Annotated in this window: 399 protein-coding genes, 7 pseudogenes and 2 riboswitches (1 of these 408 only partly in view); of the genes and pseudogenes, 190 read left to right on the top strand and 216 right to left on the bottom strand. The window is 62.9% G+C overall.

Going from position 1 to position 461373, the window contains the following annotated elements; translation table 11 throughout:
* From ligD to AACH87_RS02015, 4 genes are all read left to right on the top strand, one after another.
* Nucleotides 1-517, top strand: partial view of a DNA ligase D gene (gene ligD, locus AACH87_RS02030; protein ID WP_338797062.1) — the final stretch only. Its footprint begins 2030 nt before the window's first position; only the last 517 of its 2547 coding nucleotides appear in the window; its start codon lies off the left edge, out of view; its stop codon occupies nucleotides 515-517.
* Nucleotides 518-688: 171 nt separating this feature from the next.
* Nucleotides 689-1498 (top strand): hypothetical protein, encoded by an 810-nt coding sequence (locus AACH87_RS02025; RefSeq protein ID WP_338797061.1) that lies wholly within the window; start codon nucleotides 689-691, stop codon nucleotides 1496-1498.
* 256 nt (nucleotides 1499-1754) lie between these two features.
* Nucleotides 1755-2117, top strand: a complete 363-nt coding sequence (locus AACH87_RS02020) for a KGG domain-containing protein (RefSeq protein WP_338797060.1) — start codon at nucleotides 1755-1757, stop codon at nucleotides 2115-2117.
* Nucleotides 2118-2240: 123 nt separating this feature from the next.
* Nucleotides 2241-2828 (top strand): hypothetical protein, encoded by a 588-nt coding sequence (locus tag AACH87_RS02015; RefSeq protein ID WP_338797059.1) that lies wholly within the window; start codon nucleotides 2241-2243, stop codon nucleotides 2826-2828.
* A 287-nt stretch (nucleotides 2829-3115) separates the two neighbouring features.
* Here the strand turns inward: AACH87_RS02015 and AACH87_RS02010 are convergent, their stop codons facing one another.
* Nucleotides 3116-3607 (bottom strand): hypothetical protein, encoded by a 492-nt coding sequence (locus AACH87_RS02010; protein ID WP_338797058.1) that lies wholly within the window; start codon nucleotides 3605-3607, stop codon nucleotides 3116-3118.
* A 269-nt stretch (nucleotides 3608-3876) separates the two neighbouring features.
* Here AACH87_RS02010 and AACH87_RS02005 point away from each other — a divergent pair, with 269 nt between their 5' ends.
* Both AACH87_RS02005 and AACH87_RS02000 read left to right on the top strand, forming a co-directional pair.
* Nucleotides 3877-4365 (top strand): hemerythrin domain-containing protein, encoded by a 489-nt coding sequence (locus AACH87_RS02005; protein ID WP_338797057.1) that lies wholly within the window; start codon nucleotides 3877-3879, stop codon nucleotides 4363-4365.
* A gap of 68 nt (nucleotides 4366-4433) precedes the next feature.
* The gene (locus AACH87_RS02000; protein ID WP_338797056.1) at nucleotides 4434-4898 is read left to right on the top strand and encodes a YetF domain-containing protein; all 465 of its coding nucleotides are present in this window, start codon (nucleotides 4434-4436) and stop codon (nucleotides 4896-4898) included.
* Between the two features lie 1116 nt (nucleotides 4899-6014).
* Here the strand turns inward: AACH87_RS02000 and AACH87_RS01995 are convergent.
* Nucleotides 6015-6842 carry a hypothetical protein gene (locus tag AACH87_RS01995; RefSeq protein ID WP_338797055.1) on the bottom strand — a complete coding sequence of 276 codons (828 nt, stop codon included), beginning with the start codon at nucleotides 6840-6842 and terminating at the stop codon, nucleotides 6015-6017.
* Between the two features lie 301 nt (nucleotides 6843-7143).
* Between AACH87_RS01995 and AACH87_RS01990 the strand changes: the two genes are divergently transcribed.
* The 4 genes from AACH87_RS01990 to AACH87_RS01975 all read left to right on the top strand — a co-directional run bounded on the left by AACH87_RS01990 (nucleotide 7144) and on the right by AACH87_RS01975 (nucleotide 12593).
* Nucleotides 7144-7602, top strand: a complete 459-nt coding sequence (locus tag AACH87_RS01990; RefSeq protein WP_338797054.1) for a hypothetical protein — start codon at nucleotides 7144-7146, stop codon at nucleotides 7600-7602.
* Nucleotides 7603-7863: 261 nt separating this feature from the next.
* Nucleotides 7864-8862 carry a hypothetical protein gene (locus AACH87_RS01985; RefSeq protein ID WP_338797053.1) on the top strand — a complete coding sequence of 333 codons (999 nt, stop codon included), beginning with the start codon at nucleotides 7864-7866 and terminating at the stop codon, nucleotides 8860-8862.
* Nucleotides 8855-11131: a hypothetical protein gene (locus tag AACH87_RS01980; RefSeq protein ID WP_338797052.1), complete on the top strand. Its 2277-nt coding sequence runs from the start codon at nucleotides 8855-8857 to the stop codon at nucleotides 11129-11131. Before AACH87_RS01985 ends, AACH87_RS01980 begins: the two co-directional genes overlap by 8 nt.
* A gap of 34 nt (nucleotides 11132-11165) precedes the next feature.
* Entirely contained in the window at nucleotides 11166-12593 is a 1428-nt protein-coding gene (locus AACH87_RS01975; protein ID WP_338797051.1) for a hypothetical protein, read from the top strand.
* Between the two features lie 1696 nt (nucleotides 12594-14289).
* On the opposite strand, the gene AACH87_RS01970 is transcribed toward AACH87_RS01975, so the two are convergent.
* From AACH87_RS01970 to AACH87_RS01955, 4 genes are all read right to left on the bottom strand, one after another.
* Nucleotides 14290-14736: a helix-turn-helix domain-containing protein gene (locus tag AACH87_RS01970; protein WP_338797050.1), complete on the bottom strand. Its 447-nt coding sequence runs from the start codon at nucleotides 14734-14736 to the stop codon at nucleotides 14290-14292.
* Nucleotides 14737-14878: 142 nt separating this feature from the next.
* Nucleotides 14879-15190, bottom strand: a complete 312-nt coding sequence (locus AACH87_RS01965; RefSeq protein ID WP_338797049.1) for an HU family DNA-binding protein — start codon at nucleotides 15188-15190, stop codon at nucleotides 14879-14881.
* Nucleotides 15191-15384: 194 nt separating this feature from the next.
* Nucleotides 15385-15996 (bottom strand): HAD family hydrolase, encoded by a 612-nt coding sequence (locus tag AACH87_RS01960; protein WP_338797048.1) that lies wholly within the window; start codon nucleotides 15994-15996, stop codon nucleotides 15385-15387.
* A gap of 23 nt (nucleotides 15997-16019) precedes the next feature.
* Entirely contained in the window at nucleotides 16020-16580 is a 561-nt protein-coding gene (locus AACH87_RS01955) for an RNA 2'-phosphotransferase (protein WP_338797046.1), read from the bottom strand.
* 130 nt (nucleotides 16581-16710) lie between these two features.
* Here AACH87_RS01955 and AACH87_RS01950 point away from each other — a divergent pair, with 130 nt between their 5' ends.
* Both AACH87_RS01950 and AACH87_RS01945 read left to right on the top strand, forming a co-directional pair.
* The gene (locus tag AACH87_RS01950; RefSeq protein WP_338797045.1) at nucleotides 16711-17403 is read left to right on the top strand and encodes an NUDIX domain-containing protein; all 693 of its coding nucleotides are present in this window, start codon (nucleotides 16711-16713) and stop codon (nucleotides 17401-17403) included.
* Nucleotides 17404-17474: 71 nt separating this feature from the next.
* Complete coding sequence (locus tag AACH87_RS01945; RefSeq protein WP_338797044.1) at nucleotides 17475-18410, top strand: ADP-ribosylglycohydrolase family protein; 936 nt, start codon at nucleotides 17475-17477, stop codon at nucleotides 18408-18410.
* Nucleotides 18411-18428: 18 nt separating this feature from the next.
* Here AACH87_RS01945 and AACH87_RS01940 read toward each other — a convergent pair.
* Both AACH87_RS01940 and AACH87_RS01935 read right to left on the bottom strand, forming a co-directional pair.
* Nucleotides 18429-18590 (bottom strand): annotated as a pseudogene (locus AACH87_RS01940) (energy transducer TonB); the annotation flags it as partial.
* Between the two features lie 332 nt (nucleotides 18591-18922).
* Nucleotides 18923-19537, bottom strand: a pseudogene (locus AACH87_RS01935) (IS5 family transposase); the annotation flags it as partial.
* Nucleotides 19538-19712: 175 nt separating this feature from the next.
* Here AACH87_RS01935 and AACH87_RS01930 point away from each other — a divergent pair.
* The 9 genes from AACH87_RS01930 (at nucleotide 19713) to AACH87_RS01890 (ending at nucleotide 33155) form a co-directional block, all read left to right on the top strand.
* Entirely contained in the window at nucleotides 19713-21269 is a 1557-nt protein-coding gene (locus tag AACH87_RS01930; protein WP_338797043.1) for a methyl-accepting chemotaxis protein, read from the top strand.
* Nucleotides 21270-21666: 397 nt separating this feature from the next.
* A complete protein-coding gene (locus AACH87_RS01925) occupies nucleotides 21667-22578 on the top strand; it encodes a LysR family transcriptional regulator (protein WP_338797042.1) in 912 nt (303 codons plus the stop codon).
* A gap of 405 nt (nucleotides 22579-22983) precedes the next feature.
* Nucleotides 22984-23760 (top strand): putative hydro-lyase, encoded by a 777-nt coding sequence (locus tag AACH87_RS01920; RefSeq protein WP_338798823.1) that lies wholly within the window; start codon nucleotides 22984-22986, stop codon nucleotides 23758-23760.
* Nucleotides 23761-23784: 24 nt separating this feature from the next.
* Entirely contained in the window at nucleotides 23785-24750 is a 966-nt protein-coding gene (locus AACH87_RS01915; protein WP_338797040.1) for a TRAP transporter substrate-binding protein, read from the top strand.
* 105 nt (nucleotides 24751-24855) lie between these two features.
* Nucleotides 24856-25365, top strand: a complete 510-nt coding sequence (locus AACH87_RS01910) for a TRAP transporter small permease (protein WP_338797039.1) — start codon at nucleotides 24856-24858, stop codon at nucleotides 25363-25365.
* A gap of 21 nt (nucleotides 25366-25386) precedes the next feature.
* Nucleotides 25387-26685, top strand: a complete 1299-nt coding sequence (locus tag AACH87_RS01905; RefSeq protein ID WP_338797038.1) for a TRAP transporter large permease subunit — start codon at nucleotides 25387-25389, stop codon at nucleotides 26683-26685.
* A gap of 38 nt (nucleotides 26686-26723) precedes the next feature.
* Nucleotides 26724-27689 carry a TRAP transporter substrate-binding protein gene (locus tag AACH87_RS01900; protein WP_338797037.1) on the top strand — a complete coding sequence of 322 codons (966 nt, stop codon included), beginning with the start codon at nucleotides 26724-26726 and terminating at the stop codon, nucleotides 27687-27689.
* Nucleotides 27690-27753: 64 nt separating this feature from the next.
* On the top strand, nucleotides 27754-31416 hold the full coding sequence (locus AACH87_RS01895; protein ID WP_338797036.1) for a hydantoinase B/oxoprolinase family protein: 3663 nt from the start codon (nucleotides 27754-27756) through the stop codon (nucleotides 31414-31416).
* A 77-nt stretch (nucleotides 31417-31493) separates the two neighbouring features.
* A complete protein-coding gene (locus AACH87_RS01890; RefSeq protein ID WP_338797035.1) occupies nucleotides 31494-33155 on the top strand; it encodes a methyl-accepting chemotaxis protein in 1662 nt (553 codons plus the stop codon).
* A 46-nt stretch (nucleotides 33156-33201) separates the two neighbouring features.
* On the opposite strand, the pseudogene AACH87_RS01885 reads toward AACH87_RS01890, so the two are convergent.
* Both AACH87_RS01885 and AACH87_RS01880 read right to left on the bottom strand, forming a co-directional pair.
* Nucleotides 33202-33567, bottom strand: a pseudogene (locus tag AACH87_RS01885) (4Fe-4S dicluster domain-containing protein); the annotation flags it as partial.
* Nucleotides 33566-34204, bottom strand: a pseudogene (locus tag AACH87_RS01880) (XdhC family protein); the annotation flags it as partial. The pseudogenes AACH87_RS01880 and AACH87_RS01885, both read right to left, overlap by 2 nt.
* 885 nt (nucleotides 34205-35089) lie before the next feature.
* Here AACH87_RS01880 and istA point away from each other — a divergent pair.
* From istA to AACH87_RS01850, 6 genes and pseudogenes are all read left to right on the top strand, one after another.
* Nucleotides 35090-36550, top strand: a pseudogene (gene istA, locus AACH87_RS01875) (IS21 family transposase); the annotation flags it as partial.
* An 18-nt stretch (nucleotides 36551-36568) separates the two neighbouring features.
* Nucleotides 36569-37498 (top strand): AAA family ATPase, encoded by a 930-nt coding sequence (locus AACH87_RS01870; protein ID WP_338798822.1) that lies wholly within the window; start codon nucleotides 36569-36571, stop codon nucleotides 37496-37498.
* Between the two features lie 720 nt (nucleotides 37499-38218).
* Nucleotides 38219-38857: an MBL fold metallo-hydrolase gene (locus tag AACH87_RS01865; RefSeq protein ID WP_338797033.1), complete on the top strand. Its 639-nt coding sequence runs from the start codon at nucleotides 38219-38221 to the stop codon at nucleotides 38855-38857.
* A 349-nt stretch (nucleotides 38858-39206) separates the two neighbouring features.
* On the top strand, nucleotides 39207-40769 hold the full coding sequence (locus tag AACH87_RS01860; RefSeq protein ID WP_338797032.1) for a DASS family sodium-coupled anion symporter: 1563 nt from the start codon (nucleotides 39207-39209) through the stop codon (nucleotides 40767-40769).
* A 1-nt stretch (nucleotide 40770) separates the two neighbouring features.
* Nucleotides 40771-41727, top strand: a complete 957-nt coding sequence (locus AACH87_RS01855) for an L-lactate dehydrogenase (RefSeq protein ID WP_338797031.1) — start codon at nucleotides 40771-40773, stop codon at nucleotides 41725-41727.
* Nucleotides 41728-42061: 334 nt separating this feature from the next.
* Nucleotides 42062-43144 (top strand): GGDEF domain-containing protein, encoded by a 1083-nt coding sequence (locus AACH87_RS01850; protein ID WP_338797030.1) that lies wholly within the window; start codon nucleotides 42062-42064, stop codon nucleotides 43142-43144.
* A 42-nt stretch (nucleotides 43145-43186) separates the two neighbouring features.
* On the opposite strand, the gene AACH87_RS01845 is transcribed toward AACH87_RS01850, so the two are convergent.
* The gene (locus tag AACH87_RS01845) at nucleotides 43187-44020 is read right to left on the bottom strand and encodes a M48 family metallopeptidase (RefSeq protein ID WP_338798821.1); all 834 of its coding nucleotides are present in this window, start codon (nucleotides 44018-44020) and stop codon (nucleotides 43187-43189) included.
* A gap of 84 nt (nucleotides 44021-44104) precedes the next feature.
* On the opposite strand from AACH87_RS01845, the gene AACH87_RS01840 reads away from it, so the two are divergent.
* The 3 genes from AACH87_RS01840 to AACH87_RS01830 all read left to right on the top strand — a co-directional run bounded on the left by AACH87_RS01840 (nucleotide 44105) and on the right by AACH87_RS01830 (nucleotide 47719).
* Nucleotides 44105-45475, top strand: a complete 1371-nt coding sequence (locus AACH87_RS01840; protein ID WP_338797029.1) for an AmpG family muropeptide MFS transporter — start codon at nucleotides 44105-44107, stop codon at nucleotides 45473-45475.
* 195 nt (nucleotides 45476-45670) lie between these two features.
* The gene (locus tag AACH87_RS01835) at nucleotides 45671-46390 is read left to right on the top strand and encodes a response regulator transcription factor (RefSeq protein ID WP_338797028.1); all 720 of its coding nucleotides are present in this window, start codon (nucleotides 45671-45673) and stop codon (nucleotides 46388-46390) included.
* 9 nt (nucleotides 46391-46399) lie between these two features.
* Entirely contained in the window at nucleotides 46400-47719 is a 1320-nt protein-coding gene (locus AACH87_RS01830; RefSeq protein ID WP_338797026.1) for an ATP-binding protein, read from the top strand.
* Nucleotides 47720-47973: 254 nt separating this feature from the next.
* Here the strand turns inward: AACH87_RS01830 and AACH87_RS01825 are convergent, their stop codons facing one another.
* Nucleotides 47974-49263: a YbfB/YjiJ family MFS transporter gene (locus AACH87_RS01825; RefSeq protein WP_338797025.1), complete on the bottom strand. Its 1290-nt coding sequence runs from the start codon at nucleotides 49261-49263 to the stop codon at nucleotides 47974-47976.
* Between the two features lie 84 nt (nucleotides 49264-49347).
* Between AACH87_RS01825 and AACH87_RS01820 the strand changes: the two genes are divergently transcribed.
* Entirely contained in the window at nucleotides 49348-50241 is an 894-nt protein-coding gene (locus AACH87_RS01820; protein ID WP_338797024.1) for a LysR family transcriptional regulator, read from the top strand.
* A 31-nt stretch (nucleotides 50242-50272) separates the two neighbouring features.
* On the top strand, nucleotides 50273-51340 hold the full coding sequence (locus tag AACH87_RS01815; RefSeq protein ID WP_338797023.1) for a nitronate monooxygenase: 1068 nt from the start codon (nucleotides 50273-50275) through the stop codon (nucleotides 51338-51340).
* A gap of 18 nt (nucleotides 51341-51358) precedes the next feature.
* On the opposite strand, the gene AACH87_RS01810 is transcribed toward AACH87_RS01815, so the two are convergent.
* From AACH87_RS01810 to msuE, 3 genes are read right to left on the bottom strand one after another with little or no spacing between them, the layout of a single operon-like run.
* Nucleotides 51359-52384, bottom strand: a complete 1026-nt coding sequence (locus tag AACH87_RS01810; protein ID WP_338797022.1) for a methionine synthase — start codon at nucleotides 52382-52384, stop codon at nucleotides 51359-51361.
* A 33-nt stretch (nucleotides 52385-52417) separates the two neighbouring features.
* On the bottom strand, nucleotides 52418-53401 hold the full coding sequence (locus AACH87_RS01805) for a DUF1852 domain-containing protein (protein ID WP_338797021.1): 984 nt from the start codon (nucleotides 53399-53401) through the stop codon (nucleotides 52418-52420).
* A gap of 42 nt (nucleotides 53402-53443) precedes the next feature.
* A complete protein-coding gene (gene msuE / locus AACH87_RS01800; protein WP_338797020.1) occupies nucleotides 53444-54025 on the bottom strand; it encodes an FMN reductase in 582 nt (193 codons plus the stop codon).
* Nucleotides 54026-54139: 114 nt separating this feature from the next.
* Here msuE and AACH87_RS01795 point away from each other — a divergent pair, with 114 nt between their 5' ends.
* Complete coding sequence (locus AACH87_RS01795) at nucleotides 54140-55027, top strand: LysR family transcriptional regulator (RefSeq protein WP_338797019.1); 888 nt, start codon at nucleotides 54140-54142, stop codon at nucleotides 55025-55027.
* Here AACH87_RS01795 and AACH87_RS01790 read toward each other — a convergent pair.
* From AACH87_RS01790 to AACH87_RS01770, 5 genes are all read right to left on the bottom strand, one after another.
* A complete protein-coding gene (locus AACH87_RS01790) occupies nucleotides 55018-55878 on the bottom strand; it encodes an isocitrate lyase/PEP mutase family protein (RefSeq protein WP_338797018.1) in 861 nt (286 codons plus the stop codon). The genes AACH87_RS01795 and AACH87_RS01790 overlap by 10 nt on opposite strands.
* A 28-nt stretch (nucleotides 55879-55906) precedes the next feature.
* The gene (gene prpF, locus AACH87_RS01785; RefSeq protein WP_338797017.1) at nucleotides 55907-57109 is read right to left on the bottom strand and encodes a 2-methylaconitate cis-trans isomerase PrpF; all 1203 of its coding nucleotides are present in this window, start codon (nucleotides 57107-57109) and stop codon (nucleotides 55907-55909) included.
* A 240-nt stretch (nucleotides 57110-57349) separates the two neighbouring features.
* Nucleotides 57350-59980, bottom strand: coding sequence for a Fe/S-dependent 2-methylisocitrate dehydratase AcnD (gene acnD / locus AACH87_RS01780; RefSeq protein ID WP_338797016.1), 2631 nt, complete (start codon nucleotides 59978-59980; stop codon nucleotides 57350-57352).
* 136 nt (nucleotides 59981-60116) lie between these two features.
* On the bottom strand, nucleotides 60117-61286 hold the full coding sequence (gene prpC, locus AACH87_RS01775; RefSeq protein ID WP_338797015.1) for a 2-methylcitrate synthase: 1170 nt from the start codon (nucleotides 61284-61286) through the stop codon (nucleotides 60117-60119).
* On the bottom strand, nucleotides 61267-61680 hold the full coding sequence (locus tag AACH87_RS01770; RefSeq protein ID WP_338797014.1) for a hotdog domain-containing protein: 414 nt from the start codon (nucleotides 61678-61680) through the stop codon (nucleotides 61267-61269). Before AACH87_RS01770 ends, prpC begins: the two co-directional genes overlap by 20 nt.
* A gap of 125 nt (nucleotides 61681-61805) precedes the next feature.
* Here AACH87_RS01770 and AACH87_RS01765 point away from each other — a divergent pair, with 125 nt between their 5' ends.
* Both AACH87_RS01765 and AACH87_RS01760 read left to right on the top strand, forming a co-directional pair.
* A complete protein-coding gene (locus AACH87_RS01765) occupies nucleotides 61806-63248 on the top strand; it encodes a short-chain fatty acyl-CoA regulator family protein (protein WP_338797013.1) in 1443 nt (480 codons plus the stop codon).
* A gap of 161 nt (nucleotides 63249-63409) precedes the next feature.
* Nucleotides 63410-64378 carry a hypothetical protein gene (locus AACH87_RS01760; RefSeq protein WP_338797012.1) on the top strand — a complete coding sequence of 323 codons (969 nt, stop codon included), beginning with the start codon at nucleotides 63410-63412 and terminating at the stop codon, nucleotides 64376-64378.
* Here AACH87_RS01760 and AACH87_RS01755 read toward each other — a convergent pair whose 3' ends face one another.
* Nucleotides 64379-65614: an O-antigen ligase family protein gene (locus AACH87_RS01755; protein ID WP_338797010.1), complete on the bottom strand. Its 1236-nt coding sequence runs from the start codon at nucleotides 65612-65614 to the stop codon at nucleotides 64379-64381.
* Nucleotides 65615-65770: 156 nt separating this feature from the next.
* Here AACH87_RS01755 and AACH87_RS01750 point away from each other — a divergent pair, with 156 nt between their 5' ends.
* Both AACH87_RS01750 and AACH87_RS01745 read left to right on the top strand, forming a co-directional pair.
* Nucleotides 65771-66463, top strand: a complete 693-nt coding sequence (locus AACH87_RS01750; protein ID WP_338797009.1) for a hypothetical protein — start codon at nucleotides 65771-65773, stop codon at nucleotides 66461-66463.
* 8 nt (nucleotides 66464-66471) lie between these two features.
* A complete protein-coding gene (locus AACH87_RS01745; protein ID WP_338797008.1) occupies nucleotides 66472-67212 on the top strand; it encodes a glycosyltransferase family 25 protein in 741 nt (246 codons plus the stop codon).
* Here AACH87_RS01745 and AACH87_RS01740 read toward each other — a convergent pair whose 3' ends face one another.
* The 4 genes from AACH87_RS01740 to AACH87_RS01725 form a co-directional block, all read right to left on the bottom strand.
* The gene (locus AACH87_RS01740; RefSeq protein WP_338797007.1) at nucleotides 67213-68310 is read right to left on the bottom strand and encodes a glycosyltransferase; all 1098 of its coding nucleotides are present in this window, start codon (nucleotides 68308-68310) and stop codon (nucleotides 67213-67215) included.
* A 34-nt stretch (nucleotides 68311-68344) separates the two neighbouring features.
* Nucleotides 68345-68551: a zinc-finger domain-containing protein gene (locus AACH87_RS01735; protein WP_338797005.1), complete on the bottom strand. Its 207-nt coding sequence runs from the start codon at nucleotides 68549-68551 to the stop codon at nucleotides 68345-68347.
* Nucleotides 68552-68553: 2 nt separating this feature from the next.
* The gene (locus tag AACH87_RS01730) at nucleotides 68554-69504 is read right to left on the bottom strand and encodes a branched-chain amino acid transaminase (RefSeq protein ID WP_338797004.1); all 951 of its coding nucleotides are present in this window, start codon (nucleotides 69502-69504) and stop codon (nucleotides 68554-68556) included.
* A 93-nt stretch (nucleotides 69505-69597) separates the two neighbouring features.
* On the bottom strand, nucleotides 69598-70011 hold the full coding sequence (locus tag AACH87_RS01725) for a glycerate kinase (RefSeq protein WP_338797003.1): 414 nt from the start codon (nucleotides 70009-70011) through the stop codon (nucleotides 69598-69600).
* A gap of 168 nt (nucleotides 70012-70179) precedes the next feature.
* On the opposite strand from AACH87_RS01725, the gene AACH87_RS01720 reads away from it, so the two are divergent.
* Nucleotides 70180-72339 (top strand): HEAT repeat domain-containing protein, encoded by a 2160-nt coding sequence (locus AACH87_RS01720; RefSeq protein ID WP_338797001.1) that lies wholly within the window; start codon nucleotides 70180-70182, stop codon nucleotides 72337-72339.
* A gap of 292 nt (nucleotides 72340-72631) precedes the next feature.
* On the opposite strand, the gene radA is transcribed toward AACH87_RS01720, so the two are convergent.
* Complete coding sequence (gene radA / locus AACH87_RS01715) at nucleotides 72632-74014, bottom strand: DNA repair protein RadA (RefSeq protein WP_338797000.1); 1383 nt, start codon at nucleotides 74012-74014, stop codon at nucleotides 72632-72634.
* A 217-nt stretch (nucleotides 74015-74231) separates the two neighbouring features.
* Here radA and AACH87_RS01710 point away from each other — a divergent pair, with 217 nt between their 5' ends.
* Both AACH87_RS01710 and AACH87_RS01705 read left to right on the top strand, forming a co-directional pair.
* Nucleotides 74232-75221: a 2-dehydropantoate 2-reductase gene (locus AACH87_RS01710; RefSeq protein ID WP_338796999.1), complete on the top strand. Its 990-nt coding sequence runs from the start codon at nucleotides 74232-74234 to the stop codon at nucleotides 75219-75221.
* Between the two features lie 69 nt (nucleotides 75222-75290).
* On the top strand, nucleotides 75291-75905 hold the full coding sequence (locus tag AACH87_RS01705) for a glutathione S-transferase family protein (RefSeq protein ID WP_338796997.1): 615 nt from the start codon (nucleotides 75291-75293) through the stop codon (nucleotides 75903-75905).
* Between the two features lie 140 nt (nucleotides 75906-76045).
* On the opposite strand, the gene AACH87_RS01700 is transcribed toward AACH87_RS01705, so the two are convergent.
* Nucleotides 76046-77638, bottom strand: coding sequence for an ABC transporter substrate-binding protein (locus AACH87_RS01700; protein WP_338796996.1), 1593 nt, complete (start codon nucleotides 77636-77638; stop codon nucleotides 76046-76048).
* Nucleotides 77639-77756: 118 nt separating this feature from the next.
* On the bottom strand, nucleotides 77757-78362 hold the full coding sequence (locus tag AACH87_RS01695; protein ID WP_338796995.1) for a LysE/ArgO family amino acid transporter: 606 nt from the start codon (nucleotides 78360-78362) through the stop codon (nucleotides 77757-77759).
* 78 nt (nucleotides 78363-78440) lie between these two features.
* On the opposite strand from AACH87_RS01695, the gene AACH87_RS01690 reads away from it, so the two are divergent.
* A complete protein-coding gene (locus AACH87_RS01690; RefSeq protein WP_338796994.1) occupies nucleotides 78441-79331 on the top strand; it encodes a LysR family transcriptional regulator ArgP in 891 nt (296 codons plus the stop codon).
* Nucleotides 79332-79511: 180 nt separating this feature from the next.
* On the opposite strand, the gene AACH87_RS01685 is transcribed toward AACH87_RS01690, so the two are convergent.
* Entirely contained in the window at nucleotides 79512-80414 is a 903-nt protein-coding gene (locus AACH87_RS01685) for a LysR substrate-binding domain-containing protein (RefSeq protein WP_338796993.1), read from the bottom strand.
* Between the two features lie 113 nt (nucleotides 80415-80527).
* Between AACH87_RS01685 and AACH87_RS01680 the strand changes: the two genes are divergently transcribed.
* From AACH87_RS01680 to AACH87_RS01670, 3 genes are read left to right on the top strand one after another with little or no spacing between them, the layout of a single operon-like run.
* Nucleotides 80528-81511: a tripartite tricarboxylate transporter substrate-binding protein gene (locus AACH87_RS01680; RefSeq protein ID WP_338796991.1), complete on the top strand. Its 984-nt coding sequence runs from the start codon at nucleotides 80528-80530 to the stop codon at nucleotides 81509-81511.
* A gap of 22 nt (nucleotides 81512-81533) precedes the next feature.
* Nucleotides 81534-82694: a PLP-dependent aspartate aminotransferase family protein gene (locus tag AACH87_RS01675; protein ID WP_338796989.1), complete on the top strand. Its 1161-nt coding sequence runs from the start codon at nucleotides 81534-81536 to the stop codon at nucleotides 82692-82694.
* A gap of 26 nt (nucleotides 82695-82720) precedes the next feature.
* Nucleotides 82721-84034: an aminotransferase class V-fold PLP-dependent enzyme gene (locus AACH87_RS01670; protein WP_338796988.1), complete on the top strand. Its 1314-nt coding sequence runs from the start codon at nucleotides 82721-82723 to the stop codon at nucleotides 84032-84034.
* Between the two features lie 18 nt (nucleotides 84035-84052).
* On the opposite strand, the gene AACH87_RS01665 is transcribed toward AACH87_RS01670, so the two are convergent.
* Nucleotides 84053-84826: a siderophore-interacting protein gene (locus AACH87_RS01665; protein WP_338798820.1), complete on the bottom strand. Its 774-nt coding sequence runs from the start codon at nucleotides 84824-84826 to the stop codon at nucleotides 84053-84055.
* Between the two features lie 120 nt (nucleotides 84827-84946).
* On the opposite strand from AACH87_RS01665, the gene AACH87_RS01660 reads away from it, so the two are divergent.
* On the top strand, nucleotides 84947-85381 hold the full coding sequence (locus AACH87_RS01660; RefSeq protein WP_338796987.1) for a MarR family transcriptional regulator: 435 nt from the start codon (nucleotides 84947-84949) through the stop codon (nucleotides 85379-85381).
* A gap of 6 nt (nucleotides 85382-85387) precedes the next feature.
* Here the strand turns inward: AACH87_RS01660 and AACH87_RS01655 are convergent, their stop codons facing one another.
* Complete coding sequence (locus AACH87_RS01655; RefSeq protein WP_338798819.1) at nucleotides 85388-87232, bottom strand: ABC transporter ATP-binding protein; 1845 nt, start codon at nucleotides 87230-87232, stop codon at nucleotides 85388-85390.
* 285 nt (nucleotides 87233-87517) lie between these two features.
* Between AACH87_RS01655 and AACH87_RS01650 the strand changes: the two genes are divergently transcribed.
* From AACH87_RS01650 to AACH87_RS01640, 3 genes are read left to right on the top strand one after another with little or no spacing between them, the layout of a single operon-like run.
* Nucleotides 87518-87820, top strand: a complete 303-nt coding sequence (locus tag AACH87_RS01650; protein ID WP_338796986.1) for an iron uptake protein — start codon at nucleotides 87518-87520, stop codon at nucleotides 87818-87820.
* A 13-nt stretch (nucleotides 87821-87833) separates the two neighbouring features.
* Entirely contained in the window at nucleotides 87834-89534 is a 1701-nt protein-coding gene (locus AACH87_RS01645) for a PepSY-associated TM helix domain-containing protein (RefSeq protein ID WP_338796984.1), read from the top strand.
* Nucleotides 89527-89841, top strand: coding sequence for a DUF3325 domain-containing protein (locus AACH87_RS01640; RefSeq protein WP_338796983.1), 315 nt, complete (start codon nucleotides 89527-89529; stop codon nucleotides 89839-89841). The genes AACH87_RS01645 and AACH87_RS01640 overlap by 8 nt, the downstream gene beginning before the upstream one ends.
* Before the next feature lie 100 nt (nucleotides 89842-89941).
* Here AACH87_RS01640 and AACH87_RS01635 read toward each other — a convergent pair whose 3' ends face one another.
* The 4 genes from AACH87_RS01635 to alr all read right to left on the bottom strand — a co-directional run bounded on the left by AACH87_RS01635 (nucleotide 89942) and on the right by alr (nucleotide 96369).
* Nucleotides 89942-90805, bottom strand: a complete 864-nt coding sequence (locus AACH87_RS01635; RefSeq protein ID WP_338796981.1) for a hypothetical protein — start codon at nucleotides 90803-90805, stop codon at nucleotides 89942-89944.
* A gap of 129 nt (nucleotides 90806-90934) precedes the next feature.
* Nucleotides 90935-92680: a methyl-accepting chemotaxis protein gene (locus AACH87_RS01630; protein ID WP_338796979.1), complete on the bottom strand. Its 1746-nt coding sequence runs from the start codon at nucleotides 92678-92680 to the stop codon at nucleotides 90935-90937.
* Between the two features lie 603 nt (nucleotides 92681-93283).
* Nucleotides 93284-95041: a methyl-accepting chemotaxis protein gene (locus tag AACH87_RS01625; protein ID WP_338796978.1), complete on the bottom strand. Its 1758-nt coding sequence runs from the start codon at nucleotides 95039-95041 to the stop codon at nucleotides 93284-93286.
* Nucleotides 95042-95253: 212 nt separating this feature from the next.
* Nucleotides 95254-96369, bottom strand: coding sequence for an alanine racemase (gene alr / locus AACH87_RS01620; protein ID WP_338796977.1), 1116 nt, complete (start codon nucleotides 96367-96369; stop codon nucleotides 95254-95256).
* A gap of 137 nt (nucleotides 96370-96506) precedes the next feature.
* On the opposite strand from alr, the gene lplT reads away from it, so the two are divergent.
* The 3 genes from lplT to AACH87_RS01605 all read left to right on the top strand — a co-directional run bounded on the left by lplT (nucleotide 96507) and on the right by AACH87_RS01605 (nucleotide 99444).
* A complete protein-coding gene (gene lplT / locus AACH87_RS01615; protein WP_338796976.1) occupies nucleotides 96507-97811 on the top strand; it encodes a lysophospholipid transporter LplT in 1305 nt (434 codons plus the stop codon).
* Nucleotides 97812-97947: 136 nt separating this feature from the next.
* Nucleotides 97948-98856, top strand: coding sequence for a DMT family transporter (locus tag AACH87_RS01610; protein WP_338796975.1), 909 nt, complete (start codon nucleotides 97948-97950; stop codon nucleotides 98854-98856).
* A gap of 93 nt (nucleotides 98857-98949) precedes the next feature.
* Nucleotides 98950-99444 (top strand): glutathione peroxidase, encoded by a 495-nt coding sequence (locus AACH87_RS01605; protein ID WP_338796973.1) that lies wholly within the window; start codon nucleotides 98950-98952, stop codon nucleotides 99442-99444.
* 123 nt (nucleotides 99445-99567) lie between these two features.
* Here AACH87_RS01605 and AACH87_RS01600 read toward each other — a convergent pair whose 3' ends face one another.
* The 11 genes from AACH87_RS01600 to AACH87_RS01550 form a co-directional block, all read right to left on the bottom strand.
* Nucleotides 99568-100302: a YafY family protein gene (locus tag AACH87_RS01600; protein WP_338796971.1), complete on the bottom strand. Its 735-nt coding sequence runs from the start codon at nucleotides 100300-100302 to the stop codon at nucleotides 99568-99570.
* Nucleotides 100303-100370: 68 nt separating this feature from the next.
* The gene (locus AACH87_RS01595) at nucleotides 100371-100766 is read right to left on the bottom strand and encodes a DUF3592 domain-containing protein (protein WP_338796970.1); all 396 of its coding nucleotides are present in this window, start codon (nucleotides 100764-100766) and stop codon (nucleotides 100371-100373) included.
* 339 nt (nucleotides 100767-101105) lie between these two features.
* Nucleotides 101106-101591 carry a GyrI-like domain-containing protein gene (locus AACH87_RS01590; protein ID WP_338796969.1) on the bottom strand — a complete coding sequence of 162 codons (486 nt, stop codon included), beginning with the start codon at nucleotides 101589-101591 and terminating at the stop codon, nucleotides 101106-101108.
* 131 nt (nucleotides 101592-101722) lie between these two features.
* Complete coding sequence (locus AACH87_RS01585; RefSeq protein WP_338796968.1) at nucleotides 101723-102568, bottom strand: ProQ/FINO family protein; 846 nt, start codon at nucleotides 102566-102568, stop codon at nucleotides 101723-101725.
* Nucleotides 102569-102685: 117 nt separating this feature from the next.
* Nucleotides 102686-104002 (bottom strand): HD domain-containing phosphohydrolase, encoded by a 1317-nt coding sequence (locus AACH87_RS01580; protein WP_338796967.1) that lies wholly within the window; start codon nucleotides 104000-104002, stop codon nucleotides 102686-102688.
* 186 nt (nucleotides 104003-104188) lie between these two features.
* The gene (glcF, locus tag AACH87_RS01575) at nucleotides 104189-105436 is read right to left on the bottom strand and encodes a glycolate oxidase subunit GlcF (RefSeq protein WP_338796966.1); all 1248 of its coding nucleotides are present in this window, start codon (nucleotides 105434-105436) and stop codon (nucleotides 104189-104191) included.
* Between the two features lie 63 nt (nucleotides 105437-105499).
* Nucleotides 105500-106345, bottom strand: coding sequence for a YoaK family protein (locus AACH87_RS01570; RefSeq protein WP_338796964.1), 846 nt, complete (start codon nucleotides 106343-106345; stop codon nucleotides 105500-105502).
* A 28-nt stretch (nucleotides 106346-106373) separates the two neighbouring features.
* Nucleotides 106374-107492 (bottom strand): glycolate oxidase subunit GlcE, encoded by a 1119-nt coding sequence (gene glcE, locus AACH87_RS01565; protein WP_338796962.1) that lies wholly within the window; start codon nucleotides 107490-107492, stop codon nucleotides 106374-106376.
* 233 nt (nucleotides 107493-107725) lie between these two features.
* Nucleotides 107726-109264: an ammonium transporter gene (amt, locus tag AACH87_RS01560; RefSeq protein WP_338796960.1), complete on the bottom strand. Its 1539-nt coding sequence runs from the start codon at nucleotides 109262-109264 to the stop codon at nucleotides 107726-107728.
* Nucleotides 109265-109296: 32 nt separating this feature from the next.
* Complete coding sequence (gene glnK, locus AACH87_RS01555; protein ID WP_005800325.1) at nucleotides 109297-109635, bottom strand: P-II family nitrogen regulator; 339 nt, start codon at nucleotides 109633-109635, stop codon at nucleotides 109297-109299.
* 43 nt (nucleotides 109636-109678) lie between these two features.
* Nucleotides 109679-110410 (bottom strand): TorF family putative porin, encoded by a 732-nt coding sequence (locus AACH87_RS01550; protein ID WP_338796958.1) that lies wholly within the window; start codon nucleotides 110408-110410, stop codon nucleotides 109679-109681.
* Nucleotides 110411-110623: 213 nt separating this feature from the next.
* Here AACH87_RS01550 and AACH87_RS01545 point away from each other — a divergent pair, with 213 nt between their 5' ends.
* On the top strand, nucleotides 110624-112168 hold the full coding sequence (locus tag AACH87_RS01545; RefSeq protein ID WP_338796957.1) for a YifB family Mg chelatase-like AAA ATPase: 1545 nt from the start codon (nucleotides 110624-110626) through the stop codon (nucleotides 112166-112168).
* Nucleotides 112169-112170: 2 nt separating this feature from the next.
* Here the strand turns inward: AACH87_RS01545 and AACH87_RS01540 are convergent, their stop codons facing one another.
* A complete protein-coding gene (locus AACH87_RS01540) occupies nucleotides 112171-112950 on the bottom strand; it encodes an SDR family oxidoreductase (protein ID WP_338796956.1) in 780 nt (259 codons plus the stop codon).
* A gap of 125 nt (nucleotides 112951-113075) precedes the next feature.
* On the opposite strand from AACH87_RS01540, the gene AACH87_RS01535 reads away from it, so the two are divergent.
* Complete coding sequence (locus AACH87_RS01535; protein ID WP_338796955.1) at nucleotides 113076-113978, top strand: LysR family transcriptional regulator; 903 nt, start codon at nucleotides 113076-113078, stop codon at nucleotides 113976-113978.
* Between the two features lie 122 nt (nucleotides 113979-114100).
* Nucleotides 114101-114616 carry a MarR family winged helix-turn-helix transcriptional regulator gene (locus AACH87_RS01530; protein ID WP_338796954.1) on the top strand — a complete coding sequence of 172 codons (516 nt, stop codon included), beginning with the start codon at nucleotides 114101-114103 and terminating at the stop codon, nucleotides 114614-114616.
* 224 nt (nucleotides 114617-114840) lie between these two features.
* Here AACH87_RS01530 and AACH87_RS01525 read toward each other — a convergent pair whose 3' ends face one another.
* The 3 genes from AACH87_RS01525 to AACH87_RS01515 all read right to left on the bottom strand — a co-directional run bounded on the left by AACH87_RS01525 (nucleotide 114841) and on the right by AACH87_RS01515 (nucleotide 118992).
* Nucleotides 114841-116409 carry an acyl CoA:acetate/3-ketoacid CoA transferase gene (locus AACH87_RS01525; RefSeq protein WP_338796953.1) on the bottom strand — a complete coding sequence of 523 codons (1569 nt, stop codon included), beginning with the start codon at nucleotides 116407-116409 and terminating at the stop codon, nucleotides 114841-114843.
* Nucleotides 116410-116491: 82 nt separating this feature from the next.
* Nucleotides 116492-117730 carry a thiolase family protein gene (locus AACH87_RS01520; protein ID WP_338796952.1) on the bottom strand — a complete coding sequence of 413 codons (1239 nt, stop codon included), beginning with the start codon at nucleotides 117728-117730 and terminating at the stop codon, nucleotides 116492-116494.
* Between the two features lie 56 nt (nucleotides 117731-117786).
* Nucleotides 117787-118992 carry a thiolase family protein gene (locus AACH87_RS01515; protein ID WP_338796951.1) on the bottom strand — a complete coding sequence of 402 codons (1206 nt, stop codon included), beginning with the start codon at nucleotides 118990-118992 and terminating at the stop codon, nucleotides 117787-117789.
* A gap of 208 nt (nucleotides 118993-119200) precedes the next feature.
* Here AACH87_RS01515 and AACH87_RS01510 point away from each other — a divergent pair, with 208 nt between their 5' ends.
* The 6 genes from AACH87_RS01510 to AACH87_RS01485 all read left to right on the top strand — a co-directional run bounded on the left by AACH87_RS01510 (nucleotide 119201) and on the right by AACH87_RS01485 (nucleotide 127673).
* Nucleotides 119201-119986 carry a crotonase/enoyl-CoA hydratase family protein gene (locus AACH87_RS01510; protein ID WP_338796950.1) on the top strand — a complete coding sequence of 262 codons (786 nt, stop codon included), beginning with the start codon at nucleotides 119201-119203 and terminating at the stop codon, nucleotides 119984-119986.
* A 70-nt stretch (nucleotides 119987-120056) separates the two neighbouring features.
* Entirely contained in the window at nucleotides 120057-121922 is a 1866-nt protein-coding gene (locus tag AACH87_RS01505) for a feruloyl-CoA synthase (protein WP_338796948.1), read from the top strand.
* Between the two features lie 33 nt (nucleotides 121923-121955).
* Complete coding sequence (locus AACH87_RS01500; protein WP_338796947.1) at nucleotides 121956-122741, top strand: SDR family NAD(P)-dependent oxidoreductase; 786 nt, start codon at nucleotides 121956-121958, stop codon at nucleotides 122739-122741.
* Nucleotides 122742-122824: 83 nt separating this feature from the next.
* Nucleotides 122825-123814: a Bug family tripartite tricarboxylate transporter substrate binding protein gene (locus tag AACH87_RS01495; protein ID WP_338796946.1), complete on the top strand. Its 990-nt coding sequence runs from the start codon at nucleotides 122825-122827 to the stop codon at nucleotides 123812-123814.
* Nucleotides 123815-124124: 310 nt separating this feature from the next.
* A complete protein-coding gene (locus AACH87_RS01490; protein ID WP_338796945.1) occupies nucleotides 124125-125822 on the top strand; it encodes an acyl-CoA dehydrogenase family protein in 1698 nt (565 codons plus the stop codon).
* A 123-nt stretch (nucleotides 125823-125945) separates the two neighbouring features.
* Nucleotides 125946-127673, top strand: coding sequence for a tannase/feruloyl esterase family alpha/beta hydrolase (locus AACH87_RS01485; protein WP_338796944.1), 1728 nt, complete (start codon nucleotides 125946-125948; stop codon nucleotides 127671-127673).
* Nucleotides 127674-127736: 63 nt separating this feature from the next.
* On the opposite strand, the gene AACH87_RS01480 is transcribed toward AACH87_RS01485, so the two are convergent.
* Nucleotides 127737-128186: a carboxymuconolactone decarboxylase family protein gene (locus AACH87_RS01480; RefSeq protein ID WP_110960495.1), complete on the bottom strand. Its 450-nt coding sequence runs from the start codon at nucleotides 128184-128186 to the stop codon at nucleotides 127737-127739.
* 116 nt (nucleotides 128187-128302) lie between these two features.
* Between AACH87_RS01480 and AACH87_RS01475 the strand changes: the two are divergent.
* Together AACH87_RS01475 and AACH87_RS01470 are read left to right on the top strand one after the other, a co-directional pair.
* Nucleotides 128303-128502 (top strand): annotated as a pseudogene (locus AACH87_RS01475) (tannase/feruloyl esterase family alpha/beta hydrolase); the annotation flags it as partial.
* A gap of 200 nt (nucleotides 128503-128702) precedes the next feature.
* Nucleotides 128703-131747: a metallophosphoesterase gene (locus AACH87_RS01470; RefSeq protein WP_338796942.1), complete on the top strand. Its 3045-nt coding sequence runs from the start codon at nucleotides 128703-128705 to the stop codon at nucleotides 131745-131747.
* Nucleotides 131748-132220: 473 nt separating this feature from the next.
* Here AACH87_RS01470 and AACH87_RS01465 read toward each other — a convergent pair whose 3' ends face one another.
* Together AACH87_RS01465 and pobA are read right to left on the bottom strand one after the other, a co-directional pair.
* Entirely contained in the window at nucleotides 132221-132463 is a 243-nt protein-coding gene (locus tag AACH87_RS01465; protein WP_338799067.1) for a hypothetical protein, read from the bottom strand.
* Nucleotides 132464-132794: 331 nt separating this feature from the next.
* Nucleotides 132795-133967, bottom strand: a complete 1173-nt coding sequence (gene pobA, locus AACH87_RS01460; protein WP_338796940.1) for a 4-hydroxybenzoate 3-monooxygenase — start codon at nucleotides 133965-133967, stop codon at nucleotides 132795-132797.
* Between the two features lie 215 nt (nucleotides 133968-134182).
* Between pobA and AACH87_RS01455 the strand changes: the two genes are divergently transcribed.
* Nucleotides 134183-135082: a helix-turn-helix domain-containing protein gene (locus AACH87_RS01455; RefSeq protein ID WP_338796939.1), complete on the top strand. Its 900-nt coding sequence runs from the start codon at nucleotides 134183-134185 to the stop codon at nucleotides 135080-135082.
* A gap of 42 nt (nucleotides 135083-135124) precedes the next feature.
* Here the strand turns inward: AACH87_RS01455 and AACH87_RS01450 are convergent, their stop codons facing one another.
* Nucleotides 135125-136549: a PLP-dependent aminotransferase family protein gene (locus AACH87_RS01450; protein WP_338796937.1), complete on the bottom strand. Its 1425-nt coding sequence runs from the start codon at nucleotides 136547-136549 to the stop codon at nucleotides 135125-135127.
* A gap of 229 nt (nucleotides 136550-136778) precedes the next feature.
* Between AACH87_RS01450 and AACH87_RS01445 the strand changes: the two genes are divergently transcribed.
* Genes AACH87_RS01445 through AACH87_RS01435 form a run of 3 tightly spaced genes read left to right on the top strand, consistent with a single transcriptional unit; the run spans nucleotide 136779 to nucleotide 138150 of the window.
* Nucleotides 136779-137156, top strand: coding sequence for a VOC family protein (locus AACH87_RS01445; RefSeq protein ID WP_338796935.1), 378 nt, complete (start codon nucleotides 136779-136781; stop codon nucleotides 137154-137156).
* A gap of 38 nt (nucleotides 137157-137194) precedes the next feature.
* Nucleotides 137195-137623, top strand: coding sequence for a VOC family protein (locus tag AACH87_RS01440; RefSeq protein ID WP_338796934.1), 429 nt, complete (start codon nucleotides 137195-137197; stop codon nucleotides 137621-137623).
* Nucleotides 137624-137631: 8 nt separating this feature from the next.
* Complete coding sequence (locus AACH87_RS01435) at nucleotides 137632-138150, top strand: EVE domain-containing protein (protein WP_338796933.1); 519 nt, start codon at nucleotides 137632-137634, stop codon at nucleotides 138148-138150.
* Here the strand turns inward: AACH87_RS01435 and AACH87_RS01430 are convergent.
* The 4 genes from AACH87_RS01430 to AACH87_RS01415 all read right to left on the bottom strand — a co-directional run bounded on the left by AACH87_RS01430 (nucleotide 138147) and on the right by AACH87_RS01415 (nucleotide 142843).
* Entirely contained in the window at nucleotides 138147-138884 is a 738-nt protein-coding gene (locus tag AACH87_RS01430; RefSeq protein ID WP_338796932.1) for an ABC transporter ATP-binding protein, read from the bottom strand. The genes AACH87_RS01435 and AACH87_RS01430 overlap by 4 nt on opposite strands.
* Entirely contained in the window at nucleotides 138881-139657 is a 777-nt protein-coding gene (locus AACH87_RS01425; protein WP_338796931.1) for an ABC transporter ATP-binding protein, read from the bottom strand. Before AACH87_RS01425 ends, AACH87_RS01430 begins: the two co-directional genes overlap by 4 nt.
* Nucleotides 139650-141569: an ABC transporter permease gene (locus AACH87_RS01420; RefSeq protein WP_338796930.1), complete on the bottom strand. Its 1920-nt coding sequence runs from the start codon at nucleotides 141567-141569 to the stop codon at nucleotides 139650-139652. The genes AACH87_RS01425 and AACH87_RS01420 overlap by 8 nt, the downstream gene beginning before the upstream one ends.
* Before the next feature lie 65 nt (nucleotides 141570-141634).
* Entirely contained in the window at nucleotides 141635-142843 is a 1209-nt protein-coding gene (locus AACH87_RS01415; protein ID WP_338796929.1) for an ABC transporter substrate-binding protein, read from the bottom strand.
* Between the two features lie 197 nt (nucleotides 142844-143040).
* Here AACH87_RS01415 and AACH87_RS01410 point away from each other — a divergent pair, with 197 nt between their 5' ends.
* On the top strand, nucleotides 143041-143814 hold the full coding sequence (locus AACH87_RS01410; protein ID WP_338796928.1) for a ferredoxin--NADP reductase: 774 nt from the start codon (nucleotides 143041-143043) through the stop codon (nucleotides 143812-143814).
* Between the two features lie 93 nt (nucleotides 143815-143907).
* Here the strand turns inward: AACH87_RS01410 and AACH87_RS01405 are convergent, their stop codons facing one another.
* Together AACH87_RS01405 and AACH87_RS01400 are read right to left on the bottom strand one after the other, a co-directional pair.
* The gene (locus tag AACH87_RS01405) at nucleotides 143908-144786 is read right to left on the bottom strand and encodes a glycine zipper 2TM domain-containing protein (RefSeq protein WP_338796927.1); all 879 of its coding nucleotides are present in this window, start codon (nucleotides 144784-144786) and stop codon (nucleotides 143908-143910) included.
* A 102-nt stretch (nucleotides 144787-144888) separates the two neighbouring features.
* Nucleotides 144889-145818 (bottom strand): YihY/virulence factor BrkB family protein, encoded by a 930-nt coding sequence (locus AACH87_RS01400; protein ID WP_338796926.1) that lies wholly within the window; start codon nucleotides 145816-145818, stop codon nucleotides 144889-144891.
* A 195-nt stretch (nucleotides 145819-146013) separates the two neighbouring features.
* Here AACH87_RS01400 and AACH87_RS01395 point away from each other — a divergent pair, with 195 nt between their 5' ends.
* Together AACH87_RS01395 and AACH87_RS01390 are read left to right on the top strand one after the other, a co-directional pair.
* Nucleotides 146014-146601 carry a shikimate kinase gene (locus tag AACH87_RS01395; RefSeq protein WP_338796925.1) on the top strand — a complete coding sequence of 196 codons (588 nt, stop codon included), beginning with the start codon at nucleotides 146014-146016 and terminating at the stop codon, nucleotides 146599-146601.
* Between the two features lie 62 nt (nucleotides 146602-146663).
* Nucleotides 146664-147842: a serine hydrolase domain-containing protein gene (locus AACH87_RS01390; protein WP_338796924.1), complete on the top strand. Its 1179-nt coding sequence runs from the start codon at nucleotides 146664-146666 to the stop codon at nucleotides 147840-147842.
* A gap of 39 nt (nucleotides 147843-147881) precedes the next feature.
* On the opposite strand, the gene AACH87_RS01385 is transcribed toward AACH87_RS01390, so the two are convergent.
* On the bottom strand, nucleotides 147882-149309 hold the full coding sequence (locus AACH87_RS01385) for a chloride channel protein (protein ID WP_338796923.1): 1428 nt from the start codon (nucleotides 149307-149309) through the stop codon (nucleotides 147882-147884).
* A 145-nt stretch (nucleotides 149310-149454) separates the two neighbouring features.
* A complete protein-coding gene (locus AACH87_RS01380) occupies nucleotides 149455-150381 on the bottom strand; it encodes a LysR family transcriptional regulator (RefSeq protein WP_338796921.1) in 927 nt (308 codons plus the stop codon).
* 143 nt (nucleotides 150382-150524) lie between these two features.
* Here AACH87_RS01380 and AACH87_RS01375 point away from each other — a divergent pair, with 143 nt between their 5' ends.
* A complete protein-coding gene (locus AACH87_RS01375) occupies nucleotides 150525-150920 on the top strand; it encodes a RidA family protein (RefSeq protein ID WP_338796920.1) in 396 nt (131 codons plus the stop codon).
* Between the two features lie 120 nt (nucleotides 150921-151040).
* Here AACH87_RS01375 and AACH87_RS01370 read toward each other — a convergent pair whose 3' ends face one another.
* The 4 genes from AACH87_RS01370 to AACH87_RS01355 all read right to left on the bottom strand — a co-directional run bounded on the left by AACH87_RS01370 (nucleotide 151041) and on the right by AACH87_RS01355 (nucleotide 156224).
* Nucleotides 151041-152387 (bottom strand): type II toxin-antitoxin system HipA family toxin, encoded by a 1347-nt coding sequence (locus AACH87_RS01370; protein WP_338796919.1) that lies wholly within the window; start codon nucleotides 152385-152387, stop codon nucleotides 151041-151043.
* Between the two features lie 5 nt (nucleotides 152388-152392).
* Nucleotides 152393-152671 carry a helix-turn-helix transcriptional regulator gene (locus AACH87_RS01365; RefSeq protein WP_338796918.1) on the bottom strand — a complete coding sequence of 93 codons (279 nt, stop codon included), beginning with the start codon at nucleotides 152669-152671 and terminating at the stop codon, nucleotides 152393-152395.
* A 224-nt stretch (nucleotides 152672-152895) separates the two neighbouring features.
* A complete protein-coding gene (gene metH, locus AACH87_RS01360) occupies nucleotides 152896-155616 on the bottom strand; it encodes a methionine synthase (RefSeq protein WP_338796917.1) in 2721 nt (906 codons plus the stop codon).
* Between the two features lie 29 nt (nucleotides 155617-155645).
* Nucleotides 155646-155747: riboswitch (S-adenosyl-L-homocysteine riboswitch) on the bottom strand.
* A 39-nt stretch (nucleotides 155748-155786) separates the two neighbouring features.
* Nucleotides 155787-156224, bottom strand: a complete 438-nt coding sequence (locus AACH87_RS01355) for a PACE efflux transporter (RefSeq protein WP_338798818.1) — start codon at nucleotides 156222-156224, stop codon at nucleotides 155787-155789.
* Nucleotides 156225-156321: 97 nt separating this feature from the next.
* Between AACH87_RS01355 and AACH87_RS01350 the strand changes: the two genes are divergently transcribed.
* The 3 genes from AACH87_RS01350 (at nucleotide 156322) to AACH87_RS01340 (ending at nucleotide 160718) form a co-directional block, all read left to right on the top strand.
* The gene (locus AACH87_RS01350; protein ID WP_338796915.1) at nucleotides 156322-157251 is read left to right on the top strand and encodes a LysR family transcriptional regulator; all 930 of its coding nucleotides are present in this window, start codon (nucleotides 156322-156324) and stop codon (nucleotides 157249-157251) included.
* Between the two features lie 231 nt (nucleotides 157252-157482).
* Nucleotides 157483-159636: a TonB-dependent siderophore receptor gene (locus tag AACH87_RS01345; RefSeq protein WP_338796914.1), complete on the top strand. Its 2154-nt coding sequence runs from the start codon at nucleotides 157483-157485 to the stop codon at nucleotides 159634-159636.
* 245 nt (nucleotides 159637-159881) lie between these two features.
* A complete protein-coding gene (locus tag AACH87_RS01340) occupies nucleotides 159882-160718 on the top strand; it encodes a PPK2 family polyphosphate kinase (protein ID WP_338798817.1) in 837 nt (278 codons plus the stop codon).
* Nucleotides 160719-160738: 20 nt separating this feature from the next.
* Here AACH87_RS01340 and AACH87_RS01335 read toward each other — a convergent pair whose 3' ends face one another.
* Complete coding sequence (locus AACH87_RS01335; protein ID WP_338796913.1) at nucleotides 160739-162025, bottom strand: zinc ribbon domain-containing protein; 1287 nt, start codon at nucleotides 162023-162025, stop codon at nucleotides 160739-160741.
* Between the two features lie 67 nt (nucleotides 162026-162092).
* Entirely contained in the window at nucleotides 162093-163160 is a 1068-nt protein-coding gene (locus tag AACH87_RS01330) for a zinc ribbon domain-containing protein (RefSeq protein WP_338796912.1), read from the bottom strand.
* 256 nt (nucleotides 163161-163416) lie between these two features.
* On the opposite strand from AACH87_RS01330, the gene AACH87_RS01325 reads away from it, so the two are divergent.
* Entirely contained in the window at nucleotides 163417-164724 is a 1308-nt protein-coding gene (locus AACH87_RS01325) for a Glu/Leu/Phe/Val dehydrogenase (RefSeq protein ID WP_338796911.1), read from the top strand.
* Nucleotides 164725-164832: 108 nt separating this feature from the next.
* On the opposite strand, the gene AACH87_RS01320 is transcribed toward AACH87_RS01325, so the two are convergent.
* On the bottom strand, nucleotides 164833-165957 hold the full coding sequence (locus AACH87_RS01320) for a hypothetical protein (RefSeq protein WP_338796910.1): 1125 nt from the start codon (nucleotides 165955-165957) through the stop codon (nucleotides 164833-164835).
* Nucleotides 165958-166179: 222 nt separating this feature from the next.
* On the opposite strand from AACH87_RS01320, the gene AACH87_RS01315 reads away from it, so the two are divergent.
* From AACH87_RS01315 to AACH87_RS01300, 4 genes are all read left to right on the top strand, one after another.
* Nucleotides 166180-166821 carry a hypothetical protein gene (locus AACH87_RS01315; RefSeq protein WP_338796909.1) on the top strand — a complete coding sequence of 214 codons (642 nt, stop codon included), beginning with the start codon at nucleotides 166180-166182 and terminating at the stop codon, nucleotides 166819-166821.
* Nucleotides 166822-167029: 208 nt separating this feature from the next.
* Nucleotides 167030-167836, top strand: coding sequence for a hypothetical protein (locus AACH87_RS01310; protein WP_338796908.1), 807 nt, complete (start codon nucleotides 167030-167032; stop codon nucleotides 167834-167836).
* Between the two features lie 61 nt (nucleotides 167837-167897).
* A complete protein-coding gene (locus AACH87_RS01305; RefSeq protein ID WP_338796907.1) occupies nucleotides 167898-168548 on the top strand; it encodes a hypothetical protein in 651 nt (216 codons plus the stop codon).
* Between the two features lie 644 nt (nucleotides 168549-169192).
* Nucleotides 169193-169666 carry a hypothetical protein gene (locus AACH87_RS01300; protein WP_338796905.1) on the top strand — a complete coding sequence of 158 codons (474 nt, stop codon included), beginning with the start codon at nucleotides 169193-169195 and terminating at the stop codon, nucleotides 169664-169666.
* Between the two features lie 13 nt (nucleotides 169667-169679).
* Here the strand turns inward: AACH87_RS01300 and AACH87_RS01295 are convergent, their stop codons facing one another.
* The 17 genes from AACH87_RS01295 to AACH87_RS01215 all read right to left on the bottom strand — a co-directional run bounded on the left by AACH87_RS01295 (nucleotide 169680) and on the right by AACH87_RS01215 (nucleotide 187662).
* A complete protein-coding gene (locus AACH87_RS01295) occupies nucleotides 169680-171053 on the bottom strand; it encodes an SH3 domain-containing protein (protein ID WP_338796904.1) in 1374 nt (457 codons plus the stop codon).
* 31 nt (nucleotides 171054-171084) lie between these two features.
* Nucleotides 171085-172524 carry a tRNA 5-hydroxyuridine modification protein YegQ gene (gene yegQ / locus AACH87_RS01290; RefSeq protein ID WP_338796903.1) on the bottom strand — a complete coding sequence of 480 codons (1440 nt, stop codon included), beginning with the start codon at nucleotides 172522-172524 and terminating at the stop codon, nucleotides 171085-171087.
* Nucleotides 172525-172560: 36 nt separating this feature from the next.
* The gene (ttcA, locus tag AACH87_RS01285; RefSeq protein WP_338796902.1) at nucleotides 172561-173514 is read right to left on the bottom strand and encodes a tRNA 2-thiocytidine(32) synthetase TtcA; all 954 of its coding nucleotides are present in this window, start codon (nucleotides 173512-173514) and stop codon (nucleotides 172561-172563) included.
* 229 nt (nucleotides 173515-173743) lie between these two features.
* Nucleotides 173744-174808 (bottom strand): homocysteine S-methyltransferase family protein, encoded by a 1065-nt coding sequence (locus tag AACH87_RS01280; RefSeq protein ID WP_338796901.1) that lies wholly within the window; start codon nucleotides 174806-174808, stop codon nucleotides 173744-173746.
* Between the two features lie 118 nt (nucleotides 174809-174926).
* A complete protein-coding gene (locus tag AACH87_RS01275; protein ID WP_338796900.1) occupies nucleotides 174927-175319 on the bottom strand; it encodes a RidA family protein in 393 nt (130 codons plus the stop codon).
* A 13-nt stretch (nucleotides 175320-175332) separates the two neighbouring features.
* On the bottom strand, nucleotides 175333-175758 hold the full coding sequence (locus AACH87_RS01270; protein ID WP_338796899.1) for a thioesterase family protein: 426 nt from the start codon (nucleotides 175756-175758) through the stop codon (nucleotides 175333-175335).
* Between the two features lies 1 nt (nucleotide 175759).
* Complete coding sequence (locus tag AACH87_RS01265; RefSeq protein ID WP_338796897.1) at nucleotides 175760-176470, bottom strand: ABC transporter ATP-binding protein; 711 nt, start codon at nucleotides 176468-176470, stop codon at nucleotides 175760-175762.
* Nucleotides 176467-177225, bottom strand: coding sequence for an ABC transporter ATP-binding protein (locus AACH87_RS01260; protein ID WP_338796896.1), 759 nt, complete (start codon nucleotides 177223-177225; stop codon nucleotides 176467-176469). The genes AACH87_RS01265 and AACH87_RS01260 overlap by 4 nt, the downstream gene beginning before the upstream one ends.
* The gene (locus AACH87_RS01255) at nucleotides 177222-178199 is read right to left on the bottom strand and encodes a branched-chain amino acid ABC transporter permease (RefSeq protein WP_338798816.1); all 978 of its coding nucleotides are present in this window, start codon (nucleotides 178197-178199) and stop codon (nucleotides 177222-177224) included. The genes AACH87_RS01260 and AACH87_RS01255 overlap by 4 nt, the downstream gene beginning before the upstream one ends.
* Nucleotides 178192-179112, bottom strand: coding sequence for a branched-chain amino acid ABC transporter permease (locus AACH87_RS01250; protein WP_338796895.1), 921 nt, complete (start codon nucleotides 179110-179112; stop codon nucleotides 178192-178194). Before AACH87_RS01250 ends, AACH87_RS01255 begins: the two co-directional genes overlap by 8 nt.
* A gap of 64 nt (nucleotides 179113-179176) precedes the next feature.
* Nucleotides 179177-180349, bottom strand: a complete 1173-nt coding sequence (locus tag AACH87_RS01245) for an ABC transporter substrate-binding protein (protein ID WP_338796894.1) — start codon at nucleotides 180347-180349, stop codon at nucleotides 179177-179179.
* Nucleotides 180350-180398: 49 nt separating this feature from the next.
* Nucleotides 180399-182009 carry a benzoate-CoA ligase family protein gene (locus tag AACH87_RS01240; RefSeq protein WP_338796893.1) on the bottom strand — a complete coding sequence of 537 codons (1611 nt, stop codon included), beginning with the start codon at nucleotides 182007-182009 and terminating at the stop codon, nucleotides 180399-180401.
* Between the two features lie 42 nt (nucleotides 182010-182051).
* On the bottom strand, nucleotides 182052-183197 hold the full coding sequence (locus AACH87_RS01235; protein WP_338796892.1) for an acyl-CoA dehydrogenase family protein: 1146 nt from the start codon (nucleotides 183195-183197) through the stop codon (nucleotides 182052-182054).
* A 1-nt stretch (nucleotide 183198) separates the two neighbouring features.
* Entirely contained in the window at nucleotides 183199-184044 is an 846-nt protein-coding gene (locus AACH87_RS01230; RefSeq protein ID WP_338796891.1) for an enoyl-CoA hydratase family protein, read from the bottom strand.
* Nucleotides 184041-184610, bottom strand: coding sequence for a MarR family transcriptional regulator (locus AACH87_RS01225; protein WP_338796890.1), 570 nt, complete (start codon nucleotides 184608-184610; stop codon nucleotides 184041-184043). Before AACH87_RS01225 ends, AACH87_RS01230 begins: the two co-directional genes overlap by 4 nt.
* Nucleotides 184610-185344 (bottom strand): SDR family NAD(P)-dependent oxidoreductase, encoded by a 735-nt coding sequence (locus AACH87_RS01220; protein ID WP_338796889.1) that lies wholly within the window; start codon nucleotides 185342-185344, stop codon nucleotides 184610-184612. Before AACH87_RS01220 ends, AACH87_RS01225 begins: the two co-directional genes overlap by 1 nt.
* On the bottom strand, nucleotides 185341-187662 hold the full coding sequence (locus AACH87_RS01215) for a bifunctional salicylyl-CoA 5-hydroxylase/oxidoreductase (protein ID WP_338796888.1): 2322 nt from the start codon (nucleotides 187660-187662) through the stop codon (nucleotides 185341-185343). The genes AACH87_RS01220 and AACH87_RS01215 overlap by 4 nt, the downstream gene beginning before the upstream one ends.
* 342 nt (nucleotides 187663-188004) lie before the next feature.
* Here AACH87_RS01215 and recQ point away from each other — a divergent pair, with 342 nt between their 5' ends.
* Together recQ and AACH87_RS01205 are read left to right on the top strand one after the other, a co-directional pair.
* A complete protein-coding gene (recQ, locus tag AACH87_RS01210; protein WP_338796887.1) occupies nucleotides 188005-189891 on the top strand; it encodes a DNA helicase RecQ in 1887 nt (628 codons plus the stop codon).
* 145 nt (nucleotides 189892-190036) lie between these two features.
* Nucleotides 190037-190867 (top strand): hypothetical protein, encoded by an 831-nt coding sequence (locus tag AACH87_RS01205; RefSeq protein ID WP_338796886.1) that lies wholly within the window; start codon nucleotides 190037-190039, stop codon nucleotides 190865-190867.
* 153 nt (nucleotides 190868-191020) lie between these two features.
* Here the strand turns inward: AACH87_RS01205 and AACH87_RS01200 are convergent, their stop codons facing one another.
* From AACH87_RS01200 to AACH87_RS01185, 4 genes are all read right to left on the bottom strand, one after another.
* The gene (locus AACH87_RS01200; RefSeq protein ID WP_338796885.1) at nucleotides 191021-193258 is read right to left on the bottom strand and encodes an NADP-dependent isocitrate dehydrogenase; all 2238 of its coding nucleotides are present in this window, start codon (nucleotides 193256-193258) and stop codon (nucleotides 191021-191023) included.
* Between the two features lie 469 nt (nucleotides 193259-193727).
* Nucleotides 193728-194393 (bottom strand): anaerobic ribonucleoside-triphosphate reductase activating protein, encoded by a 666-nt coding sequence (locus tag AACH87_RS01195; RefSeq protein WP_338798815.1) that lies wholly within the window; start codon nucleotides 194391-194393, stop codon nucleotides 193728-193730.
* A 49-nt stretch (nucleotides 194394-194442) separates the two neighbouring features.
* Entirely contained in the window at nucleotides 194443-194658 is a 216-nt protein-coding gene (nrdD, locus tag AACH87_RS01190) for an anaerobic ribonucleoside-triphosphate reductase (RefSeq protein WP_338796884.1), read from the bottom strand.
* Nucleotides 194659-194857: 199 nt separating this feature from the next.
* Nucleotides 194858-196876, bottom strand: coding sequence for a ribonucleoside triphosphate reductase (locus AACH87_RS01185; protein WP_338796883.1), 2019 nt, complete (start codon nucleotides 196874-196876; stop codon nucleotides 194858-194860).
* 200 nt (nucleotides 196877-197076) lie between these two features.
* Here AACH87_RS01185 and AACH87_RS01180 point away from each other — a divergent pair, with 200 nt between their 5' ends.
* The 6 genes from AACH87_RS01180 (at nucleotide 197077) to AACH87_RS01155 (ending at nucleotide 202771) form a co-directional block, all read left to right on the top strand.
* Nucleotides 197077-197667 carry a TetR/AcrR family transcriptional regulator gene (locus tag AACH87_RS01180; protein ID WP_338796882.1) on the top strand — a complete coding sequence of 197 codons (591 nt, stop codon included), beginning with the start codon at nucleotides 197077-197079 and terminating at the stop codon, nucleotides 197665-197667.
* A 38-nt stretch (nucleotides 197668-197705) separates the two neighbouring features.
* Nucleotides 197706-198299, top strand: a complete 594-nt coding sequence (locus AACH87_RS01175; protein ID WP_338796880.1) for a cytochrome b/b6 domain-containing protein — start codon at nucleotides 197706-197708, stop codon at nucleotides 198297-198299.
* Between the two features lie 32 nt (nucleotides 198300-198331).
* Nucleotides 198332-199531, top strand: a complete 1200-nt coding sequence (locus AACH87_RS01170; protein ID WP_338796879.1) for a threonine ammonia-lyase — start codon at nucleotides 198332-198334, stop codon at nucleotides 199529-199531.
* A gap of 79 nt (nucleotides 199532-199610) precedes the next feature.
* Nucleotides 199611-199757: a hypothetical protein gene (locus AACH87_RS01165; RefSeq protein ID WP_338796878.1), complete on the top strand. Its 147-nt coding sequence runs from the start codon at nucleotides 199611-199613 to the stop codon at nucleotides 199755-199757.
* A 120-nt stretch (nucleotides 199758-199877) separates the two neighbouring features.
* Nucleotides 199878-200588: a 7-cyano-7-deazaguanine synthase QueC gene (queC, locus tag AACH87_RS01160; RefSeq protein WP_338796877.1), complete on the top strand. Its 711-nt coding sequence runs from the start codon at nucleotides 199878-199880 to the stop codon at nucleotides 200586-200588.
* A gap of 314 nt (nucleotides 200589-200902) precedes the next feature.
* On the top strand, nucleotides 200903-202771 hold the full coding sequence (locus tag AACH87_RS01155; protein ID WP_338796876.1) for a phosphoenolpyruvate carboxykinase (GTP): 1869 nt from the start codon (nucleotides 200903-200905) through the stop codon (nucleotides 202769-202771).
* A gap of 222 nt (nucleotides 202772-202993) precedes the next feature.
* Here the strand turns inward: AACH87_RS01155 and AACH87_RS01150 are convergent, their stop codons facing one another.
* Nucleotides 202994-203434, bottom strand: coding sequence for a hypothetical protein (locus AACH87_RS01150; RefSeq protein ID WP_338796875.1), 441 nt, complete (start codon nucleotides 203432-203434; stop codon nucleotides 202994-202996).
* 157 nt (nucleotides 203435-203591) lie between these two features.
* Here AACH87_RS01150 and AACH87_RS01145 point away from each other — a divergent pair, with 157 nt between their 5' ends.
* The 5 genes from AACH87_RS01145 to AACH87_RS01125 all read left to right on the top strand — a co-directional run bounded on the left by AACH87_RS01145 (nucleotide 203592) and on the right by AACH87_RS01125 (nucleotide 207643).
* On the top strand, nucleotides 203592-204551 hold the full coding sequence (locus AACH87_RS01145; protein ID WP_338798814.1) for a LysR family transcriptional regulator: 960 nt from the start codon (nucleotides 203592-203594) through the stop codon (nucleotides 204549-204551).
* Between the two features lie 55 nt (nucleotides 204552-204606).
* On the top strand, nucleotides 204607-205455 hold the full coding sequence (locus AACH87_RS01140; protein WP_338796874.1) for a metallophosphoesterase: 849 nt from the start codon (nucleotides 204607-204609) through the stop codon (nucleotides 205453-205455).
* Nucleotides 205456-205581: 126 nt separating this feature from the next.
* The gene (locus AACH87_RS01135) at nucleotides 205582-206004 is read left to right on the top strand and encodes a universal stress protein (protein ID WP_338796873.1); all 423 of its coding nucleotides are present in this window, start codon (nucleotides 205582-205584) and stop codon (nucleotides 206002-206004) included.
* 195 nt (nucleotides 206005-206199) lie between these two features.
* Nucleotides 206200-206655: a fasciclin domain-containing protein gene (locus AACH87_RS01130; protein ID WP_338796872.1), complete on the top strand. Its 456-nt coding sequence runs from the start codon at nucleotides 206200-206202 to the stop codon at nucleotides 206653-206655.
* 46 nt (nucleotides 206656-206701) lie between these two features.
* Entirely contained in the window at nucleotides 206702-207643 is a 942-nt protein-coding gene (locus AACH87_RS01125) for a fasciclin domain-containing protein (RefSeq protein WP_338796871.1), read from the top strand.
* Nucleotides 207644-207721: 78 nt separating this feature from the next.
* Here AACH87_RS01125 and AACH87_RS01120 read toward each other — a convergent pair whose 3' ends face one another.
* Together AACH87_RS01120 and AACH87_RS01115 are read right to left on the bottom strand one after the other, a co-directional pair.
* Nucleotides 207722-208336, bottom strand: coding sequence for a TetR/AcrR family transcriptional regulator (locus tag AACH87_RS01120; protein WP_338796869.1), 615 nt, complete (start codon nucleotides 208334-208336; stop codon nucleotides 207722-207724).
* 191 nt (nucleotides 208337-208527) lie between these two features.
* Nucleotides 208528-209439 (bottom strand): LysR family transcriptional regulator ArgP, encoded by a 912-nt coding sequence (locus tag AACH87_RS01115; protein ID WP_338796867.1) that lies wholly within the window; start codon nucleotides 209437-209439, stop codon nucleotides 208528-208530.
* Between the two features lie 142 nt (nucleotides 209440-209581).
* On the opposite strand from AACH87_RS01115, the gene AACH87_RS01110 reads away from it, so the two are divergent.
* Nucleotides 209582-210919, top strand: a complete 1338-nt coding sequence (locus AACH87_RS01110; RefSeq protein ID WP_338796865.1) for a D-amino acid dehydrogenase — start codon at nucleotides 209582-209584, stop codon at nucleotides 210917-210919.
* Nucleotides 210920-211013: 94 nt separating this feature from the next.
* A complete protein-coding gene (locus AACH87_RS01105) occupies nucleotides 211014-211574 on the top strand; it encodes an NAD(P)H-dependent oxidoreductase (RefSeq protein WP_338796864.1) in 561 nt (186 codons plus the stop codon).
* 155 nt (nucleotides 211575-211729) lie between these two features.
* Here the strand turns inward: AACH87_RS01105 and AACH87_RS01100 are convergent, their stop codons facing one another.
* Nucleotides 211730-213004, bottom strand: a complete 1275-nt coding sequence (locus AACH87_RS01100) for a M14 family zinc carboxypeptidase (RefSeq protein WP_338796862.1) — start codon at nucleotides 213002-213004, stop codon at nucleotides 211730-211732.
* Nucleotides 213004-213795 carry an alpha/beta hydrolase gene (locus AACH87_RS01095; RefSeq protein ID WP_338796861.1) on the bottom strand — a complete coding sequence of 264 codons (792 nt, stop codon included), beginning with the start codon at nucleotides 213793-213795 and terminating at the stop codon, nucleotides 213004-213006. Before AACH87_RS01095 ends, AACH87_RS01100 begins: the two co-directional genes overlap by 1 nt.
* A 176-nt stretch (nucleotides 213796-213971) precedes the next feature.
* Between AACH87_RS01095 and AACH87_RS01090 the strand changes: the two genes are divergently transcribed.
* Complete coding sequence (locus tag AACH87_RS01090) at nucleotides 213972-214415, top strand: flavin reductase family protein (protein WP_338798812.1); 444 nt, start codon at nucleotides 213972-213974, stop codon at nucleotides 214413-214415.
* A gap of 91 nt (nucleotides 214416-214506) precedes the next feature.
* Here the strand turns inward: AACH87_RS01090 and AACH87_RS01085 are convergent, their stop codons facing one another.
* The 6 genes from AACH87_RS01085 to minC form a co-directional block, all read right to left on the bottom strand.
* Nucleotides 214507-216030 (bottom strand): DUF4832 domain-containing protein, encoded by a 1524-nt coding sequence (locus AACH87_RS01085; RefSeq protein ID WP_338796859.1) that lies wholly within the window; start codon nucleotides 216028-216030, stop codon nucleotides 214507-214509.
* 248 nt (nucleotides 216031-216278) lie between these two features.
* On the bottom strand, nucleotides 216279-216728 hold the full coding sequence (locus tag AACH87_RS01080) for an SRPBCC family protein (RefSeq protein WP_338796858.1): 450 nt from the start codon (nucleotides 216726-216728) through the stop codon (nucleotides 216279-216281).
* Between the two features lie 122 nt (nucleotides 216729-216850).
* Nucleotides 216851-219070, bottom strand: a complete 2220-nt coding sequence (gene yccS / locus AACH87_RS01075) for a YccS family putative transporter (protein WP_338796856.1) — start codon at nucleotides 219068-219070, stop codon at nucleotides 216851-216853.
* Between the two features lie 144 nt (nucleotides 219071-219214).
* Nucleotides 219215-219484: a cell division topological specificity factor MinE gene (gene minE / locus AACH87_RS01070; protein ID WP_338796855.1), complete on the bottom strand. Its 270-nt coding sequence runs from the start codon at nucleotides 219482-219484 to the stop codon at nucleotides 219215-219217.
* Between the two features lie 3 nt (nucleotides 219485-219487).
* A complete protein-coding gene (gene minD, locus AACH87_RS01065; protein WP_338796854.1) occupies nucleotides 219488-220306 on the bottom strand; it encodes a septum site-determining protein MinD in 819 nt (272 codons plus the stop codon).
* Between the two features lie 44 nt (nucleotides 220307-220350).
* Entirely contained in the window at nucleotides 220351-221106 is a 756-nt protein-coding gene (gene minC, locus AACH87_RS01060) for a septum site-determining protein MinC (RefSeq protein ID WP_338796853.1), read from the bottom strand.
* A gap of 239 nt (nucleotides 221107-221345) precedes the next feature.
* Here minC and AACH87_RS01055 point away from each other — a divergent pair, with 239 nt between their 5' ends.
* The gene (locus AACH87_RS01055; RefSeq protein ID WP_338796852.1) at nucleotides 221346-222326 is read left to right on the top strand and encodes a DMT family transporter; all 981 of its coding nucleotides are present in this window, start codon (nucleotides 221346-221348) and stop codon (nucleotides 222324-222326) included.
* A gap of 66 nt (nucleotides 222327-222392) precedes the next feature.
* On the opposite strand, the gene pssA is transcribed toward AACH87_RS01055, so the two are convergent.
* Nucleotides 222393-223019 (bottom strand): CDP-diacylglycerol--serine O-phosphatidyltransferase, encoded by a 627-nt coding sequence (pssA, locus tag AACH87_RS01050; protein ID WP_338796851.1) that lies wholly within the window; start codon nucleotides 223017-223019, stop codon nucleotides 222393-222395.
* 136 nt (nucleotides 223020-223155) lie between these two features.
* Between pssA and AACH87_RS01045 the strand changes: the two genes are divergently transcribed.
* Both AACH87_RS01045 and AACH87_RS01040 read left to right on the top strand, forming a co-directional pair.
* Nucleotides 223156-225168, top strand: coding sequence for an acyl-CoA synthetase (locus AACH87_RS01045; protein ID WP_338796850.1), 2013 nt, complete (start codon nucleotides 223156-223158; stop codon nucleotides 225166-225168).
* 168 nt (nucleotides 225169-225336) lie between these two features.
* The gene (locus AACH87_RS01040) at nucleotides 225337-226278 is read left to right on the top strand and encodes a tripartite tricarboxylate transporter substrate binding protein (RefSeq protein ID WP_338798811.1); all 942 of its coding nucleotides are present in this window, start codon (nucleotides 225337-225339) and stop codon (nucleotides 226276-226278) included.
* A gap of 199 nt (nucleotides 226279-226477) precedes the next feature.
* On the opposite strand, the gene AACH87_RS01035 is transcribed toward AACH87_RS01040, so the two are convergent.
* The 7 genes from AACH87_RS01035 to AACH87_RS01005 all read right to left on the bottom strand — a co-directional run bounded on the left by AACH87_RS01035 (nucleotide 226478) and on the right by AACH87_RS01005 (nucleotide 237636).
* Complete coding sequence (locus AACH87_RS01035) at nucleotides 226478-227365, bottom strand: 4'-phosphopantetheinyl transferase superfamily protein (RefSeq protein ID WP_338796848.1); 888 nt, start codon at nucleotides 227363-227365, stop codon at nucleotides 226478-226480.
* Nucleotides 227337-227540 carry an MbtH family protein gene (locus AACH87_RS01030; RefSeq protein ID WP_338796847.1) on the bottom strand — a complete coding sequence of 68 codons (204 nt, stop codon included), beginning with the start codon at nucleotides 227538-227540 and terminating at the stop codon, nucleotides 227337-227339. The genes AACH87_RS01035 and AACH87_RS01030 overlap by 29 nt, the downstream gene beginning before the upstream one ends.
* A 46-nt stretch (nucleotides 227541-227586) precedes the next feature.
* Nucleotides 227587-228906, bottom strand: a complete 1320-nt coding sequence (locus AACH87_RS01025; protein ID WP_338796846.1) for a glycosyltransferase — start codon at nucleotides 228904-228906, stop codon at nucleotides 227587-227589.
* Nucleotides 228907-228921: 15 nt separating this feature from the next.
* Nucleotides 228922-233235, bottom strand: coding sequence for an amino acid adenylation domain-containing protein (locus AACH87_RS01020; protein ID WP_338796845.1), 4314 nt, complete (start codon nucleotides 233233-233235; stop codon nucleotides 228922-228924).
* 446 nt (nucleotides 233236-233681) lie between these two features.
* Nucleotides 233682-234323 carry an acyl-homoserine-lactone synthase gene (locus AACH87_RS01015; RefSeq protein ID WP_338796844.1) on the bottom strand — a complete coding sequence of 214 codons (642 nt, stop codon included), beginning with the start codon at nucleotides 234321-234323 and terminating at the stop codon, nucleotides 233682-233684.
* A gap of 142 nt (nucleotides 234324-234465) precedes the next feature.
* The gene (locus tag AACH87_RS01010) at nucleotides 234466-235182 is read right to left on the bottom strand and encodes an autoinducer binding domain-containing protein (RefSeq protein ID WP_338796843.1); all 717 of its coding nucleotides are present in this window, start codon (nucleotides 235180-235182) and stop codon (nucleotides 234466-234468) included.
* 369 nt (nucleotides 235183-235551) lie between these two features.
* Nucleotides 235552-237636: an acetoacetate--CoA ligase gene (locus AACH87_RS01005; protein ID WP_338796842.1), complete on the bottom strand. Its 2085-nt coding sequence runs from the start codon at nucleotides 237634-237636 to the stop codon at nucleotides 235552-235554.
* Nucleotides 237637-238074: 438 nt separating this feature from the next.
* On the opposite strand from AACH87_RS01005, the gene AACH87_RS01000 reads away from it, so the two are divergent.
* Nucleotides 238075-239601 carry a BCCT family transporter gene (locus AACH87_RS01000; RefSeq protein ID WP_338796841.1) on the top strand — a complete coding sequence of 509 codons (1527 nt, stop codon included), beginning with the start codon at nucleotides 238075-238077 and terminating at the stop codon, nucleotides 239599-239601.
* Between the two features lie 70 nt (nucleotides 239602-239671).
* Here AACH87_RS01000 and AACH87_RS00995 read toward each other — a convergent pair whose 3' ends face one another.
* A complete protein-coding gene (locus AACH87_RS00995; protein WP_338796840.1) occupies nucleotides 239672-239908 on the bottom strand; it encodes a DUF6139 family protein in 237 nt (78 codons plus the stop codon).
* 256 nt (nucleotides 239909-240164) lie between these two features.
* Here AACH87_RS00995 and glgB point away from each other — a divergent pair, with 256 nt between their 5' ends.
* The 4 genes from glgB (at nucleotide 240165) to AACH87_RS00975 (ending at nucleotide 248617) form a co-directional block, all read left to right on the top strand.
* Nucleotides 240165-242162, top strand: coding sequence for a 1,4-alpha-glucan branching protein GlgB (gene glgB, locus AACH87_RS00990; RefSeq protein ID WP_338796839.1), 1998 nt, complete (start codon nucleotides 240165-240167; stop codon nucleotides 242160-242162).
* Complete coding sequence (locus AACH87_RS00985) at nucleotides 242149-244254, top strand: alpha-1,4-glucan--maltose-1-phosphate maltosyltransferase (RefSeq protein WP_338796838.1); 2106 nt, start codon at nucleotides 242149-242151, stop codon at nucleotides 244252-244254. Before glgB ends, AACH87_RS00985 begins: the two co-directional genes overlap by 14 nt.
* A 134-nt stretch (nucleotides 244255-244388) precedes the next feature.
* Nucleotides 244389-247832 carry a maltose alpha-D-glucosyltransferase gene (gene treS / locus AACH87_RS00980; protein ID WP_338796837.1) on the top strand — a complete coding sequence of 1148 codons (3444 nt, stop codon included), beginning with the start codon at nucleotides 244389-244391 and terminating at the stop codon, nucleotides 247830-247832.
* A 41-nt stretch (nucleotides 247833-247873) separates the two neighbouring features.
* Nucleotides 247874-248617, top strand: coding sequence for a hypothetical protein (locus AACH87_RS00975; RefSeq protein WP_338796835.1), 744 nt, complete (start codon nucleotides 247874-247876; stop codon nucleotides 248615-248617).
* Nucleotides 248618-248724: 107 nt separating this feature from the next.
* Here AACH87_RS00975 and AACH87_RS00970 read toward each other — a convergent pair whose 3' ends face one another.
* Nucleotides 248725-249564, bottom strand: coding sequence for a M48 family metallopeptidase (locus tag AACH87_RS00970; RefSeq protein WP_338796834.1), 840 nt, complete (start codon nucleotides 249562-249564; stop codon nucleotides 248725-248727).
* 390 nt (nucleotides 249565-249954) lie between these two features.
* Between AACH87_RS00970 and ubiM the strand changes: the two genes are divergently transcribed.
* The 4 genes from ubiM to AACH87_RS00950 all read left to right on the top strand — a co-directional run bounded on the left by ubiM (nucleotide 249955) and on the right by AACH87_RS00950 (nucleotide 254444).
* Nucleotides 249955-251271, top strand: coding sequence for a 5-demethoxyubiquinol-8 5-hydroxylase UbiM (gene ubiM, locus AACH87_RS00965; RefSeq protein ID WP_338796833.1), 1317 nt, complete (start codon nucleotides 249955-249957; stop codon nucleotides 251269-251271).
* A gap of 131 nt (nucleotides 251272-251402) precedes the next feature.
* The gene (locus AACH87_RS00960; protein ID WP_338796832.1) at nucleotides 251403-251852 is read left to right on the top strand and encodes a hypothetical protein; all 450 of its coding nucleotides are present in this window, start codon (nucleotides 251403-251405) and stop codon (nucleotides 251850-251852) included.
* 219 nt (nucleotides 251853-252071) lie between these two features.
* On the top strand, nucleotides 252072-253013 hold the full coding sequence (locus AACH87_RS00955; RefSeq protein WP_338796831.1) for an intradiol ring-cleavage dioxygenase: 942 nt from the start codon (nucleotides 252072-252074) through the stop codon (nucleotides 253011-253013).
* 141 nt (nucleotides 253014-253154) lie between these two features.
* On the top strand, nucleotides 253155-254444 hold the full coding sequence (locus tag AACH87_RS00950) for a solute carrier family 23 protein (RefSeq protein ID WP_338796830.1): 1290 nt from the start codon (nucleotides 253155-253157) through the stop codon (nucleotides 254442-254444).
* A 35-nt stretch (nucleotides 254445-254479) separates the two neighbouring features.
* Here AACH87_RS00950 and AACH87_RS00945 read toward each other — a convergent pair whose 3' ends face one another.
* The 17 genes from AACH87_RS00945 to AACH87_RS00865 form a co-directional block, all read right to left on the bottom strand.
* A complete protein-coding gene (locus tag AACH87_RS00945; RefSeq protein WP_338796829.1) occupies nucleotides 254480-255181 on the bottom strand; it encodes a prepilin-type N-terminal cleavage/methylation domain-containing protein in 702 nt (233 codons plus the stop codon).
* Between the two features lie 95 nt (nucleotides 255182-255276).
* Nucleotides 255277-256497, bottom strand: a complete 1221-nt coding sequence (locus tag AACH87_RS00940) for a type II secretion system protein (RefSeq protein WP_338796828.1) — start codon at nucleotides 256495-256497, stop codon at nucleotides 255277-255279.
* Nucleotides 256494-257603, bottom strand: coding sequence for a prepilin-type N-terminal cleavage/methylation domain-containing protein (locus AACH87_RS00935; protein WP_338796827.1), 1110 nt, complete (start codon nucleotides 257601-257603; stop codon nucleotides 256494-256496). The genes AACH87_RS00940 and AACH87_RS00935 overlap by 4 nt, the downstream gene beginning before the upstream one ends.
* Entirely contained in the window at nucleotides 257600-259912 is a 2313-nt protein-coding gene (locus AACH87_RS00930) for a hypothetical protein (protein WP_338796826.1), read from the bottom strand. The genes AACH87_RS00935 and AACH87_RS00930 overlap by 4 nt, the downstream gene beginning before the upstream one ends.
* 1 nt (nucleotide 259913) lies before the next feature.
* The gene (locus tag AACH87_RS00925; RefSeq protein WP_338796825.1) at nucleotides 259914-261182 is read right to left on the bottom strand and encodes a type II secretion system F family protein; all 1269 of its coding nucleotides are present in this window, start codon (nucleotides 261180-261182) and stop codon (nucleotides 259914-259916) included.
* 9 nt (nucleotides 261183-261191) lie between these two features.
* A complete protein-coding gene (locus AACH87_RS00920; RefSeq protein WP_338796824.1) occupies nucleotides 261192-262868 on the bottom strand; it encodes a GspE/PulE family protein in 1677 nt (558 codons plus the stop codon).
* Nucleotides 262858-264294 (bottom strand): AAA family ATPase, encoded by a 1437-nt coding sequence (locus AACH87_RS00915; RefSeq protein WP_338796822.1) that lies wholly within the window; start codon nucleotides 264292-264294, stop codon nucleotides 262858-262860. Before AACH87_RS00915 ends, AACH87_RS00920 begins: the two co-directional genes overlap by 11 nt.
* Nucleotide 264295: 1 nt before the next feature.
* Entirely contained in the window at nucleotides 264296-265222 is a 927-nt protein-coding gene (locus AACH87_RS00910; protein ID WP_338796821.1) for a tetratricopeptide repeat protein, read from the bottom strand.
* On the bottom strand, nucleotides 265219-267006 hold the full coding sequence (gene mshL, locus AACH87_RS00905) for a pilus (MSHA type) biogenesis protein MshL (RefSeq protein WP_338796820.1): 1788 nt from the start codon (nucleotides 267004-267006) through the stop codon (nucleotides 265219-265221). The genes AACH87_RS00910 and mshL overlap by 4 nt, the downstream gene beginning before the upstream one ends.
* Nucleotides 267007-267040: 34 nt before the next feature.
* Nucleotides 267041-267796 (bottom strand): type II secretion system protein, encoded by a 756-nt coding sequence (locus AACH87_RS00900; RefSeq protein ID WP_338796819.1) that lies wholly within the window; start codon nucleotides 267794-267796, stop codon nucleotides 267041-267043.
* Between the two features lie 16 nt (nucleotides 267797-267812).
* Nucleotides 267813-268445: a hypothetical protein gene (locus AACH87_RS00895; protein WP_338796818.1), complete on the bottom strand. Its 633-nt coding sequence runs from the start codon at nucleotides 268443-268445 to the stop codon at nucleotides 267813-267815.
* Nucleotides 268442-269020 carry a hypothetical protein gene (locus AACH87_RS00890; RefSeq protein ID WP_338796817.1) on the bottom strand — a complete coding sequence of 193 codons (579 nt, stop codon included), beginning with the start codon at nucleotides 269018-269020 and terminating at the stop codon, nucleotides 268442-268444. Before AACH87_RS00890 ends, AACH87_RS00895 begins: the two co-directional genes overlap by 4 nt.
* 13 nt (nucleotides 269021-269033) lie before the next feature.
* Nucleotides 269034-270320, bottom strand: coding sequence for a hypothetical protein (locus tag AACH87_RS00885; RefSeq protein ID WP_338796816.1), 1287 nt, complete (start codon nucleotides 270318-270320; stop codon nucleotides 269034-269036).
* Nucleotides 270317-270799, bottom strand: a complete 483-nt coding sequence (locus AACH87_RS00880) for a hypothetical protein (protein ID WP_338796815.1) — start codon at nucleotides 270797-270799, stop codon at nucleotides 270317-270319. The genes AACH87_RS00885 and AACH87_RS00880 overlap by 4 nt, the downstream gene beginning before the upstream one ends.
* 2 nt (nucleotides 270800-270801) lie before the next feature.
* The gene (locus tag AACH87_RS00875; RefSeq protein ID WP_338796814.1) at nucleotides 270802-271701 is read right to left on the bottom strand and encodes a prepilin-type N-terminal cleavage/methylation domain-containing protein; all 900 of its coding nucleotides are present in this window, start codon (nucleotides 271699-271701) and stop codon (nucleotides 270802-270804) included.
* 22 nt (nucleotides 271702-271723) lie between these two features.
* Nucleotides 271724-272560, bottom strand: coding sequence for a prepilin-type N-terminal cleavage/methylation domain-containing protein (locus AACH87_RS00870; RefSeq protein WP_338796813.1), 837 nt, complete (start codon nucleotides 272558-272560; stop codon nucleotides 271724-271726).
* A gap of 350 nt (nucleotides 272561-272910) precedes the next feature.
* A complete protein-coding gene (locus AACH87_RS00865; RefSeq protein ID WP_338796812.1) occupies nucleotides 272911-276360 on the bottom strand; it encodes an AAA family ATPase in 3450 nt (1149 codons plus the stop codon).
* Between the two features lie 329 nt (nucleotides 276361-276689).
* Here AACH87_RS00865 and AACH87_RS00860 point away from each other — a divergent pair, with 329 nt between their 5' ends.
* The 3 genes from AACH87_RS00860 (at nucleotide 276690) to AACH87_RS00850 (ending at nucleotide 281388) form a co-directional block, all read left to right on the top strand.
* Nucleotides 276690-278204 (top strand): acetyl-CoA hydrolase/transferase family protein, encoded by a 1515-nt coding sequence (locus AACH87_RS00860; RefSeq protein ID WP_338796811.1) that lies wholly within the window; start codon nucleotides 276690-276692, stop codon nucleotides 278202-278204.
* A 190-nt stretch (nucleotides 278205-278394) separates the two neighbouring features.
* On the top strand, nucleotides 278395-279549 hold the full coding sequence (locus AACH87_RS00855; RefSeq protein WP_338796810.1) for an ABC transporter substrate-binding protein: 1155 nt from the start codon (nucleotides 278395-278397) through the stop codon (nucleotides 279547-279549).
* A 234-nt stretch (nucleotides 279550-279783) separates the two neighbouring features.
* Complete coding sequence (locus AACH87_RS00850) at nucleotides 279784-281388, top strand: methyl-accepting chemotaxis protein (RefSeq protein WP_338796809.1); 1605 nt, start codon at nucleotides 279784-279786, stop codon at nucleotides 281386-281388.
* Nucleotides 281389-281455: 67 nt separating this feature from the next.
* Here the strand turns inward: AACH87_RS00850 and AACH87_RS00845 are convergent, their stop codons facing one another.
* Nucleotides 281456-282610, bottom strand: coding sequence for an ABC transporter substrate-binding protein (locus AACH87_RS00845; protein ID WP_338796808.1), 1155 nt, complete (start codon nucleotides 282608-282610; stop codon nucleotides 281456-281458).
* Between the two features lie 235 nt (nucleotides 282611-282845).
* Between AACH87_RS00845 and AACH87_RS00840 the strand changes: the two genes are divergently transcribed.
* Complete coding sequence (locus tag AACH87_RS00840; protein WP_338796807.1) at nucleotides 282846-283271, top strand: hotdog fold thioesterase; 426 nt, start codon at nucleotides 282846-282848, stop codon at nucleotides 283269-283271.
* A 17-nt stretch (nucleotides 283272-283288) separates the two neighbouring features.
* On the opposite strand, the gene AACH87_RS00835 is transcribed toward AACH87_RS00840, so the two are convergent.
* Nucleotides 283289-284674, bottom strand: a complete 1386-nt coding sequence (locus AACH87_RS00835) for a tetratricopeptide repeat protein (RefSeq protein ID WP_338796806.1) — start codon at nucleotides 284672-284674, stop codon at nucleotides 283289-283291.
* Between the two features lie 152 nt (nucleotides 284675-284826).
* Complete coding sequence (locus AACH87_RS00830; RefSeq protein WP_338796805.1) at nucleotides 284827-285144, bottom strand: DUF4148 domain-containing protein; 318 nt, start codon at nucleotides 285142-285144, stop codon at nucleotides 284827-284829.
* A gap of 367 nt (nucleotides 285145-285511) precedes the next feature.
* Between AACH87_RS00830 and AACH87_RS00825 the strand changes: the two genes are divergently transcribed.
* Entirely contained in the window at nucleotides 285512-285976 is a 465-nt protein-coding gene (locus AACH87_RS00825) for a surface-adhesin E family protein (protein WP_338796804.1), read from the top strand.
* Between the two features lie 54 nt (nucleotides 285977-286030).
* Here AACH87_RS00825 and AACH87_RS00820 read toward each other — a convergent pair whose 3' ends face one another.
* Both AACH87_RS00820 and AACH87_RS00815 read right to left on the bottom strand, forming a co-directional pair.
* Nucleotides 286031-286534, bottom strand: coding sequence for a nuclear transport factor 2 family protein (locus AACH87_RS00820; protein ID WP_338796803.1), 504 nt, complete (start codon nucleotides 286532-286534; stop codon nucleotides 286031-286033).
* 118 nt (nucleotides 286535-286652) lie between these two features.
* Nucleotides 286653-287105, bottom strand: a complete 453-nt coding sequence (locus AACH87_RS00815) for a hypothetical protein (protein ID WP_338796802.1) — start codon at nucleotides 287103-287105, stop codon at nucleotides 286653-286655.
* 259 nt (nucleotides 287106-287364) lie between these two features.
* Between AACH87_RS00815 and AACH87_RS00810 the strand changes: the two genes are divergently transcribed.
* Nucleotides 287365-288144, top strand: a complete 780-nt coding sequence (locus AACH87_RS00810) for a hypothetical protein (RefSeq protein WP_338796800.1) — start codon at nucleotides 287365-287367, stop codon at nucleotides 288142-288144.
* Nucleotides 288145-288269: 125 nt separating this feature from the next.
* On the opposite strand, the gene AACH87_RS00805 is transcribed toward AACH87_RS00810, so the two are convergent.
* Both AACH87_RS00805 and AACH87_RS00800 read right to left on the bottom strand, forming a co-directional pair.
* Nucleotides 288270-288839 carry a cob(I)yrinic acid a,c-diamide adenosyltransferase gene (locus AACH87_RS00805; protein ID WP_338796799.1) on the bottom strand — a complete coding sequence of 190 codons (570 nt, stop codon included), beginning with the start codon at nucleotides 288837-288839 and terminating at the stop codon, nucleotides 288270-288272.
* 135 nt (nucleotides 288840-288974) lie between these two features.
* A complete protein-coding gene (locus AACH87_RS00800; protein ID WP_338796798.1) occupies nucleotides 288975-289268 on the bottom strand; it encodes a hypothetical protein in 294 nt (97 codons plus the stop codon).
* Between the two features lie 338 nt (nucleotides 289269-289606).
* Here AACH87_RS00800 and AACH87_RS00795 point away from each other — a divergent pair, with 338 nt between their 5' ends.
* Nucleotides 289607-290059, top strand: a complete 453-nt coding sequence (locus AACH87_RS00795; protein ID WP_338796797.1) for an EF-hand domain-containing protein — start codon at nucleotides 289607-289609, stop codon at nucleotides 290057-290059.
* A 126-nt stretch (nucleotides 290060-290185) separates the two neighbouring features.
* Here the strand turns inward: AACH87_RS00795 and AACH87_RS00790 are convergent, their stop codons facing one another.
* From AACH87_RS00790 to AACH87_RS00770, 5 genes are all read right to left on the bottom strand, one after another.
* Nucleotides 290186-290998 (bottom strand): amino acid ABC transporter ATP-binding protein, encoded by an 813-nt coding sequence (locus AACH87_RS00790; protein WP_338796796.1) that lies wholly within the window; start codon nucleotides 290996-290998, stop codon nucleotides 290186-290188.
* Nucleotides 290982-291635: an amino acid ABC transporter permease gene (locus AACH87_RS00785; RefSeq protein ID WP_338796795.1), complete on the bottom strand. Its 654-nt coding sequence runs from the start codon at nucleotides 291633-291635 to the stop codon at nucleotides 290982-290984. The genes AACH87_RS00790 and AACH87_RS00785 overlap by 17 nt, the downstream gene beginning before the upstream one ends.
* Before the next feature lie 273 nt (nucleotides 291636-291908).
* Nucleotides 291909-292583, bottom strand: coding sequence for an amino acid ABC transporter permease (locus AACH87_RS00780; protein WP_338796794.1), 675 nt, complete (start codon nucleotides 292581-292583; stop codon nucleotides 291909-291911).
* 68 nt (nucleotides 292584-292651) lie between these two features.
* Nucleotides 292652-293485 (bottom strand): transporter substrate-binding domain-containing protein, encoded by an 834-nt coding sequence (locus tag AACH87_RS00775; RefSeq protein WP_338796793.1) that lies wholly within the window; start codon nucleotides 293483-293485, stop codon nucleotides 292652-292654.
* Nucleotides 293482-294315, bottom strand: coding sequence for a GntR family transcriptional regulator (locus AACH87_RS00770; RefSeq protein WP_338796792.1), 834 nt, complete (start codon nucleotides 294313-294315; stop codon nucleotides 293482-293484). The genes AACH87_RS00775 and AACH87_RS00770 overlap by 4 nt, the downstream gene beginning before the upstream one ends.
* 273 nt (nucleotides 294316-294588) lie before the next feature.
* Between AACH87_RS00770 and AACH87_RS00765 the strand changes: the two genes are divergently transcribed.
* From AACH87_RS00765 to AACH87_RS00660, 22 genes are all read left to right on the top strand, one after another.
* The gene (locus AACH87_RS00765; protein WP_338796791.1) at nucleotides 294589-295365 is read left to right on the top strand and encodes a DUF4397 domain-containing protein; all 777 of its coding nucleotides are present in this window, start codon (nucleotides 294589-294591) and stop codon (nucleotides 295363-295365) included.
* 175 nt (nucleotides 295366-295540) lie between these two features.
* Complete coding sequence (locus AACH87_RS00760) at nucleotides 295541-296965, top strand: FAD-linked oxidase C-terminal domain-containing protein (protein ID WP_338796790.1); 1425 nt, start codon at nucleotides 295541-295543, stop codon at nucleotides 296963-296965.
* 276 nt (nucleotides 296966-297241) lie between these two features.
* The gene (locus tag AACH87_RS00755) at nucleotides 297242-297703 is read left to right on the top strand and encodes a hypothetical protein (RefSeq protein WP_338796789.1); all 462 of its coding nucleotides are present in this window, start codon (nucleotides 297242-297244) and stop codon (nucleotides 297701-297703) included.
* Between the two features lie 175 nt (nucleotides 297704-297878).
* Nucleotides 297879-298073, top strand: coding sequence for a hypothetical protein (locus AACH87_RS00750; protein WP_338796788.1), 195 nt, complete (start codon nucleotides 297879-297881; stop codon nucleotides 298071-298073).
* Nucleotides 298074-298113: 40 nt separating this feature from the next.
* Complete coding sequence (locus tag AACH87_RS00745; RefSeq protein WP_338796787.1) at nucleotides 298114-298509, top strand: hypothetical protein; 396 nt, start codon at nucleotides 298114-298116, stop codon at nucleotides 298507-298509.
* Nucleotides 298510-298672: 163 nt separating this feature from the next.
* A complete protein-coding gene (locus tag AACH87_RS00740) occupies nucleotides 298673-299239 on the top strand; it encodes a GNAT family N-acetyltransferase (RefSeq protein WP_338796786.1) in 567 nt (188 codons plus the stop codon).
* Nucleotides 299240-299360: 121 nt separating this feature from the next.
* Nucleotides 299361-300071: a hypothetical protein gene (locus AACH87_RS00735; protein WP_338796785.1), complete on the top strand. Its 711-nt coding sequence runs from the start codon at nucleotides 299361-299363 to the stop codon at nucleotides 300069-300071.
* A gap of 131 nt (nucleotides 300072-300202) precedes the next feature.
* Entirely contained in the window at nucleotides 300203-300415 is a 213-nt protein-coding gene (locus tag AACH87_RS00730; protein WP_338796784.1) for a DUF4287 domain-containing protein, read from the top strand.
* A gap of 119 nt (nucleotides 300416-300534) precedes the next feature.
* Entirely contained in the window at nucleotides 300535-301050 is a 516-nt protein-coding gene (locus tag AACH87_RS00725; protein WP_338796783.1) for a hypothetical protein, read from the top strand.
* Nucleotides 301051-301121: 71 nt separating this feature from the next.
* Complete coding sequence (locus tag AACH87_RS00720) at nucleotides 301122-301724, top strand: hypothetical protein (RefSeq protein WP_338796782.1); 603 nt, start codon at nucleotides 301122-301124, stop codon at nucleotides 301722-301724.
* Between the two features lie 545 nt (nucleotides 301725-302269).
* A complete protein-coding gene (locus AACH87_RS00715) occupies nucleotides 302270-302836 on the top strand; it encodes a hypothetical protein (RefSeq protein WP_338796781.1) in 567 nt (188 codons plus the stop codon).
* 23 nt (nucleotides 302837-302859) lie between these two features.
* Nucleotides 302860-303330, top strand: coding sequence for a hypothetical protein (locus AACH87_RS00710; RefSeq protein ID WP_338796779.1), 471 nt, complete (start codon nucleotides 302860-302862; stop codon nucleotides 303328-303330).
* A 480-nt stretch (nucleotides 303331-303810) separates the two neighbouring features.
* Entirely contained in the window at nucleotides 303811-304155 is a 345-nt protein-coding gene (locus AACH87_RS00705; protein WP_338796778.1) for a DUF2185 domain-containing protein, read from the top strand.
* 54 nt (nucleotides 304156-304209) lie between these two features.
* The gene (locus AACH87_RS00700; RefSeq protein WP_338796777.1) at nucleotides 304210-304602 is read left to right on the top strand and encodes a hypothetical protein; all 393 of its coding nucleotides are present in this window, start codon (nucleotides 304210-304212) and stop codon (nucleotides 304600-304602) included.
* Between the two features lie 82 nt (nucleotides 304603-304684).
* Nucleotides 304685-305248: a hypothetical protein gene (locus tag AACH87_RS00695; RefSeq protein ID WP_338796776.1), complete on the top strand. Its 564-nt coding sequence runs from the start codon at nucleotides 304685-304687 to the stop codon at nucleotides 305246-305248.
* 46 nt (nucleotides 305249-305294) lie between these two features.
* Complete coding sequence (locus AACH87_RS00690) at nucleotides 305295-305600, top strand: hypothetical protein (RefSeq protein ID WP_338796775.1); 306 nt, start codon at nucleotides 305295-305297, stop codon at nucleotides 305598-305600.
* Nucleotides 305601-305630: 30 nt separating this feature from the next.
* On the top strand, nucleotides 305631-306377 hold the full coding sequence (locus AACH87_RS00685; protein ID WP_338796774.1) for a hypothetical protein: 747 nt from the start codon (nucleotides 305631-305633) through the stop codon (nucleotides 306375-306377).
* Between the two features lie 29 nt (nucleotides 306378-306406).
* The gene (locus AACH87_RS00680; protein WP_338796773.1) at nucleotides 306407-306844 is read left to right on the top strand and encodes a DUF4124 domain-containing protein; all 438 of its coding nucleotides are present in this window, start codon (nucleotides 306407-306409) and stop codon (nucleotides 306842-306844) included.
* Nucleotides 306845-306928: 84 nt separating this feature from the next.
* Nucleotides 306929-307156, top strand: coding sequence for a hypothetical protein (locus AACH87_RS00675; protein ID WP_338796772.1), 228 nt, complete (start codon nucleotides 306929-306931; stop codon nucleotides 307154-307156).
* A 176-nt stretch (nucleotides 307157-307332) separates the two neighbouring features.
* Complete coding sequence (locus AACH87_RS00670; protein WP_338796770.1) at nucleotides 307333-308430, top strand: ligase-associated DNA damage response exonuclease; 1098 nt, start codon at nucleotides 307333-307335, stop codon at nucleotides 308428-308430.
* On the top strand, nucleotides 308427-310127 hold the full coding sequence (locus tag AACH87_RS00665; protein WP_338796769.1) for an ATP-dependent DNA ligase: 1701 nt from the start codon (nucleotides 308427-308429) through the stop codon (nucleotides 310125-310127). The genes AACH87_RS00670 and AACH87_RS00665 overlap by 4 nt, the downstream gene beginning before the upstream one ends.
* A 125-nt stretch (nucleotides 310128-310252) precedes the next feature.
* Nucleotides 310253-312862 (top strand): ligase-associated DNA damage response DEXH box helicase, encoded by a 2610-nt coding sequence (locus AACH87_RS00660; RefSeq protein WP_338798810.1) that lies wholly within the window; start codon nucleotides 310253-310255, stop codon nucleotides 312860-312862.
* Between the two features lie 140 nt (nucleotides 312863-313002).
* On the opposite strand, the gene AACH87_RS00655 is transcribed toward AACH87_RS00660, so the two are convergent.
* Entirely contained in the window at nucleotides 313003-318156 is a 5154-nt protein-coding gene (locus AACH87_RS00655; RefSeq protein ID WP_338796768.1) for an IPTL-CTERM sorting domain-containing protein, read from the bottom strand.
* 432 nt (nucleotides 318157-318588) lie between these two features.
* Here AACH87_RS00655 and AACH87_RS00650 point away from each other — a divergent pair, with 432 nt between their 5' ends.
* Both AACH87_RS00650 and AACH87_RS00645 read left to right on the top strand, forming a co-directional pair.
* Nucleotides 318589-319005 (top strand): hypothetical protein, encoded by a 417-nt coding sequence (locus AACH87_RS00650; RefSeq protein ID WP_338796767.1) that lies wholly within the window; start codon nucleotides 318589-318591, stop codon nucleotides 319003-319005.
* Nucleotides 318962-319276: a hypothetical protein gene (locus AACH87_RS00645; RefSeq protein WP_338796766.1), complete on the top strand. Its 315-nt coding sequence runs from the start codon at nucleotides 318962-318964 to the stop codon at nucleotides 319274-319276. The genes AACH87_RS00650 and AACH87_RS00645 overlap by 44 nt, the downstream gene beginning before the upstream one ends.
* Before the next feature lie 73 nt (nucleotides 319277-319349).
* Here the strand turns inward: AACH87_RS00645 and AACH87_RS00640 are convergent, their stop codons facing one another.
* Nucleotides 319350-320660, bottom strand: coding sequence for a hypothetical protein (locus tag AACH87_RS00640; protein WP_338798809.1), 1311 nt, complete (start codon nucleotides 320658-320660; stop codon nucleotides 319350-319352).
* Nucleotides 320661-320985: 325 nt separating this feature from the next.
* On the opposite strand from AACH87_RS00640, the gene AACH87_RS00635 reads away from it, so the two are divergent.
* Entirely contained in the window at nucleotides 320986-321825 is an 840-nt protein-coding gene (locus AACH87_RS00635) for an SEL1-like repeat protein (RefSeq protein ID WP_338796765.1), read from the top strand.
* Between the two features lie 186 nt (nucleotides 321826-322011).
* Here AACH87_RS00635 and AACH87_RS00630 read toward each other — a convergent pair whose 3' ends face one another.
* Complete coding sequence (locus tag AACH87_RS00630; protein ID WP_338796764.1) at nucleotides 322012-323328, bottom strand: MFS transporter; 1317 nt, start codon at nucleotides 323326-323328, stop codon at nucleotides 322012-322014.
* A gap of 65 nt (nucleotides 323329-323393) precedes the next feature.
* Between AACH87_RS00630 and AACH87_RS00625 the strand changes: the two genes are divergently transcribed.
* A complete protein-coding gene (locus AACH87_RS00625) occupies nucleotides 323394-324293 on the top strand; it encodes a helix-turn-helix transcriptional regulator (RefSeq protein WP_338796763.1) in 900 nt (299 codons plus the stop codon).
* 21 nt (nucleotides 324294-324314) lie between these two features.
* Here AACH87_RS00625 and AACH87_RS00620 read toward each other — a convergent pair whose 3' ends face one another.
* Nucleotides 324315-326888 carry an EAL domain-containing protein gene (locus tag AACH87_RS00620; protein WP_338796762.1) on the bottom strand — a complete coding sequence of 858 codons (2574 nt, stop codon included), beginning with the start codon at nucleotides 326886-326888 and terminating at the stop codon, nucleotides 324315-324317.
* A 474-nt stretch (nucleotides 326889-327362) separates the two neighbouring features.
* Between AACH87_RS00620 and AACH87_RS00615 the strand changes: the two genes are divergently transcribed.
* Nucleotides 327363-327986 carry a flavin reductase family protein gene (locus AACH87_RS00615; protein WP_338796761.1) on the top strand — a complete coding sequence of 208 codons (624 nt, stop codon included), beginning with the start codon at nucleotides 327363-327365 and terminating at the stop codon, nucleotides 327984-327986.
* A 60-nt stretch (nucleotides 327987-328046) separates the two neighbouring features.
* On the opposite strand, the gene AACH87_RS00610 is transcribed toward AACH87_RS00615, so the two are convergent.
* Nucleotides 328047-328538, bottom strand: coding sequence for an Lrp/AsnC family transcriptional regulator (locus tag AACH87_RS00610; RefSeq protein ID WP_338796760.1), 492 nt, complete (start codon nucleotides 328536-328538; stop codon nucleotides 328047-328049).
* Nucleotides 328539-328585: 47 nt separating this feature from the next.
* A complete protein-coding gene (locus AACH87_RS00605; protein WP_338796759.1) occupies nucleotides 328586-328993 on the bottom strand; it encodes a tautomerase family protein in 408 nt (135 codons plus the stop codon).
* Between the two features lie 176 nt (nucleotides 328994-329169).
* On the opposite strand from AACH87_RS00605, the gene AACH87_RS00600 reads away from it, so the two are divergent.
* The 6 genes from AACH87_RS00600 (at nucleotide 329170) to AACH87_RS00575 (ending at nucleotide 334436) form a co-directional block, all read left to right on the top strand.
* Nucleotides 329170-330138 carry a LysR substrate-binding domain-containing protein gene (locus AACH87_RS00600; protein ID WP_338796758.1) on the top strand — a complete coding sequence of 323 codons (969 nt, stop codon included), beginning with the start codon at nucleotides 329170-329172 and terminating at the stop codon, nucleotides 330136-330138.
* A 221-nt stretch (nucleotides 330139-330359) separates the two neighbouring features.
* Nucleotides 330360-331169, top strand: a complete 810-nt coding sequence (locus AACH87_RS00595; protein WP_338796757.1) for a transporter substrate-binding domain-containing protein — start codon at nucleotides 330360-330362, stop codon at nucleotides 331167-331169.
* A gap of 63 nt (nucleotides 331170-331232) precedes the next feature.
* The gene (locus tag AACH87_RS00590) at nucleotides 331233-331937 is read left to right on the top strand and encodes an ABC transporter permease subunit (RefSeq protein ID WP_338796756.1); all 705 of its coding nucleotides are present in this window, start codon (nucleotides 331233-331235) and stop codon (nucleotides 331935-331937) included.
* On the top strand, nucleotides 331934-332677 hold the full coding sequence (locus AACH87_RS00585; RefSeq protein ID WP_338796755.1) for an ABC transporter permease subunit: 744 nt from the start codon (nucleotides 331934-331936) through the stop codon (nucleotides 332675-332677). The genes AACH87_RS00590 and AACH87_RS00585 overlap by 4 nt, the downstream gene beginning before the upstream one ends.
* Before the next feature lie 221 nt (nucleotides 332678-332898).
* Nucleotides 332899-333927: a homocysteine S-methyltransferase gene (gene mmuM, locus AACH87_RS00580; protein ID WP_338796754.1), complete on the top strand. Its 1029-nt coding sequence runs from the start codon at nucleotides 332899-332901 to the stop codon at nucleotides 333925-333927.
* 62 nt (nucleotides 333928-333989) lie between these two features.
* Entirely contained in the window at nucleotides 333990-334436 is a 447-nt protein-coding gene (locus AACH87_RS00575; protein WP_338796753.1) for a DoxX family protein, read from the top strand.
* Between the two features lie 98 nt (nucleotides 334437-334534).
* Here the strand turns inward: AACH87_RS00575 and AACH87_RS00570 are convergent, their stop codons facing one another.
* The 24 genes from AACH87_RS00570 to mnmG all read right to left on the bottom strand — a co-directional run bounded on the left by AACH87_RS00570 (nucleotide 334535) and on the right by mnmG (nucleotide 356235).
* On the bottom strand, nucleotides 334535-334894 hold the full coding sequence (locus AACH87_RS00570) for a ferredoxin (RefSeq protein WP_338798807.1): 360 nt from the start codon (nucleotides 334892-334894) through the stop codon (nucleotides 334535-334537).
* Between the two features lie 38 nt (nucleotides 334895-334932).
* Complete coding sequence (gene cobJ, locus AACH87_RS00565; protein WP_338796752.1) at nucleotides 334933-335940, bottom strand: precorrin-3B C(17)-methyltransferase; 1008 nt, start codon at nucleotides 335938-335940, stop codon at nucleotides 334933-334935.
* Between the two features lie 20 nt (nucleotides 335941-335960).
* Nucleotides 335961-336626 carry an energy-coupling factor ABC transporter permease gene (locus tag AACH87_RS00560; protein ID WP_338796751.1) on the bottom strand — a complete coding sequence of 222 codons (666 nt, stop codon included), beginning with the start codon at nucleotides 336624-336626 and terminating at the stop codon, nucleotides 335961-335963.
* Nucleotides 336627-336656: 30 nt separating this feature from the next.
* Nucleotides 336657-337121 carry a cobalamin biosynthesis protein gene (locus tag AACH87_RS00555; RefSeq protein WP_338796750.1) on the bottom strand — a complete coding sequence of 155 codons (465 nt, stop codon included), beginning with the start codon at nucleotides 337119-337121 and terminating at the stop codon, nucleotides 336657-336659.
* A 3-nt stretch (nucleotides 337122-337124) separates the two neighbouring features.
* Nucleotides 337125-337919: a cobalamin biosynthesis central domain-containing protein gene (locus tag AACH87_RS00550; protein ID WP_338796749.1), complete on the bottom strand. Its 795-nt coding sequence runs from the start codon at nucleotides 337917-337919 to the stop codon at nucleotides 337125-337127.
* A complete protein-coding gene (gene cobI / locus AACH87_RS00545; protein ID WP_338796748.1) occupies nucleotides 337916-338758 on the bottom strand; it encodes a precorrin-2 C(20)-methyltransferase in 843 nt (280 codons plus the stop codon). Before cobI ends, AACH87_RS00550 begins: the two co-directional genes overlap by 4 nt.
* Complete coding sequence (gene cbiE, locus AACH87_RS00540) at nucleotides 338755-340077, bottom strand: precorrin-6y C5,15-methyltransferase (decarboxylating) subunit CbiE (RefSeq protein WP_338796747.1); 1323 nt, start codon at nucleotides 340075-340077, stop codon at nucleotides 338755-338757. Before cbiE ends, cobI begins: the two co-directional genes overlap by 4 nt.
* On the bottom strand, nucleotides 340074-341216 hold the full coding sequence (locus AACH87_RS00535; protein ID WP_338796746.1) for a cobalt-precorrin-5B (C(1))-methyltransferase: 1143 nt from the start codon (nucleotides 341214-341216) through the stop codon (nucleotides 340074-340076). The genes cbiE and AACH87_RS00535 overlap by 4 nt, the downstream gene beginning before the upstream one ends.
* A gap of 13 nt (nucleotides 341217-341229) precedes the next feature.
* Nucleotides 341230-341967: a precorrin-8X methylmutase gene (locus AACH87_RS00530; RefSeq protein ID WP_338796745.1), complete on the bottom strand. Its 738-nt coding sequence runs from the start codon at nucleotides 341965-341967 to the stop codon at nucleotides 341230-341232.
* Nucleotides 341964-343013, bottom strand: coding sequence for a CbiX/SirB N-terminal domain-containing protein (locus tag AACH87_RS00525; protein ID WP_338796744.1), 1050 nt, complete (start codon nucleotides 343011-343013; stop codon nucleotides 341964-341966). The genes AACH87_RS00530 and AACH87_RS00525 overlap by 4 nt, the downstream gene beginning before the upstream one ends.
* The gene (cobM, locus tag AACH87_RS00520) at nucleotides 343013-343819 is read right to left on the bottom strand and encodes a precorrin-4 C(11)-methyltransferase (protein WP_338796743.1); all 807 of its coding nucleotides are present in this window, start codon (nucleotides 343817-343819) and stop codon (nucleotides 343013-343015) included. Before cobM ends, AACH87_RS00525 begins: the two co-directional genes overlap by 1 nt.
* A gap of 155 nt (nucleotides 343820-343974) precedes the next feature.
* A riboswitch (cobalamin riboswitch) is annotated at nucleotides 343975-344212 on the bottom strand.
* Between the two features lie 16 nt (nucleotides 344213-344228).
* A complete protein-coding gene (locus tag AACH87_RS00515; protein WP_338796742.1) occupies nucleotides 344229-345257 on the bottom strand; it encodes an alpha/beta hydrolase in 1029 nt (342 codons plus the stop codon).
* Nucleotides 345258-345270: 13 nt separating this feature from the next.
* Nucleotides 345271-346239 carry a hypothetical protein gene (locus AACH87_RS00510; protein WP_338796741.1) on the bottom strand — a complete coding sequence of 323 codons (969 nt, stop codon included), beginning with the start codon at nucleotides 346237-346239 and terminating at the stop codon, nucleotides 345271-345273.
* Between the two features lie 11 nt (nucleotides 346240-346250).
* Nucleotides 346251-346862 (bottom strand): penicillin-binding protein activator LpoB, encoded by a 612-nt coding sequence (gene lpoB, locus AACH87_RS00505; protein WP_338796740.1) that lies wholly within the window; start codon nucleotides 346860-346862, stop codon nucleotides 346251-346253.
* 41 nt (nucleotides 346863-346903) lie between these two features.
* Nucleotides 346904-347299 (bottom strand): YcfL family protein, encoded by a 396-nt coding sequence (locus tag AACH87_RS00500; protein WP_338796739.1) that lies wholly within the window; start codon nucleotides 347297-347299, stop codon nucleotides 346904-346906.
* A gap of 58 nt (nucleotides 347300-347357) precedes the next feature.
* Entirely contained in the window at nucleotides 347358-348893 is a 1536-nt protein-coding gene (locus AACH87_RS00495; protein WP_338796738.1) for a hypothetical protein, read from the bottom strand.
* Nucleotides 348894-349247: 354 nt separating this feature from the next.
* A complete protein-coding gene (locus tag AACH87_RS00490) occupies nucleotides 349248-349988 on the bottom strand; it encodes a class I SAM-dependent methyltransferase (protein ID WP_338796737.1) in 741 nt (246 codons plus the stop codon).
* 254 nt (nucleotides 349989-350242) lie between these two features.
* Nucleotides 350243-351160, bottom strand: a complete 918-nt coding sequence (locus AACH87_RS00485) for a ParB/RepB/Spo0J family partition protein (protein WP_338796736.1) — start codon at nucleotides 351158-351160, stop codon at nucleotides 350243-350245.
* 24 nt (nucleotides 351161-351184) lie between these two features.
* On the bottom strand, nucleotides 351185-351433 hold the full coding sequence (locus AACH87_RS00480) for a hypothetical protein (RefSeq protein ID WP_338796735.1): 249 nt from the start codon (nucleotides 351431-351433) through the stop codon (nucleotides 351185-351187).
* Complete coding sequence (locus AACH87_RS00475; RefSeq protein ID WP_338799065.1) at nucleotides 351430-351975, bottom strand: alpha/beta fold hydrolase; 546 nt, start codon at nucleotides 351973-351975, stop codon at nucleotides 351430-351432. Before AACH87_RS00475 ends, AACH87_RS00480 begins: the two co-directional genes overlap by 4 nt.
* Before the next feature lie 28 nt (nucleotides 351976-352003).
* Nucleotides 352004-352849, bottom strand: a complete 846-nt coding sequence (locus tag AACH87_RS00470) for an AAA family ATPase (protein WP_338796734.1) — start codon at nucleotides 352847-352849, stop codon at nucleotides 352004-352006.
* A gap of 15 nt (nucleotides 352850-352864) precedes the next feature.
* Nucleotides 352865-353479: a LysE family transporter gene (locus AACH87_RS00465; protein WP_338796733.1), complete on the bottom strand. Its 615-nt coding sequence runs from the start codon at nucleotides 353477-353479 to the stop codon at nucleotides 352865-352867.
* Between the two features lie 102 nt (nucleotides 353480-353581).
* Nucleotides 353582-354262, bottom strand: a complete 681-nt coding sequence (gene rsmG, locus AACH87_RS00460; protein ID WP_338796732.1) for a 16S rRNA (guanine(527)-N(7))-methyltransferase RsmG — start codon at nucleotides 354260-354262, stop codon at nucleotides 353582-353584.
* Nucleotides 354259-356235, bottom strand: a complete 1977-nt coding sequence (mnmG, locus tag AACH87_RS00455) for a tRNA uridine-5-carboxymethylaminomethyl(34) synthesis enzyme MnmG (protein ID WP_338796731.1) — start codon at nucleotides 356233-356235, stop codon at nucleotides 354259-354261. Before mnmG ends, rsmG begins: the two co-directional genes overlap by 4 nt.
* Nucleotides 356236-356519: 284 nt before the next feature.
* On the opposite strand from mnmG, the gene AACH87_RS00450 reads away from it, so the two are divergent.
* The 9 genes from AACH87_RS00450 (at nucleotide 356520) to AACH87_RS00410 (ending at nucleotide 364319) form a co-directional block, all read left to right on the top strand.
* Nucleotides 356520-357116: an NAD(P)H-dependent oxidoreductase gene (locus AACH87_RS00450; RefSeq protein ID WP_338796730.1), complete on the top strand. Its 597-nt coding sequence runs from the start codon at nucleotides 356520-356522 to the stop codon at nucleotides 357114-357116.
* A 199-nt stretch (nucleotides 357117-357315) separates the two neighbouring features.
* Entirely contained in the window at nucleotides 357316-358365 is a 1050-nt protein-coding gene (locus AACH87_RS00445; protein ID WP_338796729.1) for a hypothetical protein, read from the top strand.
* Between the two features lie 97 nt (nucleotides 358366-358462).
* Nucleotides 358463-359227 (top strand): thioredoxin domain-containing protein, encoded by a 765-nt coding sequence (locus tag AACH87_RS00440; protein WP_338796728.1) that lies wholly within the window; start codon nucleotides 358463-358465, stop codon nucleotides 359225-359227.
* On the top strand, nucleotides 359224-359526 hold the full coding sequence (locus AACH87_RS00435; RefSeq protein WP_338799064.1) for a YkgJ family cysteine cluster protein: 303 nt from the start codon (nucleotides 359224-359226) through the stop codon (nucleotides 359524-359526). Before AACH87_RS00440 ends, AACH87_RS00435 begins: the two co-directional genes overlap by 4 nt.
* A gap of 218 nt (nucleotides 359527-359744) precedes the next feature.
* Nucleotides 359745-360659 (top strand): RNA polymerase sigma-70 factor, encoded by a 915-nt coding sequence (locus AACH87_RS00430; protein WP_338796727.1) that lies wholly within the window; start codon nucleotides 359745-359747, stop codon nucleotides 360657-360659.
* A 156-nt stretch (nucleotides 360660-360815) separates the two neighbouring features.
* A complete protein-coding gene (locus AACH87_RS00425) occupies nucleotides 360816-361286 on the top strand; it encodes a carboxymuconolactone decarboxylase family protein (protein ID WP_338796726.1) in 471 nt (156 codons plus the stop codon).
* Nucleotides 361287-361448: 162 nt separating this feature from the next.
* On the top strand, nucleotides 361449-362222 hold the full coding sequence (locus AACH87_RS00420; protein ID WP_338796725.1) for a class II aldolase/adducin family protein: 774 nt from the start codon (nucleotides 361449-361451) through the stop codon (nucleotides 362220-362222).
* Between the two features lie 114 nt (nucleotides 362223-362336).
* A complete protein-coding gene (gene gstA / locus AACH87_RS00415) occupies nucleotides 362337-362942 on the top strand; it encodes a glutathione transferase GstA (protein ID WP_338796724.1) in 606 nt (201 codons plus the stop codon).
* 273 nt (nucleotides 362943-363215) lie between these two features.
* On the top strand, nucleotides 363216-364319 hold the full coding sequence (locus AACH87_RS00410) for an alkene reductase (protein WP_338796723.1): 1104 nt from the start codon (nucleotides 363216-363218) through the stop codon (nucleotides 364317-364319).
* Here AACH87_RS00410 and AACH87_RS00405 read toward each other — a convergent pair.
* From AACH87_RS00405 to AACH87_RS00395, 3 genes are all read right to left on the bottom strand, one after another.
* A complete protein-coding gene (locus AACH87_RS00405) occupies nucleotides 364298-364912 on the bottom strand; it encodes a hemerythrin domain-containing protein (RefSeq protein ID WP_338796722.1) in 615 nt (204 codons plus the stop codon). The genes AACH87_RS00410 and AACH87_RS00405 overlap by 22 nt on opposite strands.
* Nucleotides 364913-365373: 461 nt before the next feature.
* On the bottom strand, nucleotides 365374-367038 hold the full coding sequence (locus tag AACH87_RS00400; protein ID WP_338796721.1) for a methyl-accepting chemotaxis protein: 1665 nt from the start codon (nucleotides 367036-367038) through the stop codon (nucleotides 365374-365376).
* Between the two features lie 126 nt (nucleotides 367039-367164).
* Nucleotides 367165-369492, bottom strand: coding sequence for a heavy metal translocating P-type ATPase (locus tag AACH87_RS00395; RefSeq protein ID WP_338796720.1), 2328 nt, complete (start codon nucleotides 369490-369492; stop codon nucleotides 367165-367167).
* A 185-nt stretch (nucleotides 369493-369677) separates the two neighbouring features.
* Here AACH87_RS00395 and AACH87_RS00390 point away from each other — a divergent pair, with 185 nt between their 5' ends.
* From AACH87_RS00390 to AACH87_RS00380, 3 genes are all read left to right on the top strand, one after another.
* Nucleotides 369678-369890: a cation transporter gene (locus AACH87_RS00390; protein WP_338796719.1), complete on the top strand. Its 213-nt coding sequence runs from the start codon at nucleotides 369678-369680 to the stop codon at nucleotides 369888-369890.
* Complete coding sequence (cueR, locus tag AACH87_RS00385) at nucleotides 369887-370378, top strand: Cu(I)-responsive transcriptional regulator (protein ID WP_338796718.1); 492 nt, start codon at nucleotides 369887-369889, stop codon at nucleotides 370376-370378. The genes AACH87_RS00390 and cueR overlap by 4 nt, the downstream gene beginning before the upstream one ends.
* A 251-nt stretch (nucleotides 370379-370629) precedes the next feature.
* Nucleotides 370630-371736 (top strand): glycerophosphodiester phosphodiesterase, encoded by a 1107-nt coding sequence (locus AACH87_RS00380; RefSeq protein WP_338799063.1) that lies wholly within the window; start codon nucleotides 370630-370632, stop codon nucleotides 371734-371736.
* Nucleotides 371737-371787: 51 nt separating this feature from the next.
* Here the strand turns inward: AACH87_RS00380 and AACH87_RS00375 are convergent, their stop codons facing one another.
* Nucleotides 371788-372864: a recombination-associated protein RdgC gene (locus AACH87_RS00375; RefSeq protein ID WP_338796717.1), complete on the bottom strand. Its 1077-nt coding sequence runs from the start codon at nucleotides 372862-372864 to the stop codon at nucleotides 371788-371790.
* Between the two features lie 397 nt (nucleotides 372865-373261).
* Here AACH87_RS00375 and AACH87_RS00370 point away from each other — a divergent pair, with 397 nt between their 5' ends.
* Both AACH87_RS00370 and AACH87_RS00365 read left to right on the top strand, forming a co-directional pair.
* Nucleotides 373262-373849 (top strand): Spy/CpxP family protein refolding chaperone, encoded by a 588-nt coding sequence (locus AACH87_RS00370; protein WP_338796716.1) that lies wholly within the window; start codon nucleotides 373262-373264, stop codon nucleotides 373847-373849.
* 129 nt (nucleotides 373850-373978) lie between these two features.
* Nucleotides 373979-374482: a hypothetical protein gene (locus AACH87_RS00365; RefSeq protein ID WP_338796715.1), complete on the top strand. Its 504-nt coding sequence runs from the start codon at nucleotides 373979-373981 to the stop codon at nucleotides 374480-374482.
* Nucleotides 374483-375257: 775 nt separating this feature from the next.
* On the opposite strand, the gene AACH87_RS00360 is transcribed toward AACH87_RS00365, so the two are convergent.
* The 4 genes from AACH87_RS00360 to leuA all read right to left on the bottom strand — a co-directional run bounded on the left by AACH87_RS00360 (nucleotide 375258) and on the right by leuA (nucleotide 383638).
* Complete coding sequence (locus AACH87_RS00360; RefSeq protein ID WP_338796714.1) at nucleotides 375258-379826, bottom strand: EAL domain-containing protein; 4569 nt, start codon at nucleotides 379824-379826, stop codon at nucleotides 375258-375260.
* A gap of 194 nt (nucleotides 379827-380020) precedes the next feature.
* Entirely contained in the window at nucleotides 380021-381130 is a 1110-nt protein-coding gene (locus tag AACH87_RS00355; protein WP_338796712.1) for a 3-deoxy-7-phosphoheptulonate synthase, read from the bottom strand.
* A gap of 64 nt (nucleotides 381131-381194) precedes the next feature.
* Nucleotides 381195-381707 (bottom strand): C40 family peptidase, encoded by a 513-nt coding sequence (locus tag AACH87_RS00350; protein ID WP_338796711.1) that lies wholly within the window; start codon nucleotides 381705-381707, stop codon nucleotides 381195-381197.
* Nucleotides 381708-381886: 179 nt separating this feature from the next.
* A complete protein-coding gene (gene leuA / locus AACH87_RS00345; RefSeq protein WP_338796709.1) occupies nucleotides 381887-383638 on the bottom strand; it encodes a 2-isopropylmalate synthase in 1752 nt (583 codons plus the stop codon).
* Nucleotides 383639-383743: 105 nt separating this feature from the next.
* Between leuA and AACH87_RS00340 the strand changes: the two genes are divergently transcribed.
* Complete coding sequence (locus AACH87_RS00340) at nucleotides 383744-383884, top strand: hypothetical protein (protein ID WP_338796708.1); 141 nt, start codon at nucleotides 383744-383746, stop codon at nucleotides 383882-383884.
* Nucleotides 383885-384069: 185 nt separating this feature from the next.
* Here AACH87_RS00340 and AACH87_RS00335 read toward each other — a convergent pair whose 3' ends face one another.
* The 6 genes from AACH87_RS00335 to AACH87_RS00310 all read right to left on the bottom strand — a co-directional run bounded on the left by AACH87_RS00335 (nucleotide 384070) and on the right by AACH87_RS00310 (nucleotide 394083).
* On the bottom strand, nucleotides 384070-388056 hold the full coding sequence (locus AACH87_RS00335) for a WG repeat-containing protein (RefSeq protein WP_338796707.1): 3987 nt from the start codon (nucleotides 388054-388056) through the stop codon (nucleotides 384070-384072).
* A gap of 146 nt (nucleotides 388057-388202) precedes the next feature.
* The gene (locus AACH87_RS00330; RefSeq protein WP_338796706.1) at nucleotides 388203-388886 is read right to left on the bottom strand and encodes a 3'-5' exonuclease; all 684 of its coding nucleotides are present in this window, start codon (nucleotides 388884-388886) and stop codon (nucleotides 388203-388205) included.
* Nucleotides 388887-388970: 84 nt separating this feature from the next.
* The gene (locus AACH87_RS00325; protein ID WP_338796705.1) at nucleotides 388971-389474 is read right to left on the bottom strand and encodes a pyridoxamine 5'-phosphate oxidase family protein; all 504 of its coding nucleotides are present in this window, start codon (nucleotides 389472-389474) and stop codon (nucleotides 388971-388973) included.
* A gap of 199 nt (nucleotides 389475-389673) precedes the next feature.
* The gene (locus tag AACH87_RS00320) at nucleotides 389674-390048 is read right to left on the bottom strand and encodes a zinc ribbon domain-containing protein YjdM (protein WP_338796704.1); all 375 of its coding nucleotides are present in this window, start codon (nucleotides 390046-390048) and stop codon (nucleotides 389674-389676) included.
* A 51-nt stretch (nucleotides 390049-390099) separates the two neighbouring features.
* Complete coding sequence (gene dinG / locus AACH87_RS00315; protein ID WP_338796703.1) at nucleotides 390100-392259, bottom strand: ATP-dependent DNA helicase DinG; 2160 nt, start codon at nucleotides 392257-392259, stop codon at nucleotides 390100-390102.
* A gap of 867 nt (nucleotides 392260-393126) precedes the next feature.
* The gene (locus AACH87_RS00310) at nucleotides 393127-394083 is read right to left on the bottom strand and encodes a LysR family transcriptional regulator (RefSeq protein WP_338796702.1); all 957 of its coding nucleotides are present in this window, start codon (nucleotides 394081-394083) and stop codon (nucleotides 393127-393129) included.
* A gap of 100 nt (nucleotides 394084-394183) precedes the next feature.
* On the opposite strand from AACH87_RS00310, the gene AACH87_RS00305 reads away from it, so the two are divergent.
* Both AACH87_RS00305 and AACH87_RS00300 read left to right on the top strand, forming a co-directional pair.
* Complete coding sequence (locus tag AACH87_RS00305; RefSeq protein WP_338796701.1) at nucleotides 394184-395413, top strand: MFS transporter; 1230 nt, start codon at nucleotides 394184-394186, stop codon at nucleotides 395411-395413.
* Between the two features lie 96 nt (nucleotides 395414-395509).
* Entirely contained in the window at nucleotides 395510-395803 is a 294-nt protein-coding gene (locus AACH87_RS00300) for a hypothetical protein (RefSeq protein WP_338796700.1), read from the top strand.
* Nucleotides 395804-395953: 150 nt separating this feature from the next.
* Here AACH87_RS00300 and AACH87_RS00295 read toward each other — a convergent pair whose 3' ends face one another.
* The 4 genes from AACH87_RS00295 to AACH87_RS00280 all read right to left on the bottom strand — a co-directional run bounded on the left by AACH87_RS00295 (nucleotide 395954) and on the right by AACH87_RS00280 (nucleotide 400400).
* Nucleotides 395954-397819 carry a radical SAM protein gene (locus tag AACH87_RS00295; RefSeq protein WP_338799062.1) on the bottom strand — a complete coding sequence of 622 codons (1866 nt, stop codon included), beginning with the start codon at nucleotides 397817-397819 and terminating at the stop codon, nucleotides 395954-395956.
* Between the two features lie 164 nt (nucleotides 397820-397983).
* Nucleotides 397984-399066 (bottom strand): sensor domain-containing diguanylate cyclase, encoded by a 1083-nt coding sequence (locus AACH87_RS00290; protein WP_338796698.1) that lies wholly within the window; start codon nucleotides 399064-399066, stop codon nucleotides 397984-397986.
* Between the two features lie 64 nt (nucleotides 399067-399130).
* Nucleotides 399131-399682 (bottom strand): gamma carbonic anhydrase family protein, encoded by a 552-nt coding sequence (locus AACH87_RS00285; protein WP_338796696.1) that lies wholly within the window; start codon nucleotides 399680-399682, stop codon nucleotides 399131-399133.
* Nucleotides 399683-399770: 88 nt separating this feature from the next.
* Nucleotides 399771-400400 (bottom strand): TetR/AcrR family transcriptional regulator, encoded by a 630-nt coding sequence (locus AACH87_RS00280; protein WP_338796695.1) that lies wholly within the window; start codon nucleotides 400398-400400, stop codon nucleotides 399771-399773.
* A gap of 200 nt (nucleotides 400401-400600) precedes the next feature.
* On the opposite strand from AACH87_RS00280, the gene AACH87_RS00275 reads away from it, so the two are divergent.
* Nucleotides 400601-401680 (top strand): MBL fold metallo-hydrolase, encoded by a 1080-nt coding sequence (locus tag AACH87_RS00275; RefSeq protein ID WP_338799061.1) that lies wholly within the window; start codon nucleotides 400601-400603, stop codon nucleotides 401678-401680.
* Nucleotides 401681-401862: 182 nt separating this feature from the next.
* Nucleotides 401863-402756, top strand: a complete 894-nt coding sequence (locus AACH87_RS00270; protein WP_338796694.1) for a Sir2 family NAD-dependent protein deacetylase — start codon at nucleotides 401863-401865, stop codon at nucleotides 402754-402756.
* 106 nt (nucleotides 402757-402862) lie between these two features.
* On the opposite strand, the gene AACH87_RS00265 is transcribed toward AACH87_RS00270, so the two are convergent.
* Nucleotides 402863-404362, bottom strand: coding sequence for a PLP-dependent aminotransferase family protein (locus AACH87_RS00265; protein ID WP_338796693.1), 1500 nt, complete (start codon nucleotides 404360-404362; stop codon nucleotides 402863-402865).
* Between the two features lie 75 nt (nucleotides 404363-404437).
* On the opposite strand from AACH87_RS00265, the gene AACH87_RS00260 reads away from it, so the two are divergent.
* Complete coding sequence (locus AACH87_RS00260) at nucleotides 404438-404932, top strand: OsmC family protein (protein ID WP_338796692.1); 495 nt, start codon at nucleotides 404438-404440, stop codon at nucleotides 404930-404932.
* 1 nt (nucleotide 404933) lies between these two features.
* Nucleotides 404934-405569 carry an FMN-binding negative transcriptional regulator gene (locus AACH87_RS00255; protein WP_338796691.1) on the top strand — a complete coding sequence of 212 codons (636 nt, stop codon included), beginning with the start codon at nucleotides 404934-404936 and terminating at the stop codon, nucleotides 405567-405569.
* A gap of 120 nt (nucleotides 405570-405689) precedes the next feature.
* Here AACH87_RS00255 and AACH87_RS00250 read toward each other — a convergent pair whose 3' ends face one another.
* The 6 genes from AACH87_RS00250 to AACH87_RS00225 form a co-directional block, all read right to left on the bottom strand.
* The gene (locus tag AACH87_RS00250; protein WP_338796690.1) at nucleotides 405690-407084 is read right to left on the bottom strand and encodes a homoserine dehydrogenase; all 1395 of its coding nucleotides are present in this window, start codon (nucleotides 407082-407084) and stop codon (nucleotides 405690-405692) included.
* Between the two features lie 213 nt (nucleotides 407085-407297).
* Nucleotides 407298-407426, bottom strand: a complete 129-nt coding sequence (locus AACH87_RS00245) for a hypothetical protein (RefSeq protein WP_338796689.1) — start codon at nucleotides 407424-407426, stop codon at nucleotides 407298-407300.
* Between the two features lie 521 nt (nucleotides 407427-407947).
* A complete protein-coding gene (locus tag AACH87_RS00240; RefSeq protein ID WP_338796688.1) occupies nucleotides 407948-408385 on the bottom strand; it encodes an OsmC family protein in 438 nt (145 codons plus the stop codon).
* A gap of 163 nt (nucleotides 408386-408548) precedes the next feature.
* Complete coding sequence (locus tag AACH87_RS00235; RefSeq protein WP_338796687.1) at nucleotides 408549-408818, bottom strand: 4Fe-4S binding protein; 270 nt, start codon at nucleotides 408816-408818, stop codon at nucleotides 408549-408551.
* A 48-nt stretch (nucleotides 408819-408866) separates the two neighbouring features.
* Nucleotides 408867-409268: a YkgJ family cysteine cluster protein gene (locus AACH87_RS00230; RefSeq protein WP_338796686.1), complete on the bottom strand. Its 402-nt coding sequence runs from the start codon at nucleotides 409266-409268 to the stop codon at nucleotides 408867-408869.
* 35 nt (nucleotides 409269-409303) lie between these two features.
* Nucleotides 409304-410137, bottom strand: coding sequence for a DUF3883 domain-containing protein (locus tag AACH87_RS00225; protein ID WP_338796685.1), 834 nt, complete (start codon nucleotides 410135-410137; stop codon nucleotides 409304-409306).
* A gap of 464 nt (nucleotides 410138-410601) precedes the next feature.
* Here AACH87_RS00225 and AACH87_RS00220 point away from each other — a divergent pair, with 464 nt between their 5' ends.
* Genes AACH87_RS00220 through AACH87_RS00205 form a run of 4 tightly spaced genes read left to right on the top strand, consistent with a single transcriptional unit; the run spans nucleotide 410602 to nucleotide 412876 of the window.
* Nucleotides 410602-410898 (top strand): type II toxin-antitoxin system RelE/ParE family toxin, encoded by a 297-nt coding sequence (locus AACH87_RS00220; RefSeq protein ID WP_338796684.1) that lies wholly within the window; start codon nucleotides 410602-410604, stop codon nucleotides 410896-410898.
* Between the two features lie 16 nt (nucleotides 410899-410914).
* Nucleotides 410915-412033 carry a HigA family addiction module antitoxin gene (locus tag AACH87_RS00215; protein WP_338796683.1) on the top strand — a complete coding sequence of 373 codons (1119 nt, stop codon included), beginning with the start codon at nucleotides 410915-410917 and terminating at the stop codon, nucleotides 412031-412033.
* Between the two features lie 21 nt (nucleotides 412034-412054).
* Complete coding sequence (locus AACH87_RS00210; protein WP_338796682.1) at nucleotides 412055-412540, top strand: hypothetical protein; 486 nt, start codon at nucleotides 412055-412057, stop codon at nucleotides 412538-412540.
* 48 nt (nucleotides 412541-412588) lie between these two features.
* Complete coding sequence (locus AACH87_RS00205; RefSeq protein ID WP_338796681.1) at nucleotides 412589-412876, top strand: hypothetical protein; 288 nt, start codon at nucleotides 412589-412591, stop codon at nucleotides 412874-412876.
* A gap of 55 nt (nucleotides 412877-412931) precedes the next feature.
* Here the strand turns inward: AACH87_RS00205 and AACH87_RS00200 are convergent, their stop codons facing one another.
* The 5 genes from AACH87_RS00200 to AACH87_RS00180 form a co-directional block, all read right to left on the bottom strand.
* On the bottom strand, nucleotides 412932-413813 hold the full coding sequence (locus AACH87_RS00200) for a plasmid partitioning protein RepB C-terminal domain-containing protein (RefSeq protein WP_338796680.1): 882 nt from the start codon (nucleotides 413811-413813) through the stop codon (nucleotides 412932-412934).
* Nucleotides 413810-414712: a ParB/RepB/Spo0J family partition protein gene (locus AACH87_RS00195; protein ID WP_338796679.1), complete on the bottom strand. Its 903-nt coding sequence runs from the start codon at nucleotides 414710-414712 to the stop codon at nucleotides 413810-413812. Before AACH87_RS00195 ends, AACH87_RS00200 begins: the two co-directional genes overlap by 4 nt.
* The gene (locus tag AACH87_RS00190) at nucleotides 414709-416271 is read right to left on the bottom strand and encodes a recombinase family protein (RefSeq protein ID WP_338796678.1); all 1563 of its coding nucleotides are present in this window, start codon (nucleotides 416269-416271) and stop codon (nucleotides 414709-414711) included. Before AACH87_RS00190 ends, AACH87_RS00195 begins: the two co-directional genes overlap by 4 nt.
* Nucleotides 416272-416426: 155 nt before the next feature.
* Entirely contained in the window at nucleotides 416427-416855 is a 429-nt protein-coding gene (locus AACH87_RS00185) for a hypothetical protein (RefSeq protein ID WP_338796677.1), read from the bottom strand.
* A 967-nt stretch (nucleotides 416856-417822) separates the two neighbouring features.
* Entirely contained in the window at nucleotides 417823-418917 is a 1095-nt protein-coding gene (locus AACH87_RS00180; protein ID WP_338796675.1) for a hypothetical protein, read from the bottom strand.
* A gap of 472 nt (nucleotides 418918-419389) precedes the next feature.
* On the opposite strand from AACH87_RS00180, the pseudogene AACH87_RS00175 reads away from it, so the two are divergent.
* Nucleotides 419390-419719: pseudogene (locus AACH87_RS00175) on the top strand (helix-turn-helix domain-containing protein); the annotation flags it as partial.
* 387 nt (nucleotides 419720-420106) lie between these two features.
* Here the strand turns inward: AACH87_RS00175 and AACH87_RS00170 are convergent.
* From AACH87_RS00170 to AACH87_RS00155, 4 genes are all read right to left on the bottom strand, one after another.
* Nucleotides 420107-421477, bottom strand: a complete 1371-nt coding sequence (locus tag AACH87_RS00170; RefSeq protein ID WP_338796674.1) for a hypothetical protein — start codon at nucleotides 421475-421477, stop codon at nucleotides 420107-420109.
* Nucleotides 421478-421500: 23 nt separating this feature from the next.
* Entirely contained in the window at nucleotides 421501-422172 is a 672-nt protein-coding gene (locus AACH87_RS00165; protein WP_338796673.1) for a DUF6445 family protein, read from the bottom strand.
* Nucleotides 422172-422408: a hypothetical protein gene (locus tag AACH87_RS00160; protein ID WP_338796672.1), complete on the bottom strand. Its 237-nt coding sequence runs from the start codon at nucleotides 422406-422408 to the stop codon at nucleotides 422172-422174. Before AACH87_RS00160 ends, AACH87_RS00165 begins: the two co-directional genes overlap by 1 nt.
* Before the next feature lie 1111 nt (nucleotides 422409-423519).
* Entirely contained in the window at nucleotides 423520-424227 is a 708-nt protein-coding gene (locus tag AACH87_RS00155; protein WP_338799059.1) for a DNA/RNA non-specific endonuclease, read from the bottom strand.
* Between the two features lie 121 nt (nucleotides 424228-424348).
* Between AACH87_RS00155 and AACH87_RS00150 the strand changes: the two genes are divergently transcribed.
* Both AACH87_RS00150 and AACH87_RS00145 read left to right on the top strand, forming a co-directional pair.
* Entirely contained in the window at nucleotides 424349-424759 is a 411-nt protein-coding gene (locus AACH87_RS00150) for an XRE family transcriptional regulator (protein ID WP_338799058.1), read from the top strand.
* Between the two features lie 53 nt (nucleotides 424760-424812).
* Nucleotides 424813-425334: an HAD domain-containing protein gene (locus AACH87_RS00145; RefSeq protein WP_338799057.1), complete on the top strand. Its 522-nt coding sequence runs from the start codon at nucleotides 424813-424815 to the stop codon at nucleotides 425332-425334.
* 253 nt (nucleotides 425335-425587) lie between these two features.
* Here AACH87_RS00145 and AACH87_RS00140 read toward each other — a convergent pair whose 3' ends face one another.
* The 3 genes from AACH87_RS00140 to AACH87_RS00130 form a co-directional block, all read right to left on the bottom strand.
* On the bottom strand, nucleotides 425588-426040 hold the full coding sequence (locus AACH87_RS00140; protein ID WP_338796671.1) for an HAD domain-containing protein: 453 nt from the start codon (nucleotides 426038-426040) through the stop codon (nucleotides 425588-425590).
* Nucleotides 426041-426346: 306 nt separating this feature from the next.
* Nucleotides 426347-427708 (bottom strand): hypothetical protein, encoded by a 1362-nt coding sequence (locus AACH87_RS00135; protein WP_338796670.1) that lies wholly within the window; start codon nucleotides 427706-427708, stop codon nucleotides 426347-426349.
* 280 nt (nucleotides 427709-427988) lie between these two features.
* Nucleotides 427989-428471, bottom strand: a complete 483-nt coding sequence (locus AACH87_RS00130) for a GNAT family N-acetyltransferase (RefSeq protein ID WP_338796669.1) — start codon at nucleotides 428469-428471, stop codon at nucleotides 427989-427991.
* A gap of 203 nt (nucleotides 428472-428674) precedes the next feature.
* On the opposite strand from AACH87_RS00130, the gene AACH87_RS00125 reads away from it, so the two are divergent.
* Nucleotides 428675-429130 (top strand): DUF2846 domain-containing protein, encoded by a 456-nt coding sequence (locus AACH87_RS00125; RefSeq protein ID WP_338796668.1) that lies wholly within the window; start codon nucleotides 428675-428677, stop codon nucleotides 429128-429130.
* Nucleotides 429131-429173: 43 nt separating this feature from the next.
* Here AACH87_RS00125 and AACH87_RS00120 read toward each other — a convergent pair whose 3' ends face one another.
* The 5 genes from AACH87_RS00120 to AACH87_RS00100 form a co-directional block, all read right to left on the bottom strand.
* Nucleotides 429174-430511, bottom strand: coding sequence for a hypothetical protein (locus AACH87_RS00120; protein WP_338796667.1), 1338 nt, complete (start codon nucleotides 430509-430511; stop codon nucleotides 429174-429176).
* A gap of 1201 nt (nucleotides 430512-431712) precedes the next feature.
* A complete protein-coding gene (locus AACH87_RS00115; RefSeq protein WP_338796666.1) occupies nucleotides 431713-432753 on the bottom strand; it encodes a TniB family NTP-binding protein in 1041 nt (346 codons plus the stop codon).
* On the bottom strand, nucleotides 432750-434741 hold the full coding sequence (locus AACH87_RS00110; protein ID WP_338796664.1) for a hypothetical protein: 1992 nt from the start codon (nucleotides 434739-434741) through the stop codon (nucleotides 432750-432752). Before AACH87_RS00110 ends, AACH87_RS00115 begins: the two co-directional genes overlap by 4 nt.
* Nucleotides 434722-435390, bottom strand: a complete 669-nt coding sequence (locus AACH87_RS00105; protein ID WP_338796662.1) for a TnsA endonuclease N-terminal domain-containing protein — start codon at nucleotides 435388-435390, stop codon at nucleotides 434722-434724. The genes AACH87_RS00110 and AACH87_RS00105 overlap by 20 nt, the downstream gene beginning before the upstream one ends.
* Nucleotides 435391-435866: 476 nt before the next feature.
* Complete coding sequence (locus AACH87_RS00100; protein WP_338796661.1) at nucleotides 435867-436145, bottom strand: hypothetical protein; 279 nt, start codon at nucleotides 436143-436145, stop codon at nucleotides 435867-435869.
* Between AACH87_RS00100 and AACH87_RS00095 the strand changes: the two genes are divergently transcribed.
* Together AACH87_RS00095 and AACH87_RS00090 are read left to right on the top strand one after the other, a co-directional pair.
* Nucleotides 436144-436647 (top strand): helix-turn-helix transcriptional regulator, encoded by a 504-nt coding sequence (locus AACH87_RS00095; protein ID WP_338796660.1) that lies wholly within the window; start codon nucleotides 436144-436146, stop codon nucleotides 436645-436647. The two genes, AACH87_RS00100 and AACH87_RS00095, sit on opposite strands and share 2 nt — an antisense overlap.
* Before the next feature lie 2 nt (nucleotides 436648-436649).
* Entirely contained in the window at nucleotides 436650-437285 is a 636-nt protein-coding gene (locus tag AACH87_RS00090) for a hypothetical protein (RefSeq protein ID WP_338796659.1), read from the top strand.
* A 130-nt stretch (nucleotides 437286-437415) separates the two neighbouring features.
* On the opposite strand, the gene AACH87_RS00085 is transcribed toward AACH87_RS00090, so the two are convergent.
* Complete coding sequence (locus tag AACH87_RS00085; RefSeq protein WP_338796658.1) at nucleotides 437416-438483, bottom strand: hypothetical protein; 1068 nt, start codon at nucleotides 438481-438483, stop codon at nucleotides 437416-437418.
* An 18-nt stretch (nucleotides 438484-438501) separates the two neighbouring features.
* Between AACH87_RS00085 and AACH87_RS00080 the strand changes: the two genes are divergently transcribed.
* The 13 genes from AACH87_RS00080 to AACH87_RS00020 all read left to right on the top strand — a co-directional run bounded on the left by AACH87_RS00080 (nucleotide 438502) and on the right by AACH87_RS00020 (nucleotide 455632).
* The gene (locus tag AACH87_RS00080; RefSeq protein ID WP_338796657.1) at nucleotides 438502-439374 is read left to right on the top strand and encodes a competence protein CoiA family protein; all 873 of its coding nucleotides are present in this window, start codon (nucleotides 438502-438504) and stop codon (nucleotides 439372-439374) included.
* A 99-nt stretch (nucleotides 439375-439473) separates the two neighbouring features.
* Complete coding sequence (locus tag AACH87_RS00075) at nucleotides 439474-440997, top strand: sigma-54 dependent transcriptional regulator (protein ID WP_338796656.1); 1524 nt, start codon at nucleotides 439474-439476, stop codon at nucleotides 440995-440997.
* Nucleotides 440998-441031: 34 nt separating this feature from the next.
* Complete coding sequence (locus AACH87_RS00070; RefSeq protein WP_338796655.1) at nucleotides 441032-444481, top strand: DEAD/DEAH box helicase family protein; 3450 nt, start codon at nucleotides 441032-441034, stop codon at nucleotides 444479-444481.
* Between the two features lie 27 nt (nucleotides 444482-444508).
* Nucleotides 444509-446056, top strand: coding sequence for a class I SAM-dependent DNA methyltransferase (locus tag AACH87_RS00065; RefSeq protein ID WP_338796654.1), 1548 nt, complete (start codon nucleotides 444509-444511; stop codon nucleotides 446054-446056).
* Nucleotides 446056-447234 (top strand): restriction endonuclease subunit S, encoded by a 1179-nt coding sequence (locus AACH87_RS00060; protein ID WP_338796653.1) that lies wholly within the window; start codon nucleotides 446056-446058, stop codon nucleotides 447232-447234. The genes AACH87_RS00065 and AACH87_RS00060 overlap by 1 nt, the downstream gene beginning before the upstream one ends.
* A 21-nt stretch (nucleotides 447235-447255) precedes the next feature.
* The gene (locus tag AACH87_RS00055; RefSeq protein ID WP_338796652.1) at nucleotides 447256-448968 is read left to right on the top strand and encodes an AAA family ATPase; all 1713 of its coding nucleotides are present in this window, start codon (nucleotides 447256-447258) and stop codon (nucleotides 448966-448968) included.
* The gene (locus AACH87_RS00050; RefSeq protein WP_338796651.1) at nucleotides 448965-449945 is read left to right on the top strand and encodes a hypothetical protein; all 981 of its coding nucleotides are present in this window, start codon (nucleotides 448965-448967) and stop codon (nucleotides 449943-449945) included. The genes AACH87_RS00055 and AACH87_RS00050 overlap by 4 nt, the downstream gene beginning before the upstream one ends.
* 34 nt (nucleotides 449946-449979) lie before the next feature.
* On the top strand, nucleotides 449980-451737 hold the full coding sequence (locus tag AACH87_RS00045) for an ATP-binding protein (RefSeq protein WP_338796650.1): 1758 nt from the start codon (nucleotides 449980-449982) through the stop codon (nucleotides 451735-451737).
* 316 nt (nucleotides 451738-452053) lie between these two features.
* Nucleotides 452054-452551, top strand: coding sequence for a TIR domain-containing protein (locus tag AACH87_RS00040; protein ID WP_338796649.1), 498 nt, complete (start codon nucleotides 452054-452056; stop codon nucleotides 452549-452551).
* Between the two features lie 221 nt (nucleotides 452552-452772).
* Nucleotides 452773-453147, top strand: coding sequence for a TIR domain-containing protein (locus AACH87_RS00035; protein ID WP_338796648.1), 375 nt, complete (start codon nucleotides 452773-452775; stop codon nucleotides 453145-453147).
* 19 nt (nucleotides 453148-453166) lie between these two features.
* Entirely contained in the window at nucleotides 453167-454309 is a 1143-nt protein-coding gene (locus AACH87_RS00030) for a toll/interleukin-1 receptor domain-containing protein (RefSeq protein ID WP_338796647.1), read from the top strand.
* Between the two features lie 2 nt (nucleotides 454310-454311).
* A complete protein-coding gene (locus AACH87_RS00025) occupies nucleotides 454312-454923 on the top strand; it encodes a hypothetical protein (RefSeq protein WP_338796646.1) in 612 nt (203 codons plus the stop codon).
* A gap of 115 nt (nucleotides 454924-455038) precedes the next feature.
* Nucleotides 455039-455632, top strand: a complete 594-nt coding sequence (locus AACH87_RS00020) for a TIR domain-containing protein (RefSeq protein WP_338796645.1) — start codon at nucleotides 455039-455041, stop codon at nucleotides 455630-455632.
* Nucleotides 455633-455819: 187 nt separating this feature from the next.
* On the opposite strand, the gene gyrB is transcribed toward AACH87_RS00020, so the two are convergent.
* The 3 genes from gyrB to dnaA form a co-directional block, all read right to left on the bottom strand.
* On the bottom strand, nucleotides 455820-458462 hold the full coding sequence (gyrB, locus tag AACH87_RS00015) for a DNA topoisomerase (ATP-hydrolyzing) subunit B (protein WP_338796644.1): 2643 nt from the start codon (nucleotides 458460-458462) through the stop codon (nucleotides 455820-455822).
* A gap of 175 nt (nucleotides 458463-458637) precedes the next feature.
* On the bottom strand, nucleotides 458638-459756 hold the full coding sequence (gene dnaN, locus AACH87_RS00010; RefSeq protein ID WP_338796643.1) for a DNA polymerase III subunit beta: 1119 nt from the start codon (nucleotides 459754-459756) through the stop codon (nucleotides 458638-458640).
* Between the two features lie 144 nt (nucleotides 459757-459900).
* Nucleotides 459901-461373 carry a chromosomal replication initiator protein DnaA gene (gene dnaA, locus AACH87_RS00005; RefSeq protein WP_338796642.1) on the bottom strand — a complete coding sequence of 491 codons (1473 nt, stop codon included), beginning with the start codon at nucleotides 461371-461373 and terminating at the stop codon, nucleotides 459901-459903.

Raw genomic sequence — 461373 nt, 5'->3', positions numbered from 1 at the left:
CGACCCCGGTGAAGGAACGCCGTGGGAGCATGTGCAAGAGGCTGCCACTCTGGTGCGCACCCTGCTGGTGGAACTGGGCTTTTCCGCTTACCTCAAGACCAGCGGCGGGAAAGGCCTGCATGTGGTCGTACCCATCAAACGCCTGCATGAATGGGACACCGTAAAGGACTTCAGCCATGCGGTGGTGCTGCATCTGGCTCGCACGTTGCCGCAGCGGCTGGTCGCCAAAAGCGGGCCTCGCAACCGGGTGGGCAAGATTTTTGTGGACTACCTGCGCAATGGTTTGGGGGCTACCACCGCCGCGGCCTGGACAGCGCGTGCGCGCCCAGGCATGGGCATTTCGGTGCCCGTGGCTTGGGAAGAACTGGATACCCTGCGCAGCGGCGCGCATTGGACGCTGCAGTCCATCGAAGACCGCGTGAAAGTCGGCAACACGCCCTGGTCGGGGTATGAGCAGTCGGCCGTATCCATTGCACGTGCCATGAAAACCCTGGCCAACGTGTCCATGGCTTCCTAGCACGCTCCTCCACTCCCCCTTCGCTGCCATCCATGCCATCTACCGGCCTCGTGGTCCTACGCCCATGCAGGGCATGACCTACAGGGCGGTCGCTCCTCACTCTCCACCATGCAAGGTTCGTATGCGGAATAGGTCCCATGCGTGTACTCAACCTCTGGAAGGAGATAAGCAATGGCATATCGTGAAGATGAAGACCGCAACCGAGGCTATGGCCGTCAGCAGGAAAGCTACGGCGGTTCGCAGCATGGTGACGAACGCTACGAGAACAGTCGCCAGGACCGTTCATACGGCGGCATGCACGACAACCGCGGAGGCTATGGCGGCGGCCGGGATAACGAGTGGCGCAGCAGTGGCCGCGGGTATTACGACCCACCCTATCAACCCCAACAAGGGGGTGACTACGAACGCAGCATGCGAGACCGCTGGAGTGGCGGCGGGCAGCAACAAGGATGGATGGGTGGGACATCGTGGGACCAACCCCAGCAGCCCTACGAGTTCGGCGGACACAGCGGCTCGCGTTCTTTTGAGCGCGACTTCGGCCAGCGTCAGTCGGGCAACCAAGGTGGTGGTCAATACGGAGGCCAATACGGTGGCCGCGGCGCAGACAGTTACGGCGCAGGCTTTGACGGTGGTTCCGAGCGCTATGGCTCAGGTCGGTCGCAACAGTCGTCCTCCCAGGGTTATCAGGGCTACCAAGGCTCGCAGGGTTCGCAACGCTCTCAGCAGTCCCATCAGGGCTTTGACCCTGACTACCACCAGTGGCGCGAGGAACAGATCCGCAACCTCGACAACGACTACGAAAGTTTCCGGGGCGAGCGCTACAAGAAGTTCTCCGATGACTTCAACACCTGGCGCAGCAGCCGCACACAAGCCAACCAAGGCAGCCAAGCCAGCGGCCAGGGTGGCCAGAGCGGTCAGACAGAGCAGCAAGGCAGTCAGGGGACGCAAGGCAAGTCCAAGGACCAGCAGCATCCAAAGTAAGCCGCACGTCTAGCTTCTGACCTCTGGCTCCACAAGGCCCCGGCACCGCAAATGCCGGGGCCTTTTTGTTTGTGAATCGATTCAATGCATTCACTGAATCTTCCTCCCAGGGACGTGCGCTCGTGCTGGCAGGGGGCGAAGACGAGTCCTACAGGCATTGCGAAGTTCACCCCACAGGTCACCTCATCCGCGAGGTCGAAACTGAACCTGCGCTTGAACTTCAAGAGCGCTTTTTTCAACTGAACAGGAGAGTCAAATGGCTAATTCCCGAGGCAACGACCAAGACCGTCAAAACAGCGCAAGCAACCAGGTTGGACAGTCCCAGCGCGGCTTTGCAGCGATGGACAGCGATCGACAGCGTGAAATTGCCGCTGAAGGTGGCCGTGCAGCCCACGCCAGCGGCAACGCCCACGAGTTCACATCTGAAGAAGCCCGCAAGGCAGGTGCAAAGAGCCACGGAGGTCAAGGCAGCGATGGCAACCAAGGTAACCAGGGCAATCAAGGTAACCAAGGTGGTGCCAGCAACACCCGCGCTAGCAGCGAAGGCGGCGGTACCCGTGGCGGCTCTTCTCAGCAACATGCTGAGGCAGGCCGCCAAAGCCACAAGAATGACCGCTAACGCGCGTCAGTCCTAGTGGCTGTGTCTAAGGCCCTCGCAACGGAGCCTTAGACATCTTCCATCTCCCGCCCTACCACGACCCAAGGGGCGCTATCGGTGCCCCTTCCCATGAGAAATCGTGCCATGAGCAAGTCCTTATTCGATGAGCTGCACGCAAAGGCCACCAATTGGTACCGCGACTTTGAGCAGCACAAGGAAGAGTGCCGCATCTTTGCCGAGCGCCTGCGCATTGAATACATCGAATACCTCGGCGCGAAATCCACGGACATTGAATTCCACGTCCTGGACGAATCACTGGAACGCCTCAAGAACGAGGGCACTACGCTGTCGCCGCGCATCCAGATGGGGGACGATGGCTACATCTACTTTGGCCTCACGATATTTTTCAAGTTCGACAAGGGTTGCGTGGATGAGCACATCCGTGTCGGTGTGCAACGGACCAAGGGCCAATGGCGGGTGCGCTGGAACACGCTGGAGCTGGCTTTCAACACCAGCATCGCCTCGCACGAGGCCTTCTTCCAGAAAGCCACTGCGAGCATCGCAGAGAAGTTTTCTACCCCCTTCCACAAGCAACGCGCTCCGCTGGGCTTTGTACCCGTCATCAGTAGCAATGACCATCTCACGCTGGTGCCCCCACCGCTGCCCGAAATTCGCATTGCCGCAGAAGCACCCAACGGGAAGAACGAAGAGTCTCAGTACACAGGCTCCTGAGAACCTGTTCAAAATCTTTTTGGGGATCGCATTGGAGTGCAATCGGGATGAGTGGATGCTTCGGATGCGCCGCATGGGCTGGTGCCCATGCAAGCAGCCGGAGTGTTCAATCGCCCGATTTCACTCCAACCCTTCGGGCAAGTGGCTTGCCGGGCGGTCTGCGTTGTTGCACCGCTTGCCAATAGCACGGGCTATTGGCGGCGCGCTGCGCCTAGCAGCCCCTCCCGGCAACACACTTGTGCGACCCCAAAAAGATCTTGAACAGGTTCTGAGAGCGTTCTTGGCGTTCATCGGTCATGGCGCTTTGCGCGTATCAGCAGGCTTCCAATGGCCAGTCCCACCGCAAACAACAGATAAGTGCCGCCCAGGGTCTTGCGGGAGAGGCGATGCTCAAACCCTGGCGTCAACCTCTTGGGGGTCATCTTGAAATCCACAGCGCAGGCCAGCGCACTGGTTACTGCACTGGACACCATGACCTTGCGCAAAGACACCTCCCGGGGTTCTCTCTGCAAGAACGCAGACAGCAACGCAGCCCAGAACACCGAGGCCGCGTGGTGCGTGAGGTAGCCCACCACCGTGTGCTGCACATCGGTTTGCTGCTGCCCCAGTGCCTCGTCACCCCAGTACCAATGGCTTACGGCATTGAGAGGGGCTGCCGCGCTACCCGCTTCACGCCGCCCCGCCAGCAACAGCACTGCGGCTGATAGGACGCTGGCACAAGTGCCTGCTGTGGCGGCCTGCAAAGCAGCAGACCACCGAGAACGGGGGTGACGCGGCATGAGAGTGATGTTGGGCTTCATGCCTCGACTTTGGCAAAGCTTCCGCGCGAAGCTGTAGGAAAACAACCAATGTGCAGCAGTCGAGGTGTGGTCAGGTGTCGCGTGTTCGGTGTGTACGGAAAACGCCCGACCCTCACCCAAGGAAAAGGCCTACACCTTTGACGCCATCGCAATTTGAAGATGGCAACGCTTCTGAGAGCCTGGAGAGTCAAACCATCGACCTCAGCTCAAGGCGCTTACATCCATCCCCTCTTTATCCGGAGTGCCCCATGCCTACCAGCCAACGCCAGAAAGACGTGTGTGACCTGCTCGACGCTGACCACAAGGCCGTCAAGAAGATGTTCAAGGACTTTGATTCGCTGTGCGAATCACGCGCCCGCAATGCAGGCCAGTTGCGCATGGACCTGGCCCGCGAGATCTGCACTGAGTTGACCATCCACGCGCAGCTGGAGGAAGAAATTTTCTACCCCGCCTTGCGCGAGGCCATCAAGGAGACGGACCTGCTGGCCGAAGCCGAGGTGGAACACCAGACCGCCAAAGACCTGATCGCCCAGATCCAGGCCGCCGAGATGGTGGACGAGGCATTTGATGCCAAGGTGAAGGTACTGGGGGAATACATCGATCACCACGTCAAGGAAGAGCGCAATGAAATCTTCCCCAAGGCGCGCAGCGCCAAGAAGCTCGATCTGGTTGCAATGCGTGAAGAAGTGGAAGCGCGCAAGGAAGGGCTGCTGGACGAACATCTGGCAGCAGCCTGAGCAGACGCTACCAGTGCGCACAGTTTGCAGGAAATGAGTTACTGGCGCGAGGTTGAGCTGTGTGGGAGATGACAACCCCCTGGTGGGAAATCGTCTTACGCGCTGCCGGGGTGTACTTGTTTTTGCTCTTCCTGATACGGCTGTCGGGCAGGCGCACCATTGGCCAGTTCACCCCCTTTGACCTGCTGGTAGTGATGCTGCTGAGCGAAGCCGTGTCCAACGCGCTCACAGGCGGCGACCAGTCCGTTACCGCCGGGCTGATCGCGGCCTTCACTTTGATCGCCATAAACGCCATCATTGCCCGCCTGACAGCGCGCTTTACCCGGCTGCAAGTCATGATGGAAGGCGAACCCGTACTGGTGGGCAAGGATGGACGCATCCTGCACAAGGTGCTGCTACAACAGCATGTGCCTCCCGCCGATGTAGAGCAAGCCTTGCGCGAAGCCGACTGCGAGTTGAAGGACATGCGCTGCGCATTTCTGGAGGCGGATGGGAGTATCAGCATCTTGCGCAAAGACCCCGAGGGGCATTGATGTGACGGGATGCGGGCAGGTTGAGGTATGTTCCTGCACTGGTATCTGCTCACTTCATTGGGTAGCGCTGAACAAACTTTTAAAAGTGCTCTCTATGAAAAGAACGCCTTTTAATAGCGCAAGCTACTCACAAAGAATGAAAAATTTCATGGAGTGCGAGTCCTTCGCGCTGTTCAGCAGCAAACATATTTTCAAATCTCGTTACTCTTCAAGTGATTCCATCTTTCCCCAGAGGGGCCACGTTGTACTCCCTCTACGAAGCATCGGTTCGAATGGGAAGATTCGCATCTATGAGTTCTGGATTGAGGGCTGTCATTGGGCTCCCTCCAAGCGCCAATCATCTTTTTCTAGGGTACAGAGCACGCGACTTCTGCAGAATCGTGTTGGATGACGCTATCGACCCAACAACCTTACTTCAAGAGCACACGCTCTTTCCTATATTCACATGCCTATACAGAAGTGATCTTGAAGAAGAGCTCCGTCACAACATGATCTCAGGCAATCGAACGGTGAACCAGACCAGGCTTCGAACGACTGATTACGTAGGGTATGTTTCGGAAAGACCACGGTTCTGCCAACAATGCATCATCGACGACCTGAGAACGCACGGGCATGTTTATCGGCGATTAGCTCACCAACTCGCGAACGAGCGTCATTGTGACAATCACGACTTGGAACTTTGGGAAGGGTGTAGGTGTAAAGCCGAACCCTTCAGATGGGACGGCGCTTTTCCGATCTGTCCTATTTGCCGCACGGCACCTTCTCCGATAAGCAGCACCTCTCACCGTAACAACGAACACGCATTCAAAGTTTTCAATGATATTCTAAAAAGATTACTTAATGATGACGCACTGGAATTTCAGCCTCGGTGCAGGAGAATTGCAATAAGATTGATTGCTAAGGAATTAAAAACAAATCCAAACTCATTGATTCAGAAATTCCTGGACTGGATACAAATCATCAATCCATCAGATCTTTCCGTCATATTTCGCTGTGGCGATCCAATTAACTTTTTGAAGTTTTCCCTCGAGGGCCGCCATTTGATGAACGATAGAATAAATTTGATAGCACATGCTTTCGCGTGGGAGCAACTCCCACCACATATCAAGAATCGACTCACTGCAAATTAGCATCCATTTCAAATACAAGAGAAAATTGATCAATCACCAAATCAACCGATAGCTCCATCACGCGATCTTTATTGGACAGAGCAAATAACGCCCACGAAAAAATTCTCTGCCGTGTCTCACAGGCGTTGATGTTGGCGAAAGATTTGTACTCGTCTACTGGAACTGAAATCGGCCAAGTAATAACAGCAGGCGCATATCCATGCCTTATTGTGCAAGCATCATATAGAAATTCACGCCGACTCCTTCCATACTCCAACTGGTACTCGGCATAAAAGCGATCGAGCAATTCAATACTAAGCAAATAGAGATTTGAAGGGTAATCCAGCCGATTGCCGTCGTGTTTCACCGAGTCCAGCAAATTCTGCTTAAACAGTTCGAGCATGGGCAATGCAATGCCAAGGGACCGAAGATCGGCACCATGGACGAGCATCGCGCCATACAAGCAGCGTACCCAGCCCGCCTGAGCAGAAGTGTCGATGCGCAACTTTGCCTGCCATAGTAGGTAGGCGATCGCGCCCAATGCATCAAGCGGCTCCAAGATAACCAATTTCCTGACATACAGGATTGCAAATTCGGGCGACGACCACTGAGAAGGCGATCTAGCCGCATCAATCTCAAGCTGTACCTGGGGCGCAAAGGAGGTTTTAACTCTCGCGAGTTGCCCCAGCGAAGAATACTGCCGGTCTATCAACAACCACACCGGGTGGTTGATCAATCCTGCTGAGCCTGGAAATTTCTCGTCTGAGCGCGCGACGAGTGCACTTTGAGGTACCGCCGTGCCCCTCGAGTATCGAATCCATTTGTTTGAATGCATGTGAATTCGATTTTTGTCACTTACATCAACTTTGTACGCGCTCGGCTCGGCCAGCTTTCCCAAAGCATAAGCAGAGATCCCTGGCGTTTCAGACGCCAGATACCTATACCAACAAACGGTCCGAAGTGCGTCCGCTGGACCCCGGGATTTCCCTGCTCGGTTGCGCTTCAGAGGGGTCTTAGACAGCGCGCAAAAGTCAATTAATGACAATTCGAACGAATCTTTCATAGGAAGACTAGAGTAGAAATTCGGCAAATCGTACTTGTTGTGACCTCCAATGCAGACCGATAGCATCTGTGTGATGGACTACCGTCCGTCCACAAATGAAATGGAACAAGTAAATCAGCTTCTCCTCTTTCCCGGCCGCTTGTTGAAGGCCCGCGAAAGATGTTCGACCAGCCAAAAGGCGGTAGCGCTGACCGTTGGGATAGACCAAGCTTTTTTCTGTGGTGTGGAGAAGGGGCGTCGCCCTCCGTTCACTGACCGTGTTCTGGGCCAGTTGTCCTCGTTGCTTCAGTTAAATCAAGGAGATGCGGAGGCGCTCGCTTGGGCTGCCAAGCATGATCGGTGCATCCGCTCAGTATGGCAACTGACCGAATCTGAAGAAGAGACACGCCTCGTGTCACAGCTGCTCACCACAGCCTATTGGCTGGACGGGGCTCAGCGAGCTGGATTGCTGGCTTACCTGGAGTCGCTCCAAGAAAGTGCGACCCGTCTATCGAGGCTCACCGATAAGGGAGGCGATATGACGCACAAATAAAAACGGCGAGCGCGAGGGCTCGCCGGGAAAAGTCTTGGCCAAAACCAAAACCTAAGCAACTGAATTCTCAGGCCAGACACATCCCAGAGTCAAGCATCCGCTTTGCACCACAAAAGCAAGCGCGAGCAAGTGGACTCAACAAAGTCTACGGATTTTGCACGTCAAATCCAGTCGACCCCGCCCGCCCTCAGCTCCTACGAAACTTCCGAACGCTTTGTGCGTGAGGCTTTAACTTCATCCTTGAGCAAGGGGGGAGACGGTATGCCGTCTACATCAAGAAATGCCAGTGCGCTCGCGAGGGAGGCAGGGTACAGCGCGCCTTACCTGTATTTGCTGGAAGAGGACACGCAACCGGTCGGGAAGGCATTGTCGCAATACTCACAGCGGCAACTCGTCAGGGTCAGTACTGCGATTCGCGCTGGAGCTGGACAAGGATATGGCGAGCACTACCAGCCGTGGATCCGAATCCGAAGAAACTTCTCGTCGCCCGTCAGCTATCAAATCTTTGACTCAGTCTCCATTCACAAGAGAAATCATCATTTTCTTTCCGCGCTCGAATTTCACACTGCTTTGATTTGTGCGTACTTGGGCGCAAAGGGACTACGTGAGTGCCTGCCCATGTGGCCCTATGAGCATCCACATCCAGCCCAACATCTGGACCAGGGCCAGCGCACTACACGGGGACTGATCGAGATTGCAAAACACCTAGGTATTGATCACGGGTGCTTTGTCGGCACAACCGTCCCCTACGTTGGTTCTATCGATCTGATGCTGAACGGAGCGGTGGGACAGAAGGCCCTCGCTGGTATCAGTTGCAAGCCCAGGGCAATTACCGCAAAGAGTGTCAGAGCCCAGGAGCGAATTGAACTAGATCGAGCTTATTGCCATGCAGTCGGGGCTCATCATCATCATGAAACGGGCGAATCCATTCATCCTAAGTTTGTTGAGAACCTGAGATGGCTACGGCCGCTAGCCAGCGAAGTGCGCCTTTATAAAGAGTCACGGCAACTTGCCGACTATGTCGCTAGCTTCAATAACTATGCACTTGAGCGCCCTATCCGTGATGCTGTCGCAGAGGCTGCCCGAGAAACATCCGTAGTCGATCGCGACCCCTTTCGACTGTGGCGGTTGGGTATATGGCTGGAGTTGATCGATATCGACCTAACGGTACCCGTTGAGACAACGAAGATGATACGACGCGCCAGTCGAGACTATCTTCGAAACCTGCGCGCAACCTTCTTTGGGGCGTCCAATGAGTGAACTCCATCTCGGCTGCGCACTTTTGACACGACTACCGACAAAACAACCGATGTTGTATGCGCGTGTCATACATATGGACCCGCTTGAAGATGTAGTCGCCATCTCATTCTTCCCAGAAAAAAATTCTGCCGGATTTCAAAAGAACTACATCAAAAAGCCAGTCTTTCGCAGACTCTCATCTCTTGAAGCACAGATCGCTGACGGCGAATTCGCCGTAGCGAAATTCGAAACTCCCAGCCACTGGCTCTTATCAAACAAACAACTTCATAGCAATTCGTCTACCGACTTGCTTAGAAAAACTCGCCGGGATCTACGCAAGTGGCTTAAGCATAGAAGAGATGCATATCTGCTCATCAGACCCTTTGTACACCATCGCACAGTAGCTCAGATTATTCTGGACCCGGAGTTCTCAGGATGGCCGACGATGCGTGCCAAAGAGCTTGGGCACAAGAGTTGCGCCAAGGTGCAGAGGGCATTGAATGCATTCATCCTCGGGCTCGGGCTGCGTAACTCGCTGCTTCCGTGGTATCCACATTCTGGTGGCCCTGGAAAAGAAAAGCACAGTAATAAAAAGACCGGCAGACCTCGTGAGTTTGGCGGTGAAGAAGGTCGCCTAGCGGGCGTCAACTGCTCAAAAGAAGTGCGCAAGATTTTTGCTCTGGGCTGGTCCAAATACAAAAAGCCGGGTGTCTCAACTCAGGTGGCCTTTCACAACACACTCAACGATTGGTTCGCAACCTCAATCAAGTGGGAAGGCAACAGTGCAGTAGTTACTATTGCCCCGGAAGCCCAAAACTACAGCCCGGCTCAATTCGAATACTGGGGTACGCACGCCACCAACGCGCTCACCGCAAAACAGATTCATCGGGGCGAGACTCATGTTCGGCAAGAGTACATGCGCCGCTTGGGAAAGATCAAAGATCGGCACAACTCCATTAATGGGACGGCGTACCTAGACAGCACGCCCGCTGATCAAACTTTGGTTTCTTCGGCATCCAGGCTCAAGCCAATCAGTTCTCCGACACGGACGGAAGTCATCGGAGCCGGATTTGGGATCGATTACATCTTCGGGTCGCATGTGGGCTTCGAGCACACAAGCTCGACGACGGCGCTGCTCGCTATTTTGCACGCCGCAGAAGATAAGGTTGCCTACTGCGCGAAAAATGGGATAACCATCGAGCCGCGCGACTGGCTGTCTCTAAGTTTCCGCCAGTACGTAATGGACAACGGCGAAGGCAAGAACCAAGCCGTGATGAAAACGCTCGAAGAAATCGAAGCAGGCGCAAGCTACGGCGCAGCCTATCAGTCAATCAACAAGGCTCCTGTCGAATCGAACTTCAATCGAGCACACAAGGATCTTGATCACCTTATACCCGGCTCAACGATGGGCCGCCGTCCACGTCGCGGTGAGCCGGCGCGTGTGGAACTTGCTCGACTTAACTTCCAAGAGTTTTTACCACTCGAGATAAAGCGCATTCTGCGCCACAACAATGAAGAGGTAATAACGCTACCCCTGGTGGCAATGAGGCGTGACGGTGTCGAGCCGACACGACGAGGCGCTGTTGAGTGGCTGCTTGCGAACGGTTACATAAGTTCAACAGCACAAGACCTCACCGCGCTCAAGGTACGTTGTCTGCCCCGCCTACAGGGATTTCTGGCGGCAGACGGAATACATCTGTATGACCCTTTCTATAAGCCTAAACGTGAAATTACTGAACTTGTTTACACGAGCGAATGGCTTCTGCGTTCCGGTGCGTTGGGAACACTCGGCGGAAGACGGAAGCCCATTGAGGTTCATATCAATCCGTCAGATCTTTCACAGTGCTGGTGCAATCTTGGCGGATCGCTGCAGCTACTTCATCTTAAAAGTGGGGATCCCGATCTGCACCATATGACGTTGCTCGATTGGCTTTCGATCACTCGAGATGATCGTCTGGTATCGTTTCTCAGTAAAGCTGCTGAACAAAACCGTGGGTTGCAACGTGCGGCCGAGATCAAGCAGGCCACGTCAAAAGCGAACTCAGAACGCAAAGCGGAGATCAAGTTAAGTGGATCCAAGCCGACCAAATCGCAGCTCAAGCGTGACATACGGGCGAACACTTCGCTTGAGCGATCTGCACAAAGTGGAGTTCCAAAATTATCAAAGGCAGAAAGGATGAAATTGGTCGAGCATGCTCCCATTGCACCATTTGTTCTGAGCAGCGCGAACACCCAGGCAATCGCATCGTCGGAAGTCGAGGATGTGATGCTCAAGCTACTCGAAGACTAAGCTGGAGTAGAAAATTTCAATAATTTCAAACCCGTTGCTCGCAGTACTGAAAGACGCAGAGAGCAATCCACTGTTAGCACAGATGCCCCCCAAACTTGGCATGCTAGAACTTGCGAGGGCGGTGCGCAATCGCCCTATCACCAAAGAAAACGTTTCTGAGATTCCGCTTTCCCGTCGCGACGAACTTATCGACGTATTCAAGTCTATTGTGGTTCCAACCAGCGCTGGGATTGAGTTTATATCTAGCGTCCAGAATATGCTCTACCAAGGCCTGCTGCAACGTAACCCGCACATAGAAGCCAATCGGCAACGCATAAATGAGACATCCGAGCTAAAAGGTGCGGAGCTGAAGACTGTTCCTTGGTTTCCCACATTTGCGTCGGGAGCGATTCTCGAAGCCATCACCGGAATGGGCAAGTCGCAAATACTTGATCGATATCTATCGCTATTGCCCACGGTGATTGAACATCACGGTTTACCTGAATGCCAATGGGCCAAGCTTAAGCAACTGGTTTACCTAAAGGTCCACATGCCGTCAGACGGTTCGAGGGGCGGCTTTCTTGAATCGGCATTTCTTGCGTTGGATGAATCCCTTGGTTCTAACTACCGCCAGCAATTCAAAAGCTGGACCGTTGAACGCAAGACCGTCATGTTCTTACATCTACTCTCCCTCCATCGATGCGGACTACTTGTAGTTGAAGAAGCACAGGAAAAAAACCTAGCCCATACAGCGTTCGCACGAGAGTTTCAAACCTTCTTTTTGAGGGTCCTCAATTGGGGAATTCCTACGGTCGTGCTCGGCAATCCTCTGGCCTTCACGGAACTGCGGAGCTTCTCGCAAGACGCTGATCGCTTCTCGGAGGGGGGATGGCACACCATGCTTCCCGCCAACGATCCGACAGATGATGAATGGGTCAAACACTGGATGCCGGGATTATGGAAACCTACTCTTCTCGATGAACCGGATGTTCCATATTCGCCACTCCCAAACAGTAATGCAGAGCCCACGTTAGATCACTTTATATGGAACCGAACGGCCGGTGTGCCAAGGTACTTGTGCCGACTTAGGCGCGAAGTTCAAAAACGTGCACTCTTCACGCAAAAACCGATCAATACGGAGATGATCGATCTTGTGTACCGTAGCAGCAAAACGTTTGACAGCATCCGCACTCGCATCGAGGCGATGGTCGCGAAGGACTGGAAGAAATTGCAATCGTTCTCTGACATACCTGCCGATACGTTCAGACAACTGTGGTGCAGAGACGAGAACAACAAGCCAATGCCTCCCGACACCCAGCGTGTAAAGGCACAAAAGCCTGAGCAGTTGGCTGACAAACCTAAGCAAAATACTCGAAGCAAGACGAATGCACTCAAGACCTCATTACCTCCCCCTCTGGATGAGGACTTCCAGAAGTCTCAAATACGCTACCTCACGCTTGCAGCAAAGCAAGTTGATGCCTGAACATGGCAACTGGAATCAACCAGGAGCTCTCATTCATCCCAGCGTGGAGAGGCGATGAGTCTCTGTATTCGTGGGCCAGTTCGTTTCACAAAATTTGTGGCAATGGTTCGCACCGCGATACTGGAACACTGCTTTTCGGCGCTGCACATGCCTGCAAGGAACGCAATGCCCCTACAGGGCTTCATCACTTTGTGCAAGTTACCGGCGGGAGCCTCGGCGAGGTGCTTCAGCTTCTCAGAACTCGATGCTCCATTGGCCTGTTCATACCCTTCCTGACGTCGGCCAGGCGAGCAATTTTTCTAGACCGCACGAATTCAGTAGACGGACCAGGATGGACGACAACGCTTGGCATGTCCGCAAGCGGTCTATCTCCGAACTCACACTTACGGTACTGCGAATCATGTCTGAATGACGACATCGCCAATCAGCTGTTGCCAAAATGGCGATGGCCCCACCAACTGGTTGGATCATGGGTCTGCTCAGACCACTCTCAACCTCTTAAAACGGTGATACACAAATCATTCACCTGGATACTCCCAGACGTATCGATTGGTGAATATCAGCACGCAGAGCCGACACCAACTCAACTCGAAGTTCTTCGAAAAATGTCCTTGCTCGCGCAATTCGCGGCGCATCAAGAGCATCTCGACCTAAACGCATTACGGCAATCAGCATTGAACGAATTGCGGCGACAGGGCATTTCGAGTTGGTCGCACCCATTGAGCAAAGACAGATTGGCTGGGTGGTTTGCAGCCTCGTCGTTGGCTCAGTGGCTGCGAACCGTCCGGTCTCCTGAATCAAGCCTGGCAACAGGTAGTTGGATTCACGACCTATTGAGGGGACGTCGAGGGGACCACCCGTTGAAGTGGTTGCTACTGTGGTCTGTACTGTTTGCACATGATGCTTCAAGCCAACGACGTTTCTCAACCCCCTGGTCTGAGCCTCAATGGGATATTTTTGGTCAGAGCAGTCTTTGGGTAGAAGAATGCATCGGCCTACCGTCCGACATCAACCAAATTATTTTGGACGCAAAGACTTTGGCTGATGCCGCGAAGCAGCTTGGATTAACGACCGGGGCACTTCGCAATCGCCTTATAAAACTTGGAGAGTTCGGTGGCAGCTTTCGCAGAGAGCAAGGCATACCTTTGCGCCGTCAACGTGCAATGAACTCAATACTCAAATACATTGCACATCGACCCGACTGCACACTCGGTGACGTTCATCGAGAATGCAAAGCTGCCGTGTCCTGGCTCAGAGCGAACTGTCCGGAGGACTTCGCGATAGCAACGCAAGAGCTGCGAGTGCAGTCTTCGCGACAAATGCTCCTTCTCTAAGCACACGCTAGGTCGAATGGCTATTACTAGACAAATCGACCGCAGGATTGCTTAACACCCTAGATGCAGAAACCAGATGCACTTGACCACTGAGCCCACGGCACGGTGACCACGCGTTCCACCCACCCTCTACCCGGCCGACCAGACCCGTGTCACTATTGCTGAGAATGGCCGGATGCTGTCGAAGCGACACGAACGCTGGCACAGTTCTACAACGACAGAGCCCGTTGGTCTGAAGTACAGCCCTACATGCAGTGCTTGCTCGAAATGGCCGATGAGCGCCACAACTCCTCACCGGCAGAGCCATTCCGCTGCCGTTGATGCTGACCACGGTCGGTCACACAACTGATGCGGCAGACCGCCTAGTCTTGAATCAGCTGAGCCAGAGCTTTGCGCTTGCTCAACTTAAGAATCTTGGAGATGCGATCCAGCTGTGCTGCACGGGGATGCACCTTACCGGACTCCCACTTGTAGACAGACAACCAGGAAGCCCCCACAAGCTGCGCCATCTGCTTTTGAGTGATGCCCAGTTCGGCGCGCTTATCTGCAAACTCTTGAGCGTTGAAATCGCCGCCAGCAGCTCGCCTGGGAGCATTCGCCGCAGCCTGGGCGTTCGGCGTATTGGGCGCTTTGGTCAAACGCTGTGCGGCTTGCAACTGCGACGCCAATGCTTTGACTTCACGCTTCAAGGCTGCAATCTCAGAACGATGGCTGGTGATGATTTTGCGCATACCCTGGAGCTCAGGCTTGAGTTCCTTGCGGGCCATCCGGATGACTTCAGCACGAAATGCATTGGAGAACGTATTCATGCCTGCGATGTTACGGGATCGGACCATCTCGCGAGCGTGAGTATTTACTGCGTTTCTGCTGGGCGAGCAAAACAAAACCGCCTGAGACCAACGGCCAGAGGCGGTTTTGAATGAGGCCTGTGAACCCACAGCCTGTGGTTTATTACTTGGCTGCTTTGTCTGCCTTGCGCTTGGCAGCCTTTGGGTCCACCACAGCCTTGAATTTGGCACCCGCTACAAACTTGGGTACTGTGGTTGCTGGGATCTTCAGGGCCACCCCCGTGGAGGGGTTCTTGCCCGTTCGAGCAGCGCGCTTGGCGGACTTGAAAGTGCCAAAGCCCACGAGTTGGACAGCGTCGCCCTTCTTGACAGCAGTTTGGACGGCATCAATGAAAGACTCCAGCACTGCTGCAGCAGCAGCTTTGGACAGGTCGTTCTTTGAAGCCAGGATTTCAACGAGTTCTGCGCGGTTCATAGGTGGTCAATGGGTAGAGGTAAAAAGGGCCTGTTTATAACGCCATTGCATGCAAATGTGTGTGTTGAATGACGGGTGCTCGTATCAGAGTGAATTGCAGTAATCAGGAATTAAACCAAGTGCCCTGCCAGAGCCATTGGCCATGGAGAGCATTCAGGCCCAATAGGTAGAACCCCAACGACATGGCTAGATGTTCACCTGAGATTCGGTTGCTTCAGCACCCACTCACTGAACTCCCACAGACTTTCATGCTGGGAGTGCACGGCATCCAGGTCGGGTCCAACATTGGGAGTGCCGTTGCGGCCACGATGAATCAATGCCAAGTGAACATCAGGCCGAATGCCTTTGAAATACGGAAGGTAGTCGTCTACGAAGGCCACAGGTGCTAACTGGTCCACCGCATTCGCCTTAGGACTGCGGCCAGACACATCACCGCCAGTGGCAATCACCGTTTCGATAGGAAACCCCAAATCGCGCAGGTTGCGAAGGCGGGCTTGCTCAAATTGAGGCTGCAGCGCTGTGACGCACACCAGATGAAACCCCGCATCGTGCAATAGATGACAGGCCTCCACTGCTTTGTCCAATGCCGGAATAGTGGACCAGAATGTCTCGTCCATGCAGTCCCTGAACTGTTGACGGCGCTCTCCCGTGAGTTGGTCAACACCCCAGCGCTGCATGGGCCAATATGCCTGCGGATCGATCTCCTGCGGAAGAATCCCAAATGCGCGTTGCCACGCGTGGGCGTAGGCCAGGCTGTAGTCCAGAAGCACGCCATCAGCGTCCAGAGCAATGGTGGGCTTTTTCACGACAAGCGACTCCTGAGATTGGCTTATTTCGTTGAGACGATGGTCAGATAACGCGAAGGCACTTCATCGGTCAACCAAACCTGATTGTCTGCTTGGTAGAAGGAAACTCCATCTTGGGCCATTTGCCGCGCATCGATCGCCAACAGAACGGGAACCCCGTACCTGCGCCCAACCTGAATGGCAGTGTCCTTGTTTTCGCTTAAGTGAACGTGGTGACGTTGACGCTTTTGCAGCCCCGTCGCCAGTATGGAGCTGATAAAACGCTCAGCTGTTCCATGAAACAAGATCGCTGGCGGATCGATGGCTGTAAGCCCCAAGTCCACATCGACAGAGTGACCTTGATTGGCTCGAATCCGGGTGCCGTCATCACTGAATGAAAAGCGCTTCTTGTCGTTGGTTTGAACGACGAATTGAAGCAACTCAAGTGACAGGGTGTGCTTTGCCAGAGACGCTTTGCGCAGCAACTCATCAACGTTTGCCCAGCCGTTGGAGTCCAGGTCCAAGCTAATCACTTGAGGCTTGTGACGCAAAACCAGACTCAGGAATTTGCTGGTTGCCACGACTTGTTTTTCTGAAAATTTCATAGGTTCTCCCTTTTTTGTTTTTATAAATTAAGTTGTACTATACAACTTGTGGGTTGTGCAGTACAACTATTGACCTTGAGAGATCAAATTTGTGAAACCTCAATTGCCATCCTTGGACTTCCCGCGTCCCATGGTCACCGTGGATGTCGTCATCTTTACGGTTCTGAATGACACACTGAAAGTTGTTTTGGTACGCCGACCTTCCGGTGAGGGTGAGCCGTATCCGAGTCGTTGGGCGCTACCAGGGGGATTCATAGACGTTGACCAAGATGCGAACCTGATGGAGTGCGCACTGCGAAAGTTGCGCGAGAAGACGGGGCTGGACGCCTCCTACCTTGAGCAGTTAGGTAGCTGGGGAGGTGTGAGGCGAGACCCTCGTGGCTGGTCCGTAACCAACGTTTTTTTTGCCTTGGTGCCAGCGAGAGATTTGGTGCTGAGAAAGGGCGCGAATGCTGCTGATGTTGACTGGATCGACGTTGAGGTCGCCAGTCGCAAGAGGTTAGCGTTCGATCATGGGGAAATTCTGGGCAGCGCTTTGGCGCGTCTGCGCAGCAAGGTGGAGTACACCTCCTTGCCAGCGTTTCTTCTGGAGGAGCCTTTTACCTTGCCTCAGCTGCAGCATGCTTATGAGATTGTCTTAGGGCGGCCCGTCGACAAAAGCGGTTTCAGAAAGCGCATGTTGGACGCTGAATTCATGGAAGAGGTTGGAATGATCAGCGGCGGCCTTGGTCGTCCTGCCATGGGCTATCGCTTGGTAGATCGCTCGCATGCCACCTTGTTTCCCAGAACCTTCAGTCCGAGGACTGAACTTGCTGACTCATAAGAATTGTCCGCAGTGAAGACCATCTGCTCGGCAGTAGCTCACAGCATCCACTCTGCAAAGGAGGACGCCCGTTGAATGAACAGATCGAACTGACCGCCATAGACAGATACCGTGGGTGTCTCCTGGGCCTCGCTTGTGGAGACGCTGTTGGCACTACTGTGGAATTTATGCCCAGGGGAACGTTTCGGCCACTCGTCGACATGCAGGGCGGCGGCCCCTTTGGATTGAAGCCAGGCGAATGGACCGATGACACATCGATGGCATTGTGTCTGGCCACTAGCTTGGTTCACAAAGGAGGTTTTGATCCTGTTGATCAAATGAATCGCTATTGCAACTGGCGTAGCGTGGGCTATATGAGTAGCAACGGTGAGTGCTTTGATATTGGCATGACCGTGGCTGCAGCGCTGGATCGTTTCATTTGCTCGGGAGACCCGTTTGCGGGAAGCCTTGATTCGCGAAGTGCTGGAAATGGTGCGCTAATGCGCTTGGCCCCCATACCCATGTTTTACAGGAACAGTGTTGCGAAGGTGCTTCAGTTTTCGGCAGAGAGCACTCGAACTACCCATGGGGCACAAGAAGCCATTGAGTGCTCGCGATTGTTTGGGCTATTGCTCAGGGCCGCATTGACGGGGCAGCCCAAGTCCCTGGTTTTGGCAAGTGCCGCTACAGAGGCATTTGGTCCCAGAGTTTCTGAGATCGCAAACGAGCGATACAGGACCAAAGCAGAAAGTGAGATCAGAGGCTCAGGGTACTGTGTGGACTCGCTGGAAGCTGCACTCTGGTGTTTCGCTAGTACGGAGTCATACTCAGAAGCAGTTCTGAGCGCGGCCAATCTTGGTGATGATGCAGATACGACAGCAGCGATCTGCGGACAACTCGCCGGAGCTTTCTATGGAAGTTCTGGAATTCCGAATCAGTGGCTTGATCGGCTAGTGATGCGCGGTGACATCTCAAGTCTCGCAGATGAATTGTTGAGGTGTAGTGCCCAATTTGCGATTCCCCCGTAACGCGTCTCGATACCGCCGCTTGGGCGCGGGTTTGGGTGGGGTTGGCGCTGGAGGCTTGGGCGGCGGCGGCGCAACCTTGGGAGCGGGCGGCGCAATGAATTCGCTGAGAAGCTCTGCCGGCACGATCACCTCGGCGGCCTTGCGCACCAGACCTGACTGCAGTGCCCAGATGGCGGCAATGTGGAAAAGCACGACGCTGCCGACGATGACGGTATTGCGGCTCACACCCCCGGAAGGGGCAAAACGATCTGGCTGCGACATAAAAATGATAGCTGCCAGCGCTTACAGAATAAGCGCTGGTAGCTATTTTTACGGCGATTTCAACAACGAAGTGAAACTACGCACACAGACCTACCTCACTCAGCGGAAGTGATGCGGGCACAAAGCCACACGAGGCTCTCTCACACACTGTCTCAATGCGTGTGACCACCGTGGGCAGCAGGCTGCACACCAGCACCCAGGGCCCGCACAGGTGCCTTTACTTCCACAGACTCACGCTTGCCATCCTTGCCCTCCACAACGTCTGCCACGTTTCCCGAGGTGCCAATGACCGCATGCGCCAGGCCTGAGTCCGCGTCCACCCCAATGTGCGCCTTCATGCCAAAGTGCCACTCATTGCCCTTTTGGCTCGAATGCATCTCTGGGTCGCGCTTTCTGTCCTTGTTCTTGGTGGAGCTGGGCGCTGCAATCCAGGCGGCATCCACCACCGTGCCTGCTTTGAGCTGCAGCTCTTTGGCCTTCAGCAGCGCATTGACCGTGGCCAGGATCTGATCGGCCAGCTTGTGGCGTTCCAGAAGATGCCTAAGCCGCAGGATGCTCGATTCATTGGGAATCTGTTCGTCCCAGTGGGTCAGGCCCGCAAAGTCCCGAAAGGCTGGCACGTCGTGCAGCGCTTCTTCCATGGCGGGATCGCTCAGCTTGAACTATTGCTGCATGAAGTGGATGCGCAGCAGGATTTGCACTGCAAAGGGCTGCTGACCCCGGCGACCACTCTCGGGGGCGTAGGGATCTATCAGCGAGACCAACTCGGCCCAGGGGACCACCAGTTCCATGGCATCCAGGAACTCGCGCTTGCGGCTGCGCTTGACTGTGTTGCCGTTTATCAGGCTGTTCGCAAGGTTTTGCAGGATTTCCTTAGTGAGTCACTTCTGCGTGGAAATCAACACGGTTTTCTTTCCGGATAGTTGTTGCCCGGCCGCTACGTAACAACTGTGCATTTTTGCCAATGAAGAGCAATAAATAGAAACAACATGAATTTCTAAGTACTATGAATTACAAGATCAGCTCAAAAAACCTAGTGCCATGCGATCTCTCTCCCTTCGTCAAAAGTTGCTTGCGCCGATAGCTTTCAGTCTATTAGCACTGCTTTCACTGACCATGATCAACGCCTACGATGCCAGGTCAAACGCATTTGAGGCGAGACGACAGGCGCTCAAAGATATCGTAGACGCTGCAGACAGTTTGATCTCCTCCATTGCGGCAGAAGCCAAAGCAGGAAAGTTGAGTGAGGACGAAGCCAAAGCGACTGCTATTGCCCGGGTTGGTCAGTTGCGTTACGCGAACGGGGCAGGTTACGTCACTAGCATCACTACCGAGTCTGTGGTGCTGAACAACCCAGCCAGCCCTGGAATTAACGGCAAAAACATGAGCGATTTCAAAGATGCCAAGGGTAATCTTTTGTATCGAATGATTGCCTCCACCGCCGCATCCTCACAAGGAAATGGCTATCTGACCTACTGGTGGCCTCGGCCCGGTGAGAAAGAACCCAGTGAGAAGGTTGCATACGCCAAACGTTCGACTGCTTGGAGTTGGGATCTCATCGCGGGCGACTACGTTGACGACATCCAGAAGGCATTCGTCTCAAGCGTCATCAAGTCGGTTGCAGCGCTAGCCGCACTAGGCGCCGTCTTGACGCTGATTGCGTGGACTGCAACACGCAGCGTTCTCAATGCCATCGGTGGAGAGCCCTCCGCCGCATCCGATATCGCCAACCGCATTGCAGCCGGTGATTTGTCGCGGTCCAAAGAAGATGAAGAACGCAGCGCCCCCGAGGGTAGTGTCATTGCCGCAGTAGAGAGAATGCGCGAACAACTGCATGAGTTGGTCACGCGCATTCACGAGACTGCGGGCGTTATCAGCCACTCGGCATCAGAGATCGCAACCGGGAGCCTGGACCTTTCGCAGCGCACGGAAAGCCAAGCTAGTTCTCTGGAAGAAACGGCTGCCTCCATGGAGGAACTGACGGCCACGGTGCGCCAAAACGCTGAAAACGCGCGGCATGCGCGGGAAATCGCCACGGGTGCGTCGGCAGTAGCTGAACAGGGAGGCGCGGTGGTAAATGAAGTAGTACACACTATGAACGGCATAACCGAGGCATCCAAGAAAATCTCCGAGATCATCGGCGTAATCGATGGCATTGCTTTTCAAACTAACATTCTTGCGCTTAACGCTGCGGTAGAAGCAGCCCGTGCTGGTGAGCAAGGCAGAGGGTTTGCTGTGGTAGCCAGTGAAGTGCGCAATTTGGCCCAGCGCAGCGCCGAGGCTGCGAAAGAAATCAAACAACTCATCGGCGCATCGGCTCAGCGCATTGAGACGGGTGCGGCCTTGGTCGACAAGGCAGGGGAGACTATGCGTGAAGTAGTCACGACGGTGCGTAGCATCACGGGGCTCGTCACCGAAATTGCATCTGCAAGCCAAGAACAAAGCTCTGGCATTGAACAGGTAGGGCTCGCCGTAAGCGACATGGACCGGGTGACCCAGCAAAATGCAGCATTGGTTGAGGAATCATCTGCGGCTACCCAAGTGCTTCAAGACGAGTCCCAAAAGCTCGCTCGCCTCATAACATCCTTTCGGCTCTGATCTTCGATCGCCGCAGTCCACCATTGAGTGGCGCGTTCACCATAGCCTGAGGGTCGCCACGGAAGACCTCATGCGTCCCGCACAAGTCACTACCTTTGGGGAAGTAGTAGCGTATTAACCCATTGTAGTTCTCGTTGAGTCCCGTCCCGTCCACAAGGCTTTGGATTTGGTAACGTTCGCTTTGGCTCAGATGGGTGTAGTTCATGGTGCACTTGGGTTGACTGGCAGGTCACACAAGTCATCTTCACTTACTTGTCTAAGCCTACCTTTTGGCAACGTGCACCTCGTTGTTTAAACTGCTGATAAAAATGACCATTTTCGCTTTGCAATCAGGCTCGTTAAGCTATTGAAATAGGAGCATTCGGCGGCTGCTGAAATGTGTCTTGGAGCCTCCTCCATGAACCTGCGATTTGTCGAAGCCTTTTACTGGGTGGCCTCCCTCAAAAGTGTGACGCGTGCGGCCGAAAAGCTGTTCCTCACGCAGTCGGCCATGTCCAGCCGCATCGCCGCGCTGGAAGAGGAACTGGGCGTGCTGCTGCTCGACCGGCGCGACAAGCACTTCAAGCTCACCGTGGCCGGGGCGCGTTTTCTGGTCTACGCCAAGCGCATGTTGGAGCTGCAGCGCCAGCTCAAGTCCGAGATGGGATCGGGTGGCCCGTTGGAGGTGTCGATCCGCCTCGGCGCCATCGAATCGGTGCTGCATTCATGGCTCATCCCGTGGGTGGAGCAGCTGCGCAAGGACAACCCGCTGCTGGAGCTGGAGCTGACGGTGGAGACCACCCCCATGTTGCTCGACCAGATCCGCCGCGGCACCCTGGATGCCGTGTTCGCAGCCCTGCCGGCAGCGGCGGACGGCATCCGCAGCCAGGCGGTGACGCCCATGGAGATGGTGTTTGTGGGCAACAGCAAGACGCACCGCAAGCGCCGCTACGCGCTCGAAGACTTTGCAGGGGCCGACATCCTGACCTTTCAGCGCGGCTCGCAGCCGCACGTGTCGTTGCTCGACACGCTGCGCCAGGCGCAGGTGGAGCCGCGCTGCGTGCACACCATCTCGTCCATCTCGGCCATGGTCCAGCTGGTGCAGGGCGGCTTTGGCGTGGCGACGCTGCCCCGGCTGGCCGTGCAGCGGCTGCTGGCGTTCCCGGACCTGCGTGCGCTGGCCTGCGATACCGCGCTCAAGCCTCTGCCCATCCACGTGAGCTACCGCGAAGACCCCTCGTCTCCGGCCATGGAGGCCGTTGTGCGCTCGGCGCTCAGCTTTATCGACGCGCAACAGCCGCCATCCAAGGTGCGCAAAGCACGCGCCTGAGCGGTCCCGTACGCGCTTCTTTGCGCACTTTTATGCGCTCCATGCACCGGCGCAGTGCATGGAGCGCAGCGGCTGCAATGTTTGTCCGGCGTCGCACGGACGCGGAGCGGGGAAGCAGCACTGCCAGCACACGCACGCGCTACAGCGATGAGAGTGCAATTTTTTGTTCGGGTTAACCCCTAAATTTCAAATAAGGGTTAATCCTAGAGCACCAGTTTGGTTCGCTCTGCCCCAATGAAGTGCATCGAAAAAATCGATGAGCTAAGAGAAAATTTTCGAATTTGCCAGCAGGCAGTGCAGCCCAACACAATCCGCCCAACGTCATGCAATTGACATTTCTCAATGCAAGGAAATACGGTGGATTCAGCTCAAGACAAAGCGCTGGCAGTGTTTGGCGCCGAGGGCATCAACAACCCCGGCCACGTGCGCAGCGTCGTCCGGCAAGGGGCCTGGGCATCGCACACCAGCGGCCTGGCGCATGGCCGGGTGCAGGGCAACCTGGTGATCCTGCCCGAGGTGCAGGCGGGTGATTTTCTGCGCTTTTGCCAGCGCAACCCCAAGCCCTGCCCGGTGCTGGCCGTGAGTGCGCCCGGCCAGGTCACGCTGCCTTCGCTGGGGCAGGGCATCGACATCCGCAGCGACGTGCCCCAATACCGCATCTGGCGCCACGGCGAGCTGGCCCAAGAGGTGACTGACATCACCGACCTCTGGCGCACCGACCTCGTGACCTTTGTGATCGGCTGCTCGTTCTCGTTCGAGTCGGCGTTGCAAGACGCCGGCATCAGCCTGCGCCACATCAACGAGGGCAAGAACGTGGCCATGTACCGTACCAACATCGCTACCGAACCCGCAGGGCCCTTCGGCGGCGCCATGGTGGTGTCCATGCGGCCCATGCCTGCGGCCGATGTGATCCGCGCGGTGCAGGTCACTTCGCGTTTCCCTAACGTGCATGGCGCACCGGTGCACATTGGCGACCCGGCACTCATCGGCATTGCTGACATTGCCAAGCCCGACTACGGCGACGCCGTGGCGCTGTTGCCTGACGAAATCCCTGTGTTCTGGGCCTGTGGCGTCACGCCGCAGTCCGCCATCCTCAACGCCCAACCAGCGTTCTGCATCACCCATGCCCCAGGTTGCATGCTGGTCACCGATCTTCTCAACCACCAACTCGCCAGCTTCTAAGCGGCTTACCCCAGGAGTCTCACCATGAAAAAATTTGCACTGTGTATGACGACCGCCCTCAGCGTGTGCGCGGCCCAGGCCCAGGTCAAGTGGGACCTGCCCACCGGCTACGGTGCCAACAGTTTCCAGACGCAAAATGTGCAGCAGTTCGCCACCGATGTGGACAAGCTAACGGGCGGCAAGCTCAAGATCACCGTGCACCCCGGTGGTTCGCTGTACAAGGCCAACGAGATCAAGCGTGCCGTGCAGACCGGGCAGGTGCCCTCCGCCGAGTTCATCCTCTCGGGCGCATCCAACGAGAACCCGCTCTTCGGCGTGGATTCCATCCCCTTCCTCGCCACGAGCTACGCAGACTCCAAGCGCCTGTACCTGGCTGCCAAGCCTGCGCAAGAGAAGCTGCTGGCATCGCAGGGGGTGAAGGTGCTGTTCACCGTGCCATGGCCCGGCCAGTCGCTGTATTCGCTCAAGCCTGTGAGCACGCCAGCAGACTTCGTAGGCACCAAGATGCGCGCCTACAACCCAGCCACCACCCGCATTGCGCAGCTGCTCAAAGCCCAGCCCGTCACGATCCAGCTGTCCGAACTGGGCCAGGCCTTGGCCACCAACACCGTGCAGAACTTCTTGACGTCGAGCGCCAGCGGTGTGGAGTCCAAGCTGTACGAGCAGGTCAAGTATTTCTACCCCGTCAGCGCCTGGCTGCCGCGCAATGCCACGGTGGTCAACCAGAAAGCCTTTGATGCGCTCGAAAAGCCCTTGCAGGACGCTGTGCTGAAAGCTGCAGCCGATGCAGAAGCGCGCGGCTGGGCCACCAGCGAGCGGGTGGACAAGGAGTTCATCAAGGAGCTGGCCGCCAAGGGCATGACGGTGGCTGAGCCCAGCGACAGCATCAAGAAGGAACTCGCCAGCATTGGCGAGTCGATGACCGCCGACTGGGTGAAGTCGGTCGGTGCCGAGGGCCAGGCCATCATCGACGCCTACCGCAAGAAGTAAGCGCCGCGCTCCAGGCCCCGCCAAGGGGCCGGGCAGCGCCCCCGTGCGTGCTGCCCCGTTTCCAGCCACTCCCTTTTCATTTTTCAAGCGTTACCGGAGTACGCCATGGACAAACTCGTCCGAAATTTCTACCGGCTGCTGATGCTGCTGTCCGGCATCTCCATGCTGGCTGCGTTCGCCGCCGTCACGCTGAGCGTGTTTGCCCGCGAAGTCATCCACCTGAACATCGACGGGCTCGATGCGTACGCAGGCTACGCCATCGCCGCTGCGCTGTTCTTCGCCTTGCCCAGCACGCTGCAAAACGGCGACCACATCCGCGTGACGCTGGTGCTGGACCGCCTACCAGCGCGCCTGCGCTCGGCCTTCGAATGGTTCTGCCTGAGTGCCGCCTTGGTGCTCACGGTCTACATCGCCTGGTATGCCGTGCGCTCGGTCTGGATTTCTTACATCACGCACGACATCTCGCCCGCAGCCGACGCCTCGCCGCTGTGGATCCCGCAGCTCAGCATGGCCATGGGCTGCATCGGCTTTGCGCTGTCGTTTGCCCATGCCCTTGTTCTGCGCTTTCAGGGGGTGGCCTTCATGGCCGTGTCCGAATCAGCGCGTTCCGAGTAACCCGAATCCGGAGACACCATCATGGACGTCCTCATCGCTTTGGGCCTGATCGTTATGCTGTTCGCAGTGCTCGGATCGGGTCTGTGGATCGGCCTGTCACTGCTCGCAGTGGCCCTGTTCGGCATGGAGCTTTTTACCAACCGCCCCGTAGGCGACAGCATGATGCTGACGATCTGGGGGTCCACCTCCAGCTGGACGCTGACGGCTTTGCCCCTGTTTCTGTGGATGGGTGAGATCCTGTTCCGCAGCAAGCTGTCGAGCAGCATGTTCAAGGGCCTGGCCCCGTGGCTGGAGCGCCTGCCCGGCCGCCTGCTGCACGTCAACGTGGTGGGTTGCACCATCTTCGCCGCCATCTCGGGCTCATCGGCCGCCACCTGCGCCACCATCGGCAAGATCACACTGCCTGAACTCAAGCAGCGCGGCTACCCCGAAGACATTTCGGTAGGCACTTTGGCTGGGGCGGGCACGCTGGGCCTGCTCATTCCGCCGTCGATCATCATGATCGTCTATGGCGTGGCGGCCAATGTGTCGATCTCCAAGCTCTTCCTGGCGGGTGTGATTCCAGGCCTGCTGCTGGCGGCATTGTTCATGGGCTACATCGTCGTGTGGGCGCTGTTCAACAAGGACAAGGTGCCTGCGCCCGATGCCCAGCTGAGCTTTGCACAGAAGCTCTATGCCTCGCGCCACCTGATTCCCGTGGTTTCGCTCATCGTGGTGGTGCTGGGTGCCATCTACAGCGGCATCGCCACGGCCACCGAGGCCGCAGCGTTGGGTGTGGCCGGGTCGCTGATCCTGGCCAAGATCGAGGGCTCGCTCAACTGGGCCCGCTTCAAGGAAGGCCTGGTGGCTGCCTGCCGTGTGTACTGCATGATCGGCCTCATTTTGGCGGGCGCAGCCTTCCTCACGCTGGCCATGGGTTTCATCGGCCTGCCTCGTCACCTGGCCGAGTTCATCGGCGCGCTGCACCTCTCGCCGTTTGCGCTGATGCTGCTGCTCATCGTGTTCTTCATCCTGCTGGGCTGCTTCCTGGACGGCATCTCCATGGTGGTGCTGACCATTGCCGTGCTGCTGCCCACCGTGGAGGCTGCGGGCTTTGACCTGGTGTGGTTCGGCATTTTCATCGTGCTGGTGGTCGAGATGGCGCAGATCACGCCGCCCGTGGGCTTCAACCTGTTCGTTCTGCAGGGTATGACGCGCCGTGAAGTCACCTGGATTGCCCGCACCGCGCTGCCGCTGTTCGCCCTGATGATCGTGGCAGTCATCATGACCTACTTCGTGCCTGACGTGGTGCTCTGGCTGCCGCGCCAGATGCAGGGCTGATCCACCGCATTGCTGCCCAGCCTGCACAGGAGTCCCCCATGAAAACCGTTGTGTTGCTGGCCGCGCTTGCCGTGGCCCCGGTGCTGCGCGCCCAGACGCAGTGGAAGCTGGCTACAGGCTACCGCGCAGAGTCCTTCCACACCCGCAATGTGGTGCAATTTGCGCAAGACATGGAGCGCGCCTCGGGCGGGGCGTTGCGCATCGAGGTCCATGCCAACAACACGCTGTTCAAGCTGGGCGAAATCCCCCAGGCCGTGCAGGACGGCAAGGCCCAGGCGGGCGAAACCATCATGACCAGCCTGGTGCAGGGTATGCCCATTGCCGGGGCTGACACCGTGCCATTTCTGGTGCGCAGCTACGCCGATGCGCGCCGCCTGTGGGACCTGCAGCGCCCGCTGATCGACGTGCACTTTGCAGCCAAAGGCCTCAAGGCTTTGTATGCGGTTCCCTGGCCGCCCCAGGGGCTGTTCTCCATCGGGCCGGTGCGCTCGTCGGCCGACTTCAAGGGAACGCGCATGCGCACCTACAACCCGGCCACCGTGCGCATTGCCGAGCTGCTGGGGGCCACCCCGGTGGACGTGCCCATGGTCGAGGTCAACAAGGCGCTGTCGGCGGGCAAGCTCGACTCCATGATCACCTCGGCACTGACCGGGGTGGAGAACCAGGTCTGGGGCCAGATCAAGCAGTACTACGGCATCAATGCCTGGCTACCCAAGAACATCGTGTTTGTAAACCAGCAGGCGTTTGATGCGCTGCCCCCGGCCGCGCGCCAGGCCGTGACTCAGATGGCAGCAGAGGCCGAGACACGTGGCTGGGCCCTGAGCGCCGCCGTGGCCGAGGAGTCGGTAGGCGAGCTGCAGCGCAAGGGCATCAAGGTCGAACGCGCATCCGCCGAGTTGGACACCGAACTCAAGCGCCTGGGCGAACGCTTCTCCCGCGAATGGGTGCAGTCGGTGGGCAACGAAGCCAACAAGATTTTCATTCCCTATTACTTCCAACGCTAGTCCGACTTCCAACGCCGGTCCGTTAGTTCTTCAGTTCATCCGTTAACCAGTGAGTCCAATCACCATGCAAGCACCCTCCACCATGACCACCGCACCGGCCGGCAACCGCTGGCAGTTCTGGATTGACCGGGGCGGCACCTTCACCGACATCGTGGCCAAGCGGCCCGACGGCTCGCTCACCACACACAAGCTGCTGTCTGAAAACCCCGAGCAGTACAAGGATGCCGCGGTGGCGGGAATTCGCCACCTGCTGGGCCTGCAGCCTGGCGAGCCGGTGACCCCGGCGCTGGTGGAGTGCGTGAAGATGGGCACCACGGTGGCCACCAACGCGCTCCTGGAGCGCAAGGGCGAGCCCACACTGCTGGTCACCACCAAAGGCTTCAAGGACGCGCTGCGCATCGCCTACCAGAACCGCCCGCGCCTGTTCGACCGCCACATCCAGCTGCCCGAGCTGCTCTACACCGAGGTCATCGAGGCCCGCGAGCGCATGGGCGCCCATGGCAACCTGCTGCAGAACCTGGACCAAGCCACCCTGCGCGGCGACCTGCTGGCCGCCTACGGGCGTGGCCTGCGCAGCGTGGCCATTGTGTTCATGCATGGCTATCGCTACACCCAGCACGAGCAGGCAGCCAAGCGCATTGCCAAAGAGGTCGGCTTCACGCAGATCAGCACCTCGCACGAAACCAGCCCCATGATGAAGTTCGTGAGCCGGGGCGACACCACGGTGGTCGATGCGTATCTGTCGCCCATCCTGCGCCGCTACGTGGAGCAGGTGGCCGACGAGATGCCGGGCGTCAAGCTGTTCTTCATGCAGTCCTCAGGGGGCCTCACCGATGCGGGCACGTTCCAGGGCAAGGACGCGATCCTGTCCGGCCCTGCAGGCGGCATCGTCGGCATGGCGCGCACAGCGGGCCTGGCCGGGCACGAAAAAGTTATTGGCTTCGACATGGGCGGCACCTCCACCGATGTGAGCCACTACGCCGGGGCCTTCGAGCGCGAGTTCGAGACCCACGTGGCGGGGGTGCGCATGCGCGCTCCCATGATGAGTATCCACACGGTGGCGGCGGGCGGTGGCTCGGTGCTGGCGTATGACGGTGCCCGTTTTCGCGTGGGTCCCGAGAGCGCTGGTGCCAACCCAGGCCCTGTGAGCTACCGCCGGGGCGGCCCGCTGGCCGTGACCGATGCGAACGTGATGGTGGGCAAGGTGCAGCCCCGTTATTTCCCCAGCGTGTTCGGCCCCGCAGCCAACGAAACGCTGGACGCCGACGCGGTGCGCGTCCGCTTTGAAGAGATTGCGACGCAGACCCAGCGCAAGCCCGAAGAAGTGGCCGAAGGCTTCATCCAGATTGCCGTGCAGCAGATGGCCAACGCCATCAAGAAGATCAGCGTGGCGCGCGGCTATGACGTGACGCGCTACACCCTGCAGTGCTTTGGTGGTGCAGGCGGCCAGCATGCTTGCCTGGTGGCCGATGCCCTGGGCATGTCGCGCGTGTTCGTGCACCCGCTGGCAGGTGTGCTCAGCGCCTATGGCATGGGCCTGGCCGACCAGACCGTGATCCGCGAGCAGGCGGTGGAGATGCCGCTGGCGGCTGAATCTCTGCCCTTGATCGCCGAGCGCCTGGATACGCTGGGCGCTGCCGCGCAGGCCGAGCTGGAGCGCCAGCAGGTCAGCACCAACCCCGTGCAGGTGCGCCATAACGTGCATGTGCGCTATGAGGGCACGGATTCGGCCCTGGTCGTGCCGTTTGGCGACATGGCCAGCATCCAGGCAGCCTTTGAGGCCGCCTACCGCCAGCGCTTTGCCTTCCTCATGGCCGGCAAGGGCCTGGTGGTGGAGGCCGTGTCGGTCGAAGCCATGATTGCCGGTGACGCCCCTGCCGAGCCGCGCCTGCCCGTGCACCCGCACCGCAAGCACCCGCAGCGCGAGGTGGTCCAGATGTACTCGGGCGGCGCCTGGCACGACGCGGCCCTGGTGGTGCGCGAGGACCTGCACCCCGGCGACGTGATCCCCGGCCCGGCCATCATTGCCGAGAAGAACACCACCACCGTGGTGGAGCCCGGCTGGTCTGCGCGCCTGACCGACCTGGACCACCTGGTGCTAGACCGCGTGACCGCCCGCAAGGTGCAGTACGCCGCAGGCACCACCGTGGACCCGGTGCTGCTGGAGGTGTTCAACAACCTGTTCATGAACATTGCCGAGCAGATGGGGCTGCAATTGCAGAACACGGCCTACTCGGTGAACATCAAGGAGCGTCTGGACTTCAGCTGCGCGTTATTCGACGCGGCCGGCAACCTGATCGCCAACGCGCCCCACATGCCCGTGCACCTGGGGTCCATGGGCGAGAGCATCAAGACCGTGATCCGCGAGAACGCGGGCAAGATGCACCCGGGCGACGTGTACATGCTCAACGACCCGTACCACGGGGGCACCCACCTGCCGGATGTGACGGTGATCACCCCGGTGTACGTGGCCGAGGGCAACGAGCCCACGTTTTATGTGGGCAGCCGGGGCCACCACGCGGACATTGGCGGCACCACACCGGGCTCCATGCCCCCGTTCTCCACGCGCATCGACGAGGAGGGCGTGCAGATCAACAACGTGAAGCTGGTGGACCGGGGCATCTTTCTGGAAGAGGAAGTGCGCACCCTGCTGGCCACGGGCGGCGGCACCACGCCATACCCCAGCCGCAACCCGCAACAGAACCTGGCCGACCTGCGCGCACAGATCGCGGCGAACGAAAAAGGCGTGCAGGAGCTGTCGAAGATGGTGGACCAGTTTGGCCTGGATGTCGTGCAGGCCTACATGCGCCATGTGCAGGACAACGCCGAAGAGTCGGTGCGCCGTGTGATCACGCAGCTCAAGGACGGCAGCTTCACCCTGCCGCTGGACAACGGCGCGCAGATCAGCGTGTCGGTCAAGGTCAATGTGGCCGAGCGCAGCGCGGTCATCGACTTTGCAGGCACCAGCCCGCAGCAGATGAACAACTTCAACGCCCCGCGTGCCGTGTGCATGGCGGCCGTGCTGTATGTGTTCCGCACGCTGGTGGACGACGACATCCCGCTCAACGCCGGTTGCCTCAAGCCCCTGCAGGTGATCATCCCGCAAGGCTCCATGCTCAACCCCAACCCGCCGGCCTCGGTGGTGGCGGGCAATGTGGAGACCTCCACCTGCATCACCAACGCGCTGTTTGGCGCCCTTGGTGTGATGGCGGGCAGCCAGCCCACCATGAACAACTTCACCTTCGGCAATGCGCAGTACCAGTACTACGAAACCATTGCCGGTGGCAGCGGTGCGGGTGCGGTGCTGGACGCCACAGGCCGGGCGGTGCGCGGTTTTGACGGCACCAGCGTGGTCCAGACCCACATGACCAACTCGCGCCTCACTGACCCCGAGGTGCTGGAGTTCCGCTTCCCGGTGGTGCTCGACAGCTACGAGATTCTGCGCGGCTCGGGCGGTGCAGGCCGCTGGGTTGGTGGGGATGGGGGCGTGCGGCGCGTGCGGTTCCTGGAGGCGATGACGGCCAGCATCCTCTCGAACGGGCGCCTGAACCCTGCCTTTGGCATGGCGGGCGGCCAGCCTGGCAGGCCTGGTGCCAACCGCGTGCTGCGTGCCACCGGCCAAGTTGAGGAGCTGGGCCACATCGGCTCCGCACTGATGGAGCCTGGCGATGTGTTTGAGATATCTACACCCGGCGGTGGCGGGTTTGGAGAGTCTATTTCGCATTGAACACGGGGGGCGAGCGCAGCACTACGCTCGGCCCATCGCTCAGACCTGCCGTGTATGGCTTAACCAAGAGAACGCTCATGGACTATTTACCCACGTCATCTGGTGCAACCTATCGCACCGCATTGTCTGGAATGCCTGTGGATACTCCGATGGCTTTCGAAGCCCGGCGTCCCATGGCGCGTGCGCAGGCTCGGCGCAGCTTTAGCGTCGGCCAGAAGCTCGCGGCCAGCTTTGGGGTCCTGGGCTTGGCTGTGGCGCTGCTGGGGGCGATCACTTGGATGACGGGCGTGGGCACTGGCCGCCAGGCGGCAATCTTAACGGTGGAACAGTTGCCCATCGAGCGCTCGGTGCGTGACTGGAAAACCCAGTCTGTTCATATCGGCCAGATTGCCTTGCGCGCTACGCTCTCGTCCGATGTGTTCCCCCTGGTAGCCGAAATGCGTACCCAGTTGGCGGCTGAGGATGCCCTGCGCCAGCGCATCGAGGCTGCCTTGACCCAAGCTTCGACCGCTGAAAGCACTAAACCCCTGTGGGCCGAGGTCCAGGTGCAACGGCAGCGTTATGCGGTGCTGCGCGATGCATTGGTACAGAATGCCCTCGAGTCCAAGATCATCAGTCAAAAAGAGCTGCAGGAGCATTCGGCTGCCTTGGTCCAGTACCTTAAGGCCATAGACCAGTTGCTGGGCGCTTCGGAGCGGGCATCGTTGAAGGCGAGCGACAGTATGATTGCTGACGCTTGGCGAGCGCAGTGGATCAGCGCAATTGCCGTTGTGGTCGTGGTGGCGCTTTCGGCGCTGTTTGGTTTGCTGCTGCGGCGCTCCATCGTGTTGCCGTTGCGCCAAGCTTCCCAGGCGGCTGCCGTGGTGGCGCAGGGCGACCTCACGGTGCGTATGCAAACCCAGCGCACCGACGAGATCGGCCAGTTACTTACTGCGCTGGACAAGATGGTCGAGTCGCTGCACTACGTGGTGACTGAGGTGCGGGACTCGGGTGAATCCATCCATGTCGCCAGCTCCGAAGTGGCTGCGGGTAACACCGACCTGAGCGTGCGTACCGAACATGCGGCCAGCAACCTGCAGCAAACGGCGGCCAGTATTGCGCAGCTGGCGCAGATGGTCGCAACCAATGCCGACAGTACGCGCCAGGCTAACGCGCTGGCGCTCAACGCCACAGAGGTGGCCGGCAGGGGGGGCGAAGTGGTCAACCAAGTGGTCAAGACCATGGAGGAGATCAATGCCAGTAGCAAGAAAATAGCCGACATTGTGGGCATTATTGACGGCATTGCGTTCCAAACCAATATCCTTGCGCTCAATGCGGCTGTGGAGTCAGCACGTGCTGGTGAGCAGGGGCGCGGCTTTGCGGTGGTGGCCAGCGAGGTGCGCAGCTTGGCCGGGCGCAGCGCCAACGCAGCGCGCGAGATCAAGGCATTGATTTCCGACAGTGTGACCAAGGTGAGCGATGGGGCTAGGTTGGTGGTGACTGCGGGTGCCACAATGGGCGACATCGTGCAGAGTGTGGAGCGCGTGACCATGCTTATGTCCGAGATCAACGCCGCCAGCAGTGAGCAGAGCACGCAGATCGGCCAGGTGAGCCACGCGGTGGACCAGCTGGACCACATGACACAGCAAAACGCAGCGCTAGTGGAAGAGGGAGCTGCAGCGGCCCAGAGCCTCAAGGACCAGGCCAACCGGCTCGCGCACGCGATGGGTAAATTTCAACTTACGCGCACCGCTGCGTGATGGCCTGTGCTACTACAGTCAGTGTGCATGCTATCGATTTCGTAGCTTACATGCCTGCGTAGTTCGGGCCACTTCCCCCTTCGGGCGTCACCCACACGATGTTTTGCGTGGGGTCCTTGATGTCGCAGGTCTTGCAGTGCACGCAGTTTTGCGCGTTGATCTGCAGGCGCTGGGCATTGCCACCCTGAGCGGTGTCGGGCACAAATTCGTACACGCCTGCGGGGCAGTAGCGTGCCTCAGGGCCAGCGTACTTGGCCAGATTGATGTTGACCGGCACGCTCGCGTCTTTCAGCGTCAGGTGCGCGGGCTGGTTCTCTTCGTGGTGGGTGTTGCTGATGAACACGCTGGAGAGGCGGTCAAACGTCAGCTTGCCATCGGGCTTGAGGTAGTCGATGGGCTTGCACTCTGCCGCGGTATTCCTCGCGCGGGTCGCACACAATGATGGCAAAGCCGTTGAAGAGCGCCATGGTGGCCAGGTACTCCGTCAGCTGGCCCGCGCCAATCAGCAGCATGCGGTATTCCGGCCCAAAGGTGTTGGTGAGCTGCACATCGTCCACCACCAGTTCGGCGGGCGCTGCCGCAGCGAGCAGCGTCACGGCGCCGTCGGACAGGCACACCGTGCGCTGCATGAGGCGGCCGGCCTCCAGGGCGCGGATCAGATCCGTCAGCGCGCTAGGGGCGGGGTCGTACTCCAGCAGCAACTCGAGCGTGCCGCCGCAGGGCAGGCCAAAGCGGTGGGCCTCGTCTGCAGTGATGCCGTATTTGACGAAGGTGGGCGGCCCGCTGGGAATGCGCCGGCTCGCGGCATCACGGGCCGACGCACCCGCCACGCGCGCATAGGCGCGAGTGTGCCGGTCAATCAGGTCGTCCTCGATGCAGCCGCCGGACACCGAGCCCACTCCCGCACCGTCCTCGCACAGCGCTATGATGGACCCCACCGGTCGCGGCGAAGAACCCCAAGTGCGCACCACCGTGGCCAGCAGTGCACGGCGACCCGCAGCCCGCCAGACCTGCAGCGTGCGCAACACCATCACATCCAAGTTTTCCACATTCTCTCTTGTTCAAAAGTTCAATTTGCGATTGACGAACAACTGCGCTGAGGATTGCTCACGATCTCGCTGTACAAACGCACACTGCAGTTGGCATTCGACTGCAGCATGCAGGTCAGCAGTAGACGCCGCCTGTTGCAGGCATCGAGCTTTGCCTGAGATCAGCTATCCTTTTGGATTAGCGCTGCCGCGGGCGCCCACATCAGAGGCGGTCACCTAGCAAGAGGGTTTGCACCTTGCGCAATGTCTAGGATTTTCCCGCCCAGAGGAAACGATCACGTACGTCTCTGCATCAAGAGCTCAGCCAATTGGCTATTCCAGAGATAGCGGGAGTCGCGTCACCCGCTTGCCTGTCAGACGAGCAACGGCATTGGCGACGGCAGGGAGTAGCGGAGGCAAGGCTGGCTCACCCACCCCTCCAGGAGGCGCTGAACTCTCCATGATGCGTACGGGAATGTTAGGCATTTCCGACATTCGAAGCACTGGATAGTCGTGAAAATTTGACTGTTGTGGTACGCCTCGATCTATGCGTACCTCTCCATACAACAACGCCGAAAGGCCGTATCCGTCAAGCCACGGGAATGGCTACTGCATGAACGGACGAACTGCCGCTGACGACTCATGTGCGGCGCAAATTGCATACGGAGGTGCAGCTACCATACGTGGGCCCAGCGGGCCGACCGCTCAAGCTGTTCTGTTCAAAGTTCCGGTAGCAATGTCGCCAGCAACGAACCTGTGGTTGAGTTCGGCGTAGGCAAGTCCAAGGAGGGGTAATGCTGTTGATTTCCACGCAGAAGTGACCCACTAGTCCCCAGGATTTCCATCTAAATCTGACCCACGTACTAACCCTAACCTGCTGCTTTGTTGAGCAGCAGGAGACCAGGAGTGATAGACGTGGCAACACTGAGTGTCATCAGGCGCTGGGCCCTGCGAGAGCAGCTGTCCATCAGGGAGATCGCCCGCCGCACGGGCCTCTCGCGCAACACCATTCGCAAGTACCTGCGCGCAGGCGAGGCCGAGCCGCACTATGCCAAGCGGGTCAGCCCTTCCAAGCTCGATCCCTTTGCCTTGAAGCTCTCGGGCTGGCTCAAGACGGAAGCTGGCCGATCCCGCAAGCAGCGGCGTACCGTCAAGCAGATATACGCCGATCTGCAGGCGCTGGGCTATACCGGCTCCTACAAACGGGTCGCGGCCTTTGTCCGCCTCTGGCAAGAACAACGCCTGGTGGCCCAGCCGACCACCGGCTGCGACACCTTTGTGCCTTTGGCCTTCGGCCCCGGCGAGGCGTTCCAATTCGATTGGAGCGAGGACTGGGCTGTTCTCGCCGGAGTGCGCACCAAGCTGCAGGTAGCCCACTTCAAGCTCAGCCACAGCCGAGCGTTCTACCTGCGCGCCTACCCCCTGCAGACGCACGAGATGCTGTTCGATGCCCACAACCATGCATTCGTAGTCCTGGGTGGCGTTCCCCGCCGTGGCATCTACGACAACATGCGCACCGCTGTAGACCGGGTGCGCCGTGGCAAGGAGCGCGACGTCAATGCGCGCTTTGCGGCCATGGTCAGCCACTTCCTGTTCGAGGCCGAGTTCTGCAACCCGGCCTCGGGCTGGGAGAAGGGCCAGGTGGAGAAGAACGTGCGCGATGCCCGCCATCGCCTGTGGCAAGTAGTGCCTCCATTCCCAAGCCTGCCCGATCTCAATGCCTGGCTTGAAGAGCGCTGCGTGGCGCTGTGGCACGAGATCGAGCACGGCAAGCTGCCGGGCACCGTCGCGGATGTCTGGGCTCAAGAGAAGGCAACCTTGATGCCGATGCCCCGGTCCTTCGATGGCTTTGTGGAGCACACCAAGCGCGTCTCACCCACCTGCTTGGTCCACTTCGAGCGCAATCGCTACAGCGTGCCGGCGCCGTATGCCAATCGGCCGGTGAGCCTGCGGGTCTACGCCGATCGCCTGGTGGTCGCCGCCGAAGGCCAGATCGTGTGCGAGCATCAGCGCCTGATCGAGCGTAACCACCATGGTGCGGGACAGACCGTGTACGACTGGCGCCACTACCTAGCAGTGCTGCAGCGCAAGCCCGGGGCCTTGCGCAATGGTGTTCCATTCCTGGAACTGCCAGCAGCCTTCAAGCGCCTGCAGGCCGCCCTCTTGAAGCAGCCAGGCGGCGACCGAGAGATGGTGGAGGTTCTGGCTCTGGTGCTGCACCACGATGAACAAGCTGTGCTCGCTGCAGTGGAGTTGGCACTGGAGTCAGGGGCTGCCAGCAAGACCCACATCCTGAACGTGCTCCACCGCCTGCTGGACGGTAAGCCCGCCCCAGCACCGGTCACCTCGCCCCAGGCCCTCAAGCTGCAGGCGTGCATCAATGCAATGGATACACGCGCGATATCTCGCAAATCCACAGAGCTTTCACGGACGATGGCCAGCCAAGAACTCGCTGATGCGCTCAATGCTGAGCTTCGCTGCCTCAAAGTCCATGAGCTGTATATCGGCATGAAGCCCGAGTCCCCAGGGGGCAAAACTCAATTCAAGCTGACGCTGCAGCTTCCCGGAGGTGGCGCGCCATCCGCAGTCCTAAGCGAAGGTGAACAACGTGCGATCGCCATCGCATCCTTCTTGGCGGAGATCAAACTCGGAAAGGGCAAAGGTGGCATCGTCTTTGACGACCCCGTCTCCTCCCTTGACCATCGACGCCGGTGGGAGGTGGCAGAGCGCCTCGCGCATGAATCAAAAGTCAGGCAGGTGATCATCTTCACCCACGACATCTACTTCCTCGCAATCTTGGAGCAGAAGGCTGAGGCCGTTGGCGCATCGCTGGCCAAGAACTACATCCGAAGGACTGCCAACGGCTTTGGCGTTCACTCCCAAAGTCTCCCGTTCGATGTCGAAGGAACCAAGGCGCGTGTGGGTCAATTACGGCAAATGCAGGTAGATGCCCAGCGAGCCAAGAAAGACGGAGATGATGACCGCCATCGAATGCTAACGACTGCGGCTTACGGGCGACTGCGCCTAGCCTGGGAGCGTTGCGTCGAAGAGGTCTTGTTCAATGGCGTTGTCCAGCGTTTTGGCGAAGGCGTGTCCACACAAAAGCTCAAAGCCGTTGTAGTGACTGACGATGACTACAAGCAGATAGAAGCTGGTATGTCGAAGAGCTCGAAGTTTGAGCACGATGCGGCCAGCCCGGTTGGACGGCTTCCAATTCCGGATCCAGAAGAACTCTTGGCAGACATCGAAAACCTTGAAGCTTTCCGCGTGGCAGTGGACAAACGTAATCGGCAGGGAATACCAGCGCGGGCATAGCCAAGACAAACCGAAGGCGCGATATATCCATGCAGGCCCGCTCCCCGCAACTGGTGCCCATGTATGGCATCGGGTGGATGAATGGTTTCCGGACGTAGGCGCACCAACTCGACAGCACCCGCTGTTGTCATATGCCTCGGCTCCGATCATCTCGGACCGTGGAGCATCCGTAATTCAACCACTACTGAGCCCCTGGTTTCGCTCCCGCCGCCTGGTTGAGGCACTGCGCTAACCAGCCAGATGCCCGGTCGGGGAATGAGCGGTCATTGGCCAGGAATGACTGACGACCCGCTCCCAGCCTGAAGCAGCTATCCAACCACCTTCATGCCTTCGCGTTCTGAAAACAAAAAGCGCCTCAACTGAGGCGCGAGGAAACCATGGCTAAAGGCGCACATCACCATTACAGGTTTTATTTTTAGGTTACAGAGTTTATTTTTACGATCATGTTGGAGTCAGACCTGCGCTCAGCACCACGGTCACGCCTCTCTTAGCGAAATTGCGCATCTTGTCCACTCTTCAGCAGTTTGCAAAGTCGGCGCTGCCCCTTGCTATTCCGTTCCTCGCCTATCAGGTACGCCAGGCCACGCGAACGATTGATAAAGTCCAATCAGTTCAACATATTTTGAGACTTTGTTTTGGGCCGCTAGATCTGCGACGAACCGAGCTTTGAAACTATGTTCAGTTTTTTAAAACTTTGTTCAGCACTCCCTTCATTCTTCCATGCTCCACTACGAAACCATCCCCGTCACCGCTTTCCAGCAGAACGCCTCTCTCCTGTGGTGCGATGTCACCCAGCAAGCCGCTGTAGTGGACCCGGGAGGGGACTTGGACGTGCTGCTGGCTGAAGTGCAGCGCCGGGGGTTGACGCTCACGCAGATCTGGCTGACCCATGCCCATATCGACCACGCGGGCGGGGCGGGGGAGCTGGCGCAGCGCATGCAGTTGCCTATCGTGGGGCCGCATCCGGGGGATCAGTTCTGGATTGATGGGCTGCCCCAGCAAAGCGCGATGTTCGGTTTTCCGCCCGCGCAGCATTTCACGCCCACGCGCTGGCTGCAGGATGGCGACACGGTGCAAGTGGGCCATGAAACGCTGAACGTGCGCCATTGCCCGGGCCACACACCGGGCCATGTGGTGTTTCATGCACCGCAGATTGACCGGGCGTTTGTGGGCGATGTGCTGTTTGCGGGCAGCATTGGCCGCACGGACTTTCCGCAAGGCAATCACCAGCAGCTCATCGACAGCATCACCCAGCGCCTGTGGCCCATGGGGGACCAGACGGTGTTTATCCCGGGCCATGGACCCGAAAGCACCTTCGGGCGCGAGCGCAAGACGAACCCTTATGTGGGCAATACCTGAGGCTTTCTGAACAAGCCCTGCCCACCAGGCAGATCATCCGGGTTGGGCGCAAATTCAGGGGACGGCAACCAGGATCTGAGCAAAAACACCCCATAGCGCTCATAAATAAAGCGCAGGCAGCTATTGATTTGATAGCTGCCTGCGCTTTTTCATTTGCGACGATCGCGTTTGCGAGCAGTGAAGACCATACCGCCGAGGCTTGATCCGCATCAACACTGTCCCCCCGCTGCGGGAGCATGCTGTGGCACAGGGCGGCGCGGAGGTGCCGCCTCTTCCGGTGGCCCGTGTGCCGTGGCGGCGATCCCGCCGCGGACATGAGCCACCGGACACAACAAGAAAGTGTTCTCTCATGTCATCCGTTCCTGCTTCTGTTTCCGCTTCTGCTGCACCCAGCAGCTCCTCGACAACGCCTTCCGCAGCACAGACTGCGCCCCCCATCACCTCGCATCCCGAGCCCAGCTCCAACCGCAAGTTCGGCTTTCTGATCCTGGCCGTGGCGCTGTATGGCCTGGTGCTGATGCTGCCCACACCTGCGGGCCTCACGGCCTCCGGGCAAGTGGCGCTGGCGCTGCTGGCACTGGTCATCACGCTGTGGATCAGCGAATGCGTATCGCCCGCCAACAGCGCCGTCATCCTCACCGGCATGGCGGTGCTGGGGTTGATGGGCAAGTCCCTCACCCCCGGTGCCAAGCCGATGAACTCAGCCGATGCGCTGACCACCATGCTGGGCGGCTTCTCGTCCACCGCCGTGCTGCTGGTGGCCGCCGCGCTGTTCCTGGCCGTGGCACTCAAGCACACGGGGCTGGACAAGCGCGTGGCCCTCATCGTGATGAGCCGGGTGGGCATCTCGCCCGCGCGGCTCACGGTGGGCGCAATGCTGGTGGGTTTTGTGCTGGCGCTGTTCATCCCATCGGCCACAGCGCGCGTGGGCGCAGTGATCCCGATCATGGTGGGCATCACCGCCGCACTGGGCCTGCCCGTGGGCAGCAGCCTGGGCGCGGCGCTGATGATCGTCACCGCGCAGGCCTGCTCCATCTTCAACATGGCCATCAAGACCGGCGCGGCGCAGAACCTGATCAGCCTGAATTTCATGCAGACCACGTTTGGCCACTCCGTGACCTGGAGCCAGTGGTTCCTCACAGCCCTGCCCTTCACCCTGGGCATGAGCGTGGTGCTGTTCTTCGTGTCGCTGTGGATCTTGAAGCCCTCGGTTGAATCCAGCGAAAACGCCACCGAAAAGCTGCGCGAGCAGCTCCAGGCCCTGGGCCCCGTCACCGCCCCTGAAAAGCGCCTGATCGCCGTGGCCCTGCTGCTGCTGGTGATGTGGTCCACCGAAGGCATGCTGCACCCGTTTGACACCACCACCACCACGCAACTGTGCATTGCCCTGCTGCTCATGCCCAAGATCGGCGTGATGCACTGGTCGCAGGCCGAAAAGCTCGTGCCCTGGGGCACGGTGGTGCTGTTTGCCGCGTCCATCTCGCTGGGCAACCTGCTGTCCAAGACCGGCGCAGCCGCCTGGCTGGCGCAGCAGACGCTGGGCCAGATGGGCCTGTCGGCCCTGCCCGTGGTGGCGGTGATTGGTGCGCTCTCTCTGTTCAGCATCGTGCTGCACCTGGGCTTTGCCTCGGCCACGGGGCTGGCCAGCACGCTCATCCCCATCTTCATTGCGTTTGCGCAATCGCTGCCCGTGTCCAAAGAGACGGCTTTTGGCATCGTCATGATCCAGAGCTTTGTCGTCTCGTTCGGCTTCATCCTGCCCACCAACGCACCGCAGAACATGCTGTGCTACGGCACCGGGGCCTTTGGCACCAGCCAGTTTGCCAAGGTGGGCCTGCTGCTCACGCTGGCCGGGCTGGGCCTCATCCTGCTGCTGTCAGCCACGCTGTGGCCCATGATGGGAGTGCTGTGACATGGGCGCACGCATCGGAGTGATCGGCGCGGGCCAAGTCGGCGCCGCCGCCAGCTACCTGCTCTCGTCCACGCCCGGCATCAGCGACATCGTGCTGGTGGACGTGGACCCCGCCCGCGCTGCAGGCGAGGCCGCCGACATTGGCCACGCCGCCGCCTTTGGCACAGCGGCCCGGGTGCAGGAGGGCAGTTATGCCGACCTGGCGGGCGCTGCCGTGGTGGTGATCACCGCAGGCGCGAGCCTCAAGCCCGGACAAACACGGCTGGAGCTGCTGCAGCAAAACCTGCGCATCGTGGACCACATCACCGAGCAGGTGCTGCGCGCCGCACCCGACACCATCTTGCTGTTTGCCACCAACCCGGTGGACGTGATGCCCGCCATTGCCGTGCAGCGCTGGGGCGTGGCCCCGGGCCGCGCCATTGGCACCGGTTGCACGCTGGACTCGATTCGCTTTCGCGACCGGCTCTCGCACCACCTGGAGGTGTCGCCCAGCTCGGTGCACGCCTACGTGCTGGGCGAGCACGGCGACTCGGAAGTGCTGCTGTGGTCGGGCGCCCAGGTGGGCGGCCTGCCGCTCCTGGACTTTGCCCGGCAAAGCGGCCGCCCTATCGACGCTGCCCTGCAGCGCACCATGGCCGAAGACGTGCGCACCGCCGCCTACCGCATCAAGGCGGGCAAGGGCGTCTCCAACTTCGGCATCGGCGGCTGCATCGCCCGCCTGGTGCGGGCCATCGTGGGCGACGAACGCAGCGTGTTCACCGTCTCCACCTACCTGCCCGAGCTGCTGGGCGTGCAACGCACCTGCGTCTCGCTGCCCCATGTGATCGGACGCACGGGGGCTTCCACGCCTTACCTGCCACCGCTGGCAGAAGAAGAAGCCACGGCCCTGCGCACCAGTGCAGAGGTGTTGGCGCAGACGATTGCGGGGGGTCTGGAGGCGCTCAAAAATGCGGTGTGAGCGGCATGGGGGTTCAAAGGCTCCGCAGGAGATCACTACAAACTTCATAGCATCTTGCGCTTATTCCATAATGATTTCCAGCTTTTTGCCTGCGATTACCGGATAGCTAGCGTGCCAGGCACGCTTTCCATCAAAGCACAAGGCGGTCGCATAAGGTCGCAGTGCATGTCAGACAGCAGCATCGACCAGACAGCTGAACAGGCCTGCCAAACCCCGCCTGTTTTCGCGACCTGGGGTGGGCTGACTGGTTACGATGTATCACTTTGTAATCATCGGTAAGCTCCTGAGAAGCCGTTCAAAGGGATGGCTCAGAGCCACCGGCCCGCACTGCGTCATGTCGTTTCCACCCTCCGTGCTGCCGTCACCCTCCACGCCCCCGCGCGGCTCCAGCCTGGCGGGCAAAGCGTACTGGGCCATGGTGCAGCGGGTGGCGCTCACGGCCGCGTGCATTGACCTCGGGTACATCGGTTTGTTTCTGTGGCTGGGGTCCAGGCCGCTGGCGCTGGTCAATCTGGCCAGTATTGCGCTGTACCTGGGGGCCTATGCGCTGATCCAGCGGCGGCGCAATGTGGCGGCGCTGCTGCTGATATGGACAGAAGTCATCAGTCACTCTGCCCTGGGCTCGCTGCTGATTGGGTGGGACAGCGGCTTTCACTACTACCTGCTGCTATTCATCCCCGCCATCGTGATTGCCAATGCCGGGCGGTATGCAGCGCCCATCGTGCTGGCGCTGCTGTCTTACTACATGGGCCTGCGGGTGCTGTGCGACTACACAGGGCCGCTAGACCCCTTGCCGGGCAACGGCATGCAGCTGGTCAACTGGATCCACATCTGCATTGCGTTTGCCCTGTCTGCGGCGTTGGCGGCCTACTACCGCCGCACCATCCTGATCGCAGAAAGGCGCCTGCTGAAACTGGCCACGCTGGATGGGCTCACGGGACTGTTCAACCGCAGTCATTTTCAGGAGCAGGCCAGCGCCACGCTGGAAAAATGCGCTCGGCAAGGCGCGCCGGTCGCCCTGTGGCTCTGCGATGTGGATCACTTCAAGCGAGTCAACGACACCCATGGCCACGCCGTGGGTGACAAGGTACTGCAGGCGGTGGCACGCACCATGGCCGGACATCTGCGCGAAGACGATCTGCTGGCCCGCTGGGGCGGCGAGGAGTTTCTGGCCCTGCTGCCCTACACTGATACCGCCACAGCCAGGCAGGTGGCCGAACGCATACGCCAGGCGGTGCAGGACAGCAGCCTGGACCTGGGGGACCTGAGTGAAGGAGAGCAGCCCCTGCGCGTCACGCTTTCGTTTGGAGTGACGCTGGTGCAGGATGCGCAAGACCTGAAAGCCGCCACCGCCCGTGCAGACCAAGCGCTGTATGCCAGCAAACGCGCCGGGCGCAATTGTGTGAGCGTGGGCTGACAGACCCGGTTCATCAACGCAAAGGGCCGGGTGAGGTTGGCATCAACCGGGTTTGGGTGCTGACTGGTAGAGCCCTTGCACACGGGGCACGTTCTGCTGCAGTTCACGGATGCGGTCTGGCCCCGAAGGGTGGGTGGAGAGAAACGCCAGCCCCGCCTGCTGACTGCCAGACGCCTTGCCCATCTTCTGCCACAGGCTCACGGCTGCGTCAGGCCGGTAACCCGCCCGCGCGGCCAATTCCAGCCCCACCAGGTCGGCATCCGTCTCATCAGTCCGGCTGAATTTGAGCGTGAGCAGCTGCGCCCCCAGCCCCGCAGCGGCATGTCCCAGATCTCCGAGCCCCAGCAACTGCGCCCCCAAGCGCACCCCCAGGTTCGTGGCCTGCGTTTTGGCCAGACGGGCACGGGCGTGCTCGCGCAGGGCGTGAGCCATTTCATGGCCCATGACCATGGCTGCCTCGTCATCGGTCAGCTGCAGCTTGTCGAGGATGCCGGTGTAGAACGCAATCTTGCCGCCAGGCATGCAAAAGGCGTTGATTTGCTGGCTGCCGATGAGGTTGACCTCCCACTGCCACTGCCGTGCGCGGTCATTCCATGGATTGGCAAAAGGAATGATGCGTTGGGCAATCACCCGCAGTCGCTGCAGTTGGGGGTGCTCCTGCGGAGCCAGGGCCCGCTTGGATCGCGCCTGTTCCAGCATCTGGCGGTATTGCTGCGCGGCAGACTGTTCCAGCGTTTCGGCAGGCACCAGCTTGCGCATGGCAGAGGCGTTGCCGACATCGACTTGTGCCAGCGCAGGGGCGGCCACGGCACCGCCAGCCACCAGCAAAAAGGCCCGCCGCGCCTGCCAGGGCGATGATGGGGCGGCACCGCCCATCAAGGCTGGTTCGTTAGCGTGGTCAAACGGTGTGAGGCACAAGAAGCACATACAGGAATAATAGACAAAAACCCCTCTTCCCCCATGTCAGACGCCATCCCTCCCGCCACCGCAGCCACCCCTGCTCCAGCCCCATCCCGCCCCACCTGGCTGCAAACCCTGCGCGTGTATCTGGAACCTACCAGCCTGCGCATGCTGACACTGGGCTTTTCCGCAGGATTGCCGCTGCTGCTGGTGCTGGGCACGCTCAGCTTTCGGCTGCGCGAAGCGGGCATTGACCGCAGCACCATTGGCTACCTGAGCTGGGTGGGCCTGGCCTACGGCTTCAAGTGGGTGTGGGCCCCTCTGGTCGACCGCATGCCGCTGCCGCTGCTGACCCGTGCATTGGGGCGGCGGCGCAGCTGGCTGCTGCTGTCGCAATGCATGGTGGTGGCGGGGCTGATCGGCATGGCGGTGTCTGACCCGCGCATGGCGCTTGGCCCCATCGTGTGGTGCGCACTGGCGGTGGCCTTTGGCTCGGCCACGCAGGACATTGCGCTGGATGCGTACCGCATCGAGTCGGCAGACACCGACCACCAGGCCGCACTGGCCGCCGCCTACCAGACGGGCTACCGGCTGGCCATGATCTGGGCTGGGGCGGGCGTGCTGTGGATTGCCGCCCGTGCGGAGGTTCCCGGTGGCCTGGCGCAGGCTGCGGCTGGCTACCAGAACGCGGCATGGCAGACGGCCTATTTGGTGATGGCGGCATCCATGGCGGTGGGGGTGATCACAGTGCTGTTCTCCCGCGAAGCAGCCCAGGTGGCCTTGCCACCCGCGCGCAGCGCGACAGAGTGGATTCAGGGGGCGCTGATCGAGCCTTTTGCCGACTTCGTGCGCCGCTACCGCTGGCAGGCGGTGCTGATCCTGGCCCTGATTGCGGTCTACCGCATCAGCGATGTGGTCATGGGCATCATGGCCAACCCGTTTTACGTGGACATGGGCTACACCAAGGACGAAGTGGCCGCCGTGACCAAAATCTATGGCGTCATCATGACGCTGGCGGGTGCATTCATTGGCGGGGCGCTGGCCATGCGCCTGGGCGTGATGCGCATCCTGATGCTGGGCGCGGTGCTGAGCGCGGCCAGCAATCTGCTGTTTGCCTGGCTGGCTGGCCACGGCCATGACGTAACGGCGCTGATTGCCGTGGTGTCGGCCGACAACCTGGCCGGAGGCATTGCCTCTGCCGCGTTCATCGCCTACCTGTCGGGGCTGACCAATGTGAACTACTCGGCCACGCAGTACGCACTGTTCAGCTCCATGATGCTGCTACTGCCCAAGTTTGTGGCGGGGTTCTCGGGAGACTACGTGAACGCATTTGGCTATGCGCAGTTCTTCACATCCACTGCCCTGCTGGGCGTGCCGGTACTGGGCCTGGTGTGGTGGGCTTCACGCATCAAAACGCCACCTAGCGCCTGATTCATCAGCGCAGGAAGCTCCTGTTTTCATAGCATTTCTGACATCAACCCCGTGCTTCTGCACACCCGTGTTTACGGTAGCTTTACAAAAGGGACAAGCACAGGGAACGCCCGGCAGGCACCATAGGCACATTGCGCAGGGCCCTTGTTTACCTTTGCCCCCAAGCTGGCCCACGCCCACCTACACACAGAACCCATGAGCTCCCAACTGTTGATGATTGAAGACGACGCCCGCCTCGCAGAGATGGTGGGCGAATACCTGGGCCAGTCGGGCCTGCAGGTCACCCATCGCGCCGATGGCAAGAGCGGTCTCGCACAGTTGCAGGGGCCAGAAGCCGGGGCGTTGCCCGATCTGGTCATTCTGGATTTGATGCTGCCCGACATGGATGGGCTGGAAGTGTGCCGCCGCATCCGTTCGCTGCAAGGTGCGGCTGCGCAGGTGCCCGTGCTGATGCTCACGGCCAAGGGAGACCCGATGGACCGCATCATCGGCCTGGAACTGGGGGCCGATGACTATCTGCCCAAACCTTTCGAGCCCCGCGAGCTGCTGGCCCGCATCCGCGCGATTCTGCGCCGCCGCACCGATACCGGGGTGGCCGCCGCCACGCCCGCACTGCGCTTTGGCTCGCTGGAGATTGACCGCGACTCCCGCACCGTCACCGTGGGTGGGCAACCGGCAGACCTCACCTCGTACCAGTTTGACCTGCTGGTGGCCTTGGCAGAGCGCGCGGGCCGCGTACTGACCCGTGACCAGATCATGGAAGCCGTGCGGGGCCGTGAGCTGGACGCGTTTGACCGTTCCATCGACGTGCACATGGGCCGCATCCGCGCCGCCATTGAACAGGACGCCAAAAACCCCCGACGCATCCTGACCGTGCGTGGCGTGGGCTACGTGTTCGCCAAACAGCAAGACTGACCCACCGCCGTGAAGCTCTCCAACCCTTTTGCCCAGCGCCTGTCACTGCGCATCTGGCTGGCCGTGGTGGTCGGCATGGCGGTGCTGACCCTGGCCGTAGGCTGGGCATGGCGCGTGGCGGTGGAAGAAGGGAGCATGTCCCCCCCCAACCCCCACGGGCGTGAACTGCTGCTGCGCAGCGCCGACGGGCAGACCGTGATGCGCGGCTTTGCGGTGCGCGAGCACGGCCCACCGGGCGAAGGAATCGACTTTCGCATTGAGACCGACAGTGGCGAGAAGTTCGTGCTGGAACTGGGCCCCAAGCCGCATCGTGAGGAACGGCGCGGCGACAAGGGTGGTGAAAAGGGCGGCGAGCGGCGGGCACGCCCCATGCCCCCGCCGGGTGGCCCCGGGGGGCCCCCTGGTGGACCGGACCGCGCCTTCTGGCTGCGCCCGCCCTTTGGCTTTGTGTGGATGCTAGCCATCATGGGGCTGGCGGCTGCGCTGGGCGTATACCCCGTCATCCGCCGCCTGACCTTGCGGCTGGAAGCACTGCAGCGCAGCGTGAAAAAGTTTGGCGAAGGCGACCTGTCGGTGCGCGTACCCGAGACGGGGCAGGACGAGGTGGCTGACCTGGCAAGGCAGTTCAACGCCTCGGCCGAGCGCGTGGAGACTTTGGTGAAGTCCCACAAGTCGTTGCTGGCCAATGCTTCGCACGAGTTGCGGTCTCCTCTCACCCGCATCCGCATGGGGCTGGAGCTGATGGGGGGCGACCAGCCCTCGCCCGCGTTCCGTGCCGAGATCCTGCGCAACATTGCCGAGCTGGACCAGTTGGTGGACGAGATTCTGTTGGCCAGCCGCCTGGACGCGCGCGAGGCCGATGTAGGCACGGTGGAAGATGTGGACCTGATCGGTCTGGCCGCCGAGGAATGCGTGCGCGTAGATGCCGACCTGGATGTGAGTGCAGTGCCTGAAGGGCTGGAGGTGCAGGGCATCTCCAAGCTGCTGCGCCGCGCCATCCGCAACCTGCTGGAAAACGCCCGCCGTTACAGCACGGGCGAGATCACCGTGGTTGTACAACGCACCGGCCATATGGCTGAGGTGCGGGTGTGCGACCGGGGTCCTGGCGTGCCTGCAGCACAGCGCGAGCGCATTTTTGAGCCCTTCTACCGCCTGCCGGGCGCCAGCGAACGTTCGGGCGGCGTGGGTCTTGGTCTGGCGCTGGTGCGCTCCATCGCCGGGCGCCATAACGGCACGGTGCACTGCGAGGACCACGCAGGCGGAGGGGCCTGCTTTGTACTGCGGCTGCCGCTGCCTGGCACCACCGCTGGCATGGGCAAAGGCGCATGAACAATACGCCGCGCCCTACCCTTCGGTCTGATTCAGACCCTGGCTCACGCCCCCATGCACGCAGAAAAGTGCTGGCAGCATCCCAGACGGCCTGCGTGTGCGCAGCCGTGGAGGCAGCCGTTTTCGTACCGCTGGGGGTGTTCACTGATTCGTACCTGGGAGCTGCAGGCGTCTCACTGCTCACCCTGGGCCCCTTGTCGCTGTGGATGGCGCCTCTTTTGTACAGACGCCTCCTGAACAAAGAAGGCTGACCTTCAGAGCGACGGACGGCCCGCTTTCAATGGCCATCGCAAGGCCATGGCGCCATACAGGCAAGCACCCACCACCAAAGCCACGGCGGCTAGGCCCAAGCCTTGAGCAAAACCCTCTGCCTCTGAGCCTGCCCGGTGCAGCAGCCAGGCCACCAGCGGTGGGCCTGCAATCTGGCCCAGACCATAGGCGGCAGTCAGCATGCCGGTAAAACTGTCTCCCGCAGCGGGCCACACCCGGCGTGCCTCCTGCAAGGCATAAAACGTGATGGCGGTGAACGGCAGGCCCAGCAGCCAGCTACCCAGCGCAAAGCCCGCGGCCACAGGCCACACCACACTCAAGGCGATGGCCCCAGCCTGCACGGCATAAGCCGCCAGCAGCAACCAGCGTCGGTCCCAATGGGCGGGGGTGCGGGTGGACAATGCTGCCCCCATGGCCACACCCGTACCGAACAGCGGCCAGAAAAAATCCGGCCATGCAGAGCCTATGGGCAGTGCCGAGCGGGCGATCACCGGCAAGAACGTGGCGGTGACGATGTAGCCAAGCCCAGCCAGACCGTAGGCCAAAGTCAACATGCACCGGGCCCCGAGCCCCGCACCTGCAGGGGCCGGAGAAACAGACCCGGCGGAACTGGGCGCTGACCCACTCGCACCCTGCCCCACCGGTTGCGGTAATCCCTGCACCACCGGCCAAACCAAGCCACACAGAAGCGCGCACAGCACGCCAAACACGGCCCAGCCTGCTGCAGCGGGCCAGTGCCAAGCCACCATCGCACTGGCCGAAAGCCCCGTGAGTACGATACCCACGCCCGGCCCACAAAAGATCAGCCCTCCCAGCGCAGGCTGGCCCAGCGCCACCAGGCGCAACATGCACCAGGCAGAAATGTTGAGAAAGACCACCGCACTGGCCACCCCCGCCGCCAGCCGCAAGGCGGGCCACGCGGCAGGTATCGGCAAAGCCATGCCCAAGGTGAGCACCACCGTGGCCAGCAAGCCAGCCCGCGCCAAGCGCGACGCATGCCAGCGCTGGCGCACCTGAGGCGCAAGCCACGGCAAGGTCATGCAAGCCAGCGCCCCCAGCAGATAGCCAAGGTAATTGGCCGTGGCCAGCCAGCTGCCGCCTGCCAGCGTCACCACGCCATCGTTGAGCATCATGGGCAGCAGAGGCGTGAACGCAAACCGGCCTATGCCCATGGCCCCTGCCAAGGCTGCCATGCCTGCCAATGCCACGATCCACGGGCGGTCTTGCCACGGTGCAGAGATGGAGGCGGTAGAAAGGGAGGGTGAGGAAGACATCAGTATCCGGCGCGTTTTGTGAGATGGTTTAACATCACGTAATGAGATTATTTTTTTATAAATCATCTCACAAAGAGAATTTACATGGATCTCACAGCCCTCGAAATCTTTCGCGCCGTGGCCGCTGACGGCAGCGTGACCCGCGCGGCAGAACGGCTGGGCCGGGTGCAGTCCAACGTCACCACGCGGGTGCAACAGTTGGAGGAGCAACTGGGTACCGCCCTCTTCCAGCGCGAAGGCAAGCGCATGGTGCTCACCCCTGCGGGTGAATCTCTCTGTGGCTATGCGGATCGCCTGCTCGCGCTGGCCGAAGAAGCCCGCCAGGCCATGAACCCGAGCCAGCCCGGTGGCCGCCTGCGCCTGGGTGCCATGGAGAGCACGGCGGCAGCACGCCTGCCCACGCCTCTGGCTCGCATGCATGCACAGTGGCCCGGCGTGGCACTGGAGCTGTCTACCGCGCCATCGCGCCAGTTGGTCGAGCAGGTGCTGGCCCACCAACTGGACGCTGCACTGGTGGCCTGGCCCCCGCCCGGGCTGGAGCCGGAAGCCCCGGTGGAGCGCATGGGCGTGTTTCAGGAGGAGCTGCTGCTGGCACTGCCATCCGCCCATCCGCCCGTCAGCACGCCTGCGGATGTGCAGGTGCATACCCTGGCAGCGTTTTCACCGGGCTGCACTTACAGGCAACTGGGCGAGGCGTGGATGCGGCGTGGTACGCAGCCTTCCCTGCAGGTGCTGGAGCTGGCCTCGTACCACGCCATCGTGGCCTGTGTGGCTGCGGGCCGCTGTGCCGGCGTGGTGCCGCAGGCGGTGTGGGATCTGCTGCGCGCGCCCCCGGCATTGCGGCTGGTTCCCCTGCAGCGCTGTGAGACCGTGCTGGTACGCCGCCGCGGTTACCAATCCCCGGCCCTGGACGCGCTGCTGGCCTTGCTGCTTGAGGACTCGCCGTTGGCTGCGTCGACATGGGTCACAGCCACATAAGAAATTGATCAAAGCACTGGAGCCTTTTTAAATGCCCACACCTCTTGCACGCCGTCTGCAGATCACACTGCCCATCATCCAGGGCCCCATGACGGGCGCAGATTCGCCCGAACTGGCTGCAGCCGTATCTGCAGCCGGAGGCTTGGGCACCCTGGGCTGCGGCATGCGCTCTCCCGCCGCCATGGTCGAAGCGGCGGCTGCCGTGCGGCAACGCACCGGTCGGCCATTTGGCATGAACCTGTTTGTGCAGGCCACGCCGTCGCCCGACCCAGCCACCGTGCAAGCCGCCATGGCCCGCCTGGCACCGCTCTATGCCGAGCTGGGCCTGCAGCCGCAGCAACCTGCGCAGTGGTGCGAGGACTTTGAGGCCCAGTTTGACGCCTTGGTGGCGCTGCGCCCCGCAGTGGCCAGCTTTACCTTTGGCATCCTCACCGCAGAGCAGGTCCACCGTCTGCATGCAGCGGGCAGTCTGGTGATGGGCACAGCCACCACGGTGGCCGAGGCCAAGGCGTGGCAGGCCGTAGGGGCAGATGCCGTCTGCGCCAGCGGTGCCGAATCGGGCGGGCACCGGGGCACGTTTCTGGGTGACTTCCAGTCCAGCCAGGTCAGCACCATGGCCCTGGTGCCGCTGTGCGTGGATGCACTGGACATTCCCGTCGTTGCCGCAGGCGGCATCATGGACGGGCGGGGCGTGGCTGCAGCACAGGCGCTGGGGGCGCAGGCCGTGCAGATGGGCACGGCGTTTCTGGTGTGTCCAGAATCAGCCATCGCCCCGGTCTACCGGCAGGCCCTGGCGCAGGCCCAGGAGACCGACACCCGGCTGACCCGGGTCTTTTCGGGCAGACCTGCCCGCGGCATCGTCAACCCCATGATGGATGCGCTCGCGGCAGATGAGGAGACCGTACCGCACTACCCGGTGCAAAACGCGCTGACAGGGCCACTGCGGCGCGCGGCAGCCACGCAGGGGCGCGCCAGCCACCTCTCGCTGTGGGCTGGCCAGGGTGTACCGGCAGCGCGGGCTCTGCCCGCGGCGGAACTGGTGCGGACACTCGAGAGCGAATGGCACGCCGCACGGCAGAAGCTGGCAGCAGGCTTGTAGCGCCCCGGCGCAACAGGGTCAGGCTGCGGTGAGTCGTTCTTTGGCGAGCTTCGCACCGGCTGCCAGGGCTTCCAATTTACGCCACGCCACATCCCGTGACATCGGGGCCAGGCCGCAGTTGGTACACGGGAACAGCCGCTCCTTGGGAACGAACTCCAGCGCGCGGCCAATCGCATCCGCGACCTCCTCGGGCGTCTCGACAATGTCGCTTGCCACGTCGATCACACCCACCATCACATCTTTGCCGACCAGCAGCTTCATCAGATCGGGCGGCACATGGGAGTGAATACATTCCAGGCTCACCTGGTCGATGCTGCTGCGCGCCAGGGCGGGGAACACAGTCTCGTATTGGCGCCATTCATCGCCCAGGGTGCTCTTCCAGTCGGTATTGGCCTTGATGCCATAGCCGTAGCAGATGTGCACGGCCGTCGTGCACGTCAGCCCCTGCGCCGCGCGCTCAAGCGCCTTCACCCCCCAGTCTGCGGCGTCTTTCATGTAGACATTGAAGGCGGGTTCGTCAAACTGGATGATGTCCACACCGTCCGCTTGAAGTGCCAGCGCCTCCTGATTCAGCAACTCAGCAAACGCGAAGGCCATCTGGACCTTGTCGCCGTAGAAGCGGTCTGCAACGGTGTCGACGATGGTCATCGGGCCGGGTAGCGTGAACTTCAGCTTTTTCTTCGTGTGAGCACGCGCCAGTTGGGCTTCAAAGGCATGCACCCGGCCTTTGAGGCGCAGGTTTGAGACGACCTGCGGCACCATCGCGTCATACCGGTTGTTGCGAATGCCCATCTTCACCTTGTTCTCAAAGTCGATGCCATCGACTTGTTCAAGGAATCCATGCACAAAGTGCTGCCGGGCCTGCTCGCCGTCGCAGATGATGTCGATGCCAGCATCCTCCTGCGCCTTGATCCAGAGCAGCGTTGCGTCTGCCTTGGCCTGACGCAAGGCATCGCCTTCCGCCTTCCACTGAGGCCAGAGCTTGTTGGTTTCGGCCAGCCAGGCGGGTTTGGGCAGGCTGCCGGCAATGGAGGTTTCAAACATGAAAGGCTTCCTTTGAAGAAAAGATGAATCGGGTCACAGCGGGCAATCAGCAGCCCATTGTTCGAGCACGGTCCCGTAGGGTTTGATGAAGTGTTTTTCGGTGTATTTGCCTTGCTGGACAGCCAATTGACTGCGCTCCTCACGGTCGTAGACGATTTGTGTCAACGAATAGTCCTGGTTGCTCAAGCTCGGGCGGTAGAGTTTTCCGGCCGCACAGTTGGCGTTGTAAATCTCGGGCCGGTAAATTTTCTGGAAGGTTTCCATCGTGCTGATGCTGGAGATCAACTCCAGGTTCGTGTAGTCAGCCAACAGGTCACCCTGGAAATAGAAAGCCAGCGGTGCAATGCCATTGGGAGGCATAAAGAAGCGAACCTGCATCCCCATCTTTGCGAAATAGTGGTCTGTGGAAGACAGTTCGCTTTGCTGGTACTCGACACCCAGTACGGGATGCTGGTTGTCGGTTCGCCGGTAGGTCTTGCTGGTGGACACGCTGATGCAGATCACAGGCGGCTTGCCAAAGCGCGCCTTGTAGGTGCTGGAATTGGCAAACTGCTTGAAAAGCTTGCCATGCAGGTCACCAAAATTGGCCGGGAGGCCGAACTCCGGTCGGTCTGCGTTGTAGTCCGGCAGCAGGACACTGAAGTCGTAGTCGCGCACGTAAGAGGAGAAGCTGTTGCCCACGATGCCGTCGATCCGCTGGTTCCTGTGCTTGTCGAAAACGCAGGTTTTGAGCACTTCGATCAAGGGGAAGGCAGCATCGCAGCCTTGCCCATCCAGGAGCATTTCGACGGAAATGATGTCCAGCTCGACGGTGTAGCGGTCTCCTGTGGGGTTGTCCCAATGCGCCAGCGCATTGCATCGGTTGTCAATCATCCTGAGCGCGTTGCGCAGGTTTTGCTGGCGGCTTGCGCCCCGGGCCAGATTGGCAAAGTTCGTGGTCAGGCGCGTGCTGTGCGAGGGTTGGTAGTTTTCATCAAAGCGGGTGCTCTTGATGTGAAAGACAAATGCTTCGTACATGACGGTGTAGCAATCCCAATGTTCAGAGAAGTGGTGCGGGTGTCAGGCCAGGACCCGTTCATCGGCCAGAGCGGGACTGGCGTTCCGCGCCAGGGCCACCAGCGGCAGCGCCCGTTGCACCGCCAACCGGGCGCGCTCAAGCAGCGCCTCATCCCACAAGCCTGGGTCCACAAAATCCTTGTCGGTCGCGTAGACACCCAGCGGCAAAGTACGCGCCTGGAAAAAGCTGAACAAAGGCCTGAGCTGGTGATCGATCACCAAGGCATGTCGCTCGCTGCCGCCCGTAGCAGCCAACAGCACAGGCGTGTCGATCAATGCGTCCTGATGGATGAAGTCGAAGAAGTGCTTGAACATCCCCGTGTAAGCGCCGCGATACACCGGGGACACCACAACGAGCACATCCGCCTGCTCGACCGCAAGCAGTTCCTGCTCCACTGCTGTGGGCAATTCGGACCTGCGGACTGCGCCTGAAAGCTGAGAGGCCAGCGCACCCATTTCGATCAGATGCGGGCGGCACGGGGTCTCAGCCGCTATCAGGTCCAGGAGATGCCGGGCCAGCGATGCCGACTTGGACGGCCGCTGCAACCCGCCAGAGACCGCCACCACGCGCAGTGGGCATGTCATTGCATTTTTCATAGATAACCAAAGAGGCAAGCGAATCTGAAAGCGGATGCTAGGCAAATCAACACATGAAGTAAAATGGTCTTATCTCATTAATCAATGAAATCTGTTCATATAATGCTGGAACGTATCCATCTCCACATCGTTCAGCAGGTGGAGAAACAAGGCTCGCTGACTGCGGCTGCAGGCGTGCTGAACCTGACCCAGTCGGCACTGAGCCACAGCATGAAAAAACTGGAGCAGCAGCTGGGCACCGACGTCTGGTTGCGCGAGGGGCGAAGCCTGCGTCTCACGCAGGCCGGGCAGTACCTGCTGGCGGTTGCCAACCGGGTGCTCCCGCAGTTGGATCAGGCGGAGAGCACGTTGCGGCAGTTCGCCCAGGGTGAACGCGGCACCCTGCGCATCGGCATGGAATGCCACCCCTGCTACCAGTGGCTGCTCAAGATCGTGTCGCCCTACCTGAGCACCTGGCCGGACGTGGATGTGGATGTAAAGCAGAAATTCCAGTTCGGAGGTATCGGAGCGCTTTTCGGCTACGAGATTGACCTGCTGGTGACCCCCGATCCGCTGCACAAGCCTGGTCTGCATTTCGAGCCCGTGTTCGATTACGAGCAGGTGCTGGTGGTCGCTGGCAGCCACCCCTTTGCACAGCAGGCCTATGTGAAGCCTGCACAGCTTGCGAGCGAAACGCTCATTACCTACCCGGTCAGCCCTGAACGGCTGGATGTGTACACACAGTTCCTGGCTCCGGCCGGCATTGCGCCGCGCCGCCACAAGACCATCGAGACCACGGACATCATGCTGCAGATGGTGGCCAGCGGCCGTGGCGTGGCAGCGCTACCGCGCTGGCTGGCACTGGAGTACGCCGAGAAGATGGATGTGGTGCCAGTGCAGTTGGGCCGCCACGGCATTGCCAAGCAGATTCACCTGGGCACGCGTGAGCAGGACAGCAACACGGACTACCTGCAGGCCTTCATCCAGTTTGCGCGCAACGCTCAGGTGTAGCGCTTGTCCAGCGCGTCCCATACGGGCTTGCCCACGAGCCGCTGCCGCTCGGCAAACGGCGTGACCAGGCCACTGCTCTCCTGCACTTCTTTCGTGTCGCGCAGCACGGTCAGGGCCTTCTGCATGCCCATCACTGCGCCTTGCAAAGCGGCGTTGGCATACAGCACGATGCCATAGCCCAGCTGGCCCAGTTCATCGGCGTTGAAGATGGGCGTCTTGCCGCCAATGACCATGTTCATGAGCTGGGGCTTGGCAAGACGCTGTGGCAAGGCGCGAATTTCTTCCGCCTGCGTCACAGCCTCCACAAACAGGATGTCGGCACCCGCTTGTGCAAAGCGCTGCGCACGCTCCACTGCGGCCTCAAAGCCATGGGTGGCCGCCGCATCGGTGCGGGCCATGATCAGCAGGTTGTCATCACGGCGCGCGTCCACCGCGGCCTTGATCTTGCTCACCGCCTCTTCGGTGCTGATGACCTCTTTGCCCGAAAAGTGCCCGCAGCGCTTGGGTGCCACCTGGTCTTCCAGCTGGATGCAATCGGCCCCCGCACGTTCGAGTGTGCGCACCGCGTGGTAAACGTTGAGCGCATTGCCAAAGCCTGTGTCAGCGTCCACGATCAGCGGCACCTCCACAGCGTCGCGGATGCGGGCCGTGTGGTCGGCAATGTCGCTCAGGCCCATGAAGCCTTGGTCCGGCATGCCAAACCACATGTTGGTGACACCGGCACCGGTGACGTAGATCGCTTCAAAGCCCAGGTCTTCAATGACCTTGGCGGACAAGGCGTTGAAAGCGCCGGGGACAAGCACTCCCCGGCGGGCTTCTGCCAGGGCTTTGAGGGTCTTGCGGGTGGACATTCGTTCGTTCTTTCTTTGCAGTTTTGTTCTAAAAATAGTTGCCAGGCACGCGGACCCAGCCTTCCATCAAGATGCGCGCGCTGCGGCTCATCAAGGCCTTGGTGACCCTCCATTTCCCCCCCTGTAGCTCGGCCTGGGCTCCCACGCGCAGCGTGCCGGACGGATGGCCAAAACGCACGGCCTCCCTCGTCCCGCCGCCGGCGGCGAGGTTGACCAGCGTGCCGGGGATGGCGGCAGCGGTGCCAATGGCGACGGCCGCCGTGCCCATCATGGCGTGGTGCAGCTTGCCCATCGAAAGAGCGCGCACCAGCAGGTCCACGTCGCTCGCCTGCACTGCCTTGCCGCTGGATGCGGTGTAGGTCTGGGGCGGTGCGACAAAGGCCACCTTGGGGGTGTGCTGGCGCTGGGCGGCTTCGGCAAGGTCCTGGATGAGCCCCATCTTCACCGCGCCGTGGGCGCGGATGGCTTCAAAACGCGCCAGCGCCTGCGGGTCGCTGTTGATCGCATCCTGCAGCTCGGTGCCGGTGTAGCCGATGTCGGCAGCGTTGACGAAGATGGTCGGGATGCCGGCGTTGATGAGCGTGGCGCGCAGCGTGCCCACACCGGGGACGGGCAGGTCGTCCACCACCTGGCCGGTGGGAAACATCGCGCCGCCGCCGCCGTCGCCATCACCGTCGTCGGCCGGGTCCAGAAATTCAAGGGCCACCTCGGCCGCCGCAAAGGTCACGCCGTCGAGTTCGAAATCGCCCGTCTCCTGCACCTGTCCGTCGGTGATGGGCACATGGGCAACGATGGTCTTGCCGATGTTGGCCTGCCAGATGCGCACGGTACAGACGCCGTTGTCAGGGATGCGGTCGGCAGGCAGCAAGCCGCTTTCGATGGCAAACGGCCCCACGGCCGCCGAGAGATTGCCGCAGTTGCCGGTCCAGTCCACAAAGGCGCTGTCGATGGACACCTGACCAAAGAGGTAGTCCACATCGTGCCCCGGCCGCTGCGAGGCTGAGACGATCACCGCCTTGGAGGTGGAGGAGGTAGCACCGCCCATGCCGTCGATCTGCTTGCCGTAGGGGTCGGGGCTGCCGATGACGCGCAACAGCAGCGCATCGCGCGCAGCGCCGGGCTGCTGGGCGGCCGGCGGCAAATCCTGCAGTCGAAAGAAAACGCCCTTGCTGGTGCCGCCACGCAGATAGGTAGCGGGGATGCGTATCTGCGGTGCTGGGGTTCGGTTCATGTCCGTTGTACTCTGGTTGCTTCTAAATTGATAGCTGCCAGCGCTTTATGGATAAGCGCCAGGGATGCTCTGCGCGAATCGAGCGGTAAGTGTGCGCTGCGGATCGGGATGGGCTGCAAGGCGCAAAGCGCAGCAATAGCCGTAGCTATTGCGAGCATTTGCAACGCCGCAGACCGCCCGAGGCCGCAGATGCACACGGCGCGGTGATTTGTGCAGAGCAGCATCCCTAGATGCCTATTTTTATTGGATGGTGGAGGCCAGAAAGTCCTGGGCAAAACGCTGCAGCACGCCACCGGCTTCGTATACCGATACTTCCTCGGCCGTGTCCAGGCGGCAGGTCATGGGCACCCGGGTGACCTGGCCGCTTTTGCGGCAGATGACGAGCATGAGCCTGGCGCGTGGTGTCAGCGCCCCTTCGACATCGTAGGTCTCCGTGCCGTCCAGCCCCAGCGTGAGGCGGCTGGTGCCCGGCTGAAACTCCAGCGGCAGCACGCCCATGCCAATCAGGTTGGTGCGGTGAATGCGCTCAAAACCTTCGGCCACCACCACTTCCACCCCCGCCAGGCGCACGCCCTTGGCAGCCCAGTCGCGGCTCGACCCCTGGCCATAGTCGGCCCCTGCGATGATGATGAGCGGCTGGCGGCGTTGCAGGTAGGTCTCCATCGCCTCCCACATGCGCACCACGCGGCCTTCGGGTTCGATGCGTGCCAGAGACCCCTTCTGGACCTTGCCACCCACCACCGCCATCTCGTTGACGAGCTGCGGGTTGGCAAAGGTGGCGCGCATCGCCGTGAGGTGGTCGCCACGGTGGGTGGCATAGGAGTTGAAGTCCTCCTCGGGCACCCCCATCCGTGCCAGGTACTCACCGGCCGCGCTGTCCGGCAGGATGGCGTTGGACGGCGAGAGGTGGTCGGTGGTGATGTTGTCGGGCAAGATCGCCAGCGGGCGCATGCCTTTGAGCGTGCGCGGGTTGGCGGCCAGTGCGCCCACGCCTTCCGTGTCCCAGTATGGCGGGCGGCGGATGTAGGTGGACTGCGGACGCCAGTCGTACTGCGGGGCAACCGTCTGGCCACCCTCCACACGGAGGGCGAACATGGGGTCGTACACCGCACGGAACTGCTCGGGTTTGACGGCCCGGGCCACGATGGCGTCGATCTCTGCATCACTGGGCCACAGCTCCCGCAGGCGAATCTCACGCCCCTCCACCACGGCCAGCACATCGTTCTCGATGTCAAAGCGCACCGTGCCTGCCAGTGCGTAAGCCACCACCAGCGGCGGCGAGGCCAGAAACGCCTGCTTGGCATACGGGTGGATGCGACCGTCGAAGTTGCGGTTGCCCGACAGCACGGCAGTGGCGTACAGGTCGCGGTCGATGATCTCCTGCTGGATCTTCGGGTCAAGCGCACCGCTCATGCCGTTGCAGGTGGTGCATGCAAATGCGACGATGCCGAACCCCAGGGCTTCCAGGTCCGCCAGCAACCCGGCTTCTTGCAGGTACAGCGCCACGGCCTTGGAGCCGGGTGCCAGCGAGGTCTTGACCCACGGCTTGCGCGTCAGCCCCAGGCGACGGGCGTTGCGCGCCAACAGCGCGGCGGCGATCACGTTGCGCGGATTGCTGGTGTTGGTGCAACTGGTGATGGCCGCGATGATGACGGCCCCATCGGGCAGCAGGCCCTGCGCCTCCTGCGCGCGGGCTTGGGGCCAATCCACCGCAATGCCGCGCTCTGCCAGCGCCGACGTGGGCAGGCGGCGGTGCGGGTTGGAGGGCCCGGCCATGTTGCGCACCACGGTGGACAGATCAAAGGTCAGCACGCGTTCATACGCTGCGGTCTTGAGCGAGTCAGCCCAAAACCCGGCAGTCTTGGCGTAACGCTCCACCAGCTGGATCTGCGCATCGTCGCGCCCCGTCAGCCGCAGGTAGTCCAGCGTCTGGTCGTCGATGTAGAACAGCGCAGCCGTGGCCCCGTACTCAGGGCACATGTTGGAGATGGTGGCACGGTCGCCAACGCTGAGGCTGCGCGCACCTTCGCCATAGAACTCCAGATACGCCCCCACCACCTTCTGGCTGCGCAGAAATTCCGTCAGGGCCAGAACGATGTCGGTGGCCGTGATGCCGGGCTGGCGGTGCCCCGTCAGCTCCACGCCCACGATGTCGGGCAGGCGCATCCACGAGGCGCGACCCAGCATCACGCTCTCGGCCTCCAGGCCGCCCACGCCAATCGCAATCACGCCCAGCGCATCGACGTGGGGGGTGTGGCTGTCGGTGCCCACACAGGTGTCGGGAAACGCGACCCGGCCGTGAGCGTCGCCCTGCACGTACACCACGGGCGACATCTTCTCCAGGTTGATCTGGTGCATGATCCCGTTCCCCGCCGGGATCACCTCCACGTTGGCGAACGCTTTCTTGGTCCACTCGATGAAGTGAAAGCGGTCCTCGTTGCGGCGGTCTTCAATGGCGCGGTTTTTGGCGAAGGCGTCCGGGTCAAAGCCGCCACACTCCACGGCCAGCGAATGGTCCACGATGAGTTGCACGGGCACCACCGGGTTCACCGCAGCAGGGTCGCCACCCTCTTTCGCGATCGCATCGCGCAGCCCGGCCAGATCCACCAGCGCCGTCTGGCCCAGGATGTCGTGGCACACCACGCGCACAGGAAACCAGGGAAAGTCGATCTCGCGTTTGCGCCCGATCAGCTGCCCCAGGAAGTCGTTGAGCTGCGCCGGGTCAGCGCGGCGCACCAGGTTTTCGGCATGCACGCGGGCGGTGTAGGGCAGCCGGGCCCAGGCACCGGGTTCCATGGCATCGACAGCAGCCTCTGCATCGAAGTAATCCAGTGCCGTGCCGGGCAGCGGCTTGCGGTGGGCGGTGTTCATCATGTCGCGGGATTCACTCTTTTTTTGATAGCTGCTTACGCTTTCTGGATAAGGGTTTGAGACTGAATAAGCATCAAACCGCCTGTATACCAGCGCAGGCTGCTATGGTTTTTAACTGCGGTCTTGACTGCGGACCTTAGCTACGGGCCTCAATGGGCACAAACGTCTGGTCTTCAGGACCGGTGTAGTGGGCGCTGGGGCGAATGATCTTGTTGTCCACGCGCTGCTCCATCACATGCGCGGCCCAGCCGCTGGTGCGCGCAATGACAAACAGCGGGGTGAACATGGCGGTGGGCACCTGCATCATGTGGTAGCTCACGGCGCTGAACCAGTCGAGGTTGGGGAACATCTTCTTGACCTCCCACATCACCGCCTCAAGCCGCTCCGCAATGTCGTACATCTTGGTGGAGCCCGCCGCCTCCGACAATCGCTTGGCCACCCCCTTGATGACCACGTTGCGCGGATCGCTCACGGTATAGACCGGGTGACCAAACCCGATCACCACTTCCTTGGCCTCTACCCGGCGGCGGATGTCGGCCTCTGCCTCGTCCGGGCTGTCGTAGCGTTTCTGGATCTCGAACGCCACCTCATTGGCACCACCGTGCTTGGGGCCACGCAGCGCACCAATGGCCCCCGCGATGCTCGAATACATATCGCTGCCTGTGCCCGCAATCACGCGTGCGGTGAAGGTGCTGGCGTTGAACTCGTGCTCGGCATACAGGTTCAGCGAGGTGTGCATGGCACGCACCCAGTCTGCCGGCGGCTTTTCGCCATGCAGCAGATGCAGGAAGTGGGCCCCGATGGAGTCGTCGTCCGTCTCGACCTCGATACGGCGGCCCGAATTGCTGAAGTGGTACCAGTACAGCAACATGCTGCCCAGGCTGGCCATCAGCCGGTCGGCAAGGTCGCGGCTGCCTGGCAGGTTGTGGTCGTCTTTCTCGGGCAATGCGCAACCCAGGGCCGAGACGCCGGTGCGCATCACATCCATGGGGTGGCTGGCGGCAGGGAGCTGCTCCAGCGCCGCTTTCACGCTGCCGGGCAAGCCGCGCAGGGCTCTGAGCTTGGCCTTGTAGGCCTTGAGCTCGGCACGGGTGGGCAGCTTGCCGTGCACCAGCAGGTGGGCGATTTCCTCGAACTCGCAGACCTCGGCAATGTCCAGGATGTCGTAGCCCCGGTAGTGCAGATCGTTGCCCGTGCGCCCGACGGTACACAGCGCGGTATTGCCCGCCGTGACGCCGGACAGGGCGACCGACTTTTTCGGCTTGAACGGGGTGGCGGCCGTGGGCTCAGTGGTGGGGATGTTCATGCGATGTCTCCGGGTTCAGGTAGGAAGAATCAATGGCAACAGGACGGCCGGCGGAGTCCACCGCGACCATCTCGAACACCCCCGTGAGGACGTGCTCCGCGGGCACATCCGGGCGATCGGCCAGACCGCGCACGCAGACCGTCATCGAACTGCGACCGACCCGGCTGACCCAGCCCTGCAGCGTGAGCTGGTAGCCCACGGGCACGGGGGCAAGGCATTGAACGCCCGTCACGCCAGCCATCACCACCTCGCGATGTGCAAGGCCGCGGGCTGCCAGAAAGGCCGTCTTGGCCATCCACTGCAACCCTTGGCCCGCGAACAGCGTGCCGTGGTGGTTGGCGTGTGCGGGCAGTACCAGCTCACGAATCTCGACAGTTCCTGGGGGTGTTGTCATACTTCGCAATTTACGCAAAACCTGCCCCGTGGGGTAGGACTAAAAAGGCGAAATATTGCGAACAACAGCATCTCTTTTTGCGAAGTTTGCGAATTTCTCAGAACACCGCGCTGGAAAGGCGAGTGATGGCAAAAACGTTTATGGGGGTGAAGTTGCGCAAGCTGCGGTCAGAGCGCGGCATGTCGCAAATTGCACTGGCACACGCGCTGGGCATTTCGCCGAGCTACCTCAACCAGGTAGAGCAGAACCAGCGGCCGCTCACAGTGAGCCTTCTGCTCAAGCTGAACCGCGCACTGGGCGTGGACATCCAGCAGTTTTCAGAGGACGAGGAGGCTCGCCTGATCGCCGCCTTGCGCGAGGCGCTGGCCGATGCCCCTGAGCCCATCAGCCTGCCCGAGCTGCAGGAGGTTGCGACCCAAATGCCAGCCCTGGGACGCGCCATCGTCGCGCTGTACCGCCGCCATCTGGATGCGGCTGCCCAGCTTGAGGCCATGGCACTGCGCCTGGGTGATGACCGCACGGACGCCGCGCCTGTTGCCCAGGCCACGCGCGTCACGGCCTTCGAGGCCGTGCGGGATTTCTTCTTCGCGCACCAGAACCATTTTGACGCGCTGGACCGGGCCGCAGAAGCATTGGCAGAACAGGCAGGGCTTGAAGGCGCAGCGCTGGCCCCTTGGTTAACCGAGCGTTTGCTGGAGCAACACGGCGTGCGTCTTGTGATCGGTGACGGGGTGGGTGGTGCAGAAGAGGGGAAGCGCCAGTACGACCCGCGCAGCCGAACCCTGCGCCTGTCACGCGCACTGGATGTGGGGCAAAAAGCCTTCCAGATGGCGACCCAGCTTGCGCTGCTGGAGGCAGATACGTTGATAGAAGGGCTGACGCAGGCAGCACCTTTTGCAGGGGACATGCCGACAGTGCGCTTGGCCCGCATCGGGTTAGCCAACTACTTCGCTGGCGCGCTGTTACTACCCTATGGACCGTTTTTGCGTGCGGCGCAGGCGCTGCGCTATGACATCGACCTGCTCGGACAACGCTTCTCGGTCGGGTTTGAAACGGTGTGCCATCGGCTGAGCACGCTGCAGCGGCCCGGCGAGCCCGGTGTGCCGTTTTTCTTTGTGCGGGTAGATCGCGCAGGGAACATCTCCAAGCGCCAGTCGGCTACGCATTTCCACTTCAGCCGTGCGGGCGGCACCTGCCCGCTGTGGAATGTCTACGAAGCCTTCGCGCAGCCCGGGCGTGTACTTGCGCAACTGGCACGCATGCCCGATGGCCGTACTTACCTGTGGATCGCACGCACGGTGGCCAGCGGCCCATCGCGCGGCTACGGCTCGCCCGGCAAGATGTTCTCCATCGGCCTGGGTTGTGACGTGCGCCATGCGCCACGGCTTGTGTACGCCAAAGGACTGGACCTGACTTCCCCCGATGCAACGACCCCGATCGGGATGGGCTGCAAGGTGTGCGAGCGCTCAGAGTGCCCGCAGCGTGCGTTTCCGTACGTGGGCAGGAAACTGGACGTGAACGAGAACATCAGTGGCTTCTCGCCGTACGGAGCCAACATGCAGTCGTAGCGCCTGGAGGTTGGTGCCTGCAGCCGCCGAGAAGTGCACAGGAGAAGCGCTCAAAGGGGCCAATCGCGGCACACGGCTGCTGCACGGGGGTGGGCCACAGCCCTGTGTTGCTGCGGGCAGGCCAGGGCGCTCCCTACAATCAGACCGAAAATCGCGCGCCCATGCCCCACATCATTGCCAACCCTTTCACGCTGACGGAGTTTCTGCTCGACAGCCTGCCCCCCGACCAGCGTGCGAAAGTGCTGGTCCACCCCAAGCGCATCAAAGGGGTGGGCTACTCTGTGCTCAAGGCACTGGACGCATGGTGTCCATTTCGCCTGCCAGGCTTTCAACCTTTTCCCGAGCCCTACCTGCGCGAACTGGCCGCGATAGAGCCCCATGCCCCGCTGCTGATCTTCGGCATTGAAAACATCAAGGACCTGCGCATTCTGCGCAAGCACCTGCGCACCCGCCGCATTGCCGTTTTCACCTGGAACCCGGTGATCGACTACCAGCAAAACCACAAGGTGCGGCAACTGCACATTCGTCAGCTCAAGGGGTTGGGCTTTCAGGTTTTCACCTTTGACCCCGGTGACGCGCAACGCTACGGACTGACGCTCACACAGCAGGTGTACCGCTACGTGGAGCCTTTCCGTCAGGAAGTACCGCCTGAGTGGGACATCTACTTTCTGGGTCAGGACAAGCACCGGTTTGACATGCTGCGCATGCTGGGCGAGCAGTGGCAGGCAGCCGGGCTGCGCACGCGCCTGCGCATGGTACCGGAACCCGGCCGCACCTACCCCGCAACCACGGCGGTAGAAATCCTGCCTCAGGGCATTGACTACCCGAGCAACATTGACGCCATCAACCGCGCACGCTGCCTGCTGGAAATTACCCAGGCCAATCAGACGGGGCTGACCGTGCGCTGCCTTGAAGCCCTGTTCTTCCACAAGAAGCTCATTACCAACAACCCGGGGGTGCGTCAGCTTCCTTTCTACAGCGCAGACCGCTTCTTTGTGCTGGATGAAGACGAGGCATCCCGTCTACCGGCATTTCTGCAGACACCTTTGCCGCCCCTGCCCACAGGTGCGCTGGACCCTTACGACTTTGCCCACTGGGTACAGCAGTTTGACTGGCTGCCCCCGGCCTGATCAGCCCTTGGCCAACGGGGAGGCTGCCGCTGTAGCGGGACGCTGCCTTGGCGCAGTAAGCACCAGTACCAAACCAAAACAATAGGCCAGCCCCTCATTGGCCAACCAGATGCCGCTGTGGGTGAGGCTGCCCACAAAGGCCACGCCGATGAATGCGAACGCGGCCGCCCTGTCCAGCCGCTCCATTCCTCTGGCCTGCCAGAGGGCCGCCACGAAGACGGCTGCAAATGCCATGAGGCCCGGCAATCCATGTTCGATCATGAAGAACAGAAACTGGTTGTGTGGGTGGAAAGAGCCTGCGGCACACCACTCTGGCGTAGTGGCAATGCGGCAGAATTCCCCGTGGTATGCCCCCGTACCCCAGCCCAGCAGAGGCTTTTGGAAGAACAGGTCCAGCCCGTAGTGCAGGAAGTACAGGCGAGGCCCGATGGAGGTGGTGGTTTCAGGCACTTCGCCCAGCTCCTTCAGGCCCAGTGCCACGCGGGGAACGATGGTGGGCGACAGCAGCACGGCCAGGCCCAGCAGCACGGCCACCAAACCCAGCGCCATCCACCAGCGGCGCACTGGCACCATGGCCAGCACAAAAGCCAGCACCGCCACCGCAGTTGCCACATAGCCCGTGCGCCCGTACAGCAGCTGTGTGTTGCACACAAAGGCCAGCGCGGCCACAGCCAACCATGCCCAGCGCTTCCAGCTCACCTGGCTGCGCAGCCCCAGGTACAGGCCACGCAGCATCAGCAAGGCCATCAGTACGCTCTGGGTGATGTAGTCCTTGAATACCGAATGGTCTCCGCCCCACCCCAGGGTCTGCCCGCGTGACCAGGGCAGACGCCACCAGATACTGAGATAGCTGCTCGCCAGCGTGAACAGCGCAGCCAGCGTGAAGGCTGTCCAGCATCGCTCACGGGTCTTTTCATCCTGTGCCAGCAGCGTGATCGCAATGACCATGAGCAGCAGCTTGTCGTACTTCAGCCAGTGGTCGAACACCACGCGCCAGGGCGCGGTGGTGTAGATCGCACCCAGCAGGATGAGTGCATACATCGCCAGGAGGGGATAGGTGACAGCGCTGCTTCGCGCAACGTCCCAATGCTGACGCCAGCCGCCGGCCAGCACCCACGCAAGCACCAGGCAAAGCAGTGTGATGTTGGCCCCGGCCAGTGTCCACGGGATCGAGAAATAGGCTGCGATGAGGCTGCAGACAGCCGCTGAGCGCAGAAAAACGTGGGGATACTGCATAGACCCTGTCGCCACACCGGCAACAAACTTTGACTTCAGGCCGACACTTCACTGGTGCCTGGGCCGCGATAATTGAGGCTCCACATTATCTCTTGCGCAGCTGCGGTCCTTCCGCCCATGTGCTTCGCGTCCATGCCCCATCCTATCGTTCACACCATGTACTGGGACAACATTCCCGGTGTCATCCTGCAAAAACAGCGAGAAGTTTTTGCCGCCCTGGATGTGCCGCTGCAGCAGGAATCTGCGCACCGTGTGCCCCATGGCACCTGGATGAACGGGGTGGTGGAGCGCATGGGCTCGGACGATATCGTGATCTTTTGCGACATTGATGCCTTCCCGCTCAAGCGTTCGGCCTACGAAATGGCCGTGGCGCATGCCGAGCGTGGAGCCATCTTCGGGCTGTCGCAATTTTCCAACCACAAGAAGACCACCCACACCTACGCGGGCCCCATGTTCATGGCGTTTCGCAAGCGGGTTTGGGAAGAGCTGGGACGCCCAGACCTGAAGTCCTCCTCAGCCTACGACGCGGCGGAAGGCTTTTCGGTGCTGGCCCGCGAACGGGGGGTGCCTCTTGTGCTGCACAAGCCCACCTCCACGCTGATTTCCAAGTTCGCGCTGGGCAATGAAGGGGTGTTTGGTATCGGCACCTTCTATGGCGACAACGACTTTTTCCACCTGTTTGAGTCACGGGAACCGGCCTACGAGCAACTGCTGGTGGCCGTGGCCGATGACGCCATTGCGCAACGTCCCCTGCAGTTTGCCCAGTATCTGGAAGCAGCCATCGCACTGCAGCAGGGCACGCCACTGGTCAAAAAGAAGCGCCGCTGGTGGCGTCGCCTGCTGGGTTGAGTGCGCCCATGAGCCTGCCCATCGTTTTCATCAACCTGGAGCGTGACGCCGAGCGCCGCACGCGGCTGCTGGCCGAACTGCAGCAGATTGACATGCCCAGCCAGCGCTTTCCTGCCGTATGGTGGGCCGATGTGCCCCCCGAGCAGGCCAGCCGCTGGTACAGCGATGACCTGAATGCGCGCCAGTATTACAAGCCGCTGCGCAACGGCGAAAAGGGCTGCTATGCCAGCCACATCGGCGCATGGCAGCAACTGCTGGCCAGCGATGCTCCGGCGCTGGTGGTGCTGGAGGACGATGTGCGTCTGACGCCGCAGTTTGCCGATGTGGTGAACGCGATTGCCGCCCTGCAAGAGCCGTGGGACATGGTGAAGCTGCTGGGCCGCGACCGGGAAAAGGTGCGGTCTCAACGCCCCCTGGTGCCCGGCACTGCGCTGGTGGACTACAGCCGTGTGCCCAGCATGACGGCGGGTTATGTGGTCAGCCGCGCTGGGGCCGCCAAGCTGCTGGCGCACCGCCAACCCTTTGGTCGGCCGATTGATGTGGATCTGCGCTTCTGGTGGGAATGCGACCAGCTGCGCATTCTGGGCGTATCGCCCTCGGCCATTGCGCTGGACGACACCAGCGAGGTCAGCAGCATCTGGGACACCCGCGACACACTCACCCCCGGCCAGCGCTGGCGCAAGTTCACGATGAAGCTGGCACTGACGCTGGGCAATGCCTGGCACCGCCGACGTTTGCCCAAACTCTGATCAGGGAGAGCCGTGGGTGTGCACACGTTCCAGCAATTGCTGGTAGCGGGTGTGCATCCTGGCCAGGCTGTACTCCTGCACCGCCTGCGCACGCGCCGCCTGGCCCAGGCTTGCGGCACGGGCTGGGTCTGCCAGCAGGCCCGCCAGCGCTTGCGCCAAGGCTGGCGCATCGCCTTCGGGCACCAGCAGTCCCGTCTTTCCGGGGTGCATCACACCGCGCACACCCACTACGTCAGACGCCACGCAGGCGCAGCCTGCGGCCATGCCCTCCACCAGCGCCAGAGGCATGCCCTCGTAGTGGGTGGCAAGTACAAAAATCTGGTGGCTCATCAGGCGCAGGGGCAGGTCGGTCACAGCCCCTAGAAAGTGCACCTGATCGGCTACTCCACGCTGCTCGGCCAGCGCTTGCATGCGCTTTTGAATCCCCGCCTTGCCGCCGCCAGCCAGATACACCGGCGCAGTCACGCCCTGGGCCTTGAGCAAGGCCGCCGCTTCAATCAGGGTGGCATGGTCTTTCTGACGGGCGAAGCGCGCCGCCATCACGATGGCGGGTGTACGTTCGGCAAAAGGTATCAACGCCGTTTCGGGGAAACGTGCCAAGTCGATACCGTTGGGAATCGCCACGCAGCGTGCTGCCGGAAAGCCGCGCGCCACCAGCTGCTCGCGCACACCTTCGGACACGCCCACGGTGGCGGCGGTGCGGTCGGCCAACCACAGGGCCTGCTTCAGGCGCCAGCGGGTGTAGCGCTCGCGGGAGTTGTGCTCCACGTGCACCAGCCGGGGCACTCGGGCCAACAGCCCGGCATAACGGCCCCAGAGGTGTTCGCTGTATCCGTGAGCGACAAGGATGTCAGGCCGCCATTCCAGCGCCAGCGCGCGTAGCGCCCACACCGTGGCGGCATGGGCCCACCCGGGCACCACCCGCACGTCCAGCCCTTGGGCACGCAAGGCTTCCACCTTTTCGGGCAGCGTAGTGCGGCGCTTGCGGCGCAGCACCAGCACCACATCCATATCGGCGTTGCGGGCGGCCAGGGAGAGGTCGATCGCCACCTGGGTGGCACCTGAGAAGCCGCCGGTGACGAAGTGCATCACCCGCATGGCGCCCCCGGCAGCTTGCTGGGCAAGCGCAAGCTCAGTGCCCTGCGCGAACCACTTCGCCCGCCTTCAGGCGGTACACAGTGCCGCAATAGGGGCACTTGGCTTCGCCGGTGTGGGCCACGTCCAGGTACACCTTGGGGTGGCTGTTCCACAGCTTCATGTCGGCCTTGGGATTGGGGCAGAACACGCCCCCTTGGGCGTTCAGGTCCTTGGCCAGAACTTCTACAACTGCTTGGGACATGATCAAACCTTGGTGAGCCAGTGGGCGTATTTGGGATTGCGGCCGTTGACGATGTCAAAGAACGCAGCCTGGATTTTTTCGGTGATGGGGCCACGGCTGCCCACGTAGTCGCCCTTGCCCAGCTCAATGCGATCCAGCTCGCGGATGGGGGTGACTTCAGCAGCGGTGCCGGTAAAGAAGGCTTCGTCGGCGATGTACACCTCGTCGCGCGTGATGCGCTTTTGCACGATCTCCAGGCCCAGGTCCTTGGCGATGTGGAAGATGGTGTTGCGGGTGATGCCGTTCAGGGCACCAGCCGACAGGTCGGGCGTGTAGATCACGCCGTTCTTTACCACGAAGATGTTCTCACCCGCGCCTTCGGACACGAAGCCGGAGCTGTCCAGCAGCAGCGCTTCGTCGTAGCCCTCGTCGGTGGCTTCCATGTTGGCCAGGATGGAGTTGGTGTAGTTGCTCACCGCCTTGGCCTGCGTCATGGTGATGTTGACGTGGTGGCGCGTGTAGCTGCTGGTCTTGACGCGAATGCCGCGCTTCATGCCTTCTTCACCCAGGTACGCACCCCAGGCCCAGGCGGCCACCATCAGGTGGATGGTGTTGCCCTTGGGGCTGACGCCCAGCTTCTTGTCGCCCACCCAGGTCAGGGGGCGGAGATAGCCGGATTCGAGCTTGTTCTCGCGGATCACGGCCTTTTGCGCCTCGTTGACCTCTTCCTGGCTGAACGGAATCTTCATGCGCAGGATCTTGGCGCTGTTGAACAGGCGCTCGGTGTGCTCCTGCAGGCGGAAGATCGCCGGGCCGTTGACAGTGTTGTAGGCACGCACGCCTTCAAAAGCGCCGCAGCCGTAGTGCAGCGTGTGGGTCAGCACATGGATCTTGGCATCACGCCAGTCGACCATCTGGCCGTCCATCCAGATTTTGCCGTCGCGATCGGCCATCGAGGGAACTACGGGGCTCATGGTTGTCCTTTGGGGTTGCTGTGGGTTGGCAAGCCTTCGATTTTACGAGCCCGCCGGGCAAGCGCGGGGCACCGCACCAGATGACAGGGTGCTTTACTGGTCCTCTGCCTCGTCCTCTGCGGCAGGGCGCACCAGCGTCCACTTCTGCAGGCGGCCATTCACAAATTCGCACGTCACATGCGACTGGGTGCCGTCCGTCCAGCGATAGACCTCGGGCTGTGCGTTCTCTGCAGACAGGCGCTCGCCCAGCGCCTGGGTCATGGCCATCACATGCATCAGGTTCACGCCTTCCTTGAGCCGGGCATTGAGCATGACGGCACTGCCTACGTACCCGATCGGCCGCTTGGACGCCTTGCGCAGCACATTCATCAACCGGGTGAAATGCAACAGCGCCCACATGACCAAACCACCCACCACGGCGGCCACCCCTGGCCAGCCAGCCGAGGCGTAGCCCACTAGTACCAGGCCAACCGCCCCCAAAGGAACAAAGATATTGCGCAAATTCATGCCTGCAATTGTCGTATGTCCCGCCCGAGCCCCTGCTGCGGAGAGTGCGTACACCGCAAAGTGGGGCCTCGAATCCGTCTGTAGACTACTTCAGCCTATTCCCTCTGCCAACCTTCATGCCAGAGCACTGATACGGCGGAGACAGCAACCTTTACCCAGGAACGTCCCTTGAAAAACGCACTTGCTGCCGTCTTATGCCTGCTGACTCTGCCTGTGGCCGCGCAGCCCAGCGCGCCTGCGCCTGCGCCGTCAGCACGAGAAGCCCTTCTGGATGAGCGCGGACGCATCAACGTGTGGCTCCTGCGAGACGACGTGAGCAAGGTGGAAGCCGCCCAGGTGCTGGAGGATATCGATCGCTGCTCCCCGGAAGGGGATGGCGACGGCCCCAGCCCCAGCCGCAAGGAACTGGCCCGCATGGAAAGAGCCGAAAAGGCATGCGTCCGGAGGATTCAGCAGGCCACGGAGAAATACCAGGCGCTGCGCGATGCCTTCAATGCCAAATGGCAAAGTGCCTTGCAACAGGCCATCCGCTCCGGGGACGAGGTGGCAGAAGTGATTTGGCGCCAGTGCACCACCACACCCGCCATAGACCGCACAGCCTTGGCATCCACCTGCGACGAAGACCCCAAGCGCCGAAAGGAAGCCGGACAGCGCTTGCGCAAGATCGGGTTTGAGGCCGCCTTGGACGAAGAAGCCGAAGGCACGCGCCCAGCCTGGGAACCCGACCAGAACAAGCGCAGGACCGAAAGCCAGGCGCGCATCCTCCGCCAGATGGAAGCTGGAGTTTTTGGGGGCTGGACCATCGATGCCTACCACGGCGGCAACTCGCCCTACAGCGCGCACGAGCTGTTTGACATCCGCCGGGCAGCCGTCCTGAGCTCAGCCTCCACCATGGTGCGCCGCAGCTTTACCTATGTCCGGCTCCAGGATGGTTCCAGCTACGAATCCCCCAGCCAACTGCGCCTCAACCGCAAACCCACAGGTACGCCGACGCTTGCCTGGAGCGCCAATGTGATGCACAGCGGCAGCCCCTACTCCGGCCCCTACGACCCTGCCTGGGATGGCTTTCAGGTCCATCTGAACTATGACCGCGGGCGCGAAGTGACCGTGGGGGGGCCACGCGATGCCCAGTACCTGCGCATGCTCCACACCACGCTCACACGTTCTGAGCAACGCATTGATGACTGGCTGCGTAAGGACCCGCGATGGTCCGTTTTCCTGCTCCAGCGACAAGGCCACCATGAATGGATTCCCCAGGGAATGATATCCCCCTTTGGCCGCCTCGACCCGTCGTGGGAGGGTGAGTGGACGCTCGAGCGGACGTTTGAAAACTTCCAGCCTGTGGCCAACGCAACGCAGGCGCTGCTACGCATCCGGCTGGCAGGCCAGCAAACCACCGCCCAGTTTGATGAGGCGGGATCGGCAGGCTATGCCTGTGAACTGCGCTACAGCGGCGGCAACAGCTATTACCCCGCGAGCCACAACCACGCTACCACGGCCACCACTTCTGCCATTGGTTACCTGCCCGCGCTGGCCTCTTCCATTGCGCCCGACGCCCCGGGTCCAGTCGCACCGTTTGCGCCCATGGATCCGCGCAAGACCTACCGGCAGGTCCTTGTTCAGTGCCCGCAGGGCGAATGGCCCGACAACCGGAACAAGCGCTTCATGTTTCTGGCAAACGACACGCTCATCGAATTGCGAAAGGCTGCAAACAGCCGTGATCTCGTGATGCTGCACTGGAAGCGCAAGGGCGCGCTGGACCCTAACGCAGTTTTCTCCCCGTTGAGTGCGCCTTTCGACCTCAAGCCGGTACTGGCCCGCCTGGACCAGTCCGCAAAAGCCGCCGAGAAGGCAGACCAGAGCCTGGAACAGCTGCGCGCCAAAGTGGGCTCACTCCCCGCAGATGAACTGATCGCCTCCCTCACGCAGTGGCGGCTGGAGAAGCGGTTTTACTCCTCCCGGGATTTTCCGGACAACCTGGCCCGGTTGATCCAGACCCCCGGCATTGCCACCAAGGCCTGCGCAGCGTACCGATCGCGGCTGGAAGACGCGCTGCAGCGATTCAACCTGATGGTGGTTCTGAACGTCCGCGCGCGAGGCCAGCAACTCAGCCCTGAGGAACTCGCCGTTGTTCCGGATTGCCTGCGGCTAGCCCTCAACGACCAGGACGCCACGGTGCGCCTGGAAGCGGTGGATGCTTTTGCCCGGTTCGCGCAGGAAAAAGACCGTGAAAAACTCACGAAACTGCTGAACGATCCGCACGAAGACGTGCGCAGGTACGCCCAGAATGCACTGAACCGGCTCAAAACCAGCAAAAGTGCCCAATAGCCTCGTCTGTTGGCACAACCTGACAAGGGTCAACCAACACCACTCAGACATGGGAAAACTTACTTTGCGCTTCGACACCCGGATCGGTCTTCAAATTGCCAAAATATCCATCGTGCTGTGCACACTTGGCTGCTTGACTGGATGCGAATCGATCCTTCGCATTCTTCTCAACGATGGCCGCGGGTTGCGCTCGCAGAGCGCTCCACCCACCGAGGCACCCGTTGCCGCACTTCTACCCCAAGGCGAAACGGCGCCTCACACCCAGGCCACCCACTAGCCTGGAGACCTCCCGCTAGCCCATCTCCCGCACCACGTTCATCGCCTCTTCCACACGCTCCACCGCGTGGATGGAGAGGCCTTCAATAGGCCTCTTGGGCGCGTTGGCCTTGGGCACCACGGCCACGCTGAAGCCCAGCTTGGCGGCTTCTTTCAGGCGCTCCTGCCCACGCGGGGCCGGGCGCACTTCCCCCGCCAGGCCCACTTCACCAAAGGCCAGAAAGCCCCGAGGCAAGGCCTTGCCTCGCAGGCTGCTGGTGATGGAGAGCATCACCGCCAGGTCGGCGGCGGGCTCGCTGATGCGCACGCCGCCCACCGCATTCACAAACACGTCCTGGTCCATGCAAGCCACCCCCGCGTGGCGGTGCAGCACGGCCAGTAGCATGGCCAGCCGGTCCTTGTCCAGGCCCACACTCAGGCGGCGCGGGCTGGGGCCACCACTGTCTACCAGCGCCTGAATTTCCACCAGCAGCGGGCGCGTGCCCTCCAGCGTCACCATCACGCAGCTGCCCGGCACGGGCTCGCTGTGCTGGCTCAGGAAGATGGCGCTGGGGTTGCTCACACCTTTGAGGCCTTTTTCCGTCATGGCGAACACGCCAATCTCGTTCACGGCACCAAAGCGGTTCTTGATGGCGCGCACCATGCGGAACTGGCTGTGCGTGTCGCCTTCAAAGTACAGCACCGTGTCCACCATGTGCTCCAGCACACGGGGCCCGGCCAGTGCGCCCTCCTTGGTGACATGGCCCACCAGAATGACGGCAATGCCCGTGCCCTTGGCCATGCGCGTGAGATGCGCTGCGCACTCGCGCACCTGGGCCACCGAGCCCGGCGCGCTGGTGAGCTGGTCGGAATAGGTGGTCTGGATGGAGTCGATGACCACCACCGCAGGCTGCGTGGCGTCTACCGTGGCCAGAATCTTTTCGAGCTGGATTTCGGCCAGCAACTGCACCTGGCTGCCATCAATGCCCAGCCGCCGAGACCGCAGCGCCACCTGGGCACCGCTTTCTTCGCCCGTGACATACAGCGTGGGCAGTCCTGCGCGTTGGAGCGCATCCATGGCTTGCAGCAGCAACGTAGATTTGCCGATGCCCGGGTCGCCGCCAATCAGCACCACGCCCCCTTCCACCACGCCACCACCCAGCACCCGGTCCAGCTCCTCGATGCCGCTGGGGGTTCGCGCCACGTCCTGCGCTTCAATGGCCGCCAGGGGCGTCACGGCCTGGGCGTGGGCCGCACCTGCATAGCCCTGGGGAGTGCTCAGCCGATTCTTGCCCGCGCTCGCTTCGGTCACCGTCTCCACCAGCGTGTTCCAGGCACCGCAGGCGGGGCATTTGCCCAGCCAGCGCGGGCTGGTGCCGCCGCACTCGGTACAGGTAAAGGTGGTCTTGTCTTTGGCCATGGCAGGGGTCCGGTAGCAGGCAAAAATCACGTGGCAACGTGTGGGGCTGCAGACTATAGCGGCTGTGTTGCGGCTGGGCAGGTGCTTTAGGGCGACGGGTGGGCGGCCGGTGCCGCGCACGCTTGGGCCACAACACGTACGATGCGCAATTCAGCCGCATCACATACGCCTGATGCGGCCACAGACCGAACCAGTACCCCAGGAGACTCCACACACCATGAAAGCATGTATTTACGGCGCAGGCGCCATTGGCGGCTGGATGGGAATGGCTTTGGCCCAGGCGGGCTGCCCACTGAGCATGGTGGCACGCGGCGAGACGCTGCGCGCCCTGCAAACCCAGGGCCTGCAGTTGCGCCGCCCGGATGGCAGCGTGGTTCGCGCCACCGTGGGAGCAGAAGCAGACCCCGCAGCACTGGGCGTGCAAGACCTGGTCGTGCTGGCGGTGAAAGCCCCAGGCCTGCCCGATGTGGCACGGGCCATCACCCCCCTGCTGGGGCCCGAAACCATCGTGCTCACCGCTATGAACGGCGTGCCGTGGTGGTTTCTGGACGGGGTGGGTGGCGCAGCCCAAGGGCATGCGCTGCATTCCGTGGATGGGGATGGCAGCATTGCCCGCGCCATTCCGTCTGCGCAGGTGGTGGGCAGCGTGGTGCACACCAGTTGCTCGCTGGAGGCTCCGGGTTTTGTCAAACAGCACTTTGGCAACCGGCTCATTGTGGGTGAGCCCGACGGCAGCCGCAGCGCCCGGCTGCTGGCACTGGCAGACACCCTGCAGCAAGGTGGCATCGACACAGAAGTCTCTGACTGCGTGCAAAGAGACATCTGGTTCAAGCTGTGGGGCAACCTCACGATGAACCCCATCAGCGCCCTCACAGGGGCCACCACCGATCGCATTCTGGACGACGAGCTGGTGCGCGGCTTTGTCAGCGCCGTGATGCTGGAGGCCAAGGCCATTGGCGACAAGTTGGGCCTGCCGATTGACCAGCAGCCCGAGGACCGCCACGCCGTCACCCGCAAGCTGGGCGCGTTCAAGACCTCCATGCTGCAAGACGTGGAGGCGGGCAAGCCCATGGAAGTGGATGCGCTGGTGGGCGCCGTGCGCGAGCTGGGCCTGATCACCGGCACCCCCACCCCGCACACCGATGCCCTTTTGGGATTGACCAGGCTGATGGCGCGCACGCGCAACCTGTATCCGCAGGCCGCTTGAGAATCCAAACAAAATCACCCTCTAGCGCTTATCAATAGAGCGCAATCAGCTATCAATATAGGAGCACTCATGAAACCCATCACCCTCTACTCGGCCAAAGGCACCTGCGCGCTGGCAGTGCAGATTGCCTTGCTGGAAGCGGGCGCACCACACTCTGTGGTGTCGCTGGACTTCGCCAACCAGCAGCAACGCAGCCCCGAATATCTGGCCGTCAACCCCAAGGGCCGCGTACCCGCGTTGGTGACCGAGCATGGCATCCTCACGGAGACACCGGCCCTGCTGCTGTACGTAGCGCAGCGCTTTCCCGAGGCCCGGCTGGCCCCGCTGAACGACCCCTTTGCCCTGGCCCGCATGCAGGAGCTGCACAGCTACCTGGCCTCCACCGTGCATGTATCGCACGCCCACGGGCGGCGCGGAGCGCGCTGGGCAGAGGAGGCCAGCTCGCATGCCGACATGCAGCGCAAGATGCCGCAGAACATGATCGACGGCTTCAACGTGATTGAACAGCACTATCTGCAAGGCCCATGGGTGCTGGGCGAAGCCTATTCCGTGGCCGACGCTTACCTGTTCACCGTGGCAAGCTGGCTGAAAAGCGACGGTGTGGATATTGCGCTGTTCCCCAAGGTGGCGGCACACACGCAGCGCATGCTGCAGCGGCCCGCAGTGCAGAAGGCGCTGGCTTGATGGCGGGAATGGCGGGCGGTTGAACGTACCGTACCAACAAAAACGCCCTGCGGTTTGCGCCGCAGGGCGTTTTGGTTTGGAAGCTCAGCCGACCGACGTGTGGACTGGCCGAGCCAAGCTGGAGAAGCGTCCGTTCGGCTTCAATTCAGTTTCAGATAGCGCCAGTCAATGCGGTTGTCCGCGCGGTGGATGATGTCCACCTTCTTGGTGGCCGCCCACGGAATCACCTGGTTGTACAGCGGGATGTGCGACACCAGCTCATGCTCCTTGATCAGCGCCTGCTCGATCAGGCCGTTGCGCGTGGTGGCGTCGGTTTCCTTCTTCACGCGCTCGATCAGGGCATCCATCTGCGGGTCAGAGAAACGGCCGAGGTTGAAGTTGCCATCACCGCCCGCGCCAGGGGTGCGCACCAGCGACTGCAGGCTGTAGAACGCATCAAACGTGGGCACACCCCAGCCCAGCAGGTAGATACTGGCCTCGTTGCGCTGGATCATCGGGAAGTAGGTGGCAAAAGGCAGCGAGCGCAGCTTGGCTTTCACGCCCACCTTGGCCCATTGCGAGGTAATGGCCTGGCACAGCTGCTCATCGTTGATGTAGCGGCCTGCGCTGCAGGCAAAGTCCACTTCAAACCCGTTGGGGTATCCGGCGTCAGCCAGCAGCTTTTGTGCGGCCTTGGGGTCGAAGGGGTAGCGCACATCGGCCTTCTTGGTCCAGCCGTTGACCTGGTTGGCAATCAGCGCACCGGTAGGCTGGGCTAGGCCGCGCAGCACCACGCGCTGGATGGACTGGATATCGATGGACTGGTACAGCGCCTTGCGCACGCGCAGGTCTTTCAAGGGATTCTTGCCCTTCACATCCGAGCCGGGCAGTTCGTCGCGGAACTGGTCCATCCCGAGGAAGATGGTGCGGTACTCAGGCCCCTCCAGCACCTGCAGGTTGGGCGTCTGCTTGATGCGGCCCAGGTCTTGCAGACTGGGGTCAATCACAAAGTCCAGCTCGCCCGACAGCAGGGCTGCCGTGCGGGTGGCGTCGGCCTTGATGGGCGTGTAGACGACTTCAGTCAGGTTGGCTGGGAACTTGCCCTTCCCCCACCAATGGGGGTTGGGCTCCAGCACCACGCGCTGATCGGGCGTCCACTGCTTGAGCTGGTAGGGGCCGGTGCCCAAGGCATTGCGGTGGGCAAAGGTTTCATCCTTGGTCTTGATGTCCTTGGGTTCCACCGACTTGTTCTTCTCGGCCCAGGCTTTGCTCATGATGCGCAGCTCGGTCAGCTGGTTGACCAGCACGGGGTTGGGCAGCTCGGAGATGATGTCGATGGTGTAGGCGTCCACCTTTTCCACACGGTCAATGCCCTGGGTGTAGGCGCCGTAGTTGGAGTTTTTGGACTTGGCCCGCTCCAGCGAGAACTTGGCATCGTCGGCGGTGAACTCGCTGCCGTCGCTGAACTTCACGCCCTTGCGCAACGTCAGGCGCAGCTGCGTGGGCTTGATGAGCTTCCACTCTGTGGCGAGCGAAGGCTCTGGCTTGAAGGTCTTGCTGTTGTACTCCACCAGCGTGTCATACACCGCGCCGTGCATGGTGTTGTTCACACCCACGTTCTGCGCGTGGATGTCCCACGAAGAAATGTCCACCGAGCGGGACCAGCGGAAGGTTGCAGCCTGTGCCGACAAGGGCAGCGCGGCAGCCACGGCCGCCGCCAGCAGGACGGTCTTGAAACGGATCTTGAAACGCATGAGGAATTCACTCCAAATCTGTCAATACCCGTAACTATGACCGAAGCCGGCGGAGTGCCGAACGAACTATTCGTTCTTAGCTTAGAGCCCGCTCACATCAGCGATGTCCGTTCAACGCTCATATCACCATGCCCACCGCCAAAGCCAGCATGGTCAGGGCAGTCACCCCGTCGAGCACGCGCCACGCCTGAGGCGATGCAAACAGCGGTGCAAGCCAGCGCGCTCCATAGCCCAAGGTGACGAACCACATGGCGCTGGCCAGCGCACCCCCCGTGGCGAAGGCTGCACGGCCCCACGCGGGGTAGGGGCTTGCCATGGTACCCAGCAGCACCACCGTGTCCAGATACACATGCGGATTGAGCCAGGTTAACGCCGCCAGCGTCAGCATGGTGCCGCGCAGGCTGGCGCCGGGACCGCCTGCCGACACCAACAGCTGCCCAGGCGCCAGCGCGCGAGAACCCGCCTGCAAGGCATACACCACCAAAAACGCGGCACCCGCCCAACGCATCCACAACCCCCACTCGGGCCGGGCCAGCAGCAGCCCGCCCATCCCCCATACCCCTGCCTGCAGCAGGATGGCATCAGACAGTGCACACAGTGCCACCACGGGCAGCACATGCTCGCGGCGCAAGCCTTGGCGCAGCACAAAAGCGTTTTGCGCCCCAATGGCCATGATGAGCATGGCGGTGGAGCTGAATCCGTGAACAAAAGCGGTAGTGGTCATAGTGGCGGATTGTGGGCATGCAGCCCGAGTCACGCCAGCTATACTTTTTAACGATCCGTCAATTTGGCTAACCATCGCATGTCGCTCGACTCCGCCCAGCTCAACGCCTTTGCTGCCGTCATTGACGAAGGCAGCTTTGAGCGCGCCGCGGCCGTGCTGCACGTCACACGCTCGGCGGTATCGCAACGCATCAAACTGCTGGAAGAGCGCGTGGGCCAGGTGCTGGTGCGGCGTGCCACGCCTTGCACGCCCACCGAGGCCGGACAGGCCCTGTACCGCCACGCCCGCGAAGTGGCGCTGAGCGAGGCCGACGCACTCGCTGCGATTGGCGGCGGGCACCGCACCACCACACGCCTGGCCATTGGCGTCAACGCGGATTCGCTGGCCACATGGTTTCCCCAGGCCATGGCGCAGGCCGCTGCGGGGCAGGCCATTACTTTTGATATCCATGTGGAGGATCAGGACCATTCGGCCAACCTGCTGCGCGAAGGCCGCGTCATGGCAGCGGTCACCGCCGACCCCCAGCCCGTGCAGGGCTGCAAGGTGCTGCCCTTGGGCACCCTGCGCTACCGCGCGCTGGCCAGCCCCGCTTTCATGCGGCAGTACTTCGCAACAGGCGTGACAGCCACCACACTGGACACGGCTCCCATGCTGGTCTTCAACCGCAAGGATGCCCTGCAGCACCGCTTCGTGCGCCGCATCACCCGGCGCAAGCTTGCGCCGCCCGTGCACTGGCTGCCAGAGGCCCACGCCTTTGCCAGTGCCACCCGCGCAGGCCTGGGCTGGGGCATGATTCCCGACCCCATGGTGCAGGCGGATCTGCAAACGGGCGCGCTGGTGGAGTTGCTCCCAGGCAAGCCGGTGGACGTACCGCTCTATTGGCAGTACTGGCGCCTGAACGTGCAAGCCCTGGCCTACATGACAGCGGCGGTACAAGCCACAGCACACACCACGCTGATGCTTCCCTGAGGTGGAGCATCGCATCTGCCTCCAAGCGCCTTGCTCAGTCGCCGAGACCTTGCACCTCAGCTCAGATGGCGGGACAACTTCTTCTGCCCCTCAGGCAGCACCCAGACCATGTACTCGCCCGGCGCGGGCCGCCCGGCCTTTGTGTCGCTCAAGGTGAAGTGGTGACCGCGTAGCTGCGGACTACTTGCCCAGGCTGTCTGCTCTGGCGTTGCGCGCATTCAGCAAACAGGCCGCCAAGTCACGCACGATGCGGGACTTGGGCAGGTCCGGCCGATAGATCAGCAAGGTCCGAAAGTGCACCGCGGCAGAGAACGGGCGAAACACCACGCCCCGACCCGCATAGCCGTCTGTGGCGTAGGGGTTGACCAGCCCCACGCCCAGCCCCTCCATCGCCAGCGCACACACCGTGGATGAGTTGGGTGTCTCGGCCACCACTTTCGGCCTGACGTTGCTGCCCTCGAGAATCTGCGTCAGCTTTCTGCGCACCGTGTCCTCGGGGGAGAGCGCGATGAAGGCCTCTTCGTGCAGGTCTTCGGGCTTGACCACCTTGCGTGCGCACAGACGGTGTCCTGCGGGCATGGCGCAGACCGCTTTGGGTGTGGCAAACAACTGGTGCTCCAGCCCCGCCACATCGATCTCGTCCGCAGCCAGACCCACATCAAAACGGCTGCTTACCACCAGCTCGCGCACGGTTGCGGAGCTGGCCACCTGCAAGGTGACGGCAATGGATGGGTGCTTTTCGCGGAATAAGCGCAGCGCATGCGGCACCAGCGTCGATCCCATCGCTGCCAGACTGGCAATGCGAATGTCTCCCGTCCCAAAGTCGCGAATGCGCGCAGCGCTGATGCGCAGCCGGTCCAGTCCCTGGAAGGTGGTCTCCACATCCCGAAAGAACAACTGGCCTTCGGCAGTCGGCACCAGCCGCCCGCGGACCCGGTCGAACAGAGCAAAGCCAGTGGTTTTCTCCAGTTCCAGGATGCTGCGGCTGATGGCCGGTTGGCTGATTTGCAGCAGGTCCGCTGCACGGGACGCCGAGCCTGTCACCATCACCGCACGAAAGGCTTCGATCTGACGAAAGTTCATTCACCACCTATCAGCTTTTTGCATAGAACATATCAATCACATCATTGATTGTTATGCACCTGAATTCTAGAGTCCTCTCATTCCAAGCCACAGACATTGAAAGGACCAGAGCCATGGATCGTCGATCGCTATTGCAACAAGGTGGCGCAGCCACCGCAGCGATGTTGTTACCCAGTGCTTCGCTGTGGGCGCAGGCAGCCTACCCCGACAAGCCCATCAAGCTGATCGTGCCTTGGTCTGCGGGCGGCAGCACGGATGTGCTGGCCCGCGCAGTCGGCCAGAACATGGCCGATGGGCTGGGCAAACCCGTGGTGGTTGACAACCGCCCCGGCGCGGCCGGTCGGCTGGGCGTGGATGCGATGGTGAAATCGGCGGCGGACGGATACACCATCGCCATCATCGAACTGGCCCACGCGATTGCGCCGTCGATTTATCAGAAGATGCCCTACGACATCATGAACGACGCGGCGGCGATCTCCACCCTCGGTGTCTCGCCTCTCGTCCTTTTCGTGGATGCGCAGAAATACCAGGCGGGGCAGCACCAGAAGTTTGTGGCCGATGCAAAAAAGGCAGCAGAGCCCTTGAGCATCGCCACCAGCGGCACAGGCAGCATCAGCCACCTGGCGGCGGGCTTGTACACCAAAGAGGCCAAGCTGGAGTTGCAGATGGTTCCGTACAAAGGCTCCGCACCTGCCTTGACCGATGTGGCGGCAGGTGTGCTGAGCGGTCACTTCTGCACCTTGGCCAGCGCCAGCAGCCTGTTCAGCGCCGCAAAGGTCGTGCCCCTGATGGTGACTGGCAACCGGCGGGTGCCGCAGCTGGCGAATGTGCCCTGCGCCAGCGAGTTGGGGCTGAATACCCTGGACTTCGGGCAGTGGTGGGCATTGATGGCTCCGGCCAAGGTGCCCAAGCCCATCATCACCACGCTGCATAAGGCGACCGCCACTGCACTGGCGGACAAGCAGGTGCAGTCCCGCATTTCCAGCCTGGCCATCCAGCTGGGCAGTCGTTCACCCGACGAAACCCAGGCCTTCATCCGTGCCGAGGCCATCAAATGGGCCAAGGTGGTCAACAGCCTGGGCATCAAGCCTGAATGAGCAGCACAGCAAGAGCCTCCGCATGACCACACAACCCAACCCATCTCCCCAAACGCCCAACGATCAGTTTCGCAGCCTGTCGCCCGCCGTGTGGCGAGCCTCGACCGTGCTGTTCAACACCGTTGCAGACTTCACCTCCCGCAAAGACCGCCTGTTTGACGGCTACACCTACGGTGTCACCGGCACACCCACCACACGCGCGCTGGAAGAGCGTGTGGCAGCGCTGGAAGGAGCCCGCCATTGCATCGCCGTGCCTTCCGGACAGGCAGCGCTGTGTTTGATCGCCCTGTCGCTGCTCAAGGCGGGGGACCATGTGCTCATTGCAGACTCCGCCTATGGCCCATTGCGCACCTTTGCCCGCGACTACCTGCAGCGCTTTGGCATAGAGCACGACACCTTTGATCCCTCTGCCGGTGCAGACCTTGCGGCTTTGCTGCGCCCCCAGACCCGGCTGGTGTTTCTCGAATCTCCCGGCTCCATCACGATGGAGATGCAGGACATTCCGGCCATCGTGAAAGTTGCACAGGCTGCGGGCGTGCGCACGGTGCTCGACAACAGCTGGGCCTCACCCCTGGGGTTTCGCGGTGTTCCGGTGGGGGTAGACATCGTGGTGGAAGCCGCGTCCAAGCTTCTGAGCGGCCACTCCGACCTGCTCCTGGGCACCATCGCCACAGACAACCGATCGCTGTACGAAGCGTTCAGGACCACGCAGAGCGTACTGGGGCAAGCTGTGAGTGCCGAAGACTGTTTCCTCGCCCTGCGTGGCATGGACACGCTGGAAGTGCGCTACGCCCACCAGTGCGCCAGTGCGCTGGCCGTGGCCTCAGCGCTCGCCGGCCACGCGGCGGTGGCAGAAGTCCTCTTCCCACCGCGCCCTGGGGACCGCAGCCACTCACGCTGGGCCGCTACGTTCACCGGGGGGGGTTGCGTGCTGTCTGTGGTGCCGCGCTTCCACAGCGATGCAGCCATTCACCAGTTCTTCTCGGCCCTGCGTGTGTTCCAGATCGGGGCCAGCTGGGGTGGGGTTCACAGCCTGGCTGCGTTTTACCCCGCAGCAGAGCAACGCAAGCGCAAACACTGCGCATTCAGCGCGGGCATCGTGCGCCTGTCCATCGGTGTGGAGCCCCCAGCCAGGCTCATCGCCGATCTTGAGCAAGCCCTGCAAGCCGCCGCGGCGCAATGACTTCCACCACACCTGGAGAGCACTCCATGACTGAACGACGCGACTTTTTCCGCTACGCCACTGCCAGCTCGATGGCTGTGGCCATGGGCACAGCATCCGCCGCCACGGCGGCAAAGGCCAGCGCAAGCACGGCCTCGATATCTGCCGCTGCAGGCTCCAGCGCACTGCAAACAGAGCTTGCGGGTCTCTACGACGTAGACCGCACGGTGATCAATCTGGACGCGGCGTACTACGGGGCTATGACCCGCGAAGTCCAGGCGCACTACTTCGAGCGACTGCTGTGGGTGAACCGGTACAACTCCACGTTTTTGCGCAGCGCCGTGCAAGGCATGCCGCGCGACCCTGAGCTCAACAAATCGCGCGCGGCAGTGGCCCACCTGATCGATGCTGCACCCGACGAGGTCACGCTGTGCGGTGGGGGAACGGAGGCGCTGTACTCACTCATCGTCAACTACCGGCCCCTCAAGGCGGGCGATGCCGTGATCTACGCCGACACCGACTACGACGAAATGCAGTACGCCATGGACTACCTGGAGCAAAGCCGGGGGGCAAGGGTGGTGCGTTTCAACCTGCCCGAGCCCCACACCCGCGCCAATGTGCTCGAAGCCTATGACCGCGTTTTGCGCGATACGCCGCGCGCCAAGTTGCTGCTGCTGACGCATGTTTCCAACCGCAATGGCCTCGTGCCGCCAGTGGCAGAGATTGTGGCCATGGCCAAGGCACGGGGGGTCGATGTAATTCTGGACAGTGCCCAAGCCGTTGGCCACATGCCCTTTGACGTGAAAACCTACGGCGCGGATTTCGTGGGCTTCTCCTTGCACAAATGGGTGGCCGCGCCGCTGGGCACGGGTGCCATCTACATCAAGAAGGAAAGGCAGGCAGACATTCAGCAGTGGCTGGGCAACAAGCTTTACAAAGCCGAAGACTTGCGCTCGCGCATTCCCACGGGCACCGTGGATGTGGCCGCCCGGCTTAGCATCCCCCAAGCGCTGGCAGTACAAGAGCGCATTGGCCTGGATCGCAAGTTTGCGCATTTGCGCGCCCTGCGCGATTACTGGGTCGACAGGGTGCGGGATGTGTCGGGTGTCGAACTCATGCTGCCGCAGGAACGCGACAACTACGGCGCGATCAGTGCATTCCGCCTGGCAGGTCTGCGGACCATGGAACAGGCGCGCGAGGCACAGGCGCGCTTTGTGAACAAACATGGCGTGCTGGTGGTTGCCAAGTCGGGGTTGGCCTCTGGCCCAGTGATGCGGGTGACGCCATCGCTGTTCAACACCACCACCGAGCTGGACCGCTTGGTGGCCGCCATTCAGACAGAGCGAAAGCTCTTTAGCTAGGGCCCTGTGTAGGGCACTTCAATCGGCCAGCTCGGCGTGGTGCCCCGCATCGCCACGCCGCCAGTAGGCCGACACCCGCATGCGGCGTGGATCAGCCCCTGGCAGCGCACGCAGCACATCGCGCACCGCCGCCATGTCACTGTGCTCGCCCGCCGCCCAGAGGTAACCCGCACCTTCGGGCAGCACCAGGCTGCGGGCCGCTGCGGGCAGTGAATCCACCCAGGCCACATCCAGCGCTGCGGCAGAGGCCAGCGTGCGCTGGTCTGCAGGACTCTCAACCATGACGCGAACGATGGCACGCGTGCTGGCGGGCAGCTCTGCCAGCCGCCGCACGATGGCGGGCAGGGCCGAGGCATCGCCCATCAGCACATGCCAGGGCAGATCGGGCGGCACCACCATGCTGCCGCGCGGCCCTGCCACACCCACCCAGCTGCCGACAGCGGCCTGGCGCGCCCAGTCAGACGCAGGGCCCGCCTCGTGCAACGCAAACTCCACCTCCAGCGTGCCTGCGGCAGCGTCGTACCGCTGCGGGGTGTAATCACGCATCATGGGCCGGGGACCCTCAAACACGGGGCGTCCATCTTCCAGCCGTGGCAGAACGGGGCGGTCTGCGCCTTGCGCGGGAAGAATCAGCTTGAAGTGGTCATCAAAGCCCAGGCTCACAAAGTCCACCATCTCGGCCCCGCCCAGGGTGAGGCGGACAAAGCCGGGGCTGATTTGATGGCGCGCCAGCACCTGGGCCTGGCGAGCCTCGAGGGGATGACGCACGCGCTGAATGGCCAGCGGGGCCACGGGAGCTTCCTGGTTGGCAGATGTGGCAGCAGAGGGATCAGAATATGAGGTCACGATATAAAATTTGTTGATTAAGTCAACCAAATATCCCGTATTTGGTTGACTTTGTCAACAACAGACATGCCCACGAATCACGCCGCCCCCATCTTTGAAGCCATGCACGACCTGGTGCACACCTACCGCTCCCGCATGATGGACGTGGTGGGTTCCATCCACCCCGAGCTGACGCACAACGAGGTGCGCGCCCTCATGTTCGTGGGCCGCCACCCCGGTGCCACGCAAAAAGAGCTGGTGCAACACAGCGGCGCAGACAAGGCGCAGATCGCCCGCCTGGTGGCTTTGCTGCTGGACAAAGGCTGGCTGCAGTGTGCCCCGCACGAGCACGACAAGCGCAGCCGCTGCCTGCACCTGAGCCCCCAGGGCAAAGCCCTCTTCCAGGCCGTGCACGACGCCCGCGCCACGCTGGCGGCCGAGCTACTCCAGCCCGTGCCGGAGGCCCTTCAGGCGCAACTGCTGGAGATGCTGGAAAAGCTGCGGGGGCAACTACGGGCGTAGCCGCCCTCACTCCTCACCACGCTGGGCCTCGCCCAAGAACCCGCCGCTCTGATGCGCCCACAGGCGGGCATAGATGCCGCCCTGGGCCAGCAGCTGGGCGTGGGTGCCTTCTTCGACGATGTGGCCTGCGTCCATGACGATGAGGCGGTCCATCGCGGCGATGGTGGAGAGGCGGTGGGCGATGGCGATGACGGTTTTGCCCTGCATGAGGCCGTCCAGGCTTTGCTGGATGGCGGCTTCGACCTCGGAGTCGAGGGCGCTGGTGGCTTCGTCCAACAGCAGGATGGGCGCGTCTTTGAGCATGACGCGGGCGATGGCCACGCGCTGGCGCTGGCCGCCCGAGAGTTTGACGCCGCGCTCGCCCACATGCGCTTCGTAACCCTGGCGGCCTTGCGGGTCGGTCAGGGTGTGGATGAAGGCGGCGGCCTCGGCGCGCTCGGCGGCGGCGTGCAGTTCTTCCTCGGTGGCGTCGGGGCGGCCGTACAGGATGTTGTCGCGCATGGAGCGGTGCAGCAGCGAGGTGTCTTGCGTGACCATGCCGATGGCGTGGCGCAGGCTGTCTTGCGTGACGTGGGCGATGTCCTGCCCGTCGATCAGCACGCGCCCGCCTTGCAGGTCATGAAAGCGCAGCAGCAGGTTGACCAGCGTGGACTTGCCCGCGCCCGAGCGACCGATGAGGCCGATGCGCTCGCCGGGGCGGATGGTGAGGTTGAGCCCGTCAATCACCGGGCGCGCCCCGTCCTGGTAGGCAAAGCGCACCTGCTCAAACCGCACTTCGCCCTGCGTCACGCGCAGGGGCTGCGCGGTGGGGGAATCGACCACCTGGCGGGGGCGTGTCAGGGTGTTGATGCCGTCCTGGATGGTGCCCACGCTTTCGAACAGGGTGGTCACTTCCCACATCACCCAGTGGGCATGGCCTGCCACGCGCAGGGCCATGGCGGTGACGGCAGCCACCGCACCGGCGCCCACCTGGCCTTGCGTCCACAGCCACAGCGCGGTGCCACAGGCCCCGAGGATCATGCCCACCACCAGCACCTGGTTGACGATTTCAAACAGACTGACCAGGCGCATCTGCGCATAGCCGGTGAGCTTGAAGGCGTCCATGGCGGCGCGGGCAAACTCAGCCTCGCGGTGAGTGTGCGAGAAAAGTTTGACGGTGGCGATGTTGGTGTAGGCGTCGGTGATGCGGCCCGTCATGAGGGCGCGGGCGTCGGCCTGGTCGCGGCTGACCTTGCCCAGGCGCGGCACAAAGTAGCAGCACACGAGGCCATAGCACACCAGCCATGCGGCAAAGGGCAGCAGCAGGCGTGCGTCAAAACCCCAGGCCAGCAGCAAGATGGTGATGAGGTACACGCCCATGCCCACCACCACGTCGGTGGTGGTGAAGATCATGTCGCGCACGGCCAGGGCGGTCTGCATGATCTTGGTGGTGATGCGGCCCGCAAACTCGTCGGCATAAAAGGCCATGCTCTGGCCGAGCATCAGGCGGTGAAAGTTCCAGCGCAGGCGCAGGGGCAGGTTGATGGCCAGCGCCTGGTGCTTGACGCTGGTCTGCAGCGCCACCAGCGCAATGCTGGCCACCATGGCAGCAGCCACCCAGGTCAGGGTGTTGCCGCGCTGCGCCCACAGGGTAGAGGGCGTGGCAGCTGCAATCCAGTCCACCACGCGGCCCAGCACGGCAAACAGCAGGGCTTCATACACCGCAATCAGCGCGGACAGGCCCGCCATGGCCACGACATAACCATGCACACCGCGCGCACAAGCCCACACAAAAGCCAGAAATCCCTTGGGCGGCAAGGTTGGCTCGGCCGCGGGGTAGCAAGGGACGCGTTTCTCGAAAAATTTGAACAGCACAGGGGGTCTCCAAGGCCTGCCATGGTAGGGGTTTGCAATTGGCATTGCCTTCTTTGCGGCATTGCCCAGTGCATGCTCCAGACGCATATTTGCTATTGATTTTGTAGCTGCATGCGTTTTGTGGAAAAGCGCCGGGCAGCGATTTCTTTATTGATCACGCCGCTGCAGATCCATTGTCCTGGCTGACAGACCTGCTGAACCACACGGGGACTCTGGCGCCGCATTTGGGCAAATCTGCGCTTCGCACAGATAATTGCCAATCATTCTCATTTATTTTTATATATGACCACTGCACCTGTGTCTGTCACCCGATGGCATGTGCTGCTGCGCACCGCCGCCGCAGTGCTGGGGGGTTACGCCTTTTGCTGGGGCTTTGTGGCGCTGGCCATGGCGGGGTTGTTTGCGCTGGGCATGTCGTTTCACGACGCAGAGCATCTGAGCGCCATGCTGGCCTTCTTGTTGTACGTGGCCGTGTTCTGCTGGGCCTTCACGGCGCGCAACCTGGCGCGGGTGTGGGCTGTGCTGGCAGGCGGTGCAGGGGTGATGGCGGGCGCGGCATCGCTGTTGCAGATGGCCCTGGTCTGAACGGAGGTTTGCGATGTTCCAGAACGTTCGCCAGGCGCTGACCTGGCTGCACACCTGGTTTGGCCTGGCCCTGGGCTTTGTGCTGATGGTGGTGTTCTTCTTTGGCGCGCTGTCGGTGTTTGACCGCGAGATTGACCGCTGGGCGATTCCGCAGTCGCGCTTTGCGCCGCAGCCCATGCCCTCGTTTGACAAGGTGCTGCGCCCGGTGTTTGACAGCATGCAGCCCACACCCGAGAGCGTGGAAGCGCTGCGCACCAAGACCGGCCTGCCCATGCCCGAGCGGTTTGAGACCATCCAGCGCATGGGTGCCTACACCACCCACCGCGACCCGGTACTGGGCCTGTTTGCAGGCTACGAGCTGCCGGGCTCCAAAGACCACGACGATGTGGCCTGGGGCCTGCGCACCATTGACCCGCGCACTGGCGCTGCCCTGCCGGACGATCGGCTCAAGGTAGGCAGCCAGTTCTTTTACCCGCTGCACTACAGCCTGAACCTGCAGTGGAAGGACCTGGGCACCTGGATCGTGGGCTTTGCGGCGCTGATGATGCTGGTGGCGCTGGTCAGCGGCGTCGTCATGCACCGCAAGTTCTTTCGCGAGTTCTTCACCTTTCGCCCCACCAAGCGCACGCAGCGCAGCGCGCTGGATCTGCACAACATGACAGGCGTGCTGGCGCTGCCGTTCCACTTCTTCTTTGCCTTCACGGGGCTGGTGATTTTTGCGGGCATCTACTTCCCGGTGGCAGAGACGCAGCTCAAGCCGCTGCACGAGCTGCACGAAAAGCTTGAAGCCGCCGAGACCGGCCTGCCGCACGAACGCGCCGGGGTGCCTGCACCACTGGCTTCGGTCGATGCGATGGTGGCCGAGGCGCAGCGCCGCTGGGCCGCGCAGGGCATGGCGGGCGATGTGGGCTTTTTAGCACTGCAGCATGTGGGCGACGCCAATGGCTACGTGAGCGTGTACCGCGCGGGCACCGACCGCATTGCACTGGTGGGTAACGGCATCCACTTCAAGGCCAGCACCGGCGAGCTGCTGCGTGAAGACCCGCCACACAGCGCCGTCAACAGCGTCAACGAGTTCCTCACCGGGCTGCATCTGCAGCACTTCAGGCACTGGTTGCTGCGCTGGATGTATGTGCTGGGCGGGCTGATGGGCTGCGTGTGCATTGCCACGGGCTTCATCTTCTTTGTAGAAAAGCGCAAGAAGCAGCATGCCAAGCAACACAGCCAGGGCGCGCGTGTGGTGGACGCACTGGCCACCACCACCGTGACGGGCATGGTGCTGGCTGCGCTGGGCATTTTGATTGCCAACCGCCTGCTGCCCGACGCCATCCCTGCGGGCTGGCCCAACCGTGGCAGCCTGGAGCAATATGCCTTCTGGGCCACCTGGGCGCTGGCGCTGGGCCATGCCTTCTGGCGCAGCGCGCCGGTGGCGCAAGGCCGCATGTCGCCCGCATGGCGCGAGCAGTGCTGGGCCATTGCCGCGCTGGCCGTGTGCGCCGTGGTGCTGAACTGGGTGACCACGGGCGACCACCTCATCAAGACACTGGGCGCGGGCTACTGGCCCGTGGCAGGCGTGGACCTGTTCATCTTGACGGGTGCCGCCGTGGCCCTGCTGGCAGCGCGCAAGCTCACCCAGCGTGCGCAAGCAGCCCCCGCAACACCCGCCCGTAGCGCCGCACCCCACACCCCAGCGACGGAGGCCGCTCATGCCTGACGCTGTTTTGCATGCCGCCGCCCTGGCGGCCAGTGTGCTGGGCATGGCCTGGCTGGCCCTGGCCATGGAGGCGCACTGGCAGCAAGTGTGCGGCACCACCGCCCTGCCCGCACGCACCGCGCATGCGCTGCGCTGGCTGGGCGCGACGGGCCTGGCCACCTCGCTGGTGCTGTGTCTGGCGGTAGACCACGCATCCATGGCCGTTCTGGTGTGGGTGATGGGCCTGGCCGCCGCCGCACTGGCGGTAGCCTTCACGCTGACCTGGCGGCCCCGGTGGCTAGTTGTGCTGATGCCTTGGGTGCATTAGCACTGACATATAACCATTTTTGGCTCTAGCGCTTGATAGACAAGCGCAGACAGCTACTAAAACAGTAGCAAATACCTCAGTAGCAAACAGCCATCAAGAATCACTTGGGGTAAGGCGGCAGCCCCTGCAGCACGCGCACCGCTTCGGGCAGCGAATCCACCTGGGGCATGAAGTGGTCGATGGTGGCCCCCAGCAGCACAGCGCACAGCAGCGCGCCCAGCAGCGGCTTCCAGGTCAGGCGCACGGCGGCGCTGATCCAGCCTTCGCGCTCCACCCCGGTGGCCACGCGCACGGCAGCGACAGAAAAGGCAAGCTCCACCGCCACCGCCAGAAGCACATCCCAGCTGAAGAACAGCATGGCCAGCGCGCCCGCCCCGGCCAGCACGGCAGCGCCGATGAGGAAGATGGCCACCACCGGGATGACCACCACCGCGCCTTCGTCGGCACTGCCCAGGCCTTCCAGCGCGTCTCCCGCCAGCTCACCCAGGCCTTTGCCTGCCTCGGCCACATCGGCCACGCCACTGGAGGCATCTGCCAGATCAGACAAGCCCGCCCCATCGCCACGCGGCACCGAGGCCGTGCCGCGAAACCGGGGCAGCGAGCCCACAACGTCTGCCACGTCCAGCGAAGCATCTACCGTATCCACGGCGTTCCATTCTTCAGTGTCTTCGGCTTCGTCGCGCAGCAGGCGGGCGGCCCACCAGCGCAGCACCAGCAGGTAGATGGCATAGCCCACCGTGAGCGTGATGGCATAGCGCACCGACAGCATGTGCACCCCCACCAGCTTTTGCACCCAGGCGGCCAGCAGCATGCCCAGCAGCGTGAGGCTGCCAATACACAGGCCGTGCCAGCGCAGGCTGTGGCGCTGCTGCAGGTCATCGGCCACATCGCGCGCTGTCAGGCGCACCGATGTCCAGCGGCGGCGGCGCGGTTGCTTGGGGGTGGAAGAGGGTTGAGACGCCATAAGAATGCAGGGGGTACCCAAATACAGATGGGCCGCCATATTGCCCGAAGCGCCGATGCAGCACCACAAAAACAAAGGCCCGGCGACATAGCCGGGCCTTGAAGGGGTGACCGTGTGAAGGTCAGAGGATCAGAAGTTCTCCCACTCGCCGTTGTCCGCGCCTGCTCCGGCCAATGCTGGACGCGCGGGGGTCAGCCCCATCTGCGGGCTGCTGGCCTTTGCGGGCAGCTTGCGCTGGGGGGCGGGCTTGGCGGGGGACTTGGTGAAGGCAGGAGCGGCCACTGCTCGCGGCGCAGGTGCTGCGGGTGCCATCTGGTAACTGCTGCCAGCGGCCAGCCTGAACACGGCCACGGCCTGCTGCAGCTGCTGTGCTTGCGTGCTCAGGCTGTTGGCAGCCGCGGCACTTTCTTCCACCAGCGCGGCGTTCTGCTGCGTGACCTGGTCCATTTGCGATACCGCCTCGCCCACCTGGGCCACGCCCTGGCTTTGTTCGTTGCTGGCAGCGCTCACCTCGGCAATCAGGTCCGATACACGCTTGATGGCGCTGACCACTTCGGTCATGGTCGTGCCTGCCTGGTCTACCAGGGTGGTGCCACGCTCCACTTCCGTCACGCTGTTGTCGATCAGGGCCTTGATGTCTTTGGCCGCGGCGGCGCTGCGCTGGGCCAGGTTGCGCACTTCGCTGGCCACCACGGCAAAGCCCCGGCCCTGCTCGCCTGCACGCGCGGCCTCCACGGCGGCGTTCAGCGCCAGGATGTTGGTCTGGAAGGCAATGCCATCGATGACGCTGATGATGTCGGCAATCTTCTTGGAGCTTTCGTTGATGACCTTCATGGTGTTGACCACCTGGCCCACCACATCGCCCCCTTGCACCGCCACGGTGGATGCATTCATGGCTAGTTGATTGGCCTGGCGGGCGCTGTCAGCGTTTTGCTTGACGGTGCTGGCCAGCTCTTCCATGGAGGCCGCTGTTTCTTCGAGCGCACTGGCTTGCTGTTCGGTGCGGCTTGAAAGGTCGCTGTTGCCTTGCGCGATCTCCGAGCTGGCCGTGGCCACGCCATCTGCCCCGCTGCGCACCGTGGCCACCACGGAGGTCAGCGCTGCCTGCATGCGGGCCATGGCGGCCATCACGCTGACCTCATCGCCTTGGCGTACGGTCAATTCCACGCTCAGATCACCAGCAGCCACAGCCTGTGCGGCATCGGCCAGTTCGGCAGGTTCTGCGCCGAGTGCCCGAACCAGATCACGCACGATGAGCCACCCCACCACCAGACTGATCAACAGCATCAAACCACCGAGGGTCGCGAGCAACAGCGTCGAACTTGCTGCGGTTTGTGCCGCTTCGGATGCGAGCTTGTCTGCCAGTTGTTTTTGCATGGCCCGTGATTCGTCCACCGCGTTGAACACCACGTTTTGCAAGGTGAGCACCTCGCCCAGCAACTGGGTAGCGGCAGCGGCCTTGTCGCCCTGCTCTGCGAGTTCTATGGACCGGTCAATGGCCTTGTTGTAGATGCCACGGTTTTGTCGAATGACCTCCATCAGCTCCTTGCCCTTGGGCAGGGTGATGGATGCCTCCAGCTTTTGCAGCAACTCCGTGTTGGCTTTGCGCAGATCAGCAATCTTTTGCTTTTCTTGATTGCGAAACGCTGTGTCTTCCGAAATCAGAATGTTTCTTGCAAAGCGGCCAATCGCATTCAGGTTGTCTTTCACATCGGTGAACTGCGCCACTTTGACCATGCGGCTCTCCGCCACCTCCTGCAGGCCTTGCGCCATCGAACGCATGTTGAGCGCCCCAACGAGCGCAATGGCAATGCCAATCAGCGCCAACAGGCCAAAGCCCAGGATCAGACGGGTGGAAACTTTCAGGTGACTCATGGTTGTCCTCACTTCTTTTGTCAGATAGACCAACCTGCCGGGGTTGCTCCAAACCCAAGCGCGTGTAGCGCCAGCAAGCTGCAAGCATGTGAAACCGATCCCCCACCCATCTGCGCATTGCAAGCCCTTGCCTCCCTGCGCTTGCGCTCATGACCAGATGGATCATTTCCACTGAAGTGAATTATTTGTGAAAAATGATTTCATTTCAATATTTATTTCTTTTTTATCATTTTTATAGCAATTCATCGTGAACCGCTGTGCCTTACGACCACATAGGCCAAGCCTTGCACAGCCATTCACTCTTGTGCGGTGTGGCGTTACGAAGGGCGGTAAGTGAAAACGGAGCAACCCAGCCCCGTGGATGGGCCGGAGAAGACGCTGGACTTAGAACGAAACCACGCAATAGCTGTAGCGACCGAAGTGACCCGCCTTCACTGCAGCACAAGGCACCTCAGATTCAATAAAAAAGGCGCGCCACACAGTACGTGTGGCGCGCCATATCGCTGGAGGCATGACGGGTGTAACCAAGCAGGAAAATCGGCAAAAGCACTCGTCATCAGGGGCACTGAGACGGGTCAGTTTCCTGGGTGGTCGATGCCTGCGTTAGAAACTCTCCCATTCGCCAGCATCTGCAGCAGCTGTGGTAGCCGTGCCTGAAGCTGGCTTTGGAGCGTGCCCGCTTTTCGGCCCGTTGACCTGGGGGGAAAGCTGGCGTGCAGGCGCAGGTGGAGTGGCTTTGACCACGGCGGGAGTGGCCTTGGCCCGCGGGGCTGCAGGCGCAGCCACTGCTGCCACAGGAGCAGGCTGGTAGCGATTGCCCCCGGCCAGCTTGAACACGGCCACGGCCTGCTGCAGTTGCTGCGCCTGGGCACTGAGGCTGTTGGCAGCTGCGGCGCTCTCCTCCACCAGCGCGGCGTTCTGCTGCGTGACCTGATCCATCTGTGCCACGGCCTCGCCCACCTGGGCCACGCCCTGGCTTTGCTCATGGCTGGCGGCGCTCACCTCGGCAATCAGGTCCGACACGCGCTTGATGGCGCTGACCACTTCGGTCATGGTCGTGCCAGCCTTGTCTACCAGCAGGCTGCCTTGCTCTACCTGCTCTACGCTGGCGGTGATGAGGCTCTTGATTTCCTTGGCGGCTTCTGCGCTGCGCTGGGCCAGGCTGCGCACTTCTCCGGCCACCACGGCAAAGCCGCGGCCTTGTTCGCCTGCACGGGCGGCTTCCACAGCGGCGTTCAGGGCCAGGATGTTGGTCTGGAAGGCAATGCCGTCGATGACGCTGATGATGTCGGCAATCTTGTTGCTGCTGGCGTTGATGCCTTTCATGGTGTTCACCACTTCGCCCACCACGGAGCCCCCCTGTTCAGCCACGTGGGAAGCGTTCACGGCCAGCTGATTGGCCTGGCGAGCACTGTCGGCGTTTTGCTTGACGGTGCTGGCCAGCTGTTCCATGGAGGCGGCGGTCTCCTCCAGCGCACTGGCCTGTTCCTCCGTGCGGCTGGACAGGTCGGTATTGCCCTGGGCAATTTCTGAACTGGCGGTAGCCACTCCATCTGCGCCACTGCGCACGGTAGCCACCACGTTGGTCAGGCTGGTCTGCATGGCGGCCAGGGCTTGCAGCAACAGGCCCACTTCATCGCGCCCCTGATCCGGAATGGGGTGTGTCAGGTCACCCTGGGCTACAGCGTTCACAGCGTCTTGCGCCAGTTGCAATGATGTGCGCACGCTGCGGATGATGGCCCAGCCCAAGGCCACGGTCAGCGCGATGGACAGGCCAATGGCAATGGCAAAAACCCACTGGAATGTCTGGTAGCGGGATACCTGGGCCTCATAAACCGACTTGGCCTCGTCTGCCTGCAATTGCAGCAACTGGTCTGCGAATTTCTGCATCTCCATGGCCAGGGGGCTGATTTGCTCCTGGTAGACCTTTTGTGCGGTGTCTGTATCGCCCGCCCGGAGGGCGGTTACCGCTGGCTTGAGCCCTTGCTGCACAAAGGCGTCACGTTTGAGGGCATAGCCATCGGCCAGCCGCTTTTCCTCTGCCGTAAGTTCCGTGGCCATGTAAGCAGCCCAGATGGTCGCCACCTTTTGCATGTTGGACTCCAGCTCGGCCGACCGCCTCTGGATGTTGTCTGGCTGCGGGTGCAGCAGCATGTCCATGACCAATATGCGATTGCGCGGAACCAGATAGCCCAGATCGCTCAGTTGCTTCAGCGGCATCACACGGTCCTCATAAACCGTGTTCATGGACTCGTTCGCCTTTTGCAGCGCCCACCGGCTCAGTCCACCCAGCGCCACCAGCAGGGTTGCCACACATGCCACCAGCACGATCAGCCGTGTGGATATTTTTATATTCCGCATCAAAAATTAATCCCTGTAAATGAAGGGATTAATTTTAAAATGTAACCAAATTGTCACATTTCACAAGAAGCGATGCCCCTCATCGCAGGACAAGAAGACTTCAAAAAGTGCAATGATGGCAACAGATGGTTGATACATATCAGCACAACCATCGATCTGCATGCGTTAAGGATCAACCCAGGGGCCATCCTTACACCCCAGCGTTGCGCCAATCAACGGCTTTCTTCCACCACCACCGGCACGCGCTGAGCCAGCGCACACATCAGCTCATAGCCCACCGTGCCCGCCGCACGGGCCACCTCGTCGATGGAAAGCACGGCCCCGCTGCTGGCGCGGCCCCAGAGGGTGACTTCGCTGCCCACTCCCACCGAAACACCCGCATGCTGCAAAGGGGTCAGGTCCACCGTCACCATGTCCATGCTCACGCGGCCCACCAGGCGGGTGCGTATGCCGTTCACCAGCACCGGGGTACCGGTATCGCAGTGGCGGGGGTAGCCGTCGGCGTAGCCACAGGCGGCCACACCGATGGTGAGAGGGCCATCGGCAGTGAACCTGGAGCCATAGCCCACGGTGTCTCCGGCCTGCAATTGCTGGATGCCGATGAGGCGGCTCGTCAGGCTCATGGTGGGTTGCAGGCTCCAGTGCTCGGCGGTGTGCTCGGGGTAATCGGGCGCGCTGCCGTATACGACGATGCCAGCGCGCACCCAGTCGGCACGCACCCCGGCGTCGCTGGCGTGGCGCAGGGTGGCGGCGCTGTTGCTCAGGCTGCGCTCGCCCGGCAGGTCTTCGGTCGCGGTCTGGAAGGCCGCCATCTGGTGCGCAATGCCGCGGGGGCCGTCGGCATCGCTGAAATGGGTCATGTACGAAATCTCGTCCACCTGGGGCAAGGCATTGAGCCGTGCCCAGGCGGCGCGGTAGCGGGCGGGGGTGAAGCCAAGGCGGTTCATGCCCGAGTTCATCTTGAGGAACACACGGTGCGGCACCTGTGTCTTGTGCGCGGCCAGCCAGTCGATCTGCTCGTCGCAGTGCACGGCGTGCCACAGGCCCAGGCGGGAGCAGATTTCCAGATCGCGTGGCTCAAACACCCCTTCTAGCAGCAGGATGGGCCCGCGCCAGCCCAGCGCCCGCACGCGTTCCGCCTCGGCCAGGTCCAGCAGCGCAAAGCCGTCTGCGCCGCGCAGGCCTTCAAACACCCGCTCGATGCCGTGTCCGTAAGCGTTGGCCTTGACCACGGCCCAGACCTTGGCGTCTGGAACAGCCTGACGCACGCGCTGGAGGTTATGTTGCAGTGCAGCAGTGTGGATATGGGCTTGGATGGGACGTGGCATGGGGGATAAACCGGGTAGAAGGGCTTGAATTCTGGCACCGTCGCCATGGGTCTGCGTGATATAACCGCCGCTCACTTGCCTAGGTTTTCCACTTTTATCAGAGCATCAGCTTTGCTGATGCAGACCCCAGCCATTCGATGAAGCGCGGTTTCTACACCATCATGTCGGCGCAGTTTTTCAGCTCGCTGGCCGACAACGCACTCTTCGTGGCCGCCGTGGAGCTGCTGCGCACCGATGGCGCCCCCGAGTGGCAACGCGCCGCCCTGGTGCCCATGTTTGCCCTTTTCTACGTGGTGCTGGCCCCGTTTGTGGGGGCCTTTGCCGACGCACTGCCCAAGGGCAAGGTCATGTTCATCAGCAACGCCATCAAGGTGGTGGGCTGCCTGATGATGCTGTTCGGCTCGCATCCGCTCATGGCCTACGCCGTGGTAGGGCTGGGCGCGGCAGCCTATTCACCGGCCAAATACGGCATCCTGACGGAGTTGCTGCCCGCGTCCCAACTGGTCAAAGCCAACGGATGGATCGAAGGGCTGACGATTGCCTCCATCATCCTGGGGGTGCTGCTGGGGGGACAACTGGTGGGGCACCATCTGTCGCCCATGCTGCTGGCCATCGATATCCCGTGGGTGGACACCGGCGTGGACACCCCGGCAGAGTCGGCCATTGCAGCATTGATTCTGGTGTATGCGCTGGCAGCCTGGTTCAACACGCGCATTCCGCACACGGGGGTGGAGATGCGCCCCCTGCGCACCGACCCTTCGCGCAACCTGCTGGCCAATACGCTGGCCCTGCTGCCGGACTTCTGGGCCTGCAACAACCGCCTGTGGCGGGACAAGCTGGGGCAAATCTCTCTGGCCACCACCACTCTGTTCTGGGGGGCGGGCGGCAATCTCAAGTTCATCGTGCTGGCCTGGGCGGCCGTGGCGCTGGGGTACGACACGCCCAAGGCGTCGGCACTTACGGGCGTGGTGGCCATTGGTACGGCCGTGGGGGCCGTGGTGGCCTCCATGCGCATGCGGCTGGACGCTGCCACCAAGGTGATCCCGCTGGGCATTGCCATGGGCTTGCTGCTCATCCTGATGGTGTTCATCCGCGACATCTGGATTGCCGTGCCCTTCCTGATTCTGCTGGGTGGACTGGGTGGCTACCTGGTGGTGCCCATGAACGCGCTGCTGCAACACCGCGGGCACAACCTGATGGGCGCGGGCCGCTCGATTGCGGTACAGAACTTCAACGAGCAGGCCTGCATCCTGGGTCTGGGCGCGTTCTACAGCCTCTCGCTCAAGCTCGGCCTGTCGGTGTTCGGAGCCATCACAGCCTTCGGGCTGGTGGTGGCGGGCACGATGTGGCTGATCCGCCGCTGGCACATCAACAACTGCTCCCGCTACTCTGAAGAGGTGGAGCACCTGCTGCACATTGCGCGGCAGGATGCGCACCACTGATCCATCCGCCGACCCATCCGCTGGACTGAGCCAGCGGGGTCGCCGGGCCGTGGGTTGCAGGCAATCCCACGCCGGCAAATCACTCTACTTTTGATAGCGCCTTGCGCTTTATGGACGGGTGCCAGGCCCTGTTTGAATGCATAGTTTTCTTCCCGTTATTGCCCTGGTGTTCAATGCTTTTGTGTGGGGCGTTTCATGGTGGCCCTTCAGGCAGTTGCATGACGCGGGGGTACACCCCCTGTGGGCCACGGCGCTGATGTACGCGCTGGCCGTGGTCAGCCTGCTGGTCACGCGGCCCGGGGTGTGGGGCCGCACGCTGCAACACCCGGCTCTGTGGCTGTTGGCACTTTCATCGGGGCTGACCAATGTGGCCTTCAACTGGGCCGTGACGGTGGGCGACGTGGTGCGCGTGGTGCTGCTGTTCTATTTGATGCCCGCCTGGTCGGTGCTGCTGGCCTGGCGCGTGCTGGGGGAGCGCCCCACCGGCGCTGCGGTGCTGCGGCTGGTGCTGGCTTTTGCCGGGGTGGCACTGGTGCTGGTGCCCGCTGACGCATCGGCCCAGCGGCTGCTGGCGAACCTGTCTGGAGCTGACGCTCTGGCCCTGGCAGGCGGCTTTTGCTTTGCCCTGACCAACGTGACGCTGCGCAGGCTGCACCGGGTGCCAAGCGAGTCGCGCATGCTGGCCATGTTTGGCGGCGGCACCCTGATGGCTCTGGCCAGTGCCTGCGCAGGCATGGCGGCAGGCATCGTGCCATCCCTGCCCGCCCCGGCAACGGGCTGGGTGGTGGTGGCCCTGCTGCTGGCTGGCGCATTCCTGCTGAGTAATTTCGCGCTGCAGTTTGGGGCCAGCCGCCTGGCTGCGGGCACCACAGCGCTGATCATGTTGTCGGAGGTGGTGTTTGCCAGCGTCTCTTCGGTTTTGCTCACAGCCACCGCACTCGCCCCCCGCACCGTGCTGGGGGGCAGCCTGATCGTGGGCGCAGCGCTGCTGGCAACGCTGCCTGCGCGCAAGGCGGGCACGGCGGGTGTGGGCGCGCAGCACTGACCCGCAGAAATAGAAGACCGCAGGCGCGCCCACAGATCTGCGGCTACCATGGCCCGCAGTCCCGTCTCCACCATCCACCCCTGCGGAGCTTTCATGTCCCAAGACATTTACGCGTTTGAAGCCCTGGACATTCAGGGCCACAGCGTGCCTCTGGCCCAGTTCCAGGGCAAGGCGCTGCTCATCGTCAACACGGCCAGTGCCTGCGGTTTCACACCGCAGTTTGCGGGGCTGGAACAGCTGCACAAAACCTATGCAGACCGCGGGCTGGTGGTGCTGGGGTTTCCCTGCAACCAGTTTGGTAGCCAGGACCCCGGCAGTAACGACGAGATTGCCAGCTTCTGCCAGCTCAACTACGGGGTGAGCTTTCCGATGATGGCCAAGGTCAAGGTCAATGGGCCAGAGGCTACGCCGCTGTACCAGTGGCTCACGGCAGAGGCACCGGGCATTCTGGGCAGCAAGGCCATCAAGTGGAATTTCACCAAGTTTCTGGTGGGGCGGGATGGCAAAGTCTTGCGCCGCTACGCCCCGCAAGATGCGCCCGCCAAGCTGGCGGCAGACATTGAAAAAGCGCTTGCCCAGCAGCAGTAAGTCTCACGACGCTGGCTACCGCACGTCCTTGATGGGGCCCGCACCCATCCGCTAAAGGCCACTGGGGTTATGGAAGCGCTTGCAAGGCTTCAACCGACTCAGCCCCCAGCCCGAACAGCCGTGTCACTGGTTCGGCAAACCGGGCCAGTCGCAAGCTGCTTCCGGGCCACGCTGCAGCCGTTCGGCCTCCACCTGCCGGAACATGTCCGCCAGGGTCTTGCCATCTTCATGGCGGAACTGCTCAGGCAGCACTTCCAGGCCCACGATGCGGTCCACGCGAAAGCCCCGAAAGTCCTGCCGCAGCTCGCACCAGGCCGACAGCGTCCACACCTTGCCCCAGTAAAAACAGCCCAGGGGGCGCAAACGGCGGGCGCTGGGGCGGCCCTGTACGTCGGCATAGTCAATGCGCACCACGTGGCGCGTGTTCACTGCCTCACGCAGGGATTGCAGCAGCACCTGTTCCCGCGGGCTCAGGCCCACCGGCGGTGCAAACAGGGCCTGCGACTCTGCGGCAGCACGGGCCGCGGGCGGGAGTACGGACAGGATCTTGCCCAGGGCGTTTTCCACCTCACGCGCCAGCCCGGGGTCCAGCCACGACTGGGCCACCCTTGCAGCGGCCACCACGGCGTTGGCTTCGCCCTGTGTGAGCATGAGCGGAGGCAGGTCAAACCCTGCACCAAGCCGGTAGCCCACACCCGCCTCGCCCTCAATGGGCACGCCCTGGTGCTGCAGGTCGGCCACATCACGGTAGATGGTGCGCTGAGATACCTCCAGCCGCTGTGCAAGAAAGGCAGCGGTAGACAGGCGCCTGCCGCGGATGAGCTGAACGATCTGGAACAAGCGGTCAGCGCGGCGCATGGACACCTCCGGTGGGCTGACCCCGATCCGTGTTCAAGCGCGCCCATTGAGGCGCACGACCGGACGCGTCAGAGAAAAAGCACGCCGCCAATGGCAATGGCCACACCCAGCAACATGGGCCACCAGGACGGATCGTCCTTCTCGAACACAAACTCGTAGGGATTGCGTTCATCGTACAAAACCTTCACGGGCTTGCCCGCCTTGAAGTCGTTCAACGCGGCTTCTGGAAACGAGCTGGACTTGTGGATCTTCTGCCCGGACGAGGTCGTGAAATCGAACTCTGCGGTGTAGGTTTTGGAACCCCGGCGCGAATGCTCTGTGTATTTGGAGATCGGCTCCACCACTGCTGCAGCCCCACGCTTGTGCAGGGACTTGTTGCGGGAGTAATCCTGGTAGCCAAAAATCAGAAAAGCCGCGCCAATCCCTACGCAGGCAATCTTCTTGAAGCCGCTGCTCAGTTCCATGTTTCACCCTCTCTCTGTGCTTTGCATACCGCACCGCATCCCGTCCTGGACGCACGGCGCTGGCAGTAGGCTGGCATTGTCTTACGCTGCTTAGGCGCTTGACGCACGGCCGACCAGCAAGAGAGGCCCGGAATACAACCCGCACCGGCAGGCTTGCGGAGCCGTAACGGATGCGGGGCATGGAGGCAATGCCCTTGGGCGCGGGGGGATTTGCTCCGAATTCCATAGCATGCCACGCACAACCAGCGTGCGCCGACTCCACCATTCGCATTTGTAACAAGTTGCGCAAGTGTCGCGCCGCTGCACCACGCGGTGAACCTTCATGCAGACGCACTGCCATCAGCCCCTCAACACCCCGATATGGATGGCCACGTGGTAAGGGCCCGCATAGGCTTCAAAGTCGGTGCCAAAGCGGCGTTGCACCTCAGGGTGCGCCTCAAAGTAACGCCACACAGCGCCCCAGGCGTCAATGACCAGTTGCGGCATGTGTCCCTCGGCTTCAAACACCAGGTAGTCCCCGGCCTGCACATCCACCACCGTGGCACCCGGCATAGGTTGGTGGTCCGATGGCGCGGCGACACCCGCGGTGACATCAAAAGCCCCGCGGTGGTCTGATTCGTAACGGCTGTACACACCAAACACCCGACCATCGTTGCCGGGCGGCGGGAGCTTGTGCTCCCAGCTTTCGCTGAAGAAGCGGTCCCATAGCGGGCCGATGCGGCCTGTGGCGGGGTCCGCCTCGGCTGCATTGGTCGTGCGGGTGCTGATCCCGGCGACACGAAACGAAGAAACGGAAATCGCCTGGGGCGAAATATGGTTTTGCATCCTGCACTCCCTGTATGTATCTACAGGGTCTGCATGGTGCCTGAGCCTACTGACACCGTTATGTCAGCAGGCTGGCACAGTCCACCGCAAAAAGCCGCAGCACTCCACCAGGCCCCGGCTGGGGCCCACCCTCAAGCCGCGCCAGTACTGGCAGGCTGGGCTGATGCGGCACGGGCCGCCAGTTTGCGCGCGCGCTCCAGCTGCTGGCCGGTGGCACGGGGGTCCATGCCGTACATGTCTGCAAACTGCTCCAGCGTGCTGCCGCTGGCCTCAAAGGCGCGCAGCAGGGCCTCGGCCTTGGCGTTGCGCGCCGACCATTCGGCAAATGCCTCTTCCAGGATGGCGTTGACCGCGTCGTCGCGGCTCATCACCAGCTCGGTGTAGGCCTCGCGCGTAAAGCCAGAAGCCTCGAAGTTCGCCATCATGCGGTTGCGCAGCTTGGGCAGCAGGTCTTCGGTCGCGCGGCCCTTCTGGTTCTTGCGGCGGCGGTACACCTCCAGCAAGGCATGGTGCACATGCTCAGGGGCCATGGCCTCGACGGGCTGGCCTTGCAGGTCATGGCGCTTTTCGCCTGCAGCCACTGCCTGTAGATAACGCGTGCTGCGGGTATGGATACCCAGGGCCACCTTGAGCGCCTCGCGCTCAAACGCATCGGGATGGGCCGCGAGCAGATCCTGAAAAATGCCGCGCTTGAGGGGACGGAATACGGCACCGAACAGGTGGGGGTACAAGGCGGCCAGCTGCTCCAGAACAGGATGCACACGCGGAGCTGCAGGAGCGGACGAAGCAGGAGCCGCTGCTGCAGCGTTTTCTGTATTGCGTGAGGCCCGGTCTTTACCTCCACGGCGGCCACGCTGGCGAGCGGGGCGTTCGGTCACAGGGGTAGTTGCCGCACTTTCACCGGCGGCCGCAACAGGGGCTGGCCCAGCATCCACAGGCTGAGGGGCAGCAACAACTTCAGGCACAGATTCGGTCATGGCGGTCAACGTCTTCGCAAGTTGAGAAACAAGAAACCCTCCATCATGCCACTGAAGGCTTCTCAGCGTGCCAGCGAATCCCTCACTCGGCCGCGCGTTTCGCCACGCAAGCGCCCCTCAACAAAGAGATTCGACGCTGAGCGGAATATGCAGCGACTGCCACAAGGGCGACAAGATTTCCCGCTCCAGGGGGGATATCTGCTCGGCCAGCAAAAGGCATTCACGGTCCAGATCGCGCAGACGCTGCCCCAGTTCACGGTCTGCCATGTGCAACTCCAGACGCTCACGCGAAGTGATCTGGGCATGCTCTGCGCCCCAATAGCCCAAAGAGTTCCAGGCGACCTTCAATCGCTCCAGCCTGACCCGCGCCAGATCAGCAATGTCCAGTGCGGGCCCCGTTCCCCCCAGCGCCCTCAGCTGTTCTCCAAGTTCGAGCGCAAGCGAGGTTCGCTGGCGAATCTCTTCCAGAGGATTGCTGGACAGTGACGCAGGGGCAGGAACATCGGGCGCTACAGGCTCTTTCAGGTGATACGCCATATTGCTGATGAAACCGGCGTACTGCGCATCGAACTCACCGGGCACCACCCGCAGCGCAAAGCTGGCACGAAACAGTGGCTCCCACTGGGCGCGTGCAATGCCCAGAGTGACTTCTGTCACCGCCAGCATGCGCCCCAGCGGTGACAAATCGGGTTGGAGCAATCGGGCGGGGTAGCCCGATCCGTTGAGCCGTTCATGGTGCTCACCTACCGCACGGCCTATGGCCCGCGGGTAATCCGTAGTGCTATCAAGCAGCAACTGGGCTACGCGAGGATGCACCACCAGATGCTTGTGCCCCAGAAGGTCCATGGGCCGCCCCAGGTCCAGATATTCAGGCTGGATGTAGATTTCCCCGATGTCGTGCAGCAGTCCGGCCAGCATGGCCATGCGTACATCCAGCGTCTGCCCGAGGTACTTCATGGCCATGGCCCCCATCAGGGCCATGGCTTGCACGGCGTGGGCCACCATCTCCGGGCGGTTGGCCAGCGCGGTGGTCAGCAGCAACTGGGCCACAGAGTGCAGGGGCAATTGCCGCATGTGCTGCACCAAAGGTGCGGCCCAAGGTCGCAATCCCTCAGAAAGAGCAGTGGACTCTCCCATGAACCGCGCAAAGTCATCCTGCAAGGTGACAAGGGTGACGCCATCTTCTGCAGCCAGACAGGACTCCAGCGGCTTGCTGAGCTTGCGTTCCAGCAAGCGCTGCTGAAGGGCTGCAGACACGGGCTGGCTCTTGGCCCAGAGCTTGACTCCCCGTACATCTACGATGTCTTCGGAAGCCACAATGCTGTAAATCTCTGCGGCCCTGACGATGGCATTCAATGCCACCGGGTTGGCCACACTGCCCGCTTGAGAATCCGCTGCCGCGGTACTGCTCTGCCTGATGTGTGCGTTCTGCATTGCGTTCAGTGACCCCTCTTTGTCACCTGATTGTGTATGGAGAAACTCTTCGCGCTCACGACAAATTGGGGCGGCGTGGGGGGGCTACAACAAGTCTGGACACAAAGGTCTGACTCAGCCGCGATGGCCTTCTGTCTTCAGCCCTCCCAACACCCTGATAGACGAGTACGGTAACCCGTCAAAACACTACATCAGCGCTTCGTCCAGCACCTCCACCCAATGCCGCACTGGCGTGCCCGTGCCGCTTTGCAGGTGGCTGATGCAGCCGATGTTGGCCGACAGGATCACATCGGGAGGTTGTTCGCCAAACGCCTGGGCCAGCACGTCCAGCTTGCGGTCGCGCAGCGGGTAAGACAGCTCGGGGTTCAGCACGGAGTAGGTGCCTGCGGAGCCGCAGCACAGATGGGACTCATTGCGCGCAGCGCGCAGCTTGAAGCCCAACTGGTTCAGGTGCGTCTCCACGCCCCCCCGCAGCTTTTGGCCGTGCTGCAGCGTGCAGGGCGGGTGGTAGGCGTAGAGGGTGTCGGGCTGCTGCACGCGGCCCTGGAGCTTGCGGGCCAGCTCGGGCAGGAGTTCTGGCAGCAGCTCGGAGAGATCGCGGGTGAGGGCGCTCACGCGTTCGGCTTTGGCAGCGTAGGCAGGGTCGTCCTTGAGCAGGTGCCCGTATTCCTTGACGGTGACGCCGCAGCCTGAGGCATTCATCACAATGGCCTCGACGCCGCCGGACTCCACCAGCGGCCACCACGCGTCAATGTTGGCGCGCATCTCGGCCTTGCCGCCTTCCTGGTCGTTGAGGTGGAACTTCACCGCACCGCAGCAGCCAGCCTTGGCCGCCACCACCGTCTGGATGCCTGCGGCGTCTAGCACACGGGCAGTGGCGGTGTTGATGCTGGGCATCATGGCGGGCTGCACGCAGCCCGCCAGCATCAGCACCTTGCGGGCATGCTGGCGTGTGGGCCAGGCCCCGGCGGGCCGGGGCTGGGGCACCTTGGCTTTGAGCGCGGCAGGCAGCAGGCCACGCACCGCCTGCCCGGCTTTCATGGCGGGGGCAAAGAGGGGGGAAGGCAGGCCTTCCTTCAACGCCCAGCGCAGTGCCTTCTCTGCAGCGGGGCGCGGTACTTTTTCATCCACGATCTTGCGGCCGATGTCCACCAGGTGGCCGTACTGAACGCCGCTGGGGCAGGTGCTCTCGCAGTTGCGGCAGGTCAGGCACCGGTCCAGGTGGGTCTGCGTGGCACGTGTGGGCTCAGCACCCTCCAGCACCTGCTTGATGAGGTAGATGCGCCCCCGCGGGCCGTCCAGCTCATCGCCCAGCAACTGGTAGGTGGGGCAGGTGGCCGTGCAGAAGCCGCAGTGCACGCATTTGCGCAGGATGGCTTCGGCTTCCTGCCCATCGGGGCGGGCGGCGTATTCAGGGCTCAGTTGGGTCTGCATGGTGCGTGCCTGGGAGAGGGATCGGAGGGGGCTGGCTCGGTGTGCTGGCTGAGGGTCGCGCGGCTAAGGTTTGTGGCCGCCGCCCGGCGCAGGTGTGGTGTCGCGGTTCTGATCGGCTGCCGGGGCCGCAAGGGCCGCAGGGGCAGCCATAGGGCGCCCCCGCAGCATGAGGCGCAGGCGCACCCGGTCAGCCCACAGTGGGGGCAGCGACAGGGTGAGCAGCACCACCGCCAGCGGCACCACAAACACAAAGCCCACATGCTTGAACCCTGCAGCGCCTACAAGCCCACCGCAGAGGAACATGGTGGCCAGCCCGGCAAAGAGCCACAGCCGTTCGCGGTTGGCGTGCACATGGTGTTCTGGCGTGGTGCCCTGGCGGTTCCAGTAGAGCATCTTGCCCATCTCGATGCCCAGGTCCGTCACCACGCCCGTCATGTGGGTGGTGCGGATCTGGGCGGAAGACATCTTGGTGACCACCGCGTTCTGCAGGCCCATCAGGTAGGCCAGCAGCAGCACTGTGAGCGGAACGGAAAACGGGGTGCGCCAGCCCAGGGTGATGGCGCCCATCAGGCCGAAAAGCAGCAACAGCACAGCCTCCAGCAACAGCGGCAGGGCGTAGGTGCTGCGCAGGCGGTGGTGGCGCGCCCAGTTGACCAGAATGGCCGTGCTGCCCGCGCCAGACATGAAGGCCCACAGAGCCCCTACTGCCCCGAGCACCAGCTTCATGTTGCCCAGCACCAGGTTGTCGGCCAATGACGAGAGGAAGCCCGTCATGTGGGACGTGTACATGTGCACCACCAGAAAGCCCCCCGCATTCACAGCCCCGGCGTTGAATGCCAGCAGCAAGCCCAGCACCCGGTTGCTGGCAACCGTGCGGTGGTGACCCGTGAGATGGCGCAGGCGACGCATGGAAAAGGGAAGCCGGAAACGCGGACGCCTACCAGTGCGCCGACAGGCGACCCGGATTGAAGATGCCCGCGGGATCAAACGCCTGCTTGAGGCGAGCGTGGATATGCGCCAGCGCGGAAGACTGAGGCAAAAATTGGCCGCTACCGCCCGATGGACCAGCGCAAGCAGCTACAAAAACAGTAGCACTCCCACCCACCGCCTGGGCAGCCGCCTGCAGCGCATCGGCCGCATCGGCAGGGGCCTGCACCCAGCGCAGGGCACCATGCCACTCCACCAGCACACGGGTGGCCGCAGGCAGGGTGAGTACGGGTGCGGTGGCGGGCAGGGACAGGCGCCACAGCGCAAGCCCGGGCTGGTGGGCGCGCTCGGCAAACCAGGGCAAGGTCTGGTTGCGGCAGGCCGTCCAGTCCGGGGCGGCCAGTGCGTTGTCGATGCGCGTGCCGCCCATGGTTTTGCAGGCGGCCTCCACCGCAGCAGCGGCCCCGCGCAGGCGCACGTACAGGGTGCCCACAGGTGCCTGGGCTTCTTGCACCCAGCAGCTGGCATTCAGGGGCAGCGGCTGCGCGCCCCAGGTGTGCAGTTTGCGCAAGGCGTCGGCCTGGTTGCATTCAAAACGCAGGGTGGCTTCGGCCGCAGTCACGGGCAGCACTTTGAGGCTCACTTCCGTCAGCAGGCCCAGCGTGCCCCACGACCCGGCCATCAGCCGAGACACGTCGTACCCCGCCACGTTCTTCATGACCTGGCCGCCAAAGGTAAGCCACTCTGCCTTGCCGTTGACGAGCGACACACCCAGCACATAGTCGCGCACCGCGCCCACGCTGGCCCGCGCAGGGCCTGACAGCCCCGCAGCCACCATGCCCCCCACCGTGGCACCGGGGCCGAAGTGGGGTGGCTCAAAGGGCAGGCACTGGCCTTTTTCGGCCAGCACGGCTTCCAACTCTGCCAGAGAGGTGCCGGCCCGTGCGGTCACCACCAGCTCGCTCGGCTCGTAGCTGACGATGCCCGAGAGGCTGCGGGTGTCCAGCACGTCGCCGTTCAACGCCCGTCCATGAAAGTCCTTGGTGCCCCCGCCCCGGATACGCAAGGGGGCATGGTCTGCGGCGGCTGCGCGCACGCGCTCAACAATCTGGGCAAGGGCTTGGTCCATGGGGCAGCATCGTAGCGTCTGCGCCTGCGCTACGCAGCCCCGTGCGGCGTGAATTTTTTGAACAAGGCCTGTGCAGGTTCTTGGAACAAGCCTGCCCCTGCGCCCCTGCAGGGCAAGCAGACATAAAAAAAGGGCCCACCTGCGGGGTGGGCCCAACTCTTGAGGAGACTCTCGCTAAAAAATCATTGGGGCGGTTGCAGCACCACCAGACACTGCAACCGGTGGTCCCCCAATCAACGGTTGTAAGCCGTTTCGCCGTGGGAGGTGATGTCCAGGCCTTCGCGCTCGTCTTCTTCAGACACACGCAGACCCACCACCAGATCCACCACCTTGTAGGCAATGAAGGACACCACGCCAGACCAGACGATGGTCAGCAGCACGGCCTTGGCCTGTGTCCACACCTGTGCGGCGATGGAGTAGTCGGCAGCCGTCACCATGGAAGCTGTCACCCAGTCGGCCACGTAGCCGGGGCCGCCCAGCGAAGGCGAGTTGAACACGCCGGTCAGCAGCGCACCCACGATACCGCCCACACCGTGCACGCCGAACACGTCCAGCGAGTCATCGGCACCCAGCAGCTTCTTGAGGCCATGCACACCCCACAGGCAGGCAAAACCACCCACCAAGCCGATCACCAGCGCACCGCCGATACCGACGTTGCCGGCTGCAGGCGTCACGGCCACGAGACCTGCCACCGCGCCAGACGCGGCACCCAGCATCGAAGCCTTGCCACGCATCAGCGCTTCACCCATGCACCAGGCCAGCACGGCTGCAGCCGTAGCCACCAGCGTGTTGATGAAGGCCAGGGCAGCAAAGCCGTTGGCTTCCAGGGCCGAGCCTGCGTTGAAGCCGAACCAGCCCACCCACAGCAGCGAAGCGCCTACCATGGTCAGTGTCAGGCTGTGAGGAGCCATGGCTTCCTTGCCGTAGCCAATGCGCTTGCCCACCATGAAGGCGCCGACCAGGCCCGCCACAGCGGCGTTGATGTGCACCACGGTGCCGCCAGCAAAGTCCAGCGCGCCCCACTGCCAGATCTGGCCAGCCTTGCCGTTCATGCTGTCCACCACGTCCTTGGCGGTGTAGGCGTCAGGACCCATCCAGAACCACACCATGTGGGCGATGGGCAGGTAGCTGAAGGTGAACCACAGCACCATGAACAGCAGCACGGCAGAGAACTTGATGCGCTCGGCAAAGGCACCCACGATCAGTGCGCAGGTAATGCCGGCGAAAGTGGCCTGGAAGGCTGCGAACGTGACTTCAGGAATCACCACGCCCTTGCTGAAGGTAGCGGCATTGGCAAAGGTGCCAGCCACGTTGTCCCAGATGCCTTTCATGAACAGGCGGTCAAACCCGCCAATGAAGGCACCACCCTCGGTGAACGCCAAGCTGTAGCCATAGATGAACCACAGCACGGTGATCAGCGAGAACGTGACCATCACCTGCATCAGCACAGACAGCATGTTCTTGCTGCGGACCAGGCCGCCGTAGAACAGCGCCAGGCCAGGCAGCACCATCAGGATCACCAGGATGGTGGAGACCATCATCCAGGCTGTATCGCCCTTGTTGGGCACGGGAGCAGCAGGCGCAGCCTCGGCAGCGGCGGACGCTGCAGCCGCAGGGGCAGCAGCGGCTACCGGAGCGGCGGCGGGGGCTGCATCAGCCGCAGCCGATGCGGTGGCGGCCGCTGGCTCGGCAGCAGGCGCCTGGGCCAGAGACAGGGTGCCCGCCGTCAGCAGGCTCAGTCCCAGTACGAAAGAAGCAAGCAGTTTTTTCATGGCGTTTTCTCTCTGTGTGATGCGGCTGGCCCTTACAGGGCTTCCTTGCCGGTTTCGCCAGTGCGGATGCGCACCACCTGTTCCAGGTGGGTCACGAAAATCTTGCCGTCACCGATCTTGCCGGTGCGGGCTGCGCCTTCGATGGCTTCGATCACGCGGTCCACCAGGTCGTCCGCCACAGCGGCTTCAATCTTGACCTTGGGGAGAAAGTCCACGACGTATTCAGCGCCACGGTACAGCTCGGTATGACCCTTCTGGCGTCCGAAGCCTTTGACTTCAGTCACCGTGATGCCTTGCACCCCGATGTCCGACAGGGCTTCACGCACCTCGTCGAGCTTGAAGGGTTTGATGATGGCTGTCACCATTTTCATGTTCATGTCCTCCGATGTAAGCGCCCGTGGCGCTCACAGGTGTTTACAGGGTTTTGGTCAGCGTGACAATCACGCGCGATTTGTTGACGGGGCCAAAGAAGTTCTTCTTGGTGGCGCCCACCACGGCAGCACCCAGCGACAGGCCGCTGCCAAAGTCGTAGGCACCGCCCACGCTGTAGTCCATGAAGTTGGGAGTACCCGTGTCCTTGATGTCGCTGGCAAAGCGGGTGAAGCCCACCGAAGCCTTCGCCGTAACCTTGGGCAGCACTTCCTGAGCGAATGCGATGTTCAGGTAACCCGTGTTGGTGCCCTTGCGGCCTGTGCCCAGCTTGTTGCCGGCAAAGCCGAAGTAGTCCTTGGAGATGGTGTGCGAGTACTTGGCAGTGAAGGGGCCGTAGCTGGCTGCGCCATACAGCTCCGTGGTGTTGCCCAGCGAGTTGCCTGGGTACACATAGGTGAGCGCACCTACGTCCAGATCGACTTCACCCGCCTTGAATTTGTAGCCACCGTAGAAATCCATCTCCAGCGAGTTGCTGGTGAGCCAATCCACGCTGGAATTCCAGTTGCCCAGGTAAAAGCCGGTGTCGCCAAAGGTATAGTCAAAACCACCCTGCAGTGCGGGCTTGACGGCCTTGACCTTGCTGGCGTCCTGATCCTGGCCACGGAACTTGTAGTTTGTGGTCACGCTGACGTTGCCGGTAAGTTGCGCGCTGGCCAACAGGGGCAGCGCAGCAGCGAGGGCAACGCCCAGGGTCTTGATAGAAGTGCGAATCATGTTTCCTCCGGTTGGACAAAGTAGGGACAAGGGCTTTAAGCACAGACCGTGCCACAACCTGTTGCATTTGAAAATTGAATGCCTTGGAACCGGGACTGATCCTTTGCGCAAAGCGGTGCAAGTTCTTTGTGCGCACGCACTTGCGTGGTGCAACTGCGCCCTATCGCCTGCACGGGGCCACTGGAACGCACCCATCTGGGGAGAAAGTTACACATGAGTCTTGCATTGGTGCAAAGCCGCGCCCTTCTGGGGCTTCAGGCACCGCCCGTCACCGTGGAAGTGCATCTGGCCAACGGCCTGCCCAGCTTCACGCTGGTGGGTTTGGCGGACGTGGAAGTGAAGGAAGCGCGCGAGCGGGTACGTTCCGCCCTTCAGAACGCGGGGTTGGAGTTCCCCCACAACAAGCGCATCACCGTCAACCTGGCACCGGCAGACCTTCCCAAGGATTCAGGCCGGTTTGACTTGCCCATCGCCATGGGCATCCTGGCCGCCAGCGGGCAGGTGGACGCGCAGCGGCTGCAGGGGTACGAATTTGCGGGCGAACTGTCCCTGTCGGGCGAATTGCGCCCGGTGCGCGGCGCGCTGGCCACCAGTCTGGCCCTGGCAGCGCAGCAAGTGCGCGTGCAGATGGTGCTGCCGCCCGGCAGCGCCGAGGAAGCAGCGCTGGTGCCCGATGCCCAGGTCGTGCGCGCGCGCCACCTGCTGGACGTGGTGCGGGCTTTTCTGCCACCGGGCAGCACCGCCGGTGGCGATGCTGATGTAGACAACGACGGCTGGTGCCGCCTGCAGCCCACCCCACTCTCTGCAGCCGCCACCGGCCCCGACATGGCCGATGTGAAAGGCCAGGCTGCCGCCAAGCGGGCGCTGGAGATTGCAGCAGCCGGGGGGCATAGCGTGCTGATGCTGGGGCCACCGGGCTCCGGCAAATCCATGCTGGCCCAGCGCTTTGCCGGGCTGCTGCCGCCCATGACCGTGACCGAGGCGCTGGAGAGCGCCGCCGTGGCCAGCCTGGCCGGGCGCTTTGACCCGAGCCGCTGGGGCGTACGGCCCACGGGGCAGCCGCATCACACGGCATCGGCGGTTGCACTGGTCGGAGGCGGCTCACCCCCCAAACCCGGAGAAATCTCCCTGGCCCATCAAGGCGTGTTGTTTTTGGACGAGCTGCCGGAGTTTCCCCGGGCCGCGCTGGAGGCCCTGCGCGAACCGCTGGAGACAGGGCACATCACCATCTCCCGCGCGGCGCAGCGGGCGGATTTTCCGGCACGCTTCCAGCTGGTGGCGGCCATGAACCCCTGCCCTTGCGGCTTCCTCGGGTCCAGCCAGCGGGCCTGCCGCTGCACGCCCGATCAGGTGTCGCGCTACCAGGGCAAGCTCAGCGGCCCGCTGCTGGACCGCATAGACCTGCATGTGGATGTGCCCGCCCTGCCCGCAGAGCAACTGCTCAAGGCACCGCAGGGAGAAGGCACCGAGGCCATTCGCGAGCGGGTGGTGCAGGCCCGGCAACGCGCCATGCAACGCCAGGGCAGCACCAACCAGGCGCTGCAGGGCCAGGCCATTGACGAGCACCTGCACTTGGACGACACCGCCGCCAAATTCCTGAACACCACGGCAGCCCGGCTGGGCTGGTCTGCACGCAGCACCCACCGCGCCCTGAAGGTGGCGCGGACCATTGCCGATCTGGCGGGTGCCGAGCGCACCGAGGTCAGCCATGTGGCGGAAGCGGTGCAATACCGGCGTGGGCTGCACGCGCCCGGTTGAAATTACAGGAACATGCCTCCCGAGGCCTCGATGCGCTGGGCGTTTACCCAGCGGGTGGCGGGTTGCAGCAGTGACGCGACCAGCGGGCCAATATCCTCGGGCAGGCCGACGCGGCCCAGCGCAGTCTGGGATGCGACAAAGGCGTTGAGCTGCGCGTTGTCACGCACGGCTCCGCCGCCAAAGTCCGTCTCGATGGCGCCGGGGGCCACTACATTCACCGCAATGCCGCGGGGGCCCAGCTCCTTGGCCAGATAGCGGCTCAGCACCTCAACACCACCCTTCATGGCCGCATAGGCGGCGTAGCCCGGCAGCGCAAAACGAGCCAGCCCGGATGACAGGTTCAGGATGCGTCCCCCATCGTTCATGAACGGCAACAAGGTCTGCGTCAAAAAGAAAACCCCCTTCAGATGCACATTCACCAGCGCATCAAACTGCGCCTCGGTGGTCTCTGCAAACGGAGCATGCACCCCCATGCCAGCGTTGTTGACCAGAAAGTCGAAGCGTTCGCGCTGCCAATGGGTTCGCAACGCCTGGCCGAGCTGAGCGGCAAACGCGGGAAAGCCCGCAACGTTTCCCACCTCCAGCGGTAGCGCCACCGCGCGGCGACCGAGCGCCTCGATCTCGGCCACCACGGTCTGGGCCTCTGCGGCCTGCTGGCGATAGGTGAGCACAACGTCAATACCGCTGCGCGCGGCGGCCAGAGCCGCACTGCGGCCCAAGCCCCGGCTGGCACCGGTGATGAGAACAATGGGGGTGGAAGCAAGGTCTTGAGGCTGGTTCATGGAAGTGTCCTGCGAAGTGATGGAGTACCCGACACGCCGTGTGACGGGCTGCCATGAACTTTATTGATGGTTAAAAATGCCATAAAGCCTGCAAAATGCGATTCATTGTCCAAATTAAATAAACAATGAACCCACTGGACCGGATGCAGATCTTTGCGCGCGTGGCGCAGTTGAACAGCTTCACGCAGGCTGCCCAGGTACTGGGCATTCCCAAAGCCAGCGCCTCGCTGGCCGTTCAACAGCTGGAGACCCAACTGGGAACACGCCTGTTGCACCGAACCACCCGGCGGGTACAGCTGACGCAGGACGGCCAGGCGTTCTATGAACGCTGCCGGGATGTTCTGGACGATGTGGACGAGCTGCAGGCCATGTTTCACCAGCAGCCGGGGTCCGCCCTGCGCGGCAGGGTACGCATCGACATGTCCACGGGTGTGGCGCGCTACATGGTGCTTCCGCACTTGCCAGCGCTGCTGGAGCAGCACCCCCAGCTCGAAGTGGAAGTCAGCAGCACCGACCGCCGCGTTGATCTGGTACGCGAGGGTTTTGACTGCGTGATCCGCATCGGCGCGGTGGCGGAGGCCGGGCTGGTGGCAAGGCCGCTGGGCATGGTGCGGGTAGCGACGTGCGCCAGCCCTGCCTATCTGGCCCGGCGGGGCACGCCCCAGACATTGGAAGACCTGGCCCACCACGAACTGGTCCACTACGTCAGCACGCTGGGCAGCAGATCGCAGGGGTTTGAGGTGCAGGAGGGCGACGGCGTCAGGTTCATCCCCATGGCCGGGAGGATCACCGTCAACAGTGCGGAAGCCTACCTGGGCGCCTGCCTGGCAGGCCTGGGGCTGATCCAGGTCCCCCTGCTGGGGGCCCAGGAACTGGTGGAGCAAGGGCGGCTCGTGCCAGTGCTGGAGCACCACCCGCCTCCGGCCATGCCGGTCAACTTGTTGTATGCCCACCGCCGCCACCTGCCCCAGCGGGTGCGCGCCGTGATGGACTGGCTGGCCAGCGTGGTGCAGGCCAGGCTGGTCTGACCAGACGCCTTGGCAGCCATGTGTTTGATAGCCGGTAGCGCTGGATCAAAAAGAGCCACAACCCACCTCATTAGAATCGTTTGAAAGCTGCGCACCGGCGCACCGTTGCATCTCACCATTCCATGGCTCGCCGCACCCGACAACTCCCTCCGCCCCCTTCGCCAACCGATGCAGACACCAGCGTGCTGGACGTCGCACCGCCCCCATCTGTCGATGCGGTAGACACCAGCTACCTGCGCACGCTGGTGGGCTATAACGCCCGCCGCGCCTCGCTGGCCATCATTGAGGTGTTCATGGAGCGCATGGCGGTCTATGGGCTCAAGGTGGTGGATTTTTCCGTGCTGTCGCTGGTGGCGCACAACCCTGGCATCACGTCGCGCCAGCTCTGCGCCACGCTCAATGTGCTGCCACCCAACCTGGTGGGCTTGATCGCCTCATTGGAGCGGCGCGGGCTGATTGAACGCCACCCCCACCCCAGTGACGGGCGCGCCATGGGCGTGCACCTCACGCCTGCGGGCGCGGAGCTGACGGCGCAGGCCGAGCACACGGCCGCGCAACTGGAAGTGGACGCCACAGCGCGGCTGACCAGCACCGAGCGCAAGACTCTGATCCGCCTGCTGCAGAAGATTTACGACTAGGAACCTGCTCAACGAGCCGCTCGCACCACGCGGCGAAGGGGCGCGGGCCAGCCGCTCCGCCGCAGGCGGTGCCAAAGAACGCACAAAGCCCTTGCTGGGCTTCTCTCAACGGGAAACCCGGGCAAGGGCAAAACACGAAAAGGTGGTGGCACTGCAGTGCCACGCACAGCCGGGCTGCTCACTATTGTGGCTCCCGGCTTGCAAAGGCCTGATCGCGGCCCCGCTCAAACCTTCTGTCTGCTGGCCATCAACGGAGCCAGCCCACCCCACTGGGCCTGGAACAGCGCCGCATCCATGGTGCGCACATTGCGCATCAGGGGCTTGAAGCCCATGTGGGCAAGCACGTCGCGCTCCAGGTCCACCCCCGGCGCAATCTCGGTCAGCTCCAGCCCTTCGGTGGTGAGCTGGAACACGGCCCGCTCGGTCACAAACAGCACGTCCTGCTGGCGCTGTGCCGCATCAAGCCCGTTGAAGGTGATCTGCTCGACCTTGTCGATGAACTTGCGCGACTTGCCTTCCTTCACGATGGTCAGGCGGCCATCGGCTACCTGCACCTCCAGCCCGCCTGCGGTGAAGGTGCCGCAGAACACCAGCTTCTTGGTGGAGCGGGTGATGTTGATGAACCCGCCGCAACCCACAGGGCGGCCGTTGAACTTGCTCACGTTCACGTTGCCCTGGTTGTCGGCCTGGGCCAGGCCCAGGAAGCTCGCGTCCAGCCCACCGCCGTCGTAGAAGTCGAACTGCAGCGATTGCTCGATGATCGCGTCCGCGTTGTAGGCCACGCCAAAGTCGCCCAGCTGCGCAGGAATGCCGCCGGTGATGCCGCTTTCAATGCTCAGGGTCAGCAGGTCGGCCACGCCCTCTTCTGCCGCCACCGAGGGCACGCCTGCCGGAATGCCAATGCCCAGGTTGGTGATGGCGCCGGGCTGCAGCTCCATGGCGCAGCGGCGGGCGATGACCTTGCGCTCGTCCAGGGGCATGGGCTCCAGCGAGTTCACGGGCACGCGCACGTCGCCACTGAAAGCGGGGTTGAACTGGGTGGCAATGGTCTGCATGTGGTTCTCTGGCTGGCTCACCAGCACGTAGTCCACCGACACGCCGGGCACCTTCACCGCCTTGGGGTGCAGGGTGCCGGCCTTCACGATGCGCTCCACCTGCACGATCACGATGCCGCCGCAGGCCTTGGCCGCGTGGGCAATGTTGATCTGCTCCAGCAGCATGCCTTCCTTGTCGAGCGTGATGTTGCCCTTTTCATCAGCCAGCGTGCCGCGGATGATGGCCACATCGATCTTGGGCGCGGGGTAGTACAGCCACTCTTCGCCGTTGAACTCCACCAGTTTCACCAAGTCTTCGCTGCAGGTGCTGTTGAGCTTGCCGCCTTCGATGCGCGGGTCCACAAACGTGCCCAGCCCCACCTTGGTCAGCAGGCCAGGGCTGCGGCTGGCAATGTGGCGCGTGAGGTGCGAGAGGCTGCCTTGCGGAAAGTTGTACGCCTCCACCTGGCCCTCGTAGACCATCTTCATCATCTCCGCGCCCGTCTGCCCGAAGTGGCCCGCCACGGTGCGGCGGATCATGCCGGGGTGCGCAAAGTGCACCATGCCCGCATCCTTGCTGTTGCCGATGGCACCGCAGGCCCAGGTGGTCAGGTTGCGGGGGTGGCCGGTTTCGAGAAAACTCTTTTCCACGCCCTTGAGGACTTCCTCCGGCAGGCTGGTCACGGCCAAGCCGCCCAGGAAGATGGTGGCGTTGTCAGGAATCAGGGCGCCCACCTGGGCTGCGGTGATGATTTTCATGGTGATCTTCGGTTGAATACTATGAATTTGATAGCTGCTTACGCTTATTCCATATGCGCTGGAAGCCGATTTCTCATAAATTTCAGGCTTCCGGGTTTTCAATCAGCAGCGCAATGCCCTGCCCACCGCCCACACAGGCGCTGGAGATGCCCCAGCGCAGGCCACGGCGGCGCAGCTCGCGTGCCAGCGTCACCGTCAGGCGCACACCGGTGGCGGCCAGCGGGTGGCCCAGGGCAATCGCGCCGCCGTTCACGTTGAGCTTGTCCAGGTCCAGTCCCAACTCGCGGCCCACGGCCAGCGTCTGCGCGCCCTGGGCTTCGTTGATTTCGAACAGGCCAATGTCCTGCAGGGTGAGGCCGGTGGTCTGCAGCAGGGCACGAATGGCCGGGGCCGGGCCAATGCCCATCAGCTCGGGGGGCACGCCCACCGCCGCTGCGCCGCGCAGATGCGCCAGTGGCTTGAGGCCGCGCCGCGCCACATAGCCGTTGCTGGCCACCACGGCACCCACGGCACCATCCACCAGGGCCGAGCTGTTGCCCGCCGTTTGCACGCCACCGGGGTACACGGTGCGCAGCGTGGCCAGCGTCTCTGCCGGTGAGGGGCGGGGGTGGGTGTCTTTGGTCAGGGCCTCCACCTTGCGCGGCAGCGTGATGCCCCGGTGGGCGTAGCCTTCCAGCGCAAACTGCTCGGTTACCACGGGCACGATCTCGCCCTCAAAAAAGCCCTCGGCCTGCGCACGCACCGCGCGCGTAAACGACTGCGATGCAAAGGCATCCACCTCGGCACGGGTGATGCCGTATTTCTTGGCGAGGTTCTCTGCGGTCTCGATCATGGTCACGGGGCCTGCCGTGTCGTTCAAGGCCTCGACCAGAAAGTCCTTGAACTCCACCGGAGCCCCCAGCCGGAAGCCGCTGCGGTGGGTGTAGGCCGCAATCGGGTTGCGCGTCATGGACTCGGTGCCCACCACCAGCGCCACCTCGGCATAGCCCAGCGCAATCTGGTCTGCCGCCTGGCGAAACAGCTCAAAGCCCGTGCCACAGATGCGCTGCACCAGGATGGAAGGCACCGCCTGCGGCACACCGGCATACAGGCCGATGTGGCGGGGCAGCACGTAGGCATCAAAGTCCGCCTGCGCCATGGAGCCGGTGATGACCGAATCCACATCCTGCGCGGGCACGCCCGAGCGCTCCAGCACCGCGCGCGCCACCTTGATGCCCATGTCGGTGGGCGAGACATGGCCCAGCGGGCCGCAGTAGTCCACCAGCGGGGTGCGCACCCCATCGACCAGACAGGCATCCAGGCGAGCAGCAAAAGCTTTCATAAGAGGTTCCGTTCCCAAAGATCGATGCAGTTCATGCGGTGATGCAGCCCGTGCGTTCAGCCCTTGCGGCTGTCCATCACGCGCAGGGCCATGGCAAAGCCGGTGTCGCCCGCAGCGCAGCCAGTGAACAGGCCTACACCGCCCCCGCGCAGCACCAGCTCCTCGATCATTTCGACGATGGCGCGCAAGCCCGTGGGTGCCTGGGGGTGGCCCCAGATGATGGAGCTGCCGTAGTTGTTCATGCGCTCCCAGGCAAAGCCGGTGTCGCGCGCCAGGGCGATGTCGTTCACGGCAAAGGGGTTGTGCGTCTTGATGGCGTGCACATCGCCCACTGCCAGCCCTGCTGCCTTGAGCGCATTGAAGGCCGCGGGCGAGGGCGCCATGGGCATGTAGCCGGGCTCCACCCGGGACATGCCAAAGCCCAGGATTTCCACCTCGATGCCCGGATCGCGCGAGGCCGCGCGGGCCCGCTCGCGGGTGGTCACGATGGCCCCGGCGTTGCCATCGGCCGGGTGGGTCTGCCCGCCAAACGTGACCGTGCCGCCTTCCAGCACGGGCTTGAGCTTGGCCAGCCCCTCGGCGGTGGTGGGAAACACGCCCTCGTCCGCCGCCAGCACGCCCGTCTGCTTGCGGAATTTCGCGTCCGAGATCGGCACATCCACCATGTAGCGCTTCTGGAACGCGCGGTCATCCGCCAGCGCCTGCTGGTATTGCTGGTAGCGGTGCAGCTTGAGGGCGTGCTGCTCCTCGGTGGTGATGCCGTAGCGCTTGGCCACGTTCTCACCGGTCTGGATCATGGGGTTCTTGGCGTAGGGGTCGTGGCCCATGTTGTCGGGCACCCAGTGCTCGGTGATGCCGTAGCCGCCGGTGCCCGTGGGGTCGGGGTAATACACCACCGGGCCGTTGGACTGGCGGTCGCACATCACCAGCAGCGCGCTGGTGGCCGTGCCGCAGGCCACCTCTTGCGCAGCCATCTGCAGCGCCCGCACGCTGGTGGCGCAGGCCTGCTGCACCGTGGGCCCGGCCACCCGGTCAATGCCCATGAGGCCCGTTACCCAGGGCAGGCCGTAGAAGCTGCCTTTTTGCGGGTTGGTCAACCCCAGAATGGCCAGATCCACCTGCGTCAGGTCGTAACCCCGCTCTGCCATGGCCTGCTTGCCCACCTGCGCAGCCAGGGGCAGGGCATTGAGGTGCGCCAGCGAACCCTGCCATTTGGCAAACGGGGTGGACCAATAGATTCCGTAGGGGATGAACGCGTTCATGAAAGCTCTTTCTGCGGCGCGGTGTGGCCGATGATCTGCACGCAGCGCCCCGTGCGGCACAGGCCGCTGCGGATCGCCTATTTAGTTATACATAATAACCATTATGCCGATCTCGGGGGCTAGGGAAAGCACTGATGAACTTGTCCTCAAACTACCTTGTTTTGGTTATTTTTCATAATCATAATTTTTACAACTCAATCGCAACACCATGACCACTAATCCCGATCTCCAGCTGGAACTGCGCGGCCCACAGAACAACATTGCCGTGATCCGGCTGGCCCGTCCCACCAAGCGCAATGCCCTGAACGACGGGCTCATCCTGGCGCTGCGCGACCTGATGGACAACCTGCCCGAAGGCGTGGGTGCCGCCGTGATCCATGGCGAAGGCGACCATTTCTGCGCCGGGCTGGACCTGAGCGAGCTGAAGGAGCGCGACGCGGGCCAGGGCCTGCAGCACTCCCGCATGTGGCACACCGCGCTGGAGCGCGTGCAGTTCGGCCCCGTGCCCGTCATCGCTGCGCTGCACGGTGCCGTGGTGGGTGGCGGGCTGGAACTGGCAAGTAGCTGCCACATCCGCGTGGCCGACGAGACCACGTTCTATGCGCTGCCTGAAGGCTCGCGCGGCATTTTTGTGGGCGGGGGTGGTTCGGTGCGCATTCCGCGCCTGATCGGCACCGCCCGCATGATGGACATGATGATGACGGGCCGCGTCTACAACGCTGTCGATGGCGAAAAGGCAGGCTTTGCCCAGTACCTCGTGCCCACCGGCACCGCGTTTGACAAGGCGCTGGAGCTGGCAGGCCGCATTGCCCAGAACGCACCGCTAACCAACTACGCGCTGATGCACGCCCTGCCCCGCATTGCCGAGCAGCCCAGCGACCAGGGCCTGATGGCCGAAGCCATGATGGCCGCCATTGCCCAGAGCGCCCCCGAAGCCAAGGCACGCGTGCGCGCCTTCCTCGAAGGCAAGGCCGCCAAGGTCAGCAAAGACTGACCCCGCCCTTTCAGCGCCCCTGCCTGCACTGCATTGACCAGCACCTGACCCGCGCCTCCCCCCAAAGCCCATGGCCCACCACCCTGCCCCCCGCTACCGCCCCCTGCGCTTCGGCGTGACCGAAGTGACAACCCGCCCCGGAGCCGATGGCGTGGTCTACGTGCGTGCCACGCAAGACCTGCAGCCCCACCCCGTGCGGCTGACAGACCGCCTGGCGCACTGGGCCGAAACCACGCCCGACCGCACCTGGATGGCGCAGCGCGTGAAGAACGCGGACGGCAGCCTGGGCGACTGGCGTCACATCAGCTACCGCGAGGCCTGGGCATCCGCCCGCCGCATTGCCCAGGCATTGCTGAGCCGCAACCTGAGTGCCGACCGCCCCGTGGTCATGCTCAGCGAAAACGATCTGGAGCACGCCCTGCTGTCGCTGGGCTGCCTGGTGGCGGGCGTGCCGCAGTGCACGGTGTCTGCCGCCTACTCCACCGTGAGCAAGGACTACGACAAGCTGCGCCATGCCGTGAACACCCTCACGCCCGGCTTGGTGTTTGCCAGCTGCGCCGAGCGCTTTGGCCCTGCGATTGAGGCCACCGTGGGTGCCGATGTGGAAGTGGCGCTAATCGAAGGCACGCTGCCCGGCCGCAGCACCACGCCATTCAACGCCCTGTTGGCCACCGAAGCCACGCCCGCCGTGGACGCTGCACACGCTGCCATCACGCGGGACAGCATTGCCAAGTTCATGTTCACCTCGGGCTCCACCAAGGCGCCCAAGGCCGTGATCATCACGCACGGCATGTGGACGGCCAACCTGCAGCAGATGAACCAGTCCATGCCCGTGCTGACGGAAGGAGACTTGGTGCTGGTGGACTGGCTGCCGTGGAACCACACCTTTGGCGGCAACCACAACTTCGGCATCGTCATCTACAACGGTGGCACGCTGTACCTGGACGAAGGCCGGCCCACGCCCGCAGGCATGGCCGAGACCATCCGCAACCTGCGCGAGATCGCGCCCACGGTGTACTTCAACGTGCCCACGGGTTTTGAGGTGATTGCGCACACGATGAAGACCGACGCCCAGCTGCGCAAGAACCTGCTCAGCCGCGTGAAGATGTTCTTCTTTGCCGCCGCCGCGCTGTCGCAGCCCATCTGGGACGCGCTGTTCGAAGTGGCCGAGCAGGAGGTGGGCGAGCGCATCGTGATGAACACCGGCCTGGGCATGACCGAAGGCTGCCCCTTCTGCCTGGCGGTGAACAGCCCCTTTGTGCAAGCGGGCGACATTGGCGTGCCCACACCAGGGCTGGAGCTAAAGCTGGTGCCCATCGACGGCAAGATCGAGGTGCGCTACCGCGGCCCCAACATCACGCAAGGCTACTGGCGCAACGCCGAAGCCACCCGCGAGGCGTTTGACGAGGAAGGCTTCTATTGCTCGGGCGACGCGGTGAAGTGGATCGACGAAGCCGACCTGAACCGGGGCCTGAAGTTCGACGGCCGCATTGCCGAGGACTTCAAGCTCTCTACCGGCACCTTCGTGAGCGTGGGGCCGATGCGCGCCAAGATCATCGCCGCCTGCGCACCCTATGTGCAGGACGCCGTCATCACCGGCATCAACCTCAAGGAAGTGGGCGCGCTGCTGATTCCCACACCGCACGTGCGCACCCTGGCGGGCCTGCCGGGCGATGCCAGCCTGCAGCAGGTGCTGGAGAGCGCCCCTGTGCAGCAATATTTTCAGAACGCGCTGAACCAGCTGGCCGCGCAGGCCACCGGCAGCGCCACCCGCGTGGCCCGCATGCACCTGATGGCAGCGCCCCCGTCGCTGGACAAGGGCGAGATCACCGACAAGGGCTCCATCAACCAGCGTGCCGTGCTCAAACACCGCGCCAACCTGGTGGAAGCCATGCACGAAGGCAAGCTGCCCTTCACCCTCGTGCTCCAGAAATAAACCGCACTGAACGATTACCCAAGGACAAACACCATGCAGATTCAAGGACAAGCCGCCCTCGTCACCGGTGGCGCATCGGGCCTCGGCGAAGCCACGGCCCGCGAACTGGCCCGCCTGGGCGCCAAGGTGGCCGTGCTCGACCGCAATGCCGAGCTGGCAGCCAAAGTGGCTGCCGACATCAACACGACCCACGGCGCGGGCACCGCTCTGGCCTGCCCTTGCGACATTACCGACCCCGCCAGCGTGACCGCCGCCATCGAACAGGCCGCTGCCGCGCACGGCCCGGCCCGCATTTTGATGAACGTGGCAGGCATTGGCACCGCCAAGCGCGTGGTGCAGCGCGACGGCAGCGCCGCACCGCTAGAAGACTTCATCCGCGTGGTCAACATCAACCTGGTGGGCACCTACAACATGAGCCGCCTGTTTGCCGCCGCCTGCGCCAAGATGCCCGCGCTGGACAGTGGCGAGCGCGGCGTGATGATGTTCACCGCATCGGCCGCCGCCTTTGACGGGCAGGTGGGCCAGCAGGCCTACAGCGCATCCAAGGCGGGCCTGGCGGGCATGACGCTGCCCATGGCGCGCGACCTGGCCCAGCACGGCATTCGGGTGTGCACTGTGGCCCCCGGCCTGTTTGCCACGCCCCTGGTCAAAGAGCTGCCCGAAGCCGTGCAGCAGTCGCTGGCCGCCAGCATCCCCTTCCCGCCCCGCCTGGGCAAACCCGAAGAGTTTGCCGAGCTGGCCTGTCATATCGTGACCAACGGCCACCTCAACGGCGAGGTGATCCGGCTGGACGGCGCACTGCGCATGGCCCCGCGCTGAGGGGCACAGGCGCAGTTCCGCGATAGATTTTTTCCGCACGCTTTCCGCACGTCATAGCAACACATACATACCAGGAGACAACCATGACGACACGCCGCCAATTTGTGCAAGCCTTGGGCTCTGCTGCCGCCCTCGGTGGCCTCTACCCGCTTTCTGCCTCTGCCCAGCCTGTGGACCAGGTCAAGGTGCTGTTCGGCTTTCCCGCAGGCAGCTCGGGCGACACCGTGGCCCGCCGCGTGGCCGAGAAATGGGGCGGCACCGCCTACAGCAAGAATGCAGGTGTGGTGGAAAACAAGCCCGGCGCAGGCGGCCGCATTGCGCTGGAGACCTTGAAGGCCGCGCCCGCTGATGGCTCGGTGCTGGCGCTGGCCCAGGTGTCGGCCATTGCCAACTACCCGCACATCTACAGCAAGATGAACTACACCGACAAGGACTTTGCGCCTGTGTCGATTGCCGCCGTCATGCACCACGGCCTGGCCGTGGGCCCCATGGTGCCTGCCAGCGTCAAGACGGTGAAGGACTTCCTGGCCTGGGCCAAGGCCAACCCCAAGGACGCCAGCTACGGCTCGCCCGGTGCAGGCTCCACGCCCCACTTCCTGGGGGCGCTCTTGGGCATCAACAGCGGCGTGGAACTGCGCCATGTGCCCTACCGTGGCTCCATCCCCGGTGTGACCGATGTGGTGGGCGGGCAGATTGCCGCCATGGTCACACCGCATGGCGACTTCATTGCCAACTACAAGGCAGGCAAGCTGCGCATTCTGGCCACGTCCGGCCCCAAGCGCTCGCAGTACGTGCCCGATGTGCCCACCTTTGCCGAGCAGGGCTTCCCTGAGCTGACCACCGAAGAATGGTTTGGCTTCTACGCCCCCGCAGCCACACCCAAGCCCGTGATTGCCGCCGCCAACGCCGCCATCAACGCCGCGCTGAAGGAAAAGTCCGTCATCGACAGCCTGGCCATCGTGGGCCTGATGCCTCTGGGCTCCACCCCCGAAGAGCAGGCCCGCTGGCAAAAGGCCGAGTACGACACCTGGGGTCCGCTGATCAAGAAGATTGGCTTCACCGCAGAGTCTTGACTCCCCCCTGAGGCGCTGGCGCGCCTTCCCCCCTGAGGGGGACGCCACCCGTGGCCTGGCAAAGCCAGCTCCACGGTGGCGCTAGCCTGGGCCGCGCCAATGCTGGAGAGTGGTGGCATGGCGCGCGGCGCAGCCCTCTCAAGGCAGCGCCCCACCCCACCCGTTCGGGCTGAGCCTGTCGAAGCCAGGGCACGCCGCGGTGGAAGTCCTTCGACAGGTTCAGAGTGAACGGCTTCGTTTCATTTCAAGCAAAAACAGCCCCTCACGCTTATCCAACAAGCGCAAGCAGCTATCAAATCAAGAGCAAACCATGCCCGCAAGCCAGACCCTCGCCGACATCCAGTTCCTGCTGACCGAGGTGCTGCAGGCCCCCGCACAGTGGCAGGCTCTGGCACCGTTTGCAGAGGCCGATGCCGAGCTGGCAGGCCAGGTGCTGGAAGAAGCCGCCAAGTTTGTGGACAGCGCCGTGGCCCCGCTGCAGCGCGTGGGCGACGAGGTAGGTTGCCGGTTTGATGCCGGGCAGGTGCGCACCCCGCCCGGCTTCCGTGATGCGTACCAGGCCTTCTGGCAAGGCGGCTGGCCCGCACTGGCCTGCGCCCCTGAAGATGGCGGCCAGGGCCTGCCCGCCGTGCTGGAGTGCGTGCTGTACGAATGGCTGGCCGGTGCCAACCACGGCTGGACCATGGCCCCAGGCCTGCTGCACGGCGCGTACGAATGCCTCAAGCACCACGCCAGCGATGCCTTGAAAGCACAGTACCTGGAGAAAGTCGCCACCGGCGAATGGCTGGCCACCATGTGCCTGACCGAAGCCCACGCGGGCAGCGACCTGGGCCTGGTGCGCACGCGAGGTGTGCCCCAACCCGACGGCAGCGCGCGGGTGAACGGCAGCAAAATTTTCATCTCTGGCGGCGAGCACGACCTGACGGACAACATCGTGCACCTGGTGCTGGCGCGCCTGCCCGATGCGCCTGCGGGGCCCAAGGGCCTGTCGCTGTTCCTGGTGCCCAAGGTTCTTGAGGACGGCACACGCAATGCCGTGGTGTGCGAACGTATCGAAGAGAAGATGGGCCTGCACGGCAGCCCCACCTGCGTGATGCGGTTTGACGACGCCACCGGCTGGCTGGTGGGCGAGCCCAACAAGGGCCTGAATGCCATGTTCGTGATGATGAACGCCGCCCGCCTGCACGTGGGCCTGCAAGGCATTGGCCTGCTGGAGGCCGCGTGGCAAAAGGCCAGCGCCTACGCCGCCGAGCGCCGCCAGATGCGCGCCCCCGGTGCTACGGAGCCCGTCAGCCTCATCCAGGACCACCCCTCCATTCGCCGCACCCTGCACACGCAGCGCGCCTGGATTGATGGCGGGCGTGTGCTGGCCTACCACACGGCGCTGCAGCTCGACATTGCCAAGCACAGCACCGACGCCGCTGAACGCGCCGCCGCGCAGCGCTGGTGCGCGCTGGTCACGCCCGTGCTCAAGGCCGCATTCACCGACCAAGGCTTTCAAGGCGCCAGCGCCTGCCTGCAGGTGTTTGGCGGCCACGGCTATGTGAGCGAGTGGGGCATTGAGCAGATCGTGCGCGACGTGCGCGTGGCCATGATTTACGAGGGCACCAACGAAATCCAGGCCATCGACCTGCTGGTGCGCAAGGTGCTGGCCGATGGCGGTGCGGGCATGCAGGCCCTGCTGGCCACCCTGCCCGCCACCACCCGCTGCAACGCGCTGGCGCAAATCACCAGCGACTTGGCCACCGCTGTAGCACAGCACCCCCAGCAGCCCGACCTGCCCTACTGGGTGGCCGACGAGTACCTGCGCGCCACCGCCCTGGTGCTGCTGGAATGGGCCTGGGGCCGCATCACTGCCGCGCCCGGTGGCAGCGCAGAGCGCTGGCAGGCACCAGCCCACGCACTGCACACCTGGGTGCTGCCCGAGCTGGACATGCGGCTGGCCGTGATGCGCCAGCGCCTGGCCGATGCTGCAGTGCTTCAAGACAAATTGGCCTCTACCGCTTGATGGACAAGCGCAGGCAGCTATTGAATCAATAGCAAAACTACTCCGCCCATTTTCCCCACCCACAGCGTGTTGAGGCCGCGCTGCGGGGCCACTTGCGCCTCAAGCCACCTAGGAGACAACAGCATGACCACAAAAACAAAGCGTGCACTTCCGTTGACCCTGACCCTGCCAGCCCTCGCAGCCGCCATGCTGGCGGGCTGCGGCGGGTCGGACGGCGGGTTGCCCCAGCTCACCGCGGCGCAGCCCGCCACCTTGCAGTCGTGCGCCACGCTGGCCAGCAGCCTGGCACTGCCCGACACGCGCATCACCTCGTCCGAACTGGTGGCCGAAGGCGGCTTGACGGCCGCAGGCGTCACCACGCCCATACCTGCGCACTGCCTGGTCAAAGGCAAGATGAAAGAGCGCACCAGCACTGTGGATGGTGCGGCCTACGCCATCGGCTTTGAGATCCGCATGCCCGTCAACTGGAACGGTCGCTTCCTCTACCAGGCCAACGGCGGGCTTGATGGCTCGGTGGTCACTGCGCTGGGCTCCGTCAGCGGCGGCGCCCCCGTGGCCCCCGCGCTGGTGCAGGGCTTTGCCGTGCTCAGCTCCGACGCAGGCCACCCCGCCCCCACGCCCTTCTTCGGGCTGGACCCACAGGCCCGGCTGGACTACGGCTACCAGGCCGTGGGCACCCTCACGCCCATGGCCAAGAACCTCATCAAGAGCGCCTACGGCAAGGCACCCGACCGCTCGTACCTGGCAGGCTGCTCCAACGGCGGTCGCCACGCCATGGTGGGCGCATCGCGCTATGCAGACCAGTACGACGGCATTCTGGCGGGCAACCCCGGCTTCCACCTGCCCAAGGCCGCCACCACCCAGCTGTGGAAGGCCCAGCAATACACCAAGGTGGCCAGCAAGGACGCCACTGGCCAGCCTGACCTGACCACCGCCGTCACCCCTGCAGAGTTCAAGCTCATCAGCAGCAAGATCGTGGCGAAGTGCGATGCACTCGATGGCGTGGCCGACGGTCAGGTCAACGACGTGGCTGCGTGCCAGACCGCCTTCAACCTGCAGACGGACGTGCCCACCTGCACCGGCTCGCGCGATGGGTCGTGCATCTCTGCCGACCAAAAGAGCGTGCTCGCCAGCATCTTTGCAGGCCCCAAGAACAGCAAGGGCGAAGCGCTGTACACCGGCACCTGGTGGGACCCCGGCATTGCGGGCAGCAACTTTGCGTCGTGGCACTTCGGATCGCCCGCCACGCGCGATGCAGGCGCGGTGGCCTTCATCTTCACCACTCCGCCCAGCACCGTGGCTGCCTTCACCGCCACCACGGGCCTGCAGTACGCACTGAACTTCAGCATGGAGACGGACTATCCCAAGATGTTCGCCACCACACCGCTGTACACCGAGTCGTCATGGTCCTTCATGACGCCGCCCAATGAGGCCGACCTGAGCACCCTGAAGAACCGCGGCGGCAAGATGATCGTCTTCCACGGCGTGGCCGATGGCGTGTTCTCGCCCATGGACACCGCGCAATGGATGGACAAACTGCAGGCCAACCACGGCAACAACGCCGACGCCTTCGCCCGCCTGTTCATGGTGCCCGGCATGAACCACTGCTCCGGCGGCCCCGCCACCGACCAGTTCGACATGCTGGCCCCGCTGGTCGCCTGGGTGGAACAAGGCAAGGCCCCCGACAGCGTGACGGCCAAGGCACGCGGCGCAGGCGCCAACGTGGTCAACACCGAGCTGCCCGCCAGCTGGTCCGCCAACCGTACCCGGCCGCTGTGCGTGTACCCCAAGGTGGCGCGTTACAACGGGACGGGGGATGTGGAGAGTGCGAGCAGTTTCAGCTGCAAGTGATCCATTCTGCGCCTGAATAGCGGGAAGCCCGGCTTGCGCCGGGCTTCCTTTTTTCATTTCCTTTTACGCCTTGGCGCGAGGCTTCATGCGGAAGCTGACGCCCATGCGGTTGATGGCATTCATCGTGGCAATCGTGAGCGTCAGGTCCACCAGGTCCTTCTCGCCAAACACAGCCAGCGCGGCCGCATAGGCTTCATCAGAGGCATGGGTCTCGCTCACGCGGGTCACCTCCTCGGCCCAGGCCAGCGCGGCGCGCTCCTGCTCGGAGAACAGATACGCCGCCTCATGCCACACAGGGACCAGCACCACCTTCTCCACCGACATGCCTTCGGCCAGAAGGTCACGCGTGTGGATGTCGATGCAGTGCGCGCACCCGTTGATCTGCGACACGCGCAGGAAGACCAGGTGCGTCAGCAAGCTGGGCAGGCCTGTGCCTTGGGTGACAAAGTGGTGCAGCGTCCCGATGGCCTTGGCCCCCTCGGGCGATACGTTGAACCAGACAGCGCGATTCATACAGCAGTTCCTTCACATTGAATGTTGGGCGGAGGGCGATATCGGCCTCCTGCTCTCAAGACGTGTGATGTGAGGGTGCTGTGACAGATGGTGGAGAAATGGGTGTGGGCGTCTCCGTGGTCGCCTAGGTGGAACAAGGCAAGGCCCCCGACAGCGTGACCGCCAAGGCACGTGGCGCAGGTGCCAACGTGGTCAACACCGAGCTGCCCGCCAGCTAGTCTGCCAACCGCACCCGGCCGCTGTGTGTATACCCGAAGGTGGCGCGGTACAACGGGACGGGGATGTGGAGAGTGCAGGCAGTTTTAGTTGCAAGTGAGGGGTAGAGTTGAAAGAGGGAAGCCCGGCCTGTGCCGGGCTTTTTTGCGCGAGGACTGGCTTGTAGCCTAGGTTTGATTGCGCGCTGCTCGATACCAAAAAATCCGTACGTCTTAACTCCGCAGAGGGGTATCATTTCTTTTGATGTTTTGCTTCGCTCTTGCGAATGTAATATTTCTCCACTACTTAGCAACCTGACCGATGACTCAAAAACTGATGCTACTGCATCTCAGTGACATTCATATCAAAACACCGTCAGACGCGATTCTAAGCAGAGCGTCTAATATTGCTTCCGCAACATTCTCCCGCCTTCCTGAAGTCCATACCATTGCAATAGTGATATCTGGCGACATTGCATTCAGCGGCACAACCGCTCAGTACGGACTCGCTGTTACATTCATTGAAGAGATTAAGGCTGTAATACGCAAGGAGGCGCCGCGTATCCAAATCGAGGTCTTTGTTTGCCCCGGGAACCACGATTGTGATTTCAGCCTTCACGACGACACTCGCGACGCCGTAATTGCCAAGATTCGAACGCTAGAGGGCACGGATCCGTCTATCTCGCTTATAAAGACCGCGTCCTCTGTCGAGGATGCATTTTTTGCTTTCAGAGCGCAGGTCTCCGACTATAAGTGGAATCATGACGACCGACTCTCTTGGCAGACTTCCATTGCAATCTCGAATCATCGCGTGGGATTCCGTTGTCTGAATGTCGCTTGGATGTCTGAGTTGCGGGAGAAACAAGGAGCACTCGTTTACCCTCCTACAGCCGTTAAACCTTTTGGCTTTGACGAGAAGACGGATCTCGCGGTGACGTTACTGCATCACCCCTTCAATTGGCTTGGGCAGTCAACTTACCGCGCGTTCCAAGCGGCAGTGCGACGCGAAAGCCATCTAATTTTCACAGGACATGAGCATTTTCAAAATGCAGTTGAGACGAATGATTTAAGAAGTTCATCGAGTGTCTCAATTGAAGGTGGTGTTCTATATGAAAAATCGACTCCAGATTTATCCACTTTCAATATTGTTATTGTTGATCTAGCCACAAAACAATACTTGATGGAGTTATTAACCTGGAACGGTTCACACTACCTACCTCAAATCGACGAAGGGGAGTGGGGTTCCCTTAGGAGTCTCCCTACGAAAGGTCGGCCTACTTATGAGTTGCAAGATGAGTTCGCAAAGTCGCTGAATGACCCAGGTGCGAACTTTAGCCACAGCGCAAAGAAGGAACTACTGATCGATGATGTCTTCGTCTGGCCCGAACTAAGGTTACTTGACGACCCCGCACCAATCAAGAAACAGGTGTCGGGTGCGTATCTAGAGGATATCGAGAATCTCAACGGAGGAATTTTTCTACGAGGCGACGAGAAGAGCGGGAAAAGTACGCTACTAAGGCAATATTTTAAGAGTTATTACAACAGAGGATTTTTACCGCTGTACTTCCGTGCTTCATGGTTGACAAAGAGCCACCGTACAGAGTCATTGAAAGCACTGAAGCACGCACTCGACCGCCAGTACCGCAAGGCGGATCGTGATGCTTGGCTGCAGGAATCAAAGGGTCAGCGCGTCCTATTTCTTGATGACATTGATGGATGCTCGCTGTCACCCGAGGCTTTAGGAGAATGCCTGACTGGTCTCTTCGAGTATTTTTCTGGCGTCATCGTTACCGCTCGTGATGGAGCTGCTGCGATGGATGTACTTGCCCTTGAAAGGGTTGAGGCGCTCCACGGCTTCCAGCAGTATGAAATTAGAGAGTTTGGACATAAAAAACGCTTTGAGCTCGTATGCAAGTGGGCCGAGATTGGCGGTGAATCCGAAGACTCTGCTACTTGGTCACAGACTATTGACAAATGGGAGAAAGACCTAACGACTGCTGTAGGTAGGCAGTTCGTGCCAGCCGTGCCAATTTTTTTACTTACCCTTCTCCAAAGTATTGAGTCTGGAAGAACTGCAGATCTTCAGAACAGTGCATTCGGGCATTACTATCAGTTCTTAGTGACATCCTCACTTCAGAACGTCGGCATCGAGAGAGAGCAGTGGAGTGAGGTGATGAACTATTGCGCCAACCTCGCATGGTTCGTTTACTCTTCGGGCCGCCGACAGTTTTCAAAAATAGAGCTTGAAGGCTTCAACTCTGCCTTCAGCAAGGAATTCACGCCAGTCGCATTTGGCCAGCGTGAAAGACATTTATTGCAAGCCAACATTTTGGCACCAGTCGAGGGTCAGCTGGAATTTAAGTACCCCTATCTTTATTACTATTTTTTAGGACAATATCTCGCAGACCGTATACATGAAAAAGAGATTGAGCAGGTCATCATGCAACTTTGTGACGACCTCCATCTGCGGGACAACGCTAACGTGCTGCTCTTCACGAGCCATCACACAAAGAGCCCGGTTATATACGAACGGATCGCAGAAGCCCTAGACAAGTGCTTTTCTGACGAACCTGTTTTCGACTTTGAACGTGATGTCCAGTCGCTCAATAATCTTGTGGACTCTGCGCCCAGCTTGATCTACGAGGAGGACTCGGTACGTCGCTCACGTGCTACTGTTCGTGAGCATCAGGACCGATCCGAAGAGGCTGCAGCGGATAGCACAGACGATATGGCTGAGATTCCATCTGCTATAACAAGACTATTTCGAGGCATGGAAATACTCGGCCAATTTTTGAAAAATCATTACGGAACTACAAAAAATCCCGTCAAGGATGAATTAATAGATAAGTTATTCAAGAGTGCACTTCGCGGTTTACACGGTGCGACTCTCATGATCCGGGAGGATGCGCCAGCTCTAGCCGCGCACATTGAGCGTATTCTTGCCGAGGGGAGACCCGACCTCCCATCGGATACGGTCAAAGCAAATGCAAAACGTATCGTCTTTGACGTTATTGGTATGGTTACCTTTGCATTTGTCCAGAAGGCTGGCTCTACGGTTGGATCAACTTATCTGAAAGACAACCTTGCATCAATCGTTGGGAAAAATGGCTCCCTCGGATACGATCTCATTCAGATGAGTTATCAACTGGACCTGCCAGAGGCTATCCCCTTTGCTAGGCTCAAAGTACTCAACAAGTCTGTAGAAAAAAATGTCTTCTCGCAGGCAATTCTGAGCTCAATGGCACTGAAGCACCTCCACCTGTTCAAAGTCTCCTATAAGGATAAACAGCGCCTATGCGAAGAGCTTGGCATTAAATTGCAACGACAATTGGCCTTAGACTATGATCGACGAACTCGTCGTAACTAGATTACTCTTGGATTAGGTGTCCTCACGCAGTAATAGGGTTCTGTGAACTGCAGGGTATGGTCGCCATAGTGAATGCCTCACGCAAACCTGCTCGTGCACTCTCGTGTCGCGCAGATCGCTCACGAGCTGCAGCACCGAGCTAAGCAACAAAGATGCTTGCACAGGTGAATTCCGAGCAAGTTTTTACTTTTTGCGTACTTCCACTTGGGGCTTAACAGCTCCTTCTCCGACGAAAACAGATACGCCAGGTCCGTGTCCCGCAGCTTCTTGCCGTAGACCAGCGATTCGGGGAAAGTGCACAGCATGGTCGTCATCCACCACGAGAAGCGCTGGGCCTTCTAAAGGCGGGCCAGGACCTAGTCGGAGTATTGATCGATCCCAGTGCTGACGCTGTCGGGGTAGCGAGCCATCACGGCATAGCGCGATCAGGTAGAACTCTGACGCCACGCAGGCCTCTGCGGGTGATCAACCGCCTACTCCGACGCGCCCGGCGTGCGTTCAGCTGGAATGGGCGATCTACTGGCTTCTTCTTTCGCCTTCTTCCCTTGGTCGTGATGCCACTTGATGGCGTAGAACATGCAGGTGCCAAACACGAGCACCTTGAAGGTGATGAAGACTATCGGGACCCAATCCATTGTTGATGGCTTTCCTGGTTGCTGATGGGCACCCACTACCGTCCAGTGCAGTGCCTCAAAACGCCGCGTCTGCAGCTTCATCGTGTTCAAGCCATCGTCGAATTGCACACCGACAGCACGGGGCCAATGATCTGAAAACTTGGGGTAATGCTATCGAGCTTGCTGAGCGGGCGTAAGCATCAGTTCTGCCCAAATTTTGCGTAGCAGATGGAGATCGCTGTGCCGGGAGGCAACATGGAAAGCGGCGTTGTCATGGTGCCCGCAGAGGGCCGCAGCGCGCAGGCCGTCGGGCACGCCGCGTGAGCAGACGGAGCGCCAATTGCACACAACGCCGACCGGGCACACACAAAAGGCCTGCATGAGAGAACCCCATGCAGGCCTTTAATTGGGTGGCAGTGCTACTGCCGGGCGCTCAGAACGGCAAACCCACGTAGTTCTCTGCCAGCGAGCCCAGCGCCTTCTCGGACGAGAACAGGTACGCCAGGTCCGTGTCCTGCAGCTTCTGGTCGTAGGCCAGCGAGTCGGGGAAGGTGTGCAGCATGGTCGTCATCCACCACGAGAAGCGCTGGGCCTTCCACACGCGGGCCAAGGCCTTTTCGGAATATTTGTCGAGGCCGGTGCTGTCGCCATCCTTGTAGTGGGCGACCATGGCGTGGTACAGGTAGTAGATGTCCGAAGCCGCGCTGTTCAGGCCCCGTGCGCCGGTGGGCGGCACGATGTGGGCGGCGTCGCCCGCCAGGAACAGGTTGCCGTAGCGCATGGGCTCGGCCACGAAGGAGCGCAGGGGGGCGATGGATTTTTCGATGGAAGGGCCGGTGATGAGCTGCGCGGCCACTTCGGCAGGCAGGCGGCGTTTCAGCTCGGCCCAGAAGGCTTCGTCGGACCAGTCTTCCACGCTGTCGGTCAGCGGTACCTGGATGTAGTAGCGGCTCAGCACCTGCGAGCGCAGCGAGCACAGCGCAAAGCCGCGTTCGTGTTTGGCGTAGATCAGCTCGGGCGAGACGGGCTTGGTGCGCGAGAGCACGCCCAGCCAGCCGAAGGGATAGACCTTTTCATATTCCTTGAGCACATCGCGCGGGATGGACTTGCGGCTCACGCCGTGGAAGCCGTCGGCGCCGATGACGAAGTCGCAGTCAATGCGGACCACCTCGTCGCCACTGCGGTAGGTCACATACGGGTTGGCACTTTTGAGGTCGTGCGGCTGCACGTCTTCGGCGTTGTGGATGACGATGCCCTTCATGCCGTCGCGCGCTTCGTACAGGTCGCGCGTGAGCTCGGTCTGGCCGTAGACGACCACCGAGCTGCCGCCGCTGTACTTGTGCAAATCGACCCGGTCCATTCTGCCGTCGTGGGCAATGATGAAGCCGTCGTGGATCTCGCCTTCGCGGTCCATGCGCTCGCCGCACTGGGCCTCGCGCATGAGTGCAGCAAAGCCGTGCTCCAGCACGCCAGCGCGAATGCGGCCCAGCACGTATTCGCGGCTTTGGCGCTCCAGCACCACGGTTTCAATGCCTTTGAGGTGCAGCAGTTGCGAGAGCATCAGCCCCGAGGGGCCGCCGCCGATGATGCAGACTTGGGTTTTCATGTTGTCTCCTTTGTTGTGAGCGACTCACAAAACTCCCCTGGCGTTGTTGTCCTGCCTTGCCGTACTTTTTGTACTGTCTGCGGCAGGACGCCTAGCCAGGGCCGCTGCGCTGAGTTTTGTGAGCCGCTCTTGTGGATTTGATGACGTCGGTCAAAACGACCACCCAAAGATACGTGGCACAGTCGCCGCGTTGAATGGACGAATGAATCCAGAACATGCACTTTTCGAACATCGGCATCATCCAGTCGTACAGCCTGTTTGGCGAGTCGCAGCACCTGCCCGATGTGCTGCACTGCGAGACGATTGCCGAGCGGTCGGTGCTGCACGACTGGGAGCTGGCACCGCACCGCCATGCGCGGCTGCACCAGGTGTTGCTGGTGGAATCGGGCGGCGGCACGGCACACCTGGACGATGCGCGCTACCCGCTGCGGCCCGGCACGCTCATCAACGTGCCGCCGGGGCATGTGCATGCCTTCCGGTTTCAGCAGCACACGCAGGGCTGGGTGACCACGCTGGCCGATGAGCTGATGGACGAGATCTTCGTGCGCGTAGGCGATGTACGCCGCGACCTGGCGCAGCCCGCCGTGCTGCCCGCCAATGCCTATGTGAGCCAGACGGTGGCGCAGATTTGGCAAGAGTTCTCAGGCCGCGCCAAGGCCCGCGCGCTGGTGCTGCGGGGCCTGAGCGCCACGCTGCTGGGCTGGGTGGCGCGGGTCATGGAGGAGCACCAGCCCAGCGAGCCCGCCCCTGCGGAATCGAGCCTGGTGCAGCGGCTGGAGGCATTGATTGAGGCACATTTTTTGGAGCACTGGCAGGTGGCCGACTACGCCCGTGCGCTGGCCGTGTCGCCCACCCACCTGAGCCGCGTGGCGCGCGCGGCCACGGGCGTGTCAGCCCAACGGCTGGTGGAGGCGCGGCTGATGCGCGAAGCACGGCGCAACCTGGCCTACACCCACCTGGGCGTGGCCACCATTGCCTACACGCTGGGATATGCCGACCCGGCGTATTTCACACGGGCTTTCACCCGCGATGCGGGGGTGTCGCCGCGCGCATTTCGGGCGCAGGTGTCGGGGCTGGGTTCAAGCGCTGCGCGCACCGTCAGCGGGGCTGAATGAAGCTATGGGTGGGTGTGCGCTGCTGCGGGTCTGCCCGGCGGTTCACCTCTGCACAGCACCCATCTCCCCCGCCAACCGGCCCAGCACTTGCGTGGCCCTCGTGATGTCGTGGGCCGGGGCTGCGGCAAAGTTCAGACGGATGCAGTGCGCAAAGCGCTGGTCGGCAGAGAACAGCTGGCCGGGCATGAGGCTCACGCCCGCTTGCAGCGCCCGGCGCATGAGGGCCAGAGAGTCGATGTGGGGGGCCAGCTCCAGCCACAAAAAGTAGCCGCCCTGCGGGCGCGTAACACGGGTGCCTGCGGGGAAGGATTCAGCAATGGCATCGATCATCACATCGCGCTGCAAAGCCAGCGTTTGGCGCAGGCGGCGCAGGTGCAGGTCGTAGCCGCCCTGGGCCAGGTAATCAGACAGCGCGGCTTGCGGTGGTACGGAGGCCGAGAGGCTGCTCATGACCTTGAGGCGCTCGATGGCGCGCGTCCACCGCCCGGCGGCCACCCAGCCCACGCGGTAGCCGGGGGCCAGGGTTTTGGAAAACGATGCGCAGTGGATGACCCAGCCTTCCGGGTCAAACGCCTTGATGGGGCGCGGCTTGTGCGCGCCTGCATACAGGTCGCCGTACACGTCGTCTTCGATCAGGGGCACCTGGTAGCGCGCCAGCAGGGCGGCCAGCGCTTGTTTGCGGTGCTCGGGCATGAGCGCGCCCAGCGGGTTCTGAAAGTTGGGCATGAACCAGCAGGCCTTGGCCTCACCGCTGGCCAGCGCCGATTCAAGCGTGGCCAGGTCCACCCCTTCGCTGGCACTGGTGGGCAACTGCAGGGCACGCAGCTTCAGGCGTTCAATGGCTTGCAGCGAGGCATAGAAGGTGGGGGCCTCCAGCAGCACGAGGTCGCCCGGAGACGTCACGGTCTGCAGGCTGAGGTTGAGCGCGTCCATGGCACCGTTGGTGACGACGATTTCGTCCACCTCAGCCCTCACCCCATCCACCGCGTAGCGCTGCGCAATTTGCTGGCGCAGGCGCAGGTGGCCGGTGGTGAGGTCTTCGATGAGCTTATGCGGTGGCAGGCGGCGCAGGGCGGTGCCCATACAGCGGGCCAGTCGGTCCAGCGGGAACAGGGCCGGGTCTGGAAATGCCGAGCCCAGGGGCACCACATCTTTGCGGCGTGCAAGGTTCAGTATCTCCACCACCAGGTCGTTGATGGTCACGGTGTGGGAGGTGAGCGATGGGCGCGAGGTGCCTGGGCCCTGCAGTGGCTCTTGCAGGCGCGGCAGCACGTAGTAGCCCGAGCGTGATCGCGCCTGGATCACACCGCGCGATTCGAGCAGGTAGTAGGCCTGGAAGACGGTGGACTGGCTGATCTTGCGCCGCTCACTGCACAGCCGCACCGAGGGCAGCTTGTCGCCCACGCGCAGCGAGCCTGAGCGGATCAGGGCATGGATTTCGTCAGCGAGTTGCTCGTATTGCGTCATGGTGTGGGTGCGCCCGCCCCGCACCCATGGGTTGTGGCGCGGCCTGCTGATGGCATTCTAGGAGCGCGCAATGCGGCAGCCCACGCACGGCGATGAGTAACTGGTACAGCACGTCCAGCGCAGAGGGGTTCAGAGGGATGCACGCTGCTGACATGGCGGTGTCAGCAGGGGGGCAGCACCATGCGGTCTCGTATTTTTCATCACGCGCTTTGACGCAAAGGAGGTCCCCATGAACAACGCCATCACCTGGTTTGAAATTCCCACCCCACAGATCGACCGCGCACAGGCTTTTTACGAAGCCGTGCTGGGCCAGAGCATGCGCCGCGAGGTGATGGGCCCGCAAAGCGAACTGGCGGTGTTTTCCTACAACCAGGGCACAGGCGTGGGTGGTGCACTGATGACGGGCACCGCCGCTGCACAGCCTAGCGGGCAAGGCACGGTGGTGTATCTGGATGCATCGCCCTCGCTGGACGCGGCGCTGGAGCGTGTGGTGGCGCAGGGCGGCAAGATTGCGCTGCCACGCCAGGCTTTGCCACCAGGCATGGGCTTTTTTGCGCACATCCATGACCTGGACGGCAACCGCGTGGGTCTGCACGCCATGAACTGACACACGCTACGAGCGACAACACCGGAAAGGACGACACCATGGAAACCCAGGAACTGCACCGCGGCAGGCTGATTGATCATGTCCAGCTGGTGGTGCGCGATCTCGCCGCCAGCCATGCCTTTTATGCCGCCATCTTCCAGGCTCTGAACGTGCCCATGGGTGGAGCCAACAAGGAGTATTTCTGGGCTGATGAGCTGTTTGTATCCACCGCTGACAGCAGGGCGGCACAGGGTCATCTCACGGGCCGGGTGCATCTGGCGTTTCAGGCACAGAACCGGGACATGGTGCATGCGTTTTACGAGGCGGCCCTGGCCCACGGCGGGCAAGACAACGGCCCTCCGGGCGAGCGCCCCTACCACCCCGGCTACTACGCAGCGTTTGTGTTGGACCCTGACGGCAACAACATTGAGGCCGTGTTCCATGGCGAGGCCCAGCGCAGCGCGCCTTCGGTCAAGGTTACGTTTTGAGGCACCCGATGAGCCAGCAAGCACTGTGGCCCACCCCGCCAGCAGCGGCGCAAGCCCCGTCAACGTCAAGCACACACCGCAACTGGATTGCGGTGGCTTGTGCCACCCATGCCCGCCGGGGCTGCGCACAGCCACAGGCGGGCTTCATGCAGGTGTGCCACGGCAAGGCGGCTCCGCTCAGGCGCGTGCAGGCGGGCGACCGCGTGGCCTACTACGCCCCCACGGTGACCATGGGTGGCAGCGACAGGCTGCAGGCCTTTGTATCGATTGGCGTGGTGCAGCCAGGTGATGCCTACGCGTTCGACATGGGTGGCGGGTTTGTGCCTTTTCGCAAAGACGTGCATTACCTGCCCGCACGCGAAGCACCAATTGCGCCGCTGCTGGACCGCTTTGAGTTTGTGGACGACCGCCAGCGCTGGGGCAGCAAGTTCCGCTTTGGACTGTTTGCCATCAGCGACCACGACATGGGTCTGATTGCCGAGGCCATGGGCGCGTCTCTGTTTGCACTGGGGATAGGCCTGGCTTAGACACCCAGGTAGGTTTTGCGAATCTCGGCGTTGCCCACCAGCTCGGCCATGCGGCCTTGGTGGGCGATTTGGCCTTGCTCAATCAGGTAGGCACGGTCGGCCACCGCCTCGGCAAAAGGCAGGTTCTGCTCGCTGAGCAGCACGCTCACGCCCTGCGCCTTGAGGGCGCGGATGGTGCGGGCCATTTGCTGCACGATGAGGGGGGCCACGCCCTCAGACGGTTCATCAAGCAGCACCAGCAGGGGCTGGCCCATGAGGGTGCGGGCCACGGTAAGCATTTGCTGTTCGCCCCCGCTCATGCGCCCGCCGGGGCGCTGGGGCATTTCACCCAGGTTGGGGAAGAGTGCAAACAGCTTCTCGGGCGTCCACTCGGGGGCGGGGGTGCCGTCGGGCCAGCAGCGGGGGCGCTGGTGGCCCACTTCCAGGTTGTCCATGACAGACAGGTCGGTGAAGATACGGCGCTCTTCCGGCACATAGCCCAGGCCCATGCGGGCGATGTCGTGCGGCTCGCGCCGCGCAATGTCTTGCCCCAAAAATTGCACGCCGCCGCGCCGCGCCACCATGCCCATGATGGCCTTGAGTGTGGTGGACTTGCCCGCGCCGTTGCGGCCCATGAGGGCCACCACCTCACCGCGCCCGATCTGCAGCGACACATCAAACAGGATCTGCGCCGCGCCGTACCAGGCGTTGAGGCCTTGCACCTGCAGCAGTGGCGCCGTTGCGTTTTCTGTCATGCGGCCTCCCCGGCATCAAAGCCTGCGCCCAGGTAGGCGTCCTGCACGCGGGCGTCGGCCTGGATCTGCTCGGGCGTACCCTCGGCCAGCAGGCGGCCGCGCACCAGCACCAGCACGCGGTCGGCCTGGCCAAACACCACGTCCATGCTGTGCTCGGTGAACAGCACGCCCATGCGGCGCTCGCGGGCGATCTGGCGGGTCAGCGCCATCAGAGCGAGGCGCTCGGCCGGGGCCATGCCTGCGGTGGGCTCGTCCATCAGCAGCAGGCGCGGGCCGTGGGCCAGGGCCATGGCCAGCTCCACGCGTTTCACATCGCCATAGGCCAGGGCGCTGCAGGGGCGCTCGGCCTGGGCCTGCATGCCCACCTGCGCCAGCAGGGCCAGGGCATCGTCACGCCGATGCAGGCCTGCCCGGTGCCAGAAGCGGTAGATGCTGCGGTCGGCCGACAGCAGCGCCATCTGCACGTTCTCCAGCACCGTCAGCGATGCAAAGGTCTCGGCAATCTGGAAGGTGCGGCCCACGCCCTTGCGCCAGATGGTGCGCGGCGGCAGGCCGGTGATGTCCACATCGCCCAGCCGCACGCGGCCCGCATCGGGCCGCAACTGGCCGCCCACCATGTTGAAGGTGGTGGACTTGCCTGCACCGTTGGGGCCAATGAGGGCAAGCATTTCGCCTGCGGCCAGATCAAAACTGACCTGATCGACCGCCTGCACGCCACCAAAGGCGCGGCTGAGGCCAGTGACTTGCAGCAGGGGCGGCTCTGGCTTATCCACGCGCCCCCCTTTGGTCTGCAGCACCTGCATTGCGGGCCTGCCAGCGCTGCGCCAGCTGCTGCCCAAACCCTGCAAGCCCCTGTGGGAACAGCAGCACCAGCACCAGCATGGTCGCGCCCAGCACGGCGCGCCAGTAATCGGTGTTGCGGGCCACGGTGTCATGCAGCCAGGTGAACAGTCCCGCCCCCACCCAGGGGCCTGCCAGGGTTTGCACACCACCCAGCAACACCATCACCAGCCCATCGACGGACTTGCCGACCGACAGCGCATCGGGCGAGATACTGCCCTTGGAGAAAACAAACAGTGCGCCCGCCAGTCCCGCCGCCACCCCGGCCACCACAAACGCCACCCACTGCAGGCGGCGCACATCCACGCCCAGCGCCTCGGCCCGCAAGGCTGAATCGCGCGCGGCGCGCAGTGCCAGGCCAAACGGGGCCAGCAGCATGCGGCGCAGCAGCAGTGCAGCAGCCACCACGACCGCCAGGGTCAGGGCGTAGTACGCCAGCGGGTTCGCCAACCATGCAGCAGGCCACACGCCGGTGATGCCGTTGCTGCCGCCAGTCACCGTATCCCACTGGTAGCACAGCGCCCAGGTGATTTGCGCGAAGGCCAGCGTGAGCATGGTGAGGTACACGCCCGACAGACGCACGCACAGCCAGCCATACAAAAGCGCGCCCAAGCCAGCAGCCAGCGGGGCCAGCGCCAGGGCCAGTTCCATGGGCACCCCGGCAGTGCGCACCAACAGCGCCGCCGCATAGGCCCCCAGCCCAAAGTAGGCCGCATGGCCAAACGAGTGCAGCCCGCCGGGCCCCATGATGAAGTGCAGGCTGCTGGCAAACAGGGTCGCCACCAGCACGTCGACCAGCAACACGGGCAGGTAAGGCCACACGCCTGCAGCCAAAGGCACCAGCGCCAGCAGCACCAGCGGGGCCCAGCCCAGGCGGCGCAGACTTGCCGTGGCCGGGCGCAGGAGTGCATCCACATGCGCCAGCGCACGCACCGGGGCCTGCGGGCGGCCCAGCAGCCCCCAGGGCCGCCACACCAGCACCACGGCCATCACCACAAACTCCACCACCAGCGTCATCTTGGATAGTGACAGACTCACGCCCGCCACCTCTACCAGCCCAATCCAGATGCACAGGGCCTTGAGTTCGGCAATGAGCACTGCAGCCACCATCGCCCCGGTGATGGAGCCCATGCCACCCACCACCACCACGACAAACGCCGCGCCAATGGTGAGCAGGTCCATCTCCAGGTGAGCAGGCTCGCGCGGCAGCTGCAGCGCGCCTGCCAGCCCGGCCAGCAAAGCCCCCAGCGCAAACACCGAGGTGAACAGCCACGCCTGGTTGACGCCCAGGGCGCTGACCATCTCGCGGTCTTGCGTGGCGGCGCGCACCAGCGTGCCCCAGCGGGTGCGGTGCAGCAGCAGCCACATCAGGCCCAGCACCACAGGGCCCACAGCCATCAGGAACAGGTCATACACCGGAAACTGGCGACCCAGGATGCTGACGGCCCCCTCCAGCCCCGGCGCACGGGGGCCAAACAGCTCTTCAGGACCCCAGGCCCAGAGTGCGGCATCTTTGATGACCAGCACCAGTGCGAAGGTGGCCAGCAACTGGAACAGCTCAGGCGCGCGGTAAATGCGCCGTAGCAGCGCCACCTCGACCACCGCCCCCAGCAGGCCCGTAGCCACCGGGGCCAGCAACAGTGCAGGCCAGAAGCCCAGCGTGGGGGCCAGCCGCTCGACCAGCGTGTAGGCCAGGTAGATGCCCAGCATGAAGAACGAGCCATGCGCAAAGTTGACGATGCGCATGACGCCAAAAATCAGCGACAGCCCCGCCGCCACCAGAAACAGCGACGAGGCCGAGGCCAGCCCGTTGAGCAGTTGAACGACCAGGCCGGAGAAGCTCACAAAGATGGGGTCCGTTGCAAGGCGGGGCGTTGGAGACTAGGTGCGTCGGGGTGGCTCAGGTCAGCTCAGTCCGCTGGGCGCAGTTTCTTGACCTCATCAGCGCTGGGCTGAAAGCGCGCACCGTCGGCGTAGCGAAAGTCCACCATCACGCCCTTGCCGCCATCGTTGCGGGTTTTGCCCACAAATGCGCCCATGGTGGACTGGTTGTCTTCAGGCCGGTAGCGAATGCGGCCAAAGGGCGAGGTCACCTCCAGCCCCTTGAAGGCGGCGATGAGCTTTTCCGTATCTGCCCCGCCCGCCTTGCGCATGCCTGCAGCCAGCGATTGCACAGCCGTGTAGCCCACCACCGAGCCCAAGCGGGGGTGGTCCTTGAACTTGGCCTGATAGGCCTTCAGGAAGGCCTGGTGTTCAGGGGTGGTGATGCCGTACCAAGGGTAACCGGTCACAGTCCAGCCGTTCGGGGCTTCGTTCTTGAGCGGGTCGAGGTACTCGGGCTCGCCGGTGAGCAGGCTGACCACCTCACGCCCCTGGAACAGGCCGCGCGTGTTGCCTTCGCGCACGAAGCGGGCCAAATCGGCGCCAAACAGCACGTTGAACACGGCATCGGGCTTGGCATCGCCCAGGGCTTGCACCACGCTGCCTGCATCGACCTTGCCCAGCGGCGGGGCCTGTTCGGCGACGAATTCCACGTCGGGCTGGGCCTGCTTGAGCAGCTTTTTGAAGGTGGCGGCGGCCGACTGGCCGTATTCGTAGTTGGGGTAGACGATGGCCCAGCGCTTCTTCTTGAGCGCAGCCGCCTCGGGCACCAGCATGGCCACCTGCATGTAGGTGGAGGCACGCAGGCGGTAGGTGTAGCGGTTGCCGTTTTCCCAGACGATCTTGTCGGTCAGCGGCTCGGCGGCCAGGAAAAACGCCTTTTTCTGGCGCGCAAAGTCCGTCAGCGCCAGACCAATGTGCGACAGGAAGCTGCCCATGAGCACATCGACCTTCTCGCGCGCCAGCAGTTCGTCGGCGGCGCGCACCGCGTCGCCGGGGCTGGCGTTGTCGTCGCGCACCAGCAGTTCCACCTTGCGGCCCTGGATGCCGCCCGCGGCGTTGATCTCTTCTACCGCCAGCTCCATGCCCTTCTTGTAGGGCTCCAGAAACGCGGGCTGGGCCTTGTAGCTGTTGATTTCACCGATCTTGATGGTGCCCTGCGCCAGCGCGGGGCCCGCCAGCAGGCCCAGTCCGATCAGGGGAGCCCAGGTTCGGAGCAAAGCGGTGCATAAGGGCATGACTTTTCTTTCGTTTGAATCAAGAGGTTGAGGGCCGACAATGTACCCTTGCGCCCATTTGCCTGACAATAGATGGGTTTGCCTGCTAGCCAAAGGCGTTGCGGCCCTTGTTGTGTACACGCCAGCCAAGCTTTGTTGACCCGCCAACGCTCGCTGCCTGGCGGCCGCCACCCCGATTCTCATCTTTGCAAGAAACCATGAGTGCCTTTCTCGAAGAACGCGTCCTATCCGTTCACCACTGGACCGATCGCCTTTTCAGCTTCACCACCACCCGCGACCCCGCCCTGCGGTTCTCCAACGGCCATTTCACCATGATCGGCCTGAAGGTGGATGGCAAAAACCTGCTGCGCGCCTATTCCATTGCCAGCCCCAACTACGAGGAACACCTGGAGTTCCTGTCGATCAAGGTGCCCGACGGCCCGCTGACATCGAAGTTGCAGAACATCCAGGTGGGTGACACCATCATCGTGGGCAAAAAGCCCACAGGCACCCTGCTCATCGATTACCTGCTGCCCGGCAAAAATCTGTATCTGATTGGCACCGGCACGGGCCTGGCCCCCTGGCTGGCCGTGGCACGCGACCCCGAAACCTACGAGCGCTTTGACAAAGTGGTGGTGGTGCACGGCGTGCGCGAGGTGAGCGAACTGGCTTACCAGCAGCTGTTTGAAAAAGACCTGCCCGAGCACGAGTTCCTGGGCGAGATCGTCAAGGACAAGCTGGTGTACTACCCCACGGTGACCCGCGAGCCTTTCCGCAACCAGGGCCGCATCACCGACCTGATCGAAAACGGCACCTTCCCCGCCAACATTGGCCTGCCCGCGCTGAACCCCGAAACCGACCGTGTGATGCTGTGCGGCAGCCCCGCCATGCTGAACGACCTGAAGGAAATGCTGGAAAAGCGTGGTTTCAAGGAAGGCAACACCAGCACCCCCGGCGACTTTGTGGTGGAACGCGCCTTCGTCGAGAAGTGAGCTGACGCCCGGGGCGAACGCTTCGCCCCAAAACAAAAAGGGAGCCCAAGGGCTCCCTTTTTTCATGCACCACCCACGCGGGTGATGCCACGCTTACTGCTGCATGGCCACATAGCCGGGTTGCGACACCGTCTGGTATTGCGGCTGGGGCTGCTGTGCTTGTGGCATGGCGCGCTCGTCCGCCACCCGGAAGCCCTTGCCCTGCAGTACCACTGGCGTGCCCACCGCCGGTGGTTGCGAACGGGTGAAGACCCGGCTGGAGCCGTCTTCCATGCGCACGCGCACCTGGTAGGTTGTCTGGGTGCGGGTGCGCTTTTCAATCTGGTGGCCCGCATAGCCACCGCCCACTGCGCCCAGCACGGTGGCGGCGGTGCGCCCGTTGCCCTTGCCGATCTGGTTGCCCACCACCGCTCCCAGCACGCCACCGGCGACTGCACCCACGCCGGTGGGAGGGGCGGCTTGCTCAATGGCCTGGACGGATTCCACCTGGCCGCAGGTCTTGCAGATGGCTGCGCGCTGCGCGACTGGCGTACCGCTTGCGCCGGGTTGGCCGGATGAACCTGAATCGGGCCAGGCACCCGCCGTGGGTGCGCCGCCCTGCTGCGATGCAGGCATGCCCGCCACGGGGCGCTGGGCTGCACCAGGGGCAGAGACAGGGGCTGGGGCAGCAGCGCCCCCTTGAAAGGCCTGTGCGCCTTGCGGCTGCAGCGCGGCCACGGGTGCGCCCAGCGTTCCGGGCGCTGCCGATGTGCCGGGTGGCGAAGCCAACAGCGCAGCAGGGGCAGAAGCCGCCGCCGTGTCGGTGGGGCCGCCTGTGTGCTGCACCACCAGCACCGTTGCCAGCGCCACCACGCACGCGCCCAGCCCGCCAATGGCGGCCCACATCCACTTGAGGTTGCTGGGGGCCTTGGCAAACCCAGACGCAGCCAGCGGGGCGGCGGGTGGTACGGTCAAAGTGTGGGGTGTCTGCATATTTTTCCTCTCGGTTCGTCACGGGTTCCGAAGTTACAACTGCCAGGCTGCAAATGGATGAGGTTCGCTGTAAAGGTTGGTAAGAGGCTGTTTACGGTCTTTTCACGCACCACTCCCTGAACCGCTGTTCCCCTCTTCCCACGCCCGTGCGCAGGCTGCGGCCAGCAGCAGCACGGCGGAAGAGAAATAAATCCACATCAGCACCACCACCAGCGAGCCTGCAGCCCCGTAAGACGACACGACGGCCGCCTGCGACAGATACAGCGCCAGGCCATGCCGCCCCACGGTGAACAGCACGGCACCGCACAGCGCCCCACGCACCAGGTAGCGCAGGCGGGGCTTGGCGCCAGAGCTCATGCGCAGCAGCCCAACAAACAGCGCGGCGCAGATGGCAAACCCGGCCACTTCGTTGAGCACATGCAGCACCGGCACCACCAGGGCCCAGCCCTGCGCCCATGCAGCCAGCACATCCAGCAGCGCAGACACCGCCAGCGACACCAGCAGCAGGAAGCCAAAGACCATCACATACGCCACCCCGCGCAGCCGCAGCGAGACGCCATGCCACCACGAATCTGACGCGCCCGCGTCATCCCGCTCCAGCGCCCACAGGCGGTGCAGCGCCGCCTGCAATTCGCCAAACACGCCCGTGGCACCAAACAGCAGCACACCCAGGGCCAGCAGCGAGGCGAGCATGCCCTGCGCAGGCTCCTTGGCGCTGGCCAGCGCCTGCTGCACCAGCGCGGCCCCCTGCTGGCCCACCACAGCGCCAAACTGCTCGATCAGGCTGCGCTCCAGCTGGTCCCGGTCCAGCCACCAGCCCAGCAGCGCCACCAGAAACACCAGCAGCGGCGCAAGGCTGAGCACGCCATAAAACGACATGGCCGCACTCATGCGGGTGCCATCGGCCTCCACCCACAGCCCAGCCACCCTGCGCAGCCACGGGACAGGCGCAAGGCGGCGGCGAGGAGCAACGCGATCCTTCGAGGTGCCGGGAGCGGAGGACGGGGCAGAAACGGGCAGGCCTGGGTTCATGCAAGCCAGCGTAAGTGCAAGGTGGCAGCGCTGTCTGTCAGCCAAAGCCGAAATGCGCTGACCGCCGAGCGCCGAGCGCCGAGTGATGAAGGCGGGGGACCAGTGCGCCTCAAGGGCATGCCATGGCCCCGTGTCGCCTAAACTCCTGCCCAGCCAATTCACCCCCGTCCCGCAGGGGGAAGACAGGAAAAACATATGCAGATTCGCTGTGCACTGGTCGGCATGCCCGGCTCGGGCAAATCCACGGTGGGCAAGCAGCTGGCCCAGCGACAAGGGGTTCCTTTCATCGACCTGGACCACGAACTGGAAGCCGTGCTGAAAACCAGCATTCGCCATTTTTTTGAAGCCGAGGGCGAAGCGCGCTTTCGTGACATGGAAGCCCAGGTGCTGGCCGATGTGACCGCACGGCCCGGGGGCATGGTGCTGTCCACTGGCGGCGGGGCGGTGCTGCGCCCGGAAAACCGCGAAGTGCTGCGCCGCTTTGGCAATGTGCTGTACCTGCGCGCCGCGCCGGAAGAGATCTTCAAACGCGTCAAGCACGACCGCACCCGACCGCTGCTGCAGGTGGCCAACCCGCTGCAAAAGCTGCGCGAGCTGTACGCCCAGCGCGATGCGCTGTACCGCGAAACAGCCACCTACGTCATTGAAACAGGCCGCCCCACGGTGCAGACGCTGGTCAACATGATCATGATGCAACTGGAGATGGCCCAGAGCGCCCAGGTGCCCGCTGGGCAGGAGTTGCCCGTCTACACGGCGGAAACCCAATCACTATTAAAACAATAGCTGCCTGCGCTTGATTCATAAGCGCTAGGGCCGTTTTTTATTCCAAACCTCTGGAGCCCCCCATGCACGCCCCTGCCCTCGCCCACTTGCGCACCGCCTTTCAAAATCTGGTCGACCAGGGGCTGATACCCGGCGCAGTCGCGCTGGTGCACCACCGGGGGCGCACGGTGCTGCACGAGGCCGTGGGGCTGCAGCGGCCGGGCCACGCCAGCACGGTCGGCGCAACCGGCACGCCAGCCAACGCCGCCGCCCCCATGGCGCGCGACACAGTGTTCCGTATTTATTCCATGACCAAGCCCATCGCCTCGTTGGCTGCCTTGATGCTCATGGAAGAAGGGCGGCTGCTTCTGGCCGAGCCCGTGTCGCGCTATCTGCCTGCCTTTCGGGGGCAGCAGGTGTACCTGCCCGACACCGCAGCCCTGACCCCGGCCTTGCGCGAAGCCACGGTGCACGACCTGCTGCGCCACACCGCAGGCCTGGGTTATGCGTGGGACACCGGCCCCATTGCCGAGCAGTACCGCACCGCCCGGGTAGGGTCACGCAGGCACACCAACCAGGAGCTGGCCACGGCGCTGGGCCCCCTGCCCCTGCTGCACCAGCCCGGCAGCTGCTGGGAATACAGCCGCGCAACCGATGTGCTGGGGGCCGTCATTGAGACGATTGAGAACGCGCCCCTGGGCGAGGTGCTGCAGCGTCGCATTCTGGAGCCGCTGGGCATGCACGACACAGGCTTTCATGTGCCCAGCCATCACCACCACCGCCTGGCAGAGCCTTTTGCGAAAGACCCGCAAACGGGCGCGGGCGTCACGCTCAACGATGTGGGCGCGCCACCCCGCTTTGAATCTGCAGGCGGCGGGCTCGTATCCACCGCAGAAGACTACGCCCGCTTTTTGCAGCTGATGCTGGGGCGCGGCACGGTGCAGACCGCCTCAGGCTCCCTCCGGCTGGTCAGCCGCACCACGGTGGACTTCATGACTGCAGACCACATCGGCCCCCTGCCACGCGCTGGCAACATCCTGCCCGAGGGCTACGGATTTGGGCTGGGCGTGGCTGTGCGCACTGCCACCGGCCACGCCACGCGGCCTGGCAGCGCGGGTCACTACAGCTGGAGCGGCATGGGGGGCACCTTCTTCTTTGTGGACCCGACCGAAGACCTTTTCGCCATCCTGCTCACACAGGCCCCGGGGCAGCTGCAGTACCTGTGCGAGCTGTTCCCTGCGCTGGTGTACGCCGCGCTGTAAACGGCGGCTTCCGCGGAACAAGGCAGCGCGGCCAGCCAACTACCGGGTTGCCGTGGTGCCCGCCGCTGGCTCGGCCCCTGGCGCAGGTGCTGACGCAGACTCCGTCGCAGGTTCTGCACTGGGCGGTGATGGTGGCTCAGGCGGCGACGAGGAAGATGCCTGCAAGTTGCTGAGCATGTACAGCGCCAGGGTTTCGTACAAAGGCCGCGCCAGCATGCGCGACACCAGGCTGGCCAGCATGGCCGCAGCCATCAGGCTCAGCACCATGGCATGGCCGTCCACCATTTCCATCACGATGATGAAAGCCGTGATCGGGGCCTGCGTGACCGCGGCCAAAAAGGCCGCCATGCCCATGGCAATCAGTGCCGGGGCAATGTCATGCCCCATCAACGCCGCCACGTTGTGCCCCACACCGGCACCAATCGAGAGCGACGGCGCAAAAATGCCGCCAGGAATGCCCACCCACGCAGACAGCCAGGTGGCGATGAACTTGAGGGTGACGTAAAAGGCGGGCACGTCCGCCTCGCCCGCCAGCATGTGCTTCACCGCCTCGGAGCCTGCGCCAAAAGTGGCGCCCCCGGTCACCAGCCCGATCACCGCCACCAGCAGCGCCCCCGCTGCGGCAAATCGCACTGGAAAGCGCGCCCGCAGGTGGTTCAACCGTTCTGGCGCTGCCGTGAGCGAGGCCGCCATGAGCTTGGCAAACAAGCCCCCCAATACGCCGCACACCAGCGCGACACACAGGCCCGGCAACAGCGCCTCGGCCCCCAGGCGCGGCACCTGGATGCGGCCAAAGTAGCTCAGATTGCCGAAGACCGACACCCCCATCAGCCCGGCCAGCACAATCGCGGCAATGAGCAGGCCGCTGGAGCGGGACTCCAGCTTGCGCGACAGCTCTTCAAACGCAAAAACCACCCCCGCCAGCGGCGCATTGAATGCCGCCGCAATGCCCGCAGCACCACCCGCCACCAGCAGCCCATGGGCCGTGATGCCTGCCTGCGGCCCCAGCCAGCGCCGCGCGTGGTGCATGACCCCTGCGGCCACCTGCACCGAAGGCCCCTCCCGCCCGATGGACAGGCCCGCCGCAAAGCCCGCACTGGCCAGCACCATCTTGGCCAGCGACAGCCAGCCCGACACAAACCGTGCGCGCTGCGGCCCATCCAGCGTGGGCTCCAGCGCCACCATTACCTGCGGGATGCCTGACCCTGCCGCTCCCGGAGCCCAACGCCGCGTGGCCCACACGGCCGCCGCCGTCACCGCAGGCATCCACACCAGCACGGCCCAGCCGCCCTGCCAGTGGTAGACCTGCTCAAACACCCAGAAAGCCTTTTCGGCCATCAAGGTAAACAGCACCACACACAGACCCGCAGCCACCGCACAGGCCAGCACGATGCTGCGATCCACCCAGCGCCGACCGTTCTTGAACTCCTGGTTCAGGTTGTGGAGGAAATCAGGTTGCTGGTGCATGGGCGGGGCGCGCTTCGTCAAAGCGGTCCATTCTGCATGCACTGTGCCTGGGGTGCGTATCCCGGTACACGAGACTGCGCGCGGGGCTTTCGCCTTTATGATCGGATCTACCCCGAGCGCCCGTTCATCAAGCGCAGGTAGCTATTTATTTGATAGCACACCCCTGCAAGGGAGCGTGCTGCTCCATCAGACCCACCACCCAGTCGATGAACACCCGCAGCTTCGCACTGACGTGGCGGTGCGGTGCGTACGCAATGTGCAGGGGCATGGGCTCCATCTGCCAATCAGCCAGTAGCGGCACCAGGGTGCCTGCGGCCACATGGGGCTGGGCCATGTAGTCGGGCAGCCAGAGCACGCCCAGGCCCGCCAGGCCTGCGGCCAAGTAGGCGTTGCCGTCATCCACCGCGCACACGTAGCGGCCCTGGGCCTGCACCTGTTCATGGCCCCGGCGCATGGCAAAGGGCAAGGGTTTGCCGGTGCGGGCCCACACAAAGCCCACGGTGTGGTGGTGCGGCCCCTGCAGTTCCATGGGGTGTTGCGGTGCCCCGCAGCGTTGCAGGTAGCTGGGTGCAGCGTACACACGCAGCACCAGGTCGCCCACATGGCGCGCGATGAGCGAGGGGTTGGTGATGGTGCCGCCGCGCACCACACAGTCCACCTGGTCGCTCACGATGTCCACCACGCGATCGCTCACCCCCAGGTGCAACTGAATATCGGGGTACTGCGCGTGGAAGGCGGGCAGCGCCGGGATGAGGACGAGGCTGGCCAGCGGGCTGGGCACATCCACCCGCAAGCGCCCACGGGGCGCGGTGACGGCGCTGGAGAGGCTGGCGTCCGCGTCCTCCAGGTCGGCCAGCAGGCGCACCACCCGCGGGTAATAGGCCGCGCCATCGGCGGTGAGCTGCACGCTGCGCGTGGTGCGGTGCAGCAGCTTCACGCGCAGGCGGGCTTCGAGCTGCTGCACCAGTTGCGTGACGGTGGTGCGGCTCATGTGCAGGGTGTGAGCGGCTTTGGTGAAGCTGCCCGATTCCACAACGCGGGCAAAGGCCTGCAGGGCGTCAAAACGGTCCATGGCGGTGAGGCGGGCCACTAGCGCTGCCCTGAGTTGATTGTTTGGGAATAGTGAACAACTGCTGCGCAGATTAGCCTGTTTATGCAAACAGCGCCCGCTTCTACAGTGCCTGCATCTCCCACCGCATGAATGAAAGGATCTGCATGCCTACCCGTGATGTTGTCTTCCCCGCAGGCCGACAGGCGCTGTACGAGCGCAACCGCTATTCACCCGCCGTGCGCGCCAATGGTTTCCTGTTCGTCTCTGGCCAGGTCGGCAGCCGTGAAGACGGCTCGCCCGAGCCCGATCTGGCTACCCAGGTGCGCCGGGCGTTCACCAACCTCAACGCGGTGCTGCAGGCAGCAGGCTGCACGTTTGACGATGTGGTGGACGTGACGATGTTCGTGGTGAACCCCGAAGCGAACTTCGAGACCGTCTGGGGCATCGTGCCCGAGTTCTGGGGCGAGGCGCCCCACCCCACGCTCACCGGCATTGGGGTGACGTGGCTGTATGGGTTTCAGTTTGAGATCAAGGTGATTGCGAAGCTGCCGCAGGGTTGACGTGTGCGCCTGTCGCTGCTCACGCCCTGGGTTGAGAGCAGCCCACAAAACTCAGCGTAGCGGCCTGCCAGGCCTTCCACCTCTCGCAGTACGCAAGGAGGTTTTGGGAGCCGCGCTTCATCACTCATACGCCCGCCCCAAGCGCTCGGCGGCCTGGATGATCCCATCCAATATGGATTGGGCCACCTGCTGCGGAAAGCCGGGAGGCAATTTTTGCTGCACGCTGTCCACTGCGGTCGGGGTGTGCTGAACCACTTTGGCGATCAGGGCATCCACCGTCAGCCCGCTGGGTGACACGATGCCATAGCGCGCTCCGACGTCCTGCCAGTGGCGGCGCAGGATCTTGTTCAGATGCCAGTGCGCATTTTTGCCACGCACCGCCATGGCCAGACGTGCCTTGTGGGGCGACAGCTTGCCGGGCCCTTCGCCCAGCAGCGGGTAAACGGAGAGCACGTCATACAGCGGTGTCATCTCAAAGCTTTCGCCGGGGCGCAGAAAGAGGCTGAAGTTCTTGGCGTGGCCGTCGGTTGCGCCCAGCAGCCAGAACAGCAGCTGCGCCATGAAGAAGTGAAAGCGGTCGCGCTCGCGCTGGGCCGAACCATCCAGTACAGCCATGATGCGGTCTACCCCCGGGCCACCGTCGGCCTCGTACTTCAGCACGGGCGATGTGCCAGTGGCCTGGCACATGTCCTCCTGCGGCAGGCGCAGCAGCGTGTCGTCGTTCCATACGCGCCGGTCAAAGCGCTGCACGCTCAGCACCTTCAGGTCTTCAAAGCGCAATATTTCGCACGGTGCCACTGGCAGGCCATAGGCGGCCAGCAACTGCGCGCACAGCCATTCGTTTTCTACCGAGTGCTGCATGTCCAGCTGCAGGTTGCCGATCAGCCCCAAAGGCAGTTTGAAGATGTGGGTGGTGGGTGTGGCCCCCAAGGGGCGGCACCAGCGCCCCTGCCAGAACAGCAAGGCATCCTTTTCCTGTGCCCCCGCAATCGAGATGCGGAAGTCGTCCGCCATACCCGCATCGCCAAACGCCCCGGGCTGGGCCAGGGTGCGGATGCGCTGGGCCACGGCGTGGTCGCTCATGGGCTCAGCCTGCACGCGCAGGTCGGTGGGTGGCTCATCTCCAGCGGGCAGTATTTGCAACGCCCCAACGCAGTCCCGCCCCACCTCACGCAGCAGGGTGTAGGCGTCTGTGGCGCCCACCTGGTAGCGGCGCGCCACCCGCTCGCGAATGTCCTTGCTGTCGGGCAGCAGGTTCTCAAAGTAAAAACGCACTGCGTCGCCTTTGTGTGGGCGGTTGCCCGGCGTGAAGGGCAAAGACAGTGACAAGGGACGGCGCTGGGGCGATTGCACCCATTGGCTGTCGTACTGCAGCACGTCGCCACCAGCCTCCAGGCTCCAGGTGCCGACAAAGTGGTCGTTCATCCACAGCCCCAGCGCCTTGCGGCTGCGTTGCTGGCTGGCCATGGCGCTTACCAGTGGGCGCCGTCGCCCGGCGCTGGTGGATCACTGGGATCACTTTGGGAGGCACTGCGGGTGCGCAACACCCACTCCACGCCCAGGATGTTCAGCAACCGCATCAGCCGCTCGGCGCTCACGGCCTCGGCATTGCGCTCCAGGGCAGACACCGTCTGCTGCGTCACGCCCAGGCGCAGGGCCACATCCGCCTGGGTCAACCCCGCGTTTTTGCGGAATGCCTTCAGAAGCTGCGGCAGCTGTTCAGTCGTGCGAACGGTGAAGGTGTCATCCATGGGCACAGATGGGCCTCGGCAAAAAACATGCTATGGATTGTATTTTGAAAATACAAAGCATAGTGCGTTTTATAGCATCCAAAAAACAGATCAAAAATTGTTTTTCAGAAATACAAACCAAAAGCTGTGGCTTGGGTTTTATCGACCAGCCCCTGGCAAGAAGCGTCTAAAAAATAGCTGCAGCGCCCATCCCATAAGCGCAAGCAGCTATCCAATTCATAGCATCACAAATTCGGTGCCAGCAACCGCTCCAGCACCTTCTCGTCCATGCCACGGCGTTTTGCCATGTCGTGCAGCTGGTCCTCGCCAATCTTGCCGACGTTGAAGTACACGCTGTCGGGGTGGCCGATGTAGAAGCCGCTGACGCTGGCGGCGGGCATCATGGCCAGGCTTTCGGTGAGCGACATGCCGATGTCTTCGGCGTTGAGCACGCGGAACAGGTCGGTCTTGGCGCTGTGGTCGGGGCAGGCGGGGTAGCCGGGGGCGGGGCGGATGCCCTGGTACTTCTCGGCAATCATGTCCTCGTTGCTGAGTTGCTCACCGGCGGCGTAGCCCCACAGGTCGGTGCGCACGCGCTGGTGCAGGCATTCGGCAAAGGCTTCGGCCAGGCGGTCGGCCAGGGCCTTGAACATGATGGCGGAGTAGTCATCCAGCGCGTCGATGAAGGCTTTTTCCTTCTTCTCCACGCCCAGGCCTGCCGTCACGGCAAACAGGCCTGCGTAGTCGGCAATACCGCTGTCCTTGGGGGCCACAAAGTCGGCCAGGCAGCGGCTGGGGCGCATCACGCCGTCGATCACCTGCTTTTCGGTCTGCTGGCGCATGCCGTACCAGGTCATGGCGACTTCGGTGCGGGACTCGTCGGTATAGAACTCGATGTCGTCGCCTACGCTGTTGGCGGGCAGCAGGGCCATCACGCCGCTCGCGCTGAGCCAGCGGCCTTCGATGATTTTCTTGAGCATGGCCTGGCCGTCGGCCATCACCTTGCGGGCCTGCTCGCCGACGATCTCGTCCTGCAGGATGGCGGGGTACGGCCCGGCCAGGTCCCAGGTCTGGAAGAACGGGCCCCAGTCGATGTACTTGGCCAGCTCGGCCAGGTCAAAGTTCTTGAACACGCGGCGGCCCAGCGCACGGGGCACCGCAGGCTGGTACCCGGCCCAGGCGATGGGCGTGCGGTTGGCGCGGGCTTTTTCCAGCGACCACATGGGGGTCTGCTTTTTGTTGGCGTGCTGGGTGCGGACCTTTTCATAGTCGGCGTTCAGCTCGTTCACGTAGTTGTGCACGCCATCGCCCAGCAGGCTCTGGGCCACGCTCACGCTGCGCGAGGCGTCTGGCACGTAGACCACGGGGCCTTCGTAGTGCGGGGCGATCTTCACCGCCGTGTGCACGCGGCTGGTGGTGGCACCGCCGATGAGCAGCGGGATCTTCTTCATGCGGAAGTAGTCGTCCTTCTGCATCTCGCCCGCCACGTACTGCATCTCTTCCAGGCTGGGGGTGATGAGACCCGAGAGGCCGATGATGTCTGCGCCTTCGACCTTGGCTTTGGCCAGGATCTCGTGGCAGGGCACCATCACGCCCATGTTCACCACCTCGAAGTTGTTGCATTGCAAGACGACGGTGACGATGTTCTTGCCAATGTCGTGCACATCGCCCTTGACGGTGGCAATCACGATCTTGCCCTTGCTGCGCACATCGCGCCCGGCCAGTTCGTCCTGGCGCTTTTCTTCCTCGATGTAGGGGATGAGGTGGGCCACGGCGCTTTTCATCACGCGCGCGCTTTTCACCACCTGGGGCAGGAACATCTTGCCCGCGCCAAACAGGTCGCCCACCACGTTCATGCCGTCCATGAGCGGGCCTTCGATGACGTGCAGCGGGCGGCCGCCCTTGGCCACGATGGCCTGATAGGCCTCTTCAGTGTCTTCGACGATGAACTCGGTGATGCCGTGCACCAGCGCGTGGGTCAGGCGTTCGTTCACGGTGCCGCCGCGCCACTCCAGCTTCTTGCTGTCGTCCTTGGCTGCGCCCTTGGCGCTTTCGGCAATCTCCACCAGGCGCTCACCCGCATCGGGGCGGCGGTTGAGCACCACGTCTTCCACGCGCTCGCGCAACTGGGGTTCCAGCTCGTCGTACACGCCGACCATGCCCGCATTGACGATACCCATATCCATGCCCGCCTGGATGGCGTGGTACAGAAACACGGTGTGGATGGCCTCGCGCACCGGGTCGTTGCCGCGGAAGCTGAAGGACACGTTACTCACGCCGCCCGACACCTTGGCACCGGGCAGGTTCTGCTTGATCCAGCGCGTGGCTTCGATGAAATCGACGGCGTAGTTGTTGTGCTCTTCAATGCCGGTGGCCACGGCAAAGATGTTGGGGTCAAAGATGATGTCTTCGGGTGGAAAGCCCACCTCATCGACCAGGATGCGGTAGGCGCGCTCGCAGATCTCAACCTTGCGGGCGTAGGTGTCGGCCTGGCCCACTTCGTCAAACGCCATCACCACGGCGGCTGCGCCGTAGCGGCGGATCAGCTTGGCCTGGCGTTTGAACTCCTCCACGCCCTCTTTCATGCTGATGGAGTTGACGATGCCCTTGCCCTGGATGCAGCGCAGTCCGGCCTCGATCACCTCCCACTTGGAGGAGTCGATCATGATGGGCACGCGGGCGATGTCGGGCTCGGACGCGATCAGGTTCAGAAAGCGCACCATGGCGGCCTTGCTGTCGAGCATGGCCTCGTCCATGTTGATGTCGATGACCTGCGCGCCGTTTTCCACCTGCTGGCGGGCCACGGCCAGGGCTTCTTCGTACTGGCCGTTCAGGATCATGCGTGCGAACGCCTTGGAGCCGGTGACGTTGGTGCGCTCGCCCACGTTGACGAACAGGGTGCCCTGGCCGATGGAGACGGGCTCCAGGCCAGAGAGTTTCATGGGAGGGACGGAAACAGCAGACATAGGGCTCACCTGTGCAGGAACACGGACAAAACAGGTGAGCGTCGTTATGGGCGGGGCAAGGTGCCCAAGCCTGACGGCAGCCAGCCACCGTGGGGTGGAATCAGGCCGCCGCTGCAACGCTCCTTGGGCGAAGCGCTGATTTTAAGGGGGAGAGCGCAATCAGTGCCGACTCACGCCTGCGCAGGCGTTGCCATGGCCGACGCAGGCAGGCCAAACACCCGGTCAAACACCCAGTTGAAGACAAAGGTGTAGCAAAGGAAGAAGACGATCAGCGCCAGGTCCATCACAAAGGCCTGCCACAGGCTCACGTTGAACCACCAAGCAAACAGTGGCACCAGGGTGAACACGAGCCCCCCTTCAAAACCGATGGCGTGGGCTACCCGGCGGGCCACGCTGCGCCCGCGCACGGCCTGGCGGGATTCCCAGCGCTCAAAGGCCCAGTTGAAGACGATGTTCCAGACCACGGCCACGGCCGAGGCGGCCACCGAGGCCACGCTGGAATGCGATGCGCTCTGCCCCGTGAGGGCCGCCAAGCCGAAGGTGGCAACAATGATGGCGATCAGTTCGTACAGCGTGACGTACACCACGCGGCGTTGAATGCCCTGCAGGCTGAAAGGAGAGTGGGAAGGTGCCATGGACTGCACTTTATGTGTGCCATGCTGATATATAAAGTCAGCTTCTTTCAGTTTTTCTGACAAGTGACCCATGGCATTCACGTCTGACAGCGTGCAGGTGTTCCTCGCAGCGCTGGACCACGGCTCGTTTTCCGCCGCGGCGCGGGCTCTCTCGCGGGTGCCGTCGGCCGTGAGCATGACCATCGCCCACCTGGAGGCCGAGCTGGCCGTGCCCCTGTTTGACCGCAGCGGCCGCGAGCCCCGCCCCACCGCCGCCGCACGCGCGCTGGAGCCACAGGCGCGCCTGCTGGCCGGGCAGCTGCAGCAACTCAACGCCCAGGCGCTAGCGCTGACGCAGGGGCTGGAAGAGCGGCTGACCCTGGCGATTGCCCCAGAGCTGCTGGCATCACGCTGGACGGCCCCCCTGGCCGCGCTGGCGCAGGAGTACCCCCTGCTGCAGGTGGAGGTGCTGACCGCCCCGCAGGTGGATGCGCTGGCGCTGCTGCACAGTGGCCGCGCGCAACTGGCGCTGGTGTTTGAGCGACCCAGCATCGACGGGCGCGAGGGTTTTCAGGAAGTGGGCACCGAGACGCTGGTGGCCGTGATGGCACCGCAGCACCCCGTGCTGGTGGCCGCACGCGATGCCGCACAGGCCCGGGGCGAGCCCGCGCAGCGCGCCATGCTGCGCGAGGAGCACCTGACCACCACGCGCCAGATCGTGGTGGCCAGCCGCGACCTGGCCCAGACCGACCCGCGCTTTGTTTTTGCCCGCCACCACTGGCGCACCGACAACCATCTGGCCGCACTGGGCCTGATCGAAGCGGGCCTGGGCTGGGGCTGGCAGCCGCGTGCGCTGGTACAGCCCCGCATTGCGGCAGGCACGCTGGTGGAGATGCCTTTTGAGAACCTGAGCAACGGCGCTGCCCTGTGGGTGGATGTGGTCTGGTCCAAGGAAAGGCCATTGGGTTTGGGAGCGCGCCGGTTTGTGGCCTTGATGGAGATTGCTGAGGGAAAGCAGTAGGAAAGCGGTAGGGCCTGCACAACAGACCTGCGGCCGGTGTAGCGCGAACGCCATAGCGTCACATATTTATTGAAAGCAAATGCGAATTAGTCGCATTTGTAAAGATAATCACCTCCCTCACGTCACAAGCCCGCTCCGCGCGGTTTACGAACCAAGGGCGGCGCTTGTCACATTCGCTTCACTACCCTCTTTACCTGGGGGTGCGTTGACGGCGCACCCCCCTGTTTTGCGATGCATTTCCAGATTCAACGGTCCCTTCGCCTCTCGGCCATTGCCCACGCAGCGCTGACGCTGTGTGCCTTTACCTCAGCCGCCGCGCTGGCACAGACCAGCGCCCCTTCGCCCGCAGATGCCATCGCCAGCCCCGCCCTCTCGGAAGTGCAGGTGCGCGAAGCACCCGCCAGCCAGGGCTATCAGGGCGCACAGCGCAACACTGCCGCCACCCGCACCGACACGCCCCTCATCGAAACCCCGCAGGCCGTGCGCGTGGTGCCCCAGCAGCTCATGGAAGACCTGGGCGCCCGCCGTCTGGCCGACACGGTGGACTTTGTGAGCGGCATCACCCGCCTCAACGACTTTGGCGGCACCTGGGACAACTACGCCATTCGCGGCTTCAGCAATACCGACGGGGGCCAGTTGCTCAACGGCTTTGCCTCCAACCGGGGCTATGGTCCGCAGCGCGATGTGGCCAGCGTGGAGCGCATTGAATTCCTCAAGGGCCCGGCTGCGGCGCTGTATGGCAGCAGCGAGCCCGGCGGTACGCTCAATGTGGTCACCAAAAAGCCCCAGTTCACCGCCGCCCACAAGGCAGGTGTGCAGGTGGGCACGCTGGGGTACCGGCGCGCCACGCTCGACACCACCGGCCCGCTGGGCACCGATGTGGCCTACCGCTTGAACGTGGCGGCCGAAGACGGTGCCAGCCGCAGCCATCTGGTAGACAACCGCAAGATGGTGGTGGCCCCCGCCGTCACCTGGAACCTGGGCCGCGACACGGTGCTGAACTACGAGGCCGAGTTCATCCGCATCCGCACCCCGCTGGACCGGGGCCTGGTGCAGATCAACGGCAACGTGGGCGCTGTGCCGCGTGACCGCTTCCTGGGCGAGCCGGACCGGGGCAACCTGCACGTCAATGGCGACACCCACCAGCTCACGCTGGACCACGACCTGGGCCAAGGCTGGCGCACGCGCCTGGGCGCTTCGTACCGCGAGACCGATCTGTACGGCAATGCCGTCGATTTCGGCACCGGACAGATCGGCCTGCTGGGCAGTGACGGGCGCACGCTGGCGCGCAGCGACAGCTGGCGCTCTCTGCCTTCACGCGACACATCGGTGCAGGCCGAAGTGGAAGGCAAGATCACCACCGGCACGCTGCGCCACACGGTGCTGGCCGGGGTGGATTCGTGGCATCTGACCTCGGGCCAGGACATCAAGTACTCGCCGCAAAAATACCCCATCGACATCTACAACCCCACCTATGGCACCGTGCCATCGGCCCCGCTGGCACAGGGCTACCTGCTCAATGACCGGCTGCGCGCCACGGGTCTGTTTGTGCAGGACCAGATGGACCTGAGCGCCCAATGGAAGCTGCTGGCCGGGGTGCGCTTTGACCGCTTCCACCAGGACAACGAAGACCTGATGGCGGGCAAGCGCCAGGTGCAGTCGCATTCGGCCACCACGCCGCGCATCGGCGTGACGTACCTGATCGACGCGAACACCTCGGTCTACGCCTCGGCGGGCCGCTCGTTCCGCCCCAATGCGGGCACGGATGAACAGGGCCATGCGTTTGACCCGCAAAAGGGCAAGGCATTTGAAGTGGGGGCCAAGTGGCAGTCGCCCGACCAGCGCCTGAACGCGAGCGTGGCGCTGTTTGACATCCGCAAGTCCAACGTGCTCACGCGCAGCCCCACCAATGCCAACTTCAACATTGCGGCGGGCGAAGTGCGCAGCCGCGGGCTGGAGCTGGACGTGGCCGGGCAGATCGACACCCACTGGCGCATGACGGCCAACCTGGCCTACACCGACACCGAAGTGACCCGCGACAACAACCCCGCCTTGCTCGGCAAGCGCCTGCTGAACGTGCCGCGTGTGAGTGCGGGCCTGTTCGCCATCCGCGAGGACCAGGCCCCCTGGGGTGGCCGCTACGGCCTGGGCGGCGGCCTGGTGCATGTGGGCGAGCGCACAGGCACCGCCACCGACACTTACCGCCTGCCTGCCTACACCACGGCGCGCATCACCGGTTACTGGCAGATCGACAAGCGCACGCGCCTGACGCTGGACGTGCACAACCTGTTCGACAAGACCTACTACACCGCCTCGTGGGGCGCGCTCACCGTCATTCCAGGCATGGGCCGCCAGGTGGTGGCCGGGGTGCAGGTGGCGTTTTGATGCGGTTCTGATGGCGTAACAACCATCTGAGCAAAAATGCCTTCCAGCGCTTATTCAACAAGCGCTGGCAGCTATATTTTTGATAGTACACAGAGGATGGGATCGCGCTGGCCTTGAGGGCGGGCGGCTGGTATCTTCGGCACCAGACGCCCTACCCTGAAAACACCGGAAAACACATGCCCACACCGGCCCCTCTCACCCCTCTGTCCGCCCAGCCATCCCCCTCCTCCACACCCCCCGCCTGGATGCAGGCTGCGCAAAGCGCCTTGCACCCGCGCTGGTCTGCATGGCAACCCCGGGCGGGCCAGGCGGTTTCGCTGAAGGACCTGAACCCCGGTGCCAAACCGTTCTCGCTGGGCAGCAAGGCGGAGGACAAGGCAGCGGTGGAAGCCCTGGCCGTGGAGCTGGACGCACTGCAAAACCTGTTTTACGCCGACCGCCGCTACAAGCTGCTGGTGGTGCTGCAGGGCACCGACACCTCGGGCAAGGACGGCACCATCCGCGGCGTGTTTGGCCGCATGAGTGCGCTGGGCGTGCACACCGTGGGCTGGAAGGCCCCCACCGAGCCCGAGCGTGCGCGGGACTACCTCTGGCGCATCCACCAGCAGGTGCCTGCTGCGGGGGAGATCACCGTCTTCAACCGCAGCCACTACGAAGACGTGCTGGTGCCCCCGGTCAACGGCTGGATCACACCCGAGCAGCACCGCCAGCGGCTGGCCCATATCAACGACTTTGAGCGCATGCTGTGCGAGACCGGCACGGTGGTGCTCAAGTTCATGCTGCACATCAGCAAGGACGAGCAGCGTCAGCGCCTGCAGGAGCGCCTGGACGACCCCTCCAAGCACTGGAAGTTTGATCGCAGCGACCTGACTGCCCGCGCGCAGTGGGACGACTACCAGCGCGCCTACGAGCAACTGCTGGCCGCCACCCACACGCCCTGGGCGCCGTGGACCATCGTGCCCGCAGACTCCAAAACCCACCGCAACCTGATGATTGCCACCGTGCTGCGCGCCGCGCTGCAAGGACTGCAGCTGCGCTACCCGCCCGGCGACCCGGCGCTGGAAAAGATCAAGGTGGAGTAACCCACCGCGCCTCTATCCCTTTATCCGGCCTGAGGCCCTTGCAGACTTTTCCCGCACTGCTGGCAAAAGCGGTCGCTAGGCTGCACGGCGCTGTGGCATTGCGGGCAGGTCGTGGCCTGCGCGGCCGCAGGTTCTGCGGCGGGGGTGGAAGCCGGATCAGACACCGGCTCTGGTGCAGGCAGGGGCAAAGCAGGCGAGAGGGACGCCGGGGCTGCAGCAGCAGATGCAGGCCCTGCCTGAGCGGGTGCGGCCGGTTCGGCAGAGTAGGAGGCGGCTGCCGAAGAACCTGCAGCCTTGTCGCTGGCCCCATAGGCCTGTGCCTTGCCCTTGAGGTCCGCCATTTTGGTGTTCACGTCCTGCAGTTTTTCGTCGGCAGCCTGGCGAATGCTGTCCAGATCCACCAGCGCTGAAAACTCGCACCAGGTCAGCACCCCCACCATGAGCGGCAGCAGGAACACCAGCGCGGAGGCCAGCGCAAACACCAGGCTGAAGCCCACACCCGTGCCCATCATGTGGCCGCTGAAGGCACCGTCCATCATGTACAACGGATGCGCCTGCGTGCCAAAGCCAATCACCGAGGCGGCCAAGCCGCCCACCAGGGCCGATGCCGAGGCCAGCAGGCCAAACAGCACCGACGCGAAGATGGCCGACAGCAACATGCCCCCCACGATCTTGCCGATGGCGGCCAGCGGGTGGTGGCGCGCAATATGCCAGGCGATGGACAGCGCGTGCATCACCCGCTCGCCGTCCCACAGCGCGGGGCCCACAATGGAAGACGCCACGTACAGCGCCATCATCAGCGCAGCCACCAGCAGCACCGCCACCGGCACGGCCACCACCAGCATCAGGGGGCCGAGCAGCGGAATCTTGCACACCGCAAACACCAGTGCGAGCCCCACAAAAAGCAGCACCACGGCCCCCGTCATGAGCAGCACGGCCCCCAGCAGCTTGGGCAGGCACAGCAGCCCGGCCAGAAAGTAGCTGGTCAGGCTGCGGTAGGGCCTGCGGTGGGCCAGGTCAGACAGGCAGGTGCCCGCACCGCTGATACCCGCCAGGCACACCACCACGGCCACCAGCGAGAACAGCAGCATGAAACCCAGCCACAGCCGCCCCATGAGCCCGCCCAAAGCAAACACCAGCGCCGCCACCAGAAAAGACGCTGCCAGCACCGCCAGCGCGGGCCAGCAGGTCAGCGCCTCGGGCAGGCGCAGCAGCGAGTACGGGTGATCGACCCGCGCTTCAATGCGGCTGTCAATGTGCGCATCCAGGCGCGTGTGTGCATGGTGATGGGCGGAGTGCGGGCTCATGGTGGGTTCCCTCTTGGCTTTTGGGTCTTGGCTCTTGGGTGCGGTGTTGACTTGCCAGTAGCAGCTGTCAGTTGCTGGTGTAGGGGTCGTTGTTGCGGTTGCTCATGGGGCATTCAGGTACCTTGCCCCAATGGCTGCCGCAGTGCTGGTGGCGAGCACGCACCACACACACGCCGCGAGTCAGCAGGTTGTCGTCACGGTCGCACTGGCGCAGGGCTGCGCGCAGGGGCCCCAGGCCCTCTGCCACAGGCGTGGGTGGGCTGGCGGGGCGCGACAGCGAAGGCGGCGCAGGCTCACGCGAGCCGCCATGCGGCCAGGGTGGCTCGCTGCCCGCAGCAGGGTTGGCCGCCACCGGGCCATTGCCCGCAGGCCGGGCAGCGGGGGCTGCAGAGCGGGTTGCCGGAGGCACGGCAGAAGCATCCGCAGGGGCCTCTGCTGGGGGGGGAGTCGTCACAGGCACAGCGGGTACGGCAGGTGCAGCAGGTGCAACAACTGCGGGAGCTGTGCCGGGCGAGGCTTGCTCTACGGCAATCACCGGCGCCTTGCCCGCAACGGATGGGGAAGACACAGCGGGTTTGCCACCCCACAACCACCACGCGAGCGCTGCAGTCAGGGCCACCACGGCAAAGCCCAGTGCGGCATAGAGTGCGGCCGTCCAGCCAGAACCGCTCTGCGGGGCCGATGGGGGCGAAGGTGGGAGTTCAGGCGGGGGGAGTTCAGGCGACGCAGAGGGCTTGGTAAAAGGCCCCGCCTCGGTTGCAAGCTGGCCAGCCCCACTTGTGGCCAAGATGGCAGTGGCGACGGCTGAAACGCCCTTGGCATCGGGCGAAGGTGTTGCGGCTGCAGGCTCGGCGGGTGCCAAGGCAGGCGTGGGTGCTGCCACCGGCGCAGGGCCAGGGCCGTCATCCAGCAGCAGGTCGACTTCCTCCGACATGACCGAGGACGAAAACTCCAGCGGCGCAGGCCGGGTGTCCGCTTCTGGGTCGGCGGGGCCGTCCAGCTCGTCATCAGGATCAAAGTCGATATCCAAAGGCGCAGGCGCTGCGCGAGAGACCAGCACCTGCCCGCACTGCCCGCAAAAACGGGCGTTGGGCTGGCAAGGGGCGGCGCAGGCGGGGCAATTGAGGGTGCTCATGGGCCAATCTTAGAACCTGATCCCCAAAGACCGGCAAACGCGCTGCCCGGTGACGCTCGCACGGGCGGTTTCCCCGGCTTCGCAGGGGTATGGAAATTGCAAACCATGGATGTCCAGCGCCCGCCCCGCAGCGGATTCTCATGCATCCGGCACGTTATGCATCTGATGCATAACCCGCATACAGACTGGCCTTGGACACCGTTACACCGCAGGCATAAGCTTCGCGGCCTGGACTGTTCCCACAAGGAAATTCAACATGACAACCCCCTCTGGCACACCCGCCCACACCCACCATCCCCTGCCCTCGTACCTGCAGGCCGACCACCTCGGCCCCTGGGGTATCTATCTGCAGCAGGTGGACCGCGTCACCCCTTACCTGGGCCACTTGGCCCGCTGGGTCGAGACGCTCAAGCGCCCCAAGCGCATGCTGGTGGTGGATGTGCCCATCGAGCTGGACAACGGCACCATCGCCCACTTTGAGGGCTACCGTGTGCAGCACAACCTCAGCCGCGGCCCCGGCAAGGGTGGCGTGCGTTTTCACCAGGACGTGACGCTGTCTGAAGTGATGGCGCTGTCGGCCTGGATGTCGATCAAGAACGCCGCGGTGAACGTGCCCTACGGCGGTGCCAAGGGCGGTATCCGTGTCGATCCCAAGAAGCTCTCGCGCGGTGAGCTGGAGCGCCTGACCCGCCGCTACACCAGCGAGATCGGCCTGCTGATCGGCCCCTCCAAGGACATCCCAGCGCCCGACGTGAACACCAACGGCCAGATCATGTCCTGGATGATGGACACCTACTCCATGAACACCGGTGCCACCGCCACTGGCGTGGTCACCGGCAAGCCAATCGATCTGGGCGGCTCGCTGGGCCGTGTGGAAGCCACAGGCCGCGGCGTGTTCACCGTGGGCGTGGAAGCGGCCAAGCGCACGGGCCTGGCCATTGCCGGTGCCAAGGTGGCCGTACAGGGCTTTGGCAACGTGGGTGGCATTGCAGGCAAGCTGTTTGCCGAGGCGGGTGCCAAGGTAGTGGCTGTGCAAGACCACACCGGCACCATCTTCAAGAGCGATGGCCTGGACGTGCCCGCCCTGCTGGCCCATGTGAAGCAACACGGTGGCGTGGGCGGTTTTGCCGGTGCGGAAACCATGGCCAACGACGAGTTCTGGGGCGTGCAGTGCGACATCCTTATCCCCGCTGCGCTGGAAGGCCAGATCACCAAGGACAACGCCGCCCGCATCACCGCCAAGCTGGTGATTGAAGGCGCCAACGGCCCCACCACCCCCGAGGCCGATGACATCCTGGCCGACAAGGGCGTGCTGGTGCTGCCCGACGTGATTGCCAACGCTGGTGGCGTGACGGTGAGCTACTTCGAGTGGGTGCAGGATTTCTCCAGCTTCTTCTGGAGCGAGGACGAGATCAACGCCCGCCTGGTGCGCATCATGCAAGAGGCCTTTGACGGCGTGTGGCAAGTGGCCCAGCAGCACAAGGTCACGCTGCGCACCGCCACCTTCATCGTGGCCTGCCAGCGCATCCTGCACGCCCGCGAAATGCGCGGTCTGTATCCATGAGCCCCGCCCAGATCTGATTTTTTCGCAGCGCTGGCCCACCGCCAGCGCCCCGAATCCTGGAGCGCCACAAGCGCCCGGCCAAGCCGCCCTCACCACAGGGCGGCTTTTTTATGCCCGCTCGCAGGGCGGCACTGCCTGCACCGGCACCACACGCTGCGCCAAGCAAAACGGCTGCTCACAGGGCGCACGGCCTGCGTAAGGGCAGCCGGGGGCATCGCAATGGCCGCGTGCACGGCGGCGCTGGTCGGCCTCTTCCTCTTCGCGCCCGTAGCCACTGGCCTGCAGCGCCAGCATCTGCAGCCAGGGGTCGTTGCGGGTCTGGAGCTGGTCGCGCCCATACACCAGAGCCCCCGCACCACCCAAAGCCCCCGCCCAGGGCGCCAGCTCCAGCGAGAGCAAGGCGCTGGTGGATGTACCCCCTGCGCCATGCACGCCCCCACCCGGCTGCAGCACCAGGGCAAACACCCCACCCGCCAGCGCCTGGGCTCGCCCGGCAAAAGCCGCCTGCAAAGCGCTGGAGTCTGGGGCTGCAGGCTGCTCTGCCAAAGATGAAGCAGCCTGCGGCAACCCCTGCAGCCAGGCCGCAGGCACGCGCAATGTGGCGGTGAAGCTGCGTGCGCCCTGCTCCGTCAGCACCTGGCCCTGGCCTACCAGCCAGGTCTGCAGCGGCGGCAGATCAGCCTCGGCAGGTAAGCCCGCGTCACCTCCATAGACATGGCCCCAAGGTTGCGCCACCACCACCCGCTGCGGCGCTGCAGGGGTGAGCTGCTGCACCAGCGCATCCAGCAAACCCCGCATGGCGGGAGTCACCCCCGACGCAGGCCAGCCCGCCTGCGTGGCAGCGCCCACGGCGGAAGCCGCAGAAGAAGTGGATGCAGACGCCGAGGCAGTCGGTAAAGAGGTTGCCCCGGCACCCCGCCCGGCGGGCGGGCCGTCTGCTGACCTTGGCACCGGGGCTTGCCCACGTGCCTGCGCCTGCAGCGCTTGGCTGGCCTGGGGCGAGAGGCTGACCCGGGCCGCCTGCGGCGCATCGGCAGCGCCTTCTGGCAACGGGGGCTTGCTCACAGGGCCTGCAGCAGACCCCGGCGTGCCCTGGCCCGGTGCAGCGGGCGGCGCAACCGGCTTGTCTTTGTCCGTGCCCAGCAGCATGTTCTGCCGCTGCAAGGCGGCCTCGGCCAGCACCTGCGCCACGGCGGGCACAGGGCTGCGGGGTGGATCCATCTGGACAGACATGGCCGATCAAAAAAGTAGGGCGGGCGGCAGGCATTCTGCGCTTCATCCCTGGCCCTGGCGAGACGGCACGCATCCGCCAGCGACACGCCCCACAAAAGTACTATCAAAACAATAGCTGCTTGCGCTTATCCAACGGGCGCTAGAGCCATTTTTTTATCAAACACCCGTACATGGGCTGCGCCCCCCCGAAAATCGAATCCTCTTCCACGCCCTGGCTGGCCCATGTCACACACCCTGTTTGCGTCCCTGCCCCACCGCCCCCCCGAACCCCATCGGGGGCTGGCCCCTGCCCTGCTGCTGGGGGTGGCCGCCTATCTGCTGCTCAGTACGTGGATACTGGCCCCGGCGTGGGAACGCGCCTTTCGTTCAGACGCTTCGCCCGTGGCCTGGCTGTCGAGCGCGCTGCTGCTTACCCTCAGCATCACCACCCTGCGGTTGATGGGCGAACGCGCCCTGCCTCCACTGCTGGGTGCCTGGCTCACGCTCGCCTTCGCGGTGCTGGCGCTGGACGAGCAATTCATGCTGCACGAGCTGTGGAAGTTTCGCTGCCACGAATGGACCGCCGCCTGCCAATACAGCACGGTGCGCGAAGCCCCCATGCTGGCCGTGGCGGTGATCGGGCTGCTTACCCTGGCCTGGCTGCACCGCGCCCTGCTGCACCCCGGCACCCGCGCCCTGCTGTGGGCCGGTCTGGCCGTGGGGTGGCTTGCCATTGCGGTAGACCAGTGGCCCGAGGCGCAGTCCCACTGGCCCCACCTGCCCGAGCTGCCGCCCCTGATGGCCACGCTGGAAGAAGGATTTGAAGTGGTGGCCGAGGCACTAGTGCTGGGGGCACTGCTGCGGCAGCCGGGCCAAAGAGGGTGAGTGGATTCGCATGGATGGGTGCTGTGTGATCTGAGAACCTGTTCAAAGCGGCATGGCGATGAAGCGACAGAGATCAACCCCCAGCGCACGCAAAGCTTGCGCAGCCAGCCAAGACATTCGACCATGTGAGGTGCCTTGCCCCAAGGTCCATTCAGCCCCTCTTTGATCCCCTTCGGCCCTCTTCTCGACCCACCAGCACAACAACACCATGCGAACCCGCCACGCAGCCCAAGCCTTTCTGCTCTGCACTACCCTCAGCTGGGGCATGGCCGCCCAGGCACAGACCACACCCCATGACCCAACCGGGCGCTGCAGCCAAGCCATCGTTCAGCAACTGGCACAGCACTTTGGCCTGAAGCACTTTGGCCTGAAGCACTTTGCCTATCCCGCCGATGGCATGTACCCCAGCGCGGAAAACGGTGGGCTCATCGTGGCGGGCGTGTGCAAGGCATGGCCTGCAGACCCGTCCAAGACGCTCGCAGCATTCGCCTACGACGCAGGCACCGAGTATGAAAAGCAATTGCTGCTGGCCGTCATCGATCCCCCGGGGCGCATCACGGCCTCCTACAAGGGCGTGATTCCGGAAAACGCGGCGTCTGAAGTCTCGGCCTCCTCGCTGAGCCTGGACACAGCGCGGTACCAACTCTCGGGCACCGTCCGCGCTTTTGGGGTGCGCCTGCAAACCTTCCGCGACCGCTGCACCTACGAAGGCGGCTTTGACGATGAACTGACGCTGTTCGTCATCGCAGGCAAAACCCTGCGCCCCGTGCTAACGGAAACCATGCGGCACTGGACCTACGGCAGCGGCAACCGCTGCGGGGGCGAAGAGGCTCCACGCACCGAAACCAACATCGTGATCTCGGTGGCACCCACGGCCTCGCACGGCTTTGCCGACCTGCGCCTGACGGCCCACCGCAGCGACAAGAAAAAGCCCCTCAGCGCCACCGTCTCGTACGACGGCGAGCGCTACGAGCTCAAGCACTGGAAGCGGGCATTCCAGGCCTGGATGGAGTGACGCGACGGCGGCACTCCACTCCCCACAGCCCCGCCAATTTTCCCCACGGGTTCAGCCATTCATGCCACGCATCCCACACGCCCTGCCCGTCATCACCGGTCTGCTCACCCTGCTGAGCACGGCGATGCCCACAGCCCACGCACAGCCTGCAACCTACGCCCGCCCCGAGGCAGCCGTTGCCGCGCTGTTTCCGCAGCAGACCTTTGTAGAGTGGACCTCTACCATCGGCGACTGGAACGGTGACGGCGTGCCAGACCTCGCCCTGCTCCTCAACGAAGTCAACGGCCCCTCGGACCGGCCCATGGAAATCCGCCTCGTGGTTCTGGCGGGTACACCGGGCGGCCAGTACACGCCCCTGTCCGCCTCGGCGAGCTACTGCCGTGCCCAGAAGTTCTTCAACCTGGAGGCCAAGGGCGCATCGCTTTTGGTCACTGCGGTGGACAAAGCAGAAGGCGACGACCTGGGCTCCACCACCCTGCAATTCCGTTTCAACCCGCGGCGCGGCGACTTTGAGTTGATCGGCAAGGAGGCCGTCTGGACCTCAGGCAAGGAAAGTGGCCGCAGCAGCGTCAATTACCTGAGCGGCAAGTTCATCACTTCTGAACGGGTCAAGGGACGGCTCAAGGTCAGCGAGCCAAAGCGTTTTGCCGTGCCGGCACTGGCAGTGTTGCAGGGGTTTGACTGCGATGTCTACGATGATGGGACGCCGTGAGGGGGGTCATCTGAGGAAGTGAGCGGCCTAACTCCGGGCACTGAGCCACCGAGGCAGCTTACCTTCCCAACAAGTCCCCTATGAGTAAAACGAGTGGCCAGAAAGCCCCGCAAGACCCAATTGACGCTGCAGACTCAGCGGTGATGCACACGAATCTGGTGGAATCAATGCACTACTCACATCCCGGAAGAAAGTTTTTTCGATTTGGATTCGTTCTCGCGGGCGCGCTTGCAGTCGCGATCAGTGTCCAGGCAGAGTCTCCCACGCCAAGCAGTGATCGCGCAGTATCGTCGCCAGTGCCGAAGCTGCAAGCGCAGTCAATACAGTCGGAGGAGGAGTGCACAGTAAAGAACGGGCTCTGGAAAAGAACCTACCCCTACAGCCCCATGCGCCCGAATACTCCCAATGACTTTTCCTGCGAATTGCCCAACCCCAAGGCTGGCATGTTATGCAACTCATCCAGCGAATGTGGCGGGACCTCATGCATTCCGCAGTCTGACAAGGCCGGTACTGTCGTGGAAGGCCGATGCAGCAGTTTCTCGTCAGGCTACGGCTGTCAGGTGTCGCTTGAAAACGGTGTGGTCAAGAGCATCTGCTCTGATTGAAGAAGGCGCTCCCACCCTGCGCTAAAGTGAGCCTGCTCCATGCCCTCCATTCACACATTCAACGTCTTGGCCGACTACTTCCAGTTCGTCGTTCTAGATGAAAAGTCGCAAGATGACTTCGCATCTATTTGGACAGAAGAAGCCCTGACTCTCCAGACAGCCTTCGGGAAGTCCGCTGTCTGCCCTGGAACGCTGCGAAACGTCGAGGTACCCGTTGAGATCGTCATTGAAGACAGCGATCCGCTCATTTCTTTAGGTGATGTTGACCATGCCGTCGAAGGCAGCATCGAAGTGCCATCTGGTCGGCTCGTTGTAATGGGCTGCACCGAGCACTTTCCAGACGCTCCGCGCCTGCACGTTCAGCCAGGCACATACCGGGCTCTGGCGGTTATGACGGGTCTCGGGAGTATCCAAAACGAGTGGGACCCGGCGAATGACAAGTACACCGTGTACCTTTGGCCGGGCTTGGCAAGACAGCCCAAACTTCTCAAGCAATGGAAAGCCGACGCTTAAGCCGCTTTCGCACTCACGTGCACTCCTGATCCTCCCAGGCCCCCGCCCGAAACCACTGCCCGTTGATATTCAAATACCAGCGCCAGTCAAAAATCGGCTCATAGCTCATGCCCCCAGGCGCGGGGGTGTCGATGCGCAGGATGTCGGCCACGCCGTCGCGGTCTATGTCGATTTCGTGCACCAGCACGGCAGAGGCCTTGCGTTGGGGCTTGGGCCGCTCAGGTGGCTCGGCGGGCACCATCCAGCTGGTGGCGTAGCGCCGGGTGGTGACCTTGGCGGCGTCAGGCGGCAGCTTGCCGGGCACCACCAGACGCACCAGCACCTCGGCAGTGTCTGACAGCTTGGCGTAGCCGCGCACGGGGGCGGTTTCGTCGTCGCGCGGGTCGTCGAATCCACTGCCAAGGTAGTGGCCGCCGCAGTAGTGATCAGCATTGCTGATTTCCCACTCGCGCTTGCCCAGAGTGCGTGCGCCGACCAGGCCCTGGTGGGTGATGGCGTACAGGGTGAGTGCAGGGGCAAACCCCAGCGTGGCCGTACCTATGTCCCAGAAGCCGGTCACAAACTCGATTTCGGGGCCGTTATGCCGGTTGAAGGAGCCAAAAGGTCCGCCCGTGGGGATGACACTGATGCGTGTGCCCGCCACGGCGGCCAGGCCGTCGGCGTCGGTCTCATGCAGCAAGGCTACGCTGGCGTGGGAGCGGAAGTACGAGGGTGTGATGGCAGCCAGAACGGGCTTGCTGCTCAAGGGGGCCACTGCAGGCTGATATTCGGTGCCACGCGTTGCCAGCTGGATATCGTCCACCGGATTGACGGGACGCCCCCGGTCGATTTCCAGCTCCGGGCGCAACGCCACCCCGGCACGCATGAGCTTTTTGGCAGCCTCCCACTCCGGACGGGTGGGGTACTGCACGGGCATCTCGGGAGTATGGCTCTTGATGAGGGCGGGCAACTGCAACGCAGCAGGCCGCGGCAGGGCGTTGCCATAGGCACGCATGCGTTTGGGGGACGGTGCCACCCAGAAGGCGCGGGCAGCATCCTTGCCCGCCTGCGCCAGGGTGAGGGGCTGGTCGGCCAGCAGGTTGCAGGCCACATGGGCTTGCACCGGCTCTGGCAAGGGCGGGCCCAGGCGCGCATCGCCCGCATAGAGCACGGCGCACCAGCCGTCGCGCTCGGTGAGTTGTTGCAGCACGGTGTTGGCAGGCACCTGGGCCACCACGCGCGCCTGCGACTGGGCCGACTCGCGCAGGTTGACCCACGAGCCCTGTACGTAGCGCTGCTTAGCCGGGGCAACGGTGGGAGCCTGGGCGCTGGCACCGCCAGACAAAGCCACACCAAGCACAGCAGCCGCAACCACCCGGCGGGGGCTGCATTCAAAAAGAGTTGTCATGCGGGAGCCCCCGGGGCGTTCTCAAAAAATGTCAGGCGGCCAAGGCTGGCTCTGGCTGGGCTGCGGGGGGTTGCGACTCAATCACCCGCGCCAGCAGCGCGCCGCTGTAGCGTGCAGGCAGCGGAATCCACACGCGCACCGGGCTGCCTTGGGCGACCTGCACGGGCTGGCCTTCCACGTTGCGCATTTCGTGCAGGCGCACGGTGGTGTTGCCGCTGGGGTGCACCACCTCGATCAGGTCGCCCACCGCAAAGTGGTTCTTGGTTTCGACCAGCACCCAGTCACCGCTCAGGCCCACATCGGCCAGGCCCTCGGTGCCCAGCACCTCGCCCACGTACTGGCTGCGCTGGGTGACGGAGTGGCCGCTGATGTAGTTCTGGTAGTCGTTGCTGGGGCGGCGCTCCAGCAGGCCACCGGTGTAGCCGCGGTTGGACAGGCCTTCCAGTTCGATCAGCAGCTCGGGGTTGAACGGACGGCCCGCCACGGCGTCGTCGATGGCGCGGCGGTACACCTGGGCGGTGCGCGCCACGTAGTACAGGCTCTTGGTGCGGCCTTCGATCTTGAGCGAATCCACACCAATCTGCGTCAGACGCGCCACATGCTCCACCGCGCGCAGGTCCTTGCTGTTCATGATGTAGGTGCCGTGCTCGTCTTCCATGATGGGCATGAGCTGGCCGGGGCGGCCCGCTTCTTCGATCAGGTAGACCTTGTCGGCCTTGGGGTGGCGCTGGCCGCTGCCGGTGGTGGAGGCAAAGGCCTGCTCGGCCTTTTGCTGCGCGGCCTCGAAGTTGAAGTCGCCTTCCATCTTCTGCGCAATGGCTTCGCCCGTGGTGGGGTCGATGTCGGCGTCGTGCGTGGCGTAGTTCCAGCGGCAGGCGTTAGTGCAGGTGCCCTGGTTGGGGTCGCGGTGGTTGAAGTAGCCGCTAAGCAAACATCGGCCCGAGTACGCAATGCACAGCGCGCCGTGCACAAACACTTCCAGCTCCATGTCGGGGCATTCCTGGCGGATTTTTTCGATCTCGTCCAGGGCGAGCTCGCGCGAGAGGATGATGCGCGACACACCCATCTTCTGCCAGAACTTCACCGTGGCCCAGTTGGTGGTGTTGGCCTGCACGGACAGGTGAATCTCCGTCTCTGGCCACTTCTCCTTCACCATCATGATGAGGCCGGGGTCGGCCATTATGAGCGCATCCGGCTTGCAGTCAATCACCGGCTCGATGTCGCGAAGGTAGGTGCGGATCTTGTCGTTGTGCGCAATCAGGTTGCTGGTCACAAAGAACTTCTTGCCGCGCGCGTGGGCCTCGTCAATGCCTTGCTTGATCTGCTCCAGGCGGAACTCGTTGTTGCGCGCGCGCAAGGAGTAGCGCGGCTGGCCTGCGTACACCGCGTCGGCACCAAAGTCGTAGGCGGCGCGCATCTTGTCGAGCGAGCCAGCAGGCAGGAGGAGTTCGGGGGCTTTGAGCGTGGTCATGGGGTGGCCCAATCAAAAAATCGTCAGGGGTCGGGTTCAGCGGGGCATCAGCGGCAAGCCGCCGAGCATGCCCACGGCCTGTGCTGGAAGTTCTTCGGCATCAAACGCCTTGTCGCCATCGGCATCCGCCACGCCGTTGGGCACCAGGCCCTTGAAGTCGAACTGGCGCGTATCCATGAAGTGCGAGGGCACCAGGTTGCGCAGCGCCACGGCCATGTTCTCGATGCGGCCGGGGTAGAGCTGTTGCCAGTCGCGCAGCATCTGGCCGATCTGCTTGCGCTGCAGGTTCTCCTGGCTGCCGCACAGCGTGCAGGGAATGATGGGGAAATTGCGGATTTCAGCCCAGCGGGTGAGGTCGCTTTCGGCCACATAGGCCAGGGGGCGGATGATGAGGTGGTCGCCCCGGTCGCTTTGCACCTTGGGTGGCATGCCCTTGAGCTTGCCGCCAAAGAACATGTTCAAAAAGAAGGTCTGCAGCATGTCGTCGCGGTGGTGGCCCAGCGCGATCTTGGTGGCGCCCAGTTCATCGGCCACGCGGTACAGAATGCCCCGGCGCAGGCGGCTGCACAGGCTGCACATGGTCTTGCCTTCGGGGATGTGCTCTTTGACGACGCTGTAGGTATCTTGCGTTTCGATGTGGAAGGGCACGCCCACCTTCGTCAGATATTCAGGCAGCACATGGGCCGGAAAGCCCGGCTGCTTCTGGTCGAGGTTGACGGCGATCAGCTCGAAGCGGTTGCCGTTGCGCTGCTGCAGCATGCGCAGTACGTCGAGCAGGCCGTAGCTGTCTTTGCCGCCGGACACGCACACCATCACCTTGTCGCCATCTTCGATCAGGCCGAAGTCGCCAATGGCTTGGGCCACCTGGCGCACCAGGCGCTTTTCAAGCTTGGTGGTCTCGCGCTCCAGCGCTGCGTCGGCAGCAGGCGTGGCGGTGTCCGCGTCAGCAGGCAAGGCGGCGGCAGTGGGGTTTTCTACGGTGGAGAGCATGGATCAAGGCAATGGGGGCACAGCACAAACAATCAGGTGCCGCCCCTGCGGCACCCCGGCCCGCCGCCAGTCAACACTGCGGCGGTGCCCCCCGGTGGCAAGGCCCTTTGCCTGCGGGGTGGTAGCTATATTTTTGATAGCTGCCTGCGCTTGTCAATCAAGCGCTGGAGCCGTATTTTCTTACAAACCGGTTTTTTGTCCAAAAACCGCGCGCTGCATGCGCTCAGGCTCACGCCTCGGCGGCGTAGAACATCTTGCGCGTAGGCACTTTCTCGACCGCCTTGGCAATCGCGCCAATGTGGTCGGGCGTGGTGCCGCAGCAGCCGCCCACGATGTTGACCAGCCCCTCGGCCGCAAACTCGTGCACCAGGCGGCTCGTCACCTCAGGCGTTTCGTCAAAGCCGGTGTCGCTCATGGGGTTGGGCAGACCGGCGTTGGGGTAGCAGCTGATAAAGGTATCCTCGGCCACGCGGTTCAGCTCCTGGATGTAGGGGCGCATCAGCGTGGCACCCAGGGCGCAGTTCAGGCCAATGGCCAGGGGGCGCGAGTGGCGCACGCTGTGCCAGAAGGCGGTCACCGTCTGCCCGCTCAGGATGCGGCCCGAGGCATCGGTCACGGTGCCGCTGATGATGAGGGGCAGGCGCTCGCCGCTTTTCTCAAAGAACTCGTCAATCGCAAACAGGGCGGCCTTGGCGTTCAGGGTGTCGAAAATGGTTTCGACCAGCAGCACATCCGAGCCGCCTTCGACCAGCGCCTCGGTCTGCTCGTAGTAGGCGGCGCGCAGAGTTTCAAAGTCCACGTTGCGCGCGCCGGGGTCGTTCACATCGGGGCTGATGCTGGCCGTCTTGGGCGTGGGGCCCAGGGCACCGGCCACAAAGCGGGGGTGGTCGGGGGTGCTGTACTTGTCGCAGGCGGCGCGGGCCAGGCGGGCGGATTGGAGGTTCATCTCCCGCGCCAGCTCGGCCATGCCGTAGTCCTCCTGCGCCACGGTGGTCGCGCCAAAGGTGTTGGTCTCGATCAGATCGGCCCCGGCGGCCAGGTAGCGCTCGTGGATGTCGCGGATCACGTCAGGGCGCGTCAGGCTCAGCAACTCGTTGTTGCCCTTCACATCACGGGGAAAGTCCTTGAAGCGGTCGCCCGCGCCGTCCGGGCCGCTGTAGCCCTCGCCCCGGTACTGCGCCTCGCCCAGCTTGAAGCGCTGGATCATGGTGCCCATGGCACCGTCGAGGATGACGATGCGTTGGGCAAGGATATCGGGCAATTGCGCGGCGCGGGTGTAGTGAAGGGCTTGCATAGGGGCCCTATTGTAGGAAGTGGGGCCCGGCACGGCCCGCGGGGGGTTTTGGCGCGCGCCGCATCGCCAAGCGCCCCGGGGTGCTGATGCCAACGACTGCGATGCGCGAATGCGCGGATCAGTCCGGAACGACCGCCGTGACCTCGATCTCGACCTTGGCGCGGTCTTCCACCAGAGCCTTTACCTCCACCGCCGTCATGGCGGCGTTGAAGCTGCCAATCAGCTCACGGAAGGCCTTGCCAATTTCGGGGTAGGCGGCCACGTATTCGCGTTTGTCGGTCACATACCAGGTCATGCGCACGATGTGCTCGGGCAGGGCTCCGCCCTCGCGCAGCACCTCCACCACGTTCTGCAGCGCCTGGCGCACCTGGCCCGCCATGTCGTCGGTGTGGAACTGGCCCTGCGCGTCCCAGCCAATCATGCCCGCCACAAATACCATGCGCCCGCGTGCGCTGACGCCGTTGGCATAACCTTTGGGGCGGGGCCAACCGGGGGGAAGAAGGACTTGCATGGGGTCTCCTGATCTAATGGGCAAACGACAGTGCGGAAAGGGCAGCCCGCACATCGGCGGGCATGGAAATGGCCTGGTGGGTATCGAGGCTGGTGAACACCAGCACCTGGCGCGATGACACCCGCAGGGCGTCGCTGCCACGCGCCTGCAGCGCCAATGTGAGCGACCGGCCCCCGATGCGCTCCACCGCCAGGCCAAAGGCTACGGTGTCGCCCATGCGGCTGATGGCGCGGAAGTCGCACTCCAGCCGCACGATGGGCAGGCCCACGCAGCGCGGCCCCAGCAGGTCGGCATAGGAAATGCCCAGGCCGTCGGTGAACCAGTCCTCGACCAGCTGGTTGAACAGCACCAGATACTGGGGGAAAAAGACAATGCCCGCCGGGTCGCAGTGCGAAAAGCGGATACGGTAGTCGCGCGTGAAATGCAGGGTGCCGTCCATGTCACACCCCGATGTAGCGGTGCCACAGCGACGGGTCTGCCGCCAGCGCGGGCGAGTCGCCCTGCCAGACCACTTGGCCGCGCTCGATGATGGTGTGGCGATCGGCCAACTGCAGCAGCCTGCGCACGTATTTGTCGATGACCAGAATGGTCTGGCCCTGTGCCCGCAATTGGTCCAGGCACCGCCAGATCTCCTCGCGGATCAGGGGGGCCAGCCCTTCGGTGGCTTCGTCCAGGATCAGCAGGTGCGGGTTGGTCATCAAGGCCCTGCCCACGGCCAGCATCTGCTGCTCGCCGCCCGAGAGCTGGTTGCCCATGTTGGAAAAGCGCTCTTGCAGGCGGGGGAACAGCGCCACCACCCGGTCCAGCGTCCAGGGGTTGTCGGTGGCGTTGCGGCGTGCGGCAAAGGCCAGCAGGTTCTCCTTGACCGACAGGTTGGGGAAGATCTGCCGCCCCTCGGGCACCACGGCTAGGCCCATGCGCGCAATGCGGTCGGGCGCGAGGTGGTCGATGCGCTCCCCCCTGAAACGGATGCTGCCCGCGCGCGCGGGGGTGAGCCCCAGCAGCGACCGCACCGTGGTCGTCTTGCCCATGCCGTTGCGCCCCAGCAGCGTGGCCACTTCGCCCTGGCGGATGCTGAAGGCCACGCCAAACAGCACCTGGCTGGGGCCATAGGCAGTCTCCAGGGCTTGCACTTCCAGCAGGGTGCTCATGGCTGGGCCTCCAGTTCGTCGCCCAGGTAGGCTTTCTTCACTTCGGGATGCTCGCGGATCTCCTGCGGAGATCCGGTGGCGATGATGCGGCCAAAGACCAGCGTGGAGATGCGGTCGGCCAGGCGGAACACGGCGTCCATGTCGTGCTCCACCAGCAGCATGCTGACCTGGCCACGCAGGCTGCTGAGCAGCTCGACCATGCGTTCAGATTCATCGGGGCCCATGCCCGCCATGGGCTCATCCAGCAGCAGCAACTGGGGTTCCAGGGCCAGCGCCAGGCCAATCTCCAGCTGCCGCTGCTCGCCATGCGAGAGCATGCCCGCCGTGCGGTGCAACTGGGCGGCCAGGCCGATCCGCTCGGCCACGGCGGCTGCGGCCTCGTAGCGCGCGCGCTCGGCCCGCGCTGCGCGCCAGAACCGCAGGCTGCTGCCCGTGCGCGACTGCACGGCCAGCGCCAGGTTGTCCAGCACCGACAGGCGCTTGAACACGCTGGTAATTTGGTACGAGCGCACCAGCCCGCGGTGCACCCGCTGGTGGATGGGCACGCCCGTCACCGCCTCGCCCTGAAAAAAGACCTGTCCGCTGGTCGGGGCCAGTGCCCCCGAGAGCTGGTGGATGAGCGTGGTCTTGCCCGCCCCGTTGGGGCCGATCAGCGCATGCAACTCGCCGCGCTGCACAGACAGGTTGGCGTGGTCGGTGGCAACCAGGCCGCCAAAGCGTTTGACCAGTTGCTCGGTTCGCAGAATTTCGGTCATGCGGGCTTCCTCCTGAACTTGCCGAGCAGGCTTAGCAGCCCGTTGGGTGCCAGCAAGACCACGGCCAGCAGCACCGCGCCCAGGCCAAACTGCCAGTGGATGGTGTAGGCCACCAGCACCTCTTCCATCAGCAAAAAGGCGGCAGCCCCCACCAGCCCGCCCCACAGGTAGCCCACGCCGCCCAGAATGACCATGATCATCAGCATGCCGGACTGGCTCCACTGCAGCAGTGCCGGGCTGACGAAGCTGGCCTGGTTGGCCAGCAGCGCACCCGCCAGCCCCGCAATGGCCCCTGCCAGGGTAAAAGCTACCAGCTTGGTGCGGTAGACCGCAAAGCCCAGCGCGGCCATGCGGGTCTCGTTCTCGCGAATGCCTTGCAGCGCATGGCCAAAACGGGCGTTGAGCAGCCGGGCCACGCCGTAAAACAGCACCGCCACCAGCGCCAGCACCACGTAGTAGAACTGCGCGTCGTCGGCCAGGTCCACCCATCCGCCCAGGTGCGAGCGCGACGCCAGCGACAGCCCGTCCTCGCCGCCGTAAGACTTGAGCGACACCATCAGATAGAACAGCATCTGCGCAAAAGCCAGCGTGATCATGATGAAGTACACGCCTTGCGTGCGCAGGCTGATGAGTCCGATCACCAGGGCAAACACCCCGCCCATCACGAACGCTGCGGGCCAGGCCACCCAGGCCGAGACCACGCCCGACTGCATGAGGATGCCCACGGTGTAGGCCCCCACGCCCACAAAGGCTGCATGACCGAAGCTGACCATGCCGCCAAAACCCAGGATCAGGTTCAGGCTGGTGGCAGCCAGCGCAAAAATCAGCACGCGGCTGGCAACGCTGATGTAAAAGCCCTCGCCCACCAGGTTGAACAGGGTGGGCAGCAAAGCCAGCGCCACCAGCAGGGGCACGGCAATGCGCACGCGCAGCGCGTGGTCCAGGATGCTGGGAGGATGGGGGGTATCAGCCATGAGCAGGGAAGAGTCCACGCGGCTTCCAGAACAGGACGGCCGCCATCAACACATAGATCAGGATCGAGGCCACCGCCGGGGCCACGCTGGCCGCTGCAGCAGGCCCGAGCAACTGGCCAAACAGCAGGGGCACCAGGGTGCGGCCCGCGGTATCGACCAGCCCCACCAGCAGGGCCCCCAGCAACGCGCCCCGGATGGAGCCGATGCCGCCAATCACGATCACCACAAACGCCAGGATCAGAATGCTCTCGCCCATGCCGACCTGCACCGCCAGCAACGGCCCGAGCATGCCCCCTGCCACGGCGCACAGCGCAGCGCCCAAAGCAAACAGCGCAGTGAACAGCCAGCGCACGTTGGTGCCCATGGCCTGTGCCATCTCGCGGTTGGAGGCCCCGGCGCGCACCTGCATGCCCAAGCGGGTGCGGGTGATCAGCAGGTACAGCAGCAAGGCCACCACCAGCCCCACGCCAATGATGAACAGACGGTAAGCGGGGTAGCTGAAGCCGTGCAGCAATGCCACCGGGCCAGACAGCGAAGGCGGCATGGCCATGGGCATGGGCTGCGAGCCCCAGATCATGCGCACGCCTTCGTTGGCCATGAGCAGGATGGCAAAAGTGCCCAGCACCTGCGAGAGATGGTCCCGGTGGTAGAGGCGGCGCAGCACCGTCAGCTCCAGCAGCACCCCCACCACCGCCGTGGCCACCACCCCGCCCGCCAGGCCCAGCCAGAACGAGCCGGATGCGCCCGCAATGCTGGCAATGAGGTAAGCCCCCACCATGTAGAGCGAGCCATGGGCCAGGTTGATCATGTCCATGATGCCGAAGACCAGCGTGAGGCCTGCGGCCAGCAGAAACAGCATCAGGCCGAACTGCAGGCCATTGAGCAACTGCTCCAGAATCAGGATGGCATTCACATCAGGGCTCCAGGGGGTGAAGGCGGTGCAAAGAGTTCGTGGGTGTCAGGGCACCAGAGCCCTGTCACATCTTGCATTCGCCCACGTAGGCGTCTGCGTGCGACTCAAACACCTTGCCCACCATCTTGTTGGTGATGCGGCCCTGTGCATCCTTCACCACTTCGCGCAGGTAGTAGTTCTGCACGGGGTACTGGTTGGTGTTGAACTTGAACGCACCGCGCACTGACTCGAACCGGGCGGCCTGCAGGGCCTTGCGCACCGCGTCCTTGTCTTCGGTCTTGCCCTTGACATCCCGCACCGCGGCATCGATGAGGCGGGCCGTGTCGTACCCCTGCGCGGCATACAGGGTGGGCAGGCGGCCATACTCCTTCTGGAAATCCGCCACAAAGCGCTTGTTCGCTGCGTTGTCCAGGTCATGTGCCCACTGCGAGCTGTTCAGAATGCCCAGCATGGGCTCACCCACGGCGCGGATCACGTCCTCGTCCGCCGAAAAGCCGGGGGCGAAGAGTTTCATTTCCTTGTTCAACCCGGCACCCGTGAACTGCTTGACGAAGTTCACCCCCAGGCCACCGGGCAGGAAGATGAACACGGCTTCTGCGCCCGACGCACGCAGTTGCGACAGCTCTGCACCGTAGTCCAGCTGGTTCAGCGGGGTGTAGGTTTCCAGGGCCACCTCGCCCTTGTAAAAGCGTTTGAACCCGGCGAGGGCGTCCTTGCCTGCGGGGTAGTTGGGGGCCAGCAGCGCCACTTTCTTGATGCCACGGTCCTGCACCGTCTTGCCCACGGCCTCGTGCATGTTGTCGTTCTGGTACGAGGCGCTGAAGAAGTAGGGGTTGCACTGCGCACCGGCGTACTGCGATGGGCCCGCGTTGGCACTGATGTAGAAGGTCTTGTTCTGGAACACCGGCTGGCCCACGGCCAGCATGATGTTGGAGAACACGATGCCGGTCATGAAGTCCACACGCTCGCGCTTGAGCAGGCGGTCAGCAGTCTGCTTGGCCGCATCGGGGCTTTGCTGGTCGTCGGCCACGATGACCTCGGCAGGCAGGCCTCCGAGTTTTCCGCCCGTCTGCTTGACCGCGAGCTGAAAACCGTCGCGAATGTCGATACCCAGCGCCGAGCCGGGGCCCGACAAGGTACTCAACAGGCCGATCTTGACTTTGTCGGCAGCCACAGCAGGCAGGGCCAGCAAGGTGGCTGCAGCCAGGGTACTCAGGCGAAGGGTGAATGGACTCATCGGTAGGCCTCCAGGAAATGGACAGGGTGGACGAACAGAAGCGAGGGATTCAAACGCCACGCAGGCGAAAGCGCTGTAGCTTACCGGTAGAAGTGCGCGGAAGCTGGGTCGCGAATTCCACCGCACGTGGGTATTTGTACGGAGCCACTGTCTGCTTCACGAAGTCCTGCAGCGCAGTGACCATGCTGGCATCGCCCACATGGCCGGGGCGGAGCACCACATAGGCTTTGACGATCTGCCCGCGCTGCTCATCGGGTACCCCGATCACGGCGGCCTCTGCCACCGCAGGGTGGGCCAGCAGGGCGTCTTCCACTTCAGGGGCCGCAATGTTGTAGCCGGCCGAGATGATCATGTCGTCCGTGCGCGACTGGTAATGGAAATAGCCATCCGCATCCACCAGGTAGGCGTCTCCGGTCAGGTTCCAGCCGTTCTTGACGTAATTGCGCTGGCGCTCGTCGTTCAGGTAGCGGCAGCCCGTGGGCCCCTGCACCGCCAGCTTGCCCACGGTGCCTGGGGGCACCTCCCGCCCCTCGTCATCCACCACCCTGGCCCGGTAGCCGGGGACAGGCTTGCCCGTGGCACCGGGGCGCGCCGTACTCTCGTCGTGCGAGATGAAGATGTGCAGCAGCTCAGTGGCACCAATGCCGTCGATCAGCTCCAGGCCGGTAGCCTGCTTCCACAAGGCTCGCGTAGAGGCGGGCAGCACCTCACCAGCCGACACGCATTTGCGCAGGCATGTGGCGCGCAGCACCTCGCCCTGTGCAGCCAACTGGCGGTAGGAAGTGGGAGCCGTGAACACCACGGTGGCGCCAAAGTCCTGAATGCCCTGCAGCAGCTGGGGCGGGCCCGATTTTTCAAGCAGCACGGCGGTGGCACCGATGGACAGCGGGAACAGCAGCAAGCCCCCCAGACCAAACGTGAACGCGAGCGGTGGGCTGCCAATGAATACATCATCGGGCTGCGGGCGCAGCAGGTGCGGGGGCCAGCAGGCACAGATGGCCATCACGTCCCGGTGGTAGTGCATCGTGGCCTTGGGCACACCGGTGGTGCCCGAGGTAAAGCCGAAAAGGCAGCAATCGTCTGAAGCGGTGGCCACGTTGTCGAACTGCGGCGACGCCTGGGCCATGGAGGCGTCCAGTCCGGTGTCACTGCGGTCATGGAAGTAGCGCACCTCGCGCAGCAGCGGTGTTTGGGCAGCGGTGAGCTGCATTTCCTCGGCCAGAGCGCTGTCGCACAGCGCGTGCGTGACTTGGCCAATCTCCACAATGGTCTTGAGTTCCTTGGCGCGCAGCAGTGGCATGGTGGCCACGGCAATGCCCCCCGCCTTCATCACCGCAAACCAGCAGGCTGCCAGCATGGGGTTGTTGGGTGCGCGCAGCAGCACGCGGTTGCCGGGCAGCAGGCCCATGTCGTGCACCAGCACGTTGGCAATGCGGTTGGCTTGGGCCTGCAACTCGGCATAGGTCCATGACAGGCCGGGCGCGCGGATGGCGATGCGGTCGCCCCGGCCTTCGCTCACATGACGGTCCAGCAGCTCGCTGGCGCAGTTGAGCTGGGGGCCGAACTGCAGCGCGGGCAGATCGAACAGATAGTCGGGCTGCTGCTCGGGCGGCGGCAGGTGGTCGCGTGCGAAGGTGTCCACATGGGCAGAGGGATGCATCGCCGTGCTCCTGGTGTCAAAAGGACTGGTCAATAGAACTCGTCAAAAGGACTTGAGCAGATCGCGACCGATGATGAGCTGCTGCACCTCGGTCGCGCCTTCGTAGATGCGCAGCGCGCGGATGTCGCGGTAAAGCTGCTCTACCGGCTGCCCGCTGACCACGCCCAGCCCGCCAAAAATCTGCACAGCCGCATCAATCACCTGCTGCGCGTTTTCGGTGGCGGTCATCTTGGCCATGGCAGCTTCGCGGGTCACGTTGCAGCCCTGGTCTCGCAGCCAGGCGGCGCGGTAGGTCAGCAGGGCAGCGCTGTCGATGGCGGTGGCCATGTGGGCCAGCTTGGCCTGCGTGAGCTGGAAGTCGGCCAGCACGCCACCAAACATCTTGCGCGTGGTGGCACGCTGCAGGGCCTCGTCCAGCGCACGGCGTGCAAAGCCCAGCGCAGCAGCGGCCACAGAGGTGCGGAACACGTCCAGCGTACGCATGGCGACCTTGAAGCCTTCTCCCGCAGCCCCCACCCGCTGGCTGGCCGGAATGCGGCACCCGTCAAACCGCAGCCGCGCCAGCGGGTGTGGGGCGATCACTTCAATGCGCTCGGCAATCTGGAGGCCCGGCGTATCGGCATCCACAATGAACGCACTGATACCCCGCGAGCCGGGGGCTTCGCCCGTGCGGGCAAAGACCACATAAAAGTCTGCAATGCCCCCGTTGGAGATCCAGGTCTTTTCGCCGTGGAGCACATAGTGGTCCCCATCGGCCTGGGCAGAGCAGGCCATGGCGGCCACGTCCGATCCCGCATCAGGCTCCGACAGCGCAAACGCGCTGATGGCCTGGCCTGCTGCCACCGGCACCAGGTAGCGGGCGCGTTGCTCGGGCGTGCCGTGCAGGCTGATGGCACCACTGCCCAGCCCTTGCATGGCAAATGCAAAATCTGCCAGGCCCGAATGGCGCGCCAGCGTTTCGCGGATGAGGCAGAGCGAGCGTGTGTCGATGGCCTGGGCAGAATCGCCCACTGCGTGGCGCAGCCAGCCGCCTGCGCCCAGTTGCTGGACCAGTGCGCGGCACTCGGCGTCCACATCGGGGCCGTGGCTGTGGGGCACGTTCTGCGCGGCCCAGGCATCGAGCGCCCGGGCCAGCTCGGCGTGGCGGGGTTCAAAAAAAGGCCAGTCCAGGTAGGCGGTGTCGCTCACGTCAGTTCCCTTCAAACTGGGGTTTCTGCTTGGCCACAAAGGCGTGGTACGCCCGGGCGAAGTCCTGGGTCAACATGCACAGGGCCTGGGCCTGGGCTTCGGCCTCGATGGCCTGGTCGATGGTCATGGCCCATTCCTGGTGCAGCATGGTCTTGGTGATGCCGTTAGCAAAAGTGGGGCCTTCCACCAGCTGGGCCGCCAGCGCCTGGGCCTCGGCCAGCAGTGCCTCAGGGGCCACCAGGCGGTTGAAGAAGCCCCAGCGCTCGCCCTCTTCGCCGCCCAGACTGCGGCCGGTAAAGAGCAACTCGCTGGCCCGGCCTTGCCCCACGATGCGGGGCAAGATGGCGCACGCCCCCATGTCGCAGCCGGCCAGGCCCACGCGGTTGAACAGAAAGGCCGTCTTGCTGCGGGCAGTGCCCAGCCGCAGGTCGGAAGCCATGGCCATGATGGCGCCCGCGCCAGCGCACACCCCGTCAATGGCGGCCACGATGGGCTGGGGGCAGGCGCGCATGGTTTTGACCAGCTCACCCGTCATGCGGGTGAACATCAGCAACTCCGGGGCCTTGAGCTGCACCAGCGGGCCGATGATCTCGTGCACATCACCGCCCGAGCAGAAGTTGCCGCCGCTGCCGGTGAGCACCACCGCGTGCACGTCATCCGCCCATTTCAGGCTGTGGAACAGGTCGCGCAGTTCAGCGTAGCTGTCAAAGGTCAGCGGGTTCTTGCGCTCGGGCCGGTTCAGCGTGATGGTGGCCACGCCGGACTGCACTTCCCACACAAAGTGGCGAGCCTGGTAGTCGGCCATAGGGCGCCGGTTGCCGGCCAGAAGCTGGGGGTCGATGGTCATGCGGCGGGTTTCCTCTTGGTTTTGGAGACGGGTGAATCCAGCTCGGTCTGCCGCTGCGCCAGGTGCACGCGCAGCAAGCCCAGGTGTTCGTACAGTGCGTCCTTGCTGCCTGCAGGCAGGCCGCCCAGCAGCTCGCTGAGCCAGACCTCATGCTCCTGGGCCATGGTGGCGAAGTCGGCCCGGCCCTTGTCGGTAAGGCGCACGCGCCAGGAGCGGCGGTCTTCCGGGTCTTCGATGCGCTCGACCAGGCCTTCCTTGACCAGCTGGTCGGTAAGGCCTGTGACGTTGCCGCCCGTCACCATCAGGTAGCGCGACAGCACGTTCATGCGCAGGCCCTCGGGGTGGCGGTCCAGCTGGGCCAGCGTGTCAAAGCGCGGCAGCGTGGTGTCGAAACGGGTGCGCAGGCGCTGGCGAATCTGCTGCTCGATCTGCGTGCTGCAGGCCAGCAGGCGCAGCCAGATCTTGGTGTCCAGATGGTCGTCGGCCTGGGCGCGCGCCTCCAGCCCAATGTGCTGCTCGCCCAGCGACTCGACCAGACGGAAATTCTTGGGAGCACGGGCGGCCATCACATCACCTCGCCACCACTGACCGAGACCGATTGCCCCGTCACCGCGCTCGCTCCGCGCCCACACAGCCATGCCACGGCATCTGCCACTTCCTCAGGGTCCACCAGTCTTCCTTGCGGGTTGCTTTTCACAAATTCGGCGCGCGCGGCTTCTGGCGTGCGCCCTGTCTTGGCCACCACGCGCGCAATGCTGTCGCGCACGATGTCGGTGTCGGTGTAGCCGGGGCAGACGGCATTCACCGTGATGCCCTTGCCCGCCAGTTCCAGCGCCAGCGACCGGGTCAGGCCAATGACGCCATGCTTGGCGGCGCAGTACGCGGCCACGTAGGCATAGCCCACCTGGCCTGCGGTGCTGGCCACATTGACGATGCGGCCCCAGCCCGCCTGGAGCATGTCGGGCAGCACCGCCTGGGTGCAGAGCATGGTGCCTGTCAGGTTCACGTCCAGCATGCGTCTCCACAGGGCTTCGTCCATCTTGGCAAAGGGCGCGCTTTCGGCCTGGCCCGCGTTGTTCACCAGCACCTGGATGGGCCCATAGCGATCCTGCGCCTGTCGCACGGCTGCCTGGATTTGGGATGCCTGGGTCACATCGGCGGCCACGCCGTGCATGCCGGGCGCGGCCTCACCCCTCCTGCTGAGCACCGTGACGTGCAGGCCTTGGGCCGCCAGCCGCTGCGCAATGGCCGCGCCGATGCCGCGCGCTCCCCCGGTGACCACGGCGTGCAGTGCGGTCATGCTTTTTGCGCCTTCTCGCGCACGAAATTCGCTTCCATCTGCCCCTTGGCAGAACGGTACTGCGCGGGCCACACCATGGGTGTGTAGCCAATCTTGGCGGCCTCGGTCAGCGTCCATGCGGGGTTGGCAAGGTGGGGGCGGGCCACGGCACACAGGTCTGCCCGCCCGGCCGCGAGGATGCTGTTGGCGTGATCGGCCTCGCTGATCGCCCCCACGGCAATGGTGGGAATGCCCGCCTCCTGGCGGATGCGGTCTGCAAAGGGCGTCTGGAACATGCGCCCGTACACTGGCTTTTCGCGCTTGCTCACCTGCCCGGAGGAGCAATCAATCATGTCGGCCCCCGCCTGCTTGAAGGCACGGGCAATCTCCACCGCATCCGCGGGCGTGATGCCGCCTTCCACCCAGTCGTGCGCAGAGATACGCACCGACAGGGGCTTGTCTTCAGGCCAGGCGGCGCGCACCGCGGCAAACACTTCCAGCGGGTAGCGCAGGCGGTTTTCCAGCGAGCCGCCGTAGGCGTCGGTGCGCTGGTTGGTCAGTGGCGAGATGAAGCTCGATAGCAGATAGCCGTGGGCGCAGTGCAGCTCCAGCCAGTCCGCGCCAGCGGCAGCGGCGGCATGGGTGGAAGCCACAAACTGCGCGGTGATCTCCTGCATCTCACCCACCGAGAGTTCCTTGGCCATCTGGCTGACGCCAGGCAGGTACTGCTGCGGTGAGGCAGAAACAATGGGCCAATTGCCCGATAGCAGCGGCTGGTCGATCCCATCCCAGGCCAGACGGGTAGATGCCTTGGCCCCGGCGTGGCCGATCTGGATGCCGAACTTGGCATCGGTATGGGTGTGAATCCAGTCGGCAATGCGCCGGAAGGCGGCAGTGTGCTCAGGCCGGTACAGGCCGGGGCAACCGGGAGTGATGCGGCCTTCTGGGCTCACGCAGGTCATCTCGGCAAACACCAGGCCTGCGCCCCCCATGGCGCGCGCACCCAGGTGCACCAGGTGGTAGTCGCCCACCAGGCCATCCACGGCAGAGTACTGCGCCATGGGCGAGACCACCACCCGGTTCTTGAGCGTAACGCCCCGCACTGTGTAGGGGGTGAACATGGGCGGGGGCGGCTTGTGGCCCGCAGCCACAGGCACGCCAGCGCGCTCGGCAAACCAGCGTTCGTAGCCTTCGAGCCAGGCAGCATCGCGCAAGCGCAGGTTTTCGTGGCTGATGCGCTGGCTGCGGGTGAGCATGGAGTACATGAACTGCTCGGGCTCCAGCTGGTCGCAGTAGCGCTCGCCGCACACCTCAAACCATTCCATCGCGTTCCAGGCAGCGTTCTGGATGCGCAGGGTCTCTACGCTGCGCGCCGCCTGATAGGCAGCCAGCACTTCAGGGATGTGCGCGCGCGTGTCGCCCAGCCGCTGGAACTGGCGGGTCAGCTCAATCGCGTCTTCAATGGCCAGCTTGGTGCCGGAGCCGATGGCAAAGTGCGCTGTGTGCACGGCGTCGCCCATCAGCACCACATGGCTGCCCTGCGGATTTTTCAGCCACCACTGTTGGCACACCACCCGCTGGAAGTTGAGCCATGCCGAGCCGCGCAAATGGCGCGCATTGGTCATCAGCTTGGCCCCTTGCAGGTTCTCGGCAAACACCTTTTCGCAAAACGCGATGGACTGCTCCTGGTCCGCCTGATCGAGGCCATGGGCCTTCCACACCGATTCGGGACATTCGACGATGAATGTGGTGGTCTGCTCGTCAAACTTGTAGATGTGCGCCTGGAACCAGCCATGCTCGGTGCGGCGGAAGTCGAAAGTAAACGCGTCGTAGAGCTTGTGGGTGCCCAGCCAGATGTAGCGGTTGGGCCGCGTCACGATATCGGGCTGGAACACCTCGGCGTATTTGCTGCGGATGCGCGAGTTGATGCCATCGCTGGCGATGACCAGATCCGCGTCGGCATAGTCCTCGTCCGATTGCGCGTCGGTATCGAACTTCAGCGTGACGCCCAGCTGCTCGCAGCGAGCCTGCAGGATGTTCAGCAGCTTCTTGCGGCCAATGCCGACAAAACCATGCCCGCCCGAGCGAATGCGCCGCCCCTTGAACAGCAGCTCAATATCGTCCCAGTGGTTGAAGGCCTGCTCGATCTCATCGGCCGTGGCGCGGTCCCACTGGCGCATGTTGTCCATGGTGGCATCGGAAAACACCACGCCCCAGCCAAACGTGTCGTAGGGCTTGTTGCGCTCCACCACGGTGATGTCGTGCGCCGGGTTGAGCTGCTTCATCAGCAAGCCAAAGTACAGGCCCGCAGGGCCGCCACCAATACAGACAATCTTCATGCGTGGTCTCCAGACCGCAAGGGATGTTTGAAACTTTAGGAATTAATAATTTAAGTGTCAAGCAATTTACTGGAGCGAGGGTTCAGTAGTAACCCGAGCTGTCTCTGGATCGTGGTGCCGGGCTGCGGTCCGGCACACGAGTCCCGGCCACGTCAGCCGGGGTTTGCGCAAGGTTGATGCGGGTGCGTGCCCAGGGCGGCGCACAATATGCGCCTGTTGCGCAGCTCACCCGTCTAGCCTCCACGGCGGCCACACATCGCTGCGCACCCTTGAGATTGCAGTCAAATTGGCCTCCAGCGCTTATCCATCAAGCGCAGGCAGCTATCAAATTCAGAGCTTCCTTTGTCTACCCGCGCCCTCTCCGCTCCCACTCCCGCCCATGCCGTCTTGCAGGACGTGTTCGGCTACGAACAGTTCAGAGGCCCCCAGCAGGCCATCGTCGAGCATGTGATTGGCGGGGGCGATGCGCTGGTGCTGATGCCCACGGGCGGCGGCAAGAGCCTGTGCTACCAGGTGCCGGCCATCGTGCGCCAGCAGCAAGGCAAGGGGGTGACCATCGTGGTGTCGCCGTTGATTGCGCTGATGCACGACCAGGTGGGGGCCTTGCACGAAGCGGGGGTGGATGCTGCGTTTCTCAACTCCACGCTCGACTTCGATGCCACCCAGGATGTGGAATGGCGGCTGCAGACGGGCCAGATCACGCTGCTGTATGCCGCACCCGAGCGGCTGAACACGCCGCGCTTTCTGGGCCTGCTCGACAGCCTGTACGACAGCGGCAACCTGTCGCTGTTTGCCATTGATGAAGCGCATTGCGTGAGCCAATGGGGGCACGACTTCCGCCCTGAGTACCGGGCGCTGACGCTGCTGCACGAGCGCTACCCGCGGGTGCCGCGGATTGCCCTGACGGCCACGGCCGATGCCCTCACGCGCGAAGACATCATCGAACGGCTGCAGCTGCAGGACGCGCGCCTCTTCATCAGCAGCTTTGACCGCCCCAACATCCGCTACACCATCGTCGAGAAAAAAGATGCCACCACGCAGCTGCTGCGCTTTATCGAGCGCGAGCATGCAGGGGAGGCCGGTGTGGTGTATTGCCAGTCGCGCAAGCGGGTGGAGGAACTGGCCGCCACGCTCAGCGATGCAGGCATCAACGCCCTGCCCTACCACGCCGGGCTGGACAGCAAGGTGCGCCAGAACCACCAGGACCGCTTCCTGCGCGAGGAAGGCATCGTGATGGTGGCCACGATTGCGTTTGGCATGGGCATCGACAAGCCCGACGTGCGCTTTGTGGCGCATGTGGACATGCCCAAGAACATCGAAGGCTACTACCAGGAAACCGGCCGCGCCGGGCGCGACGGCCTGCCCGCCCATGCGTGGATGGCCTATGGCCTGCAGGATGTGATGAACCAGCGCCGCATGATTGACGAAAGCCCGGCGGCCGAGGAGTTCAAACAAGCCCTGCGCGGCAAGCTCGATGCCCTGCTGGCCCTGGCCGAGGCCACCGACTGCCGCCGCGTGCGGCTGTTGGCCTACTTTGGCGAGGCCTCCACGCCCTGCGGCAATTGCGACAACTGCCTGAACCCGCCCGCCGTGTGGGATGCCACCGACGCCGCGCGCAAGCTGCTGTCCACCATCTACCGCGTGCACCAGGCCAGCGGCATCGGCTTTGGTGCGGGGCACATCATGGACATCCTGCGCGGCAAAAAGACCGACAAGGTGGCACAGTTCGGGCACGACAAGCTCTCCACCTTTGGCATTGGCGCAGACCTGACCGAGCCCCAGCTGCGCGGCGTGCTGCGCCAGTTGCTGGCCACTGGGGCCGTCGGCCTGCAGAAGGTGATGCTGGACAGCGGCATGAGTTTTGACACGCTGTGCCTCACCGACGGCTCACGCGCCGTACTGAAGGGCGAGGTGCCCGTGCAACTGCGCGAATCCGTCACCGCCGCTGCGCCCAAACGCACCCGCAAGAGCAGCGCACCCCCCGCCGCTGCGGCCAACCTGGGGCCCGATGCCCAGGCACGCTTCATCAACCTCAAGGCCTGGCGCGCCGAAGTGGCGCGAGAACACAACCTGCCCGCCTACGTCATCTTCCACGACGCCACCCTGGCCGCCATTGCCGACCGCAACCCCGCATCGCTGGACGACCTGCAGGGCATCAGCGGCATGGGGGCCAAGAAGCTGGAGGCGTATGGGGCGGAGGTGTTGAGGGTGTGCGCGCAAACCGCATGAGGCGGCTCGCACGGTTTTGATCCAGCTCGTGAAGGCCGTGTGCGCGCACAAGAGGGCCCTGCTCGATTACGGGTTAAATTATGAACTTTTGTAAACCTCCGTTACGGAGTATGAAGAGAGGCGAAGGCAAATGTTGAGAAGAATCGTGACAGCTGCACTGGTATGGGGAGCAGGAGCGGCTTATGCATTCATGCCGCAGGCGGGCACGTGGGTGGTGACGTCTGAAGTGGACGGCAAGCCCGGCCGCGGTCTGGCGATTGATGTGCAGAATGACACGCTGCTGATGCAGATGTATGCCTATGAGTCCAACAGCCAGCCCACGTTTTATCTGGCTGTGGGCAACGTGAAAGACAACGTGGCAACAGCCCCTTTGATGCGCTACACCGGTGGGCGGTTTTTTGGCAGCAACGCGCGCTCTGGCGTGGAAGCAGGCAGTGCCGGCAACATGACCATTCGCTTCACGTCTGGCACCACAGGTTTTGTGCAATTTCCCAATGAGCCTGAGAAGGCCATCGCACGGTTCCAGTTTGGCTACCCCGCCCAGACCGAGAGCCTGCGGGGCTTCTGGGTGTTCAATTCGATTGGCAGTGAAGGCGTTTACACCGATGTGGTGGAGCTGACCTCCGCACTGGGTGCCACCGCCAATGGCAACGGTCTGTTGGCCAGCGCCAACGGTCTGTTCGGCTGCGAGCATCAAGTACGCGGCAACCTGGCGGGCAACGTGTTTTGCGTCAAGATCAACAACAGCGGGACGGTGCTGCGCAGCTATGTCATGGTGTACAGCGTGAACGATGGCGAAGGCTACTCGGTGACTGCTGGCTCCAGCAGTCAGCAGATGTTGCTGATTCGTCGCATCACGGACCCACGCGGTACAGGCACAGGCCTCGTGTACAAGAGCGACGAGGCTCCCGCAGCCTCTCCCGCCGCATTGGTTCAAGCACTGGAGCACGCGGCCGCACAGGGCCTGCAGCCCTGAACGCGACGCTCAAAAGGTGATCTCGCAACCAGAAATTGCGAGCCCGGAATAAAAAAAGAGACTGCCCAGGCAGTCTCTTTTTTTTTTACCCCTGACCCAAGCTGATGCAAGGCCAGGGCAGAGGCGCAAAAAGCGCCTCCGATCAGGCCAGGCTTACGCCAGCACCGCCTTGAGCGCGTTGTTGAACGTCTCGCTGGGGCGCATCACGGTATCTAGCTTGGCGACTTCAGGCAGGTAGTAACCGCCGATGTCCACGGGCTTGCCCTGCACGGCATTGAGTTCGTCCACGATCTTCTGCTCGTTTTCGACCAACTGCTTGGCCAGAGGCGCAAACTTGGCTGCCAGTTCGGCATCTTCGGTTTGCGCGGCCAGTTCCTGGGCCCAGTACAGGGCCAGGTAGAACTGGCTGCCGCGGTTGTCGAGCTGGCCAGTCTTGGGGCTGGGGTTCTTGTTGTTGTCCAGCAGCTTGCCGGTGGCAGCGTCCAGCGTCTTGGCCAGCAGCTTGGCGCGGGGGTTGCCGTTTTTCAGGCCCAGGTCTTCAAACGAGACGGCCAGGGCCAGGAACTCGCCCAGCGAATCCCAGCGCAGGTGGTTTTCTTCCACCAGTTGCTGCACGTGCTTGGGAGCCGAGCCGCCCGCACCGGTTTCGTACATGCCGCCACCGGCCATCAGAGGCACGATGGAGAGCATCTTGGCCGAGGTGCCCAGTTCCATGATGGGGAACAGGTCGGTCAGGTAATCGCGCAGGATGTTGCCGGTGGCGCTGATGGTGTCCAGGCCGCGGATGACGCGCTCGAGCGTGTAGCGCATCGCACGCACCTGGCTCATGATCTGGATGTCCAGGCCGGTGGTGTCGTGCTCGTGCAGGTACATCTTCACCTTGGTGATGAGTTCCTTCTCATGCGGACGGTAGGCGTCGAGCCAGAACACCACGGGCATGCCGGAGTTGCGGGCGCGGTTCACAGCCAGCTTGACCCAGTCGCGGATGGCGGCGTCCTTGACCTGGCACATGCGCCAGATGTCGCCTTGCTCCACGTTCTGGCTCATCAGCACTTCGCCGGTGGCCAGGTCGGTGATGTTGGCCACGCCGTCTTCGGGGATTTCGAAGGTCTTGTCGTGCGAGCCGTACTCTTCGGCCTGCTGGGCCATCAGGCCCACGTTGGGCACGGTGCCCATGGTCTTGGGATCGAACGCGCCATGCCACTTGCAGAAGTTGATCATCTCCTGGTAGATGCGGGCAAAGGTCGACTCGGGCATCACGGCCTTCACGTCCTTCAGGCGGCCGTCAGCGCCCCACATCTTGCCGCCGTTGCGGATCATGGCGGGCATGGAGGCGTCCACGATGATGTCGTTGGGCGAGTGGAAGTTGGTGATGCCCTTGGCGGAATCGACCATGGCCAACTCGGGGCGGTGCTCGTGGCAAGCGTGCAGGTCGCGCTTGATCTCGTCGCGCTGGCTCTGGGGCAGGGTTTCGATCTTGGTGTACAGATCGACCATGCCGTTGTTCACGTTCACGCCCAGCTGTTCAAAGGTCTTGGCGTGTTTCTCGAACGCTTCCTTGTAGAAGATCTTCACGCAGTGGCCGAACACGATGGGGTGGGACACCTTCATCATCGTGGCCTTGACGTGCAGCGAGAACATCACGCCCGTCTTGCGCGCATCTTCGATTTCCTTCTCGTAGAACTCCAGCAGCGCCTTCTTGCTCATGAACATGCTGTCGATCACTTCGCGGTCGAGCAGGCTGACCTTGGGCTTGAGGATGATGGACTTGCCGCTCTTGGTGATCAGCTCCATCTTCACGTCACGGGCGCGGTCCAGGGTCATGGACTTTTCGCCGTGGTAGAAGTCGCCAGCGTGCATGTGCGATACGTGCGAACGCGATGCCTGACTCCACTCGGCCATGCTGTGGGGGTTCTTGCGTGCGTATTCCTTGACGGCCTTGGGAGCGCGGCGGTCGGAGTTGCCTTCGCGCAGCACAGGGTTCACAGCAGAGCCGGTGCACTTGCTGTAGCGGGCCTTGATTTCCTTTTCCTTGTCGTCCTTGGGCTGGTCTGGATAGTCAGGCAGCGCGTAGCCCTTGGACTGCAGCTCGGCGATGGCGGCCTTGAGCTGAGCGACGGAGGCGGAGATATTGGGCAGCTTGATGATGTTGGCGTCAGGCTGCAGGGTCTTCTTGCCCAGGTCTGCCAGGTTGTTGGGAACGCGCTGCTCTTCGGTCAGGTAGTCGGGAAACTCACCCAGGATACGGGCGGCCACGGAGATGTCGCTCTCCACCACGTTGATGCCAGCGGGCGCTGCAAAGGTGCGGACGATCGGCAGGAACGATGCCGTTGCCAGGCGCGGGGCTTCGTCGGTGAGGGTGTAGATGATGGTGGGTTGCTGATTACTCATGGCTTGTCTCACAGTACAGAGTAGGAAGCGACCGGCTGGCAGAGCAGTTTCGGTTGCGCGGAAAAAAAGCCCTTAATTCTGCTTGCGCCCGGCACAGCAATCCTTCATTTTTTGCAATGCATTTTCACAATGCAAAAAATGAAGGGCTATTTTTGAATTTTTTTTGGTCTGTCGGGCGGTTAGAGGGGTGGAGGACATCCGTAGAGCCTGCTTACGACCTATTCATAGTGCCCGCAAGGCAGCACAAGGCCGCAATCAAGGCGTGCGCCGCCGCCCATGCTGGCGGCCTGGGCAAGGTGCGCAACGCAGAGTGCGGCTTTGTGCTGCCTTGCCCGAAGGGTTGCCCCACAAAGACGGCATCTGCTGCGTTGCCCATCCTCGCCGGGCCACCAGCCCGTCTGCGGTGTGCGCCTTGCATCTGCCGCCTCTGTGGGGCAACGGGCACCATGAATAGGTCGTAAGCAGGCTCTCACGCCCCGCCACGCACATCAAAAGCTTTGACTCGCGAACCTAATCCCACGGGCAATGGAGCAATGGAGCGTGGGGTTTCTCGGGGTGAGGTCCGACAGGGCTGCAGGGTCCAGTGCGTCACGCCTTCCGCGACTAGATCGTGCTCCAGCGTTTGCAGTTCCTCGCGGCTGAACAGGCCTTCGTGCCAGGTGGTACGGCACTCATAGGCCACGCCGCTGCGCACCAGCAGTTGCAATGATTGCCACGCACGGGCATCGCTGCCGCGGGCGCCGGTGATTTCGGCGTAGCGCTGGCGGGGGCCTTTGATGTCGAGCCCCACCCAGTCGAGCAGGGGCAGCACAGCGACCAGCCGTTCGGGGTACATGCCGCCGGTGTGCAAGGCCGTGGCAAAACCCATGGCCCGCACTTGCTTGAGGGCATCGGGCAAGGCCGCTTGCAGCGTGGGCTCTCCGCCCGAGAAAACCACACCGTCCACCAGCCCCCGCCGCTTTTCCAGAAACAGCAGCACCTGGACCCACGACATGCCTGCCGCTGCCTTCACCTCCAGCAGCTCCGGGTTGTGGCAATAGCCGCAGCGCCAGGGGCAGCCCTGGCAATACAGCACTGCTGCTAGGCGACCGGGAAAGTCGATGGTGGTCAACGGCGTGATGCCGCCCACGTGCAGGCTCGGCGCTGCAGCCGGTGGGCAGCGACGCGATCCGCCGGGCTCGGACTCAGGCACCGCAGCGTGTGCCACAGCCGGGCTCACGGAAGAACTGGCGCTCGCGGTGCTCGCCCTGCTTGCCCACATTGAAGCTGGCCACGGGGCGGTGGTAGCCCATCACCCGGGTCCACACCTCGCAGGGCTGGCGCTCGGCATCGGTCAGGGTCACGGTAGCGGATTCGGCACTGCGCAAGGCAGCGTGTTCGGCAGAAGAAAAATGGGTCATGAGGGACTCTCAGAAAGATGGGGGATGAACGAAGCGGAGGGATGAAGGGCCGATGCACCCGGCCCATCGCGGGCAGAGGCAAAGCGGTGATGGCGTGCATTCTTCACGTCACACCTGTATTCGTTCGCTATATTTTTCATAGCTTCTTGCGCTTATTCCATAAGCGCAGGCGACCTTTTGACTCATAAGTCCTGCACAGTCAGGCAGCCAGAGCGGCGCGCTTGGCGGCCAGCCTCTCTTCATCGCACCGGGGGCAGAACGGGTGCTCGCCCGCCAGGTAGCCGTGGGTGGGGCAGATGGAGAAAGTGGGAGTGACGGTGATGTAGGGCAGGCGGAAGTTCGTCAGTGCACGCCGCACCAGTTCGCGGCAGGCTGCGCTGCTGCCCACGCGCTCGCCCATGTACAGGTGCAGCACGGTGCCGCCGGTGTATCTGGATTGCAGGGTTTCCTGCCGCATGAGCGCCTCGAACGGGTCGTCGGTAAAGCCCACAGGCAGCTGGGAAGAGTTGGTGTAGTACGGCTGCTCTGGCGTGCCTGCCTGCAGGATGGCGGGCCAGCGCTTCCTGTCTTCTTTGGCAAAGCGGTAGGTGGTGCCTTCGGCGGGCGTGGCCTCCAGGTTGTAGAGGTGGCCGGTCTCTTCCTGGAACTGCGTCATGCGCTCGCGCACATGGTCGAGCAGGCGCAGCGCCAGCATGTGGCCTGCCTCGGTGGTGATGTCTTCGCGGTCGTGGGTGTAGTTGCGCACCATTTCGTTGATGCCGTTCACACCCAGCGTGCTGAAGTGGTTGCGCAACGTGCCGAGATACCGCTTGGTGTAGGGGAACAGGCCCTGGTCCATCAGGCGCTGGATCAGCTTGCGCTTGGTCTCCAGACTTTGCTTGCCCAGCTCCAGCAATCGATCCAGCGCGGCAAACAGCCCCGCTTCATCGCCCGCATGCAGGTAACCCAGCCGCGCGCAATTGATGGTGACCACGCCCAGGCTGCCGGTCTGCTCGGCGCTGCCGAACAGGCCGTTGCCGCGCTTCAAAAGCTCACGCAAATCAAGCTGCAATCGGCAGCACATGGAGCGCACCATGTTGGGCTCCAGCTCCGAGTTGATGAAGTTCTGGAAGTACGGCAAGCCGTACTTGGCCGTCATCTCGAACAGGCGCTGCGCGTTATCACTCTCCCAAGGGAAGTCCTTGGTGATGTTGTACGTGGGGATGGGGAAGGTGAACACGCGGCCCTTGGCGTCGCCCGTGGTCATCACGTCGATGTAGGCGCGGTTGATGAGGTCCATCTCGGCCTGCAATTCGCCGTAGCAAAACGGCATCTCCACGCCGCCGGTCACGGGCACCTGCTCGCGCAGGTCTTCGGGGCAGGTCCAGTCGAAGGTCAGGTTGGTGAACGGCGTCTGCGTGCCCCAGCGCGAGGGCACGTTGAGGTTGTAGACCAGCTCCTGGATGCACTGCCGCACGGCGGCATAGTCCATGCCGTCCTTGCGCACAAACGGGGCCATGTAGGTGTCAAACGACGAGAACGCCTGCGCGCCCGCCCACTCGTTTTGCAGCGTGCCCAGGAAGTTCACGATCTGCCCCACGGCCGAGCTCATGTGCCTGGGCGGCCCGGCCTCGACCTTGCCCGGCACGCCGTTGAGCCCCTCATGCAGCAGCGTGCGCAGCGACCAGCCAGCGCAGTAGCCGCTGAGCATGTCGAGGTCGTGGATGTGGATGTCGCCGTTGCGGTGCGCCTCACCAATCTCGGGCGTGTAGACGTGCGAGAGCCAGTAGTTGGCCGTGACCTTGCCCGCCACGTTCAGGATCAGCCCGCCCAGCGAGTAGCCCTGGTTGGCGTTGGCGTTCACCCGCCAGTCGGCGCGGGTGAGGTATTCGTTGATGGAGCTTTCCACGTCCACCAGCGTCTGCTTGTCCGCCCGCAGCGTAGCGTGCTGTTCGCGATAGACGATGTAGGCGCGCGCGGTGGCCAGGTGGTTGGCCGCGATCAGCGTGTACTCGGCCACGTCCTGGATTTGCTCCACCGTGGGCGCTTGTCCGCGAAAGCGGTGGATCAGCACCTTGATAACCTGGGCCGCCAGCAGGTCTGCCTCCTCATCGTCATATTCGCCTGTGGCAGCCCCGGCGCGCAGCAAGGCGGTCCGGATGCGTTGCCCATCAAAAGGGGCACGCTGGCCGCGGCGGTCAATGACTTCGCGCGGCAGACTCAGAAGGGAAGACGCCATGGTGAACCCGATCTCGATAAACGGTTGAAACACTACCTATAGCGTTCACGATATCCACGAAACACTATAGGTAGTTTGATGAAGCGCAACCGGCAATGCATCGGCAGCGCAGACTGCTCCGTGCGTGAGATGCCTCAAGCATTTGACATACGGGGCGTATGCCAATTAACATACGCCCCGTATGTGAAAGGACGAGCGCAATGCAGAAACGCCGCACCAGGGCAGAAATGCTGGAAGAAACCCGCACCAAGCTGGTGGCCACGGCACGCCGCGCTTTCGCTGCACAGGGCTATTCGCACACGTCGATGGATGACCTGACCGGCGAGGCCGGGCTGACACGGGGAGCGCTGTACCACCACTTCGGCGGCAAGCAAGGCCTGCTGGTGGCAGTGATTGAGCAGATCGAGGTCGAAGTGGGCGCCCGGCTGGATGCCGTATCCAGCGCGACACCCAACCCTTGGGAGGGCTTTTGCCAGCGTTGCCGCACTTATCTGGAACTGGCGCTGGAGCCCGAAATCCGCCGCATCATCCTGCAAGACGCCCGAGCGGTGTTTGGAGATGTTCCCCCCGCCGCGCAGTCGGTGGGCATTGCCGCGCTGGAGGCAGCGTTAGAGCACCTGATGGCCGAAGGCATCGTGGCACGGCACCACGCTGGCGTGATGGCCCGCATGCTGTATGGCGCTATCACCGAAGCCTCATTCTGGATCGCCGAGCCGGATGGCGATCCCGCCACCAAACTGCCCCAGGCATTGAACGGCCTGGATCGCTTGCTCAACGGTCTGCGCGCCTGATCACGACATCTGACCCACTTTTTTCCTTGAGGCACTTCATGCAGTGGAACAACTCCACCCAACGGTTCGGCGCGCTGGCACAGCTCTTTCATTGGACCAGCGCAGGCGCATTCATCGGTGCATATATCGTTGTGTACTACGTCATCTGGTTCATGGACGACACCTCTCCAGATTCCTTGCCCGTACTCAACATCCACTGGGTGCTGGGTCTGCTGGTGGGGCTGATCGTTATCCCACGGCTGCTGTGGAGGTTGTGGGACGTGCAACCTGCACCGCCCTCAGGCCCCGCCTGGGAACACGCGCTGGCTCACGCTGCCCACATCGGGTTGTACGGCCTGTTGGTCGTGATGCCGCTGACGGGCTACATCGGCACTGGCGCTCCCACGGATTTCGGGCTGTTCAGCGTGACGGGCTTCAACGAGACATCGGCGTTTGCATGGATCAGCGAGTCCTTCCATGTCAGCTGGGACGAGTTTGAAGCCCCGGTGGATGCCATCCATCACTTTGTCGGCAAATTTGTGGCTTGGGCTGTGGTGGCCCTGCATGTGGCTGCAGCGCTGTATCACCATGCAGTCAGGCGCGACGGCGTGCTGCAGCGCATGTGGCCTGGCACGCTGCGCCAGCGCCCGTGACACCCTGAGCCCTGTGCGCCACAATGGCGCGCATGCTGACCCTCCAAGACATTCGCGACGCCGCCGCCCGCCTGCAAGGGCAGGTGCTGGAAACCCCCTGTGTCGAGTCCAAGACCCTTTCGCAGATCGTTGGGGCGCAGGTGTTCCTCAAGTTTGAGAACCTGCAGTTCACCGCCTCCTTCAAGGAACGGGGAGCCTGCAACCGGCTGGCCCTGCTGACCGACGAAGAGCGCGCCCGTGGCGTGATCGCGATGAGCGCTGGCAACCACGCACAGGGCGTGGCCTACCACGCGCAGCGCCTGGGCTTGCGAGCGGTGATCGTGATGCCGCGCTTTACCCCCGGCGTGAAGGTGGAACGCACCCGCGGCTTTGGCGCCGAGGTGGTGCTGCACGGAGATACCCTGGAGGAGTCCCGTGCCCACGCCTATGCGCTGGCGCAGGCCCAAGGCCTGACGTTTGTGCACCCCTATGACGACGAGGGCGTGGCCGCCGGGCAGGGAACGCTGGGCCTGGAGATGCTGCAGGCGGTGCCTGACCTCGACTGCCTCGTGATCGCTGTGGGCGGGGGCGGATTGATCTCTGGCGTGGCCACGGCGGCCAAGGCACTCAAACCGGGCATTGAAATTGTGGGCGTGCAGACCACCCGCTTCCCGGCCATGGTCAATGCCATCCAAGGCACACACCACCCACTGGGCACCTCCACCATTGCTGAAGGCATTGCGGTGGCCACGCCCGGCAAGATCACGCAAGAAATCGTGAAGCGCCTGGTAGACGACCTGGTGCTGGTGGACGAGGGCGACATTGAGCAGGCCGTGCTGATGCTGCTGGAGATCGAGAAAACGCTGGTGGAAGGGGCGGGTGCTGCAGGGCTTGCGGCCCTGGTTCGGCACCCCGAGCGTTTCAAAGGCAAGCGCGTGGGGCTGGTGCTGTGCGGTGGCAATATTGACCCACTGCTGCTGGCCGCGATCATCGAGCGGGGCATGGTGCGCTCCGGCCGATTGGCCCGCATCAAGGTCAGCGCCCGTGACATACCCGGCGTGCTGGCCCGCATCACCGCCACGGTGGCAGATGCAGGCGCCAATATTGAAGAGGTGCACCACCAGCGCGCCTTCACCATGCTGGCGGCCCAAAATGTGGAGATTGAACTGGTGCTGCAAACCCGCAGCAAGGCCCATGTGGAGCAGGTGCTGGGCCAGTTGCGTTCTGCGGGGATGGAAGCTGCAGTGATGTGAGCCTGCTTGGGGGAACCACCGCCCCCACCGGCTGGCTGAGCCGCTAGAATGGGCCAACTTTCAGCATTGGAGACTCACCATGTCGGAGCACAGCACATCGCACACTTCTTCCGAGACATCGTCGGACCCCGTGGAAAACGTGGTCTCTTCCATGCCCGTGGTTCTGCCCGTGGTGGGTGGCGTGTTGATGTTCCTGCTCGCGTTCATCGCCGTCAAAATGGCCTGAGCCCCATCGCACACTTTGCTGAAAAGCCCCGCGCTGCGGGGCTTTTTTGCTTTTGGCGGAGCACACTCCCATTTCCCCTACCTCGTTCTGCCCTTCTTCATTCTCCAAGGATTGACTTCCATGCGTTCTGGCCACGCCCTCGTTCTTTTCTCCGGAGGCCAAGACTCCACCACTTGTCTGGCTTGGGCTCTCACCCACTTCGCCCATGTTGAAACCGTCGGTTTCGACTACGGCCAGCGGCATCACGTAGAGCTGCAGGCGCGCCACGACGTGCTGCAAGCCTTCCGCACCCGCTTTCCTCAGTGGAGTGAGCGGCTGGGGGAGGACCACATGCTGGATCTGGGCGTGCTCGGAGCCATCAGCGACACCGCACTGACCAGCGAGACTGAGATCCAGATGACTGCAGCAGGGCTGCCCAACACCTTTGTGCCAGGTCGCAATCTGCTGTTTTTCAACCTGGCTGCCGCAGTGGGCTACCGCCGCGGTTTGCACACGCTGGTGGGTGGCATGTGCGAAACCGACTTCTCCGGCTATCCCGATTGCCGGGACGACACACTCAAAGCCCTTCAGGTGGCGGTCTCGCTGGGCATGGGCCAGCGCTTCACCATCGAAACACCGCTGATGTGGCTGGACAAGGCCGAGACATGGGAGTTGGCCCGCACGCTGGGCGGACAAGCGCTGGTGGATGTGGTGCTGGAGCAGTCGCACACCTGCTACCACGGGGTGCGCGACGAGCGCCACGCGTGGGGCTACGGCTGCGGAACCTGCCCTGCTTGCGCCTTGCGCAAGGCAGGTTTTGAGCGCTGGACAACCGCCACAAACCCAGCATAACCCCATGCATCTTTTGCATGGATTTTCCCCCAGTCTGACAGACATTTTGATGACGACTTCATAAAATCGTCATCCCAGCCGACCCGCGGACAGCGTGGAGACGCCTCCACACCGTGGGGCAGCCCCCTTCCGCCCGCCGACTGAGCACAGGCGTTACGCACCGACCCACCCTGTTTGCGGGGGCCGACGTAACGCTGGAAAGCCGTTTTTTCAAAGGCCGCGCTCAGCATCGCAATTGCGCCAGGTCCTTGTTGTCGTGATCCGTCCGGTTCGCTTCCTTTGAAAAAACTGTTTTTCAACTTAGGAAGCTCCCGATGAACGCACCCACCATGCAGGGCCTGAATCTCAACGCCCCCGCTTACGTCAAGAACCCACGCCTGCTGGCCTGGGTGGCCGACATGGCCGCCCTGTGCAAGCCCGACACCATTTACTGGTGCGATGGTTCCAAGGAAGAGTACGACCGCCTGTGCGAGCAGCTGGTTCAGGCTGGCACCTTCAAAAAGCTCAACTCCGCCAAGCGCCCCGGCAGCTTTCTGGCCTGGTCCGATCCTTCGGACGTCGCCCGCGTCGAAGACCGCACGTACATCTGCTCTGCCAAGAAGGAAGACGCAGGCCCCACCAACAACTGGATGGATCCCGCACAGATGCGCGCCACGCTGCAGCCGCTGTTTGACGGCTGCATGAAGGGTCGCACCATGTACGTGGTGCCTTTCAGCATGGGCCCACTGGGCAGCCCCATTGCCCACATCGGCGTGGAACTGACCGACAGCGCTTACGTCGCCGTGAACCAGCGCCTGATGACGCGCATGGGCAAGGCCGTGTACGACGTGCTGGGCGTGGAAGGTGAATTTGTGCCTTGCATGCACACTGTGGGAGCCCCTCTGGCAGAGGGCGAGAAAGACAAGACCTCCTGGCCTTGCAACCCCACCGTCAAGTACATCGTTCACTACCCAGAAACACGCGAAATCTGGTCGTATGGCTCGGGCTACGGTGGCAACGCGCTGCTCGGCAAGAAGTGCCTGGCACTGCGTATCGCGTCCAACATGGGCCGCGACCAGGGCTGGCTGGCAGAGCACATGCTCATCCTGGGTGTGACCAACCCTCAGGGCAAGAAATACCACGTGGCGGCGGCCTTCCCCAGCGCCTGCGGCAAGACCAACTTCTCGATGCTGGTGCCTCCCACCGGCTTTGAAGGCTGGAAGGTCACCACCATCGGTGACGACATCGCCTGGATCAAGCCCCAGCCCGATGGCAGCCTGCGCGCCATCAACCCTGAAGCCGGTTACTTTGGTGTAGCACCTGGCACCAACACCCTCACCAACCCCAACTGCATGGCCAGCCTGGACAAGGACGTGATCTTCACGAACGTGGCCCTGACAGACGATGGCGACGTGTGGTGGGAAGGCATGGACAAGGACTCTGGCAAGCTGCCAGACCACCTGATCGACTGGCAAGGCAAGGACTGGACACCGGCCATTGCGAAGGAAACCGGTGCCAAGGCTGCCCACCCCAACGCGCGCTTTACCGTTGCCGCGACCAACAACCCAGCCCTGGACTCTGCCTGGGACGACCCAGCTGGCGTAACCATCGACGCATTCATCTTTGGCGGCCGCCGCTCCACCACCGTGCCCTTGGTCACAGAGGCTCGCAACTGGACCGAAGGCGTGTACATGGCGGCCACCATGGGCTCCGAAACCACCGCCGCAGCCTTTGGCCAGCAAGGTGTGGTGCGCCGCGATCCCTTCGCCATGCTGCCGTTCTGCGGCTACAACATGAGCGACTACTTCCAGCACTGGCTGAACATGGGCGAGAAGATCACCGCTGCCGGTGGCAAGCAACCCAAGATCTACACCACCAACTGGTTCCGCAAGGACGCTGCAGGCAAATTCGTGTGGCCTGGCTATGGCGAGAACATGCGCGTCCTGAAGTGGATGATCGACCGCATCGAAGGCCAGGCCCAAGGCCAGGAAACCATGTTTGGTGTGGCACCACAGTACGCAGAAATCAACTGGACAGGTCTGGAGTTCTCGCCCGAGCAATTCAACACCGTGACCAGCATTGACAAGGCAGCCTGGACGGAAGAACTCAAGCTGCACACCACGCACTTTGAGCAGCTCGCCTACCACCTGCCCCAGGCACTGCTGGACACCAAGGCTGCAATCGAAAAGCGTCTGGCTGCCTGATTGGCATCACCAAGCCTGCGTCTGCGCAGGCTGGCACGAGCATGAAAGCTGCCCCGGTCTTTGCAGACCGGGGCAGCTTTTTTGTTTGAGCGGTAGGCACAACTCAGATGCCACACAACCCCACAGGAACAAAAAAGCCCTGGACGGTGTGCCGTCCAGGGCTTGAAGCTGAGCAGGGTTCCGGCGCTTTTCCCGGAAACCGCCGAATGAAGAAGCCGGTTTTCAGTAGTAACGGCGGATGTCGCTGACGGTAGGCACACCCATGGCGTGGTTCAGTTCGGCCATGATGCGGGGGTCCTTCAGGGCCACTTGCCATGTGCGCTCGTCTTCAGCAGTACGGCGGCGGCTTTCAGCCCAGGCCTTTGCAGAAGCACGCAGGGTCACAGCCATACGGCGTGCGGGCATGGTCAACAGGGCCAGTGCGGCAAAAGCCACGAGCCACAGCACCATCCAGGCAGCCAGCAGATGGCCTTCGCTCCAGGTGTCGATCACCTGATGGGCCACCACCAGCAGGGCGGAGACAACGGCTGCAAGCAGCAGGGAAGCGGCACCACGGGTACCTTCAAAACGGTGAGCCACGTCCTTGATGGCGGCAGCGGCGTTTTCGGCGCGGATCACGCCTGCATGTTCGGTGGGGTAAGTGATGTGTGCAAAGCTGGTCATTTGGAAGTCCCTTTCAAACGCTTGTGGCGATATTGCCGGGCGAATGCGTGAATCTTAGGGTTAACCCTAAATTCATTCAAATTTATATTTTGAATTCTTTACATTCACTTTGATGATGAGTACGGTGTGCTTCGCCACCACTCCGTCCGTCAGCAAGATGCCTGCGCACTTGAACTTCCGATCCCTGGACTTGAACCTCCTGCGCGTGTTCGATGAGGTCATGGCGGAGCGCAGCCTGACCAAGGCAGCGCACAAGCTCTCCATCACCCAACCGGCCGTCAGTAACGCCCTGCGGCGTTTGAGGGAGGTGGTAGGGGATGAACTGCTGGTGCGCAGCGGGCAGGGTGTGGAGCCCACCCCACGGGCCCTTGCCCTGTGGCCCAGCGTGCGCGATGCGCTGGCCATGCTGCAAGAGTCTTTGGCGCCTGGCACCTTTGAGCCCGCAACGGCGACATCTACCTTTGTGTTGGCCATGGCTGACGCCACCGCCGCCACGCTGGTGCCCGCACTGGTAGAAATCATTGAAAAAGAGGCGCCGGGTATTGCCATCCGGGTGCTGCCGCTGACCACGCGGGACCCGCGCAGGTTGCTGGATGAAGAATCGGCAGACATGGCGGTTGGCTACTTTCCTGCCGCACTGGCAGACCTGACGGCACGTGCGCAGTCGGGCGGCGCAGTGGCCTATGACAGCAGGCGCCTGTACGACGGTGAATACATGTGCGTGATGCGGCAAGGCCACCCCTTGGCAACCGGGGAGTTGACGCTGGATGCCTACTGCGCCGCCCGCCACATGCTGGTGAGCTTTTCTGGCAGGCCCTATGGGTTCATTGACGAGGCGCTGGCCACACTGGGCCGCAAGCGGCATGTGGTCATCACTGTGAACCAGTTTTTCACGGCGGGGCGGGTGGTGGCAGGCTCTGACTTGCTCACGGTGTTGCCGCGGCACTTTGTGCCTGTCACGGGCATTGCCGATGCACTGGTGCAACGCGCTTTGCCATTGAGCGTGCCTGCGGTGCATGTGGACGCCATGTGGCGCCGCAGGGGGCCCCATGAAAAGGCCATGGAGTGGCTGCTCAATGCCTTGGCCCGTTCGGCGCGCCGAACCTTCCCAGAGTAAGACTTGTTCTAAGGAACTGTTCAAAGGTGCCAGAGGCTGCGCCTACACTGCCCGCATGAAGATTCAGCTGTTGTCCGACCTGCACCTGGAGGCCCATCCCCAATTCCAAGCCCAGCCTGCCCCAGACGCCGATGTGCTCGTACTGGCAGGAGACATTGGCTCATACCAGCAGGGTGGGCAGCTGACCGATGGCGACTTTGGTCTGGCCCAGTTTTCACCCTTGCCACAGTGGGGTGCATGGCCAACGCCTGTGGTCTTCGTGCCCGGCAACCATGAATACGATGCCCAGGACTTCGACGAAGCACACCTTCGCCTGCAGCGCACCTGTGACAAGCTGGGCATTGCCTGGCTGGAACGTGAAATGCTGGTGCTGAACGGTGTGCGATTTGTGGGCACGACCCTGTGGAGCGACTTTGATGCACTGGCCGACCATGAAAACGCCCAGGACCTGAGCCGCCGCCTGCGTCTGCGGGACAAGGCCTTTCGCGCCGCCAATTTTTACCTGCGCAAAACCGGGGGCACGCGTGCCGGTAAGCCCTTTCTGGCAGAGCCTATGCGCGAGCAGGCGCTGATATGCCAACAGTGGTTGCGCAGTGCGCTGACCCAACCCTTTGATGGGCCTACGGTGGCCGTTACCCACTTCGCCCCCAGCCTGCGCAGTGCGGATCCACGCTATGGTCTGGTGCCCGGCACAGCGGGCTTTTGCAATGCATTGGACGCGCTTTTGCCCCATGCCCGGCTGTGGCTGCACGGGCATTTGCATGCCCCCAGCGACTACATCGTGCAGGGCCATGACGCACAGACCCAGCAGCCCTGGCAATGCCGTGTGGTCGCCAATCCGCTGGGCTATGCCCGCAAAGGAGAGCAGGAGAGCTTCCGGAGCCAGCTTTGCATCCCCGTATGATCAGTGGGCACCCTGCGGGCGTCGCCCGTGTGGATACCGCCCCAGCGCAAGACGAAAAACATGACCCAGGTCAAGACAACAACCGGCTGCGCGCATTAGTCTGAACACATCAACCTGGAGCACACCATGAACATTCTGCTTGCTGTCGACGGCAGCGCTTTCACCAAGAAAATGCTGGCCTACCTGGCTACCCATGAAGACCTGCTGGGCCCCAACCACAGCTACACCGTGCTGACGGTGCAAGCGCCCCTGCCCACCCGTGCGCGTGCCGCTCTGGGCAAGGAAGTGGTAGACAACTACCACACCGAAGAAGCCGACAAGATCATGGCCCCGGTGGCCAAGTTCCTGGGCCGGCACGGCGTGGAACCCAAGCGCATGTTCAAGGTCGGCGCCGTGGGCGAAACCATTGCCAAGGTGGCCGATTCCGGCAAGTTCGACCTGCTGGTGATGGGGTCTCACGGTCACGGTGCCCTGGCTACCTTGGTCGTCGGCTCGGTCACAACCCAGGTGCTGGCCCATTGCAAGGTGCCCGTGCTGATCGTGCGCTGATCCGCCACCGACCGCCCCACCATCCAAGCCCCGCTCTGCGGGGCTTTTTATTTGCCAGAGCGAAGTCCCACCTTAGAAAATTACCGAACGGTATTAATAAAAACCATTTGGTTTACTTTGGAACCAATTGGTTATAGATTTCGCCTGCGCCCATCCTGGCGTTTCATTTCCGTCCCTTACAGAGAGGAGCGTCCCATGAAGAAGACCTTGATTGCATTGGCACTGACGGCAGGTGCCACATGCGCAGCATTGGCACAGGACATCGTGGATACCGCCGTGAAAGCCGGCAATTTCAAAACCCTGGTTGCCGCAGTTCAGGCGGCAGGCCTGGTGGACACACTCAAGGGTCCAGGCCCCTACACGGTGTTTGCACCATCGGATGAAGCTTTTACCAAGATTCCCAAAGCCACTCTGGATGGGCTGCTGGCCGACAAGGCAGCGCTGACCAAGGTACTGACCTATCACGTTGTTCCAGGCAAGGTCATGGCCAAGGATGTGAGTGCCGGCAAGGTGAAGACCGTGCAAGGTCAGGAATTGACAGTCACCACCAGCTCGGGGGTGATGGTCAACCAGTCCAAGGTGGTAGCCACCGACGTCGCTGCCAGCAACGGGGTGATCCATGTGATCGACACCGTGCTCATGCCCCAGTAAGCACGGGGCCACTGCCAGCACCGTCCACCAAGCAAGGAGAACTCCCATGCATCCCATCATGAATCGCCGCACAGTGCTCATGGCCACTGCCCTGGGTGCAAGCACCACGCTGCTGCAGGCCTGCGGCGGGGGCGATGACGAGCCCCAGCGCAACATCGTTGAAATCGCACAGTCCAACCCCGACCTCAGCATTCTGGTAGAGGCCGTCGTGGCCGCAGGGCTGACGCAAACGCTGAGTACAGGCTCACTGACCGTTTTTGCCCCGACCAACGCCGCCTTTGCAGCCCTGCTGACCGAACTGGGCGTGACCAAGGAAGCCCTGCTGGCCAACAAGACTCTGCTGACCGCAGTGCTGAGCTACCACGTGCTGGGCAGCAAGGTGAATCGGGCCGATGTCCCTGTGGGTAAGGCCATTACGCCGCTGTCTGGCGGCTTCTTCAAGATCGAAGCCACTGGCGGCCTGAAAGTGACCGATGGACGCAATCGCATCGCCAACATCACTGCCACAGACATCCAGGCCAGCAACGGTGTAGTGCACCTGCTGGACCGCGTGCTGCTACCGGCTGACAAGGATATCGTCGCTACCGCCTCAGCCTTGCCAGACTTCAGCATTCTGGTGGAAGCGGTGGTGGCGGCTGGTCTGGTGCCCACGCTGCAAGGCAAGGGCCCGTTTACCGTGTTCGCCCCCACCAATGCCGCCTTTGCGGCACTGCTGGCCGAACTGGGCGTGACCAAGCAGGCATTGCTGGCCAATACGGCGCTGCTCACCTCCGTGCTGACCTACCACGTGGTGCCTGCGCGGGTGCTCAAGGCCGAGGTGCCTTTGAATACCGCCATTACCACCGTGCAAGGCCAGACCTTTACCGTCAACGCCAACCTTGCCATCACCGACCAGCGTGGCCGTGTGAGCAACATCGTGACCGCCGATGTATTCACCAGCAATGGCGTCATCCATGTGGTGGATAAAGTAATCCTGCCCAGGGCCTGACCATTCGGAGAAGGTCTGACACACCAAAAATCAAAAAGCCCGGCACTGCCGGGCTTTTTGATTTGCTGACCAGTGTGGCTAGCGGGCTGCCAGCCCGTCAAAACAGGTACGCACCACCAAGTCCACGATCTCGGCATCCGAGTACTGGCCGCCATCCTTCAAGAAGGTCACGACCGGATCACAGGCGCGGGCATACAGGGTGTAGAGCACCACCAGCGGTGGCAAGGTGGGGTTGATCTGGCCCTGGCTTTGGGCCTCGGTGATCCACTCGCCCACCTGGTCGCTCACCGTGACCAGACCGTTGAGGTAGTCCTTGTCGGCCATCAGCACCGCACGCAGCGTGGAATTGCGGCTGGGCAGCAACGGCATCTCATTGGTGATGAGCCGCTCCAGCGACCAGCGCACCAGTGCGCGCAACTTGTCCATGGAAGGCATCTCGGCTGGCAAACCATCAAGGTAAGCGCGCACTCTCTGCAGAATCTGCACCATGGCTGCACAGCACAGCTCTTCCTTGCTGCTGAAATGCTTGTAGAGGCTGGCCTTGGCGATGCCCACGGCATTGGCGACATCGTCCATGGTCATGGCGTCATACGCCTTTTCGCCCAGCAGACGGCAGGTGGACTGGAGGATGGCTTCCTCGCGCGCGAGGTGCATCTGCTCCTTGAAAGACACTTTGGGTTGCGGCACTGACATAGGTCGCATCTTATCCAGTACGGTAAAAAAATAAATGCACCAGTTGCATTGCAACTACGGCGTTCACGGTTTCTCTGCCTTTTGCTGTATCGCGGACGGGCGACCCTCCCGGGGCGTTTCAGCCAAAACGCTGTTGCGCCCGCGCCCTTGGATGAAAGCGACTCACCCCAACCTTGGGCGTTTCGTTGCTGTCAGGACACCAGCGTGCGGGCTGCCGTCGCCTTGAGTGCCTCGGTCAAGGCATCCAGCAGTTCTGATTCCAGATTCCAGCAGTGCCAGTACAGCTGGATGGGCAGCGACTGCCCCGGAATCAGGTCCACTAGGCTGCCGTCGGCAATCGGCCCGCGCGCCAGCAACTCGGGCATGACCCCGACACCCCAGCCCGCCGCCACGGCCCGCATCTGCCCTTCGGTGCTGGGCACAAACAGGTGGTTCAGCGCCACCCGCTTGAGCCCGAACGCCCGAGCGACGAATTCTGCGGCCATGTCGTCCTTGCGGTTGAAGGACAAGAACGACACTTCACGGAAATTGTGCGGCGTCAGCCCATGTGGCAAGTGAGTACGCGCAAACTCTGCAGAGGCCACAGCAACGTAATGCATGGCCCCCAGCGGCACCATGCGGCATCCGCGCAGCGCCTGCTTGAGCGTGGTGACGCAGCCCAGCACCTGGCCGGAACGCAGCCATTCCTGGGTGAAATCCTGGTCGTCTGCAATGATCTCCAGCGGCAGGCGCTGGCGCACCAGGTCGTGCAAGGCCCCCAGGGCCCAGGTGGCGATGCTGTCGGCGTTGATGGCGATGGAAATGCGCTCGTCCTCACGCGTGCCGCCCGGCGTGCTGGGGGCCAGCTCCTGCAGGTCACGTTCCAGGTCGGCCCGCAGCAGACGCAACTGCTTGGTGTGCTTGAGCAGCAACTGCCCGGCCGATGTGGGCTTGAGAGGCCGACTGCGCACGATGAGCACCGAGCCCACCTGCGCCTCCAGCGCCCGCAGGCGCTGCGACACAGCCGACTGGGTCACGTTCAGCCGCTGTGCAGCGCGTTCAAAACCGCCCTCTTCCACAATGGCGGCTAGGCATTCCAGGGCGGCGGGGTCGTAGGTGCTCATGGTCTCGCGGTGGCCTGCGCAGGCCGGATTCAGGCAAACAAGGGCGGTCAAACGGCAGCATCAGCATTAGTGACACTGATGATTTTGGAGTAAGTTTAATTTTGCTTTTACTCCAATGCAATGTCGCGCACACTGCGCAGTCATGAAAACCATTGTCCTCGGCGCCGGCATCATCGGCATCAGCACAGCGTGGCACCTGCTCGAACGTGGGCATGAGGTGGTCGTCGTCGATCGCCAGCCCGACGCTGCTCTTGAAACCAGCTTCGCCAACGCGGCGCAGATCTCGGTGAGCTACTGCGAGCCGTGGGCCAACCGCGAAGCGCCGCTCAAGGCGCTGAAGTGGATGTTCGACAAAGAGGCACCGCTGCTGTTTCGCCCGCAGCTCGACTGGGACCAGTGGCGCTGGGGCCTGAAGTTCCTGGCGCAGTGCAACGACACCGCGTTTGAGCGCAACGTGCAGCAAATCGTGGCGCTGGGCGCCTACAGCCACGCAGCGCTCAAGGACCTGGTAGCCAGCACCGGCATTGAATACAACCGCCTCGAACGCGGCATTGCCCACTTCTACACCGACCAGAAATCTTTTGACGCCGCAGGCCACGCCGTGGAGCTGATGCGCAAGTTTGGCGTGCAGCGCCGCCTAGTCAGCCGCGACGAGCTGCTGCAGATCGAGCCCGCCTTCAAGGCCTACGGCGACATGATCACCGGCGGCACCTACACCAGCACCGATGAAAGCGGCGACGCCCGCGTGTTCACCCAGGAGCTGGCCCGCCGCTGCGCAGCGCGCGGGGCGCAGTTCCTGTACAGGCACGATGTGCTGCGGCTGAACAAGATTGGTGATGCTATTGATTCTGTAGCTGTCATCGCACGCAACACGGGCGCTGGTGGCCAAAAAGACTTCATCCTCAAGGGCGATGCCTTTGTAGTGGCCTGCGGCTCGTACAGCGCGCCGCTGCTGCGCACCGTGGGTGTGGACTTGCCCATCTACCCCGGTAAGGGCTACAGCGCCACCTTCCCGCTGCTCAGGCCCGAAGGCGCGCCCATGGTCTCCACCATCGACGACGGCAAGAAGATTGCCATGAGCCGCCTGGGCAACGTGCTGCGCGTGGCCGGCACCATTGAGCTGGGCGGGTTTGACATGAGCCTGGACAGCCCCGTGGCCCGCGCCCGCTGCCACATGCTCTCGCGCCGCATTGCCGAAATTCTGCCCGGCGTGTGCGACACCCGCACGCCCGAAGAAGGCGGCAACCCGCAGTACTGGACCGGGCTGCGCCCCGCCACGCCTACCAACATCCCCTTCATCGGCCAGACCCGCGTGGGCAAGCTGTGGGTGAATGCAGGGCACGGCACGCTGGGCTGGACCCACGGCGCGGGCTCCGGCAAGGCCATGGCCGAGCTGCTCAGCGGCGAAGTGCCAGCGATGAATTTTGGTTTTCTGGGCGTGCAAGCGCCGCGCACCGTGCGCAGAGCCGTGGCGGCATAGCCAACCTTCGCCTAGAGATTTAGCGCCGCCGGGCGTGCTGCGCGCCATGCCCCCGCCTCGGCACACAAGCCCTGCCGCCGCTACCATCAGCGGCATGGCGAACACCACACACTACCTTTTCCTCACCACATCCACCCGCGAAAGCGGGCACCTGGGCAACACCGAATGGCTGGCCCAGCAAGCCGCCGCTGCCCTGCCCGCAGGCACGGTGCAAACCTGGCACCACCTGGCGCGCATGGAACTGCCGCCGTTTGTGGACCTGCGCCACACCGTGGGCACCTACCCCGCGCCCGAGGGGGACCTGAAAACCCTGCTGGACGCCACGCTGGCCGCCACGCACATCGTGTTTGTCTCGCCCGTGTACTGGTTCAGCATTCCGTCCCCGCTCAAAACCTACCTGGACCACTGGAGTGCCTGGATGCGCGTGCCCGGCCTGCCCTTCAAGGAACAGATGGCCGCCAAGACGCTGCAGCTCATCACCACCAGCGGCGACCGCACCAAGGCGCAGCCGATGATCGATTCGGTGGAGCTGTGCGCCAAGTTCCTGTCCATGCGCTGGGGTGGCGCTCTGTGGGGCAAGGGCGGGCCACCCGGCGCGGTGCAGGCGGATGCGCAGGCAGTGGTACAGGCCGCCCAGTTTTTGCTATCTAATTAATAGCTGCCTGCGCTTGATAGACGGGTGCAACGGGCTTTTTTATTCAAGAGCGGGTAATCTGAGCTGGAGCACCCGCCCTTCGACAAACTCAGGACAGATCTGTCCAAACCTGAAGCGCCTCAGCGGGCTCAGCGTGACCCGTTCATTGCGAACGCTCAGAGCCCCTGCCCATCCAGCACCAGCCGCGTGTTCATCCACTGCCGCAGGTCGCGCCACATGGCGCGCACCTCGGCATCGGGGGGCATGCGCAGCGCGTGTTCCAGCTCGATGGTGACCACGGGCACGCCACGGTGCAGCCCGCCATAGTGGCCGAGCGAGCCGGGGAAGACCCCGAGCTTGTCCATGCGCAGGCGGCCCAGGCGGGCGGGTGGATCGTGCGGGCCGTCAAAGTCCAGCACGCCGTAGGGCGCGTGGATGCTGACCACCAGCTGCGGGCGGAACTGGTCCATCTGCTGGTGCAGGAAGCGGGACTCCGGCTCGGACAGCGGCTCCGGCCCCGGCCAGCGGCGCGGGTCCTTGCGGGTGCGCTTTTCCCAATAGGCCGGTGCCTCCTGCGCCCAGCCCGGCGTGGGAAAGTTGCGGTTCAGGTCCACCCCGCTGGCATTCACCCGCGTGGGCTTGGGGGCGAGCAAACCGTCCGGGTTGAGCACGGGCACAAAGCGCCAATGCACCGTGGGGTGGGCTGGTGGGTGGGCTCCTTCGTGCGCCACATCTTCCGCCTCGGCCATGGCAATCCAGCGCAGGGCCAGGGTGGCAGCCGTCAGCTCATCCCCATGCATGGCGCCCACCACCAGCACTCGCAGCGGTGCGGCATCCACCGCAGCGCCACCCACCACCGCTTCACTGCTCACCGTGCCGTTGGCCACGGGCTGCAGGCGGGGGTGTGGGCGCGGCTGCGCTGTAGTCTGCCGCACATCGCGCCAGTACAGCGGGCGGCCCTGGGCAGACCGCGCCCCGCTGGCCTGCAAGCGGGTGGCAAGGCACTGGCTGCGCGTGAGGCCCGGCAGGCGCGGCAGCAACAGGTCGCAGGCAGCAGCCGCAGGGGTTTGCGCACTGGTTTGCGCATCGGTATCCGCATGGACTTCCGCATCGGTGGCACCGCCTGCCGTGGTTGCGGGTGGGGTAGCCTCAGCTGCAGGCTTCATGGGCGCGGGCTGGAGCGAATCGCCGGTTCCTGCGCCTGAAGCCTTGCCCTGCTGCGTGCCCGCCACCGGTGGGGCTTGCAGCGGCAAAGAGGCTGGCCATGGCGAAGCCACCCGGCCATACACCCCCGTTGCTACCCCCGCTGGGGCCCCTGCGGCTCCCCCGGATGCAGAGCCTGCGGCGGGCCACAGTTGCACCGGCACCCACACGGCCACCGCCAGCAGGCCCAGGCCGACAAAAACTCCCAGCGCCCCGTGCAGGGACGCGAGCCCCCTCCCCCGCACCATCAATGCAGTACCCGGTGGCTGGCCAGAAAGTCCAGCAGGGCAGCGTCAAAGGCGTCCGGGTTCTCCAGCTGCGGCCAGTGGCCTACGTGGGGCAGGCCCAGGTACTGGGCGTCGGGCATCAGCTCGGCCAGGGCCTGCAGGGCCGCGGGCGGGGTGCAATGGTCCGCCTCGCCACCCAGCAGCAGGGTAGGAATGTGCACGTTCATCCACGCACCGGCCCAGCGGTCAAACCCCTGAATGGCCTGCAGAGCCCGGCGGTAGGTGGAGGGGTGAACCTGCGACAGCGCATGCTCGGCCAGCCGTGCCCCTTCAGGCAATGCGCCCGGCCCGATGCACTGGGGCACCAGCGTTTGCGCCAGCTGCACCATGCTGCCGCCGGGCTGCTGCGCGGCGTCCAGCGCGCGCTCGCGCGGGGCCAGCCAGTCCTGCACGGCCTGGGTGTCCAGCGCGGGGCCACCAGCGCACAGCACCAGGCGGCGCACCATCTCGGCCCGGCGCACGGCCACTTCCAGGGCCAGCATGGCCCCCATGCCATGCCCCACAAGCGACACCGGGCCGCACTGCAGCGCATCGATCAGCGCCAGGCAGCTTTGCGCCAGGCTCTTGAAGGTATAGGGCTCCACCGGCGCACTGCGCCCGTAGCCGGGCATGTCCCACGCCACGGCGCGGTAGCCCGCGCCTGCCAGCATCTCCAGTTGCGGCGCAAAGGTGAGGTGGTCGCCATCTGCATCGTGCAGCAGCAGCACCGTGGGGCCGGAGCCAAGCGTGGAGAACGTGGGGAGGAAAGCCATACGGAAATGAGTGCCTGTAAGCGTGCGCCGCACAGTGCGACGGACGGCACTCCATAATAGTTCCCATCCCTCTTGTCCCTGCCCTGCGCCTTACTTTTGTGAACAGCCCCCAGCCTCGCACCACCCTGGCTCTGCCGCCCAGCTTTTCTTCCCGCGAGTTCCGCAACGCGCTGGGCATGTTTGCCACCGGGGTCACCATCGTCACCGCCCGCAACGCAGCGGGTGAGCTGGTCGGGCTCACGGCCAGCTCTTTCAACTCGGTGTCGCTGGAGCCGCCGCTGGTGCTGTGGAGCCTGTCGCACGGGGCCAGCAGCATGCCCGCCTTTGCCAACGGCTCGCACTACGCCATCCACGTGCTGGCTGCCGACCAAAAGGCCCTGGCCGAGCGCTTTGCCACCCGCGGCATCGACCGCTGGGCAGGCGTGGAACACCGCCCCGGCATCAACGGCGCCCCCCTGCTGGCTGGTGCCGCCGCCACGTTTGAGTGCTTCAACCGCAGCCAGTACAAAGAGGGCGACCACACCATTTTTGTGGGCGAGGTAGAGCATTGCGAGCACCGCGAAGGTGCCTCGCCCCTGCTGTACCACGGGGGCAAGTTTTATACCGAGCACCCGTTGTAGGGTTTGGCTGCGCCAGCTCAAACGCTATTAATTAAATAGCTGCCTGCGCTTATTTCACAAGCGCTGGCGGCTATTTTTGCTTCAAACCCTATCACTGCACCTGCACCGTGCTGCCCAGCGCTAGCCGCCCCGTGCCTGCCTGCCACTGCACGCCCGTCACCGCGCTGTCGGCATTGGCAAAGCGCACCGCATAAGCGGGCGTCGCAGCCAGGGCTGCGGCGGCATCGGGGGCGCCGATGTGCACGCGGTAGCTGCCGGGGGACAGGGTGGCGGGCAGCGTGACTTCACCAGACCACTGCAGCGGCTCGCCCGGGCTGGCCTGGCGCAAGTCGGTGCCCGCCAGGGGCAGCACCGTCGCTTCATTGGTGGCGCTGACCAGATACAACGCCAGGTTGCGCGCATTCATCGGCCGGGCCCAGCCCTGGTTGCTGAGGGCCACCTGCCAGGCCAGCGTGCCGCCGGGTGCTGCGATAGCGCTGTGTGCCACGCTCTGCAATTGCAGCCGGTAGCCCAGCTTGCGCGACAACTCGGCCATGCAGCCGCCCGCCTGCCACTGGGCGAAGAAGCCCTCGTAGTAGTCGCGGTTCAGGTAAGTCATGTGGTAGGCCGCGCCTTCGCGCAAGATGTCCTCGCAGGTCATGCGGGCCTGGGTCACTTCAGGCGGGGCGCAGGTCTCGCCCCCTGCGCTCATCACCGCGCTGGACTGCTGGGCATAGGTGCGCAGTGCGGCCGACTGGGCAGGCGTGTCGGCCCAATAGGTGCCCACATCGTCCTGGCTGGCCAGAAAGCAGTCGTTGTGCTGGCCGATGCGCGCCGCCGCTGTGGGGCTGGCGGCCAGCAGCTGGGCCAGCGTGGGGGGCGTGGGGTACCACGCGGCCAGATCGCCGGGGTAGCGCACCTGCAGCTGGCGGCTGGCGGGTACGGCGGCCAGCAGCGCATCGCGCACGGCAGCCTTGTTGGCCGGGGTGGTGAGCTTGTTGGACGAGGTATGCCACTCGCCCCACGCTCCGATAAAGCCGCCCTGCACCACGGCAATCACATCCGCATTGGCCTGCAGCACCGGCTGTAGCTGGGCAATGTGGCGCTTGACGCGCGAGAGCGTGGCGTCTTGTGCATTGAGGTAATCGGCCTCGGTCTCCGGGTAGTTGTAGGCAAAGCGCACCACGGCCTTGAGGCCCTGCTTGCGCAGGTTGGCAAAGCCCGTGTTCAGCTTGGTGAGGTAGCTGCTGGGCAAGTCCTTGGTGCGGTAGGCGCTCAGGTCGCCCGGGGTGTAGACGAGGCGCTGCCCGTCTGCCACCACGTAGTCAAGCGAGGTGGCGGTGATCTTGGAGGGATCGATGGCAAAGCGGTAAAAGCCGCGCTCGGGGTTGGGGAAGTCTGCGTCTGAGGGACTGAGGCTGACCTGCACCAGCGGGGATGTGTTCAACTGGAGCAGCGTCTTGGGCAGGGCAGCCTTCGACATGGCGGCCTTGGGTACCTCGGCCACCGCAGGCGGAGCCCCAGGCCCGCTGAAGGAGATGGTGACGCCATCGTTCTCTGCAGAGCCTCCGCAGCCTGCCAGCGCGGCACAGGCCAGGGCCACTGCGGCCCACAGTGTGGTGTTTTGCTGCTCCATAACCCCTCCGCCAATAGTTGCCGCATTGTTATCGCAACGCAGCCATCGCGCCAGAGGGCGGGCTATCCGCAATCGTGAGCAATGGCAACAGGAGGATGGGAACGGCTCACATCCGAGGGCTAGACAGCCAGTGCACACAAGCACTTCCATAGCCCGGCGATGTGTCGTTCCTACTGGAACGGATCAGCTTTGGTTCCTCAAAGAAGGGGGCTATGCAAACCCACAGAACTGTGGCTTTGGTGCGGGTTTCATTCGGAGTTAGCCTCCGCCCAGAGTTTGAAGGCCTCAAGGCGGCGCTTCATATCGCGCTTGTAGACCAGGCCCACGAAAGGCTCGATGAGTCCACGCAACATCGCAGGGCGACAGGTGAAGTTGTAGATGAAACGGACTTCTGTCTCACCGGGTCGGATTTCTTTAAAGCGCCATGTTCCACCGAAGCGTTGAATGATCCAAGGACCTTGAGTCATCTCGACTGCCGCATGTGTTGGCGGCGCAAAAGAGATGTACCTGGATGTCAACGATGAACCGGATTTGTTGCGACAGAAGGACTCCACGCCGACAGCTGCTTGAGGCTCGTTGTGGAGCAAGTAGGCTTCAGAAAGGTAGATATCCCATTCCAGGCGCCGTTCATAGTTCTGCGATAGCCAGAAAAGGCGCTCGGCAGAGCTGTTCACAACGATGGAAACGGTGACTCGCATGGGCCAAGCCTAACGTAACTGCGCCCAGGAAGGCCGCGGAACATTCATGGCACTGATTCCCATGGCAGTGGCTTGCCGCATAAGCCAGCAAGAAGATGGCGGACTACTTCCCTCTCAACTCCTCACCCCCGCTCCACCATCTGCCGCGCCTGCTCCCTGAGCTGCGGAAACACCTTGCCCACCAGCTGCAGCTGGTTCGCCATCCAGCTCTGCGCGGGCACGGCGGGCGGGGTTTGGCCGAACTGGCGCAGCACCTCGGCCACGGCAGGGGCCTGGGCCAAAGGGGGTCGTTTGCCGCGCTGGCGGGGGCCGTCCATTTCGCGCTGGGCACGTTCCAGCTCTTCGGCCAGCTCTTGCAGGGATTGCAGCAGGGCCTGGGCGGAGGCCTGGGTGGCTTCGTCCATGGGCTGGGCGGATGCGCCGCCGCGCTGCGCGCCCAGGGCCGAGAGGTAGTTGAGCTGGGTGTGCGACAGGCGCAGAAAGTTGGCCACCACCTCGGCGTTGCCGCGCACGCGCAGGGGCTCTTTGAGCATGGCGCTGTACGAGTTGGACAGGGCCGCATCGGCGTTGTGGGCGTTGCGGCGGGCCAGGCGATAGGCCAGGTGGTCGCGCTTGCCGCTTTGGTACTGCGCCAGAATTTCGCGCAGGTAGATGGCCTGCGTCTGCAGGGCTTGGGCGGCCAACTGCGGCCACTGGCGCGATTGCCAGTGCGGCAGCACCCGCCATGCAGCGGCCGCGGCAATCAGGCAGCCCACGGCGGTGTCGAGCAGCCGGGCTGAAATCACGCCCTGCCCCATGCCCATCTGGTGAAAGCTGAGCAGCAGCAAGGTGGTGACGGCGGCGGTAGCCAGCACATAGCGGGTGTGGCGCGCCCCAAAAAACACGGCCCCGCCCAGCACCAGCAGGGCAGCCTGGATGAAGTTGCCGGGGAATAACTGGATGACGGCCCAGCCCAGCGCCAAGCCGATGGCCGTGCCCTTGGCGCGCTGCATGAGGCGCGTTTGCGTGGCGGCGTATTGCGGTTGGCTCACGAACACGATGGTCAGCAAGATCCAGTAGCCATGTGGGTCGGCCGTGGCCTGCATGACGGCAAAGCCCAGCACCAGCGACAGGCTCAGGCGCACGCTGTGGCGCAGCCAGGGCGACTGGGCGTTGCACTGGGCGCGCACGCGGGCCCAGGCGTCGCGCAGGGTGCGGGGTTCGCGGTCAAACAGGCTGTGGTCTACCGCTGTGCGGGTGTTGCCGGGCTCGTCCACCGGCAGCGCCAGAGCCCCCGCAAACACCCCCGCCAGTGCGGTGAGGTTGTGGCCCAGCGCGCGCAGGGACCGCAGGGGCCGGGCCTGCATGGCAGTGGGCTCGGCGTGTGCGATCTCTTCCTGGTGGGCCAGGGCGGCTTCCATGTCTTCGATGGCGCGGGTGGTGACGCCCGAGTGCAGAGGCTCGGTCTGCTGCTGGATGGCCACCGAGAACTTGAGCGCCTGCTCGCCCAGCAGCGTGAGCACGCGCTGGCAGCGGTAGAGCACATCGCTGTGGAAGAACGACTGGGCCAGCAGGTCGTAGTGCTCGTGCGAGGAGCTGACGCGCTCGTGCACGTCTTGCGCCGCCAGGTACTGGTGCATGGCGGTTTGCAGCCACACGGGCGGCGTGCCCCGGCCCATGCGGCTGATGAGGCTTTCCTTGGTGGCGTTGAGCGCATCGACCACCCGGCCGTTGTGCAGGGCCAGCGCCATGCGGCGGCGCTCCAGGTCTTCGTCGCGCACGGGCTCCAGCAGCAGGGCCTTGAGGCGCAGGTATTCGCCCAGCATGGCGTAGAGCTTGGCCAGGCGGTAGCGCACGGGGGCGCGGGGCATCACGGCATTCCACAGCACAGACACCACGCCGTACCAGGCGGCACCGCCCAGCATGAGCGGGGTGGCCGCCATGGCGGCCTCGCGGCTGCCGCGGGCGGCCAGGGCCTCGTAGATGAACAGCACCAGCGAGCCGAAGGCAATGGCCCGGTAGCGCTCGCTGAGCGCACCCAGCAGGGTGAAGGCAAAGGCCGACAACGCCATCACAGCCATCAGCAGCCAGGGCCAGGGCACCGCCACGCACACGGCCAGCGCCACCAGCGTGAAGCAGGCCATGGCAAGCAACTGCGCACGCAGGCGGCCACGCCAGCTGTCGTCGGTCTCGGTCAGGGCACTGGCAATCACGCCCAGCAGCACGGGCATCAACTCGGTCTGCCAGTCGGCCCACCAGCCGTACAGCAGCACCACGGCCAGCGCCACAAATGCACGCGCGCCGCGTGTGAAACCTTCATGGTTGCTGGCGCGCTGCCAGCTGAGTTTCCAGGTTGTGTCCACCAAAATGCTCTCTGCTCACAAATATAGGGTTTACCCTAGTTTTCCAAGCAATTGTTAGGCCAATTGCCCCAAATTGCCCCAGCGTGGGCACAAAAAAGCCCGCGCCGCAGGCTGCGGGGCGGGCTCGGGGTGCATGCCCAGCGTTCAGCGCACCACGGGGTCTGGCAGCTCGATCTTGACTTCCAGCACTTCCAGGTTGTCCTGGCGCTCCAGGTGGACCTTGAGGTCCTCGGGGCTGATCTTGACGTATTTGGAGATCACCGCCACCAGTTCGCGCTGCAGCGCGGGCAGGTAATCGGGCTCGGAGGCGTTGCGGCCATTGCGCTCGTGCGCGAGGATGATCTGCAGCCGTTCTTTGGCCACACTGGCGGTTTTCTTTTTCTCGCCAAGCAAAAAGGAGAGGAACGAAGCCATGGCTTACTTGCTCCCGAAAAGGCGTTTGAAGAAACCGGGCTTTTCAGCCTCGATGAAGCGCATGGGCTTGTCGGTGTCGCCCAGGAAGCGGTCGATCACGTCCTTGTACGCCTCAGACACGTCCGTGCCCTGGGCATGGATGGCGGGCGTGCCCTGGTTGGATGCCTGCAGCACGACTTCCGACTCGGGAATCACGCCAATCAGCTTGATACGCAGGATGTCCTGAATGTCCTCCAGGCTCAGCATCTGGCCGTCTTCCACGCGGGCGGGGTTGTAGCGGGTGATGAGCAGGTGCTCCTTGATGGGCTCGCCGCCGTCGATGGCGCGCTTGGTCTTGCTGCCCAGCATGCCCAGGATGCGGTCGGAGTCGCGCACGCTCGATACCTCGGGGTTGGTCACCACCAGGGCTTCGTCGGCAAAGTGCATGGCCATGAGGGCACCGCTTTCGATACCGGCGGGCGAGTCGCACACGATGTACTCGAAGTCCATCGCAGCCAGGTCCTTGAGCACCTTTTCCACGCCGTCTTGCGTGAGGGCATCCTTGTCGCGCGTCTGGCTGGCGGCCAGCACGAACAGGTTGTCGCACTGCTTGTCCTTGATGAGAGCCTGGTTGAGGTTGGCCTCGCCATGGATCACGTTGATAAGGTCATACACCACGCGGCGTTCGCAGCCCATGATGAGGTCCAGATTGCGCAGGCCGACGTCGAAGTCGATCACTGCCGTCTTGTGGCCGCGCAGGGCAAGGCCGGAGGAAAAGCTGGCACTGGTGGTGGTCTTGCCCACGCCACCTTTGCCGGAGGTCACGACGACGATTTTGGCCATGTGTTGCAGATTCTCTGTGGGTTGATACGAAGGAATGAAAGCCATCAAGCCAGTGGCTCGATGATGAGTTTCTCGCCGTCCAGGCGCACCTGGGCGGGTTTGCCGGCCACGTTGTCGGGCAGGGCGGTTTCAGTGGTGCGGTAGATGCCTGCGATGGAAACCAGCTGCGGCTCCAGGCAGGTGCTGAAAATGCGGGCCTCGGTGTTGCCACGGGCCCCGGCAATGGCACGGCCACGCAGCGGTGCATAGACGTGGATGTTGCCGTCGGCAATCACCTCGGCCCCAAAGCTCACCACGGCCATCACCACCAGGTCGGCGCCGCGCGCATACACCTGCTGGCCGGAGCGCAAGGGTTTGTCCACCACCACGGTGCCCGGGCCTGCCACGGGCACTTCACGCACGACTTCCACCTCGCGGACCACTTCGCGCACCACCTCCACGGGGGCAGGTGCTTCGGCGCGGGCCGGGGGGGCATCCGGAGCGGCCGCCAGGCCTGCGGCGCGGGCGGCCTCCATCTGGGCGGGGCTGCCACCGCGCACGGCCACGGGCAGGGTGCGCTGCTCGCGCAGTTGCTCGGTGATGGCGGCGAAGTCGATGGGCTCTTCGGCATCGCGCACGGGCGAGAGGTCGATCAGCACCGGGTCCTGGTCAAAAAAACCGGGGGCGTCGGCCACACGCTCGGCCAAGTCCACAGCAAACTGGGTTGCGTCCGTGGTCTTGAGCACCACAGCCACCACCGGCAGTGAAGCACTTTTCAGGTCAAAACTGGCGCGGTTCTGCGCCGCCGTTTCAGTGGCCATGGGGCGTGAGGTTAAACGGCTGCGCCACCGGGCACAGCCAAAAAGCCCGAGTGTACTGGCAGCGTGCGGCAAAGCTGCCACAGGCGGGGCGCACGCTCACATCCCGTTTCAATGCGGCAACCCTCCTGCAGCGAGGGCATGTTGCGTGCAAGTGTCGTGCATCGCGCCGAGGGATGAAGGGACGGTGCCCGCAAACGGCCCGATGAACCTGATCCAGGGGAGCTGACCATAATCAAGCCATGACCTCTTCCACCCCCGGTGTGCGCAAGGCCCATCTCGACACGCTCTCCATCACCCTGCTGCTGGCCTGCTGCATGTTCTGGGGGTTTCAGCAAGTGCTGGTCAAGGCCACGGTGGCCGAGGTAGCGCCCGTCTTTCAGGCCTTTGTGCGCTTTGCCATGGCCACAGCCGCTGTGGCCGCATGGTGCCTGTGGCAACGTGCACGCAGCCCGGCCCGAACACACCCTGCGCACCCCATGCACCCGCCAGGCGTGGCTGGAAGCTGGCGTGCCGGGCTGCTGGCCGGGGCGCTGTTTGCGGGGGAGTTTGCCTGCATCTATGTGGGCCTGCAGTACACCACCGCCTCGCGCCTGACGGTGTTTCTGTACGCCTCGCCCTTCTGGGTGGCCCTGCTGCTGCCCCGCTTCATCCCTGGGGAGGGGCTGCGTGGCTGGCAGTGGCTGGGCCTGGCGGGGGCGTTTGTGGGGGTGGGGTTGGCGCTGGGTGACGGATTCGGGGCAGCGGCTGGAGCCGGTGGGCAGGGGGCCGTTGTCCACCCTCTGGCCTGGCTGGGCGATGTGCTGGGGCTGGCTGCGGGCTTGATGTGGGCGCTGACCACGGTGGTCATCCGCAGCACCACCCTGGCACGCGTGGCCCCTGCGCAGCAGTTGCTGTACCAGGTGGCGGTCAGCACGGCATTGCTGCCTGTGCTGTCACTCGCGCTGGGCGAGCAGTGGTCCTGGGATTTCAGCGCGTTCGCCTGGATGTCCCTGCTGGTGCAGGCGCTGGTGGGAGCTTTTGTGAGCTATCTGGCGTGGATGTGGATGCTGGCGCACTACCCGGCCACCAAGATGTCGTCTTTTGTGTTCCTGACCCCAGTGTTTGCGCTGCTGTTTGGCGCGGGCTGGCTGGGGGAGCCGGTTACGCCAGCGCTGGTGGCTGCGCTGGCGCTGGTGGCTGCGGGCATCGTGCTGGTCAACCGCAAGCCTGCCGCCGCCTGAGCATCGGGCCAAAATGCATGCTTGCGCTTTGCCAACAAGCGCAAGCAGCTATGCTTTTGATAGCAATCAGAGCTTGGGGATGCGGATGCGGCTGATCATCAGCGAGCCTGACAGCGCAAACAGCAGCACCAGCGGGTGCAGCGTGAAGCCGCCAAGCACCACACGGCCACCCCACAGGTTGGAACCTACCGCCCCTTGGGCAGCGGCCAGGGCCAGCAGGCCCACCAGCACGATGGAGGTGGGAATGGGCGTGCCCTCAAAGTATTTGACCTTGCCCGTGCCCTCCGACAGCGTCTCGGCGGTGACGTTGTAGCGCGCCAGGCGCGAGACGCCGCACGCCACAAAGTAGGCAAGTACCACGCGGTCGTACAGGCCCTGCATGCCGCAGCCGTAGGCAATGATGGCGGGCGCTACGCCGAACGAGATCACGTCGGCCAGCGAATCCAGCTCGCGCCCCATGGCCGAGCTTTTCTGCCGCCAGCGGGCAATGCGGCCGTCCAGTACGTCAAAGATCAGCGCCGCCAGCACCAGCGCCGCAGCAAAGTAGATATGGACCACATCGTGGGTGGCCAGGTACGACATGGACGAAAACAGAGCCCCCACGCCACAGACCGCGTTGCCCAGGGTGAACCAGTCGGCCAGATGGAATTCGCGGATCATGGAAAAGCGTTTGGGATGCTGGGGAGTGTTCATGGAGAAAGCGTCCGGAGCGCACAGTGGATAACGGGTCCATTATGGGCGCGCAGACAGCCAAGCCCCACGCCGCTGACATTTGCGCGACTGCTTTTACCTGCGGGTGCAGCGAGACTGTGGTGGAGATTCGAAAAAGATGAGTGAGACAAAAACCATGCAGACACCAGGGCCCACATCCTCCGGCTCCGCCCCCTCTTCACTGACTGCCGCCCCTTCAGCCCCTTCAACCCATTCTCCTGCTGCGGTCCATCCCCCATTCACCTGCGCCGCTCCCATCCGCAGCCTGCAGGATGTGCAGCGGCTCGAAACCCGCCCCCTGGCCGAGGCGCTGCCGGTGCAGAGCACCTACGACATCTTTGTGAATTCGGCGGCAGCGTTTGGCGACAAGACGGCGCTGACCTTTTTACCCACCGCCGACCCGGCAGCTGAGCCCATCCGCTGGACCTACGCCCAGTTGCTGGCGGGCATCCACCAGACGGCCAACCTGCTGCACCACCTAGGCGTGGGGCCTGAGGATGCCGTGGCCGTGCTGCTGCCCGGCTGCCTCGAATACCACCTGGCCCTGTGGGGTGGCGAGGCGGCGGGCATCGTGCAACCGCTCAACCCCATGCTCACCGACGAGAAGATCGCGGCCATGATGACCTTGGCCCGCGCCAAGGTGCTGATTGCCTACGGCGCAGAGGGCGACCTGGGCTACTGGAGCAAGGCCCTGCGCCTGCGCGCCTTGGTGCCCAGCCTGACCATGGTGCTGCGTGTCGCCCCGCACGATGAAGCACCGGAAGCCGCGCCCGCCCTGCCCGCAGGCGTGCTGGACCTGGCCGCGCGCCACCAGCACCCTGGTGACCACCTGGTGAGCGGCCGCCGCATTGTGGCCTCCGACATCGCCGCGTACTTCCATACCGGTGGCACCACCGGCGCGCCCAAGCTGGCCCGCCACAGCCACGGCGCGCAGGTGTTCACCGCCTGGGGCAGTGTGCAGATGCAGGGCATACGGCCCGAAGATGTGGGCATCAACGGCTACCCGCTGTTCCATGTGGCGGGCGTGCTGCCGGGCTCGCTGGCAGCGCTGTCGGCGGGGGTGGAAACCATCATCCCCACCACCGGCCTGTTCCGCAACCGCGAAGTGGTGGCCAACTACTGGCGGCTGGTAGAACGCTACCGCTGCACCTACCTGTCGGCCGTACCCACGGTGCTGGCGGCGCTGGCCAATGTGCCGCTGGACGGGGCCGACATCTCCACCCTGCGCTATTGCCGCACGGGTGCAGCCATCCTCGCGCCTGAGCTGGCCGCACGGTTTGAGCGGCTGTTTGGCCTGCACATCCACGAAAGCCTGGGCATGACGGAGATGGCGGGCATCTCCACCATCACCCCGCCCGGCGTGAACGCCCCCGCAGGCTGCGTAGGCTGGCGGTTGCCCTACATGCAGCTGCGCGTGGTGGCGCTCGATGCGCAGGGCAATGCCTCCGACAAGGACATGCCGCCCGGCCAGCCGGGCATGGTGCTTTTCAAAGCGCCCAACCTGTTCTCGGGCTTTCTGGACCCTGCCGACACGGCCAAGGCCTTCACGGCGGATGGCTGGTTGGCCACAGGCGACCTGGGCTTTCTGGACGACCAAGGCCGTCTGCACCTGAGTGGCCGCGCCAAGGACCTCATCATCCGCAGCGGCCACAACATCGACCCCAAGGTGATCGAAGACGCCCTGGGCGCCCACCCCGCCGTGCAACTGTGCGCCGCCGTAGGCGCGCCCGATGCCTATGCGGGCGAGCTGCCCGTGGTCTACGCCACGCTGCGGCCCGGCGTGCAGGTGACGGAAGCGGAGTTGATGGCCTTTACCGCCGAGCGCGTGGACGAAGCCGTGGCCCGCCCCCGCTGGGTGCAGGTGCTGGACACCATGCCTGTGACCAACGTGGGCAAAATCTACAAGCCCGAGCTGCGCCAACGCGCCGCCTGCCAGGCCGTGCAGGGCGCCCTGGCGGCGGCAGACCTGGCCGCCCAGGTACATGTGCAGGCCGATGGCGACAACGCCGTGCGGGTGACCGTGGAACACGCCCCTGGCGCAGACAACCCGGCCCTGCTGACCGCAGTGCGCAACCTGCTGGCCCCCCTGCCCTTGCGCATCACGGTAGCGCCCCACACTGCCCCTGCATGACCGTGCCCTGGTAGTGCACTGACACAGCGCCCGCACAGCGACCGACTTAACCACCACAACGACAGGAGACATCGCATGCACCCCTCTCAACCGATGCACCACCAGATGCCGCCAAGCACGCCCCGACGCCAATGGCTGCGCGCAGCGGTGCTGACCACGGCCGCCTGCATGGCGGCTGGCACCGGCACGGTAGCACTGGCACAGGCTTACCCCAACAAGCCCATCAAGGTGGTGGTGCCCTTCGCCCCCGGCGGGGCCACCGATGTGCTGGCCCGCGTGCTGGCCGAAAAGATGACCGTGGGCCTGGGCCAGCCCATGGTCATCGACAACAAGCCCGGCGCGGCCGGCATCATCGGCACCGACGCCGTAGCCAAGGCCGCACCCGACGGCTACACCCTGCTGCTGGCGCTGAGCAACTCCATGCTCACCAACCAGTTCCTCTACACCAAGCTGCCCTACAGCCCCGAGAAGGATATTGCGCCCGTCTACCAGATCGCGATTGCGCCGCTGGTGCTGGTGGCCCACCCCAGCGTGCCGGTGGCCACGGGGCCAGAGCTGCTCAAGTACATCGCCGCGAACAAAGGCAAAGTGGCTTATGGCTCGTATGGCACGGGGGCCTACCCGCATCTGGCCGGGGCTTACATGAGCCAGTCGCAAAACGCGGACATGAGCCATGTGGCCTACCGTGGTGAAGCCCCCATGGTGCAAGACCTGCTGGGCGGGCAGATCCAGATCGGCTTTGCCAGCGCTCTGCAGGTCAAGGCCCACATCGACGCAGGCAAGCTCAAGGCGATTGGCGTGAGCGGCGAGCGCCGCATGAGCACCCTGCCCAACGTGCCCACGCTGGCCGAGCAGGGCCTCAATGACGAGGCCTACCGCGTGGCAGGCTGGCTGGCCGTTGGTGCGCCCGCAGGCACGCCACCCGCCGTGCTGGAGCGCATTGCCACCGAGGTGCGCAAAGCCACCGAACAGCCCGACGTGGCCCAGCGCATTGCAGCCATGGGGTTTGATGTGCAAAAAAGCTCGCCCGCGCTGTTCGCTGCGGCCATGAACAAAGAGCGGCCGGTGTGGGAGCGTCTGATCAAAGCCTCAGGGGCCAAGCTGGACTGAAGCCCACCGGGCAGTTTTGAATCAAATCAGGGTCTAGGGATGTTCTGCATAACTCCCTGCGGTCTGTGATAGCGCGGCCTCGGGCAGTCCGCTGCGTTGCTTTTCTTGCCAATAGCCCCGCTATTGACTGCAAAAAGACGCCTTGCGGCCTATCCCGATCCGCACTACCACCGACTCGCGAGGGTTATGCAGGACATCCCTAGCGCTTTACTATCAAGCGCTGGCAGCTTCTTTTTTTGATAGCACCCAACCCCATGCAGCTTGTCGCGCCCAGGATGGCGGGGGTGGCAGTGGAGCAGGTGTCCGTGCTCCATGCCACACACAGCTCCAGAGGTGTGCTGCCCTGCAATGGCTGCGCCATGCGGGCCTGCAGCGCTGGGGGCTGGCCTGCCACGTCGGCGCACACCGCGATGCAATGGCCTTGCACCTCCAACTGCCAGAAGCACCACCGGGCACCACCGCAAACACCTCCGCCTTCATCGCTGAAAAACTGCAGTGCCCCCGGTGAGTCAAAGCGGAAGGAAAACGCCGTCAGCGGGTGCGAAAGGCCCATGCCCAGGGCTTTGACGTAAGCCTCTTTCAAGGACCAGTACTGAAAGAACCGCAGCGCTTGGTCGCAGGCTGGCAGGCTGCTCAGCGCCTGCTGCTCGGCCGGTGTGAGCAGCACCGGTGTGACCTCGAAAGGGGGCGTGCGGCCTTGCCAGCGCTCTGCGTCTACCCCCACGCTGCCTTGCCGGTGCAGCGCCAGCACGATCAGCTCGTCGGTATGCGACACGCTGAAGTCCAGCCCGGCAGGCAACCCTGCGGGGCCGGTCACCACCGGCTTGCCGTGCGGCGTGTGGCCAAACTGCCATTGCTCAGGCAACACGGCCGCCTGCTCTGACAGCACCGTGCGCACCAGCGCGCGGGTCACAAGGTAGCGCAGACGGTCTGCAGGGCGGCGCAGCCGCAGGTATTGCGTCTGCTCTTGGGCGTGCAGCATCCGCCAGTAACGCGGCAGCAGGGGCGATCCTGCCAGCGGTTGCAGGGCGCAGAACCACAGCGCTATCACGGCGACATCACTGCTCCGCAGCGTGGGCAATGACACGGACCGCCTGAACCCGCGACTCGATAAAGGTGCGACACGCCTCCACGGTTTCCACACCATGGACCACACGCCAGCCGTCAGGTATTTTCAGGAAGGCAGGCCACAGCGAGGTCTGCCCCTGGGCGTTGTCGAGCACCAGGAATTCACCCTGGGAGTTGTCGAGGGGATGGGTCATGAATGTCCTTTCGTCACATGGGAAAGCCGCGTGCTTCAGGCCTACATCAGGCGGCCAAGGCCTGCACGGCAGGTGCAGAGTGCAGCGACTGCAATGCCTGGGTGATCTCTGCCAGCGCGTCGTGGCGGCGCAAAGCCTGCGACAGCGCCTGGGCGCGCTCGCGGTAGGAGGTGTCTGCCAGCAGCAGGTGCACCGCATCGGCAATGGCACGGGTACTGGGCCGCCCGGTGCGCAGGTTGATGCCCGCGCCCGCCCAGGCCACGCGGGCGGCAATCTCGGGCTTTTCTTCCGTGGCACCGGCCACCACCAGCGGTATGCCCAGGCTGAGGGCATGGTTGACCGAGCCGTAGCCCCCGTTGGTGACCATGACCTGCACCTTGGGCAGCAACTCGCCATAAGGCACAAAGTCCATGATGCGCGCATTGGCCGGGGCCATGGCCGCCAGCTCGGGCGGCACGGGGCCGCCCGTGGTGGCTATCACATGCAGGTGGGGCTGGCCTGCCAGCGCCTTGAGTGTGGGCACGATGAGCTGCTGCGGATCGTCGTTGGCCAGCGTGCCCTGGGTGACCAGCACCACGGTGCGGCCATCGCTCAGCTCGGGCCACCAGGGCGGCGGCGTGAAGCCCTGCGCGGGCGGGGCCAGCAGCGGCCCCACAAACTGCACGGTAGCGGGCAGGTCGCTGCGCGGATATTCAAACGCCTGGGCGGTGAGCTGCAAGTAGAGGTCTGGCAGGGTCACCATGGCGTCGGTAAAGAACGCGGGCAGCGGGGGGCGGCCCATGCGCTGCAGCACGGCATCAAAGTGGCGCTGCACATCGCCAAACACGGTGCGCTGCAGCGTTTGCTGCATGGTGCGGCATTGCTGCCGTGCCTGCGGCGTGGTGGGTGGGGCCATGCCGGTGCCAAAGGCGGCGGTGTCGGCGCTGGACAGCGCCAGCGCAGTGATGCCCAGCGCCACCACCGGGGGCCGCTCATGCCGCGGCCCCAGCAGCAGGGGAAAGGTGCCGCAGAACATGGTGTCGGTCAGGATGGCATCGGCCGCAAAGCGCTGCAGGATGTTGCGCAGCCCCTGGTACTGGGGGCCAATGGCATCGGCAAAGAAGTGCTTCAGGCCAAAGCACAGCCGCGCCGGGCCGGGCGGCAGTTGCCGCTGCTGCGGAAACTTCTGCTCCAGCGCGCGGTGGTCGTGGTCAATCTCGGCCACCAGGGGCTCAAACACGGCCCCGGTGCGCTCCACCTGCGCCTTGAAGGCACTGGCGGTGTGAAAGCAGACCTGGTGCCCTGCGCCCACCAGATGGCGGGCCACGGCCAGCAGGGGCATGACATGGCCCGGCATGGCCGTGGCGGCAAGAAGATAGCGTGCCATAGGGTGTCTCCCGCTTCAGGACAACATGGGCTGGGACGGCGTCTGGCCAATGCCCAGGTTCTGGAAGTAGCGCTGCAGCAAAGGCCGGTCTACCGGGCGAATGGGCGAGCCCATGCGGTCCAGCCGCGCCTGCGTGGCCTGGCCGCACAGCACGGGCACCTGCCCCTGAGGGTCGTAGCCGTTGAGAATGGCAAGCAAGGCTGCGAGGTCATGGTCCTGCGTGACGGCCAGGCGCTGGTGCGCCTGCTCCAGCCACTCATCCAGCCCAGCCTTTTGCAGGGGCCTGCCAATCTGCTCGAACACCTCGCACACATCACGCACATGCAGGGGCTGGCTGCCCAGCAGGTGGTAGATCTGCCCCCAGGCGTCGCGCTGCTGCCCCAGGCGGACGATGGCGCTGGCCACGTCGTCCACAGGGGTCAGGTTCAAGGGCAGGTCCAGATCGGGGATGGTCTCCATGTCGGCATACAGCCGGGCCACGCGCCAGAAGACGTCCATCTCGTTGCAGGCGGCGTTCTGGTGGTCGCCCGTGACCGAGCCCAGCCGGTAGATGGTGACGGGCAGGCCCCGGGCCTGCGCGGCGCGGGCCAGGCAATCGGCCACCCACTTGCTCTGCGCGTAACCGCCCACCAGGCCTTCTGGCGTGGCCAGCGCTGCCCCTTCGTTGACGATGGCGGTCTCGGGGTTCATGCCGATCACGGCCAGGGTGGAGACGAAATGCAGGGCCTTGGGCCGCCCCTGCACCGTCCACTCCAGCAGGGCAATGAGGCTGTCCACATTGGCAGGCTTGAGTGTGGCGTAAGGATGCAAATAGTCCACCTGGGCCGCGCAGTGGTAGATGGCATCGCACTCGTCCTGAACCTGGCGCACGGCGGCCGTGCTCATGCCCAGATGGGGGGCGGCCAGATCACCCGTCACCACCTGGATGCGGCGGTCGTCCCACGGCACGTTCAGTTGGCGCTCGGCCAGCGTCTGCTGCAGACGCTCGCGGCCTGCGGCCTCGTCCGGGGCGCGCACATGGCAGACCACCGTGGCGGCCGTGTCCCGCAGCAGCGTGGCCAGCAGGTAGCTGCCGACAAAGCCGCTCGCGCCCGTCAGGAAGACTTTTTGCGCCGCAGCCGCCGGAGGCTGCAGCCCCTGCGGGGCGCCGATGTGATCGGGCAGCACGATCTGTGTCATGAGGTCGATGGTGGGGTTCTCCGCCTCGGCGTTTTCCAGCCATTGCGCCAGCTCGGCAATGGAGGGGCGGCTGTACAGCTCCGCAGGCGGAAAGTCCGGGTGCAGGCGGTCGCGGATCTGCATGCCCAGCTGGATGGCCAGCAGGGAATGACCGCCCAGGTCGAAGAAGTTGTCGTGCACGCCCACACGTTCGAGCTTGAGGGCCTTGCACCAGAGGTCGGCCAAGGCCTTTTCGGTGGGTGTGCGCGGGCCCACGTAGTGAATTTCATGCACGGTCATGACAGGAGCAGGCAACGCCTTGCGGTCCAGCTTGCCGCTGGGGCCCAGGGGCAGGGACTCCATGGCCACGAAGGCGCTGGGCAGCATGTAGTCCGGCAGATGCTGGGCCAGATGGGCGCGCAGGGCGGCGGTATCGATTTCGGTGCCGCCCTCCATCACGCAGTACGCCACCAGCATGCGGTCGCCGGGCGCTGCCTCACGCACCACCACGGCGGCCTGCAGCACCTGCGGGTGGCTTTGCAGCGTGGCCTCGATCTCGCCCAGCTCGATGCGCAGGCCGTGCAGTTTGACCTGATGGTCTGCGCGGCCCAGAAAGTCGATGGTGCCGTCATCACGCCACAGGGCCAGGTCGCCCGTGCGGTACATGCGGCTGCCTTCAGGACCGTGGGGGTTGGCAATGAAGCGCTCGGCCGTGAGCGCGCTGCGGTTCAGGTAGCCGCGCGCCAGCCCGTCGCCTGCGATGTACAGCTCACCCGTCACGCCGGGGGGCACGGGTTGCAGGCAGGCATCGAGCACGTACATCTGTGTGTTCCAGATGGGCTTGCCAATCGGAATGCGCGCTAGGCCGGCACAGGCCTGCGGTGTGCAGTGCCAGGCCGTGACATCCACCGCCGCCTCGGTGGGGCCGTAGAGGTTGTGCAGCTCACAGCCCAGCGTGCGGTGAAAGCTCTCCACCAGCGGCACGGGCAGCGCCTCGCCACTGCACATCACGCGGCGCAGCGATGTGCAGCGCGCGGCAGCAGGCTCCATCAGAAACACCTCCAGCATGGACGGCACAAAGTGGATGGTGGTGATGGCTTCCTGTGTGATCAGGCGGGCCAGGTAGTCGGGCTCGCGGTGACCGCCGGGGCGCGCCAGCACCAGAGTGGCCTGCGTCATGAGGGGCCAGAAGAATTCCCACACGGAAACGTCGAAGCTCGACGGCGTTTTCTGCAGCACGCGGTCATCGGCCCGCAGGCCATATTCCGCCTGCATCCAGCGCAGGCGGTTGACGATGGCCCCATGGCTCACCACCACGCCCTTTGGCCGGCCGGTGGAGCCGGAGGTGTAGATGACATAGGCAGGGTGCGATGCGTCGATGGGCACAGGCACGCGCTGGGTCTTGCTCACCTCGGGCTCCGGGCCATCCAGCAGGCAGCGGGGAATGGCGGCATCAAAGCGGTCCGTCAGGCCTGCGGTCGTCATCAGGCAGACGGGCTGGGCATCTTCCAGCATGTAGGCGAGGCGGTCCGCGGGAAAGTCGGGGTCCACAGGCAGGTAGGCGGCACCGCTCTTGAGCACCGCCACCAGCGCCACCATCAGCTCCAGTGAGCGGGGGATGGCCAGCGCCACGATGCGCTCAGGCCCTGCACCCAAGGTTGCCAGATGGTCTGCCCAGCGCTGGGCCCGGCGGTCCAGCTCAGCCCGGGTCATGGACTGGCCTTCAAAGCGCAGCGCAATCGCATCGGGTTGCTGGGCCAGGCCTGCCTCCACTAGTTCGGTCAGGTGGGCTCGGGGGTGTGGATGGGCCGTGGCGTTCCAGCCATGCAGCACCTGTTCACGCTCTGCATCGTGGAGGATGTCCAGCAGCCCCACGGCCTGACCCGGTGCCAGTGCGAGAGCGTCCAGCAGCCGGAGCAGGCGGGCCTGATGGTCTGCCAGCACCTTGCCGGTGTAGAGGGCGGGATTGGCATCAAAGTCGATCTGCAGATCCTGACCGTTGCCACGCTCGTACAAAAAGATGCCCAGGTCTTGCGCCGTGCCGTTGGAGAGGTTGCGCAGGCGCGCGGGCTGCTCGCCAAATTGGAGGTCGTAATCGAACGGCTCCACGTTGATGACGGTGGTGAAGAGCTGATGGTTGTCTGCCAGCAGGCCCAGGTCCTCGCGCAACTGCTCGTAGCGGTAGGCCTGGTGCCGCAGCAGCTGGCGCATCTGCTTGCCCACTTCACGCAGCAGGTCGGTAAACGGCAGATCGGGCCGCATGCGCAGGCGCAGGGGCAAGGCGTTGGCGGCCATGCCCGGGGTGCGGCGCATGCGATCGGTGTAGCGTGCAGTGACGGGCACGCCCACAACGAGGTCGGACACTCCTGTCACCCGGTACAGGTAGGCCGCCGTGGCTGCAATCAGGATCTGGGGCAGAGTGCCGTCGTGCTGGAGTGCGATCTCGCGCAGTGCATTGACCCGCGCTGCAGGCCAGTACACGGTGCGACGCAACAGTCCCCCCACGTTCACGCTGCGCCCTTGCGCCAGGGTGAAGGGCGCGGGCCGGTCGTGGAATTGCTCCATCCAGTACTTGCGATCGCGCAGCGCACGCTCCGATGTGCGGTAGTGGCTGTCTTCTTCCCACAGCACAGACAGCGGTGCCAGCGACGATGCCTCAGGCAACGGCTGCCCCCGCGACAGGGCGTTGTACACGTCCGCCACACGGCGGGCCATCAGACCGCCGCCATACCCATCGAGCACGATGTGGTGAGCGCGGTGGTACCAGACGTGATGGTCAGGTGCCAGGCGCAGCAACGCACACAGCCACAGCTGTCCGCTCGCCAGGTCCTGCTTCTGGGTGTAGTCGGCTGCCATCCACCGATCTGCGGCGTGGCGCGGGTCTGCTTCGCCACTGAAATCGACGACGGGGAACGAGCCGTTGAACTCCGGCTGGAGCTGCTGGCGCGGGCCCTGCGGGGTGTCGATGAAGCGCAGCCGCACGGTTTCCGCCTCCCGGCTGACGATGCGCAGCGCCGCCAGAAACAGTTCGTGCGACAGGGGGCCGTGGATATCGATGGCCTCGGCCAGGTTGAGGTTGGCATCACGCGATGCCAGCTTGGAACCAAGCCACATGCCCATCTGTGCAGAAGTCAGCGGCCGGGTTTCAGCAAGAGGAGAGAAGGTATGCATGAAGCAACTCCGTCAGTGGATGAGCAAGACAAGAAGGAACGGGAAAGCGGGAAGACGCCAGGCTTGGGCACATGAATGCACCGGTACGGGTCGCCGGGGCAAATGGTTCGCGGATGTAGCGTGCAGTTGCGTGCAGGCATGCGATGCCACCTCTGTGTCTGCAGGCACGCCTGCGTGGGGCGTGCACTGGTCTTGAGCCATGGAGCAATGGGGTTTGGAGCCGGAGAGACCGAAGCCACTTTGCCTTCCTGTGAATTGGAAGACGGCCCCCTTTGCGGTGGTACTACCCGTTGGTGTAGGTCGGAGCAGAAAGCGACAGATCGCGGCGGATGCAGCCATCGTGAGTGGCGTTGACAGCCGTCGGCATCAGAGTGCACTGAAGGTTGTCACCCGGCCCCTCAGCCTGCGAATGGGCGGACTCCACAGTCAGCCCAGGGTTGCAGGCATCAGAAAACGGCACGCTGCTCCACCTCTGCCCTGAACAGGTCGATGGAGGGCACCAGCGCATAAGGGTTGGGAGCGGGCTTGGCCTTGGGCACATCAATCCAGCAGGCAAACAGCAGCTCGCCTCCCACGCGGCGTGGGGGGGCCGCGCGGCAGGCCGAAAAGCCCAGGCGGCGCAGGATGCGCTCAATGCCCAGTGGCGACACAGTAATCAGCCGGGAGACACCGGCCTGGGCGGCCAGATCGAGCGCCGCCTGCAGCAGCACAGGCGAAGTGGGCGAATGGAACTGGGCCGCAGCCTGGGGGGTGTGCCCCCCTGAAAAGTCCATGGAAGCGAACCGCGAAAGCTCCCACACATCCGCCCCTCGGGGAATAGAGCCGCCCTCCATCAGCTCAGGAAACACATCCGCCAGCAGATAGGGCTTGTTGCACGGCAACAGTCGGCCGGTGCCGATGATCTGGCGGTTCTGATTGAAGGCAATCAGGTACTGGGTATCACTGCGATCAAACTGGTCAAACTCCAGCTGGGATTCGACCGGCAACGGCCAGCCCAGAGTCTCGACAAATACCTTGTGCCGGTATTGCCCCAATTTGATAATGACGTCCGAAGTAATGGTGTTAACGGTTCCCGAAATGATATGCATATTGAAGCACTCCCTTTGAACAAGGGAATTGCATCAGTAACGGGAGTAGCCAGTACCTACCCTTTCGGGTAGGAGTGTTGGAAGTAAGAAATTCTTCCAAATCATTACAGTTTTCCACAAATAAAACTGTTTGGCAGCAGGTTCACGCCAGAAGCCCCATCATCACGGCGCGGACCACCGCCGCAGTCTTGTTGGGAGCACCGAGCTTTGATACGCAGTTCTTGGTGTGGAATTTCACGGTATCAACGGAGATATTCAATATATTCCCGATATCCGATGCGGTTTTACCATCCGCATACCATTTCAATATCTCGATTTCTCGGGGCGTGAGCTGGGGAATATCAGAATCACGCAACTGGCGAATATATCTGCTGCCAATAATCTGGTGAGATATCTGCACCAGCCACTGCATGCGCGTCTGCTTGGCCTGCAATTCGGCGCTTTGCAAAGGCTCGCCCGTGCGGGCCAGCGTGAGCATGCCAATGACACCATTGAGGTCCAGACTGGACTGCGCCCAGCCCACGCGCAGACCGCAGCCTTGGGCTTCTTCCAGAAACTCGGGGGTGCGAGCAAACAGCGCTTCGTTCCAGACGATGGGAAGCCGACTGCGCCGGCCCTGCGCCACCGTCGGATCAATGGCCAAAAAGCCGGCTTCGCGGTAGCGCTTTTGCCACGCCACGGGGTAGTTGTTCAGCAAAATGGTCTTGGGCCGGGTCAGCGGCAACGGCATTTGCAGGCCATAGGCGCAGTACTCAAAGCCCAGGTCTTGCGCCGCCTGTTGAATGTGGCCAAACAGGCCCTGAACATCGTCCGACGTCCACGCGGAAATCTGCAGTACGTTTTGCGCCCAGATATCCATCTCCCAACCTCGCTTTTTGCTGAATCCCAATACGACAAAGCTTTACTTGGCGCGTGTTTTCTTGGTTTGCTTTGTCTGTGCGAGTCTCCTCGTCAAAATTTTAACAATGTTTTAACTATTGTAATTTTGGCGTGAAATCCATGGGGATATTGGTAGGCGAGGAATGCAACCCAAGGGAGTTGCTGATAAGTGATAACGATTGCGCTGCGGAGCTACGTATGGGCACGGCCCGGCTCGGGTTCGCACGGCCCACCCGGCAATGGAGGGCAAGGAAAATGTAACCAGCCGCTCCATACGCGGCTGTGGGCCGGACTGTGGGACGGCCTTTTTGGCCGTCTTTTCTGCAGAATTGCCTGCGAAGGCAGCTTGCTAGGCCCGACTTGCAGCAAACGCCACATACCAATCCAGACACCCCGGATTGGCCATCGCGTCCCTGTTCACCACCTTCTCGATGGGCTGGCCCAGCAGCAGCTTCTTGATGGGCAGCTCCTGCTTTTTGCCGCTGAGCGTGCGGGGCACTTCCGCCACGGCAAAGATGTCATCCGGCACAAAGCGCGGGCTTAAAGCGGTGCGCACTGCGGTGTTGATGCGGGCCCGCAATACGTCGTCCAGCACCACCCCGGCGCGCAGCACCACAAACAGGGGCATGTAGCTCTCGCGGCCCAGGTATTCCAGGTCCACGACCAGGCTGTCGAGCACCTCGGGCAAGGATTCGACTGCGCTGTAGATCTCGCTCGTGCCCATGCGCAGGCCGTGGCGGTTGATGGTGGCGTCGCTGCGGCCGTAGATGATGCAGCCGCCCGTGGCCCCGTCGATCTTGAGCCAGTCGCCATGCCGCCATACCGCGCCCATGCTCGCGGGTCCATCGCCCCCGCCGGGTTGGCGGCCGTGGCCTGCGGGGTACATGTCGAAGTAACTGGACAGGTAACGGCTTCCGTCCTTGTCGCCCCACAGGTACAGCGGCATGGACGGCAAGGGCTGCGCACAGACCAGCTCGCCCACCTCGTCGGTCACTGGCTGGCCTTCGGCATTCCAGGCTTCAACCGCTGCGCCCAGCATGCGGCATTGCATCACGCCGGGCACCTGTGGCATCTCGCGGTTTCCACCGATGAAAGCGCCGCAGAAGTCCGTGCCCCCGGAAATGTTGTTCCACCACATATCGGGTGTGCCCAGCGCCTCAAACTGCGCCGTCCCCCACTGCTGCACCTCGGGCGAGAGCGGCGAGCCCGTGGTGCCCAGCGCGCGGATGCGCGTGAGGTCGCCATAGTCACTGAGCGTGATGCCCGCCTTCATGCAGTTGGCAAAAAATGCCGCGCCCGCGCCGAAGAAGGTCACCCCCGTCTCAGCCGCAAAACGCCACAGCACGCCCCAGTCGGGGTGTTCCTTGCTGCCGCCGGGGTTGCCATCAAAGATGACGCAGGTGGTGCCCGAGAGCAGGCCGCTCATCTGCGCGTTCCACATCACCCAGCCGGTGGAGCTGTACCAGTGGTAACGCTCGCCAAAGCTGTTGGCCTCGTAGCTGCAGCCAATGTCGTTGTGCAGCACCTTGAGCTGCAGCGCCACCAGCATGCTGCCACCGTGACCGTGCACGATGGGCTTCGGTAACCCGGTGGTGCCGCTGGAATAGACGATCCACAGCGGGTGGTCGAACGGGAGCCACATCGGCTCAAATGCCGCAGTCTCTGCATCATTTCGGGCTGTAGCGCCCGTCCAATCAGCGCAACCAGCTATAGAAACCGTAGCATTTAGGTTACCCAGCAGCACCACATGCTGCACGCTGGGCAGGGCGGCGCGCAGCTCGGCCAGCACGCCAGTGCGGTCGTGGTCGCGCCCGCCGTAGGTCACACCGTCCACGCTGATGAGCACCTTGGGCTCGATCTGGCGAAAGCGGTCGAGCACCGCATGCGTGCCCATATCGGGCGCGCAAATGCTCCACACCGCGCCAATGCTCGCCGTAGCCAGAAAGGCAATCATGGCCTCGGGCACGTTGGGCAGATAGGCGGCCACACGGTCGCCGGGCTGCACGCCCTGCGCCTTCAGGTGCAGTGCCAGTGACGCGACCTGGCGGCGCAGCTCGGGCCAGGCAAGTTCACGATGGTTGCCCTTTTCGTTGCGGCTGATGATGGCGGGCAGGCCCGCCGCGTGGGCGGCATCAACATGCCGCAGCACCTGCCGCACATAGTTCACCTGCGCGCCCGGAAACCACTGCGCGCCGGGCATGGTGTTCCTGGCCAGCACGGCCGTGTGTGGGGTGGGCGACTGCAGATCGAAGTAATCCCACACGCTTTGCCAGAAGGCATCCAGCTCGGTGGTGGACCAGCGCCACAGCGCGTCGTAACTGCCAAACTCCAGGCCACGCTGAGCGCGCAGCCAGTTCTGGTACAGGCGGATCTGGGGAACGTAGGGCGGCTGCCCTGCGCCCGTCCGCAGGGGGGTATTTGTGCTTGTCTCCATGGCGACGCAGCGTACCAGCGCCCCCAGCCGCTGACCATGCCCGGCCGTCTCCGAATTGACAGCACCCCTGCGCTTGACTGCGGTATTTCTCCGGTCAGCGCACCCCTTTTGCATACACTGCACGCCCTTACCGCTGGCTACCACCTGTTACCTGCGTGGTGCCAACCTTTGCCAGACCTTGCCACGCCAGCGCGCGTGCATCGGTCTCGGGCCACGGCCCGCCATGCCGAACCTTGCTTTTCCTGCGTTGCCAGGAACGGCATGGATCACACACCACGGCGTGGGGTTCAACCCCTCCTGAAGTGCCATCTGTCCCGCGCAGCCCCTGGCGCCCTCCCGCTTGCGGGGCTTGGTGCCACTGGCGTTCTGTCGCCTTTCCATTCACCATGGAAGGCAGACCCTGGCACTTCGCTTTCTCCATTTCAAGAAAGGTGGCTCATGGAACTTTTCATATCGGCGGGCTTGATCGTCGCCATCGTGCTCTGGGGAGTCATCGCTCCAGATGCCTTGGGGGCGGTGTTTGACACCGCGTTGGCGTCCATCACGCGCAACTTTGGCTGGTTTTATCTGTGGGTGGTCCTCGGGCTGGTGGTGCTGGCCATGGTGCTGGCATTCAGCCGGTACGGCGATCTCAAGCTCGGCCAGGAAGACGACGAGCCAGAGTTCTCCATCGGTGCCTGGTTCGCCATGCTGTTTGCGGCGGGCATGGGGATTGGCCTCGTCTTCTGGGGGGTTGCCGAGCCCATCTCCCACTACGGCACACCCCCGCCCGGCATTGCGCCGCACACGCCCGAGGCGGCCAATGCCGCCATGCGCTACGCCTTTTTCCACTGGGGGCTGCACCCCTGGGCGGTGTACAGCATTGTTGCGCTGGCGATTGCGTTCTTCCAGTTCCGGCGCGGAGGCTCGGCGCTGGTGAGCACGGCGGTGGCCGCACTGCCTTGGTTGCCGCTGCGGCGTCTGGCCCCCGTGGTCAACATCCTGGCCGTGATTGCCACCGCCTTCGGGGTGGCGGCATCGCTGGGCATGGGTGCACTACAGATCAACAGCGGCCTGAACGCCACCCTGGGTATGCCGGTGGGGGAAGCCTGGCAAGTGGGCATCATCGTGGTGACGACCTTGCTGTTTCTGGCATCGGCCATTTCGGGCGTGGGGCGGGGCATCAAATGGCTGTCCGCGTTCAACCTGGGCATGGCCGCCCTGCTCGCGCTCGGGGTGTTCCTCTGGGGTCCCACGGTGGTCATCATCGACACCTTCACCAACACCCTGGGTAGCTATCTGAGCGACTTTGTCCGCATGAGCCTGCGCATGACGCCCTTCCGGGACAGCAGCTGGGTCAGCGGCTGGACGGTGTTTTACTGGGCCTGGTGGGTGAGCTGGTCGCCTTTTGTGGGGCTGTTCATCGCGCGGGTCTCACGCGGGCGCACCATTCGCGAATTCATCCTCGGCACCGTGCTGGCGCCCACGCTGGCGGCGTTCATCTGGTTCACCGTGTTCGGCGGCACGGCCCTGCACCTGGAGATCATGCAGCACATCCCGCTGGAAGCCGCCGTCAAGGCCGACGTGTCCACCGCCCTGTTCGCCATGTTCCAGTCCCTGCCCTGGGGTGGCGTGATGTCGCTGGTTGCCACCGTCCTGGTCCTGGTGTTCTTTGTCACGTCAGGAGATTCGGCCACCCTGGTGCTGGGCATGATGAGCACTGGTGGCGACGAGAACCCCTCCGCGCGGGTCAAGGTCATCTGGGGGGTGCTGGTGTCGGGCATTGCCATCAGCCTGCTTCTGGCGGGCGGGGTCAAGGCGGTTCAGACGGCCACCATTGTCTTCGCGCTGCCATTCACCGTGGTCATCCTGCTCATGGCGCTTGCGCTGTGGAGAGGCGTCAAGGCCGACTGGGAAGCCGACGACCGGCGCGACCGGGCCCTGCGAAAACGCATGCGGGCCATGGTGGAGCCGCCCGGCCAATAAGGCCCGTGGCCTCCCGTCCCTATGCACCAGATGGCCGAGGCAAATGAACTGGTGGAGACCGGGCGCGCTGTCACCGCGTCATGTCGCCAAGGCTGGTAATGGCGTAGCCCTTTTCACGCATCTGCGCGGCGGGCTGGTGGATGCCGTACTCCTCCCAGCGCTCACGGGCGTCGTCCAGATCTTGCCCGGTGACTTCACGCTTCCAGTCGGTGTTGGTGGCTTCTTCAGGAATGGGGCGGCCCTCGGGCACTGCAAGGTGGGAGAACTTGCCCTCGGCCTCGGCTCGGCGGTAGATGTCCACGCGCATGGTTTTCCTTCGCTTGAAAGTGATGAGCACCCCAAGGTAGCCAACCACCGCGCCACAGGACGTAGGAAAAGCGCGCCACTGCGAGCGTTCGGCCGTCTGTGCCATCTGCATGCAGGACAGGGCTGACAGAGCTGCAAGGCCTGGACCTACAGGCCGTTGCGCCCCTGCCGTGCGGAGCGGTTGAGCGGGGTATGGGTCAATAAGAGCCTGTTCAAAGAGCAGCCCTCAAAAGCGACCACCCAGGAGGAACGCACTCGTGCAGGCATCGCCCCCCCAGAACGCATTCACGGCGCACGACGCCTATCTTTTTCGGGAGGGAACGCACGCGCGCCTGTATCAGGGCCTGGGGTGCCACTTGCGTCGGGGCGATCATGCGGGAGCCGATGTGGCCGTGTGGGCGCCCAACGCTGCAGCGGTGTCTGTCATTGGCGACTGGAACGGATGGAACGGCGATGCCGACCCCTTGTGTCCCCGCCCCGACGACAGCGGTGTATGGGAAGGGCATGTGCCCGGCATGGCCCATGGCCACGCCTACAAATTTCGCATCATCACGAAAAGCGGTGAGTGGCTGGACAAGGCCGATCCGTTGGCGGTGTATGCCGAACAGCCCCCTGCCACCGCATCACGCGCCTGGGCGCTGGACTATGACTGGGGCGACAGCCTGTGGATGGGCAGCCGCGGGGCGCGCAACGCGCTGGATGCTCCCATGTCCATCTACGAGGTGCATGCAGGCTCCTGGCGACGGCATGACGGGAGCTTTCTGGGTTACCGCGAGCTGGCCCACGCCCTGGCGGATTACGTGGCGGAGATGGGCTTTACGCACGTGGAGCTGATGCCCATTACCGAGCACCCTTTCTACGGCTCGTGGGGCTACCAGACCACCGGTTACTTTGCCCCCACCGCCCGCTACGGAACGCCGCAGGATTTCATGTACCTTGTGGACCACCTGCACCAGCGCGGCATTGGTGTGCTGCTGGACTGGGTGCCGTCGCACTTCCCCACCGATGCGCATGGCCTGGCGAGCTTTGACGGCACGCACCTGTACGAACATGCCGACCCGCGCCAGGGCTACCACCCCGAGTGGAACTCGGCCATTTTCAACTACGGGCGGCACGAGGTGCGCAGCTTTCTCGTGTCGTCCGGCCTGTTCTGGCTGGACAAGTACCACCTGGACGGCCTGCGCGTGGACGCGGTGGCATCCATGCTGTATCTGGACTACGCGCGCCAGCAGGGCGAATGGATACCCAACCGCCACGGCGGTCGCGAGAACCTGGAGGCGATTGAGTTTTTGCGGCACCTCAACCGCGCGCTTTACCGCGACCACCCCGACACCGTGAGCATTGCAGAAGAGTCCACCGCCTGGCCCATGGTGTCGCGCCCGCTGGAAATGAACGGGCTGGGTTTTGGCATGAAGTGGAACATGGGCTGGATGCACGACAGCCTGGCCTACATGAAGGAGGACCCGGTTCACCGCCGCTACCACCATCACAAGCTCACATTTTCAATGGTGTACGCGTTCAACGAAAACTTCGTGTTGCCGCTCTCGCACGATGAGGTGGTCTACGGCAAGGGCTCGCTCATCCGCAAGATGCCGGGTGACGACTGGCAGCAGTTTGCCAACCTGCGCGCATTGCTCGGCCTGATGTGGACGCACCCTGGCAAGAAGCTGCTGTTCATGGGGGGCGAGTTTGCACAGCGCAGCGAATGGACGCACGAAGGTGAACTGGACTGGGGCAGCCTGCACTGGGGCAGGCACCGGGGGATGCAGGAACTGGTCAAGGCGCTGAACCGGGTGTACCGCGACGAGCCCGCCCTGCACCAGGTGGACTTTGCCGCCGAGGGTTTTGCGTGGGTGGAGCCCGATGACACCACCCACAGCGTGATGGCTTTTCTGCGCAAGCCCCGCGCGAACGAAAACCACGCCGCGCCCGTGCTAGTGGTGTGCAACTTCACCCCAGTGCCGCGTGAGAACTACCTGGTCGGTGTGCCCGAGGCGGGCTGGTGGCAAGAGATTCTGAACACCGACGCCACGGAATTTGGAGGCGCAGGCTGGGGCAACCTGGGTGGTGCACACACCAGCCCCGTGCGGTCGCACCACTGGACGCAATCGCTGTGCCTCACGCTGCCGCCTCTGTCCACCCTCGTGCTCAAGCCCCAGCGGCAGGCAGTCGAGTCTTCTGTGCCAGCAGCGGACGTGCCTGTTGCACTGCCACCCCAACCGCCCATCAGTGCCCCTGCCCATGCCGTCGCATAACACCACCCCCGTGCTGCTGCAGCCAGCACCCCCTGCACCTGCCGCCACCCCCGTGCTTTGGCCTGAAGACGGGCGCGTGCGCGCTGTGGTGGAGACGGTGCTGCCGGCGGTGGATGCAGGTCGCTTTGCCGTCAAGACCATTGCGGGCGAGCCCATCACCGTAACGGCCCACTGCCTTACCGACGGACACGACGCCCTGCGCGTGCTGCTGGTCTGGCGCCCCGAGGGCGACGCACAGGCCACCGAAGTGCCCATGCAAGCGGTGGGCAATGATGAATGGCAGGCCAGCTTTGTGCCCCCCACACCAGGCCGCTACCGCTACACCGTGATCGCATGGGTGGATGCATTTGATTCGTGGCGGCGCGACATGGCCCGGCGTGTGGACGCGCAGGACATCCGCATCGCCGCCCGGGTGGGTGCCATGGAGATTGCGGCGGCAGCGCTGCGTGCCACAGGCAAGGACAGTGCCGCCCTGGTGGCCTGGGCGCAGGCGCTGGAGGACAGCGCGGTATCCGCAGCCGCCATGGCGGAAGACAGCGCGGGCGAAGCCCATGTGAAAGCCCTGAAAGAACTGGCGCTGGACAGCCACTACGCCGCGCTGATGGAACGCTACCCCGACCGCCGCCTGGCCGCGCACTACCCGCAGGAGTTGCCCCTGGTGGCCGACCGGGAGCTTGCACGCTACAGCACTTGGTATGAGCTGTTCCCGCGCTCCACATCGCCCACCCCGGGGGTGCACGGCACCTTCCGTGATGTGCGGGCGCGCCTTCCTGCCATTGCCGCGATGGGCTTTGATGTGCTGTATTTCCCCCCCATCCACCCCATTGGCCGGGTGCAGCGCAAGGGGCAGAACAATGCGCTGGTCGCCAAGCCTGGCGATGTGGGCAGCCCCTGGGCCATTGGGTCGGATGAGGGCGGACACAAATCCATCCAGCCCGAGCTGGGCACGGCGGAAGACTTTCGCACCCTGGTGCAAGAGGCACGCAGCGCCGGGCTGGAGGTGGCGCTGGACATTGCCTTCCAGTGCGCGCCCGATCATCCCTATGTGAAGGAGCACCCGGACTGGTTCCGCTGGCGGCCCGATGGCACCGTGCAGTACGCCGAAAACCCGCCCAAGAAGTACCAGGACATCTATCCCTTCAACTTTGAGTGCGATGACTGGCAGGGCTTGTGGACGGAGCTGCGCAGCGTCTTCGCCCACTGGATTGGCGAGGGTGTGCGCATCTTTCGCGTGGACAACCCGCACACCAAGGCCTTTGCATTTTGGGAATGGGTGATTGCCGACATCCAGAGCGAGCACCCGGAAGTGCTCTTCCTGTCCGAAGCCTTCACGCGGCCCAAGGTGATGCATGGGCTGGCCAAGCGGGGCTTCACGCAGTCGTACACCTACTACACCTGGCGCAACACCAAGGAAGAGCTGATCGAGTACTTCACCGAGCTGGCGCATGGGCCGGGCAAAGATTATTTCCGCCCCAACGTGTGGCCCAACACGCCCGACATCCTGCACGAGCACCTGCAAGGGGGAGAGCCTGCCGTGTTCATGTCGCGCCTGGTGCTGGCGGCCACGCTGTCGGCCAGCTATGGCATCTATGGCCCGGCTTACGAGCTGATGGAGCACCTGCCCCGCGAGCCGGGGTCTGAGGAATACCTCCACTCAGAGAAGTACCAGATCCGCCACTGGGAGCTGGACCGCCCGGGCAACCTGGCCAGCTTTATGGCCCACGTCAACCGCATCCGGCGCGAGAACCCGGCCCTGCAACGCAACGAGGGGCTGCGCTTTTTGCCGTTGGACAACAACGCACTCATCGCCTACGCCAAGCGCTCTGCTGATGGGAGCAACCTGGTCGTCACGGTGGTGAACCTGGATGCGCACCACACCCAGTCGGGCTGGGTGAACCTGCCCGCGAGCTGGGTCAATGCCGAAGGGCAGGAGGCCGCCCCCTGGCAGATGCACGACCAGCTCAGCCACCAGCGTTTCATCTGGCAAGGCGACTGGCATTTTGTGCAACTGGACCCCCACCGCATGCCCGCCCATGTGTTTGTGGTGCGGCGGCGCGTGCGCAGTGAACAGGACTTTGACTACTTTGAATAAGAGCAACTCACAAAACCCAGCGCAGCGGTTGTGGCCAGGCGCTGCGTCGCAGGCAGTACGCGTGGTACGACAAGACGCGGCAACCACGCCAGAAGAGTTTTGTAAGCCGCTCTAAGCCCCAGAGGAAGTGCCGAATGAACGCTCTGCCAACCCCGCGCCACACTGCCGCCAGCACCCCGGGCGACACCGTGCCAGGCATCACGCCGGAGACACCACAGATCGACACCGCCCATGATCCGCTGTGGTATCGGGATGCGGTGATCTACCAGCTCAACGTCAAGGCGTTTTTCGACAGCAACAACGACGGGGTGGGCGACTTCAAGGGCGTGACCGCCAAGCTCGACTATGTGAAGGACCTGGGTGTCAACACGATCTGGCTGATGCCCTTCTATCCCTCGCCTCTGCGTGACGACGGCTATGACATCGCAGCCTACGAAAGCGTGCATCCGCAGTACGGCACGCTGGATGACTTCAAGGAGATGCTGGATGCAGCCCACGAGCGCGGGCTGCGGGTGATCACCGAACTGGTCATCAACCACACCTCGTCCGACCACCCGTGGTTTCAGGCGGCGCGGCGCGCACCACCGGGCTCACCGGAGCGCAACTTTTACGTGTGGAGCGACACCGACCAGCTCTACCAGGGCACGCGCATCATCTTCACCGACACCGAAACCTCCAACTGGACCTGGGACCCGGTGGCCAAGCAGTACTACTGGCACCGCTTCTTCAGCCACCAGCCGGACCTGAACTTTGACAACCCGGCCGTGCTGGAGGCGGTGTTCAAGACCATGCGCTTCTGGCTGGACCTGGGGGTGGACGGCTTCCGGCTCGATGCCATTCCCTATCTGGTGGAGCGCGACGGCACGAGCAACGAGAACCTTCCGGAGACGCACGCCGTCATCAAGAAGCTGCGCGCCGCCATTGATGCGCAGTACCAGAACCGCTTTCTGCTGGCCGAGGCCAACATGTGGCCCGAGGACGTGCGCGAGTACTTTGGCGATGGCGACGAATGCCACATGGCGTATCACTTTCCGCTGATGCCGCGCATGTACATGGCCATCGCGCAGGAGGACCGCCATCCCATCGTCGAGATCCTGCAGCAGACACCGGAGATTCCCGACGGCTGCCAATGGGCGATCTTCCTGCGCAACCACGACGAGCTGACGCTGGAGATGGTGACGAGCAAGGAGCGCGATTACATGTACAGCATGTATGCCGCCGACACGCGGGCGCGCATCAACCTGGGCATCCGGCGGCGGCTGGCACCGTTGATGGAAAACGACCTGGACCGCGTGAAGCTGATGAAGGGCATGCTGCTGTCCATGCCCGGCTCGCCCATCATTTACTACGGCGACGAGATTGGCATGGGCGACAACGTGTTTGTGGGTGACCGCAACGGCGTGCGCACCCCCATGCAGTGGAGCCCCGACCGCAACGCAGGCTTCTCACGGGCCGACCCGCAGCAGCTTTACCTGCAACCCATCATGGATGCGATGTATGGCTACGAGGCACTGAACGTGGAAACGCAGTCGCGCGACCAGAGTTCGCTGCTGAACTGGACGCGCCGCATGCTGGCCGTGCGCAAGACGAGCCACGCCTTCGGGCGCGGCAAGCGCACCTTCCTCAAGCCGGGCAACCGCAAGATCCTCGCCTACCTCAGCGAGTACGAGGACGATGTAATCCTCACCGTGTTCAACCTCTCGCGGGCAGCGCAGCCTGTGGAGCTGAACCTGGCCGCCTACAAGGGCCGCGCCCCGGTGGAAATGCTGGGGCGGGTGACCTTCCCGCCCATCGGTGACCTGCCCTACCTACTGACGCTGCCTTCTTATGGCTTTTACTGGTTCCGCCTCTCGGCCGAGGCCGAGATTCCCCCTTGGCACCAGGACGGACTGGATCTGCAGGAACGCCCGGTGCTCGTGCTGTTTGACGGCTGGACCAGCTTCTTCCGCGACCGAGTGATGCCTTGGCGCATCGGCATGGCCGAGCGCATGCGGGTGCAGTTTGAAACCGACACGCTACCCCGTTACCTGGAGCTGCAGCGCTGGTATGCGGGCAAGGGCCAGACGGTGCAGAGCGCCCGCATCGAAGACCATGCCGTGTGGGCCGAAGACGGCCACGAATGGATGCTGCCCCTGCTGACCATTGATGGCCCGCAGGACCGGGCGACCTACTTCGTGCCCCTGGCGCTGGCCTGGGAAGAAGCCGACGAGGAGCGCATGAAGCGGATCAGCCCCGGCGGGCTGGCGCGCATACGGCAGCAAGCGCAGGTGGGGGTGATGGGAGACGCCTTCCACGACGAGGCGTTCTGCAGGGCGGTGATGCGGGCCATGGGCGCGGGCCGGCAACTGCTGACGGAGCATGGCCGACTGCGTTTTCGCCCCACCTCGGCGTTTGCCGAACTGGCCCGGAACCTGGACACTCTGCCCGTCAGCCACCCCAGCGCGCACAGCAGCAACACCGTGGTCACGTTTGACGAAACGCTGTTCCTCAAGGGCTACCGGCGCCTGCGCCCGGGCATGAACCCCGAGCTGGAGGTAGGCCGCTTCCTGACCGAGGTGGTGCGCTACCCCCATTGCGTTCCCGTGGCGGGCGCGCTGGAATACACGGCACAGGACGGCACGGAATTCACCCTGGCGCTGGTGCAGGCCTACGTGTCCAACCAGGGCGACGGATGGGCTTACACACTGGGGTATCTGGAACGGTTTCTGGAGAGCATTCGCCTGGCCCCCCCCGAGGCACTGCCGCTGCCTGACGGAGAAGCCACCCAGGGAGTCGCGGAAGAACATGGTGGCTATCTGGCACTGGTGGCGACGCTGGGCGAGCGTACCGCCCAGTTGCACCAGGCGCTGGCCACGGTCACGGGCGACGCAGCCTTTGATCCCGAGCCCATCACGGACCAGGACCTGCAAGGCTTTCGCCAGCGCACGCTGGCTGAAGCCGAGGAGACACTGGCGCTCCTGCAATCGCGCCTGCAAGACCTGCCCCCCGCCACGCAGGCCGATGCGCAGACTCTGCTGGGGCAGCGGATTGCACTGCGTGCATGCATTGATGCGGCGGTGCAGACAGACCAAGTGTCCCCTGGTGCAGGTGATAACCAGGCCACAGTCGGCCACACCGGCAACAGAAGCTGGGCCTGGAAGACGCGCTACCACGGTGACTTTCACCTGGGTCAGGTTCTGGTCACCGGCAACGACTTTGTGCTCATCGACTTTGAAGGCGAGCCGGGCCGCAGCTTTGAGGAACGGCGCACCAAGGGCCCCGCCTTGCGTGATGTGGCAGGCATGCTGCGCTCCTTCAACTACGCCCGCTGGGCTGCACTCAAGCACACATCGCACAGCACTGAAGAGCTGGTGCGGCTCGACGGTGCTGTGCAGCAGTGGGAGCAGGCCGCCCGCAAGGCGTTCATGAATGCCTACACGGCCCTGTCGCCCGGCGCAGCGCCCGAGGCATTGCTGCGGCTTTTCGAACTGGAAAAGGCCCTGTATGAGTTGCGCTACGAACTGGGCAACCGTGTGGACTGGGCCCAGGTGCCGCTGCAGGGCATTCTCGATCTGCTCAAGGCGTCCGCGCCCTGCTGAGCCCCACGCCTTCCTTCGACCACCCATTGAGAGATTGATCCATGGAAAACTTTGGTATTCACCTGGAACCGGCACGGGCCATGCTCTTTCAGGTGGGGGCGTTCCTGCCCCGTGTGCTGATTGCAGTGCTGGTGGTGCTGGGTGGCTGGCTGCTGGCCAAGGCCGCGCGGTTTGCCGTCACGCGGGGGCTGCGCGCCATCAACTTCAAGGTGCTTACCGAGCGCGCGGGGCTGGACGCCTTCTGGCGGCAGGGCGGCATGCAGGGCGACACCACCAGCCTGTTCGGCCTGCTGGTGTACTGGCTGGTGCTGCTGGCGGCGCTGCTGATCGCCTTCAACGGTCTGGGGCTGAGCTACGTCACCGCCCTGCTCAGTCGCGTGGTGTGGTTTCTGCCCAATGTGTTCATCGCGCTGATGGTGCTGGCCTTTGGGGCCTACTTTGCGCGCTTTGTGGGCAATACCGTCACGGCCTATGGCCAGCGCATGAAGCTGGCAGACGCCCCGCTGCTGGGCCAGCTGGCGCAGTATGCGATTGTGGTGTTTGTGGTGCTGATTGCGCTGGACCAGTTGCAGGTGGGCGGCAACATCGTGCGACAGAGCTTTCTCATCATCCTGGGCGGCATCGTGTTTGCCGTGGCCTTGGCCTTTGGGCTGGGGGGCAAGGACTGGGCAGCCGACCGCATAGAGAGCTGGTGGCCCCGCCATCGTCCTGCTCCCCCCAAACCCTCACCACCCCCACCACCATCGCACGACGGGCTTCCTCGTCCAGGCAGGAATGCACCATGAAAAAAGGGCTCCGGTGACGGAGCCCTTTTGCGTTGTGTGCTTTTGAACCCTCTAGCGCTTATGGAATAAGCGCTGGCAGCTCACATTTTTATAGCAATCGCAGAGGTTTACTTGCCTGCGGCCTTGTCACGCATGCGGTCGGCACGGGCACCTGGGTCGGGGTGGGAGGACAGCATCTGGTCCATGCCACCTTGCTTGCCGCTGAGTGCCGCCAGCTTGCGGAAAGCCGATTCCATGGCCTTCACGTTGTACTTGTGCTTTTGCATGAAAGCGAGGCCGTAGTCGTCCGACTCGGTTTCCTGGCTTTGCGAGAACTGGCTGTTGAACAGCTTCTCGCCCAGCTCGCCCAGCTCGGAGTCGGCCAGCTTGGCGGCGGTGCCGCTGGATGCCGCCACCGCCTTGCGGCCTGCAGACGCCATGTAGGCCGTGCGCATGGCGCTCATAGTGTGGGCGTGCTTGACGTGCCCGATTTCATGGCCGATCACGCCCAGCAGCTCCTGGTCGTTCATCATGTCCATCAGGCCCGCATACACGCGGATGGAGCCGTCTGCCGTGGCGTTGGCGTTGACTTCCTTGCTCAGGTACACCTTGAAGTTGAGCTTGAGGCCATCTTCATTGACGTGCTTGGCTGTCAAGCGGGCCAGACGCTGGGCGTACTTGTTGTTGGGCGGAGCCAGCTTCTCGGTGCGGTCACCGTAGGCGCGGTACTGTAGCGCCACCGACTTGAGTTCCTCGTCCGATACGGTGGCTGCCTTGAACACATCCAGCGCTGCGCCCACCTTGTTCTCCGACTTGGTGGCCCCGGTGCCGCCCGTGCTGGTGGAACCCAGCGCGGAGGAAATGGCAGACAGGCTGCTGGCTGCGCTGCCGCCGGTGCCCCCATCAGTGCTGGCGCAGCCCGTCAGCACCAGTGCGCAGGCCATGGCGATGTATGTCAATTGCTTCATGGTGTTTCCCTCTTGGAATGGATGTGAAATCGAAGGCAGGGCGTCACACGGTGGCTCTGCGGTTTGCGAATCGGGCGCACTCCCGCAGGAGCCCCGCTCGGCAAAAGCGCGATTGTTCCATGCACGTCCATGCAAGGCCTTCACCCCTACGCCCAATTGCAACGTTTCGTATCTTTAGGGGGGTGATTGAAACCTGCCCCTATTTGTAACACCCGCGCTGCTTCCCGGTGTGTGCGGACGCGTCACGTTCACTCACTTTGCGTTACATATTTCACGCTCCAGGCCTGCCGTGCACCGCCCGTTTTCGTCGGCATTCCTTGATGCAATGCAAGCCGCTCCCCGGTGCGGGCGCCCACAATGCACGGTCCACTCTTGCGCTCTCACACTTCCATGCAGATGCAAAGCGACGTACTCATCGTGGGCGCTGGCCCTGCGGGCCTGTCCCTGGCCATTTCGCTGGCGCAGGCCGGTTTTACCGCCACTGTGCTGGACCAGAATGCCCAGGCAGCGCTGCAAGACCCGGCCCCGGACGGACGGGAAATTGCCCTGACCCACCCCAGCCACGCCACGCTGCAGCGCCTGGGCAGCTGGGCTGAACTGGCCACCTCCGAGATCGGTCATATCCGGGCAGCCAAAGTGCATGACGGCCCCGTGGACATGCACAGCCCGCTGCATCTGCAAACGCAAATGCAGACGCCGCCCCACGCAGCCCCTGCAGATGCCATGCCCCTGGGCTTTATCGTGCCCAACCACGCCTTGCGCCGCAGCGCCTACGCTGTGGCGGCACGCACCCCAGGGGTGCAGATCCTGACAGGCGTGCAGGTGCAGCGCGTGGCGGCCCTGCCTACCCATGCGGAAGTGGACTTTGCAGCATCGGCCACAGCCCCCGGTAGCGAGGCCCCTGCGCTGCAGCGCCTGTGTGCGCCCCTGGTGGTGGCGGCGGACAGCCGCTTTTCCGCCACCCGCCGCCAGCTGGGCATTGGTGCGGCCATGAATGACTTTGGCCGCACCGTCATCGTGTGCCGCATGCGCCACGCACAACCCCATGCCGACACGGCCCACGAATGCTTCGGCTACGAACGCACCCTGGCGGTGCTGCCCCTGCCCGACACTGCAGACGGCCAGCACCAGTGCTCTGTGGTGGTAACCACCCGCACGGACGACGCCACCCGGCTCATGGCCCTGCCTCCAGCCAGGTTTGCGGCAGAAGTACAAGACCAGTTCCAGACCCGTCTGGGCGAAATGGCACTGGAAGGCGAGCGCCATGCCTACCCGCTGGTGGCTGTGTACGCACAGCGCTTTACCGGCCCGCGCTGCGCACTGCTGGGCGATGCAGCGGTGGGCATGCACCCCGTGACTGCCCATGGCTACAACCTGGGCCTGGCGGGGGTGGAGCGCCTGACCCAGGCGTTGACGGATGCCCGCAGGCGCGGGCAGGACCTGGGCGACCCGGGGGCGCTGGCCGCCTATGCCAGAGCCCATCATCTGCATGCCTGGCCCATCTATCAAGGCACCAATGCCATCGTGCGGCTGTATACCGACGCACGCCCCCTGCCCCGCATGCTGCGCCAGCTGGTGCTGCAAGGCGCACGCCGCCTGCCACCGCTGCAAGAGGCCATCATCGGGCAGCTCACCGGCAAAGCGCCCGCCTGGCGCAAGCCGCTGGACGGCTGGCTCCACCGGGCAGCCGCACTTACGAGGCACTGACGCAGCCTTGCCATGGAAGCCGATGCGCAGCCCCGCTGTTGCATCTGCTCACCACAAGCAGCCTGCATCGCCCGCGCCGGGGCCACTATGATCCAGCGCTGCGCCGCACTGGCGCCCACTGCACAGCGCCCATGACCTCTGCCATCAACGCCCTTTCGACCGCCTGGCCCGCCATCGCCCTGATCCTGCCCATCCTGGTGCTGGTGTCCGCCATCGTTTTTCTGGCCAAAGGTGACCGCCGCAGCTTTTCCTTTCTGCTGGCCTTGCTGGCCTGCTACGTGATGGGTGCGTTGTTGATGGAGTTCTTCGTCTTCATGGCTGCACGCATGGCCCGCGGCGGCAATGGCGCCCCCGTGCCCGTGCTGGGCACAGGCACCAAGCAGTTGCTGGAGACACTGTCCAGCCCACGCTCGATTGCAGCGCCCCCTTTGTCATTGGCCGCCGTGGCCGCGTATGCGGTACTCGCGTCGTACCTGTGGGTGGCGGTGGCCTGGGTGCTGCACCTGCGCGGTGGCAGCGGCAAACGGGGTGGCAGCAAGAAGAAGCCGGCAAAGACAGCCCGCAAGCCCGCCAAAGGCTGAAAGCTCACCGTGGCGTTGCCGACCACGGGCCTCAGCCGCACCCGCTGATTGCTATACCTTCAATAGCTGCTTGCGTTTTTTTATAAAGCGCCAGAGCCACTTTTTGCAAGCAAAGGCGACATCCGTTTTTACCGAATCTTTACGGCCCGGCAACGCTGCGGAATGACGCGCTGCATAGATTGTGTTTCCTTGATCCACCACAAGAGAGAGAGAAACACGATGAGCCACACGACGTGCACACCCCCTTCCTCCGCGGCACCTGGCCACCACGGCGGCCTTGCCCACGATCTGCGCATCCTGAACGAGCGTCGCCAGGCCCTGCGCTGGCTGGCCGTAGGCACCAGCGTGCCGTTTTCACTGTGGGGCTGCGGGGGCGGCGGCGACAGCACCACCTCGACAGACACCACTACGGGCACAGGCACGGACACCGGTAGCGGCACAGGAACCGGTACCGGGACGGGAACCGGTACGGGAACCGGCACGGGGACGGGGACCGGAACGGGTACCACCTCCACCTGCAACACCATTCCCAGCGAAACCGCTGGACCCTATCCCGGCGATGGCACCAACACCAGCAATGGCTCGGTGGCCAATGCACTGCTGCTGTCTGGCATCGTGCGCAGCGACATCCGCAGCAGCCTCACCACCAGCACCACGGCGCAGGGCATTGCGCTGACCATCCGGCTCAAGCTGGTCAACACCAGCAGCAGCTGCGCCAACCTGGCGGGCTATGCGGTGTACCTGTGGCACTGCGACCGCGACGGCAACTACTCGATGTACAGCACCGGCATCACCAACGAAAACTATCTGCGCGGCGTGCAGGTGGCCGATGCCAATGGCGAGGTGAGCTTCACCACCATCTTCCCCGGCTGCTACGACGGCCGCTACCCGCATGTGCACTTCGAGGTGTTCCCCAGCCTGGCGTCTGCCACATCGGGCAACAACGATGTCAAGACATCCCAGCTCACGTTCACAGCAGCGGCACTGTCCGAGGTGTATGCCACATCGGCCTACGCCACAAGCCGCACCAACCTGTCTCGCATCTCGCTCAGTTCTGACAACGTGTTCAGCGACGACAGCGCAGCCCGCCAGATTGCCGAAACCAGCGGCACGGTGACCACGGGCTACACCGCCGTTCTCACCGTGGGTGTGGCCGCCTGACGGCCTGGCGCTCGTCTTTCATTTCAAGGGGCCCCACGGGGCCCCTTGGTGTTTTTGGTCTTTGCCCGTGCAAATCCGCAGTGCCTTGGCAGAAACAGGCTCTACCATCGCGCCTGCAAATTTTTACAAAAAGGAAATGACATGGGATTCTTCGACTGGAAGGTCAAAAACCCCGAGGTGCTGCAGCAAGGCGGCGTGATCGGGCCTGACGAGCGCCTGCCCTGGGGGCAGACAGCGGCCATGGGGGTGCAGCACGTCATCGCCATGTTCGGCGCTACGGTGCTCGCGCCCATTCTGATGGGGTTCGACCCCAATGTGGCCATTCTCATGAGCGGCCTGGGCACGCTCATCTTCTTTCTCGTCACCGGCGGCAAGGTGCCCAGTTACCTCGGGTCCAGCTTCGCCTTCATTGGCGTGGTGATTGCCGCCACAGGCTACGCGGGCAAGGGAGCCAACGCCAACATTGGCGTGGCACTGGGCGGCATCATTGCCTGCGGCCTGGTCTACACGCTCATCGGCGCGCTGGTGCAAGCCATTGGCACGCGCTGGATCGAGCGCTGCATGCCGCCGGTGGTGACCGGCTCGGTGGTGGCGGTGATTGGCCTGAACCTGGCGGGCATTCCCATCAAGAACATGGCGGCCAGCAACTTTGACAGCTGGATGCAGGCCGCCACCTTTGTGTGCGTGGGGCTGGTGGCCGTGCTCACGCGCGGCATGGTGCAGCGCCTGCTGATTCTGGTGGGGCTGATCGTGGCCAGCATCCTCTACGCCGTGCTGACCAACGGCCTGGGGCTGGGCAAGCCCATGGACCTGACGGCTTTGGCCAATGCACCGTGGTTTGGCATGCCCAACTTTGCAGCGCCTGTGTTCACCGGCAATGCCATCTTGCTGATTGCCCCCGTGGCCATCATCCTGGTGGCAGAAAACCTGGGCCACGTGAAGGCCGTGACGGCCATGACCGGCCAGGACCTGGACCGCTACATGGGCCGCGCCTTCATCGGAGACGGCATTGCAACCATGGTCAGCGGCAGTTCGGGCGGCACGGGCGTGACCACCTACGCCGAAAACATCGGCGTGATGGCGGCTACCAAGATTTACTCCACCGCCGTGTTCCTGCTGGCGGGCGTGTTCGCCCTGGTGCTGGGCTTCTCGCCCAAGTTCGGCGCACTGATCCAGACGATTCCGCTGCCCGTGATGGGTGGCGTGTCCATCGTGGTGTTTGGCCTCATCGCCGTGGCCGGGGCCAAGATCTGGGTGGACAACCGGGTGGACTTCTCGCAGAACAAGAACCTCATCGTCGCCGCCATCACCCTCATCCTGGGCACGGGCGACTTCACGCTCAAGTTTGGTGACTTTGCCCTGGGCGGCATCGGCACCGCCACGTTCGGGGCCATCGTGCTGTACGCACTGCTCAACCGCAAAGGCTCCTGAGCGACGCCACGGGGGGCTGCCCCCCCGGCCGTGGTTCAGCGCGTCATCTGCACCACGGCCTCCACCACCGCAACCTGGTCTTCATCACGACCAGTGGCGTCTTTGGAACCATAGGCCATGCGTTCATCCACGCTCCAGGCCTGCCCGGTGGTGATGGATTTGTCGCCCGCCAGACGGCTTTCACGCACACGGCCAAAACGCGCGTCGGGATGACCGTCAATCTGGCTGTCCAGCAGCATTGCCAGCGCGGGAGTCACACCCTTGAGCACCATCACATTGCGCGGGCGCTGCTCATAACTGTCCACCGAGGCACCGGGCTCCGCCCAGGTGATGTTCTGGAAGCAGACCTCCACATCCTGCGGGTTGCCATTGCTGTCCAGATAGGCCGCGTGGCTGCGCTGCCCCTCTGCGCGCCCCTCGGGCACGCGAATGCCTGCGGCCAGAAAGGCGTTGACCAGTTCCCTACCGCACAGAGCATCCGTTCCTGCGTTGACGCGGCCGGTGGGGGCTGCGGCGTTATCGCCCGGCACGATGCCGGTGCCAGCCACAAAGCCGTCATAGGCCAGCAACCAGCCCTGCACAAAGTCGGTGGAAATGCGCTGGTAGGCGGCGTTGCGCTGCAGGTCGCGCCCGATGGCCACGGCCCCCAGAATCAGGCCAATCACGACCAGCACCACAGACAGCTCAACCAGGGTAAAGCCCTTTTGTAGCAACGATTGTTGAGTTTTGCGTTTCATGTTCTATGCATCCTTGTGCGCAGTCCTTGCGCTCCCACGCCCCACCCTGCGGGCAGCATGCCGGGGCTGCAGGCGTTCATCGCACGGGTCACGGGTCAATGTCCCAGCGCATCAGCAGCCCGGAAGTGCTGGGTCACATCGCGCGCCAACACCGCACTGGGCTCCATCATGGCTTTGGCCTGCTCCACCCGCTTGGCAGATTCCACCGTCACCGCAATGGCCAGGGCCACTGGGGGAACCGATGCACCCACCGCCACGGTACTGACCGCCACAGCCGCAGTGGCGGCGGCCATCAGACCTGCAGCGGTGCCTGCCGTGATGACGGTAAATGTCGTAGCATTGGCAAGCGCTGCCACCGCATTGGCCAGGCCCGCTGCTGCCAGCGCCACCCCTGCCGTTGCACTGGCCAGGTTGGCTCCGGCCAGCAAGGCCTCCACCTCCAGCTGGTACTTGTAGTCGCTGATGGCTCGGCGCATCGCGCTGGCCGCCACCGCCGCATTGGCATGGCTGTGGTGAATGGCGGACAAGGCCTGTCCACACTGGAGCTGACCGAACAGCGTGTCAAACGCCACGGCTGTCACCCGGTCGTCATAGGTGGCACCGGTGGGGCGATTGGCCGCTTCAAAAGTCGGGTCGGTGTTGGATGCAGTGTGGTTGTGCCCATCCATGCGATCGCCATCTCCATCGCTGTCCAGCAAGCCGGGGGCCGCAATCACGTACGCCATGGGACGGCGCTCTGCCGGGGTTGCTCTGGCGTCCCGTACGGCCAGGCCATCGACCCGGGGGAGCGACTCAGAGGCCAAAGACAGGCTCAGGCACAGGTCCGGCAGATTGGCAGCACCCAGGAATCTTTCGCTCAGGGTCTGGATATCTGCCTCGGCTGGAGGATCGGTTGCCAGGGGGCGCATGCGGTCGGCCACCACGGCCAGATCCGTGTCCATCCATTGGCTGCTCTGCGGCACGCGGTACACCCCGTAGCGCATCTGCGCAGAAGCAGCCGCCGGAATCTGCAGGGTGCGCCAGGGCAGCCACCCCACTTGGCGCGGGTTGGTGGCTGTACCGCAGTTCTCCAGCCCCGTCTCGTCAGCCGCAGGGCAAGGCAGACGGTAGTTGGCATGCACAAAACCCAGGGTGGCCTGCTGGGCCTGCACCATCACGTCACGTTCGACCGCTGCCACCTTCTGCTGGCCTGCAGTACGCCACCACGCTACAAAGGCCACACCGATCAATCCCAGCACCACCAGGGCTACGCCCATTTCCACCATGGTGAAGCCGCGCTGCCTGCGGCCAGCGATCCTTCTCAAAGCATCTCTCATGGGTTCAACCCCTTGCTGTCTGCCAGCGTGGCTGCGCTGACGGCTCGCTCCAGCTCTGCCGCGTACTCTTCCTTCAGCGTTTGGGCTCCTTCAAACTGGGCTTTGGCCTTCTCCTCAGAAATCACAGCTGAAATCACCCCTGCCGTGGCCGCCACCAGCGCGGCTGCTGAGGCTCCGACCGGAATGGCGGCCTTGGCCACCACGCCAAAACCCAAGCCCACACTGTTGGCGGCAATGGCCAGGGCGGTGGTAAACCCGGCACCCGCAATCACAATGTCCACCCCGGCCATCACTTCCTTGGCAATCGCAAACTGTGTGCTGGTCTTGCGCACGTCATACGCCATGCTGCGAAAACGCAGGAACTGGTCAGCATCGCGGTCCAGGTCATAGGCGGCGTAGGCGGCACGCGCTGCCGCATTGGCCTCGCCCAGCCGCCCCGGACAGCCGATGCGCCCCGACAGTTCAGGCAGACCCGCGGACACCACGATGTCGTCATAGTTCGCATCCTGTGCACGTCCCGGCAAGTCAAAGCCTGTGAGGTTGTCTCCCTGGAAAATACCGTCCGCTCCCGGGTGGGCCAGCGCATATGCAGCCCGCACCCCGCCCGCAGTGAGTTCGGAACCGCTGGCACCTGAAAGCGCTGAAGCCCGGCGCAGAGCAACACAAAGGTCCAGGCCATTGAGAGGGCTGCTCGCCACGGCAGGAGCCGTGGGGGGGAGCAACGGTTGGTAGCGGTCTGCAACCCGCGCCAGGTCGTTATCGCTGGGCGTGGTCGCACGGTACACGCCGTACCGCAGGTGGGCGTAGCCCTGCGGCAACCCCAGCGCACGCCAGGGCAGACGCCCCACACTGACAGCAGCACCCGCCACATCCGTGCAACTCTCCTGCCCGGCCCCCTGGATATCGGGGCACGGCAGTCGATGGTTGCGCAGCAAAAAACCCTCCAGCGAAGCCTGGGCCATGGACAGCTGCTGCTGTACAGGCTCTCCGTCTGCCACGTCTTTGCTGGCAGGCAGCAGCTGCCAGGCCGCCAGGCCCGCCACTGCACCCACGGCCAGCACCACGGCCAGCTCCACCAGGGAGAATCCTCTTTGCGGAGCTTTCATCGCATGCCCCCCTTCTCGTCGGCACGGATGAGAATCGCCTCAGCCCCCTTCCAGTTGGGAAGGAAGACCGAAATCGGGTCTTTGGCCTGGGTAATGTCCCGGATGGACTGGTACGCACTGTCTGCCTGGTTCGCAGACTCCACGGCCTTTTGGTACGTCGCTTCGGACGCCAGCGTCTCGGCGTTGCTGCCCTTCCACTTGAAGTAGATGCTGTTCTTGCCATCGGCAAACAGCGGCTTCAAGGCAGACTCCATGTCCGAGCGTCCGTCGTAGTACCGGGTCACCGTGGTGCACTTCTTGCCCTCGCTATCGCACTCCTGGGCACTGTATGACAAGTACGCCGCACTCACCGCCGCCGAGTAGGCATCCTGGAACTCCTTGTTCGCCGTCTCCAGCTGCTTTTGCGTCGCATCCATCTGGGCCTTCTTCCCTGCCAGATCAGGCGCAACGTTGGCCAGCTGAGACTGCAGCTTGTTGCGCTGGGCCACAAGATCGTCCCGCAGACGCTGCAGGGTATTCCTCCGCTCCTGCAGCTCCTTGCGCTCTGCCTCCGTCATCTGCTGTTCGAGCTGTTGGTCCACAGCGTCAATCTGCTTTCCAAAATCAGTGATCTGCAGATTCAACTTGTCGATCTGCTGGCTGATGTCCCTGACGGAACCTGCGTTGCTCAGCAAATTGTCCCGTTCCTTGATGATGGCGTCGCGACGAACCGGGTCGGTTTCCTTTTCAATCTGTTCGTTCAGGACCCTCAGATACTCGTTCATCGTTTCCTGCGGTAGTTTCTGGTCCTGATTGGCAAGCTTCTCCGCGCTTTCATAAGCCTGCTTTGCATCCTCGTAGTTGATGCGTGCAGTGGACAAGGCATCGGCCTTGCTGACGACCGTGTTCAGGTAACTTTCCAGGCTGTTCAGTGGGCGCGTTCCTTTGGGATTACCGGCTTCGTTGGAGGCTCGCACGATGGCTTGCATCTTCTGCCGGGCCGACTGGAGAGCCGATTCCTTGCTGTTGCGCAGCGATTCCTCGTTGCCCTTGGCTTTCTGCCACTCGGCGTAGGCCTGATCGCGCTTGTCTGCGGCATCCTTGCTGGCTTTCTCGGCCTCTTTCAGCGCCTCAGAAAAGTCCACGCCGGGTTTGACGGTCACGCCCGCCATCACCCCTGCTGACGCCGTCAGTGCCGTTGCCACCGCACTCAGCCCGGCGCCGTAGCCCGAAGCCACCACCGCAGCAGTCGATGCCGCCACGGAGATGGTGGCAGCTGTCACGGAAGCTATGGCGTGGGGAATCGCGGCGCAGCCCACCAAGATGGCGCAGGTTCCTACAGCCGTCGCCAATTCTGCGGTGGCTGTGGCGAGGTACCCCGCCGAAGTGACCAGCTGGGTGGCCGCAGCCACCACCTTGTAGATGGCTACCGCCGTCTTGACCACATTCACCGCGGCCAGCACGGTAGCCATTGTGGTGTTGGAAAGCTCCTGGCTTTGTACTTCCTCCACCATGTCCGTGGCCAGCGCGAGCATGTCCAGGGATGCCGTGAGGCGCGCGCAGTCCAGTGCCAGTGCGAGGTTGTCATAGCCCCGGGCCAGGACGCGGTCATCCGCAGCCGCTGATGCACTGCCCCGCTCCGGCGCCGCCAAGCCGTTGCCCTGCAAGCTGTTGGCTGTGTCAAACAAGTCCCCGGTGCCAGCCTCGTCACGCGTGCCGGGGTGGGCAATGGCAAATGCCACGGCCCGTGCAGGGGTAGACGAAAGCTGAGCGTGCGAACCCGCCAATGCGGTACCGGTCCCCGTCTTGAGCTTGCCGCACAGGTCAGGCGTCGTCACCACCGAATACTCGGCGGCGTTGCCAAACAGTGAGAACGAACCGGGGTACTTGCGCTGGCCGGTGTATTTCTCGTCATTGTTCTTGAACGCCACGGGCTTCCAGGTGTCCGTGGCCACGGCCAGGTCAACCGCGTTACGCTGCACCAGATAGCGCAGGTTGCCCACGCCAGCGTCTTTGCTGGCCCCCTCCAGCCCCAGGGTCCGGTAAGGCAGCCAACCTTTTTGCGCACCGCTACCGCAGTCCTCCAGACCATCGCGGTCCGTGTCCGGGCAGGGAAGGCGGTGGCGGGCGGCCGCAAAGCCCACCACCATGCGATCCGCCTCCATCAGCTGGGCGGCCTGGCGCTGGGCCGCATTGGATGCGTCCCGCGCCTTGAGGGCAATAAAGCCAGCCACCAGCGCGCCGGAGGCAATCAGGATGAGCAGCATCACCTCCAGCAGGCTCAGGCCCCGCTGCAGGCGACGGCTTTGTGTGTGCAGCCTGGGTTCCATATCAACCACCCAGCGACTGGTTGACCGACTGGCGCACCAGGTCGTACACCGGCAGGAGCAATGCCACGATGAGGAACAGGAACAGCGCACCTGCCAGCAGGATGACGGCAGGCTTGAGGATTTCTGCCAGCGACTTGACCAGCACCTCCAGCCGCTTGCGATATTCGGCCGCCAGATGGGTGAGCTGCACATCAAGGCTGCCCGACTCTTCGCCCACGGCAATCATGCGCACGGCCATGGCCGGAAAGCCCCCCACGCGGCGCATGCTCATGGCAATGCCGTCGCCCCGCTCCACCGACTCGCGCACCTGGATCAGGCGGCTCTGGTAGTGCTGGTCGCGCGTGGCACGGGCGAGCACGTTCAGGCAGGTGACAAAGTCCAGCCCGGCGCGCACCAGAATGGCCAGATGCTCGGTGATGTGGGCCATGCCCGAAGAAGTCATCAACACCCGCGCAATCGGCATGCGGTGCAGAGCCTCGTGCAGGCCACGGCGCACGGCAGGCACCCTGCGCACGGCCAGCACCATGCCGCACACCACCGCCAGCGTGATGGCGATGATCCAGGGGGCGTGGTGCACCAGAGCGTCCGAGAAATTCACCAGCGCCAGCGTGATGGGCGGCAGCTTGGCATGCAACTGCGCAAACAGCCGCGCCATGTTGGGCACCACGTAGTAAATCCAGAAACCCGCCACGCCAAAGATGGTGGCAAACACAAAGGCCGGGTAGATGAGCGCTGTGCGAATGTCGCGGCGAATGTTGAGCATGCGCTCCACATGGTCCGCAGCCTCGCCCAGCATGCGGTCTACCGTGCCGGACTGGTCACCGATGGCGACCAGATTGCGCACCGTTTCAGGAAAGATGTCGGGGTGGCGCGCAAAGGCCTCGGCCATGGTCACCCCGGCGTTGAGGTCTTCCTTGAGGCGCCGCGCAATGCGGCTCACGGCCCGGTTGCCCGTGGCATTGCCCTCTTCCACCAGCGTGGAGAGTGCCTCCATCGCGGGCACGCCCGCGCTGAGCATCAGGCCCAGGTCGCGCAGAAACCCGGCCAGGTCTTCCGTGCGCACATGGGCGCGGCCCAGCCGCAGCAAAAAATCGCCCGCCCCTGACAGCAGTGACGGCAGGCGCTGAAGCAGCAGCACCGTGCCCTCGGTTTCACGCTCCAGCCGCAGGCGGGCCGAATGGTCGCGCTCCACGGCCAGGCGCAGCAGGCCGCTGCGCACCTTGCCGTGCGGCAGCAGCACACGGTAGTAATAGGTCTTCACACCACTCATGTCACCGCCCTAGTGCTCACCCACGGTGCGCAGGATTTCATCCATGGTGGTTTCGCCTGCCAGCACGCGCTGGCGGGCCAGCGTCACGATAGGGCGCAGGCCCGCCGCCTCGGCCAGCTCGCGCAGCTCGCGGCGTGAGACATCGCTGGCAATCGCATCGGCCACTTCGCGGTTGATGAGCAGCAACTCGTACACGGGCAAGCGGCCGAAGAAGCCGGTGTCGCGGCAGTGGGTGCACCCTGCGCCGTAGTACACCTGGGGCACCTCGTGCCCACCCAGCCAGCGGTGCTCCTCTGCCGTAGCGTGCCGGGCCGTGCGGCAGTGGGGGCAGATGCGTCGCACCAGGCGCTGGTTGATGACAGTGATGAGGTTCTCTGCAATGGTCTCGGTGTCCACCCCCAGCAGCTTCAGGCGCGGCACCACGCCGAAGATGCCACCGACGTGCAGGGTAGAGAGCACCAGGTGACCGGTGGAGGATGCGTCCAGCGCCGCCCGGGCCGTTTCGGGGTCGCGGATTTCGCCCACGAGGATGATGTCCGGGTCATGCCGCAAGAAGTGGCGCATGGCGCTCGCAAATTCGTAGCCTGCCCGGCGGTTCACCTCGGTCTGGCAGGCCACAGGAACGCGGTACTCAATCGGGTCTTCCACCGTGAGCACGTTGCGCTCGATCAGTGGCTGCATGCGCAAGGCGGCGTGCAGCGTGGTGCTCTTGCCAGAGCCCGTGGGGCCGGTGATCAGGATCAACCCGTGCGGGCGGCTGAACACCTTTTCCATCACGGCAACGTCCTCCGGCAGAAAGCCCAGGTCCTGCAGCTTGTCCAGGTCACTGCGCTCGGGCAGCAAGCGCATCACCATGCGCTCGCCAAATTCCGAGATCAACGTGGAGACACGGATGGTGTAGGCCGCCTCCAGCACGTCGGCCGTGAAGCTGCCGTCCTGCGGCAGGCGTTGTTCACTGGCGTCCATGTCGGCTTGCAGCTTGACATAGCTCACCAGGCGGTCCAGCGATGGGGCTAGGGCAAACATGGGGCGCATCACCCCGTCAACGCGCATCAGCACCGTGCGGCTTTTGGCGGTGGGGGCGAGATGGATGTCGGTGGCGCGTTCGCGCACAGCCAGGTGCAGGATCAGCTCCAGCAGCCGTGCCGGGCTGTAAGCCCGGTCCACATCAGCCTCCAGGCGGCGGATTTCGCTCTCGATCAGGCGATCCGCAGGGTTCTCGGCAAAGTAGTAATGCTGGTGGATGGACTGCGCCACCTTCTGGAACTCACCCTGCAGAAAGCGCACACCCAGGCCCATGCGCCGCTGCACCACGGCCATCACCTCGGCAGGCTGGGCATCGCCCAGCACCACTTCCAGCACATCACCGTCGCGGCGCAGGGGCAGGAAGCCGTGCGTGAGGCAGAGGTTGCGGTTGAAGACGGACGCTACTTCGCCCTCTACTACGGGAAGCTCGCTCACTTCGACAAACGGGATGCCACGCTGCTGCGCCAGGTAGCGGGCGATTTCCTTGGGGCTGACCAGCCCCAGGTCCACCAGCAGCGAGCCCATGGGCACGCCTTCGATCTTCTGTTTTTGCAGCACGTAGTCGATCACCACGGGCGGCACGATGCGCGCCGAGATCAGGTATTCGCCCAGCGCCTGGGGCATGGGGCGGGCCGAAGGGCTGGCCAGATCAAGCGCCATGAAGCTTCTCCAAAAGCATGAAAGTCAGTTCATCGGGATGGCCGGTCACCGGCAAACCGAGGCTTTGTTGAAAGGACTGCAGCGCAGCGCGCGTGCGCGGGCCGCCCATGCCGTCGACAAACTGCGGCTCCAGCAGGCCGCGCTGGGCCAGCTTTTCCTGCATGAGGCGGGTGGCGCTGCTGGCCTGGCTTTGCCAGGCCTCGGCAATCAGGGGATTCGCCTGCCAGGTGGCCCAGGTGACCCCGGCGAGCTTTTCCGTACACACGCCACCCAGGTCTGCTGCGATCTTTTCCAAGGGCTCAGGCAGGGGCTGGCTCACGATCACGGAGCGCCCCGCCGGGGTCGCCTGCTGGCGCACGCGCTCGTAGCAAGCCAAGGGGGCTGCCGTGGCGGATTGCGCACCGGATGCAGCATGGATCGGAGCGCTGGCAGGGGCAACCGGTGCAGCAAGCACTGGGCCCTCTGCCGCCTGCGTGGCGCGGGCAGCAGACTGCACGGGGGCAGGAGACCACCATTGGGCGGCAGATACCAAGGCGGCACCGGTGAGCGCTGAAGCGCCCACCAAGGCCATCCAGCCCCAACGTCGCCCACTGCGCGAGGTCTCGGCGGGCAAACTCACGTCCTGCACCGCTGCCTGCAGCAAGTCCCGGTCAATCTCCCACTGGTTGCGGGCCGCGAGACCATACAGGCAGCGGTCCAGCACCAGATGGATCTGCCGCAGGTTGCCACCGGTAGAGCGGTGCAGCAACTGGGCTGCCGACGGGGCCAGACTGATGCGCCCGGAGCCGCCCGCTGCGTTGATGCGGAACTCGAAGTAGCGACCCACCTCGTCCTCGCGCAGGCCACGCAGGCGGGCATGCTTGATGATGCGGCTTTTGAGCTGGCGCAGCTCAGGCGCCGACAGCACAGCTTCCAGCTCAGGCTGGCCCACCAGCAAAATCTGCAGCAGCTTCTCCTGGCCTGTTTCCAGGTTGCACAGCAGGCGCACCACCTCCAGCGATTCCACTGTGAGGTTCTGCGCATCGTCAATCACCAGCAGGCAGGTCTTGCCTTCGCGGTGGCGATCCATCAGAAACGCGTTGAGCAACGCAAGGTTGCGGTCCAGGTCGGCATCGGGCTCCAGCCCAAAGTCCCGCACCACAGCGGCCAGCAATGCGCTGCCCTGCAAGAAGGTGTTGAACACCAGGGCCGAGCAGGTCTCCCCCTCTGGCAACGTGTCCAGCAGGCGCCGCACCAGCGTGCTCTTGCCCAGGCCCACCTCCCCTGTCAGCAGCACGAAGCCCTTGCGGGCTTCGATGCAATGGCGCACTTCGGCAAACTGTTCCTGCAGATGCGGGGTGAAGAAGTACGAACCAGCGTCAGGCGCAGGCGGGAAGGGGCTACGCACCAGACCCAGGGTGGTCAACAGCGGGGTGACGCCAGACATATCAGTTCCGCGCGGGGGCTTTGAAGCGGGCCAGCGCGGCCAGCAAGGTTTCCGAGCCGGGGTTGTAAGCCAGCGCATCGCTCAGCACCTGGCGGGCCTTTTCGCGCTGACCGGCGCGTGCCTCCATCGAAGCCAGATTGATGGCAGCTTCCTCGTCGCCAGGCAAACGCTCCAGCATGTCCTGGTAGCTGCGGCGGGCGGTGGGTTCATCCCCGCTTTGCAACGCGAACCAGGCCTCGGCACGCAGGCGGGTCATGGTGCCGGGCGGAATTTGCGATTGCAGGCCAGACAACTGTTCGCGCGCCGCAGCCAGATCGCCCGCCTTCATGGAAGCGAGGAACAGTGCATAGCGCTGCTCCACAGGCATCGCCGGGGCCACTGGCGCCGAAGTGACTGCCTCGGGCCTGGATGCACGCGCTGGCTTGGGTGCCGCAGCAGTGCGGGGAACAGCAGAGGCGCGGGGCGTAGAAGTCACCTTGCCCGCGCCGACATGGGTAGAGGCGTCTGAAGCGCCAGACGACACCCCTACGGATGAGCCGGTGGAAGGCGCAACCGCGCCAGGCATGGAAGTGCCAGCCGGAGCAGCACTCACGCTGGCAGCCGCGACCGTCATCGGAGCGGACGCCGAGGGGGTTGGGGCCAACTCAGCAGGCGCTGCAGGTGCAGCGGGCGGCACAGCGGCTGGCACCTGCGCAGCAGCCTGTGCCTGCGGGGTCACCATGGCAGCCAAGGGGGCAGCCGCACGGGTGCTGTGCCACACCCAACCACCTGCCGCAGCCACCGCCAGCACGGCCACCAGACCAACCGCAAAGGGAACCCAGCGCGAACGCGTGGGGCTGGAGGGTGCGAGGGCACGAAAGTCAGCCGCACCGGCGGCAGTGCCAGTGCCCTTGTCCATCTCGCGCAGGGCGTCGTGAATGAGGCTCATAGCACGCGCACCCGCAAAACGACCACCAGTTCGCGGCTGGAATGCGTGTCGGCCTGGTTGCCGAACAGCTTGCCAAAGAGCGGCACATCAGAAACCCCCGGCGCGCCACGGTCTGTGCCGCTGGTGCGCTGGTCGATCAGTCCACCGATCACCACCACGTCGCCATCACCCACGTTCAGCGTCGTGGTCAGGCCCTTATAGCTGACCACGGGCAGGGTCACGCGATTGGTGTCGTTCACTGCCACCAGTTGCAGGCTCTTCTGGTCCACATCACTCTGCATGGGGTTCACCAGCAGCTCGATACGGCCGTCTTCCCGCATAAAGGGCAACACACCCACCATGACGCCAGAGAACACGGAGTCGGTCTGCACATCCGATGTGGTGGTGGTGGCGCCACCGCCAGGGGCTGTCTGGCTGGAGCTGGTGCGGGACACATAACGGTAGCTGCTGCCCACGGACAGCAGGGCCGGGGTGCCGTTGCGCACCTGCACATTGGGATTGGAGAGCACGCGCAGGTTACCGAACGAGCGCAACGCATTGATCACAACGCCCGATGTGCTGCCCTGGTAGCCCACGCCCAGGGACTGACCGTTCTGGCTGCCAATGAACTGGCTGGGGATAGTGACCGTGCGTGAAGGAAAGGCGTGACCTGCATTGGTGAGCGTGCCCGTGCTCGAAGCCAGCGCCATGGGCGTAGCGCCAAAGTTGGCGGCCAGCTGGCCACGCAGCACAGACCAGTCCACACCAAACTCGAAGTTGTCGGACAGCTGCACATCAATCAGCTGGGCCTCGATATACACCTGCTTGCGCAGCATGCCCTGGGCTCGGGCCAGCATCTTTTCGATGGCGCGCATCTTGGACGGGCGAGCCTTCACATACAACGTACCCGTCATCTTGTTGAGCGAGTAGGCGGCATCTCCCTTCTCGCCCTCTGCCAGGTCCAGACCGGCATTCATCAGGGATGGCTGCGCTGGCTGGGCCAGAGGCACAGGATTGGTCACGCCGCCTGCGCCAGGCACGGGCTGCGGTGCCGCCGGGGGGGCGGCTACTGGCAGAGTCTGGTTGCGGCGCAGGTTGTCGCCCAGAATGGCTTTCACAGCGCCTTCCACCTCGGCATAGGGGTCAGACTTGGTGCCACCTGCCCCATTCAGCGCCAGATTGCCGCGCAGTGCGTTGGAACCCGCCGTTCCACCGCCGAACACGTTGCCGCCCGTGCTCATGTCCAGGTTGGTGGTGGTGTTGAGGAAGTCGAGGGAAAAGAACTTTTCCTCGTTGAGCGTGACGCGCAGGGTATTGCCCTTGATCTCGCCGTTCACGTCGTAAGAGCGCAGCACTTCAGAAAAGCCCTCGCGCAACGAAACGCCGCGCAGGTACATGTCCGACACCATGCCCTCGCGAATCACGGCAGGGTCCACGATCAGGTTGATCTTGGCGCTGTCAGCGAAGGCCGCGAGGATCTGGCTGATGGTGGCCTTGGACATGGCCACATTGATGAGCTTGCCTTCCAGGGGGTCGAACTTGGGCTCCACGGGCTTGAGCTCGGGCGCAGGTGTCTCACGGCGCATTTCGCGCTGGATCATTTCCTGGTTGGCCAGCAGCTTCATGGACTCCGCCGCGGCCACTTCGCGCATGCGCTGGACCGTCTCGCTCTCGGCATCTGCCAGGCTCTTGACACTGCGCGGCGGCGAGCTGGCGCAGCCTGCCAGCAGGGACAACATCAGCGCGGACAGCGCCAGCCGTTGGCCGCCCGAACGGGCTGACTTGAGGGGATTCAATGCAAACATGGTCTCTATCCTTGGGAATCTTTGTTTCAGGTCATCACGGGGCGCGGGCCCCCAGCCAACCGGCCAGCGCCTGCAATGGCTCGGCCACCACCACATCGTCTGCGTCATGCGCCACCGCCGTTCCAGGGGGCAGGCTGCAGGCGGTACCCACGCGGTGAGGGCCATCAAAGCGGTCACCATCCCCGTTGCGGTCGTCCAGTGGCAGCACGGCCAGCCAGGCGGGGTGCGATCGCACGTTGCCGCTGCAGTCCACAGCGCCCTCGCCTGCCGCGTTGCCTGTGAGCCGGGTGTGCGCTGCAGAGGGTGCGTCACCCATGGCGTTGTTCAGGGCAGTGATCAGGTCGCGTGCATCCTGGTAGTGGGCGTCTCCCGCCGCATCACCGGTGCGCTCCAGGCGCAGGGCCAGGTCTGCATCGGTGGCTGCTGTGGCACCGGCGCGGCGATAAACCGCATAGGCGGCCCGGTACCGGGCATCCGGCAACTCCATGCCCAGGCTGCGGTAAGGCACCCAGCCAGCTTCTGTCGTGTGGCACTGGCCGCCGGCATCGCCCTCCCAGCCATTACCGTCGGTATCCGGGCAAGGCAGGCGGCCATTGGCAAGCGCAAAGGCACGCAGGTTCTCGCGCAGCGTCTCGCCCATCTGCGTGGCACGCTGGCGGTCACGCACCATGGTGCTGTTGCCATAGGCTGATGTAACGGCCCAGGTCATCAGGCCGGTGATGACCAGCACCAAGGCCATCTCGACCAGGGTGAAGCCTTGCTGGCGCTGTACCTGGGACAGGGTGAGCATGAGGACGTCCATCACTTCACTTGGCGGGGCCAGTCGCCGCCGCAGGGCCCGAGGGCACGGACACGCTGGCTTGCAAGCGCTGCATTTCTGCAGACAGGGTTTGCAGGCGTGGCAGGTCTTCCTTGCGCGGGTTGGCCGCCAGGGTCTGCACTTCCTGCGCAATCTGCTGCATGCGATCGGCGCGGGCCAGGTTGTCGCGCAGGGTTTGCAGGTTCACACCGCCCACCACGTCCGTGCCCTGGTTACGCTGCAGATCGGCCAGGATGGCATCCACCTCGCGTGCCGTGGGCTGGCGGCCATTGGCGGTGAGTGCCTGTAGCCGACTCTGGATGTCTTCGATGGAGGGAGCACCTGGCTTGCCTGCCGAAGGCGGGCGCACCCCCAGCCTGGCCGCACTCGGAGGCACGGGCGAAGTAGCCCAGGGCGCATCAGCCGCGGCCCCGGAACCAGACGGCAATGCCGTGCCCGACTGCGCCCCAGGCACAGAGGGTGCAGCGGAGGGACGAACCACAGAGGCGGAAGGCCCCACCGAAGGCGGCACCAGGCTCGGCTGCACAGGTTGCTGCGCCGACTGCCACCACAGGTACCCTCCCAGCGCTGCGACCAGCACAGCGCCGGTGGCCATTCCGGTCCATACGGCTTTGCTCATGGCTTGGCTCCTGCAGCGACTGCAGCAGCGGCGCGCGGCGAAATCACTTGCTCAGCCAGCACCGGCACTGGCGCGTTGGTTGCGCGCAGAGTGCCAACGCGCAGCCCATCCACCGGGAGCTTCATGGTCTGGCGGCCATTTTTCTCAGCCACCACCAGCCGGTCTTCGCGGATGGAGCCAATCCGGCCACCATCCCCCAGGCGTTGGCCACTGCGCACGAGATGACCGTCCACCACAGCCACAGCACCGTCAGCGCTGTGCATCACCATGGTGACCTTGCGCTCTGGCAGCAGAGGGCCGTCGGTTCCGGGGGCGCCTGGCGCTGGCTGGGCGATCAGCCCCGCCGTGCTGTAGCTGGAGGCCTGATCGCCACGGGTGCGCAGGCTGTTGATGGCTTGCAGCGCCGTCATGATGCTGGCCTGCTCCTGCACGTCCTTGTCTGGCAAGGGCTTGACCTCGACCATGGGCATGCGCGAGGGCGCAGGGCGTCCCCCCACCACAGAGGTCACCCCCGCCAGCGCCCAAGCCAGCAGGCCCAGCGCCAGGGTGTTCAATAACAATGCGGCGTATTTCACGAATACGGTCTCCTCAAGTGGCCGGGCTGTTTTCAGCAATCAGGCGGTAGGAAAAAGCACCTGGCAACTGCTCCACCGGGTCCAGCGCTTCAGCGCGCCAGCCTGCAGCCTTGGTGTGGGACAGAAAGCGGCTGACCGCAGCCAGACCGCCCTGAGTGGTCACGCCATCCACGCGGAACGTGCGCTTGTAGTTGCCGAAAGGCTCCAGGCGGATGCGCTGGATGCGGATGTCCGTACCCGCGGCCTGCTTGACGAGGTGCACCATCGCCACAGGGTCGTAGGCAGCGCCGTCGCCCAGCTGGCGGGCAAATTCCGCCACGGGTGCGAAGGTGGCTGAAGGCTCGATCTTGTTGGCCTGCGTGATACGGGCCTCGATAGCCTGTGCCTGCGCAAGCTGTGTGCTGGCAGCGCGCTTTTCCTGCTCAGCCTGGCTTTGGACCAGAACCCCCAGCAGCAAAAGTCCCAGACCCACCACCGAAGTCACCCCCGCCATGGGGGCCACCAGGCTCTCGCTGAGCCATGCCAGCTTGGCCAGGGGTGATGCCTGCACACTGGAGCCTTTGAGTGAGCGCACCCACTGGGGCAGGGCCGACACCACCGGGCCGCGCTGCCCGGCCACCATCTCGGCATGCGGCAGCAGGGTGCATTCCATGCGCGCGGCATCGCCCCAGGCTGCCGCCAGGCGCTGTTCGGTAGCGATGTCTGCGCCTAGCGCACACCCCCACTGCACAGGCGCCTTGATGCCCTTGCCCAGCTCATGCCGCGCCTGCGATGCCAGCGAACGCACGGCACCCTCCAGGTCATCCGCGCTGCGACCAATGGCGCTGACGCTGGCATGGAAGACACCGCTCTCGTTCACACCCACCAGATGGGCTGTGCGGCCCAGGCGCAACACCCGGGCCTGGCCTTTTTGCAGGCCGTTGTTCAGCAGATCCCCGAGCGTCACCACGATGCAGTGGTCAGGCTGCTGACTGGCCCATTGCTGCATGCGCTGCCATGCGTCCAGCGCCACGGCGGTATACAAGGCAATGCAGCCGCCGGGCACCGAAGCCAGACGGTGCACCACGATGTGCGCTGCACCCTCCGTGAGGCCTTGCGAGCGTGCGTGCTTTTCAATCACCGGGGCCGCATAGGCGGCCTTGCCCTCATAGCGATGCACGCCGATGGGCGCTTCGTCAAAGTCGGTAACCACCACGGCGGGCGCCTTCAGGCGCGGCAAGGCAGGGATCTCCACCAGCGCACCCGGGGTGATCTCAAACCAGCCCTCGCGGGTTACCAGCAACAGTTTCTGGACATTCATGGTTTGCCTGCCAGGGGGAAATAAAGGGTGCCATTGATGGCCAGCAGCAGGCCCTTGTCGTCTGCCGCAGGGGCAGTGAAGAGACCCGCCTCACGCGAAAGCACGGCCAGCTCAAAACCGTCTGCCGCCATCAGGCGGCCACTGCCCGCACTGCCCAGCTGGGCCAGCTGGTCTTGCGCTTCCTTGCGGGTGATGGGCGCAGGCATGCGCTGGATGCGGCGCTGCGCCCATGCCGAGGGGTCAAAGCCCGCCCGGCTGGCCTGGGCCTCAATCTCGGCATTGAGCTTGGCAAAGCGCTCGCGCTGCTCCACCTTGGGCAGCAGGCTGCGGGCCATAGACAGCCGCGCATCGGCAGCAGCGGCCTCGCGCCGCTCGAACGCGAGGACACGCAGCCCCTCGCGTGCCGACCACGCGCCCGTGGCCAGCAAGGCGGTGGCTGCAGCCAGCGCTGCCAGTTTGAGAATGCGCCCGGCAGCCATGCTTATTGGTCCATCGTCCAGTGGGCCGTGAGCAGGATCACGCGGTCTTCGTCGTATTGACGGCCTGTGGCAGTCGCACCCGTCGGGTTGTCCGGCCCCACCGGGGTGCCGTCCTGACCACTCATGTTGTTGCCTGCCGTGATACCGCCCACGGTGTTGTTCGCTTCCCAGGCCGTGCCTGGTGCGTTGGCCTGGTTGCCCGATCCATCGTGCGCCTTGCGCCCCTGGATGCGGAAGCGGCCTTCGCGCGAATCCGGCTTGCCGTCAATCACCTGGTCCAGGAAGCGGGCCAGGTCGGGCGTGAGGCCACGCACCACCATCACGTTGCCCGCGCCACTGGTAGTGCCCGCCTTGTTCCACTGGAAGCACACCTGCAGCTCGGCCACGTTACCGTTCGAGTCCTGGTAGATGAAGCGGTCTTCATGCCCTTCGCCACGGCCAGGAGGGGGACGCACGCCATTGCGCTCCATCAGGGTGCGCAGCGACTGGCCTGCCAGATCGGCATCGCCGGTACCCACAGCATCCTTGGCATAGCCCTGCCCTTCGCAGATCTTCAGGCCTGTGTTGGTGAAGCTCTCTGGAATGCCGGGCTTGGACAGGCCACCCTTGCGAGCGCACACGTCCGACGCGCCTTCAATCTTGGACTCCGAACCATTGATCATGTAGGTGGGGGCCTGCTGGCAATCGCCCACCACCACGCCCGTGCGCTGGTAGTACTGGTCGTAGGCCATCTTCCACTGGTAGAGGAATTTGTTGGCGACCTTCTGGTATTCGGCGTTGCGCTGCACATCCTTGGCGATGGCAATGGCACCGATGATCAGACCGATGACGGCCAATACGATGGCCATCTCGATCAAGGTGAAGCCGCGCTGGATGCTGCGGCGCAGGTTGCGAAGTTTCATGGAAGCTCTCCTGTGATGCAGATCACTGGTTCATCTTGTAGATGCCGACCACGGTCATGACCTGGTCCTCATCGTGGTTGCGACCACTGGTGGCATCGGCGGTCTTGGCACCCATCTCGATCTGGTTGTTGGCAGCCCATTGGGCGCCGGGCCCGTTGGGTGTCCCGTTCTCCACATTCATCTGGCGGAAGCGACCTTCCTGGGCGTCGGGCTTGCCGTCGATCATCTGGTCGAGCATGCGGGCCAGGTCGGGAGTCAGGCCGGTGATGACCATCACGTTGCCGGAGCCTTCCGCCTTGCCGGGGTTGTTCCAGCGGAAGCACACCTGCACCTCTTGCGGGTTGCCGTTGGTGTCCAGATAGACATAGCGGTCTTCAAAGCCTTCAGCACGCCCCGGGGGCATGCGAACGCCCACACGGCTGAACATTTCGCGCATCTTCAGCGTGGTGGTCTCGCCCACCAGTCCGGGAGCAAATGAGCCATTGCAGATGGCGCCGGGGCCGGTCACCTCGGTCATGTTGCCGCCAGAGACGACGCCGGCTTCGCGCTTGTAGTTCTCTCCGTTGACCATGAGGCGGGGCTGGGTCTGCGAGTCACCCAGCACCACGCCAGCGCGCTGGTAGTACTGGTTGTAGGCCTGCTCCCACTGGTCTACGAACTTGTTCTTGATCTTGGTGTATTCGGCGTTGCGCTGCACATCCTTGCCGATGGCAATGGCGCCGATGATCAGACCGATGACGGCCAGAACGATGGCCAGCTCCACCAGGGTGAAGCCCTTCTGGACTTTTTTCAGGAAGGCCGCACGGCCAACGCGGCGGCTCGATGTGCGGCGCTGGCCGCTTGGCAGTGTTTCAGACATGGTGCCCTCAGGAATTTTTCAAAATGGGTGACACGGACCACGGTTCGCATGGATTTGCATGGACCTCAATGGACCTGTTACGAAGCGTAATAAGCGACCGTTAGACGATCGTTAGAGAGCGTTAGGAGTGCTGCGCATACGGCGCAATACGCTGGAAGCCAGGCTCGGCCGGGCATCATCACCTCAACGCCATTTCGGCTCTAGCGCTTATGTATATTGCGCAATAAGCTATTACTTTCATAGCAATTTCATGGAATTGATTCCTGCCGTCACGCCACAGACAGGCGCATGGAAGATCAGCTCAATGGCATGGCGCCACTCGCTCGATGACCAGAGTCAGGCGGTAAATTTCAAGCCGCTGCACGCACGGGATGCCACTGCGCCAACCAGCCCAAGGCACCACCCTCATGTGCAATGCGGCAGGCCTGGGCCCAGGCATCTGCTGCTTCTTTGCGCTGAGCCAGGGCGGTATGCGCCTGCGCCTTCAGGCGCCACAGGTCCATCAGGCAGTCCAGGTGTTCGCCGGGTGTCATGGTCTGCAGAGTGTCATCCACCAGGGCCAGTGCATCCGCATGCTGGCCACTGGCATCGAGCGCACATACGCCAAAGAGGCGGGCGGGAACCTCGTAGTTGCGGTCGCCCTGGCCGATGAGCGTGATGAGCTGCTTCACCCGCCCCAGATCGGCATGCCCCGTGAGCTGCGCCTGTGCCTGAAGGTGCTGCAGGCCCGCAATGGCCTGCCACATGGCGAGCCCCTCGTCATTGGCAATTTGCAAGGCCTGCCCGGAATGCAGTTCATGGCCTTTTGCATCACCGCCAGCCCAGCACAGCATGGCTTGGTACGCGTGGTAGATGCACAGGTCGTGACTGCTGCGGTTGGCCAGCGCCTGTTCATGGGCTCGCTGCATGGTGCCTGCGCTGGCGGGGTCTCCCATCAGCCACTGCAGCCAGCCCTGCTGCACGAGAACAAAGACCAGGATGTCCGACGGAAAGTAGCGGCGACGCTGGTGCGGCTCCAGTGAACCCCCTCGCTCCGCGCTCAGGGCAAAGTGGCTTCGCGCGGATTCGAAATTGCCCAGCGAAAACTGGCTGGTGCCCGTGATGGCCAACGAATAGAACTGTTGCTCGGGGGTGGCAGCCATCGCCTTCATGCGCAGGGCGTAAGGCAGTGCCTGGCTGTGCCCGCGAGACACGCCCACGACATAGCCCAGTGCCAGCAGCCGGTAGGCGGCTTCGGGGTGTCCTTGCAGATCGGTCATTTCCTGCAATGCGCTTTCCGCCAGGTCCAGCGCCTTGCGCGAGCCGTATCCGTACACGCCACACACAACGCTGATATGGCTGGCGCGCTGGTCGAGCCCCTCCAGTCCCTGGGCATATCCGATGCGGGCCAGGCAGTCATATGCGCCACAGGCTGCCAGTAGGTCTGCTCCCTGGCGTGCAGCCTTGGCCGCCTGACTCCAGCAGGTCCGGGCGGCATCCAGATTCCGTGTGAGTTCCCACAGGGCCGCAGCAGCGCTGTACTCTTCGCGCTCTTGCAGCCGCTGCGCCCAACGACCCGCCAGATCCTGCCGCACCTGCGCGGGCAGCGTCTCCAGCAGGAATTCCCGCAACCGGGGGTGAAAAAAGGCGTACATGCCCGCACCGCGAGACAACACGAAGCCCAGGGCCTCGGCCCTTGCAAGACCGTGTGCAGCAGCGCGCTCGCCGCACAAATCGCACAAATCGCCATAGGTGAACAACATGCCCCGCAAGGCGGCTGTCTGCAGCACCACACGGTCTTCACCCACACGGTTGAACATGGCACTGCAAAACTCACCAAAGTGCCCACTGGCGCCGCCTGCAGCAGCCATGTCGGCCAACAGGAAGAGCGGCACGCCCCGTGCATTTGCAATCATGCCCTTGAGCTCTGCTTCGCTCAGCGATGCGTACTCTGGCATCGCCCGGACCAGTGCAATGGCATTCGCGTCATCCAGGGGCGCCAGGGTGATGGCGTTACATGCACTGCCGGGAATCATCGACAGCGCGTACTCCAGAGGCAAAAGGTCTGCCGCGCCAGTCCGAACCGTCTTGATCCAGAACACGGAGGGCATTTCCTGGGCAAGGCGTTGCAGCACGTCGGCCGTAGAAGGGTCCAGCCACTGGGCGTCATCCACGATACATACCGAGGCCTGCTGCGACTGCGGCTGCAATAGCGCCTTGAGGGCGCGAACCAGATCACCGCGCAACTCCAGCGGCAAGCGCTGTCGCATGAGCAATTCGACCAATGCCTGGCGAGAAGCGGCTTCGAGAGAAATACCCAGATGCACCAGAAGACGGCTGATACGCACCTGCAGATCGCCTGTGCCCGGGATCAAAGCGCTGAGGGTGTCAAACAGGCAGCTCCACGCCACATGCTGGGCCTCGGGTCGGGCGCCAATCCACAGCACGCGCCCTCCCCGCGCATGCTGGCGCTGGGCAAACTCCCAGGCAGCGCGGGTCTTGCCCAGGCCAGGCTCACCGCACAGGGTCAGTGCCGTGGCTGTTCCGGCGGCCGCCCGGTCCCACAACTGCTGCGCCTCATCGAGGACATCCTGGCGGGCAATAAAGGCACCCGAGTAGTCCCCGCCATGGGCCGGCAAGGGCAGCGGCGGGCTGTGCCGCAGTTCATGGACATACAGCTCGAACTCGCTTTCAAACCCGCGGAAGCGGTGTTTGCCTGTGCTCTGGAATCCCAACGACCCAGCAATGTCTGCCAGGCTTTCGCAGCAGATCAGTTGCCCCGGATCAGCACGCATGACGAGGCGGCTGAGCAATGGCATGCGCCAGCCTTGCAGCTTGACAGCCTCGCCCTCACGGCGCACCAGCAACCGCCCCACGGTGATGCCCATACAAAGCGGCTGGGATGCACCGATGAGGTTCCACAAGTGGATCGCCGCCCGAAATGCCTGCCAGCGATAGCCCGCATGCAAGCTGCCCAAACCAAATGCCACAACACACCCGGTCGGGTCGTGAGCCACCACCTCACCGCCAAACATGGCGACCTCTGCCCGGAATGAATCCAGCAGTTGACCCATGGGAGAGTCCTCAAAGCCCAGATCCACGCTTTCAGCAGGAACCGCCAGTTCCACACGCAACAACGCCAGCAAGGCCACCTCGGGCGCGGAAGCTGTCGCACTGCGGCTGCTGCCCACTTCTGCGGCCGAGACTTTTTCCGAACCCTGTGAGGGTTGCTGCGCTGAGGGAGCATGGACAGAGGCCTCTTCGCCTTCCTCGTCCTCATCTTCCTGGGGAAGCGCCCGCCCCAACTGGGCTGCGGCGCTGTGACGCAGGCGCTCCAGGCTGTGGCGCTGCCATCGGAGCCATTCGCAATAGTCGTTGGAGGCGCCCTCGTCTGCACCGGCAAGCCATTCCCCCTTGGGCGCAAGAACGCAATCTGCCAGACCTTCATGCGAGCCATGCACAGACGGTACAGCCGCCAAATCCTGCAGAAGCTGTGGCTCCGTCAGCACCAAGGAGGTGTCCAGCATCAACCAGTCGCGCTGGAAGGCCAAAGCATCCTGCAAACCCAACTGCCTGAACGCGAGCAGTAGATCCGAGAGCACCACCCGCAGATTGGACCTGGCGCCCTTGGCATCGAGTTGGGGCCACAACAGATCTGCTACCGTACTGCGAGCCATAAGCCGCCCTCCATGGGCCGCCAGGAAGCCCAGCACCGCAGTGCCTTTGCGGTAGCGCAGATGCAGCGGCTCCAATTGGCCGCCGCGCCATACACCGGGCTGCCCGGAAAACACGAGCAGCGCCGGGGTCGGTGCGGTAGTCATGGAAAGGGATGGCATGGAGAGATCGTTATGAAAGATAGGTAGTGACACTGACTGCTGAGGAAGCCCAGCAGACACGCCCATGGATACTTTTCGTTTCAATTCAGGAGTGGAATTAACACTCTGAGATTTCCAGACCTTTGACAAAACGCCAAACAAAAAATGGCCATCGGGCTCAAGATCGCGTGCGGGCCCTTGTCAGACAAGGGCTTGACGGCCGCACTCGGGTTAACCCGCACACGTTGTAGGCTTTTTGTTAGCATGGCTTTTTCGCACAGGCGTGCACTTTTCTGTGCCCTCTCCTCTTCCCCCTCACCTTCCGTCTTTCTCCCATGTCACTCGCTGATCGGGTTCAGTACCCTGACTTTCTCTCGCGCATCGTTTCGGCCGAAGAGGCCGCCGCCCTGATTCCTGCCGGAGCCCACGTGGGCATGAGCGGATTCACGGGGGCCGGTTACCCGAAGGCGGTGCCGGGCGCGCTGGCACGGCGGATTCAGGAGCAGAACGCACAGGGAAAGCCGTTCAAGATCGGGCTGTGGACCGGCGCATCCACCGCTCCCGAGCTGGACGGCGCGCTGGCCCAGGTAGACGGTATCGAGATGCGCCTTCCCTACCAGTCCGATCCCACTTGCCGCAAGCAGATCAATGCAGGGCACATGCAGTACGTGGACATTCACCTGTCGCACGTGGCCCAGTTCGTCTGGTTCGGGTTTCTGGGCAAGCTGGATGTGGCCGTGGTGGAAGTCGCCGGTGTGCTCCCCGACGGGCGCCTGATTCCTTCCTCGTCCGTGGGCAACAACAAGACCTGGCTGGACCAGGCCGACAAGATCATTCTGGAGGTGAACACTTGGCACAACCCGGGTCTGGAGGGGATGCACGACATCTACTACGGCACGGACATCCCGCCCAACCGCAAGCCCATCCTGATGACCCAGCCCGACCAGCGCATTGGCGAGCCCTATCTGCGCTGCGATCCGTCCAAAGTCATTGCCGTCGTCCAGACCAACCAGCCAGACCGCAATTCCGTCTATGCCGCGCCAGATGACAACTCCAACCGCATCGCGGGGCACATCATTGATTTTCTGCAGCACGAGGTAAAGCTGGGCCGCCTGCCTGCGCATCTGCTCCCCCTGCAATCAGGGGTGGGCAACATCGCCAATGCTGTCTTGGCAGGGCTGAACGCAGGGCCCTTTGAAAACCTGACTGCCTATACCGAGGTGCTGCAGGACGGCATGCTGGACATGTTGCGCTCCGGCAAACTTTCCAGCGCTTCGGCCACCGCGCTCTCGCTCAGCCCTGCGGCCATGCAGGATTTCAATGACCGCATTGATTTCTACCGACAGCGCATCGTGCTGCGCCCGCAGGAAATCAGCAATCACCCTGAACTGATCCGCCGCATGGGTCTGATTGCGATGAACGGCATGATCGAAGCGGATATTTACGGCAACGTGAACTCCACCCACATCATGGGCTCGGCCATCATGAACGGTATCGGCGGGTCCGGCGACTTTGCACGCAATGCCTACCTGTCGATCTTCATGACACCGTCCCTGGCCAAAGATGGGGCCATTTCCTGCATCGTGCCCATGGCGTCCCATGTGGACCACACCGAGCACGACGTGCAGATTCTTGTGACCGAGCAGGGGTTGGCTGACCTGCGGGGCCACTCACCGACCCAGCGCGCAGAAATCATCATTGAAAAGTGCGCGCACCCGGACTTCCGGCCTGCTCTGCGTGACTACCTGGCGCGCGCTCGCAAAGGCGCTGTGGGTCAACACACGCCGCACTTGCTGGGTGAAGCTCTGTCGTGGCATCAGCGGTATGTGGAGACAGGCTCGATGCGCTGATTACCAAGCGCCTGCAAGCAGGCTGCTTGCAGGAATCTGCAACGCTCCGTAAAATAAGGGTTTTCCCTAGGTCTTCCGTTTTCGACGCGCAGACTAGGGCTTCCTGGCCGCTCAGGCCCCTCCCCCTGTTTTTATGGACCTGCGCCGACCTCTCGCGAGGCCGGCTGCTCTGCTTGCGGATCGATCACTCATGCAACGTCGCCAATTCACCCATTCCCTGCTGGCTGCCAGCACTGGCCTTCTGTTTTCTGGCGCTTCGCGCGCTGTGGGCGTTCAGGACCCCATGGACAGCAAGACAGTTTCCATCGGCTGCTCACTGGGCCTCACCGGCCCGCTGGCCAGCTTGGCACGTGAGCTCAAACAAGGCCTGGACGCAGGCCTTGCCCAAGCGAATGCCAAGGGTGTGAACGGCCGGGAAATCAAGTTGCTGGCGCTGGACGATGGCTATGACGCCAAGCGCTCGGAAGACAACGTGCGCAAGCTGATCGCAGACGCAAACACGGTAGCGCTGATCTCGTGCATGGGCACGGCCAACAACCAGCGCATCTTGCCTCTGGTGGATGAGGCTCAGATTCCTTACGTGGCCCCCCAAAGCGGGGCCACTTCGCTGCGCAAGGCAGACCATCGCACGGTGTTCCACGTCCGCGCCAGCTACTCAGAAGAAGCCCAACGCCTGACGCAAAAGCTCTTCTCCATGGGCATTACCGATCTGGCCATCGTCTACCAGGACAACGCTTTTGGTCGCGAATTCCTGGCCGATGTGACTGCCGCCCTGAAAGCGACAGGCCAGGCCGCAGCCCCCAAGGCTTTCAAGCTCGATGCAGAGGGCAAGGGAGTGGAAGGCGTGGTGGCACAGGCGGTGGCAGCAAAGCCTATGGCCGTGCTGCTGGGCACGGCGGGTGACGTCACCGCCGTGCTGGTCAACGAATTCAAAAAGGTATCTCCCAGCACGCCTCTGGCGGCGACCAGCGTGGCACTGAGTGGTGACAACCTGCGGCAGCTCGGCAGCAAGACCGCAGGCTTGGCACTGACCATGGTGATGCCAGATGCTGGCCGCACCAGCGTCGCCCTTGTCCGTGAATACCAGAAAGCCATGCGTGCTGCAGGATTCCAGGAGTTCTCGGCTCGCAGTTTTGAAGGCTATGTGAATGCCCGCGTTCTGGTGGAAGGACTGGAACGCGCCGGCCGCGAACTTACACGCGGTAAGTTGCGCTCGGCCTTGGCAAGCCTGCGCGGTCACGATATGGGTGGGCTGCTGGTGGACTTCAGCTCCGGAGCGCCTTACGTGGCATCCAAATTTGTGGAACTGGGCATCCTGGGGGCCAATGGACGCGTGGTGGGCTAAGCCTGCCACACCCTGCCCTACATCCTGGCAGGAAGATGCACAAAAGGAGAGGCTGTCGTGCCTCTCCTTTTGCTTTTTGAGGGGTACTCACAGCACCCAGCGAGCGTCGCATTTTTTACACATCTGCAAGCGCCTTGTCCAAGGCACTGATGAGCAAACACCTTCACGCAGTGTGAGCAGTCACCTCAAAAAGTGTGAAAAGTGCGAATATGTGTATCCCTTCCGGAGCATTCCATGACTTTGCAGAAACTCTCTATTGGCCCACGCCTTGCGCTCGCGTTCGGTATCGTGATTGCCTTCACCGCGGCCATTTTGATGGTTGGCATATGGCAGCTGCAGCACATTTCTGGGGCTACCGATGAAATGATGGCCAAGGCACTGGCCAAGGAACGGCTCGCCTCCGACTGGTACCGCACCATCCACACCAGCGTGCGTCGTACCACCGCGGTGGTAAAGAGCGCCGACCCGTCCCTAGCCACGTTCTTCGCCACGGAAAATGCTGAAGCATCCAAAAACTCGTCGGAGCAGCAAAAGCAGATTGAGGCGCTGCTGGAAACTCCACAGGAGAAAGCCGCTTTTGCCAAACTGTCTCAGACACGCCAAGCCTATATTCGCGCACGGGACGCAGTGAACAAGGCCAAAGCAGACGGACAGGCCGAAGAAGCCGCACGGCTGTTTGAATCCGATTTCCGCCCCGCGGGTGCGGCCTATCTGGCGGACCTGCAAGCCCTGCTGGATCTGCAGCGCCAGGAAATCAACGAGACCGCTACAGAGATCCATGACGCCAACGCCAAAGGCCGTTCGCTGATGCTGGGATTGGGCGTCGTTGCGTTGCTCGCAGCCAGTGGGCTGGCACTGTTCATCACGCGCAGCATCACGGGCCCGCTGCACACAGCGGTACAGCTGGCAGAGCGAGTGGCGGCAGGCGATCTGGGCGACAAGGAAGGAGCCCTGCAGGACGCCCGTGACGAAGCAGCACAACTATTGCGCGCACTGCACGCCATGCAGGCGCAACTGCGCAGCACGGTGTCGCAGGTACGCCAAGGGGCTGAGAGTATTGCCATGGCGTCCAGCGAAATCGCATCCGGCAACCTTGATCTCTCAAGCCGCACCGAGGAACAGGCCAGTGCCCTGCAGCAAACGGCCGCCTCCATGGAAGAGATGACAGCCACGGTGCGCCAGAACGCAGACAACGCCAAGCAGGCCAACCAGCTGGCCCAGCAAACCAGCCATCTGGCCGAGCGAGGCGGCCAGGTGGTCGGAAACGTCGTCAACACCATGGGCGACATACACAATGCCTCCCGCAAGATTGTGGACATCATTGCAGTGATTGACGGCATTGCCTTCCAGACCAATATCCTGGCCTTGAACGCAGCCGTGGAGGCCGCCCGTGCAGGCGAGCAGGGGCGCGGCTTCGCCGTCGTGGCGGGGGAGGTGCGTACGCTGGCGCAGCGCAGTGCCTCTGCAGCCAAAGAGATCAAGGCGCTGATCGACGCTTCCGTACAGCAGGTAGACGCAGGCAACAAGCTGGTGGAAGAAGCTGGAGCGGTGATCGAACAAGTGGTGAGCGGCGTGCGCAAGGTGACACAACTGGTGTCCGAAATCAGCGCAGCCAACCAGGAGCAGACCACCGGACTGGAGCAGGTGAATCAGGCCATCGGCCAGATGGACACGGTAACGCAGCAAAACGCCGCGCTGGTGGAAGAGGCCGCTGCAGCGACGGGCTCGCTGCAAGCCCAGTCAGCCCAGCTTGTGCAGGCGGTTGCCGTATTCCGACTGGGTCAATCGGGCGCTACAGACCACCAGCTAGCGGCCTCAAGTTACCCTGCCCTGCGTTGATGCCAGTATCTGGTACATAGATATTCCATCCGGGGGAGCGGCGTGGTCTGAGCCACTCCCCTAGGCCTCAGCCCATCAAGCGGCCCGAGGCATTGAGAACCCCCAGCTCTACAAAACGGGAACCTGCAAACGGGGCCTGGGCCGGGTAATCAATGGTGAAGCCACCCAAATCCCAGTTGCGGATACTGGCCAGTGCACTGCGCAGCTTGGTGCGCGTGAGGTCTGGCCCTGCGCGCTCCAAACCTTCTGCCAGAACACGGGCATTCACATAGGCCTCCAGCGTTCCCTGGTTGAATTCCTGCACGTCCTTGGCGCGCATGGCGGTCTGGTACTCACGCACCAAAGCCATCTTGGCCCGGTTGGGGTCAGGCATCACCATGGTCAACGCAATACCGGTGCCTGACGCCCCCAGCTGCTTGAAGCTGTCTGTGGGAAGCGTCACGCTCATTCCCACCATGAGCACACCCGGCAATGTGGTCTTGATGGACCGCACCAGATCCACCGAGACGGTGCCCGCCGTGGCCAGAATCAAGGCCGCAGGCTTGGCTTGCGAAGCCTGGGCCACCACCTCTTTCAGGTTCTTGCCATCCACAGCCAAAGCAGCAGGAGCCAGCAGCTTCAGCCCCGCCTCGCCCATGAAGCGGGTGGCGTCGTCCAGCATTTCACGGCCAAAGCCGTTGTCCAGGTACACGAACCCGATGTCTTTGATGCCCATTCCGGTCACACGCTGAATCAGGCGGCGCATCTCGTCGCTGTAACTCGCGCGAACGTGAAACACGTTGCGACTGACCTTGCGTAATGAAGAAGCACCGGTCAGCGGGGCGACATAAGGAATGCCAGCGTCCTCAATCATGGGCAGGAAAGCCGCGTTGTTGGGCGTACCAACACAAGACAAAAAGGCAAACGCTTGCCCCTGCCCGATCATCTGCTGCACATTGGTAGCGCTGCGCTGCACCACGTAGCCATCATCCAGCACGCTGAATTGCAGGCTACGGCCATGAACACCGCCACGCGCATTGATCTGGGCAAAGGCCGCGTCCACTCCGGCCTTCACATCCTTACCCAGAGCAGCAAGGGGTCCCGTCAGGGCGGCTGAACATCCGATAGTGATGGTCTTGCCCGAAAGCCCACCCTCCTGAGCGTTGGCATGACCGACCCAGGCAGGCGCCGCGACCAAGGCTGCGGCACGGGGCGCAAGACTGACAAACTGGCGACGCTGCATGAAAAACAAACTCCCGAAAATGGGCTTGTGGCCTGGTGCGCAGGTCCAAGCCTCCATAGCCTGAACAATGTGAACTGCTCAGAATACTCCCGAAGCCTGACACCAAACCAAACGGCTGCATCAGGTTTACCCTATACGCAGCTCAACGCAGACCGCAAGGAATGGGTACCGGTTCACCCCGTACGCATGCACCTTAGGGCTACTTTTTTCATCGCATTCTTGAAAACGTTCCGCCATGTCCATCTGGAAAAAACCCGTCTCCGTCGAAGCACTCAACGCTGCCAGCGTGCAGTCTGCGAGTACCCACCTCGGCATTGAATTGACAGAAATAGGCGACGATTTTGTGCGGGGCCGCGTACCGGTCGACGAACGCACACGGCAGCCCTTCGGTTTGTTGCATGGTGGCGTGAGCGTGGTGCTCGCAGAGACGCTGGGTTCCCTCGGGGCCTATTACGCCTGCCCGGAGGGGCACCGTGCGGTGGGTCTGGACATCAATGCCAATCACCTTCGCTCAGCGACCAGCGGCTGGGTCACCGGTACCGCCAGGCCTGTCCACATCGGACGCACCACGCAGGTGTGGCAGATCGACATGGTCAACGAGGCGGGTGAGCTGACCTGTGTGTCACGCATCACCATGGCCATCCTCGCTCCGAAGGACTGAGTTAACGCTTGCGCTCTTTAGCATGTCCTTTGCGCGGCAATCAGCATTCCGGGCACGGGGCGCGCCAGCTCACTGCGGATGTCCAATGCCTCCACATGGCGAACCATGAAGCCGCACGCTTGCAGCAACTCCAGCACATAACTCCTGTTATGGCTATACCTTCCGGCGGCGTGGAGGTAGTAGCCGATGCGGCCCTCCTCTAAGGCTGAAGGCTCCACCCTCCACTCTTCCAGCGAGGCTACCAGCCATCCTCCGGGCATCAGCGCATGCGCAGCGCCCGCAAGGATGGGGTGCAGATCGCCAAAATAGATCAGCGTATCTGCGGCAACCACCAGATCCAGCGCAGCGGGCTGGCAGGCAGAGAGGTATTCCACGATGTCCTTGTGCTGTAGGCTATCGTAGACATGTTTGGCATGGGCTTTTTCAAGGCACTTGGCGGACAGATCCACTCCGGTCAGGGTGCTCGCATAGGGCTTCAGCACCTCTCCACACAGGCCGGTGCCACACCCTGCGTCCAGCACCCGCAGTGTGTGGCGAGGTTGCAGACCCATGGTTTGCAGCAATGCCGACAAGCACGCGGGTACACGGTAGCCGAGGTTGCCCAGCAGCTTGGACTCAAAAGTGTCAGCAAACTGATCGAAGTAGGCCTGCACATAGTCCGGTGACGCCCGGTCTTCAGACAGTGCCCCCTTGCATGCCTCCAGCAGGTGACGGGCTACGGGGTTGGTCGGTTCAGCCAGCAGCCATTGCTCATACACGCGGACCGCATCTTGCGTGCGACCCAGTTGGCTGAAAGCAATGCCCAGCATGTGCGGTTGGGTGTCCTGTGGGGGCCTCAGCACGTATTCAGCGCAGTAGCACAGTGCGGCCTCATGTTGCTCACCCGCTTGCGTGTGGGCGTCGCCCAGGTTCAGCAATGCATCCTTGAATTGAGGGTTCAGTGCCATCGCATTTGCCAATGCAGACTTGGCCTCGTTCAAGTGCCCTTGGCGCAATAAGACGGCTCCCAGGTTGTTCCACGCGACAGCATGGTGCGGTTCGGCTTCCAGAGCCCCCAGGAAGGCTGGCACCGCTTCTTCGTGCCGCCCCAACTGGACCAGCATATTGCCCAGGGTGTTATGCCAGTCGCCATGCCCCGGGGAATGAGCCAGCGAGGCCTGAACCAGAGCAAGCCCCTCTTCGCTCCGCCCCCATTGATGCAGCGTGACACCCAGAAAATGCATGGCAGTCGGATGGCCCGGCGTGCACGCCAAAATCTCGCGGTAGGCCACTTCCGCATCCTCAAGCTTTCCTGCGAGTTGGGCTTGTAGTGCTTTCGCAAGTGCAGCGGAATGGCTCGCGCTCGCAAACGCTGGGTCGGGAGAAGCGGTAGGGTGGCCTGAATGTTCCGCCTGCTGATTCACTGAATGTCTCCTGGAGCCTGTTGACGTTCTTTGCACATGTTGTGGTGCATCAGCGTATCGCGTATTGGCTTACCAACAAAAAAAGCCCGCGGGCAGAGCCTGCGGGCTTTTTGTCAGTCGCGGCGCCGGAGCGCAGCGCTGTGATTCAGTGATCAGAACTCACCACGGTCCGTATGGTAGGAACGGCTGGCGGCGATGGCTTCGTTACGAACTTCAGCGCGGGTGCGGGTACCGTGAACCTGGTTGGTGAACGCGCCATCAAAGGCTTCGCTGTCCTGGGGCATGGTGCCGTTGGCACGGGCTGCAGCCAGTTCGGCTTGCACAGCAGCGCGGGTCAGTGTGCTGGGGGCCGACTGCGTGGCAGGGTAGTTGGATGCTTCACCGAAAGCGCCTTGGGATTGCGCCTGGGCAGCCAGAGAACTGAGGGCCAGAACGGACAGGGCGGCGAGAGTGCGATAGTTCTTCTTCATGGTCATACCTTTCAGATCAACAGTCAGATGCGGGCTGGGCTTTGTCAGAGGGAGCGGAGCCTGCGTCGGTGAGCGTCAGTTGACGCGCCGCTCATCGATGGGATGAACTGTACCTAGGGTTATCACCAAGATAAACGCTCTCCCGCGGAACGAAATGTTCATAAAACTGAAACAATCAGCGGGAACTTTTGAAATTCAAACCATCTGTGAAGACGATGTAAAGAAGTGTGTCGTCACGCTACCTGCAAGCCGCAGCGCATGGCGCAACGCCACCGTCAAAAGACATGCCTGGAGTGCCTGCGCTCTTGAAGAATGCTTATCAGTTACGATGCGCAACCTCGCTCACGCATTCCCACAGACACGCGGCGTGCAACTCTCCTCCAGCAAAGGAAATGTGGTGTTTCGCTTTCTGCTCCCTGGCACGGTCCTGTTGGCGTTGATCACTCCCATGGCGGCTTCGGCAGAGCCATGGTTTACGGTATTGGGAGACCCCGCCGAGAAAAATGGCGAACTGATCGAGGTGCTCCCCGCACCCACCTCCCTGGGTGAACGTGTGCTGCTGGATTTGCGCGTGTCACGCAGCCACCAGCGCACGTCGTTCCGGGGGCAAAAGTACCGCTCCTATGAGGCCAAGATCAGTGTGGACTGCACTGCACAGAAGGCGTGGTATCTCTGGCTTTCGTACCATGCCGAGCCGCAATGGCAAGGGCCAGAGATTGCGAAAGAAAACTACGAGGAAGGTCAGGCCCCGGTCCTGTTCAAGGATGTGCCTGGTCAGCCCTACAAGCGCCTGATCAAGGCCGCCTGCAAGGCGCGCCCTGGAGCCCGATGAGCGGCCGCCCAGGGAGTAGCCTGGGCACAGAACCTCAGGCCCTCTGCCGCCGGTTTAGCGACGCAAGGCGGGGTCCCAATGCTCCACGATCTTGCCGTTGGCAATCCGGAACATGTCGAACCAGGTCGTCGAGTAGCGCTGGCTCGGGTCCTTGGAGTCCGGATACTCGCGCCCAAACGTCAGGATGACCAGATCACGTTCCGCCACGATGGAAATCAGCGGTGCCTGAATGTGCGCAGCGATGGGCTGGGGCTTCTTGATCTTGGAGAAAAACTCCACGAACGCAGCCCGCCCGCTGGCCACATTGGGGTTGTGCTGGATGTACTCGTCCGACAGGTATTTGGCTGCCAGATCCATGTGGCCGCCTTCAAACACCTCCCGCCAGAAATCAAACACCAGGCGCTTGTTCGCCGCCAGTTGCGGATCGCTGCTGGTCAATAGCGCGGCTTGCTGGGCAGCGGGCACAAAGGCCATTTCTGCCTGCGCTGCAGAAGAGGTCAGGCCGGTCAGCGCGGCCAGCAAGGCCACTGCAGGCAGGGAAGATCGAAGAGAAGCCATGGAGCAGAGTGAAGGTGGTGACAGGAGCAGGTGTGAACACGCCACCCCGGAAAAGTTCTGAACCCAGAAGCGCTTCACGTCGAAAAACCAAAGACCCCGCCAGCAAATGCAGGTGTCCCTAACCCTTGAACTCCACCCTGGTCAGTACCAAGCGGTCTTCGTAGCGAATCACCACCAGACCTCCGCCGATATCACAGACCTCGACAGGCAGCGGCAACTCTTTGCGGAAATGACCCGTGGACGTCAGGAACCACACCGCTGCCCCGTCGGGCAACGACACCTCCAGCTTCCATCCCCATTCGCTGGAGAACTGCTCGTGGGCCAATCGTGCAGGCATCCAGTCCGCAGAGGCTTGCGCCTTGGCAATCAGCGCCCCCTCTTCTTGCCACTTGCGGTATCCCAGCGCCTGACCCAACAAAAGCGCAGCTCCCAGCCAACCCAAAGCAGGCGCCTCCCAATAGAAACCCAGAGCCACCATGACGCACAGGAAGGCCACGCAAAGCCAACCGGACTTGCCAGAAAACGGATGTGCCTCGTTGACCCAGCGGGCTGAAGTGCGGTGACTGTCCATGGCAGAGGCAGAAGAAGGTTCGAGCCTTTTGGCGATCTGTTCATCGTACCCGCAGCTCTGCAGCCGTGCCAGCCCCCAGACCCGCAAGTACCCATGCTTTTTGTGTGACAGCCTTGTGCAACCCCCTACGGCGCATCACGGCATATGCACAAGGTCACCTTGCAGCAGAATGAAAGCCCTTTGAGAACACAGTCTTTTCTCACATGCGCCCCCCAGCGCCATCGAGCCAGGGGCCCCACCATCCTCCATGAGACTCTGAATGAAAACTCGTGCATCGCTCATCACCTCCCTGATCGTAGGCGCCGCAATGGCAGCAAGCAGCGCTCTGGTGCATGCGCAAAACACCATGGACGTGAAACTTCTGGGTGTCATGTTCATCGAGGCCCCACCGGGAAAAGACAAAAACCTGGTTCCCTTTGCAACCTCCGGTGACTTGGAGAAAGTGGAGGTCAACGCCATCGCCACTGCGCGCTCCGGTGTGTTTAACCAGTGGACCAACTCCTTCTTCGACAAGGGTGACGTGCGCGTCACCGCGGTGTTTCCCGACAAGACCACTCAGAGCCTGGGACAGGCAGAGATGGGAGGCTTTCCCAAATTCTCTGCAGACGCCCGTTCACGCAGCTTCAGTCTGTCCGTGAACCGGCTGCCGGACAAGACGGTGAGCGGCCTGATCTTCGAGGGCACGATGCCTCTCAGTGTGGCCAAGGGCACCAAGAAAGCAGCGCAGGCCTTCGACCCCGAACGGCCAGGCCCCGTCAAACTGGGCGACGTCGAGATCCAGCATTTCAAATTGGACGGCAAGAGCCTTCAACTCCAAGGGAACGACACGCTGCTGCGTATCAAGACACTTTCCTTCAAGCCCGCATCAGGGCAGGTGGTGCGCGCTGAGCGCGGCGGATGGTCTCGCATGAACAACGAGCATCAACAAACCTGGAATTTCGACACCGCGCTGACCCGCGGCGAACTGCAAGCGGAGTTGTACGAAGGCCTCGAGACCATCCGCCAACCCATTCGCTTTGTCATCGGGCGTCCCTGGTAGGGGTGCTTGCCGCGCTGGGTGCACAGCACCGCACACAGGCGCTTCGGTGCGGTGACAGTTTCCGCCTTCGGACAAATGAGCCCTCACTAGCTCCCGGCGCTCGATGGATAAGCGCAAGACGCTATCTATTCAGTAGCATCCTGCTTCGCGAGCCGCTCACTCTTCCAATACACATCATCCCCGCCGTCCATGCGGTTGAGCACGCGGGCCAGCACAAACATCAGGTCAGACAGGCGGTTGAGGTACTGACGGGGCGCGTCGTTCAAAGCCTCTTCGTTGCCCAGGGCCACCACCGCGCGCTCGGCACGGCGGGCCACGGTGCGGCACACATGGGCCTGGGCTGCGGCGCGGGTGCCCGCAGGCAGGATGAATTCCTGCAGGCGCGGCAAGGCTGCGTTGTGCTCAGCCAAAGCCTCGTCCAGAGTAAGCACGGCCTCGGCCTTGAGCAATTCAAAGCCAGGAATGGACAGCTCGCCGCCCAGATTGAACAACTGGTGCTGAATCTCCACCAGCAGCGTGCGCACGCCCTCGGGCAAGCGTTCGCACAGCAGCAGGCCAATGTGCGAGTTCAGCTCGTCCACATCGCCCATGGCATGAATGCGCAGGCTGTTCTTGGACACGCGCTGGTTGTTTCCCAGGCCGGTCGTGCCCGCGTCGCCCGTGCGGGTGGCAATTTCAGTGAGGCGATTTCCCATGCGATCTCTCCGACTAATTCGAATAAGAGCGGCTCACAAAACTCAGCGCAGCGGCCTTGGCCAGGCGTCTCGTCGCAGGCAGTACGCCGGGTATGACAAGACGGAACAACGACGCCGAGGAGTTACGCGCACCGCTTACACATCCTTGTGCGAATCCAGCACGAACACCATGCCCATGAAGCCTACCGACACCGTGCGCCCGCGGATGCTGGTGTACGAGGCAAGGCCCACCGAGTGGTAGTTGGACACAAACGCTGCCAAGGCCCCCACGCCCAGTGCACCGGCCAGCGGGCTACGTTCGGCCACTGCATCCTGAATGCGTTTGCGGTGCTGCTCTGCAGAGGGGTTGAGCAGCGCTGCAGCAGCCACCAGCACAGCAAGGGCAGCAGTGATCTGAAGGGCTCTGGAGGCTTTGGAAGCTTGGGGCATGGCGAAGACAGCAAGGGTTGCAAGGTGAAGGGGCCAGGGACGCAAGGCACCCAGCGGACCACCTGATTGTGCCGCGCAAGATGCAAGTCCCACCACCCTGGGGTTACTACCAAATTGATAGCTGGCCACGCTTATCCTTCAAGCGCTAGCCGGGTTTTTACCCGTGCAATCCTGTGCCCCGCTGGCACAGCTGTGCAAAGTTGCTTTTCAAGAGCGCGTCGCTTCGTTACACGCGGCCCCAAAGTGTTGGCGCAGGCAACAGCAGGCAAAAGTGCTGGTGTCGGCCTGCCGACCGCGGTGCAATGAAGGCCTGTTCAACTTTACGGAGCTCTGCATCCATGAAGACCAAGCAACGACACGCACGCCCTCTGGCCCCCTGGGCCCGTCACTTCGAAGCCAGCAGCGTCCTGCTGTTCGCAGCGTTGACTTTCGGCACCGGCGCAGTGAATGCACAGACTGGCACACAAGGCGGCAGTGCGGGCGGAGCAGGTACCTCTTCTTCCAGATCGGTGATCGGCCCCAGCAATGCGTCACCCAGTACAGCGGGACAAGCCACCTTCGGTGGCGGAGCTACCGCCCCTGCGGCCAACACAGGGCGCAGCGAAGGCAGCACACAGGCCAGCAGCGCCAGTGATGCGGCTTTCCAGCGCGCGGACAAGGATCACGATGGAATGCTGAGCCCTCAGGAGGCAGCGCTGCTGCCAGCCATTGGCAACCGCTTCCAGGCCTTGGACAAAAACAAGGACCAGATGCTGTCTCGTGAGGAATACGAAGCCGGCCTGAAATCCTGACCACGCGGGAATGCGTCTGAGAACCTGTTCAAACGCATTCCCTTTTCAAACAGCCCGGGCGGTGGTGGACGTCCGGGCTTTTTTTTGGGCGATGGGCACCGTCTGTCGCCCTTCTTTTTTCCCAAATCAATCGTGTAGCGAAGACAGAAACTGCTGCAGTTCGGGCGTCTGCGGGCTGCCAAACAGCTGGGCAGGCGTGCCTTGCTCGTGCACAAGGCCCTGGTGCATGAAGATCACGCGGTCGCTCACCTTGCGGGCAAATGCCATCTCGTGGGTGACCATCATCAGCGTCATGCCCTCTTGCGCCAACGATTCGACCACACGCAGCACCTCGCCCACCAGCTCAGGGTCCAGCGCCGAGGTGATCTCGTCGCACAGCAGCACCTGCGGCTCCATGGCCAGGGCGCGTGCAATGGCAACGCGCTGCTGCTGCCCGCCCGAGAGCTGGTCGGGCATGGCGTCAAACTTTTCGGCCAGGCCCACACGCTGGAGGAGCTTGCGCGCCTGGGCCTCCGCCTCTTGCGCGCTACGCGCTTTGACCAGCGTGGGCGCAAGCATGATGTTGCGACCCACCGAGAGGTGAGGAAAGAGGTTGAAGCTCTGGAAGATCATGCCCACCTGCTGGCGCAGCTCACGCATGGCGGCGGGGTTGTCGTGCAGCAGCTTCTTGCCGTTCACGCTCAAGGCGCCTTCCTGAAATTCCTCCAGCCCGTTCACGCAGCGCAGCAGCGTGCTCTTGCCCGAGCCACTCTTGCCGATGATGCAGATGACCTCGCCGCGCGCCACCTTCATGTCGATGCCCTTGAGCACCTCGTTGGTGCCGTAGGACTTGCGCAGCGCGGTGATATCAACGATGGGCGGCGGGCCGACGAGGATGCCGTCGTGCGGATGCGCGGGAGCAGCGGCGGCGGCAGGTGTGGCTTCAACGGCGGTTGGCATGGAGTTTCCTTTCAAGCGATTGCGCCACCAGGCTCACGGGGAAGCACAGGGCAAAGTACAGCAGCGCCACACAGGCGTAGACGAGGAAGGGCTGGAACGTAGCGTTGGAGATCATGCTGCCCGCCTTGGTCAGCTCCACAAAGCCGATAACCGAGGCCAGCGCCGTGCCCTTGATGACCTGCACCAGAAAGCCCACCGTGGGCGGCACCGCAATGCGCAGTGCCTGGGGTAGCACCACATGGCGCAGCTGCTCGCCAAAGTTGAGTGCCAGGCTTTGTGCGGCTTCCCACTGGCCCTTGGGGATGGCGGCCACACAGCCGCGCCAGATCTCTGTCAGGTAGGCGCTGGTGTAGAGCGTGAGCGCCACGGCAGCGGCCGTCCACGGCGAGGTCTTGATGCCAAAAAGCGCAATACCAAAGTACGCCAGGAACAGCTGCATGAGCAGCGGGGTGCCCTGAAACACCTGCACATACGCGCCCACAGCGCGCTCCGCACCGCGCAGCTTGGACAAGCGCGCCACCAGCAGCAGCAGGCCCACCAGGCCACCGCCGATGAAGGCAATGAGGGAGAGGGTGACCGTCCAGCGCGCCGCCATCAGCAGGTTGCGCAGGATGTCCCATAGCGAAAATTCAACCATGATAAGAACGTGTTTACCGCTTATTCGATGCCGCGTTGGCGCGCAATCGGGATGAGTGGATGTTTCGGATGCGCCGCATGGGCTCATGCCCATGCAAGCAGTCGGGGCGTCCAATCGCCCGATTTCGTGCCAACCCTTCGGGCAAGTGCCTTGCCGGGCGGTCTGCGGCGTTGCGGCGCTTGTTGATAGCCGTGCTATCAACTGCGCACCGCGCCTTGCATCCCATCCCGGCAAGGTACTTGCGCGGCGTCGAATAAGCGGTAAACACGTTCTTTACCTCCCCACCAGAAAACGTGCACCTACCCACATCAGCAGGCGGCGGGTGAGCATGGACAGCGCCAGATACACCAGCGTGGCCACGATGAAGGCCTCAAACGCACGGAAGGTGTTGCTTGAAATCAGGTTGGCGGCATAGCTCAACTCGGGCGTGGAGATTTGCCCACACACGGCAGAGCCCAGCATCACGATGATGATCTGGCTGACCATGGCGGGCCACACCTTTTGCAGCGCAGGCGGCAGCACCACGCGGCGGAAGGTCTGCCCCGGCGTAAGCGCCAGGCTGTGCGCGGCTTCGATCTGGCCACGGGGCGTGGCCTCAATGCCTGCACGGATGATCTCGGCGGAATACGCGCCCAGGTTGATCACCATGGCCAGCACTGAGGCGAACTCGGGCGAGAGCTTGAGCCCCAGCGCGGGCAGGCCAAAGAACAGGAAGAACAGCTGCACGATGAAAGGCGTGTTGCGCACCAGCTCCACATAGCTGGCCACGGCCCAGCGCAGCGGCGCAGGCCGGTGCCCCAGGTTGCGCGCCCGTGCCCAGGCACAGGCGGTGCCCAGCAGCAGGCCCAGCGCGGTGCCCACAATGGTGAGACCGATGGTCCACACCACGCCGCGCACCAGCAGCGGCCACGAGGCCAGCACGGCAGAAAAGTCCAGTTGAATCAGCATGGTGGGCAAACCCTGCGGCGCTTGTCACGCCGCAGCCCTGTGCAATGGATGGGAATCGTCGTACCGGCTTATTGCGGCAGATCGCCCGCAGGGCGGCCCAGCCACTTGTTCGACAGCTTGTCCAGATCGCCCGCCTTCTTGGCTTCGGCAATGATTTCGTTCACACGGGTGCGCAGCTTGTCCTCCCCCTTGGCCACACCGATGAAGTTGGGGCTGTCTTTGAGCAGCAGCTTGAACTCGGTCTGCAGGTTGGGGTTCTTCACCATGATGGTGCCGGCGGTAGAAGCGCTGGTGGCAATGGCCTGCGTCTGGCCCGACACAAAGGCCGAGATGCTGGCGGCATGGTCTTCAAAGCGCTTCACGTCCACGCCAGCGGGGGCCACCTTGGCCAGTTCCTGGTCTTCCATCGCGCCACGCGTCACGGCCACGGTCTTGCCCGTCAGGTCGGCAAAGCTCTTGATGTTCAGGCTCTTGCTGGCAAACACGGCCTGGAAGAACGGGGCGTAGGCGGCGGTGAAGTCGATCACCTTCTCACGCTCGGGGTTCTTGCCCAGGGTGGAGATGACCAGATCGGCCTTTTGCGTTTGCAGGTACGGAATGCGGTTGGCGCTAGTTACGGGGATCAGCTCGACCTTCACACCCAGCTTGGTGCCAATGTAGTTGGCCATCTCCACATCCAGGCCCTGGGGCTTGAGGTCGGTGCCGACAAAGCCGTAGGGCGGGTAGTCGGTGGGGATGGCGATCTTGATCTCTTTGGCCTTGAGGATGTTGTCCAGTGCGTTCTGGGCGTGGGCGGCGGGTGTCAGCAGCGCAGCACCCACACCGGCAGCGGCCAGCAGGGCCAGGGTGCGGCGGCGGGCACCCAGGCGGGCAGAAGCAGAAGAACTCAGCGAGGCGGTCATAGCAAGGCTCCTAGGTAGGCAGAACCGTCGTCCGACGGCGAGGGGGTGGAACGGGAGGGTGAACGGGTGCGGCTGCGGCGCTTGGCAGGTGCAGCCGTTGCGGCAGGCGTGTCGGGCGCAGACGGTGCCGAGGCAGCGGAGGAAGCTGACGCCACAGGAGCCACCGGCGCCAGCGCATCACGCAGGCCAGCCAGCGGATCGGTGCTGGCTTGCAGGCGCAAGGCGGCCTGCACGGTGCCGATGTGCTCGGCCATCAGCAACTCGGCGCGGGCAATGTCCCCGGCCTCCAGCGCTTCGACAATGCGCACATGGTCCTCGCAGCTCTGCGCTGCATCGTGCGATGACTGGTAGAGCATCGCAATCAGCGTGGTGCGCGCCGTGAAGTCGCGCAGCGTGTCGGCCAGCAGGGCATTGCCCAGGCATTCGGCCAGGCACACATGAAAGTCGCCCAGCAGGTAAGTGCGCAGCCCCACATCGGTGCCCGCCAGGGCAGCTTTTTCGCGTTGCAGGTGCAGCTTGAGTTGGCGCAGGGCCGCCTTGTCCGGCGCCTTGGCCTTGAGCTGGTGCAACAGGCCCAGTTCAATCACCCGGCGGGCCTCAAAGGCCTCGCGGGCTTCGTGTTCAGAGGGTTCCACCACATACCAGCCACGCCGCGCACTCACGGTGACGATGCCGCGGGTGGACAGCCGGGTCAGCGCCTCGCGCACGATGGTGCGGCTGCAGTCAAACAGCATGGCCAACTGCTGCTCGCCCAGGCGTGAGCCCGGCGCAAGCTTCTGGGCCATCACGGCTTCCATGATGCGGTTGCTGATGTCGTTGGCGGTGGTCATTGCCTGCACTTACGCAGGTTCCGTGCCAACTGGTATACAAGCTGGATGCACCACACTGGCGCACCATGGCTGTGCACACCGCCCCGCGCACCAGGGTCGCTCACCAGGGGCACCGCACGAAGTCTGGTCACACCACCGACAGGATGGATGTTTCTGCTTCAAGGTTCTTTACCCGCACGCCGGTTTTCTTTACGGCTGACACATGTGCCAATGCGTGGAGCTTCGTAGCCTCCACGCATCGCAACACATCACGTCAATTGCAAGGAAATCACCGTGTTCTTCGCCCATTCCCTACCCTCCACCACCCGCCCCCCGCTTCCCACCCGCCGCCGCGTTCTGGCGTCTGCCCTGGGGCTGGCCGGGGCCAGCAGCACGCTGGCCCTGACAGGATGTGGGGGCCTGGGCAGTGAAGCGCACCTGCGCTTCGTCAACGCCACGGTGGACTACACGCAGGCAGACTTCTACGCAGGCAGCACCCGCCTGTCCGCCTCTCTGGCCAATGGCGGCACCATCTCGTCGTGGTACTCGGTCGAGGCAGACAGCACCCAGGTCTCGCTGTACGCAGCCGGAGGCTCGTCAGCCAAGCTGTCTGAAACCCGCACGCTGGACGAAGACAGCTACACCACGCTGCTGGCCTATGGCTCGCTGGCCAACAGCCTCAAGTTCAAGTTCTTTGCCGAATCCAACAGCAGCGCAGACAGCGGCAAGACCAAGGTGCGCCTGTTTCACGCGGCAGAAAACCTGGGCGGGCTGGACCTGTACATCACCAACACCAGCAGCCTCAGTGGCCTGAGCCCCACAGCCACCGTGTCGGCCTTGGGCGAACTGAGCGACTTCGTCTCCGTCACCGCAGGCATCTACCGCGTGCGCCTGACCAGCAAGGGCGACTCCAGCAACGTGCTGTTCGATTTCACCAACCAGATCTCGCTGGGCGGCACTGCGGTTGTCACGCTGGTCGTGGTGCCACGCAGCAGCGGCTCTTACCCCAACATCAGTGCCCTGCTGGAGCAAGGCGACTCCGCCCTGCTCTCCAATGCGCTGGTGAGCTGATCCGGGGGCACGGCAGCGCAGCGGCACAGGCATCGCGCCATGGGGGTGGAGCCTTTGGCCCTGCCTCGGGCACGGGAGCGCCGCGGTACCTCTGCAGTTGGCTGAAAGCCTGCTTTCAGCACTCTGCGGACAAGCGTCCTAGAATGATTTTCATTGCCCTCCAGGAGACAAGCCCATGAACGCCCCCACCGCTGCCGCCCATCTGCTGCCCGAAATCCAACTGCGCGACGTTCCGCAAGCCCTTATTGATGCGCTGCTGGCCCGCTTCGGCGCGCAATGCTCGCTGGCCCAGGCCGTGCGCGAGCAGCACGGGCGCGACGAAGGCTCGCTGCAGGCCCCGCCGCCCAGCGCCGTGGTATTTGCGCAAAGCACGCAGGATGTGGCCGACGCCGTGAAGCTGGCTAGCCAGTACGACGTGCCCGTCATTCCTTACGGCGCGGGCTCGTCGCTCGAAGGCCATTTGCTGGCCGTGCAGGGCGGCATCAGCATCGATGTGAGCCGCATGAACCAGGTCCTCAGCATCAACGCGGAGGATCTCACCGTGACCGTGCAGCCCGGCATCACCCGCAAGCAGCTCAACGATGCCATCAAGGACACGGGCCTGTTCTTCCCCATCGACCCCGGTGCAGACGCCAGCATTGGCGGCATGTGCGCCACCCGCGCCAGCGGCACCAACGCCGTGCGCTACGGCACCATGCGCGAGAACGTGCTGGCGCTGGAAGTGGTCACCGCCAGCGGCGAAGTCATCCGCACCGGCACCCGCGCCAAAAAGAGCAGCGCGGGCTATGACCTCACGCGCCTGATGGTAGGCAGTGAAGGCACGCTGGGCATCATGACCGAAATCACCGTGCGCCTGTACCCCCTGCCCGAAGCGGTGAGCGCCGCCATCTGCTCCTTTCCCAGCATCGAAGCGGCTGTGCGCACCACCATCCAGATCATCCAGATCGGCGTGCCGATTGCCCGCGTGGAGCTGATTGACCGCCACACCGTGCGCATGGTCAACGCCCACAGCAAGCTCACGCTACGCGAGGAGCCCATGCTGCTGATGGAGTTCCACGGCTCGCCCGCCAGCGTGAAGGAACAGGCCGAGATGGTGCAAGACATTGCCAACGAATTCGGCGGCCAAGCTTTTGAATGGGCCAGCACCCCCGAAGAGCGCACACGCCTGTGGACCGCGCGGCACAACGCCTACTTTGCCGCCGTGCAAAGCCGCCCCGGCTGCCGCGCCATCAGCACCGACACCTGCGTGCCCATCAGCCGCCTGGCCGACTGCCTGCTCGAATCGGTGGATGAGGTGGAAGCCAGCGGCATCCCCTACTTCCTCGTCGGCCACGTGGGCGACGGCAACTTCCACTTCGGCTACCTCATCGACCCGAACAGCGCCGAAGAACGCACCAAAGCCGAAGCCATGAACCACACCCTGGTCGCCCGGGCCCTGAGCATGGGCGGCACCTGCACGGGCGAACACGGCGTGGGCATCCACAAGATGGGCTTTTTGCTGGACGAGACCGGTGCAGGCGCTGTGGACATGATGCGCGCCATCAAACGCGCACTGGACCCGAAGAACATCCTGAACCCTGGGAAGATTTTTGCGATGTGAGGGTTTGCAACCGCACTCTGGCGGGGAACCCTATGGGGCTGATGCCCAAGCCCCCCCCCCAACCGACAAAGCTTCAACCCGGCCCTGCGTGGCACGACATGACAGAGCCCTCGCCAACGAGTGCAGCGACCCGCCCCCCGGAAAAGCGCACTTCCCTCCTTTTGGAGGTCAATGCAATCACGGGGCTTCCCAACATCCGGGACGAACCAGCTCCTCCGGGCACATCACGATCCGCTACGATCTGAGCGGGCATGTGCCCGGAACGAGGAACCTCTGATGAGCCAAAATCTGTTGATCACCCGTACACGTCTCGTCGCCGCAATGTTGGCTGCAGCAGGCTTTACCACTGCTTGCTACGTGGTCCCGGTTGATCCGCGCACCGGCCAACCTGTTCAAACTCAAAGCCAAGCTGCACCGGCTGCTGCTGTGGCGGCACCCGTTACTTTCCCTTCTCGCCTCTACCCCGCCAATGACCTGGCGGGCCGATATGGAATGATCAATGCCACAGTGACCAACGACCTGCATGGCCGGGGCACCTTCAATGCGGTGATCAACGGAGAAGCCTTCGCAGGCGAGGCCACCCGCAAAGCAGGCTCCAGCCGTGAAGGGATCGCCAACGGCGCTGGCAACCGGGGTTCTTATCTCAGCTGTGTGTACACGTTGAACTCAGCTACACAAGGCGTGGGTCAGTGCAAGTTGTCTGACGGTGCGGTGTTCACCATGCATCTGGGCAACTGATAGCGGAAGTTCCACCACTCTCTGGTAGCCCCGCATTCGACGCATCAGCCACATGAAGTGGCTGATGCAGCGGCACCATTGAGGGAAAGAGAAAGTTATAACGCAGTGAACATCAGGTTTTTGCGGTCTTTTAGGCCTTCGTGCATCTTCTAGACCCGAGCGAATACCAATCAGCATGGCAAACACCTTCAACGGCATCGGCACAACGTTCTACGGTCAATGCGCATTTGAGCAGGACGACTCGTTTATTACGACGAAATGGTTCGTTCTAGGCATGCCCTCGCTGGTCAAGTTCGCGTGGGTTGCGGTGGCGGCATTTATTCCCCTTGGGCTGCGCGCGTTTGCCAAATGGCGGCAAGGGCACGAGTAAAGAATCTTCAGAGCTTCGACATTCGCCCCACCGCCCGAACATGCGCCTTCTTGCCTTTGTTTTTGCCCTTGCCTTCGCCTCAGGCGCTGAGGCACGAGGACCTCAGGGCCCCTTGCCCATCAGCAAGGCACGGGCTCAGCTCCTGTCACAAGGCTGGTCTCCCCTGGAGACTTTTGGCACTGATGCAGACGGAGTTCGCTGGAGCCTGCAAGGCGATGCAGGCTCCATGTACAGACATGGCTTTATCGAAGTGGAAATATGCTCGGGCACAGGTTTGAATTTCTGTTCATTCAACTATGTGCGCGGCGGCAAGTGCGTGAGCCTGCAAACACAGGGCGAATTCAAGGCGGGCGCTTACGAGCCTCATGTCGTCCGGCGCACCACCACATGCCCGGATCCGGACGATCTCCATCCCCCGACCAAGGCAAAGCCCTAGATTCGGGGTTTTTCGACCGCTAGCGCTTGATCCACCTGCGCAAGCAGCTCCTGTTTTCATAGCATCTGAACTTGTCTTTGGCATATCGTCATCGGCCCGACCATCAAAGATGGCAACTTGATGAGGCGTCGCTCTCCCACCCCGCAATGCACATGGCGCCACAATGTTGAAAGCCACCCCATCAAGCCCAACGCTGAGCGAATTCAACGTGCCCATCGTCTCACTGAGTCCTCCCACCTCCAAGGATCTTGAAGACCTCACCGCTTTCGAGTTTGCCAACCGCGCTTTTTTTGAAGCCAGCATCAACGCCAGGCCGCTGTCCTACTATGCCGCCGCAGGCATACAGGAAGCGATAGACACCGCGATCTGCGAAGCAGTGGAAGACAAGGGATACCAGTTCCTGGCGCGAAACGCTGACGGAGCCCTGGTCGCCCGCGTCAACCTCACCCGCGTGCGCCGAGAACACTTTCATGGCGCAGAGCTTGGCTACAGGGTGGCCCAATCACACACCGGCAAGGGCTACGCCACCGAGGCGGTTCGCCTTGCCTTGCACATCGCCTTTCAGACATTGAAACTGCACCGTATCGAAGCGAGCGTCAGGCCGGACAACACAGGGTCCATCCAGGTTCTGCTGCGCAACGGCTTTACGCAGTACGGTCGCTCCACAAGAAGTTTTCAACTGGCGGGCCAGTGGCACGACCTTTGCCATTTTGAGTGCCATGCGGCCTGAGAACCTTACAAAACTTCAGTGCGTGGTCTCGCCTTGTCGTACCGCTTGCCGTGCGCATCTGCAGTCTCTGGCAGTCTGCGGTGTATGTTGTCATTGATGGAACTTTGACGTCTGGTATCGCATGTCTTCCTCCACACCGCTCTTTCCCTTCGTCATCTGGCAGGAGCTTTTGGCGCGCGCCCTCGCCAAGCTCGACCTCACATCCATGCCTGCGGAGATTCACGAATATCTGACGCGCAGGTTGCCCAACTCTGCGGAGACGGATTGGGAACCCCTGTCGACTTATTGGACGCGTATCAACGAGAAGCGGCTCGCCAAAGCAACCCGCGAATTCGCAGCCCCATTGGCACCAGCACAGCGCGGAAGCTGCCTTGCTGCGCTGGTGCGGTGCCAGTTCTCCGCGTCCACACTTCGATCGGATGCAAGCCTGAAGCAGCAGCGCAGGGAGCTGGATGACTGGCTGGATGCCCACTGCTCGGACAAGGCAGATATCGGAGACAGGAGACTGCTGCGGGACAAGGCGCTTGAACACCTGGAATGGGCAATATCCGATCTTGCAGAAGGCTTGCTGGATGCCGGGGTGGAACTCCGTGCTGATGACATCGAGCAGCTGGGCAATGAAGCGCTTACGTCCCACCCCTTGGTACCTGTGGACAAGCTGGTCAAAGCGATCTGCGCTCAGCCGCCAGCCATTCGCATCAGCGCAAAACGGGGTATCGCAAGGATCTGCGATCTGCTGCAATCGAGAATCGCGGAGTCAGCGGCCGCCAAAAGACGAAACGATGCGCTCCTGCTGGATTTGCGCGCTGTGATGCAGGATGAGGATGGCTGATGGCCACGCAGACATGAACACATGAGCACGCTGCGCCAGGTGGAGTGAGAGACGGCTCTTTTGGTTGCTGTGCAACGTTCCTGAGCAAGCGGCTTTTCAACTTCGTGCACGTCAAAAAAAGGGAGCAAACAATGGCAGCAGAGAAAGTCAAAGGTCCAGCGTCCTACTTTCCATCCATCGAGCAGAAGTACGGCCGGCCCATTCACTACTGGCTGGACCTGGCTAGCCAGATGCACGACAAGAAGCACATGGAAATTGTTGCGATCTTGAAGTCTGAGCATGGACTGGGGCACGGGCATGCCAACGCCATCGTGGCCCATGCGATGCATACCAAGAAAGAATGAAAATTGCGCACTCGGCGGCGGCCTATCCAGTGACGAATGGCCGCCTGCGGGGCTTGGACTGTCTACAAAGACTTCAGATCTTTTGACAGGTTGGCGGAAATCAACAGTGAGGGAGGGGTATGAGTAAAGTTTTGGTTTTTCTGGTGGTAGGAGCAGCAGCCGCTGGCGGCTGGTATGGCGCCGTGGGGGGAAAGAAAGTGACGCAAGCGCATGTGCAGTCGCTCTACCACGACTACATGTCGGCGTTTGACCGCGGTGACGGGATCGCCGTCTGCGATCTGTTCAGCGCCGATGTGCGCGGAAAGTTCAAAAGCACCTCTCGGACCATGCCGGTCAACGAGGTCGTATCCAAGGCCTCGTCCTGCGCTGCGGTGGATAACTTTCTGGCGTCGAAGGCCAAGCTGGAGCAAGCCACCGGGCGCGAACTCCATACGAATGTCGGGTACACCATCCACAACATCACGATTGCACCCGACGGCAAGTCCGCCACCGCAGAGGTGCTGCTGGAATTCCGCATTGGCACGGCAGAGGGAGCGCTGCTGGACATGCGGTCCACCCAGGTCGATGTGATCAAGAGAAACTGGGGCAAATCGCAATTCGTCCAGTCCGACGGAAGCGTGAGCTTTTTCAGGTGACGCAGATGCGGCTTTTCTCGCTCTTCTGGGGGGGCGCAGCTATGGCGGCGCGGAGTATCAAGACGCGGCGCATGGGGTTGTCGGTTGTTCTTTTGGCGGGCAGCCCCGGTGCATTTGCGCAGGACTGCTACCTGCTAACCTGCGGCAGCACCGACGCGTGCGAGGTGGCACCCGCTCGTCTGACGGCGTCGCTGCCATCCGGGCTGCAAATCGAGTCCATCCGCAGCCACACCAAGGTGGCTCTTCGCGGGGAGGCGGCCACCGCTGAATGCAAGGCGGTGGGGCAGCTTCCCCAGGGGGTTTCTGCAGACCAGGCAAGCTTGTACGGAGCCCTTCAGCTCAAGGGCAGGCTCAAGGTATCAGGCGTGCTTCGGTTCGAGCCGAATGACGGAGGAGCGCTGGAGTTTCGTCCCGCAAAGGCGTCATTCGCAGCCACAGGCAAGTTCTTCCAACAGCACTTCACGCAAATCAAGCTGGATGGGGCCGAGCCCGCCGTTCGCGTGACTCCACCGCCCAGTCTGGCTCAAGCCAACTGCTGGCAAACCCCAGCCACGGCGGAACTGTGGGACTTTGCAGTGGTGGTAGGCGACTCTTCTTCTGCCGGAACCTATGCACACAAAGCGAGAGTGACAAGCCTGGGCCGCTTCAAGCAATGCACATGGGGGAGTGAATAGCGCCCACCTGCCCTACGAGGCTTCGCCCGTGACTTCGATGCCCAATTTCATATCAAAAAGAGCCACAGGGTTATGGAAAGAGCGTAGCCAGCTCTTATTTCCATAGCAAACCACATATTTCAAGTGCGCCTGATCGCCCATACCCAGCCACTCTCCAGCACATGTCAGATCACTCGCTCTTCATCTTTTCGGTGCTGGTAGAGCTGGGTCTGCCCCTGTGGGTGATGGCCTGGTGTGTGGCGACTCCCAGCATCCGCCCGCGCGCTTTCGTGATATTGGGCGCAGTCATTCCCTTCCTTCTGGGTTATGGCTATGTCGTGCTCCAATACTTTTGGGGGCCTGCGGAACAGTTCCAATGGGCCGTGTGGGCGATGTGGAGCATGAGCCTTGCACCCTTTATTGCATGCGCTGCAGGTGGTTGGGCGCTGTCATGGCTCCCATGGCCAAGGCCTCTGATAGCCCGATGGTTGATGGGACTGGTGTCTCCGCTGGCCTTTGGGCTCTTGGTGGTCGCGGGTTTGTGATGCCAAAAAGGCAGGTTTTGAATGATCTCATCCGATGACCTCGCACTGATAGAGCGGTCTTCCAATTTCAGCGTGGGACTGCTGTCGCGTGAAGAGAAATGGAGTGACGAACGCACGCATCACGCCATGCACGACACGGTTCTATTGCCTTTGCTTGCCGCAGCCGACGAATGCTGGGCATACGGGCTGGACGAGCAGTCTGAAGTGTTTGAAGCGGCAAGAACCATCCTGCACAAAGAAGGAAGGCGACATCGCGTGGCGCTGCATGGCGACCCGATTGCAGGGCGTGAGCTTTTCTGGAATGCATATGGAGGAAAGCGGGGGACGATTGCCATCGCCATTCCGGTTGAGAAGTTCAACGCGGCCACTCTCTTTGCGCATTGCCGCAGCAGCTTTGTAGTGACCAACTACCGCAGCGGGCACAGCGCAGGAGCCATCAGCTACGCCCAACGAAAAATCCAGGACCGGGGCCATATCGTCTGCTGTCTTCCGCGTAACAACGGCTCGGAGTGGATGGAGGTGTTTGCACCCCAGCCACTAGTGTTTGAATTGTTCAAAACTGCCGCAAGCCTGCGCCGTGGCGATTGAATAAAACCCTGTGAGACACGCTGATGGATTTAGAAGGTCTCTTAGGTTTCATTTGGCTCGTGCTGCATTGGCGCATAGCGGTTTGCATGGCTGCCAGCACGGTCACAGCCATTCTGGCGGTTCAGTCATTTTCCTGGCTTACCGGATTGCAAGGCATCGTGATCAGCTTTCTGGGGCTGGGGTTCGGTGCGATGTGGCAAGTGAGGTCTGAACCGCACAGGACACAAACCGACGAGGCTCCTGACTCCCAGACGTCCACCGCAGTCGCCGGTACTGCTGCGGCCTTGGCAGGAGCAATTTGGGGGGTCTTCAGTTCAAGCTCATACCATTCGTTCCTCGCAGGCATCGCCATTTTTCTGATGGCAGCCTGGTGGTGGTCTTGGTACGCACAGTCACGCCACCGGTGGGTGAGCAGCCAGCGGGCATGGCTGTGTATAGGAATTGCTGCATGCACCTACGTCCTGGGTGCTCTTGTGGGGCTTCCAGTACTGTGACTCATTTCTGTTGCATTTACTTCAGCCCTCGCAGCCGTTGCGCACCACCATGAAACCAAGCATCTGCCTGTTCACCATAGCTGTGTCCGTAGCCGGTTTGGGGGGCTGTGCGCCACGCTGCGAAAACGAAGTTTCCGGTCAACAAAACTCTCCATCAGGGCAACGGAAGGCCGTGGTTTTTCATCGTGAATGTGGGGCCACGGTCATATCCAACACTCAGGTGTCTGTGATTCCCACTTCGGATTCCCTCCCAGATACAGCCGGTAACGTGCTCACCTTGGAGGGCACGGCAGAGCTGGATGTGAGTTGGCTCGCAGAAGACCAGCTACGCATTTCAGGTGTCAAAGGCCAGTCCATATTCCGACAGGAGCGAGCCATTGCGGACATCCAAATCGTGTACAAGTAAAGCGCAGCACAGAGCCATTGCACAACCCCAGCTCCACTGAAGACCCAACCAACTATCGTGAGGAGGTGAGCCCTATGAAAAAATTCGCCCTCAGTGCAAATCAGATCAAGCCCCTGGCGGAAGGTTTGGGCGGGTGTATTGCCACTGACCGGATCACGGTGGACGGCGCACCTGTGGGTTACATGGTGCGCGAACCTGCAGACCACCTGGATGACAGTGGCTGGTGCTTCATGGCGGGTGACGAGAGCCAGGATTACATGGACGAACCGGCACACCATGCCATTTACGACGTGAACACCATTGCCAACTACAGCCCGGACATCATTCCTTTTCTGAACGCACCTCCCTGCAGTGCGTTTGCGCGCGACCCGGACACCGGCAAACTGGTGGAAGTGCCTTACGAAGAACCGCTGGAGTGAGCAAGAACATCCAGGCGCACCCGGCCCCACACCCAGACCAGCACCAACACGGCAATGACTCAGATCGTCAAGAGACACCGTAACGAACCCTTGCACTGGGGTGCCGTGGCAGTCGTGCCAAAGGCACTGCAGACCGTCATCGATGCACATCGGGCAGAGGCAGATTGGTTGTGTGAGCCAGAGGAAGGCGGCTGGATCCGCGAGATGGATCTGGATCTGGCGTCCGGGGGCTGCGCCTATCTGGGAGAGCGGCGCGCTCCCCCTGGGGAGTTCACCATTTACTTGCAGCCTTACCGTGAGACGCTGTTCTTCAAGGAAGACTACGATGAGGTTCTGGCCTTCCTGGGATTGAACGCTTCTGAGGTGCAACTGCTGACCGGGCAGGTACAGTGGTCCAGGAAAAAGCGAGCGCAAAACCTGGGTGCAACGCCAGCTTCAACGCCGTAAATATCGCTGCACCGGCCTTTGCGCATTGGATGAGTGCGCGCTGCCCACGCTGTCGAATGTCATCCTCTCCTGATCTATACCCATGCGCCCCGTTGTACTTGAAGCCTGGAAACTGGCAGTGACTGAAACCGCAGCCCAGCGGCTGCCCGGGTTTCACCTGTACACGCGCAAGGAAGTGGGTGAGCCCAGAAACCTGATCCGATATGTGTGGAGCCCCAGGCCAGACCTGCATTGCTTCATCGTTTTCCGCCCCATAGAGTCAGAAGCTTTTGATGCATGGATCGGGGGGTCTACCGACGGTCGGTGCCCTTTTGCACGCACGCAGGAGCCAGAATCGTTCAGGGACCTGAACGCATCCACAGCCATATGCCCCACCGCGTGGATCGTTCCCCGTCACGGCAAAATCCACTGGAGCTTTTGGAATGCTCCAGACGCACTGCTCGATGACCCCACGGCGTTTGGGATGGCGTACGGAGCCCACTATGGAAAGACGCTGACGCCTGCCGAAGCACAAGTTGAAGTGGGGCCTGCTGTGGCCGAGGGCTTCCGTGAGATTGTGGAATATGGCATTCCGTATCTTCAGCGGCGCATGGCTATGGCAGAGCAGAAAGCCGATCAAGAACTGCGGCCCACCTCAGCTCAATGACCTGAGAGCCTGTTTGCGATCTTTCATCGACCTTCGAAGGAATCCCATGGCACTGGACATGTACGCCCACGGTGAACGTGAAGCCATCGGCCATCACGAAGAGTTCATCTTCTCGCTGGCCCAAGCTGATGCGAAACGCTTTCCTCACCTCCTGTCGCTGTGGGGGGCGTTTTACGACGACCCGCGCATCCCGCCCGCCCAAGCCGAAGGCCTAGTGCATGAACTGATTGATCTGCTGGCCCTGCACGGGGGGCTGGCGAACAAGGCCCTTGCCAGCCCTGTGATTCGCCTGCTGCCCTTCTTCAGCCGGGCCAGCCGTGGCGGTTGGGACATCACCACCCAGAGCGACTGAAGCCGAAGCGCTTTCTCACATCCTTTCACCATGCAGGTACATACCGTTTCGGACCATGGCGAGCGGTTCGACGTGGCCGTCTGGCAAGGCCCCAGCACAGGCCCTGTCGTGCTATTTGCAGTGGGGGCGGGCGGCCAGCCCTCGCGTTACGCCACCCTGCTGGAAACCTTGGCCTCGTCGGGCTGCACGGTCATTGCCCCCTGTTTCGAGAGACTGGCCACACCCGAGCCCACCGAGCAGGAACTCAGCCTGCGAGCGCGGCGTTTGTCACAGGCTCTGGAACTCGTCGCCCGGCCAGACATGCAGGTTCTGGGGCTGGGTCATTCCATCGGAGCGGCCACCCTGGTGGCGATGGCCGGGGGGCACATGTGGCTGCGCTGCGGCAGGCGCATCGACATTGCACGGGACGACAGAGTCATCCATCTGGCCCTTCTGGCGCCGCCCACGGGGTTCTTCAGAGCCCCTGGCGCCCTGGATGCCGTACACGTTCCCATCCATCTATGGACGGGCTCCGCAGACACCATCACCCCCATGGAACAGACGCAGTGGCTGGCGCAAGCGGTGGGTGAACTGGCCCAGGTACACCCGGTTGCAGGCGCGGGACACTTCTCCTTCATGGACCATATTCCGCCCCATGCCACAGAGCCACTGGCAGACAAGGCGACTTTTCTGCGCAGCTTTGCGGCGGAGTTGACCCAACATCTCTGGCGCTACGCACACAGTCCTGAGCCCGCCCGCCCGGCAGAGTCCCTGAACCTTCCCGCAGCGCGGTGTTAATCTTTATGCCAACACGCCTTATCCGCACTATGAACAAGACGAAAGCGTCCATTGCAGCGCTGTGCCTGACAGTGCCCATGCTGGCCATTGCAGGCCCCTACAAATGCACCGGAGCCGATGGCAAGGTCAGTTTCCAGGACCAGCCTTGCCAGGCGGGCACCACCGGGGGCGAGATCGTCATCAAAGCCCCCCAGCCCGCCGATGGCGTTCGCCCTGCACCACGCCCCTCCTCACGCACTGCAACCGACACCGCGGCCCGAGACGCTGCGGCAGCCAGAAACGACCAGATTGAGGCCCAGAACCGCGCCTCGCGCTGCAATGCAGCACGCCGGAACCTGGGCACACTCAAGGAACCACGCCCGGTGTACAGGTATGACAACAAGGGCGAGCGCCAGTACATCGACGATGCCGCCCGGCAGTCCGGCATTGCCGCTGCAGAGCGCAGCGTGGCTGAAAACTGCCGCTAGCGCTTACAAATAAAGCGCAATCAGCTATCAATTCAATAGCATTCAAATTCATTTCATCACCATGACCTGATGGGCGAGGCATCCATGAAACTCCCACACTTGCACTGCAGCACCGCTCTCCTGTCCGTCGCCATGGCCTGCAGCGTCCTCACCGGATGCGGTGCTGATGTAGCCACCACCGCAGTTACCACCACCAAGCTTCAGGCAGAACAGGCCAAGCAGGCGGCGGCTCAGGCTGAGCAGATCAAGGCAGGCTTGGCGCAGGCTGCACAGCGTGCAGAAGCTGCCGCCTCTGCCGCAGACAGCCAGTAAGCCGCTGGCTCCCGACGAAGCTGCCCCTTTGGTGCGAAAAGGGGCTGCGGGGCATATCCGTTGTCCTGCTTCAGGAATCGGCGCAGGCCCACACACGCCATGGCGTGGGCGGCTACGATGCGATCATCGTCAGGGGAGCTGTTTAACAGCTCAGATCCTGGCAGCGCACCATCCCCATGCCCAACGATCTCGTCGTCTTGCGCCCGCAGGGGCTGTATTGCCCTGCGGGTGATTTCTACATCGACCCCTGGCGGCCTGTGGACCGCTGCGTCATCACGCATGCCCATTCGGACCATGCGCGGCGTGGCTCGGGCCACTACCTTGCCCACACCGACAGTGCCGGAACCCTGCGCGCCCGCCTGGGTGAGGACATTGCGCTGCAGACGGTGGCCTACGGCGAGACCGTGGAGCACCAGGGGGTACGCATCTCTCTGCACCCGGCGGGGCATGTGCTGGGCTCGGCCCAGGTGCGGCTGGAACACGAAGGCGAGGTCTGGGTGGCCTCGGGCGACTACAAGCTCGAAGCCGACGGCACCTGCCCGGCCTTCGAGCCCGTGCGCTGCCATACCTTCATCACCGAATCCACCTTCGGCCTGCCCATTTACCGTTGGCCTGCACGCGCTGAGCTGGAGGCAGAAATCAACACCTGGTGGCAAACCAACGCCGCAGCGGGCCGCGCCAGCGTGCTGTATGGCTACGCGTTCGGCAAGGCCCAGCGCGTGCTGCGCGGGGTGGATCCCGGCATCGGCCCCATCGTGGCCCACGGGGCGGTAGAGCCGCTCAACGCCGTGTACCGGGCTGCAGGCGTGCCCCTGCCGCCCACCCTGCGCGTCACCGACCCCAGCCTGACCAAGGCCGACCTCAAGCGCGCGCTGGTGATTGCCCCACCTTCTGCCGCGGGCACGCCCTGGCTCAAACGCTTTGGCGAGCATTCGGACGCCTTTGCCAGTGGCTGGATGCTGGTGCGCGGCGCACGCCGCCGCCGCGGGGTGGACCGCGGCTTTGTAATGAGCGACCACGCCGACTGGCCCGGCCTGCAGCGCGCCATTGGGGCCACGGGGGCAGAGCGCATCATCGTCACCCACGGCAGCACGGAGGTGATGGTGCGCTGGCTGTGCGAGCAAGGCCTGGACGCCCAGGTGTTTGCCACCGAATACGGCCAGGATGACGCGACAGAGGGCGCGACCGAGGACGCTGACGCACCCGCCAGCGCGTTGACCACCGCCGCGCCCACCGCGCAGGCCGATCCCGCGGCACCGGAGGTCACGCCATGAAGGCCTTTGCCGCCCTCTTCCAGCAGCTGGACGCCACCACATCCCAAACCGCCAAGCAGGCGGCTCTGGTGGCCTATTTGCGCAGCGCTGATGCCGCCGACGCTGCCTGGGCTGTGTACTTTCTGGCGGGGGGCAAGCCGCGGCAGATGGTGCCCACGCGCCAGCTCAAGGCCCTGGCGCAAGCGGCCGCAGGCCTGCCGGAATGGCTGTTTGACGAAAGCTACGAGGCCGTGGGCGATCTGGCCGAAACCCTGGCCCTGCTACTGCCCCCGCCCACGGCCCCACAGCCCGATGTGCCCCTGGCTGCGTGGATGCAGCGCCTGCTGCCGCTGCGCGGCTTGCCACCCGACGCGCAGGCCGGGGCCTTGCGCGCACAGTGGGCAGCGCTGGTGCCTGCGCAGCGCTTTGTGTATTTCAAGCTCATCACCGGCAACTTCCGCGTGGGGGTGTCGCGCCTGCAGGTGGTGCAGGCACTGGCCCAGGTGAGTGGGGTGGATGCCAAGCGCATTGCGCACCGGTTGATGGGCTACACCCAGGTGGGCCGCCAACCGCAGGCCGCAGACTATGCCGCGCTGGTAGCACCTGCCGAGGCCGTGGACGGTGCCCCCGCTGCCGACGGAGCCGAAGGCCACCCGTACCCGTTTTTTCTGGCGCACCCGTTCAACCAGCCCGTGGTCGAGATGCCCGCCTTGCTCGGCCCGGTGCAAGACTGGCAGGTGGAGTGGAAATGGGACGGCATCCGCGCCCAGATCGTGCGCCGCGCAGGGGCTGTGTGGGTGTGGTCACGCGGCGAAGAACTGGTGACCGACCGCTTCCCTGAACTGGCCGACGCAGCCCAGCACACTTTGCCCGACGGCACGGTGATCGATGGCGAAATCCTGGTGTGGCTACCGGGCGAGCCCAGTCCACGCCCCTTTGCCGACCTGCAAAAGCGCCTGGGTCGCAAGACACTGACGCCCAAGCTGCTGCGCGAACTGCCCGTGGTGCTGGTCGCCTATGACCTGCTGGAACAGGCGGGGCAGGACATGCGCCAGGAGCCCCAGCACAGGCGGCGTGCGTTGCTGGAAACCCTGCTGCCACCGCGGCCCACCACCGCCCCCCAAGACCCAGCACCTGCGCTAACACTGCGCCTGAGCCCCGTGCTGACAGGAGCAGACTGGACCGACCTCGCCCAACAGCGCGAGGCCGCGCGCAGCCTGGGTACCGAGGGCTTCATGCTCAAACACCGCACGGCCGCCTACGGCGTGGGCCGCACCAAGGACGTGGGGGTGTGGTGGAAGTGGAAGATCGACCCCATGAGCGTGGACGCCGTGCTCATCTACGCCCAGCGCGGCCATGGGCGGCGTGCCAGCCTGTACACCGACTACACCTTTGCGGTGTGGAGCGGCCCGCAGGGCGACCCCGCCCGCCAGCTGGTGCCCTTTGCCAAAGCGTATTCGGGCCTGACGGATGCCGAGATGGCGCAGGTGGATGCCATCATCCGCAAGACCACGCGCGAAACCTTTGGCCCGGTGCGCAGCGTGGAAGCCACGCAGGTGTTTGAACTGGGCTTTGAAGGCATTGCCCGCAGCCCGCGTCACAAGAGCGGCATCGCGGTGCGGTTTCCGCGCATGCTGCGCTGGCGCAAGGACAAGCCGGTGGCCGAGGCCGACACCCTGCAGACACTGGCCATGCTGCTGCCGGAGTCTGCGCAGTGAACACCCCCACGGATGCGGCATCGGGTGCCACCACGCCAGGCACCCCTCGCACCCCTCGCACCCCTCGCACCCCTCGCACCCCTCACGCCCGGCCCGACGCCCCGTCTGGCCCCGCCGCACAGTGGCTGCAGGGCCGGGGCTGGCAAGCCTTCGCATTCCAGCAGCAGGTGTGGCAGGCCATGGGCGAAGGTCGCTCGGGCCTGCTGCACGCAACCACCGGCGCAGGCAAAACCTATGCGGTGTGGCTGGGTGCCTTGCAGCATTTTTCGGCTATTACGCCCGTGGACAGTGCGCAAACAGCTCCCAAAAAAGGAGCAAACAAAGCCCCGCCGCTCACGGTGCTGTGGATCACGCCCATGCGGGCGTTGGCCGCAGATTCGCTGCGTGCGCTGCAAGAACCCTTGGCCGCGCTGGCCCCGCACTGGACCAGTGGCCTGCGCACGGGGGATAGCACCAGCGGCGAGCGCGCGGCGCAGGACAAGCGCCTGCCCACGCTGCTGGTGACAACGCCCGAGAGCGTGTCTCTGCTACTGGCCCGTGCCGATGCGCGCGAGCGGCTGAACAGCGTGCAACTGGTGGTGGTGGACGAATGGCACGAGCTGGTGGGCAACAAGCGGGGTGTGCAGGTGCAACTGGCGCTGGCACGCCTTTCGGGCTGGAACCCGGCGCTGCAGGTGTGGGGCATGTCTGCCACGCTGGGCAATCTGCAAGAAGCGCTTGCCACGCTGATACCCGCCCTGCCAACCCGCCCACCCCGTGCACCCCGCAGGCCCAAGCCCGTGCTGGTGCAAGGCCGCATCGACAAGACGCTGCAGGTCCAGGTGCTGCTGCCCGAACGCGTGGAACGCTTTGCCTGGGCGGGGCACATGGGCCTGTCGCTGCTGCCGCAGGTGGTGCAGTCGATTGAGGCGAGTGCCTCCACGCTGGTGTTCACCAACACCCGCTCGCAGGCCGAGCGTTGGTACCAGGCCCTGCTGGAGGCCCGGCCCGACTGGGCAGGCACCCTGGCACTGCACCATGGCTCGCTCAGCGCCGAGGTGCGCAACTGGGTGGAGGCGGGCCTCAAGCAAGGCACGCTGAAGGCGGTGGTGTGCACATCCAGCCTGGACCTGGGGGTGGACTTCCTGCCGGTAGAGCAGGTGCTGCAGATCGGCTCGGCCAAAGGCGTGGCGCGGCTGGTGCAACGTGCAGGCCGCTCGGGCCACGCACCGGGGCGCACCTCCAGCATCACGCTGGTGCCCACGCACAGCCTGGAACTGGTCGAGGCCGCCGCCGCCCGCCATGCGCTGGCCGAAGGCCGCATTGAAGACCGGCACACGCCACGCGCACCGCTGGATGTGCTGGTGCAGCACCTGGTGACGGTGGCCCTGGGCGGAGGCTTCACCCCCGACGCCCTGTTGGCCGAAGTGCGCCGCGCACCGGCTTACGCAGGGCTGGCAGACAACGACTGGAACTGGGCGCTGCAGTTTGTGCGCCAGGGCGGTGCCTCGCTGGCCAACTACCCGGACTTTCACCGCGTGGTGCCCGATGAGGAGGGCGTGTGGCGCATGCCAGACGCCAGACTGGCGCGCCGACACCGCAGCAACATCGGCACTATCGTGAGCGATGCGAGCATGCAGGTGCAGTTTGTGAGCGGCGGGCGGCTGGGCTCGGTGGAAGAGAGCTTCATGGCGCGGCTCAGGCCCGGCGATGTGTTCATGTTTGCAGCCCGCCTGCTGGAGCTGGTGCGCATTCAGCAGATGACGGCCTATGTGCGCACGGCCCCCAAAGGCAGTGCTGCCCTGCCGCGCTGGAGTGGTGGGCGCATGCCCCTGTCGAACACGCTGGCCGATGCCATGCTGGTGCAGCTGGAGCGCGCCGAGCGTGGCATTTTCGACAGCCCTGAAATGCACTGCGCGCAGCCTTTGCTGGCGCTGCAGGCCGCCTGGTCGGCACTGCCCACACCCAGCCGCCTGGTGGCCGAAACATTGCAGACGCGAGAGGGCTGGCACCTGTACCTGTACCCGCTGGCCGGGCGGCTGGTACACATGGGGCTGGCGGGGCTGCTGGCCTGGCGCGCATCGCAGCAGGTGCCCAACACCTTCTCCATCGCCGTCAACGACTATGGGCTGGAGCTGCTGTCTGCCAAACCGGTGGACTGGCCCGCGCTGCTGCCGCATCTGGTGGGCGACGCCACCCACAGCACCGTGGGCAGCGGGCTTGAGCATGAGGTGCTGGCCAGCCTGAATGCCACCGAGATGGCCCGCAGACGCTTTCGGGAGATTGCGCGCATCGCCGGGCTGATCTTCCAGAGCCACCCCGGTGAGCAGCGCAGCAGCCGCCAGCTGCAGGCCTCCTCTTCCCTGTACTACGACGTGTTCGCCCAATACGACCCGGACAACCTGCTGCTGGCCCAGGCCCGGGCCGAGCTGCTGGTGCAGGAGCTGGACATGGACCGCCTGGCGCGCACACTGCAGCGCATGAAGGCGCAGACCCTGTCCGTGCACCCCTTGCAGCGCCCCACCCCGTTTGCGCTCCCCCTGATGGTGGAGCGCTTTCGCGAACGGCTCAGCACCGAGAGCCTGGGCGACCGCCTGGAGCGCATGGTGCAGGCCCTGGAACAAGCCGCGGATGACACGATGGGTACACACTTGGCAGCAACCCACGACACCACGCACTGGGATCTGGCCCGCGAAGTGCCCGACGGCCAACCCGGTCACCGTGGCCGCCGCACCAGGCGACGACACGGGTTCTGATCACCGGACGACATCCCCGGGCAAAGAGGGCGCCAAAACGGTTGCACCCGGAGTTAGCTATATTTTTGATAGCTTCCCGCGCTTATCCATCAAGCGCAAGCAGCCTATTGCATTACTTGCGCTGCAGTACGGAGCCAGCCTCACGCCCCACGTCTGCGCAACGCCCCCATCCCCAGCGCAGCGGCCAGCAGTGACATCAGCACCATCGCCCATTCGCTCAAGGTGGGAATCGATTGGGCAGCGGTTGGCGCTGCAGGCAACAGCAATGGCGCAAAAGGATCGCTGATGCTGTTGGCATTCGGATCACTATCGCCCACTCCGTTGTCCGCCACGGTGTAACTGATGCTATCGGCGGTAATGCTGCCATGGGCAAACCAGCTACTGACCGTGGCGCCTGCAGTGGCAGGGCCGTATTTGTAGGGCGTCAGTCCAGTCAGGCGGCCTGCTGGGTAGTCAATGCGCACGGACAAGTTCGTGGATGCGCAACCACTACCTGCTGCGGTAAAGCGGAATACACCCGCTGGTGCAGAAGCTCCGGCAGGAGCCGCAGCGGGAAGTGTGCTGTTGATATCCACGCTACCTACCGTGCAGCCGGGCGGAGCACCGATCTGCACGCTGGCCGTGCCCCCTCCGGGCAGTGCCAAGCCGGATTGGCTATAGACCTGCGGCACGGCAGTCACGCTGGCCGAGGCCACACTGTCCCCCACACTGCTGGAAGCCTTCACGGTAAAGGTATAGCTGGTACCGTTGGTAAGGCCGTTGATCGTGCAGCGCGTAGCCGGCGCATTCACCGTGCAGGTACCACCGGGTACACCGGTCACCGTGTAGGTTAACAACGCACTTCCACCATTGCTGGCAGGGGCAGTCCAGGTCAACAGCACAGCACGGTCTCCAGCTAAGGCTGTGAGGCCCGTGGGCGCAGTGGGCACGCTGGCCTGCGGGGTCGCCGTGACGCTGGAAGACGCAGCGCTGTCCCCCACACCGTTGGTGGCCTTGACGGTGAAGGTGTAAGCCGTTCCATTGGTCAGCCCCTCAATCGTGCAGGTGGTAGTGGTCACCTGACAGGTGCTACCGGCACTGCCACTCACGGTGTAGTACTGGATGGGGCTGCCGCCGTTGCTGGCAGGAGCCGTCCAGCTCAGCGTCATGCGACCGTTGCCCGGTGTGGCGACCAGGCCGGTCGGGGTGTCTGGTACGCTGGCCAGTGGGGTAGCCGAAGCGCTGGCCGAAGCAAGACTGTCGCCCACAGTATTGGTGGCCTTCACCGTAAAGGTGTAGACGGTTCCAGGAGTCAGTCCTTCGATGGTGCAGGTGGTGGTGGTCACCTGACAGCTTCCTCCTGGGGTGCCGCTCACGGTGTAGTGCTGGACGGGGCTGCCGCCGTTGCTGGCAGGAGCCGCCCAGCTCAGCGTCACGCGTCCATTGCCTGCGGTAGCGACAAGACCCGTCGGGGCATCAGGCACGCTGGCCAAAGGGGTGGCTGAGGCAGAGGCTGACGCCGGGCTGTCGCCCACACCGTTGGTAGCCTTGACTGTGAAGGTGTAAGCCGTGCCATTGGTCAGACCTTCGATGGTGCAAGTTGTGGAGGTCACTTGGCAGTTGCCACCGGGGTTGCCAGTCACGGTGTATTGCAGGATGGGACTTCCGCCGTCGCTGGCGGGGGCTGTCCAGCTCAGCGTCACGCGGCCATTACCCGCCGTGGCGACCAGGCCTGTCGGGGTGGACGGAGCACCGATTTGCACCATTACAAACTGCGAGCGTGCCGTGGCCGAAACGTAGCGGAAGTTGTCACTGCCTGAGCCACCGGGCTGCAGAGCCCGCACACCACACCAGTAGCCCACCTTGCCCGGCAAAACGGTGAGCGTATTGCCAGCCACCGTGCAGACATCGGGCGTCCAGGTGTCAAAACCCACGGCCAGGCTGCTGCTGGACGTAGCGCTCAGCGCAGAGGCAGAGCCAGCGCTTGGCGAGGCCAAGTCTGGGAAAGTGATTTCTTGGCCTGCGGAAATCCGGGTGGGCACGCTGCGAGACGTAGACGTGCCGTCGCCCAATTGACCAAACTGGTTGTATCCCCAACATTGGAGTGCACCGCCCGTGGTGAGCGCGCATGAGTGACTGCTACCGAGGGCGATAGTCTGCAACCCGGTGACAAGCCCTGACACCGCTACCGGCGTGCTATGGCTAGAGGTGGTCCCGTCGCCCAGTTGACCTGCGTTATTGGAGCCCCAGCACTGCGTGGCCCCCGTGATGGTTACGGCGCAGGAATGGTTCTCGCCTGCTGCCACTTGCTGAACGCCGCTGCTCAGGCCCGATACCGTGACCGGCGTGGTGCGTCTGGTCGTCGAGCCATCTCCCAATTGACCCTCAAAGTTGCCGCCCCAGCACAGGACCCCACCGGTGCCCGCCACAACACAGGTGTGGTTCTTGCCAGCAGTAATCGCCTGCACTTCGCCACCCAGACCGGCCACTGCCGCGGGGCTGGTCCGGTTGACCTGCGTGCCGTCGCCCAATTGACCAGAGAAGTTATAGCCCCAGCAGAGGACGCTGGCTGCATCTGTGAGAGCGCAAGCGTGATTCCCCCCCAGCACCACGGACTGCACCCCGCTGGAGAGGCCGGTCACCGCCGTGGGGGTGTTACGGTTGGTGGCAGAGCCATCGCCCAACTGGCCCGCGTTGTTATCACCCCAGCATTGCAAGGCTCCTGCGGTGGTGACGGCGCAGGTGAAATCACCGCCTGCGGCGATGGACTGCACCCCGCCAGACAACCCCGATACCGGGACTGGCGTTTTACTGAACGTGTTGGTGCCATCCCCGAGCTGGCCAGCACCATTGCTGCCCCAGCAAAGCACGGCGCCTGCCGAGGTCAACGCGCAGGTGTGGCGCGTGCCAGCAGCAAGCTGGATGACGCCACTGGGCAGGCTTTCAACGGCCACGGGCAAGGCTCGGTCGGTTTCGGTGCCATCGCCCAGCTGTCCATATCGGTTATCGCCCCAACAGAAAGCACCGCCAGCCACGGTCAATCCGCAAGAGTGGTTGTCGCCTGAAACAATGGGTGATGTGCTGCGGCCGAATCGTTGGACGGCCCTTGGGGCCGAACGATTTGTCGTGGAACCATCACCAAGCTGCCCGTTGCCGTTATAGCCCCAGCAGTAGATCGTTTTGCTAACCGTCAGCGCACAGGTATGCGAACTTCCCGCCGATACCGAGTCCACACCAGTACCTAATCGGGTAATCAGGGCAGGAGTGCTACTGGTGTTGGACCCGATGCCTAACTGACCGAGAGTGTTGTCACCCCAGCAGTACAACTCGGCCAGTGAGGTTCGTGCACAGGTGTGTGTCGTCCCTGCAGAGATGCGTTGCACCCCGCTACTTAAAGTAGGAACTGCCACTGGCACATTGCTGGCAGCGCTGGTGCCGTTACCCAGCTGGCCGATGTCGTTTCTGCCCCAGCAATAAACAGCTCCCGAAGTCGTGACAGCGCACGTGTATTCAGACCCTGCCACGATCTCCTGAACTCCACTGCCGAGCCCCGAGACTGGCACTGGCACACTGCTGTTGTTATGGTCCGTTCCATTGCCCAACTGGCCGTAGAAGTTCGCCCCCCAGCAATGTGCGGCGCCCGCGTTGGTCACAGCGCAGGTTTGAAAGTAACCCGCCGCAATCGACTGCACGGTGGCACCCAGGCTTGCGACAGCGACTGGTGCGTTGCTGAAGTTCAGGGTGCCATCACCCAATTGGCCGTAGGGGTTCGCACCCCAGCAGAAAACCTTGCCTGAGGTGGTCAGCGCACACGTGTGTGCATAACCCGCTGCCAGCGACTGTACAGCTTCGCTCAGGCCTTGGACGGACTTAGGTACGGAACTGAAGTTGCTATTGGTCCCATCGCCGAGTTGACCATTACCGTTATAGCCCCAGCAAGATACGGTGCCACCAGCCATCAATGCGCAGGTGTGATTTGAGCCGACGACGATTGACAAAACGCCCTGAGACAACCCGGACACCGCTATAGGCATGCTACTGGCGTTGCTGGAGCCGTTGCCCAATTGGCCACTATCGTTTTTGCCCCAGCAATAAACCGCTCCGTTCACGGTCACCCCACAGGTATGTTCAGCCCCTGAGGCAACCTGCTTTACTTCCTCACGCAACGGCAGCGCGCTGCCGAGGCCCAGCACAGGGACCGGAACAGAGCTATCGGTCAAGGAACGATTGCCCAGTTGGCCCTTGTCGTTACGCCCCCAGCAATAAAGTGCGCCTGCGGTAGTGACTGCGCAGGTGTGGCTGTAGCCCTCTGCAATCATTTGCACGGTGTTGCCCAGCCCTGGGACAGGCCCCGGCGTATTGCGGCTGCTGGTAGACCCATCGCCCAAGCCAAGAGCAGTCCCCCAGCACGACACGCCACCGCTGGTGGTCAGTGCACAGGTGTTCATGGAACCCGCTGCCACCTGCTTAACGCCACTTCCAACACCAGACACTGTCAACGGCGTCGTGCGGTTTGAACTAGTTCCATCGCCCAATTGCCCATAGGTGTTACTTCCCCAGCATTGCAGGGCATTTGCCACCGTCACTGCGCAGGTGTGGTACAGGCCCACCGCAATGTTTCGCACGCTACCCGAGAGATTTTCCACAGCCACTGGCACATCTCTTGGGCTCGTGGAGCCATTGCCGAGCTGCCCCGAACCATTGCTGCCCCAACAATAGACAGCGCCAGCCGCAGTGGCAGCGCAGGTGTGTTCCAGCCCGGCTGCAATCGACCGCACCCCGCTGCCCAGGTTCTGCACCGCCTTGGGAACATTGCTGAAGGTGGTAGAGCCATCGCCCAGTTGACCTTGAGCGTTTTGCCCCCAGCACATAGCTGCGCCCGCCGTGGTCACCGCGCAGGTGGAGTAATTGCCCGTAGCAACCTGCAAGACGCCACCCGCGAGGCCTTGAACCGCTTGGGGCACATTGCTGTTCACCATGGAACCATTGCCAAGTTGACCGATCGCGTTCTCCCCCCAGCAATAGAGCGCGCCTGCGGTGGTCAGCGCGCAGGTGTGCGATGCGCCCGTAGCAATCGACTGCACTTCGCCACTGATTCCCTGCACTGCCGTAGGAACATCGCGATTTGTCGTGGTGCCGTCCCCGAGTTGCCCTTTGGAGTTGTCTCCCCAACAGAGGACAGACCCCGATGTGGTCAAAGCACAGGTGTGCCCGACACCTAGAGCTGCTTGCTGGACGCCTTCCCCGAACAGGGTTGCTGGCGCAGGTTGCGCAAAGGCATGGTTGCTCCAACATGCAACGAAACAGGCCAGCATGGTCAACGCACAGAAATGGCAGAAGAAACGCAACAAAAGCGCGGATAGCCAAGTGCTGCGACACAAGCGTGGGGGTGTGAGGTTTAGAGAAAATTCAAGCATAGGAAATGAATGAATGCCCATGAGGCAGGCAGCAGCCTGTGGGGCGACGTCCGCGGCTGTCTTTCTATGAAGCAATCTACGTGTGTGGTTGAGGTCACCACACAGATGTTTAAAAAATGTATACGAGTGAATCGATGCCGCGCTTCACACAAAAAGACTAGGCGGTGCGACTTGACAACCACAAAAAACGCAGGGCGTCGTGGCCTCCCCACCATGCCACTCCCTTTGTGACCGCTTTCCAAGGCCTTTTGAGGAAAGCCGATCTAGTCCGCTGCACGGCCCAGGCACGCTGCATTTGTGGCAGCTATGCTCTCCTGCACAACTCCCATCATGCTCACCAACAACGCACGGATCCCAGGCGCTTGCACACTCCCCCTGCCCTGCGGCACCACACTCTGGCTGCTGCCAGGGCGTGCCGTGTGGTGGCCCGACGCCGCTTGCCTGCTCGTCGCCGATGTGCACTTTGGCAAGGCCGCCAGCTTTCGCCATGCGGGCCTGCCCGTGCCCAGCGGCACCACGGCGGACAACATCGCGCGGCTGGATGCGCTGCTGGCCGACACGGCGGCGCGCAGGCTGGTGTTTCTGGGCGATTTTCTGCATGCGCGCAGCGGCGCACAACCTGCGCTGTGGCAGCAACTGCGTGCCTGGCGCGCCCGACATGTCCAAGTGGCCATGGACCTGGTACTGGGTAACCATGACCGGCATGCCGGTACCCCCCCCCACCGATCTGGACATTGCGCTGCGTGAGGAGCCCTGGGCACCCGTTGCGTCAGCCCCTGTGCTGGCGGCGCACCACCCGCACAAGGTGGCAGGGCTCACCGTGCTGGCAGGGCACCTGCACCCGTGCGTGGTGCTGAACGGCCCTGCCCGAGACCGCGTGCGCCTGCCCTGCTTTGCATGGCAGCCAGGGCTGCTGGTGCTGCCTGCGTTTGGCGCTTTTACGGGCAGCCATGCCCAGTCGCTGCCCGAGGACGCGCGTGCTTACGCGGTGGCAGGCAACCGGGTTGTGCCGCTGTAGGCAGCAGGAGCCTGTGCAAAGGGGCGAGTTCACTGCAGCCCCGGCGCACCGCCGATTTCAAGGATGCAGTGGACTAGGGCCTCTTGCGATCAGGCACGCGGTTGCTCAGTGGTGCGGGCTGGTAGTCCGGCACAAATGCGCAGCCCTTGCCGAAGCGGGACTCAAATGCAGTGCACTGGCTGGCAATGGATGCGGCCGTGGGCTTGTCGCCTTGTTCTACCCAGCGCAGCAAAGCCGACATCAGGGTGGGGTAAGTGGGGTGGCTCAGGTAGCTGTGGCCGCTGTGGTTGGTAAAGGTCTGGACCAGATGCCCGCTGGTGCCTGCCTTGTCCATGGTGGCTTTGAACACGCTGTCCAGTTCGACAAATGCAGTCGGGTCGTGGATGCCCTTCACCGTGAGCACGGGCACAGGAATAGCACCCGTGGGGTCGGTGTCCTGGGCAAAGCGGGTCAGTGCGGTGGGGTCTGCCGGGTAGCGCAGCACGGCAGCGTTCAGCGCGGCGTCGTCGCCAGAGCCACGGTAGTACACGCCTTCATTCCCAAACGGGCTGGCGCCTGCGGTGCGGTTCTGCACCACGTCCCGGAAGTGGAAGGTGGCCCAGCTCATGTGGCTGTGTATAGAGCTGGCCGGTATACGAATCACATCGGTGATGACTTTGACCTTGCGCTGCTGCTCAGGGCTGCGGGCGGACGCAGGCTTGTCCAGTCCCAGGCATTCGTTCAAGCGGCCTTGCAGGTCGGCCTGCGTCATGTGGGCATCTGCAGGCAGGCCGATGTTGAGGGGGTAAGCAGCTTCAGTGGGCCGGGGGTGGTTGTTGCACAGATACTGGTACACCACGCGCAGGTCGGTGCGGAAGTCGTATGAACGCGAGCCTCCCGCCAGCACGCCGCTGGTGAGCAGCACGGCATCGTAGGGCCGCTTGCCGTCTGCCGTCGTGGTGAACATCTCTGCAGCACGGGCCGCTACGCTGGCCCCCCAGGACTGCCCGTGCAGGATGGTGCGCTGCGGCCGTGCCACCTGGGTCACGAAGATCTGGCGCAGGCGCTCGGTGTCTTGCGCGGCAGAGCGCACTGCCACGCCCCCCTGGCGGAAGGTGCTGCCTGCCCACGCATAGCCTGCTCTCACCATGATGGCCCAGCGCTCCAGGTCTTCAACGGCGCGCTCGGGCTTGGGCGCGCCCAGCGCCGGGCCGCCGTGGGCGTGCAGCACCAGGTGGCCGTTCCACTGGTTGGGCAGCGCGATCAGGTAATACGCTCCAGCGGAGTCCTGGCCCGAGAGGCAGCGCGCTATGGAAGCCACCGCCTTGGGGCAGGTGGTGGCCGTGGGGGTACCTTCCGGTGCATTGAACCGAGGCTGCGGGGGCGGTGCCGCACAGCCCCCCAAAGCCAACGCCAGTGCGAGGGCAGCAAAACGGTTCAGGCAAGGCGCATTCCGTGAAAAGTGGGGCACTATGGCGGCTCCTCTGTATGGGTGTGGATAGGCATCGTAAGGAGCGCCATGGGCAGCGTCAAATGCAGCCATGGACGGGCAACGCGCCCCCTGTACAGCGCAGTTTGCACTGCCGCCTCACCTCTGCCAAAAACTGCACACCCACTGCATGTAACCGTTAGCAACGTGAGCACCCTGGCGCAGGATCGCAGGCAAACTCGCTCCACCTGTTTCCAAACCACCATGCGGCTGCGCGAGGAGCGCCCCGCCGCCCACCACCATGACACACCTGCCATCACGCACCCCTGTCCTGTCCCGCTGGATCACCGCCTTGTGCCTGGGCACCGCCTTGCTCACCAGCGGGGCCTGGGCGGGCACCGCCGAGGGCGTGCGCGCCTACGACAAGGGCCAGTTCCCCCAGGCCCTCAAAGAGCTGCAACCTGCTGCACAGGCAGGCGACGCAGAAGCCCAGTTCCACATGGGATTGATGCATGACTTTGGCCGGGGTGTGCCGCTGGACCACACGAAGGCAGCGGCCTGGTACCGCAAGGCCGCAGAGCAAGGCCATGCCGATGCGCAGTACCACTTGGCCGTGTCCTACGACGATGGCGAGGGCGTGCCACAGGACTACAAGCAGGCCGTGTACTGGTACACCAAGGCGGCCAATCAAGGGCTGGCCAAGGCGCAATACAACCTGGGCGTTTCGTACGACAAGGGCGAGGGCGTGGCCAAAGACCACAAGATCGCCGCCCAGTGGTACCGCAAGGCCGCTGATCAGGGCGACTCGGATGCCCAATACAACCTGGGCGTGGCCTATGACGAAGGCGAAGGCGTAGAACAGGACCACAAGCAGGCCGTGGACTGGTACCGCAAGGCGGCTGCACAGAACCATGCACGCGCGCAGTTCAACCTGGCGGTGTCTTACGATGACGGCGAAGGGGTGGCGCAGGACAAGAAGCAGGCGGTGTACTGGTACACCAAGGCGGCTGAGCAGGGAGACTCCGATGCCCAGCAAAACCTGTCCATCATGTACGCCAAGGGCGAAGGCGTTGCGCGTGATGCGGCCAAGTCACGCTACTGGGCCCGCAAGGCCAGCGAATCCCGGGCACGCGGTAACTGACCCGCCAAAGGAACACTGAGAGCGGCGAACACAACCCAGCGAAGCGGCCCTGGCCAGGCGTTCCGTCGCTGGCAGTACACGGGGTACGACAAGACGGGACAACGACGCCAGGGGGGTTGTGTTAGCCGCTCTAAAGAAAAAGGGCCTCTTGCGAGGCCCTTTTTCTTGTGGCGGCAATTGCAGGGTTTAACCTGCCGCAACGGCCGTGGGGCGAGCCAGTCGCGCAGCCACCCCCACGCCCACCAAGGCTGCAGACACCACACTCAAGGCCAGTGTGGCGGCAGAACCCAGGAAGATGCCCGAGGTCATGCCATGGTCCAGCATGGCGCCAAAGACGGGGGCAGACAGGCAAAAGCCCAGGTCCAGGCCAGAGTACACGGTGCCGTAGACACGGCCCGTGGCGCCTGGAGGCGCAGCGCGTTTGATGAGCATGTCGCGCGAAGGGCCCGCCAGACCGGTACCCAGACCGGCCACCGACGCCACCACCACAGCCGCCATGCCGGGCAGCAGGCCCGTACCCACCAGCACCAGCAATGCAGCCGAACCCAGAAGACAGATGGAGATGACCTTCTCCAGCCGCTGCACGCGGCCCACCAGAAATCCGCCCACGACCATGCCCGCAGCACCGCACAGCATGTAGCCTGTCACCACCATGGCCGTCAGGCTCAGCGGCAGGCCATACATGGACTGCAGCGCGGGGCTGGCAAAACTCTGGATGGCGCTGAGCGCACAGGTGCTCCAGAAGAAGAACGAGAAGCACAGCCACACCGAGGGCAGCTTGAGGAAGGCCATGGGATGTTCCGCCTTGGCGGGCTGGGCACTCGCCCCCTTGGCCTGATGCGCCCACTCGCCCTTGCGGTCGTCCAGCGCATCGCGGTTGAGAACCATGATGGTCAGCACCAGCAGCGCGAACACCGCACCGCTCAAGCTGGCGGCTCGCCACGAGCCCGTGGCTGTAGCAATGCCTGCCATGAAGACTGGCGCAGTGGCCCAGCCCAGATTGCCGCTGATGCCGTGCACGGCAAACCCGTGGCCCAGGCGCTGGGGCGACACGCGCTTGTTCAGGATGGTGAAGTCCACCGGGTGGAACGGTGCGTTGCCCAGCCCTGCCAACGCCGCTGCCACCACCAGGCCTGCATAGCCCTGGGCAGTGCCTGCCACCAGGCCCGACGCAGCAAAGCTCGACAAGGCAAAGAACATGATGGGCCTTGCGCCCACGCGGTCCACCAGAAAGCCGGACAGCGCCTGCCCCACACCCGAGATCACGAAGAACACCGAGACCAGCAGCCCGAGTTCGGAGTAGCTGAACCCGAACTCCCGGATGAGCCACGGAAACAGCGGTGGCAGCAACATGTGGAAAAAGTGCGAGCTGCCATGCGCCAGCCCCACCAGACCGATGGTGCGAGCGTCCTGGCGCAGCGGCACGGCGTTGGCTGCGCCGGGGCTCGAAGTGCCTGCCTGCTCAGCAGCCCGAGAAGTTTTGCCTGTGGATGCGGTTGTCATGGGCTTGATCTTAGGCAAGCGAGGCGCGGCAGGTTTACGATAGTCGGCCAACTTCTATCGCCAACATGCCAAAGCCCTCTGCCCCCGCCGCCGATGAGGCCCCCCACCGCCGCAGGCCACGCAACGTTTCGTATGTGGATTCGATGACGCCACATCTGTTCGTGCCCACAGCCCGCAGGCCTGTGCGGGCCAAGGTGCGGCAACTGCGGGCCGACACCCGCGTGATGCCGCACAGCCACCCGTGGGCCCAGGTGGCTATCTCCACCACGGGGGTGATCCAGCTCACGGTGGATCGGGGCACCTACATCGTGCCGCCTTCGCGTGCGTTGTGGATACCGCCGGGCATGGTGCACGCCGTCACCATGGTGGAGGATGCCGAGATGCGCACGCTGTACTTCCACCAGCCACGCGGGCGTTGCGGCCCCCATGCCCTGGGCAGCGGCGCGCGGGGCCAGGATCAAACCCTGTGGAGCCAGTGCCGTGTGCTCGAAGCCTCTGATCTGCTGCGTGCCGTGGTGCGCGAAATGCCCACCCAGCCCGACGATGCGCCGCCGCCGGACACTGCCACCCTGCTGCGCGAAAAGCACCTGAGTGCGTTGATATGCGATGAGCTGGCGCGCGCAGCCACCGTGAAACTCGGAGTAGACCTGCCCCACGACAAACGCCTGCGCCACCTGTGCGAAGCCGTGCTGGCAGACCCCACACGCCACGCCACGCTGGAGGCCTGGGCCAGCGACACCGGAGCCAGCCTGCGCACCGTGGCACGGCTCTTCCGTACCGAGCTGGGCAGCACCTTCACGCAGTGGCGGCAGCAGGTCATTCTGGCCAAGGCCGTGTCACTTGCCGCGGGGCGCATGCCGGTGGGCCAGATTGCGGCAGAGCTGGGCTACAGCCCCAGTGCATTCAGCGCCATGGTGCGCAAATCCGTAGGGCAGCCGCCCGGGCAGTTTCTGGGGCAGAGGTAGATAGGCTATGAGCCTATATCTTCAGGCCAAAGGCGCGGGCAGCGGACCGGGCATGGCAAACAGGAAGCCCTGCCCCAGGTGGCAGCCCAGCGCGCGCAAGGCTTCCGCCTGCTCCTGGGTCTCGATCCCTTCGGCCACCACACTCAACCCCAGCGACCCCGCCAAAGCCACCACTGCACGCACTACCGCGGCGCTGGCGCTGCCCTCGTTCGCGGGGCTTTCGGTCAACGGTGCCACAAAGCTGCGGTCAATCTTGAGCGTGAGCAGCGGGAAGCGGTGCAGATAACCCAGAGAAGAGTAGCCCGTGCCAAAGTCGTCCAGCGCCAGCGACATGCCATGGCTGCGCAATTCATTGAGCAATTGACAGGTCCGCTCCGGGTCGTCAATCAGCGCCCCTTCGGTGATCTCAAGGCACAGTCTTGATGCGGGCAACCCCGCCCGGTGCAGCATGTCCAGCAATTGCTGGCAAAAGTGCGGGTTGCGGAAATGCCGGGGCGCCACATTCAGCCCCAGGTAGCCCGTGAAGTCCTTGCGGGCAGCGATGGTCTCGCAGGCACTGGTAAAGATGAGCCAGTCAATCGCTTCCATGCTTCCGCTGTCTTCCGCCACCTGCAGAAAGTCGGCGGGTTTGAGCAGGCCCTGCGTGGGGTGCCGCCACCGCACCAGTGCCTCATAGCCCAGCACCCGCCCATCCTGGAGCGAAACAATGGGCTGGAAATGCGGAACGAACTGGCGCTGCTTGAGGGCAGACCACAGCGCGTTTTCCAGTGTCAGCACACGCAGTGCATCGGTGTGCAGATGGGCGTCGTACAGCTCAAACCTGCGCCTGCCGTTGAGCTTAGCGCGGTACATGGCGGTATCCGCATTGCGCAGCAAATCGGTGGCTGCAGCCTCCGGCTGGTCACACAGCATGATGCCGATGCTCACCGAGGTGAAAAGGTGCTTGCCCTCCACCGGCATGGGTTCGTCCAGCACCTGCAGCATGCGTTGCGCAAGCCGCGCTGCGGCCTCCACGGTGTGGGCATCGTTGACCAGCACGGCAAACTGGTCTCCGCCCACGCGGGCAATCATGTCGGAGTCCCCCAGCGTGGACTGGAGCCGACGGCCAATCTCGCGCAGCACTTCGTCTCCGGCATGGTGGCCCATGCTTTCATTGACGAGCTTGAAGCGGTCCACGTCGATGAACATGACGGCAAACCGCCGCATGCTATGGCGCTGCAGCCGGGCCTGCAGCCAGGCCAGCCGCTCGAGCAGGTAGCTGCGGTTGGGCAGGCCGGTCAGCGCATCGTGCAGCACCTGGTGCTGCAGCTGCGCCTCCACCCGCTCCCGCACGGCAATCTGCTCTTCGAGCTGGTCGGTGCGCTCGGCCACGCGCTGCTCCAGCTCGGCATTGGCGCGGCGCAGCGATTCGGTGGTGCGGCGGCGCACCAGGCTGCTGGCGATCTGGTGCGAGACAAAGCTCAGCAACAGGCGGTCACGATCGGAGTACAGCACCTCGGGCTGATAGCTTTGCACCGCGATCACGCCGAGGGTGCGGCCATCACACACCAGCGGCACGCCCAGCCATGAATTGGCGCGCGGCCCCACGGTCTGGAACAGGCCCTGGGCAATCATCTCGTCCGCCTCGGCCCTGTTGACCAGCAGCGGCTTGCGGGTGCGCAGCACGTATTCGGTCAGCCCCCGGCCCATCCGGCGCGAGATGCCCTGCCCGCCTTGTTCATCAATGTAGTATGGGAAGTGCAGCTCCTGCCCATCTTCCGAGACCAGAGCGATGTAGCAATTGCGCGCATTGATGAGATCGCCCACGATCTCGTGCACCGCGCTGTAGAACGCATCCATCGTGCCCACATCATTGGCACACTCGGCAATCCGGTAGAGCGCGGCCTGCAACCGCTCGCCACGCTGGCGGCGCGCCACTTCGGCCAGCAGGGCCTGGTTGGCACGGGCCAGCTCTGCTGTGCCTGCCTGCACCGCCTGCTCCAGCGCCTTCTGGCTTTGCTTGCGCTGCACTGCGTTGAGCACATGGCTGGCCACAAACTCCAGCAGGGCCTGCTCTTCGGGGCCATAGCGGTTGGGCTGGTCATAGCTTTGCACCACCAGAGCCCCACGCACCTGCCCGCCCTGCCCGCCTTCACGCAGGGGTACACCCAGCCAGTCTTGCGCGTTGGCACCGCGTGCGCGCAGGGGGCCGGGCACCTGCTGGGCCAGCGCCTGCATGGAGCCCCTGCGGGGCAGGCCGTCACGCACCACGTACCACGTCAGGGCCTGGGCATAGTCGTCCATGGCGATTCGCTCGCCCGGCTGGTGAAGGTCGGGCGTCGCCTCGTCCACCATGTAGATGAATTCCAGGCTATCGGTCTCGGCGTCGTACAGCGCCATGAACAGATTGCGCGCATACATGAGCGACCCCACGATGGCATGCAGCCGGGGCAGCATGTGGGACATCTCCAGGTCGGAACTGGACAGCTCCGAGATGGCGAAGAGCGCCCTTTGCAGTCGCTCTGCCTGCTCCGCCCGATGTACCGCTGCGCGCAGGCGCTCCAGTTCACTGGAGGTAACCTCGGCGTCGTTGAGCGGGGAGCGCGTTTCGTTCATGGCGGGCAATATCCTGCACATTGTTGCGCAAGCCAGGGGCTGCGACGGGCTGCCCGCGAGGAATACCGCACGAACAAGGCCTTGGGAACAGGCCAACGTTGCGCTGACGCACCAGTCACGCGGGGCGGCAGGCACCCAAGGCGCGCGTACCGCGAAATTTGTAAAAAACTGTACTCAAAAACGCTTGGAGGCACCTTCGGGACGGCAAGGCAGCCAACCCCTCTTTACGCTACTTGGAAGCAGCTACCTTCTTGCCTGAAAAGGGAGAAGACAGCAGGCGCCAGTCCATCACAAATGCAACACTTGCTGACACACTGTGGGCGAAAACCGCCTCCACGTTGATGCGAACAACGCGACCCGTTATGTCGCCCAAGCGGAGTCTCTTGGCGCAGGGAGATGATTACTGGTCAAAAGACCCTCTAGCGCTTGCAATACCAGCGCAAGCAGCTATATTTTCAGGAGCAAAGGAATTCCATGACCCCACGCACCCTGCACAGCTACGAGCCCCGCAAGGGCCACGGCCTGCCGCACGATCCGTTCAACGCCATCGTGGGCCCCCGGCCGATTGGCTGGATCTCCAGCCGCAGCGCTCAAGGCACTGTCAACCTTGCGCCCTACAGCTTCTTCAACGCATTCAACTATGTGCCCCCCATCGTGGGCTTCGCCAGCATCGGAGCCAAAGACACCCTGCGCAACATTGAGGAGACGGGCGAATTTGTCTGCAACCTCGCCACACGCGCCTTGGCCGAGGCCATGAACCAGACCTGCGCTGCCGTGCCGCCTGAGGTGAACGAATTTGAACTGGCAGGCCTGACGCCCCTGCCCGGCACCCAGGTGCAGGTGCCCCGCGTGGCAGAGAGCCCCGTGACGCTGGAATGCCGGCGCACCCAGGTGCTGCAGCTGCAAGGAGCCGACGGCGTAGCCGTGCCCACATGGCTGGTGCTGGGCGAAGTGGTGGCTGTGCACATTGACACCGCCCTGCTCAAGGACGGGGTGTACGACACCGCCAACGCGGGCCACATCCTGCGTGCAGGCGGCCCGGCGGATTACTTCACGGTGGGGCCGGAGCAGTTGTTCAAGATGTACCGTCCCCGCTGATCAGACCGCCTGCAGCGCCGCGGCGAAGCACAGACACAGGCCAGGCCCCGGTGCTGCGAGCTATGCGCTGGCAGAGCCTTCGCCCGTCGTATCCACAGGCACGTACAGGCTGTTCTTGATGGTGTCGATCACCACATGCGTGGTCATGCGCGCAATCTGGGGAATGTCGTTCATCAGGCGCGCTGCCAACGCATCGTAGGCTTTCACGTCCCGCGCGACGATGACCATCATGATGTCGAAATTGCCGGTGACGTAGTACACCTGCTGCACCCCCGGCTCATTCTGCGACCAGCTGCGGATGCGGGGCAGCGCATCGTAGTTGTCCTTGACCTCCAGCCCGGCCAGAAAGGTCATGACCCCGCCCACGGCCTGCGGGTTGACCACCGCCACCTCGGCGCTGATCACCTTGTCGGCCCGCATGCGCCGCAAGCGCCGCTGCACGGCCGATGCCGACAGACCCACCTCCTGGGCGATGACCTCGGCGTTCATCTGGCAGTCGCGCTGCACCAGGGCCAGAATTTTGCGGTCAAAGAGGTCAAGGCTTGCGTCCATGCGCGGCATTTTAGGGGGCCATCCGGGCCACGCTTGCGCCGCGTTCTTCAGGTTCCGGTGCCCCGGTTCTGCACCAGGCCCATGGCAAACCGCCCTTCGCCTACCGACCAATCCGAGTAGTCGTTTTCGTGCATGAAGATGAAGACATCCCCCGGACTCACATCGGCGCGGCTGTGCAGCTGGCTGGCAATCGCCTCGTAGAGCGCGCGCTTCATCGCATCGCTGCGCCCACGGCGCAAGGTGATTTCCACCACCACGACATTGTCTGAGCGCACCACGCCGTTGAACGTGCGGCTGCAGGCAAAGTCACCCGGCTGGTAGCTCGCCACCATGTTGAACAGCTCATCCTCAGGCATGCCAATGCTGTGCACCAGCGCATCGTGGATGCCTTGGACGACGGCCTGGCGCACAGGTGCGGACATGTGGTGAGGGACATTGGTGCGGATGAAGGGCATGGAGATCCTTTGGCCTTGAGTTTCGTAAAAATCAAAAAGCAGAAACCCGACACCGTGTTCAGGCCGCCTGCATCACACTCGCGTCCAACAACGGAGTTCAGGCTGAATTCTGAAAAATCCATAGCGCACTGAAAAGCGATGATTGCGCTCGTTTTATGTGCATAAAAATCAAATAGATGAGCTACCGACTTCCCCCACTGGGCGCACTGCGCGCCTTTGAAGCCGCGGCCCGCCTGGGCCGCATGACGGCTGCAGCGCAAGAGTTGTGCGTGACTCCCGGTGCCATCAGCCGACAGGTTCGCCAGCTGGAGGAGCACCTGGGCGTCGCCTTGTTTGATGGCAGCAAAGTGCGCCCCACCCTGACCCCGGCGGCGCAGATACTGCAGCCCGCGCTGAGCCAGGCCTTTCGGCAAATGGCGGATGCCGTGCGGGAGGTGAGCGACCCCGCCCGCGGGCCGCTGGATGTGGCGTGCTTCAGCACCCTTGCCGTCAAGTGGCTGCTGCCGCGCCTGTTTGACTTTCAGGCGCGGTATCCCGACATCGATGTCCGCCTGCGCACCAGCGCGGCCGAGACGGGTGATGGTCCTTCCCGCTGCGATCTGGTCATCACCGCAGAAGCGGTGGCCCCCAGAACGACAGCAATGCCCGCCCCGCAAGACTCTCAGCACCTGTTCATGGAATACCTGGGCCCGGTGCTGAGCCCGGCCCTGGCACAACGAGTGGCCTCGCCGCTGCAATCCCCTGGCGATCTGCTGGCCCCCGCATGGCAGCCACTGCTGCTGCGCACCCGCACGCGGCGCAATGCATGGGCCATGTGGGCGGCAGCGGCCCAGACGAACCCGGCGCTGCAAACCCAGGCATTTCCCGGCCAGGACGGCCCGGAGTTCGAGCACTACTACTTCACCCTGGAAGCTGCCGTGCGCGGCCTGGGTGTGGCGGTTGCACCGTGGCATCTGGTGGTGGACGATGTGCAGGCGGGCAGACTGCTGGCCCCCTGGGGATTCGTGGCCTCGGGCTACCACTACGTGATGCAGCGCCGCTCTGAAGCCCCGCTGCCGCGCCTTGACACCTTCTGCGCCTGGCTGCGCCAGCAGGCCCAGGGGCATCCGCAGCCTCCCAACGGCCAAGCGCAGTTCAGCGCGTAAACGGCAGAACATGCGGCCAAACCGCGCGACAAAACCACACTGCGCACAAAGTCAGCACAGTGGCTGCTGAATTTGCCGCCTAGCCGCAAGTTTGTTGGCAATACTCATGGGCTTTTCTGAAGGGTTGTTGCAGGCCTGAAGCCCTGTTCAGCCCACCCGCAGCCAGCAGGCTTCACCCCGCGGCGCGCAGCAGCAAACCCATAACGATCTGGAGCAGGAAGATGTTCAAACGCAATGCCTTGAAATGGCTGGCAGCTGGCGGTATCGCCTTCACAGGACTGGCATCCACGGCACACGCCCAGCCAGCCACTACCGATGTGGTGCGCATTGGCACCCTGTCTGACTACGCCCCCTTTGAATACAAGGACGCCAACGGCCAGCTCAAGGGCATGGAGATTGAACTGGCCCACGCCATGTGCAAGCACATGCAGGCCAAGTGCGAGTTCGTGACCATGGACTTTGACGCCCTCATCCCCGCCCTGCGCGCCAGGAAGATCGACGCCGTGCTGGCGCAGATGTCCATCACCGAAGAGCGCAAGAAGGCGGTGGACTTCACCGACCTGTTCACCCTGGCCCCCGTGCAATGGGTGGCCAAGACGGGCTCGGGCATCACCGACAACCCCGAAACCCTGCGCGGCAAGACCGTGGGCATCTACAGCGGCAGCAACCACGAGACCTACCTGAAAAAGCGCCTGCCCACGGCCAAGTCGGGCATCCGCGTCAAGGCCTATCCCTCGCAAGACCCCATCTGGCTGGATATGGAGGCAGGCCGCGTGCAGGCCACGCTGACCGACACCACCGTGGCCTACGACTGGCTGGCCAAGACCGGCAAGGCCAAGGGCTTTGAACTGGTGGGCAAGCCGATTGATGACGTGGCAATGTTTGGCGAAGGCACGGGCATTGCCGTGCGCAAGGGCGACCCGCTGCGCGCGCGCTTCAACGCCGCCATCAAGCAAGTGCTGACCGACGGCACGTTTGCAGCAGAGAACAAGAAGGTCTTCCCTTTCAGCATCGCCCCCACCGCCAAGTAATCGACCCGTGGCACAACGGCCCGGCACACTGCCGGGCCGTTGTGCTTTTTTGTGGAGAACCCTTTGGAGTTGCTGACAGGCCCCCTGGCGGACTATGCCCTGCCGCTGCTGCAGGGCGTATGGGTCACGCTGCAGCTGGCGTTTGCTTCGCTGACGGTGGGCTTGCTGCTGGGGCTGGCCCTGGCAGCCTGCCGCTTGAGTGCACGCTCCTGGCTGCGGCGCGGGGTGGGTCTGGCCACAGCCTTGCTGCGCGGTGTGCCTGAGTTTGTGATCGTGCTGGTGTGCTACTTCGGGCTGTCCAACCTCATCAACAACCACCTGGACGGGGCCATCGAGATCAGCCCTTTTGGTGCGGGCGTGTTTGCCCTGTCGGTGGTTTTTTCGGCCTACGCCAGTGAGGTGTTTCGCGGGGCTTTTGCCGCCGTGCCCGCGGGGCAAGTTCTGGCCGCGCAGGCCCTGGGCATGCGGCCCGCACAGGTGTTCTGGGTGGTGCGCCTGCCGCAGGCCTGGCGCATTGCGCTGCCCAGCCTGGGCAACCTGTGGCAGTCGCTGCTCAAGGACACATCGCTCGTGTCCGTGGTGGGGCTGGAAGACCTGCTCAAGAAGGCCCAGATGGGAGCGCAGTTCACCCACCAGCCGTTTGTGTTTTACCTTGCTGTGGCAGCAGCCTATCTGGCCTTGCTGGCACTGTCGCACCCTGTGCAGGCCGCGCTGGAACGCCGCGCCCAGCGCGGATATGAGCCCCACCTGCAAGGGGGCACAGCATGAGCGCCGATGGCCTGACCCTGACCTCGTGGTTCGCCAATCTGCCTGCGGACTGGCTGGAGACTTGGGAGTCTGTGCAAGCTGCGTGGGACCCGATGCTGGACGGCTTGTGCGTGACTGCGGGCCTGCTGGCGGGCTCTGCACTGCTGGGCACTGCGCTGGCACTGGTGCTGGCCATCGCCACGGCCATGGGGCCGCGGCCGGTGGCAACAGCAGCCCGGCTGTATGGCGCGCTGGTGCGCGGCACGCCCCTGCTGGTGCAACTGTTTCTGGCGTACTTCGGCCTCAGCCAGTTCGAGGCCGTGCGGCAATCATCGCTGTGGTGGTTGCTGGAAGACGCCACCTGGTGCGCGCTGGCGGTGCTGTCGCTGAACCTGGCTGCCTACATGGCACAAGACCTGCGCGCGGGCCTGCTGGCCGTGCCGCTGGGCGAACGACAGGCGGCCATGGCTCTGGGCTTCACCCCCTGGCAAAGCATGCGCTGCATCGTGCTGCCGCGGGCGCTGCGCATTGCCCTGCCCGCGCTGGGCAACCAGGCCATTGCCCAGCTCAAGGCCACCGCGCTGGTCAGCACCATCACGGTGCTGGACCTCACGGGCGCAGCGCGCCAGCTCTCGGTGGCCTCGTACACCACCGACGCGCTGCTGGTGGCAGGAGCCCTTTATGCCACCCTGACCCTGGGTATCGTGGCCTGCGTGCGCTGGCTGGAGCGGCGCTGGGCGCGCAGGGCACAGGGGCTGTGAGCCCCCCCTTTCCGGCTACCTTGCGTGCATTGCAGGGCTGCCGCGCATCCCTGGCGGCGAATGCCGGATTTGTGCATTTGAGCGCCTGAAAAGCGGCCACCCCGCACAGGGCCTGTCGTACCTTTGCCGGGCTTGCCTGCGGCGGCTCATGGCACCTGCAGCCCCTTTTCCAAGCCCCATTTCGTAGCCCCCCTTTTTTCCTTTTGCAGACCTCGCTCATCATGACTTCTACGCCCACCGCAAACCCCTTGCAAACCCTGCTGGACGAGCAAGGCCTGTTCGTTCTTGACGGTGCGCTGGCCACCGAGCTGGAGCGCCGGGGTGCCGACCTGAAAGACCCGCTGTGGTCGGCCAAGCTACTGATCGAGCAGCCTGACCTGATCCGCCAGGTGCATCTGGACTACTTCCTGGCCGGGGCCGATGTGGCCACCACCTCCAGCTACCAGGCCACCTTCGAGGCCTTTGGCAAGCGCGGCTATTCCGCCGAAGAATCGGCAGACCTGATGCGCCGCTCCGTCACCCTGGCCTGCGAGGCACGCGATGCCTTCTGGGCCAACTCCGCCAACCGCCAGGGGCGCCGCAAGCCGCTGGTGGCTGCATCGGTGGGCCCCTACGGCGCGATGCTGGCCGATGGGTCGGAGTACATCGGCTACCAGGGCGTGAGCCGGGATGATCTGGCGCGCTTTCATGCACCGCGCCTGCAGGTGCTGGCCGCCGCCGGGGCCGATCTGCTGGCCTGCGAGACCCTGCCCTGCCTGGACGAAGCCCTGGCCATCGCCAGCCTTCTGCCCACGCTGGACGACGGGCGTGGCCATGCCCCTGGCGCGTGGATCAGCTTCTCGTGCAAGGACGGCGAACACAACAGCCAGGGCGAGCGCATTGCCGACTGCGCCGCTGCGCTGGATGGCCTGCCCCAGGTGTGGGCGGTGGGCGTGAACTGCACGGCACCGCAATACATCCCCTCGCTGGTGGCGCACATCCAGCGCCACACACGCACCCCCATCGTGGTGTACCCCAACTCGGGCGAAACCTACGACGCGGTGGACAAGCAATGGCGCGGTGCGGACGCATCCGCAGCACCCGCAGCCCACACCGCCCCCTGCGATGCGTTTGCCGAAGCCGCCATGCGCTGGCATGCCCAGGGCGCACGCCTGATCGGGGGCTGCTGCCGCACCAGCCCGCAGGACATTGCCGCACTCAAGCGCCAGGCACTGAGCCAAGGTGTGTTGCGCAACGTTACAGCACCTTGATTTGCATCAACCGGGCGGGCGCGGTGGCTACCTAACATGAAACTTACTGAGGAGTAAATTTCATGCCACTGCTGACCATCGACGACTTCCGGATCAAGGCATCCAACTTCAACATCACCCGCGCAGAAAACCTGCTGCGCATCATCTGCGGGGCGTTCATGTTCCCGCACGCGATGAGCAAGTTCTCATCGTTCGGGGTGCTGTCAGCAGGCACGATCGGGTTCTTTGGCAAGGCCGGGTTCCAGCCCGCCGAGCTGTGGGTGTGGATGGCCTTCTTCACCGAGGCCGCTTGCGGCATCGCCCTGGTGCTGGGCCTGTGCACCCGCTACGCTGCCCTGGGGGCCGCCGCAGCGCTGGCGATTGCGGTGTATGCGCTGCACACCACCAAGGGTTTTGGCTGGCTGTGGAACATGGGGGGCTATGAATACCCCGTGTTCTGGGCTCTGGCCTGCGTTTCAGTGGCGCTGTCAGAGTTCCGCCGTATTGCAGGGGAGCCGCAACGGTTCTGACAAACCGTGCAAAGCGCCCTCCGGCGCTTATCCATCAAAATGCCCGCCTGCGCTTATTTGAAAAGCGCAGGCAGCTATTAAATAAATAGCAAACAAAGTCAGCCGCCGCTGGGCCCCTGGTGAAACACCAGCTCCTGCACCGGCTGCCCGCCCACCAGGTGCTCGGTGATGATGCGGTCCATGTTGGCGGGGGTGACGTTGTAGTACCAGGTCCCATCGGGCTGCACACACATCACCGGGCCGCCCTTGCAGGCCGCAAAGCAGCCCACGCGGCTGCGCTTCACACGCAGTTCTCCATCATTCAAACCCGCGGCCTTGAACTTGGCACCCAGGCTATCGAACAGGTCTTGCGCCTCGCCGTTCTGCGTGCAGCGTGGGCCGGTGCAGATGAGCAAGTGGCGGCGGTAGTCGCTGATCTTGGGGCGAACGACTTCAGGGGTGGCCGCATCGGCGGGCATGGCATCGGCGGCCAGAGCCGCATTCATGTTGTCAGTGCTCATGCTTCAGCCTCTTCAGGGGCATCTTGCGCTGCGGCTTCCAGCGGGTTTTCAAGGGTGTCGCGGATGTATTCCACTGGCAGGCGGTGACGCTGGGCCAGGGCTTCGATGGTGTCGCCCGCCGCGTGGTCGGCAAACAGGTTTTCCAGCCAGCCGTTGAGCCCCGTGGAAAGCGACCGGCCTGGGCGCTCGCCCTCGCGCGTGGTGCCACCCGCCTGCACGTCGTACTTGTTGGCATAGCCGCGTGGCGTAACCATGAGGCCGTTGTGCACCACGGTATTGCTGTTGCCGATGAGCACGGTGCTGAGCATGCCAATGTCGGCATCGCTCATGTGGGCCAGTGTAGTGAACTCGATGCGCTCACGGCGGCGGTAGGCGCTCTTGACGATGGCCACGGGTGTGTCGGGGCTGCGGTGGCGCAGGAACAGGCGCTGCGCCTCCACAATCTGCCGCGTGCGGCGGCCGCTTTTGGGGTTGTAGAGGGCCACCACAAAATCGGAGTAAGCCACGGCATCCAGTCTGCGCGCAATGGTGGGCCAGGGTGTGAGCAAGTCTGACAGCGAGATGGCGCAGAAGTCATGCGTGAGCGGCGCGCCCACCAGAGCTGCGCAGCTGTTGAGGGCCGAGGCACCGGGCACCACCTCCACCACGATGCCGCCCGCTTCGGGCACACCGTTCTCGTCCACCGCGGGCGGTGTCCACCCGGCCTGGAACAGCACCTCAAACGTGGGCCCGGCCATGCCGTACACGCCTGCATCGCCCGAAGAGATGAGCGCCACCTTCTTGCCCTCGCGGGCACGGGCCAGCGCTTCAATGGCACGGTCCAGCTCCTCGGTCATGGACTTGCGGATGATCTCCTTGCCTTCAATGAGATCGGCCACCAGCTTGATGTAGGTGACGTAGCCGATGATGGTGTCGGCTTCAGCAATGGCGGCGCGGGCGCGCGCCGTCATATGCTCGGTGCTGCCGGGGCCAATGCCCACGAGCATGATTTTTCCTGCGGTCATGGGGTCAGCCCTTGTGCAGATCAAGCCGACGCTGCAGCGGAGACTGCGGGGGCTGCGCGGCGCAGCAGGCCTTCGTCAATGCAAGCCGTCAGCCAACGATTGCCTTGCAAGCGGCCTGCCAAGGCCACCAGGCCGATGGTCAGCAATGGCTCGATGGCGACCAGGCTGGTGTACGAGGCCGCAAACAGCGCCCAGTCGGCCACGGGGGCGGCATCGTTGCTGATGGACAGCCAGAAGCCCACCATCAGCGTCACGCCTGCGTAGTACACGGCGTCGAGCTTGAGCACATTAGCCACGCTGATGCCTTGCATCTTCTTGCCCAGAGTGTGGTGCACGGTGACCAACGGCACGGCCAGGCTCAGGAAGTTGACGGCCAGGTGGGCCATGTCTTGTGGCTCAAACACCAAGGCTTGCACCAGCAGGCCCAGGCCAAAGCCAAACAGCGTGGGGATGAAACCAAACAGCAGGTATACGGGCATGGCCCCCACCAGGTGCAGTTCTGACGGGCCCACGGGCAGGTGCCACGCCTGCATCAGCACGCTGAAGAAGAACGCGGCCAGCGCTGTGCGCAGCCAGGCAGTGGGGCTTTTGAGCAGGCCCAAGGCATGGGTGCCCAAGAGTGCGGTGGCGGCTACGCCAGCGTAGGCCAGCTTTTCGGGCGAGAGGATGCCGATTTCGATGTGCATGGAGATTTCCTTTCAAAAAACGGACGGGGATCAAGACGGGGATGAATCGGGATGAGGCAACGGTGCCGCCATGCGGGCGATGGACACGGTGGCGTTCTTGCCATCGGGCCCGCGAAACTTGTGCTTCTCCACCACCAGGGCGCGCAGATCGGCCCGTGCAGCCAGCAGGGCAGCGGCTTCGCTCACCGAGGGGGTGCCCATGTAGCGCTGCACGGTGGCCGACGGGTTGGGCACAGGCACAGCGGCCAGTTGCGCGGCGTTGTACCACTGCAGGGGCCAGCCATGCTGCGCGGCCAGTTGCAAAAAGGCGGCTTCGTCGGCCTTGGCTTCAATGCTCGCCAGCACCGCCACATCGGCCAGCACGCCGCCCACCAGCGCCAGGGCCTGCTGCAGGCATTGCTGCACCGTGGCCAGGGGCGTGCCCCGGTCGCAACCCAGGCCAATGGCCAAGGTGGGCACCACCAGCGCGGGGGGATGGCTTGCAAAATCAGACATGGCTCAGGCCGTGGTGGCGTCTGCAGCCTGCCCCACCGGCGGGCGGTACACCACCAGGCGCTCGGCCCAGTCGGCCCACAGGCTGCCCGGCACCTCGGCGTGGGTCACCCACAGCACGGCCTTGTGGTGATCGGGTCGCACCTGCGCAAACGCGGTGAGGCATTCCACATTGGCGGGCAGCGGCGTGGGCCGGGTCCACCAGCGCGTGCTGCCTGCCTCTTGCACCAGGGCAATAGGCTCGCCATTGACCACATGGGCCGACACGCGGGTGATGTTGATCTTGGGGGCCTGCACCTGCCAGCCCAGGTGGCGACCCAGAATGTCCACGGGAATGGTCTTGCCCACATCGGATGCGGTGGTGAGCACGGGCGTGGCACCCAGCAGGTCGGCAATGCGCTCGCTCATGGCATTGGCACCGCCCACATGGCCCGAAAGCACAGGGATGACGAACTGCCCCGCATCGTCCACCACCGTCACGCCGGGGTCTTCGTCCTTGGACTTGAGCACCGGGGCAATCAGGCGCACCACGGCACCCAGCGAGACAAAGAACACCAGCTGGTCGTAGCCCGCAAACAGGGGCGCCATCTCGTCGCGCAAAGCGCCGTCGTAGGCACGCATGGGGTTGGGCAGACCGTCAAACACCTGCGCAAACTTGGCGGCGGTGCAGATGTGAGCGTCAGGCAGATCGCGCGCCAGCTGGGCTGCCTGTGCCGCGCCGTGGCGGGTGATGGCGACAATGCAGACGCGGGCCTCCTCAGGGGGACGCGCCAGATCGGTAGGAGTAGAGGCGTTGGTCATTCTTCAGTCTCCAGTGCGGTGCTGGCGTTGGCTTCTGCGGGCAAAGGCGATGTCTTTTTGAGGCAGCCCTTGATGCGCTCACCGCGTATGCGGTGCGGGTTCTTCACGACCATGAGCGAGAGGTAACTGACCTTGGTGCCGCGCAGGGCGGGCAGATCTACGCCGTTCACGCTGCGCTCGTCCGGCGCACCGACACGCTCGATGAACTGGGTGTGGGGCAGCAAGGCGCGCTGGGTGAGCCAGTCGATCAGGTCGTCCATCAGCGGCTTGACCTTCATGAGCACCAGAGTGTCAAAGTCGGTGAGCAAACGGTCTACCGCACTCACGCCGTAGGCGGCGGGCACGATGGCAATGGTGTCGTCCTGCTCGGCCAGGGGCATGCCACGGGCGGCGCAGGCCGCCGTGAAGGCGTTGACGCCTGCAATCACCTGCACATCCATGCGCGCATCCAGTGCCTGTACGGTGCGGGCCAGGTGGCCAAAGGTGGCGTAGGTGCTGGCGTCGCCCTCCACCAGAAACAGCACGTCTTGCCCGGCTTGCAGCCAGGGCAGCACCGTCTCGGCAGCGCGCATCCAGGCACGGGCGAGCTTGTCGCCGTCGTGCGTCATAGGGAACAGCAGCGTCTGGTGCTGCGCGGGCGGTGTGAGCCCGGCGCGCTGCACGATGTCAAACGCGTAGCTGGGCGTTTTGGTGCTGCGCGCGGGGTAGGTCCACACGGCATCGGTGCGCTGCAGTTGCGCCCAGGCTGCGCGGGTGATGAGGCCAGGATCGCCGGGGCCGAGGGAGACGCCGATGAGGCGGCCCAGTGCGGGGGTGGTCTGAAGGGTGGTCTCGCTCATGCGCCCTCCCCTTGCCCAGCGGGCACCGCACTGCCCTCGCCGCGCTGCGCGCACACGATCCACACCGGGTTCTCTGCCGCCATGCGGTGCATGTGCAGGATGGGTTTGCTGCGGGCGGCCTGCAGTTGCAGCACATCCCACACCGCCCCTTGGGCTTGCAGCGCTTGCGTGGCGCTGGCCAGGTTTTCGAGCGTGACAAAGTTCATCACCAGCCAGCCGCCCGTGCGCAAACGGCGCAGGCACAGGGCAATCAGCTCTTGCAGCTCACCGCCCGAGCCGCCGATGAAAACAGCGTCCGGGTCGGGCCATGCATCGAGCCCATCAGGCGCCTTGCCATGCACCAGCGTGTGGTTGCTCACGCCAAAGGCACGGGCGTTCTGGCCCGCAATGGCGAAATCGGCCTCGTTCTTTTCGATGGCCCACACGTGACCTTGCGGACACAGGCGCGCGGCTTCGAGCCCCACCGAGCCGCTGCCCGCGCCAATGTCCCACACACGGCTGTCGGCACGCAGTTGCATGCGGGCGAGCGACACGGCGCGCACCTCTTGCTTGGTGATGAGGCCTTTGTCCGGCTGGCGCTGGTGGTAGGTGCTGTCGGCCAGGCCCATGCGCACGGGCTGGGGGCGCACCTGGCTGCGCACCAGCACCACCACGTTGGGGTCAGCAAAGGTCTGCTGCGCAGCGTCGTGGGGCGATAGTTCAGCCACCACGCGCTCGTCGGGCGTGCACAGGCGCTCGGCCACGGCCATCTGAAAATCGTCGCCCAGGCCCTCAGCCACCATCAGGCGGGCAATGCGGTCGGGCGAGTTGTCGGGGCTGGTAAGCACCAGCAGGCGGTCGTGCTGGCGCAGGCTTTGCGCCAGGGCATACAGGCCGTGGCCAGGCTCGGCACCCACGTGCCATTCGCCTGCGTCCTTGCTGTGCACGGACACAATGCGCGCGTCCTGCCAGGCCAGGCCCAGGCGGGCGCAGGCCAGCTGCACGGTCGATAGATTGGGCAGCACCTCCACCGCCTCAATGCACAGGCGCGATGCAAGGTAGCTGGCAATGCCATGGCACAGCGGGTCGCCCGTGGCCAGCACCACGCTGGTCTGGCCTGCTTCACGCGCGGCAGCAATCCAGCCGGGCACGGCGCTGAGCTGGCCCGTCAAATCGCGGCGCTGGGCGTGGGGGGCAATGTCGTCGTCCAGCAGGGCCAGCGTGCGGCTGCCGCCCACCACCACATCGGCACGGCGCAGCAGGGCCAGGGCGGTGGGGCTCAGGCTGGCAGCGCCATCGTCCAGCACGCCGATCACTCGGCAAGGTTGAGGGTCGGTCATGTCGATGGGAAAAGAGTTGAATCGGCTTCGGCCATCTTCTGGCCGTCAAAGTCGCACACCAGCACCTGCAGACGGAACTTGCCGCCGTAGCGGTCAGGGGCCATCAGGGTGCGCACCACGGCCTGGGCCAGCGCTTCATGAAAGGCCGTGGCCAGGCCCAGGGCCTGCATGCGCTCGGCAGCAAAGCGGGCGGTTTCGGCAGCGGCAATCTCGGCGCATACCTCGGGCGGGGCGCCAATGCTGGCGGCCAGCTGGGCGAGCAGCTCGGTGTCCACTTCGGCGCGGTTGGCGTGGGTGATGGTTTCGCCCTGGGCGATTTTGGTCAGCTTGCCCACCATGCCGCCAATGACGACTTCGGTCAGCCCCTGGGCCACGGCTTCATCGAGCGCATAGCGCAGGAAGTCGCCCATCTGCACAAAGCAGGCAGGGGGCAGCGCGGCGCGCTCTTTCATCGCAAACTGCTCGGTGCGCCCGCCTGTGGTGAGCACCACCACGCCGTGGCCCAGCGTGGCCGCCACCTGCACGCCCTGCACCACGCTGGCGCGGTAGGCCGAGGTGGAATACGGCTTGACGATGCCGGTGGTACCCAGGATGGAGATGCCCCCCAGAATGCCCAGGCGGGCGTTGAGCGTCTTGCGCGCCATCTCCACGCCCTGGGGTACGGAGATGGTCACTTCGAGCCCCGCATGGGCCAGCAGCGGTGCCCCTGCAGCGCGCACGTTGTCTTCAATGTTGCGGCGGGGCACGGGGTTGATGGCCGGACCGCCCACTTCCAGACCCAGCCCGGCCATGGTGACCGTGCCCACACCAAAACCGCCACACAGGCGCACCACACCGGCCTCGCCGGGCAGCACGCGCACATCGGCGGTGAGGTGGGCCTTGTCGGTGCAATCGGGGTCGTCGCCTGCGTCCTTGATGACCATGGCGTGGGCCGTGGCCGGTACATCGGGAGTGCTGACATCGCAGCGGCCGTCGTTCACCGCAAAGCGCACCGTATCGCCGTTGGGCAACAGGCAATCCACCACCTCAGGTACCGCGCCGTGCACCAGGCCCAACACGGCCGCACGCGCAGCGGCTGCAGAGCAGGCCCCGGTGGTGAAGCCGGTGCGGGTGCCACGGCGAACGGTTTTTTCCATCATGGCCGCAGTGCCTTCACGCGTGCAGGCCCGTTTGCGCCAACGGTGCAGTCTGTGCGGCCTGCGTGGCGGCCTGCGCCACCAGCGCCTTCTGGCGCGACTCCGCCAGGGCCAGCAAAGCGTGCAATGCAGCCACCACCAGCGTAGAGCCGCCCTTGCGGCCGCGGATCACGATCCAGGGCACTTCGCTTTGCGCGGCAATCAGGTCCTTGGATTCCGCGGCAGACACAAAGCCCACCGGCATGCCCACGACGAGTGCCGGGCGCACGCCCTCCTCTGCAATCAGGCGAGCCAGCTCGATGAGCGCCGTGGGTGCGTTGCCAATGCCGACGATGGCACCCTGCAGCAAGCCCAGGCGGTGGGCTTTGCGCATGGCCTGCACGGCACGGGTAGTGTCCTGCTGCTGGGCCAGCAGCACTACGTCCGCGTCCGAGATGAACTGGTGGGTGTGCATGCCAAAGTGCGCCAGACGCGGAATGGACAGGCCCGAGCAGATCATTTCCACATCGGCCACTACCGGCGTGCCGCCGCGCAGCATGGCGGTGATGCCAGCGTGCACGGCCTGCGGGTGAAAGTCCGTGAGGCCGTTGAAGTCGAAGTCCGCATTCGCGTGGATCATGCGGCGCACGATGGGCCACTGCTCTGCGGTGTAGCTGTGCGCCTGGACCTCTGCGTCAATGATGGCAAAGCTGTCGTGCTCGATGGCCTGACCCGCACGCGTGAGCTGTTCGGTGACCGTGTTGATGGTGCTCATGCCGCTTGCCCCTCGGCATGGACGGGGTGGTGGACAGCATGGACATGCCCATGTTCGTGGTCATGCCCGTGATGGTGGGCGGGGCTATGGTCGTGTGCATGGTCATGCGCAGGCCCATGGCTGTGCACATGCACCACCGCCTCTGTGGCCGGTGCGTGGGCATGCGTATGTTCGTGGCTGTGCCCATGGCCCAGGTCATGGGCAATCTCGCGGTACTTGCAGCCATCGCAGGGCAGCTTGGCATCGGCCACGCCCGCGCGCAGGTCGGCCACGCGCTGCTCCAGCAGGGCAAAGATTTCTTTTTCAAACCCGAAGTACGAAGACTGGGCAAACCGCACCTGCGGGTACTGCTGGCGCAGGTGATCCACCTGGCGGGCAATGCGCTGCATGAGCGTGCCGGTGAACAGGTAGTACGGCAACACCACCACCTGCTTCATGCCCAGCATCACCTGCCGCTGCACAGCGCGCTCCAGGCGCGGCCAGGTGATGCCGGTGAAGGCCAGGTCCACCAGTTCGTGGTCCGTCTCCTCCATCAGCCAGCGAGCCATCTTGGCGACATCGCCATTGGCCTGGCGGTCAGACGAGCCGCGCCCCAGCAGCACAACGCCGGTGGTGGTGGGGTCAGGCATGTCCAGCTCGCTCATGCACTTGCGCAGGTTGCGGCGCAGCACATCCAGGATGGGGTCGCATGCGGTGAGGTGCGGGCCATACAGAAATTCGGTGCCGGGGCAGTGTTCACGGGCATGCTCAATGGCCTCGGGAATCTCCATCTTCACGTGGCCTGCCGCGTTCAGGATGAGCGGCAGCACCAGCACGCGGCGGGCGTTGCGTGCGGCGTGCAGCAAGCCGTCGTGCAGGCTGGGGGGCGCAAACTCGATGAAGCACACCTCGATATTCCAGCTGGGCTGGCGTGTGCGCCACTGGGCCACAAAGCGGTGGATTTCGTCATTGCCCTCGGGCTCGCGCGAGCCGTGGCCGATGAGCAGGATGGTGTCTTCGTGGCGTGCGCCGTGGTGTGTACCGAGGGGCGTGGCTGGGGTTTGCATCAGGAAGTCTCCGTGGGCGTGGCAGGCACACTGGCCTTGCGAAAGCGGTGGGTGAAGCTGGCGTCGTACAGCTTGGACTTGGCGAGCGTGGGCCAGTGGCGCGCACCCAGGTTGGGGCTGGCAATCACCATGGCCTGGCTGACCACCTTGGCGTCGCGGCAGCGCTGGCGGATGTCGGCCAGCGTGCCGCGGATGATGAGTTCCTCACCCGGCCAGCTGGCCTTGTGCACCACGAGCATGGGGGCGTCATCAGCCCAGCCCGCGGTGCGCAATTGCTCCTGCACCTTGTGCAGCAGGGTGATGGACAGAAAGATGCACAGCGTGCAGTGGTGGCGCGCCAGTTCGGCCAGCGACTCACCTTCGGGCATGGGCGTGCGGCCTTCCACGCGGGTGAAGATCACGCTCTGCGTGACTTCGGGCAGCGTGAAACTCTCCACCGCGGCTGCCGCAGATGCCATGGCCGAGGACACGCCAGGCACCACCCGCACAGGCACCCCCGCGGCATCGAGCGGCTGCACCACTTCAATCAGCGCGCCATACAAGGCAGGGTCGCCCGTCTGAAGGCGGATGACCACGGCGTGCTGCTGTGCCTGGGCGATAAGCCATGCGGCCATCTGCTCCAGCGTCATGTCCTTGCTGTCAGCAATGGTGCAGCCAGGTGGGGCCCAGCGGGTCACGGCCTCGTTGACCAGCGAACCTGCAAACAGGATGGCTCCTGCGCGCTCAATCAGGGAACGGCCCTTGACGGTGATGAGCTCCGGATCGCCCGGGCCCGCGCCCACAAACCAGACGGTACCGACCGTCATGGCTGGCGCCAGCCCCAGCTGCCCATGGATACGCCATGACCCGCCAAATGCTGCGCCGCTGGCTCCATCGCCAGCACAAAGAAATTCAACATGAAAACGACCCGGACTGACCCAGACCCCTGCCTCCCCGCAGGTTCTGTGAAATGGGTGGGCACGTGGCTCACCCGCTTGTCGGCCGGTCTCCGGGCTGGCGAGATGTTCCTGCGAATCCTTCCCAGGCTCTCGGAACCCAGTGGACATGTGACGCAGGCTGAAGGCATGCAGCCTTCTCTCGCTTACCGTTGCGGGGGCAGCTCAGGTTAAGGGCGACTCGTGGTGCGCCGCGCTCTCCTGATTCCCGTTTAACTGTGCCGTTGCAATAACGGCACGAGCACCAACGGGGGCGAGTATAGGGCCTGCAGGGAAAGGGTCAACGCAAAGTCAAATGGGCACAAAGACCGCTCTGGGGTGTTCGCCCCCAGCTTTCCAGTGCAGACCAAAGCCGCTGCACGCCATCCACGCCCGCTGTCTGCAGGCCATGGTCGGCTCCTGGCACCCGCAGCGCGCAATAGGGTGCATGGCGGTGTGAAGCCTGCTGCGCGAATTGTTCGTAGGCGGTGGGAGGCACCAGCTCATCGGCATCACCCCATGCTTGCAGCAAGGGCCACGGGCCCTGCAGCAACGGCTGCTGCACGGGCCACTGCCAGAGATCCCGCCAGTAGCGCAGGCTGCGCCCCTGTAGCACCTGCGAGTCCGGCCGCGGGCCTGCCTGGGCGCGGGCGAGTGCTTCCCAGTCCGCCAGATGGCCCATGCGCTCGGCCTGCATCTGACCAGCGTCGCGCGGGTCCAGCCCACTGCTGGCAATCATGACCACCCCGGCGGGTGCTGGGGCGACTGCCTCAGCCAGGGAGGGAAGCAGCTCTGCACCCTCTGAGATGCCCACCAGCAACCAGGGCACAGAGGGCGCTTCTGCAGCGTGCGCCTGGATGAGCTGGCGCAGCGCCACACGGGCGTGTGCACTCCACCATGCCAGGCTGTCAGAGGCGACAAAGGACCGGGAACATTGGTGGGATGGTGTTGCATCGGCCGGATGCACGCCGGGCTTGTGTAGCACCGTCACCTGCGCATGCAAAAGCCCTCGAAAGTAGCGGTCTGCCACCGCCCCCATGCCCGCGCAGCCCGAGCCGGGAATGACCACCACGCGATAACGCAGCGGGGGAACCACCGGCCCGCGCTGCAGGGCCCACACGGTCTGGCCCTGTGCTCCGGGCAGTTGAGCGGCTGCAAAACGGCTGGGGGCTTCCGAGGCTCTGTCTGCAGGGCAATCCAGCATATTCATCCGCTGGCCGGTGGCGGGTGAAGAACATCCCGACAGCACTGCGGGCACAGCAGAAACAGCCAACAAAAAGGCCAGCACGAGGCTGGCCTGGACAACGCCGGAGCGATGCGGGCAGGTCATGCCACCGCCATCCTCACTTGAGGATAAGCACCTGCTCAGGCTGTTGGGGCACTGGCATGGGCTGGGGCTGCCCGCCACCTGCGGGATAGGGCATGGGCTGCGCGGGACGCACGCCACGCGAGAGGTGTGCGTCGGTGTAACCCAGCTGGGTAGCCAGCTGCACGTACACGTCCTGCGCCAGACTTTGCGAGGTTTCGCGGATGACCTTGGCGCGGTTGGGCGGGGCAATGTCGCCGCGGGTGGACAGGATCTTGGTGTCGTTGCCTTCACCTTGGGCAGAGAACGCCGCCTTGATCTCGTAGGTCTTGGTGTTGATCAGCGAGAAGTCGGCCAGCAGCTGCAGGCCGTACTGGCGCGTGGCGTTGCTGGTGCCCTGGATGGGGTGCAACGCATCAGTGAAGTCGATGCTGGAGACCACGCCAAACAGCACGTAGTCCGCACCGTTGAATTCACCCCTCTTGATACGGGCAATCACGTCGGTGACCTGGGGCTGCGCCTTGGGCGTGGCCATTTTGCCGCCCTGCACCTGGTTCAGCACCTGCTCGGCCTTGGAGGCCTGGGGCGCACCCGCATCAAAGCCCTTGCCCTGCACCAGGCGGAAGTAGGTGCCCTGCAGCAGCGCACCCTTGATGTCGTTGGTGTAGCCGCCCAACTCACGCTGTTCGATGTAGCTGTAGCTGCCCGCCACATACGTGCCGCTGGCCTGCTCGGAGGCCTGCACCGACTGGCTGCCAGAGTAGGAGCCGCCGCCGCCGTACATGCCGTGGCTGTGACTGCCGCCCTGGCTGCTGCGCGCACTCATCTGGGCGCTGCGCTGGTAGGTGCCCGCCACAAAATACTCGGACACGCGCTGTGCGTAGGCCAGGTCTGTCACGGCGATCTTAGGGGCCGTGTTCTGCTGGGCCTGGGCAGCGGGGACCCAGGCCAGCGTGGTGGCAGCAATCACGGCCAGGGCCGTGTGCAAGGTGGTTCTGCGTTGCATGATGTGCTCCGTCACTTCTTGCTGGTCTTGCGAATTTCTTTTTCGTCCTGCCATTCGATCGTGCCTTCCTGCACGTCGAACATCTTCAGCGTGAACTTGTAGAACACGTCCTTGGTGGTGTTGTTCTGCTTGACGATGCTGGTCAGCTCGCCTTCGAGCTGGTACTTTGCAGCCGTCATCTGGCCAACCTTGGCGGTGGTGTTCTGCTTGTACAGGCCGCTCTGGTTCTGGCGCTGCAGCTCGTCCACGCCCTGCTGCATCTCGTTGATGGAGCGGGTAAAGCGCACCTTGCCCGACTTGACCAGTGCGGTCTGGATGGAGTTCATGACGTTGGTGGTGTCGATGTACTCGCTGGTCTTGTTCTTGACGGTGGAGATGGTGACGGTAGGACGGCCCTGGAAGATGCCGGTTTCCAGCAGGCTGCCCACCATCTTCTCGGCAATCATTTGCAGGTCGGTAGAACCGAATTCATTGGTCACGAGCTCGACGGCCTTGGCATCGCCATAGTTCACCTGGCGGTCAAAGCGCACGGTAGGAGAGGACAGGTTCTGGCAGGCAGACAGGGCCAGAGTGCTGGCTACGAAAGCAGTGATGAGCGCAGTGCGCTGGAAGGTACGTTGCATGGTGATCTCCAAAATTCGAGTGAAACAGGCCTCAGCGTGTCTCAGCGGGGTTCCACATTCATTTCAAGGCGCAGGTCCACAGCAGCGCTGGTGGGTGCCACACTCTTGACGGTCTGCTGGCCCAGGCCCAGCACCGTGAGTTGCTTCCACGATTCGCCATCGCCCACCTGATTGCCCACGTTGTCCAGCCACTTGAAGCGGTAGAACATGGTGCGATCGCTGCGGCCGGTGTTCTGCAGGTCTGCCTGCACGGTCAGGATGTCGTTCTTGCGCACCAGACGCATTTCGGTGATGGCGATGTTGTTGGCTTCGCCGCGCAACGCCACCTTGGACGCCACCATGGGGGGTGTTGCGGGGTCGTGCTGCTGTGCTGCGGCTGCGCCGACGAAAGTCAGGGCAGCGATGCTGACGGCGGCCCAGAGGTTGCGGTGGCTCATGGAATGAATCTCCTGTAAGCAGATAGATGGGTGAGGTTCAGAGCTTTTTCAGCCGCTGTTATTTGGCTGCGGGAGTGGTGGCCGTGGCCTTCACCGCAGGCTTGGTATTGGTTGCCGCAGTACGGCTGCGGGTTGGGGTGGAAGCGCGGGATGCTTCCTTGCCCTGCTGGGCTGGTGCTGCGGCCTCGGCAGGCACAGAGCCCACAGGGGCGAGCTTGCCCACGCTGGCCACTTCACCCATCAACACCGTGTTTTCGTAAAGACGCAGGGGCACCAGAGCGTACTGGCCATCGATCTTCACGGGGTCGGGCAGTGCACGGCCATTCACCGTCACCACGTGTTCGCCTGGGGGCAGGTAGCCACGGGCAATGTAGACACGGCCGGGCAGCATGCGCCACATGCGGTCATCAGCCACTTCGGTCGCTGCCGAAGCCACGGCACCGATCAGGCCACCCACCAGACCACCGCGCTTTTGCAACTCGTTCTGCACCATGCCCTTGGCAACCGCACGGGTCACGCCACGCAGCACCATGCCGGGCATCTCGTCCTTGAGGGCGCGGCGGGCCATCACGTTCACGTCCACCACCTTTTCCATTTTCAGGTTGGTTCCTGCCGCCGACAGCGTGGTCAGCAGAGGATCGTTGGAGGGCTCGATGATGGGATAGGAAATGCTGGCTGTGACCATGCCCCGCGAGGTGGGCACGGGAATGGTGAACGCCTTGGGCTTGCGTGCGGGGGCATCACCGGCCTCCACGATGAACAGCACATCGGTCATGCGCTGGCGGCGTTTCCAGGTGAAGCTGGTGCGGCTGTCCAGGCCGCGCAGGCCCTCTTCCAGCGCAGGGGTGTCGGGCTTGAGCTCAATGGCCTTGCGATAGCCGGGGGCGGCCAGGCCGGGTTCGTTGAGCATCTCGTACATAAAGCCTGCGAGATAGTGGCTCAGCGCATTGGAGTAACCGTTCTTGAGGGCCAGCACTTCGGGGTCGTTGAGGGTCTCCACGGGGTAACCGTTCAGCTCCTTGCCGCCTGCAGCCGCGCCCTTGTCCTTGGCTTCCTGCTCGGCAGCCAGCGTTTCCTTGGAGCGGAACTCGGCAATGATGGCCTCGCGCTCGTGTGTGCGCTTGATGTCGACCCGGGCGTTTTCCAGGTCACCCACCGCAACGCGGTTCAGCGCCAGGCGGGTGGTGAGCCAGACCTTTTCATAGTCCTGGCCTTCGTAGTTCTTGAGTCGCTCGCTGATCAGCGCAGCACCCACGGTACCCATCAGTTTGCTGGGATCGGTCTTGGCCGTTTCTTCCCATTCCTTGACCTTGGTGTCCGCCTTCAGAAACGCTTCGGTACTGTCCTGATAGCGGCGGTCCATGCGCAACAGCTCGCCGCGCTCCAGGTTGTAGAGCAAAGCGGCACGGTCATCATCGCTCTTGGCCGATGCCTCCAGCTGCTGCAGCGCTGCAGGGATACCCCCCGTACGGCCCGCAGTCTGCATGCTGGTGGCCAGCTTGTCGTGGCTCTGCATGCTGGCACAGCCAGTGAGGGCCGCGCTCAGTGTCAGCACCCACAGCAGGCGCGGGCGGAAGTTGGCAAGTGTTGTCATTGTTTTTTCCTTGGAGAACGGTAATCGGGACATCCGGAAGCACTGCAGCACCCACGCCTGTGTCCTGGCAGCCGTGCCGCAAGGCAGGCATGCGCCATCGCATAAGCAATCGCCAGACAAGGCAGGGGTGCAACACGCTCCGAAACAGAGCGCCAGACACGGTGAGGACTGAGGTCACCACGCGCCCCCTCCCGGTGCGCAGCGGTGTCAGCCAGCTCCCTCAGGCTGTGAGATTTCTGGAAATTCTGTTGGCAGATGTAGCCACCGGGCAATGTAGCAAAAGCTTGTATCTTTTCTGTAACCAAGGCGGCGGCTGTGCAGCCCCGCAACACCTGTGCTGACATGGCTCAGTCCTCATCCCTGCTGGCTGTGGCCCGGCATGCGGTACATCCACACAATGCGACCGCCAGGTGTGCGCAGCTGGGCATGGGGCAGCATCCCGGGCACGGCAAACTCCAGACTCACCAGCCAGGCGCCTCGGGCCATCTCGGCCTGGGCCTTGGTGGCCGCGCGGGCCATGCTCTCAGGCCGCTGGAAGAGATACACCATCTGGTAGCCGCTCCAGTCGGTCTTCCACATGTCGGCTCGCCGCACGCGGGCCCAGGGGCAACGCAGGGCACACGCCACACGCAAAGGCCAGCTCCATTCAATGCCTTCCAGCGCGGCCTGGGGATAGGCAGCGCGCAAGGCCAGCAGGCCATCGCCCAAGCCACAGCCTGCGTCGAGCACCCGGGCAGCGGGGGCCAGCGGAGCCTGCGCGGGCAGGGCCTTCAGGGCATGGCGCGGGGTCGGGAACACCGGGGCATCGCGCCAGGCGTTGAGCGGGTAGACCAGCAGCAGCAGCCCCAGCGGAACCAGCCAGGCCCAGGCAGGCAACGCCACGCCGCCCGCCAGGGCCAGCGAGAGCGGAAACCCCGCCGCAATCAGGCTTCGCCGCCACCAGGTCTTGCCCCACAGGCTGGCGGCTGTGCCCAGCAGGCACGGCAACAGCAGCGCCCACAGCACGGGCACGATGGGCTGCAGACTGATGAACAGCAACCAGGCCGCAGCCCACGTCAGCAGCGCGGGTAACGGCCAGGGCAGGCGCAGTGTCATGCCAGCACTCCTGCCGCCAGCGAGCAGGCACCAGCCCACCCGCACGAACGTGCAGACAAGGTGGGACGATGCGTAAAAAGGAGGTTCATGACCGGGCTTGTGGGAAGCAGCCGGGCATGTGTTGATTAGCCCTTCTGCAGCGCAGCAGTGTAGGCGGGTTGGCTGCGTTTGCCAGCCGCTTCAAGCCCTTGCAAAGGCCCGGTGCGTGGCAAATGTCACAGTCACCGGGCTGTGTGTGTCAACGGGCAGAGAAACTATCCCCGCAGGCGCTCGATCAGTCCGTTCAGTTCATCGATGGAGCCAAACTGGATGGCCAGCTCGCCCATGTCCTCCATGCGCCCTGCCCGCTTCACGCGCTTTTTCACGCGCACTTCCACGGCGGCCATCAGCAGGTCGGAGAGTTCCTCCTCCACACGCTTCATGTCGCGCGACTTTTCCTTCTTGGGCTTTTGCGGCACCAGACTGAACTCGGCACCGATCTTCTTGACCAGGCTTTCCGCCTCGCGCACCGAGAGCTTCTTGGCAGCAATCTGGTTGCCTGCGGTGATCTGCGCAGCACGGTCCAGCGCCAGCAGGGCACGGGCGTGGCCCATGTCGATGTCGCCTGCCATCAGCATGGTCTGCACGGGCTCGGCCAGATTGAGCAGGCGCAGCAGGTTGCTGGCCGCACTGCGCGAGCGCCCCACGGCCTGCGCGGCCTGCTCGTGCGTGAGTCCGAACTCGCGGATCAGGCGCTGCAGGCCCTGCGCTTCTTCCAGCGGATTCAGGTCTTCGCGCTGGATGTTTTCGATCAGCGCCATGGCCGCAGCGGCTTCGTTGGGCACCTCGCGCACCAGCACCGGCACCTCGGTCAGACCTGCCAGGCGGGAGGCGCGGAAACGCCGCTCACCCGCGATGATTTCGTACTTGCCCGCGTTCTCTCCGTCCGCCAGACGACGGACCAGAATCGGCTGCATGATGCCCTGCGCCTTGATGGATTCGGCCAGCTCATACAGCGCGCCTTCATCCATGCGCGTGCGGGGCTGGTAGACGCCAGGGACGAGTTCAGTCAGCGGCAGGGTGCTGGGCAAACCCGCCTGAACAGCCTGGGCCTGCTCGACCTTTTCTTCGACTTTGGGGCCCAGCAGGGCTTCCAGGCCACGGCCCAGGCCCTTGGGTTTTTTGGTAACCATTGCAGAAACTTTCTCAAACGATATTCAGGTGCGGCGCTGGCGGCGGAGGCGACCTCGCCACAGGCGCAGCCACACGCCCAGCGCCACCAGCAACAGCACGATGGCCAATGCGATCTGCCCCAGTGCGCCCACCACCACGGCGCTGCTGGGCAGGAACCACGACAGGATGGTCAGCGGCATTTCAACCCACGCGGAATCAAGCCTGCGTGGAGCAGGCGCGGGCGCATCTGCCACAGCGGTTGCGGCGGACTTGCGCCAGAAGGCGAGCTTCACGCCCCCTCCCCCGCCAGCGTGCGCAGCCAGCCATGCCCCTCGGCCCACTCACCCAGGCCGGATTCGGCATTGATGTGCCCGCGCTCACCGTAGTCCACAAACTTCGTACCCCAGGCCTCGCCCAGGGCCTGCACGCGCTCGTAGCTGCAGTAGGGATCGTTGCGGCTGCCCACCAGCAGGGCTGGGAACGGCAGCGGCTGGCGCGCAATGGGGGCCCAGCCGTGGATCATGCCGGCGATGTCGGGCCGCTCCACGTCACCCGGGGCCACCAGGAGCGCACCGCGCACCTTGGCAGCGTGGCGCGTGTGGGCCGCCCACCAGGCCGTCAGGACGCAGCCCAGGCTGTGCGCCACCAGCAGCACCGGGCCATCGGCATCGGCCACGGTTTCTTCCAGGCGGGCAGACCAGTCGCCGCGCAGCGGGCGCATCCAGTCATGCTGCTCCACACGCTGGTAGCCGTGCAGGCGTTCCCAGTGGGTTTGCCAGTGGTCCGGCCCGGAGTTTTGCCAGCCAGGCAGCAGCAGGGTGTTGGAAGGCTTGATTGCTACCATTTTTATAGCTGCCTGCGCTTTATTCTTTTGACTTGGAGGCCTTTTTTGCTTTATCAGCAGAGGCCGCAGACGCTGTGGCCGCACCCCCGCCAATGCCCATGCGCTTGACGCGATCAACCATCTCGCGGGCAAAGTCCACAAACGCATGGCTGCCCTTGGCGGCGGGGTCAAACACCACCCCGGGCAAACCGTAGCTGGGTGCTTCGGCCAGGCGCACATTGCGGGGGATGACGGTGTTGAACACCTTGTCGCCAAAGTGGTCCTTGAGCTGCTCGCTCACCTGCTGCTGCAGCGTGATGCGCGGGTCAAACATCACCCGCAGCAGGCCGATGACCTGCAGGTCGGGATTGAGGTTGGCGTGCACCTGCTTGATGGTGTTGACCAGATCGGTCAGGCCTTCCAGCGCAAAGTATTCACACTGCATGGGCACGATGACGCCATGGGCGCTGCACAGGCCGTTGAGGGTGAGCATGGAAAGCGATGGCGGGCAATCGATGAGCACAAAGTCGAAGTCGGCGTCCGCCTCGGCCAGCGCGGCTTTCAGGCGACGCTCGCGCTGCTCCAGCGCGACCAGTTCCACCTCGGCACCGGCCAGTTCGCGGTTGGCACCCAGCACGTGGTAGCCGCACTGCTCCGACAACACCGCGGCTTCGCTCACCGAGGCGGACTCCAGCAGCACGTCGTACACCGACAGCTCCAGCTGGCGCTTGTCCACACCCGATCCCATGGTCGCATTGCCCTGGGGGTCCAGGTCCACCATCAGCACCCGCTGGCCAATCTTGGCCAACCCGGCAGCCAGGTTGACGGTGGTGGTGGTCTTGCCAACGCCACCCTTTTGGTTGGCAATGCAGAAAATCTTAGCCATGTGGTTGAGCCTGAATTACTTGGAGATGGCCAGCTTGATGCCGAAACCGATGAGAAAAACGCCTGCCAGCTTTTCCAGCACGCGGCCGATGCGGGGATTGGCGCGCATGCGCTCGGCCAGAAAGTGGGTGAGCAGGACCACCGTCAACCCATAGGCAAAGGTCAGCGCGGCAATGGTGGCAGCCATCACACCAAAGGTGATGAGCCCTTGATGGCGTGCAGGGTCCACAAACAGTGGGAAGAACGCCATGTAGAAAACAATGGCCTTGGGATTGAGCAGCGTGATGAGGCTGGCCTGGCGGAAGTAATGGCGCGGCTCAATGTTCAGCACGGGCTTGGCACCGGGTTTGGCGGTGAGCATCTTGAACCCCAGCCAGGCCAGGTAAGCCGCCCCTATCCACTGCACGGCCGCAAAAGCTGCGGGGTAGGTGGCCAGCAGTGCGGCCACGCCTGCGACGGCAGCCCACATCAGCACCTGATCCCCAGCGATCACGCCCAGGGTGGCAGCCAGGCCGCCGCGAATGCCACCCTTGGTGGTGGAGGTGATGAGCGCCAGATTGCCAGGGCCCGGAATGGCCAGGAACAACACGATGGCGGCCACAAAAGCGCCGTAGTCTGCGATGCCGAACATGATCTATCCCGGTGTGCTGACGGGTGCGCAGGAGACGCCCCCAAGAGGAGCCGAGTTTACGCGAACGCCCTGCCCCGGTTGCTCAAGCTTCGTACACAGAAGTTACGCAGGCTTCATCCAGATGATGCAGCGCTCCGCATCCAGGCTGGGCACCTGTAATGGTTCCACGTGAAACACTGATACGTCCGCAGGCAAGGCCACTATCTCGTCCGCCGGGTGCTTACCCTTCATCGCCAACCATGTGCCGTGGACGGGGGCCAGGGCAGCACGCGACCAGGTGACGAAATCCGGCAGCGAGGCAAAGGCGCGGCAGCTCACCACATCAAACGGCTGTTTCAACGTTTCCACCCGCGCATGCAAGCCATGCAGGTTGGGCAGCTTGAGGGTGACCGCCGCCTGCTGGATGAAGGCTGCCTTTTTGCCCACCGTGTCCACACAGCTCACGTCCACCTGGGGGCAGCAAATGGCAAACACCACACCGGGCAGACCACCACCCGAGCCCACGTCCAGCAAGCGCACGCCCGCCTGTACCGCACCGCTGGCTTGCAGCTGAGCCACATGGCGGCGCAGGGGTTGCACTGCGGCCAGGCTGTCGAGCAGATGGTGGGTCAGCATCTCGTGCGGGTCACGCACCGCCGTCAGGTTGTAGACCTTGTTCCACTTCTGCAGCAGGGCCAGAAAATCCATCAGCCCCGCCACTTGCGGGGCAGACAGTTCCAGCCCCAGTGCTGCGAGGCCAGACTCCAGCCGCGGCTGGATATCCACAGGAAGCACCGCGCTCATGCTGCCACTTCGCCTTCTGCCTTGGCTTCAGCCAGAGCAAAGCCTTTGAAGCCGCCCTTCTTCAGGTGGACCATCAGCAGCGAGATGGCTGCCGGAGTCACTCCCGATATACGCGATGCCTGGCCCAAAGTTTCAGGGCGGTGCTTCTGCAGCTTCTGGCGCACCTCAATCGACAGGGCAGCCACCTGCATGTAGTCCAGGTCTTCCGGCAAGCGCAGTTTTTCGTAATACGCGGCACGCTCCACCTCGTCCTTCTGCCGATCGATGTAGCCAGCGTACTTGGCGGCAATCTCTACCTGCTCGATCACCGACTCACTCAACTCACCCAAGGTTTCACGTGAAACATCGGCGTTGATGTATTTGCCGCCATCCATGCCCACCAGGTTGGCGTAAGACACATTGGGGCGGCGCAGCAGATCGAACAGGTTGTACTCGTGCTCAATGCTCTTGCCCAGCACGCGCTCTGATTCAGCGGCAGGCAGGTTGCGCGGATTCACCCAGGTCGCCTTCAGACGCTCTGTTTCACGTGAAACAGCATCACGCTTGCGGCTGAAGCTGTCCCAGCGCGCATCGTCCACCAAGCCCATCTTGCGCCCCACTTCGGTCAGGCGCATATCGGCATTGTCTTCGCGCAGTTGCAGGCGGAACTCCGCCCGGCTGGTGAACATACGGTAGGGCTCAGTCACGCCCTTGGTGATGAGGTCGTCCACCAGCACGCCCAGGTAGGCCTCGTCGCGTGCAGGCAGCCAGGGCGCATCGCCCCGGCACTGCAGAGCGGCATTGATACCCGCAAACAGGCCTTGCGCCGCTGCTTCCTCGTAGCCCGTGGTGCCATTGATCTGCCCGGCAAAGAACAGGCCCTGGATCTGCCGCGTCTCAAAGCTGCTCTTGAGCGAGCGGGGGTCAAAGTAGTCATACTCGATGGCGTAGCCGGGGCGCAGGATATGGGCGTTTTCCAGGCCCTTCATGCTGCGCACCAGGTCGTACTGGATGTCGAACGGCAGGCTGGTGCTGATGCCGTTGGGGTAGTACTCGTGCGTGGTCAGGCCTTCGGGCTCCAGAAAAATCTGGTGGCTGTCCTTGTCGGCAAAGCGGTTGATCTTGTCTTCCACGCTCGGGCAATAGCGCGGGCCCACGCCTTCGATCTTGCCGGTGAACATGGGGCTGCGGTCAAAGCCGCTGCGGATGATCTCGTGCGTGCGTTCGTTGGTGTGGGTAATCCAGCAGGGCATCTGCTGCGGGTGCATCCGCGTGTTGCCCATGAAGCTGAAGACCGGCACCGCGCCCTCGTTCACACCGCCGGGCATGCCGTCGCCAGGCTGCTCCTCGCACTGGCTGAAGTCGATGGTGCGCCCATCAATGCGCGGGGGCGTTCCGGTCTTGAGGCGGCCTTGGGGCAGCTTCAGTTCCTTCAGGCGCGCACTCAGCGACACGGCGGGCGGGTCTCCGGCCCGGCCGGCGGAATAGTTGTTCAGGCCGACGTGGATCTTTCCGTCCAGGAACGTGCCCGCCGTCAGCACCACTGTGCGGCTGCGGAAGCGGATGCCCACCTGCGTCACTGCACCCACCACCCGGTCGCCTTCCACCATCAGGTCGTCCACCGCCTGCTGGAACAGCCACAGGTTGGGCTGGTTCTCCAGTATGCGGCGTATGGCGGCCTTGTACAGAATGCGGTCGGCCTGCGCCCGCGTGGCGCGCACAGCCGGGCCCTTGCTGCTGTTGAGAATACGGAACTGAATACCGCCCTCGTCCGTGGCCAGCGCCATGGCGCCGCCCAGGGCATCCACCTCTTTGACCAGATGGCCCTTGCCAATGCCACCAATGCTGGGGTTGCAGCTCATCTGCCCCAGCGTTTCGATGTTGTGGGTCAGCAGCAAGGTCTTGCTGCCCATGCGGGCAGCAGCCAAGGCGGCCTCGGTGCCAGCATGGCCACCGCCTACAACGATCACGTCAAATTCCTGGGGGTACAACATGGGAGCGCTCCGGGGCCGGTGCTGCGGCCCGATATAAAACACCCGCGGCATGGAAGGCCCAGGCCCAGCCTCGCAAGGTCTGGGCGCGCAGGTCTTCTGCGGGTAACCCCCGATTTTCCCATTTTGTGGCGTTCGTGTCTGTGCCCTGCCCTGTCGCAAGGCCTTCCACGGGTGGAAACCACCCCCTAGCCTCAACTCGGGATGGATACGGCATGGACTGTTTCACGTGAAACAAGCCGCCCCGCGCAGGAATCCTGCCACCGCGCTGTGCTTCAATGGCATCCATGCCAAACACTCCCATCCTCATCTTCGCGGGCAGCACCCGCCAGCAGTCGTTCAACCGCAAACTGGCCCATGCCGCTGCCGCCATCGCACGCAGCGCAGGTGCCGCCGTCACGCTGCTGGAGCTGTCTGACTTTGACATTCCGCTCTACAACGCCGACCTGGAAGCCCAGGGCACGCCCGCCGATGTGGTGCGCCTCAAGGAAATTCTGTTCAACCACCCGGGCTGGGTCATCTGCTCGCCCGAGTACAACGGCAGCTACACCGCGCTGCTCAAAAACACGCTGGACTGGGCGTCCAGCCCCGTCAAGGGCGATGCCACCTGGCAGGACGGAACCCGCTCCTTCCGCGGCAAGGTGGTGGGCATGCTCAGCGCATCGCCCGGCGCCCTGGGTGGTCTGCGTTCCCAAAGCCATCTGGGCCCCCTGCTCACCAACCTGGGTTGCTGGCTGGCACCTACAGCCTTTGCTCTGGGGTCGGCTGGCAGTGCGTTTGATGATGCAGGCCAGCTGGTGCAGCAAGCCCATGCAGACCGCGTGCGCGCCGTGGTGGACCAGGTGCTGTGGGCGAGTCAGCGCCTGACTGCAGTAACGCCGTAGCACCACCCTCCAACGGTCCGGCTGGACAAAGCCTCGGGGCTATAAATGGGTTGCGTAGCTCTGCATGCCTGCTAGCATGGTTGATGGCGGCCGGAGGGGCCGCATACCTTCACCAACACAAAAAATGCAACGGCAACTCTGGATTGCACTGTTCACAGTGCTGGGGGGCGTATCACACGCCCTGGCTGAAACAGGCGTCTTGACAGTCAATACCAGCTTCGGCAGTGTTTCTGCCGCACTGATGTCCGGGGCCGCAGCGGTCCCCACAACCTCATGGTATGTGCTGCTAGCGGCAGCTCTCGTGATCGTGCTGGCCACGCGCAAGCAACTGCTGCGGCTTCGCAGCACAGCTCCGCTGGCACTGGCCGCGCTCATCGCCACCATCTTCGCGACCACTTATTGGTACGGAGACGCCCAGGCGGCTGGCGCACTCAATCTCCCTTCGCCGCAGCTCTTCTCCGCAGACGGTGCTCAGCAGACACTGCAACTGGGCAATCTGACAGGCCAGCCAGTCACGATCCAGGACATCCGCGTGCAGGGCCGCTTCACCCAAACCAATGGCTGCAGCAGCATATTGTCCAGCGGAGCCCAGTGCCCGATCACTGTGGCCTACCGCCCCGACATCTGCCAGACGTGCAGTAGCGACACCTGCATCAACGGCGCATGCCAGGGCCCCACGTGCACAGACGGCCAGCGTAACGGAACCGAGACTGACGTGGACTGCGGCGGCGTTTGTGGTGCGTGCAGCATCGGTAAGGTCTGCGCCGCATCGGTGGATTGCCAGAGCGGTGTCTGCGGCGCCGGCATCTGCCAGCCTGCCACCTGCACCGACGGCATCAAGAACGGCAGCGAAACCGACGTGGACTGCGGCGGCATTTGTGGTGCGTGCAGCACCGGCAAGGTCTGCGCCGCATCGGCGGATTGCCAGAGCGGTGTCTGCGGCGCCGGCATCTGCCAGCCTGCCACCTGCACCGACGGCATCAAGAACGGCAGCGAAACCGACGTGGACTGCGGCGGCGTTTGTGGTGCATGCAGCACCGGCAAGGTCTGCGCCGCATCGGCGGATTGCCAGAGCGGTGTCTGCGGCGCCGGCATCTGCCAGCCTGCCACCTGCACCGACGGCATCAAGAACGGCAGCGAAACCGACGTGGACTGCGGCGGCATTTGTGGTGCGTGCAGCACCGGCAAGATCTGCGCTGCATCGGCGGATTGCCAGAGCGGTGTCTGCAACGCTGGTGTCTGCCAGTGAACACAACACATCCTCGGGGCAGCGACCAGCAGGGGTGCCGCCGCCCCGCAGACTGCATCGCACAATAGCCCGTCCATCAACCTATCGGCAATTCCGAATGAAACCCGCTTTCTTGCGCCAGACCACACTGACCTGCGCACTTGTCATGGCCAGCGCAGCCCCGGGCATCGCGCATTCCGAACCCATGTCCCGGGAACAGGGGGCCGCGATTCTCCAAGAATTGCGGGCCATCCGCCAATTGCTCGAGCAGCAGCCCAAGGCCGCACCCGCAGCGGCCCCTGCGCCAGCACCCACAGTTGTACGGGTGGACCTATCCCAGGAGGCCCACACGCTCGGTGCAACAAACGCTCCCGTCACCCTGGTGATGTTCACCGACCACGAGTGCCCATTCTGCAAGAGGTTCCTACAGGAATCGCTGCCCCGCTTGCGGCAGGAATACATCGACACTGGCAAGCTGAGACTCATTCTGCGTGACCTGCCACTGGACATGCATCCCAACGCACAGAAGGCCGCCGAAATCGCCCGCTGCGCCGCTGAACAGGGCAAGCACTGGCCGCTGCTGGAAGCATTCGCATCGGTATCAGAGCCCCTGGCACCGTCCGCGATGGCAAGCCTGATCAAGAGCAGGGGCCTGGACACCGGCCGCATCGACGCCTGCGTAGCCGACGGGCGCTATACCGCCAAGGTCAAAGCCTCGGTAGCTGAAGCGCGCCGCCTGGGCTTCAACGGCACCCCGACCTTCGTGCTGGGCGCCACAACCCCTGGCGCTCTGGAAGGGGAAAAAATGGTAGGCATCCAGCCGTATGAATCGCTGAAGCGCCGGCTAGACGAACAGCTAGCCAAGGCGCGGCCCAAGTCCTGACCTCGGGAGGCCCGTTGTCAATTTGCCGTCCCAGCTGCGGGGCCTGCTGCACCGCACCCTCCATCAGTTCGCCCATCCCCGGCATGCCCGGGGGCAAGCCTGCAGGGGTGCGGTGCATCCAGCTGGGAGATGATGCGCGCTGCCGTATCTTCGGCCAGCCCGAACGCCCGGCCGTTTGCGCCGGATTGGCGCCATCAGTGGAGATGTGTGGTAACAGCGCGGATCAGGCCTTGGCGTACCTGGCGCAGCTGGAGCGGCTGACGCAGCCAAGCGGGGCAGACGAGAGCGTAGGGGCTTAGCGCCTCCCGTGAAATGCGCTGGCCGGCCAAAGTTCTCGGGGAAATTTTTCTAGCAAAAAAGGCCTGCAACGCTTGTCTTTATTGCGCAAACAGCTATTACAACGATAGCAATTGCACCATGGTGTCACAACACGGCTACCTGGGCCGTCTGGGTTATGTGTAACACCGGAAGCCCGAGCGTTCTTCCGCTTGTCACCACCGCCCATCTGGAAGCCGCAATGATCCCCCCTAGCCCAGCCACTCCTGCCACTACAGACCCCTTCACCACCCTGCGCCCCCGCCTGTTCGGGCTGGCGTATCGCATGCTGGGGGTGCGTGCTGATGCCGAGGACGTGTTGCAGGATGCCTGGCTGCGGTGGAGCCGACAAGACACTGAAGCCCTGCAATCCGCCGAGGCATGGCTGGTCACTGTGGTCACGCGCCTGAGCATTGACCGGCTGCGCGCCCTGAAGGCCGAGCGTGAAGCCTACGTGGGCTGGTGGCTGCCCGAGCCACTGGTCTCCCCCGCCCCTGCCGAGGCAGCCCACCACCACACGCCAGAAGCCGCCGCTGAACTGGCAGACGAACTCTCCGTTGCTTTTCTCTACGCCCTGGAGCGCCTCGCCCCGCAAGAGAGAGCGGCCTTTTTGCTGCGCCAGGTGTTTGACTACGACTACCCCGACATCGCTACCCAACTAGGTAAAACCGAGGCGGCCTGCCGCCAGCTGGTGCACCGTGCCAGCGAGCGCGTGCTGCAAGACCGCCCCCGCTTTGCTGTGCCGCGCGATGTGCACCAGCGCCTGCTGCAGCGCTTTGTGCAGGCAGCCCACAGTGGCGATCGCCAGACCATCGAAGCCCTGCTGAGCGAGGACGCACAGCTCATCGGCGACGGAGGCGGCAAGGTGCCGTCCTTCCCCAAACCCCTGCTGGGGCCGTTTCGCATTGCCAACCTCTACTGGGCCATGTTCCGCCGCCTGGGGGCGCAGGTGGTGTACCGGGTGGTGCTCATCAACGGCGAACCGGGGCTGCTGCGCTATGTAAACGGGCAGCTCGAATCCGCGCAGGCGGTGGTGACCGACGGCGAACGCATCGTGGCCATCTATGCCGTGCGCAACCCGGACAAGCTCTGCGGCATTGCCAACACGCTGGACTGATGGCTGGTGACTGATGGGGTAGGCGTTGAGGCCCGCGTGGGCCCACGCTGTCACAAGCACGGCAGGTGCTGCGTCTTAGGGGTATGAACAGGCCGCTCGGTCCGGTTCATAACCCTTTGCCCTTCAAACCAAACGCACCCAACCCAAGGACACGACATGACCACCAACACCACCCACACCGCCCGCCTGCCCTACCACCAGCTCTCGTCCAAGGCCTTCATGGGCCTGGTGACCGTTTCAGACACCATCAAGAAGGGCCCGCTGGGCCTGCGCCTGGCCGAGCTGGTGTTCCTGCGCGTGTCGCAGATCAAGGGCTGCGCCTACTGCATGGATATGCACTGGCATATGCTCGTCAAAGAAGGCATGGAGCCGCGCCACCTGAACGCCGTGACAGGCTGGCGCGAGGCGCCGTTCTTCACCTCCCGCGAACGCGCCGCCCTGCGCTGGGCCGAGATTCTGACCGCCACGCCGCACAGCGACGCCAGCGACGAAGAGTTTGCCCAGCTGCAGGCCGTGTTCAGCGATGCAGAAATCTCCGACCTGGGCTTTGCCGTTGCCATCATCAACGCATGGAACCTGATCAACGCAGGCATGCGCGCGCCAATTCCGCAGACCCCTGTGGTGTGAATTCAAGCCTCACAGGCTGCCAGCGCTTATCCAGCAAGCGCAGGCAGCTATCATTTTTGATGAATCAGGGGCACACCCCACGCAGCGCTGTGTAGCCTGCCTGACAGCCAGGCTGCTGCAGGCAGCCTACAGTGTCTCCACCCACCTTACGGAGACAACCCCATGCATTCCACCCCCTCGCTGAAGGACAGCGTCCACCCTGAAGAATGGCAACTGCGCTGCGACCTGGCCGCCTGCTACCGGCTGGTGGCGCTGTACGGCTGGAGCGATCTGGTCTTCACGCACATCAGCGCCAAGCTGCCCGAATCGGTATCGGGCGCGGGGCAACACCACTTCCTCATCAACCCCTACGGGCTGATGTTTGACGAGATCACCGCGTCCAGCCTGGTGAAGGTAGACATGCAGTGCAACAAGCTGCACGACACCCCCTTCCCGGTGAACCCTGCAGGCTTTGTGATCCACAGCGCCGTGCACGAGGCCCGGCCCGAGGTGGGCTGCGTGCTGCACACCCACACCCGCGCAGGCGTGGCCGTCAGCGCCCAGCAATGCGGTGTGCTGCCCATCAGCCAGCAAAGCACTTTTGTGCTGGGCTCGCTGGCATACCACGCCTACGAAGGGGTGGCCTTCCGCGACGAAGAAAAGCCCCGCCTGCAGGCGGATCTGGGGCAAGCCAACTTCCTCATGCTGCGCAACCACGGCCTGCTCACCTGCGGCAAGACGATTGCCGATGCCTTTTTGTCGATGTACACCTTTGAGAACACCTGCCGCATCCAGATTGATGCGCAGGCAGGCGGTGCGCTGGTCGAGGTGAACCCGCAGATCGTCAGCGGCGTTGCCCAGGCCATGCGTGTGCAGACGGGCGGAATGGGGGGCGCATTCACCTGGCCCGCCCTGCTGCGCAAGGTGCAGCGCGAGGCACCGGGCTACGATGCGTAAGAAGCTGTTCAAAAGCCTTCCGCAAAACACCGCACCGCAATGCCCTGCGGGCTGCACAAAGCACGGCGCCGCCTTACGATGGCGGCCTTCCTTCACAACACATAGGAGTCATGGATGAAGCTGTATTACTCCCCCGGTGCCTGCTCGTTGTCTCCCCACATCGTGCTGCATGAGTCTGGCCTGAACTTCCAGGCCGTTCTGGCCAGCACCAAGACCCACAAGCTGCAGGACGGCACGGACTTCTACACCATCAACGAACTGGGCTACGTGCCCGTGCTGGAGCTGGACAACGGCGAGCGCCTGCGCGAAGGCCCGGCCATCGTCCAGTACGTCGCCGACCAGGTGCCCGGCAAGAATCTGGCACCCGCCAACGGCACCATGGCACGCTACCGCCTGCAGGAATGGCTGACCTTCATCGGCACCGAACTGCACAAGGGCCACAGCCCGCTGTTCGCCCCCGGCACGCCCGAAGAGTACAAGCCCCTGGTGCGCGAGCGCCTGCAAAGCCGCTTTGCCTGGGTCGACAAGCAACTGGCCAATAACACCTATCTGCTGGGCGAATTCAGCGTGGCAGATGCCTACCTGTACACCGTCTCGCGCTGGGGTCAGTTTGTGGGCGTGGACACCTCGGGTCTGGCCCATCTGCAGGCCTTCAAGCTACGCATGGAAGCGCGCCCCGGCGTGCAGGCTGCCCTCAAGGCAGAAGGCCTGCTCAAGTAAAGCAAAGCTGTTTGGCAACTCCGAACAAAGGCGCGGGGTCCGACAAGGGCCCGCGCCTTTTTGCTGCACATTCGCCAGGGGCCACCATTCACGGGCCACACAGAAGTCCCCGCAGTTCCACGTGAAACGCACCAGCAGCCGGGCCCGTTCAGAATGCACCGGTTAGCACAAAAACAGAGCCCTTGTTGATGCATCCGGCCTGCACGTTTTGCGCAGCGGTATTACGCTGTGGGGGTTATTCATTGTGTGCACTCTTTTTCACAGAAAGCGTTCATGACTTCCCTGTTTGAACCCACCCGCGCAGGCGATATCGCCATGGCCAACCGCATTGCCATGGCCCCTCTCACCCGCAATCGTTCGCCCGAAGCCATTCCCACCGAACTCACGGCCACCTACTACGCGCAGCGGGCCAGCGCGGGCCTCATCATCTCTGAGGCCACGGCCATCAGCCCCCAAGGCCAGGGCTATGCAGATGTGCCCGGCCTGTATGGCACAGAGCAGCTCGATGGCTGGAAAAAAGTCACCCGCGCCGTGCACGATGCAGGCGGCAAGATCGTGGTGCAGCTGTGGCACGTGGGCCGCATCTCGCACACCTCGCTGCAGCCCGGCAATGCCCGCCCCGTGGCCCCCTCAGCCATCCGCGCGCATGCCAAGACCGTGCTGCTCAAGGATGGCGTGGCCACCTTTACCGACACCTCAGAGCCCCGCGCGCTGGAACCCGAGGAACTGCCCGGCATCGTGCAGGACTACCGTCACGCAGCGCGCAACGCCATCTCTGCCGGCTTTGACGGGGTGGAGATCCACGCAGCCAACGGCTACCTGATCGACCAGTTCCTCAAGAACGGAGCCAACCAGCGCACGGACGACTACGGTGGCAGCATCAAGAACCGCGCTCGCCTGCTGCTGGAAGTGACCCGCGCCATCGTGGAAGAAATCGGGGCGGGACGCACCGGCATCCGCCTGTCTCCCGTCACGCCCGCCAACGACATCGTGGACGACAACCCCCAGCCCCTCTTCGAATACGTGGTGCGCGAGCTGGGCAAGCTGGGGCTGGCCTATGTGCATGTGATCGAAGGGGCCACCGGCGGCCCCCGCGAGCTGCCTGACCGCCCCTTTGACTACCCCGCCCTGCGCAAGGCCTACCGCGATGCCGGTGGCAAGGGTGCCTGGATGGTGAACAACGCCTACGACCGCGCACTGGCCGAATCCGCCATTGCCGACGGGGCCGACATCGTGGCCTTTGGTCGCCCCTTCATCGCCAACCCTGACCTGGTGCAGCGCCTGCAGCAGAACGCGCCGCTCAACGAAATCCACCGTGAAACCCTGTACGGTGGCGGAGCCAAGGGCTACACCGACTACCCCACGCTGGCGGGTTGAGCATCCCGCCTCGGGCTCCCAGGCACCAGGGTGCGGGGGGCCCGGATGGCGATGCGGGTAAAGAGCCGGTCGTAGGCCGGGTCGCGCGGGCGGCCGTGGGTGAGCGGGTTGGCATTGCTGGCAAAGGCCGCGTCCACCATGGACCAGTCTTCCGTGCCCAGGTAGGCCTGCGCCGCGGGCAGCACCACGGTTTCTTCCAGCCGCATGTGCTCCAGGTAGAAGTCGATGTAGCGGCCCAGGGCGTGCACAAAGCGGTCACGCCGCCCCTCTCCCATCAACTCCCAGCCCAGCAGCAGGTGCTGCAGCTCCCGCACCATGGCCTCGCCCGTGGCGTGCTCACTGTCCAGCCGCGCAATCAGCTCGGCCACATGGGGCGCGCAGCGGGCCACGCGGGGGAACAGCCACTCTGTCTCCTTGGGGTGGTGCTGCCGCTCAGGGAACTCGTCGATGTAGAAAAGCATGGCCCGCGCCATGTCAAAAAACCGCGCAGGATGATCGCCGGGCCCTTCGTCTACCAAACCCCTGAGCGATTGCAGCACTGCGGCGAGGGAGGCATGTTCTTCTCGGATGATCTGCAGACTGACGGGAGGCATGGGCGCACAAGGGAAATCGCAAGAGCCACAGAGCGTGCCATGACAGCGGCCTGCACAAAGTGACGCAGGTCAAGAAACCCGCACCCTGCGCACCAAAGAAAAAGCCCCCGTGATGGGGGCTTGTATTAGAACCTGTTCAAAATCTTTTGGGGATCGCATTGGAGTGCAATCGGGATGAGTGGATGCTTCGGATGCGCCGCATGGGCTCATGCCCATGCAAGCAGCCGGGGCGTTCAATCGCCCGATTTCACTCCAACCCTTCGGGCAAGTGTCTTGCCGGGTGCCCGACCAGGGGCGGTCTGCGTTGTTGCATCGCTTGCCAATAGCACGGGCTATTGGCCGCGCGCTGCGCCTAGCAGCCCATCCCCTGGCCGGGCGCCCGGCAAGACACTTGTGCGACCCCAAAAAGATCTTGAACAGGTTCTTACAGGTCTCAGGGACCGGATCAGCAGTCTGCGTAATCAGCCCAGCAATGCCCGGGGCGCAGAGCGTGGGCCTGACAGCTCGCCGCGAGAGGTTGCGGCCACCGCAGGGGTTGCCGTGGCGTGGTGATGCATCATGGCTTCGGACAGGCGGAACTGCTCCACCACCTGCGACAGGCGAGCCGCCTGTTCGCGCAGCGACTCGGCCGCGGCTGCAGATTCCTCCACCAGCGCCGCGTTCTGCTGTGTCATGCGGTCAATCTCGCCCACCGACTGGTTCACCGCGCCAATGCCTGCCGACTGCTCGGAGGCCGCCGCCGTGATCTCGCCAATGATGTCGCCCACGCGCTGAACGCTGCTCACGATTTCCTTCATGGCCGAGCCAGCGTCTTCCACGTGGCGCACGCCGCCATCGACGGCGGCCACGCTGCTCTGGATCAGCGTCTTGATGTCGCTGGCCGCTGCAGCGCTGCGCTGGGCCAGGCTGCGCACTTCGCTGGCCACCACGGCAAAGCCACGACCCTGCTCGCCCGCGCGGGCGGCTTCCACCGCCGCGTTCAGCGCCAGGATGTTGGTCTGGAAGGCAATGGAGTCGATCAGGCCAATGATGTCCCCGATCTTGCGGCTGGAGGCCGAGATCTCATGCATGCTGGACACCGCCTGCTCCACCACCGAGCCCCCGCGCGTGGCCGTGGTGCTGGCCGACACCGCCAGCTGGTTCGCCATTTGCGAGGAAGAAGCCGTCTGCTGCACCGTGGCCGTGATCTGCGACAGCGAACTCACTGCCGCCTGTGCGTTGCTGGCGGTCTGCTCGGTGCGGTGCGACAAGTCCTGGTTGCCGGTGGCGATTTCCTGGCTGGCGGTGGCAATGTTGCCGCTGGCATCGCGCACCTGCGCCACCAGCGAACCCAGGCCCTGCTGCATGTCGCCCAGGGCGCGCAGCAGGTCGGCCACTTCATCACGCCCTTCGGCGCGGATGGCTTGCGAAAGGTCACCGCCTGCAATAGCCTTGGCGGCGCGCTGGGCTTCATCCAGCGGTTTGCAGATGGAATGCATGTTCAGCAAGGTCAGGGGCACCACCACCACCACGGTGATCAGCACGGCCAGTGCAAACAGCCACTTGGTCTGGGTGGAGACGCTCTTCTGGTCAGCCACCGACTTGTCCACCTTGGTGCGCAGAACCTCTTCCAGGTTCTTCATCAACTTGTCGGCTTCGGCAAACTCACCCACGGCCTTGCCACTCATGCGGTTGGCAATGGTGGCCGTGTCATAGCCCCCGGCCTCCAGCTGGCGTGCCACATGGGCAAAGGCTTCCTTGTAGCTGTCCAGGCGTTTGATGATGTCCCGCACCACGGCGTTGTCCACATCCTCCTCGCCCTCCAGGAAACGCGAGGCCACTGACTTGGCTTTGTCCAGGCTCTCCAGCCACTTGGTGTGCGCGGCCTTCACCACCTCAGGCTTTTCATAGCCAATGATCATGTCCTTTTCAAACTGCCGGATCGACCCCATGGTGGCGTGCAGCTGGGCCATGTACGTCACCTCCTGGAACGAGGTGTGCATGAAGTCTTCGCTCATCGAATAAATGCGGAACATGCCCAGCATGCCCGCCCCACCCAGCAGCCCCAGCAAGCTCAACACCACGGCGATGGCCCCCAGCATTCGGAACCGGATAGTGAACAGCCGCATGAGCGAAAAAAGATTCATGATTGACATTCCTCAAGATGGAGACGCACCGCCAGAAATACCTAGGTATTCCGCAATTTTTTAGTTTACTTTTCTGAAACTATTTGTTGCAGTTTGCCAGATTTGGATGCTTTCCTTCGGGGTTTATCACATGCGCCACCGTTTGAGTAGAAGGGCATTTGCCATCACGCTCACGGAACTGAGGGCCATGGCTGCCCCCGCCACCACGGGACTGAGGTAGCCCAGGGCCGCCAGCGGGATGCCCGCCACGTTGTACGCAAAGGCCCAGAACAGGTTTTGCCGGATCTTGAGCACCGTGCGATGGGAGATGTCCAGCGCCGCGGCCACCAGCCGCGGGTCCCCCCGCATCAGGGTGATGCCTGCGGCGTGCATGGCCACATCGGTGCCGTTGCCCATGGCCATGCCCACATCGGCGGCGGCCAGTGCGGGGGCATCGTTCACGCCGTCGCCTGCCATCGCCACAATGTGGCGCTGTGCCCCGGCCCCGTGCCCAGCTGTTACATCTGAGCCGTTGCCCTGCTGCAACAAGCGCACCTGCGCGGCCTTGTCCGCAGGCAGCACCTCAGCCATTACGTCACCCGCATCCGGGTCCAGCCCCAGCCGCCGCGCCATGGCACAGGCTGCGCCCCGGTTGTCCCCAGAGATCATCACCGTGCGAATGCCCCGCGCCTTCAGTGCTGCCAGCGCCTCGCGTGCGCCGGGCTTGGGTTCGTCACCAAAGGCCAGCAAGGCCCGCACCTGCAGGCCCTGCTGGGAATCCAGCGTGTGGGCAGCCACGGCAGACACGGTGTACCCCTCGGCCTGCAAAGCCTGCGCACGCTCGGCCAGCGGGGCAGGCAAGGCTGCATCAAGCTCCTGCATCCAGCGCAAGCTGCCAATGTGCCAGGGCTGGCCCTGCACCCTGCCTTCTGTGCCCCGTCCCGGCACCGCACGCACCGCTGCCACCTGGTCAGCCCCTACGGGTGGCACCGCGCGCTCTGCCGCTGCTGCCACCACCGCACGGGCCAGGGGGTGTTCACTGCCTGCCTGCACAGCTGCCACGGCGGCCAGAATGCCCACCGCGTCTGCATCGTCCGCCAGATCCAGGGCCACCAGCCGGGGCTGGCCTACGGTCAGCGTGCCCGTCTTGTCAAAGGCCACGGTGTCCACCTTGTGGGCCACTTCCAGCGCCTGCACATCCTTGATGAGGATGCCGTGCTGCGCCGCTACGCCCGTGCCCGCCATGATGGCCGCAGGCGTGGCCAGCCCCAGCGCGCAAGGGCAGGCAATCACCAGCACCGCCACGGCATGCACCAGGGCCGCTTCCACCCCGGCGCCGCTCCACAGCCAACCCAGCAAGGTGACCAGGGCCAATGCCAGCACCACAGGCACAAACACGGCAGAAACCTTGTCCACCAGCCGCTGCAGCGGGGCCTTGGCGGCCTGTGCGTCCTCCACCAGCCGGATGATTTGGGCCAGCACGGTTTCAGACCCCACGGCCAGCACCTGCATCACGATGCGCCCTTCCCCGTTGATGGACCCGCCCGTCAGCCGTCCGCCCACCTCACGGGCCACAGGCAAGGGCTCGCCCGTCAGCATGGATTCGTCCACCTGCGTCTGCCCCTCGGTGATCACCCCGTCGGCAGGGATGCGCTCGCCGGGGCGCACCACCAGCCGGTCACCCACCAGCACCTCCGCCACGGGCACATCCACTTCGCCAGTCTTACCCAACAGATGCACCACATCCGGCCGCAAGGCATGCAGCGCGCGGATCGCCGCCGTGGTCTGCCGCTTGGCGCGGGCCTCCAGCCACTTGCCCAGCAGGACCAGCGTGACTACCACCGCCGAGGCCTCAAAGTACAGATGCGGCACATGCCCGGGGTGATCGGCAGGAGCCGTCAGCCACAGCCACATCGACAAGCCCCAGCCCGCGCTGGTGCCCACCGCCACCAGCAAGTCCATGTTGCCGCTCAGCGCCCTGGCTGCCGCCCAGCCCGCCTTGTAAAAGCGTGCGCCCAGGATGAACTGCACCGGCGTGGCCAACAGAAACTGCGCCCAGGCGGGCAACATCCAGTGCATGCCCAACAGATCCCCCAACATGGGCAGCACCAGCGGGGCCGACAACGCCAGCCCCACCGCCACGGGCCCAAACCCGGCCCAGGGCGAGGCGTCCTCAGCCCCATCCCCCACATCGGCAGTGCGCGGCTCGTAGCCCGCATTGCGCACGGCGCGGCGCAACTGTGCGTCCATGGCCGATGCCTCAGCAGCCACAAAGGAGACCCGGGCCGACTCGGTAGCCAGGTTCACCGTGGCATCTTGCACGCCGGGCACCTTGCGCAGCGCCCGCTCCACGCGGCCCACGCAGCTCGCGCAGGTCATGCCGCCAATGCCCAGGTCCAGCGACAGAGCGGCTTCGGCCACGGCTGGAGAAACAGAGGGTGAGCGGAGGGATGGGGTGGGGTTGGAGGTCGTCATGGGCAAGACAGTAATCCTTGACGCCATGTGAAGGTCAAGGCTTGTTCACCATCCAACCCTTTTTTCCACTTTTTTGACCAGGGCAAAACATCTGCTTGACCCTGCCACCATGTGAAGGTTCATGATGGAGCCCAGACCGGTTCACCATCGCTCGAAACCCATTCACCTTCCAACAGGAGCACACCATGTCCAACGCGCCCACCACCCAAACCTTCCAGGTCCAAGGCATGACCTGCGGCCACTGCGAACGTGCCGTCACGCAGGCCATCCAGCAGGTGGACCCTGCTGCCACCGTGCAGATCGACCGCGCCAGCGGCCAGGTGCAAGTGCAGACCACCGCCGCGCGCGAGCCCTTGGCTGCCGCCATTGCCGAAGAAGGCTACCAAGTCGCCGCATGACAGCCCCCACCGCACGGCAGGCCCCCACGGCGCGGTCCGCCTGGCCCGTGCCCATTGGCGAGGCCGCGCGCCGCGCTGGCGTGTCGGCCCGCATGGTGCGCCACTACGAATCGCTGGGCCTGCTGCCCCCCGTGGCGCGCACCGACAGCGGCTACCGCCAGTACACCGAGGCCGATGTGCACACCCTGCACTTCATCCGCCGCGCGCGCGACCTGGGCTTTTCCATGGAGGAAATCGCCACCCTGGTAGCCCTGTGGCAAGACCGCAGCCGCACCAGCGCCCAGGTCAAGCACATTGCACAAACCCACATCGCCCAGCTCACCGAACGCATCGCACAAATGCAGGCCATGCAGCGCACCCTGCAAACCCTGGTGGGCTGCTGCCACGGCGACGACCGGCCCGACTGCCCCATCCTGGACGACCTGGCGGGAAGCGGAAGCGGAGGTAGGCTGCAGCCAACGCATGAAGGAAAAGCGAGCAAGGTTTAGCTTGCTACTGAATTTGTAGCTTCCTGCGCTCTGCATACGGGCGCAAAAGCCCAATTTCATTGATAGGCAACGCTGTCGTCAGCGCTTCATCCACCTGTGCCACCATGTACCGCTTTGCTCATGTACAGGAGGAGGAGACCATGCGCAACACCGTTCATCACCCCGTTGGCAGCCCTTTTCACAACGGCGCTACCCAGCCCCTTGACCGGGCCACCCCATCCGGCATCGCCCGGCGCCACATGGCGCTGGTGATGGCCGCAGCCGCCCTTGGCTGCTACGTCTTGCCAGCCACTGCGGCAGACTCCGCCACCTGGCCGCCCACACCCACGGTGATCGGTCACCGCGGCGCCTCCGCCCTCAGGCCGGAGCACACGCTGGCTGCCTACCAAAAAGCCATTGACGATGGTGCAGACCTGATCGAGCCGGATCTGGTCATCACGCAGGACGGGGTGCTGGTCGCCCGGCACGAGAACGCGATCGCCATCCTCAACCCCGATGGCAGCGTGCGTGAGGCCACCACCGACGTGGTGGACCGGCCCGAGTTTGCGGCCCGCAAGACCACCAAGACGATTGACGGCACCGCCATCACCGGCTGGTTTGTAGAGGACTTCACCCTGACCGAGCTCAAGACGCTGCGTGCGCGCGAGCGCATCCCGGCCATCCGCCCCGCCAACGTGGCCTACAACGGGCAGTTCGAGGTGCCCACGCTGCAGGAAGTGATCGACCTGGCCAAGTCGCAATCAGCAGCCAAGGGGCGCACCATTGGCGTCATCCCCGAGACCAAGCACCCCAGCTTCTTCCAGTCCATCGGCAAACCGCTGGAGCCCGCCCTGCTGGCCGTGCTGGAGAAAAACGGCTGGAACCACAAAGACGCGCCGGTGTATGTGCAGTCTTTCGAGGTGGCCAATCTCAAGGCACTGCGCCAGCAAAGTTCGGTGCGCCTGGTGCAGTTGCTGTCACCCAATGGCCGCCCTTATGACTTTGTGGCAGCAGGCAACACCCGCACCTATGCCGACATGGCCACTGCCGAGGGGTTGAAGGAAATGGCCACCTATGCCAACGTGGTGGGCGCACACAAAGACTTGGTCATCCGCCCCAAGGACGGTGTGCTGGGCACCCCCACCGCGCTGGTGAAAGAGGCCCACGCCCTGAACCTGGCGGTTCACATCTGGACCCTGCGCCCTGAAAACGCCTTTTTGCCTGCATCGCACAAAAAGTCGCCCGCCACAGACCCCACCGCGCGTGGCGACAGCGTGGGCGAGATCCAGACCTTTCTGCGGGCCGGGGTGGATGGCTTTTTTACCGACGACCCCGCCGTGGGCCGGGAAGCCGTGCAAGGCCTGAACCTGCGCAAGTAACGCGATGCGTGCATCCGGCGCGGATGCACGCATTGCCCAGAGCGCTACGGCTCAAAAGGGTGCCGAATCGGGATCGGTATCCACAGGCGCAGTGGCCGGGCCTGTCACCACCCCGCCGCCAGACTTGCGCACGGGCGTGGCAGGCACGGCACGCTGGGCCGGGGCCGCTGGCGCCGCGCCCACTGCGGATGCATTGGCAGGCCCTGCGGCGGCAATGGCCTCAGCCGCACTGGCCACGCCGCTTTCTGCCTCGCCGCCCAGGGCTTCGATCAGATCGGGAATCAGCTTGACCAGCTCGCCCGTGGCAATAGCCACGTCGGTGTCAAAGCCGCCATCGTCGGCCTTGGTGCCTTCAAACACGGTGTCCAGAAACGACAGCTTGCGCACCTGCAGCCCCTCGGTGAGCATGAAGGAGACGCGGTCGTCCCAGGTCAGCGCCAGCTTGGTGGGCAACTTGCCTTGCTGGATGTGCTGCTGCACTTCTTCAATGTCGAGCGGGTGGCGTGCGTAGCGCACCACGGCCTTGGCTTCATCGGCGCTCTTGAGCTCGCACTCGCGGTCGATGCTGAAGCCCACGGGCGGCTCCTGGGTGGCGAGCCAGTGCGCCATCGCCGCTTGCGGGCTGGTCTGGGTGTTGAGCAGCGAGACCGACAGGCCCGGCAGCGAATCCACCAGCAGGCTCACCACCTCGTCGGCGCGGCCCTGGGCCGAGGTGTCCAGCACCAGCAGGCGCGCATCGGTGTCAATCCACACCCACAGGCTGCCCTGTTTGGTGAAAGCCATGGGCAGCAAGTCCAGCTTGGCCTCGTCCTTGAGTTCCTTGCTTTCCTTCTTGCCGGGCTTGCGACCGGTTTCCTGCTCGATGCGGGCGGCTTTTTCCTTGACCTTGCGGTTGAGCACCGAGCCGGGCAGCACCTTGGTCTCGACCATGAAGCGCAAGATCCACTGCCCCCCGACCGACTCCACCAGCGCGCCATGCGCCTCGCCCCGGGGCGCAATCCAGCCCAGCGACTTTTCCTGGGTGGCGCCGCATTCCGTGAAAGGCGTCTTGGCCAGCGCTTCTTCCACCTGCGTCAAATCAGCCTGCCAGCCAGGAGCAATGCGGTACACGATCAAGTTCTTGAACACGGAAATCCTTCGTTTCGTTGTGTCTGAGGTGGGTGATTGTCGGTGCAGCCAAGGCATGCGCCGGGCCGTCAGCGCTCAGGGGTTGCAACACAGCGCAACGACCCTGTGGAGAAAGCTGTGGAGCAGGTTGTGGACAACATCCACGCCACGCCCTGTAAAGCTATCAAAAACATAGCTATTTACGCTTTATCCGTGAGCGCTAGCAGCGTTTTTGACAATTACTGCACCTCACTGTGGCAGCAGCGCGGCTGCGCGCGCTGCACCACTTGTTGGCACAACTTTACACAGGCTTCAAGCGCACTCACCTGCGCGAAACACAGGCGGCGCACACTGCCACGCAACTGCTGCAACGGTCGTTGCGGTGGACTGATTCCCTCCCCGTGAAAGGAACGAGACCATGACACAGGCATTCTCTACCCGCCGCCTTCTGGCTACGGCTGCACTGGCCGCCCTGGCCCTGCCCACCCTGGCCCAGACCCCACCTCCTCCCGCAGCGCCCGCTGCCCGCACAGCCAACGCCGATGCCCCCGGCCGCGGTGCCCGCGATGGCCGTGACGGCGACATGCAAAAGCGCCACCAGGAACACATGGCCAAGCGCCAGGCTGCGCTGAAGGAAAAGCTCAAGCTCACTGCCGCACAGGAAGGTGCCTGGACGGAATTCACCACCGCCATGCAGCCCCCTGCCCGCCCTGCGCGCCCCGACCCCAAGGAACTGGACAAACTCACCACCCCTGAGCGCATCGACCGCATGCGCACCCTGCGTGCCCAGCACACCGCCGAGGCCGACCGCCGGGATGAGGCCGTGAAAAAGTTCTACGCCAGCCTGAGCCCGGAGCAACAAAAGACCTTTGATGCCGAGATGCCCCGCGGCCCAGGCATGCATGGAAGACCCGGCATGCACGGTGGCCCTGGTGGCCACGACCACGGCAAGCGCGGCGGCCCCCAAGGGCGCCCCACTCCGGACGGTGAAGGTTCACCCCGCTGAGAGCAGGTTCAGCCAGCGTTCTTCATTTCTTCATATCAGCAGGCAGAGCCCACACACTGCCTGCATCTCTGCTCTAAAGCCCGCCTCCGCAAGGACGGCGGGCTTTTTTGATGGCAAAAACCTGACTCTGTGGATAACCCTGTGCTTTTTTTCAGAGCAACTGGTGCGTTATCCACAGAAAAATGGAATCGGCCAAAGTTGTTGTCTGCCAGCGCGCAGATCCATACAGAATCGCGCACATGGTTTTTTGTCGCGCAAGTGCTTGTGAACATTGAGAAAAATACGGTTGTCCACAAAAACAGGCTTGCTCTATTACTACTGCTATTCTTCAACAATACTATTAAAGAACAACTGATCAACATCCAGAACACCCCCGCCGCAGGTTTGTGGAAACTGGATGTGCTGTGCCCTCTGCAGCCATGGCTTCGGGATATCGGAGTGCATCGGGCCACGGCTTTCGGTGTCTGGCGCAGATGGGCCCGCGTTGCGCCCATTACCTGCCGCACGATCCGCATGCCTCAGCGGGAGCGGCAGTCTTCAAGGGGAGCCCAAGGGGATGGACGCAGCTCACGTGACTTCTGCACAGGGCTCCATGCCATCAAAGACCTGCCGCCGGTACGCGGTTGGACCTGACGCTCTCAGCACCTGTTCAAGGGCTCCACAGAGCCCCAGGTCCTGCGCAAGGCTCTTTTTAAACGCGTTCTTTCCCCGCACTGCACGGCTGCGACCTGTTTTCAGGGGGAGCATCTGAGCGTGTTGCCACTGCACGCTCAGACTCCCATGCCCCTGGGTTCCGTCTGTTTGCTATTAAAAAGTGAGCTGCTTGCACTTATTCCGCTTGCGGTAGCGGTCATTTTTGGCAGAAATGCGCTGCTCTGCATAAAACTGGGGATAGTTGTGGCACAAGTGCCTGCTTATCCACACCAAAACACGTTCTGCCGTTTTTGTCCCCGTTGGCGTGACAGCACAAACAGGGCTTGGCACACAGGGTTTGGTAGCATGCAAGTGCTTGACAGCATTGAGAAAATTCCGCTTGTCCACAGAAAAGGGCTGCCTCTACTACTACGACTATGTTTTTATAAGGAAATTAAAGAGAAGACAGAAGAACAACTTCCTGAAATCCGGGGCGGGTCAGGAAGGGGACTCAAAAACGCGTTGAGCGGGTCGGATCGCAGAAAAGCGCAATGTGGGCTGGAGCACACTCCAAAACCTGCTCCCGCACGGAAAACGGTTGGGCCGACCTATGCCCTCAGGAGTTAATGCCCTTCAGACGGCTTAAGAGGCCTGATAAGGGCTTTGAAAGGCGTTGGTAGTGGGGGGTGAGCACAAAAGGGAAACGCCGCGCACAGAGGCTCTGAAGCGTTCCTGGGCAAGGACGAACCTTCAACCCGGTGGCTTGATATGGCGGTTAGCGCTGCTGCAGCGCATCGGCCGCATGGGCTTTGCGCTCAGGTGGGGTGGATGGAGCGGGGAGCATCCTGTGCAAAAAGCCGTCCAGCTCCTCAGCAGGCAGGGCCTTGCTGAAGAAGTAGCCCTGGTACAGCTCGCAGCCTGCGTGTGCCAGCAGATCGCGTTGTTCTGCCGTTTCCACCCCCTCGGCAATCACTTCCAGTCCCAGGCTGCGGGACAGGCCGATGATGGTGTCCACAATGGCGGCGTCGTTCGGGTCGGTCAGCAGGTCGCGCACAAAGCTCTGGTCGATCTTAAGCTGGTCCAGCGGCATGCGCTTGAGGTAGCTCAGGGACGAGTAGCCGGTGCCAAAGTCGTCCAGCGAGAACCCCACGCCGTAGGCACGCAGCGCTGTCATGGTGGCAATGGTGGCCTCCATGTCCTCCACCAGCACGCTTTCGGTCAGCTCCAGCTTGAGCTGGCCCGAAGGCGCCCCGGTGATGGCCAGCACCCGGGCCACGTCTTCTACAAAGCTGGGGCTGCGGAACTGGCTGGAGCTGACGTTGACGGCCATCGTCAGGTCGCGGCGCAGCGGGTCTGCCTGCCAGTCGGCCAGCAGCTTGCAGGCGTGGTGCAGCACCCAGCGGCCCAGCGGCAGGATGAGGCCGGTTTCCTCAGCCAGCGGAATGAAGTCGGACGGCGGCACCATGCCCCGGCGAGGGTGCTTCCAGCGCAGCAGGGCTTCCACGCCCGCCACACTGCCGGTGCGCTCGTCTGCCTGGCGCATCTGGGGCTGGTAATGCAGCAAAAACTCGTCCTGCGCCAGGGCCACCCGCAGGTCGGCTTCCAGCGCGGCGCGGGCTGTCACCACGGCCTGCATCTGCGGATCAAAAAAGCGTAGCGTGTTGCGCCCTGCCGTCTTGGCCTGGTACATGGCCAGGTCGGCCTGTTTGAGCAATTCGCCCACGGTGGTGGATTCCGTGCCCGTGAAAGGCGCAATGCCGATGCTGGGCGTGCTGCGGTACTGGTAGCCCTGCAACGGGTAGGGCACCGATAGCATGGACAGGATCTTCTCTCCCACACTGCGCGCATGCAGCACTAGGTCGTCGCCGCTGGGGCTCAGTTCTTCCAGCATCACCACAAACTCGTCGCCGCCCAGGCGGGCCACGGTGTCCACATTGCGCACGCAGTGCGTCAGGCGCGTGGCTACCTGCTGCAGCAGCAGATCGCCCTGGTCGTGGCCCAGGGTGTCGTTGAGCTGTTTGAAGTTGTCCAGATCGATGAACAGCAGCGCCCCACCCTGCTGATGGCGCCGTGCGGCGGCCAGCGCGTGGTGCATGCGGTCCATCAGCAGCATGCGGTTGGGCAGGCTGGTCAGCGGGTCGTAGAAGGCCAGGCGCTGGATTTCCCGCTCGGTGGCCTTGCGCTGGGTGATGTCGGTGTTGATGGCGAGGATGGACTGGGGCCGTCCGTCGTCGCCCCGCACCAGCGTCCACCGCCCCTCCACTTCGATGGTGCGGCCGTCGCGGTGCTTTTGCACCAGCTCGCCCGTCCACTCGCCATGCTCCACCGTGGCCTGGGTGGCGCGCAGGAAAGGGGCCGGGTCGTCGTACAGCAAAGTGTCCACCGCCTGGCCCAGCACCTGCAGGCGTGTCCAGCCGTACATGCGCTCGGCACTCTTGTTCCAGTAGATGATGCGGTGGTCCAGATCCCGCACCAGGATGGCATCCTGGGCCTTGTCCAGCAGCGAGGCCTGGTGCCGGATGCGGGCATCGGCGGTCTGGCGTTCAATTTCTGCCGAGGCGCGTGCCGCGAAGATCTGCAGGGTGGAGGTGACAAAGTCCAGGTCGGTCAGTGGCTCGCGGAACAGCACGAAGATGGCGCCGATCACCTCCCCATCCATGTTGCACAGCTGTTGCCCCGCAAACGCGCGCGCCTGCATGCCGCTGCCCAGGGGGGAGCCGGGGTACTGCTCCAGCATGTGATCGGGCACCACGTACTGGCGCTGGGTGAGCAGCCGCATGCTGGGCGTGCCCTCCAGCGGCAGGTCGAACGCAGGCTGGACCACGCCGTCCACCACCGTGCCCATGTTGATGGCGCGGGGCTGCCCACCGGCTTCCGGGGCGGCCAGCCGTATCAGGCTGCCGGCCTGTGCGCCCAGGGCTTCGGCCATGTTGCGGGCCAGCTGCACAAAAAATTCGGTGCCGGTGCTGACCGACACGGCCGCCGCCACCTTGGTGACCGACTCCAGCATGCGCCGCTGCGCCTGGTGCGCCCGCAGGCTGGTGATGCCAAAGGCCAGATCGTTGGCCAGCTCCTGCAGCAGCTCGGCTTCTTCGTTACTGATGTGCAGAATCTCCGGGGCGTACAGGTACAGCAGGCCAAAGGTGCGGTCCCGCTCGCGCAGCGGCAGGCAGATCACCCCGTGAAAGCCATGGTCCAGCATGCGCTGGGTCCAGTCACCAAAATCAGGGCTCTGGCGAATGTCCTGCACGATCACCGGCTCGCCACTGCGCACCGCACGCCCGGCGGGGCCTTGGCCGTAGGGGCTGTCCGGGTCCCAGCTCACCTGGAGTTTTTCCAGATATTCGCGGCTGTGCCCCGCGTGGGCCATCTGCTCAATGGTTCGCTGGGCGTCGTCCCGTGCAAAGCCGACCCAGCCCATGCGGTAGCCTCCAATGTCCACCGCGATCTGGCAGATGGATTGCAGCAGTGCTTCTTCCGAGGTGGCGCGCACCAGCGTCTCGTTGCACGCACTGAGCAGCCGCTGGGCCCGGCCCATGCGCGCAATCTCGCGCTCGGCCCGGCGGCGCTCGGTGATGTCAATCGCCAGGACCTGCCGGGCTTCCACCCCGTTGAAGCTGATGCTGCCCGCGGTGATCTCGACCTCGAACACGCCACCATCCTTGCGCACCTGACGTGTGACGACTGGCACCAGTCGGCGCTGGGGATTGGTGGTCTGCACCGAGGCCATCACCCTGGCTCGCTCGCGCTCGGGCCACAAGTCCAGCAGGTTCATCTGCAGCAGCTCGGCCTCGGTGTAGCCGTACAGCGCCAGCATGGCCTGGTTGACGGCCAGCAGCCTGAAGGTGGACCGCTCGTACACCCACATCGGATGCGGGTGCTCGTCAAACATCAGCCGGTATTGCTGGGCAGAGGCCTGGAGCTGACTGGCCACATGGCGCAGCTGTACCGTCGTGCCCAGCGATTCGGTCAGGATCTCCAGCCGGTCCACATCCGAGCGCGAGAACGCATCGGTCTGGTCCGATGTGACCTTGAGCGCCCCCACGATCTGGTTTCCGGCCCGCAGTGGTGCTGCCATGACCGAGCGCACGCCCCAGCGATGGGGCATGGACGCCATGTCCCACCCGGCGGCTTCGGTGTCGTTGCACCACACGGTGCGCCCTTGGCGCAAGGCTGGCCACAACAAGCTGTCGTGTACGGAAAGCAGGCTGCCTTCGGGCCGCACCATATCGCCCACAGACGCCTTGGCCACCAGTTGCTCGGCTTCCAGCAGCTCGATCATGGCGCCGCGTGCGCCCGTCTGGCGCTGCACTGTCAGTGCCACCAGTTTCAGCGCATCGGGCAGGGCCATGTCCAGCGACGATATCTGCTGCTGCACCTGCAGCAGATCGGCATGGTGCTGCGCGTTGCGCTGTGCCTGCAACTCCGCCTGGTGCTGTGCGGACACGTCCTGCAACGCACCTTCCACCCGCACCGTTTGCCCGCGCTCGTCGCGCACGGCCTGCCCGGCAATGCGCACCCAGGCCACCTTGCCGCTGGGGGCCGAGACTTCTGCCACCTCGTCCAGCGGCTGCCCCAGGTACATGCAGGCCTGCAGTGCAGCCCGTATGCGATCGCTGTGCTGGCGGGTGAAAACGGCGACGAGCTGTTCCAGCGGCGCCCCTGCAGCGGGCAAGTCCAGCCGCCGTGCCAGTTCTGGCGACAGGGTCAGGGTCTGGTCGGGCAGGTCTACCGCCCAGCCGCCCAGCCGCGCTGTGCGGCTGGCAGCCTCCAGCACACGGGTTTGCGAACGCAAGGCCGCATGCATTTGCTCGCGCTCGTTCAGCATCTGCTGCAGCACATGCCTTTGGCGGCGCAGCTCCAGCTGGTCCATGGTCTGGTGCGCCAGCATGCGCAGTGCCTGCAGTTCGTTGTCTGTGATCTGGCGGCTGCGCGTGTCCATCACGGCCAGCGTGCCCAGGGCGTGCCCCTCCGCCGTGACCAGCGGAATGCAGGCATACCAGCGCACATGCGGTGGGCCCACCACCATCGGGTTGGTCGCAAAGACCGGGTGCGTGGTGGCATCCTCCACCACCATGGGTTCGCCAGGGCTGCGCAATGCATGGTGGCAAAACGCGAGGGAGCGCTGCGTTTGCCGCACCGGAATGCCGACCGAGGCCTTGAACCATTGCCTGTCGGCATCCAGAAAGTTCACCACCGCCATGGGGGTGTTGCACAGGCGGCTGGCCAGCAGCGCAAGCTGATCAAAACACTCTTCGTGGGGTGTGTCCAGAATGGAGTAGGAATGCAGCGCCTTGAGCCGCTGCGCCTCGACCTGCTCCCGTTCTGCCACAGGGTCGCTCACACCGTCCCCCTGTGCGGGCAACTGCGGCGCGTTGGCAGATGTCTGTGATGCGAGGTCACCGGCATGGAGTGCAAAAACGGGAAGAAGTGGCGGAAGCTGGCCCTGTGAATCCGTCCCCAAGGCCAGCCGCGGCCAATGCTACACCCAGCAAATGCTCACTGCGGTGCAGCAATCCATACGGTTAGTGCAAATGCCTATGCCGATTTGTAAAGAGCCCGGCGTGCGCGCACGGCTGCAGCCAGCTCTTGCAGCACGGGCACTGTCTGGGCCATGCTGATGCAGGCATCGGTCACCGACACGCCATGGCGTAGGGGCTGGCCGGGCACGATGTCCTGGCGGCCTTCGTTCAGGTGGCTTTCAATCATCAGACCGGTGATGCGCTGGTCTCCCGCTGCAATCTGGCCTGCCACATCCTGCGCCACGTTGATCTGGCGCTGGTGCTGCTTGCTGCTGTTGGCGTGGCTCACGTCGATCATCACCTGCTCGCGCAGGCCTGCGGCCTTGAGCATGGCGCAGGCGGCGTCCACATCGGCCGCGCTGTAGTTGGGCTGCTTGCCTCCGCGCAGAATCACGTGGCAATCCTGGTTGCCGCGGGTTTCAAAAATCGCGGCCTGGCCCATCTTGGTCATGCCCATGAAGGCGTGCGATGCCTGTGCGGCCTGAATGGCGTCGCTCGCCACCTTCACGCCGCCGTCGGTGCCGTTCTTGAAGCCTACGGGGCAGCTCAGGCCGCTGGCCAGTTGGCGGTGGCTCTGGCTTTCGGTGGTGCGTGCGCCAATCGCGCCCCAGCTCACCAGGTCGCTGATGAACTGCGGCGAGAGCAAATCCAGAAACTCGGTGCCGACCGGCAGGCCTGCGGCTAGCACGTCCAGCAGCAGCTTGCGCGCCAGCTCCAGCCCTTCGTTGATGGCAAAGCTGCCGTCCAGGTGCGGGTCGTTGATGTAGCCCTTCCAGCCCACCGTGGTGCGGGGCTTTTCAAAGTACACCCGCATCACCACCAGCAGGTCGTCCTGCAGGGCATCGGCCTGCACTTTCAGGGCGTGGGCATATTCCATGGCCTGGGCATGGTCGTGAATGGAGCAGGGCCCCACCACCACGATCAGCCGGTCGTCATGCCCATGCAGCACGCGCGAGATGGCGGCGCGGCTCGATTCCACCAGCGACAGCGCTGCGTCGGTCGGCGGCAGCCACTCTTGCAGCAGCGCAGGTGTGATGAGCGGGCGCACGGCCTTGATGCGCGTGTCATCAATGCGCGTGGTGTCGTGGGTGGATACGGGGGTAGCGGAGCGGTGTGCGTGGGTCATGGTGGCGATATTGTCACCGCAGCCTGGGTGTGCCCATCAGCCCCCCTGCTTCACGTCCCCAGGCTCAGGGCCTGCGAAACGATGGGTTCTGGCGTGACCAGTATTTCGACTCGATATGGTCCATGCGCACTTCGCCGCCAGTGGAGGGCGCATGCACAAAGCGGCCTTCGCCCACGTAGATGCCTGCGTGTGATGGGGCTCGCCCGCGGCCAAACACCACCAGGTCGCCGGTGCGCAGTTCGCTGTCGTCAATGCGCTGGCCCCAGTTGCTGAGCTGGGCCACGGTGCGTGGGGGGGGTGTGCCCACTTCGTGGCGGTACACGTAGCCAATCAGCCCGCTGCAGTCAAAGCCCGAATCGGGGGTGTTGCCACCATAGCGGTAGGGTGTGCCCACCAGGCCGAGGGCGTGGATGGCAATGCTGTGGGCTTGCTCGTCCGTGAGGGTGGAGCGCACCGTGCGCGGGGTGGGGGGCTGGCTGCCATCCCCCATGCCGGGGCCCTGCACCACGCGCGGCGTGCCGCAACCGACCAGCAGCGCTGCCGCTGCCACCACCATGAAACCTTGAAGTGCTCGCATGGCGCGCAAGGTTAACGGATGCAGGCTGCTGCACGCTGAATGGGGTTCAATCCGTTGTGGCCACCGTGGGGGTATGGGCTGGACAGGTGAAGCAATTTATGGATGGAAATAGCCGCTAGCGCTTATAGGGTAAGCGCAAGCAGCTATTGTTTTTGTAGTGGATGGATACCACCCACACATCACGCGTTGGATGCCACCCTGGCAGCGTCGGTTGCAGCGCCTGTTTCAGCACGGTGGGTATCCACGCCCTGCCCTGCCAGGCCTGCGCGCTGTGCCAGGCGGTTGGCTACGCTCACGATGGCCTGGACCGAGGCGGTCACGATGTTGTGGCTCATGCCTGCGCCGAAGGTGGCACCGCTTGCGCCTTCCATCGCCGCTTCCACAATGGCCAGGGCCTGCGCATGGGCACCTGTGCCGGTGGCGCGTTCCTCGTAGTGGTCCACACGCAAGGGCAGGCCCAGCGCATCCACTGCCGCGGCAATGGGGCCGTTGCCTTGTCCGCGCAGGGTTTGCCGTGTGCCGCCCATGGTCACGTCCAGCTCAATGCCCTGGCCGTCTTCGTCCAGCCGGTGGCCGTGGCACACCACCAGTGGTGCGGGGGTGCCAGTTGCCGAAGGATGAGCGGGCAGGTAGGTCTGCTGGAACAGCGCCCACAAGGCACCGCCGTCCACTTCGGATTCGCTCGCGTCTGTGTGGCGCTGCACCACGGCGCTGAACTCCACCTGCATGCGCCGGGGCATCACCACGCCGTGCTCGCGCTCCAGCAAAAAGGCGATGCCGCCCTTGCCGGACTGGCTGTTGACGCGGATCACGCTGTCGTAGGTGCGGCCCAGGTCGGCAGGGTCGATGGGCAGGTAAGGCACTTCCCAGGCTGCGTCTGCGCTTTGTGCGGCAAAGCCCTTCTTGATCGCATCCTGGTGCGAGCCTGAAAACGCGGTGAACACCAGATCGCCTGCGTAGGGGTGGCGGGGGTGCAGGGGGATGCCGGTGCATTCCTCGGCCACACGGGCCACCGCGGTGATGTCGGAGAAATCGAGTTGCGGGTGCACGCCCTGCGTGTACATGTTCAGCGCCATGGTCACGATGTCCATGTTGCCGCAACGCTCGCCGTTGCCAAACAGGCAGCCCTCCACGCGCTGCGCACCGGCCATCACGGCCAGCTCGGCGGCGGCTACGCCGGTGCCCCGGTCGTTGTGGGTGTGGACCGACAGCACGATGTGCTCGCGCGGGCTCAGGTTGCGGTCCATCCACTCGATCTGGTCGGCAAACACGTTGGGCGTGGCGTTCTCCACCGTGGTGGGCAGGTTGATGATGATGGGGCGGCCTGTGCCTGCACCCCAGGCGGCAATGGCCGTCTGGCAGGCCTTGAGCGAGACATGCAGCTCGGTGGCGCTGAAGGTTTCGGGCGAGTACTGCAGCGTCCACTGCGTTTGCGGCTGCTGGTCTGTGAGCTGCTTGAGGTAGCCCACGTGGTGGCTGATGAACTGCAGGATCTGCGACACGTTCATGCCAAACACAATGCGCCGCCAGGCCGGGGCGGTGGCGTTGTACAGGTGCACGATGGCGCGGGGGGCGCCCTGCACGGCCTCTACGGTGCGGGCGATCAGGTCCTCCCGCGACTGGGTCATGACCATGATGGTCACGTCATCGGGGATGAGGTTCTCGTCGATGAGGCGGCGCACAAAGTCAAAGTCGGTCTGCGATGCGGCAGGAAAGCCGACCTCGATCTCCTTGAAGCCGATGCGCACCAGCTCCATGAACAGCTTCATCTTGCGCTCGCCGTTCATGGGCTCGAACAGCGCCTGGTTGCCGTCGCGCAGATCGGTGGAGAGCCAGCGCGGGGCGCGGGTGATGGTGCGGCTGGGCCACTGGCGGTCGGGCAAGGCAACGGCGGCCATGGGGTGGTACTTGGTGGCGGGCTTGGCAATCATGAAAGGCTCCACATCGGTGGTGCCGGGCTGCTCAGGCGCGCATGGGCTGGTGTTGGCGCGGTATGGGGCAGCAGTCCCCGGCACAGGTCATCAGGACAAAAACGGATGACGTCCCCTGCAGCCCCTTGCGCGCTGGCACAAGGGCTGGTGTGGGGGCCGGGGTCAGGGGGATGTCGGGTGGGTTCAGCGGCTGCGCAGATCGGCAGCCGGGTATGCGAACGCGAGCAGACCCCGGCCAAGCACTAGTAGGCTTAGCGATAGTGGGGATAGGCGCAGGCTGCGTTGCATAGGACTGAAATGCTAGCACAGCCCTCGCAGCAGCGCACAACGGCCTTGCATGAAAGCTCGGATTTTGAAGCGCTTGCGGCCTGCAGCACCCGTCCATAAAGCGCAGCCAGCTATTGATTTGATAGTAGGTTGGCTGTTGTGCGTTATGGCGCGTACCGGGCACGCACGGCCCGTTGGTAGACGCGGTTCCACACAAACAGGTATACGGCCACCCAAGCCGCTGCCAGTGCCAGCCCGACCTGCGCTGGCTGAGCCCACGCAAACCGCAAAGCCCAATAGGCATCGGCAAAGCCCATCAGTGCAAAGGTGATGAGGCCTGCCCATGCGCCTTCTGCGCGCCACGCGGCCACGGAGACGACAGAGTGCGCTGCCAGCGCCAGCAGGCTCATCAGCGCGTGCAGTGCCAGTGCTGCCATGGGGCGCTGCTGCAGCCAGCCTGCCAGGCCCGGCAGGGTGGGCGGCCCGGGCAGCCGGGCACCGAGCGCAGTGTGCACGGCCCAGGCGGTAAACCATGCGCGGCTTTGCAGCCGCTGCAAGGTGGATGCAGCGAGCGATGCCGATGGGCCCGCGTGCCCCGCAAATGCGTGGTGCAGCACCTTGTCCTGCCACCACGACGAGGCCCCGGCCCTGCCCCGCTGCGACTTCTCTGCCTGGGCTTGCAGCGCTGTCCGTGCTGACCGCGCCACCTGGGCCCGCAAGTCTTCTGGCACATGCTGCAGGGCCTGCGCACTGTCTCGCACCGCCTGCACGCATACCGCCAGGGTGCGCCATGCGGGGGGCACCTGCGCCAGCCGCCAGCCCGCTTCGTGCACCCAGTCCATGCAGGCTTCCTCGCTGAGCATGGCGTGCGGTATCTCCTCCAGCGCCTTCTCGCCCTGGCGCAGGGCTGCCGCATAGCGTTCGGGCGTCATCAGCCGCTTGGGCACAAAGGCCACCGCCGCTTCGTCTGCGCGCAGTGCGGCGTCCACCATGGCGTGGGTGATGCGTGCACGCGGAATATGGGCCAGGGTGCGGGGGTGGCTTTGCAGTTGCGTAATCAGTTGCTCATCGGGCACGTCCGCAAACTGCGCGTGCACCAGCGCGGTCAGCCAGCGGGTGTCTTCGTCAGGTGTCCAGGGCGGCGTGTAGGGCGACTGCAGCGACAGCACCGTAGAGGCTTCCAGCGCGGCCTGCTGCGTCAGCCCCAGTGCGCGGTAGGCACTGGCCAGCACGTAGTGGGCGTGCTCAGGCCAGCGTGTGTGGGGCAGGCCGCAGCGCGCATCCTCCAGCGCCTGTGCGGGCTGGCCTTCCCACAGGTGGGCCCAGGCGCGCTGCACATGCCATGCGCTGCCATGGCGTGGCTGGCCTGATGGGCCTTGCCTGCGGGCGCGGGCCAGGTCTTTGTCGATGAGCTGTGTGGCCACCTGCACGGCCACGTCCTGCGGCACCAGGTGGAACATGTCCGGCCGGTCTTCCAGCGCGGCCACGCACACCGGCACGGTACGCAAGGCCAGCGGAATGTCCTGCAGCGACAGCCCGTTGGCGCGGGCTGATGCGAGGCACAAGTCCGGGGTCAGCAACGGCGGGGGCACGTAGCGGATCAGCCGACCATAGTCATGCCGCACGGCACGCTCTGCCAGCGCCGGGGTCACGCGTTGGGGCGGGATATCGCACAGGTTGTAGATGTCTGCCTGCAGCGCTGCGTCTTCCACCGCCGGGGTGCGCAGCCAGTGCGGCACCCGGTTCAGGGGCGCACCAGCACGCACGGCGCGTTCTGCCTGCGCGGGGCTCAGCAGGCAGCCCCACACGGCATCCAGGCTGTCGGCATCCCATGCGTCCGTGGGCAGGGGCACCTGGCTGCAGCGCTCGTCCACCGCATCCCATACGGGGTCGCCCGCATACAGTTCGCGGGCCAGCAGCAGGGCATCACGGGTCATGCAGACGGGTGGAATCTGCACCGCGCGCTGCACGCTGCTGCGCACCAGGGCTTCGAGCCTCTGGGGTGTTTGCAGGGCCGGGGGCACATCGGTGAGCATGGCCGGGTCCTGCTGCAGGGCCGTGTCCACCATGGCCTCGTCCCGCCACTCCACAGGGACGCCCGCCAGGGCATCGGGTTGCTGCTGCACGGCGTGCAGCCATTCTTCGCGCGTTTGGGGCTCGGGGGGCTCAGCGGCTTCGCTGTCATGGGTGGGGCTGAAGCGATGGCTGTGGTGTGCGGCGCCTTCTGTGGCTACAGACTCTCCCCTGTCTGCTCCCTCTGCAGTGATCCGGGCCGCAAGCTGTGCGGCGCGCAATGCGTCCACGCTGGGCGCGGCCATCAGCCACAGCTCCCACCAGGCATCGCCATCCCCGGTATCTGCGTGCGGGTACAGGCTGAGCCACAGGCCATTGGCTTCGGGCAAATGCACCTGCGGATTGGTGGTGGCCTGTGGGGGCAGAGGCTGGCGCAGTGGCAGCCACCACGCCGCCATGGGCAAGCCGTGGCAGTGTGGCGGGGCTGCGTGTTCGGGGTCGGGGTCTGCGGGGCCCCACTCGGCCTCCAGATGCTGCAGCAAGGTCTGCCGATTTTCGTCGGCGCTGCGCTGGTGCTGCGAGCCCAGAAACTCGTAGACACCGTTGTGCGCCTCGCCAATGTAGGCGCGCATCACCCGCCGCAGCGCGGTGGCGCGGCACCGGTCCAGCGCCTCCTGGTCGCCCTCTTCCACATCACAGCAAGGGTCCGCATCGGTGTCTTCAATCACCTGGCCTTCTTGCGGTGCCAGCCCCTGGGCCAGCTGGTGTAGGCGGCTTTCTGCTTCGGCCACTACAGCGCGGGCCAGTTCGGGAATGTGGTCTGGCGATGCCATGCCCTCCAGATGCTGCTCAGGCCGCACATCAAAGAAGGGCGTGGGGGCCTCGCAGTGCAGGTGGGGAGGGCTGTGCCACAGCGTCTGGCCCTGGCTGCCGTACAGCGTGACGTGTCCGTTGCCGTACAGCGCGCGCCACACCACCTGGCCTTCACGGTCCATCCAGGCCAGCTGGCCATCGGTGGTGATGAAGGGCACCAGGGCCGTGTCGGGCTGGGTGTTCGGAATCCACCCCTCGTGGTCGGTCAGCGGCTCCAGCAGGCCTTGGGGCGCAGGCACAAAACGGCCCTGGGTGTGCAGCAAGCCCCACGCATGGGTGGATGGCGCAGCGGCAGGCTGCAGTGCGGGGCTTTCCTCCGCCAGCCGGGCCACGGCGCATTCCATTTCGGCGCGAAAGTCGGTGGCGTAGGCCAGCGCAGGGGCCGGCACATGCCTGCTGTGGCTGTCCAGAAACCGGGATCCGTTGTAGCTGTCGGCCACCACCCCGCACACCATGTGGTGCGACAGGTGCTGCCCGCCCTGCACGGCCACCTTGCCGCGGGTGTTGAGGTAACCGCGCTCGCCGTCATCACCGGCAAAAAAGGCCAGTCCTTCGCTGTTGAACGGATCAATGCGCGCATACCGGGGCGTCAGCACCCATTCGCCTTCTGGGTTGATCAGGCCCCAGCGTTCGCCGTCTTCCGACGCGGCCGTCACGGCCTGCTCGTCAAACGGGTGGGCCTGCGCAAAGCGCGGCGCAATCATCCAGTGGCCGCGGTGGTCCACATACCCCAGCAGGCTGTGGCGGCTGGTGCCCTGCGGCTGTGCTTGCTTTGCCAATGCCAGCCCCACCGGTCCAAAGGTGTCCAGCCTGGCAAAGTGCGCATCGCCGGTGAATTGCCCCAGCCTGTCCACAATGCGCCAGGTGTGGGCCGCGGTGCGCACACCGGCCAGGCCATTGCGCATGGGGCGTGCATCTTCAAACTGCGGTGGCACCACCTCTTGGGCCAGCAGGTTCACATAGCCCCAGCGCCCTTCGCGGCAGAAGCGGGCCAGGCCGTCTTCGGTAAAGCCGCGTGCGTTGTCCAGTGTGGGGGCGATGAGCCATTGCCCCTCGCCGTTGATGTAGCCCCAGCGGCCATCGGTGGCCTGCGCTGCGCTGATGAATCCGCCGTGGCGATCGTCCTCAAACTCCACCACATGCTGCAGCGGGGGCTCGGGCATCACTGCATGGTTGGCATGCACGATCAGCAACACGCACTCCTGTCTGTCCGCGCTCAGCGGCAGGCGGGCCAGGCAGGGGGTTGCCGGTGCGGTGTGTGTCATGTGCGGGTGATCCTCCGGGCGGCATCGTAGCCACGACGCCCGCTGGCCGTGGTAACCATTTGCACCCGTCGCGCGCAGCCGACAGGGCCTGCAGAAATCACAGTCAAAACCGCCTGCAGCGCTTATTCAACAAGCGCAAGCAGCTATCAATCCAATAGCAGACTCAGTTGCTGTGGACAACTGCCGTGGCCTTGCCGGGAGACCGATGGAGCTGCCTGCGCATGGCGGGCCAGCAACTGTGGCAGTGCCTTGCGCGTGGTGCGCTGTATGGCCTGCAGCAACGCAAAGCCCGGCTGCGCCACATGCCACTGCCGGGCCAGGTCTTGCTGCATGCGCGCCAGCAAGGCGGCGGCCATTTCTGCATCGGCCAGGGCCCGGTGGGCGCGGCCTGCGCGCGGCAGGCCCAGGTGGTCTACCAGCGGTCCCAGCTTGTGGGTTGGGGCCTCCGGGTAGATGCGGCGTGACAGCAGCACCGTGCAGGCAAAGGCATGGGGCGCGGGCACATCGGCCAGCGCCAGCTCGGCCTGCCAGAACTTGCTGTCAAAGCCCGCGTTGTGCGCCACCATGGGGGCGCTGCCCACAAACCGGGCAGCTTCGCGCATCACCGTTGCGGCATCGGGCGCTGCCTGCACCATGGCGTTGGTAATGCCCGTCAGCTCGGTGATGAAGGCAGGAATCCACGCCCCGGTTTTCATCAGGCTCTGAAACCGGTCCACCACCTGCCCACCCTCCAGCAGCACGATGGCCACCTCGGTGGCACGCGCGCCCTGGCTGGGCGACATGCCGGTGGTTTCAAAGTCGATGACGGCGATGGGGGGCGATGAGGGCATGCGGGGTGGCGAGGGCCAAGGGAGCCGTCGAATTGTCGCAGCCCAGGGCCACGCTGGCAGGCCTGGCTGCACCGACCGCAAAACTCAAGGCACCGTCATCTCGCGGTGCTCGCCCATGCCCCGCGGCTGCTGGCCCGTCACAGCGGCCTTGGCCATCTTGAAGAGCTGCATCATCTTGCTTTCCTTCACATCCCAGTACTCGGCATGGCGAATGCGCACGCTCAGCAGTGCCAGATCGGTGTCGGTAGACCCGCCTGGAAACCACGCCTGCGCCATGGGTGACCACAGGGCGTCCTTCAGGGCCTGGTCTTCCACAAAGCGAGCCTGGCCTGACAGTGACACATAGCTGTCCTTGCCCGGGTCTGCGTAAGCCACGTTCACCTCGCCATCCGTCAGCAGTCGCTCGTACAGCTCACCCGAGCGCGAGATGAAGAAGTACAGCTCGGCGTTGTCATCCAGATGCTTGTTCTGCGTGGTCAGCGGGTGGGCGTGCAGCATGCCCGTGGCTGTGCGGTGCGTCAGCATCCCGAAGCGGATGTCCTTGATGAGCGTCCACAGGTTGTTGTAAGCGGCGGAATCGTGGTGCATCGCATGGGTCTCCGTGTTTGATACCAATGGATGCAAATGTAGGCAGCGCAAAACACCTGCAGCGTCGGCAGGCGGCGCGCCTGCCTGTGGGGTGATGTCTGACATGGGGGCAGGTACCGCGGCCATGCCCCAGGGCTTGGAACAGGTTCGTGATGATGGAGGCAGAGCTCTGCAGCGCCACCCTGCTACGGCCGAGCGCTCACGCCTTCTTCAAAAACTCCGACTTCAGCAGCATGCTGCCCAGGTCGGTCTTGCAGTCCACGTTGTGGCCGTCGGCGCCATCGACCAGGCGGATGCCCTTGATCTTGGTACCCTTCTTGAGGGTGGAGGACGAGCCTTTGACCTTGAGGTCTTTCACCAGGATCACTGCGTCGCCATCGGCCAGCGGGTTGCCATTCGCATCACGTACAGCGTCGCGCACGATGCCGTCGCCTGCATCTGCATCTGCGTCAGTGTCTGCCGTCTCGGCCACTTGCGGCCATTCAAAGGCGCAGTCGGGGCAGACGTAGTTGGTGCCATCGGGGTAGGTGTTTTCCAGGCCGCATTGGGGGCAGGCAGGTACGGTGTGGGGCATGGGGGGCTTTCTGGTTGTTGTGGTGAAAAGGGGTGGGCGACTTTACAGCGCTCACAGCGCTGCGCGTTGCTCCAGCGCAAACGGCGGCAGCCCTTTGAGCAGGCGCTGGCCGTAGCTGGTGCGCGTCAGGCGCTTGTCGTAGCAGTACACATGGGCCTGGTCTTCTTCGGTGCGGATGGCGCGGCCTACCCATTGCGCCAGCCGAATGGCGGTGGCGGGCACCACCAACTCGCTGAAGGGGTCGCGCCCCACGGCGCGCAGCCATTCGGCGCGGGCCTCGCCCACGGGGTCGTCGGGCGGGGCAAAGGGCAGCTTGGTGATGAAGACCGATTCGCACAGCCGCCCCGGTAAATCCAGCCCCTCGCCGAACGACTGCATGCCGAAGATGACAGAGGGCTCGCCGTTCTCCACCCGCTCGCGGTGGCGCTTGAGCAGCAACGTGCGGGGCAGCGCGTTTTGCACCAGCACCACGCTGCGCATGGCGGTGGGCAGCGCATCCACGGCCTGGCGCATCTGCTCGCGTGAGGTGAACAGCACCAGCGCACCGTATTCCACCCGGGCAATGTCGTGCAGCAGTGCATCGACCATCTCGGTGGTGAACTGCGCGGCGTTCTTGGGGTCGGCACGCGTCTCGGCGGCAATCAGCGTGCCCTGTGCTGCGTAGTTGAAGGGGCTGGGCACTTCCAGCGTGGTGGCTGCCTCATCACCATGCAGGCCTGCCTCGCGCAAGAAGAAATCAAAGTGCCCGCAGCTCGTGAGCGTGGCCGATGTCAGCACAGCCCCGCGCACCGCATTCCACAGGTGGTTGCGCAGCGCGGTGCCCGGCAGGATGGGGCTGGCGTGCGCCTTGACCACGATGAAGTCGCCATCCATCTCCAGCGTGAACCACTTTGCAGCGGGTACGGCACCTTCGGGCGCATCCTGTAGCAGCAGTTGCGCAGTGGCGTGCAGCTCTTCCAGGCGCGGGGCCAGCATGCCGATTTGCGCGTACAGCGTAGACAGGCGCTTGGCCTCGTCGGGCTTGTCGCGCATCTCGGCGCGCAGGGCCTTGCTAATGGCGCGCAGGGCCTCCAGAAAGCCGTCTGCACTGGCGGCCAGCAGGCCCAGGGGTGCGATGAGTTGCTCGGGCAATTCGCCGCGCGGCACCCGCACCCGCGCTGGGCCCCAGGCGCTCGGCTGGCTCTTGAGCTGCTCGCCATACACATCCATCACGATGCGCGCCAGGTCCTGCAGCGTTTGCCGCAGTTGCGCCGCGTGCTTGGGGATGTCGGCAATCTCCTCCACCTCCAGCAGCGCACCAATGCGCAGGCCGCGGCTGGAAAGGCGCTCGATCCAGGTGATGCGCGACAGGTCCATGCTGCAGGCAAATTGCTGCAGCGCCGTGGTGGGCAGGTGGTGGGCTTCGTCCAGTACCAGCAGGCAGTTGTCCAGCTCGGGCAGCACGCGTGCGCCCAGGGACGACAGCAGCAAATCATGGTTGGCCACAATCACCTGCGCACCCACCAGCTCCTTGCGCTTGTCGTAGTAGGTGCACTGGCTGAAGGCCGGGCAGTGCTTGCCCGTGCACGATGCGCCCTCGGCCGCCACGGGGCTCCACACCTCCGGCTCGGGCGGTGTTTCCAGGCTGTCGCGGTCGCCATCCCACACGCCTTTGGACAGCGTTTGCGCCATGGCGCTGTAGAACTGGATGCGCGCCTCGGTCTCCTGCCGGGGGCGCTTGGCGCGGGCGGCGGCCTCCTCTTCGGCAAACAGGTCGTCCTCCACCTCGTCGGCTTCGGTGTGGCCTGCCAGACGGTCGAGCTTGAGCTTGCACACATAGCGGCCGCGCCCTTTGGCCAGCGCAAATTTGAAGGGCTGCGGCATGCGCGCCGCCAGCGCGGGCAGATCCTTGTTGACCAGCTGCTCCTGCAGCGCCACGGTGGCGGTAGAGATCAACACCCGCGTGCCCCGCGCCAGCGCCAGCGCAATGGCGGGCGCGCAATAGGCCAGCGACTTGCCCACACCCGTACCCGCCTGAATGACGGCGATCGAGCGCGTGGGGGCGGGCTCGCCCCCTTCTTCATCCACCTTGCCCAGCGTGGCCCGGCTGAAGGTGCGCGCCACCTGCTCGGCCATCAGCCGCTGCCCGGCCCGGCTGCGAAACCCTTCGGTGGCGTTGACCACCGCATCAAACGACTGCAGGGCCTGCGCGGCCCACTCTGTAGAAGACATAACCACCTGCTGTGAGGGGGAGAGTGTGGCATGGCCTGCGGCATTGCACTGTATGCATGCCCAGGTTTTTTGTCGGGCGCTGGGGGCCCACGCCCGTTCCGCTTCATTTTGGATCGGCCGTGCAGGCCCGATTTTGCTCTGTTTTTGATAGCTGCTTGCGCTTGTGGGGCGGGCGCTGGCGGCATTTTTGTCTTATCCATTGGAAACGCACCGGGGAGCGCAAACGCGAGCCTGCAGAAGCGGCAAAAAACCATGAAAAACCGCAGAGAGCTGTTGCGCGCACAACGGCGCGGGCACGAGATGGATTTGCTAGGCCTTGGCAACCTGGCCCAGCGAGGCCGTTGACTGGGGCCGAATTTTGTGCAAGGAGACTAGATCCTCGCAAAAAGCCCTCTTTCTCATACTTTTGGATCCCACTTTGGATTACTAAAAATTATCAAAACTGGCATCGAAAAAATCTCAAAACCTGTTTTTAGAAAATATTTAAATCCATTGATTATTTGAAATTAATATTTTCTTATTCATTTGTGTTTATTGATGTTTTAAGATTTTATCTCTGCTTTTCTTTTGGATGTATTTTTCTTGGTTTTTTTAAAACTGATGAAAAGGCAGAAAATTGGCAAATTGAGAGGATTTTGGTTTCAATCTTTTATTCATTTTGAAACCAGTAGAGATTCATTGGGATTTGAGTGGAGGTGAACGTGGGTAACGTCAAGATGTTGGTATTTGCTTTCCATTTAAGTCAACTGAGGCGTTGAATGAATGTGTTTTCTGGGATATCAGAAATATTTTTCTACATTCCATAAAAATACAAATCAATCAAAAATACTCATGTTTGATTGAATATGCAGCACCACCCAACGCCATTTATCCTCTTCCCACAGGCTGTATCCCATGCACCTGCGGAAAAGCCTCGCGCATGCTGGTGATAAATGCTTTCAGCCGCGCTGGGCGCCAGCTGCTGCGGGGGTAGATGAGGTAGATCGGCAGCGGTGGTGCCTGCCATTGGGGTGCCAGGTGCACCAGACGGCCTTCGGCAATGTCGTCAGCCACGGCCCAGGCCGATGCGATGCCTGCGCCCACCCCTGCAAGGGCTGCGTTGCGCAGGGCTTGCAGGTTGTCGGTGCCCAGGCGGGGTGTGATGACAAAGCGCTGCGTGTCACCGCTGTGGCAGTGGGTCAGCGCCACTTCATCGGTATAGAACGTGCGCAGCGCCAGCCACGGCAGTTGGGCCAAGGCCCGGGGTTGTGCGGGGTCGGCTGAAGGGGCCGCCACGGCGGGCTGCGCCAGTGCGGGGGCCGCCACCACAATGCGTGGCACCTCTGCCAGTGCGATGGCGACCAGGTTGGGCTCGTCCACACGCCCCACGCGGATGGCGCAGTCAATGCCCTCGGCAATGAAATCGGGCAGCCGGTCGTTCAGCAGCCAGTCCACTGTCACCTCGGGGTGCGTTTTCATGAATTGCACCAGCGGAGGCACAAGCTGTTCCTGCCCGAAGATGCTGGGCACCAGCACCCGCAGGTGGCCCCGCAACGCGGCCTGCCGCCCGCGCAGGTCGGCGTCCATGGCCTGCCAGCGTTCCAGCAGCGACTTGGCTTGCTGGTAGGCGTTGTCGCCGTCTTCCGTCAGTTTCATGGCGTGGGTGGAGCGCTGCAGCAGTTGCACGCCCCAATAGGCCTCCAGCTGGCGCAGGCGGCGGCTGACGGTGGGTTGGGTGGTGCCCAGTTGCCGGGCTGCGGCAGACAGGCTGCCCGCCTCCACGATGCGCACCAGCGTGTGCAGCAACTCCAGGCGGTCGAGTGCAGGTTCCAGAAGCTTTGTCATACGCTCAGCGTATAACAAATCTGCTTTTCAGGCATCTACCGCGCTGGGTCATGCGTTTGCAGAATCACCGCATTGTGTTTTTGAACTTGGGGTGACCGCCATGTCTGCTTCTTCCACTTCAGCGCCTGCGGCTTTAGCGCCTTCTCAGGCAACGTCCCTGTCCCACCCGGGTCTGCCGCCCTCTTTGGTGGTGTTGCTGGCGACGGGGGCGGGGCTGGGGGCGGCCACGCTGTACTTCAGCCAGCCGCTGCTGGGCCTGATGGCCGATGGGCTGGGCAGCACGGCCACGCAGGTGGGGGTGGTGCCCACGCTGACCCAACTGGGTTATGCGCTGGGCATTTTGCTGCTGGCCCCGTTGGGCGACCGGCTGGATCGCCGCATGCTGATCGGTGCCAAGGCTGCGGGCCTGGCCTTGGCGCTGGGCCTGTGCGCTCTGGCCCCTGGTGTGCACGCCTTGTGGGTGGCGGCCTTGGTGGCAGGCGTGCTGGCCACACTGGCGCAAGACATCGTGCCCGCCGCAGCTACGCTGGCACCGGATGCGCAACGGGGACGCGTGGTGGGCCAGGTGATGACGGGCCTGCTGCTGGGCATTCTGCTGTCCCGGGTGTTCAGCGGGCTGGTGGGCCAGTGGGCGGGCTGGCGCGCCGTGTATGTGCTGGGTGCGCTGCTGGTGGCCGCCATTGGCGCGGTGTGTGTGCGGGGCCTGCCGCGCATGGCCCCGGTGACTGCGCTGGGCTACGGTGCCTTGATGGCGTCGCTGTGGTCTCTGTGGCGCAAGCACCGCGATCTGCGCCTGGCGGTGTGGACGCAGGGTTTGATTTCCGTGGCGTTCAGCGCCTTCTGGTCCACGCTGGCCATCGTGCTGCAGCAGCGTTTTGGCATGGGCAGCGCCATGGCCGGGGCGTTTGGGCTGGCGGGCGTGGTGGGCGCTCTGGGTGCGCCGTGGGCGGGCCGCTGGTCTGACCGTTGGGGCCCCCTGCGCGTGGTGCGTGCTGGGGCCGCCACGGTGGCACTGTCGTTTGTGCTGCTGGCGCTAGGCGAGCCCTTGCCCATGGCCTGGCAACTGGGCTTGATGGTGCTGGTCACGGTGACGTTTGACTTTGGCGTGCAGGTAGCGCTGGTGGGCCACCAGACGCTGGTGTACCGGCTGGAGCCTGCCGCCCGCAGCCGCCTCAATGCCCTGCTGCTCACCGGCATGTTCATTGGCATGGCGCTGGGCTCCGCCGTGGGCAGCCAAGCCTTGGCGCACTGGGGGGGCCTGGGGGTGGCGGGGCTGTGTGCGGCGGCATCGGCAGGCGCATGGTTGCTGCGGGTGGCATCGAGGGGTTGAGGAGTCACAGGCCTGCAATCGAAGCGGGCCTGTGCCTACACGGGGCGATGGGTTAGTGGCCTAAGTTGGGCGCTGATTTGATCCGAGGTTTTTTCCATGACACCACCCGACCATCGCCCTGACGAAGACAAGATCCCTTCCGCCCCCGTGCCTGCGCGCAAGGAACGCCGGGTGAGCACCACCCACCCGCCCCAGCAGCCCGGCAGTGGGCCGGAAGACCTGGATGCCCCCGAAGGCCGCCTGCCCCACGAGCGAGACGAGGCCACGGGCATGACCGGCGGCATCCCATCGCGCGAGGTGCGCCAGGCGTATGAGGACGTGACCCACGGTTTGCAGGACACCGACAAGGGGCCTCCGATGGACCGTGCCTATCAGAAGCAGAAAAAATAGCCGCTGCTTCCACACCGGCAGTGCATTGAATTGCTATCGGTTTTGTAGCTGCCTGCGCTTGCTGTGCGGGCGCTAGAGGGTAATTTGCCTTAAGAGCGGCTTTTGCTCACGTCCCCCAGGCCACCGGTCCGCGCGCGATCACCGAACACATTACCCCCGCTCGCGCAGCGCCCGCTCAATGCGGTCGCGCCGCACCGTGGTTTTGGGCACCTTGAACGGGAACCACAGGCGCACATCTTCTTCCAGCCCAATGCCGTGCATGTAGTTGTAGATAGCCTTCTTCAGGCCCGCGCCCAGCGCGTCATGGTCTACCCCTGTCGGGTCGATGAAGGCCACATCGTTCTTTGCAAAGTCGCCCGGTGGTAGCGGGGCCAGCGTCACTCCGTATTCCTCGGGGTGCTGGCCCACGGGCGAATGCACGGTGCAGGCAAAGCGGTGGAAGAAGCCGCTTTGAATGCAACCGTTGGCAAACAACTGGCGCACGTACTCCAGAGCATCTACCGTGTCTTGCACCGTCTGCGTCGGAAAGCCGTACATCAGGTAGGCATGCACCAGGATGCCGACATCGCTGAAGGCCTTGGTCACGCGGGCCACCTGGTCTACCGACACGCCTTTTTTCATCAGGTTCAGCAACCGGTCAGACGCGACTTCGAGTCCGCCCGAGATGGCGATGCAGCCACTGTCGGCCAGCAGCTCGGCCAGTTCGGGGGTGAAGGTCTTTTCAAACCGCACATTGCCCCACCAACTGATGCCGGTGCCCCGCGCAATCAGCTCGGTGGCCAGGGCCTTGAGCGCCTTGGGCGGTGCGGCCTCGTCCACAAAATGAAAACCCGTCTGCCCCGTTTCGCGCACGATCTGCTCGATGCGGTCGGCCAGCACACTCGCGCTCGCGCCCTCGTAGCGACTGATGTAGTCCAGGCTCACGTCGCAAAAGCTGCACTTTTTCCAGTAGCAGCCGTGCGCCACCGTGAGCTTGTTCCAGCGCCCGTCGCTCCACAGCCGGTGCATGGGGTTGAGCATGTCCAGCAGCGACAGGTAGCGGTCCAGTGGCAGGCCGTCCCAGGTGGGGGTGCCCACCTCGGCAAAGGCAATGTCGGCCTCCATCATGTTGATGTACTGCACCTGCCCGTTGTTGCGCACAAAGGTGCGCACCAGCCGCTGCCGCCCGCGCTCGCCGCGCAGGTGCTCCAGCAGTGCCAGCAGCGGGCGCTCGCCCGCGTCCAGCGTGACGAAATCAAAGTGGTCAAACACGCGCGGCTCAGCCAGCTCGCGCAGTTCGGTGTTCACAAAGCCGCCGCCCAGCACCGTGGTGATGTGCGGATGGCGCGCCTTGATGCTTTGCGCAATCCGAAAGGCCGCGTACACCGAGCCCGGGAAGGGCACCGACAGCAGCACCACCGTGGGTTGGTGCCGGGCAATGGCCTCGTGCGTAAGCTGCTCCAGCAGCTCATCCACCAGCGTGGGCGGGGCAGCGAGTGCGTTGGCCAGCGGGTCAAACGTGGGCTGGCTGCCCGCCAGCGATTCTGCGTAGCGCACAAACTCAAAGCGCTCGTCCACCGCATCGCGCAGCACATCGGCCAGATCGTTCAAGTACAGCGTGGCCAGGTGCTTGGCCTTGTCCGTCAGGCCCAAAGCGCCAAACGCCCAGCCCAGCGGGTCGCCGCCCTCGTCGTCCACGTACACATCCAGCGACTCAAAGCGCGGCCCCTCGGGCAGGTAATGGCGGCCCACGATGCGGTGCGCCAGCGTGCTGTCGCGCCCCTGCAAAAAGGCAATGGCCGGGCCAATGGTGGCGAGGTAGCGGTCCTTCTGCTCCACAAACGATTGCACCGCAGCGCTGCGCTTTTTGGGCGGCAACGCATCCACCTTGTCGGCAATGGCGCGCAGGCCCTCCGGCGAGAGCAGGCGCAGCACCAGGGCCAGCGCCAGGTCCTCCTGCACAGCATCCACCCCGCGCGAACGCAGGAACCCCGTGAGGTAGGCAGTGGAAGGGTAAGGCGTGTTCAGCTGCGTCATCGGGGGGATGACGGAGAGCACGCGCTGGCGGGGAACGTTGGCTGAAGCGGCGGCAGACATGGGGGTGGGAGCGGGCTGGCAGGAGGCGATGCGATGTCGCCGCCGGAATCGGGTGGGTGTCCGATTATCCCGGCTGAGCGTAATCCTGCTGAAGGGCCCCGCTCTTACAAATTTTTCAGGTTCAAAGAGGCCTGGTCAGGCATTGCGGGTTGTACTGGTGCCTGCGTCGCCGCTTTGTGCGCATGGCGGCGTGCTTGTTTCACCTGGTACATGGTTTGGTCTGCGAGGCGTAAAGCTTCCTCTACGCCCAGGTTCTGGTCAGGCGTGATGGTGGTCATGCCGACGCTGGCTCCGGCATAGTCCAACGATGCTCCCTGAAGGTTGAACCGTCCCTGCGTGGCCTGAACAATGCGCTGGCCCAACACTTCCTGCCCCGTGTGCGCCAAACCGTGCGTATGTAGTCCCAGGCTGATAACTACAAATTCATCGCCACCCAGTCGCGCTGCCATGTCTTCTATGCGCAGTGCGCTGCGGAGCCTCTGCGCTATGGCGAGCAAAAATTGGTCACCCACATCATGACCATAGGTGTCGTTGATGGCCTTGAATCCATCCAGATCGATGAACGCGATTTGCACACCTCTTTGCATGCGCTGGCCCTGTGCCAACATGCGCTCCAGCGCAGCCATCAGGGCGCGACGGTTGGGCAATCCGGTAAGCTGGTCGGTGGTAGCGGCGGCAGCCAGTTGGGCATTGGCGTACACCAGCTCTTGAATGAGCTTTTCACGCTCCACCTGCTGACCAATCAGGAAGGCGAACAGCGTAAGGATGCGGTCCGTCTGCGGCATACGGGGACGGGCATGCCTGCTGGCTGCGCACAAGGTGCCATACAGCGTGCCGTCGCTCATGTGCACGGCCTTGGTCACATAGGTGTGGATGCCGAGGTCCCGAGCAGCTCCCGAGTCGCCCCAGCTGCTTGGTACGTCATCGGTGAAGGTGCGTCCTTCGTCCAATGCCCGTTTGCACAATGTGTCGTTCCACGGAACAGCCAAGCCTTCGCGGATCTGCAGGTCGCCCGCATTGCGGGCATACCGCACATGCTGAATCCCCTGCATCTGGTCGACGGATGTCAGGTAGGTGGATTCCAGGCCCGTCACAGCCTCCAGCATCTCCAGAAGTGGCCGTGTCAGTTCCTCCACGGATCGAGCGGTGGTGACAGACTCTGAAAGTCGGGCGAGGAGCTCAGTCATACGTCTAGGAATGGTGTGCTTTGGGGGTACCTCATGGAGCCCATGGCAGCAAACTGCATGTTGTTCAGCTCTTGTAGTCGGGCTGTGGAGTGACCAAGTAATTGGTCTTCACCCGCACATAGTGCTCGGCCGAGTACTTCAGGTAGGCAATCTCCGCCTCCGTCAAAGCCCGCTGGCGCACCGCCGGGCGGCCGATGTAGAGGTAGCCGCTTTCCAGCACCTTGCCGGGCGAAACCAGGCTGCCTGCGCCCAGCATCACGCGGTCTTCGATCACGGCGTCGTCCATCACGATGGAGCCCATGCCGATGAGGCATTCATTGCCGATGCGGCAGCCGTGCAGGATGACCGAGTGGCCTACCGTCACGTAGTCACCAATCACCAGCGGCGAGCCCTCGGGCTTGGCGGCGTTGCGGTGCGATACGTGGCCCATGGTCAGGTCCTGCACGTTGCTGCAGCGGCCCACGGTGATGCGGTTCACGTCGCCGCGCAGCACGGCGTTGCACCACACCGAGCTGTCATCGCCCAGCTGCACATCGCCAATCACCTGCGCGCTGGAATGCACAAACACGTTGGAGCCCAGCACGGGCGCTGTATCGAGGTAGGGAGACAGGGGCATGGGGAGACCTGGGCGGGGATGAAAACCCGCAAGCGTAGTGCAAAACGACGCCTGGATCAGGCCTGGAAGGGGCCCTTGCAACGGGTTCTCAGCCTGCAGGCACTGCATACAGCCCCAGAAACATGTCCACCGCATCCGCCAGCACCTGCTGCTGTTGCGCTGGGGTCAGCGGTGGCTGGCCCATGGCCAGCTGGGGCCAGAAGGCGAAGGCCTTGACCATACCCTGCAGTTGCTGGGCGGCGTAGGGCACGTCCATGCTGGGGCGCAGGCGGCCACCTTGCTGGGCAGCATGCAGCCAGCGGGGCAGGCCTTCTTCCTTGGCAGCCAGCTTGGTGGCGATGGCGCGGGCGCGCTCGGGGGTGTGCATCATGTCGGCCATGGCCACGCGGCTCAGGTCGATGAAGCTCGCGTCGTTGAGCAGCCGCATCTTGTGCCCCAGCAGCGCCAGCAACTGGGGGCGCAGGGGCTGGGTGGCCTCGTACTGCTGTTCTTCGGGCGACTGGCTGCGCTCCCACATCAGCAGCAAGATAGCCTCGAACAGGTCTTCCTTGCTGGGGAAGTGGTTGTAGACGGTGCGTTTGGAGACCTCGGCCGCAGCGGCCACGCGGTCCATGCTGGTGCCATTGAAGCCGTGTTGCCTGAACTCTCCGATGGCCGCTTGCAGGATGGCGTCGCGCTTGCGATCGGTCAGGCGCGTGGGAGAAGGCTGGTCACTCATGGGGCAATTTTACACTGACCAGTTTACTTTTCTGAAAACAGGACTACACTGTACGGTGCATATTTCCACGGAGTTCGCCCATGCCCCGTCGCACCCCCCGGGTCTGGCACGCAGCCACCGTTGTCATCGGAGTCCTTGTCATGGCCACTGTCACCTCGTCCTGCAGCACCTTTCCTGCCACCGCGCAAAGCCAGAGTTCGATGCGTGAGGACGGCAAGTTCCGCAACGCCAAGCCGCGCCAGTCACTGGGCGTGGGCAAGACGCTGAAGGTGATGTGGAGCTTTGCCACCGGCAAAGATGCCGAAACGGTGCCCACCGCCCCCATCCCCGTGCACGCCATCTTGCGCACCGACTTGCTGGCTGCGCCCGATGGCAGCCTGTGGCGGCTGGGGCATTCGACCATGCTGCTCAAGGTGGGCGGGCAGTTCTGGCTGACGGACCCGGTGTTTTCCGAGCGCGCGTCGCCGTTCCAGTTCATCGGGCCCAAGCGCTTCCATGCCCCGCCCATCAGCATTGATGAACTGCCACCGATCGAAGGCGTGGTGCTCTCGCACGACCATTACGACCACCTGGACTACGGTGCCATCCAGAAGCTGGCACCCAAGGTGGCGCACTTCATCACCCCGCTGGGCGTGGGTGACCGGCTCATCGAATGGGGCGTGCCTGCGGCCAAGGTGCAGCAGCTGGACTGGTGGCAGAGCACCACCGTGGGCGCACTGGAGCTGACGGCCACGCCCGCCCAGCATTTCTCGGGCCGCGGCCTGGGCGACAGCGACCGCACGCTGTGGGCATCGTGGGTGCTGCGCACCACGGGCCAGGGCAGTGCAGAAGGTGGCGCTGCGGGCGAAGGGTTGCGCATTTTCTTCAGCGGTGACACGGGCTATTTCGATGGTTTCAAGGCCATTGGCGAGCGCTTTGGCCCGTTTGACCTGACCATGGTGGAGACCGGTGCCTACAACGCTGACTGGCCTGATGTGCACATGCAGCCCGAGCAAAGCCTGCAGGCCCATCTGGACCTGAAGGGCCGCTACCTCATGCCCATCCACAACGGCACGTTTGACCTGTCGATGCACCCTTGGACCGAGCCTTTTGAGCGCATCACCGCGCTGGCTGAGGCGGCCCAGGTCCCGCTGGTGGCTCCCGTGATGGGCGAGCGCATTGACCTGCACAAGCCCGCCCTGTCGCGGCACTGGTGGCGCACCGTGCAAGCCACCCAGACCAGTGAGGGGCTGGCCCCTGCCTCCACGCCTGCGCTGCAGGGTGCGTCAGCCAGCCGGTAGGGCGTTGGCAAGATCTGGACGTGAGCGGTTCACGCTGAACGCTTCGGCAGGGACAGCACCGCGTTTTCTCTGCGCCGCGCAGGGTTGCATCCAGCTCAACCCGAACGGATATTTCAAGTTCAACGTGGCTCGTTCCGTTCATTGCTTCGGTGGCCCTATCCTTGGCGGATTGGAGCCACCGCATGACCACCCACCCCGCTTCTTCGCCCGACCCCACCCCGCCCTCGTACTTTGACCCCGCCCTTGCCGCAGCCGCCGAGCACGCAGCGGCGCTGCTGGAGCAGGCCGATGCCCTGATCGTGGCTGCAGGCGCAGGCATGGGGGTGGATTCGGGCCTGCCGGACTTTCGGGGCAATGACGGTTTCTGGCGGGCCTACCCTGCCCTGGCCCAGGCGCGGCTGGACTTTGCCTCCATCGCCTCGCCTGCCGCTTTTCGTGCCGCACCGGATCTGGCCTGGGGCTTTTACGGCCACCGGCTGGCGCTGTACCGCCGCACGGTGCCGCACGCAGGCTTTGCCCATTTGCTGCGCTGGGGTGCGCGCATGCACCATGGCCTGGGCGTGTTCACCAGCAATGTGGACGGGCAGTTCCAGATCGCAGGCTACCCCGCCGACGCGGTGCATGAATGCCACGGCTCCATCCACCACCTGCAGTGCCTGGAAGGCTGCAGCGACGCCATCTGGCCCGCCGATGACTTTGTGCCCGATGTGGACGAAGCCACCTGCCGCCTGCGCAACGCGCCGCCGCGCTGCCCCCACTGCGGCGCACTGGCCCGGCCCAACATCCTGATGTTCAACGACTGGGACTGGGTGGAAGCCCGCACCGCAGCCCAGCGCGCACGCCAGCAGCGCTGGCTGCAGGGTGCGCGCCGCCCGGTGGTGATCGAGCTGGGCGCGGGCACGGCCATACCGTCGGTGCGCCACTTTGGGCACAGCGTGCTGCGCGACCACGGCGGCCGCCTCATCCGCATCAATCCGCGCGAATGCGATGTGCCCACGCGCAGCGATGTAGGACTGCGCATGGGGGCTGCCCAAGGCCTGGCGCTGGTGGAACAGGCCCTGAGTGGGGCGCTGTAGGCCCTGGCCTGGGGGCATCACCATCCGTTCAGGCTGAGCCTGTCGAAGCCGCGTGCTGCGTTTGTGCAGGGTCCGCTTCATTGCTGTGGTGTGGATGGTGGGTGCATCACTGCCTGGCTCTACCCCGCGCCGCCAGCGCCCCCACCACACGCGCCGCAGCGCGAATTTCCTCGTCGCCATAGCCCGCGTAGCCCAGCAGCCAGCCGCGCCGGGGCGAGGTGATGGCGTAGCGCGAGAGCGGGGCCAGCATCACGCCCGCCGCCTGGGCGCTGCGGGCCAGGGGCTCGTCATCGCTGCCAGTTGGCGCTTCGTGCAGCAGGTGCATGCCGCGGTCGCTGGGGGCCAATTGCCAGTGGCCGTCGCTGGCGTCGGCCAGGGTGTCGATCAGCCATTGCTGGCGGTGCTGGCACAGCTCGCGCATGCGGCGCAGGTGGCGCAGCAGGTGCCCCTCGGCAATGAAGCGCGCCAGCACGGCCTGGGCATCGCCGGGCGCATGCCGGTCGGTGATGGCGCGTGCCATGGCAAAGGCATCGACCAGCGCGGGCGGCACCACCACAAAGCCCAGGCGCAGGCCGGGGTGCAGCGTCTTGCTGAAAGTGCCCACGTACAGCACCCGTTCAGACCCCGGCAGGCTGCACAGTGCAGGCACACGCTGGGCAGCGTTGCCGTACTGGAACTCGCCGTCGTAGTCGTCTTCCACCACCCAGGCATCGTGCTCGCGCGCCCATTGCAACAAGGCTTGGCGGCGCGGCAGCTCCATGCGCACCCCGGTGGGGAACTGGTGCGTGGGCGTGACCACGGCCATGCGCGCAGCGGGCCACTGCGCCGCGCCCTGCGCAATGCACAGCCCGCTTTCATCCAGCGGCACGGGCCGGGCCAGCGCACCGTGGCCCAGCAGGCTGGCGCGGATGCCGGGGTAGCCGGGGTCTTCCACCAGCACCTCATCGCCCACATCCAGCAGCAGGCGGGCAATCAGGTCAATGCCCTGCTGCGAGCCCGAGCACACCACCACCTGCGCCGCATCGCAGCGAATACCACGCGATGCCCACACCCACTGGGCCACCGCCTGGCGCAGGTCGGGGTCGCCCGCAGGGTCCAGGTACTGGGCGCGGGCGGTGCGCTGTGCCTGCGTGGCCTGGCGGGCCAACCGGTCCCACACCGCAAACGGAAACGTCGCCACCTCGGGTGCACCAATGCGAAACGCCCGCGCAGGCACCAGCGGGGGCCGCCAGCGCGCCGCCGTGTCGGCCACCAGTTGCCCGCGCCGCGACAGGCCCCTGGGCGGTGCCACCAACGCCTGCGTGCCTGCTGGGGTGCCCGCCCTTGCGTTGCCCGCAGGGCGCTGCGCCAGGGCCTGCGCCACATAGGTGCCATCACCCACGCGGGCCTCCACATAGCCCTCGGCCAGCAGGCGCTGCACGGCCCACAGCACGGTGTTGCGCGACACACCCAGCAGCCCCGCCTGCTCGCGCGATGGGGGCAGCCGCGTGCCTGCGGGCCAGCGCCCTTGCTCGATGGCGCTGCGCAACTGCGCATACACCTGCTGGCGCAAGGTGGCGGTCGGATGCGTGGCACTGTGCGGCGGATTGGCTCTGGCAACGGGCACGAATTGGCTCCTTGGGAAAGTGCTGTGGCACCTAAACTGAAGAACCATTGTAAAAACCACTGCCGGAGCCCACCCATGGCCGCATCGCACACCGCCACCGTCATCTGGACCCGTGGCACCGACGATTTCCTCGACAAGCGCTACCACCGCAGCCACCAATGGCAGTTTGATGGCGGTGCCACGGTGGCGGCGTCGTCGTCGCCCCATGTGGTGCCGCTGCCATATTCGGATGCCGCGGCGGTAGACCCCGAAGAGGCTTACATCGCCGCCTTGTCGAGCTGCCACATGCTGTGGTTTCTGGACCTGGCCAGCCGCGCAGGCTGGCGCGTGAACCGCTACACCGATGCCGCCGTGGGCACCATGGCCCCCGATGCGCAGGGCCGCCTCATCGTCAGCCATGTGCAGCTGCGCCCGGTCACGGTGTTCGACGCTGCCCACGCGCCCACCGAAGCGGCCCTGACCGAGCTGCACCACCGTGCCCACGAGGCCTGCTTTCTGGCCAACTCCGTCAAAACGCACATCGACTGCAGCCCTGTGCTGGAAGTGGATGGAACCGCAGAGGGAGCCTGACATGGCCAACGCCAACCGCCAGTTTCAGGTGAACGACCCGGCCACGCTGCAGGCCCTGGTGCGTGCGCAGCCCCTGGCCACGCTGGTGGTGGCGCAGGCCGGGGCGCTGCACGCCAACCATATCCCGCTGTACCTTGACCCGACCCAGGGCCCCCACGGCACGCTGCTGGGCCATGTGGCCGGCGCCAACGCCCTGTGGCCCCTGCTGCCGCAGCAGGCGGTGGCGGTGTTCCATGGGCCGCAGGCGTATATCTCACCGTCGTGGTACCCGTCTAAGGCCATCGACGGCAAGCAGGTGCCCACCTGGAACTACGCCGCCGTGCACGCCCACGGCACGCTGCGCGTGCTGGAGGGCGAAGGCCCGCTGCGCGACATGCTGCACGCCCTGAGCGACCAGCACGAGGCCCATCGCCCCCACCCCTGGCGCGTAGACGACGCCCCGCCCGATTACTTAGAAAAAATGCAGCGCGCCATTGTGGGCGTGGCGCTGGAGGTGCAGCGCTGGGAAGGCCTCTGGAAGGTAAGCCAGAACCGTACCGACGAAGACCGCGCAGGCGTGGTGCAAGGCCTGCTGGCCGAAGGTACCCCCGCCGCTGAAGAGATGGCGGCGCTGGTGCTGGGGCGGTTGATGGGGTGAGGCACGGCTTGGGGATGCTTTTTGCTATCTGATTGATAGCTGCTTGCGCCTGATGGATAAGCGCTACAGGCCATTTTGGTTTGCAAGCTGGCCTGTGCGATCACTCCCAGCCATCGCACTTCAACCCTCCAGTACCTCCACCCGCAGAGTCACCACCGGCCCTGCCACTGCGGGGTGCGCAGCCAGCGCGTGCACGGCCAGGTCGATGGTGGCCTGGGCCACGGCGTCGGTCAGCACCAGCACCTGTGCTTGTGCCTCGGGGCTGCTGCCTGCGGGCAGGGTTTTTTCACAGGCCAGCTCCACACGCTGCACCGGCACATGCTGCGTGGCCAGCCATGCGCCCACGGCCTCCACCTGCTGCGCGGTGTGCACCGGCACGCGCAGGTAGTGGCGGGTGTGCACGGCGGCGCGGGGCAGCACGGCCAGGCGCTCGTCCACCGCGTGGGCATGAAAGCCCTGGTGCGGCACGCGCTGCGCGGCGGTGGTGCCCTCCAGCCGGGCCATGTCCACCAAGTCGGCAATTACGGCCGATGCGGTTTGCTCTGAGCCCGCTCCCGCGCCGTAAAACATCGTCACGCCTGCCGCGTCGCCCTTCACCATCACCGCATTCATCGAGCCGTTCACCTGCGCCAGCAAGTGCGTGGCGGGCACCAGCGCGGGTTGCACGCGCAGCTCCACGCCTTCACCTTGCCGGTGCCGCGCCACACCCAGCAGCTTGATGCGGTAGCCCAGCTGCTCGGCGCAGGCTACGTCCAGCCCCTGCAGGCGGGTGATACCCTCCACCTGCGCATCGGCAAAGCGCACCGGCATACCAAACGCATTGGCCGCCAGCAGCGTGATCTTGTGGGCTGCGTCGATGCCTTCAATGTCAAACGTCGGGTCTGCCTCGGCATAGCCCAGCGCCTGCGCTTGCGCCAGCGCCTCGGCAAAGCCCAGGCCCTCGTCGCGCATCTTGCTCAGGATGAAATTGGTGGTGCCGTTGATGATGCCCGCCACCCACTCGATGCGGTTGGCCGTCAGCCCCTCGCGCAGCGCCTTGATGATGGGGATGCTTACGGCCACCGCACCCTCATACGCCACGGCCACGCCGTGCTGGCGGGCTGCGGCAAAGATCTCGTTGCCATGCTCGGCCAGCAGCGCCTTGTTGGCCGTGACCACATGCTTGCCCGCTCGGATGGCGGCCAGCACCCATTCACGCGCGGGGCCGGTGCCGCCTGCGGCCTCCACCAGCACATCCACATCGGGGTGGGTGGCTACCTGCATGGGGTCGTTGGTGAGGGCCACATCCTTACCCACCACGCTCATGGCGCGGGCCAGGCTGCGGGCACACACCACCACCAGCTTGATGCCCCGGCCTGCCCGTGCGGCAACCAGCGCCTGGTTGCGTGCCAGCACGCGGAAGGTGCCCGCCCCCACGGTGCCAATGCCAATCATGCCCACGCGCAGCGGGCGTGTGGCCAGCGCACTGGCGGGGCTGGACTGGGGCTCAAGGCTCTGGACGGGATCGCGGTACATCGGCTTCTCCAAACATCAAACGAACGAACAAACACGACTTGCGCAAATCGGAGTTCGACAGCCGGATCGCCTTGGGGCAAACCGCCTGCTTGAGCCCTGTTTTGCGCAAGGCATAAAAAAACCCAGCTGCCAGAGCTGGGTTTCGTGCATTCGTCTTGGGGAGAAGAGAGAGCGATCACCAGGTGGCTGCCGAAACGGCCACCTGCGCTGCGCTCAGGTGGCCGCGGTGGTAATGGTGATCATCATTCGTGCACCCATCGCCCGCGTAAACGCAGGCAGCATCATGCCCATGCACGCAAAGGCTGCGGCAGAGGTGATGGCTGTGGAACGGGTGAGCGACATAAGGGCGCAGTGTAGCGCACGCCTGCGCGCAAGGCCATCGCGCAACGCGCAGGCGGGCATGCCCGCTGCCGTGGGGTGCGGCATATGCTCTTTTATTGATAGCTGCTTGCGCTTGATTGACGGGCGCTACAAGCGTATTTGCTAAAAAATTCAGCGTAGCGGTTTTGGCTAGGCGCTGCGTTGCAGTCGGTACGCGTAGTACGCCAAGACGCGGCGCGGCAATTACGCCAGAAGCGTTTGCCAGCCGCTCTAAGAACCTGTTCAAGATCTTTTTGGGGTCGCACAAGTGTCTTGCCGGGATGGGCTGCTAGGCGCAGCGCGCAGCCAATAGCCCGTGCTATTGGCAAGCGGTGCAACAACGCAGACCGCCCGGCAAGCCACTTGCCCGAAGGGTTGGAGTGAAATCGGGCGATTGGAAGCCCCGGCTGCTTGCATGGGCACGAGCCCATGCTGCGCATCCGTTGTATCCACTCATCCCGATTGCACTCCAATGCGATCCCCAAAAAGATTTTGAACAGGTTCTAAGCCACCAGCTCAGCCTGCAGCGTGATCTCAGGCACCGCAGCCAGCGCCTTTGACAGTGGGCAATCGGCCTTGGCCTGGGCTGCCAGCTTCTGAAACGCCTCGTCGTCCATGCCCGGCACCTTGGCCTTGAGCGTGAGCGCAATGCGGTCAATCACAAACCCCTCGCCCTGCTTGCTTAGCCGCACACTGGCGGTGGTGTCCAGCGCCTCGGTGTTCACCCCGGCCTTTTCTGCCGCAAAGGCAAACGCCATGGTGAAGCAGGCCGCATGGGCCGCACCCACGATCTCTTCCGGATTGGTGCCCTTGCGGTCATCACCAAACCGGCTGGCAAAGCCATAGGGATACTTGCTCAGCGCCCCGCTCTCGGTGCTGACCTGACCTTGCCCGGCCTTACCGGTACCTTCCCAGTGAACGCTGGCTTTCTTTTCAGACATGTGCGTGCTCCTTTGCTGCGGTGGTTACCAAAGCCAGCATGGGAGCACAGGCAGATATCGCTAGTTGTGGGACATGGCCGCGTTGGGCTCGTCCACTCTTGCTCACGGCGCATGCCGCATTCAGGCTGGCGCATCCCAATGGCTGCCGTATTTCGCAGCCCTTCTACAGGCTGCGTTCAGCGTACCCAGGGGGCATGTTGTCCTCCTGCAGCCCGGCCCGTCGCACCATCGCAATCGCATCAAACGGGCACCGCACCGCGCACAGGGCACAACCCGTGCAGCCCGGCGCATCGTGCAGCACCGACTGCTTGGGCCCCCAGCGGCTGCCGCCCTGCACTTGTAGCGACAACACATGCGGCGGGCACGCCGCCACGCACCAGCCGCAGCCTGTGCAGCGGGCGGGGTCAATGGTGGGCAGGGCTTTGGCGGGCATGGCGATCCAGCGGGATGGTGGCCATGTTCCCGCCCCGGCGTAGCGCCGTCAACCGCCGCGACGCCCGTAGGCGCAATACCCTGGCTTGGGGCTCTTCTTTTGCGGGTGCAGGCGGCAGGTTTCGGGCCGTTGGTCATACACCGTGCACAGCCGCGTTTTGGGATCGAGAAAGTTGCAATCCCCACTGGCTCGCCGCGCCATGGTGAACACCACGTTCTTGTGGTTGAAGTGGTCAATCAGCCGCGCCTTCTGCAACCGCTTGGCAATGTGCCGGGGCTCTTCGTGCTCCGCCTCAAACGCATCCACCAGCCCCAGCCGCACCAAGTCAGAAAGCTGCACCTCCAGCGGCATGGTGCAGCAGTTGGCCGCACAGGTCTCGCACAGGCCTGCGCGGTAGCGGGACCAGGTGTCTAGGCGGTCAACGTCGACGATGGAGATGGGGGAGCGCATGGGTAAACGTCTACAGCCAGTGGTTTGTGTGAGGACTAAGAAAAGCTGGCGCGATATGTGATGGGATCCAGGTCACAGTGCTGGTCCAGTGCGCCTTTCAGAGAGAACAACTTTGGAGTCTGCCGATAATCAAACAGCCGACACAGCGTGAAGTCAGGACCTGCGTCTCTGGAGAAATGCAATTCGTTCTTGGATACGAAAAACGGTGTGTCTTTGCCAAACGCCGTAGTTTTCACTTCGATGAATCGCTCGCGACCATTCGCATCGAAAGACAGGATGTCGTAGCCAAGGCCATCCCCCTTTGTTTGCGAAACGTGCTCTACCCGTTCAGCCAGATCGAGCTTGCCGATACGAGCCAGTCGCCATTGCTCGTAACGGAAAACGAACTCTTCGCCAGCCTGACCTAGCGAGCGATTGCGGGATTCGATCGCTAGGTAGTCGCGCTTGATGGGTAGATTGCCGTAGCGCGGGCTTGATTCGCCGACATGGTGGCGCTTTTGCGGTGCATCGGTTTCAACCTTTGAAAAATCCACAATTTCATGGGATATCGCGGGCTGGTGCGCTGCCGCAAGTGCCAGTGAATCTAATGCGGAGAATTGGTCAACTTGCCGCTCCACTACTTCACGCAGCAGACGTTGGTAATTGGCTCGTGGTTGATACCCACGCAGGTACGGGCAGCCCAGATGGATGAGCACCGCACTGATATTGCAGTGCTTGAATTCAATCGAACCGGCAGAGCGACCATTGAGCTTTTCAAGCAAGGCGCGACGGTGCGCAGCCTTGCTGTAGGTCTGACCAGCCAGTTCAAGACTGAGCATCTTGAGGTAGTCGGCGACAACTGCTTCTACCTCGGCATGAGACCAGTCCACGATCGGTTCAACCGAGTCGGCTGACTATGTTGTAGGTTCTCACTGAACCTGCAAACCTTGAGCCTTGCGAGCCAATGGCATTTGCACATTCAGTAGGAACGGCTCTAGGAATCATTCTCATAAACCCGCAAAAATCCTACACGGTTACGGACCCAGCTCAGTTGCTGAGAGTTCGTGCTGAAACCTTTCATGTACTGGCTAGTTAGACCTCGGCTCGTCTTCGCGACTGCGCGATGCCGCTTTTGTGCGGACGATCTGGCCGATCAACTCCTGCTACTGCGCCTCGCTTTCAAGGATAGTAATCATATCGCCCTGAGATAAACGAGCCTCTTTGGCAACATCTTCCTGGCTCAGGATGTTTTACAAAACCGACCGTGCTTAGTGAGAAAAATGAACATCCATCTTTACACATGGTGTAAAGATGGGATTGACTAATGGTGCTGTTTTTGTCTAGACTCGTTCCTATGGAAGTGGAGTTCGACGATGACAACCTAGACCGCCTCGAGACCGACCCGCAGTTCACTGCTGGCTTCTCGCAGGAGATCGTTCGGTCGTACCGAAAACGGATGCAGCAGATTCGAGCGTTTCGAGATGAGCGTGATTTCATGGCCTTGAAGTCGTTGCACTTCGAGAAGCTAAGAGGGGATCGTCAGGGACAGCATTCAGTGCGGCTTAACTTGCAGTGGCGCTTGGTCTTTGAAATCCGTGGAGATAAGCCTTGCAAGGTCATCGGCATCGTCGAAATCGTTGACTACCACTAGAAGTTTTGGAGAGCCTATGAACGCACGAGTACCCGCCGAAGTGTTCCCGCCAGGCGAGTTCCTGCGAGAGGAACTCGAGGCGCGGGACTGGAGCCAGCAGGAGCTGGCAGACATCTTGGATCGACCGCCACGGCTCGTGAGCGAGCTCATAGCAGGCAAGCGAGCTATCACGCCGGAAACAGCCAAAGGTCTCGCGGAGGCCTTTGGCACGTCGCCGGAATATTGGATGAGCCTGGAGAGCCAGTACCAGCTTTCCAAGGTGACGGTGCCCAACGACAAAGTAGCGCGAAAAGCTCGCCTGTACACCCAGTTCCCGGTGCGCGAAATGCTGCGCCGCGGATGGGTACGGGCCAGCGAGAGCATTGAAGTCCTGGAACAGCGTTTTTGTGAGTTCTTCGAAATCGCGGATGTCACTGCGACTCCTCAGCTGAGCCACGCCGCGAAGAAGACGCATGCCATGGCAGATACCACACCACTGCAGCTCGCATGGCTGTTTCGGGTGCGCGCCATCGCAATTCAACAAGTTGTGCCGACGTATTCGAAGGCAAAGTTGTTGTCAGCTATCGAGAAGCTAAGGGCGCTGACTCTCGCTCCTGAAGAAGTTCGCAATGTCCCGGGCATCCTTGCAGAAGCCGGTGTTCGGCTGGTCCTTGTCGAGTCGTTGGCCGGGTCGAAGATGGACGGTGCTTGCTTCTGGCTGGACAGCAATAAGCCAGTAGTTGGCATGACTCTGCGGTTTGATCGTATCGACAACTTCTGGTTTGTACTTCGTCACGAGCTTGAGCATGTTCTGCGCGAGGATGGCAAGGCAGAGAACCGCGCGGTCATCGACACCGACGTTGGGCACTCGAAAGCCGACCTGCCCGAGTGTGAGCGCTTAGCCAACGCCGCAGGAGCCGACTTCTGTGTCCCGAAGGCCGAGCTTGATGACTTCGTTGCGCGAGTGCAGCCCTACTTCTCTGAAGAAAGAGTTCTTCGGTTTGCCCAACGCATTCAGGTCCATCCGGGGCTGGTGGTCGGCCAGCTACAGCGTCGACTCGACCGCCACGACTTCCTGCGCAAGCACCAAGTGAAGGTACGTGCATTCGTACTGCCCTCGGCTGACGTTGACGGCTGGGGATCGTTCACCGAGTAACTACCGCCATTGGAGATTCACATGTCCGCGTATGGAAATCAGGTTAAGGCATATATTGAGCGCTATCAGTCCGAGGTCGGAGGCGACGGCTTGCTCGATCCTCATGCTGTCGCAGAGTGGGCGTACAGAAACGGCCTGCACAAGCCAAGCGTGCGCACTGTGGTCGATGCGATTGCTTCAGACGTCTCACAGTATTTCCGTGAAGAGTACCGCACCGATGAAAACGGGCAGCGTTATCGGGCCAAGCATGCGGTGCGATTCAAGAAAGGCGACCGCACGATGTCACTGTGGGCGGACATGGACGACGAGAAAGCGCCTCGGTCACATTTCGTCAAATCGTTCGGACAACGACGGCAGCAAATCGTCGGCGACTGTTTCCAGCTCAAAACCGATGTGGATGTCTACAACGGCAAAAACCAGGACAAAGACCCGATTCAGGTTCCCCTGAATTTCACCCTTGACGTTGAGGAGCTGCAGCTCCCGCTTAAAGGCAAGAAGGCGGCTTGAAGACGTTTCAACGATTTTGCTCTGACCTGCACACATGGAGGAAAAGACATGCCGATTGCCGAAGCGATCCGGACTCAGCATCTGTTGACTTTCAACTACGACGGGTACACGCGCACAGTCGAGCCACACACGTATGGCACTGACCGGAAAGGGAACCGCGCTCTACGGGCCTATCAGGTGGGGGGCGGTAGTGAGTCCGGTGAGGGTATAGGTTGGAAAATTTTCCATGGGCGCGACATGAAGGGCCTCGCGGTACTTCCCCATTCTTTTCAAGGACCGCGCCCCGGCTACAAGCGCGCGGACCAACTGTTTGCGCGCATCGAAGCGCAACTTTGAAGCGATGTATTAGGCGCGCGGCAGTGCTGGCGCGCTCCCGATGGAGCTCAAATACTCAAGCCTCCACAGTCGTCATCTCCACGATCTTGGCAAACTCTTCCAAGACCTCTGGGAAGTGGGTCTGCATGTACCGCAGCACGCGCGCGTTGTCTACGAGCTTGACGATGTAGCCACGGGCAATCATCAAGTTCAGCATGTCCTCGCTGTGAGATTGCTCCGCCAGCTTGTATTGCCCCAGCAGATTAGTCATCTCATTTTCCATCCGCGCGACTTGCTCTTGTGACATGCCTGAGTTGCGAACCGTCTTCTTGCCGCCGACAAGCATTTCTTCGGGTGTCGCTGCAAGCATCGCGCGGGCGTAGCTTGCGGTCACCGTGTTGGCGGCCACCATGAGTTCCGCACATTCGACCTGGCGAGTGGGCTTCATGCGTCGCAACACCCCGGTGACTTCTGTCGAGAATTGGTGATCTTTCAGGATCTTGGCCACCTCATTACAAATCCCGTCGAGTAGGCTGCGCTTCTTTTGCAGCAAACTCACATCAATGCATAAACCCTTGGCGAGCTTCGCAGCAGAAATACCCCGGTCCATGGCGCGGCGGATCATGATGTGCTCTTGGATGGTCGACAGGCGGTTTAGCTGGTTGTTGTACGTGAAAGACTCGTCGTCGGTAGAGACCAAACAAGGAATCTCATTGAGCTCCAGCTCTTTCATGGCCATTAAACGCAAATGTCCGTCTAGGATGAGATGCCGTGAGGTCTTGCGGTCGACCGCAGTGACAACTAGGGGTTCAATGAGACCAATCTCGGCGATGGATTCTTTGATCTGCCGGAACTTGTGCGTCCCTGTGATCTTCTGGTCGAGCTTGACCGACGGAAGAAGTCGGTCGACCTCAATCATGAGCGGTTTGGGCAGGAATCCAAGGGTTGTGGATGTCATATAGAGCCTCCACTGCGGGAAACGCGTTCGGCGAGGTACTTGGGCAAGGTGTCCAGCCCTTCCAATCGAAGGATGTTGACCAGATTCTCGTCGCCCAGCATCTTTCTCAGTGCGCCGTATACAAAGAAGAGTCGTTGCTGGACGAGAGACGATTTGCGGATCATGATGCGCTGGCGCTCAACCTCTGTCTTGTAGGCGCGCACCAAGCTAGACGAGGTGATGTCGACAGGCTTTCGAGGTGTGGAACGTGCGATGGAGCGTCCTAGAAACTGGCGCCGCTCCACCAGCTTCTTCGCATACATCAGCTGCGGGCCACGCAACTCGCCAGATTCGTAGGCTTCTTGCATTGCCATCTGCACTGCCTTGTCGTCGTTGCCGGCACCGACGATGAGAATGGCTACGGTAATCGGCATCTTGCCGCGCTCGACGGCAACCAGCAATCGCTCCTCCCCCTTGTCGACCAACTCAAGAATGTGTCTCACATAGGACTCGTGCAGGTTGGTTTTGCGTGCGATGTCTTGGGCAGAATGGCCTTTATCGCGTAGCAACGTGATGCCGCGTAGCAGTTCCAGGGGTTGATGTCGTCTCCGCGCGACGTTCTCCGCAAGGCTCATGACGAATGCATCCTCGTCGGAGACCATGACCACAAGGGCTGGAATGCGCTTCTCCCCCAGTTGTTGGAATGCCTTGAATCGCCCTTCACCACACACCAGTACATAGCGCTCTGCACCGTCCTCGCTTGGACGCGGTGTAACTGTTACAGGCTTCTTTAGGCCAACTGCTTCGATGTTTTCCACAATAGCGCTGAATTTGCGCTGGTCACGATCGCGCGGATTTAGGATCTCAATGCGGTCCATCGGGATCATGCGCAGTTCGGGCAGAGAAAGCGGCTCGGTCATGCCGCTCTCCGTAGCCGCGTCCGTGCTGCCATTCCGTAGAAGTAGTCCAGATTGTCGAATCTATAGTTCTCCAGTTCCACTGGATTGTGTTCTCCCAAACTAATGCGGGGATTACCGAAGTCCAGCCTTGGCCACAAGTAGTAATCCAGAGCAGACTGGTTGGAAAGATCCAGACGTACCGCAACTGCGAGATCGGGGGCAAGCCCCGTGTCGAACCGCATCTTCCAGAACAATTGCCCAGATTCGCGGCGCTGACAACGAGCCAGAACGATAGAGACGCTGAACTCCTCATTGATATACAGGAGATCGGTGAGTGGATCGCGTCGTACGCTACCGCCCAACGCCGCCATCTTCTCCTCGGTTTGCACGACGATGGCCGGATGCATCCGGCGCAGATGCCGGTTGATTTCGACATATTGAAAATCGCGCGATGGGACGAAACCAACAAGTTTGTAAGCACGTACCAAGCTGCCGAAGCGATGGGCGTAGACCGAAGAGGATGGCATGCCCTCAGTCGAATTGATGATGAGCCCAGACAGCGCTTGGTGGTGCTGAAAGAGGTTGCGAAGTCGCTCGATCAACTCCTCGTCTGAATAGCGGCGTGAGCGTGCGCGGATGATGCCTTGCGCGGTGTAGAAGTCCTGCTTGGCGACGATGGCAGGGAAGGCGTCTTCCTTACGAATCCACATATCCGAAGGATTGACAACTCTCAGCTTGCGCAGCTTGAAGGACACCCGGTTGTAGACGTTGCTGCCGATGTACTTCTCGTTGATGAGGACCTCGTGAACGGTGGCTCTGTTCCATTCGCGACCCAGATCTGTGCGGATGGCCGAGCCGTTCAATCGCGAGGCGATCTCCGTTTCAGACAAGCCGTCATTGACGAACCAACGGTAGATACTTTGAACGACCTGCACCTCTTCCTGGGGGCCAGGAATCAACACGACCCTGTCGGTTTGCAAGCTTTTGTGCTCACCACGTGCCAATTCAGCTTTGCTCGTCCCCGTCTGATCAACTAGTAGTCGACGCAATCCAAAGCCCGCAGGTCCTCCTTGTCGGTAACCTAACTCGATCAGCCGGCACTGGCCTGCAAACACTTTCGTTGACAACTCCCGGCTGTACTCGCCAGCCATGGTTCGCTTCACGCCCTTGACGATGGTTGAGATGGGCGAGCCATCATTCTCAAACTGCTCCGCGCAGTAGACCACTTGGATACCTGCCCGCTTGCACCGATATTCGTAGTACGCGCTCTCATCCGCATCTTGGAAGCGTCCCCAACGGCTAACGTCGTAGACGAGCACCATGGAGAAGTCCGCCGCACCCGATTCCACGTCCTCAATGAGCTGTTGCAAGGCGAGCCGCCCGGTAATCCGAAGCCCGCTCTTACCTTCGTCGGCATAGGTTTTCACCACCTCAATCCCGCGTTGCTGGGCGTACTCCCGAATGCGAGCGACTTGGTTATATGTGGAGTATTGCTGGTGCTCAGTCGACATCCGCACGTACTCCGCCGCGCGGAAGTTCGATTGCTCATTTTGTGGCAATGGAAGTTCGCCCTTATCCATCGTGCAGCTCCTCAACAGACTCGTGGTGCTGCGCCACGAGGTCATCGGCTACCTGGAAACATCTCCCTGGTCAGCAACGGCAACACCACACTACCAGCGTCATCATCTGTTGGCGATGAAGTCCTCTCTTTGCAATCACACGTCTCCGAATTTATTCAAGGTGCCAAACTGATTTTGACAATCCATTCATGTTGTCCTGCCAACGTAGCTGGGGCGATTGCGATGAGTTTGAAGATGCCTAGTACGGGCAAGGCTTGTGGTGACGCGTCACTGTTTGCAATTGGGGACGCGTGCAAAGCAGGGGAGCGCCGAGCATTGCGTTGCTTCTGCTGTTGCCGATTGGCCGCGGTGTATTCGGGGTGTGATTCACGGTAGCGGCGCCAGTAATCTGGATGATCCCTGCGCCAACTAGACTGAGCCTGAGCCTGGTTCTCGTGATAGTCATCGTCGGTCTTGCGCTTTGTCTTTTGCCACAAGCGTTTGCGTGACTGTTGGCACTCTGCTTTCGCGCAGTACAACTGGCGAGGGGTTTGGGGTCGGGGTTCAAACGACTCCCCGCACGCGTTGCACCAGCGCTTTTCCATGGTGAACCTCCAGTCAGAACAGGAAGGGAGATTTAATTTCAGGATGGATGCTTTGAGTGTTAATTTCCAGGGAGGACTGGCCGTCTAGTGGGTGGGCTGCCACTTCTAAGCTGAAATCAACGCTCTAGGGCATGCTGCTAATGCCTGTTATCGACCAGCGGAGTGGACTCTTCATGGGTGATTGAAAAGGGCCGCAGCGAAGTCCTGAGCCCTATCCAATTTCCCCCGGGATATCTAGCTCCTGCGAACTAGCTTTTTCCGGTAGCTTGACCCGACGGGGCCATTGGGCAGCAATCGGTGAACTGTTGATACAAGTGCGTCACCTTGTCCATTCGGCGTTGAGATCCCATGAGCATGGCAAGCATTCGGTAAGCCATGTGCATGAGCCCACTGGAGACTCGAATGAGATTCAGTGCCATCTCCACCGGAAATCCCTCACGCACACGGCGAAGCGGGTGAATCCCGCTGTGGACATACGAGTTCAAGGCGTGTCGTGAATACTCGTTGAACTCCGCCAGATGCGCAGTCAACCCTGCCGGGGCTGCTTTCAACACCTTTGAGAGCATCTCATTAGCACTCGGGAGATTTTTGGCTGCAAGCTCGGCTTCCGGAGTCAGTTCCCTGCCTAGCTTTTCGACCTGGGCGGGAGTTGCCGCGAAGAGGAGCCATGAGGCCCTCAGCAGAGCCTCATATTGAAGGCGCAGAACTCCGCATGCTGAGCTCGGAGCGTCAATGGAAAATGCAGTTCTTACTACCCTGGAATGCTCAATGCACAGGTGGCATGCGCTCAATGCCAACTGGTTTTGTTCGGACTCAATTGCCAAGACCACACCTGTCGAGGGAAAGCAGGCAAGTATGGCGTCCTCGAACTCGTCGGACCGATCTGCGAGCGTCAGTACGGGATCGTCGCAAAGAGAGTCTTGCGGAGCGGAATAATAGCCAGTCAAAGCACAGTCTCCAGCGATGTTTAGTCGATCTGGAAACGTTCTTTGAGGCGTGCCACGGTATGTACCCATTTGGGTGAGGTGGGCCTTGCAACGGTGTTCTGGTTCCCGAAGAAGCCCTTTTCTTTGATCGCGTTGGCGACTGGCACAGTCTTTATCCACTTCACAGGCACCATGTACTCCGCGTTTTCCGGACTTTCCGCGTACTTGGTTCGGGTGGCGATGACGGCATCGGTGTCTATGATTTTTTTGGTTTGCCCTTTCTCATCAATCGTGAATTCATCTATGGGTACCCTAGGACCTGTCACCTCTCCGACTCCGACATATCCTGTGCCGGGGATGTTCACCCAGACACGATTTCCGGGAGACAACATCTGTAGTGTGTTGCTGTACCAGGTCCCACCTCCACCCGCAATAAACCCATATTTATGAGCCTCTTCCCACTCGCGACTTTCTCCCGCGTAGGAAACGTAGTATTCCCCGTTCCAATGACTGTTGGCCGGGGCATCGGATGAGTCGGATGCGTCTTCTGTAGGATCACGAAGCCAAGCGCGCGTGAGGTACTCGCGATCACCATCTTTGAACATCCGAAAGAAAACAGCATTGATATTGATGCCGTGGTGGCCCGCAAGGTACCCCACGATCCGTTCGGTGCTGTCATCTAAAGCACTGGCGACAATGATTAGCTCGTGCTCGGTGTTTAGCTCATCAAGCATTTCTTTCAAGCCGAACCGTTTGCAAAACGCCTGATCAAGGCTCATGCCTTTGTCGCTGGGGCGGTACTTTTCGACGTAGTTGCCCCATATGGATGCGATCTGATCGCTCTGCAGGCCAATGACCCAAGAACCGTAGTCCAGCACTTGGGCCACTACGTCGCGCGGTGTCATGTCGCGCTTGAGTTCAATGATTGCGAGGTTTCCGGCCCGGTCAATTGCTAAAAGATCGACATACTTCCCATAGTTGGTCTGTACTTGCCGGCCTATAACCATGAGATGGGGCGCAACCACTGCGATGTTCGCCTCAATCAGGTCTTCTAGCTTCTTCTCGTTAGCCATGGGCTGATGCAGCACAGCTTGCAACCCCTGATCAACTCGCCAAACACCAAGTTCAACAGGCATGTTCCGCTCTCCTTTTGTTGGCAATTATGGGACCCCGTAGATGCCCAGTGCAGCCCAGCGCTGACAGTACGCGGCTGCATTTCTTATGCATGCGAGCACGGTCAACTTCAGAAACCATATGCACTTGACCACAGAGCTCACAGCGAGGTGACCACACGTTCCACCTCTAGCTGACCGACCAGACTAGCGCTCGATGCCAGCCGCAGCTACGAAAGCATCGCAATGACACCTGCACTCCACCAAGCTTCAGATTCACTGCGAGGCAACTTTGCATAGACGAAGTGCGCTACGCCTCGAAGCTGAGTACGAGGCAGGAGCATGCTTCTCTCCGGTTTTGTCCGGGTCAGTTTAAAGTCCTAATCAGGCTGGGAGTTGCCGCTGGCAGGCGGCGCGTGAGTGTCAACAAAGTGCGGCGGATTCAACCGGTCGATGCAACACACTAACCACCGCCTAGGCGCAAGGAGTGTTGCAGATGAAACAGCGACCAAGAATCTACTACTCAGATACCCAGAAGGCGCTGATGTGGGAGCGCTGGAAGCAGGGCTGGACGCTGCATGAGATCGGCAAGCTCTTTGATCGCGCCCACTCGTCTATCTACCGAATAATCGCTGAAACAGGTGGATTCCGACCTCCTGAGCGATCACGCGCAGCGATTACATTGACGTTGGCAGAGCGCGAGGAGATCTCGCGGGCGATGGTGTCAGGCGATTCGATTCGCTCTATCGCAACTCGGCTAGGGCGATCACCATCGACCATTAGTCGAGAGATCAAGCGCAATGGCGACTGCGATGGCTACCGTGCGACCAGGCTCACGCTGCGCAGCCATCCGCTGACGCTCCAACGTGCGCGACTCCGGCGTTACGCCACGGCCACCAAGCTGGCCAAAGTGCCTAACAGCGTGCCGATTCGCTGCTGCGGAACCGTGGCCCTGCGTCAGAGTCTGCCTACTGCCATGGGCGTCCTCTTCATCAGCCTGGAAGACGAAACCGGAGCAGAACAGGTCATTGTGTGGGCCATCGTGCGCGATGAATATCGCGACGTCTTCGGACGGTCCAGTTGCCTTTTCGTCATGAGCGCTGGCAGCGCAGAGGCGACTCGTGCAATCTCACAACGTGCAGCGATCCTCGCTATTTGAAGTTGCGGCTCTTCACAGGTTTATCTCCGACGGGACCACAGTCGGAAAAGTAGCCTATCCCATATATGACGAAGTGTGGTCTTTGGAAACATACGGGGGATTGCAACAAAGTCGGTGAAGCACAGATTGGCTGTGCGAAAGACTGTCTTGCGTCAGCCATACGGCATCGCCGCCTCCTACTGGCCTTGCATGGATGGAAAGTGCGAAGCCCAATTTCTTCGCCAATCGCAAGCACTCATTAACATACAATTTCCTGAAATACCACCTATCGTACTCGTCCAGTGAAATAATTGCCAGCCTCATCGTGGCAACGGAACTGTTCCTTATTCCTCGGTCGCAAACAATATTAATTATTTCTAAATACTCTTCGCGAAGAAACTTGCTTGAAGATAATTGCCTGATGATAAAATGATTGTCAAGGTCCGGGCGAATATTGCTAAACATCGCCAAACTGAATTCTGTCTTGCCAAAATATGGTGTGCAGCAGTTTAGCGCTATCGTGGCGAGCACGAAGTATACGTACGACGGAACATCATTTTGTATCGCATCATGTGGTGAGCCAAATTTAGGCAGATTATCTAACGATGCCCATAAAACTGCAAGGCACCAACCGGTGGCCATTCCGAAGAAAGCAACTGCCAGACTCGCCGCAGAGCGCTGTCGGAATCTTGAGCGATCCACAAGCACTAGCGACATACCCGCGAACACCGCAATCGTTGCCATCGCGCCCGGCGTTAAGTCAGGCACACTGCCAATCATGACTATTGCCAACGCGTAGATCATCACCGAGAAATGTGCGTTGCCAGTGATTCCGAAGAGAAAGTGCAGCGGCAAGGCCGCGACCATAACGCCTGCGGGCGACGATGTAACGCACACCCCAACGAAAAGAAAAAACTCATAAACAACGATAAACCATGGTAATAGCGCTAGAAGCCAGCCAGCAGGTTGGAACGTGGACTTCTGAAAAAAAAAGGATTGCATATATGCATTGGCGCAACTGACATCCTTCGCAAAAAAACCGCTATTCAGCTTGTGAAAAAAGCCAAAAAAATAAACTAAGGCGAGCAAATATCCAATGGTTTTTTGCTGCGCCGTCTGACTTAGTGGCGACGTGGCCAACTCGCCAACGCAAATGGCAAGCAACCCAAGCACCAACATAAGGTGATTGGAAAGACGCCAGCGATGGCCGGCGCAATAGATCGCCCCAACTGTCGAGAGCGCAATGATGCTCAAAATATTGGGCGAGATCAGGACCCACACGCTGGAGATTGCTGTCAGAAAATGTACAAACGGCTTTGTCTTGCTGCCCAGGGAAAGTCCGAGCGCGGGCATAAAATCTACAGAATACGCGTCGCTTCCATCATTCGCATAGTAGTAGACTTCATGGAACAGCAAAGTCGCCGCGCATACCTGAGCGATATTCATCTTTTTGACGTGCTCTGGTGAACCTAGAGGTTAACCTCATGTGATCGCGAAGCGGGTGGGCGGCCACCTCTGGCAGATTTGAAGTTGAAGATCTGCACCAGTCTGCCGTCCGCCGGCCCCGATCCAAACCCCGGTGACTCAGCATGAAAGCATCGACTATCAAATGCAATTAGCCGATTGAATTTCATATCTGGGGCAGCAATAATGTCCCATTGGGAAAATTCGGTTGAATCGCGTAACAATTCAGCCTTCATCGATTGCTGCACCTGTGAGAAATGGTGAATATTCAGCCTTCTATGTTTGAGCAAGTATGTCCCAACTCGGGTTGATTCAAGTGGAGGCGAGCTCAAATACACGACGCCAACCCATTCGCCATCATTGTGAGAATGAACCCATCCAGGGTGCGGGTTCTGCTCCGTCCTGAGTTGGAATTCGCCGCATCCGGAATATCCCCAAAATTGCCGCAGGCGAGACACGGCTTCAACGTCCGGGACCACACCGAGTATTTCCCCGATTCGAACGAGACTGGAGATCGCTGAAGGATGCGGCAACGCCGACGTCAGTCCGTCAGTAGAGTTGTATATCGATCGCTCATAAGCGCAAGTTTTGGCGAAATCGACAATACCGCCGACGTCAGCATAGAAGTCATCTACGACCAGTATGCGGGGTAGATTCTCGCCGATCTCGTCGTTCATCAATCTTTCCAGTTAGGGCCTGCCATAAGGTCACTGATGCGGGTTTGAAGCCAATCTGGAAGCGGTCCTTTCTCTCGATAGATATCTTTCATTACCGTAACGAATGTCGGCTTGTCAATATCAAATCCCAATGCCTTCGATTTTTCGACGAGCTCGTCAAGAGACAACTCGGACGCTGAGTCAGCAAACAAGAACATGTCGACAAGGCGACGAACTTCGATATATTTGGTATTCATGAAGGAACTATTTCACTCCCAGTGACGGTCGTTCGGCAAAGCGTGACCAATTAATGGATTAACTCAGGAGACGTTATGTATTCCAAGCGCCAAGGGAGTTCCATTCGTAGATACCCGAGTTCCTCGCCGACATCTCTGAAAGGGATATTGCTGTGGGCCAGGCGGCGAGCTGAGCGAAAGACTTCCAGACAGGAGTGGGCGCCCGCGGACGTCACCGCCCATGCTGAGCGCTGTCGCTGTCTAGGGAGTGCTTCTGTGGTACGCGAACAAGACGTAAAAATTCAGCGGGTGTGCGGCGGCATCATCAGACAGCGAAGCTAGCTGCCAGATCGGTCGGGGAGAGCTTGACCCTTGCCGCCCCTGGATGACAGGGATGTGCTGAGGACCGGTCGCATGACGCGCAGAGCTGATCGACCGAGAACGCTGCGAAGCAGCCCTTCGACATGGCGCAAGCCGATCGTCTGGTTGATCTATATCGATGTCAGTAGTCCCCCTCGGAACCCGAGAGACATCATGAATATGGATCGCCTTTCCAGGGCCAATTCTGCCGATCCACTAACTAAAACCCTGTTGTGCAAGTCAACTGGATAAATTCCTGCTGCGCATCAATACCGAACTCATGATGTAGAAATAGACGGCAGGTCTATGTCAATTTAGACGGGGCCCCACACGGCTCAGGTCGGTTAACCCAGCCTGAGCGAAGTCGGTTTAGTTTCGCGGTATTTCTCGCCCTACGTTGAGAAACGAGGGTCTGCTACCTGGATTGCTTTCAGCGCGCATTCCCAACAAGCTTTGGTGAGCACTCTCTTGAGCCAAACCGTGTCCACCAATTCTTCGCGCAACCTGCGCCCCCCATTCATTCCAAGGTGTCGTTCACAACCACCATGGTGCGAGGGGACAAAGTGCACCTCCTCCCACAACTCTCCGGCTTCAAAGTGGGACAACGGGTCTTCTTTGCAATGCGAGACGGCGAGATCCGGATCCACCCCAAGCCCGTCAGAGTCGTTGGTGGGAGATTACTTTCCAGCCGTGTGCGCCATGCTGTGCGATCACTTGCCATGTGGGGCCCCAGAAAGCGTGTTCAGTGAGCGCTGGCATGTAGCCTCAACGCTCACCGGCCCGCTGTTGGCAAGAACTCCACGCCAGTACGCCGCACCAGCTCACGGTAGCTGATGGGCGCTGACACTCGCTCACCCTCCCGGTTCTCTTGCCAGTGGGCCCAGCTGCGACCAGTCGTGGCGTCGTACACGAGCTTGAAGAGGTAACGCGGAACGCGCACTCGTCCTTCTCCAATCGTAGGAGCATTGGGCTCAAACACCGGCCCCGTGATCACATACACATCGCCGCTCGCACGCAAAACGTATTTGCGGGTGTCCTGTTCAATCTTGGCCCAGGAACCACCGTTTTGTTGTGCGTTCTGGGGAACCATGTTTGCCAAAGAAAAACTCTGCGCCATGGAGGTAGGCGTGGCCATATCGCCAGCCGGTGCCATGTGCCCTCTCGAATATCCAGAATGCTTGTAGTCGCTGAGCTCGGCACGCTCCGCCGCAGGCAAACGTGCATCCGCAAAGAACTTGTCTGCTCTTCGTTCGTGCGCATCTTCAAGGCTCTTACGGTTGAGCCTCTGAGCCACATAGACGGGCGTCTTGGTCTCCCCACTGTGTAGGACCGCAAACGCTGCGTAGCAAAGCTCACGGAGTGCAGCTCTCTTGGGCACAACCGGTGGGCGACCGTCTGCAAAAAACTGACGGCATTCAGAAAAGCTCGTGGGGTGCGGAACCGTCAGCGGTGCTTGATCACTGAAGTGGCCACGGGCCAGAGCGGGAAACGAAACAGACAATGCCAGCGCAAGGACAAGCACTGGTCGGCAAACAGAAATATTCACAGGGTCTCGGGTTTCAAAGGGGCGCTGATTTGACCACCTTCCCAATTTGAAACGGGTGGATACACTGGTACGGACGGGGGTGAAAAGCGAGTGCATCCGTATGACAAGTGACCAAGTCTTGAGCAAAGGCGCTTTGAGAGCGGGCGAGCAGCTGGGCTTGACCCATGCCGAACTCGCCCAAGTGCTGCACCTTGATGCACAAGCGATCTCCGCCATGGAAGCAGGCGTCGAACTTCTCCGGGCAGACACACCTGCTGGCCAACGGGCCATTACACTGATCAAACTGCACCAAGCGTTGGCGGCCAACGTGGGTTTGGACGAACAGGCCGGAAAACGGTGGATGGCCTCGCACAACACAGCACTTGCAGGAACCCCAGCCTCGCTCATGCAGACCGAAGAAGGCATGAGGGCTGTCCTGGCATACCTGCAGAGCATGGAAGCTCCTCAAGGGGCTTGGCAGCTGTGAACAGCACCGGCTCTTCTCCCTACCTCCCAGCTTCCCCACCACGCAGTGCCGACGTGGTGTTGTACCTAGACCTGGATGGTGTGGTGCACCACGAGAAAGTGCTGTGGCATCCCAGCAAAGGGATCTTCATGAGCCCATACGAAGCAGCGGGGCACGTCTTGTTTGAATGGGTGCCGATTCTGGAGGCCGCCCTTGAGCCCTACCCAGAGGTGGCTTTGGTGCTCAGCAGTACCTGGTGTATCCGGCCAGGCTACAGCGCAACCCTCAAGCGGCTTCCATCCTCCTTGCGCACCCGCTTCATTGGCGGGACGTACCACAAGCGGGTGCATGGCGTAGACCCATGGAACCAGTCCATGTTCCGAAACATGTCACGGGGCGTGCAGGTGCAAGAGGATGCACGGCGCAGGAAACCACGGCAGTGGCTTGCTCTGGATGACGACGTGGAGGACTGGCCAGATGCATCAAGGCAGAATCTGATCGCTTGCGAGGGGAGAACAGGGCTGTCAGATCCGAAGGTTCAGAGAGAACTCAGAGAAAAGCTGCAGCGTTGTCATGCGGCGTTGGCTAAACAATAACGCTCCGGCGGGTCGACTTAAGTCACGACGGGCTGAAACTTAGCCCGTCATCCCTGCTGCAAATCCTGGGGGGCAGCTTCGCATACGAGGAGCCACTGCTTGGCCCATAGCATGCGCATGTTATCTACCAAGCGCATGTACAAGCCCCGGTAACGGGTCTTGCGAATCAGCATCGCCTCCCCGTTCACAGCAGCAACACAATCAGGTCCAAAAACGATAGTTAAGTTGCTTGTCAAACGACCTGCGCTACAGCTCAGAGCAACTGGCGGACCTTCTCATTCAATCGCTCTGCGGCCGTGGCGGTGAGTCCCGTTTTTCCATCCACCAAGAACAGCGATTTGCAAAATGGCCGGAACAACCATGAGCGGTCATCCAAGGCCAGCCAAGGTAGATAGGACAAGTCGTTTGCTTTGAGCCAGGCGTGACACTCGGCCTCCCGCTCGTAGCTCACAAGGGTAGAAGGAACATCAACCAGAGTATTGAAGCGTGGTGTGTCACCTATCACTCTGGCAGCGATGTCCGTAGAAAACCGCTCACGCAGTTGATCTAGCGGCTTTTGCAGCCGCCAGGTGCTGGTAATCACTACCTGCCACTCGGGCATTTTCCGGAGGGCGTCCTCCAGAACCGGTAGGCAACAGAAATGCTTGGACTCGTGGCAATGTTCGGGATGCAAGACCCCATCAAAGTCTAGAAACAGAATGGCCATAGTGATACCTCTGAAGGCATCCTAGAAGACGGAAAGCTCATGGGCAAGAAATGAGCAAGCTGTGCGTGATCTTCAACCCGTGGTGCGCGGCTTGCTGGGGTGCGGTTCTTTTGCCTCACCCCAGTGAAATCGGGCTTGGGCCTCATCACCCTCAAGGACTCGACAGCATTTACGTATGTCCTCGTTCGTTGCCATGGTAGTGCGTGCAGAGTTTCTATGTGGCGGTATCCCTGCTCAGTGGTCCACGCTTGAAACTTCTAGTCTGCTCTGCGCGGTGCAGGGCAATTTTTAGAGGTAGTACCCATGTCAAATCGCAAGCCAACACCTATCACGCGCGAAGCAGCGTCGAGAATCATGAAGAAAGAATCGGAGGCCAATGATGGTAAGACGCCAGCGAATTCGTTTTCGACGCGAGTAGACGCCCATCTTCAAAAGCAAGAGGCTGCGGCAAAGCGCAAACGCTTGGACTAGACATGGTGAACGGCGCTGCGCGAAGAGCGCAGCCTGATTCTGAAAAGCCTGCTCATACCTGCTTCTTATCTGGTTCTGTGCGTCTTTCCATGCAGGGGCAGCCCCAACCGTAGATGAAAGGACGAGGTCGCAGAGAAAAGTCAGAAGGCGGGCTACCCCAAATCTGTCCCTAAGCATGTCTCGTTTAGACGTTGACGATACCGCCATCAGGACTGCACTCACTGCTTGCGGAGGCATCGCCACTTCCTTCGAGCGCGCCCACTTTTTAAGTCGCTCGTGACTTACAGCGCTACCGCGATATTTCGCTCCACAGCGCAGTAAGGCGGTGCTCAACTCCCCAAGGTTTCGGCAGTCTGCGAATGAGCAGACGTCACGGAGCCAATGCCCGATGGGGCGGGCAGTATGGTCAAGCAGCTGCATCACGGAAGACCGAATCTCCGTACCTGGCTTCGCTTCAGCTTCAACCAGTTCGTATTCCAGCCTTGCAAGCGCCATCAAGGGAATCTCTATCGCTGCGACTGCTTGTATGGCCAGCTTGGGATTTAGATCAATCCATGCTTTAAGTGATTGACCGATCAACGGAACAAGGTGGGTTTCGGCTGCAGCGGTCTGCCCTGAGCGCATTAGGTTCTCGATGTAGAAAGCATGTTCATCACACGCCATCATCCAATGGCAGAGTTGTACAAGAGGGTCAGCGAGCTGTCGGCTACCGCTTGCTCGCAGGCCTCCAAGAAAGAGCTCCCAAGGAGAGCTTGGTGTTGAAATGGTGTACTCCGAATCATCGAGTGACCTTTCAATTTCGGCTTTCGGAAGCACCTTGAAGAGTGGTGCAAATTCCGTAAGGACTAGCCTCCTCAGTCCTGGCGAAAGCGTGTGCTCTTTTCTTGCCACATAGGCGAGCTTGCGCATTAAAGAAACCTGCCCCGGCGCTTCCTTGCGGAGCCAATCAATAATCCCAGCGCCAGTCGTCACCCGAAGGAGCGTTTCAGGCCCTAGCGCGAGCGACGAGGACATGCTCACTGGCAATCCCCCAAAAAGGGAAAGGGGCCGCTCCAACTTCAGTTGCGGGTGGCTGAGGAGCGCCAGTTCTGGCGATTTGGGACGGCGTCGCTTCGTCGGGGTGGCTCCTGGGGTTGTGGTCGCCAATTCCTCTGCTTGGTACTTGGGCGCTGAATCTCGCACAGTCTTCTCATTCATCGCGCGAATGTAGCAGTGCCGGTGTATTCCACCAGACGCTGAATACTAAATGCCGGAAGTTCGATCTTGGAGGTTACGCAGTCATCTGCGTAGCAGCCTGAAGCCATCGCATGACTGAATCGTGAGCCCGCCGCTGAGCACTAGCGCAACCGACTCAAGGGTCTAGGATTTCTCCGAACCTAAGGCCAGCCTTCTCTGAAAAGCTAACCTGTTGAACAGCGGCTTAATTGCTAGGCAGCCGAAGACAAAAATTTGGAGCCAGTGCAATCTGCGGCATCGCTCAAACGGCGTCACCGTCTGAAATTGTCCATACCCAATCTGGACAGCCCGGGTATTCCCTGCGTTCCTGTGGTTGTGCGCCTAGACGTTTGAAGAGCTGTTCGTATGCCTTCGAGTACTTGCGTTCACTGAAGACTATTTTCTCCACACCGAACTCTCGGCAAACTGCCGTAGCGAAACCACGCGCGAGGGCTTCGCCGAAGCCCTTACCCACGAGATCCTTTTCAACGGCAAAGTGTCCAACAATTGCGGTTCTGCTGCTGCGATTAAGTCGCCACTCGTGTATGTAGGCAATTGGCAGTCCACCGTTGATACGGATATACAGGTCGGGACACTCAGCGCCTGGGCCTAGAAGCGTCCCTATGCCTTTTTGCTCTTGATAACGACACGCGTACTCAAGCAGTTTGTGCTCTAACGCTTGTCGGATCGCTTCATCGTCCAAAACCTTTGGTTCAGGTGCTGCTTTTTGCCAAGGAAATTTCATTAGGTTTTCTCCGCATCTCTCCGACTGCACTCGCCTCGTCTGCATTCCTGACGCCATCGGCTTGCGCTTCGCTATGGCACCTCCCTCGCAACTGGCTGGGGGCCCATCTCCATGAGGTGTAACAGTCTGAAATATTTTAGTGTATAGTCTACTGGTTTTTTGCAATCTGTTGACATTCTTGAGAATTCATAGGGACGATAAGCATGAATGGCTGGAAGTTGTGTCTTGCATTATTTTTTTCGTTGACTCTATCCGCCTGTACTACGGTAAATTTTTCTTCTAAAGAAGCGGAAGCTGACGCAAAGCAGTTCAAAGCTCCATCGGAAAATAAATCTGGAATTTATGTGTACAGGGATGGAGTTATAGGTGCAGCTCGTGCTAGACAAGTCTGGGTTGAGGAAGAGTGTATTGGTACGGTTTCTGGAAAAACTTTTATCTACAAAGAAATTCCCGGAGGCCAAGAATACAAAATATCGACATCGACGGCTATTGGAAAAAACTCAATAACCCTTAAAGTATTGCCAGGCAAAAATTACTTCGTTAGGCAATATTTGATTATTGCGCCGATATCTGGAATGACGTACTTGGAAGAAAAAGGGGAAGTTGAAGCTATCGAAGCCATTAAGGAACTTCGGTTACGCCCGAATCAGTGTGATTAGTCAATGGCTAGCATTGACTCCGGACCAAAAAATTAGCAACTGCTTATGTGGTTTTCACGCCTGCGAGCCATGAAATACCTTTCAAACCTTCACGTCGGTAGAGGGTTTGTCTGCAGTTGCCTACAGTGCGACTCGCTACAGGCTCAATTCCGTCTGAGGCAAGCGCTGCAATGACGGCGCGAGGTGAGCGGCCCAAGGACTTCGCCAGATCTACCGCAAATACATAGGTTTCGTGAAACGTAGCCAACGCTCGCACGTTAACGCCTTGAGCCTGTCGCCGACCGCAGGTGTAAATCTCGGTTTCCAGGAGGCCGAGGTTCACCAGTGCATATGCCACCTCCTGCTTCACACCCAGTCGGACAGCGACGTCGGGGATGGACAAGATGGAGCTCGTCTGGCCGCCATATCTTTCGAGCAGTTGATCACGATGGAACAGAAGCCCTGCCAAGCCAACTGAATCGGTGTGATGGCCGATGGGTTGGAAGACTTGAGCTTCGACATCACTTAATAAAGCACAGACTCGCCGCTCATCCAGGGGCCCATAGCGCAACACTTGATCCAATGAAGTTGCCCACGACGGTATCGAGTCGTAGCTGATCAATTCGTTGAGCCTGTCGGTCCACGTTTTGACCCAATGCCTTGGAATAAGCCACGGTCCACCATGCAAGGCCGACTTCTTGGCGTCAGTACAAAGATACGGCAACAACCTGCTTAACCGTTGACGTTTCAATCCCAAAACCGAAGATGCTTCCTCCAGGCAGATGTCTTCGGTTGCAACGCTGGCCAAGGTCTGGATATCTGACTGACGAATCATCACAAACTTGCGTCCGGCTGCTGTGGTTCGCCGTGTCGACTGCAGCTCGTTCTGCTCTATCAGTTCCAGAATCCGCCGTTTGGATAGACCAGTCTGCGAAGCGGCCGCTGAGATCGGTACCCAGTTCAACCTTGACCACAGAGAATCAGGCATCCGAAGGTTTCGTCGTCCCATCGCGCCGGACCAGTGACCCGCGATGTAGTCCTCGAATGCCGTGCGCACCCAGTCAAACTTGGGATCCTTGAAGGCCCCGTACAGCGCTCGGTAGAACCCACCAAAGACACCAGGCAATCGTCCTGAGTTCGCTTGGCCCGCAGCCAGTTTGCTTTGGCGATCCAGCATGTGGTGAAGCCCAGCAGGCCATGACGCCAAGATTTCTGCCGCGACAGTGCTCACCGTCCAGGAGATGTTGAGAGCTTCTGCTGTAGCAATTTTCTGCGGCGCCCGGGCATGTTGGGAAGAGCCGTAAACGCCAAGCAATCGGACCAATCTGCTGCATTGCAGCGGGGATAGCCTCTTGAGTTCCGGTATTTCCGTTTCCGGAAGGCCTAGTACCAGCTGTTCCATGGATTGACTCAATCGAACAACTGCTTGGGGCGCGGCACTCGATGGAGCGTCACAGAGATTGGCGTTGCATCGGCAGCGTGTCATGGATGGCCGGCACCACGTGACTGGGACGCCGCATTGGTGGCAAACGTCCACGAGCCAGCTTCCGCAGGTGGTGCACGCGTCGGCAAAAAGCAGCTCCCACCCTACACGCCCAAAGCCATGATCGCCCAGGCATCGCGGACACCAGCGCGCTCTGCGATGGAGCCACACGGCTGTGTCTTGCATACAGATCCATCGCAAAAAAGGCTGCGTGGCGGTGGTGTCGTCCTCAGTTCCATACATGTCCTCCTGCTCAATCGCGCTGAACGGCAGCATGTTCGAATCAGCCAGCCTCATGCGATAGCTGTTCGGGCCCTCGGTCTCTAGCGGGGATGGACGCAACAGTAAGCAGCTCATAAGTTGCTTGATCAATGTGCTGATGATCAGGTCTGAGCAAGAGGAATGGTGAGCCTGCCACGGCCCATGCTGTTTTTGAGGGCGGGTGACGATCCGTGCCCATAGTGGCTTGCGAAGTAATACCCCGCCCGGATTACATCGGCCATTTCCAAAAGCTTGAATAGACGCATCGGGGGATCAATACATCTATCCGAGGCCAGGCGATGGACCCTACTGATAGATTCACGGAACGAAAGCCCGACCTGCACGGACCACCTCGTTTCCCAACTCAGCGCTCCTTGCGTTGCTATGTCGGTAAGCGATCGGCCACAGAAGCAATGCAGGAGCTCAGTTCGATCCCAAGAAAGCTTGCGTTTGCACTGATCGCATTTCTCCAGAAGACGCACGCCGTGCTTCTCGCACGCGACGTATGCCTTCAGTTCCCATTCACCGCGAGACCACGGCTCCTCGTATAGACAGTGTGGACACACGTTGCGGGCACTGATACGCATCTCAGACAAAGGTAGCTGGTCTTCCCCGAGGTAGAAGAGAGACGCTTTACCACTGGTCTTCGGCTCCGGCGTCAATCGACCACGGAGCTTCTGACTTAGCTCATGGTCTCGGTTTTCAACGAGACTCACAAACCACTGCGCGAGTGCAAGAGCATTGCCAACGTACAGACGTGGATATGCATTCACTAACGCCGCCTTGTACATGTAGGCGCGTAGGCTTTCTGTTGCTTCCAGTGGTGGTGTCAGCAACAGGTTGGGGAGGCTGCTCTCCATTATTTATTCCGCTTTCCTGAACCGGTTGCAGCTCTTGCGCGCTGGCTGAGTGTGTAGGCAGTGGGGTCATCCCAGATAGAGAATGGCTCGTTTGCTTGGTCCAGCCGTCGCGGTGTGTTGGCCGGGTTGAATGGATTGAGTGCATCAGGAACATCCGCCCAAACCTGGACCTTGAATGCGTGTTGCAGTGCGTTGTAGTCCACAGTGGGGTGCGGATTACGAGCCGATGCAATCACCAATTCATCAATGATTTTGACTACGTAGTCGATCAAGCCATTGGTGGCAAAGTGAAAGCGCATTGCCACCTCGGAATCGCTCAAATCCAGCCCCTCTTGGTAGGGCATGAGTGACTGCAGGTGTTGAAGAACGCTTCTGAAGGTGAGTTGTTCTTCGGCTGTAGCGAATCCGAACTCCGCAAGATGTATGGGAGAAGAGAATCGACGCCTGAGTTGTTCATTGGAATTCAGCGCAGAAATTGCCCGTGGCAAACCAAAGAGCACGACAGGTACACCGCATTCGTTGATGAGGTTCTTCAGCCAGTCGGTCACTCGCCGGTACTCAGGGCGCTTGCTGTCGCAGAAATGATGGAATTCATCAATCAGTAACAGCTGAATCTCGCACTCTTTCACGAAATGGATGATGCGCTGGGTTTTCACGGCAGCGGAACCACGGGCAGCGGCCGTGTCGCCCAGAGCTACAAGCACTGCTTCCGTGAACGAACGCACTGTGGGGGACTCGGGCGCCACCACCCTCAGCACGGGGATGATCGTTTTGCGAGGAGTGGATTGGCGTGGGAACTGCTGCACGTAGTATCGAAGGACAGTTGACTTTCCGCAGCCGCTCTGGCCATAGATCAGCAGCGCCCCTGGAACCTTGGCGAGCGTCCATCTTTCATGCGCTAACGCAATAGCTCGCACTGCCTTGGTAAAGCTGTCGTGTTCAATGATGCGATCACGTACCGTGAACACGTAGTGGGTCTGGTTCTTGGACCTTGCAGTACCTGTAAGCCCAAGCATGCGGAGCTCAGCAAGTTTGCTCATGCCATCTCCAGGCTTTGGGTACTGATGTTGAATTTGGGGAGCAACGTAGACTGAGCCAGGACTGGAAGCGGTGGAGCTTTCTCCAGTATCAGAGGCTGGAGCGCCTGATCCATGGCCTCGCTTGCGCGGGCTGCGGTTGCGCCATCGCTGTCCTGCATCGAGAAGGCCGCAGCTTTTTTGCGCTTTGCAGTTTTGTGGCTGCGTAGTGCATCGGCGATCATTTGCTGGATCTCTGCTTTGGCTTCACGCAGCTGTTGCTGGGTCCATTCATCGCCAAACCGCTTGACCACCTGCCGCCGCACGAGCAGGTGAGAGTGACGGTTCAGACCTTCGCAGTACTCTTGGTCATTCGCTGGGACACGGATGTATTCATCTGTGCTGGGCATCAGTACGTCGACGTACGAAATGTCGTGTTCATAGACCCGGATCTGGACCACAAGCTTTTCGCGCGAACGCTCAAGAAGCGAGCCTAGGATGGGAGAGTTGTAGCGAACATGGTCGTACTCAACCCCATAGTGAAACAGTGTCCGAGTAGCGATTTGACCGACCATCAAATCGAGCTGTCTCGGGTATGCCGGCAAATCAAAGGCTCGTTTTCCTTCGAGTTCTTGCCAGACAAATAAAGGTGTTTTGCCCTGCAAGCCTTTATGAGGCGTGCAGTGGTAGACATCCACAATCCACTTCACGAGGATGTGTGTTACGGTGTCGATGTCTAACGCCGCTGCTTGTTCGGATGGGTAATCTCGCCTTTCGTCCACACAGTTGAAAACAGTGCCGGGCATCTGATGAAAGAGGCTCTCGTTCAGCGTTCTGAAAGTCCGCTCCACTGCTCCCTTCAGTTCTGGGTGCGCGGCCGGACAGTACTGAATTTCGATTCCCGCTTCCAGTCCAAAGAGATCGACCGCATCCGAGTGAAGCTCCATGCCGTTGTCCACCACGACTTTTCCGGGCAGTCCGCGCGCGGGCCAAGGGTTCTTGATCCCCTTGACGGATCCGACCAGCTCATCCTTGGGGCGGATTGCCATGCGCAACGCATACAGAACCGAATATGCGGACGGTGCATGAAAGCTGATGTAGAAGCCCATGACCATGCGGCTCATGCGATCAATCACCAAGGTCAGCCACGGACGACCTAGGACCATTCGTGTGATGCGGCAAACCACCAGCACATCCAAGGGCGTATGGTCGATCTCCCATCGCTCCAAAATGTCCTTGACCTTCAGCGCCCCTGTGACAACGCGCAGCTCCCGCTCCGTGTAGGAGCCGCCCTCCCTAGCCCTGTCCACTACAGCCCGGTATAGCGTGTTAAGCCATCGGTATATCGTGGCTCTGGACGGCGGCTTGAGCTGTTGATCTGGCGCCAGACTGCGGTTCATCCGCACAAAGCGATCTGCTACACCGTCCGCCACTGCCTTGCCGGGCATCCGCTGTCTGGTCAAAAAGACTTCGTTCACCGTTTCTTCAAAAACGCTGAACTGAACAGGATCCGTCTTGAAGTGGTTGCGGCAGCGGCGGTCTACTAATTTTGAAAAGCAACGGGTCGCTCGAAACGCAGTCCACCAACGCCATAGCGAAGACCAACTTGGAGGCGCTTTGTCTCCCTGTTCTGAGGCGATGACCTGTATTGCTCTGGTTAGGCGTTCCGGGTTGCAGACAAAACCTTTAGGCGTCTCCATCATGAGCTGCTGCGCTCGGTTCAGGTATTCGAGCTTGCGCTTAACTTCGGTTTGTTCGTCGGGTTTGAGCGATCGTAGATCCTGGGGTGTAGCGAGGTAGATCAGCTCTTTGGTCGGCCCCAGTGAAGTTTCGTCCACCACCCAGGTCGCATCGGACCAGCGTCGATACACCTCTTGTTCCGTCAAGACTTCGATGTCGCCAGAGTCTTCGTGTTCGAATTGCAATTTGCAGGTAGCCGTACGCTTGAGAAGCGTCCAGATTTTCGTGTCCTGTAGGAATCGAAGGCCCTTTCTAAAGGAGAAACGCACCATCGCCGGCCTCCTTGTTCAGTGCGGTCCATACCTTGCTCGCTGGAGTGAGCTGCAGCTCCAGATTTGTTCGCAGTTGGCCGCGCGCGATGAGCGCAAGCACCATTTGTTCGTCGCCCAAAAGTACCGATAGCTCTGCCGTCGTGTACAGCCGGTGGTTGTTCAGGCCATTCACGGCCGAATGCACGCTCGTGTCAATCCGGACGGCTTTCGTGGCCTTCCATAGCTCTTCTAGATTGGTGTGTAGCGGCTCCCGGCGAATTTGGTCCTCGCTGAGAATTCGATAGGTGCGTCCTTGCTGGGCGAACCGAAGGGCGATCAGTTCGAGCTTTCGTTTGATCTTGGTGCGCGAAAGATCAACTTTGCGCTTTACTTCGATCAACACTTGGCTTCCGTCAATGAGGCGCAATAGGAAATCCGGATAGCAAATACAGGCATTTCCGAATTCGTTGTAGTACGTCTCTTCGCTGGGCTGTTCCTGGTAAGACTCAATGAGCGGATGCATCTCGAATTGCAGAACTGCGTCCCGCTCCAGCGGCGACTCCCAGTGGACTTGCTTTTGTAGCTTTCTGCTGGGGAACTTACCCCGGATGCCGCGCCCGCTGCGGGTTATGACTCTTCTTGCTCTCATGTTTTCTTTGAAGAATGGCAAGGCCTGCCCCTGCGAAAAGTGAGGGGCAAATGCCTTTGAGATGAGTGAACTGGAATGCGAACCGCCGCCTTTCTGTGGACGTAGGCCGTGGGTTCGCAAAGTGTCAGGTGACGGCGAAGGCCGTCTCAAGTCATGGGTTTGCAGTCATGTTTTCACTCCACTGCGCCTCAGGGGCGCACACTTAGCCACCGCCGCTGTGCGGCAGACGAAGTTGGGCTTTTTGGGGTAGTGGGAGAGCAGTACGTAGGCGCGAGCTGGCCCGCAGCGCTCGCGCTTGACAGCGCGTCTGTACGTTTAGACAATGCAGACAAGCAGAACCATTTGCTTGCACGTCAAAACGCCCCGCTACCGCGTCAACGGTTTCGGGGCGTTGTGCTTTCCCAGCTGGCAGTTACGGCGACATGCTGGGCTCCTTGAGAGAGATTGATTGTTTCATCATTGCGGGGAAGGCAGCCTTGGGCTGCCGAGAAATGAATTTATGACTGTTCGGACTGGCTGTCTGCCAAGTCGGTCATAGGTGGGGTGTGAGCAAACCGAAGTTCATCGGCATTGCCAAGCAGACCGGGTTTTAGACCCAGTAAAACTGCGATTTCGTGACTTTGACCTCGAACGGCAGCCTTGCGTCCGGCAAGGATTTGGTAGGTTAATTGGGCGGAAACACCGCGCACACGTGCCCACTCGCTCACGCTGATCCCACGTTTCTTGAACTCAGCGCGGACGTCAGCAACGGTACAAACTGGTACGATTTGCGTCATGACGGGTCAAAAAGTTTCGAAAACGGGCAAGAATGTTCTGAATTCAGGATATCATAGCGAACCGCCCGGCTGCGTCAACTCCCAATCGTTCGGGAGCCGGCTGAGAGAAGAGCGAGAGCGGCTGGGGCTAAGTCAGACGCAATTTGCCGACGTCGGTGGTGTTGCCCGTACCACTCAGCACATCTATGAAACCGACATCCGTGCCCCCGACGTGGCTTACCTGGAAAAGCTGCGCGGAATTGGTGTTGATGTGTCGTATTTGGTCATCGGCTCGCGGCAGGCCGCTGCCGGCGGCGACACATTGACGGTCAGCTACCCAGCGCTGCTGAACATCTATCGGATCGTGGATGAGTTCTGCGTAGACGAAGATGGCGCGCCTATGCCACTGGAAGTTCGAGCTCGCTTCTTTCAACTATTGTGTGTGTCGCTAAAGGACAAAAGCGGTCAAGACCAGAGCCTGGATTCCTTGCGTAGTGAGCTGCGCAGGCTGACGGGTACTTGATGATGGCAGTTGTTTCTAAATTGAAGGATACGGCCAAAAATTTTCTTAAAGCGCGTGATCGCTTTTGGTCCGGCGTCTGGTGGACAGAATGGCAGATTCGGCGCAATGAGAGAAAGCTGGCAGAGGCTTTGGAGGATTTCGGTGAGGACTCAATGCCTGTGCGTCAGCTCACCGAGCGACATCGCAAGCTGGTAAAGGGCGCTAGGTACTGGAGACCTTCCGATCCTGTTGTCATTCGCGTCCTTGAGGCTAGCGAACGGGCCGGGGCATCCAGGTCTGACCTTCGAGTTCTGGCTCTTAATCGAGATGCCGTTCGGGTCAACGATCAGGTGCAGGTTCGTCGAGGTTGGGGCTATACGCTTCTCGCGATGTCTGCTCTGGGGATTTTTCTGGCAATTTGGCTGATGCTGATGGCCCAAGTCGCCTCCTCACCTGCTAGATGGGAGATAAAGGCCGCCATCGCAGGGGGGGTGACGCTCTTCTTTTGGCTGATTTGGCCGGGATGGGGCTTGTATACGACTCGAGCGCTTGATGCTGCAGCGAGCGCAGGCGAAACCGTTGAGCGCATTGGGGGGCTGCACAACGTCGAGAGTGCTACTGTCATTTCAATGCAAGAGCAGCGTCAGCATCCACGTTAGCTCTGCACCGATTCTCACCAACGCGGTCTCTTCACAAACGGATGGTGCAGATGAACCCTGCCTTGTGATACGCGCCCTGCCCGACACAGTTCGGTTTGCAAGCAGGACTCAATGGCTTCGCCGAGTGCGGTTATCTAATACGCCTGCCGCGTCTGGTAACCCGATCAAAGGTAAACACATGCTCCTGGGGTGATTCCACGCAGCAGCCAAATAGCCGACGCCGTTCGTGTCCCTCCCCGTAACGCAACTCAACCGCAGCTGAGCACTCGGGACAAGTGGCTGTGTACCGAACCAAACCGATCACGCGTTCGTCTCCCGCCCTGAAGCTTTCCAGTTGAGCGGGAGCTTCCTTCCAACTGACCAGCAGTTCTGACGCCGGAGCAATTCGGTCTGAAAGCAGCCACCAGCCATCGCGGATTGCTTTTCCCAAAATCCAACTGATCAAAATCGCCAATACGGCAAAAGCCAGATCTGAAGTTGCCAATGGCCGGTGGACAAAAAGGTGCAACCATCCAACTCCTGCCAGTGACAGTACGCACAGCGCGGGCAAGAGGATGGTGCTCCCAAATGCCAAGCCTCGAACTGATTTGATCTTGAACGATCCTTTGCCAAGCAGTGGCTTAGCGATGAAAGAGCACTTCACTAAGCCTGCTTCAGCGTACTCGTACTTGATCTGTTGTTTGTCGGTATCTGAAAGGACTTCAACCAGTTGATCATCGGGTTGCCCCTCTGCAGCGTCATCATTATTTTCGAGTGAGTAGACCTCCAGAAACCATCGCGCACGATGCCGACCACCGGGAGACAGTTTCTTTAGTCGAAGCGCATGGCGGAAACCTCGTCCCTCAAAGAAGGCTTCGACGCTTGATCGGCGACTTTCGAGATAACGAGTCAAGTTAGCGTTTTTGACCTTGGTCGAGGACGCTTCATAGTCTTCCTGCTCCGGCATATCGGAAGCCTCGGTGAGCTCCTGTGCATCGAATTCAGGCGGCTGTCCCCCCTTGGAATTGGCACTCAGGGTGATGGATTCGCTCACCAATGCGCGCACAAGCTTCGATGCCGTGGCTTCATCGCGCTGTACGTCCAGCCAGTCGCGCATACACAGCAACAGATCGCGAAAAGTGGGCTGGGTCAACCCGTTGGCAACCGGTTCAGGGCTGGTTGGCAGGGATTCGGATCGCAACACTTGGTTTTCCTTCACTCAACTCTTGGAATCCCTATGTTGTCACTATTCGCATTGCACGAATCCAATCGTTTCGTTCATGTGAGCGAGGTCGAGCGTGGCTTGGCCTGTGATTGCCGATGTGCTGTTTGCGGTGAGCCGGTTATTGCCCGGCAGGGCGAACTCAGGGAGCACCACTTTGCGCACAGCTCGAACGCCGAACCCTGCGCTTCTAGCTACGAATCAGATCTGCACCGCTTTGCCAAGAGAGTAATCGTCGAAGCCCGAGGGTTGGTCGTCCCAGTGACTCCCGCTGCATCTCAAGCGCTGGGATACGGCGGACGGTTAGATCCATCTATCCTGTTGGCATGCACTGACATCGAGGAGGAAGTTGCTGTTGGAGAGCTCCGCCCCGACTTGTTGGCGGCGACGGTTGCAGGGGTGACGGTGGCCATTGAAGTCGCCTACTCGTCCTTTTGCAGTGTAGACAAGTGCCTAGCCTATGAGCAACTAAAACTACCTGCTTTGGAGATTGATCTCCGTGCGTTCACCCACACCGCCTTTGATGTCGCCAAAGTCAAACATGCCATCTTGGAGGATGTCGGGGGAAAAGCGTGGCTCTGGCCCATGAACATTGAGGCCGAGCAGCCGGTAGATGCGTCTGCTGAGAACGCCCCTACGCAACGCTTCCTTCCGGAGGAAATCGTGACGATCCATGGACGTTGGATATCGGTAAAAGAGCTGCCCAGTGGAGATATCGCCATCAAAGCAGTGCGATATGACCCAGATGTCGTCTCTGTTGTGCGAACCGTCGCACGCGCGCATTTTGGTCGTTATCGCGAGGCTTACCATAGCTGGGTCATTCCACGCTTCAGGGCGCAGGCAGCGCGGTTGCAATTGCGTTCTATTGCCTCAGCCGACCTGTGCTGAGCGTTGCTTGAAGCGGTAGGCGTAGTGTGCACCGGAGCTCCGCACCGCGGATAGCATAAAAACTCTTATGTTTTCCAGAAGCTCACTTATCATGACAACATGACCAGTGAATCATGGCTCGTCGCATGGATCGGTAAAACCGACCATGAAGCCGCGGAAGGCCTGCTTGGCAAAGACGTAGGACCCATAGCGAGTTCCCTCATAGGGACGGTGCGGTACAGCCGCGTCTATCTGCTCACCAATTACGATTTTTCCCGCAGTAAGCGCTATTGCGATTGGTTGGAAAAGACGGCTGGATATGCATCAACCCAAGTAGACCTTTATCAGGTAGACCTTGAGAGTCCAATCGACTACGGAGCGATCTACGAGTCGGTCTCGGCGAACCTGAAGGGCGCTGGGTTACCGCGTGACGATGTAGAGCTCACCTTCCATCTCAGCCCGGGCACGCCCGCAATGGCTGCGATCTGGATCATCCTCGCCAAGACACGTTTTCCCGCAAAGCTGATACAGACCTCTCGCGAGAGGGGGCTAGAGCCAGTCAATTTCTTTTTTGATCTGGCCAGCGACTTTCTGCCCGAATATCTTCAGCGCACTGGCGAACGAATCATCCGTTTGACTCAGGGGGCTAAGGAAGTCGCGCCGGAGTTTGAAAGGATCATTCACAGTAGCGCAGCAGTTCGGCAGCAGATTGATTTAGCCCGCCGAGTTGCCGTTCTCGATGTACCAGTCCTTGTCCTTGGAGAGACCGGGACAGGGAAAGAGCTTTTTGCCGAAGCCATCCACGCGGCAAGTCCCCGGGCAGAGCATGTGTTCGTGGCGGTTAACTGCGGAGCCATGTCCCCGGAATTGGCAAGCTCGGAGCTGTTTGGTCACAAGCGCGGTGCTTTCACCGGTGCCGTCGCCGAGCGCAAAGGCCACTTTCAAGAAGCCAGCGGGGGCACGCTCTTTCTAGATGAAATTGGTGATTTGCCTGCTGATACCCAAGTGCGGCTGCTTCGTGTCCTTCAGACTGGCGAGGTCACGCCCCTTGGTTCGTCAAAACCAATCAAGGTGAATGTTCGGATCATCGCGGCGACACACCGCGATCTGTCAGCCGATGTCGCGACAGGGCGTTTCCGGGAGGACCTGTTTCATCGCTTGGCCGTCGGTATTCTTCGTTTACCTCCACTGCGCCACCGCGATCATGATGTAGAGATCTTGATCGACCACTTCTTGGAGCAAATCAATGCTGATGCTCGTGGAAGACCTGAGGCGCAAGATAAAAGACTTTCTAAAAACGCAAGAAAAGTTCTTCTTGCATACCCTTGGCCTGGTAATGTGCGCGAGCTTTATCACACCCTCGTACGAGCATCTATCTGGTCACTAGGGGCGGAAATCAGCGACGAGGATGTGAATTCAGCGCTGCTTCGGATCGAGCGCAAGAGCGATGGTGTTCTAGGCCGTCCACTCATGCAAGGTTTTGATTTGAAAGGACTTTTGGATGAGGTAGCTCGAGATTACATCGCTAGAGCGCTCAAGCAATCAGGGGACAGGAAGTCTGTAGCGGCCGAGCTGCTTGGATTCCCGACATATCAAACTTTGGGAAACTGGATGAAGCGCCTCGGCGTTGATTCCGCGGAATAGGGAGGCTGGCACGGCTTTCGCGAACAGAGGCGGTATGCCCGACGCAAAAACCCGTCAGATGTGGATGCAGGATCTTCGATCGCTGAACTTCGAGCCGCTGCGCGCGGTGTACCCCGAGCTCGCCAACATGGGCGGGTACGCAGAGCACTACGCGCACACCGACCCAGAGAGCGCGCTGGTCAAGCTGCGCAACTTCGCCGAGCGCTTGGTCGATCGGGTCTACGACAAGCTAAAGCTGCAGCGCGTACCGCAGTCCAACCTCGTGGATCTGCTCCACAACGCGAGCTTCCGCGAGGTGGCTCAGCCTCTGGTTCTCGATAAGCTGCACCTTTTGCGGCGTCTCGGCAACCGCGGCGCACACGGGGAAGACGTGGAGGCGGCTGACGCTGTTCGCTGCGTGCACGAGGCTTGGCAACTTGCGCGCTGGCTGCATGTGAGCTTCTTGGGCGGGCAGGTCAATGACTTTGTCGAGTTCAAGCAGCCCCCCGTAGAGGGCATCGACAGTAAGGCTGAAATTAAGCGTAGGGCCAAAGCGCTGGCTGAGGAGAACAACCTCAAGGAGCAGCGCCTTCGGCAAGCGCTGGAGGAGCTTGCCGCCCTGCGTGCTGCGGACCGAGCCTCCACCCCAGCTACGCAACTGGCGGCACCACCGACCGAGCTGGAGCTGCTGCAGGCAGGCCAAGCATCCGCCGCCGCCGCTAACCAACTGAAGTTCAGCGAGGACAACACCCGCAAGTGGCTGATCGACCGCGATCTGCGGATGGCCGGGTGGGACGTGCCAGCTGCCACGGCGTCTAGCGATTCCGTTGGCCAAGAGGTTGAGGTTCCGCATCAGCCCACCCCAACCGGCAAGGGCTACTGCGACTACGTGCTGTGGGACGACAACGGCAAGCCGCTCGCCGTCGTGGAGGCCAAGAAGACCCAGGTCGATGCACGTGCAGGGCAGGAGCAGGCCAGGCTGTACGCAGACGCGCTGGAGAATGTGCACGGCCAGCGGCCTATGATCTTCTACACCAACGGCCACGACATCTGGGTGTGGGATGACGCCGGTGGCTATCCGCCACGCTCGGTCTTCGGCTTCTTCTCCAAGGACACCCTGCAGTACCGCGTCGGCTTCCAGCGCCGCGAAAAGTTGGACCTGCTGACCAACGTTCGCCCGGACGCCAGCATCGCCGGCCGTCTGTACCAGATCGAGAGCATCACCCGGGTTGCCGAGCGCTTCTCGCAGCGCCATCGCCGCGCCCTAGTGGTTCAGGCCACCGGCACGGGCAAGACGCGTGTGGCCATTGCCTTGGCCAAGCTGCTCATCGACGCCCGCTGGGTGAAGCGCGTGCTGTTCCTGTGTGACCGCAAGGAACTGCGCAAGCAGGCCAAGAACGCCTTCAACGACTTCGTTCAGGAGCCCATCTACGTGATCGGCCAGGCCAACGATGTCGGCAAGATGGATGCGCGGATCTACATCGGCATCTACCAAGGCCTGATCAACGACTACGAGGCCTTCGATGTCGGCTTCTTCGACCTGATCATCGCGGACGAATCACACCGCTCGATCTACAACCTCTACGGCGACCTGTTCAAGTACTTCGACGCTATCCAGGTTGGCCTGACTGCCACGCCCGTGGAGATGGTCAGCCGCAGCACCTGTCGGCTCTTTGGCTGCGACTATAAGCTGCCAACCGCCAACTACCCGCTGGAGCAGGCCATTGCCGACCGCAACCTGGTGCCGTTCCGCGTCGTCGCACACACCACGAGGTTTCTGCGCGATGGCATCAAGGCCGCGCACCTGACCGACCAGCAGATCGCCCAGCTGGAAGACCAGGGCATCGATCCGAACACCCTGGACTTCGACGCCCAGGAGATCGACGCGGCCGTGTTCAACAAGGACACCAACCGCGTCATCCTGCGCAACCTGATGGACAACGGCCTGCGCGACGCCGACGGCCAACTGCCCGGCAAGACCATCGTCTTTGCCCGCAACATCGACCATGCCCGCCTGATGGCGGCGCTGTTCGACGAGATGTACCCGCAGTTCGCCGGCAAGTTCTGCCGCGTCATCCACTCCAAGGAGCCGCGGGCCGAAGACCTGATCGACCAGTTCAAGGAGCCCAAGGGCGACTTGCGCATCGCCATCTCGGTGGACATGCTGGACACCGGCATCGATGTGCCCGAGGTGGTCAACCTCGTCTTCGCTAAGCCGGTCAAGAGCAAGGTCAAGTTCTGGCAGATGATCGGCCGAGGCACGCGCCTCTGCAAAGATCTGTTCGGGCCGAGCAAGGACAAGAGCGAGTTCCTGATCTTTGATCACTGGGGCAACTTCGCCTTCCACGACCTGAACGCGGACGAGGTCGAGCCCAACATCCCCAAGCCGCTAACCCAGCGCCGCTATGAGGCCCGCATCGAGTTGGCAGCCCTGGCGCTTGCGCGGTCAGACCTGCAGGCCTTCGACCACCTGGCCCAACAACTGCAGCAAGACGCCGCCGCGCTGCCCGATGGCACCATTGCCGTCCGCGAGAACTGGCAGGCCTTGCAGCAGGCCCGCGATGCCAAGCTCGTCCACCAGTTCGCCCCCGTCACCCGCCAACTGCTGACGGACACCGTGGCGCCCCTGATGAGCGCGCTGGACGTGCGCGGCCAGGGCGATGCCCTGCGCTGGGACCTGCTGCTGTCCAAAGCCCAGGCTGCCGCCATTGCCGAACCCGGAAAGCCTAACCCGCAACGCGAGGAGATCCTGGAATGGCTGGATCGGCTGCCGCCGCACCTGAACCCGGTGCGCGCCAAGGCCAACGAACTCAAGGCCCTGCGCTCCGACGCCTTCTGGCAGCAGCCCACCTTCCGCCAGCTCGATGCCATGCGCGAGGCACTGCGCGGCATCATGGACCTGGCCGAGGCGCCAGTACGGCCGCCTCCCACGCCCACCACGGTGTTGGACGTGCGTGAAGACGAAGCCGAGTACCGGGTTGAACACCGCTCCACCAATGTCAAGTCGGTCGACTTCATCATCTACCGAAAGGCGGTGCAGGCCGCGCTGGAGCCGCTGTTCGCCACCGACCCCGTGCTGCAGAAGGTGCGCCGAGGTGAGCCCATCACGCCGGAAGAGCTGGATCAGCTCAACAGCCTTCTGCACACCCGAAACCCGAACGTGAACCTGACCACGCTGCGCGAGTTTTATCCCGATACCGCGGTGCCGCTGGCCCACATCCTGCGGGCCATCGTGGGTCTGGACCATGAGGCGGTGGACGCCCAGTTCACCACCTTCGCCCAGAGCCATGCGCTGACCAGCCAGCAGCTGCGCTTCCTGGCCATGCTGAAGGACCACATCCGCCAGTTCGGCGCCATCGCTGTGGCGCAACTGTTCGACGCCCCGTTCAACACCCTCCATGCCGAGGGCCTGGGCGGCGTCTTCCCCAATCCAACCCAACTCGATGAGCTGGTGGCGCTGGTGCGCGGCTTTGGTGAGCCGCTTCAACCGCCCGCCACCAACTGACCTTTCGCCCAACAAGCAGGACACACCATGATCACAGGGCCCCTCAAGAGCCGCATCGACAGCCTCTGGACCGACTTCTGGACCGGCGGCATCACCAACCCGCTGACGGTGATCGAGCAGATCACCTTCCTGATGTACAGCCGCCTGCTGGACATGAAGGAGCGTGCCGATGAGAAGCGAGCCTCGCTCACCAACCAACCCTTTGCCCGGCGCTTTGGTGAGGATGAGCAGGACTGCCGCTGGGAAACCTGGCGCCACTATGGCAGCGAGAAGATGCTGCCCCATGTGCGCGACCGCGTGTTCCCGCACTTCCGCCGCCTGGCTGAGCGCAGCACCGGCGCCAACAGCATGTTTGCCTCCTTCATGAAGGACGCGCAGCTGATGATCCAGAAGGAGACCCTGCTGACCAAGGCCGTGGCGGCCGTGGGCGACCTGCCCCTGGAGCGGGGTGACACCAAGGGCGACCTCTACGAGTACCTGCTCAGCAAGCTCACCACCGCCGGCATCAACGGCCAGTTCCGCACGCCGCGGCACATCATCCGCCTGATGGTGGAGCTGATGCAGCCCCAGCCCACTGATCGCATCTGCGACCCCTCCTGCGGCACCGCCGGCTTCTTGGTCGAGGCTTACGACTACCTGCTGCGTGAGCACACCAGCGAGGCAGGCAAGCATGTGGAGCTGGTTGACGGCGAGGAGCACATCACCTACAGCGGTGACTTGCTCGCCCAGCAGGGCTATCGTGCGCATGTGGACAGCAACATGTTCCACGCCTACGACTTCGACGCCACCATGCTGCGCATCGCCAGCATGAACCTGGTGATGCACGGCGTGGCCGAACCCGATGTGCACTACCAGGACACGCTGAGCCAGAGCTTCGAAGAGCGCCACCCCAAGGGCTCCAAGGGCGCCTTCGACCTCGTCCTGGCCAACCCACCGTTCAAAGGCAGCTTGGACGAGCAGGACGTGGCACCGGACCTGCTGCGCGTGGTCAAGACCAAGAAAACCGAGCTGCTCTTCATAGCGCTCATCCTGCGCATGCTCAAGGTCGGCGGCCGCAGCGCCACCATCGTGCCGGACGGCGTGCTGTTCGGCTCCAGCAAGGCCCATGTGCAGCTGCGCCAGCACCTCATCGAAAACAACCAGCTGGAGGCGGTGATCTCGCTGCCCTCCGGTGTGTTCAAGCCCTACGCAGGCGTCTCCACCGCGATCATCATCTTTGCCAAGGGTGGCAAAACGGAGAACGTGTTCTTCTACGACGTGCAGTCGGATGGCTTCACTCTGGATGACAAACGACTGCCTGAGCCCGATGGCACAAGTGACTTGCCGGATGTGCTGGCTAGGTACAGGCAGTGGTGCGAAGGAACAGGCAACTTCGGCGACCGCACCGCGCAGGCTTTTGAGGTGCCGCCCGAAGAGATACGTGCTCAGGGTTTCGACCTTTCCATCAATCGATACAAGGAGCAGTTGATCAGGCCCAAGAACCACGTCCGGCCGGGAGACATCCTTGAATCGTTGCGCGCGCTCGAAGTGCAGATCATGAACGACATCAGCGAAATCACGGAGCTGATGAAGTGATGCGACGGCACTACCGGCTTGATGCGCTGTGTGACATTCGCAGTGGAGGCACCCCACCTAGGTCTTCAAGCGCCAACTATGGCGGCGACTTCCCGTGGGCCAAGATTGACGATCTGAACGTCGAGAGCGGGGTCGTATCGTCCACAAAAGAGTACATCACCGAGATCGGCCTGCAGTCGATCCGTGGTCGTCTTTTTGAGCCAGGCACGCTGCTGTTTGCGATGTATGGCTCTGTCGGAAAGATGGCGTGGGCAGGAGTGCGCCTAGCAACAAACCAAGCCATTCTGGGCATATCGGTTTTGGAGCCTCAGAAGCTGGCACCAAGTTATCTCAAGCACTGGCTCGCCTCAAAGCAGGCAGACTTTGATCGAGACGCAAACGGCGTCACACAAAAGAATCTCTCGGCAGGCTACGTCAGGGACCTTGAGATTGAGCTTCCGCCCATCGAAGAGCAGAAACGCATCGCCACCATCCTAGACAAGGCCGACAGCCTGCGCCGCAAGCGCCAGGAGGCGATTCGCCTGGCGGATGAGCTTCTGAGGGCGACGTACCTGGATGTGGCGCAGCGCAATCCGACCAGAGCGCCGTTGGAGTCCTTGCTTGCTGACGTGCAAAACGCTGCTCGTACCGGCCCGTTTGGCAGCCAGTTGCTGGTATCCGAGTTCACGGAATCCGGTATCCCCGTTCTTGGCATAGACAACGTCGTCTCGAATGCGTTCACATGGGCCGCACCTCGGTTCATCTCCGCCGACAAGTACGCGGAGCTTGAGCGCTACACGGTCAGGCCAGGCGATGTGATGGTCACCATCATGGGAACCACCGGTCGAGTCGCCATTGCACCCGATGATCTGCCGACCTGCATCAGTACCAAGCACCTCTGCACGCTCACGCTTGACCGAAAGAAGATGCTCCCGACGTATCTCTGGGCCTGCCTGCGCTGGGACCCTGAAGTCCGCGCCCAGACTCGCCGTGAGGCCAAGGGCGCCATCATGGAAGGTTGGAACATGGGCATCGTCAAGGGTCTGCTGGTCAATGTGCCGCCTGTGGACGTGCAACTGAAGTTCGAAGAGATTGCGGGCGCCGTCAAGCGCATGAGTTCAGCGCAAGCCCTTGCAGCAAAGGGAACTGACGAACTGATGGCCTCACTGTCCGCGAAGTACCTTGAGCCGAAGTCCTAAACAACGCCTGCCCACGGAACCATGTCATCGCTGATCAAGTCGCTATCGCTCAAGAACTTCAAGGGATTCTCGGAGGAGGTCCGTATCGAGCTGCGCCCCATCACCTTGCTGTTTGGCGCGAACAGCGCTGGCAAGAGCAGCTTGCTACAAGCCCTGCAGTTAGTGCGAGAGATCCTGGAGCGAGGCGACCCCAATGTTGATCGGACGCGGCAGGGTGGAGACACCATCGACCTCGGTGGCTTCCGCAACTTCGTGCACAAACGCGATCTCACTCGCGAGGTCACGATCTGTGTGGAGATGGAACTTGGCGACGAGGCCATCCCTGAGTTCTTCGAGGACGCGATCGAAGATCGCTCAGATGTCGATGCCGAGGTTTGGCGCTTCCATGAAACGCTGGACTTGATCCGCAATCAAGTCCAGCGCGTGGCGGTCCAATTGAAACTCAGCTGGAGTGAGTTTCAGCAGCGGGCCGTCGTGAGCGGATACCAAGTCGACTTCAACGGCACGTGGTGTGTGGAGGTCAAAACTGATTCCGGCGGCGGCAGACCTCAACTCCGTCTGAACGCCGGCCACCCGATCTTCCTTGCCGACGAAGTCGAAGGCGACGCGTTGTTCAGTGAACTTGCGGCATGGTTCCGTCCCGGTCTACCAGGAAATTTTTTCCGCGCTGAGCTCGGCATGAGCACAGACGATTTCGAGGAAAGTGAGGTTGAGGAACCGATTCCCAATTCGGTGCTGCTGGCCGCGTTGGAGGTCGTTCGTGGCTCATATGCCGACAGCCCCAATCCTGGCTACGCGACCTGGCTACGAGATTTCCAATCCGCGCTCCCGTCCCTGGACAAGCCAATACTGATACCGGCAGGCCGACCGGAGACTGCTTCGAATGTGTTCGTCTTACAGGAGTTCTCGGCCTTCATGTCCTGGCTTCTCATCGGACCTGCACGGCTCTTGCGGGACCAGCTGCGCAAGTCGCGCTACCTTGGACCGTTGCGCCGCATTCCACCGCGCGACTTTGACGTAGCACTCAGCAAGACTGAGGCCGCTTGGTCGGACGGCATGGCGGCATGGCAGGCGCTAATGGCCGACCAGGGAGGCTTGGCAAACGCCTGTGGCACCTGGATGAGTGACGCGCAGAAGCTAGCCACCGGATACACCGTCGAGCGCAAGGTCGTAAGGGAGTTCGACGTTTCGGGTTCGAAGCCCAAGCCCTTGGGTAGGGAGCGGCAGCGCCTGGCGCTGGTAGATGCAGACGGACAGCGGCATCTCCCGCAGGACGTCGGCGTGGGCATCTCCCAGGTATTGCCGGTGGTGGTCGCCGCACAAGACCGATTCGCCAGCTTGGTGAGCATCGAGCAACCCGAGCTGCATATCCATCCGGCGGTACAGGTCGGCTTGGGCGACTTGTTCATCGACGGGGTACTGAACAAGGGCCTGTCGTTCCTGATTGAGACGCACAGCGAGCATCTGGTGATGCGCCTTCAGCGACGCCTGCGCGAGCAGATGGCCGGTGAAGCGTCGCCAGAGACGGAGCCCCTTGATCCCAAAGACGTGAGCTTCGTCTACCTGGGCCGCGACCATTCTGGTTGCGTCAGGGCATCTCACATTGGGCTCACTGAGCAAGGCAAGTTCGATGCGCCCTGGCCGAACGGCTTCTTTGCCGAGCGAGCAGCTGAAGTCCTGCCTTCGGCCATGCGCGCGCAGCTGGAGGCCCGTCGCAAGGGAGAGGCGCAGTGATTTACGAGTACGCAATTGATCCCGACCTGGTGAAGGATTGGGTTCTGGATCGAGATGTCGGGCTGGCACCGCAATTCGGCCTCGACCACCGCCGAATCGTCTCGGACGTAGCGGAGAACTGGGTCGGCGAGGTCTATGGCGCGCTGCTGAGTCACTTCAACTGGGATAACACCGATCCTGAGTTCATCGATGCTGAGCAATTCATGTCGGCATTGATGGAGTTCCTTCGACAAAGTACGAGCCGCGGAACACGTCGTACTGCTCAGCCGTGGATGGACCAAGTCCTACGAGCTCACAGGGATGAAGCGTTTCACGCAATTCTTTCTCGTGAGCCGGTACAGGAGTGCGAGGCAGCGATAACGCCCGAAGTCACGCGCGACCTGCGAAACCCTCGGTGGTACTTGCCGACCGTCGACGTTACAAAGAAGACGGCAGCAGCGCTCGCCCAGCAACTGGCCCCACTGCTACGCCTTGCGAGCCGGATCATCCTCATTGACCCGTACTTCAAGGCCGACAGCCCTGGGTACCGAGAGGTCCTTTCTGCGCTCCTACAAACAGCCCTGAACACACGAGCAGCCGGCAGAGCTTTGCCTTCGGTGACGCTCATCTCTGGTGTTGCGGACCGAGATCGAGAAGCCTCTGTCAGGCCGCGAGCGGAGCAACTGCTAAACGAGGCCAGACACAGGTGTGGCATGGCGTTGGAGCGGCTTGGCGCAGCTGTACCGAAAGGCATGTCCGTCACCTTTCAGTGTGCTGCGGCTTTTGCAGACGGCGATGAGCTGCACAACCGCTACCTGCTGACGGACGTTGGCGGTGCAAGTCTCCCGTACGGTACGCACCCAGCGGGCGAAAGGGTCTACGACGACATCACGCCCTTATTTGAGGGGCAGTACAGGGCGCGCTGGAAGCAGTACAGCAAGGCGGAAGGTCTCAACGTTATAGGCGATCCGGTTGTAGTGCGGGGCCTTCTCGGATAGGAACACTGACTACAAATCTTCAGGGAGGAAGACGATGACAGCAAAGACTGCTCGCTTTCAAGTGGATTCCAGGTTGGCCCGGCTGCTGAGCCAGGAATACCCGTCGACGGAGAAGGCACTCAAGGAACTGGTCGACAACGCATGGGATGCAGACGCCGAGAACGTCTGGATCTCGCTGCCTGCACCGATGACGGATGCGCCCATCGTCATTGCGGATGATGGGTCGGGCATGACACGAGCCGAGCTCGAATCACATTACTTGGCCATCGCGCGGGATCGCCGCGAGCACCGCGGTGAGCGGACGGCAGGCAAGCAGCGGCTTGTGAAGGGCCGCAAGGGCATCGGCAAGTTCGCCGGCCTGATGGCTGCGGCGGAGATGACGCTCGAGACGCGCACACGGGGCACGCTGAGCCGCTTCACGCTGCGCATGAGAGATCTGGCGGGCGTCGAAGACATCGAGCACTTGCCGATCCAGATCGAGACCGAACGCTGCGCTCCGGAGCTGCACGGCACCACCATCACACTTCAATCCCTGCATGGCGAGCTTGCGTTCCCTGATGCGAGCCGGATGCGGCAGGTGCTGATCTTCGAGTACGGGCGCGCCGTGGACTTCGCTGTCCATGTCGACAGCAAGCTGCTGGGTGTCGATGATGTCGTCGGCACCTACACCGACGAGAGTCTGGAGGTGCCCGGGGTCGGTTCCGTTCAGCTTCGATTCGCGATTGCTGACGAGCGCTCGGCGCAGCGGCAAGCTGGCATCGTCTTGCGTGTTGACGGCAAGGTGGTCGGCAAGCCGTCCTTCTTCGGTCTGGAAGAGCGCGAGGACTTTCCACAGAAGCTGAAGTCAAAGCTCTACGGCGAGGTGCAAGCCGATGGCTTGCGCGACCATGTCACGGCAGGCTGGGACAGCGTGATCGAGAACAGCAGCCTGTTGTTGGCGGTGACCGAGCAGATCCAACCCATCCTGATTGCGGCCTATAAGGAGCGGTACAGCCGCGAGATCCAGCTGGCCCAGGCGCGGGTCACCCGGGCCATCAAGGACAGGTTGGCGGCGATGCCAGAGCATCGCCGGGAGTTTGCTGACCAAGCCGTACGACGTGTGCTTGAACGGTTCTATGGTGAGGAGCCCAGCAAGCTGGAGCAGTACGTGCATGTGCTGCTCGATGCCATTGAACACGCGGAGTACGGCGCCGTCCTGTCGCACATCCATGACGCCGCAAGGAAGGACGTGGTCGCCATCTCGGCAGCGCTGGACGAGTTCGGCATGGCCGACATGGCCACCTTGGTCACCCAGGCCAAAGCGCGTACGCAGTTTCTCGATGAGCTTGAGGAACTTGCGCGAAATCCGGCCACTCGCGAGGCCGAGATGCACAAGGCGATTGAGCGCAACCTGTGGATCCTGGGGCCGACGTACACCTTCTTCCGTTCCAACCAGACCCTCAGGCGCACGGTAGAGGATGCCTTGGGCCGCAAGTACACCGGTGACAAGGCGAAGGAGCGTCCCGACCTGCTGCTCAACGAGGACTTGAACGGCGCCTGCCTGCTGATTGAGTTCAAGCGCCCGTCGCACCCGCTGAACCACGACGACTACATCCAGGCCATCAGCTACAGGCACGAGCTGCGAAAGCACATGAACAAGCCCATCAAGGTTTTGGTGATGGGTGGCGGTCGGTCAGCGGACTTTCCCGACGAGCGGCGGGAGCCGGATGTGGAGGTGGCGACGTTCGCTGACGCCATCGCATCGGCCCGCCGCTCGGTGGACTGGCAGCTTTCGGTTCAGGCGGGTGGCTGACGGCTAATGGGCAAGGCTGAGGGGCGCACGCCTAAGTTGCGTGGCCACGGTCCGCGCAGCTTCAAGATGTCTTTGCAGGACGCACACCACAAGTCGTCATTGGCACGGGATAAACATCTGCGACCAGAAATATTTTTGTGATTGCGAAAGAAAATTGTATGCATGAAGGAGGTGTCGCGCGCTAAGCCATTGATTCATATGGAATTGCACGTTGGCACGACGCTCGCATTTGTAGTGGTATGGGCGCCGACTGGCTGGCCGCCCGAGAGGTGGCCGGGTCGGCTGCGTTCAAGTTCATTTAAAACTGGAGATCAATATGACACGTCGAGTTTTCTATAGCTTCCACTACACCCCTGACAACTGGCGTGCCTCCCAGGTACGCAACATTGGGGCGATCGAGGGTAACCAACCCGCCAAGGACAACGATTGGGAGACCATCACGAAGGGTGGTGACAAGGCCATTGAGAAGTGGATCGCTGATCAGATGGATGGCCGCAGCTGCGTGGTGGTGCTGATTGGCTCGGGCACAGCCAAACGCAAGTGGATCAATCATGAAATCGTGAAGGCATGGAACGATGGCAAGGGCATCCTCGGTGTCCATGTCCACAACCTGAAGAACAGCGATGGCACGACCAGCACGAAGGGCGCGAACCCGTTCGACCACGTGACTTTGAAGTCGACTGGTGCGAAGCTGTCCACCGTGGTGAAAACCTACGATCCGCCGGGGTCCAGCAGCACCGATGTCTATGCCCACATCAAGGCGAATCTGGAGTCTTGGATCGAAGCAGCGATTGCCAGCAGAACCAAGAAATGAGGCGTTGCGAGGCAAGCACCAAGAGCGGTAGGCGCTGCCTGAACGCCGCTCGGTCAGGGAGCGACTACTGCCGTACCCATGATGGCCAAGTATCAGATGGAAGTGTCGCCGCCGCCGCGATGGGTGCTTTGGTGGGACATGCCGTGCTTCCGGGAATCGGTGGCGCGTTGCTCGGCGGCGCAACTGCATCGATCGCAAGACAGTTTCTCAGGGAGAGTCGGGTGAGTAAGAAGAAGGTTTTCGTCAGTTTCGACTTCGACAACGATCGAGTCCTAAAGGACTTCATCATCGGACAGGCGCGTCTCGCAGACTCCCCATTCGAGGTCGTCGACCATTCTCTCAAGGAGGCCGCTCCAGAACCTGAATGGCCCAAGAAGGCACGAGCGGCGATCAAGCGCTCGGAGCTCGTCTTGGTCATGGTCGGCCGTCACACGCACAAAGCGCAGGGTGTCCTGAAAGAAGTGGTGATGGCTCGCGAAGAAGGCGTGCCGATCGTTCAGATCATTGGATACAAGGACGGGAACTACACCGCCGTTTCGAACGCCGGACGGCTATATTCGTGGAACTGGGACAACCTCAAGCGCCTGCTCGCTTGAAACGATTCGATCTCGCGATATGACTACACCGATCTACGAACTGGCCCTGATGGGGGATCCAACAGACGACCAGGCTGCTGCAGTGGTCAAGGAGATTGAACAAGCCCTTACTGCGTTCGGGCTACGGCTAGGGTTCGATGTAGGGCTAAACATTCGCCCTCGCACCTTCGCGCCAAGCAACCGCACTTCGGCAGCCGCAGCATTCTTCGGGTCGGAAGTCGCTTCGGCTATGGATGTCACCGCCTTGCTTTCTCGGGTAATGCCGGTGCTTCCCGTTGTGTCCTCCCTGACTCGAGTCAGAGCTGAGTTGCCAGCACAACTCTGGCCTATCAACTCCCTGGAGTACGGAGCTGCCGGCGCGAGACGAGTGGCCTCTGCGCTTCTGGAGTGCGCTGGCCTGCTGCCGCGCCAAAGGCGCATCTTTCTTAGCTATCGTCGTGACGAGGCAAGGCAGGCCGCGTTACAGCTGTTCGATGCGCTAAGTGCAAGGCTATTCGATGTCTTCCTCGACACCCACGCGATTGCGCCAGCGGAGGACTTTCAGTCAGCGCTCTGGCACCGGCTCTGCGACGCAGATGTCCTGCTGATGTTGGATACACCGACATACTTCGAGAGCCGCTGGACCAGCGCCGAGTTCGCCCGAGCTCTTGCCAAGGGCGTGGCGATACTTCGGGTTGAGTGGCCAGACATGACCCCGTCCATCCGCACAGCAACGACCAGCCGAGCGGAGTTGCTCGCCACAGAAATTGATGCGTCTACAGGGCACCTCGCAGTATCTGCTATCGAGCGCATCTGCACGCAAGTGGAGGCTGCCCGAAGTGAGGGGATCGCAGTTCGGCACGTGAATATGGTGGGACGCATTCGGAATGAGATAGAAATGATAGGGGGTCGGCTTCAAGGCGTAGGACCCCACAAGGCCGTCTATTTGCAGTTGCCAGACGGACGCGACGTCGTGGCATACCCGACTATTGGGGTTCCCACCTCCGTGACTTTGCATGACGCTACAACTCATGCCGGGGATAACCCGCCAGCCGTCGTCTACGACCATGTTGGGCTATTGCCGTCGTGGGTCAAGCACATCGACTGGTTGGGTGAGCATGTCAAGACCGCAAGATGGGTCAAGGCGTGTGAAGCCGGCTGGCAATTTGCTGATTGGACGTAACCATGGATGCGATCTTCCTATCCGCAAGCGTACCAGTCGTTGGTCGGGGCAACTATCACGAGACGGCAAACCCGTTTCTGATTCAGTGCGCAGTCCGGGAACTAGTGATATCAGTGATTCGCACACATCGCATCGTGTGGGGTGGGCATCCCTCCATTACGCCGATGATCTGGAGCATTTGTGAGGATCTGGATGTGAACTACGCCGACTCGGTAGTGCTCTACCAAAGCCACTTCTTCAAGGACAGATTTCCAGAAGAGAACGCTCGATTCGGTAATACTGTTTTTACGGATGCGGTGCCAGATGATCGTGATGCGAGTCTGTCCCTTATGCGTCAAACGATGCTTTCCCGCGAAGACCTCGTCGGTGCAGTGCTCATTGGGGGCATGGACGGCGTTGAAGCAGAGTTGGCACTGTTTCAGCAGCACCACCCGAACGCTTTCGTCTTGCCAGTAGCTGCTGCTGGTGGTGCTGCTCGAGAGATTGCGCTACGTGTCGCAGGGGCACACCAAGTGGACATCGATGATGTCGACTTTGCTAGCCTCTTTCATCGAGCTATCGACCGTAAACCCCCAGTGAATCGTCCGAGAGGCACTCGGCCCCGTGGTGCGTAGTTCGAGTGCAAATTTCCACAATATAGGTGCACTGAACAAGCTGTGATGCCGTCTACAGCTCTAGCAGCACAGCAGCAGGCACCAATATTCTCGAAGCCGAGGAGTCAGTAGAGCTATGGCCTACTTCACAAAATCAGAGGCGCGCACCGCTGCAGCGAGAAGTCGTGGCTTACAGAAGAGTTTCGGGTCGAATCCGGGGCGAGTTCTGAAAGAGTCGGTGACTGCGGCTACTGCTGCCGACAGGTTCGATGTCTTCCTTTCGCATTCGATCGCCGATGCCGAAATCGTGCTTGGAATCAAACAACTTCTGGAGGAAAACGGACTCAAAGTCTACGTGGACTGGGTTGAGGACGCGCTGCTGGATCGCCGTGCGGTGACAAAGGAGACCGCCGCAGTTCTGCGGCAACGGATGAGGCAATCAAAGTCGCTCATCTATTTGTCGAGCGGCAACTCAAGTTCGTCGAAGTGGATGCCTTGGGAACTGGGCTACTTCGATGGCTTCATGCCCGACGGCGTGCCCATCATGCCGGTCCTTGACAGTCAGACAGACACATTCAAGGGCCAGGAGTACATAGGCCTGTATCCAATCGTCCAAAAGGATACTTACAAGGACGGAAGACCAGACATCTTCGTCGAAGAGCTCGGCGTACGTTGGTCGACGCTAAAGAAGTTTGGTAGTGGTCAACCCGCCTGGGCAATGTACGGCTGATTCTCCGTAGACTCAACTTCGTGGGAAGAGCTGGACGGGGAGGATTGCTTGGCAGTTAAATCAATTGAATTGCAATCTCTCACCGAGCCTTAAGCTCACGATCCGTGTCGTGCTGCATAGGAGCGAGGCCTTATTGAAATTTGCAAGTACTAGGAATATTTGCAAGATCAATAAGAACCTACATATGTCAGACGTCAATATTCCCCGCCCGTAGCGCATTCGTCTCAATGAAATCCCGCCGCGGCTCCACCTCATCCCCCATCAGCATGGTGAACACGCGGTCGGCCTCGATGGCATCCTCGATCTGCACGCGCAGCAGGCGGCGCACGGTGGGGTCCATGGTGGTTTCCCACAGCTGCTCGGGGTTCATTTCGCCCAGACCCTTGTAGCGCTGGCGGGCGGTGGTGCGTTCGGCTTCGCTGATGAGCCAGGCCATGGCCTGGCGGAAGTCGGTCACTTTTTCTTCCTTGGCCTTGTCGCCTTCGCCGCGCTGGGCCTTGGCACCTTCGCCCAGCAGGCCGCGGAAGGTGTTGGCGGCTTCGGCCAGGGCGGCGTAGTCGGCTCCGTGCACAAAGTCTTGTGTGAGCACGCTGCTCTTGACGTTGCCGTGGTGGCGGCGGCTGATGCGCAGGATGGGTTTGTCGGTGCGCACGTCAAACTCGCCCGCCACTTCGGGGGGCACGCCGGTGGTGGAGAGTTCGGCCAGCTTGGCCTGCATGGCCACGGCGCTGGCTTCGGCTTCTGCCACGGTGTCTAGCTTCACTTCCACGCCATCGGCAATGGCGCGCAGGGCTTCCTGGTCCATGAAGGCGGAGAGGCGGGCGATGACGGCCTCGGCCGTCTGGTGCTTGCGGGCCAGTTCGGCCAGGGTGTCGCCGCTCAGTGTTTGCGGGTTGGCACCGCCGGTGGTCACGCTGGCGTGGTTCAGCGCAACGCGCAGCAAGAAGCTGTCGAGCGCGGGGCCGTCTTTGAGGTAAAGCTCTTCCTTGCCGTTCTTCACCTTGTACAGCGGTGGCTGGGCGATGTAGATGTGGCCGCGCTCCACCAGATCGGGCATCTGGCGGTAGAAGAAGGTGAGCAGCAGGGTGCGGATGTGGGCTCCGTCCACGTCCGCGTCGGTCATGATGATGATGCGGTGGTAGCGCAGCTTGGCGACGTCAAAGTCGTCCGCACCGCTCTTGCCGCTTTCGGCGCTGGCCTTGCCAATGCCGGTGCCCAGGGCGGTGATGAGGGTGACGATTTCCTGGCTGGAGAGCAGCTTTTCGTAGCGGGCTTTTTCTACGTTCAGGATCTTGCCGCGCAGGGGCAGGATGGCCTGGAACTTGCGGTCGCGGCCCTGCTTGGCAGAGCCACCGGCGGAGTCACCCTCCACGATGTAGATTTCGCACAGGGCGGGGTCTTTTTCCTGGCAGTCGGCCAGCTTGCCGGGCAGGCCCATGCCGTCGAGCACGCCTTTGCGGCGCGTCATTTCGCGGGCCTTGCGGGCGGCTTCGCGGGCGCGGGCGGCTTCAATGATCTTGCCGCACAAAATCTTGGCGTCGTTGGGGCGCTCTTCCAGGTAGTCGGTCAGCGTCTTGGCGACGATGTCTTCGACGGGCGCACGCACTTCGCTGGAGACGAGCTTGTCCTTGGTCTGGCTGCTGAACTTGGGCTCGGGCACCTTCACGCTCAGCACGCAGCACAGGCCTTCGCGCATGTCGTCACCGCTGACTTCCACCTTGGCCTTCTTGGCCAGTTCGTGGTCGGTGATGTATTTGCCGATGACGCGGGTCATGGCGGCGCGCAGGCCCGTCAGGTGGGTGCCGCCGTCGCGCTGGGGGATGTTGTTGGTAAAGCAGAGCACCTGCTCGCTGAAGCCATCGTTCCACTGCATGGCCACTTCCACACCGATTTCGGTGCCGGGAATGCCGCCGTAGCTGTCGGCTGGGCGGCTGCCGGTGGCGTAAAAGGCGGTGGGGTGCAGCACCTTCTTGTTGGCGTTGATGAAGTCCACAAAGCCCTTGACGCCGCCTGCGCCGGAGAAGTCGTCTTCCTTGCCGCTGCGCTCGTCCTTGAGGCGGATGCGCACACCGTTGTTCAAAAAGGCCAGCTCGCGCAGGCGCTTGGCCAGGATTTCGTAGTGGAACTCGTTGTTCTGCTGGAAGATTTCCGTGTCGGGCAGAAAGTGCACTTCGGTGCCGCGCTTTTCGGTCTGGCCGGTCACCTTCATGGGGCTGATTTCCACGCCGTCCACCGTCTCGATGAGGCGGTTTTGCACAAAGCCGCGTGCAAACTCGATCTGGTGCACCTTGCCCTCGCGGCGCACCGTCAGGCGCAGCCATTTGGAGAGCGCGTTCACGCAGCTCACACCCACGCCGTGCAAGCCGCCGGAGACCTTGTAGCTGTTCTGGTTGAACTTGCCGCCCGCGTGCAGTTCGGTCAGGGCAATTTCTGCGGCACTGCGCTTGGGCTCGTGCTTGTCGTCCATCTTCACGCCGGTGGGAATGCCGCGGCCGTTGTCGGTGACAGACAGGGAGTTGTCGGTGTGGATGGTGACGACGATGTCATCGCAGTGGCCCGCCAGGGCTTCGTCGATGGAGTTGTCCACCACCTCGAACACGAGGTGGTGCAGGCCGGTGCCGTCGCTGGTGTCACCGATGTACATGCCGGGGCGCTTGCGCACGGCTTCCAGGCCTTCCAGGATCTGGATGGCACCTTCGCCGTAGCCTTCAGACGCGCCGGGCTGGTTGGTGTCGATCTTCGGGGCTGCTGGGGCTGAGGACGTTGAAGGCTCACCAGTGCCGGTGGAGCCTGGCTCTGTGGGCTCGATGGGGGTGTTGTCAGCGGTCATGGTGGGCCTTGGGATCCGTGGAGGCCGGGTGGCCTCCCTGTTTGTCAATAGGAGTCAAAAATGCTTCTGGTGCTTATAGGATAAGCGCTGGAAGCTATTAAATTGATAGCGATACAGCTCGTTGCAAATGGTGATGCGGCACCCGCAGGTGCCGCATGTCGCCTCAGGTGGACGGTCAGATGCGCATCGGCATCACCACGTACTTGAACGAGTCGTTGTCGGGAATGGTCATCAGCGCGGAGCTGTTGCCGTCCTGCAGGTCGATCTTGACCATGTCCTGGCCCATGTTGGCCAGGGCGTCGATGAGATAGGTCACGTTGAAACCGATCTCGATGGTGTCGCCACCGTAGTCGATGTCGAGCTCGTCCACCGCCTCTTCCTGCTCGGCGTTGTTGGACGCCACACGCAGCGTGCCGGGCTCGATGTTCAGGCGCACGCCCTTGAACTTGTCGCTGGTCATGATGGCAGTGCGCTGCAGGCTGGCCAGCAGCGGCGCGCGGCCCAGGGTCACGCTGTTCTGGTGGTTCTTGGGGATGACGCGGTTGTAGTCAGGGAACTTGCCTTCCACCAGCTTGGTGACGAACTCCATGCCGCCAAAGGTGAACTTGGCCTGGTTGTTGGCAAACTGCATCTCGATGTGGGGCTGGTTCTCGCCGCCCGCGTCAGAAAGCAGGCGCTGCAGCTCAATCACGGTCTTGCGCGGCAGGATGACTTCCTGCTTGGGCACTTCCACATCCAGCGTGGCGCTCGCAAAGGCCAGGCGGTGACCGTCGGTGGCCACCAGGCTCAGGGTCTTGCCCTCTGCCACAAACAGAATGCCGTTGAGGTAGTAACGGATATCCTGCACGGCCATGGCAAACGACACCTGGCCCAGCAGATCCTTCAGCGTCTTTTGTGGCACTGCAAACACGGGGCCGAAGGCTGCGGATTCCTGCACCAGCGGGAAGTCCTCGGCTGGCAGGCTTTGCAGCGTGAAGCGGCTCTTGCCGCCCTTCAGAATCAGTTTGGACTGGCTCGACTCCAGACTCACGGTCTGGTCGCCGGGCATGGTTTTCAGGATGTCGATGAGCTTGCGCGCACCCACGGTGGTGGTGAAGTCGCCCGTGTCGCCACCCAGCTCAGCGGTGGTGCGGATCTGGATTTCGAGGTCGCTGGTGGTCAGCTGCAGTGCATTGCCCGTCTTGCGGATCAGCACGTTGGCCAGGATGGGCAGCGTATGGCGGCGCTCGACGATACCGGCGACCGATTGCAGAACTGCGAGAACCTTGTCTTGTGTTGCCTTCAGGACGATCATGTCATCAACCTCTTGTGGTTTTTAGGACGGTGCTGGAACAGCTGTGGCGCCCGTCGCGCCTCCCCCGTGCTGCACAGCACGCCATTTTGCCCGCGAACGGGGGCTGCAAAGATGTTTGTGGTGGGCGTGGGTTGCACGTCCGCCTCAACCCTTGAGCGTCTGCTCCAGCACATGCAGCTGCTGGTTCAGTTCGGTCAGCTGCTGGCGCTCGGCAGAGATCTTGCGCACCGCATGCAGCACGGTGGTGTGGTCACGCCCGCCAAACAATTCCCCAATCTCCGGCAGGCTTTTTTGCGTCAGTTCCTTGGCCAGGTACATCGCAATCTGGCGCGGGCGGGCAATGCTGGCCGGGCGCTTCTTGCTGTACATGTCGGCGACCTTGATCTTGTAGTAGTCGGCCACCGTTTTTTGAATGTTTTCCACAGAAATCTGTCGGTTCTGAATGGACAGCAGATCACGCAGCGCCTCGCGGGCGAGCTGGATGGAAATTTCCTTCTGGTTGAAGCGCGAGTACGCCAGGATTTTGCGCAGCGCACCTTCCAGTTCACGCACGTTGGAGCGCACGTTTTTGGCCACGAAGAAAGCAACTTCTTCGGGCATTTCGGTGGCTTCGGCGCGGGCTTTGTTGATCAAAATGGCCACGCGCATTTCCAGCTCAGGCGGCTCAATGGCCACTGTGAGGCCCGAATCAAAGCGCGATACCAGCCGCTCGTGGATGTTGGCCAAGCCCTTCGGATACGTGTCCGAAGTCATCACGATGTGGCTCTTTTTGGCCAGCAGGGCTTCAAAGGCGTTGAAGAATTCCTCCTGCGTGCGGTCTTTGTTGGCGAAGAACTGCACGTCGTCGATGAGCAGCAGGTCGAGCGAGTGGTAGCGCTCTTTGAACTCGTCAAAAGTGCGCCGCTGGTAGGCCTTGACCACGTCGGACACGAACTGCTCGGCGTGGATGTAGAGGATCTTGGCGTCGGGCTTGTCCTGCAGCAGGCGGTTGCCCACAGCGTGCACCAAGTGGGTTTTGCCCAGGCCCACGCCACCGTAGATGAACAGGGGGTTGTACAGATGCCCCGGCGTGCCTGCCACATGCATGGCGGCCGAGCGGGCCATGCGGTTGGCGGTACCTTCTACCAGGGTCTCAAACGTCAGTGCGGGGTTCAGGCGGTTGCGGAAAACGCCTGCCGAGCTTTCCTCGGCATTGCCACCCTGGCTTGCGCTGGTTTGGGTGGGCGCTGGCGCACCCCCATCAGGGTTGGAACCTTGCGATGTGTTGTGGGTAACCCCTTGTGGCGCGGTAACCGGGCGCACATAGGTGCGGGTGACGGCCTCACGCTGGGCAATGGCCAGCTCCAGCGTAACGGGCTGGCCGTAGAGGCCTTCCAGCAAGGCGGCAATGCGCCCCGCGTACTGGGCGCGAATCCAGTCCAGCTTGAAGCGGTTGGCAACGAGCAGCGTCACCTTGGAGAAGTCGTCTGCCACCTGGGCAACCAGGGGTTTGATCCAGGTGTTGAATTGCTGTTCGGGAAGGTCTTGGGCCAGCTGTTCGACACAGGCTTGCCAGAGGCCTTGGCCAGCATCTGAGCCCAGATTTGCATGGGGGTTGCGGGAGGGTTCCTCGGTCAT

Origin of the sequence: Acidovorax sp. DW039, assembly GCF_037101375.1 — a bacterium.
Taxonomy (GTDB): domain Bacteria; phylum Pseudomonadota; class Gammaproteobacteria; order Burkholderiales; family Burkholderiaceae_C; genus Acidovorax.
The sequence above is the reverse complement of the archived record's forward strand: the minus strand, read 5'-3'. Positions and strand labels throughout refer to the sequence as shown.

Bases quoted from the DNA above. Each gene is read 5' to 3' on its own strand.
- AACH87_RS02025 (WP_338797061.1), top strand. From the start codon at position 689: ATGGCATATCGTGAAGATGAAGACCGCAACCGAGGCTATGGCCGTCAG.
- AACH87_RS02020 (WP_338797060.1), top strand. From the start codon at position 1,755: ATGGCTAATTCCCGAGGCAACGACCAAGACCGTCAAAACAGCGCAAGC.
- AACH87_RS02015 (WP_338797059.1), top strand. From the start codon at position 2,241: ATGAGCAAGTCCTTATTCGATGAGCTGCACGCAAAGGCCACCAATTGG.
- AACH87_RS02010 (WP_338797058.1), bottom strand. From the start codon at position 3,607: ATGCCGCGTCACCCCCGTTCTCGGTGGTCTGCTGCTTTGCAGGCCGCC.
- AACH87_RS02005 (WP_338797057.1), top strand. From the start codon at position 3,877: ATGCCTACCAGCCAACGCCAGAAAGACGTGTGTGACCTGCTCGACGCT.
- AACH87_RS02000 (WP_338797056.1), top strand. From the start codon at position 4,434: ATGACAACCCCCTGGTGGGAAATCGTCTTACGCGCTGCCGGGGTGTAC.
- AACH87_RS01995 (WP_338797055.1), bottom strand. From the start codon at position 6,842: ATGCATTCAAACAAATGGATTCGATACTCGAGGGGCACGGCGGTACCT.
- AACH87_RS01990 (WP_338797054.1), top strand. From the start codon at position 7,144: ATGGACTACCGTCCGTCCACAAATGAAATGGAACAAGTAAATCAGCTT.
- AACH87_RS01985 (WP_338797053.1), top strand. From the start codon at position 7,864: ATGCCGTCTACATCAAGAAATGCCAGTGCGCTCGCGAGGGAGGCAGGG.
- AACH87_RS01980 (WP_338797052.1), top strand. From the start codon at position 8,855: ATGAGTGAACTCCATCTCGGCTGCGCACTTTTGACACGACTACCGACA.
- AACH87_RS01970 (WP_338797050.1), bottom strand. From the start codon at position 14,736: ATGAATACGTTCTCCAATGCATTTCGTGCTGAAGTCATCCGGATGGCC.
- AACH87_RS01965 (WP_338797049.1), bottom strand. From the start codon at position 15,190: ATGAACCGCGCAGAACTCGTTGAAATCCTGGCTTCAAAGAACGACCTG.
- AACH87_RS01955 (WP_338797046.1), bottom strand. From the start codon at position 16,580: ATGAAATTTTCAGAAAAACAAGTCGTGGCAACCAGCAAATTCCTGAGT.
- AACH87_RS01950 (WP_338797045.1), top strand. From the start codon at position 16,711: ATGGTCACCGTGGATGTCGTCATCTTTACGGTTCTGAATGACACACTG.
- AACH87_RS01930 (WP_338797043.1), top strand. From the start codon at position 19,713: ATGCGATCTCTCTCCCTTCGTCAAAAGTTGCTTGCGCCGATAGCTTTC.
- AACH87_RS01925 (WP_338797042.1), top strand. From the start codon at position 21,667: ATGAACCTGCGATTTGTCGAAGCCTTTTACTGGGTGGCCTCCCTCAAA.
- AACH87_RS01915 (WP_338797040.1), top strand. From the start codon at position 23,785: ATGAAAAAATTTGCACTGTGTATGACGACCGCCCTCAGCGTGTGCGCG.
- AACH87_RS01910 (WP_338797039.1), top strand. From the start codon at position 24,856: ATGGACAAACTCGTCCGAAATTTCTACCGGCTGCTGATGCTGCTGTCC.
- AACH87_RS01905 (WP_338797038.1), top strand. From the start codon at position 25,387: ATGGACGTCCTCATCGCTTTGGGCCTGATCGTTATGCTGTTCGCAGTG.
- AACH87_RS01900 (WP_338797037.1), top strand. From the start codon at position 26,724: ATGAAAACCGTTGTGTTGCTGGCCGCGCTTGCCGTGGCCCCGGTGCTG.
- AACH87_RS01895 (WP_338797036.1), top strand. From the start codon at position 27,754: ATGCAAGCACCCTCCACCATGACCACCGCACCGGCCGGCAACCGCTGG.
- AACH87_RS01890 (WP_338797035.1), top strand. From the start codon at position 31,494: ATGGACTATTTACCCACGTCATCTGGTGCAACCTATCGCACCGCATTG.
- AACH87_RS01870 (WP_338798822.1), top strand. From the start codon at position 36,569: ATGGATACACGCGCGATATCTCGCAAATCCACAGAGCTTTCACGGACG.
- AACH87_RS01865 (WP_338797033.1), top strand. From the start codon at position 38,219: ATGCTCCACTACGAAACCATCCCCGTCACCGCTTTCCAGCAGAACGCC.
- AACH87_RS01860 (WP_338797032.1), top strand. From the start codon at position 39,207: ATGTCATCCGTTCCTGCTTCTGTTTCCGCTTCTGCTGCACCCAGCAGC.
- AACH87_RS01855 (WP_338797031.1), top strand. From the start codon at position 40,771: ATGGGCGCACGCATCGGAGTGATCGGCGCGGGCCAAGTCGGCGCCGCC.
- AACH87_RS01850 (WP_338797030.1), top strand. From the start codon at position 42,062: ATGTCGTTTCCACCCTCCGTGCTGCCGTCACCCTCCACGCCCCCGCGC.
- AACH87_RS01845 (WP_338798821.1), bottom strand. From the start codon at position 44,020: ATGGGCGGTGCCGCCCCATCATCGCCCTGGCAGGCGCGGCGGGCCTTT.
- AACH87_RS01840 (WP_338797029.1), top strand. From the start codon at position 44,105: ATGTCAGACGCCATCCCTCCCGCCACCGCAGCCACCCCTGCTCCAGCC.
- AACH87_RS01835 (WP_338797028.1), top strand. From the start codon at position 45,671: ATGAGCTCCCAACTGTTGATGATTGAAGACGACGCCCGCCTCGCAGAG.
- AACH87_RS01825 (WP_338797025.1), bottom strand. From the start codon at position 49,263: ATGTCTTCCTCACCCTCCCTTTCTACCGCCTCCATCTCTGCACCGTGG.
- AACH87_RS01820 (WP_338797024.1), top strand. From the start codon at position 49,348: ATGGATCTCACAGCCCTCGAAATCTTTCGCGCCGTGGCCGCTGACGGC.
- AACH87_RS01815 (WP_338797023.1), top strand. From the start codon at position 50,273: ATGCCCACACCTCTTGCACGCCGTCTGCAGATCACACTGCCCATCATC.
- AACH87_RS01810 (WP_338797022.1), bottom strand. From the start codon at position 52,384: ATGTTTGAAACCTCCATTGCCGGCAGCCTGCCCAAACCCGCCTGGCTG.
- AACH87_RS01805 (WP_338797021.1), bottom strand. From the start codon at position 53,401: ATGTACGAAGCATTTGTCTTTCACATCAAGAGCACCCGCTTTGATGAA.
- msuE (WP_338797020.1), bottom strand. From the start codon at position 54,025: ATGACATGCCCACTGCGCGTGGTGGCGGTCTCTGGCGGGTTGCAGCGG.
- AACH87_RS01795 (WP_338797019.1), top strand. From the start codon at position 54,140: ATGCTGGAACGTATCCATCTCCACATCGTTCAGCAGGTGGAGAAACAA.
- AACH87_RS01790 (WP_338797018.1), bottom strand. From the start codon at position 55,878: ATGTCCACCCGCAAGACCCTCAAAGCCCTGGCAGAAGCCCGCCGGGGA.
- prpF (WP_338797017.1), bottom strand. From the start codon at position 57,109: ATGAACCGAACCCCAGCACCGCAGATACGCATCCCCGCTACCTATCTG.
- acnD (WP_338797016.1), bottom strand. From the start codon at position 59,980: ATGAACACCGCCCACCGCAAGCCGCTGCCCGGCACGGCACTGGATTAC.
- prpC (WP_338797015.1), bottom strand. From the start codon at position 61,286: ATGAACATCCCCACCACTGAGCCCACGGCCGCCACCCCGTTCAAGCCG.
- AACH87_RS01770 (WP_338797014.1), bottom strand. From the start codon at position 61,680: ATGACAACACCCCCAGGAACTGTCGAGATTCGTGAGCTGGTACTGCCC.
- AACH87_RS01765 (WP_338797013.1), top strand. From the start codon at position 61,806: ATGGCAAAAACGTTTATGGGGGTGAAGTTGCGCAAGCTGCGGTCAGAG.
- AACH87_RS01760 (WP_338797012.1), top strand. From the start codon at position 63,410: ATGCCCCACATCATTGCCAACCCTTTCACGCTGACGGAGTTTCTGCTC.
- AACH87_RS01755 (WP_338797010.1), bottom strand. From the start codon at position 65,614: ATGCAGTATCCCCACGTTTTTCTGCGCTCAGCGGCTGTCTGCAGCCTC.
- AACH87_RS01750 (WP_338797009.1), top strand. From the start codon at position 65,771: ATGTACTGGGACAACATTCCCGGTGTCATCCTGCAAAAACAGCGAGAA.
- AACH87_RS01745 (WP_338797008.1), top strand. From the start codon at position 66,472: ATGAGCCTGCCCATCGTTTTCATCAACCTGGAGCGTGACGCCGAGCGC.
- AACH87_RS01740 (WP_338797007.1), bottom strand. From the start codon at position 68,310: ATGCGGGTGATGCACTTCGTCACCGGCGGCTTCTCAGGTGCCACCCAG.
- AACH87_RS01735 (WP_338797005.1), bottom strand. From the start codon at position 68,551: ATGTCCCAAGCAGTTGTAGAAGTTCTGGCCAAGGACCTGAACGCCCAA.
- AACH87_RS01730 (WP_338797004.1), bottom strand. From the start codon at position 69,504: ATGAGCCCCGTAGTTCCCTCGATGGCCGATCGCGACGGCAAAATCTGG.
- AACH87_RS01725 (WP_338797003.1), bottom strand. From the start codon at position 70,011: ATGAATTTGCGCAATATCTTTGTTCCTTTGGGGGCGGTTGGCCTGGTA.
- radA (WP_338797000.1), bottom strand. From the start codon at position 74,014: ATGGCCAAAGACAAGACCACCTTTACCTGTACCGAGTGCGGCGGCACC.
- AACH87_RS01710 (WP_338796999.1), top strand. From the start codon at position 74,232: ATGAAAGCATGTATTTACGGCGCAGGCGCCATTGGCGGCTGGATGGGA.
- AACH87_RS01705 (WP_338796997.1), top strand. From the start codon at position 75,291: ATGAAACCCATCACCCTCTACTCGGCCAAAGGCACCTGCGCGCTGGCA.
- AACH87_RS01700 (WP_338796996.1), bottom strand. From the start codon at position 77,638: ATGCGTTTCAAGATCCGTTTCAAGACCGTCCTGCTGGCGGCGGCCGTG.
- AACH87_RS01695 (WP_338796995.1), bottom strand. From the start codon at position 78,362: ATGACCACTACCGCTTTTGTTCACGGATTCAGCTCCACCGCCATGCTC.
- AACH87_RS01690 (WP_338796994.1), top strand. From the start codon at position 78,441: ATGTCGCTCGACTCCGCCCAGCTCAACGCCTTTGCTGCCGTCATTGAC.
- AACH87_RS01685 (WP_338796993.1), bottom strand. From the start codon at position 80,414: ATGAACTTTCGTCAGATCGAAGCCTTTCGTGCGGTGATGGTGACAGGC.
- AACH87_RS01680 (WP_338796991.1), top strand. From the start codon at position 80,528: ATGGATCGTCGATCGCTATTGCAACAAGGTGGCGCAGCCACCGCAGCG.
- AACH87_RS01675 (WP_338796989.1), top strand. From the start codon at position 81,534: ATGACCACACAACCCAACCCATCTCCCCAAACGCCCAACGATCAGTTT.
- AACH87_RS01670 (WP_338796988.1), top strand. From the start codon at position 82,721: ATGACTGAACGACGCGACTTTTTCCGCTACGCCACTGCCAGCTCGATG.
- AACH87_RS01660 (WP_338796987.1), top strand. From the start codon at position 84,947: ATGCCCACGAATCACGCCGCCCCCATCTTTGAAGCCATGCACGACCTG.
- AACH87_RS01650 (WP_338796986.1), top strand. From the start codon at position 87,518: ATGACCACTGCACCTGTGTCTGTCACCCGATGGCATGTGCTGCTGCGC.
- AACH87_RS01645 (WP_338796984.1), top strand. From the start codon at position 87,834: ATGTTCCAGAACGTTCGCCAGGCGCTGACCTGGCTGCACACCTGGTTT.
- AACH87_RS01640 (WP_338796983.1), top strand. From the start codon at position 89,527: ATGCCTGACGCTGTTTTGCATGCCGCCGCCCTGGCGGCCAGTGTGCTG.
- AACH87_RS01635 (WP_338796981.1), bottom strand. From the start codon at position 90,805: ATGGCGTCTCAACCCTCTTCCACCCCCAAGCAACCGCGCCGCCGCCGC.
- AACH87_RS01630 (WP_338796979.1), bottom strand. From the start codon at position 92,680: ATGAGTCACCTGAAAGTTTCCACCCGTCTGATCCTGGGCTTTGGCCTG.
- AACH87_RS01625 (WP_338796978.1), bottom strand. From the start codon at position 95,041: ATGCGGAATATAAAAATATCCACACGGCTGATCGTGCTGGTGGCATGT.
- alr (WP_338796977.1), bottom strand. From the start codon at position 96,369: ATGCCACGTCCCATCCAAGCCCATATCCACACTGCTGCACTGCAACAT.
- lplT (WP_338796976.1), top strand. From the start codon at position 96,507: ATGAAGCGCGGTTTCTACACCATCATGTCGGCGCAGTTTTTCAGCTCG.
- AACH87_RS01610 (WP_338796975.1), top strand. From the start codon at position 97,948: ATGCATAGTTTTCTTCCCGTTATTGCCCTGGTGTTCAATGCTTTTGTG.
- AACH87_RS01605 (WP_338796973.1), top strand. From the start codon at position 98,950: ATGTCCCAAGACATTTACGCGTTTGAAGCCCTGGACATTCAGGGCCAC.
- AACH87_RS01600 (WP_338796971.1), bottom strand. From the start codon at position 100,302: ATGCGCCGCGCTGACCGCTTGTTCCAGATCGTTCAGCTCATCCGCGGC.
- AACH87_RS01595 (WP_338796970.1), bottom strand. From the start codon at position 100,766: ATGGAACTGAGCAGCGGCTTCAAGAAGATTGCCTGCGTAGGGATTGGC.
- AACH87_RS01590 (WP_338796969.1), bottom strand. From the start codon at position 101,591: ATGCAAAACCATATTTCGCCCCAGGCGATTTCCGTTTCTTCGTTTCGT.
- AACH87_RS01585 (WP_338796968.1), bottom strand. From the start codon at position 102,568: ATGACCGAATCTGTGCCTGAAGTTGTTGCTGCCCCTCAGCCTGTGGAT.
- AACH87_RS01580 (WP_338796967.1), bottom strand. From the start codon at position 104,002: ATGCAGAACGCACACATCAGGCAGAGCAGTACCGCGGCAGCGGATTCT.
- glcF (WP_338796966.1), bottom strand. From the start codon at position 105,436: ATGCAGACCCAACTGAGCCCTGAATACGCCGCCCGCCCCGATGGGCAG.
- AACH87_RS01570 (WP_338796964.1), bottom strand. From the start codon at position 106,345: ATGCGTCGCCTGCGCCATCTCACGGGTCACCACCGCACGGTTGCCAGC.
- glcE (WP_338796962.1), bottom strand. From the start codon at position 107,492: ATGGACCAAGCCCTTGCCCAGATTGTTGAGCGCGTGCGCGCAGCCGCC.
- amt (WP_338796960.1), bottom strand. From the start codon at position 109,264: ATGAAAAAACTGCTTGCTTCTTTCGTACTGGGACTGAGCCTGCTGACG.
- glnK (WP_005800325.1), bottom strand. From the start codon at position 109,635: ATGAAAATGGTGACAGCCATCATCAAACCCTTCAAGCTCGACGAGGTG.
- AACH87_RS01550 (WP_338796958.1), bottom strand. From the start codon at position 110,410: ATGATTCGCACTTCTATCAAGACCCTGGGCGTTGCCCTCGCTGCTGCG.
- AACH87_RS01545 (WP_338796957.1), top strand. From the start codon at position 110,624: ATGAGTCTTGCATTGGTGCAAAGCCGCGCCCTTCTGGGGCTTCAGGCA.
- AACH87_RS01540 (WP_338796956.1), bottom strand. From the start codon at position 112,950: ATGAACCAGCCTCAAGACCTTGCTTCCACCCCCATTGTTCTCATCACC.
- AACH87_RS01535 (WP_338796955.1), top strand. From the start codon at position 113,076: ATGAACCCACTGGACCGGATGCAGATCTTTGCGCGCGTGGCGCAGTTG.
- AACH87_RS01530 (WP_338796954.1), top strand. From the start codon at position 114,101: ATGGCTCGCCGCACCCGACAACTCCCTCCGCCCCCTTCGCCAACCGAT.
- AACH87_RS01525 (WP_338796953.1), bottom strand. From the start codon at position 116,409: ATGAAAATCATCACCGCAGCCCAGGTGGGCGCCCTGATTCCTGACAAC.
- AACH87_RS01520 (WP_338796952.1), bottom strand. From the start codon at position 117,730: ATGAAAGCTTTTGCTGCTCGCCTGGATGCCTGTCTGGTCGATGGGGTG.
- AACH87_RS01515 (WP_338796951.1), bottom strand. From the start codon at position 118,992: ATGAACGCGTTCATCCCCTACGGAATCTATTGGTCCACCCCGTTTGCC.
- AACH87_RS01510 (WP_338796950.1), top strand. From the start codon at position 119,201: ATGACCACTAATCCCGATCTCCAGCTGGAACTGCGCGGCCCACAGAAC.
- AACH87_RS01505 (WP_338796948.1), top strand. From the start codon at position 120,057: ATGGCCCACCACCCTGCCCCCCGCTACCGCCCCCTGCGCTTCGGCGTG.
- AACH87_RS01500 (WP_338796947.1), top strand. From the start codon at position 121,956: ATGCAGATTCAAGGACAAGCCGCCCTCGTCACCGGTGGCGCATCGGGC.
- AACH87_RS01495 (WP_338796946.1), top strand. From the start codon at position 122,825: ATGACGACACGCCGCCAATTTGTGCAAGCCTTGGGCTCTGCTGCCGCC.
- AACH87_RS01490 (WP_338796945.1), top strand. From the start codon at position 124,125: ATGCCCGCAAGCCAGACCCTCGCCGACATCCAGTTCCTGCTGACCGAG.
- AACH87_RS01485 (WP_338796944.1), top strand. From the start codon at position 125,946: ATGACCACAAAAACAAAGCGTGCACTTCCGTTGACCCTGACCCTGCCA.
- AACH87_RS01480 (WP_110960495.1), bottom strand. From the start codon at position 128,186: ATGAATCGCGCTGTCTGGTTCAACGTATCGCCCGAGGGGGCCAAGGCC.
- AACH87_RS01470 (WP_338796942.1), top strand. From the start codon at position 128,703: ATGACTCAAAAACTGATGCTACTGCATCTCAGTGACATTCATATCAAA.
- AACH87_RS01465 (WP_338799067.1), bottom strand. From the start codon at position 132,463: ATGAAGCTGCAGACGCGGCGTTTTGAGGCACTGCACTGGACGGTAGTG.
- pobA (WP_338796940.1), bottom strand. From the start codon at position 133,967: ATGAAAACCCAAGTCTGCATCATCGGCGGCGGCCCCTCGGGGCTGATG.
- AACH87_RS01455 (WP_338796939.1), top strand. From the start codon at position 134,183: ATGCACTTTTCGAACATCGGCATCATCCAGTCGTACAGCCTGTTTGGC.
- AACH87_RS01450 (WP_338796937.1), bottom strand. From the start codon at position 136,549: ATGACGCAATACGAGCAACTCGCTGACGAAATCCATGCCCTGATCCGC.
- AACH87_RS01445 (WP_338796935.1), top strand. From the start codon at position 136,779: ATGAACAACGCCATCACCTGGTTTGAAATTCCCACCCCACAGATCGAC.
- AACH87_RS01440 (WP_338796934.1), top strand. From the start codon at position 137,195: ATGGAAACCCAGGAACTGCACCGCGGCAGGCTGATTGATCATGTCCAG.
- AACH87_RS01435 (WP_338796933.1), top strand. From the start codon at position 137,632: ATGAGCCAGCAAGCACTGTGGCCCACCCCGCCAGCAGCGGCGCAAGCC.
- AACH87_RS01430 (WP_338796932.1), bottom strand. From the start codon at position 138,884: ATGACAGAAAACGCAACGGCGCCACTGCTGCAGGTGCAAGGCCTCAAC.
- AACH87_RS01415 (WP_338796929.1), bottom strand. From the start codon at position 142,843: ATGCCCTTATGCACCGCTTTGCTCCGAACCTGGGCTCCCCTGATCGGA.
- AACH87_RS01410 (WP_338796928.1), top strand. From the start codon at position 143,041: ATGAGTGCCTTTCTCGAAGAACGCGTCCTATCCGTTCACCACTGGACC.
- AACH87_RS01405 (WP_338796927.1), bottom strand. From the start codon at position 144,786: ATGCAGACACCCCACACTTTGACCGTACCACCCGCCGCCCCGCTGGCT.
- AACH87_RS01400 (WP_338796926.1), bottom strand. From the start codon at position 145,818: ATGAACCCAGGCCTGCCCGTTTCTGCCCCGTCCTCCGCTCCCGGCACC.
- AACH87_RS01395 (WP_338796925.1), top strand. From the start codon at position 146,014: ATGCAGATTCGCTGTGCACTGGTCGGCATGCCCGGCTCGGGCAAATCC.
- AACH87_RS01390 (WP_338796924.1), top strand. From the start codon at position 146,664: ATGCACGCCCCTGCCCTCGCCCACTTGCGCACCGCCTTTCAAAATCTG.
- AACH87_RS01385 (WP_338796923.1), bottom strand. From the start codon at position 149,309: ATGCACCAGCAACCTGATTTCCTCCACAACCTGAACCAGGAGTTCAAG.
- AACH87_RS01380 (WP_338796921.1), bottom strand. From the start codon at position 150,381: ATGGACCGTTTTGACGCCCTGCAGGCCTTTGCCCGCGTTGTGGAATCG.
- AACH87_RS01375 (WP_338796920.1), top strand. From the start codon at position 150,525: ATGCCTACCCGTGATGTTGTCTTCCCCGCAGGCCGACAGGCGCTGTAC.
- AACH87_RS01370 (WP_338796919.1), bottom strand. From the start codon at position 152,387: ATGGCCAGCCAGCAACGCAGCCGCAAGGCGCTGGGGCTGTGGATGAAC.
- AACH87_RS01365 (WP_338796918.1), bottom strand. From the start codon at position 152,671: ATGGATGACACCTTCACCGTTCGCACGACTGAACAGCTGCCGCAGCTT.
- metH (WP_338796917.1), bottom strand. From the start codon at position 155,616: ATGTCTGCTGTTTCCGTCCCTCCCATGAAACTCTCTGGCCTGGAGCCC.
- AACH87_RS01350 (WP_338796915.1), top strand. From the start codon at position 156,322: ATGGCATTCACGTCTGACAGCGTGCAGGTGTTCCTCGCAGCGCTGGAC.
- AACH87_RS01345 (WP_338796914.1), top strand. From the start codon at position 157,483: ATGCATTTCCAGATTCAACGGTCCCTTCGCCTCTCGGCCATTGCCCAC.
- AACH87_RS01340 (WP_338798817.1), top strand. From the start codon at position 159,882: ATGCAGGCTGCGCAAAGCGCCTTGCACCCGCGCTGGTCTGCATGGCAA.
- AACH87_RS01335 (WP_338796913.1), bottom strand. From the start codon at position 162,025: ATGAGCCCGCACTCCGCCCATCACCATGCACACACGCGCCTGGATGCG.
- AACH87_RS01330 (WP_338796912.1), bottom strand. From the start codon at position 163,160: ATGAGCACCCTCAATTGCCCCGCCTGCGCCGCCCCTTGCCAGCCCAAC.
- AACH87_RS01325 (WP_338796911.1), top strand. From the start codon at position 163,417: ATGACAACCCCCTCTGGCACACCCGCCCACACCCACCATCCCCTGCCC.
- AACH87_RS01320 (WP_338796910.1), bottom strand. From the start codon at position 165,957: ATGTCTGTCCAGATGGATCCACCCCGCAGCCCTGTGCCCGCCGTGGCG.
- AACH87_RS01315 (WP_338796909.1), top strand. From the start codon at position 166,180: ATGTCACACACCCTGTTTGCGTCCCTGCCCCACCGCCCCCCCGAACCC.
- AACH87_RS01310 (WP_338796908.1), top strand. From the start codon at position 167,030: ATGCGAACCCGCCACGCAGCCCAAGCCTTTCTGCTCTGCACTACCCTC.
- AACH87_RS01305 (WP_338796907.1), top strand. From the start codon at position 167,898: ATGCCACGCATCCCACACGCCCTGCCCGTCATCACCGGTCTGCTCACC.
- AACH87_RS01300 (WP_338796905.1), top strand. From the start codon at position 169,193: ATGCCCTCCATTCACACATTCAACGTCTTGGCCGACTACTTCCAGTTC.
- AACH87_RS01295 (WP_338796904.1), bottom strand. From the start codon at position 171,053: ATGACAACTCTTTTTGAATGCAGCCCCCGCCGGGTGGTTGCGGCTGCT.
- yegQ (WP_338796903.1), bottom strand. From the start codon at position 172,524: ATGACCACGCTCAAAGCCCCCGAACTCCTCCTGCCTGCTGGCTCGCTC.
- ttcA (WP_338796902.1), bottom strand. From the start codon at position 173,514: ATGCTCTCCACCGTAGAAAACCCCACTGCCGCCGCCTTGCCTGCTGAC.
- AACH87_RS01280 (WP_338796901.1), bottom strand. From the start codon at position 174,808: ATGCAAGCCCTTCACTACACCCGCGCCGCGCAATTGCCCGATATCCTT.
- AACH87_RS01275 (WP_338796900.1), bottom strand. From the start codon at position 175,319: ATGCAAGTCCTTCTTCCCCCCGGTTGGCCCCGCCCCAAAGGTTATGCC.
- AACH87_RS01270 (WP_338796899.1), bottom strand. From the start codon at position 175,758: ATGGACGGCACCCTGCATTTCACGCGCGACTACCGTATCCGCTTTTCG.
- AACH87_RS01265 (WP_338796897.1), bottom strand. From the start codon at position 176,470: ATGAGCACCCTGCTGGAAGTGCAAGCCCTGGAGACTGCCTATGGCCCC.
- AACH87_RS01260 (WP_338796896.1), bottom strand. From the start codon at position 177,225: ATGACCGAAATTCTGCGAACCGAGCAACTGGTCAAACGCTTTGGCGGC.
- AACH87_RS01255 (WP_338798816.1), bottom strand. From the start codon at position 178,199: ATGGCTGATACCCCCCATCCTCCCAGCATCCTGGACCACGCGCTGCGC.
- AACH87_RS01245 (WP_338796894.1), bottom strand. From the start codon at position 180,349: ATGAGTCCATTCACCCTTCGCCTGAGTACCCTGGCTGCAGCCACCTTG.
- AACH87_RS01240 (WP_338796893.1), bottom strand. From the start codon at position 182,009: ATGCATCCCTCTGCCCATGTGGACACCTTCGCACGCGACCACCTGCCG.
- AACH87_RS01230 (WP_338796891.1), bottom strand. From the start codon at position 184,044: ATGACCATCGACCCCCAGCTTCTGGCCGGCAACCGGCGCCCTATGGCC.
- AACH87_RS01225 (WP_338796890.1), bottom strand. From the start codon at position 184,610: ATGGCCGCCCGTGCTCCCAAGAATTTCCGTCTGGTCGAGTCGCTGGGC.
- AACH87_RS01220 (WP_338796889.1), bottom strand. From the start codon at position 185,344: ATGACCGCACTGCACGCCGTGGTCACCGGGGGAGCGCGCGGCATCGGC.
- AACH87_RS01215 (WP_338796888.1), bottom strand. From the start codon at position 187,662: ATGAAGATTGTCTGTATTGGTGGCGGCCCTGCGGGCCTGTACTTTGGC.
- AACH87_RS01200 (WP_338796885.1), bottom strand. From the start codon at position 193,258: ATGAGTAATCAGCAACCCACCATCATCTACACCCTCACCGACGAAGCC.
- nrdD (WP_338796884.1), bottom strand. From the start codon at position 194,658: ATGACCCATTTTTCTTCTGCCGAACACGCTGCCTTGCGCAGTGCCGAA.
- AACH87_RS01185 (WP_338796883.1), bottom strand. From the start codon at position 196,876: ATGGCGTCTTCCCTTCTGAGTCTGCCGCGCGAAGTCATTGACCGCCGC.
- AACH87_RS01180 (WP_338796882.1), top strand. From the start codon at position 197,077: ATGCAGAAACGCCGCACCAGGGCAGAAATGCTGGAAGAAACCCGCACC.
- AACH87_RS01175 (WP_338796880.1), top strand. From the start codon at position 197,706: ATGCAGTGGAACAACTCCACCCAACGGTTCGGCGCGCTGGCACAGCTC.
- AACH87_RS01170 (WP_338796879.1), top strand. From the start codon at position 198,332: ATGCTGACCCTCCAAGACATTCGCGACGCCGCCGCCCGCCTGCAAGGG.
- AACH87_RS01165 (WP_338796878.1), top strand. From the start codon at position 199,611: ATGTCGGAGCACAGCACATCGCACACTTCTTCCGAGACATCGTCGGAC.
- queC (WP_338796877.1), top strand. From the start codon at position 199,878: ATGCGTTCTGGCCACGCCCTCGTTCTTTTCTCCGGAGGCCAAGACTCC.
- AACH87_RS01155 (WP_338796876.1), top strand. From the start codon at position 200,903: ATGAACGCACCCACCATGCAGGGCCTGAATCTCAACGCCCCCGCTTAC.
- AACH87_RS01150 (WP_338796875.1), bottom strand. From the start codon at position 203,434: ATGACCAGCTTTGCACACATCACTTACCCCACCGAACATGCAGGCGTG.
- AACH87_RS01145 (WP_338798814.1), top strand. From the start codon at position 203,592: ATGCCTGCGCACTTGAACTTCCGATCCCTGGACTTGAACCTCCTGCGC.
- AACH87_RS01140 (WP_338796874.1), top strand. From the start codon at position 204,607: ATGAAGATTCAGCTGTTGTCCGACCTGCACCTGGAGGCCCATCCCCAA.
- AACH87_RS01135 (WP_338796873.1), top strand. From the start codon at position 205,582: ATGAACATTCTGCTTGCTGTCGACGGCAGCGCTTTCACCAAGAAAATG.
- AACH87_RS01130 (WP_338796872.1), top strand. From the start codon at position 206,200: ATGAAGAAGACCTTGATTGCATTGGCACTGACGGCAGGTGCCACATGC.
- AACH87_RS01125 (WP_338796871.1), top strand. From the start codon at position 206,702: ATGCATCCCATCATGAATCGCCGCACAGTGCTCATGGCCACTGCCCTG.
- AACH87_RS01120 (WP_338796869.1), bottom strand. From the start codon at position 208,336: ATGTCAGTGCCGCAACCCAAAGTGTCTTTCAAGGAGCAGATGCACCTC.
- AACH87_RS01115 (WP_338796867.1), bottom strand. From the start codon at position 209,439: ATGAGCACCTACGACCCCGCCGCCCTGGAATGCCTAGCCGCCATTGTG.
- AACH87_RS01110 (WP_338796865.1), top strand. From the start codon at position 209,582: ATGAAAACCATTGTCCTCGGCGCCGGCATCATCGGCATCAGCACAGCG.
- AACH87_RS01105 (WP_338796864.1), top strand. From the start codon at position 211,014: ATGGCGAACACCACACACTACCTTTTCCTCACCACATCCACCCGCGAA.
- AACH87_RS01100 (WP_338796862.1), bottom strand. From the start codon at position 213,004: ATGGTGCGGGGGAGGGGGCTCGCGTCCCTGCACGGGGCGCTGGGAGTT.
- AACH87_RS01095 (WP_338796861.1), bottom strand. From the start codon at position 213,795: ATGGCTTTCCTCCCCACGTTCTCCACGCTTGGCTCCGGCCCCACGGTG.
- AACH87_RS01090 (WP_338798812.1), top strand. From the start codon at position 213,972: ATGTTTGCCACCGGGGTCACCATCGTCACCGCCCGCAACGCAGCGGGT.
- AACH87_RS01085 (WP_338796859.1), bottom strand. From the start codon at position 216,030: ATGGAGCAGCAAAACACCACACTGTGGGCCGCAGTGGCCCTGGCCTGT.
- AACH87_RS01080 (WP_338796858.1), bottom strand. From the start codon at position 216,728: ATGCGAGTCACCGTTTCCATCGTTGTGAACAGCTCTGCCGAGCGCCTT.
- minE (WP_338796855.1), bottom strand. From the start codon at position 219,484: ATGGCTTCGTTCCTCTCCTTTTTGCTTGGCGAGAAAAAGAAAACCGCC.
- minD (WP_338796854.1), bottom strand. From the start codon at position 220,306: ATGGCCAAAATCGTCGTCGTGACCTCCGGCAAAGGTGGCGTGGGCAAG.
- minC (WP_338796853.1), bottom strand. From the start codon at position 221,106: ATGGCCACTGAAACGGCGGCGCAGAACCGCGCCAGTTTTGACCTGAAA.
- AACH87_RS01055 (WP_338796852.1), top strand. From the start codon at position 221,346: ATGACCTCTTCCACCCCCGGTGTGCGCAAGGCCCATCTCGACACGCTC.
- pssA (WP_338796851.1), bottom strand. From the start codon at position 223,019: ATGAACACTCCCCAGCATCCCAAACGCTTTTCCATGATCCGCGAATTC.
- AACH87_RS01045 (WP_338796850.1), top strand. From the start codon at position 223,156: ATGAGTGAGACAAAAACCATGCAGACACCAGGGCCCACATCCTCCGGC.
- AACH87_RS01040 (WP_338798811.1), top strand. From the start codon at position 225,337: ATGGCGGCTGGCACCGGCACGGTAGCACTGGCACAGGCTTACCCCAAC.
- AACH87_RS01030 (WP_338796847.1), bottom strand. From the start codon at position 227,540: ATGACCCATCCCCTCGACAACTCCCAGGGTGAATTCCTGGTGCTCGAC.
- AACH87_RS01025 (WP_338796846.1), bottom strand. From the start codon at position 228,906: ATGGCACGCTATCTTCTTGCCGCCACGGCCATGCCGGGCCATGTCATG.
- AACH87_RS01020 (WP_338796845.1), bottom strand. From the start codon at position 233,235: ATGCATACCTTCTCTCCTCTTGCTGAAACCCGGCCGCTGACTTCTGCA.
- AACH87_RS01015 (WP_338796844.1), bottom strand. From the start codon at position 234,323: ATGCATATCATTTCGGGAACCGTTAACACCATTACTTCGGACGTCATT.
- AACH87_RS01010 (WP_338796843.1), bottom strand. From the start codon at position 235,182: ATGGATATCTGGGCGCAAAACGTACTGCAGATTTCCGCGTGGACGTCG.
- AACH87_RS01005 (WP_338796842.1), bottom strand. From the start codon at position 237,636: ATGGAGACAAGCACAAATACCCCCCTGCGGACGGGCGCAGGGCAGCCG.
- AACH87_RS01000 (WP_338796841.1), top strand. From the start codon at position 238,075: ATGGAACTTTTCATATCGGCGGGCTTGATCGTCGCCATCGTGCTCTGG.
- AACH87_RS00995 (WP_338796840.1), bottom strand. From the start codon at position 239,908: ATGCGCGTGGACATCTACCGCCGAGCCGAGGCCGAGGGCAAGTTCTCC.
- AACH87_RS00985 (WP_338796838.1), top strand. From the start codon at position 242,149: ATGCCGTCGCATAACACCACCCCCGTGCTGCTGCAGCCAGCACCCCCT.
- treS (WP_338796837.1), top strand. From the start codon at position 244,389: ATGAACGCTCTGCCAACCCCGCGCCACACTGCCGCCAGCACCCCGGGC.
- AACH87_RS00975 (WP_338796835.1), top strand. From the start codon at position 247,874: ATGGAAAACTTTGGTATTCACCTGGAACCGGCACGGGCCATGCTCTTT.
- AACH87_RS00970 (WP_338796834.1), bottom strand. From the start codon at position 249,564: ATGAAGCAATTGACATACATCGCCATGGCCTGCGCACTGGTGCTGACG.
- ubiM (WP_338796833.1), top strand. From the start codon at position 249,955: ATGCAGATGCAAAGCGACGTACTCATCGTGGGCGCTGGCCCTGCGGGC.
- AACH87_RS00960 (WP_338796832.1), top strand. From the start codon at position 251,403: ATGACCTCTGCCATCAACGCCCTTTCGACCGCCTGGCCCGCCATCGCC.
- AACH87_RS00955 (WP_338796831.1), top strand. From the start codon at position 252,072: ATGAGCCACACGACGTGCACACCCCCTTCCTCCGCGGCACCTGGCCAC.
- AACH87_RS00950 (WP_338796830.1), top strand. From the start codon at position 253,155: ATGGGATTCTTCGACTGGAAGGTCAAAAACCCCGAGGTGCTGCAGCAA.
- AACH87_RS00945 (WP_338796829.1), bottom strand. From the start codon at position 255,181: ATGAAACGCAAAACTCAACAATCGTTGCTACAAAAGGGCTTTACCCTG.
- AACH87_RS00940 (WP_338796828.1), bottom strand. From the start codon at position 256,497: ATGAGAGATGCTTTGAGAAGGATCGCTGGCCGCAGGCAGCGCGGCTTC.
- AACH87_RS00935 (WP_338796827.1), bottom strand. From the start codon at position 257,603: ATGAAAGCTCCGCAAAGAGGATTCTCCCTGGTGGAGCTGGCCGTGGTG.
- AACH87_RS00930 (WP_338796826.1), bottom strand. From the start codon at position 259,912: ATGGAACCCAGGCTGCACACACAAAGCCGTCGCCTGCAGCGGGGCCTG.
- AACH87_RS00925 (WP_338796825.1), bottom strand. From the start codon at position 261,182: ATGAGTGGTGTGAAGACCTATTACTACCGTGTGCTGCTGCCGCACGGC.
- AACH87_RS00920 (WP_338796824.1), bottom strand. From the start codon at position 262,868: ATGGCGCTTGATCTGGCCAGCCCTTCGGCCCGCCCCATGCCCCAGGCG.
- AACH87_RS00915 (WP_338796822.1), bottom strand. From the start codon at position 264,294: ATGTCTGGCGTCACCCCGCTGTTGACCACCCTGGGTCTGGTGCGTAGC.
- AACH87_RS00910 (WP_338796821.1), bottom strand. From the start codon at position 265,222: ATGAGCCTCATTCACGACGCCCTGCGCGAGATGGACAAGGGCACTGGC.
- mshL (WP_338796820.1), bottom strand. From the start codon at position 267,006: ATGTTTGCATTGAATCCCCTCAAGTCAGCCCGTTCGGGCGGCCAACGG.
- AACH87_RS00900 (WP_338796819.1), bottom strand. From the start codon at position 267,796: ATGCTCACCCTGTCCCAGGTACAGCGCCAGCAAGGCTTCACCCTGGTC.
- AACH87_RS00895 (WP_338796818.1), bottom strand. From the start codon at position 268,445: ATGAGCAAAGCCGTATGGACCGGAATGGCCACCGGCGCTGTGCTGGTC.
- AACH87_RS00885 (WP_338796816.1), bottom strand. From the start codon at position 270,320: ATGAATGTCCAGAAACTGTTGCTGGTAACCCGCGAGGGCTGGTTTGAG.
- AACH87_RS00880 (WP_338796815.1), bottom strand. From the start codon at position 270,799: ATGGCTGCCGGGCGCATTCTCAAACTGGCAGCGCTGGCTGCAGCCACC.
- AACH87_RS00875 (WP_338796814.1), bottom strand. From the start codon at position 271,701: ATGAAACTTCGCAACCTGCGCCGCAGCATCCAGCGCGGCTTCACCTTG.
- AACH87_RS00870 (WP_338796813.1), bottom strand. From the start codon at position 272,560: ATGTCTGAAACACTGCCAAGCGGCCAGCGCCGCACATCGAGCCGCCGC.
- AACH87_RS00865 (WP_338796812.1), bottom strand. From the start codon at position 276,360: ATGACTACCGCACCGACCCCGGCGCTGCTCGTGTTTTCCGGGCAGCCC.
- AACH87_RS00860 (WP_338796811.1), top strand. From the start codon at position 276,690: ATGTCACTCGCTGATCGGGTTCAGTACCCTGACTTTCTCTCGCGCATC.
- AACH87_RS00855 (WP_338796810.1), top strand. From the start codon at position 278,395: ATGCAACGTCGCCAATTCACCCATTCCCTGCTGGCTGCCAGCACTGGC.
- AACH87_RS00850 (WP_338796809.1), top strand. From the start codon at position 279,784: ATGACTTTGCAGAAACTCTCTATTGGCCCACGCCTTGCGCTCGCGTTC.
- AACH87_RS00845 (WP_338796808.1), bottom strand. From the start codon at position 282,610: ATGCAGCGTCGCCAGTTTGTCAGTCTTGCGCCCCGTGCCGCAGCCTTG.
- AACH87_RS00840 (WP_338796807.1), top strand. From the start codon at position 282,846: ATGTCCATCTGGAAAAAACCCGTCTCCGTCGAAGCACTCAACGCTGCC.
- AACH87_RS00830 (WP_338796805.1), bottom strand. From the start codon at position 285,144: ATGAAGAAGAACTATCGCACTCTCGCCGCCCTGTCCGTTCTGGCCCTC.
- AACH87_RS00820 (WP_338796803.1), bottom strand. From the start codon at position 286,534: ATGGCTTCTCTTCGATCTTCCCTGCCTGCAGTGGCCTTGCTGGCCGCG.
- AACH87_RS00815 (WP_338796802.1), bottom strand. From the start codon at position 287,105: ATGGACAGTCACCGCACTTCAGCCCGCTGGGTCAACGAGGCACATCCG.
- AACH87_RS00810 (WP_338796800.1), top strand. From the start codon at position 287,365: ATGAAAACTCGTGCATCGCTCATCACCTCCCTGATCGTAGGCGCCGCA.
- AACH87_RS00805 (WP_338796799.1), bottom strand. From the start codon at position 288,839: ATGGGAAATCGCCTCACTGAAATTGCCACCCGCACGGGCGACGCGGGC.
- AACH87_RS00800 (WP_338796798.1), bottom strand. From the start codon at position 289,268: ATGCCCCAAGCTTCCAAAGCCTCCAGAGCCCTTCAGATCACTGCTGCC.
- AACH87_RS00795 (WP_338796797.1), top strand. From the start codon at position 289,607: ATGAAGACCAAGCAACGACACGCACGCCCTCTGGCCCCCTGGGCCCGT.
- AACH87_RS00790 (WP_338796796.1), bottom strand. From the start codon at position 290,998: ATGCCAACCGCCGTTGAAGCCACACCTGCCGCCGCCGCTGCTCCCGCG.
- AACH87_RS00785 (WP_338796795.1), bottom strand. From the start codon at position 291,635: ATGGTTGAATTTTCGCTATGGGACATCCTGCGCAACCTGCTGATGGCG.
- AACH87_RS00780 (WP_338796794.1), bottom strand. From the start codon at position 292,583: ATGCTGATTCAACTGGACTTTTCTGCCGTGCTGGCCTCGTGGCCGCTG.
- AACH87_RS00775 (WP_338796793.1), bottom strand. From the start codon at position 293,485: ATGACCGCCTCGCTGAGTTCTTCTGCTTCTGCCCGCCTGGGTGCCCGC.
- AACH87_RS00770 (WP_338796792.1), bottom strand. From the start codon at position 294,315: ATGACCACCGCCAACGACATCAGCAACCGCATCATGGAAGCCGTGATG.
- AACH87_RS00760 (WP_338796790.1), top strand. From the start codon at position 295,541: ATGAACGCCCCCACCGCTGCCGCCCATCTGCTGCCCGAAATCCAACTG.
- AACH87_RS00755 (WP_338796789.1), top strand. From the start codon at position 297,242: ATGAGCCAAAATCTGTTGATCACCCGTACACGTCTCGTCGCCGCAATG.
- AACH87_RS00750 (WP_338796788.1), top strand. From the start codon at position 297,879: ATGGCAAACACCTTCAACGGCATCGGCACAACGTTCTACGGTCAATGC.
- AACH87_RS00745 (WP_338796787.1), top strand. From the start codon at position 298,114: ATGCGCCTTCTTGCCTTTGTTTTTGCCCTTGCCTTCGCCTCAGGCGCT.
- AACH87_RS00740 (WP_338796786.1), top strand. From the start codon at position 298,673: ATGTTGAAAGCCACCCCATCAAGCCCAACGCTGAGCGAATTCAACGTG.
- AACH87_RS00735 (WP_338796785.1), top strand. From the start codon at position 299,361: ATGTCTTCCTCCACACCGCTCTTTCCCTTCGTCATCTGGCAGGAGCTT.
- AACH87_RS00730 (WP_338796784.1), top strand. From the start codon at position 300,203: ATGGCAGCAGAGAAAGTCAAAGGTCCAGCGTCCTACTTTCCATCCATC.
- AACH87_RS00725 (WP_338796783.1), top strand. From the start codon at position 300,535: ATGAGTAAAGTTTTGGTTTTTCTGGTGGTAGGAGCAGCAGCCGCTGGC.
- AACH87_RS00720 (WP_338796782.1), top strand. From the start codon at position 301,122: ATGGGGTTGTCGGTTGTTCTTTTGGCGGGCAGCCCCGGTGCATTTGCG.
- AACH87_RS00715 (WP_338796781.1), top strand. From the start codon at position 302,270: ATGATCTCATCCGATGACCTCGCACTGATAGAGCGGTCTTCCAATTTC.
- AACH87_RS00710 (WP_338796779.1), top strand. From the start codon at position 302,860: ATGGATTTAGAAGGTCTCTTAGGTTTCATTTGGCTCGTGCTGCATTGG.
- AACH87_RS00705 (WP_338796778.1), top strand. From the start codon at position 303,811: ATGAAAAAATTCGCCCTCAGTGCAAATCAGATCAAGCCCCTGGCGGAA.
- AACH87_RS00700 (WP_338796777.1), top strand. From the start codon at position 304,210: ATGACTCAGATCGTCAAGAGACACCGTAACGAACCCTTGCACTGGGGT.
- AACH87_RS00695 (WP_338796776.1), top strand. From the start codon at position 304,685: ATGCGCCCCGTTGTACTTGAAGCCTGGAAACTGGCAGTGACTGAAACC.
- AACH87_RS00690 (WP_338796775.1), top strand. From the start codon at position 305,295: ATGGCACTGGACATGTACGCCCACGGTGAACGTGAAGCCATCGGCCAT.
- AACH87_RS00685 (WP_338796774.1), top strand. From the start codon at position 305,631: ATGCAGGTACATACCGTTTCGGACCATGGCGAGCGGTTCGACGTGGCC.
- AACH87_RS00680 (WP_338796773.1), top strand. From the start codon at position 306,407: ATGAACAAGACGAAAGCGTCCATTGCAGCGCTGTGCCTGACAGTGCCC.
- AACH87_RS00675 (WP_338796772.1), top strand. From the start codon at position 306,929: ATGAAACTCCCACACTTGCACTGCAGCACCGCTCTCCTGTCCGTCGCC.
- AACH87_RS00670 (WP_338796770.1), top strand. From the start codon at position 307,333: ATGCCCAACGATCTCGTCGTCTTGCGCCCGCAGGGGCTGTATTGCCCT.
- AACH87_RS00665 (WP_338796769.1), top strand. From the start codon at position 308,427: ATGAAGGCCTTTGCCGCCCTCTTCCAGCAGCTGGACGCCACCACATCC.
- AACH87_RS00655 (WP_338796768.1), bottom strand. From the start codon at position 318,156: ATGCTGGCCTGTTTCGTTGCATGTTGGAGCAACCATGCCTTTGCGCAA.
- AACH87_RS00650 (WP_338796767.1), top strand. From the start codon at position 318,589: ATGCTCACCAACAACGCACGGATCCCAGGCGCTTGCACACTCCCCCTG.
- AACH87_RS00645 (WP_338796766.1), top strand. From the start codon at position 318,962: ATGCCGGTACCCCCCCCCACCGATCTGGACATTGCGCTGCGTGAGGAG.
- AACH87_RS00635 (WP_338796765.1), top strand. From the start codon at position 320,986: ATGACACACCTGCCATCACGCACCCCTGTCCTGTCCCGCTGGATCACC.
- AACH87_RS00630 (WP_338796764.1), bottom strand. From the start codon at position 323,328: ATGACAACCGCATCCACAGGCAAAACTTCTCGGGCTGCTGAGCAGGCA.
- AACH87_RS00625 (WP_338796763.1), top strand. From the start codon at position 323,394: ATGCCAAAGCCCTCTGCCCCCGCCGCCGATGAGGCCCCCCACCGCCGC.
- AACH87_RS00620 (WP_338796762.1), bottom strand. From the start codon at position 326,888: ATGAACGAAACGCGCTCCCCGCTCAACGACGCCGAGGTTACCTCCAGT.
- AACH87_RS00615 (WP_338796761.1), top strand. From the start codon at position 327,363: ATGACCCCACGCACCCTGCACAGCTACGAGCCCCGCAAGGGCCACGGC.
- AACH87_RS00610 (WP_338796760.1), bottom strand. From the start codon at position 328,538: ATGGACGCAAGCCTTGACCTCTTTGACCGCAAAATTCTGGCCCTGGTG.
- AACH87_RS00605 (WP_338796759.1), bottom strand. From the start codon at position 328,993: ATGCCCTTCATCCGCACCAATGTCCCTCACCACATGTCCGCACCTGTG.
- AACH87_RS00600 (WP_338796758.1), top strand. From the start codon at position 329,170: ATGAGCTACCGACTTCCCCCACTGGGCGCACTGCGCGCCTTTGAAGCC.
- AACH87_RS00595 (WP_338796757.1), top strand. From the start codon at position 330,360: ATGTTCAAACGCAATGCCTTGAAATGGCTGGCAGCTGGCGGTATCGCC.
- AACH87_RS00585 (WP_338796755.1), top strand. From the start codon at position 331,934: ATGAGCGCCGATGGCCTGACCCTGACCTCGTGGTTCGCCAATCTGCCT.
- mmuM (WP_338796754.1), top strand. From the start codon at position 332,899: ATGACTTCTACGCCCACCGCAAACCCCTTGCAAACCCTGCTGGACGAG.
- AACH87_RS00575 (WP_338796753.1), top strand. From the start codon at position 333,990: ATGCCACTGCTGACCATCGACGACTTCCGGATCAAGGCATCCAACTTC.
- AACH87_RS00570 (WP_338798807.1), bottom strand. From the start codon at position 334,894: ATGCCCGCCGATGCGGCCACCCCTGAAGTCGTTCGCCCCAAGATCAGC.
- cobJ (WP_338796752.1), bottom strand. From the start codon at position 335,940: ATGACCGCAGGAAAAATCATGCTCGTGGGCATTGGCCCCGGCAGCACC.
- AACH87_RS00560 (WP_338796751.1), bottom strand. From the start codon at position 336,626: ATGCACATCGAAATCGGCATCCTCTCGCCCGAAAAGCTGGCCTACGCT.
- AACH87_RS00555 (WP_338796750.1), bottom strand. From the start codon at position 337,121: ATGTCTGATTTTGCAAGCCATCCCCCCGCGCTGGTGGTGCCCACCTTG.
- AACH87_RS00550 (WP_338796749.1), bottom strand. From the start codon at position 337,919: ATGACCAACGCCTCTACTCCTACCGATCTGGCGCGTCCCCCTGAGGAG.
- cobI (WP_338796748.1), bottom strand. From the start codon at position 338,758: ATGAGCGAGACCACCCTTCAGACCACCCCCGCACTGGGCCGCCTCATC.
- cbiE (WP_338796747.1), bottom strand. From the start codon at position 340,077: ATGACCGACCCTCAACCTTGCCGAGTGATCGGCGTGCTGGACGATGGC.
- AACH87_RS00535 (WP_338796746.1), bottom strand. From the start codon at position 341,216: ATGATGGAAAAAACCGTTCGCCGTGGCACCCGCACCGGCTTCACCACC.
- AACH87_RS00530 (WP_338796745.1), bottom strand. From the start codon at position 341,967: ATGAGCACCATCAACACGGTCACCGAACAGCTCACGCGTGCGGGTCAG.
- AACH87_RS00525 (WP_338796744.1), bottom strand. From the start codon at position 343,013: ATGCAAACCCCAGCCACGCCCCTCGGTACACACCACGGCGCACGCCAC.
- cobM (WP_338796743.1), bottom strand. From the start codon at position 343,819: ATGACGGTCGGTACCGTCTGGTTTGTGGGCGCGGGCCCGGGCGATCCG.
- AACH87_RS00515 (WP_338796742.1), bottom strand. From the start codon at position 345,257: ATGACCTGCCCGCATCGCTCCGGCGTTGTCCAGGCCAGCCTCGTGCTG.
- AACH87_RS00510 (WP_338796741.1), bottom strand. From the start codon at position 346,239: ATGCAACGCAGAACCACCTTGCACACGGCCCTGGCCGTGATTGCTGCC.
- lpoB (WP_338796740.1), bottom strand. From the start codon at position 346,862: ATGCAACGTACCTTCCAGCGCACTGCGCTCATCACTGCTTTCGTAGCC.
- AACH87_RS00500 (WP_338796739.1), bottom strand. From the start codon at position 347,299: ATGAGCCACCGCAACCTCTGGGCCGCCGTCAGCATCGCTGCCCTGACT.
- AACH87_RS00495 (WP_338796738.1), bottom strand. From the start codon at position 348,893: ATGACAACACTTGCCAACTTCCGCCCGCGCCTGCTGTGGGTGCTGACA.
- AACH87_RS00490 (WP_338796737.1), bottom strand. From the start codon at position 349,988: ATGACACTGCGCCTGCCCTGGCCGTTACCCGCGCTGCTGACGTGGGCT.
- AACH87_RS00485 (WP_338796736.1), bottom strand. From the start codon at position 351,160: ATGGTTACCAAAAAACCCAAGGGCCTGGGCCGTGGCCTGGAAGCCCTG.
- AACH87_RS00470 (WP_338796734.1), bottom strand. From the start codon at position 352,849: ATGGCTAAGATTTTCTGCATTGCCAACCAAAAGGGTGGCGTTGGCAAG.
- AACH87_RS00465 (WP_338796733.1), bottom strand. From the start codon at position 353,479: ATGTTCGGCATCGCAGACTACGGCGCTTTTGTGGCCGCCATCGTGTTG.
- rsmG (WP_338796732.1), bottom strand. From the start codon at position 354,262: ATGAGCGCGGTGCTTCCTGTGGATATCCAGCCGCGGCTGGAGTCTGGC.
- mnmG (WP_338796731.1), bottom strand. From the start codon at position 356,235: ATGTTGTACCCCCAGGAATTTGACGTGATCGTTGTAGGCGGTGGCCAT.
- AACH87_RS00450 (WP_338796730.1), top strand. From the start codon at position 356,520: ATGCCAAACACTCCCATCCTCATCTTCGCGGGCAGCACCCGCCAGCAG.
- AACH87_RS00440 (WP_338796728.1), top strand. From the start codon at position 358,463: ATGAAACCCGCTTTCTTGCGCCAGACCACACTGACCTGCGCACTTGTC.
- AACH87_RS00430 (WP_338796727.1), top strand. From the start codon at position 359,745: ATGATCCCCCCTAGCCCAGCCACTCCTGCCACTACAGACCCCTTCACC.
- AACH87_RS00425 (WP_338796726.1), top strand. From the start codon at position 360,816: ATGACCACCAACACCACCCACACCGCCCGCCTGCCCTACCACCAGCTC.
- AACH87_RS00420 (WP_338796725.1), top strand. From the start codon at position 361,449: ATGCATTCCACCCCCTCGCTGAAGGACAGCGTCCACCCTGAAGAATGG.
- gstA (WP_338796724.1), top strand. From the start codon at position 362,337: ATGAAGCTGTATTACTCCCCCGGTGCCTGCTCGTTGTCTCCCCACATC.
- AACH87_RS00410 (WP_338796723.1), top strand. From the start codon at position 363,216: ATGACTTCCCTGTTTGAACCCACCCGCGCAGGCGATATCGCCATGGCC.
- AACH87_RS00405 (WP_338796722.1), bottom strand. From the start codon at position 364,912: ATGCCTCCCGTCAGTCTGCAGATCATCCGAGAAGAACATGCCTCCCTC.
- AACH87_RS00400 (WP_338796721.1), bottom strand. From the start codon at position 367,038: ATGAATCTTTTTTCGCTCATGCGGCTGTTCACTATCCGGTTCCGAATG.
- AACH87_RS00395 (WP_338796720.1), bottom strand. From the start codon at position 369,492: ATGACGACCTCCAACCCCACCCCATCCCTCCGCTCACCCTCTGTTTCT.
- AACH87_RS00390 (WP_338796719.1), top strand. From the start codon at position 369,678: ATGTCCAACGCGCCCACCACCCAAACCTTCCAGGTCCAAGGCATGACC.
- cueR (WP_338796718.1), top strand. From the start codon at position 369,887: ATGACAGCCCCCACCGCACGGCAGGCCCCCACGGCGCGGTCCGCCTGG.
- AACH87_RS00380 (WP_338799063.1), top strand. From the start codon at position 370,630: ATGGCCGCAGCCGCCCTTGGCTGCTACGTCTTGCCAGCCACTGCGGCA.
- AACH87_RS00370 (WP_338796716.1), top strand. From the start codon at position 373,262: ATGACACAGGCATTCTCTACCCGCCGCCTTCTGGCTACGGCTGCACTG.
- AACH87_RS00355 (WP_338796712.1), bottom strand. From the start codon at position 381,130: ATGACCCACGCACACCGCTCCGCTACCCCCGTATCCACCCACGACACC.
- AACH87_RS00350 (WP_338796711.1), bottom strand. From the start codon at position 381,707: ATGCGAGCACTTCAAGGTTTCATGGTGGTGGCAGCGGCAGCGCTGCTG.
- leuA (WP_338796709.1), bottom strand. From the start codon at position 383,638: ATGATTGCCAAGCCCGCCACCAAGTACCACCCCATGGCCGCCGTTGCC.
- AACH87_RS00340 (WP_338796708.1), top strand. From the start codon at position 383,744: ATGACGTCCCCTGCAGCCCCTTGCGCGCTGGCACAAGGGCTGGTGTGG.
- AACH87_RS00335 (WP_338796707.1), bottom strand. From the start codon at position 388,056: ATGACACACACCGCACCGGCAACCCCCTGCCTGGCCCGCCTGCCGCTG.
- AACH87_RS00330 (WP_338796706.1), bottom strand. From the start codon at position 388,886: ATGCCCTCATCGCCCCCCATCGCCGTCATCGACTTTGAAACCACCGGC.
- AACH87_RS00325 (WP_338796705.1), bottom strand. From the start codon at position 389,474: ATGCACCACGATTCCGCCGCTTACAACAACCTGTGGACGCTCATCAAG.
- AACH87_RS00320 (WP_338796704.1), bottom strand. From the start codon at position 390,048: ATGCCCCACACCGTACCTGCCTGCCCCCAATGCGGCCTGGAAAACACC.
- dinG (WP_338796703.1), bottom strand. From the start codon at position 392,259: ATGTCTTCTACAGAGTGGGCCGCGCAGGCCCTGCAGTCGTTTGATGCG.
- AACH87_RS00310 (WP_338796702.1), bottom strand. From the start codon at position 394,083: ATGACAAAGCTTCTGGAACCTGCACTCGACCGCCTGGAGTTGCTGCAC.
- AACH87_RS00305 (WP_338796701.1), top strand. From the start codon at position 394,184: ATGTCTGCTTCTTCCACTTCAGCGCCTGCGGCTTTAGCGCCTTCTCAG.
- AACH87_RS00300 (WP_338796700.1), top strand. From the start codon at position 395,510: ATGACACCACCCGACCATCGCCCTGACGAAGACAAGATCCCTTCCGCC.
- AACH87_RS00295 (WP_338799062.1), bottom strand. From the start codon at position 397,819: ATGACGCAGCTGAACACGCCTTACCCTTCCACTGCCTACCTCACGGGG.
- AACH87_RS00290 (WP_338796698.1), bottom strand. From the start codon at position 399,066: ATGACTGAGCTCCTCGCCCGACTTTCAGAGTCTGTCACCACCGCTCGA.
- AACH87_RS00285 (WP_338796696.1), bottom strand. From the start codon at position 399,682: ATGCCCCTGTCTCCCTACCTCGATACAGCGCCCGTGCTGGGCTCCAAC.
- AACH87_RS00280 (WP_338796695.1), bottom strand. From the start codon at position 400,400: ATGAGTGACCAGCCTTCTCCCACGCGCCTGACCGATCGCAAGCGCGAC.
- AACH87_RS00275 (WP_338799061.1), top strand. From the start codon at position 400,601: ATGCGTGAGGACGGCAAGTTCCGCAACGCCAAGCCGCGCCAGTCACTG.
- AACH87_RS00270 (WP_338796694.1), top strand. From the start codon at position 401,863: ATGACCACCCACCCCGCTTCTTCGCCCGACCCCACCCCGCCCTCGTAC.
- AACH87_RS00260 (WP_338796692.1), top strand. From the start codon at position 404,438: ATGGCCGCATCGCACACCGCCACCGTCATCTGGACCCGTGGCACCGAC.
- AACH87_RS00255 (WP_338796691.1), top strand. From the start codon at position 404,934: ATGGCCAACGCCAACCGCCAGTTTCAGGTGAACGACCCGGCCACGCTG.
- AACH87_RS00250 (WP_338796690.1), bottom strand. From the start codon at position 407,084: ATGTACCGCGATCCCGTCCAGAGCCTTGAGCCCCAGTCCAGCCCCGCC.
- AACH87_RS00245 (WP_338796689.1), bottom strand. From the start codon at position 407,426: ATGTCGCTCACCCGTTCCACAGCCATCACCTCTGCCGCAGCCTTTGCG.
- AACH87_RS00240 (WP_338796688.1), bottom strand. From the start codon at position 408,385: ATGTCTGAAAAGAAAGCCAGCGTTCACTGGGAAGGTACCGGTAAGGCC.
- AACH87_RS00235 (WP_338796687.1), bottom strand. From the start codon at position 408,818: ATGCCCGCCAAAGCCCTGCCCACCATTGACCCCGCCCGCTGCACAGGC.
- AACH87_RS00230 (WP_338796686.1), bottom strand. From the start codon at position 409,268: ATGCGCTCCCCCATCTCCATCGTCGACGTTGACCGCCTAGACACCTGG.
- AACH87_RS00220 (WP_338796684.1), top strand. From the start codon at position 410,602: ATGGAAGTGGAGTTCGACGATGACAACCTAGACCGCCTCGAGACCGAC.
- AACH87_RS00215 (WP_338796683.1), top strand. From the start codon at position 410,915: ATGAACGCACGAGTACCCGCCGAAGTGTTCCCGCCAGGCGAGTTCCTG.
- AACH87_RS00210 (WP_338796682.1), top strand. From the start codon at position 412,055: ATGTCCGCGTATGGAAATCAGGTTAAGGCATATATTGAGCGCTATCAG.
- AACH87_RS00205 (WP_338796681.1), top strand. From the start codon at position 412,589: ATGCCGATTGCCGAAGCGATCCGGACTCAGCATCTGTTGACTTTCAAC.
- AACH87_RS00200 (WP_338796680.1), bottom strand. From the start codon at position 413,813: ATGACATCCACAACCCTTGGATTCCTGCCCAAACCGCTCATGATTGAG.
- AACH87_RS00195 (WP_338796679.1), bottom strand. From the start codon at position 414,712: ATGACCGAGCCGCTTTCTCTGCCCGAACTGCGCATGATCCCGATGGAC.
- AACH87_RS00190 (WP_338796678.1), bottom strand. From the start codon at position 416,271: ATGGATAAGGGCGAACTTCCATTGCCACAAAATGAGCAATCGAACTTC.
- AACH87_RS00185 (WP_338796677.1), bottom strand. From the start codon at position 416,855: ATGGAAAAGCGCTGGTGCAACGCGTGCGGGGAGTCGTTTGAACCCCGA.
- AACH87_RS00180 (WP_338796675.1), bottom strand. From the start codon at position 418,917: ATGCCTGTTGAACTTGGTGTTTGGCGAGTTGATCAGGGGTTGCAAGCT.
- AACH87_RS00170 (WP_338796674.1), bottom strand. From the start codon at position 421,477: ATGAATATCGCTCAGGTATGCGCGGCGACTTTGCTGTTCCATGAAGTC.
- AACH87_RS00165 (WP_338796673.1), bottom strand. From the start codon at position 422,172: ATGAACGACGAGATCGGCGAGAATCTACCCCGCATACTGGTCGTAGAT.
- AACH87_RS00160 (WP_338796672.1), bottom strand. From the start codon at position 422,408: ATGAATACCAAATATATCGAAGTTCGTCGCCTTGTCGACATGTTCTTG.
- AACH87_RS00140 (WP_338796671.1), bottom strand. From the start codon at position 426,040: ATGGCCATTCTGTTTCTAGACTTTGATGGGGTCTTGCATCCCGAACAT.
- AACH87_RS00135 (WP_338796670.1), bottom strand. From the start codon at position 427,708: ATGAATGAGAAGACTGTGCGAGATTCAGCGCCCAAGTACCAAGCAGAG.
- AACH87_RS00130 (WP_338796669.1), bottom strand. From the start codon at position 428,471: ATGAAATTTCCTTGGCAAAAAGCAGCACCTGAACCAAAGGTTTTGGAC.
- AACH87_RS00125 (WP_338796668.1), top strand. From the start codon at position 428,675: ATGAATGGCTGGAAGTTGTGTCTTGCATTATTTTTTTCGTTGACTCTA.
- AACH87_RS00120 (WP_338796667.1), bottom strand. From the start codon at position 430,511: ATGGAACAGCTGGTACTAGGCCTTCCGGAAACGGAAATACCGGAACTC.
- AACH87_RS00115 (WP_338796666.1), bottom strand. From the start codon at position 432,753: ATGAGCAAACTTGCTGAGCTCCGCATGCTTGGGCTTACAGGTACTGCA.
- AACH87_RS00110 (WP_338796664.1), bottom strand. From the start codon at position 434,741: ATGGTGCGTTTCTCCTTTAGAAAGGGCCTTCGATTCCTACAGGACACG.
- AACH87_RS00095 (WP_338796660.1), top strand. From the start codon at position 436,144: ATGACGGGTCAAAAAGTTTCGAAAACGGGCAAGAATGTTCTGAATTCA.
- AACH87_RS00100 (WP_338796661.1), bottom strand. From the start codon at position 436,145: ATGACGCAAATCGTACCAGTTTGTACCGTTGCTGACGTCCGCGCTGAG.
- AACH87_RS00090 (WP_338796659.1), top strand. From the start codon at position 436,650: ATGGCAGTTGTTTCTAAATTGAAGGATACGGCCAAAAATTTTCTTAAA.
- AACH87_RS00080 (WP_338796657.1), top strand. From the start codon at position 438,502: ATGTTGTCACTATTCGCATTGCACGAATCCAATCGTTTCGTTCATGTG.
- AACH87_RS00075 (WP_338796656.1), top strand. From the start codon at position 439,474: ATGACCAGTGAATCATGGCTCGTCGCATGGATCGGTAAAACCGACCAT.
- AACH87_RS00070 (WP_338796655.1), top strand. From the start codon at position 441,032: ATGCCCGACGCAAAAACCCGTCAGATGTGGATGCAGGATCTTCGATCG.
- AACH87_RS00065 (WP_338796654.1), top strand. From the start codon at position 444,509: ATGATCACAGGGCCCCTCAAGAGCCGCATCGACAGCCTCTGGACCGAC.
- AACH87_RS00060 (WP_338796653.1), top strand. From the start codon at position 446,056: ATGCGACGGCACTACCGGCTTGATGCGCTGTGTGACATTCGCAGTGGA.
- AACH87_RS00055 (WP_338796652.1), top strand. From the start codon at position 447,256: ATGTCATCGCTGATCAAGTCGCTATCGCTCAAGAACTTCAAGGGATTC.
- AACH87_RS00045 (WP_338796650.1), top strand. From the start codon at position 449,980: ATGACAGCAAAGACTGCTCGCTTTCAAGTGGATTCCAGGTTGGCCCGG.
- AACH87_RS00040 (WP_338796649.1), top strand. From the start codon at position 452,054: ATGACACGTCGAGTTTTCTATAGCTTCCACTACACCCCTGACAACTGG.
- AACH87_RS00030 (WP_338796647.1), top strand. From the start codon at position 453,167: ATGACTACACCGATCTACGAACTGGCCCTGATGGGGGATCCAACAGAC.
- AACH87_RS00025 (WP_338796646.1), top strand. From the start codon at position 454,312: ATGGATGCGATCTTCCTATCCGCAAGCGTACCAGTCGTTGGTCGGGGC.
- AACH87_RS00020 (WP_338796645.1), top strand. From the start codon at position 455,039: ATGGCCTACTTCACAAAATCAGAGGCGCGCACCGCTGCAGCGAGAAGT.
- gyrB (WP_338796644.1), bottom strand. From the start codon at position 458,462: ATGACCGCTGACAACACCCCCATCGAGCCCACAGAGCCAGGCTCCACC.
- dnaN (WP_338796643.1), bottom strand. From the start codon at position 459,756: ATGATCGTCCTGAAGGCAACACAAGACAAGGTTCTCGCAGTTCTGCAA.
- dnaA (WP_338796642.1), bottom strand. From the start codon at position 461,373: ATGACCGAGGAACCCTCCCGCAACCCCCATGCAAATCTGGGCTCAGAT.